Below are 459,885 nucleotides of genomic sequence, written 5' to 3'. Positions count from 1 at the left end.
CACCGCCGCTGAAGGTGCCTTTGGCTCCGTCCCCGCCGTTTCCGGCGTTACCGCCGTTGCCACCTTTGCCGCCGGCGCCGCCGTTGCCCGCGGTGCCGCTGCCGCCCGCGCCGGTTCCCGCGACGCCGCCCTTGCCGCCCTGTCCGCCCTGCCCGCCGACGCCACCGTCACCGCCGTCACCACCGGCCGCGCCATTCGAGTTCGCCGCGTTGGAGACTCCGTTGGTGCCGCTGGTGGCGTTTCCGCCGTCACCGCCGAGACCGCCGGTTCCGCCGCTACCGCCCTTACCTGCGACGCTGCCGCCCTTGCCGCCGGCGCCCCCGGCCCCGCCGCTGCCGCCGGTACCTCCGTTGCCGCCGTTCTGGCCGGCGCCGCCGACCGAGCCGCCGCCACTGCCGGCGCCGCCGGTACCGCCGGTACCTCCGTTGCCGCCGTTGCCGACCGATCCGCCGTCGCCACCCGCACCGCCCGCGGCGCCGTTGAGGCCGGCGGCCGGCGCGTCGGCGCCTCTACCGCCGTTGCCGCCGTTACCGCCGCTGCCGGGCGCGCTGCCGGCCTTGCCGCTGGCGGCGAAGCTGCTGCCGCCGCTGCTGCCGCCGGCCCCGGCGCCGCCGCCGGCGCCCGGGTTGCCGCCGTTGCCGCCCTTGCCGCCGACTCCGCCGTTGACGCTGATGGTGCCGTCGCGGCCGTTGCCGCCGCTGCCCGGAGTCCCGCCGTTGCCGCCGTCTCCGCCCACACCGCCGACGCCGTGTGCCCCGGCCGTGCCTGCCGGCGCGCTGCCGCCGACGCCGCCGGCGCCGCCCGCTCCGCCGTGGCCGCCGTTGCCGCCGCTGGCGCCGTTGCCGCCGTTTGCGCCGGCGCTGAAGCCGTCGAAGCCGTTGAAGCCGTTGCCGCCGTCGGCTCCCCGGCCGCCCAGGCCGCCGGCACCGCCGGCGCCGCCGTTGCCGGCCTTGGCTCCCCCGTTGCCCCCGGCGCCGCCGGCGCCGCCCGCTCCCCCGTCGCCGCCGTTGCCGGGATTCGTGGCGGAGAAGGCGGGGCTGCCGGACATGCCTTTGCCGCCATCTCCGCCGGCACCGCCGTTACCGTACGTGCCGCCATTGCCGCCGGCGCCACCGTTCCCGCCGCCCTGGCTGGTGCCGATTGCGTCCGACCCGTTGCCGCCGTGGCCGCCGTGGCCGCCGCTGGTGGGGCTGTTGCCGGCCGCACCGGCGGCGCCGGCGCCACCCTTCGCGCTGGTCCCGCCGAGACCGCCCGTCCCACCGACGCCCGGGTTGCCGCCGTCGCCGCCCCTACCGCCGGCCCCGCCGTTGACACCGTTGGCGCCGCTACCGCCGTCGCCCGGGCTCCCGCCGTTGCCGCCGGCGCCGCCCGCGCCGCCGGCGCCTTCACCGCCGGTCGGTGTCACCAGGCTGTTCAGCCAGCCGCCGGCGCCGCCGGCACCGCCGATCCCGCCGCTGCCACCGTTGCCACCGTTGCCGCCGGACTGGCCGTTCGCACCCGCGGTCAACGGACTGGCGCCGGTACCGCCCGCTCCGCCGTCGCCGCCATGACCACCGAGGCCGCCTGTCCCGCCGGTGCCGATAAACGCGCCTCCCCGGCCGCCGGCGCCACCGGCGCCGCCGTTTCCGCCGACCGTGCCGGACAAGCCCGCCGGTCCGCTACTGCCGACGGCTCCGTTACCGCCGAGGCCACCGGTGCCGCCGTTGCCGTACAGCAGGCCGCCGAGGCCGCCGTTGCCGCCGGTGCCTCCGTGAATGGTCCCCGCGGCACTCCCGTCCCCGCCGAGTCCGCCGGCGCCGCCCATACCCAGCACCCGGGCGTTGCCACCGAGTCCTCCGGCGCCGCCGGCCTGCCCGGCACCGCCCGCGCCGCCGTCACCGAACCAGCCGGCAGTACCCCCGGCCCCGCCCGCGCCACCCGCGCCGCCCACACCGGCGCCACCCGTCCCGCCGGCGCCGCCGTTGCCGAATGCCCCACCTTCGCCGCCGACGCCGCCGGTGCCACCGAACCGCCCGTCCCCGCCGGTGCCGCCCACAGCTCCGGGTCCGAACACCCCGGCCGTACCGCCGCCACCGCCGGCCCCCGCCGTTCCGCCGGGCGCGTTGCCGCCGGCCCCGCCGGTACCGGGAGCGCCGATCAGGTAGGAGTGTCCGCCTCCACCACCGTTGCCGGCCACGCCCAGAGCACCGGCTTGCCCACCGGCGCCGCCGACGCCGCCGTTGCCCCACAGCAATCCACCGTTGCCGCCGTTACCGCCGGCACCGGCCAGCCCGTTGGGCGTGGCCGCGGCGCCGCCGGCCCCGCCGACACCGCCGTGACCGATCAAGCCGCCGGCGCCACCCGCGCCGCCGCTCTGGCCGACCGCCCCGGACCCACCGGCGCCCCCATTGCCGTAGAGAAAACCACCGGGTGCGCCCGCCTGACCGGTTCCCGGCGCACCGTTGGCGCCGTCACCGATCAGCGCGCGCCCGAACAGCAGCCGCGTGGGCGCGTTGATCGCACCCAGCACCTGCTCCTCGACCGCTTGCAGCGGGTTCGCGTTGACCGCCTCCGCGAAGGCGTATGCCCCGCCGGCCGACGTCAGGCTCTGCACAAAACCCTCGTGGAATTGCGCTGCCTGCGCGCTGGCCAGCTGATACTGCTGGGCGTGCGTGCCGAACAGCGCCGTGATCGCCTCCGACACCTCGTCGGCGCCGGCGGCGAGCAGTTCCACCGTCGGTGCCAGCGCCGCCGCGTTGGCGGCGCCGACCGCCGAACCGATGCCGGACAGATTGGCCGCAGCCGAAGTCAGCAAATCCGGACTCGCGATAACAAAGGACATCGGAACTGCCTCTCATCCACCCGGTCACATAAGCGTGAATCCCCGGTGAAGATGATCACGACGGCCAGGCAGCGGCCGCAAAGTCAAACTGCACAGACCTGGCAGAGCGCACAGGGCACAGTGCACAAGCACCCAAAAACCCCGGCGGGGGCCAACTTTCGCGACGGGCGGCGACGCGCCAGGGCTCAGTCCTCGTCGAGCGCGGCCAGCACCTCGTCGGACAGGTCGACGTTGGTCCAGACGTTCTGCACGTCGTCGCTGTCCTCCAGCGCATCGACCAGTTTGAACACCTTGCGGGCGCCCTCGACGTCGACCGGCACACTCACGGAGGGCTGGAAGCTCGCCTCCGCCGACTCGTAATCGATGCCGGCGTCCTGCAGTGCGGTTCGGACGGCGACCAGATCGGTCGGCTCGGAGACGACCTCGAAACTGTCACCGAGATCATTGACGTCCTCGGCTCCGGCGTCCAGCACGGCGGTCAACACGTCGTCCTCGGTGAGGCCGTTCTTCTCCAGGGTGACCATGCCTTTGCGGGTGAACAGGTAGGCGACCGAGCCCGGGTCCGCCATGGTGCCGCCGTTGCGGGTCATGGCCACCCGGACCTCGCTGGCGGCGCGGTTGCGGTTGTCGGTCAGGCACTCGACGAGAACCGCGACGCCGTTGGGCCCGTAGCCCTCGTACATGATCGTCTGGTAGTCGGCGCCGCCGGCTTCCTCACCGGCGCCGCGCTTGCGGGCGCGCTCGATGTTGTCGTTGGGCACCGAGGTCTTCTTGGCCTTCTGAATGGCGTCGTACAACGTCGGGTTGCCCGATGGGTCACCGCCGCCGGTACGGGCGGCGACCTCGATGTTCTTGATCAGCCGGGCGAACTCCTTGCCACGGCGCGCGTCTTTGACGGCCTTCTGGTGCTTGGTGGTTGCCCACTTGGAATGGCCGCTCATCGGTGCCTCGTACCTCTTTCGCTGGAAAAGTTCGCCTAGCGAGTCTACGTGGACTGTGGCGGGGCCCCGCGAGGCGGGAAGAATCCCGGCACCCACCGCTCGATCAGGTCGGCGTAGGCCGTCGTGGCGTCGAGTTGCACCGCAACCCCCAACAGACCGCCGAGGGTGCGCAACAACATGACGTACCCGGGCGGGATGGTCATCTGCCGGGCCATCTTGAACCGGTCGCCGAAACCGTCGGCCAGCGGATCGGTGGTGACGATCGCCGACTTCCGGAACCACTTGCGGGTGAAGTGGAACTCGCCGGACCGCAGCGGGTCGATGTAGGGCCACAGCGGCTGCAGGTATTCCACCAACTGCTCGGCCGTCAGGTCGTAGTTGGCCGACATAAAGCCGAGCTCCTTGAGCAACCGGATGGCTTCGTCCCACTGTTCGTCACGCGCCCGGCACAGCAGCTCGCCGAAGCCGGCCGGGAGGCCACCGGGGTGCTCGGCGACGGCGCCGAAGTCTATGACGCCCAGGCGCCCATCAGGCAGCAGCATGAAGTTGCCCGGGTGCGGATCGGCGTGCACCAGCCCGACCCGCGCCGGTGAGCTGAAGGTGAACTCGATGAGCAGCCCGGCGACGGAATCCCGCTCTTCCCTGGTCCCGTCGGCGATGACCGCGGACACCCGCCGACCGTCCAGCCACTCCGAAACCATCACTCTCGGCGCGCTAGCGATCACCGCGGGCACCGCGAACTTGGGGTCACCGGCGAAGCCCTTGGCGAAGGCGCGCTGATTCTGCGCCTCCTGGCGGTAGTCCAACTCCGCTTCCAGCGTGTCGTTGATCTCCGCGACCAGTCGATCCACGTCGGCGCCCGGCACCACCTGCTTAGCGACCCAGCTGAAACGTTGGATCAGTTTGAGGTCTGCGCGCAGGGCCTCGTCGGCACCGGGGTACTGGATCTTGACGGCGACCTCACGACCGTCGTGCCATACGCCTTTGTGCACCTGGCCGATGCTCGCCGAGGCGACAGCGGTGTCGTCGAAGGACTGGAATCGGTCCCGCCACTTGATGCCCAGCTGGGCATCGAGCACCCGGTGCACCTTGGGCGCAGGCAGTGGCGGGGCCTCGCTCTGCAGCTTGACCAGCGTCTCGCGGAAGGGCTCGGCGAATTGCGGCGGTATCGCGGCCTCCATCACCGACAGCGCCTGGCCGACCTTCATGGCCCCGCCCTTGAGCTCCCCGAGCACCTTGAACATTTCGTCGGCGGCCTTCTCCAGAAGCTCGGCGTTCACCTCGTCCTTGGACTTGCCGGTCATCCGCTTACCGACGCCCAACGCGGCGCGCCCGGCCACCCCGGCTGGCAGGCCGGCCAGCTTAGCCGCACGGCGCAGCCCGCCACGTTTGATGTCTGCCATGGGCACATCATGCCGTGCCGGCTGACCTGGTCGCCGCCAGGCGACCCGTCCAGCGTGGGCCCCAGGCGGGTTCTATCGACCAAGGATTCCGTCCACCGGTCCCACGTTCGGATGGCGGCGGCCCCGCGACCCGAGACTCAGGCCGTGCCGGTGACCATGTCCACGAACATCTGGTGCACCCGCCGGTCGCCCGTCACCTCCGGATGAAACGCCGTCGCCAACACGAGACCCTGGCGCACCGCGACGACATGGCCTGCGGCCCGCGCCAGCACCTGCACACCGGCGCCGACCCGCTCGACCCACGGCGCCCGGATGAACACCGCACGCACCGTCCCGTCCAGACCCTCGAACGGGATGTCACCCTCGAACGAATCGACCTGCCGTCCGAACGCGTTGCGCCGCACCGTCATATCGATCCCGCCCAGCGGCAGCGCCTCCCGGCCTTCCGCGCCCGCGTCCAGGATCTCGCTGGACAGCAGAATCATGCCGGCACACGCCCCATAGGCGGGCAGCCCGTCGGCCAGCCGGGCCCGCAGCGGTTCCAGCAGATCGAAGTCACGCAGCAGGTGACTCATCGCGGTGGACTCGCCACCGGGTAGCACCAGCCCGTCCACCGCGTCCAGTTCGGCGCGGCGACGCACCGTGATCGCCTCGGCGCCGGCCTCCTGCAGCGCGGCCAGGTGCTCGCGGGTATCGCCCTGCAACGCCAGCACGCCGATCAGCGGCGCACTCACGGGGTGGTCGGCTGGTATCCGCGCTTGAACCGGGTCAGCCCCTCCTGCATCACCGCGGCCACCATCTCACCGCTCTGATTGAAGATCTTGCCCTGGCACAGCGATCGCCCTCCGCCGGCCGAGGGTGACGACTGGTCGTAAAGCAGCCATTCGTCGGCCCGGAAGGCCCGCATGAACCACATCGCGTGGTCCAGCGACGACACCTGCAGATGCTCACGCTCGGCCATGTGGGTGACCTGCGCCGACCCGAGCAGGGTCAGGTCGCTCATATAGGCCAGCGCGCAGATGTGCAGAACCGGGTCATCGGGCAGCGGATCGCGGTGACGGAACCACACCTGCTGCTGAGAGGCCTTGCCGGGCAACAGTTTCAGGCGGTCGCGCGGCACGATGCAGACGTCCCACTCCTCGAACTGCTTGAATCCCGCGTCGTCGAAGACCTTCACCGAGGACAGGCCGGGCAGCCCGTCCGGCGGCGGCGCCGCGGGCATGGCGTCCTGGTGGTTGATGCCTTCCTGGTCGGTCTGGAACGACGCCCCCATGCTGAAGATGATCTCGCCGTGCTGGATCGCGTTGACCCGCCTGGTCGCGAACGATCCGCCGTCCCTGGTGCGCTCCACGATGAACACCGTGCGCTCCTTGGCATCCCCGGGCCGCAGGAAATAGCCGTGCAGCGAATGCACCTGGTAGCGCGGGTCGACGGTACGCACCGCCGACACCAGCGACTGCCCGGCCACGTGCCCACCGAAGGTGCGCTGCAGGAACCCCGATTCGGGGCTGAACACGCTACCGCGGTAGATGTTGACCTCGAGTTGTTCGAGATCGAGGATCTCTTCGATCGCCACGGACTGTTTTTACCAGCCGCCTGTCACCAGCCGACCGTCACCAGCCGCGTTGTGCCAGGCGATGCGGCTCGGCGATCTCCTCCACGTTGATGCCGACCATTGCCTCCCCCAGCCCGCGGGACACCTTGGCCAGCACGTCGGGGTCGTCGTAGAACGTGGTGGCCTTGACGATCGCCGCGGCGCGCTGCACCGGGTCGCCGGCCTTGAAGATCCCCGACCCGACGAACACGCCTTCGGCGCCGAGCTGCATCATCATCGCGGCGTCGGCCGGGGTGGCGATACCGCCGGCGGTGAACAACGTCACCGGCAGCTTGCCGGCCCGGGCCACCTCCACGACCAGATCGTAGGGCGCCTGCAATTCCTTTGCGGCAACGAACAATTCGTCTTCGGACAACGACATGAGCCGGCGGATCTCGCCACCGATCGCGCGCATGTGCGTGGTGGCGTTGGAGACGTCGCCGGTGCCCGCCTCACCCTTGGAGCGGATCATCGCCGCGCCCTCGGCGATGCGCCGCAGCGCCTCGCCGAGGTTGGTGGCCCCGCACACGAACGGCACCGTGAATTTCCACTTGTCGATGTGGTGGGTGTAGTCGGCGGGTGTGAGCACCTCGGACTCGTCGATGTAGTCCACCCCGAGGCTCTGCAGGATCTGCGCCTCGACGAAGTGCCCGATGCGGGCCTTGGCCATCACCGGGATGGTGACGGCGTCGATGATGCCCTCGATCATGTCGGGGTCGCTCATCCGCGACACCCCGCCCTGGGCGCGGATATCGGCGGGCACCCGTTCCAGCGCCATCACCGCGACGGCACCCGCGCCTTCGGCGATGCGGGCCTGCTCAGGGGTGACGACGTCCATGATGACGCCGCCCTTGAGCATTTCGGCCATGCCGCGCTTGACGCGAGCGGTTCCGGTTTCGGCTCCGGTTTGGCTCCAAGCCGGCTGGGCGCCGTTCTGCTGGCTGTTCACTACGCTCCTTGAATTTCGGGAAGTGACCACCAGTCTAAAGGGGACCGACAACCGCATTTACCCGCAGTTGAGGCCTGCGGTGCCCTAAGCTCCGCGTTGTTGGCCAGCGAGTTGGGGAGCCTCGCGATGAATTTCGCCGTTCTGCCGCCGGAACTGACCTCGGCGCGCCTCTTCGCCGGCGCGGGGCTGCAGCCCTGGCTATCCGCGGCAGCGTCCTGGGACGGACTGGCCGCCGAACTGGACGCCGCGGCGCGTTCGTTCGCGTCGGTCACCTCGGGACTGGCCGACACCTGGCAGGGCCCGGCGATGCTGGCGATGACGCGGGCCGCGGGCCCGTACATGACGTGGTTGACGACGGCGGCGACCCAGGCCGGCCGGACAGCCGCGCAGGCGCGAGCGGCAGCCGCGGCGTTCGAGGCCGCGCAGGCGACGGTCGTGCACCCGACGATGGTCGCCGCCAACCGGTCGGGGCTGGTCTGGCTGGTGGCGGGGAATCTGTTCGGGCAGAACACGCCGGCGATCGCGGCCGCCGAGGCCGTCTACGAGCAGATGTGGGCCCAGGACGTCGCCGTCATGGCGGGCTATCACGCCGAGGCGTCGGCAGTGGCAGAGCAACTGGCCGGCGCCTACGCGGCCACCGGCCTGCCCGGACTGAGCATCGACTGGTCCAGGGGCACCTTCAACCTGGGCTCCGGGAACAAAGGCGTCAACAACATCGGGTTCGGCAACGCCGGCAACGGCAACATCGGCGTCGACAACCGGGGCGACGGCAACATCGGCTTCCAGAACAGGGGCAACTGGAACGTCGGGCTGATCAATACCGGCAACCGGCAGGTCGGCTACGGACTTCCCGGCGATGGAAACGTCGGCGTCAGACTCATCGACATGAACCCGGTCGGCGGCGGCAGTCCGACGACGACGGCCCTGCTCATGGGCGGCACCGGACCCAACCCGATGCCCTGGTCAGGCTTTCAGACGTTCGCGAACAGCTTCATCACCCCGACCCACCCGTCCTATGACGCGCAATTTCTGGTGACGCCGTCCAAGCTGTTCCCGCTCACCGGCCCCACCAGCCTGCCCTTCGATGTCTCGATCGCCGAGGGGATGCAGCGCCTGAACACCGCGATCATGAACCTGCACGCGGCGGGCAAGGACACGATCGTCTTCGGGCTGTCCCAGAGCTCCACGGTGGCGACGCTGGAGATGCGCTATCTGCAGTCGTTGCCGCCCGCGTTGCGTCCGGGGACCGACGAATTGTCTTTCGTCCTGGTTGCCAACCCGAACCGGCCCGACGGCGGCCTGCTGTCCCGTTTCACCGGACTGTCCATCCCGTTCATGGGGTTCACCTTCAACGGCGCCACGCCCGCGAACCTCTATCCCACCGTCGATTACGCGATCCAGTACGACGGCGCCGCCGATTTCCCGCGATACCCGCTGAACCTGCTGGCGACGGCCAATGCGCTGGCCGGCTTCGCCTACATCCACCCGTCGTACGCGCTGTCCGCCGCCCAGTTCGCGTCGGGCATCGTCCAGCCGGTGTCGCCGGACAGCTTGACCACCTACATGCTGATTCCGACGCACGACCTGCCGTTGCTCAATCCGCTGCGCGGGGTGCCGTTCGTGGGGAACCCGCTGGCCGACCTGATCCAGCCCGACCTGCGGGTGCTCGTCGAGCTGGGCTACGACCGCACCGCCTACCAGGATGTGCCGGCGCCGGCCGGGCTGTTCCCGCAGATCGATCCGGCGGTGCTCGCCGCGCAGTTGCAGCAGGGCGCGGCGCAGGGGGTTCACGACGCGCTGGCGGGATTGGGTTTCCCACGGCGGTTACCGTAACGGCGTACCGGTGAAGGAGAGACGGATGACGTGGGTGAAAACACTGGCGGTAACCGCGCTCATCGGGCTGGGCGCGAGTGTGCCGGTACCGGCCTGGGCGACGCTCGCTCGTCAGGACGATCCCGATTCGGGTGTTCCGTCCGGCCCGGACGACCCGCGGTGCATCTCGATGCCCTTCGAACCCCAGTGCCAGGGCGGGCCCTATGCCGCGCCCAGCGCCCCGACATCGCCGTCTGATCCCACCTGCGCCACCATGCCCGCCGACCCGATTTGCGCCGGCGGTCCGTACGCCATTCCCACACCGCCACCCCCACCCGCGGCCCCGCCGGCGATTCCCGCGCCACCGGCGATCCCAGAACCGCCGGCGATCCCCGAACCGCCGACAGTTGGTATGCCCGGGAAGATTTGACTCAGCTGATCGACTGCGGCACAACGGCATCGCGCGGGGCGCAGTCCACCAGCTCGCCGGCCGCGGGCAGCAGCTCGCCGAGTTGCCGCGGGTAGACGATTTCGCCGGCGGCGGCCAGTTCGGCGATGTCGGCCGGCCCGCACCACCGAGCGCCGTGAATGTAGCTGCGTTCCAGCTCCGTGCGCCCGTCCAGTGCCGGCTCGAACCGCCGCGTGCGGTGCACGAGGTAGAACTCCTCGCTGTCGATCATCGAGCCGTTGAACTCGAAGACCTCGTCACGCCGCCAGACGGGTCCGACCAGCTCGGCGGGCGCCACCTGCAGGCCGGTTTCCTCGGCCAACTCCCGGGCCGCCGCTTCGGCCAGCCGCTCCCCGGGCCTGACCTCGCCACCAACGGTGAACCACCACCGCGGGGCATGGGCGATGGCGGGATCCGACCCGCACAGCAACAGCACCGCGCCGTCCTCGTCGAGCAGGACCACCCGCGCCGAGGTGCGGTGGTTGAGCTTATCGCCGGTGTGACGCTGCGCGTGCGGCCGCTCGGCGATCTCGAAATAGGTTGGCAGCGGCGCCCTTCCGCCGAGATGGAACAGCCGCACCATGCGCCGCTCGGCAAGCACCAGGGTGTCGCGCACCGCGTCGTTATGGAATCGGCGGGCCAGCAATACCCGTGCCTCGGCATCGGCCAACTCGGCCACCAGGGCCGCCGGCACCGACGCCGGGTCCACCAGCGCCAGCGCAGCCGACAGTTCGTTCTCGGCGGTCTCGCGCATGCCACGCGGCGCACGCTCGGCGGCGTCGGCCAGCGCCGCCAGCCGCTCCCCCTCCGGCGAGCCGCCATAGGCATCGATGGCGACCGCCCGCGCCACCACCGCACGCCGCGCCAGGGCGCTGTCCAACGCCTGCCAGGACAGGTCGTATCGGACGTTGAGCCGGTCCAGCCGGTTGGCCCGCTGATAGCCCCAGGCGCCGAACACCACCAGCAACACGAGCAGCAGGACGCCGACGACGATCAGCCACACCATCAGCTGGCCACCTGCACCTTGACGCCCGACCCGGCCACCGTCTCGTAGACCCGCATGATCTGGCTGGCCACCACCGACCAGTCGTAGCGGTGCACCGCCTCACTGCCGGCAGCGACATACCGATGCCGCAGCGCGTCGTCTTCGAGCACCGCGATCAGCGCTTCGGCCAGCGCTTCTCCGTCTTCGAAGCCGTCTTCGATGGGGACCAGCCTGCCGAGCTCGCCGTCCTGCAGGACCCGCCGGAACGCGTCCAGGTCGCTGGCCACCACGGCGGTGCCGGCGGCCATGGCCTCCACCAGAACGATGCCGAAGCTCTCGCCGCCGGTGTTGGGTGCGCAGTACACGTCGGCGCTGCGCATCGCCGACGCCTTGCCCGCGTCGTCAACCTGCCCGAGAAACACCAGGTGGTCGCCGAAATTTGTTGCCTGAGAACGCAATTCGTGCTCGTCGCCGCGGCCCACGATGAGCAGCTGCACGTCGGGAAAGCGCTGCACCACGGCGGGCATGGCGGCCAGCAGCGTCGCCATGCCCTTGCGTGGCTCGTCGTAGCGCCCCAGGAACAGCACCGTCCTGCCCGGCCGCGGATATCCGTCCAGCAGTGGCGCCGTGGCGAAGGAGCCGACGTCGACGCCGTTGGGAATCTCCACGGCATCGGAGCCCACCGACTCCATCTGCCAGCGTCGCGCCAGGTCGGACACCGCGATCCGGCCGACGATCTTCTCGAACCTGGGCCGCAGCATGCCGCCCAGGACCGACATCGCCATCGACTTCGTGGTCGAGGTGTGGAACGTCGCCACGATGGGGCCTTCGGCGATGTCCAGGGCCAGCAGCGACAGGCTGGGTGCACCCGGCTCATGCAGGTGCAGCACGTCGAAATCGCCTTCAGCGAGCCACTTTTTCACTTTGCGGTAGGTGACCGGGCCGAACCGCAGCCGGGCCACCGATCCGTTGTAGGGGATCGGAACGGCCTTGCCGGCGGAGACGACGTAGTCGGGCAGTGGGGTCTCCGGGGACATCGGCGCCAGCACGCTGACCTGGTGTCCGCGCTCGATCATCACCTCGGCCAGCTGCAACACGTGCGACTGCACCCCGCCGGGCACGTCGAACGAGTAGGGGCAGACCATCCCGATCCGCATCAGCCGTCCTTCAACCAGGCCTGCCGGTCGTCCGACAGATCCGCCAGCCACTGCGGTTGCAGCATGTGCCAGTCTGCGGGATGGGCAGCGATATTGCGCGCGAACTCATCGGCGAGGGCCTGCGTGATGGCGCCGACGTCGCCGCTGCTGCAGTCCAGCGGCGTCTGCATGTTGCATTCCCAGCCGTCGCCGGAAAACCAGCAGTGCGAGGGCAGCAAAGCCGCGCCCGTCGCGATCGCCAGCTTGGCCGGCCCGGCGGGCATCCGGGTGGGTTCGCCGAAGAAATCGACTTCGACGCCGGTCCGGGTGAGGTCGCGCTCGGCCATCAGGGCCACGATCTGGTTGTCCCGCAGCCGGTCGCACAGCACCTCGAACGGGGGTCGGTCACCGCCGGAGTGCGGAATGACCTCGAAGCCGAGGGTCTCGCGGTAGTCGATGAAGCGTTGGTACAGCGATTCCGGTTTGAGGCGCTCGGCGACGGTGGCGAAGGTGCTATATGTGTGCGCGAGCCACACACCGTTCATGTCCCAGTTGCCGCTGTGCGGCAGCGCCAGCACCACCCCGCGGCCGGCCGCCAACCCCGCGTTGAGGTTGTCCTGGCCGTGGGTTCCGCTGTCGAGCTGGCGGGTCAGCTCGTGCAGATCCATGGTCGGCAACCGGAAGGCTTCTCGCCAGTACCGGGCATAGGACGCGAGCGAGGCGCGCATCAGTGAGTCCGGTACCCGGGCCGGCGTCACCCCGATGACCCGGGCCAGGTTCTTGCGCAGCTGTTCGGGCCCGCCGTTGCGTGCGGCGTAGCGGGCACCGGCCTCAAATGCGTTGCGCGCCGCGAACTCCGGCAGCACCCGCACGGCACGCCAACCGGTGGCGTACGCCCAGTCGGTGGCCTTGCCGGTCAACAGGTCACGGGGCCGGCCGGGCAGTTTCAGACCTACGGATGGCGGTATCACTGCTCGTTCTTTCCTGGGATCTCGTTCTTTCCTGGGATCTCGTTATTTCCCGGGATGGGAATACGGTCGACGGCCCCGGGCGAGGTGCGTACCGCATACAACCGCTGCCCGCAGGTGATGACGCTCAGCACAGCCAGCAGCCACATGCCGATCGGGAGCGCCGGCGGCCAGGCCATCGAGATCCCAGCCCCGCTCAGCACGATGATCAGCCGCTCCGGGCGTTCGATGAAACCGCCGTCACCACGCAGCCCGCTGGCTTCGGCCCGGGCCTTGATGTAAGAGATCACCTGGGAGGTGACCAGGCAGATCAGCGTCGCCGCGGTCAGCAGTTTGTCGTGCATGTGAAAGGCGATCCACCACGCCAGTCCGCAGAACACCGCGCCGTCGCTGATGCGGTCACAGGTTGCGTCCAGCACCGCGCCGAATCTGGTGCCGCCGCCGCGCTGGCGTGCCATCGACCCGTCGGCCATGTCGAAGAGCGTGAAGAACCAGATCACGCACCCACCGATGAACAGCTTGCCCATCGGAAACAGCGTCAGCGCGCCGGCCATCGAGCCGACGGTGCCGATCACGGTGACGATGTCCGGCGTCAGACCGACCTTGAGCGCGGCCCTGGCCACCGGGTCGGTGGCCCGGGCGAAGAACGCGCGGGACAGGAACGGGAGCTTGCTCATGAGTGCCTCATGACTGCCGGGCCCACTCGTCGGCGAGCAGCCGGCGCGTCTCGCGCAGCAGCTGCGGTATCACCTTGGAGCCGCCGACGATGGTGATGAAGTTCGCGTCACCGCCCCACCGCGGGACGACATGCACGTGCAGGTGCTCGGCCAGCGAGCCGCCCGCCGAAGTGCCGAGGTTCATGCCGACGTTGAAGCCGTGCGGATGGGACACCTTCTTGATCACCCGGATCGCCTTTTGGGTGAAGGCCATCACCTCGGCGCTCTCGGATTCGGTGAGGTCCTCGAGCTCAGACACACGCCGGTAGGGCACCACCATCAGGTGGCCGGGGTTGTACGGGTAGAGGTTCAGTACGGCGTAGACGAGTTCGCCGCGGGCCACCACCAAGCCTTCTTCGTCGGACATCTGTGGGATGTCGGTGAACGGCTCGCCGCGGCTGGCGTCATCCCGGGTCGCGGGCGACTCGGCGAGGTAGTTCATCCGGTACGGCGTCCACAACCGCTGCAGATGGTCCCGCTGGCCGACGCCGCGGTCGTGGATCGTGTCGTCAGCACCGGGGTCACTCACGGCCAACCTCCCGGCCGGTCTCCGGGACTTCCATCAGTTCGGCTGTGGGAGCGGCATTTTCGCGGCGGGCGATCCAGTCGAAGATGGCCGCTACCGCGGTGTCGCGCGGCACCCCGTTGATCTGGGTGCGGTCACCGAACCGGAAACTCACCGCGCCCGCCTGTACGTCGCGGTCGCCGGCCAGCAGCATGAACGGCACCTTGAGATTGGTGTGGTTCACGATCTTCTTGGCCATCCGGTCGTCGCTGGTGTCCACCTCCACCCGCACACCGTGCAATTTCAATTGCGCCGCAACGTCTTCCAAGTAGGCAATGTGCTCGTCCGCCACCGGTATGCCGACCGCCTGCACCGGCGCCAGCCAGGCCGGGAACGCGCCGGCGTAGTGCTCGGTCAGGATGCCGAAGAACCGCTCGATCGACCCGAAAAGCGCCCGGTGGATCAACACCGGACGCTGCCGCGTCCCATCGGAGGCGGTGTACTCCAGCTCGAAGCGGTCCGGCATGTTGAAGTCGACCTGCAGCGTCGACATCTGCCAGCTGCGGCCCAGCGCGTCCTTGACCTGAACGGAGATCTTGGGCCCGTAGAACGCCGCGCCGCCGGGGTCGGGCACCAGTTCCAGACCGGAGGCCTCGCCGACCTCGCGCAGGATCTCGGTGGCCTCCTCCCACACCTCGTCGGAGCCGACGTACTTGTCGGGGTCCTTGGTGGAGAGCTCCAGGTAGTAGTCGTTCAGGCCGTAGTCGGCCAGCAGGTCGAGCACGAAGCGCAGCACCGACGTCAGCTCGTCGCGCATCTGGTCGAGCGTGCAGTAGATGTGCGCGTCGTCCTGCGTCATCCCCCGCACCCGGGTCAGACCGTGGATGACGCCGGATTTCTCATACCGGTAGACGCTGCCGAACTCGAAGAGCCGCAACGGGAGTTCGCGATACGAGCGGCCGCGCGACCGGTAGATCAGGTGATGCATCGGGCAGTTCATCGGCTTGAGGTAGTAATCCTGGCCGGGTTTGCGCACGGTGCCGTCCGGGTTGAACTCCGCGTCGAGGTGCATGGGCGGATACATCCCGTCGGCGTACCACTCCAGGTGTCCCGAGGTGATGTAGAGCTGTTCTTTGGTGATGTGTGGGGTGTTGACGAATTCGTAGCCGGCCCGTTCGTGCTTGCGCCGCGAATACTCCTCCAGCTCCCGACGGATGATTCCGCCCTTGGGGTGGAAAACCGCGAGGCCGGAACCGATTTCGTCGGGAAAGCTGAACAGGTCGAGCTCGACGCCCAGCTTGCGGTGGTCGCGGCGCTGCGCCTCGGCGATCAGCTCGAGGTGGCGGTCGAGCGCCTCCTGCGACTCCCACGCCGTGCCGTAGATGCGCTGCAGGCTCGCGTTGTTCTGGTCTCCCCGCCAGTACGCGGCCGAACTTCGGGTCAGCTTGAACGCCGGGATGTGCTTGGTGGTGGGGATGTGCGGCCCGCGGCACAGATCGCCCCACACTCGTTCGCGGGTGCGCGGATTGAGGTTGTCGTAGGCGGTGAGCTCGTCACCACCCACTTCCATAACATCCGGGTCACCCGATTTGTCGTCGACGAGCTCCAGCTTGAAAGGCTCGTTGGCCAGCTCCTCGCGCGCCTCGTCCTTGGACTCGAAGACCCGCCGGTCGAACAGCTGACCTTCCTTGACGATCTGACGCATCCGCTTTTCCAGCTTGTCCAGATCTTCGGGCGTGAACGGTTCGGTCACGTCGAAGTCGTAGTAGAAGCCGTCGGTGATGGGCGGGCCGATGCCGAGCTTGGCGTGCGGGAACAGGTCCTGCACGGCCTGGGCCAGCACGTGTGCCGCCGAGTGGCGAATCACGCTGCGACCGTCGTCGGTGTTGGCCGCCACCGGGGTGACCTCGACGTCGGCGTCCGGCACCCAGCTGAGGTCACGCAGCTTTCCGTCCGCGTCCCGGACGACCACGACCGCGTCGGGTGAACCGCGCCTGGGCAGCCCGGCCTCGCCGACGGCAGCCGCCGCGGTGGTCCCGGCAGGAACCCGGATCGGGGCTGCTGGGAGGGGCTGTGCGGCGGCGGTCATCGGGTTTGTCTCCCATGCTCAGTCGGTTAGCAAGCGATCGGGGACCATGCTATCGGGGCGCCGTCTCAGGGCTGCCCCGGCTTGAGCCGCACGAACAGTGCGTCGGCTTCGGTCAGCAGGGTGTCCCCGTCTCTCAACCGGCCCGACACGAAGATTTTGCGTCCGTCCTCGCTGTCGACCCCGGCGTCGAATTGCAGCTCTTTTTCGATCGGCACGATGTTGCGGTAGTCGATCTTGAGGTACGCGGTGCGCTGACGGCTGCTGCCCGTCAGCACCGAAGCGGTCAGGCCGAGCACCGTGTCGAAGAGCATCCCGAGCGAACCGCCGTGCACGGCTCCGTTGCGGCCGAGGTGGAAGCGGGCGAACCGGGCCCAGCCCTCGACCCGGCCATCGTCGGTCTTGCGCGCGCTCATCGGAATGGTCAGCACGTTCCCGCGCATCGGCAGGTCCATCCGGCGACCCGACGGCGACTGCCATTCGTCGGCGTCGAAGGGCGTCAGCAGTGCGGACAATTCCTCGAGTCGGTTGGCGGCTTCGGTGATCACTTCATCGGGCGCATCGACGGCTCGGGCGTGATCCTGCAGCCGGCGCACCCCCTCGATGAATCGGTGGTAGTCCGGGCCGCCCTTGTCGGTCGGCTCGGGCGGGTTGAATCCCCCGCCGGGGTGAGGAACCCGGTCGTGTGTCACCAGGACACCGTATTAGAGCGCCGTCCCGCGTTCCGAATGCGCTGAACCGGTTTGGCCGGAAGACCCCGCCGATGCCGCCCAGGCGCGGGTCAGCGATGACCAATCAACTGCTCTGCTCGGCACCGGCCGCCGACAGGGCCTCGAATTCCTGATCGGTGAGGCTGATCTGGGCAGCGGCGACATTCTCTTCGAGATGGGACACGCGCGAGGTGCCCGGGATCGGCAGCATCACCGGCGACCGTTTGAGCAACCAGGCCAAGGCCAGCTGCGACGGCGTCGCGTCGTGCGCGGCGGCGATCTTCTGCAGGGGCCCGTCCGGTGCCGCCAGCGGGCCCGATGCCAGCGGGAACCACGGAATGAAACCGATGCCCTGGGTGGTCGCAACATCCAGCAACGGCTCGGCCTTGCGGGACGTCAGGTTGTACATGTTCTGCACCGACACGATCGGCGCGATCTCCCGCGCTGCGTTGAGCTGGTCGACGTCGATCTCCGACAGGCCGATATGGCGGATCTTGCCTTCACCCTGCAACGTGACCAACTCGCCCAGTTGGTCGGCCAGCGGGAAGTTCGGGTCGATGCGATGCAACTGGTACAAGTCGATCGTCTCGACGCCGAGACGCCGCAGGCTCATCTCGCACTCCTGGCGCAGATAGCTCGGATTGCCAAGGGGGATCCAGACATTCGGCCCGGTGCGCAGCAGCCCGGCCTTGGTGGCGATCACCAGACCGGCATACGGGTGCAAGGCCTCGCGGATGAGCTCCTCGGAGACATACGGCCCGTAGGAATCCGCGGTGTCGATGAAATTCACGCCCAGCTCGACCGCGCGCCGCAGCACCCGCACACACTCGTCGCGGTCAGCGGGTGGACCCCACACGCCGTCACCGGTCAGGCGCATCGCACCGAAGCCGAGCCGATTGACGGTCAGGTCGCTACCCAGTGTGAATTTGTCCGATACTTGTGCAGCCACCTCTACGACCGTACGCGCGTTCGCCTTCGAGATCTGCTCAGCCGAACATCGGAGCGACGAAGCGGCGCACGATCGCCTCCTCCGCACCCTCGATCTCGGTGACGGGCCAGTACAGCAGGCCCAGCACCACCCGCACCATCCACAGCGCCGCCAACGGGTCGTCATCGGGCAGGCCGGCGATGGTGGCCGCCGCCGCGGGAATCCGCGGAGAACCGATCAGTGTCTGCTCGACGAGCCGGGCCGTCGCCGTCGACGAACCCACCGCCGCGAATATCGGATGGGCACGAACGACCTTGAGAGACATCAGGATTGCGGCGACCATCCGCTCGTCATCGGGCACGGACCGGACCGACTCCGCAACCGTCTCGGCGACCTGGGCCGTGGCGCGGGTCAGGAGCGCGTCGCGGATGGCCTCGAGGCCGCCGACGTGACGGTAAACCGTTGCCCGCGAACACCCGACATTGCGGGCGATGACATCGATGCTGAGCCGATCGAAACCGCGCGACTCGACCAGTGCGGCCGCCGCGTCATAGATTCGCTCCCGCGCGTTGTGATGCCGATCGCCGGTCAGCCAATCCACGCGACCGATCCTACGACCGAAGACCGCTGCTGACCGCGGGCGTGGCAAGCTGGCCAGGTGGACCTGCACGCGCTCGCCCAGCAACAACTGACCTATCAGGAAGTGGGCGCGACCGCCGCTGATCAACTCCCGCCGGGGTATGACCACATGAGCGTGTCCGCCCAGATCGGCACCGGGAGAGACCGCTTCGAACAGGCGGCCAAGTCCCTCATGCACTGGGGCATGCAACGCGGCGCCGGGCTGCGAGTGACCGCCAGCACCGAAACCGTCGCCGTCTCGTCCGTCGTTGTCGTCACGATGCTGGGCGTGCTGCGTGCGCCGTGCCGGGTGGTGTACGTGATCGAGGAACCGAACGTCCGCGGCTTCGCCTACGGCACGCTGCCGGGCCATCCGGAATCCGGCGAGGAACGCTTCGCCGTCCGCTACGACCCGAGCACCGACGCGGTGTATGCCGAGGTCTCCGCGTTCTCGCGGCCCGCCACCTTGCTGAGCAAAATGGGCGGGCCGTTCGTGACGGTGGCTCAACGGGTCATCGCCAAGAGGTATCTGCGCGGCGTCTGAGTCGCCGCGTCAGCCGCGCCCGATACTCCCGGCGTGCTGTTGTGTCGTACTCACGAATCTTCGAGGGTGAGCACCGTCGTGCCGGCGCGTGCACTTGGTGCTGGGTTGCGCCGGCGTGACGGGTGGCGTGGTCAGCGCGCCCACCGCGACAGCAACTCCGCCGCGCCCGAACACATCGCCTCGATGACCTCACCCACGGTGGCGTCGTCGCGAACCATGCCGACGCCCTGCCCCGCGTCGACCGGTGCCGACTGCGCGGCACACGCGTCCGGGTCGCCGGCAAGTGCCTCCTCGCGGCCGGTCCAGCGCGCGGCGAAATCATCGGTCAACACCCGTGACGGAAAACGTTCCGGCCACGGCAGCCCGGCGGCGACGTCGAAGACCCGGGTGACCTGCGTGTCGGTCCCGGCCGCCGCGATCAGGGCCGCACGGCCCGGCCCACCGGTCAGCGCCTCCGGGCAGGCCGCCAACCGGGTGCCCACCCACGCCCCGGCGGCGCCGGCGGCCAGTACCGCGGCCAGACTGCGGGGTGAGGCGATCCCGCCGCCGGCCAGCACCGGCAGCGACACGACATCCAGCACCGCATCCAGCAACGGCAGCGTCGCGAGCCGCACCTCGCCGTGGCCGCCGCCTTCGGCTCCGCGCGCCACCAGGACGTCGACGCCCGCGTCCGCCGCCCGGCGGGCGTCGTCCGCATCGTAAACCTGTGTAGCGGTGGGTATTCCGGCATCCCGCGCGGCAGCGACCCAGGACAGGTCGGTGCCGAAGCTGACCGACAGCAGCGCCGGGCGAGCGGCAACCGCGTCATCCAGGAGCCCGCTCTGGCTGCGCATCACCCAGTCCACCAGTCCGATCCCGAACCGCCCGTGCACCTGACGCAGTTCGGCCGCCAGTGACGACCGGGTGGCGGTGCTGCCCATCCCAACCATCCCCAGCCCGCCGGCCGCGGTCACCGCCGTCGCCAACCGACCTCCCGCGACCCCGCCCATGGGTGCGTTGACGATCGGTACCCGCAAGCCGAAGTCTTGCGACCAGGGCGTGGCGAGCACGGTCAGTGCGAAGCGCCGGGTTGAGACTTCAGTACGGTCAGCATCACCACCGAGTCCTGCACGGCGAGCAGGGCGTGTCGCACCTGCGGGATGGCCAGATAGTCACCGGCCTTGCCCTCCCACGCGTCGTCGCCGGCGGTCAGCCGCACGTGACCCTCCAGCACCTGCAAGGTGGCCTCACCGGGGCTGTCGTGTTCGGCCAGCTCGTGTTCGGCCAGCAGGGCCAGCACGGTCTGCCGCAGCTCGTGGGTATGGCCGCCGTGGATGGTGTGGGCGGCGCGGCCGCTGTGCGACTGACGCGCCTCAGCCAGCTTCTCGGCCGCCAGGTCGTTCAGCGAGATGGATTCCATGGCCATCACCTTTCAGTTGTTCAATAGCAGTATCCCCGCCACGAGCAACGCCACCACCTTGACCACCTCGAAACCGACGTAGGCGTAGTGGGCGCGGGAGCGCGGCGCATCCAACCCGGCAAGTACCTGGTCGGAACGCCGCGTCAGGCGGGGCCGCACCGCGATCAGCTGGACGGCCAGCGCGACAGCGGCGACCGAAAACGCCACAATGATCCGCGGCGGAGTGGGACCGGCGATCACCAACGCTCCGACGACCAGGGCGAACGCGACCTCCACCGTGTTGAGCGCGCGGAAAACCAACCGGCCGATGCTCAGGCCGATCTGCAGAGTCACGTTCGGCGCCCGGAACTTCAGCGGCGCTTCCAGGAACGAGATGGCCAGCACCATGCCGAGCCAGACGAAGGTCACGGCCACTTCCGTGGCGCGTCCAGCGTTCACCTCTCCACGCCCGCCGGCGCCAGGTGGGCCAGGCAGAGATCCGGTTCGGCGAAGGCTTCCAGGCGCTCGACGGTCACCGGTGCCGCCCATGTCTCGAGGGCACCGCGCATCAGCCCGAGGTGGATGGGGCAGATGACGCTCGATTGCCGTTCGGCGAGTTCGAGGAACGGGCAATGCCGTAGCCCGAGTTGTTGTTCGCCACCGGCGGCTCGTAGCTCGGGCTCGAAGCCCAGGTCATCGAGCACGTCGATCAGGTGAGCGACGGACTGCTCGGCGTCCGGCTCGGACGCGGGTGATCCGAGCCGCTCGCCCCAGGCCCGGCCCGCGGCCACCGCCCGGGAAGCCGAATCCGGCTCGGAGGCAAGGCCGATGGCGAGGATCTCGGCCAACAGCCGGTACTGCCGGGTTCCTTCGCGATCCATTTGCGGCACCGCGCGGAACATCAGCGCCGGGCGGCCGGGGCCGCGGCGAGTCGGCTGCACGTGTTCCACCCGGCCTTCACCGACGAGGGTGTCCAGATGAAAGCGGACGGTGTTGGGATGCACGCTCAGCTTTTTCGCGATCGCGACGATGCTCAAAGGCGTGCGGGAAGCGCGCAGGATCCGCAGCACCGCGCGGCGGCGACCGGTCGATTCCTGTTCTGTATCAGGATCTGCCATGGCGAGTCACTCACCCTTTCCCAAGCGCGTGCGGCGTGGACTAGCGAGTTTACACAATACAGATTGTACAAATCCCGTACCCGGGGTCAATCGCCGGACCGGGCTGCGCTACCTTACAGTGCAGCAACACACACCACTATGACTTCCAACAAAGAGCCCCTCCCCCTGTCCGGCCGAGACGACGCGCACGTCCCGGGGCACTGGCTGCTGGCCCGGTTGGGCAAGCGGGTACTCCGCCCGGGGGGCGTCGAGCTCACCCGCACCCTGCTGGCCCGCGCCGAGGTGGCCAACGCCGACGTGCTCGAGCTGGCTCCGGGGTTGGGCCGGACCGCGGCGGAGATCATCGCCCGCGGCCCCCGCTCCTATGTCGGCGCGGAGGCCGACCCGGATGCGGCCAACCGGGTACGCGGCGTCCTGGCAGGCCACGGCGAGGTGAAGGTCACCGACGCAGCCGACACCGGCTTGCCCGACGCCAGTGCCGACGTGGTCGTCGGCGAGGCGATGCTGACGATGCAGGGCGATGCGGCCAAGCACGCCATCGTCGCCGAGGCCGCCCGGGTCCTGCGGCCGCGAGGACGCTATGCGATCCACGAGCTTGCCCTCACCCCCGACGATCTACCGGAAGAAGTCACCACCGACGTCCGGCAGTCACTGGCCCGCGCAATCAAGGTCAACGCGCGTCCGTTGACGGTGGCGGAGTGGTCGGAGTTGTTGGGTGGCCACGGGTTGGTGGTGCGGCATGTCGCGACGGCACCGATGGCGCTGCTGGCGCCGCGGCGGGTGATAGCCGACGAAGGACTCTGGGGCGCTATCAAATTCGCCAAGAATGTGCTCAGTCATCCTGACGCCCGCCGGCGGGTGCTGGCGATGCGGGGCACGTTCCGCAGGCACCGCGAGCGGTTGGCCGCGGTGGCCATCGTGGCGCAGAAGCCCGGCTAGTTGTCGACGGCGCGGCGGGCCCCACGCAAGCTCTCGTCGATCAACCGGTCGATCGCGCCGAAGTAGGTCGGCGACGGCTCCCTCCCGGTCAGTTCGGCGATGGCCCGCTGCTCGCCGAGAAGATCTTCGGCACTGAGGTTTTCGGCCATGCGTCCGGCGTGTACCTGCAAGCCGGCCAGCAGTTCGCCGCACTGCGAACCCGCCACCAGGGTCCGTCGGGCCAGGGTGCGCAAGGTATCCCATTCGACATGCCAGGCACCGTCGGGCCGCTCATCGTTGGCCAGCGCGGCCGCCTGGTGCAAAGTGGCCGCCAGCGGCGGCGCCGCCAGCGCGGCCCGCCGGATCAAGATGGACAACACGGGATTTCGCTTGTGCGTCATCGACGACGATCCCCCGCGACCCGCGCCGGCAGGTTCGCCGAGTTCGCCGATTTCCGGACGCGCCAGGGTGACGATGTCCGAGGCAATGTGGCCCCAGCTGTCCGTGCAAGCCACCAGCGCATCGGCGGCCACCGTGACCGGCCCCCGTGCGGTATGCCAGGGCACGCGGTAGTCGAGTCCCAAAGTCGTTGCGGCAGTGCGTACGACGCGTTCAGCGAGCTCGGCCGGATCGGCGGCGCCGCTACCCGATCGGGCCAATTCCACCGTGGCTGCCCATGTTCCGACGGCCCCGCCGAACTGAGCCGGGGTGCGCAGCGCCACCAGCCGGTCATGGGCGTCGAGAACCCCGTTGAGCCAGCCGGCCGCCTTGGCGCCGAACGAGGTGGGCGCGGCATGCTGGGTCAGCGTGCGGGCGACCATGGGCGTGCCCCGATGCGCGTCGGCGAGTGCCGACAGGGTGTCGATCTGCGTTGCCAGTTGGTCGTCGAGTTGGGCGATGACGCCTCGTAGAGCCACCATCAGGGCGGTGTCGATCACGTCCTGGCTGGTCAGTCCCCGGTGTATCCACGGACTCAGCGCCTGCCCCGCCCGCTGGCGCAGCAGGGCCACCAGGCCGATCACCGGGTTGCCGCCGTCCTCGGCTCCGCAAGCCAGGCGCGCGCAGTCCTGCTCCTCCACCAGGGGCCGCAGGTCCACCTCCGCGGCCGGCGCCAGGCCTGCGGCCATCAGCGCACCCAGCCATGCAGACTCCACCGCCACCATGGCCTGCAACAGCGCCGGGTCGGTCATGTGTTCGCCGGCGCGTTCCTCACCGGGCCACAGCAAGTTCGTCACGACCGACCGTCACGGTAGGTCAGGAACACCGTCTCGTCGGGCCCCTGCAGGTGCACATCGAAACGGTATCTGGTTCGGCCCGAATCGGTTTCGGCATGGCAGCGCATGGTCGCCCGGCGCCGGGGTTCGAGGGCGGTCAACTCCGGTACGCCGTCCAGGTCGGTGTCCGGCAGGTAGGCGCGGGTGAACAGCCGATCCAGCAAGCCCCGCGCGAAGATGGCGACGGCGAAATGTCGCGGCCGCGCGGTGCTCGTGGGACCCGGGGCCACGGTGGTGAACGAGTAGTGCCCGTCCGCGTCGGTCGCGGCCCGGCCCCAGCCGGTGAAAGTCCACCCGTCGCGCCGCAGCGAGCCCGGCGCCCGCGAAATTCGGCCGGCGGTGTCGGGCTGCCAGATTTCCACCAGTGCGTCGGGCACCCCGGCTCCGGCGCCGTCGTAGACGGTGCCGTGCAGTTCGACGGCGCCGGGAAACTCGTCGCAGACCAGTTCGCGGTCGCGTGCGTAGGGCAGCCCGATGCCGAAGAACGGCCCGACGGTCTGTCCTGGGGTACAGGCTGCTTCAGTCATCGGTACCGGCTCAACACGTGATCGCTCAAGACGATGTCCCACCGGTAGCCGGTCGCGTACTCCGGTTCGGTGACGTCGTGGTCATAGCGCGCCACCAGGCGTTCCCGTGCCGTCGGGTCGAGAACCGATTGGAAGATCGGATCGAGGCCGAACAGTGGGTCGTTGGGAAAATACATCTGGGTGACCAGGCGTTGGGTGAACGCGGTCCCGAAAACCGAGAAATGGATGTGCGCGGGACGCCAGGCGTTGCTGTGGTTACGCCAGGGATAGGGGCCGGGCTTGATGGTCGTGAAGCGATAGGAACCGTCGGGCCCGGTGAGGCACCGGCCGGCACCGGTGAAATTCGGGTCCAGCGGGGCCGGGTGTTGGTCGAGTTGATGCCGGTAGCGGCCGGCGGCGTTGGCCTGCCAGATTTCCAGCAGCTGTCCGGCGACGGGCCGGCCGGACTGGTCGCGCACGCGCCCAGTCACGATGATGCGCTCCCCGATCGGTTCACCCGGGTACCCGGCGGTCAGGTCGGCATCGAGCGGATCGACGTCCTGGTGGCCGAAACAGGGTGCCGAGCGTTCGATCTCGTCGGGATCCACGGCCAGTAGTGGGTTGTCCGGGTGCCGCAGGATGCTGCTGCGATAGGGCGGATAGTCCAGGCGTGGCCCGGCTTCCGTTACGCCGGCTCGCGAGTAACCGGCCGCGGCGGCGGCCATCTCTGCCGAGATGTCGCCTTGCGACGCGACGGGCGGGGGTGCGGCCTTCACAAGGCGGAGGCTACTCGCTGCCACCCGCTGCGTCCGCGATGCCTGCGGGGCGCGCCCGCGCCGACCGATACCCTTGGCGCCATGTCGAGCGACTACGTCTACGACCAGGGCTTCGCCGAAGAACGCGCCCGGTTGCTACGGCCGCCGGGTGGTCGCCGATCTGGCCGCCGCCGGGCTGATCGATGTCCGCGGCGAAGGCCGGGCCAGGGTGATCGACTCCAGCACAACGGGTTTCGACTTCTTCCGATTGTCTTTCGAGAGCCTGCGGGCAGCCGTGGTCGAGGCTGGGCTGATCGCCAGTGCGGACGCCGACGCGGCAGCTGCCCGGTTCGCCGGCAACATCCGCGTATTCACGCCGATCATGATGGCCGCCATCGGCCGGCGGCCGGCCACCTAAATCGCCTTGAGCAGCGCCGCCTTACCGCGGGTGCGTAGCTTGTGCAGCGACGAACTGCGCAACTGGGCGATTCGCGCGGCCATCTTGTCGCCGAGTTCCTCGAGTTCGGCGTCAGTGATCTGCACGGGCGCCGGGGCGGGAATCATGTCGCGTTCTTCTTCGTCGGCATGCGCCTCAAGCACGGTCTTGAAGGTGTTCCACTCGTCCGGATAATTGGGCGAGCTCTGCGGGGTACGCAGCAGCACGCCCAACTGATCCACCACCTGCCGGTGCTCGGCATGGGCGATCGCAATGAGCTCACTGGCCGCCGCCAGCGCCGGGTAGTACAGGTCGTCCTCGATCCGGAAGTGGATGTCCAGCTCCAGCAGCATCCCGTCGAAAAGCTCATGACGTTCCTGGCTGTCCACCGGCGCCTCACTGACCTTGCGCCCCAACCCTTTCAGCACCACATGGTGATCCTTGAGCACTTCATAGGCGTTCAATTGGCTACCCCACGCACTTCCACGTTTCCTTCCATCAGTCGAGCTTCGTAGTGCGGCAGCGGGGCCGCCGACGGGCCACGCAGCACCGCGCCAGACTCCAGCGCGAATCGTGAACCATGCCAGGGACACACGATCCGGCCGCGGTCGACCCAGCCGTCGGCCATTGGCGCCGCCAGGTGTGGGCAGAATTCTCCGAAAGCCGCCACCTCCCCCGGATTGCTCTGGCAGACAACCAGTCCCACGCCTTCCACCTCGACGCGCACCGGTTTCCCGTTCAGCGCGCTGGCCGGCAGCACCGGCGTCCACTCGCGGGTGCGCAACCGGTCACCGGACTGGTCGACGCCGATGCCGGAATCGAACACCAACGCCCCGCCGAGGTAACTGCCGCCCAGGGTGATCGCGTAGCCCGCGGCCGCCAGCCCCGCTCCCCGGAGGTGGCGTCCGCGGTGACGGTCCCACCAGGACAGTCCGTAGAGGAGCGTCGCGAAAGAGTTCACCGCGCCGTGCACCAACCCGACACGCCGGTCTCGTTGGTGGGTGTGCTGCCAATCCGACACCCCGGTCACCGCCGACGCGACGCTGGCCACGATTCCGAGGGCGAGCGCATGCGACGCGATCTGAGCGGTGTTCTGCTCGTCGGCGGGGCGTCGTCCCGGCGCCAGGCTCAGCGCGTCCAACGCCACCGTCGTCCCGAGCGCGCCGCTGGCCAACGACGCCAACGGCGGATGCACGGGGTGTCCGAGCCAGACGCCGTTCAGCGCGTTCATCACCCGGTCGCGCATCCGGCCCAGAGCGTTGACCATCAAGGTCAGGATGTGCTCGAGACGGTAACTGGGCCGATCGAGCCACTCCTGCCGTTCGATCATGGCCAGCATCCGCGGCCCGATTTTTCGCATGTGGTCCTTACCTTTCTTGAAGGGTGGTCGTTGCCCTTAGCTCTAGGCTTCGAATTGCCCAGGGACGTCGGGTATGGCTTGCATGTGGTTGCTGTATTTGATGGCCGAGGAGGATTGGCCGCCCGTCGTCCCGCAACGACTCGACCGCTAATTGAGAGATGCGATTTGATCGCTGTGTAAGGACACGTCGGCGTGGTCGTCTGCTGGGTTGGTAGCGATGACAACGATCACGGAGGTGGCTGTGAGACAACAAGTCTGGGCCGGTGTTGACGCCGGTAAATCCGACCACCATTGCGTGGTCATAAACGTCGAAGGGATTCAGCTGCTGTCGCAACGCGTCGTTAACGACGAAACGGCGCTGCTGGATCTGATTGGAGCCGTGACGGCGCTGGCCGACGGCGGTGACATTACGTGGGCGATCGACCTCAACGCCGGCGGCGCCGCGTTGCTGATTACCTTGCTCATCGCCTCCGAGCAGCGGTTGCTCTACATTCCCGGCCGCACCGTCTACCACGCCTCGGCCGGCTATCGCGGCGACGGCAAAACCGACGCCAAAGACGCCGCCGTCATCGCCGACCAAGCCCGGATGCGCCGTGATCTGCAGCCGCTGCGGCCCGGCGATGACATCGCCGTCGAGCTGCGCATCCTTTCCAGCCGGCGCACCGATCTGGTCGCCGATCGAACCCGGGCGATCAACCGGCTGCGAGCCCAGCTGCTGGAATACTTCCCCGCTTTGGAGCGCGCCTTTGACTACAGCACCAGCAAGGCCGCACTGATCCTGCTGACCGGCTACCAGACCCCCGACGGGCTGCGCCGCGCAGGCCCTGCCCGGCTGACGGCCTGGCTTGCTAAACGCAAGGCGCGCAACGCCTCTGCCGTCGCAGCCAAAGCCATCGAGGCCGCCAACGCCCAGCACAGCATCGTGCCTGGTCAAAACCTCGCCGCCACCATGATCGCCCGGCTGGCCAAGGAGGTGATGGCCCTCGACACCGAGATTGGCGCGACTGAGACGATGATCGAGGACCGATTTCGCCGCCACCGCCACGCCGAGATCATCGTGAGCATGCCCGGCTTCGGCGTCGTGCTCGGCGCCGAATTCCTCGCCGCCACCGGAGGCGAATTGAGCGCCTTCGACTCCGTCGACCGCCTGGCCGGCGTGTCCGGGCTGGCACCAGTACCGCGCGATTCCGGGCGCATCAGCGGCAACCGCAAACGCCCCCGCCGCTACGACCGTCGCCTGCTGCGCGCCTGCTATCTGTCCGCCCAGATCGCCATCCGCACCGATACACCCTCGCGCAACTACTACGACCGCAAAAGATCCGAAGGCAAAACCCATACCCAAGCCGTCCTCGCCTTGGCCCGCCGACGCCTCAACGTCCTCTGGGCCATGCTGCGCGACCATCGGCCCTATCAACCCACCGCGCCTAACACTGCGGCGGCTTGACAACTTCATTGAGATTCCTCCCCTGACACGACGGCCCTGCAGGCCGCAGATGCCAGAATTCCCCCTCAGCGCCAGAGTTTGAATGTGAGCCGCCTGTGAGTTGCCGTTTGAACTGCTGTGGCCGCAGGGCAGAATGGTGTTCTGTAGAACAGAAACGCGGCCAGGCAGAAGGCGAGGTGCGGTTGACCGGGCAACTTTTCGAGCACGTGCGTCAGGGGATGATCCCCGCGCACATCTACAACGACGCCGATCTGTTCGCGCTGGAGAAGGAACGGCTGTTCAACCGGTCCTGGATGTTTGTGGCGCACGAGTCCGAGATCCCGCACGACGGTGACTATGTGGTGCGCCGCGTACTCGACGATTCGTTCATCATCGCCCGCGACTCGGACGGTCAGGTGCGGGCCCTTTTCAACATGTGCCTGCACCGCGGGATGCAGGTGTGCCGTGCCGAGATGGGCAACGCCTCCAATTTCCGCTGCCCCTACCACGGTTGGACATACCGCAACGACGGGCGCCTCACCGGCCTGCCGTTCCACCGTGACGCCTACGGTGGCGACGACGGCTTCGACAAGAGCCAAACACTGCTGCCCGCACCGAATTTGGACAGCTACAACGGACTGATCTTCATCAGTCTGGACCCGCACGCGCAGCCGTTACGCGAATTCCTTGGCGACTTCGCGTTCTATCTGGACTTCTACACCAAGCAGAGCAGCCACGGACTGCAAGTCAGGGGTCCGCAGCGATGGCGCATCAAGGCGAATTGGAAGATCGGCGCGGAGAACTTCTCCGGCGACATGTACCACACCCCGCACACGCACGCCTCGATCGTCGAGATCGGCCTGTTCCGTGAACCCAAGGCGCAGAAGCGCAAAGACGGAGCCACCTACTGGGCAGGGCACGGCGGCGGAACCACCTACAAGCTGCCGCCCGGCGACTTCGACGAACGGATGCGTTACGTGGGCTACCCGGACGAGATGATTGCCCGGATCAAATCGGTGTGGTCACCGGCGCAGCAGCAAGTGGTTGCGCAGGACGGCTTCATGTTCTCGGCCGCAACCTGTTTCCCGAACCTCAGCTTCGTGCACAACTGGCCCAAGCTTCCCGAGGGCGAGCAGGTACTGCCCTTCATCTCGATCCGGCAGTGGCAACCGATCAGCGAGAACGAAACCGAGGTCTGTTCGTGGTTCGCCGTCGACTCGGCCGCCCCGGAGCAGTTCAAGAAAGACTCGTACAAGGCGTATCTGATGTGCTTCGGATCGACGGGGATGTTCGAGCAGGACGACGTGGAGAACTGGGTGTCGCTGACCACCACCGCGGGCGGCTCGATGGCTCGGCGACTGCTGTTGAACAGCCGGATGGGATTGCTTTCAGACGACAGCCCGGTGATCGAGGCGCTGCCGCCGCAGTCATTCCACGGGCCGGGCCGGGCGCAGGTCGGCTACAACGAGTACAACCAGCGCGAATTGCTCAAACTGTGGGCCCGGCAACTGGAGTCGATGTGAGAAAAGCTCTGCCATTCAACGATATTCGGCATCAACAAGCCCACCAGTTCTTGGTCGACGAGGCGTATCTGCTGGACGCGCAGCAGTATGAGGCGTGGCTGGACACCATGACCGACGACATCCACTACGTCATGCCGGTCCGCGTCACCACCGCCCGCGGCGCCGGATTCGACACCTCGTTATTTCCCAAACCCGGCATGGACCACTTCGACGAGGACAAGTATTCGCTGACCCAGCGGATGGCCCGGATGGGCACAGAGCACGTGTGGGCCGAGGATCCCCCGTCGCGCCTGCGGCACTTCGTCACCAACGTGCGCACCTTCGAACAGGATCAGACGCACCTGCTCGTCGAATCGGCCGAATTGCTGTTCCGCAGCCGCGGCGATGTCAACGAGTCCGCCTTGTTGTCCTGCGGCCGCGAAGACCTGCTGCGCTGGAACGAGACCCAGGCTTGCTGGAAGTTGGCTCGCCGCAAGATCATTGCCGATGAATCGGTGTTGCGCATGCAGAACTTGGCGGTGTTCCTGTGAACCCGGCCGGCGAGCCCATCGCGTTGGCGAACGAATTCACCGAGGTCCTGGTCCAGCGGGTCGACACCCGCAACGGATCACGACTCCTGATCAGCTGCCCCCGAAGTGGTCGGTCGATCACCCTGGACGCCCTCGAGGTCGAGGCTCTCACCTGGCAGAACCCCCGTACGCTGGCGGCCATGGTCGGCAACTCACAGGCCCCGCTGCTGCCCGACGAGCCGGAAGATCACGATGACCGGCTGGCTTGACGGCAAACGGGCTCTGGTGGTCGGCGCCGGTTCGGGAATCGGACGGGCGGTGCTGGACGCGTTCCTGGCCGAGGGCGCCAAAGTCGCAGTGCTGGAACGGGATCCGGACAAATGCGCGCGCCTTGACGAGGAACTGCCCGGTGTCCCGGTCGTGCAGGGTGACGCCACCACCCGCGCCGACAACGAGCATGCCGTCACCGTCGCGCTAGACACCCATGGCGGCCTCGACACCCTGGTCAACTGCGTCGGGGTGTTCGACTTCTACCGCGGCATCGACGACATCGACGCCGAGGACCTGTCCCCCGCGTTCGACGAGATGTTCCGCACCAATGTGCTCAGCCACCTGCAGTCGGCCAAAGCCGCGCTGCCGGCGCTGCGCGACGGGACCGGACCATCGATCGTGCTGACGGAATCCACCTCGGCCTACTACCCGGGGCGCGGCGGCGTGCTGTACGTGCCCTCGAAGTTCGCCGTCCGCGGCCTGGTGACCGCGCTGGCGCACGACCTGGCCCCGCAGATCCGGGTCAACGGAGTGGCGCCGGGCGGGACCCTCAACACCGACCTGCGTGGTCTCGCCAGCCTCGGACTCGGCGACGTCCGGCTGGATGACTCCCCCGGCCGGGCCAGCGATCTGGCCGCCCGCACCCCGCTCAACGTCGCGCTGAGCGGCTCCGACCATGCCTGGAGCTACGTATTCCTGGCCTCGGATCGTTCTCGCGGCATCACCGGCGAGACGGTTCATCCCGACGGCGGATTCCGCTTGGGAGCGCCGAAATGAACTTGGCATCTCAGCGCGCCCTGGTGGCCCAGGGTTGTCGCGTCGCGGCGTCCCGCGGCTTGGTCGACGGCATGCTTGGACATCTGAGCTTGCGTATCGACGACGGCCACCTGCTGATCCGTTGTCGCAGCGACACCGACACCGGGGTGGCCTTCACCCGGCCCAGCGACATCCGCCTCATCACCCTCGACGGAAAAGCGGGCGCCCCAGGCGAACTCGACGGCTACCGGGTGCCCAACGAGCTGCCGATCCACGTCGAAACGATGCGCGCCGACGCCGGGCACCGAGCCGTCGCCCACGTGCATCCACCGGCCGTCGTCGCCGCCGATCTGGCCGGCATCGCGATCCGGCCCGTCTACGGAGCCTTCGACATTCCCGGCGCGCGGCTGGCTCGTGGCGGCGTGCCGGTCTACCCACGCGCGGTGCTGATTCGGAATACGCAGCTGGCCAAGGAAATGGTGGCCGCCATGGGCGGCAGGCCGCTAGTGATCCTGCGCGGTCACGGCATCACCAGCGCCGCCGGCAGCATCGAACAGTCTGTGCTGCAGGCGATCAGCATCGATGAGCTGGCCCGCATGTCATTGCGGGTGCGCGCCGCCGGCGGCACCTTGAGGGATATCGAAGACGCCGACTGGGATCACCTGCCGGACCTGGGGTCTGGCTTCAACACAGAGTCGGCCTGGCGGCACGAGGTCGCCCGTCTGGACGGTCAGCCCAGCTGATCGCCGATCTCTTTGGCCGCCTCGGTCAGTGCGGCCGCGACCGGAGCGTACTTCGAGGCGGGCAGCCGTTGCTGCGGAGCGGCGGCGTTCAGCGCAAGCCGCAATCCCGGTGCGCGGATAGGGATCTGGACCGCAATCGAGGCCACGCCCTCCTCACTCTCCTCGCGGTTGGTGGCGTAGCCCTGCCGGCGGATACGGGTCAGCTCGGTCTCGAGGCGGGACCGGCTGTCGATCGAGCGCTCGGTGATGCTTTCCAATGTCTCGCGCGGGAACAGTTGTCGCAGTTCCCCTTCCGGCAACCCAGCCAGTAATACCTTGCCGGTCGAGGTGCAGTGCGCCGGCATGGTGCGCCCCAACCGGGAGGCGACCCGAACGGCTTTGGGTCCTTCGATCGCGGCGACGAAGCGGACATTGGTGGCGTCGAGCATCCCCACGTGAATCGACTCGCCGAGGCGCTCGCTGAGACCGCGCATGATCGGCATGGCGGTGCGCGGGATGTCGATGCGGCCGAAGATCGCGAAGGCCACGCTGGTGAGGGCCGGGCCCGGGAGGTACGCCTTGGAATCCGGATCCTGGCGGACGAAGCCGCCATAGGTCAGCATCGCCAGCAGCCGGTGCGCGGTCGACGACGCGACGCCCAGGTACTTGGTGGCCTCACTCAACCGGATCTGGGGCTGCTCACCGAGCAGAAGTAGCAATTTCAGCGCGTTGTCGACCGACTCGATCGGATACTGCGGCACCTCGTTCGGCACTTCGCGAGCCTAGCTCGCCGCCGGCGGCAATCTCCAAGAGAACGGCCCGGCGCCGCGACAGGGCGCTGCGGAAAACCAGCACGCGTGTCCTGCCGACGACGGTTTCGGTGAAAACGCACCTACGGCGTCCTGATTCTCGATACGGTTGCCCAGCGTCGCGTTGCAGAGTGGTCGGGGAATCAAGACTGGTTGGCAACGCGACGCCCCCCTTTTCTCACGCGTGTCACGCCCCTTTTCTCCGCGCGTGCCATGGCCCCTTTTCTCGCGCGTGTCATGGCCTCGTTGTTGCGCCCCCGCCGTCTACCGGCTCCCCCGACCTGCCGCGAATCCATGGACTCCGATATTTACCCAACCTTAAATATGAATAATTTTTGAATTCTGCTCACACCCCTTGGCACCGTCTTTTAGTATCCACTCGGCGGGACTGCTCGATGAGCAGTTCGTAGCGGGGCGTCTAGCCGGTCTCTAGTGCAAGCGAACCCCGCGCGAGAAGGGTTGGGGTCATGACGTTTGAAATACTGCCTCCCGAGATCAACTCGGCGCGCATGTTCATGGGCGCCGGATCAGCGCCGATGCTGCAAGCCGCCGCGGCCTGGACCGGTCTGGCCGACGAGCTCGACACCGCGGCGACGTCGTTCCAGGCAGTGACCTCAAACCTCGCGGCGCAGGCCTGGCAAGGTCCGGCCGCGACGGCCATGGCCGCGGTCGCCGCGCCGTACGCGAGGTTGCTGGGCGCGATATCGGCGCATGCCGCCGGCGCCGCCGCCCAATCCAGCGCCGTGGCAGGCGCATTCGAAGCGGCTCAGGCGGCCACGATTCCCCCGGCACTGGTCAGTGCCAATCGCAACGCACTTGTGCAACTTGTGATTTCGAATATATTCGGTCAGAACGCCCCGGCCATCGCCGCCATGGAGAGCGGATACGAGGCCATGTGGGCCGCCGACGTCGCCGCTCTGGCCGGCTACCACGGTGAAGCATCCGCGGCCGCAGCGCAGCTGACCTCCTGGCAGGAAGCGCTGGGCGGTCTGGCCACGCTGAATACCAGCATCGGCAACAACGGCGTGTGGAACCTCGGCATCGGAAACACCGGCGACAACAACCTCGGCAGCGGCAACACCGGAAAATCCAACGTAGGCAGCGGAAACTACGGCAACGCCAACCTCGGCAGCGGCAACGGCGGCAACGCCAACCTGGGCAGCGGCAACACCGGTAATACCAACCTGGGCAGCGGCAACTGGGGCAATACGAACTTGGGCAACGGCAACTTCGGCAATCTCAATCTGGGCGGCGGCAACCAGGGCAACGGAAACCTCGGGCCGGGCAATGTCGGCGACGGTAACCGCGGCGGCGGCAACATCGGCTCCACCAATTTCGGCAGCGGTAACGCCGGCTCGTTCAACCTGGGCAGCGGCAACATCGGCGACTCGAACGTCGGCTTCGGCAACAAGGGCAGTTTCAACTTCGGATTCGGCAACAACGGCAACAACAACGTCGGGTTCGGCCTGACCGGAGACAACCAGGTAGGTATCGGCGCGCTGAACGCCGGTGTCGGCAATTTCGGCTTCGGCAACTCGGGCAACAACAACGTCGGCTTCTTCAACTCCGGCGACAACAACGTCGGCTTCTTCAATTCGGGCAACGGCAACTGGGGCTTCGGCAACGCCGGACAAACCAACTCCGGCTTCTGGAACGCGGGATCGGTCAACACCGGCTTCGGCAACGGCGGCAGCACCAACTTCGGCTTCGACAATGCCGGCATCGGCAACATGGGCGCCGGTAACGCGTTCTATGACAACGTCGGCTTCGGCAATGCAGGCTCCGGCAATACCGGTTTCTTCAACTCCGCCGACTACGGCACCAATACCGGCGCGTTCAACTCGGGGTACTGGAACACCGGATTGTTCAGCTCGGGCAACACCAACACCGGGGTGTTCAACTCGGGCAGCCTGAACACCGGTTACGGTAGCTCGGAAACCCCTGTCGGCGTGACGAACTCGGGAATCGGCAACGTCGGCAGCAACCTGTCCGGTTTCTACAACATCGGCTCGGATTCCTCAGGGTTCCAGAACATCACCCCTGACGCCTACGGCTACACCTCGGGCTGGCACAACTCCGACGGCCGGGGCAACGTCGGGTTCTACAACACCGGCTTCGCACTGTCCGGCTTCAGCAACACCGGCTCGTACAACACCGGCATCAACAACTCGGGTGACTACAACTCCGGTGTCGTCAACGCCGGCAACAGCAGCTCCGGTGCCGGGCACCGGGGCGACAACCAGTCCGGATTCTTCAACTAGCCTGTGTCGCTTGCTCTTTCGCCCACCGGTAGTCGGCCTTACCGGACGGTGACCGCTGCAACTTGGCGCAGAAGATCACCTCTTTGGGCAGCTTGTAGCGTGCGATATGGCGCGCGGCCTCGGCGATGATTTCGTCGGCGATGTCGTCGGCGCCGGCGTGAGCGCCGTCGGCCAGCTGCACCAGGGCGACGACCTCGTTTCCCCACCGCTCACTGGGACGGCCGGTCACCACGACGTCGTAGACGGCGGGGTGCTCGTTGATCGCGGCCTCGACCTCCTCGGCGAAGATCTTCTCGCCGCCGGAGTTGATGGTCACCGAATCCCTGCCCAGCAGTTCGATCTGCCCGTCGGCGTCCCACCGGGCCCGGTCACCGGGAACCGAGTGCCGGATCCCGTCGATGACCGGAAATGTCCGGGCCGTCTTCGCAGCGTCGCCGAGATAGCCCAACGGGATTGGGCCCTGCTGGGCGAGCCAGCCGATCTCGTCGTCCCCGGGCGACAGGATCCGCGTCAGGTCCTCGCTGACCACCACCGCACCGGGATTGGGCGTGAACCTACCCGACACCTGCTGCGCGGCGCTGGACACCTGCCCCATCTGGGCACCCGATTCCGAGGAGCCGCCGGCGTCCAAGATCGTCAGGTGCGGCAGCAGTTCCACGAACCGCTGCTTCAGTGGTGCACTCAACGCCGCCCCGCCGGTGACCAGTACGAACAGCCCGGACAGGTCGTAGGAGCCGCTCTGCAGCTCGTCGAGCAGCGGACGGCCGAACGCGTCGCCCACGATCGACAACGACACCACCCGTTCCCGGCTGGCCAGCGCCCACACTTCAGCCGGGTCCAGATGCGTGGTCGTCGGCGCCATCACGAACGGCCGCCCGGCACACAAGTTGATGAACGCCGCCCACTGCGCCGCCCCGTGCATCAGCGGTGCGGCCGTCATCGATCCCGGACCGTCGGGCCGGGAGCGCTCCACGATCTCCTCGAGGCTGCGCACCGGCTCACCGGTGCCGAAGGTCCGGCCGCCCATCGCGTTCATGAAGATGTCGTGCTGGCGCCACAGCACCGCCTTGGGCATGCCGGTGGTGCCGCCGGTGTAGAGCATGTAGAGATCGTCGGGCGAGGGCACCACATCCAGCGGTTCATCGGAAACGGATGCCAGCAACTCCTCGTAGCGCACCGCCCCCGGAAGCGGCGCGTTTCCGGACTCGTCGTCGACGTGGATCAGCCGAACCGGCTTCGGTGCCCGTTCCAATGCCTGGGCCAGGGTCGGCGCGAAACGCGCCTGGTAGACCAGCGCATCCGCGTTGGCGTTGCCGATCAGGTACACCAACTCGTCGGCGACGTAGCGGTAGTTGACGTTGAACGGAGCCACCCGGGCCTGGTACGCCCCGATCATTGCCTCCAGAAACTCATTGCAGTTGGCCAGATACAGGCCCAGATGACTCTGCCCGGATTCGTGCGGAGCCAACTCGGCGCGTTCCCGGTGGGCGCCGAATCCCCACTCGTGCAGCGCACGTGCGAACCGTCGGGCCCGTTGCACGGTCTGGGCGAAGGTGAACCGCCGGTCGCCGAACACGATGGCGTCGCGGTCCGGGTTGGCGGCGGCCACCGCCGAAACTATCTGGGCGAGGTTGAATTCCAACGCGACCTCCGGTGCCGTCCTGAGTTTTGACGTCACGACAGTATCCATACCGGATCCATACCGGGATTCGCTGACGGCGTTGTGCCGCGTATCCGGCGGCGGTCAGGCATCCTTTATCCATGGATCTGGACGCCCTGCTGCATTCAATCCCGCCGCTGGCGATCTATCTGCTGGTTGGCGGCGTCGTCGGAGTGGAAAGCCTGGGCATTCCACTGCCGGGAGAGATCGTGTTGGTCAGCGCCGCGTTGATGTCGTCGCATCACGAGATCGGGGTCAACCCCATCGGCGTCGGCGCGGCCGCGGTGATCGGCGCGGTGGTGGGCGACTCGATCGGCTACTCGATCGGCCGGCGCTTCGGGATGCCACTGTTCGACCGCCTCGGCCGCAGATTCCCCAAGCACTTCGGTCCCGGACACGTTGCCCTGGCCGAGCGGACATTCAACCGCTGGGGTGTTCGTGCGGTGTTCTTCGGCCGCTTCATCGCCCTGTTGCGCATCTTCGCCGGGCCGCTGGCCGGGGCGTTGAAGATGCCCTATCCACGATTCCTGGCGGCCAACGTGAGCGGCGGCATCTGCTGGGCCGGGGGCACTACCGCCCTGGTCTATTACGCCGGCGTGGCCGCCGAACGCTGGATGTCCCGTTTCTCCTGGGTCGCGCTGGTCATCGCCGTCATCTGCGGCATCACCGCGGCCATCCTGTTGCGCGAACGCACGTCCCGCGCCATCGCCGAACTCGAGGAAGAGCACTACCGCAAGACCGGAACCCCGGCTCCGGAGAAGGCGGCCTGAGCTACCCGACCGCCCCTTCGCGGTCCCTTTCGAGGTGCACACCGTCCGGTGGGCGATGCTGGTCGATGAGCCCTCGGGCCATGTTGCGCGATCGCAGGGCGGCATCGGTGTCACCGACCGCCGCGAGCATGATCGCGCCCTTCATCAGAATCTGCCAGGACCGCGCGAAATCCTCGACGTCGCGCAGACCCGCTGCCACCGCCCGCCCGCGCACAATCTCCCGCACGTTGTTGATATGGACGATGCTCGCCTTTCCGGCGGGGTGGTCGGCTCCCAACTCGAGCAGGACGTTGACGAATGAGCAGCCCTCGAAACCGTCGCGATTCTGGAACCACTCGTGCAGCACGTCGAAGATCGCCAGCAACTGCTCTTCGGGAGTGCTACCGAGCGCGGCGGACCGCTCCTCGATGAGGCCATGCGTCCACAATTGCTCTCGGCGCTCGAGTACGGCCAGCACCAGCGCGTTCTTGGTCGCGAAGTGCCGATAGAGGGTCGCCTTGGCCACCCCGGCACGTTCGATCACTTCCTCGGTGCCCACCGCCCTGATGCCGCGCCGACTGAACAGGTCGTAGGCGGCACTCAGGATTCGTTCGCGGGCGGGCACGGCGGGCCCCCCGGGGCCCGTGACGTCGGGCGTTGTCATAACGTGACTTACCGTACTCTTACCCCAGCCATGTAGACAGACAGACCTGTCTTGTTATAGAACTGATATTTACAGGGCGATCAATCTGTCTGTCTTCAGATATGCAGGGCGGGCATCCATCGCGGCGCGACTTGCGCTAGTCGATTAGGAGTGCACCATGAGCCTGGTCATTGCCGAATCTTTTTCCACACACCTCACACTCAGCACCCGCCTGGTGTACCAACTCGGCGAGCCGCGCAGCACCCTGCGGGCGATCACCGATCGCAGCGGCGAGGCGGTGGTGATCCACGCCGGCGGCGAAGTAGACGCCTGCAACGAGAACACCTGGCGCCAGCTGGTGACCGAAGCGGCTGCCACTGCCACCGCGCCCGGACCGTTCATCGTTGACGTCAGCGACGTCGATTTCATGGGCTGCTGCGCCTACACCGTGCTTGCCGAGGCCGCCGAAGACTGCCGTCGTCGCGGCGTCGAATTGCGGCTGGTGACCCACGCACCGATCGTCACACGGATCGTGGATGCCTGCGGGCTGAGTGCGGTGTTACCGATCTATCCGACCGTGGACAGCGCCCTGGCGATTTCCTGAAGACGGTCAGGCCGCGCCATGGCGAGCGCCGCTGGCCGCCAGCTCGCGGTCTGCCCCGGTCGGCGGCGGACCCACCTCGAGCACCGACCGCACCGCTGCGCGCAGGTAGTCGCGCTGGATGGGCAGGCTGTACCGCCCGCCCCGCGACCCGATCCACTTCGGCAGGTCGATGATGCAGGTCGCGATCAGGTCGACCGCACTGTCGTCGCTGCGCCCCCAAAGGCCTTCGGCCAGTTGGGCCATCACCGCGACGAGTTCACGCTCGAGAGCCCGCAGGTGCTCGGCGATATCTGCCGGCATCGGCTGACTCACCACGTCGTCGCGACGCACCGTCATCAGGCACGCGGACGAGCCGGGGTACAACTCGGGGTACAGCAGCGAGGTCTCCGCGGCGGCATAGACCGCGTCCAGGGATTCGCTGCCCGCCTGGGCTTTCGCCTCCTCGACCAGGCCGGTCAACTGGTCCAGGAAGCGGCGTTCCGCTCGGATCCAGACCCGGCCGAGCAGGCCGCCGCGAGATTCGAAGGTGCGGTAGATAGCGCCGTTGGAAACGCCGGTGGCTTTGGTGAGGGCACGAATCGTCACGGCCTCGATGCCGTCCTGGGCGACCAGGTCCTCGGTGGAATCAAGGACGTAGTCGTGTTCTTGCAACCGGGGACTTAACACTGCTGAATCGCTCCTTCATGACGTGCTGTGCACGCTCGCCGCACCCACCCAAGAGACCCCGTGAGGGCCGAACTTCGGTTCCCTTTGAGGCCATTGTCCCCAACGAACCGGGTTCGTACTGGGAAATCGCCGAATGGCCGACTTCTCACCAGGAACACCGATGAACGGCAGGTTTGCCCGTACATCACTTGGGGTCACGCGGGTAAGTTGCGGGGCATGAGCACGCGGCGCTCGGAGGGCGACCTCCCGACAGTCGGTGTGGAAGAAGAGTTTCTGCTCGTCGACCCGGATACTGGCGAACCGGCCGCCCGTAACCGTGACGTGGCAGCCGAGGCCGGACGCCGCGGCGTCGAGTTGGAGCTGGAACTGGCCAGTTGCCAGGTGGAGACGACCTCCAGCGTGGCGACCAGCGCTACACAGCTGCACGAGGAGCTCACTGCGTTGCGGCGCACGGCCGCACAGGCCGCCGAAGCGGTCGGTGTCCGCCTGCTGGCCCTGGGACTGCCCCCCGTCACCCCGCACCATTTCCCGGTGACCGACACACCCCGCTACCGACAGATCGGCGAGCAGTTCGGCATGGTGGCACATGAGCAGGGCATTAGCGGATGCCACGTTCACGTCGAGGTGCCCGACCGTGGCGCGGCCATTCACGCAAGCAACTGGCTGCGCCCGTGGCTGCCGACTTTGCTTGCGCTGTCGGCGAATTCGGCGATCTATCGGAATAGTGACTCGGGCTATGCCAGCTGGCGCAGCGTGCTGTGGCGGCGCTGGCCGGTGGCGGGTGCGCCGCCGTATTTCGCGTCGATCGACGAGTACGACGGCACGGTGCAGATGCTGGTCGATACCGGGGTGATCCTGGATGCCGGGATGGTCTATTGGGACGTGCGACCGTCCGCCAACTTCCCGACCGTCGAGGTCCGGGTCGCCGATGTACCGGCGACCGCCGCCGACACCGTGTTGCTGGCCACGTTGATCCGGGCGGCCGTGATCACCGCGGTCGACGAGCGCGATCGCAGCGTCGGCCGGCTGCCGCCGGCCGCGCTGCGGGCCGCCTACTGGAAGGCCGCCCATGACGGATTGGCCGGCAGCACCTTGGATCTGGTCGGCGGAGGTGGGGCGGTGCCGGTGCGCGAGCAGTTGAGCGCGCTGGTGCACCGGGTCCGCCCGGCGCTGGACGCCCTGGACGAATATCACCACGTCGTCGACGATCTCGACCGCGTCACCACGCTGGGCAACGGCGCGATGCGGCAACGCCGGGCGTGGCAGCGCCGCGGCGCCGCCCTGGACGTCATCGAGGACGCCGCGGCCGCAACTGTCGGTTAGATCGGCTCTGATGATCCGGCGTCGGGCGCCTGGGCACCGAGGTCGACGCCCGTCCGCAGCTTGACCGACGCGGAGTACGCCAGGGTGCGAAAGTGCAGCACCGGATCCTCGGAGGGTTCGATGCCGTCGGTGACGCGCATCGGGTCGAAGACCACGATGTCGCCGCCATGTTCGCGCTCGGTGTCCAGGCCGGTGATCTCGATGGTGCCGACGCTGACCGTGTCGTCGCTGCGCCAGGGCGCCGACGGATCCACCGTCGAGTCATTGGGTCCGGCGATGCGGACGCGGAAGTCGAACCGCACCGGACCGTTGCCGAGGCGGCTGTTGAGTTCGTCGGTGAGAAAGTCACGGTCCTTGTTCCGGGACGCCGGCCGCGCCAGGTGTTCCACTCCGGCAGCCGGAATCAGGTGGTAGCGAACGAATCTGGCGCTGCCGTCGGCGGCGATCCAACGGAACGCGTGCAACCCGTGGTATTCGATGGTGGCGTAGCTGGCCGGGATCTTGCCGGCCGCGGCCAGCACGGGCAGGGCACGCAGCAGAGCCGGCCGCGTCGCGAAGAGGCGGGCCAGCCGGAAAGGCATCGCCGGGCCGGGCCGCAGCGCCTTGAGCAGGTCGACGAATCCGTCCGGCCCGCTCGCGGCGAACAGACGGGCGGTCTGCGTGGAGACGTCGGTTGTGCTGCCGTCGGGCAGGCTGAACTTCACGGCCAGGCCGCGCACGCCCTGCGCAGCGTCCGGCTGAGCCGGATTGCCCGATCCGTTGGAGAACCGCACCAGCGTCGGTACCGGCGTGCCGTCGAGATGCCTTGCGCGCGAGAGCCTTGCCGCATCCGGCGTTGCGGTGAACGTGCCGCGGTACAAGGTGCCCTTGGCGTGCAGGGCCCGATATCCCGGGCAGGCACCGCCCGCGCCCCGGATCGCGGCGATGGCGTCGTCAGGAGTAACCGGCATTGCCGAATCCTATGTCTTCAGGACCGCTTTCACACGGTGAGCAACCGGTACAGGCCGATCAGCCCGACCACCACGATGGTGGCGCGCAGCGCATTTGACGACAGCCGCCGTCCGTAGCGCGCGCCGATCAAACCCCCGATCAGCGAGCCGATCGCGATCAGTCCGGCCACCGGCCAACTGATGCGGTCCCAGGCGACGAGCGTATAGCTCACCGCCGCAACGATATTCACAATCAGCGTGAGCAGATTCTTCGCGGCGTTCATGCGTTGTAATGATTCCGGTAGCAACGCGCCCATCACGCCGACCAGCAAGATGCCCTGCGCCGCGGTGAAGTAGCCGCCGTAGGCGCCGACCAGGAAGGTGCCGACGACCAGCGCCGCCATTCTGCGCGGCGTGATGTGATCGGCGGAGCGGCCCGCGTCTTCGGCGCGCCGGCGCGCCCACGCTTGGATGCGCGGCCCGATCACCACCAGGATCAATGCCAGGACCAGCAGCACCGGCACGATTCGGGTAAAGACCGTCTCGGGCAGATGCAGTAGCAGGTAAGCACCCAGCATCGCTCCGACCAGCGATGCTGGAATCTGCCACCGCAAGCGATCCCACTGCCCGCGCAGTTCCCTGCGGTAGCCCCAGGTGCCCGAGACGCTGCCGGCCACCAGTCCGATCGCGTTGGACATGGTGGCGGTCACCGGCGGGTAGCCGAGCGCAACCAGCGTCGGGAACGTGATCAGGGTGCCCGATCCGACGAGCGCGTTGATCGCGCCGGCACCGAGCCCCGCCAGTCCGATCAAGATCATGTGGGAAACCGACACCCGAAAACCTTAGACTCACTACGGAATCAGTGCCCGATCCGGAGTCGCCCAATGCCAGTGAACCCCCAACGGCGCGCGTGTGCGATCAGCGTCCTGGGCGGCCCGACGACGGTGATCGACATCGGCGGCCGCAGAATCGTGATGGACCCGACCTTCGACCCGGCCGGACCGCACGCCTATCTGACCAAGACCGTCGGACCCGCTGTGAGCGCCGAAGCGCTGGGACCGGTCGACGTGGTGTTGATCAGCCATGACGAGCATCCCGACAACCTGGACGACGCTGGACGCCGCTTCGCCCTGGCCGCTCCCCTGGTCCTCACCCATCCCGGGGGCGCCGGGCGGTTGGGGCCGCCGGCCCTCGGGTTGGCGCCCTGGCAGTCTCTCGAACTGCCTGGCGGATCGGATCCTCTTGTGGTGCAGGCGGTTCCGGCCGTCCATGGGCCGGCCGACGGGCGCCGGGACGCCAGCGGTCACGTCAACTGCGAGGTGACCGGGTTCGTGCTGTCCGGCCGCGGCCTACCCACGGTCTACCTCAGCGGCGACAATGCCTCGATCGGCGTGGTCCGGCAGGTGTCCGAGCGGATCGGCCGCGTTGACATCGCGGTGCTGTTCGCCGGTGCGGCCAGCGTGCCCAGCAAGGAGCGGGGACGCCCGTTGACGCTCACGTCGGCCCGCGCGGCGGCCGCCGCCGAAATCCTGGGCGCCGCACTGGTGGTTCCTGCCCACGTGGACGGCTGGGCTCACTTCACCGAAGGCACCGACGAGTTCGCCGCGGCCTTCGACCAGGCCGGGATCAGCGGTGCGCTCGGACTGGCCGCCCACGGCGAGTGGATCGATTGGACCGACCCGAGCACCCGCTGATCGGACTTAACTGCCGGTGTAGGGCAGGTTCGGGATGTTGGGGATGTGCGGAAGGCTGTTCAGCGAAGGCATCGGACCACCCTGCTGGAACAGCTGCACCGCGGCGTTCTGGCCGTTTTCGTTGGCGACCCAGTCACGCACCGTGGTGTACAGGTTGGTGCTGGCCTCGGTGGCCAGTTTCGCCGCCAGCGCATACATGGTCATGTTGGTGCCGGGGATGACCTGGCTGCCGCGCGGGGTGTTTGGGCCGTCCTTGTTCAGCACGGTGTGGCACTCCTGGAACCCGGGGGGCGGTCCGCCGGCAGGGCAACCCTCGAGGGGGAACTGCTGGGAGAAGTCGATGTTGTAGTAGCCGGTGTGCAGATCCGCCGGGAAGTCGGCCGGATTGCAGGTCGGGAATATGGGCGGCGCGAGCCGGTCCAGTTGGCCGATGGCGACGTTCTCCTCGACCCAGTTGGAGTGGGCGTAGAAGTCCTGCTGGGTGTGCAGCAGCGCGCCGAACGCGGCGCGGGCGCCTGGCCCGTCGGCCTCCACGTTGCCGTTGAGAACCGAGCCGCTCAGCACCACCGGCGAGAAGACGTCCCAGGCCTGGCGGGCCCGGTTGCAGATGTCGACCGGGTTGATCGAGTTGTCCAGGTGCCGGAACTCGTCCGTGGCGAACACATCACTGCCCATGGCGCCACCCCCGGGCGGCGGGCCGATCAGAATTTGGTTAACCGCGAGTTGGCTGACCTGGTCCGCGGGCAAGGCGTTGCGGGTGATCGTCTCGTGGTACTTGACGTAGAAGGCCTGCGCCGTCGGGGCCCCGAAGGAAGCGACCGCGGCGAGGCTCGCCACTATCGCAACGAGGACGCCCAGCGGGTGTCTGCGGATTAGCGTCATGAAATCTCCGTGCTCGAGGGACGTGGTGTCGTGCGCTTTCGTAGACGTTTCCTTATGAACCTTACGAAAGCAATAAAGCGTCGGCGATGTCAGCACCGCGGAGATAGGTCGCGAGTTATTACGCAGATGCTCAATAGGCCGAAATTTCGGCACGCCGGAGATGCCTGCAGAACTGTCGATATCGGTTGTGCCGCTTGTATTTTCAGGTGACAGAGCTGCCGGGCGCCCATCGTCGCGCCAATTCCATTTGTCGCATGGCCGCCGGTCGGCGTTTATTTGTTTTTGTTAGGAGTGCGGTGTGGACTCAACCGCGGGCCGCGGCCAGCGCGATCGGCACGGAACCGTTTCAGCGCGTCGCAAAGCCGTTGCAGCGCTTGGGAAACCGGCTTATGACTGGTGTTCTTCCGGAATATCGTCCGCGGCCCCCGCTCCCGCGTCGGATGCGTCAGCTTTCACCGGGTGCAACGCCCTGCCGTGCATTACATTGGCTAGCCATGGCAGGAAGCTGGGGTTCGGTCCTCACCGGGCTCATTCCACTCGGACTGGTCGTCGCGGTCTCGCCGATCACCATCATCCCGGCGGTACTGGTGTTGCAGGCGCCGCGGCCACGGCCGAGCGGCCTCGCTTTCCTCGCGGGGTGGCTGTTCGGACTGGCCGCGCTGACGGCGGCGTGCGTCGGGGCGTCCGGGCTCCTCGGTGGTATGCACAAGTCGACACCCAGTTGGGCCTCGTGGCTGCGCATCGTCCTGGGGTCGGCGCTCATCGTGTTCGGCATCTACCGCTGGCTCACCCGGGGCGGCCACTCCGAGTCGCCGGCTTGGATGCGTTCGTTCGCCACGATCACCCCGGTCCGCGCGGCGTTGACCGGGGTGGCGCTGGTGGTCGGACGTCCCGACGTGCTGTTCATTTGCGTCCCAGCGGGATTGGCGATCGGCGCCAGTGGGCTGGACCATGTCGATGTCTGGGTAGCCGGTGCCTTTTTCGTTGCCATCGCCGCGTCCTCCGTCGCGGTTCCAATATTGGCCTACGCCGCTGCGGGTAACCGCTTGGACGAATCGATGGCCCGGCTCAAGGACTGGATGGAGAAGAATAACGCCGCCTTGATGGCGGCAATCCTGATCGTGATCGGCGCGATGGTGCTCTACAACGGAATAGACGCGCTGAAGCGGTGATACGTCAGACGTACGGGAGCGTCGCGGTGCCGTAGGTCTCGCCGGTGTCCGCGAGCAGATCGGCGAACTTCGCCCGCAAGGTCGCGGTGCTCTCCCCTACCGCCTTTTCGCAGAATCGACAGTTCACCGTGAAGTGCCCCTGCTCGCTGTCGTCCGGCCAGAACCGGCGCGGCCCGACGGCGGCCCCCGGGTCGTATTGCGTCGACTGGTGCGCGGTTTCCCGCATGATCCTGCCTACGGGATGAGCCTGCGGGCATTCGAGTTTCAGCGTGCCGATGCCTTCGGAGAAGCTCATACGGTTGAGGGTAGGCCGTTGTGCGCGGGCCCGCCTGTCCTAAACGTCGGCGGTGGCGTATCTCTTCTTGTTCGGCGGCTCGGCCAGCAGCGGCGGAAGCTCGGTCACCTTGCCTTCGCCGGCACGGAACCGGCGGTAGGCCTCGTCGGCCTCAATGGATTCCCACACCTCGTAGATCAACCAGTGCGCTTCGTCGTCCTCGTCGACCCACACGTCGGTTTGCAGGTTCCCGTCGAACGCGCGGGTGACCTCGAGCGTCCGGCCCATCAGCTCCCGGCCGGCGGCCACCGACTCGGGCTTGAATTGGAGCTCGAGAATCACAATGACCGCCATGTCGTCCTTACCTTTCTTGGAGGGTGATCGGGGCGTATTGCCTTAGGCTTCGATTTGCCCAGGGACGTCGGGTATGGCTTTCATGTGGTTGCTGTGTTCGATGGCCGAAGGAGATTGGCCGCCCGGCGTTCCGCGACGACTCGACCGCTAATTGAGAGATGCGATGTGATCGCTGTGTAAGGACACGCCGGCGTGGTCGTCTGTTGGGTTGGTGGCACCTATGACGAGGACGGAGGTGGTTGTGGCGCAACAACTGTGGGCCGGTGTAGATGCTGGCAAGTCTGATCACCACTGTGTGGTCATTGATGCTGAGGGAAGTCGATTGCTCTCCCAGCGGGTCGCCAATGACGAGGCCGCACTGCTGGCGCTGATCAAGGCGGTTGCGGCGTTGGCCGATGGGGGTGAGCTCACCTGGGCGATCGACCTCAACGGCGGCGGGGCGGCATTGTTGATCTGCTTGTTGATGGCCGCTGAACAGCGGTTGCTCTACATCCCCGGCAGAACCATTTACCACGCCTCGGCTAGTTACCGCGGAGATGGCAAGACCGACGCCAAAGACGCCGCGATTATCGCCGATCAGGCACGGATGCGCCGCGACCTGCAACCGTTGCGGGCCGGTGATGACATCGCGGTCGAACTGCGCATCTTGACCAGTCGACGCGCTGATTTGGTCGCCGATCGCACGCGGGCAATCAACCGGCTGCGTGCCCAGCTGCTGGACTACTTCCCCGCCCTGGAACGCGCATTTGACTACAGCAACAGCAAGGCGGCGCTGCTGCTGCTCAGCAGCTACCAGACCCCCGACGGGCTGCGCCGTGCAGGTGCTGCTCGCCTGGCTGCATGGTTGCGCAAACGGAAGGCTCGCAATGTCGATGCCGTCGTAGCCACAGCGCTGGCGGCGGCCAACGCCCAGCACACCATCATGCCCGGACAACAATTGGCCGCCACCGTCGTAGCTCGCCTGGCCAAGGAGGTGATGGCCCTCGACATCGAAATCGGCGACACCGACACGATGATCGAGGAGCGATTTCGCCGCCACCGCCACGCCGAAATCCTGCTGAGCATGCCCGGATTCGGCGTCACCCTCGCCGCAGAGTTCCTGGCCGCCACTGGCGGCGACATGAGCGCATTCGACTCCGTCGACCGCCTCGCCGGCGTCTCCGGCCTGGCACCGGTTCCCCGCGACTCCGGACGCATCACAGGCAACCTCAAACGCCCACGACGCTACGACCGCCGACTCTTGCGCAGCTGCTACCTGTCGGCACAAATCGCCATCCGCACCGACCCCGCCTCGCGCACGTACTACGACCGCAAACGCGCCGAAGGCAAAACCCACACCCAAGCCGTGCTCGCTCTGGCCCGACGACGCCTCAACGTCCTGTGGGCAATGCTCCGCGACCACACGCCATATCAACCCACCGCAACTACTGCCGCGGCGGCTTGACAACGTCATTGAGAATCTCCTTGTCGCGCTCTGGTTTTTCGGCCGCCGCACTCAGCCTGCGGTTCCCCGCGGCCCTCCTCGCACCCTTTCAGCAGCCGCTGCGTTGGTGACGCGAAAGCCAGCCTCTAGTTATATATCCGGTCTCGGGCCCTCAGCCGGCCGCCCACTCCTTGGCCTGCTCGAGCGCATCGATGCCGAACACGGCAAGCTCACCCGGAACGATCCACGCGAGGGCGTGCAGAACGTGCCCGACCCACTCCAGGTCGGTCACGATCGCGATCCGCTTGAAGGCCGAATGATGCGGCAAGACGGTGCCGAAGCCCAGCTTCAGGTCCTCCATCAGCCCGCCCGGCCCGAAACCCTCGTAGTCCGACGGGATGACCTCGACGAGCCTGATCTCACCGGTGTTCAGCCGCTCCTGCAGGCTGGGCTTCATCTCGCGCAGTTCATCACCGCTCAGCCGTCCCGATACGCGGATGCCGGTGACTCCCTCCGGCATATCCGGCAACATTTCAATCATCGGATTCTTCTTTCTCTGTCGGGGTGGTTAAACCCCGCCGCCCAGTCAACCCGTGCCGAATCGCGTGCGCAACGGCGTGTGATTATCCGCGTAATCCTGTTGTGCTGCGTGCGATCTCGGGGCGAAGGAAGACGTCGTTGAGGGTCACCGTGCGTAGTTTGCGCGCCCGGATGATGTCCACCAATTGTCCGTAGACGTGAGTGACCGGAGCGTGGTTGAGGTGGCCGATCACGATGTTCTGTGGGGCGAAGTATTGGTAGGCGAGCCTGACGATGACGTCCTCGGGTATCAGCGCGGAGTCCCGCAGGTCGCCGCTCCACAAGGTGGGAGTCTGATAGCCCAGGTCGGCGGCTACCGCGTCGACGGCGGCGTTGTGGTGGCCGTACGGCGGGCGGAAGTACGGCGCGGCATCGACGCCGTAGGTGTTGCGCAGGAATGCGTCGGTGCTTTTCAGTTCGCCGGCGATCTGATTCGGCGTCAGTCGGGTCAGGTCCGGATGGGTCCAGGTGTGGTTGGCCAACTGGATCTGCCCGGATTCGACGAGTGGTTTGAGTTGCGCCGCGTTCTCGGTCCAGGAGCGATAGCCGCCCGTGACGAAATAGGTGAGGCGCACGCCGGTGTCCTTGGCGAATTGCGTGTAGAGCCGGACCACTTCGGTGTCGACGCCGTCATCGACCGTCCAGGCCAGCAGGTCCCCGTGTCCGGGAAGTTGCTTCAGCACCGTGCCGCGGGGCAGCGCCACCCGGGCTGCTGGGTCGGGCGGCGGCAACACATTCGGCGGTAACGGGCCCGGATCGGGCGCCGCGCCGAGCACGTCGGCGTGCGCCGTTTCTGCCGCCGCGAAGGTTGCGGCAACGGTTGCGGCGATGGCGACCAGGAACCGCCGCCGGTCCAGTCCGCTCACCTGTGCACTCCTCGGCCCGTGGCGCCCACAATCCGCCAAGTGCCTGACAGGCTAGGCCGCCTGACGGATGGATTTCGGCTGCAGGTGGCGGGGTGTCGCGGTCAGGTATGAACTTGTGACCTGCGGTTAGTCAGCGCGCAACCGGGGGTCACGGGTTTTGGCGCGGATTGCGCCTGGAAGGGAGGTGAGCTGGTGAGTTTGGTGGTGGTCCCGGCTGGGATCGAACCAGCGACCTTCCGCGTGTGAAGCGGACGCTCTTCCACTGAGCCACGGGACCGGCGCCGAGTAGGCGAACGACGTCGAACATTAGCACGACCGCCACTTGGAGCGGGCGGCCCAGGTGTTCGCGGGCCGGTCGCAGGTCCTCCGCGACACGGTCTGAGCAAGGAATTTGTGTGGGCACGCTCACTGGACTATCGTCGTGCTTCGCACCGGGCGACGATCTCGCCCGTTGCGCGCGGATGTAGCGCAGTTGGTAGCGCATCACCTTGCCAAGGTGAGGGTCGCGGGTTCGAATCCCGTCATCCGCTCGAAGGTGCAAATGGCATCAATCCAGCGGTGGAGTGGCCGAGTGGTGAGGCAACGGCCTGCAAAGCCGTGCACACGGGTTCGATTCCCGTCTCCACCTCCAATTTCGATCCCCCAGCGCGATTAGCTCAGCGGGAGAGCGCTTCCCTGACACGGAAGAGGTCACTGGTTCAATCCCAGTATCGCGCACCAGCTTTCACGCAGCTCAGGCCCGGTTTTTACCGGGCCTTCGCTGTCTCCGCGCAATAAACGCGCAATAGGCCCGGTCGGATGCGGCAACACCGGGAGGTTCCTTAAATGACGCACACCATGCCCGCCAACCCGTTCCCTGATGTCGCTCTGCCGCCCGCCGCGGTAGGCGGCGAGGTTTGGGACCGTCATGCCCCGGCCCACCGGGTGGTCTGGGGCGTTGACCGCACCACGACCGATCACCCCGCCACGGTGCACACGTCAGCCATCCAGTTGGCCGACGGCAGCATCGACGTCGTCGGCAATATCGAAGCGCCGCAGGTGTTCCTGCATCTAGGCGACCGCGGCGGCTTCAACAGTGACCAGGCGCGAGAGTTGGCCGCCGCGCTGCTTGAGGCCGCCGCGGAGTTGGACGGGTGGACACGATGACCGCGACTGCCTGCACCGTGCAGTGGTGCAAGTACGGTCCCGATTGCAAGGGCGAGCACTGGACGATGATCTACACCCCTGCGACACATCGCAGCGCCTCGCTCATGGTCGGCTGTGGTGTCGACTGGAACGAAGCTGACGATGGCAATCACCCTTCAGTCGTCGTCCACATCGACGGCGGTTCGGACAGCGACGTCGACACCGATGCGCACCTTGGCCTGTCCCAGGCCATCGAGCTTCGTGGCCTACTCGACCGCGCTATCGCCATCGCGTCGGAGGTGGTAGGTATGGATTATCGCGAGACCCTGACGCGCCATATCGTCTAGCGTCGTATGTCATGGCCGATCGTCCTAACCTGCGCGAGCAGGCAGCACAAACATGGGCGGCGTACGAGGCTGACAGGGCTGCTTATGAGCGCGCCTTTAGACCCGCGGCGACGATGGAAGCCTTGGCGCTGCGCGTAATCGGAGGGTGGGAAAGCCTGCTCGGGGACGTCAATTTCACCCGCTTCCATTGCGCTGGCCATCAAGCTGGACCCCTCGATCAGGAGCGCCTGCCAAAAGCCATGCGCGACGTCGCCAACGTGTTGCGCGTGCGCTGGCCCCATGATCAGTGGTCGAACATGGCGGCAAAGGCGAAGTTCGGTCGCGACATGTTGGCACACATGCTCTACATCACCTCAGTCACCGGGGAGCGACCAGAGCGAATAATGAACGTGGTACTTCTTGGGCGGGCTGGCGAGCCGCGGAAGGCTGCCGATGGAAACCCGAACGAACTTTCGTGGCGTGACGAGACCTGGTCGCAGCAGACGCGTCACGTTGCACCGATTCGGGAGCAAGCGCTGATTGAGACTCTTGAAGGCATCAAGTGGATGATCGACTGCTGCCGAGGATTGCTGCGGATCGGAGACTTACTTGCCGATGAGTCTGCGTATCTACCCGATGAAAAGGTCATCGACAGCTATATCTGGCAGGTGAACTGGTGGCTTCCAGAGTGGGGTAACCCTGAGACGACGGAACTGACTGTTGGCCACATCCGACTCAAGCCCGGGGAGAAAAATTGACAGCGGCTTGTCCGCGCTAGCTCGACCAGCGCAGCGGAAGTTCGCGAAGGACCTGCTTTAAATCTCCTGACCCGAGGTACCGGTCCGGGTAACGCAACCAGGGGACGTAACCCGGCTCAACGTCGAACACCGGAATGCGGCAGAGCCACTCGTCGATGAATGCGACCAACAGGCTGCGAACGAAATGGCCCGCCGGGCAGCGGCGCGGTCCTACCCCGAATGCGTAGTGGCAGTGCCGGCCATCCATCCGCAGTTCGTTGCTCGACATCTCGTCGGAGTCGTCGCGGTTGATGTAGCCCATCTCTAGGAGCAGGGTTGCGCCCGCCGGAATCGGCACGCCTGCCACCGTGACCGGCTCGGCAGTCCGGCGTCCGGCCACTCCACCACCTTCCAGGCGAAGCACCTCGTTGACGAACACCAGTTGATCCTGGGGGTTGGCGCGCAGCCGGTCGCAAAGCTCAGGACGCCGTGCCAGCTCCAAGAGTGCGGCCCCGATGGGTGTCATCAGAAAGACGATCGAGGGCCAGATACCCGACACCACCATCGATTGGATTTCCGCGTCGGGAAGGTGTGGAGCCTCCCGGGTGATCTGCGAGATGACGTCCGCGCCGGGGTCGTGCCGCCGCGTAGCGATCAATCCTGCGCGCAAATGCAGCTCGAGCGGATCGGTGTCGATACGGGCGTCTGCGTGGCGCAATCCGCACATGTCCCAGAACACGGCCAATACGAATGGCCAGGCCACCTCACTGATCCCGTCACAGCCTGCGCGCGCGGCCACGCCGTCGATGATGTCCGCGGCCCGCTGCCGCAGCGACGGCAACATCGACGCGGTTGCGGCGGTGTCAAGCAGCCGCACGAACAGGTCATGCTGATCTTTGGTGATCGGCAATCCCGTGACCGGCGAGGTTCCCGCCGGGGGGAACATCTGCGGGTTCCGCAGCACCGCCAGCATGTCGGGCCGGCGGGTTAAGCAGTACACCCCGTCGCCAACCATCCCGACTGGGCCGAGGTCGCGCCGCATGGCAAACGCCGCCCCTCGGTCGACTGGGAACAACTCGTGGTAGGCCGGTGAAAGTTGCTGTTGTACAACGTGATTCGCTAATGCCATGCAAGCGAATCCTGTTGGTATATGGCCGATTTCGCGAGGGAAAAAAGTGCGACGGTCGTGCAGTGACACGCCGCGCTGGGGGGGCGGTCGGTGGGGGTACCGCGTTTGCGATGCCCCACCCACCCCCGGGTCTCCTCGAAGTGATTGCAGCGCAGCATAATCCATCTAACCTGCGCTTTCTGCCGTCTGGAGGCATGGACACAACCACCTTCCCGACTGCAATGGGCCGCAAGGACCAGTCGGATTAGGCGGTCGTGGTCACCTTCAACACGCGGAAGGCGTTGTTGACCAGAACGTCCGAGCCGGTGCGGAACCAGGCGAAAAAGCCGCGCTGTCCGGTCGGTCGCCTGTTGGCTCCGAACACGGTTTGCACCAGCTCGATGGTGGATCCGATCCGATCCGAGATAACCATCTGGCTCCAATCGCCCAGCACCAGTGGGTACACGGTGTCGGTCACCGCCGCGTTGACGCTCGCCATGTGGCTAACCTCGAAGATCGGCCGCCCGCACAGCATCGGCGGGTTGTCCTGCAGCGAGGGAAACTTGAGCGCTCCGGCGCTCGTCTCCGCCTGGCGCAAAACATTCGTTGTGGTCAAGTTCGCCGCGAACGCCGAATTCGCCTGGAAGCGGGCAGGTAGCGCCGATTGCAGGGCGAACGGGTCAGCGGCTGCAACCGTTTCACTTCCGGCTCCGTTGACCGTCCATGTCGGGACGCCTGTCAGCGCGGGGATAAACCCTGTGGGTTGGCCGGTTCCGCTGCCGTTGACGTAGGCCGCGGCGGTGAGCTGTTCGACCGAATCCATGAGCAGCCGGCCGATTTCGCTGACGAACCCGATTCCGTCGCCTTCCAGCTCGATGCTGAACGGCACCCACGCGCTGCCCCGGTAGTTCGGGACGGCGGGCTGTTCGAGCGCAGGTGAGTCGTCGGAGACCTCTGCCGCTTCGGCGTACCAGTGCGCGTCGACCCCCTCAGACGACACGAAGTGGTGAACGTCGGACACGGTTTGCACAACCCGCGCCATCTGGCGCAGCGGATTCGCCGAGCCGTCGCTGGACAACAGGATTGCTGGATCGAGCTGAGCCGGTGCGAGGAACCCACCTGCGGTGTCGGTCAGCGACATCGCCCGCTCAGCCTGGACTTGCGCTGCGGTGCGCCACGCCTCGGCCTCGGGGCCGGTGAACAGCGTATGCCCCATCTCGGGGTTGGCGACCTTCTTGACGAACGCCCGCAGGTAGTGCTCGGAGCCGGTCGCGGCCGCCCACCGGGCAGCCCACGAACGGGCTTGTGGCGCACCAGTGGTCACCAGCCGCTCGATGGCCTCGGCCCCGCGGGCGACCATCGTGCCGTCCTTTACCGAGCGGTCCAGCACGCGCATCGCGGCATCACGTTCCCGGTTAATGACCGGGTGGTCCTCATCGCCCGCGCGGGGACGCTCGTAGCCGGGCAACGGACTGCCGTTAGTGCGCCGCATTCCGGCTTCACCTTCCAGCGCCAGGGTGGAGTCACCGGCCGCGAAGCGGCGCACCATGTCCCGCGCTGCGGTGTCGCGCTGTTCCTGCCGCTGGCGCAGCGAGTCGGCGTGCCGGGTCAGCGCTTGGAATCTTTCAGCGTCAGCGCCGGCCAAATCGCCGGTGGTGGAGTCGAGCAGCTCTTGCGCCGCAGCGCGGGTCTGCTCAATGGTCATGTGCTCAATGAGCTCGGTCATATTGTTTCACCAATCAAGAAGCGACAGCCGGGCTTCGGCTATCGAACGGGGAATGACAAGAGACTGCGATCGCACGCCCGCGACTTCGGCGCCCGAGTAGGCAGCGACGCCGACCAAGCTGACTTCGAGCAGTGCGGCCTCGTCGCGCACCGTCACGCCATTGTCCCGATGGTCACGCATGCCCCTGAAGCCAACTGAGAATGAGTCGGCCACACCGGAGCGGACCAGCTCGAGCGCCTCGTTGCCGGCGGCCGTGTCAGCCACCAAGAACTCTGCGTGAACGCCGTCGCCCTCGTCGCGCAGTGACGTTGCTTTGCCGATGGGCAGCCGTCGAGTGTCGTGGCCGATGAACAGCCGCACTTTGTGGCCGCGTTCGGTCAGGGAACGCCGGAAAGCGCCTGGCGCGAACCGCTCCCGGTATTCGCCATAGCCGTCGTCAACCGAGATGGTCTCGCCATAGGGCACGACGCGGCCGTAAATGGTTCTACCCGAACCCGGTTCAAGGGTCGCGGTGCGAAACAGAATGCTGCTCAACGGTCACCTACTTGGACATGCGGAAATCGCAATGTGCATGGTGACCCGTGTCCGGGTTGGCCGCCCCTGCGGCTCCCGGCGCTTCGGAGATACCGAGCTGGGTTCAGCATACCCGACCCAGCCGACAAGCCCCATTTTTTCGGTGAAACCTGTTCTCGTGCACGTTCGGACACCGGGGCGGTGTCGGAGGGGATCGCGTTCACGGCGCGACCCCACCCCCCGGTACCTGCATGGTCAGCAGCACGCCGAGCAGGGTGATCACCTCAACCAGCTCGTCCCTGCTGAGGTTGCGCGTCCAGCTTTCAATCGCGGTCGGATACAAATCACCCATGTTCGTCGCAGCGATCGTCACACCGCGGAGTGCCTTGATGGTCACTGAGTCGATCGGAATGTACTGCCTCACTGGGAGTCCTCACCGGAGTCGTCAGTCGATGCGGATCGCCAGATGTCGCCCACCGGGTCACTGTCGTAGGCCTCCGGGTCGTAATCGTCGAGGTTGCCGAGCAACTGGGTCAGCTCAGCGAAGGTCTGCGCGTCTCGGCGATCCATCGCCTCCCGCGACAGCTGCGCAATGACGTACAGCTCGGCGACGAACGGGAACAGCAACCGCAGAAGGGAGGTGAGCTGCTCGCGGTCCAGGCCGGCCGTTGCCAGTGCAACGGCGGTCGGTGCGCTGACCGGGTCGTCGGTGTGCTTGGCATACCGGATCAGTTCGAGCGCAGCGGAGATGGGGGTGTTGGTCATGGTTGAGGTTTCCTTCTCACCTTTGGGTGGTCGGTCGGTCCAGGCGATTACGGTTCCTGCGAGGACGCCGGTCACGGTGTTGCGTGGCAGGGTTGCGGCCCATTGCCGGCAGTCAGCCAACGCGGGGCATCCTTGGCAAATAGCGACTGCCTCGGCCGCCAGATCGTTATGGTGGGGGTGCGTGCCGGGCCGCAAGTCGAACAATTCCCACCGACCGCGGCAGCGTGCGCCGGGCAGGGCGGGCGTTTTCAGGGCAGCGAACAGTTCTGGCAAGCTCACCGGTACACCACCTGTAATTCGGCGTCGTGGTCCCGGCGCGCCCAGTAGCGCAGGCAGTCGAGCATCCCGTCGGAACCGTGTGCCATCGCCTCTTTAGCGCGCTGTTTGCCTCGGCGCGCCCACTCGCGCGGAAGGCGCATCCGGCCGTCGACAATCGGCAACGCTTTGACTGCGGCTACATCGACACCGAACGCCAGGGCCATCGCCAGCGCGTCCATCATCGGTTCCCCGTCGACTTCGCGGAGTGTGATGGTAAAGGTGTCGGTCATCGGTCGGTACCTCCTGTTATTGCAATGCATTTGGGCTTATGCCCTTGAGTGGCAACGTGGCAGCCGCATTCGTCGCAGCGGCCGGGACCGGTTGGTGGGGTGAATCCACCGCCGTTTTCTTGGTCAGATTCCACCGCAACACCGCAACACTCCTGTTCAGGCGCGGTGCCTACGGTTGCGAGTTGCGTTGGGTCAGGTAGCAGCGCAACGGATTCGGGTAACGGGTCACCCACTACCCAGCGAGCTGGCTTGCCTCGCTTGTCTTCTAAGTTGCGTAGGTAGCCGCCTTCGGCCGCCACTCGCAGCCGGCGTGTGGCGTTCGACTTGTCGAGGGCCAGTTTCTTGGCCACCGCGCGAACGGACACCCCCTCGGATGTCGCAAGTGCGGTTACGGCTCCCACGGTCTCGCGTACCGTCTCTGAGACTGTTGTCCCGACGCCCTCGGCCATGATGTCGGCGACCAGTTCCCGTACCACCGTGTAGTCATCAAGGGTCGCAATGATGTGGCCGGATTTGTCGCGTTCGCGGCTGGCCTGGTGTAGTACCGCATGGGCACGGATGAGTGCCAGCAGCGATCCGAAGTCCCGCCGCAGCCGTACGGCCACGGGTGGCACCGATTGTGCCAGTCGCCGGGCGTAGGGGATGGTTACTCGATGCTCAGCACTGGCTAGCCACCGTTGTAGGTCGTGCCATCGCTGAAAGTCGCTGCCGCCGTTAGTTTCGTCGGCCAGCTCCAGGAGCACTCGGGCAGTCTGCTCACGAGAATCGTTGGTGGCGAGGGACAGAATCCGTGTTTCGTTTTCCGCATGAACCTTTGTCTTGGTCGTGGTGAAAATGAGGTTGGTCGGACCCTCTTTCACAATCTTTCTCGTGGTGAAGTTCCCGTCTTTGCCGCGGACGGTGACTTCGTAGTCGATTCGCCCCTCGGACAACAGTGACCGGAGAAAGTAGCTGGTCATGTCGTCCTCGACACCTTCGCGGAGCGCGGTGACCTCGTAAATGATGATGGTGCGGTGTGCGTACTCTTCAGTCGAATAGACCAGTGCGCGTTCGGACATCGCCGTGAACTCGGTGTAGCAGTCGGGCGGAAACAACCGAGACACCGTCTCGACTGTGTACGACTTTCCCGACGCCGAGTGTCCTTTGACTCCTGCGGAGACCTGCTTGTCGAGCAATCGTGACGTGAGCACGAGATAGAGGGTCTGCGCTAAGCGTTCTTCCCCCACCAGGCCGCGAGCACGCACCTCTTCGGCCACAACGTCGAGAATGCGGCGCAACACCGCAAGCGCCGGCATCGCAGTTGAGCTGGAGTGTTGCGGTGTTGCGGTGGGTTCCGAGGGGGTGTAATTGGGCTCGGCACCTCCAGTCCATGGAGACGTCGCGGCTTTACTGGGGGCATACTTCCCCGACAACCCAATATCCCGGCCGCGGGCAATCAGCTCGGCCTCAGTCATCAACGGCCACCTTGTACTCGGCCGCGAGGCGTTCAACCGTCCCCCGCATCTCAGGCGGGAGTTGGCACCAGACGCGCCGCAGCGCATCGTTTGCGCCGCGCTGAAAACCTTCTCGAAAACCCAATGCTCGCAGGCCTGTCGAGGGCTGGTGGCAGCGGAGCTCGCCTGGATAAGCCGGGTCGCCACCCATCAGCCGGACGGCGGCCTCACGGCGTTTCCGTGACCCGCTCAGCGCGTCGAATCGTTTAGACTGAGTGGCGGTGGTGATGGTGTCGTGAGATACCTGATGGTCAGCCCCAGTGCACTGGGAAGCGCTGGGGCTGACTTCTTTTTCAGGCGGCCCCGCGTCGGTGGCGTCGGTCATGCCGCACCGCCAAACGGCTTCATAGCAGCGTCGATTTCGTCGACGCGCAATCGAACTACGCGGGTGCCGGACCGGTAGGCACGCAAACGCCCATCTGCGATCATCTGTCGTACAGTTCGGGACGTAACGCCGAGATACTCGGCCGCCTCAGCTTGCGTGATATAGCGCTGTCTTGTTGATGCAGGCATTGCTTCTCAACCTCTTTGCATGAGAGGCGAGCCGCCTTTAGAGGGCGACTCAGAGAAGCCGGCGCTATTGCGCTGCTACGGGATACGGAGCCCGCTCGCTGGCTTTAGCATACTGGCACCATGAGGCGACATGTGGAGCGACACGACTAAAGCTGGACGCACCTACGCAATTGGTCGATCGAGACTTCGGCAATCCCGCTACTCGTCAGCTCGTCGAAGGCCTGCGTTGCTCTCTGCCATCGCAGCGTCAAACCCGGCAGTTCGAGGCGGATGGGTTGTTCGCCTTCATATATGAGGGGAGTTGACCTGAACGGCGACCCCATTGAGAAACCGTGCTCGTCTAGCTCGGCATCAATGCGCTTCTGGCCCCTCCGGCTTGGCGGCTTTAACAAAGCCACCCATCGTTCAGGCAGGGCGGGGCATTGGGGGGTCGCCTCGCTGGCCGGCCAACGCTCGAAGATTTGAATCGTTCGACCGCGAGCATCGACAATCTTGATCGCCGCAGTTGCGACCGGCCTTGTCATCGAACATCACCGTTGTCTGCGAGCTTACTTAGCAGAGCCGCAATCTCACGATCACGACCACCGGCGATGTGCTGGTACTTCAATGCCGCCCCAGCGGTGGAATGCCCTAGACGACCCATTAGTTCCGCGAGGGTGGCGCCCGTGGCCGCGGCGAGTGTCGCGCCCGTGTGCCGCAAGTCGTGCACACGCAGGTCGGGCCTTCCAGCCTCTTCCCGTGCCTTGTAGAACATCCGGTACAACGCCGAGGGCGCCAGGTGTCGTGTGGGGTCGGTGACCGACGGGAACAGCAGCGAGTCCTTGAAGCCCTGGACGTGCCGGCGCAGGTGCGACTCGATCATTGGTACCAGGTGCGGCGGAATCGCGATGTCCCGCATACCCGCAGCGCTCTTCGGTGTCGTCACCTTGAAGTTGTCATTCACCCGTACAACCGCACGGCGGACACGAACGACTTCCTCGGAGAGGTCAATATCCTTGCGGCGCAACTCGGTCAGCTCCCCGAACCTCAATGCCAACCATGCGGCCATGAGGATCAGCGCTTGATATGCATCGGGCATCGCGTTGGCAATGGTCTCGATTTCGCTGAGGGTGGCGGGCCGGATCTTGTGTACGCGGCCGGACGTTGTCGCGCCCCTGATTCGGCAGGGGTTGGAGTCGATCAGGTCATCTGCGTGCGCAGTCGACATGATCGACCGCAGCAGGGAGTAAGCATGCGCGCGCATCGTGGGCGTACCGACGGCTGTGACGGCGTACCAGCGGCGCACGGCGGCCGGGGTGATGTCGCGCAGCTCGGTGTCGCCGAATGTCGGCAGCAGCCGAGAGTCGAGCAGTCTGCGGTAGTGCTCGCGCGTACGGTCCTTGATCCCCCGCTGGCGTAGCCACGCCTCTGCGTACTCGCCGAAGGGCGCGCCGGGGCGTTCCTCTTGCCCGCTTTCCGGCGACCACAGCTCGCGGTCGATCTCGCGCCGGCGGTCGGTGAGCCAGGCTTCAGCGTCGACCTTGGCGTCGAACGTCTTGGGAGCGATGTAGACCTGGCCGTCGGGGCCGGTGTAGCTCGCCTGCCACCGGCCGGAGTTGAACTGTCGGATGCGCCCGAACTTGCGGCGGTCGCGCTTCTTGGTGCCGTCGCGCTGCGTCACTGTCGTCTCCCATCCGCGCAATAAACGCGCAATAAGAGACTACGTCACGTTCCGCTTGCTTCCGTTTAGCTCCGGCGTTACTGTTACGTGTGTCGCCTGGTCAGAGGCTTTCTGGGCAGGTCAGACAGTATCTCGCCGGCCTGTAGATGAAACTGGTTCAATCCCAGTATCGCGCACCACGTTCTAACTGCGGTTTCATCCGCAAAATCAGTCCGCGTGAACTCAATGTGAACTGCTCGGCGCAAACCTGAAAGGTTTCGCCATGTCCACTACCGCCGCCGAAACGGCGCTGAGCGACCACCTGCACGACGCCCGTAAGCATCTTCTGCACGCCTATGTCGCCGTCGATGAGTCCCACCGCGATGTTGTCGGCGCCCTCATCAACGACGTTGACCAGGTGTTGGCCGACGTGACTGCGCGGCATTTGCGCCGTTCCTGCCATATGCCCGCTTCCGGCATTTGCGCTGCTAGCGACATATGTCTGAGGTTCGTTGCAGCCCTTGGCAATTCGCCATTTTCGTGGGTTAGCTTGGCGGCATGAAAACTCCCAGCAGCACCCCACCGACCGATCCCGAAACCGCAGCGCTGGACTACCTTGTTCGCATCGGCGAAGCCGTTCCCAAAGCGACGGCCCTCGCCGGTGCGCTGCGCGACGTCGCCGGCGCCCTGCACGTCGAGGGCGCACTTGCCGGCCTCACCACCGCCGCCGATGCACAGCTCGCCGCCGCGACTATCGCCGAGGCGGCCTGCACGGCCGACGATCCCGTCGCCGCGCCCAGGATCCGCGCCGCCGCGATCCGTGCCGGGTGCTGGGACTGCGCCAATACCGACGGGCTCGCCCAGCCGCTCGACGGCGCCGCAACCGTGCTGGACGTGATGTGAGCGGGCCCGCGCCGCGATCGTTCCCGCCGGCGTGGGCCGGCCTGGTCGACGCCATCCTCAGGGCCTGGGCTGTTCGTACAAACGGCAACGCCCGATGAGGATCTCTGCCAGCCGTTCAGGTTCACTCACCATCAGCATGTGGCAGGAGTCGATCTCAATGAGCGTCTGCACTCCGCCAAGCGCGGCGATGCACTCGCGTTGAATCTTCATCGAGACGGCGCGATCACGCCGAGTGAGTATCCACGTACGTGGCACATCGTCGGGCATACCACTGCGGTCAACTTTTTCAATCATTATTGAGGGTGATTCCTGACAGGACCCAGCCAGCGTGAACCTGCGCTGTGCAGGAGTCATTCCGTTGCAGAATACAAACCTCGCAAATGCAGTAGGCAAACCTCCCGGGCGTAATGAACGGGATTTCTGCACATTACGTTTCGCGGTGCGACGTGCGTACCAGCTCAGCGCCCCGGACAACGTGTCCACCAGGGCGCTGCCGTTGGTTGGTACCTGCGCGGTGGCCAGGATCATCTCCCGCACGCGCGCCGAGCCAAGCTTGGTGACAACACCGGGGACGGTCACCCCCGCCAGCGAATGGCCGACGATCACGAGGTCGTCGAGCGCAGCGTTCTCGATGTCCGACACCACCGAATCGACCCACCCATCGATACGAGCCGTGATCAGGTCACCGCCTTTATTTCCCCGACCCGGCAAATCAACGGTGAGCACCTTTAGTTCCGGCTCCAGGATGCGGATCACGTCGATGGTTGGCTCCCAACAATCAGCGGCGAACCCGCCTCCGTGCACGAGAACCAATGCGGGCAATCCCATCGCCAGGTCCTCCTTCAGCATGGTGAGCCCAGGACCGCATCGTAAAGCGTTGCCACGACGGAGCGGTATACCGTATGACACAGCCGCGGCCCTCGACGCCGTAGGGCGGGTAGAGCGGCATCGAGGGCGTCGGCCGGCCCCAATCGTTGAATAGCGTTCGACCAGGCCCGTTGTGTTTAGGCAAACCTGACATCGGGAAACCGACATCTGTCGCGTGTTTCGGGTCAAGCGGCTTCTGCTATTCGGCCTAATTGGGAGTAGTCATGGCCACAATCGTGACCCAGCCGCTGAGATCCGACCCCGCTGAGGGCACGACCAGCAGCGACTTCAAACCCGTCGGTATCGCCGTTGCCGCCATCTGGGCGATTGGGCTGGTGCTAGGAATCATCGCGTTAGCAACCGGGCACCTCGGGGTCGCTCTGATGACGCTGTCGATCGCAGTCGTCGCACCCTTCGTCGGGCTGGCTTGGACATCCTTTTTCGGCAGCTTCCCCACCCCGTTCGACGAGATGGACCAGCACCGCTTTGACTGAGGCCGTTGGCGGCTAGCGGTACACATTCTGCGGTAAGACGCGCATAACGGCCGCGGCAGTGAAGTCCTTCACCCCAATATTTGCGGGCCGAAGGATGGCCGCGACCGCCCACAAGTCGAATTCAGGATTCGTCCATCAGAGTGCCTCTGAGCACTCCACCGATCGAGCGCATTCCTGCTAGCACCGAGTCCCGCAGATCCGGGCCGGCGGCATCCCAATTGGCAATGACGGCATAAGACAGCGAGGTGCCGTTGCGTTCGACGGTGCCCACGTCGGCTCTGACGGCCGCGTCGGTTCCGGTCTTGTTGCGGATGCAGAAGCCGCGATCCGGTTCGGTATGGGCCAGAGGGTCGAGGCCGAATGCAGACGCCACCATCGACAGATCCACGCCCGTCGCCAGCCACGCGTTCAACTGATCCGAGACTGACGGGAAGATGAGCCGCCGGGCAGCCAGGCGACACATGAAGTCGGACAACTCAGCGGCCGAACCCACTGACAACGTCCACACATCGTCGGGCCCACGATGGTCACGAACTCGATCGAGCAGCGCGGTCTGCACGAAACCGATTGCCCCACAGAGCTCTTGGACGCTGCCCAGACCCACCCGGTTCAGCAGCACATTGGCGGCCAGGTTGTCGCTCACGGAGGCGACCAGCACGCACAGATCGCGGACGGAGAGCTGCTGAACTAGCAGATGCTGCCAAACACCCGAATCGGCAACGGGCACAACAATATTGCGACCAAGTAATTCGTTGCAGTCCACCGAGCCCTCGTCGCACTTCCGCGCAACTTCAGCTAACAGAAACAGCTTTCCGACACTGGCAGTCTCCAAGGACGCGTCGCAATTGTGGTGTGCGATCCGGCGGCCGGCAGCGTCCCGAATACAGATCGACCAATTGACGTCAGGCGTGCTGCCGACGGTGTCGCTCACAGACCGGTGCAGCGCGGCGTGCGGCATCGGCAGCCCATGCGACATCAGAGCACCGTAGATTGGCCGAGCGTTACGGCGCCAGTGTGATGATCCCTGGTTCCATGGGCGGCGGTAACGGAGAAGCCCCGCCAGTGCCACCTCCGGTGCCTCCGCCCCCACCGCCACCCCCGGGCGGAGGACCGGTAACCGGAGGCGCCGCCTTCCTCGGCTGAGGCGGGACCACTGCCGGCGGTGGCGTGAGGTTCTGCGCCTCGGCTCCCGGTCCCGGCGGAGTCGGAATTTCCGGATTCGACACTTTAATCCGCGAAGAGGCCAGCACCACAACATGTTTCGGCTGAGTCCAGCCTGCGGGATTAGTGGAAGCCCCGTGTCCCCGATTGTTCGGGCAGTAGGCCTCCACCGACGCGTCGAAAAATCTTGTTTCAGTACGCAGGAGGCGGGCCGGGTCGGCGCCAGGGGTGACGTCGTTCGCGGTATCGACAAGCGCTTTTATCAAGGTGTCCGGCGATATGCCGGACGCGAGACCACCGCAGATTTGATGTGCCGTGGCGATGAGGGCCGGCACGCCCGAAAGGGCCGAGACGCCCTTCTGGTCGAGGAGAGCAAGGAACTGATCGTCCTGACCCGGGTCGGCCGAGGCTGCGCCGGCGTGCACGATTGCGGCGCCTTGCAGCAGGGAGACAGCGGCGAATAAGGACCCGGCAGCGACGGTGATGCGGGTGAACATAGCAGGGCTCCGATTTGCTCGAGGCGCAGTAATCTAGCCCCCGGCAACACCGGGAGTTAGCACTAAGTTTACCTTACGTTAACCATTAAAATCAGCCTGCGCCCAAATTCGGCGAGTCTTCTAGCCCCCGCGAAGCGTGCTGAGGGAGACGCGGAAGGGCGACCGATTACCGGTCGCAGATCTGTTGCAATCCCAGTGCCCGCAACAGAGTTCGTGCGGCGAAGGCGCTGTCCGGAGCCTCCCTCATGCGTCGTCGGCCGCTACCAGACCCACTCGTCATCCTCGAGAACATCGACGGTGACGTCGTTGTCGGCGGGCCTTCGCGTTCCGTAGCGGAAGGTGAGCATGGTGCGGTCCCGGTCAAGCGGCTCGGTTTCGACGACGGTGGCGTGCCCGATCGTCATGCGGATCCTGTCTCCGGGCTTCAACTCGTCAACGCGTTTGAGGGTCACACTCCCCCATCAGCGCCGATGAAACCCCTTCTGCCCCCGCCATGCTGTTGATAATTCGCCGCACCAAGACTCTGACGCAACCCCGGCCTCGCCCACCAGCGTTGCCGCGTGGGCGGCGTCCACCTGGAAGAATGAATACTCATGTCACTGCTTGTGATCCTGTTCGTCGTCGGCGTGGCCGGGATCGCCCTTGTTGGCGGACTCGTCGCGCTGGTGGTGCGCCTGACGAGGTCGCCCACAACACAGTCCTACGTCCCGCACGCCTGGCAATCGGCCGCGGGTTGGTACCCCGACCCGTCGAATCCGACTGTGTTGCGTTACTTCGACGGTCAGAACTGGACACCGGCCACCAAGCCCGGCGGGTAAGGACCGACCCGCAACGAAAGCCGGCACCGCAACGAAATCTGCTGCGGTACAACGACAATCGGTGAGCGCCCTACGCCGTCAACGATTCGATGACTTTGACCAACTCGTCGGGAGCTTCCCAGTTCAGCGCGTGCCCGGCCTCGGCCACGGTTACTAGTCGCGCACCGGGAATGCCGTCGGCCATCCGGCGCGAGTGATTGGGCGGCGTGGTGCGGTCCGCGGCGCCGACCATGACCACGGTCGGCACGGTGATCTCGCCAAGCCGCGGATAGCGGTCTTCACGCGAGAAGGCGCGCACGATCGGCAGCAGCGGCCCGTGTTCGTCGACGTGCTGGCGGAAGCCCTCGGTGAACACCGAGACCATTGCCGGGGACGGGCGCTTGCCGCATTGCGCCGCGCCGAACAGCACCCCCACCGTCCGGTAGCGGAGCATTCGCTGCAGGATTCCGCGTTCCAGCAGCGGGATCTGTACCTTGTTCTGGGGCGCTCCGTCCATGACACGGCCTGCCCACGTAGCGAACAGCACCAGCCCCCGCAACCGCTGCGAGACGTCAGCATGGTCCAGCAAGGCGCGGATGCTGACGAAGCCGCCCATCGAATGGCCGACGAGCACCGCGTCGGAAACGTCGAAATGTTGCAGTACCGCGGCGATGTCGGCCGCCATGGGATGTGAGCCGATCCCCTCAGCGCCCAGCGTGGACCGGCCGTGACCCCGTTGATCGAAAGCGATGACGCGATATCCGCGCTCTAACAACGCATCCCACACGACGTTCCATTCGGCCAGGGTGACGGTATAGCCGTGCACGAGCACGACCGGCGGCCCCTCGCCCGCTGCCAGGGCGCGCAACGCCGTCCCGTCGGGGCGGGTGATCGTGACCTCCTCGCCCTGCGGTTCGGCGAGTAGTTGTTCACGGGTGAGGGGGTCCGGGTTGCGTTCGATCCACTCGACGACCGCCCGTAGGCCGGCCCAGCCCAGCAAGCCGGTGGTTCCCAGTGCCGCGCCCGCGGCCAACCCTGTTCTCATCGGCGGTAGTCCTGCGTCATCACGTCATCCTTCCTCGCGCATGCGGGTGCCCTCAGCTCTCATTGGTATACCGGGTGCGCGCGTACTGGCTAGACAGGCGTTCCCAAGGGGCGTAAATACGCTGCGCTCCAACACTTTCACTGCGCCTCCGGCAATGACGGCTGGACGCGGTGATATCACCGGCGCTAGCGAGTTCGACGCGAGAGTGCCACTCAGCCGCGCAAAAGACGGCTGAGGCTCAGCCGCCGTTGCCGGCCGGCTGCGCGGGAGGCAACTGCGCCGGGCAGTACACGCCGGCCGAGATCGCCGTGAACCGGGCCGCGTTCACCTGCGTGAGACCAGGGTTGCCGTCTTGCAGGACTTTGACCACCTCGACCCCGGACTTGCCCTCGTTGGCCATCTCGCACACCTTCTTGCCGGCCGCGATCGCGCTCTCCGGGTCCTTATAGGTGAGGCCGGCGGCCCCCAGCGAGACCAGAAAGGCCTGATCCTGGTTGGCATCCGCGTGCGCGGGCGCCGCCACACCGATAAGAGCTGCGGCACAGGCTGCGTAGACAACGATTCTCATAGCCCTGCGATTCTCCCAAACCCGAGGTCAGGCCGCACCTCGAGCGGCGGCGAACGAAAGGTGAATTTTCCACCCACAGCGTCAACCCGAGGTTGACAGCCCAACCATCGTCAACCTAACGTTGACGGCATGGTCGAGCCCACCAAGATCACCCATCCCGTCCGCCTTGACGAGCTGATCGACACCATCAAGAAAGTCCACAGCGACGCCCTGGACCAACTCAGCGACGCCGTCCTCACCGCGGAGAGTCTCGGCGAGGTCGCCGATCACCTCATCGGGCACTTCGTCGATCAGGCGCGCCGCTCGGGTGCCTCCTGGACCGATATCGGCAAGGCCATGGGAGTCACCAAACAGGCCGCCCAGAAGCGGTTCGTCCCCAAGGCCGACGCCACCCCGCTGGACCCGGAGCAGGGCTTCTCCCGGTTCACCCCACGGGCCCGAAACGCCGTCGTGGCAGCGCAAAATGCCGCACACAAAGCCGGCAACGACCTGATCACCCCCGACCATCTGCTACTCGGCACACTCGGCGACCCCGCGGCGCTGGCCACCGTGTTGATCCGTCAACAGAAAATCGACGCCGAAGCCCTGCAGAAGTCCGTGCAGCTTCCCGCCCCCAGCGACGAAACCCCCACCCTGATTCCGTTCAGCGGCCCTGCTCGCAAGGTCCTCGAGTTGACCTTCCGCGAGGCACTTCGGTTGGGCCACAACTACATCGGAACCGAGCACCTGTTGCTGGCACTGCTCGAGGCCGAGGACGGCACCGGCCCACTGCACCGGGCGGGCGTGGACAAGGAGCGCGTCGAAGCCGATCTGGCCACCGCCCTGGAAGCCTTCACCGCTCCCCCAGCCCAGACCTGAAGGGCCCAACCCTGCCCGCGGCAAAGCCGCGTATGAAATCATGCGAAGGTCCGGAGAACAGGCAGCCCAGGAGGCAAAGATGCACCGCTGGCTGATCGTCCTTTCCGCCTTCCTCGTCACGGCGGCGGGGGTGCTGTCGGTAGACGCCGCCCTGCCCCGCGCGCGGGCCGGCGACGCACCGATCGGCCACATCGGCGACACGTTGCGGGTGGACACCGGGACCTACGTCGCCGACGTCACCGTCACCAGCGTCGTACCGGTCGACCCGCCACCAGGATTCGGGTACACGCGCAGCGGCGTTCCGGTGAAAAGCTTCCCGGACAGTTCGGTGAACCGAGCCGACGTGGTGGTGCGCGCGGTCCGGGTGCCCAACTCCTTCATCATGGCAACCAACTTCAGCTTCGACGGCGTCACGCCGTTCGCCGACGCATACAAGCCGCGGCCGTGTGACGCACCCGACTGGCTGGACGCCGCCCTGGGCAACGCGCCGCAGGGTGCGGTGGTGCGGGGCGGCGTGTACTGGGACGCCTACCGCGACCCGGTATCCGTGGTCGTGCTGCTCGACCGCAAGACCGGTGAGCACCTCGCGCAATGGAACCTCTGACCTGCCCGACGATCTGCCCGACGATCTGCCCGAGGTAGACCCCGCCGGCCCCGCGGACGCCGACGCTCTCGCCGCCCTTGCGGCACACACCTTTCCGCTGGCATGCCCACCTTCCGTGGCACCCGAGCACATCACCGCGTTCATCGACGCCCACCTGTCCCCCACCCGGTTCGCCGAATACCTGGCCGACCCGCAACGCGCAATCCTGGCCGCCCGCTACCAAAGACGAATCATCGGCTACGCCATGCTGGTTCGAGGCACACCCGACGAACCCGTCGAGCTGTCAAAGCTCTACACACACCCCGACTTTCACGGCACCGGTGTTGCCGCGGCGCTGATCACAGCCGCTCTGGCCCAGGCCGCCGCATGGGGTGCCCGCCGGGTCTGGCTGGGCGTCAACCAACAAAATCAACGGGCACAACGCTTTTACGCCAAGGTGGGCTTTATCGTCAGTGGCACCCGAACCTTTCAGCTCGGTCCCCACCTGGAGAACGATTACGTCATGACCCGGGAGGTCGGGTAGTCAGCGCGAGCAGCCGAGAGGTGGCCCGCAGATACTTCTTCCGGTAGCCACCGGCCAGCATCTCCTCGCTGAAGATGGTGTCCAGCTTGGCCCCGGACGCCACCACCGGAATGCCGGCGTCATAGAGCCGGTCAGTCAGCGCCACCAAACGCAGCGCCACGTTCTGGTCGTCCAGACCGTGCACACCCGTCACGAACACCGCCGTCACACCCTCGATCAGAGTCAGGTAGCGCGACGGGTGCATGGTGGCCAGATGCGCGCACAGCGCGTCGAAGTCATCGAGGGTCGCCCCCGGGACATCCGCGGCGCGGGCGGCGACCTCGTCGTCACTCAGCGGCCGCGGCGCCGGCGGCAGATCGCGGTGCCGGTAGTCCGGACCCTCGATCCTTACCGTGGTGAAAATGCTTGCCAGGGTGTTGATTTCGCGCAGAAAATCCTGAGCGGCGAAGCGTCCCTCACCGAGTTGCTCGGGCAGTGTGTTGGACGTCGCGGCCACCGAGACGCCCCGCTCGACCAGCGTCGACAACATCCGCGAGATCAGCGTGGTGTTGCCCGGATCGTCCAACTCGAACTCGTCGATGCACACCGCGGTGTAGTCGGCCAGCAGGTCGATGCACTCGGCGAACCCGAACACTCCGGCCAGTTGGGTCAGCTCACCGAAGGTCGCGAACGCCTTCGGACTGTCGGCGACGCCCGGTCCACTTCCCGGCAACTGGTAATAGGCCGACGCCAACAGGTGCGTCTTCCCCACCCCGAACCCGCCGTCCAGATACAGGCCGACACCGGGCAACACCTCCCGCCGGCCGAACAGCTTCTTGCGGCCGGCCCGGCGCTCCTGCGCCTGCCGGCAGAACTCCTGGCACGACACCACCGCCGCGGTCTGAGTCGGCTCGGCCGGATCCGGCCGATAGCTCGCGAAGCTCACCTCCGCGAACGTCGGCGGCGGCCGCAACTGGGCGATCAACCGCTCCGGTGACACCGCCGGACGCCGATCCACCAGATGACCCACCGCGGCCGAAGAGGTGGACCCGTGCATGGTGGCACTGTAGCGACGTGCTGCAATCGACCTCATGCCCGACTTCGAGGCCGGCATCGCATCCGGCCCGGCCGCCGAGACGTCCCTGAAACTCCTGGGGTCACAGCGCGAACTCGATCACGGCGAAATACCGCAGCTCTACGGCTATCCCGAGGGCAGCAACACCTGTGTGCGGGCGAACTTCATCACCAGCCTGGACGGCGGCGCCACTGTGGAGGGTCTGTCCGGCGCCCTGGCCGGGCCCGGCGACCGGACCGTCTTCGTCGTGCTGCGCGAACTCGCCGACGTGATCGTGGTCGGTGCGGGAACGGTGCGTTCGGAGGGCTACTCGGGTGCGCAGCTGAGCGTGGGGCAGCGTCAACAGCGGCAGGCCCGCGGCCAGAGCGAAATCCCGCCGCTGGCCATCGTCACGAAGTCGGGCCGCCTGGACCGCGATCTGGGGGTGTTCACCCGCACCGAGGTACCGCCGCTGATCCTCACCTGCACCGCGGCCGCCGACGACACCCGGCGTCACCTCGTGGGACTGGGCGCCGAGGTAATCGACTGCTCGGGCGACGATCCCGCCGAGGTCGACGTATCCGTCCTGGTCTCCGCCCTCAACGAGCGGGGCATGCGCTGCGTGCTGACCGAGGGCGGCCCGACGCTGCTCGGCGCGTTCATCGAAGCCGGCCTGCTCGACGAGCTGTGCCTGACCATCGCGCCGCTGGTAGTCGGCGGTGAGGCGCACCGGATCGCGTCGGGGCCGGGACAGGTGGCGACGCGGATGCGGTGCTCCCACGTCCTGACCGACGACGCCGGCTATCTCTACACGCGCTACGCCAAGAGCTAGCCAGCGGCTTCCCGCTACTCTGCCGCTACTCTGGTCCGCATGCGTCGGCACCTCACGTCCGCCACGATCCTGCTGGCTGCGACAACAGTTCTCGCCGGCTGCATTCCGGTGTTCGGCGCCGACCCGCGTTTCGCCACCGATTCCGGTGCCCGGCCGCAGGGCGCCGCCACGACGAAACCGCCGCCCAGCGGTCCCGCGCCCATCGCGGCGCCGAAGAACGACCTGTCCTGGCGCGACTGCACCTCGAAGGTCAACGCGGACGCGGGCGTCCCGGGCGCCCCGGGCGTCAAGCTGGACTGCGCCACCTTCGACGCCGACCTGGACCCGGTCAACGGTGGGTCGGGGTCGGTGAGCATCGGGGTAGTGCGCGCCCGGTCACCGAAGACGCCGAAGGACGCCGGGCCGCTGGTTTTCACCACCGGTTCGGACATCGCATCGTCCACCCAGCTGCCGGTCTGGTTGTCCCACGCCGGCGCCGACGTGCTGGACAGCCACCCGATCGTGGCCATCGACCGCCGCGGACTCGGAATGTCGAGTCCCATCGACTGCCGCGATCGCCTGGACCGCGAGAACATGCGCGATCAGGCCCAGTTCGAGGCCGGCGACGACCCGGTGGCGAACCTCTCCGAAATCTCCAACACCGCTACCACCAATTGCACCGACGCAATCGCGCCGGGAGATTCCGCGTACGACAACACTCACGCGGCCTCGGACATCGAGCGCCTGCGGAACCTGTGGGATGTGCCGGCCGTCGCGCTCGTCGGGATCGGTAACGGCGCCCAGCTCGCGCTGACCTACGCCGGTTCTCGTCCCGACAAGGTCGCCAGACTGATCGTCGACTCGCCCGTCGCCATCGGCGCCAGCGCCGAAGCCGCTGCCGAACAGCAGGTCAAAGGTGAGCAGGCCGCGCTGGACGCGTTCGCGGCCCAGTGTGTGGCGGTGAACTGCGCGCTGGGTCCCGATCCCAAGGGCGCGGTCAGCGCGCTGCTGACCGATGCCAAGACCAGCAAGGGCGTGCGCGCGTCGGTGGCCTCGATCGCCAACGCGATCAGCACCGCCCTCGGGTTCCCGACCGGCGACCGGGTCAACACCACCGTCAGTCTGGCGAACGCGCTGGCGGCGGCCCGGTCCGGTGATGAGAACCAACTCAACAACCTGATCAACCGCGCCGAGAGCATCCGCGACAGCGACGGCCAGTTCGTCAACGGCTGCAGCGACGCGGTAAACCGGCCCACCCCGGACCGGGTGCGGGAGCTGGTCGTCGCCTGGGGCAAGCTCTACCCCCAGTTCGGCGCCGTCGCCGCGCTGAACCTGGTCAAATGCGTGCACTGGCCTACCGGTTCGACTCCGCAGGCGCCGAAAGAACTCAAGATCGACGTGCTGCTGCTGGGCGTGCAGAACGACCCGATCGCCGGCAACGAGGGCGTTGCCGCGACGGCGGCCACCGTGATCAACGCCAACGCCGCCAGCAAGCGGGTGATGTGGCAGGGCATCGGCCACGGCGCCAGCATCTACTCGTCGTGCGCGGTTCCGCCGCTGGTGGGCTATCTGGACAGCGGCAAGCTGCCCGGCACCGACACTTATTGCCCCGCTTAGAAGGATTGCGGACCGCCTAAACCGGATCGCGGACCGCCTAAAGCAGATTGCGGAACGCCTAAAGCACCCGCCGGACCGACTCAAACCTCAACCAGTGCGCCGGTGTACGGTGCGCTGGTGACGGCAGCTGACTCGACCAGAACCGGCTTACGCGCATCGGTGCAGGCCGCATTTCGTCCTGGCCCGGCGACCACGGCATCCGTGTTGCGGGCCGTGCTGTGGCCGGCAGCCATCCTGTCGGTACTGCACCGCAGCATCGTGCTCACCACCAACGGCAACATCACCGACGACTTCAAGCCGGTCTACCGGGCGGTGCTGAACTTTCGGCGCGGCTGGGACATCTACAACGAACATTTCGACTACGTCGACCCGCATTACCTGTATCCGCCGGGCGGCACGCTGCTGATGGCGCCCTTCGGCTACCTGCCGTTCGCGCCGTCGCGCTACCTGTTCATCTCGATCAATACCGTCGCCATCCTGGTCGCTGCCTACCTACTGCTGCGGATGTTCAACTTCACGTTGTCCTCGGTGGCCGCACCCGCCCTGATCCTGGCGATGTTCTGCACCGAAACCGTCACCAACACTCTGGTATTCACCAACATCAACGGCTGCATCCTGCTGCTCGAGGTGCTGTTCCTGAAGTGGCTGCTCGACGGCCGGGCCAGCCGCCAGTGGTGGGCCGGCCTGGCTATCGGGCTGACGCTGGTGCTCAAACCGCTGCTGGGGCCGCTGCTGTTGCTGCCGCTGCTGAACCGCCAGTGGCGGGCGCTGGCGATGGCGTTCCTGGTGCCTCTGGTCGCCAACCTTGCCGCGATACCGCTGGTGCCGCATCCGATGGACTTCTTCACCCGAACGGTGCCCTACATCCTGGGCACCCGCGACTACTTCAACAGCTCGATCGAGGGCAACGGCGTCTACTTCGGCCTGCCCTTCTGGTTGATCATCGCGCTGCGGCTGCTGTTCACCGCGATCGCCATCGGCGCCCTGTGGCTGCTGTACCGCTACTACCGCACCCGCGACCCGCTGTTCTGGTTCACCACGTCCTCCGGGGTGCTGCTGCTGTGGTCGTGGTTGGTGATGTCGCTGGCCCAGGGCTACTACTCGATGATGCTTTTCCCGTTCCTGATGACGGTCGTGCTGCCCAATTCGGTGATCCGCAACTGGCCGGCATGGCTGGGCATCTACGGGTTCATGACGCTGGACCGTTGGCTGCTCTTCAACTGGATGCGGTGGGGACGGGCCATGGAATACCTGAAGATCACCTACGGTTGGTCCCTGGTGTTGATCGTGACGTTCACGGTGCTGTACTTCCGGTTCCTGGACGCCAAGGCGGAGAACAGGCTCGAGGACGGGATCGATCCGACGTGGCTACCGCATGATCAGACGCGCGCTAGCGTGGATGAGGAACCCGCGAAGCACTGAGGAGAAGCGATGACTGAACTCGCGCGTCCGAAACTGCAACTTTCCGACGACGAGTGGCGCAAGAAACTCAACCCGCAGGAGTTCGATGTGCTGCGGCGCGCCGGCACCGAGCGGCCGTTCATCGGCCGGTACACCGACACCAAGACCAAGGGTGTTTACAACTGTCGTGCCTGTGGTGCCGAATTGTTCCGCAGCACAGAGAAATTCGACTCGCACTGCGGGTGGCCGTCGTTCTTCGACCCGTCGAGTTCGGACGCGGTGGTGCTGCGTCCCGACCATTCGATGGGCACCACCCGTACCGAGGTGCTGTGCGCCAACTGCCACAGTCACTTGGGCCACGTGTTCGCCGGCGAGGGTTATCCGACGCCCACCGACCTGCGCTACTGCATCAACTCGATTTCGTTGACGCTGGTCCCCGACGAGGGCTGACGCCACACCGCGCCGACCGTGAATCAGGCGACGGTCCGCCAGCGTGTCGCGTCGCAGAATTCACTCTCGGCGACCGTCTACGCGACGCGATCAGTCGACGCGCGTCGCGTGCACTTCCCAGAACGGCGCGTGCACCCGCCCGCCGGCCAGCCACGGCTCCATCGCGCGGTACTGCGCAAGCATCGACTCCACCTCTTCGGCCATATCGGGATTGCGCGCGGACAGCAACTCGATCGATTCGGGGCCGACGTTGATCAGATAGGTCGTCGGGCCCATATAAGTGATCTCCCAACCACCCAACGGCAGGATCTCCCGAAAATCGTCGGCCGACACCGACCGCAACATTCTGAATCCGTTGACCTCGCCCACGCCGAACTCGAACATGAACAACCGCGCCCCGGGACGGGTGGCGCGGTGCAGCGCTTGCATATAGGACTTCTGCAACTCGGGCGCGGTGATGAAGGTGTGAAAGAACGCGCAGTCCACGACGGTGTCGAACCGGCCGTCCAAACCTTCCAGCTTGGTGGCATCGGCGACCTGGAAATCGACAGTCACCCCGGCCTTCGCGGCGTTGTCGCGGGCCCGCTCGATCGCGGTGGCCGACCCGTCAATGCCCGTCGCTGAAAGACCTTGCGAGGCATAGTAAATCGCGTGGTGGCCGGGCCCGGTTCCGGGGTCGAGCACCTCCCCCCGCACGGCACCCACAGCGACGAGTTGCTGCACGACGGGCTGAGGGCCGCCGATGTCCCACGGCGTAGCGGCAGGCAGGCCGCGCACCACACGATCGTCGCGGTAGCTGTCCTCGAAACGGGCCGGGTCGGTGGGATCAAACGCCTGAGTCATATGGCGCCGCTCTCCCCCGCAAGCGGGAGGTACCCCCACCTCATCGCTTCGTCCCCCGCAAGCGGGAGGTGCCCCCACTGCATCGTCGCCGGCGCGGGTCATGGCAGCGCGTTCACCAACTGCTCGACGCCCACCCGGGGACCGGTGTAGAACGGCGTCTCCTCCCGGGTGTGCCGCCGGGCATCGGTGGCACGCAGTTCCCGCATCAGGTCGACGATGCGGTACAGCTCGGGAGCCTCGAACGCCAGCAGCCACTCGTAGTCGCCAAGCGCGAAGGCGGGCACGGTGTTGGCGCGCACGTCCTTGTACTCACGCGCGGCCATCCCGTGCTCGGCCAGCATCCGGCGACGTTCCTCGTCGGGCAACAGATACCACTCATAGGACCGCACAAAGGGATACACGCAGATGTAGTTGCCCGGGTCCTCGCCGGCCAGGAACGCTGGGATGTGGCTCTTGTTGAATTCGGCGGGCCGGTGCAGCGCGACACTGCTCCACACCGGCGTGCAGGCCCGCCCCAGCGTGGTGGTGCGGCGGAAGTCGGCATAGGTCGCCTGCAACGCCTCGATCCGTTCGGCGTGGGTCCAGATCATGAAGTCGGCGTCCGCGCGCAGGCCGGCGACGTCGTAGAGGCCGCGCACCACCACGCCGGCCTCCTCCTGTTGCTTTAGAAAAGTGGCGGTCTCGTCGATGATGGCGTCGCGCTGGTCGCCCAACTCGCCGGGTTGCACCGAGAACACCGAGAACATCAGGTAGCGGATCGTCGCATTGAGGGCGTCGAAGTCGAGGCGTGCCATGACTCCTATGGTGCCACCAGCTCGGTGACCGCCCGTCCGGCCGCCCCGACGCAGGCCGGCACACCGATCCCGTCGAGATAACTGCCCGCGACGGCCAGCGTCGGCGGCAGACCTGCACGCAGCTCGGCGATCAGCGCCGCGTGCCCCGGCCCGTACTGCGGCATCGCTTCGAGCCACCGCTGCACCCGCGCGTCAACCGGTTCGACCGTCAGTCCGAATACGTCGGCGATGTCCTGGCGGGCCCAGGCCAGCAGCACCTCATCGGGTGTGGCCGCGGCGATGTCGTCACCGAAACGCCCGTACGACAGCCGCAACAACTGCACGTCGCCACCGCCGCCCCATTTGCGCGACGACAGGGTGATCGCCTTGGCGTGCAGGGGCTCCCCGCTGGCCACCAGCACGCCCGAGGACTGCGGAAAGGCGGTGTCGGCCGGCACCGCCAGTGCCACCACCGCCGCCGAGGCGGTCACGATCCGGCCGGCGGCCGCGGCAGTACTCGGCGCGATCGTCTGCACCAGGCGAGCCAACTGCGCCGCCGGGACGGCCAGGACCACGGCGTCCGCGGGCCAGCGGACGCCTTTGTCGTCGTGCAAAGTCCAGCCGGGTTCCAGGGCGCGAATACCGGCCTGCACCCAGTGAATTCGGCTGCGCGCCACCAATTCGTCGAGCAGCACCTGATAGCCACCCTGCAACGAGCCGAACACCGGTCCTCCGCCGGCCGGCGGCAGGCAGTGCAGGACCGCGTCGGTGAGGCTGGTGGCGCCGCGGTCCAGGGCTGCGGCCACGGTGGGCACAGCCGCGCGCAACCCGATCGTCGCCGCGGAACCCGCATAGACCCCGGCCAGCAGCGGCTCGACCGAGCGGCTCACCACCTGCTCCCCGAACCGGTCTGCCACCAACTCGCCGACCGCCGGATCGCTGCCCGGAGTCCAATGCAGCGGGCGCTGCGGTTCCGCCTCGATGCGTGCCAACGTCTCGTCGTCGACCAGCCCGCTCACCGACGCGGCCGACGACGGGATCCCGGCCACGGTGTCCGACGGCAGGGCGTGCAGCCGCCGGCCGCTGTAGATCAGGGGCCGCACACCGGTGGTGGCGCGTTGCAGGTGCGTCAGGCCCAGCTCGGCCAGCAGCGCCGGCATCTCGGGCCGGCGCGCCACGAAAGCTTCGGCACCCAGGTCCATGACCTGCCCACCGACCACCTCGGTGCGCAGGATGCCGCCCAGGCGGTCGGCCGGCTCGAACAGGGTGATACTGGCGTCGTCACCGACCGCAACCCGCAGCCGGTATGCCGCCGTCAATCCCGAAATACCGCCGCCCACAACACAATACGAGCGGGTCATAGCGACTGGACCAGCGCCACCAGTTCGGTCAGCACACCGGGGTCGGTTTCCGGCAACACTCCGTGTCCGAGGTTGAAGACGTGCCCGGCCGCACCCGCGTCGACGGCGCGACGCCCGTCTTCGACGACCGCGCGCGCGGCACGTTGGGCCACCTCCCAGCCCGCCAGCACCACCACCGGGTCGAGGTTCCCCTGCAGCGCCGTGCCGGGGACGACCCGGCTCGCGGCGTCGGTCAGCGAGGTGCGCCAGTCGACGCCGACCGCGCGGGCGCGCCCCGGCTGCACCGCCTCGGACATGGCGCCCAGCAACTCGGCGGTGCCGACACCGAAATGCGTCATGGGCACGTCGAGCTCGGCCAGCGTGGCGAAAACCCGGGAGCTGTGCGGCAGCACATATTGCCGGTAGTCCGCCAGTGACAGCGTCCCCGCCCACGAATCGAACATCTGGATCGCGTCCACCCCGGCCTCGATCTGGCCGCGCAGGAACGCGATGGTGAGGTCGGCGAGTTTCGTCAGCAGCGCGTGCCAGGTGTCCGTCTCGGCCAGCATCATCGCCTTGGTGCGGGCGTGGTTGCGGCTCGGCCCGCCCTCGACCAGATACGACGCCAGCGTGAACGGCGCTCCGGCGAACCCGATCAACGGCACGTCGCCCAGTGCGGACACCAACAGCCCGACGGTGTCCAGCACCGGCTGAACCGCTTGCATGTCAAGGGGTTTCATGGCCTCGACATCGGCCGCGGTCCGGATCGGATCGGCGATCACCGGACCGACGTCGGGAACGATGTCCAGATCCACCCCAGCGGCCCGCAGCGGTACCACGATGTCGGAGAACAGAATCGCGGCGTCCACGCCGTAGCGGCGAACCGGCTGCAGGGTGACCTCGCAGGCCACTTCCGGCTCGAAGCACGCGGCCAGCATGCTGTGCTGTTTGCGCAGCGCCCGGTACTCGGGCAGCGAACGGCCGGCCTGCCGCATGAACCAGACCGGTACCCGGCTGGGTTTGCGGCCGGCGACCGCGGCCAGATAGGGCGACGCAGGGAGGTCGCGACGGGTTGTGTTCATCGCGCTCAATGCTGCCAGAAGCGAAAGGCGCCGCCACCGCTGCGTAACATCAGCCGGGATGCCCGCAACTTATGACGACTTTCCCAGCCTGCGCTGCGAACGCGGCGACAACGGAATCCTCAACCTGGTGCTCGACGCTCCCGGACTGAACTCGGTCGGACCACAGATGCACCGCGACCTGGCCGACGTCTGGCCGGTGATCAACCGCTATCCCGACGTCAAGGTGGTCCTGGTCCGCGGCGAAGGCAAGGCGTTCTCCTCCGGCGGCAGCTTCGACCTCATCGACGAGACGATCGGCGACTACGAAGGTCGCATCCGCATCATGCGGGAGGCCCGCGACCTGGTGCTCAACCTGGTCAACTTCGACAAGCCGGTGGTTTCGGCGATCCGGGGTCCTGCCGTCGGCGCCGGACTGGTGGTGGCGCTGCTGGCCGACATCTCGGTGGCGGGACGGACGGCGAAGATCATCGACGGACACACCAAGCTGGGCGTGGCCGCCGGAGATCACGCCGCGATCTGCTGGCCGCTGCTGGTGGGGATGGCCAAGGCCAAGTACTACCTGCTGACCTGCGAGACGCTCTCCGGCGAAGAAGCCGAGCGGATCGGCCTGGTGTCGACCTGCGTCGACGACGACGACGTGCTGGCCACCGCTACGAGGCTGGCGGAGAATCTGGCCGCCGGAGCGCAGCACGCGATCCGCTGGACCAAGCACAGCCTCAACCACTGGTATCGCATGTTCGCCCCGGCCTTCGAGACCTCGCTCGGCCTGGAATTCATCGGCTTCAGCGGTCCTGACGTGCAGGAAGGGCTGGCCGCGCACCGCGAGAAGCGCCCGGCCCGGTTTGACAGCAGTCCGTCGAGCTGAGCCCAATTCGGCGCGCCTGTGCACGCGTGTCGGCCGATGGGTCTACCGTCGAAATTCATGACATCAGCGGTTGAACCCGAGCCATTCCGCGAAGCGGTCGCGGCGATGAACGGTGTCACCGTGCGGCCCGAGATCGAGCTGGGACCGATCCGCCCGCCCCAGCGCCTGGCGCCGTTCAGTTACGCGCTGGGCGCCGAGGTCAAGCATCCGGACCTGGAAATCGTCCCCGAGCGATCCGAAGGTGACGCGTTCGGCAGGCTCATCCTGCTCTACGACCCCGAGGGTTCCGACGCCTGGGACGGCACCATCCGCCTGGTCGCCTACATTCAGGCGGACCTAGACTCCCACGAAGCCATCGACCCCCTGCTGCCGGAAGTCGCCTGGAGTTGGTTGTCCGAAGCCCTGGACTCGCACACCAAGCACATGACCGCGCTGGGCGGGACGGTCACCGCCACCACGTCGGTGCGTTACGGCGACATCTCCGGTCCGCCGCGCGCCCATCAGCTGGAGCTACGCGCGTCGTGGACTGCCACCACCCCGGACGTGGGCAGCCACGTCGAGGCGTTCTGCGACGTTCTGGAGCACGCGGCGGGTCTGCCGCCGGCCGGTGTCACCGACCTGAGTTCACGGTCACGCGCCTGACATGTGCCCCGACCCGTCTCCGGCGGAGGCCGATCCGCCGGGCAGCACGGAGCCCGAAGTTCCGCTGCTCTTACACCCGGCCGACGGCATGCCGAATCTGTCCGTGTACGCCAGCGACATCGCCGCGGCCGCCGAGCAACTCGACCGCGGCCACGGCCCGTTTGCGGTGGACGCCGAACGGGCCTCCGGCTTCCGCTACTCCAACCGCGCCTATCTGATCCAGATCCGCCGGTCCGGCGCCGGCACCGTGCTCATCGACCCGGTCAGCCACGGCGGTGATCCGCTGAGCGTGTTACGGCCGGTCGCCGAAGTGCTCGGCCAGGACGAATGGATTCTGCACTCGGCCGACCAGGACCTGCCCTGCCTGGCCGAGGTCGGCATGCGCCCGCCTGCGCTGTATGACACCGAGTTGGCCGGCCGGCTGGCCGGGTTCGAGCGGGTCAATCTGGCGACCATGGTCGAGCGACTGCTGGGTCAGGGTCTGGCCAAAGGCCACGGCGCCGCCGACTGGTCCAAACGCCCGCTGCCGTCGGCCTGGCTCAACTACGCCGCTCTGGACGTGGAACTGCTCATCGAGTTGCGCCACGCGATCGCCCAGGTGCTGGCCGAGCAAGGTAAGACAGATTGGGCCGCACAGGAATTCGAACATCTGCGGACCATCGAGGAGCGAGTCGCCGCGGCACCCACCCGGCGCGACCGCTGGCGCCGCACCTCGGGCATCCACAAGGTGCACGATCGCCGAGCACTGGCAGCGGTGCGCGAACTGTGGACCACCCGCGACAAGATCGCGCAACGCCGCGACATCGCGCCGCGCCGCATCCTGCCCGATTCGGCGATCATCGACGCCGCGCTGGCCAACCCGACGTCCGTCGATGAACTGGTGGCGTTGCCCGTATTCGGCGGGCGCAATCAGCGGCGCAGCGCGCCGATGTGGTTGGCGGCGCTGGAGGCTGCCCGGCAGTCGGACCTCCCGGACGTCGCGGAGCAATCCGCCGGGCCGCCCCCGCCGGCGCGCTGGAGTCGACGCAAGCCCGACGCGGCCGCCCGGCTGGAGGTCGCCCGCGCGGCGCTGGCCGGCTTGTCCGAGCAGGTGGGCATCCCGACGGAGAACCTGATCGCACCGGATCTGGTGCGCCGGCTGTGCTGGGAGTGGGAGGCCCTCGCCGCGCGCGGCGATGACCCGGTTGCCGTCACCGACGGGTTCCTGCTGGCAGGAAACGCGCGGCCATGGCAACGCGAACTGGTGGATAACGTGCTGGCCGACGCGGTGACCCGGGCCCCGCAGAGCGGCGCCGAAACCGACTAGTCCAGCTGCTCGCTCACAGCGGACTGCTCTACGGCCGAAGTCCCTTGTGCCGCAACCCAACCCGTGATCCGCCGGGCTACATCCTGGTCGGTGAGCCCCAGCTCCGCAAGCACCTCACCACGCGACGCGTGCTCGTAGAACTGCTGCGGCAGCCCGACGTCGCGGCAGGGGATGTCGATGTCGGCCGCACGCAGCGCCGCCGACACCGCCGAGCCCACGCCACCGGCCAATCCGTTGTCCTCCATGGTGACCAGGAGCTTGTGCTGCAACGCCATCTCGCGCACCGCGTCGGGCACCGGCAACACCCAGCGCGGGTCGATCACCGTCACACCGATCCCCTGGTTGTGCAGCCGCTTGGCGACGGCCAGCGCCATCGAGGCGAACGCGCCCACCGCCACCAGCAGCACGTCGGTGTTCAGGCCGCCAGCCGGCACCGCCAGCACGTCCACCCCGTCGCGTCGCTCCAGGGCCGGAATGTCCTCGCCCACATCGCCTTTGGGGAAACGCAAAGCGGTGGGACCGTCATTGACGTCCAGCGCCTCGCCGAGTTCCTCCCGCAACCGGGTGGCGTCGCGCGGCGCCGCCACGCGCATACCGGGCACCACTCCCAGGATCGACAGGTCCCACATGCCGTTGTGGCTGGCGCCGTCGTTGCCGGTCACCCCGGCACGGTCCAGGACCATGGTGACGGGCAGCTTGTGCAACGCCACGTCCATCATGATCTGGTCGAACGCCCGGTTCAGGAACGTCGAATAGATCGCGACCACCGGATGCATGCCGCCCATCGCCAGCCCGGCCGCCGAGGTCATCGCATGCTGCTCGGCGATGCCGACGTCGAACAACCGGTCGGGGAACACCTCACCGAACGCCGACAGCCCGGTGGGCCCGGGCATCGCCGCGGTGATGGCCACGATGTCGCGCCGCTTGCGACCGACGTCGATCAGCGCTTCGGCGAACGTCGACGTCCAACCCGGGCCCGCCACCTTGGTGGCCACCCCGGTGATCGGGTCGATCGGCACCGTGGAGTGCATCTGCTCGGCCTCATCGGCCTCGGCGGGGCCATACCCCATCCCCTTGCGGGTGACGACGTGCACGATCACGGGGGCGCCGAAGCCGCGGGCACTGCGCAACGCGACCTCGACAGCGCGCTCGTCGTGTCCGTCGACGGGACCGACGTACTTCAGGCCGAGGTCGGTGAACAGCAGTTGTGGCGACAGGGAGTCCTTGATGCCGGCCTTGACGCTGTGCATGAAGTGGTAGGCGACCTCACCGACCACCGGCACCGCCTGCACGGCGTTGCGACCCTTCTCGAGGAACCGTTCGTAGGCCGGCTGCAACCGCAGGGTGGCCAGGTGGTCGGCCACCCCACCGATCGTCGGTGCGTAGCTGCGACCGTTGTCGTTGACGACGATGATCACCGGCCGCTGTGAAGCGGCGATGTTGTTCAGCGCCTCCCAGCACATGCCGCCGGTGAGCGCGCCGTCCCCGACCACCGCGACCACGTGCCGGTTGCGGTGTCCGGTGAGCTCGAACGCCTTGGCCAGGCCGTCGGCGTACGAGAGCGCCGCGCTGGCATGGCTGGATTCGACCCAGTCGTGCTCGCTCTCGGCGCGTGACGGATATCCCGACAGGCCGCCCTTCTTACGCAGGGTCTCGAAGTCCTGGGCGCGACCGGTCAGCATCTTGTGGACATAGGCCTGGTGACCGGTGTCGAAGATGATCGGGTCGTGCGGCGAGTCGAACACCCGGTGCAACGCGAGGGTCAGTTCGACGACCCCGAGATTGGGGCCGAGGTGTCCTCCGGTGGCAGCAACCTTATGGATCAGAAACTCGCGAATCTCTTGGGCCAAGTCGCGGAGTTGCTGTTGCGAAAGGTGCTGCAGATCGGCGGGCCCGCGGATCTGTTCCAGCATCTGGTCAGTCTACGCAGCGCGCGCAACCGCGGCAGGGTGAGCAGGCCGCCTAGGAGGCGCCGAACAGTTCGGCCAGGGTGTCATGCAGTTCGGGATCCGCCAGCACGACGACCTCGTCGCCGGCCTGCAGTTCGGTATCGCCACGCACCGGCACCAGGCCAGTGGTCCGCACCACGATGCTCACCCAGATGTCACCGACCATGTCACCGAGCCCCTCGACCGTGCACCCCTGCGCGGTGGAGCCCTGCGCAACCGTGAAGCGATGGACGCCGTGCGGTTCGTCCGCGAGCCGCACACCGATCTCCCACGGCTGGGTCTCGACGGTCCGCATCGGCAAGCGCAACAGCCTGGCGACGCCGGGCACCGAGCTGCCCTGCACCAGGACGGAGAAGATGACGACGACGACCACGATGCCGTAGAGCCGTTCGGCCTCGGCGATATGGGCGGCGCGCAGGAATTCGCCGAGCAGGATCGGCACCGCACCCTTCAGACCGGCGAACAGGATGAAGCTGCGTTCGTTGCGCTCCAGGTCCACGCGAACCAGGCACGCGCTCACCGCCAGCGGCCGGATCAGTGCGGTCAGGGCCACGCCCAGGACCAGGCCGGGAATCCAGACATCCGGGTGGGCCAGTACGCGCAGGTCCACGGTCAGCCCCAGCACGGTGAAGGCGATGATTTCGGCCAGTCCCGCCAGCGCGGCATGGAAACGCTTGATCTCGGGTTTGTACGGCGCGCGCGCGTCACCGATCACGATGCCCGCGACGAACACCGCCAGAAAACCCGAGCCGTGCGCGAGCGTGGCAATGCCGTACAGCATCAGTGCCGAAGCCAGCGTTCGCAGCGGGTAGAGACCTTCGCTGGGCAGGGCGACGCGGCGCATGAACACCAGGAGGGCCCGGCCACCAAGCACCCCGACGGCTCCGCCGATAGCCATCTGCATGACGAATTGCGTTCCCACACTGGCGAACCCGGCCGCGCTGAGGCCCCCGGCGGCGATCAGGCTCGCCATCAAGGAGATGCCGACCGGATCGTTGGCGCCGGACTCACCCTCGAGGATGGTGCTGCTTCGTCCGGAGATCTCGCGCTTACCCAGCACCGAGAAGACGACGGCCGGATCGGTGGGGGCTACCGCGGTGGCCACCAGAACCGCTGCGTACCAATTGATTCCGCACGCATAATGCAGCATCAGCGCCGCCCCGCCGGCGGTGAGCGCGGTACCCAGGACGCCGACCGACAAGATAGGAGCCGCGGCAGCGCGAAAGCGCACGGGCCCGATGTGCATTCCGCCGTCGAACAACACCAACACCAACGCGACGGTCAGCACCCGCTCCACCGTCCGCTCGGATGGTGGCTGCACGACCGGCACGGCGTGCACCGCCAGCGCTGCTCCGACCAGGACCAGCAGGGGAACCGGGATTTTCACCCGCTCGGTGAGCCGGTTGGCCAGCACCGCAATCAACCCGACGGCGCTGGAGAACAAGACGATCAGGGCGTAGCGGGCAGTCTCGCTCACGGAAGCCGCCTTTCACGCGATCGATCGACAAAATAACGCCGACCAGACTTCCCGGCACACCGCGAAGGAGTCTAGCCTGCCGCGACGCCGGGTCAGCGGGTCAGCAACGCCACGCACTCCACGTGGTGGGTCAGCGGGAACGCATCGAACACCCTGATCTGTTCGACGACGTATCCGCGCTCCCGGTACAACCCGATGTCACGGGCGAAAGATGCTGCCTCACAACCTATATGCACCACCCGCGGCACGTCGGCAGCGGCCAGCAGATCGATCACTTCGCGGCCGGCGCCGGTGCGCGGCGGATCCAGCACCGCAACCCCGGCGCTCTCGGCCTGGCCTGCCAGCGCCCGGCGCACCGACTCCGTGACCACCTCGACCTGCGGCAGGTCGGCCAGGGCGGCCCGGGCCGCCCCCGACGCGCCCCGCGCCGTGTCGACCGACAGCACCCGGCCCGACTCCCCCACCGCGGCCCCGAGCACCGCGGCGAAGACTCCGGCTCCGCCGTAGAGATCCCAGGCCGTCGCACCGGACGCGGGTTGCGCCCAGTCCGCGACCAACTCGCTGTACACCCGGGCGCCGTCGCGATGGGACTGCCAGAACGCCGTCACCGGCACTCGCCAGCTGCGCGCACCCACCCGCTGCACGGCGTGATAGTTGCCTTCGGTCACCTTCGACACAGTGCGCTTACCCTGCCGCAGCGTGCGCAGCACATGACGCTCACCGTCGTCGTCGACGACCACGTGCAGGTGGGCGCCGACCGGCCAATCGGCCCCGGACAGCCCCTCGAGCATCCCGGACGGCAACTGTCCGCACCGCAGGTCGGTGACCAGCTCGTCGCTGTGATAGCGGTGAAAACCGGGCCGCCGGTCGGATCCGACGTCCAGGCGGACCCGGGTGCGCCAACCGGTCGACCCGGCGTCGGACAGCGGTTCGGCCGGGCCGGACCAGCTGTGTCCGCCGAGGCGGTCCAGCTGGTTGGCCACCACCTGCGCCTTGAGGTCGCGGGCCGCCGCGGGCGCGACGAAGGCCAGATCACAGCATCCGGCACCGCCGGCTCCCGCGATCGGGCACAGCGAATCCGTGCGGTCCGCCGAGGGTTCCAGCACCTCGACAACCTCTGCGTGCCAATAGGATCCGCGATCGGCGGTGACGCGCGCGCGTACCCGCTCCCCGGGCAGCGCATAGCGGACGAAAACCACCCGGCCCTCGTGATGCGCAATGCAACTGCCACCGTTGGCAGGAGCCCCGGTGACCAGAGTCAGTTCACCGCAAGCGTTTTCGTGGTTCAATCGAAGATGCCCCGACGGGCGTCGCCGGGCGCCACGTGCGGCTGCAACGCCTTGACCCGTTCAGACGAAGTCAGCTGCCACGGCACAGACGTCACCATCACGCCGGGCATGAACAGCAGGCGCCCCTTGAGCCGCAGCGCACTCTGGTTGTGCAGCAACTGTTCCCACCAGCGCCCCACCACATACTCCGGGATGAACACCGTGACCACGGTGCGCGGCGATTCCTTGCTGACCCGTTTCACGTAGTCGAGTACCGGACGCGTGACTTCGCGGTAGGGGGACGCGATCACCTTCAGCGGAACGCTGACGTCGCTTTCCTCCCACTCGTGTACCAGCTCGCGGGTTTCGGCGTCATCGACGCTCACCGTGACGGCTTCCAGTACGTCGGGCCGGGTCGCCCGGGCGTAGGCCAGGGCGCGCAGCGTGGGCAGATGCAGCTTCGACACCAGCACCAGAGCGTGATTGCGGCTGGGCAGCACGATCTCGTCGCCGTGTTCGGCGGCCTGCTCGGCCAATTCGCGGGTGACGCCGTCGTAATGCCGGCGGATCAGCTTCATCAACGCGAACAGCAATGTCATGGCGACCAACGCGATCCAGGCGCCGGCGAGGAATTTGGTGACCATGACGACCAGCAGCACCGCGCCGGTGGCGAGAAGTCCGACCGTGTTGACGATCCGCGAACGGTGCATCCGCCGCCGCGCCGCCGGGTCGGTTTCGGTGCGCAGCAGCCGGGTCCAGTGCCGCACCATGCCGATCTGACTCAGCGTGAACGAAATGAACACCCCGACGATGTAGAGCTGGATCAGGGCGCTCAGCTCGGCGCGGAAAGCGATGATCGCCAGCAGCGCCGACAGGGACAGGAACGCGATCCCGTTGGAGAACGCCAACCGGTCGCCGCGGGTGTGGAACTGGCGTGGCAGGTAACTGTGTTGCGCCAGCACCGAACCCAGCACCGGGAAGCCGTTGAACGCGGTATTGGCCGCCAGCACCAGGATGAGCGCGGTCACCGCGGTGATCAGCACGAAGCCGATGTGGAAGCTGCCGAAAACGGTCTCGGCCAGCTGGGTGACCAGCGTCTTCTGGTAATAACCGGCCGGCGCACCGGCCAGTTGCGTCGCCGGGTCGCTGACCAGCTGAACCCCGATTTTCTTGGCCAGCACGATGATCCCCATCAGCAGGGTGACCGCGATGGCGCCGAGCATCAGCAGCGTGGTGGCCGCGTTCTTCGACTTCGGTTTCTCGAATGCGGGCACCCCGTTGCTGATCGCCTCGACACCGGTGAGCGCCGCGCAACCCGAGGAGAACGCCCGTGCCATCAGGAAGACCAGTGCAAAACCGACGATCTTTCCGTGCTCGGAATGCATCTGGAAGCCGGCGGACTCCGCCTTCAGCGGATTCCCCAGGACGAAGATGCGGAAGAGGCCCCAGCCGATCATGCCGGTCACCCCGATGATGAAGCCGTAGGTCGGGATCGCGAACGCAAGCCCGGATTCCCGAACGCCGCGCAGATTCATCGCCGTCACCAACAGGATGGCGGCCACACAGAACCACACCTTGTGGTGGGCCACGATGGGCACCGCCGATCCGATGTTGGACATCGCCGACGCTGTCGAAACAGCAACGGTGAGAACGTAATCCACCATCAGCGCGCTGGCCACCGTCAGGCCCGCGTTGGGACCGAGATTGGTGGTGACCACCTCGTAGTCGCCGCCGCCCGAGGGGTAGGCGTGCACGTTCTGCCGGTAGCTGGCCACCACCACCAACATGACCGCGGCCACCGCCAGCCCGATCCACGGCGACAGCGCGTAGGCCGCCAGCCCGCCGATCGACAGCATCAGGAAGACCTCTTCGGGTGCGTAGGCCACCGAGGACAGTGCATCGGAGGCGAACACCGGCAGAGCTATGCGCTTGGGCAGCAGCGTGTGGGCCAGCCGGTCGCTGCGAAACGGCCGTCCGATCAGCAGACGGCGCGCAGCGGTTGAAAGTTTGGACACGAGAGCCAAGAGTAGGCCCACTCGGCTTTGGCGGTAGCGTTCCGTAGGCGAGAATTCTCACGACCGAAATCGGCCCGCCAGCGTAGGTTGCCGATCACAATGACGCGCAGGACACAACCGAAAGGACCTCCGAGTGAAGGTGGTTGTGATGGGTTGCGGCCGGGTCGGTTCTTCGGTGGCGGACGGGCTGTACCGAATCGGCCATGACGTGTCGGTGATCGACCGCGACAGCGCCGCATTCAACCGGCTCAGCCCGGAGTTCGACGGCGACCGGGTGCTCGGCCAGGGTTTCGACCGTGACGTGCTGTTGCGGGCCGGCATCGAAAGCGCCGACGCGTTCGCCGCCGTGTCCTCCGGAGACAACTCCAACATCATCTCGGCGCGGCTGGCCCGCGAGACCTTCGGGGTGCGACGCGTGGTGGCGCGGATCTACGACGCCAAGCGCGCCGAGGTCTACGAGCGGCTGGGCATCCCGACGATCGCCACCGTGCCCTGGACCACCGACCGTCTGCTGAACGCCTTGACACAGGAGACCGAGACGGCCAAATGGCGAGATCCGACGGGCACCGTCGCCGTCGCGCAGGTGGTGCTGCACGAAGACTGGGTCGGACACCGCGCCACCGACCTGGAGCAGGCCACCGGCGCGCGCGTGGCGTTCCTGATCCGCTTCGGAACCGGCATCCTGCCCGAACCCAAGACCGTGCTGCAGGCCGGCGACCAGGTCTATGTCGCCGCCATCTCCGGCCGAGCCGCCGAAGCCGTGGCCATTGCGGCGCTGCCGCCGAGCGAGGACCTGGACAAATGACGCCCGCTGACTGCGGCGGAGACCGCAAATGAAAGTAGCTGTCGCCGGCGCCGGCGCCGTCGGGCGCTCGGTCACCCGGGAACTCGTCGCCAACAGGCACGACGTCACCCTGATCGAGCGCAATGCCGACCACCTCGACACCGATGCCATCCCCGCGGCGCACTGGCTGCTGGGCGACGCCTGCGAGTTGAGCCTGCTCGAGCAGATGCACCTGGAAGATTTCGACGTCGTCGTCGCCGCCACCGGCGACGACAAGGTCAATGTGGTGCTGAGCCTGCTGGCCAAGACCGAGTTCGCTGTTCCGCGGGTGGTGGCCCGGGTCAATGACCCGCGCAACGAATGGTTGTTCACCGACGCGTGGGGCGTCGACGTCGCGGTGTCCACACCACGAATGCTGGCCTCGCTGATCGAGGAAGCCGTCGCCGTCGGAGACCTGGTGCGGCTGATGGAGTTCCGCAAAGGCCAGGCCAATCTGGTCGAGATCACCCTGCCCGACGACACCCCGTGGGGCGGCAAGCCGGTACGCAAACTGCAGTTACCGCGCGATGTCTCGCTGGTGACCATCCTGCGGGGTCCACGGGTGATCGTGCCCGAGGGTGACGAACCGCTCGAAGGTGGCGACGAGTTGCTGTTCGTCGCGGTCACCGAGGCGGAAGAGGAACTGCGCCGGCTGCTGCTGCCGACCAGCTAGTCGCGATCGCAAGAGCGGCCGCAGGCCGGTCGCAGCGGGTCGCGACCATCTGACTAGTCCCGAATGGGCTCGCCGTCGATCTCGGCCGGCACCGGGTGTTCGACCGCGGGCAGGGCTCGCAGCACGGCCTTGATGGCCCCGTAGGTCACCAGGGCTGCCAACGCCGTCAATGGCCACCCCATGGCGATCCGGGTCACGCCCAGCCAGCCGGTCTTGCCGAGTTCGTAGAGATGCCCCTGGACGCCGAAACGCGCCACGAACACCACGGTCCAGCACGACGTCGCGATGTCGAACGCGTAGACCGCACGCGGCACCGCGCGCCACCCGTTGTCGCGGCCGGTGGCCCAGCTCCACAGATAACCCACCACCGGACGCCGGATCACGATCGACACCGCGAACACGACCGCCCAGAACAACGACATCCAGATGCCGAGCAGGAAATAACCCTTGGACTGTCCGACCAGATAGGCGATCAGCGCGCACACGGCGACACCGAAGAATCCCGACAACGCCGGCTGTAACGAGTCCCGGCGGATCAGCCGCCACAGCAGAACCAGGGCCGCCGCGGCCATCGCACTGCCGATCGCGGCCAGCAGGCCTGAGACGCTGGAGGCGACCACGAACGTCACCACAGGCAACGAAGAGTAGATGAGCCCGCTCACACCACCGGCCTGCGCCAGCAGGCTCTCGGCGCTGAAACGGTTATCGCTCACGGGAATTCGAGTTGGTGATGAGGGAAATCGTCAACGCTGGATTTCGTAGTGGGGGTTGTAGATGGCCTTGGTGCCGTTCTCCATCTTGCCCATCCGGCCGCGCACCCGCAGAGTGCGTCCCGACTCGATGCCCGGGATGCGCCGCTGCCCCAACCACACCAGCGTCACGGTGTCGCTGCCGTCGAACAACTCCGCGCGAACCCCGCCGGAGCAACCCTTGCCGTTTGTCTCGACACTGCGCAGCGTGCCCACCATGGTGACCTCCTGGCCACGCTGGCAGTCGACTGCTCGCTGCGCGCCGGTATTGAGGACTTCGTCGGAAAGTTCTTCGACGTCGCGTTGCTCCGGGTCCTCCGTCAACCGACGGGTGAGCCGGCGTAGATACCCCTGGGCCCCCATGGCCACTCCTGACACTTCGACGTCGTTAAGAAAGCTATGTTTCAAATCAGCATTCCACCATGCCAACGGTCACCGTAGACCTCTTGGTTCCCTGATGCCACACGGATGAAACCACCGAATTTCGGGCGTACCCAGCTACCGGGCACTATGGGGAGGTGGTTGTCGATCTGCGCGGTGTCACGACCGTGTTGTTGCCCGGTACCGGATCCGACGAAAACTACGTCTACCGGGCATTTTCCGGCCCATTGCAGGCTCTCGGTGCGGTGTTGGTCACACCCGCGCCGCAACCGCACCGATTGCTCGACGGTTACGTGTCCGCGCTCGACGATGCGGCAGCCACCGGACCGATCGCGGTCGGTGGCGTGTCGATAGGCGCGGCCGTGGCAGCGACGTGGGCACTGGCCCACCCGGAGCGCACCGTGGCGGTTCTGGCGGCCCTGCCGGCCTGGACCGGGGAACCCGACTCGGCACCCGCGGCGCTCGCCGCTCACTACACGGCTTCGCAGTTGCGCACCGACGGTCTGGACGCCACGACGGCGCAGATGCGGGCCTCCAGCCCGCCCTGGTTGGCCGACGAGCTGGCCCGGTCCTGGGCGGCTCAGTGGCCGCTGCTCCCAGATGCCATGGAGGAGGCGGCGTCCTACGTCGCACCGAGCCGCGCCCAGCTGACGCGACTGGTTCCGCCGCTGGGCGTGGCGGCTGCGGTCGACGACCCGATCCACCCGCTGCAGGTCGGTGCCGACTGGGCCGCCGATGCACCCCGGGCCGCCCTGCGCACGGTCACACTCGACGAGATCGGGGCGCGTCCGGACGCATTGGGAGCGGCCTGCCTGGCCGCCCTGAGCGCTGCGGGCTGACGGCCGTCCGGTCTAACCGCCGGTGGAGGTGCTGCGCAGCTGCTGCATCGCCGAGCCTTCGGTGCTGCGACGCGCGGCCGGCTCGTCCGGCGGGGGTTGCGCCTGCGTCTGCTCAGGGGTCTGCTCGGCGCCCTGCTGAGCGGCGGCGGCCTCGCGGAGCTGCTGCAACATCGGCTCCGGCAGCTGTACCGCCAGCGGAGTGCGTACCGGCAGCGGAGTGTCGCCGCGGCGAACCACCGTGTCCGCCAGGGCCTCGCGCGCCTCGTCGGTCAGGGCGTCGATGGTCTCGTGCGGTCCGTTGACCACGCAGCGGATCATCCAGCGGTAGCCGTCAACTCCGATGAAGCGCACCACACCGGATGCGGTGCCGACGACTTCGCGTCCCCACGGCCCGTCCTTGATCGACACCTTGGCGGAGTCTTTGCGCAACGAGTCGGCCAGCTCGCCGGCCACCTCGCGCCACAGCCCCGCCGTCTTGGGGGCGGCGTAGGCGGCGATGGTGAACCGCCCGTTGGGCGTGACGACCCACACCGCGCTGGGCACCCCGGTCTCGGTCAGCTCGACCTGCACCTGGCCCGCCGCCGGCATGGGGATCAGCACCGACCCCAGATCCAGCCGGGCCGTTTCGGCGTCCGCCGGATCGTCGAAGTCCTCGATGTCGAAAGGGCCCTCGAGCGACTCGTCGCCACCGGCGAGCCCTTCCTCGGCGCCTTCTTCCTCGGCTTTCTCCACGCCTTTCTCGAGGGGTGGATCAGCCGGCTGCGATTGCGACGAGTTGTCGTCCTTGCGTGTGCGTCTACCGAATGCTGGCATCAGCGCCGCTCCTTCTCATCGCTTGGTCTCCCGCGTTCACAGACTCGCGTGCCCGCCGGAAGATCCGTGACCACCCTCGCCACGGGACGTTTCGGCCAGTCCGGCCTCGTCGAACGACGACACCTCCACCAATTCGACCAGTTCGACCCGCTGTATCAACAGCTGGGCGATGCGGTCGCCACGGTGCACCACGATCGGGGTGGTGGGGTCGAGGTTGATCAGCGCGACCTTGATTTCGCCACGATATCCCGCGTCGATGGTCCCGGGACTGTTGACGATCGACAGCCCTACCCGCGAGGCAAGTCCCGAACGCGGGTGTATCAATCCGACCATGCCGAACGGGACGGCGATCGCGATGCCGGTAGCCACCAGAGCGCGGTGACCAGGTGCCAGCTCGACGTCTTCGGCGCTGAAAAGGTCAACGCCCGCGTCACCGTCGTGAGCGCGACTGGGCATCGGAAGCCCCGGGTCGAGACGAACTATGGCCAGACTGGTCGACACGGGGGCACAGACTACCCTTGACCGCGTGTCCGATACGCGCGTCGCGCCGCAAAGCGTGCGATATCGCGAACGGTTGTGGGTGCCCTGGTGGTGGTGGCCACTGGGTTTCGCGCTCGCCACAGTCATCGCGTACGAGGTGGACCTGGGCATCCGATCCCTGCCCGGCTGGCTTCCGTTCGCCGTACTGTTCGCCGTCGCGACCGCCGTGTTGCTGTGGCTGGGCCGCGTCGAGGTTCGGGTCACCGCCGACGACGGCGGCGTCGAACTGTGGGCCGGTGACGCACATCTGCCGGTCACCGTGGTCTCCCGGTCGGCGGAGATTGCACGCACCGCGAAGTCGGCAGCGCTGGGCCGTCAGCTCGACCCGGCGGCCTATGTCCTGCACCGCGCCTGGGTCGGCCCGATGGTGTTGCTGGTGCTTGATGATCCCGACGACCCGACGCCGTACTGGCTGGTGAGCTGCCGTCACCCGGAGCGGGTGCTGTCGGCGCTGCGGAGCTGAGAACGACGGAGCTGAGAACGACCGGGGAGCTGAGTGCGGCGGTCAGGCCGCGCAGTCGGTACAGATCATCACGCCGTTCTTCTCGCTGGCGAGACGGCTGCGATGTTGCACCAGAAAGCAACTCGAGCAGGTGAATTCGTCGGCCTGCTTGGGAACCACGCGAACCGACAGCTCCTCACCCGATAGGTCGGCGCCGGGTAATTCGAACGATTCGGCGGACTCGGATTCGTCGACGTCAACCACGGCTGACGCCGCCTCGTTCCGTCGTGCTTTGAGCTCCTCCAGCGAATCTTCCGAGACGTCGTCGGTCTCGGTACGCCGCGGAGCGTCGTAGTCGGTAGGCATCTTCTTCCCCGTCCTTATCCCCTCAGGGCCCTCATAAGCTCAAGGAACGCTTTGTACCAGCGTCGAACGCTTGCACCAAACTATTCGTGCCCGTAATACGGGTGGATTGGATGTGATTTGCGTCACACCGCCGGAATAGCCCTTGTACTTGGCCTTAAACGGTGCGTTTACGGTGCGATTAGAGTGCATGTGTGGTTGCACACATCACCGAGGGTACCGCCTTCGACAAGCACGGTCGGCCCTTCCGGCGGCGCAATCCCCGCCCCGCCATCATCGTCGTCATTTTCCTCGTCGTGGTGACCGGCGTGATCTGGACCGTGGCCCTGACCCGGCCGACGGACGTCCACGAGGTGGCGGTGTGCAACCCTCCCCCGCAGGCCGCCGGGACCGAAACGCCCGCCAAGCTCGGCGAGCAGGTCTCACGGACGGAGATGATCGACGTCACGCCCGCCAAGCTCAGCGACACCAAGGTGCGGGTCCTCAACGCCAGTGGCCGAGGCGGCCAGGCCGGCGACATCGCCGGTGCGCTACAGGATTTGGGCTTCGCGCAACCCACGTCCGCCAACGACCCGCTCTACGCCGGCACCCGGATGACCTGCCAGGGGCAGATCCGTTTCGGCACCGCCGGTCAGGCCACCGCGGCGGCGCTGTGGCTGGTGGCGCCGTGCACCGAACTGTTCCACGACAGCCGCGGTGACGACTCGGTGGATCTCGCGCTCGGTACCGACTTCAGCTCGCTGGCACACAACGACGACATCGACGCTGTGCTGGCGACGCTGCGTCCCGGGGCCAGCGAGCCCGCGGATCACGCGCTGCTGGCGAAGATCCACGCCAACAGCTGCTGACCGTTCACTGAATCGGAGCCAGACCCCCGACGTGATGCAGGGCCGCCAGCAACGCGTCGGCGATGCCAGGCGCCGCGGCGAGCACCAGGCCGGCCCCGTCCACTTCGGGTGGTGGCAGCAGCACGCGCGCGCCGGCCTCCGCAGCGATCAGCGCGCCCGCGGCGCAGTCCCACACCTGCAGGCCGTGTTCGTAATACGCATCCAGGTGCCCGGCCGCGACCATGCACAGGTCCAGGGCCGCCGAACCGATGCGACGCACATCGCGGACCACCGGCAGCATCTGCGCCACCAACTCGGCCTGGCGGACCCGGCGCGTCGGCGAGTAGCCGAATCCGGTGCCCAGCAACGCCATTGACAGCTCATCGACGTTGTTGCAGCGCAACTCCCGGGTACCGTGCCCGTCGGTGACGTGCGCGCCGTGTCCGCTGGCCGCCGAATACACCCGGCCGGCAACGACATCGGCCACCGCGCCGGCCACCGACACACCGTTGATCTGTGCGCCGACCGACACCGCATAAGCCGGAATGCCGTAGACGAAGTTCACCGTTCCGTCGATGGGATCGAGCACCCAGGTGACCGCGCCGCCGGCCGTCGAATCACGAGGCCCGCCACCCTCCTCGCCGAGGATCGGGTCGCCCGGTCGCAGTACGGCCAGCCGCGCGCGCAGCAGCTGTTCGGTATCGGTGTCGACCACCGTCACCGGATCGGTCGGGGTGGTCTTGGATCGCACGGTGTCGGCGTCGCTGCTGTGGGCGGGGTCGAGCCCGGCGCTCGGGCCGAACACCTCGCCGCGCCGGCGCCGTACGAACTCGGCCGCCTCGGTGGCGACCGTCACTGCCACCTCACGCAGCCGCGCGGGCTCCGCACCGGGTCTGTCGGGGCGTGTCACGGATCTATCGCACCACAGGCGACGATTCCTCAACGGACGCAACCCGCCTCACCCCTTTTGCGGTACCGGGTCGTTAAGGTGAGCGGACCACCAAGTCTCGCCGAGGAGATTCGATGACCAGCACCGTCCCTGGGATTGATGACGTCGATCCCCCGTCGCAGCGCCGAGGATTCGGAATCGACGTAGGCGGCAGCGGCATCAAAGGCGCCATCGTGGACCTGGACACCGGTCAGTTGATCGGCGACCGGATCAAACTGCTCACGCCGCAGCCCGCCACGCCAGACGCCGTCGCCAAGACCATCGCCGAAGTGGTCAACGGATTCGGCTGGACCGGACCGCTCGGGGTCACCTACCCCGGTGTCGTCACGCACGGCATCGTGCAGACGGCGGCCAATGTGGACAAGGCCTGGATCGGCACCAACGCCCGCGACATCATCAGCGCCGAACTCTCCGGCCAGGACGTCACGATCCTCAACGACGCCGACGCCGCGGGGCTGGCCGAGGAGCGCTACGGCGCCGGCAAGGGCCACGAGGGACTGGTCGTGCTGCTCACCTTCGGCACCGGCATCGGCTCAGCGCTCATCCACAACGGCAAGCTGATTCCCAACACCGAATTCGGTCATCTCGAGGTCGGTGGAAAGGAAGCCGAGGAGCGGGCTGCGTCGTCGGTGAAGGAACGAAACGGCTGGAGCTACGAAAAGTGGACCAAGCAGGTCACCAGAGTGCTGGTCGCCATCGAGAATGCGATCTGGCCCGACCTGTTCATCGCCGGCGGCGGGATCAGCCGCAAGGCCGACAAATGGGTGCATCTGCTGGAAAACCGCACCCCGGTGGTGCCGGCGGCCCTGCAGAATGCGGCCGGCATCGTGGGCGCGGCCATGGCGTCAACCAGCGACGTGACGCACTGAATTTTGTCCGCTCGGCCAGTACGAGGGCAGTGTGAAGTTACAATGGTCGTCGGCGGCCGCCCAAACCGATAGCGCGCGATACTCACGCTGATATCAAACGCCGACATTCGACATAACAGACACTTTCGGTCTTCCATGCCCAGACCCACCGGAAGTGCGTCCAACCGAAGGGGTGTACGTGGCACCGACCAAGGCAAGTGCGGCAACCGATGAGCCGGTTAAGCGCACCGCCGTAAAGTCTCCCGCCAAGCGGACGGCGGCCAAGGCCGCCACTGGCGCCGCTCCGGCGAAACGGGCCGCGAAGGCCGCCGGACCCGCGGCTGACAGCGCGCCCGGCGCTGCTCCGAGGAAGACCCGCGCCAAGGCCGCCGCGAAGGCACCTGCCGCCAAGGCCAAGGACGCCGACGGCGCAACGGCCGAAGACGTCACGCTCGACGCCGCCGAGGAACTCGACACCGACCTCGACGTGGAGCCCGGCGACGATATCGAAATCGACGCCGGCGACCTGAGCCTCGAGGACTTGGACGAAGACGTAGCGCCCGACGCCGAGGATGGCGAACTCGAGGCAGCTGACGCCGAGGAGGGCGAGACCGTGACGGCCGCCGTGGTCACCGCTGCTCCCGTCGAAGAAGACGAGGACATCGCCGAGCCCACCGAAAAGGACAAGGCCTCCGGCGATTTCGTCTGGGACGAGGACGAGTCCGAGGCGTTGCGTCAGGCGCGCAAGGACGCTGAGCTCACCGCCTCCGCCGACTCGGTGCGCGCGTACCTCAAGCAGATCGGCAAGGTGGCGCTGCTCAACGCCGAGGAAGAGGTCGAGCTCGCCAAGCGCATCGAAGCCGGCCTGTACGCCACTCAGCTGATGGTCGAGCTGACGGATCGCGGCGAGAAGCTGCCCGCCGCTCAGCGCCGCGACATGATGTGGATCTGCCGCGACGGCGACCGGGCGAAAAACCATTTGCTGGAAGCCAACTTGCGTCTGGTGGTGTCACTGGCCAAGCGCTACACCGGTCGCGGCATGGCGTTCCTGGACCTCATCCAGGAGGGCAACCTCGGTCTGATCCGCGCGGTCGAGAAGTTCGACTACACCAAGGGCTACAAGTTCTCCACCTACGCCACGTGGTGGATCCGCCAGGCCATCACCCGCGCCATGGCAGACCAGGCCCGCACCATCCGCATCCCGGTGCACATGGTCGAGGTCATCAACAAGCTGGGCCGCATCCAGCGCGAGCTGCTGCAGGACCTGGGCCGCGAGCCCACTCCTGAGGAACTCGCCAAGGAAATGGACATCACGCCGGAGAAGGTGCTGGAGATCCAGCAGTACGCCCGGGAGCCCATCTCGCTGGACCAGACCATCGGCGACGAGGGTGACAGCCAACTCGGCGACTTCATCGAAGACAGCGAAGCCGTCGTCGCGGTGGACGCGGTGTCCTTCACGCTGCTGCAGGACCAGTTGCAGTCGGTGCTGGACACGCTGTCCGAGCGTGAAGCCGGCGTCGTCCGGCTGCGCTTCGGGCTCACCGACGGCCAGCCGCGCACCCTGGACGAGATCGGCCAGGTGTACGGGGTGACCCGGGAGCGGATTCGTCAGATCGAGTCCAAGACCATGTCCAAGCTGCGCCACCCCAGCCGCTCGCAGGTCTTGCGCGACTACCTGGACTAAAGACTCAGCAGCACGTCCACCACCGCCGACGGCCGCGAGAGCAGCGGCGAATGCCCGCCCGGCAGTTCGACGATCTGGGCGCCGAGCCGTTCGCGGGCGACCCGCCGCGACCAGTCCGGCTGGACGAACTGGTCCTCGGTGCACACCACGTACGTGCACTCCACGTCCGGAAATTCGGCCAGCGAGAACGGCGCCACATTGGGCAGCGCTGCTTGCGGCCGGAGCCGGTCGAGTACGCCGTCCGCTGTGGCGTCGTCGCAATCGTGGCAGATCAGGCGTCGGGCTATGTCCCGGTCGACCCATCTCGTCCGCAGCTGATCATCCGGTTCGCTGAGACCGCTCAGCCAGACCGGATTCAGCATGTCGGTCTCGGTGGCCACCTGATCCGCCAGGCTGCGACCGACGTCCGGAAGCAACGCGCACAGGTACACCAGATGCCGCACCGCCCGCCGCGCCGCTACTAACGGAATGCTGTGACCCCCCATCGAGTGCCCGACAATCACGACATCGTCGTCGTAGCCCTCCAGGGCTCGGCTTACCGCGTCTGCGTAGGTCTCAAAGGTCGCCGACCCGTCTTCGGTCGGCAGATCGACCGCGACTGCCTCGTGACCGGCTCCCCGCAGCGAGGCCGCCACGTCATCCCACGTCCACGCCCCCAACCATCCGCCGTGCACCAGCCCGAAAGTCGTCATGCAGTCACGCTAGAACGTCAGCCCACGCCCAGTAGCGTCACCTTCACACCCTTCGAGTACTGCGAGTCCCGCAGTTCGATGGCGGTGGGCAGGGTTCCGGTCGGCACGTCGAACGCGCACTTGACGAGAACCTTTGTGCCTGAGCCGACTCTGGCGAGATCCGAGGGCGAGTCGAGGTTCGCCGCGTTCCCGTACGACCTGCCCGCCCGATCCCTGAGCGTCTGGTCCTGGCAATACACCGACCGCTGCCGGTCCCCTTTGTTCTCGACCATGAGGTTGACGACCACAAAGACCCCTTGCGCGGTCCGGTGACCGGTCTGCGGCACCCCGAGGTTGATCGACGTCACGGTGAAGACCAGGTCTCCGATCCGGACCTCGTCGCCCAGTGACGGCGCGGAGGCGTGCCGCGCGCCGAGGCACCCCGCGGTCGTCAGGGCGACCATCATCCACACCAGCCCGGTGTCGCAGCGCACCCAAGCACAGCTACCAGCAGATCCCGCGCGGGTAAAGCGAACACCGCTCGTCGTACGGTGACGCACATGTCAGCGAGCCGCCAGAACGTCCCCTCAGACTCCGAATTCGAATCGCTCGTCGGCTATTCCAGAGCGGTACGCGTCGGCCCACTGGTAGCGGTGGCCGGCACCACCGGCCGCGGCGACGGCCTCGCCGCGCAGACCCGGGACGCGTTGCGTCGCATCGAAACTGCCCTGAGCCAGGCCGGAGCGACACTGGCCGACGTCATTCGCACCCGCATCTACGTCACCGACATATCGCGGTGGCGCGAAGTCGGCGACGTGCATGCCGAGGTCTTCGGGGAGATACGTCCGGTCGCCACCATGGTCGAGGTGTCGGCCCTGATCGCACCGGAACTACTCGTCGAGATCGAGGCGGATGCCTACGTCGCGTCCGAGGGCGCGCTGAGCGCCGGAAAGCTGCCGTCGGCCGCCGGCGGGTAGGCCACCGCCTTGATGACCGCCTCGACCGGCAGCGGGCCGTACAGATGCGGAAAAAGCATCGACTGCGGGTCGGTCGGCACTCCCCGCTCCCATCGCAGCGGTGCCTCGAGAGCCGAGGCGTCGACGTACAAAAGCATCATGTCGCCGCGGCCGCTGTAGAGCCGGTTGGCCGGCAAATGAACCTGCTCGACCGTCGACAGGTGGACGAACGCGTCGGCGTCCGGCCCCGCGGGCTCCGGTGGGAACCAGCCGCGGTCCTGGGCGCCGGCCCATTCCTGCTCAGAGCACAATCGCACCAGTACAGCGGCAATTTCCGACACGGTGATTACCCTGCCCCATTTGTGGGCAAATATTCGTGAGAAACGACACACCTCATAACGGTCAGGGAACAAGGCGAAAACTCTGAACGTCTGACAGAGTGAAATTATCGCCAGAACGGAGGAGCCATGAACGCAACTCTGACCAGTCCCGAGCTCACTCGAGCAGACCGCTGCGATCGCTGCGGTGCTGCCGCCCGGGTCCGCGCCAAGCTGCCTTCGGGCGCTGAGCTCCTCTTCTGCCAACATCACGCCAACAAGCACGAAGCCAAGCTGGCTGAGCTGGCGGCGGTGCTGGAGGTCAGCGGCCAGTAATTGCCGCAGAACTCGCCCGGCCCAATGTCGCGCGTGCGAGGTCTGATGGGCAATGCTGGACGGGTATGAGCGACCAGGTCCTAAAACCGTCCCGCCACCACGTCTGGCAAATAAGCCGTCGGACGCTGTCCAAGGCGTGGGACGATTCTATTTTCTCCGAATCGGCGGAAGCCGGTTTTTGGACCTGTCTCTCGACGCCTCCGCTGCTCCTGGGCATATTGGGGACGTTGGCCTGGGTGGCGCCGCTGTTCGGCGCGGACACCTTGTCGTCGATCATCAAGAGCACGTTGTCGACGGCCCGGAACTTCTTCTCCCCCAACGTCGTCAACGAGATCATCGAGCCGTCCATCCGCGACATCACCACCACAGCCGGCGGCGAAGTCGCGTCGCTGGGCTTCCTCATCTCGTTGTGGGCGGGCTCGTCGGCCATTTCCTCATTCGTCGACGCGGTGGTGGAGGCCCACGACCAGACGCCCTTGCGTCATCCGGTCCGGCAGCGTTTCTTCGCGCTGTTCCTGTACATCGTGATGCTGGCGTTCGTGGTCATCACGGCGCCGGTAGCGGTGGTGGGTCCGCGCAAGGTGAGCGAGCACATCCCGATAGGTCTGCAGAATCTTTTGCACTACGGCTACTACCCCGCGTTGATCCTCGGTCTGATGGCGGGAGTGACCGTTTTGTACCGGGTGGCCCTGCCGGTACCGCTACCGACACACCGGTTGATACCGGGCACCGTGCTGGCCTCGGTGGTTTTCCTGGTCGCGACTCTCGGCTTGCGTTTCTACCTCAGGTGGATCGGCAGCACCGGCTACACCTACGGTGCGCTGGCTACGCCGATCGCTTTTCTGCTGTTCGCATTCTTCGGTGGCTTCTCGATCATGATCGGCGCCGAATTCAACGCCGCCATTCAGGAAGAATGGCCGGCTCCGGCCACGCACGCACACCGCCTGCGGAACTGGGTCCTGCGCCGCACCGCCGCCCTGTCGGGCTCAGCGGATCCCGCGCCACCGCAGCCCAACACCGCCGCGATGGAACCGGCCGACCCGGTGGAACCGAAGGCCTGATCAGCCCTTCTTGAGCCGCTCGTAGATCTGCTTGCACTCGGGGCAGACGGGCGAACCGGGCTTGGCGGCCTTGGTGACGGGAAAAACCTCGCCGCACAACGCGACAACGTGATTACCCATGACCGCGCTCTCGGCGATCTTGTCCTTCTTGACGTAGTGGAAGTACTTCGGTGTATCGCTGCCGGTCCCGTCGTCGGTGCGTTCGCGGGTGTCGGTGCGCTCGATCGTCTGGGTGTCCATCCCACATATTGTGCCTCCTGATCAGCCGCCGGACACCGGGGAAACCGGAATCGGCAGAGTGTGCAACAGTGGAGGTATGAAGCGGGGCCCGGAGTTCGACGGCTTCGACCAAGAGGGCCGGCCAGTACTGATCACTGCTGCCGCACCGTCCTACGAGGTGCAGCATCGCGCTCGGGTGCGTAAGTACCTGTCCATCATGGCTTTTCGTATTCCGGCACTGCTGTTGGCCGCACTCGCTTACGGCGCCTGGCACAACGGTCTGGTGTCGCTGCTCATCGTCGCGGCCTCTATCCCGTTGCCGTGGATAGCCGTTCTGATCGCCAACGACCGACCGCCGCGCAGCGCCGACGAGCCACGGCGCTTCGACCACGCCCGCCAACGCACGCCGTTGTTCCCGACCGCCGAACGTCCGGCGCTGGAGCCGCGGCCGCACTTCGCACCGCGGCCTGATTCGCAGACGATCGACCCGGACGGTTCCGACTAACCGTCCCCCTCGCGCCACTTCTCAGGACATTCTCAGGTCAGCGCCGTATTTGTGCACGTCACGGGGTGTGAGATGAGGATCCGATGGGAACTCAACCGGCGGGCTTCTCGTTAACCACATGACAAGACAAGCCAATCGGGAGGGCGTAATGGCCGAACTCACTACACGGGCCACCACAAGCCGGTTCGACGGCGATCTGGATGCTCAAAGCCCAGCTGCAGACTTGGTGCGCGTGTATCTGAACGGCATCGGAAAGACGGCGCTGCTCAACGCCGCCGACGAAGTCGAGTTGGCCAAGCGCATCGAGGCCGGGCTGTATGCCGAGCATCTGCTGGCAACCCGGAAGCGCCTTGGCGAGAACCGGAAACGCGATCTCGCCGCAGTGGTTCGCGATGGTCAGGCCGCCCGCCGTCACCTGCTGGAAGCCAACCTGCGACTGGTGGTCTCGCTGGCCAAGCGCTACACCGGACGCGGAATGCCGCTGCTGGATCTGATCCAGGAGGGCAACCTGGGCCTCATCCGGGCGATGGAAAAGTTCGACTACGCAAAGGGATTCAAGTTCTCCACGTACGCCACGTGGTGGATTCGGCAGGCCATCACCCGCGGCATGGCCGACCAGAGCCGCACGATTCGGCTTCCCGTCCACCTCGTCGAGCAGGTCAACAAGCTGGCGCGGATCAAGCGGGAGATGCACCAGAACCTGGGCCGCGAAGCGACCGACGAGGAACTGGCCGAGGAATCCGGCATCCCGATCGAGAAGATCAACGATCTGCTTGAGCACAGTCGCGACCCGGTGAGTCTGGACATGCCGGTCGGCTCGGAGGAAGAAGCCCCGCTGGGCGACTTCATCGAGGACGCCGAAGCGATGTCCGCGGAGAACGCGGTGATCGCCGAATTGCTGCACACCGACATCCGCAGCGTGCTCGCCACGCTCGACGAGCGCGAGCACCAGGTGATCCGGCTGCGTTTCGGTCTGGATGACGGCCAGCCGCGCACCCTGGACCAGATCGGCAAGCTGTTCGGCCTGTCGCGCGAACGGGTTCGTCAGATCGAGCGCGACGTGATGTGCAAGTTGCGCCACGGTGAGCGGGCGGACCGACTGCGGTCCTACGCCAGCTGAGGCGTCGCCCAGGCCAGTTTGGCAAGCTTGGTAGGAGACGGTGTGCCAGCCGCGCTAGCGCGGCGGGCATACTGCTGCGGTGGGGCGTTTTGGACAAACCACTCGCGCGGCTGGCGAAGTAGACTCGGCGGCAACGGAGGATGCTGAATGAACGACCTGGTCGATACCACCGAGATGTACCTACGGACTATCTACGACCTCGAAGAAGAGGGCGTGACGCCGCTGCGTGCCCGCATTGCCGAACGCCTCGAGCAGAGTGGACCGACTGTCAGCCAGACCGTGTCCCGGATGGAACGCGACGGCTTGCTCCGTGTCGCCGGCGACCGGCATCTCGAACTCACCGATAAGGGCCGGGCGCTGGCCATCTCGGTGATGCGCAAGCACCGCCTCGCTGAGCGCCTCCTGGTCGACGTCATCGGGTTGCCCTGGGAAGAAGTGCACGCCGAGGCCTGTCGGTGGGAGCACGTGATGAGCGAGGATGTCGAGCGCCGACTGGTCAAGGTGCTCAACAACCCGACAACCTCCCCGTTCGGCAACCCGATTCCCGGTCTGCTGGACCTCGGCGTCGGCCCGGACTCCGGAGCCGACGACGTCAGCCTGGTGCGGTTGACCGAGCTACCGCCCGGATCACCGGTTGCCGTCGTGGTCCGCCAGCTCACCGAGCATGTACAGGGCGACATCGACCTGATCGCCCGGCTTAAGGACGCCGGCGTGGTGCCCAACGCTCGCGTCACCGTCGAAAACGGCCAGAGCGGCGGGGTGACCATCCTCATCCCCGGTCACGAGAACGTCACCCTGCCCCACGAGATGGCACACGCGGTCAAGGTCGAGAAGGTCTGACCGCCGCCGGGCGGAGCTAGCCTGCGCGTTGGTCGAAAGACTGTCGTGGCGGCAACCGCACGCCGAGTTGCTCGGCCAGCCGGTAACCCGTGCCGCCGAGTCTCTGAATGTCCTTGGGCCGCATGCCTGACTGCAACGCCTGGTCCAGCATGCTGGCCATCCGGTGCTGCGGGTCGCAGCGCAGCGCCGCGTCCAGCGACAGGCCCGCCAGCGGCCCGTCGCCGCGGACGTAGGCGCTGAACGCCAGCAACACCAGCGCCTCCACCCGCCACGGTTGTGGCAGCAGGCGCGCCAGCACCGCCCACAGCGACTCCGCTGCGTCGGCGTCCTCCCCCACGGCGAGCGCGTACAACGTGTCGCGCACTTGGACGTCGGTCAGCGCGCAGCCCACCTCGGCCAACTCGGCGTCGGACAACGATTCGCCGTCGTTGACCCGCGCGGCCGCCGCCATCGCGTTCTCCACATCGCGGCGGCGGCAGTCGGCCGGGTCAGCGCGGTACTCGACGGCGCGCGTGTGTGCGGCCCGCTCGACAACCGGCGTCAGTGCCGCACTGTGCAGCGGGTCCAGCGCGATCACCGCCTGCAGATCGGCACGTCGTGAGTAGAGGCGGCGGCCTTCCACCACTGCCGCCGCCGCCAGCGGCGATGCCGAGGGGTCGTCGATCTCACCGCCGGCGCCGCAACCGTCGACGCAGTGCCAACGCCCGCCCGCGGCGATGCGATTCACCACGTGTCCCGCGTAGTAATCAATGCCGTACTCCGACAGGGCGTCGGCGAGCACTTCGCACAACTGCCGGTGCTCCTGGTCGCATCCCGGACACGCCGCACCCTCGGCGTCGACGATCACCACAATCGCCGCGTCCGGGTCAGCAGCGGCGGCGACCGCGACGAGGTCGTCCACCCGGTCGACGATTTCATCGGACAGATCGGCGCGCACCACCGATCCCAGCCCTCCGCCCTCAATTGTCACCAGCACCAGCGATTTCTCCGGGACAAAGCCGAGGATGGCCGGTAGCGCGGCGATCAAAGTGCCGGGGCGATTCAATTTAAAGCCGGGTGCATGCGTCGTCATGGCGTCCACGGTGACGACCCGCACCGTCACTACGTGCTCGCGCAACGTGATTCAGCCGCCTGCTTGTGGAGAAAGTCGCGACTGTGGGCTTTATCGTCTACACATGACTTCGATGCGCGAGTACGACCTGGTCGTTATCGGATCCGGGCCTGGCGGTCAGAAGGCCGCCATCGCAGCGGCCAAGTTGGGCAAGTCGGTCGCTATCGTCGAGCGCGGCCGGATGGTCGGCGGCGTCTGCGTCAACACCGGCACCATCCCGTCGAAGACCCTGCGCGAGGCGGTCGTCTACCTGACCGGGATGAGCCAGCGCGAACTCTACGGCGCCAGCTACCGGGTCAAAGACAAGATCACCCCCGCCGACCTGCTGGCACGCACCCAGCACGTGATCAGCAAGCAGGTCGACGTGGTGCGCTCACAGTTGATGAGGAACCGGATCGACCTGGTGCTGGGCCATGGCCGATTCATCGACCCGCACACCGTCCTGGTCGAGGAAGACGCCCAGGGGGAACGCGTGACGGTCAGCGGTGACTACATCGTCATCGCCACGGGCACCAAACCGGCCCGCCCTTCCGGGGTCGAGTTCGACGAGAACCGGGTCCTGGACTCCGACGGCATCCTGGACCTGCGGTCGCTGCCGGCGTCGATGGTCGTCGTAGGCGCGGGTGTGATCGGCATCGAGTACGCGTCGATGTTCGCCGCGCTGGGTACCAAGGTCACTGTCGTGGAGAAGCGGGACACCATGCTCGACTTCTGCGACCCGGAGATCGTCGAGGCGCTGAAGTTCCACCTGCGCGACCTGGCGGTGACCTTCCGGTTCGGCGAGGAAGTCACCGCCGTCGATGTCGGATCGTCGGGAACCGTCACCACCCTGGGCAGTGGCAAGCAGATTCCCGCGGAGACGGTGATGTACTCGGCGGGCCGCGAAGGCCAGACCGAGCACCTGGGCCTGGAGCACGCCGGCCTCGAAAGCGACCATCGCGGAAGGATTTTCGTCGACGACCAATTCCGGACCAAGGTCGAGCACATCTACGCCGTCGGCGACGTCATCGGATTCCCCGCGCTGGCCGCGACATCGATGGACCAGGGCCGGCTGGCCGCCTACTACGCCTTCGGCGAGCCGACCGAGGGCATCACCGAACTGCAGCCGATCGGGATCTACTCGATTCCGGAAGTGTCCTACGTCGGCAAGACCGAAGTGGAGCTGACCAAGGACTCGGTTCCCTACGAGGTGGGGGTGTGCCGGTACCGGGAACTGGCCCGCGGCCAGATCGCCGGAGACTCCTACGGCATGCTCAAGCTGCTGGTGTCCACCACCGACCGCACTCTGCTGGGCGCCCATATCTTCGGCACCAGCGCCACCGAGATGGTGCACATCGGACAGGCCGTCATGGGGTGCGGAGGTACCGTCGACTACCTGGTCGACGCGGTGTTCAACTACCCGACGTTCTCCGAGGCCTACAAGGTCGCTGCGCTGGACGTGACCAACAAGATGCGCGCGCTACACCAGTTCCGTCGTTAATGGCGATCGCAAGCGCGGCGCAGCCGGGCGCCGCGAGTCGCCATCATCGGGCTTAATGGCGATCGCAAGCGCGGCGCAGCCGGGCGCCGCGAGTCGCCATCATCGGGCTTAATGGCGATCGCAAGCGCGGCGCAGCCGGGCGCCGCGAGTCGCCATCATCGGGCTCAGTGGCGATCGCAAGCGCGGCCGCGGCGATCGCAAGCGCGGCGGAGCCGGGCGCTGCGGGTCGCCGCCATCGAACGGAGCCGGGCGCTGCGGGTCGCCACCATCGGCTCAGCCGCTAACAGGTGTCGTCATAGTCGGCCGGTGGGCTGTCACCAGGACCGCCCGCTTCGGCACGGGCCAGCAGCTGCGTGGTGCGCTCATCGAAAGGCGCTGAGTACGAGACACTTTCGGTGCAGCCGCCGCCTTCGAAACCACCGACCACCCCGACCACCGTCGAACCGCTGATCCACGGCGCCCCACTGGTTCCGTCGACCAGCCCCTTGCACGGCAACGACGGAAACCCGCCCTCGGTCACGCCGGTGGCGCCTTCACAGGCGATGGGCCGCCCGCCGACGCCGGCGGGATAACCCGTGACTCTCACCCTGCTGCCTGCCGGCGGCGCGGCGCCCAGCGACAAGGCCGCGCCCGCCCGCCGCTCCACCGGTCCGGCGCCGCGGACCTTGGCGATCGCGTAATCCGCGCGCGGATCCCGGCTGGCGATCCAGCGGGCGTCGAAGTAGACCTCGTCGACCGTGAAGGTGTCGGTGGTCGTCGCCTCGCCGGCGAAACCGGGAACGAAGGTGGCGTCCATCTCGCCGAGCAGACAGTGCGCAGCGGTCAGCACCAGGTCACCGCCGGCCGAATGGACTACCGACCCGGTGCAGACGTGCAGACTGCCACCCTCCTGGGAAACTCCGCGGAATATGGCGCCCACCCGTGGATCTGGTGCCGCGCTCTCGGGTTCGCTGAGCCGCTGCACCGAGCTTCCGGGCTTAGGCGCCGGAGTAGTGCTGACGGACGCATGATGGGCCGGCCGGGCGCATGACGTAACTAACACCGCCAGGCTGACCGGCAGGCACAGAATCCCCGTCACGGCGCGCATCGACATCCATCATGCCTGACAGCGGGGCCTGGCAAGCGAATAGAAACTACGCCTCCTGCGTTGCTAAGTGGGGCGGCAAAAGGGGCTGCGTCGTCGATAATGGAGAGCCGCATCGATTGAGCCACACTGGACAGGGCACCCTGGAGAGACCTTGCGAGACCCCGAGAGGAGGCAGCACCGATGTCCGACCACTACGACCCCGAAGAGGCGCAGGAGTACCAGCCAGGACAACCCGGCATGTATGAGCTGGAGTTCCCTGCGCCTGTGTTGTCGACGTCCGATGGCCGCGGCCCGGTGTTGGTACACGCCCTGGAAGGCTTCTCCGACGCCGGTCACGCTATCCGGCTGGCATCGCGTCACCTGAAGGCGGCGCTGGACACCGAACTGGTCGCGTCGTTCGCCATCGACGAACTACTGGATTACCGCTCGCGACGTCCGTTGATGACGTTCAAGACCGATCACTTCACCAATTACGATGACCCCGAGCTGAGCCTGTACGCGCTGCGCGACACCGTCGGCACGCCGTTTCTGTTGCTGGCCGGCATGGAGCCGGACCTGAAGTGGGAGCGCTTCATCACCGCCGTACGACTGCTCTCCGAACGACTGGGGGTGCGCCAGACGATCGGACTCGGCACAGTCCCGATGGCCGTTCCGCACACCCGTCCGGTCACCATGACGGCGCACTCCAACAACGCGGCCCTGATCGCGGAGTTCCAGCCGTGGATCTCCGAAATACAGGTTCCCGGTAGCGCTTCCAACCTGTTGGAATACCGCATGGCGCAGCACGGCCACGAGGTCGTCGGGTTCACGGTCCACGTCCCGCACTACCTGACGCAGACTGACTACCCGGCCGCCGCCCAGGCACTGCTCGAGCAGGTGGCCAAAACCGGAGCGCTGGAGTTGCCGCTGACCGCACTCACTGAGGCCGCCACCGAGATTCGGGCCAAGATCGACGAACAGGTCCAGGCAAGCGCGGAAGTCGCTCAAGTGGTGGCCGCCCTCGAGCGCCAGTACGATGCCTTCATTGACGCTCAGGAAAACAGATCCTTACTGACCAACGACGAGGACCTGCCTAGCGGCGATGAGCTTGGCGCCGAGTTCGAGCGGTTCCTGGCTCAGCAGGCTGAGAAGAAGTTCGACGACGACGACAACGCGAAGTAACCGCTTCCGACACGCCTACCCGGCCCGACAACGAGGTTGCCGACATGACCGAGCGGACGCGTAATCTCCGCCCGGTGCGGGAAGTGACATCACCGTCGCTGCAATTCCGCACCATTCACGGCTACAAGCGGGCCTTCCGGATCGCGGGGTCCGGGCCGGCCATCCTGCTCATCCACGGCATCGGCGACAACTCGACCACCTGGACCGGTGTGCACGCCAAGCTCGCCCAGCGATTCACCGTGATCGCCCCGGACCTGCTCGGTCACGGCAGGTCCGACAAGCCGCGCGCCGACTACTCGACCGCGGCCTACGCCAACGGCATGCGGGACCTGCTCAGCGTGCTCGACATCGAACGGGTGACCATCGTCGGTCACTCCCTCGGCGGCGGCGTCGCGATGCAATTCGCTTACCAGTTCCCGCATTTGGTAGACCGGCTGATCCTGGTGGGCGCCGGCGGCGTCACCAAGGACGTCAACATCGCCCTGCGGTTCGCGTCCCTGCCGTTGGGCGCCGAGGCCCTGGCTCTGCTGCGACTGCCCATGGTGCTGCCCGCGGTACAGATGCTGGGCCAGTTGGCGGGCCTGGCCCTCGGCTCGACAGCCATCGGCCGGGATCTGCCCAACATGCTGCGCATCCTGAACGACCTGCCGGAGCCGACAGCGTCCTCGGCGTTCACCCGCACGCTGCGTGCCGTCGTGGACTGGCGTGGCCAGATCGTCACGATGCTCGACCGATGTTATTTGACCGAGGCGATTCCGGTTCAGATCATCTGGGGCGAGAAAGACTCGGTGATCCCGGTTCGGCACGCCCACATGGCGCACGCCGCGATGCCCGGTTCCCGGCTCGAAATCTTCGAGAACGCCGCCCATTTCCCGTTCCACGACGACCCCGCGCGGTTCCTGGATATCGTCCAGCGATTCATCGACGCCACCGAACCACCCGAATACGATCAGGCAGCCCTGCGCGAGCTGTTGCGCAGCGGTGGTGGTGAGCGCACCGTGTCCGGGCCGACCGACACCCGGGTCGCCGTTCTCAACGCCATGGGAGCCGACGAGCGCAGCGCCACCTGACCGACCCTCGTAGGGTCGGGTCATGAGTATCGACGTCACCGTGCTGCGGGTGTTCACCGACGCGGACGGAAACTTCGGCAATCCGCTCGGTGTGGTCGACGCCAGCCTGGTCAGCACCGGCGACCGCCAGCGACTCGCCCACCAATTGGGTTACAGCGAGACGATTTTCGTTGAATTGCCCGGAGAGGGCGCGACGACCGCGCGCGCGACCATCTACACCCCGCGCACCGAACTGCCCTTCGCCGGCCACCCGTGCGTCGGCGCGTCGTGGTGGTTGCGACGGCGGGGAACGCCGGTCAACACGTTGCACGTGCCCGCCGGGCTGGTGAGGGTGAGTCACTCCGGTGACTTCACCGCGATCAGCGCGCCCGCGGAATGGGCGCCGGAATTCGCCATCCACGACCTGGATTCGCCGGAGGCGGTGCTGCGGGCCGATCCCGCCGACTTCCCCGACGACGTCGCGCACTATCTGTGGGCGTGGACGGATCGGAAGACCGGGTCGCTGCGCAGCCGGATGTTCGCATCGAATCTGGGTGTGACCGAGGATGAGGCGACCGGGTCGGCGGCCGTCCGGATCACCGAATACCTGAGTCGTGATCTCGTGATCACGCAGGGCCGCGGGTCGCAGATCGCGACCACGTGGAGCGCGGAGGGATGGGCGAAGGTCGCCGGGCGGGTCGTCGACGATGGTGTGCGACAAGCGAACTGACGTTCAGGGCTGTCGGTGCAGCACCGCGGCCAGGTGGTGTTGCTCGGGCTGCCCTACCGCACCCATCCGCAGGGAGTAGGACAGTTGATCGCCGTCGAGGCGGAAGGAACGGCTCAGCGCCGTCACCTCTTTGGCGGTCGGCGTAAGCCCGATGTCGGTGGTCGTCAACTCGATCTCGATGACCTCGCCCGTCACCGAGTAAGAACCGACTTCGATCTCGGTGATGCCGCTCGGGTGGGCGAGAACCAGCTCCACCCTCCCCTGCTGCGGTGCGCGGAGGTAGCCGGTCTCGGCGTGCATCGGTTTGCCATCAGCGGGGGCTTTCGTCTTCTGCCCGTAGATGAGAAACGGCTTGCCTACGTGCGTAAAGGTGACTTCCTCGAGGTACTCGAACGGTTCGATCGTCGGGTACTCGCCTGCACCCCGCCCTGTCCAGGTGCCCAGCAGTGGCTCTAGCGCTGCGAGATCGGGGTGAAGTTCGACCGGCATGTCTGGAGCCTAGGGGTCGGCTCAACCCGGAGTCGACACGTTGCGATGGGCACGCAACGCCTCGATCTCCCGCTCAAAGTCGTCGGCCGACGAGAAAGACCGGTATACCGATGCGAAGCGCAGGTACGCCACTTCGTCGAGGTCACGCAACGGACCCAGAATGGCAAGGCCGACCTCGTTACTGGGCACCTCCGGTCCCGCGGCCCGCACCGAGTCCTCGACCTGCTGGGCCAGCAGATTCAGCGCATCGTCGTCCACCTGCCGGCCCTGGCAGGCCCGGCGGACACCGCTGATCACCTTTTCCCGGCTGAAGGGTTCAGTGACTCCACTGCGCTTGACGACGGCCAGCACTGCGGTTTCCACCGTGGTGAACCTGCGTCCGCACTCGGGGCATGACCGGCGCCGGCGGATCGCCTGGCCTTCATCAGTCTCCCGCGAATCGATCACCCGGGAGTCGGGATGTCGGCAGAACGGGCAGTGCATAACCGCTCCTTTGCCGCGCCTGACTTTCGGGGTACCGCAGAACCACCCCGAGAGTACCTGTGCACCCCCGGCGTGGCCACCGCTGGCACGATCCGTCGACGAGCCGGCAAACATGGCCGAGCAACGTTGGCGCAGAGCGGTATTCGCCCTGCAACACGGCGTTTACCCGATCGGGGCGATCAATGTCTGGCCGGCCGCCACCGAGTTGGAGTCCAGCGCATTGAGATTGCGGATACGTTCCACGACGTCGCGGACCGGTGCGCCGGGGGCGACCCGAGCGGCCAGTTGCTGCAAGGACTCACCCGGCTCCACGCGGACCACGGCGAGTGCCGCCGGTACCTGCGCCGAGGCTTCGGCGGGCTCACCGTTCAGCACGCTCCCGAAGTTGGCCATCAAGCCGAGCCAGAGCGTGATGACGCCGGCGAGCAGGGCCAGGCCCACCGTCGTCAACACCGAGACGGGGCGCCGACGGTGCGACGCTGTCGACATGGCGACGCCCGTACCCCGGTAACGCATGGGCGCGCCGGCCGGGCGCGTGGGGCCCGGCCTGTTCGACCGGATCGGCCCGGAGCGATAAGGAGTCGACTCGTCGATCGGCCTGTTGGCAGGCCTGTTCACCAGCCTCTGGCCGTTCCAGGTGCGCTGCGGGCCCGCGTAGCTGATTGTCATGTCGTTGCCTCCGGTCGACTAAATATCGCTCGTACGTTCGACCCTAGTCGCTCAGGTGTTCGAAATCGAACACCTGAGCGACGCGTGTCGCACGAGCAAAACGGTAGACCTCACCACCGACAAGGTTTTGTCGGTGCAACCAGCTGGATAGATTTCGGATACCCCATCCATCCGAAAGTTACACACTTGTGATTCCGCAGATCCGGGCCGATAGAAGGGCTGGATGGACAGCCACGACACGCTCGTCGAACACATGTTTGATTCTTGGGTCGGGTGCGGTTACATTCAGTGGCATGAACGACAGCAACGATCCCCCAGTAGCTGATCGAGCCGGTTCCGGTAGTGCGTCCGAACGGGCGACCACAGACGGGCGGTTGCACGCCGTCGACAACGTGCTGACCGAGCGGCAGCGCACCATCCTCGAAGTCATTCGCGCTTCGGTCACCACCCGCGGATATCCGCCGAGCATCCGCGAAATCGGTGACGCGGTCGGTCTGACGTCGACCTCCTCGGTGGCCCATCAGTTGCGCACGCTGGAGCGCAAGGGCTACCTGCGCCGGGATGCCAATCGACCGCGAGCCGTCGACGTGCGCGCGGCCGACGACGCCGTGACACCGCCCACCACTGAAGTGGCCGGCTCCGACGCATTGCCGGAGCCCACCTTCGTGCCCGTACTGGGCCGCATCGCCGCCGGTGGGCCGATCCTCGCCGAAGAAGCGGTCGAAGACGTCTTCCCGCTACCGCGTGAACTGGTCGGCGAGGGGACGCTGTTCCTTCTCAAGGTGGTTGGCGACTCGATGGTGGAAGCCGCCATCTGCGATGGCGACTGGGTGGTGGTGCGTCAGCAGAATGTCGCGGACAACGGCGATATCGTGGCGGCCATGATCGATGGTGAGGCCACGGTCAAGACATTCAAGCGGGCGGGCGGTCAGGTGTGGCTGATGCCGCACAACCCGGCTTTCGACCCGATTCCCGGAAACGACGCGACGGTGCTCGGCAAGGTCGTCACCGTCATCCGCAAGGTGTAGCGCCGAACCGCTCCCCAAGCGGGCGATCAATCGGCGCGGACAAACCCGTTTGCTTGGGCGACTGCCTCGCTGGCGAACCAGATTTCAGCCAGAGTGTCGTGGTACAGCGCGTTGTCGGGCGTGTAGTACAGACCGAATCGGGCGCTGGCCTTGATTGGATACCCGTCCGGGGCCCGGTACGGGTCGTCGTCCAGCGGTAAGTGGATGGTGGGACGCACCGTCGCACCGTCTGCCCCCGGCGGCGCTTCGGCCCGCGGAGCCGCCGCATAGGCCGCCTCCGCCGCCGCGGGCGCATAGCCGGGGTCGTCTGCCGCGGCATGCCGGCCTTTCCTCGGCTCGGGAGCGGCGGCGCCTGGCTCCGCAGCGAGCGACTCCGCAGAGGTTGCGTCGGCAGAGGTTGCGTCGGGCACCTCTTCCTCGGCGGGGCCGCCGCGAGGGTAGAAGATGTCCGGGAATTCGTGCTCCGGATGCGCTTCGGGAACCTCCGGCGCGGCCGGACCCTGACTGTGCGGTACCGAGGACTCCGCCTCGAAGTCTTCCGGCGAGATCGTTTCCGCAAACTCGGGCTCGGCCTGGACCAACTGGCCGAAGGCGCCGCGGGTCACGATCGGCGTCGGGGTGGTGTCCACCGCGTCCGGGTCTTCGTCGCCCTCGAACTCGTCGTGTTCGTCGTATTCGGCAAACTCGGCTTCCTGCTCGCCGCCGCGCGCGAAGTCGTCGCCGCCGTGCGCGAAGCCGTCGGCACCGTGCGCGTAATCGTCGGCGCCGTGCGAATAGTCGTCGTCGCCGTGCGCGAAATCGTCGTCGGGGTGCGCGTAATCGTCGGCGTACCCGGCGGTGTCGTCGTGCTCGTCGTGATAGCCCTCGGCGCCCAGGTCGCGCTCATCGGGGCCGGCCGCACTCCCGCCCCCTCGGGACCAGCTGACTCGCGGCGCCGAGCCGTACTCCGGCACCTCGTGCTCTTCGGGGTGGTGCTCGACGGGCGGGAAGCGCTCGGACCCGTAACCGACGTCGTCGTGCGACCAGCGCCCGTCGGGGCCGGCGTCGAACTCGTCGGCCACGTCATGGCCGCGGTCGTAAGCGGGAACGGCCCGCCCGGCACGGCGGCGGCGCAGGCCGAACACCACCAGCACGGACATCAGGATGAGCAGCAGCACCGGAACCGCAGCCGCCAACCACCACCAGTGGAAGGTGAACTTCTTGCCGGGCGGTGGCGACGCGGACGTGCTGGGCTGGTTCTGCCCCGACACCTGCAGGCCGGACAGCAGCGGCGCGAGGTTCGCCGGATCAGTGGTGAAGGTGTTCTTCGCGCGGTTCCATGACACCTTGCCGCCGGTGAACTTCTGCGATACGACGTCACCGTCGACCGTCTGGTCGCCGACCGGCGCACCGAGTTTGCCGGAGGCGCCCTTGAGCTTGTCCCACGCCGCCTTCATGGCTCCGCGCACGACGAACGCGCCGTGATCGGGAGTCCAGAAGATCACCGGCTTGTCCGCGGCGGAGAAGGTGGCGATCCGGCTGGCCGGGCTGATGCCGCCGTCGGCCTCGTTGGCGATCGGGAAGCCCAGATCGCTGCTGACCGGTCCGCCCAGCGACTCGTACTTTTGCAGGATCGGCCCCTCGACGGCGTTCGCGCCGGTCGCCGGGCTGAAGAAGATCTTGCCGCCGTTGAACTCCTGAACGATGCCGTCGCCACCGATCGGATTCGGGCCGCCCTTCTTGGCGCCCAGCGTGCCGTTCGCGCCGCCGGCCGCCCGCCACGCCATGTTGATGGCGGCGGTGGGGTCGATCGCTATCTGCAGGCCCTTGAGCTGGTCGGCCAGTGCCGGCGGGTTGGTGCTGAACTCTTTGGTTTTCCTGTTCCAGGACACCTCTCCGCCGGTGAACTTCTGTGACGCCACCTCACCGTCGTAGGTTTCGTCCCCGGTAGGCGCCCCCAGCACCCCGCCGGAGCTGCCGAGTTTGTCCCAAGCCGCGTTGAGTGCGCCGCGGACCACGAAGGCGCCGTGATCGGGAGTCCAAAAGATCACCGGGTTGTCGCTGGCTGCGAACGTGCTCACCCGGCTGTCGGGCCCGGCGAGTCCGGGAACCTCATTGATGGTCGGAAAGCCGAGATCGCTGTTGGCCGGACCGCCCAGCGACTCGTATTTGTCCAGGATGGGGCCGAACATGTACTTGGCACCGGTGGCGGGAGTGAAGTACATCTTGCCGCCGTCGAAGTCCAGAGCGAAGCCGTCCCCGATGGGATAGACGTCGCCTTTTCTGGCGCCGAGCGTGGATGAGGCACCGCCGGCCTTATCCCACGCGGCCATCATGGCCGCCTCGGCGTCACCGATGGGCGACGCGGACGCGGTGGGCGCAAACAGCGCCAGGGCCAACCCGGTGGCCAACGCAGCGGCCGACAGGCCGACCAGCGCACGCCCGACCAACTTGCTCAATTGACCCCTTTGCCCGTTCACCAAGCCTCCCAGCCGATGCCCTGCCCACCTGGCGAGCAGGCGGATTCACCGCCGTGGGCCGTTTCCCGGCCGCGCTGCGGATCGCTTCCGGGCTCGCATAACTTTGCTCTAGCGAACGAGATATGCGAAGTCAAATCGTACATAGTGCAGAAACGGATACCGAGCCGATGTCGAAATGATGCCGCGCCGCGTTCGTGTCGCGAGAAACCGCGCTGCGCCACCGGCGTCACCTGGGTTACCGTGCCGGAGACAACATCCCGCCTGGCATGCCGGCCGATCCCGCGAGAGGAAATCCAGCGCGCATGGGTGTTTCCGCACTTGGCTGGGCCATCACCATCGTCCTGATCGCCGGCTTGATGCTGTTCGACTATGTCTTTCAGGTACGCAAGACGCACGTGCCGACGCTACGTGAGGCCGCCGTCTGGTCGGCAACCTATATCGGAATAGCGGTGCTTTTCGGTATCTGCATCGCCGTCTTGGGCAGCCCTCATATGGCCGTCGAATACTTCGCGGGCTACCTGAGCAATGAAGCCCTTTCGGTGGACAACCTTTTCGTATTCCTCTTGATCATCAGCAGCTTCGGCGTTCCGCGGGTCGCGCAACAGAAGGTGCTGCTGTTCGGCATCGCTTTCGCGCTCATCGCGCGCACCGTCTTCATCATCCTGGGCGGCGCACTACTGAATAACTTCAACTCGGTCTTCTACCTGTTCGGGCTGGGGCTGCTGATCATGGCGGGAAAACTCGCCAAGCCAGCGGAAACCGAAGACGGGAACGCCGACAACCTGGTCATCCGATTGGCCAGCCGCTTCCTGCGTACGTCAAAGGACTACGACGGCGACGGCTTGTTCGTCGTACAGGACGGCAGACGGGTGATGACGCCGCTGCTGCTGGTCATGATCGCCGTCGGCGGCACCGACCTGTTGTTCGCTTTCGATTCGGTACCGGCGATGTTCGGTCTCACCCAGAACATCTATCTGGTTTTCGCGGCAACCGCGTTCTCGCTGATGGGTCTTCGGCAGCTGTACTTCCTGATCGACAATCTGCTCGATCGACTGGTCTATCTGACCTACGGCCTGGCGGTGATCCTGGGCTTCATCGGCGTCAAGCTGATTCTGGAAGCGTTGCACGACAACAACCTTCCTTTCATCAACCACGGCAAACCGGTCCCGGTGGTGGAGTTGAGCATCACGGTGTCGCTGCTGGTGATCGTCGCCGTGCTGCTCACAACGACGGTGGTGTCGTTGTTTTCGGCGCGCGGCCGCAGGCAGAACGCCGTCAGCCGGGCACGCCGGCACGCCCTCGAATATCTGACGACCACCGGCGATCCCGTCCAGCGCGATAAGGCATACGCCGAACTGGTGCAGGCGGAACACGAAATCGACACGCTGGCAAGCAAATACGACGACAAGTTCGTCCGGGACGACGAGCTCGCGGCGCTCCTGCGGCGCGCCCACGATGCGCACCGCGAAGCAAGTTAGACGCTAGACACCGAGTCCGCGGCCGATGATCTCTTTCATGATCTCGGTGGTGCCGCCGTAGATGGTCTGCACCCGGGCGTCCAGATAGGCACGGGCGACATCGTATTCGCGCATGTAGCCGTACCCGCCGTGCAGTTGCAGGCAGCGGTCGATCAGATGAACCTGCTTCTCGGTCGAGTACCACTTGGCCATCGCGGCCTGCTCGGCCGTCAGCTTCCCATCGAGGTGCAGCGCGATGAAGTTGTCCACCATGATGCGTACCACGGTGGCCTCGGTCGCCAGTTCGGCCAGCACGAACCGGCTGTTCTGGAAGCTGCCGATCGGCTTGCCAAATGCCTTGCGCTCCTTGGTGTATTGCAGCGTCTGCTCGAGCACCGTTTCCATTGCTGTTGCCGCCATGACGGCGATGTTCAGCCGTTCCTGCGGCAGGTTCTGCATGAGGTAGATGAAACCCATCCCCTCCTGGCCCAGCAGGTTTTCGACCGGCACCTTCACATCGGTGAACGACAGTTCGGCAGTGTCCTGCGCGTCGAGGCCGATCTTCTCCAGGTGGCGCCCGCGTTCGAAGCCCTCCATGCCGCGCTCGACGACCAGCAGACTGAAGCCCTGCGCACCCTTCTCCGGGTCGGTCTGCGCCACCACGATGACCAGGTCGGAGTTGATTCCGTTGGTGATGAACGTCTTTGACCCGTTCAGCACGTAATGGTCGCCCTCTTTGACCGCGCGGGTCTTGATGCCCTGCAGGTCGCTTCCGGTACCCGGCTCGGTCATCGCGATCGCTGTGATCAGTTCTCCGGTGCAGAACTTGGGCAGCCAGCGCTGCTTCTGCTCCTCGGTGGCCAGATGCAGCAGGTAGGGCGCGATGATGTCGTTGTGCAGTCCGAAACCGATGCCGCTGTAGCGGCCGCGGGTGGTCTCCTCGGTGACGATCGTGTTGTAGCGGAAGTCCGGGTTGCCCCCGCCGCCGTACTCCTCCGGTACCGCCATGCCCAGGAAGCCCTGTTTGCCGGCCTCGAGCCACACGCCCCGGTCGACGATATGGGCCTTCTCCCATTCGTCGTGATACGGCGCGACGTGGCGATCGAGGAAGGCGCGGTAGGACTCCCGGAACAACTCGTGCTCGGGTTCGAAAAGTGTGCGCTGGTACTTGACGGCGCTGCCCATGGGTGCGACCTCCGGCTGTCATAGGTGGAAGACTCTTGCGCCCAACATATACCAACCGGGCGGTTGGTCGAGCGGGCGCGTCCGCCTGCTTAGCCTTCCGACCCGAATTGGCGCAGCGTGGCGGCCAGTGCCACCGGGACCCGCGCCTGGATTCTGGTGCCCTCGGCCTGATGGTCGGCCTGATGGACCCGGCCGTCGGAGTGCACCCGCGCCACCAGGTCGCCGCGGTCGTACGGGATGATGACGTCGACCGCGGTGTCGGTCGGCACCGCCAGCTCGGCCATCCGCCGTCGCAACCCGTCGATCCCGTCGCCGGTGCGGGCGGAGACGAAAACCGCTCCGGGAAGTTCGTGGCGCAGTCTGGCCAGCATCAGATCGCCCGCCGCGTCCGTCTTGTTCACCACCACCAATTCCGGGGGCGCCTCGGCTCCGTGGTCGGCGACCACGTCGGAGATCACCTGACGGACCGCACTGATCTGGGCCAGCGGGTTGACGTCGGAGCCGTCGACGACGTGCACCAGCAGGTCCGCGTCGACCACCTCCTCCAGAGTCGAGCGGAACGCCTCCACCAACTGGGTGGGCAGGTGGCGCACGAAGCCGACGGTGTCGGTGAGCACGAACGGCCGTCCGTCATCAAATTCGCTTCGCCGCGTGGTGGGTTCCAGCGTGGCGAACAGCGCGTCCTGGACCAAAACCCCGGCCCCGGTCAGTGCGTTAAGCACGCTGGACTTGCCGGCGTTGGTGTAGCCCACGATGGCGATCGACGGCATGTCGGCGTGCAGGCGGCGGCTGCGCTGCGTGTCGCGCACCTGCTTCATCGCTCTGATCTCGCGCTTCAGCTTGGACATGCGTTCGCGGATGCGGCGCCGGTCGGTTTCGATCTTGGTTTCACCGGGGCCGCGAAGGCCCACACCGCCGCCGCTGCCGCCGGCCCGGCCACCGGCCTGCCGCGACATCGACTCACCCCAGCCGCGCAGCCGCGGCAGCATGTACTCCATCTGCGCCAGCGAGACCTGCGCCTTGCCTTCCCGGCTGGTGGCGTGCTGGGCGAAGATGTCCAGGATCAGCGCGGTGCGGTCGATGACCTTGACCTTGACGGCCTTTTCCAGCGCGGTCAGCTGAGCCGGTGACAGCTCACCGTCGCAGATCACCGTGTCGGCGCCGGTGGCCAGCACCACCTCGCGGAGCTCCTGGGCCTTGCCCGACCCGATGTAGGTGGACGGGTCAGGGCGGTCGCGGCGCTGAATCAGCCCCTCGAGCACCTGGGAACCGGCGGTTTCGGCCAGCGCCGCCAACTCGGCCAGGCTGGCCTGGTTGTCGGCCGAGGTGCCCTCGGTCCAGACGCCGACCAGCACCACGCGTTCCAGCCGCAGCTGGCGGTACTCGACCTCGGAGATGTCGGTGAGTTCGGTCGACAGCCCGACGACCCGGCGCAGCGCCGATCGGTCTTCGAGGGCAAGCTCGCCGGTGCTGGGCTCCGGCCCAGTGCGGTCAGGAAATTCGGGAAACGAATCAGAATTTTTCATAGGCAATTAGCAATGTTGCACGCCGAATCGGCGTCATGCATCTGAATTAACGCTCCTGGGCGCGCCACCATTCCCCACTCACCTCGCCGTGCGCCACCAGCACCGACGGCCCGCGCAGGAAGCTGGTCGATTCGGTGACGGTGACGGTGACGTCACCGCCGGGCACCCGCACGGTCAGGACGCCGGTGTCGGCGCCCGTGGTCGCCAGCGCGGCGACCGCGGCCGCCACCGTTCCGGTGCCGCACGAGCGGGTCTCGCCGACGCCGCGCTCATGCACCCGCATGCAGACCAGGCCGCCGGCCGGGACGGTGAGCACCTCGACGTTCACGCCCTCGGGAAACTGTTCGGCGTCGAACTGCACCGGCGCTGCGACGTCCAGCGCCGCCAGGGCGTCCACGGTCAACCCCGGATCCGCGCACGCCAGGTGCGGATTGCCGACGTCGACAGCCACGCCGGTGAAGCGCCTGCCGCCCACCACCGCTTCGCCGGTGCCCAGTTTGTTGGCCTTGCCCATGTCCACGGCGATATCGGCGTCGGTCGCATCGACGTGGTGCAGGGTGACCGGTCGCGGCCCGGCCAGCGATCCCACGACGAACTCGTCGCGCGACTCCAGCCCGCTGGCCCTCAGGTAGTGCGCGAACACCCGCACGCCGTTGCCGCACATCTGCGCCGTCGACCCGTCGGCGTTGCGGTAGTCCATGTACCAGTCCGATTCGCCGACCCCGTCCGGCAGGCGTTCAAGGACCCCGGAGCCCAGCGCCGCGCCGGCGGTGGTCACCCGCAGGACACCGTCAGCACCCAGGCCGCGGCGCCGGTCGCATAAGGCCGCCACCCTGGGAACGGACAGCGCCACCTGGCATTCCACGTCAGGCAGCAGCACGAAGTCGTTCTGGGTGCCGTGGCCCTTGGCGAAGATCATGGGCGCCGCTCCTCGATGCCGCCTCGATCCGGGCCGGCAGCATTGTCGTCGGCGCGGATCACCCGGTCAGGATACGTGCCGCCACGCCCGCACGACCTCCTCGACGGCGTCGGAACCGGCCGGGTCGATCCACTGCACGCGGTGGTCGCGGCGAAACCAGGAGCGCTGGCGCCGCACGTAACGGCGGGTTCCGACGAACGTCTGCTCCTGCGCCGCATGCAGCAACTGCGGCGTGCCACCGGCATCGAGGGCCGCCAGCACCTGCGCATAGCCCAGCGCCCGCGACGCGGTGACCCCGTCGCGCAGGCCGCGGCCCAGCAGGGTGCGTACCTCGTCGACCAGCCCTTCGGCGAACATCAGCTCGGTGCGGCGCTCCAACCGTTCATCCAGAAGCGTTGTCTCGCAATCCAATCCGATGATGACCGTGCCCCAGCGAGGGGCGCCGATGCGCGGCGCGGACGCCGCGAACGGCTGGCCGGTCAGCTCGATCACCTCCAGCGCCCGGACCGTGCGGCGACCGTCGGTGGGCAGGATGACGGCCGCCGCGGCGGGGTCGCGACGAGCGAGTTCGGCATGCAGCCGGGCGACCCCGATGTCGGCCAGCCGCTGCTCCCAGCGAGCGCGCACCCCCGGATCGGTCGCGGGGAACGTCCAGTTGTCCAGTAGCGACTGGATGTAGAGCATGGACCCGCCGACCACGACCGGCACAGCTCCCCGGCGCTGGATCGCTTCGATGTCGGCGACCGCCGCCTGCTGATACCGGGCCACGGTCGCCGTTTCGGTGACATCGAGGACGTCGAGTTGGTGATGCGGGATGCCGCGGCGCCGGTCGAGGGGCAGTTTGGCGGTCCCGATGTCCATGCCTCGGTAGAGCTGCATCGCGTCGGCGTTGACGACTTCGGCTGCACCGCCGAGTCTTTCGATGACATCGAGCGCCAACTGCGACTTGCCGGCGCCGGTTGGCCCGATGATCGCCAGCGGTCTCACAGCTGCCAGACGCCGGCGAAGTAGCCCACCCCGTAGGGGGCGCCTCGGTAGAGCTCCTTGGCAGAGCGCGGGCCAGGGTCCGCCAGTCCGGCCAGCACCGCAAACGCCACCCGGCCGAGGATCCGCTGCGGCATACGGCTCAGCGCGGTGACATCGCCACCTGCCAGCGCGTCGTCCAAGAGCCGCTGGGCGCCTTCCCCGTCCGGGTCGAAGCCGCCGGGTGCCCTGGCCGTCAGGGTGTTGGCACCGTCGGCCACGACCAGGACACCGATCGGGTCCGCCTGTCCGTCGACCTCGGCCCGTAACTGCCGACCGCGGCCTACCGCGGTGGCGGGGTCGTCATCGGCTGCGTAGACGTGCACTGCGGCCGAGCCGTCGGGTCGCGCCTGGCCCCTTAGCCAGCCGGCCAGCAGCGCGCACAGCGGCATGTCCCGGGCGACGCCTGCGGCCGGCGGCGACAGGCGGACCGGCACGTCCACGCCGAATCCGGCGAAGGTGCCCGCGCTGTCAGGGCCGATCACGACGTCGGCCGGACCGGTTCCGATGGCAACCCAGCGGGCCGGCAACACGGCCGCCGCGACGAGGACGGCGGCTGCGAGATCGGCGACCTCGGCGCTCGCTGCTCCGGCGAGTTCGGGAACGAGCACCGGCGCGCACGGGACGATGGCGATCGCGCTCAGCACGCCATCAAACTAACGTCTCGGCGTCCGGGGTGTTCGAGGCTGTGGCCTACCCGTCAGCGGCGGTGATGACCGGGGCTGCCTTTTCCGGCCCGTCGGTCCGATGCGCTTCTTCGGCGTCGGCTTCCATGTTGGCGGCCTCGCCGCGGGCCAGCGCCACCGTCGCGGTGATCACCACAGCGGCGGCGATGGCCAGCACGAAACCTTCGGGACCGTCGGCGTCCAGCGTCTCGCCGAGCACGAGGACCCCCAGGATCGTCGCCACCACCGGCTTGGCGACGGTCATCGTCGGCAACGAGGCGGTCAGCGAACCGGCGCGGAATGCCGACTGCTGGAAGATCATCCCGCACAGCATCACCACCAGCCAGGGGATGAACTCCGGGGTGGTCACGGCGGCCCACAGACCCTGGTGGTGCAGAACGTCGACAACCCCTTTGGTCAGCACGGCGAACAGCGCCAAGGACGAACCGGCCACCAGCGCCAGCAGCGCCGCGGCCTGAGGACGGCCGTGCCACACCTTGGCCGCCACCACGCAGGACACCAGGATCGGTCCCATCACCGCCGCCACCACGATCCAGGTGCTCAGCGGTGCCCGGTCATGGCCGGCGGCCGGATCGCCGACGATGATCACCACGGCCAGAGACGCGGCCAACACCGTCGCCCACAGCCACTGCGACCGGGTGATCCGGTGGTGCGCGAGCCGGGCGTAGATAGGCAGGGCGAACAGCAGCGCCGTCACCTGTAACGCGGTCACCAATACCACCGACGCGAAGGCCAGGGCCATCGCCTGCAGGCTGTAGTTGAGCACCGCACACCCGCCGCCCGTCCACCACTTGGCGTCGCGCAGCGACATGCCGAACAGCTTGAGGTGGCCGACTTCTTCTTCATCGGTGATTTCGTGAGCCGAGCGCTGACGAATCACGTCGCCGGTTGCTGAAGCGAGCGCGGCAAACAACGCGATAATCGCGGAGATTCCGACCATTGACATGGCGACCCTCAATTCCCCAACTTCGCCACCGGCGTTCCCGCGATGTTCGCCGGCAGTTCATCAAACACTCTATGGCTCTGCCCTTGGTCTGGACAGTGATCGTGCTCCGCTCAGACTTTCGAACCGAGCTGAGATCCTCCCAGAATCAGCTAAGAGGCAGCTGTGAAAGCCCGACCGAAGGTCCTAGGTAACGGTACCCGGCCGCACTCGATCGCTATCACGTGCAACTCAACGGGAACCGTTTCGTTACCCGCCGCCGCCCGGCCGGCCCGGTCCGGAAACGGCCAACTGGCCTGCGGTTTCCACGCCATCGCGGGACGGCGCCAGCATGGCTGCCTCGTCACGGGCCAGCGCGACGGTGGCGACGATAACCACGGTCACCGCGGCGGCCAGGGTCAGTACCTGGCCCTCCCCGGCGTGCACCACTTCGCCCAGCACGGTCACCCCCAGCACCGACGCGATCACCGGTCTGGACACGGTGATCGTCGGCAGGGTCGCGGTCAGGACCCCGTGCCGCAACGCCGATTGCTGCAGCATCAACCCGATCGGCAGGACCGCGATCCACGCGTACAGTTCGGGGGCCCGCGCCACCTGCTCGAAGCCCTTGCCGAGTTCGGCAACCACGCCCTTGGTCAACACCGTGAACACCGCCAGCGCCGACGCCGAGCCCAGCGCCAGCAGGACAGCGGAGGTGGTGCCCGACGCCAGCCGCCCACCCAGCACGCACAGCAGCAGCCCCGGAACCATGACCGCGGCAACCACGACCCAGGTGTGCAGCGGAGCCCGCGCGTAGCCGGCGGTGGGGTCGCCGGCCAGGACGATGACCGCGACCGCGGCGGCCAGCAGGATCGCCCACATCCACTCCTTGGCGGTGCAGCGGTGGTGCGTCAGCCGGGCGTCGATCGGCAGCGCGAACAGCAACGCGGTGGCCTGCAGGGATTGCACCAGCACCACCGACCCCATGGTCAGCGCGAGGGCCTGGAAGACGAAGCTGCCGAGCGCCGCCAGGCTGCCCAACCACCACTGGACGTGTCGCAGCGACAGGTGGAAGAGAGCGAGATGTCCGACCTGTTCCTCGGTGACCTGTTGTGCGGACCGCTGCAGAATCACATAGCTGACGCCGGCCAGCAGTGCGGCGACCAGTGCCAGCAACGTCGCATATTCGACCCCGTAATCGACGTTGCCCACCGCTGACCTCCCGCCGAAAGCCGGACCGAAATCGCCCGTTAGCGGTTCAATAATGACTGGTCTGCGCTGGATAAGCGACACAACCGGAATTTCCGCCGGAAATGGTCCACGGTCGCAGCGATCGCCCGTCACGCAGGCAACACAGCTAACGGAACGGTTCCAGCTTGGGGTGGATGCTGCATTATTGGTGCGGCCGGTTTGACGAGGAATTACCGTCATGGTTGCTTGACCGCGCGATGCGGTAGTTAAGTCGACCGGGTGGGGTTATCGGTGCATTTGCCCGTTGGGTTGAGGAGTCGACGATGAGCTCCGCGCACGGTTCACGAGTGGGGACCCGATTCGGGCCCTATTTCCTCAAGCGGCAGCTCGGCGTCGGCGGCATGGGTGAGGTGTACGAGGCGGTCGACACCGTCCGGCAACGGGTCGTCGCGCTCAAGCTGCTCAGCGAACGGCTCAGCCACGACCCGGTATTCCGGATGCGCATGCAACGGGAAGCTCGCAACGCCGGCCGGTTGCAGGAACCCCACGTCGTGCCGATCCACGACTACGGCGAGATCGACGGCCAGCTGTACCTCGACATGCGCCTGATCGAAGGCACCCACCTGGCCCTGCTGCTGGAGCGGTTCGGACCGGTGACACCGCCGTGGGCGGTGGCCCTGGTGCATCAGGTGGCTTCCGCATTGGATGCCGCCCACGCCGCCGGGGTGATGCATCGCGACGTCAAACCGGAGAACATCCTGGTCACCCAGGACGACTTCGTCTACCTGGTGGATTTCGGGATCGCCAGCGCGGCCACCGACGAGAAGCTGACGCAGATCGGCACGGCCGTCGGGACCTGGCGGTACATGGCCCCTGAGCGGTTCTCCGACGCCGAGGTGAACCATCGCGCCGATATCTATTCGCTGACGTGCGTGTTGCACGAATGCCTGACCGGGACGCCGCCGTACCGGGCCGACAGCGCGGGAATGCTGATCACCGCGCACCTGATGGCGCCCATTCCCCGTCCCAGCCAGCTCCGCCCGGGTATTCCGCCTGCATTCGACGCGGTGATCGCGCGCGGAATGGCCAAGCGCCCGGAGGAACGCTTCGCCAGCGCGGGCGAGCTGGCGGCCGCGGCACACCAGGCGCTCAGTGGGCCGCACCAGGCGCAGGAGTTCCGCATCCTCAAGCGCAGCGAGCAGTCCGGGCCGCGGCCGGAGGAGGTTGAGGTGACGACGGCCTCCGTGGCGCTGCCGCAGTCCCTCGAGGGCGGGCCGGACCCGGAATCGTTGACAGCGCAACGCGACCTGGACGTCTCGGCACCGTTGATCCTGCCCAAGGGCCTGGTCGCTTCGGCGTCCCAACCGGAGACCCCCGCTCCGCCCGCTGAACCGCTCCCTCCCCCGCCGCCCGTTTCCCCGGCCGAGCCCGTTTCCCCGGCCGAGCCCGAAGCAGCGCCGGAATTCAGGCCCGAGCCGCGCCCGGCCGCCCGGCACCCGGCATCCCTGAGCGCACGTCTGCGCAATCCGTGGGTGCTGATCGGAGCGATCGTCCTGGTGGTCCTCCTGCTGCTGGCCGCACAGGGCATCAGGCTCAGCCTGCGCCCGAGCCCCACCGCGGCGCCCAGAACCACGACCGTCGCCCCAACCACCACAACCTCGGCGGCCGCACCGGCGATGGGGTCGGCGGACGCCCTGGCGCGCCTGCTCAGCCTGCTGCCGCTCGGGTACGCGCCAGGGGCCTGCAAGCCCTTCCTGCCGCCGAAAGATGCGCTGGCACGGGTGATCTGCGACAAGAACATCGACCCGGGCGGCCCCAATCGCGCCGTGTTCACGGTATTCGGCGAGACCGAAACTCTGCGGCAGTTCTTCGACGGGCTGCTGCGCACCGACATCATGGTCAACTGCCCGGATGAGGCCAAGTCACCCGCCGAATGGCACCACGCCGACAGCCCGCAGATCGGCGGCAGGGCATTCTGCGCGGTCCAGGACAGCAGCCCGTCGCTGGTGTGGACCAACGAGGCCCAACTGATGATCGCGCTCACCCAGGGAGACCCGCAGGGTCCCACCCTGGAACAGCTCGACGCCTGGTGGAAAAAGCACCGGTGATCGGAAGGTGGCGGCGCACCGCCGGTCAAGCTGCTTGAATACTTGTTGGAAACCGGTCGGAAACCGCGGTGGTACGCACCAGAGTCGCCGATCGGACGGGTGCCGCTTCGCGCGGCAGCTGCGCGGGAAGTCGTCCGCGCGACTGGCAGAGGGTAGGTGACGAGCGCAATGACGGGTGAGCAGCCCAGCAGCAACGACGCAGCAACAGTCCAACCGGCTTCCAGACCGGTTCCTGGACCGGTTCCGGGACCGAGGCCCGGACCGCGACCCGGTCCCCGGCCGGGTGCAGCGCCCCGGCCCACCGCCCACGCGTCGGCACATCCGACGTCGACGTTGCCCCACAGCGATCCGCACCGATTCGGCCGTGTCGACGACGACGGCACGGTGTGGCTGCTCAGCGCGGCCGGCGAACGGGTCGTCGGTTCGTGGCAGGCCGGTGACGCCGAGGCGGCGTTCGCCTATTTCGGCAGACGCTACGACGATCTGAGCACCGAGATCGCCCTGATGGAGGAGCGGTTGGTGTCGGGCACCGGGGATCCCCGCAAGATCAACGCCAACGCGGGCGCCCTGCTCGAAACGTTGCCGACCGCTTGCGTGCTGGGCGACATCGACGCGCTGGCAGGCCGGCTGTCCGACATTCGCGCCCGCATCGACGTCTATGTCACCGCGCACCGCTCCCGGCGCATGGAGCACCGCGCCGCTCAGACCGCGCGCAAGGAGGCGCTCGCCGCCGAAGCCGAGGACCTGGCCGCGAACTCGACGCAGTGGAAGTCCGCCGGCGACCGGATGCGGGCGATCCTCGACGAATGGAAGACGATCACCGGGCTGGACCGCAAGGTCGACGACGCCTTGTGGAAGCGCTACTCCGCGGCCCGGGAGATCTTCAATCGGCGGCGCGGATCCCACTTCGCCGAACTGGACCGGGAGCGGTCCGGCGTGCGCCAGGCCAAAGAGCGGTTGTGCGAGCGAGCCGAGGCGTTGTCCGACTCGACCGACTGGACCGCTACCAGCGCGGAGTTCCGCAAGCTGCTGACCGAGTGGAAGGCCGCCGGCCGCGCCAGCAAGGACATGGACGACGCCCTGTGGCGCCGGTTCAAGGCCGCTCAGGACTCGTTCTTCAGCGCGCGCAACGCCGTCACCGCGGAGAAGGACGCCGAGTTCCGCGCCAATGCCACCGCGAAAGAGGCGCTGCTGGCCGAGGCCGAGAAGATCGACACCAGCAACCATGACGCCGCACGGGCGGCCCTGCGCAACATCGCCGACAAGTGGGACGCGATCGGCAAGGTGCCCCGCGAGCGCTCCGCCGAATTGGAGCGCCGACTGCGGGCCATCGAGAAGAAGGTGCGCGACGCCGGCGAGTCGGACTGGGCCGACCCGCAGGCGCAGGCCCGCGCCGAGCAGTTCCGGGCCCGCGCAGAGCAATTCGAGCAGCAGGCTGCCAAGGCGGCCGCGGCGGGAAAGACCAAGGAAGCCGACGAGGCCAAAGCGAACGCCGAGCAGTGGCGTCAATGGGCCGATGCCGCCGCCCAGGCGTTGACCCGCAGGTCTTAAGCGTCGACCCGAAGGTCTCTTAGGCGTCTTTCGGTTCGGCGCCGGACCGCGGCTCGTCGGGGCCGGCGGTGTCCGTGTTCAGACTGTCCAGCAGGGTCTTGGACTGATCCTGCGCGACGACGCGCCGGCGCTCCTCCTCGGCGGCCAGTTGCACGATGGTGCGTTGCCAAACCACCCGCGCCCAGTGAAACGTCAGCAGTATCACGGTGATCCACGCGACGAACAGCCCGATGCCCGGTCCGGGGTGGCCCGCCGACACGGTCTGGCGAGACCAGACTGCCAACAGCCCCGTGCCGCTGGCCAGCATGGAACCGGCCAGAGCCACCCAGGCCACCGCCCAGCGCCGGGTCAGCAGGGCCAGGATCGAGAAGCCGACGCTGAACACCAGTGCCAGCCAGGTGAAAACCTGCTGCGGCAGGCCGACCGCGGCCGACCCGGCGCCGTGGCTGTTGAACAGCACGTCCCAGCCCCGCACGCCGCCGGTGTGCGGCAGGATGAACGATCCCAGTAGGACGAACACCAGGATCGCGACAACGAGAGCTCTGGCCCCGGGCTCGATTTCGCGCGCAACCCGGCGTTCAGCCGCCTCGATTTCAGACCGGTAGGCGTCGAATTCCGCCACGTGAATCTCCGTTCAGTTACAGGCCTGTGCGCCGCAACCGGCCGGCTGGGCCGGCGCGGCGACGGGCACCCCGACACCAGGCATACCCAGTACGACGCCGCTTGGACCCGAAGCGTGCGCATCGCCGGCGCGGGTGCGGCGGTGCGTCAGGATGCCGGCGTCGGCGATCAGGTGGTGGGGCGCGGCGTCGGTGACGACGGTGGTGATGACATCGCCGGGACGCACCTGCTGGTCGCCGGCGGTGAAATGCACCAGCCGGCCGTCGCGGGCGCGGCCGGTCATGCGCGCGGTGCGGCTGTCCTTGCGTCCCTCGCCGGTGGCGATCAGCAGCTCGACGGTCTGGCCCACCAGCGCGCGGTTGTGCTCCAGCGAGATCCGCTCCTGTAGTTCGACCAGCCGCTCATAACGTTGCTGCACAACGGCTTTCGGCAGTTGGTCGGGAAGTTCGGCGGCCGGCGTGCCGGGGCGCTGGGAGTACTGGAAGGTGAACGCGGCCGCGAAACGCGCCTGGGCCACCACGTCGAGAGTGGCGGCGAAGTCTTCTTCGGTCTCGCCGGGGAAACCGACGATCAGATCGGTGGTGATGGCGGCGTGCGGCATGGCCGCCCGTACCCGTTCGATGATGCCGAGATAGCGCTCGGCACGGTAGGAGCGCCGCATCGCGCGCAGAATCCGGTCCGATCCCGATTGCAGCGGCATGTGCAGGGCCGGGCACACGTTGGGCGTCTGCGCCATCGCCTCGATGACGTCGTCGGTGAACTCGGCCGGGTGCGGCGAGGTGAACCGGACGCGTTCCAGGCCGTCGATGTCGCCGCAGGCCCGCAGCAGTTCGGCGAAGGCGCCCCGGTTGCGCGGGATGGCCGGATCGGCGAATGAGACGCCGTAGGCGTTGACGTTCTGGCCGAGCAGGGTGACCTCGAGCACGCCGGTATCCACCAGCGACCGCACTTCGGCCAGAATGTCGGCCGGGCTGCGGTCGACCTCTTTGCCGCGCAACGACGGCACGATGCAGAACGTGCAGCTGTTGTTGCACCCGACTGAGATGGAAACCCAAGCGGCATAAGCGGATTCGCGGGCACTCGGCAGTGACGACGGGAATTCCTGTAACGCTTCGGCGATCTCGACCTGGGCTTCGTTGTTGTGCCGGGCCCGCTCCAACAGCGTGGGCAGTGACCCGATGTTGTGGGTGCCGAAGACGACGTCCACCCAGGGCGCCTTGCGCAGCACCGCATCGCGGTCCTTTTGCGCCAGGCAGCCGCCGACCGCTATCTGCATGTCGGGATTGCTGCGCTTGCGTGGCGCCAGGTGGCTGAGGTTGCCGTACAGCTTGTTGTCGGCGTTCTCGCGGACCGCACAGGTGTTGAAGACGACGATGTCGGCGTCAGTTCCGTCGGCCGCGCGGCGGTAACCGGCCGTTTCGAGCATCCCAGCAAGCCGTTCCGAATCGTGGACGTTCATCTGGCAGCCGTAGGTGCGTACCTGGTAGGTGCGGCCCGAATCGGAGGGCACCACAGCATCGGCAGCAGCGCCCACAGCGCCCGCCGAGCCTGATTCCACCGTCGAAGTCACGGGGGCCATCGTACTGGCGAGCGACGCGGGCCCCGGTTGTCGGCCTTGATGGCGGCCGCAACGGCGGCCGCGCCGGGGGGCCCTTCAGACCCGCCGGCGCTCCCGTTCGGCCGCCAACTCGCCCAGCACCACCTCGCACGCCACCGTTTGGCTGTACCCGCGGCGGGCCAGCATTCCGACCAGGCGGCGGGTCACCTTGGTGTCGTCCTCGCTCAGCACCTCACGCCGCAGTTTCGTCCGCACCAGCTGCTCAGCACGCTCCCGTTCGGCGCCGGCGTCGATACCGGCCAGCACCGTGTCGATCACCTGATTGTCGACGCCCTTGGTGTGTAACTCGGCGGCCAGTGCACGCCTGCTTTTTCCCGAGTTGGCGCGACGGGACTGCACCCACTGCTCGGCGAAGTCGGTGTCGTCGACCAAGCCGACGCCGGCCAGCCGATCCAGCACCCGGTTGCTGACGTCGTCGGGGTATCCCCGCTTGGTCAACTGACCGGCCAACTCGGCCCTGGTCCGTGATCGCGCGGTGAGCAGGCGCAGGCACAGTGCCCGCGCCTGCTCCTCGCGACGAGAGGACTCAGAAGTCGACGGGGGCGGGCAGGACGCTGTCATCGGTCACCACTGCACCAATGCCGAGCTTTTCCTTGATCTTCTTCTCGATCTCGTTGGCGATGTCGCCGTTCTCCATCAAGAAGTTGCGGGCATTCTCCTTACCCTGACCGAGTTGCTCACCCTCGTAGGTGAACCAGGCACCGGACTTGCGGATGAAGCCTTGATCCACACCCATGTCGATCAGCGAACCTTCCCTGCTGATGCCCTTGCCGTAGAGAATGTCGAACTCGGCCTGCTTGAACGGTGGCGAGACCTTGTTCTTGACCACTTTGACCCGGGTGCGGTTACCCACTGCATTGGTGCCGTCCTTGAGCGTCTCGATCCGCCTGACGTCCAGGCGCACCGACGCGTAGAACTTCAGCGCCTTGCCACCCGTGGTCGTCTCCGGGGAGCCGAACATCACGCCGATCTTGTCCCGGAGCTGGTTGATGAAGATTGCCGTGGTGCCCGAATTGTTCAGTGCACCAGTCATTTTCCGCAACGCCTGGCTCATCAGCCGGGCCTGCAGACCGACGTGGCTGTCACCCATCTCGCCTTCGAGTTCCGCGCGCGGCACCAGCGCCGCCACCGAGTCGATGACCACGATGTCGAGCGCACCCGAACGGATCAGCATGTCGGCGATCTCAAGCGCCTGTTCTCCGGTGTCCGGCTGGCTGACCAGCAGCGAATCGGTGTCGACGCCCAGCCTTTTGGCGTAGTCCGGGTCCAGCGCGTGCTCGGCGTCGATGAACGCCGCGACACCGCCGGCAGCCTGGGCATTGGCCACCGCGTGCAGCGCGACGGTGGTCTTACCGGAGGACTCCGGGCCGTAGATTTCGATGACCCGGCCCCGGGGGAGGCCGCCGATGCCCAGCGCCACGTCCAGTGCGATGGACCCGGTCGGAATCACTGAAATGGGCTGGCGGACCTCGTCCCCGAGGCGCATCACCGAGCCTTTGCCGTAACTCTTCTCGATCTGGGCCATAGCCAGTTCGAGAGCCTTCTCGCGATCGGGGGCTTGAGCCATGATGCCTCTCCTGTAGTCGGTGTTCGGTGACCGGTTTCGGTCGGTTGGCCGTGACACTAGAGAAGGCCACCGACAAGTCGAGATCTCCGAATGATCACCACAGTAGCCGAACACTTGTTCGACTCAAGTTCGACACGCCGCGTGTGGCAGGATCACCTCGAAGAACACATGAACATCGCTGCGGAACTGGCCGAAATTTCCACCTATGGCGGGTTTTTCGCCCTGACCGTGGGCGGAGATCCGGCCGGGTGGCACCCGGTCGCGCAGTCCTATGCCACCGGGTACGCCGACCTCATCGACGCCACCACCGGCCGCTACGCGACCTCCGACCTACGCATCGGCGCATCCCTGGTGCAACTCGGGCACGCCGCCCGGCTCTGGTCACCGGTCCTCGCGTGCGCGCTGGCCCACCACGTCATCCCGGACCTGACCGACCTGCATCGGGCCGACGACGGCGCCCAGTTGAGGCTGCCGCAACCCGTCGGAGTGCCCGTCGAGACCGTCTCCCCCGAGTTGCTGTACCGGCTCGTCGTGCAAGACCACCTGGACCGGCTCGCGGCCGGCTTGCAGGTCGGTCTGGCGCCAGGGCTGCTCTACGGCAACATCGCGTCGGCACTGGCGGGCACGTCGCGGCAGCTGATGCTGGCGCGCCCCGATCTCCGCGTGCCGATCGCCCGGACCACGACCGCGTTGCTGGACATCGGCAACCTGGCCGGCACCGGCGTGATCACCAGCGCGAACCTGGATTTCCGGCGCAACAGCTGTTGCCTCTACTACCGCATCCCGGGCGGCGGCAAGTGCGGCGATTGCGCGCTGTAGCGATCCTGCGCCCACTCTGCGGTGAGGGTGCGATTTCCGGCGGATCGCTGCCCTGGACGCAGGATCAACGGAACCGGGGAATTACCACTGCTCACGCGGCACGTCGAAGTCGGCACACAATGCCCGCCACACGTCGCGGGGCTCGATACCCTCTTCGATCGCCTGCGCAGCGGTACGACCGCCCAGCCCGGTCAGCACGTGGTCGACCAGCACTGAGGAGCCGTACGCGGCGCCGAAACGCAGCACCACCCGTTCGTTGAACTCGGTCAGCCGCACTCCAGCCAACCTACCGTTCAGCCGGCGACCGCCAACGCCTCGCGGCACACCCGCACCGGATCGGCCACCTCAGCGACGCTCGCGGCGGCTTGCCGCGCGGCCACACGGTACCGCGGCGACGACAGCACCTCGCCGACCTCGGCCACCAGTGACTCGCCGGTCAACGGCCTGATCAGCCGCCCGCTGCCTTGGCGTACCACCCGATTGGCGATCTCCCACTGATCCCCACCGCCGGGGACCACCACCAGCGGCACCCCGGCCAGCAGAGTCTTGGCCACCATCCCGTGGCCGCCGCCGCAGATCGCCACGTCGGCGTGCGTCAACAGCTCGTCCTGGCGACCCAGCCCCACCGTCGCCCAGGGCGGTACGTCCAACTCGTCACCGCCCAACCGGGACACCACCACCCGCGCACCCGCCGGCAGGGTCTCCCCCGGCCTCAGGTGTTGCAGTGCCAGTTCTGCCATTCCTACGGTGCCCGTCGATGCCGTCGACGGCGCGACCACCACCACCGGTCCCGGCCCCGGCGGGATCTGCAACACCCGGTCGGTCGGCTCGAAATGCAACGGACCCACCACGACCGCCTCGGCCGGCCAGTCCGGACGTGGGACCTCCAACGCGGGCAGTGTCGCAATCAGCCGCCGTACCGGCCCTGGATCCCGCGCCGGCAGCCCGATCTCTGCCCGGACGGTCGCCCGCTGCCGCAACCCCTCCCGCACGGACCGGGCCGTCAGCGCGCGCATCACGGTGTCGCGCAGCTTGCCGCGCAGGCCGGTGCCGGGCGCCAGGCCACTGCCGATCGGCGGCAACCCTTTCGACGGCAGATACAGCGGGTGCGGGCAGAGCTCGACCCACGGGATCCCCAGCAACTCGGCGGCCAGTCCGCCGCCCGAGGTGATGACGTCGGACACGATCAGATCCGGCGTCAGGCCACGCAAAGTCGGCGTGATGAGCACGGCCATCCGTGCGGCGCGACGGTGAATCCGGGCGCCCGCGTCGAGATCCTCATCGGTGGCCACCAGGCCGTCCAGTTCGATCGCATCGATCCCGTTGGCGCGTGCTACGTCCAGCCACTCGGCGCCCGTCAACAAGGTGGGCGAATCACCGGCCGCCAGGAAGCGTTGGCACAGCGCAATCGCGGGAAACGAGTGTCCGGGATCGGGTCCGGCGACCACGGCGACGCGCATCCGCCTCACCCTGCCACACCCGAATTCGCCTACGCTGGCAACTATGACTGAGCTGACTCAGAAGGGGCCCGCATCCGGAGCCGAAACCACCGACAACATCCGCGCTGTCGAGGATTTCCTCAACGCCCTGCAGGCCGAGGACTTCGACACCGTCGACGCGTTGCTGCACGACAATCTCGTCTACGAGAACGTCGGATTCTCCCGGATCCGCGGGGGCCGGAAGACGACGGCACTGCTGAGCAAGATGCAGGGCCGGATCGGCTTCGAGGTGAAAATCCACCGCATCGCCGCCGACGGTTCCGCCGTGCTCACCGAGAGAACCGACGCGCTGATCCTGGGCCCGCTGCGGCTGCAGTTCTGGGTCTGCGGCACATTCGAGCTGCACGACGGGCGGATCACGCTCTGGCGGGATTACTTCGACAGCTTCGACATGCTGAAGGCGACGCTGCGCGGGTTGGCCGGCCTGGTGGTTCCGTCGCTGCGCGCGACCTTGTAGACCGCCGGGCGCCCCCGTCGCCGAAATACGAAAAACTCTCACCGAAAACGAACCCCCGTGGCTCGGGGTCGCTATAACATTCCCCTGCCTTGTCTCGAGGGTGAGCTGGCAACCCTGGACAGGCGTGACCTATTGGCCATGGCGTGTGGAGGTCTGGGATGTCGTTCGTAATCACCTCGCCGGAGTTCGTGACGGCGGCAGCAACGGAATTGGCAAGTCTGGGCTCGACGGTCAGCGCGGCCAACGCCGCGGCCACCGCCCCCACCGTTTCGATGCTGGCCGCGGGCGCCGACGAGATCTCCGCGGCGGTTGCCGCGCTGTTCAACGGACACGGTCAGTCCTACCAGGCACTCAGTGTGCAGGCGGAGGCGTTCCACCAGCAGTTCGTGCAGACCCTGGCCGCTGGCGCCGGGCAGTATGCGGCCGCTGAGGCCGCCGCCGTGTCTCCGCTCGGGCCACTGCTCGACCTCATCAACGCGCCCTTCATCTCGGCCCTCGGCCGCCCCCTGATCGGCAACGGCGCCAACGGCAAGCCCGGAACCGGCGCGGACGGCGGGGCGGGTGGGATCTTGTGGGGCAACGGCGGAAACGGCGGATCGGGCCTGGGCGGCGCCGGCCAAAAAGGCGGCAATGGCGGCGCGGCAGGACTATTCGGCAACGGGGGCGCCGGAGGCGACGGCTCGTTCGGCCAGGCCGGAAAGACCGGCGGGGCCGGCGGTAACGGCGGCGCGGCCGGGCTGCTGTGGGGTCGCGCGGGCAACGGCGGCAACGGCGGCTGGACCGACCTCGCTGGCAGCTTGAACGGCGGTGCGGGCGGCGCCGGGGGTGCCGGCGGGCTGTTCAGCGCCGGTGGCAACGGCGGCACCGGCGGCTCCGCCAACTTCGCCGGTAACAGCGGGGGCGCTGGCGGGGCCGGCGGCGCGGGCGGACTCTTCGGCGCCGGGGGCGCCGGCGGGGTCGGCGGGGCGGGCGGCGACCCGACCAACAGGGGTGGCGCCGGCGGAGCCGGCGGCGCCAGTGGCATCTTCGGCCCCGGCGGCGGTGCTGGTGGCGCTGGCGGCATCGGCGGCAGCGGGGGTGGCGTAGGCGGTAATGGTGGAGGAGGTGGCGCCAGCGGCCTATTCGGTGAAGGCGGGGCCGGGGGGCACGGCGGCACGGGAAGTCAGGCCGGCGGCCTCGGTGGCGCCGGCGGCGGGGGAGGCACGATCCTGGGCAACGGAGGGGACGGCGGCACGGGTGGCGACACCACCTTCAGTGGTGTCGCCGGCGCGGGCGGGCAGGGCGGCAATGCCGGTTTCTTGTTCGGCAACGGCGGCGCCGGCGGAGCCGGCGGGTACGGCGGGGTGGTCCCATTCGGCAACGGCGGTGCTGGGGGCGGCGGCGGTAACGGCGGGTTGATCGGCTCTGGCGGCGCCGGCGGTGCAGGTGGCTTGGGCAGCAACAGTGGTGGGCAGGGCGGGGCCGGTGGTAACGCCGGCGCCCTCTACGGTTCCGGCGGTGCTGGTGGCGGCGGCGGAGCTGGCGAAAGCGGCGCCGGCGGTGATGGCGGAGCCGGCGGTAAAGGCGCGCTGCTCGGAGATGGCGGCAACGGCGGCAATGGCGGAGAAACGCTGGTGGGGAAGGCCGGAAGCGGCGGAAACGGCGGAAACGCCTTCCTGCTGGGCGGGGGCGGCAACGGCGGCAACGGCGGGCAGAGCACCGGTGGGAACGGCAACGCTGGCGCTGGTGGCACCGGGGGTCTGCTGCTCGGCCAGAACGGCCAGAGCGGTCTGCTGCCTTAGCCTGCGGCTGAACGGCCTGAACGGTCTGAAGTTCCCGTAGCCGGCGCGCCCTAAATCGCCCGCGGCAACCCGCCGAGCTCGTCGAACGCCTGCGCCCAGCTCAGCAGGCGATCGGTCGCACCGACCAACTCGTCACGATAGCGCTGCTGCGACAGGGTCGCTCCGCCTTCGCCGTTCGCCGATGACACCAATTGCGCTGCGGCGGTGACCATTTCGTTGTACTGGCGGACGCCGGCACCCAACTGTGCGGTGTAGGCGTTGATGGTCGGCACCAGATACTGACGCGATCCCTCGGTGTTGTGCGCGGCGCGTTCCATCGACACCACCTCGGCGGAGGTCGCCGCCATGGCCGCCGAGGTTCGCTTGGCCGCGTCGGTCAGGTCGGCGATCTCGCCGGGCGGCAGCATCGCGCCCCGCTCAATCACGCCCAGTAGCGAGAAGAAGCCGCGCTCAGAGGCACCCAGGGCGTACATCGCGGGCCGGGCGGCCGAACCGGGCGGCGGCAGGCGACGGGGGCCGGACGGGCGTTCCGCAGGCAGCGGGTCCGACTTCAACCAGTAGTAGCGGAAGAACAACAACGTCGCCGGAATCACCATCACGACCGCCACGGCGCCGGTGATCTGCAGCAGCAGCGCAAACCAGCCCCAGGCCGCCAGCACCGCGGTCACCAGCCCCCAGAACACCACGCCGGCGGTGAAGATCCAGGCCCACCGCAGTGCGCGGCGCCGTCGGCGCAACTGGCGCGCCCGCGGGTCGCTGGCGGCGCTGATCTTGCGGGCGACCAGGTCGGTCAGGTCGGCAGCGGTGTCGAACCCGCGCTGCAGCAACCCTCGCAACAGTCCGCGCTGATTCGACTTCGCCGCCATCGACCCGCCTACTGACCGAACGGCTTATCGGGTACGGCTCCGCCCGGCTCGGTAGCCGGCGTCGCCGGAGTGACACCCGGTGCGGCCGCGCCGCCCGCGGGCAGTGCGTCCCCACGCATCGACGCGCGGATCTGCTCGAGCCGGGAGTGCCCGGCCATCTGCACGCCGGCCTGCTCGACCTCGAGCATCCGACCCTGCACCGAGCTCTGCGCAAGCTCGGCGGAGCCGACCGCGTTGGCGTACCGCCGCTCGATCTTGTCGCGCACTTCGTCGAGGCTTGGCGTGTTGCCGGGGGCGGCGAGGTCGCTCATCGACCGCAGCGAAGCGCTGACCTGCTCCTGCATCTTGGCCTGTTCGAGCTGGCTGAGGAGCTTGGTGCGCTCGGCGATCTTCTGCTGCAGCACCATCGCGTTGCGTTCAACGGCTTTCTTGGCCTGGCCTGCGGCCTGCAGGGCCTGGTCATGCAGCGTCTTGAGGTCTTCGACGCTCTGCTCGGCCGTCACCAGCTGCGCCGCGAACGCTTCCGCGGCGTTGTTGTACTCGGTGGCCTTCGCGGCGTCCCCGCCGGCGACGGCCTGGTCGGCCAGCGTGAGCGCTTGACGCACGTTGACCTGCAACTTCTCGATGTCCGCCAGCTGCCGGTTGAGCCGCATTTCCAGCTGGCGCTGGTTGCCGATCACCTGCGCGGCCTGCTGAGTCAACGCCTGGTGGGTGCGTTGTGCCTCTTCGATGGCTTGCTGGATCTGCACTTTCGGGTCGGCGTGCTCGTCAATCTTGGAGTTGAACAGCGCCATGAGGTACTTCCACGCTTTGACGAACGGATTGGCCATCAGTTAGCTCCGCCTTCGCTTCTTCTTGTGTGCCGGATGGGCCGCAACGCTTACCCTGCCGCTCAATTTAGTGGGTCAGCTCTCATCGCCCCACCCATGGTGCATATCTCGTGGCCGCGGGTCTACCCGCCGGGCTCACGCAACGGCCAGCGAGACCACCGGTGGGATGACAACCTTGATGCTGGCATCGATTGAGGCAGCACGGCTGGCACGCTCTTCCCGGGCCATTCGCTCGCCGGCGTCGATGAGCACCTGCGACAGCGGGACCTGCAAGGCGTCGCAGATCGCGGTGAGCAGCTCGCTGGACGGCTCCTTGCGGCCGCGCTCGATTTCCGACAGATACCCGAGGCTCACCCGCGCCGAATCGGACACCTCGCGTAGCGTCCGGCCCTGCGATGTCCGGGCCCCCCGCAGCACGTCGCCAACCACCTCACGCACTAGTGACGCCATCGTGCTCCCCTTCGTCCGGTCATCCCCAAGAATTCATGGGACTTCAGGTGAACGCGGGCGATGGCCGCAATGGTTCCCTAGATGTCGCGTTTGGTGTGGCGAATTTCCCGGACCGTAGATGCGACGTAGTCGATGCCGGTGACGACGGTGAGCAGAATCGCCAGACCCATCACCACCACGGCCGCGGTGTGCAGAATCCCGGACAGGGGCAGCACGAACAACCCGATCGCCACGGCCTGGACCACCGTTTTGAGCTTCCCGCCCCAGCTGGCGGGAATGACACCGCGGCGGATGACAGCCAGCCGCAACACGGTGATCGCCACTTCCCGGGTCAGGATCAGCACCGTCACCCACCAGGGCAGGTCGCCGAGCATGGACAGCCCGATCAGCGCCGCTCCGATCAGCGTCTTGTCCGCGATCGGGTCCACGAACGCCCCGAATTCGGTCGCCATGCCGTAGTTGCGGGCGAGCAGGCCGTCGTAGCGGTCCGTGATGCAGGCCGCCGCGAATATCGCCCACGCCGCCACCCGCGCCCACGAGTGGTGGCCGTCGCCGTAGAACAGCGCGTACAGGAATATCGGAACCAGCAACAACCGGAGCAGCGTGAGCACATTCGCCAGATTGGCGATACGGGCCTGACCCGCTACCTGACCCGCCTGCAGTTGCCCCGACACGGCCTCAGAATAACGGCTGGCCAGCTCATGTGGTCAGTGATGTCGATACTGTTTCCCCGTGACCGAAAGTCGACGGGATTACCGGCCGGTGGTTCGGCGAGCACGAACGTCTGACGTTCCAGCGATCAAACAACTCGTGGACACCTACGCCGGAAAGATTCTGCTGGAGAAGAATCTGGTGACGCTTTACGAGGCCATTCAGGAATTCTGGGTCGCCGAAGACCCGGAAATCGCCGGCAGAGTGGTGGGATGTGGCGCTCTGCACGTGTTGTGGGCCGATCTCGGGGAAATCCGCACCGTCGCCGTCGACCCCCAGCTGACCGGGCACGGAGTCGGACACGCCATCGTCAATCGGCTGCTCGAGGTGGCCCGGGAGCTGGAACTCGAGCGGCTGTTCGTCTTGACCTTCGAGACCGAGTTCTTCGGTAAGCACGGGTTTACCGAGATCGAGGGCACTCCGGTGACCGCCGAGGTGTTCGAGGAGATGTGCCGTTCCTACGACATCGGTGTCGCGGAATTCCTGGACCTGAGCTACGTCAAGCCCAATATTCTGGGCAACTCCCGGATGCTGCTGGTGCTTTAGCCCCGCGAGCAGACGCGAAATCGCGCAAAACCTGTGATTTTGGTGCGATTTCGCGTCTGCTCGCGCTGCTAGGGCTAGTCCTCGTCCGGGTCGCTGCCGTCAGCACCGCTGCCGCCGCGGATCAGCGCCAGCGTGCCAGCCAGCTCGTCGGGCTTGACCAGCACCTCGCGGGCCTTGGACCCTTCGCTGGGCCCCACGATGCCGCGCGTCTCCATCAGGTCCATCAGCCGGCCCGCCTTGGCAAAGCCCACCCGTAGTTTGCGCTGCAGCATCGAGGTCGAACCGAACTGACTGGACACCACCAGCTCCACGGCCTGCAGGAACACATCCATGTCGTCACCGATGTCGGGGTCGACGTCGGCACGCTCACCGCTGGGTTTGGCAGCGGTGACCCCCTCGGTGTACTCGGGCTCCGCCTGGTCCTTGCAGGCGGCGACGACGGCCTGGATCTCCTCGTCGGTGATGTAGGCGCCCTGCAACCGGATCGGCTTGCCGGCCCCCATCGGCAGGAACAGCCCGTCGCCCATACCGATCAGCTTCTCCGCGCCTGCCTGGTCCAGGATGACCCTGCTGTCGGTCAGCGACGACGTCGCGAACGCCAGCCGGGAGGGCACGTTGGTCTTGATCAGCCCGGTCACCACATCGACCGAGGGCCGCTGGGTGGCCAGGACCAGGTGGATGCCGGCGGCGCGCGCCTTCTGGGTGATCCGCACGATGGCGTCCTCGACGTCGCGCGGCGCGGTCATCATCAGATCGGCGAGCTCGTCGACGATCGCCAGGACATACGGATAGGGCCGGTACACCCGCTGACTTCCCAGCGGCGTCGTGATCTCCCCGGATCGCACCTTGGCGTTGAAGTCATCGATGTGGCGCACCCGCGACGCCTGCATGTCCTGATAGCGCTGTTCCATCTCCTCGACCAGCCACGCCAGCGCCGCCGCCGCCTTCTTGGGCTGGGTGATGATCGGCGTGATGAGGTGCGGAATGCCTTCGTAGGGCGTCAGTTCCACCATTTTCGGGTCGATCAGGATCATCCTGACCTCTTCGGGGGTGGCACGGGTCAGCAGCGACACCAGCATGGAGTTGACGAAGCTGGACTTGCCCGAGCCGGTCGAGCCGGCCACCAGCAGGTGCGGCATCTTGGCCAGGTTCGCCGAGATGAAGTCACCTTCGATGTCCTTGCCCAGGCCGATCACCAGCGGGTGGTGGTCCCGGCGGGTCGACGGAGCGGTGAGCACGTCGGCCAACCGCACCATTTCGCGGTCGGTGTTGGGCACCTCGATGCCGACGGCGGATTTGCCCGGAATCGGGGCCAGCATCCGCACGCTCTCGGTGGCCACCGCGTAGGCGATGTTCTTTTGCAGCGCGGTGATCTTCTCCACCTTGACGCCGGGGCCGAGCTCCACCTCGTAGCGGGTGACCGTCGGCCCGCGGGTGCACCCGGTCACCGCGGCGTCGACCTTGAACTGGGTGAGCACTTCGCCGATGGCACCCGCCATGTGAGTGTTGGCGGCGCTGCGCTTCTTGGGCGGGTCGCCGGCCACCAGCAGATCGAGCGGGGGAAGCGTGTACGGGCCTTCGATCACCCGGTCCAGCACCTGGGTGTCGCGCTTCTCGGCCTTCCCCCCGCGCCGGCGGGTCTTGGGCTCCGGAGCGGTCGGCGTCTCATCCGCGATGGGTTCGTCGAGCTCCGCCGTGGGCCAGGGCTTGGGCTCGTCCTCGGGGCGTAGCGGTGCTTCGTCGTAATAGCCGTCCGAGAAGTCCTCGGCCGGTGCGACCTCGACGGTGTCCGCGTCGTCGCCGGCGAAGTCGTCGTATTCGTCGTCTTCGTACTCACGCTGGAACAGCCTGGTGCCGAACATGTTTCGAAGCGCGTCGGGTACCTCGCGGATGGTGATGCCGGTCAGCAGCAACACCCCGAACAGCGCGCAGATGAATAACAGCGGCGCCGCGATCCACGGGGTCAATCCGTCCGAGAGCGGTCCCCCGATCGCGAAGCCAATGAATCCCGCTGCCCGCCTGCGCAATTCGGGATCTTCCGGCGAGCCGGACCACAAGTGGCGCAGTCCCAGAAACGACAGCGCGATGAGGCTGGAGCCGAGAATCAGCCGCGGCCTCGCGTCGGGGTCGGGCTCGGTGCGCATCAGGACAACTGCGGCAGCGGCGGCCACCAGCGGAAGCAGAACCACCGCCGAGCCGACGAACATCCGCAAACCCGCGTCTACCCACGCCCCCACCGGGCGGGCGGCGTCGAACCATGAACTGGCGGCGACGATCACGGCAATACCGAGCAGCGCCAGCGCGATCCCGTCGCGGCGATGTCCCGGTTCGATGTTGCGCGCCTGGCCGATCGAGCGCGCCGCGCCCCCGGTCCCCCTGGCGGCCATCATCCAACTCGCGCGCGCGGCCCGGCCGCAGGCGCGTCCGGTCATCACCAGCAGAGACTGATTGCGGCGTTTGGCCGGCCGGCTCACCCGCTTGACGGGCTTGCTCGGACGCTTCTTGGGCGCACGGGTCGACGCACTGGATCGCCCACCTGCGGCCGCGCCCCGCGAAGTGGCCCCCGACCTGCTCGTTCGTGCTCCGGAGCGGGCTGCGGTCTTACTGGCCATGCCCGCAAGCGTAGTCGCAACAACAACATCAGCACCACCCGCCACACTGGTAACGATTGGTTTATCGCGGCTTGCTCAACCCGTTACTTCGCAGGCTCCGAAGGGGCATTGTGGTGGGGTGTCGGAACGCGAGCACCTCGACGGCCGGGTCGGCGATGCAACAGTGGTGCAGTCGGTGTTCGAAGCGATGGATGTCATGGCGTGTTGCTGGCAGGGCCCGGACCTGCGTTTGGTGGCCGCGAATGCTGCGTTCCGTTACGTCGCGGGCCGAGACGATGTGATCGGTTGCACGGTCTCCGAGGTGTTTCCGGAATTGGACGGCCAGCTGATGAACCCGGTGATCGAGCGGGTCTATACCAGCGGCCGTACCGAAATCGGCCGGGAGTGGCGAGTGCACTGGGAGCACCCGGCGTCCAACCGGGTCGAGGAGCGGTGGCTGAGCTTTGTCGTCACCCCACATCCTGAGAACCGGCAGTGGGTGCTTGCGTACGCAAACGACGTCACCGACCAGGTGATGGAGCGTGAGCTTGCGGGGCGACGGGCCGCAGAAGCGCAACGCCGCTACGAGGCAACCCGCGAGGTGGTCGACGAACTGCAACGGGCACTGCTGCCCATCGAGCTTCCGGTGGTCCCGCATATCGACATCGCGGCCCGCTATTTGACTGCATCACGCGACCAGGCCGCCGGCGGCGACTGGTTCGACGCGCTACCGCTCGACGACGGACGCATGGCTCTGGTGGTGGGCGACGTGGTGGGGCACGGAGTGGCGGCATCGGCGGCCATGGGGCAGCTGCGCGCAGCACTCGAGCTGGCGTTGACCACCGCTGCGGACCTCGGTTCCGCCGTCGCGCAGGTAGACGCGTTCGCCGCGAAGAAGCGACCACTTCGGGCCGCCACTGTCGGCATCGTCGTGATCGACCCGCGAACCACGGACATGGAGTTCTGCCTGTGCGGGCACCCGCCTCCCGTCGTGGTCAGCGCGGACGGCAACACCCGATTCCTGCACCAAAGTGGAAGCGCGCCATTGGGAGTCGGGCATCACCACGCCGTCGTCCGCAGGTCGCTGGAAGCCGGCGACGTGGTCCTGCTGTACTCCGACGGCCTCATCGAGCGTCCGGGCAGAACCATGGCCGAAGGCTACGCGGAGGTGGCGCAGGTGGCGGCCGACGCGGTCGCGAACCGTGTGCTGCCCACCGGCGCGGCGGATTCGCCGGCGGCGCGCGCGTGTCAGCTGACCGTCGAATTGCTCACCCGCACTGGGTATGACGACGATGTGACCACGCTGGCGGTACAACTCGTCGCCGCGCCCCCACCGGAGTTGACCGTGTCGACCCTTGCGGATGACAACGGCATCACCGAAGCGGTCAACGGAATCCGGACCTGGCTGACCGCAATCGATATCAGCGATGAGGCCACGCTGGCGATCGAGTTGGCCGTCAACGAGGCGATCGCCAACGTGGCTGTGCACGCCTATCCCGACTGTGCACCCGGACCGCTGCGCGTCACCGGCAAGCTGCAACCCGGCGGCGTGGCCGAAGTCTGCATCGGCGACGACGGGCAGTGGCGCACGCCCGGAATTGCCGATATCGGCCGGGGACGTGGCCTGGCGATGATGGAACGGCTCCTCGACGAGGTGACCGTCAAGCATGACGGCGCGCCGCGACCGGCTGGAAACGGCACGGTAGTGACGTTGCGGCACAAAGTATCTCGCCCCGCACTGGTCGCTTCCAGCAGACCCGGAAGCAGCCCGTCGGCATTCGGGCCGCACTCCTACCGCGCCGAACGCTACGACGAACCCGGCAGGGCGACACTGACGGTGACCGGGGCGGTGGATGCCTTGACCGCCGACCAGTTCAGCGCTGACCTCTCGGATGCCGCCCAGGGCGGCACGGTCGGCTTGACGGTGCTCTTGGACCAGGTCACCCTGCTGACCAGCAAGGGTGTGCGGGCATTGTTCATGACTCGCGACCAATTGGCCGCCCATCAGCGGCCGTTCACTCTGATGGCAGCTGCGGGCAGCCCGGCCGCTGTGGTGCTCGACCTGGTGGGGCTCAGTCGCACCGCCGACCAGCAGCCAGGCGGCAGCTGACACCGGTGTGCGCCGTCGATGTGGGTAGGGTGACCACAGTGCTCAAACCCGCCCGCCACAGTCGTCAGGAGGACCCAGCATGCCCGTAGTCGTCGTCGCCACGCTGACCGTGAAGCCCGAATCGGTCGACACCGTCCGCGATGCCCTCACCACCGCGGTCGAGGAGGTGCACGGCGAGCCCGGCTGCCAGCTGTATTCGCTGCACCAGACGGGTGAGACGTTCGTCTTCGTGGAGCAGTGGGCCGACGAGGAGGCGCTGAAGACCCACAGCACGGCGCCCGCGATCGGCAAGATGTTCGGCGCCGTCGGCGAGCACCTGGCCGGGGCGCCCGACATCAAGATGCTGGCACCGGTTCCGGCCGGGGACCCCGATAAAGGGCAAATCCGCGCCTGATGGCCCGGCCCCTGGAAGGCAAGACGGCCTTCATCACCGGCGTCGCGCGTGGTCAGGGACGCGCCTATGCGCTCCGGTTGGCCGCTGACGGTGCGAATGTGATCGGCGTCGACCTGTGCGGCCGGATCGACAGCGTGCCCTACCCGTTGGGCACCGCCGAGGACCTGGCGCACACCGTCAGACTCGTGGAAGACGCCGGAGGGCGGATCGTGGCCCGACAGGGCGACGTCCGGGACCGCGAATCGCTGGCGGCCGCATTGCAGGCCGGGGTCGACGAGTTCGGCCGGTTGGACATCGTGATCGCCAATGCCGGGATAGCCCCTATGCAGTCGGCGGAGGGTTGGCGTGATGTCATCGACGTCAACCTCACCGGCGCTTACCACACCGTCGACGTATCGACTCCGATCATGATCGAGCAGGGTGACGGCGGATCGATCGTGCTGATCAGTTCGGCCGCCGGCCTGGCAGGTGTCGGAAGTGCCGACGCCGGGTCGATCGGCTACACCGCTGCCAAGCACGGCCTGGTCGGCTTGATGCGCCTGTATGCCAATCTGCTTGCGCCACATGATATCCGGGTAAACTCTGTGCACCCCTCGGGCGTCGACACGCCGATGATCAACAACGAGTTCATCCGTCAGTGGCTCACCGATCTGGTCAGCAAGACCGGCCGGGCGCCCGGCATGAGCAACGCGCTGCCGGTGCAGATCCTGCAGCCCGAGGACATCGCCAATGCTGTCGCGTGGCTGGTGTCCGACCAGGCCCGCTACATCACCGGCGTCACGTTGCCGGTCGACGCGGGCTCGGTGAACAAGCGGTAGCTCGTGGCTCGTAATCCCGCTGCCCGCACGGCATTCGGACCGATGTTGCTGTGCGCGGTCGAGCAGAACGAACCGGCCGACCGCCGGCTGGTGGACGACGACCTCGCCGAGCTGTTCCTGCCGGCGCCCCTGCGCTGGCTCGCGACGGCCACCCGGGCGACGGTGTTGCGGCGGGCGCTGGTCGGTGCATCGGAGCGGACCGGCCCCGGGTTGTGGGCCAATCTTGTCTGCCGCAAACGTTTTGTCGGCGACAAACTGGCCGAAGCGCTTCCCGACATCGACGCGGTGGTGATTCTCGGCGCGGGTCTGGACACCCGCGCTTACCTATTGACCCGGCAGATCCGCAAACCGGTCTTTGAGGTGGACCTGCCGGTCAACATCGCCCGCAAGGCGCGGACTGTCCGCAAGGTGCTGGGCGAGCTGCCGCTGTCAGTTCGGCTGGTGGGGCTGGATTTTCAGCGCGATGACCTGCTGACCTCGCTGGCCGAGCATGGATATCGCACCGACTACCGGGTGTTTTTCATCTGGGAGGGCGTCACCCAGTACCTCACCGAGGACGCCGTGCGCACCACGCTGGAAGGGCTGCGGCCGACGGCGCCCGGCAGTCGCATGGTGTTCAGCTACGTCCGGCGCGACTTCATCGACGGCACGAACCGGTATGGCTCACCCACGTTGTACCGTTCGGTGCGGGGACGACGTCAACTGTGGCACTTCGGCTTGTTGCCCGAGGAAGTGGGCGGGTTTCTCGAGGAATACGGCTGGCGACTGGTGGAGCAGGTGGGGCCGGACGAGCTCGTCGAGCGTTACGTCAGGCCCACCGGCCGCAACCTTCCGGCGTCACAGATCGAATGGTCGGCCTACGCGGAGAAGGTCTAGGCCTTTTCGGCACCCCGGGCCGGCGAGCGTGAAATCTGCGACGCCTGATCGGCGTGTCCCGTCGTGAGATTCACACTCGCGGAAGCGTTTACACCTCGAGGACCGTCGGCACGATCATCGGCTGCCGGCGATACGTCTCGCCCACCCATTTGCCGACGGTGCGACGCACGCCCTGAGCGATCCGGATCGGATCGGTGACGTTGTTGGCCGCCAACGATTCCAGTTCCGCCTCGACCTTGCGCACCGCGGGTTCCAGCGCCTTGGGGTCTTCGGAGAAGCCGCGGGAGCTCAGGTGCGGCGTCGCTACCGGCTTACCGGTACCGCGGTGCACCACCACGGTCACGGCGACGAAGCCCGAGGACAGAATGAGCCGCTCCCCCAAGGTGATCTCGCCGACGTCGCCGGTGATCAACCCGTCGACGAACATCTTGCCGACCGGTACCGCGCCGGCGATGCTGGCCTTGCCGGCCACCAGATCGACGCTGACGCCGTTCTCCGCCAACATGATCGACTCTTCGGGCACCCCGGTGCTGGCGGCCAGCTTGGCGTTGGCCCGCAGGTGCCGCCAGGTGCCGTGCACCGGCATGACGTGCCGCGGACGCACCCCGTTGTACAGGAACAGCAGCTCGCCGGCATAAGCGTGGCCCGAAACATGCACCCGCGCTTGGGCATTGGTGACGACACGGGCGCCGATCTTGGCCAGCGCGTCGATCACGCCGTAGACGGCTTCCTCGTTGCCCGGGATCAGCGACGACGACAACACGATGAGGTCGCCGGCGGTCAGCGTGATGCTGCGGTGCTCGCCGCGGGACATCCGCGACAACGCCGCCATCGGCTCGCCCTGAGTTCCGGTGGTGACCAACACAACCCGGTCGGCCGGCATCTCTTCGGCGGCGGCGATGTCGATCAGATCCGAATCGGCTACCTTCAGAAAACCGAGTTCGCGGGCGATGCCCATGTTGCGCACCATCGACCGCCCGACGAAAGACACCCGCCGGCCCAATGCCACTGCGGCGTCGATGATCTGCTGGACGCGGTCAACGTTGGAGGCGAAACACGCCACGATCACCCGGCCGTCGGCGCCGCGGATCAGGCGATGCAGCGTCGGGCCGATCTCGCTCTCCGACGGACCGACGCCGGGGTGTTCGGCGTTGGTGGAGTCGCACAGGAACAGGTCCACGCCGGCGTCGCCGAGGCGTGACATGCCGGGCAGGTCGGTGGGACGGCCGTCGAGTGGGAGCTGGTCGAGTTTGATGTCACCGGTGTGCAGGACGGTGCCGGCGCCGGTGTAGACGGCGATGGCCAGCGCGTCCGGAATGGAGTGGTTGACGGCGAAATACTCGCACTCGAATACTCCGTGCCGGCTACTCTGGCCCTCCTTGACCTCAACGAACACCGGTTTGATGCGGTGCTCGCGGCATTTGGCGGCGACCAGCGCGAGGGTGAACTTGGAGCCGACGACCGGGATGTCCGGCCGCAGCCTGAGCAGGAACGGGATCGCCCCGATGTGGTCCTCGTGGGCGTGGGTGAGCACCAACGCCTCGATGTCGTCCAGCCTGTCCTCGATATGACGTAGGTCGGGCAGGATCAGGTCGACGCCGGGTTCGTCATGGGTGGGAAACATCACGCCGCAGTCGATGATCAGCAGCCGGCCCAGATGCTCGAAAACCGTCATGTTGCGGCCGATTTCGCTGATCCCGCCGAGCGCGGTGACCCGCAGCCCACCTGCGGCCAAGGGACCTGGTGGGGCGAGCTCCTCGTACAACGTCAGATCACCGTAGAACAGAGGCCGCGCGCATATCGGCGGCCAGCGCGTCGAGTTGTTCCGGTGTGGCCGGGACCTGCGGCAGGCGTGGGTCGCCGGCGTCGATGCCCTGCAGGCGCAGGCCCGCCTTGGACAGCGTCACTCCGCCGAGGCGGCTCATCGCGTTGCACAGCGGCCCCACCGAATGGTTGATCTTGCGCGCGGTCGCCACATCACCGGAAGCGAAGGCGGACAACAACTCACGCAGCTGGCCCGCCGCCAGGTGGGAGATCACGCTGATGAAGCCGGTGGCACCCATGGCCAGCCAGGGCAGATTCAGTGCGTCATCGCCGGAGTAGTAGGCCAGGCCGGTCTCGGCGATGATCTGGCCCGCGCCGTGCAGATCGGCCTTCGCGTCCTTGACGCCGACGATGTTGGGATGTGCCGCCAGCGCGCGCAGGGTGTCGAATTCGATCGGCACCACCGATCGGGGCGGGATGTCGTAGAGCAGCACCGGCAGGTCCGTCGCGTCGGCAACGGCGGTGAAGTGCGCTATCAGTCCGCTCTGCGGCGGCCGCGAGTAGTACGGAGTGACCACCAGCAGGCCGTGGGCACCTTCAGCGGCGGCGGACTCGGCCAACTTGATGCTGTGTGCGGTGTCGTAGGTGCCGGCGCCGGCGATGATGCGGGCCCGGTCCCCGACCGCTTCCAGGACGACGCGGAGCAATTCGCGCTTCTCGTCGTCGGTGGTGGTCGGCGACTCACCCGTGGTTCCCGAGACGACCAGACCGTCGCATCCCTGGTCCACCAGGTGGGTGGCCACCCGGGCCGCGGCGGCGGTGTCCAGGGCGCCATCGGCGTCGAACGGTGTCACCATCGCGGTCAGGAGGGTTCCCAGGCGCGCTGGCGCATCGAATCCGACGGTGCTCACGATTCCCCAGATTACCTGGCTACGGCGAGGTTCATAGCACCGCGGGCTCAGGCTTCGGTTGCGAGCGGGCTGGTGGCGACCTCACTGCCGTCGGCGAGCGTGGAGATCTCGAAGTCGGCGAACACCGCGGGTGCGACGTCGACGAGCTGACGGAGGCATGCGATGGCCAGTCGCCGGATCTCGATGTCGGCGTGCTCGCTGGCCCGCATGGCGATGAAGTGCCGCCAGGCCCGGTAGTTCCCGGTGACGACGATGCGGGTCTCGGTGGCGTTCGGCAGCACCGCGCGGGCGGCCTGGCGGGCCTGCTTGCGACGCAATATCGCGTTGGGTTGGTCGGCGAACTTGGCCTCGAGCTTGGCCAGCAGCTCGATGTAGGTGGCCCGGCTCGCGTCCGCGGCGGCGGTCAGGATCTCGCGCAGCTCGGGGTCGTCCTCGATGCCGGGCGGCAACACCACCTGGGAGTCGTGTTCTGGCACGTAGCGCTGCGAGAGCTGGGAGTAGGAGAAATGGCGGTGCCGGATCAGCTCGTGGGTGCACGACCGCGAGATGCCGGTGATGTAGAACGACACGCTGGCGTGCTCCAGCACCGAGAAATGCCCGACGTCGATGATGTGCCTGATGTAGCCGGCGTTGGTCGCGGTCCGCGGATTCGGCTTGGACCAGCTCTGGTAGCAGGCCCGGCCGGCGAACTCGACCAGCGCGGAACCCCCGTCGGCGTCGGTGGTCCAGGGCACATCCGGCGGCGACAGGAAGTCGGTCTTGGCGATCAGTTGCACGCGTAGCGGCGCGGTCTCGGCCACGGCGCTCACCCTATCTGGCCCTGTGCCTGCTGGTTTGCAGCGGCACCCTGAGGAGAATGTTCGCGTGCGCACCTTATGTGGGGTTTTTCTGTGGGTCAATCGACCGCCTGACCCGCAAAGCGGGGTGCCAATGCTTCCATTTGTTCGATCACCAGCTTGATCGCCGCCGGCTGCTTGTCCGGCGGGTATTTGTACTTGACAAGCAGTCGCTTGATTGAGGACCGCAGTTTCGCCCGCACATCGTCCCGCACCGTCCAGTCGGTCTTAGTGTCACGTTGCATCACCGCGACCAGTTCCCGGGCTATCTGCGCTAGCACTTCCTCGCCCTGGATTTCAATCGCAGATTCGTTGTCCGCTACGGCGTCGTAGAAGGCCAGCTCGTCATGCGAAAGCGGCGGCGTGAACCGCTTTCCCCGGTTTCCTTCAGCCGCAACCTCCTTGGCCATCGCAATCAATTCGGCGATGACCTCTGCCGAGGTGAGCTGCTGGTTGGTGTACTTGCGCATTAACTCCGAAACGCGATCGGAGAAAGCACGCTGACGCACCAGATTGTTCTTGGTTGCCCCGCTCATCTCCTTCGCGAGCAGGGCGCGCAACGCCTCAATCGCCAGGTGCGGGTTTTCGGACTTCTTGGCCTTGATTTCGAAATCCGGCGTCAGGTCAGACAGTGACGGTTTGCCCAGCCCCGCAGCGTCATAGATATCGATGATTTCGCCGCCTGCGGTTGACGCATCGACCAGTCGCGCGAGAAGTCGCTTGATCTCCTCCGGGATCGGTTTGCCTTCGGCCTGGCGCTGCTGGGCATCGAACTTGCCCATCACCACTCGTACCTGCTCCAAAAACTTCACAGTTTGTCGCAACTCGCCGAGCGTCTCGTCACCCGCACACAGTGACCAGGCTCGTGCCAAATGGCTTGACAGCGTGCGGAATTGATCACCAAGTGTCGGACTAGTCTGGTTTCCTGCAGTGGTCGGGTCACGCAGGTACGCGGCCAGGCCGATGGCTGCCTTCAACCAGCCCACCAGCGGCGCCTTGGAGCGCCAGTCATAGCCCGCGCACAATTCGTCCAGCCTCGTAACGAGCTTGCGCGTCTCGACGACCGCGGTGTCGACGTCCTTGCCAATCGGCTTTTCGGCGCGGTCGGTCTCGGTGTACTCGGCCAGCGCCGTAGCTAGGTTGTCCACCAGAGGCGCGTAGGCGACCAGCAAACCCGACGGCTTGCCACGGAATGTGCGATTGACTCGCGCGAGCGTCTGCATCAGCAACGCGCCTTTGAGCGGTCGATCCAGATAGAGGGTATGCAGCGGCGGCGCGTCAAAGCCAGTAAGCATCATGTCTTTGACAATGGCGATCTGCAGTTCGTCGTCAGGTTCGCGCAGCCGCTTTTGGATCGTCTTGTTTTGACTTTCCCTGCGGACATGTTTAGCGATCAGCGCTGGATCCTGCGCCGAGCCCGAGTAGACGACTTTGATGACGCCCTTGTCGACGGAGTCTTGATGCCAGTCGGGCCGGAGCTTGATGATCTCCTCGTACAGGCGGGCGCAGATCTCACGAGTTGCGCCAACGATGAATGCCTTGCCGCTGCATTCGATGAACGGACGCATCGCTTCAGAACGTGCTTCCCAGTGTGTGACGATGTCTTGCGCAAGCTTGGCCAGACGCTCGGGTGCGCCGTAGATCGCGTTGATCACAGCGACGGACTTCTCGATTTGAGCGCGTTCAACGTCGTCCAAGCCTAGGGTCGCTTCTTTGGCCGCCTCGTCCAGGTCGGCCTCACTAACGCCTTCCGACCAACCCACTCTCGCCAACCTCGGCTCGAAATACACTGGCACGGTGGCGTTATCGGCCACCGCGCGCGTCAAGTCATACGTATCGATGGTCGGGCCAAAGACTGCGCGGGTATTGCGATCGACGTCGGAGATCGGCGTGCCGGTGAAGGCGATGAACACCGCGTTAGGCAGCGCGTCCCGAATGTGCCTGGCGTAGCCGTCAATATTGTCGTAGTGGCTGCGGTGCGCTTCATCGACGATGACAATGATGTTGCGCCGGTCGGTCAACTTTGGGTGGTCGGCACCGGATTGCCGTTCGGCCTTGGAAAGCCCAAACTTCTGCAGGGTGGTGAAGTAGATACCGCCGGTAGTGCGGTTAGACAGCTCTTCGCGCAGCTGGGATCGTGAAGCCACTTTCAATGGCGAATCGTCGAGAAGCGTTGAGCGATTGAATGTTTCATAGAGCTGTGAGTCGAGGTCGGTACGGTCGGTGACGACGACGATCGTCGGGTTCTTCAGCTTTGGATACGTAGCCACCAGGTGCGCGTAGAGCTCCATTTCCATCGACTTGCCCGAGCCCTGGGTATGCCAGACGACCCCGGCCTTACCGTTGGTCTCGGCAGCCTGCACCGTCTGACCAGCTGCCTTGGTCACCGCAAAGTATTGGTGCGGCTTGGCAATTCGCTTAATCAGGCCGTCGCCATCCTCGTCGAACGCGGTGAAGTTACGCACCAGCTGAAGAAAGCGTTCGGTGTTGAACAGGCCGTCGATCAAGGTTTCCAACTCGATCGGCACGTCCAGGTCGTCCGCAGACTTTCCGACCTCGACGAGCTTTCCGTCGTCGTTCACGTTCCATGGCGCGAAATGCTCTAACGGGGTGAAGGGTGTGCCGTAGCGGGCGTCGATTCCATCGCTGATCACGGTGAGCACCGCGAACCGGAACGCCATCGGGAATTCGCGGCGATAGGTTTGGAGTTGCGCGTGTGCTGCGGCGATATCAGCGTGCTGTGCACCGGCCTGCTTGAGCTCAAAGATCGCGACCGGCATCCCATTGAGGTACAGCACGACGTCGAAACGCCGATGCTTCTCCGTGGTACGGATCGTAACTTGTTGGACGGCAAGGAATTCGTTGTCCTCCGGCCGGTGGCTCACCAAACGTATCGTGGGGTTCTGTTCGATACCGTCGGAGTCAATGTAGGTGATTCCGCGGTAGCCCTCGACGAGGTAGCGGTGTAGCCGGAAGTTCTCGGTGATGGCGTCCTGGGATCGCGGCGTAATGATCTGTGCTCGCGCCTGGTCCAGGTATTCACCGGGGACGTCGGGATTCAGCTCCCGCATCTTGGCCAGCATGCGGTCGGGTAGCACGATGTCGGACCAGGATTCGCGGCCACCATCGGTGCCAGGAACAATTTCGCTGCCGGACATTGGTTTCCACTCATGTTCAGCTAGCTCGTCGAGTACCTTGTGTTCCCAGGCGGCCTCGCTGAATTCGGTCATTGTTGTTTCCCCTCACTTCCACCGTCTAGCTCGGCCTCGAGCTCTTCGACTGTCGGAAGACTGCTCTCAAGCTCCGGCGGCAGGCTCGCGGTGATCGCCGTCCTCCATTCGGCGACACCGATCGGCGCGGTGTATCCACGCAGCGCGTATTCGGCAACGATGTTGTTTTTTGTCTTGCACAACACCAGGCCGATGGTGGGTTTGTCTTCGGAGTGACGTAGCAGGTCGTCGATCGCCGACATGTACATGCCGAGCTGACCCAGATAGCTCGGGTCGAAGTCGCCGACCTTGAGTTCGATGACGACGAAGCAGCGCAGCCTCAGGTGGTAGAAGAGCAGGTCGGCGTAGAAGTCGGCGTCGCCGATCTCCAGGTGGACCTGACGGCCGACGAACGCGAAGCCCTGCCCGAGTTCCAGTAGGAACTTCTCGACGTGGTCGGTCAGTGCCTGCTCCAAGTCACGTTCCCGGCGAATGTCGGCGATGCCGACGAAGTCGAAAAGATACGGATCGCGGGTCGCTTGCTGGGCGAGGTCAGAGTCCGCTGGCAGCAGCGTGTCGGCGAAATTAGTGACAGCGCGGCCGGCGCGCTGGTGGAGTTGGGCGGCGATGTTGTGGGCCAGGACGTTGCGGCTCCAGCCTTCGTCGATAGCAGCTTGCGCATACCAGAGTCGCAGGTCATAGCTGTCTAGCTTCTCGATGAGTGCGACGTGGTGGTACCACGGCAATTGTGCAAGCGGCGCTTGCACAATTGCCCGATCTGGCCACGCCGCGGCGAACGCGCGCATGTACTTGAGGTTGCGCGGCGAGAATCCCTTGGCGTCCGGGAAGCGTTCTTTCAGGTCAGAAGCCAGCCGGTCGATGACGCGAGCGCCCCAACCTTCGGCGTCCTGCCGGGCCAAGATTTCCTTGCCCACTTCCCAGTAGGTGGAGACCAACTCCTGATTGGCCGCCGCGACGGCGCGTTGACGGCCGGCTTGAACTCGGCAGGCCACGGCGTCGAGCAGCTGTGGGTACCAGTCCGGGACGGCGGCCTTGGGTCGTGCGGCAGGGAATCTGGCCTCGTTCTCAGATCGGCCGTCGCGCGCCATCATGATCCTGTGCCGACGACTGAGCGCCTGTTGGCGAGGAGTTCCCGTCTCTCGGGACGTGCGCTTCGACTGACTGTGTCCCTGTCTATGTAGTGGCCAAGAATGTCTGTGTCGTTGTCTATGACCAGGTCAGGGGCATTTCGTCGCTGACGGAGTTCATCGCCGCGTCGGTGAGCATCGCGAGGCTCCATCACAGCACCTCCGACGCGACCGCCTCGGCGTCCTTGACGCAGAGCTTGCCGGACATCAGCAGCGGGAGCAGTTCGTCACGGGTGCGGGCAAGGTCATCCGACTCACGCTCAGCCTGGACCATGATGCTGTGCAACGAACCTAATGCGCCAGCAATCGGCCGCTGCGCTTCGAAATCTGGAATCGCGATACCCCAATCGGGCATTGTGGCCAGCCCGATGCGCGGAACCGTCGCACCATGAATTGTGTGCATGGCCACGGTTCGCTGAAACTCCGCACTGAGATAAAAGTGCAACAAGAAGACCGGATCGACGATGTCACGATTGGGTCGAAGGAGGGCCATCCGTCGACCCAAACATGCGCGGAGACCGCCAGGCATCAACGCAGCCTCTCCAATTCTGGTTTCATACGAGAACAGTAAATCGCCGGCTTCGGGTGTTACGCGACGCGTCCACCTCGCGAAGTCTTCCTCCGAAACATGGTCGGATTCGGCAAGGTCGAGTCGACCGCCCTTCAAGCTCGAAATATTCAAGAAGTAGGGCCCATCCGACCGACGAGTCGGCGTGGCATGCGGGCCATCGAACAGCTGACCCAGTTCCCCGAAAGTCCGTTGCACGAGTCTGTCTCGAGATGTTAGTACCGCGCGACCCAACGACTGCGCCAGCTCGAACGCAGCCTTTGCTATCCGCTCGTTCGCGGCGATCTTGTCATCGAGCGCACCGAGCACCTCGCCGATCGCCCTTTGCTCGCAGCGACTCTCATGGACAGAGAACCGCAAGTGCCCGAAGTCCCCCTTCTTGAAATGTGGGATCATTGTGCCCACATGCATGTTTTCTATCCGCGACTGCACGTCACGACCGCGGAGGCGATAGTAAAGATACTTATTGTCCGCAATTTGTCTGTTTGCTCTCAACGAAACCATGTCTTGTGCAATACAGAATGGAACCGGGTCGGGCACAACTGCCACACGACCCGGCGCGCCTTTACAGACAAAAAGCACGTCGCCGGGCTCAGGATGCGCCCTAAACCACTTCGAGTATGTCTCATCGTCAACGTACCTGACGTTTTCGAAGACCGGTTCGCGCTTGCCCTCTTTGAGACAGTTTGTTGCAATAAGTGGCATTCCAACTTCGGCAGTTGGGCATGTCCGGCCTCGGTTATCAACAACAAATTCAACCAAGTCCAACAAACTACGTTCGATCAGTCGGGTCACGACAATCGCTCCAACTGCTCCCGCACCACGGCCTCCAACCGCGCCGACTCATCAAACGCCGCAAGCAATTCCGCCTTCAGACGTGCGATCTTCTCATCGATCGGTTCACCGTCATCCTCAACCGCGGCAGCTCCGACATACCGCCCAGGCGTCAGTGCGTAGTCCGCGGCCTTGATCTCAGATAGCGTCACCGACTTGCAGAATCCCGGAATATCCTCGTAAGTAATACCTTTTGCGGCGGCCGATGACGACCCGCGCCAAGCGTGGTAGGTGTCACCGATCCGCATAACATCGTCGTCACTGAGTGCCCGCTCGGCTCGGTCCACCATGTAGCCCAGTTCGCGAGCATCGATGAACAGCGACTGGCCCGATCGATCAACCGAACCTTGCTTGCCCGCAGCCTTGTCCTTGGCAAAGAACCACAGGCACACGGGTATCCCGGTGCTACGGAATAGTTGGGTAGGAAGGGCAATCATGCAGGAAACTAGGTCGGCTTCCACGATCTGTGCGCGAATATTGCCTTCCCCGTTGGAGTTCGACGACATTGAGCCGTTGGCCATCACCACCCCGGCCTTGCCACCAGACTTGAGTTTGAAAAGGATGTGCTGGATCCAGGCATAGTTCGCGTTGTTGGCCGGTGGCACGCCGAATCGCCACCGTGGATCTTCCTCGTTGCGCGCCCAATCCTTGATGTTGAAAGGCGGATTGGCCATCACATAGTCCATCTGGACGTCAGAATGCTGATCGCGCGCGAATGTGTCTCCCCACCGGCTGCTCAGGCCGCTGTGGTCGATGCCGTGGATGGCCAGGTTCATCTTGGCCATTCGCCAGGTCTCCTCGATGCTTTCCTGACCGTAGATGACGATGTTTTTCGGATCCCCGTCGTGATCGGCGATGAACTTCTCGGTTTGCACGAACATGCCGCCCGACCCGCAGCAGGGGTCGTATACCCGCCCCTTGGTGGGTTCCAGCACCTCGACGATCACCTTGACCACACTGGGCGGGGTGAAGAACTCGCCGCCCCGTTTACCTTCCGCACGAGCGAAATTCCCAAGAAAGTACTCGTAGACCTCCCCCATCAGATCCCGCGCCTTGTGCTCCCCTTGCCGACTGAAGCGGGCGCTGTTGAATAGGTCAATCAGCTCCCCAAGCCGCCGCTGGTCGACGTTGTCGCGGTTGTACAAGCGTGGCAGCGTGCCGCCCAGCGTTGGGTTGGCCTTCATCACGGCATCCATCGCCTCGTCGATAAGCTGCCCGATGTTCTTCCCGGGATCGCCGTCGATGGCGGGCTTACCTTTGGCATTCTCCGCCAGGAACTTCCAGCGTGCAGTCGGCGGCACGACGAATACGTTGTAGCCGTGGTACTCCTCGGGATCGTCGATCAGTTCCTCGATCTGATCGTCGTCCATGCCGTCGGCGCTAAGCTCAGCGCGAATGGCCTCACGGCGTTCGTCGAACGAATCCGAGACGTATTTCAGGAACACCAGACCCAGGATCACATCCTTGTACTGGTTGGCCGACAGCGACCCGCGCAGCTTGTCCGCGGCCTTCCAGAGCGTGTCCTTGAGCTCCTTCATGGTCGACGGTGCTTGCGGCTCCGGCTTTTTCCGTGGCGGCATCGCGTCCGTCCTTCCTATTTCTCAGCCCGGGTGAACCCGGGGGCACTGTGTTCCAGGTCGAGGGTCAGGGCACCTGCGGCGACCCCGTTGATCAGCGCCGTCGTCAACTCGCGCGCCGCGGCTACCCGACGGTCCGCTTGTTGTTGGTATTCGTCAACCTGAACCAGCGCGGCCTCAAGGCGCTCAGCTTCGGCGCGTGGCAGCACTGGAACCGTCCAGGCCCGCCATTCGCTTCCCGGATAAGCGGTCTCGTTGATGAGCGCGGCGAGCACCATTGGCCCGACCTCCGCCGATTCGGCCAACCGGATGATCCGGGCCGGGCAAGCCACCATCGCCCCACCCTCCCGATCGACCCAGGCCCGCGGCCGCGGCTTCTCCACAAAGATCACATCACCTGGCTCGGTGCGCACAGCACGCGAGTACTTGGCCTCGGCGTCAAGAGGATCGAGCCTAAGCGTCCCAATTACTTCCGTTGGCAACACACGAACCGTTCCCTCCGGCGACCCGTCACTGACATCGATGCGCCGCCCCCGTTTGAGCATGAGTCGCTTGCCGGACTGCAGCTCGTCTAAGGAGCGGTGGGCAAGGTGAATGCGCCCGGGCGCCGACGCAACGAGCACGTCCAACGTCGGCAACGGTGTGGTCGTCACTAACGTTGCCCGATGCACTCGGCCAACATGTTCTGCTTCATCATGTCCGCGCAGCCGCACTGCCCGGACTCCCATAGGCACGACAGCCGCCCCGGCCAGCACGCTCGAAAGCTGGGTTCGCCGTGCGTAGCGGAAGGCACGGTCCTCCGACTGCGCCAACGCGCCGGCGACATCGGCGGCGACATCAGTTAACTCGATGTGCTCGACGGCACCGATATCGGCAACCCAGGGCCGCTGCGCCTGAGCACCGCCGAGGCAGACCCACACCGCCAAGCTCTGCCGGTGCGCCTCGCGCCACAATCCCCGCGGAAGACGCACCGCAGCAACAAGATTGCCAACCCGCAACGCGTCCGCGCGGCGGTTCTGCAATGGTCCGGCGAGCTCATCGGAGAGCGCGGCGGCGGAGCCAATGAGCATCGCCACGTCCCCCGGCGGCAGTTCCAGAACGGCATCGTCGACACCATCGAGAGTCTCCGCCACATCGAGTCCGACCAGAGAGATAAGTGAAACACACTTGGAAACAGTGGTTTCCCGGACGTGAATGCCGCGTATCACTGCACGACGACGGACAGCTCGATCGACAGACACGACGTCAAGCTCGCACGCCTCCGCCACATCGAGCGCGATCGGCGAGCCCTGGGCCCGCAGCACAATCCGGTCGTCGTCGAGGTAGACAGCAGCGGCTTCAACCATGCAGCGCAACAGTTTCACTGCGTCGTCGGTGAGTTCACGCAGTTGCTCGCGACGCTTTAGTCGTCCGGCCTCGACTCGCTGCAGCGCGTCGGCGGGGCCGTGCGACGCTTCGACCAGATCGTCGACATAGGCGAGTACACCGTTGGACACCGACAGCTCGCGCATCTCTCGGGCTAGCAGGAAGTCCTGGGGATCGAATTCTTCTGCCGACCGCACCAATTCTGGGTGCGTCCTGCCGGTGAGCTCTTGCCCGGTCAGCACGTACCAGCACAGCAGCGTGACCACATCTTCCAGTTCCGCATCGTCGGGCACCGCAATCCCCGGAGCGTCGTAGTCGTGTTCGGCGTTGTTCCCGCGGCCGGTGCGGGTCAACCACTCCACGACTTCGTCGCGGGAGAAACGCGCAACGCCACCGACGGTCGCGACAGGAGCAGGAAACGGCATCGACACGCCGCGAACCAGTGGCCGCTTTCGCCACACACTGACCACAGGCCGCTGTACCTTTGCTAGGTCAGCGACGTCCTGCAGCGTCAGCGTGATCACGGATGTCCCTTCAGTTCCTGTCAAAGATAAGTCCGCCGGATCTTTTCTCCAAGCAATTGGACTGATAAGTGGGCTTATCAGCATTACACATTGCCTCGTAGCCAATGTTCCGTGATTCTTCGGACACCGCTCCCGCAGCTCGCGGCAGCACAACCCACCGGAGGAACCCATGCAGAACAAGCAGCCCCAAGCACACTTCGACGACACCCTGACCGCCGTCGAAGTCGAACGACTCACCGTGCAGGACAGGGACGTTGCCCGCGAGGCGCGGCGCTGGACGGCCGGCGAGCGCGGTGCGCCAGTGGAAGACCCGGACACTCTCGCGGCGGCCGATCTGTCCGAGTTCATCACTGAAGCCGTCAAGATCGGCGCGCACGCGCTATCCGCAACCGGCCAAGCTCAGGAATCGCGCATCCTCGAGCAGATGCTGAAGGAGGTCGGCGACAAGGCGGCTGATTCGACCGCCAAGGCGGTCGAGATCACCGAACGAGCGGTGAAGTCGGCATCCGAAGTCGTGGTGAAGGCCGCCAATGACGCCAAGAAGGCCATGACCGAGGCCGACGCCGCCAGCCGCAAGGCGTTCACCGACTCGGTCTCAACGGCAAAGACGGACCTCACCGCCGAGTTGCGTCGCATCTTCGCGGGCGAGAACCCCGAACTGCTGGACCGACTGCAACCCGTGCTCGAGAAGTTCAGCACCGAGCTCGACGCCAAGGTGAAGGCCGGCACCAGCGACCTACTGACCAGGGCAGCCAAGCAATTCGACCCGAGCGACCCCACCTCGCCGATGGCCAAACACGCAGCGGAACTCGATGCCCGCCAGCAGCTGCTCGCCCAGCAGATCGATAAGAACCATGGCGACGTGCTCAAGAAGGTTGACGAATTGATGACCTCACTAAAGGTTCAGGAAGCCAAAGCCAGGTTGGCCAAGGTGACGCCGATTAAGGGCGACACATTCGAGAATCAAGTCAACGCTGTTCTTTCGGAGGTCGCCACCGGCCTCGGCGACGATTTCACGGACACCCGTGCCATCGTCGGCGCAGTCCCCCGGTCGAAGAAGGGCGACGCCGTGTTCACCATCGATGGCGGCGCGGCTCGCGTAGTGATCGAAATGACGGACTCGGCCCGTGTGGGGTGGACCGAGTACTTCGACGAGGCCGAGCGCAACCGTCTTTCCGGCGCCGCGCTCGGCCTCGTACGGACCGCCGAGCAGAACGGCGGCCGGTCCATCAGGGTGCTTGGCCCCAGACGCATCGTGCTTGCCTTCGATCCGGGATCGGACGACCCGGAGCTGGTGCGCACCGTCGTCATGCTGCTGCGTACGGCTGCACTGGCAGCGACCACGCGAAGGGGCGCACACCAGATCGCCACCGCCGAGGAAAAGATCACCCAAGCCATGGCGCAGCTCAATACGCTTGACGACGTGAAGAAGACCGCCTGTGCAATTCAGAAAAGCGCTACGAAAATCGAAACCTCGTGCACTGGAATCACTTCGGGAATCCAGCGGGTCTTGGCCGACGCACTGTCCGCCCTCACCGACGCAATCGGCGACGGCCAGGCCGACGCGGCGGGCAACCAGCAATCAGGGGCGGTGGCTTAGCACGGCGGCGCGCGCGGCGCGGCCTGACGCCGACTGGGACTGATGGCCGCCGCTGCTGCGGCACGGACATGTACTTCCTCGGGCTACGACCGATACTGAATGAATGTCGCCATCCCGGCCTCCAAGTGATAAGTGTTGTGACAGTGAGCAATCCAGCGTCAGGGGTTATTGGTGCCGAAGTCCACCTGCACGGTCTGCAGCGGCGGCACCAGCACGGTGTCCTTGCGGGCCCGCGGCGTGCCGTCGGCGGCCTGCACCTCGAACGTGTGCCCGTGCAGGTGGATGGGGTGGTACATCATCGATTCGTTGATCAGTCGCAGCCGTACCCGCTGTCCGGCAGTCACGTCCAGCGGGTTGTTCGGCGGGTCGTACAGCCGGCCGTTGATGGGCCAGGTGTAGCCGTTGACCGGGCTGGACAGCTTCAGGTCGAGCACCTGTTGGGGGGCCTTGGCGGGCATGTCACCTCGGGCGTCGGCTTCATTGACGCGGTGTCGAGCACCACCTGGCCACGCACCGTCGCAACGAACTTGTCGATGTCAACGGACGGAAGCTTGCCGTTGACACGCACGTTCAGCAGGGCATAGCCGTCCTTCATCTCGGGCACCGCGACGATCGGCGCCGGCGACTGCCCGACGGTGATGAGGGCGTCGAATCGCTCGCCCATGCCCAGAATCACCGAGTCGGCCTGTTGCGGGATCACCGGGTAGCCGTCGGTGTGCGTCGCCATGAGGGTGGTGTCGGGTACTGCCACCCGGAACGCCGTGTCGCCGCCGGCGTTGATCACCCGTAACCGAATCCGTTGTCCGGGAAGGTAATCGACCGCTGCGGCATCCTTAGGCAGCTTGCCGTTGAGGATGAAATAGGGATAGGTGACGTCCCCGCCGTCCTCGCCGAGTGGCGTGGTCGGGGTCACCCCTCCGCCTGGCTTCATCGCCATCGGCTTCATGCCGTTCTTCTGCAGGTTCACGAAGACTTCGTCAGGAGTGGTACCGGTGCCGTCGATCCAGTCATCCAGGACGATCACCAGTTCGTCGTCGTAGTCGACCTTTGCGGCAGGATCTTCGATGATCAACGGTGCGTACAAGCCGCGGTCGGTTTGGACGCGTACATGTAAAGCGCCCAGTACGTTTCCGCGTCGGGGACGGTGAATTCGTAGTGGAACCCCTGACCTGGTGTGACAGCGGGCTGCGTCAGGACCGGGACGCCGTCCATATCGTTGGGTATCGCCAGACCATGCCAGTGCAAGGTGGTGTCATTGGGCAGCTTGTTGGTCAGCTGAGCACTGAGTCGCTGCCCTTTACGAAGTCGAATCTCCTTGCCCGGCACCTGACTTCCCCACACCCAGCTCCGAACGGCGACGTCGCGGAGGTCGAGGTCTGCCGGCTGGGCCGTCAGGTCGACCTTGACAGTGCCTTTCGAATCTGTGGCGGGGCGAGAACAGGCCGACAGCAGTCCGGCGGCGAATACGGCAGAACCAAGCGAACCGGCACGCAGAAACTCACGTCGATCAAGCATGCAGGGAGAGTGGCACATCAGCTACCCGCGCCATGATCGAGCTTTTTGCTCGGGAATACGTGTGATGTTCCAGATCCGCGGAATTCTCGGATTCAGCCGCGAGAACAAAACGCACGGTTCTGTCAGCAGATATTTGGCGCTCTTGATCGAAAGGGCATCGACGATCGCAGGCCGCACACCCATATCGAATGCCGGAAGACTGTAGTGGGCTACGGCGCCGCGGATGCCGCGCGGATCGATAGAGACCGTCGTCCGCTCAGCCAGTTCCGAGAGCTCAGTGTCGTGCCGCACCTCCTCGACCAGAGCCGTCATGAGGGCTTCGGCGGCGGCGATGATGCGGTTGTTGGCGGCTATCTTGTCGTCAAAAGCGCCGAGAAGTGCGCCGATCGGTGGCCGCCACGCTGCGGGTGCAGCACTGAACCGCACGCTCCGAAGAGTGTTTTGGTTGAGCGACGGTTGACCAGACCCGGCCCGAAAGCGGTTGAGCCCGCAGCTCTTCAGGGCATAGACCCAGTACCGAGTTTCGTCCGGGTTTCTGGCCCGTACGATGAGTGCGTTGTCCGTCACCCACGCGTCGCTCTCGCAGTAGTGCACACTGCCGCAGTAAGAGCCGACCCGTCCGATCACTATGAGCGGCCCACGGGCATTGCGCTGCGTTGTATAGCCGATAGCCCCGTTGGCGCCGCATATCGGATGGCATCCCCCGGTCGCACGGATCGGCGGGGTGCTACCCGCGGCGAAATCTAGATGGTCGCCCAGCGCGACCGTTTCAGTCACCAGCCTCGCCGCCCGCCGACGCCATGCAGTTCGCTGGCCAAATCACCTCGCGCCGAGACGCTAACGCCGCCCAGCCCCAGCCACGACGCCATTCGATGTAGCTCGTCGGCCAGAGCTGCGGCGACCTGTGGCCGCGAGATCCCGGACTCGCCGTAGGCCCCCACCACCTGCAGCGTGTCCGCAGCACGATCGGCCTTGAGGTCCACTCGCGCCACCAGTTCGCCGTCGAGCAGGAACGGCCATACGTAATAGCCGTACTGCCGCTTGGCCGCCGGCGTGTAGATCTCGATGCGGTAGTGGAAGTTGAAGATCCGCTCCACCCGAGGACGGAAGAAGATCAGCGGATCGAACGGACAGAGTAGCGCGGTGCCACGGTCCAGTCGCGGCACGGCACGGGCGCGCAGATACGCGGGCGCTGACCAGCCGTCGACCTCGACCCGCTCGATGTCACCGGCTGAAAGCAGTTCGGCGATGGCCGGTTTCACCTGCTGGGCCGATAGCCGGAAGTAGTCCCGGATGTCGGCCTCGGTGCCCACGCCCAGTGCGGTCGCCGCGCGAAGCGTCAGCTCCCGGATGGCTTCCTCGTCGCCGACGTCCCGGGCCAGCACCTCCGCCGGCAACACCCTTTCCACCAGGTCGTAGTGCCTGGCGAAACCGACCCGGGTAGCGGTGGTCAGCACACCGGAGGCGAACAGCGCCTCGCACACCCACTTCGTGTCGCTACGGTTCCACCAAGCGCCTTTGGCGCCGCGGGGTGCGGCTTCCAGGTACGTCTCGATTTGCCCGGCGGTGCTGGGGCCCAGTTCGGCGACGGCTGCCACGATGTCGTCCGCCAGCTGCGGGTTTGCCTTGACGATGTGGGTACCCCAGCGCCCGTGCCGGTACTGGCGCATCCGCCAGCGCAGCAACGGCCAGTCGTCGACCGCCATCAGCGCCGCTTCATGCACCCAGTACTCGGCCAGCAGGCGCGATCTCCGCGGGCCCCACGCGGCGCTGTCCAGCAGGTCGCGGTCGTAGGGTCCCAGCCTGCTGAACACCGGCGCGTAGTGGGCACGCACCGCCACCGAGACGGAATCCAGTTGCAGTACCTGGATCCGCGAGATCAGCCGGCGCAAGTGAGCCCGGGTGACGGTGCCGACCGGACGGGTCTCGTTAAACCCTTGCGCCGCAACAGCGATCCGCCGGGCCTGCGCGGCGGTCAGCCTGGCGTTGCGGACCGACACGGCGCCGAGAATACCGGTCCGTGCAGGCCGGCGGCGGGACCGGCGCGGGTTAAGCCGTCCTGACTTTGCGGTCCAGCGTGCCTTTGGTGGCCGACTGGTTGCGTTCCGCGTGTGCCGACTCGAGCGCGGCGGGCACCGGTTCGAGGTCGCGGTAGACGCTCATCAGCTGCTCCAGCACGTTGATTCGTTGCTGGGTCGCCTCGTCAACCGCACGGTGGGCCTGGTCACGGTAGTGGTCGGCCTCCTGCCTGGCATCGGCGAGGAGCTGGTCGCGTTCCTGCTGGGATTGCCGCCACGCCTCGTCGATCTGCGACTCAGCGCCCGCGCGCATGTTTGCCAGTTCGGACTCCTGCTTTGCCTTGGTCTCGTCGTACTCGGCTTGCAGAGCTTTCAATTGCTCAGCCATCTCCGCCAGCTGCTCCTTGGACTTCTGCTGCTCGGCTTGCACGTCGGCCTCGGCCGCGGTGATCAGCGCGTCCGCCTCCGTGCGCGCCTCGGCTTGCATCTGCGAAACCTCGTCTACCGCACGCCTGAGCATCTTGGCCATTCGCTGTTGCATCGCGTGCGGCGAGGGCGAGGTGTCGGTGAGTAACGCCACTTCCTTGCGCAAAGCGGCGACCTCGTCACCGGATTCGCGCAGGCGCGTCCGCAGACTTTCGACGTCGTCGCGCAGCAACCGCTGCTTGGTGGTCAACACCTCGATGTGTGCGTCTACCGCGGCCTGGTCGTAGCCCAGGAACTTCCGATTAAAGGTCTTTACGGGTTCGGTTACCACTGTCTATTCCCCCTTCTAGCCATGCTTGATACCCGGTGAGACCGCCCCCAAGCCGAGTATGTCAGCTCAATCGGTCGCGCAGTCGGGACCGATCACGGACGGAAGTAGCTGTGAAACCTGTAGCGCAACCCTGCGCGGCTGACCTGCCACTCCCCTGTTTCACCCTGCCACGTGTCGTCGAGCACCGGGGCCAGCGCGTCTTCGTCGTCGCGCGGCAGATCGATATCGACCTCGGTGACCTCGCACCTGCTCGCCTGCGGTAGCGCCAGCGCGTAGATCTGACCTCCACCGATCACCCAGGTCTCCGAGTCGGTGAGGGCTTTCTCGAGCGAGTCGACCACTTCAGCGCCGTCGGCCGTGAAGCCGCTCCGGCTGAGCACAATGTTTCGCCGGCCGGGTAGCGGCCGGAAGTTCGGCGGCAAAGATTCCCAGGTGAGCCGACCCATGACCACCGTGTGCCCCATGGTGATCTTCTTGAAGTGGGCCAGATCCTCCGGCACTCGCCACGGGATATCACCTCCGCGCCCGATCACACCAGATGTCGATTGAGCCCAGACCAGGCCTAACTTCATACGGCTACTGGGGCTTTGATCGCGGGGTGCGGGTCATAGTTCTTTACGACGACGTCCTCGTAGGTATAGTCGAAAATTGAATCCCGTTGTGCAAGAACCAATTCGGGGTAGGGGCGCGGATCGCGGGTCAGTTGCAGAGCGACCTGCTCGACGTGGTTGTCGTAGATGTGGCAGTCGCCGCCGGTCCAGACGAAGTCCCCGACGTCCAAGCCGGACTGGGCAGCCATCATGTGGGTGAGCAACGCGTAGCTGGCGATGTTGAAGGGCACGCCGAGGAACAGGTCGGCGCTGCGCTGATACAACTGGCAGCTCAGGCGGCCGTCGGCGACGTAGAACTGGAAGAACGCGTGGCATGGCGGCAGCGCCATCTGCGGGATTTCGCCGACGTTCCACGCCGAGACGATGATGCGCCGCGAGTCCGGGTCGGTGCGCAAGAGGTCGAGTGCGGCGCTGATCTGGTCGATGTGCTCCCCGGTCGGGGTGGGCCAGGATCGCCACTGTACGCCGTATACTGGCCCGAGATCCCCTGTCTCACTTGCCCATTCGTCCCAAATGGTGACGCCGTGCTCTTGCAGCCAGCTGACGTTGGAGTCGCCGCGCAAGAACCACAGCAACTCGTAGACCACCGACTTCAGATGCACCTTCTTGGTGGTGAGGAGCGGAAAACCGGCCGACAGGTCGTACCTGATCTGGCGGCCGAACAGGCTTCGGGTGCCGGTGCCGGTGCGGTCTGATTTCGCCGTGCCCGTTTCGAGAACCTGACGCAGTAGGTCTTCGTACGGCGTCGCGATTGGCACGGGGCTAGCTTAGCGGCGATCGCAAGCGCGGCGAAGCCGGGCGCGCGGGTCGCCGCCACCGGACCCAGCGGCGATCGCAAGCGCGGCGAAGCCGGGCGCGCGGGTCGCCGCCACCGGACCCAGCGGCGATCGCAAGCGCGGCGAAGCCGGGCGCGCGGGTCGCCGCCATCGGACCCAGCGGCGATCGCAAGCGCGGCGAAGCCGGGCGCGCGGGTCGCCGCCATCAGACCCCGCGGCGATCGCAAGCGCGGCGAAGCCGGGCGCGCGGGTCGCCGCCATCAGGCCAGCGGCGACGCCGCTGAACTCGCCTGGTCGGCGACGGAGTAGAACGGAAAACATGCCGAAAATCACCGACAGCGTCATAACCGCCGACGGCACCTGCCCCGTCAGCCTGTTCACCCCGGACGGTGCCGGCCCCTGGCCGGGCGTGGTGATGTTCCCCGACGCCGGCGGGATGCGCGACACGTTCGACCAGATGGCGGCGAAGCTGGCGGGATTCGGTTATGCCGTGCTGCTTCCCGACGTGTACTACCGCGAGGGCGACTGGGCCCCGTTCGACATGGCCACCGCGTTCGGTGACCCGAAGGAACGCGCCCGCATCATGTTCATGCTCGGCACCGTGACGCCGGACCGGATCACCCGTGACGCGACTGCTTTGTTCGACTATCTGGCCGGGCGCCCCGAGGTCCGCGGTGAGCGCTTCGGTGTGTGCGGTTACTGCATGGGCGGACGGATCTCGGTGCTGCTGGCGGGCCGCCTCCCGGAGCGGGTTGCCGCGGCGGCGTCGTTCCATGGCGGCGGGCTGGTGAGCGATCACACGGACAGCCCGCACCTGTTGGCCGACAAGATGAACGCCCTGGTGTACGTGGGCGGCGCGGAGAAGGATGCGTCGTTCACCGCCGATCATGCCGAGCAACTCGAAAAGGCGCTGACGGCAGCGGGCGTGCGGCACACCATCGAGTGGTATCAGGCCGGCCACGGGTTCGCGGTCCCGGACAATCCGCCCTACGACGTCGCCGCTGACGAGCGGCACTGGGCGGCCATGACGGAAACGTTCGCCGCGGCACTCGCCTAACGGCGCCCTCTAGCTGACCGGCAGGTCGACCAGGTCGGCGAGTCGGGACCGGTGCCGATAAGCAGTGCCGAACGCCAGCTGGTCGCTCTTGGCCCGCTTGAGGAACAGGTGCGCGGGATACTCCCAGGTCATGCCGATGCCGCCGTGCAGCTGGACGCACTCCTCGGCGGCGTGCACCGCCGCGCCGCTGCAGTAGGCCTGCGCGAGAGACGCCGCGATCGCCGCATCGTCATCACCGCGGGCACAGGTGTCGGCGGCGTAGCGAGCGGCCGACGTCGCAGAGCTGACCTCGAACCACAGGTCCGACAGGCGATGCTTGATCGCCTGGTACGAGCCGATCGCGCGACCGAATTGCTTGCGTTCCTTCACATAGGCCAGAGTGGTGTCGAAGCACCACTGCGCCACTCCGAGTTGCTCGGAGGCGAGCAGAGCCGCGCCCGTCTGCAGGGCCGCCGCCAGCGCATCAGAGCCGGCGCCCACGAAAGTGGAAGCGGCGCCGGAGAATTGGACGTCCGCGAGGGGTCTCGTCATGTCCAGGGCCAGCCGCGGTGACACCTGGACGCCTGCGCCGTCGCGCGAAACCGTATGCAGCTCAACCCCGTCCGCGCCCGCGACCGGCACCACCAACATGTCGGCCTGGGCAGCACCCGCCACACTGGTGACCTGCCCGGTCAAGCCGTCGGCACCGACGGCGACGCCGGTGACCCCGTCCCAGGGCGCGGTCGACAGCGGCACCACCAACGCCGCGGTTACCTCACCGGACGCCACACCCGGCACGGTTTCGGTGTCCCCGGCCCGCAACAACGCGACGGTGGCGAGCACCGCACTGGACAGGAACGGCACAGGCGCCACCGCGCGGCCGATCTCCTCCATAACGACGGCGGCCTCGCGGGCACTGGCACCGGCTCCGCCCAGTGACTCCGGTACCAGCAGGCCAGCGACGCCCAGCTCGGCGGCCAGCGTGCGCCAGACCGCGGAAAAGTCTTGTGGCGGTGCGCCATAACATCTGGTCACCGATTCCAGGGAACACCGGTCGGCGAACAACTGCCGGACACTGTCGCGCAGCGCATCCTCGGTGTCGGAGTACAGGAGGTCGCTCATCGGGGCAGGTCTTTCCACGCGACGGCCTTATCCACGCGATGCTCGCCGGGCAGACCCAGCACCCGCTCGGAGACGGTGTTGCGCAGAATCTCCGAGGTGCCGCCCTCGATCGAATTGCCCCTCGCGCGCAGGTAGCGGTAGCCGGGCTCGCGACCGGTCAGGTCGACGGTTTCCGGCCGGCGCATGGTCCAGTCGTCGTAGCTCAGCCCCGCCTCACCGTGCAGCTCGATCTCGAATCCCGAAATCGCTTGCGCTATCCGGGCGAAGGCAATTTTCATGCCGGCACCCTCCGGTCCGGGCTGACCGCTGGCCGCCTGCTGGCGCAGCCGCTCGCCGGTGAGGCGCAGCACTTCCGCGTCTACCCACAGCCGCATCAGTTCGTCGTGCATGGCCGGATTGCGCAGTGCCGCATCACTGCGCCAGGCTTTCGCGACCTTCCCGATGTGGTCGCTCTCGCGCGGGGTGCCGGCGCGCGAACCGATCGCGACCCGCTCGTTGTTGAGCGTGGTGGTGGCAACCCGCCAGCCGCCGCCTTCCGGTCCGAGCCGGTTGTCGTCGGGCACCCGGACGTCGGTGAGGAAGACCTCGTTGAATTCCGCTTCGCCGGTGATCTGGCGCAATGGCCGCACCTCGACGCCTGGTTGGGTCATGTCGCACAGAAAGTACGTCAGGCCCGCATGTTTCGGCACATCGGGGTTGGTGCGCGCGACCAGGATCGCCATCTGCGCGTGCTGCGCCTGCGAGGTCCACACCTTCTGCCCGTTGACCACCCACTCAGCACCGTCACGTACGGCGCGGGTGGCCGCGGCTGCCAGGTCCGATCCGGCACCCGGTTCGCTGAACAACTGGCAGTAGATCTGTTCACCGGTGAACAACGGACGCAGAAACTTTCGCTTCTGCTCGTCGGTTCCATAGGCAACGATCGTCGGCGCGGCCATGCCCATGCCGATGTAATTCTTCTCGGTGCCCCCCATGGGCGCACCCGCGGCAGCCAACTGCCCGTTCACCCGCTCCTGCGCGGTCCGCGGCAGTCCCAGCCCCCCGAAACCGACCGGTAGCTGCACCCACGCGAGGCCCGCGTCGTACTGAGCTCCCAGGAAGTCCCGCGGCGCGGTGGTGGCCGGGTCGTGCTCGTCCAGCAGATCCCGGACGAGCGCATCCAACTCGGATTCGGTGGTCACTGCCGGCCGCCGGACTGGAAGCCCTGCGCCTGCCCCAGCAGCAGGCCACCGTCGATCACCAGCGTCTCGCCGGTGATCCAGCTCGCCGCATCCGAAACCAGGAACGCGACCGCGCCGGCCACGTCGTCGGGCTCGCCAATCCGGCCCAGGGCGATCGATGACGCCAGCGGATCTTCGTTGTCCTTCCACAGCGCCTCGGCGAGCCGGGTGCGCACCACGCCAGGGGCGATGGCGTTGACCCGGATGCGAGGTGAAAGTTCCAGTGCGAGTTGCTTGGTCACGTGGATCAGCGCGGCCTTGGTGGCGTTGTACAGGCCCATGGCCGGGGACTGGTGCATGCCACCGATCGAGGCGGTGTTGACGATCGCGCCGCCGTGCTCCCCCATCCCCGACTTGACCACCAGCGACGTCCACAGCAGCGGCGCCCAGAGGTTGACGTCGAAGATCTTGTTGAAACGGGCATGGTCCTGGTCGATCAGTGGACCGAAGGCCGGGTTGGTGCCGGCGTTGTTGACCAGAATGTCCACCCGCCCGAACCGCTCGAGGGCGAGATCGACGCAGCGCCGCGCTGCGTCCTCGTCGACCGCATGCGCGCCCACCCCTAACGCGCGGTCGCCCACCTGCGCGGCCGCCGCATCGGCCGCCTCCTGCTTACGGGCGGTCAGCACCACGTTGGCGCCGGCGTTCGAAAGCTTCTGTGCAATCGCCAGTCCGATGCCCCGCGAGGCACCGGTGACGATGGCGGTGCGGCCGGTCAAATCCAAAGAGGTCATGTGCTTACGCCTTCTGTTGCTTGGAGAAAAGGCCCGCCTGGTGCAGGTTTGAAAATTCGCTAACGTGGTACGCGATTTGCATGTTAGCGAAATCACATCTCCTCAAACCACTGGTGGTGGCCGGGGCTGTCGCTACAGCGATTGCCGCGGCGCCGATGGCGACGGCTGACGTTGTAGCGGCCGGGCCGAGCACCACCAGTACCGGAATCACTCACTTCGTCCCGCTCGACCCGGGCGGCGGCGGCTGCGACCCCAATGGCAACTGCGGCTCCGGCGGCACCGACAACGGACCCAACGGCGGCCCCGGCGGCCAGGGCTGCATCCCGGGCGTCGGCTGCGGCAACGGCGGCCAGTTCTGGGGCCCGGGCGGCGTTCCCGGCGGCGAGGGCTGCCTCCCCGGCGTCGGTTGCGGCTCCGGCCACGCCTGATACCCCTGACGTCAGCGGTCTCGGAGCCTGGTGATCCAGGCCCGGGACTCGGCGGGGTCTATCACGTCGTCCAATTCGAAGGTGGTGCCGGCGCGCAACGCCTTGCCGTGCTGGTAGGCGGCCGCAACAAGCTTGTCGAACAGCGCCTGTCGTTGTGTGTCATCCGCGGCCGCGGCGAGTTCCTTGCTGAAGCCAAGGCGCACAGCGCCTTCCAGACCCATACCACCGATCTCTCCGGTGGGCCAGGCGACGGTGAACTGTGGCGCGCGGAACGAGCCACCGGCCATGGCCATCGCACCCAGGCCATATCCCTTGCGCAAGATGATCATTCCGAAGGGCACGGTCAGTTGCGCCCCCAGAATGAACATCCGGCCGAAGCGCCGCACCGCCGCTTCCTTCTCCGCCTCCGGACCCACCATGAATCCCGGCGTGTCGCAGAGCGATACCACCGGCAGCCGGAACGACTCGCACAGTGTCAGGAAATCGCCGACCTTGTCGGCCGCCTCCGCGTCGATGGCACCGCCGAGGTGATGGCTGCTGTTGGCGATCAAGCCATATGCCACACCCTCGACCCGCACCAGCGCGGTGACCACGCCGACTCCGTAGTCGGGTCGCAGTTCCAGCACTGAACCGACATCCACGATGCTGCCGATCGCCCGGTGCACGTCGTAGGCGCGTAACCGGTTCTGCGGCACCACGTGCCGGGCCAGACGTGGATCGGGTGCCGCCCAATCCGCCACGGCGCCCTGGAAATAACCGAGATACTGTTTGGCCAGCGACACCGCGTGCGCTTCGTCGCGGGCCACCAGGTCCACCACGCCGTTGCGTCGCTGCACATCGATCGGTCCGATCGCCTCGGGCGGATAGACCCCCAGCCCGCCGCCCTCGATCATCGCCGGGCCGCCCATGCCGATGTTGGCGTCCGGCGTTGCGATGATCACGTCGCAGACCCCGGCCAGCGCGGCATTGCCGGCGAAGCACCGTCCGGAGACCACCGATACCAGCGGGACTCGCCCGGACAGCCCGGCCAGCATGCGGAACGTGGGCACATCCAGGCCGGCCATGCCCCCGACGTCGGTGTCACCCGGCCGTCCACCGCCGCCCTCCGCGAAAAGCACGACGGGCAAGCGCTTTCGGACGGCCAGTTCGAATACCCGGTCTGTCTTGGCGTGGTTTCGCATGCCCTGTGTCCCGGCCAGCACGGTGTAGTCGTAGGACACGACGACGGCGCTCGCTGACTCCAGCCCGAAGCGATCCGCACCGATGGTCGCCAGGCCGGCGACCAGGCCATCGGCCGGGGTATTTGCGATCAGGTCTTCTTCGGAACGTCTGCTGCGCTGCGCGGCGATCGCCAGCGCACCGTACTCCACGAAGCTGCCCGGGTCGACGAGGTCGGCGATGTTCTGCCGAGCCGTGCGGCGACCCAGCTTGTGCCGCTTGGCAACCGCGGCCGGACGCCCCTCGTCGAGCGTCGTCCGGTGCCGTTGCCAGACCTCGTCGAGATCGTCGCGCGGACGGTCGAGATCGACTGCTGCCGAGGTCGATTCACCGTCGGACCCGGATCCGGTCCGGGTGAACACCACCAGCGGATCCCCGGTGCCGACCACCTGGCCGGGGGTCACCATGATGCGAACCGTGCGCAGCGCATCCGAAGCGGTCAGCACGTGCTGCATCTTCATCGCCTCCAGCACCACCACCTGCCCGCCGGCGCCGACCTCCGCGCCCTCGGAGATCACCTCGACCACGGTGCCGGCCAACTGAGCGCGCAGCACCTCCTCGCCCGGGTAGAGCTCGACCGCGACTTGGACGTGGTGCTGTCGCTGGTGTGTGGTCGCCGCGGCGGCCAGCTTCGGGAGCTTGTCATCCAAGAAGGTGGTCGATACCGGACCGCGCTGAAATTCGTTGTCCGACAACAGCTCCTGCAGAACGCTGAGGTTGGTCGGGACTCCTTCGATGCGAAACTCCCCCAGGGCCGTGTGAGCCTTGCGGACTGCCGCTGCGAACGACGTGCTCCGCACGTGGGTGACCACCTTGGCAAGCAGCGAATCGTATCGCGGACTGGGCGCCAGGCCCGGCCGTCCATAAGTGTCGACGCGCACTCCCGGACCGGTCGGCGGCGTGAACACGGCCAGGGTGCCGGCGCTGGGCAACACCGAGCCGTCCGGCCCGAACGTCTCCATGTTGACCCGGGTCTGGATCGCGATGCCTGCGGATGGGGCGGGCTCACCGCCGACTTCGGCTCCGTCCGAGGCTATTCCAGCGGGGATCGGAAGTTCCTCGAAGGAGGCCCCCTCGGCGATGGCCAGCTGGACGGCGACCAGGTCGACGCCGGTAACCGCCTCGGTGACGGTGTGTTCCACCTGGATACGCGGATTGATCTCGAGGAAGACGAAGTCTTCGCCGCTGACCAGGAATTCGACGGTAGCCAGTCCGCGGAGCCCCACCCTGGCACAGAGCCGGGCCGCCGCCTGATGCAAGCGGTGACGCAGATCGTCGGAAAGGTGCTGGGCCGGGGCGATTTCCACCAATTTCTGGTAACGGCGCTGGATGCTGCAGTCGCGATCGCCCAGTGCCGCGGCACGGGTTCGGTGTGCCTCTGACGCAGAAGAGGAAGCGGCGACGATCTGTACTTCGATGTGCCGCGCGTCGGCGCGCAGTTCTTCGGCGAACAGTGCCGAGTCACCGAAACCGAGTTGCGCTTCCGCGGCGGACTGGCGGTAGGCGTCGTCGATCTGGTCGATGCGGTCGACCCTGCGCATTCCGCGCCCACCGCCGCCGGAAAGGGCCTTGAGCATGATGGCGCCGTCGCAAGCATCGAAGAACGTGCGCACGTCTTCGACGCTGCTCGGCCCCTCGGTGGCGGCCAGCACGGGAACGCCGGCGCCGATCGCCGCGTCGCGCGCCGAAGACTTGTTTCCGACCAGATCGAGGACTTCGGCGTCCGGACCGACGAACACCAGGCCCGCGGACGCGCAGGCGCGGGCGAATTCGGAGTTCTCGCTGAGAAAGCCGTAGCCGGGGTGAATCATCTTCGCGCCCGATGTCTTCGCGGCGTCCAGGATGGCGGCCTGATCGAGATAGGCGGCTACGCCGTTGCCTGGCAAGGCAATCGCCTCGTCGGCCGCATGAACATGAGGGCTTTCGGCGTCGTCCTCGGCGTAGACGGCGACGGTCCGCGAACCGAGTTCGGTTGCGGTGCGGATGATGCGGAGGGCGATCTCGCCGCGATTTGCGATCAGGACATCGCGCGGTGGTGGCCGCATAGGGCACAGCGTACGACCCGGCTCAGACGATGCCTTGCCTGGGCATCACGATCGGCTTGACTCCGTATCGCGGTGCCGCGACGGCACGACCGCGCCCGGCCGACACGGCCCAACCAGGGGCAACCGCTTCCTGGTGTTCGTCCTGCTCGGGCACCGCCCAGTACGTGCCGTTCACAGCCGGCTTAGCGGCCCGCACGGGTGCCGAATCGGACCAGCTTGCCGGCACCGACAGGCGACCCACCGTATGCGCCTGGCCCAACCCCCCAGCCGTCGGGGTAGGCCTCACTGGATGCGCCGCCGCGACCGGCTTGGCGGCCGAGTCGGCGAACTCCTCCACACCGGCGTCGTCATCGCCGCTGTTGGTGCCGATCTGGCCTATCGAGTAGTCGTAATACGTCGCCCGGTTGTGATCGAACTCGTCTGCCCACCACAACTCGGCTTGATCGAACTCGACGAACAAGTCCAGCAACGTCGAGCCCGTGTCATCCACGGCGCCCGGGGCGGCGAGGCTCTCGACTGCCGCCGGGCCCCGGCTGATCAGACTGCCGAGGGCCGCCTGCTGCATGTTCGCGAGTCCGACCGGACTCGCAGTGGGCGACGGGCCGGCGAGCGGATCCAGTTGTCCGGCTGCGGCGGCGGATGCCGCATAGCGGTACATGGCCGCCGCGTCACGGGCCCACATGTCGCTGTAACGCGCCTCGACCAGGGCGATGGCCGGTGTGTTCTGCCCGAGGGTGTTCGTCGCTGTCAGTGCGGCCAGCTGCGCCCGGTTGGCCGCCACCTCAGCCGGGGGAACGGTCATCGCAAAGGCCGTCTCGTACGCGGCCACCGATGACATGGCCTGCGCCGCCGCGCGCGCCGACGATTCGGCAGTGCACGCCAGCCAGGCCACAAACGGCCGGGCCGCGGCCGCCATCGACAACGACGCGGAGCCGACCCAGGATTCGGTGCTCAGGCGTTCGACGACGGAACCGAAAGAGGAAGCCGCGGTGCGTAATTCATCAGCGATGCCGTTCCACGCGGCCGCGGCGGCCAGCATCGGCGCCGGGCCGGCGCCGGCGTACATGCAGGCCGAGTTGAACTCTGGCGGTAGGGCTCCAAAATCCAATAGCGAATCCCGTTTTGTTGTGGGTCCATTGGGCGTCCGGGCGCGCTACGGCACCAACGACCCCCAGACCACGTCGGCAACCGGTCGGGTGAATTTTATCCGTGGTGAGTTAAACGCCTCTGTCCAACTCGGCGTTCTCATAGAGACTTCCAATGATCAGACAACGACGTGCTTGGGCATGACCACCGGTTTGAACCCGTAGCGGGGCCCGGCGACGCCGCCTTTGGGCGCCAGCGCCATCCCGGGTGCGCCCGGTACACCCGCCACAGCGCCTGCTTCCTCGGGCACCGCCCACCCGCTGCCCTCGGCGGCGGTCGCACCGGCGGTGATGGCGGGCGCCGCCGTGGACCAGCTTGCCGGTACTGAAAGCCCACCGACGGAGGACGCTGCGCCCAGCAGCGGCGCCGTCCCCGCGCCAATCGGCGTGACCGCATTCGCCACGGCTGCTGCGCCTGCGGAGCCGATCCCCGCGGCCGCCCCGGCGGCGGGCAGGGTGTTCAGGGTGTGCTGCAGGAATACCGCGGTGGTGATCCCGGCGGTGGTGAACCATCCAGCGGTGTTGACGGCGCCGTTGATGGTGTTCTGCACGAACGGGATAGCGAGCAGATCGGTGATGCTCTGCGTGACCGAGTCCAGAGCCGCAGCGTCCGCTGCCGCCGGAGAGGCCAAGCCGCCCACGGCACTGGGAATGCTGCCGATCAGGTTGTTCAACCCGGCCTGCTGCACGGCCTGATTGACCGCTGCGGCCTGTTCCGCCATTCCGCCGGGGTTGGTGACCTGGGCGGGCGGCGCCAACGGGTTCAGCTTTCCGGAGGCCCCCGACGACGCGGCATACCCGTACATGGCCAGCGCGTCCTGAGCCCACATTTCGCCGTAGTGCGCCTCCGTGGCTGCGATGGCGGGGGTGTTCTGTCCCAGGATGTTGGTCGCCACCAGCATGGCCAGCAGGGCCCTGTTGGCGGCCACCTCGCCCGGCGGCACCGTCATCGCATACGCCGTTTCGAATGCCGCCGCGGACGCGACAGCTTGCGCACCCGCCAGTGCCGTGGACTCCGCGGTGTAGGTCAGCCAGGCCAGAAAGGGTTGGGCTGCCGCGGCCATGGACAGCGAAGCGGGGCCCAGCCACTGCTCGGTGGTGAGCGCGGTGACCACCGATTCGAACGCATCCGCGGTTGTACTGAGCTCGACTGCCAGTCCGTTCCACGCCGCGGCGGCCGCCATCATCGGCGCTGCGCCGGCACCGGTGTACATGCGAAGCGAGTTGATCTCTGGGGGCAATGTGCCAAAGTCGATCATTGTCAATCCTTTCCGGAATTCAGATGCTCGCCGGCCGGGGCATGACGATGGGTTTGACGCCGTAGCGCGGCGCGCCGAATCCGGTGCTGTTCCGGCCCGTTGACGCCATCCCCGGCATGCCGGGCAGCAGCGTCGTAGCGGGGACCGTCGGCGGCGCCGCGGCTGCCCAGCCCGGGGGTCGCGGCGTCACACTGGACACCAGAGTGGCCGGGCCGGCCCAGGCCGACGGCGCCGACATCGCGCCGATCGGGGATCCCCCGACCAGCCCTGCCGCGACGGGTGCCTCTCCGGCGCCAATCGCCGCGGCCCCTTCTAGACCCGCGGCATCGGCCGCGCCCTCCACCGCACCTTCCTCGACCGGCAGCAACAGGCCGCCGTTGGCCAATCCGACCAGATTCGATGCCGCCGACGCCCAGTTGCCGACGCCGATGTTGACGATGTTGGCCACGTCGGCCAGCGGGGAATCCGTCAGCGCCGCGGGCAGTGCAGCAGCGGGCAGGGCGGCCGCGGGTAGTCCCGCAGCGGCCGAATTGGCCGACTCGGTGGCGGCGTAGGTCTGTGCGCTGAGCCCGAGAGTATTGACGAAGGTGTCGTACATGGCGGCCGCTTCCGCGCTGACCTGTTGGTACAGCGCTCCGTAAGCGGCGAACAGGGAGGCCTGCAGCGCCGAAACCTCATCTGCGGCAGCGGGAATCATGCCGGAGGTGGTGGGAACTGCGGCGGCGGTGTTCTGTGCGGCCTGCTGGGCGCCGATGGTCTGAAGCTGTCCCGCGGCGGCGGCCAACTCATCGGGCTGTGCGGTCAAGAAAGACATGTGTAGCTCCTCTTCTTCAGGCGGGCCGGGTGATCGGCACCCCCGTCCGGCATATAGGCGCGCTCCAAGCCGGTTCACGGCTTCGTAACAACGCCATATTGAGCGTGTCATCTTGCTGTGGTAAGCGCGCCGAAATCAGCTGCGCGGCGCGAGAATGTTGCCGAAACGGTGCGGACGCGTCAGCGCAGCGCCGAACCCCACTGAACCTGTTCGCGGAGCTTGGCTTTGAGTAGCTTCCCGCCGGCGTTGCGCGGCAGCGGCGTCGACACAACCGAGATGTACTGCGGGACCTTGAAGTCGGCGAGTTGCTCGCGGCAGTGTTCGAGTACCGCAGGCACGTCGACCTGCTCCCCGAACAGGACCGCGCCAACCTTCTCCCCCATCACCTCGTCCGGCACCGCGAGAACGCACGCGTCCGCAACAGAAGGAGCGCCGAGCAGTGCCGCTTCGACCTCAACGCTGGAGATGTTCTCGCCGCCGCGATTGATGATGTCCTTGAGTCGGTCGATGATGTGTACCCGTCCGGCGTCATCGACGCGAACCACGTCCCCGGTATGCAACCAGCCGTCCACGATGGTGTTCGAGGTCGCTTCGGGCCGGTTCCAGTAGCCGGCAGTGACGTTGGCGCCCTTGGTCACCAGTTCGCCGATGAGTTGGCCGTCCTGGCCGGCGTCGCTGGGGATGACGCCGAGATCCACCGAGGGCACCGCGTATCCGACTGAGTCGGCGTGCTCGATGCTCTCGGCCTCGGGCTGCACAGTCATCAGCGAAGCGGTCTCGGTCATGCCGTAGGCATTTGACACCGCGGCTTGCGGGAAAGCGCTCTTGATCGACCGGACCAGTGAGGGTGCGATCGGTGCGCCGCCGTAGCCGACCCAGCGGACGCCGGACACATCTGCCGTGCCGAAATCCTTGTGCCGCAGCAATAACGCGTAAATCGCCGGAACGGTACCCATCACGGAGATGCGCTCGGCGCTCAGGGTAGCCAATAAGTCGTCGAGGTTGAGCACCGGCATGATCACCGCTGCTCCACCCAGCCGGGCGGCCACCAAAAGTTGTGTGTTGCAGCCGGTCACGTGGAACAGCGGCACCGAGATGAGCGTACGCAGACCCTCACCGATGTCGCGCGGCTGGTTGAAACACCGGATTGCGTTCTCCGTGTTGGTCACGAATGCTTCGTGGGTGGTGGGCACGCCCTTGGGATGCCCGGTGGTGCCCGACGTATAGAACAGCGCGGCAACGTCTTTCGGGCCGAGATGGTCGCAGACATACGGCGGACCATCCGGCAGCGGCGTGTCCGCGGCCAGGTCGACGTGCGCCCCGGCATCGGCTAGCACGAAATCGACCTCCGGCTGCGCCGATCGCGTGTTCACGGCGACCGCGATGCCTCCGGCCATCACGGTGCCCCAGAACGCGAGCACCCACCTGATGCCCGCGGGGTAGCGCACCGCGACTCGGTCGCCATGTTTGAGACCGCCCGCGCGCAGACCGCCGGCGACGCCCGACGCACGGTCCCAGAGTTCCCGGTAGGTCAGGCGATCTGAGCCCAACTCGACCACGGCTTCGCTGTCCGGCCGGGCGGTGACCTGTTCGTGAAGCATCTCGAGCAGGGTGGCCGGGATGCCGTCGTAGTGTGGGATGCCGTTCTGATCGACGGTGATCCCGTCTTGCGGGAATGGATTGCTTGCGCGCGAGATCTCCACTACTTCAGACATGCCCGTTCCTCACCTACCGTCGTCTCCATCCCAACGGTAGGGGCAACCCCAACGTCAGGCCAGGGTGAATCTGACGTAGCTGTCAACGTCGAAGGCGTGGAACACCTTGCGTCGCGGAGCGGGCAACTCGGGCTCGACGGCTGCTGCGTCGACTACCTCCGGTCGCTCCACGTGGTAGGTCTGACCCTTGGTGGTGATCGTTGCCGACCCGGCGGCCAGCACGTTGCGAAGCCAGTCGACACCCGTTCCGTAGGGCAGCGGCACGACGAAGCCACCGCTGACTGGAACGGCGACGACCGGGGTGGAGTAGTGCCTTCCCGAATTCCGGCCGGTGTGCTCGATCACCGAGGCGTACCAGAAGCGGCTTCCCGCCACGGTCATCATGACGGGGTTGAGCACGTGCTTGTTGAAGTGCCGGACCGCGTCTCGGATTCCCGGCTTTGTGTAGGTGGTCATAGTGAACGAGCCTGCTCGCGCGGCCGACTCTGGGACAGGGGCCTTGGTCCACTCATGGCGAGGACTTCTGCCAGCGGCCGGACGTGGTTGTCCTATCGTCGTAGCGGTGACCCTTGCTGAGCCTGCTGCGTTCTTCACCGTCGACGGCGACTCCTACCTGCCCGGACCGATGACTCGGGGGCCGTGGGGCGCGGCGATGGGCGGCCAGATCGTCGGCGGCCTGTTGGGTTGGGGGATCGAGCAATCCGGCGTCGACCCCGAGTTCCAGCCGGCCCGCTTGACCGTGGACCTGTTGCGCCCGGCTCTGCAGGAGCCGGTGCAGATACGGACGTCGGTGCAGCGTGAAGGCCGGCGTATCAGGCTCGTCGACGGTGCGCTAGTGCAGAACGGACGGACGGTCGCGCGAGCCAGCGCGCTATTTCTTCGGCGCGCTGAGCATCCCGATGGCGAGGTGTGGTCGGATTCGGTGGAGATGCCGCCGCTTCCGCCGGACTCTGCGGGGTTTCCGCCCGAGATGCCTTTTCTGATTTGGGGCTACGGGGCCACGACCGCGGGTAGTCCGGGTATCGCGGCGGGTGAGTGGGAGCAGTCGCATTCGCGAAAGTTTGCCTGGACAAGGCTGTTTCGGCCGATGGTGCAGGGATATCCGTTGACGCCTTTTACGAGGCTGGCCTTCGTCGGTGATGTGACGAGTTCGTTGACTCATTGGGGCACCGGCGGATTGCGCTACATCAACGCCGACTACACCGTTACCGCGAGCCGGCTGCCGGACGGGGAATATGTGGGGCTGGCGGCCCAGAGTCATTACGGCTCAGCCGGAGTCGCCACCGGGAGCGCGACGCTGTTCGATCGGCACGGGCCGATCGGCACCAGTGTGGCACTGGCGCTGGGCCAGCCGGCCGACGCGTTTCAGCCTGTGCATACCTGACTGCGGCTGGTTAGAACGGCCGGAGCGGGATGGCGAGGAAGACGTGGCCGTTGAACAGCGCTTGTCCCACTACCCGGTCTGCGCGAGCCCGGCCTCATGTGCCTGAACCAGGCATTGCGCAACGTCGACCAGCTTCGTGTGGGTCTCCTGGGACACCTTGAGCAGCATCCGGAACGCATGCAGACCGTCGACGTCGTTGCGCTGCATCAGCAGGCCTTTGGCTTGACCGATGATGTCCCGGCTGTCCAGCGCCCGCTGGAACCGCGCCTCGGAGTTGAGGCGGGCGAGCGCAACTGAGGCGTGTTGGGACAGCACCTCCCCGACGAGAATGGACTCTTCGTCGAAAACCTTGGTTTCGCCGCCGTAAAGGTTGAGGGCTCCCAGACTTCCGCGGCGGACGAACAGCCGGAACGACAGCAGGCTTCGAACTCCGCGGTGCATGGCTGCTTCCGCGAAGCGTGGCCACCGCTTTTCAGTGGCCATGTCGTCGACCTTGACCGTGTGGTGTTCACGCAATGCGCTCAGACATGGGCCTCCGTCGAGCGTCGTCTGCAACGCATCCAACTCGGCGACCAGCTGATCGGTGGGAACCCGCGACTCGATCCGGTCGCCCTCGAGAAAAGAGATCCCCGCCCAGCGGGCGCCGGGCACGATCTGCACCGAGCTCCGCACGATCTCCTGCAACACCTCTTCCGGGTCGCTGTGGCCCTCCAGCTCCACAGCGAGAGTGCCGAGCAGGTGTGCGAGGTCATCCGCTGCAGGAGGCGGTGTGACCATGCTGCTCTCCCGTCTCTCACCTGAGCGGCTCAGTCCATGCCTCGCGGACTTGCCCAACACCACCACATGCCGGTCATGCCGTCCACAGATCAACATTGTCTTCTTTGCCGTCGACCAGGTCCACTGATCAGCTCCGGGCGGGAGTGAGTTGCTGCAGTCGGTCTTGTCGAGGGCATGCTTGAAGGCTGCTGCTAATCGCACTCTCCGTCCGCGCATGCATCTAGAATTCTGCTACCCGGCAAAGCCCGCGGGCAGCCACAAGGGAAGTGGGAGCCACGTGTCCGAGTCAATTGAGCCTGCCGTTCGGCAACTGCGTGCGACCACGGTCGTCAACCACCTCGAAGCTGAGAACCAGCATGACATCGCTGCGACGCTCGCGACCTTCAAGTCCGGTGTGGCAAGAACGGAACTCCCCGGCGAGGTCGCCGTCGGTCACGACGCGGTTGCCGACTCCTACCGCGAACTTTTCATTGCCTTTCCAGACATGCGCTTCGACATCGAGCCCGGTTCGCTCTGCCATCACGACCACCAGGTGTTGATGGAAACTCATGTGCGCGGTACGCACCTCGGGCCATATCGCGGCCTTCCCCCGACAGGCCGCGCGGTCAAGCTGCCCCTTGCGTTGGTCTTCGAATTCGACGGAGCCGAACTCGTATGCGAGCGCGCTTATTTCGACCGCATGGACCTGCTGATTCAGCTTGGTGTCGGACGCGATCCGAACAGCACCGCAGGTCGGATCGCAACGCTCCTCAACCACCCCGTAACTGTCGCGCGGGCGGCGCTGCGCGCGCGCAGACCCCGTAACTGAGAAGCCGGCCAACCTATCCCATCAGTGTCGCGGCGACCGTCGCGCCGAGGTTCCAGCAGGCCTCGAGTTCCGGCTTCGAAGGCTTGCCCGACACCACCACATGATCCGCCGCTTTCACCCACCCGAGGCCCGCGGTGATGCCATCGACCGCCCGCACAGCGCCCTCGCTGCCTTCGTTGCCGTGGATGTAGAGGCCGAACGGCCTTCCCCGGGTGGCGTCAAGCAGCTGGTAGTAGGACTCGTCGAAGGCGTGCTTGAGGGCACCGCTGATGTACCCGAGGTTCGCCGGCGTGCCGAGCAGGTATCCGTCGGCCTCCAGCATCTCCACCGGTGAAACGGTGAGGGCCGGTCGTCGCAGAACCTCCACGCCCTCGATTTCCGGGTCGGTCGCGCCTGCGACTACCGCTTCGAGCATCTCCTGGCAGTGCGGCGATGGCGTGTGATGGACGATCAACAGCCTGCTCACCCTTGAGCCTCCAGCTGGACCGCCGCCTTCATCGCTTCCCGTGCCCGACGCCGATCCCCCGCATAGTCGTAAGCCCGCGCCAGCCGGTACCAGTGACGCCAGTTATCTGGGTCATCCTCCAGTTCGGTGCGGACGGTTTCGAACAACGCATCGGCGGCGCCACGCTCGATGCGGCCCGACGCCCGCCGGGGCAGACTGCTGACGTCGAGTTCCATTCCGTCGTCGGCGATGCGGCGGGCCAGCTTCTGGTGGGCGAATCCGGCGCGCAGCGTCGCGATCATCGCCCACAACCCGAGAAACGGCATGATCAGTAGCGCTAGACCCAGGCCCACCGCGGCCGGCCGACCAGATCCGACCATCACCAGCGCGATTCGGCCGAGCAGGACGAAGTAGACCAGCATCGCCGCGCAGAGGAAGGCGATCAGCAGCTGGATGCGCAGGGTTTTCGTCATTGCAGGTTGAGCAGTGGCTCTATACCTATGGTCAGCCCCGGATGCTCCGCGATGCGACGCACCGCCAGCAGGACGCCGGGTACGAAGGACGTGCGGTCGAGACTGTCGTGGCGGATGGTCAAGGTCTCGCCTTCGGTGCCGAACAGCACCTCCTGATGCGCGACCAGTCCAGCCAGTCGGACCGCGTGCACGGGGATGCCGTCGACGTCGGCGCCGCGGGCGCCGGGCAGACTGGTACTGGTGGCATCGGGATTGGGCGGCAAGCCTTTTCGGGCCTCGGCGATCAGCTTGGCGGTCCGGGTGGCAGTGCCCGAAGGCGCGTCGGCCTTATGCGGGTGGTGCAGCTCGATGACCTCGATCGAGTCGAAGTAGGGCGCGGCCTGCTTGGCGAAATGCATGGTCAACACCGCGCCGATGGCGAAGTTCGGCGCGATCAGTACGGAGGTTCCGGCATTCTTTGCGAGCCAGGACTCGACCAGTTCGATGCGCTCGTTGGTGAATCCGGTAGTGCCGACGACAGCGTGAATGCCGTTGTCTATGAGGAACTTCAGATTGTCCATCACGACGTCGGGATGGGTGAAATCTATGACCACCTCGGTACCACTGTCGGTCAGCAGGCTCAGCGCGTCGCCCTGGTCGACTTGTGCCGAAAGGGTCAGATCGTCGGCGGACTCGACCGCCCGCACCATTGTCGCCCCGACTTTGCCTTTGGCTCCCAGCACACCGACCCGCATGGGCTGAAGCCTACTGGGAAGGGGTTTATGCACAGTTGGGTGTTTGTCCACAGCTCGGGTTTTCGAAGCGGCGCGCAGCTACGCCGCTCAATAGAATTCGAACATGCGTGCGATAACCGCTCCGGCAGAGCTGGTAGCCGCTTTCGATGCACTCGACGCCGCGGTCGCCTCAATCGCTGACCTACAGCACCAGATGCTGGACCCGGTGGTGCGATGCCGGGCCCTGGAACGTCTCGAAACCTCCCGCCGACGGCAAGCCGTGGTCAGCCACGACCTCATCGCCGGCCTCGCCGTCGCGGACCCTGCCGACATCGGCGGACCCGCCCATCAGGTCATCGCCGACTGGTGCCGCATCAGCTACGCCGAAGCGCGCCGCCGCATCCGGGATGCCGCCCAACTCGCCCCACGCACCACACTCACCGGACAGCGGTTACCCCCCGAACTACCAGCCACGGCCGAGCTGTGGCGTCAGGGCATGCTCGACGCCCAGCACCTGCGGGTCATCCAAAGCTTTGTCCGCGACCTGCCCGCTGTCACCCCGGCTGCCGTCATCGAGCACGCCGAACACCTGCTGGCCCATCAAGCCACCCAACTTCGCCCCGACCAACTCGACAAAGCCGCCAAACGCGCCGCCGTACTGATCAACCCCGACGGAAAATTCTCCGACCACGACCGCGCCCGCCAGCGCAGCTTGACCTTCAAACCCCAGCGCGCCGACGGCATGAGCGAAGCCACCCTCATCGCCACCCCCGAACTGCGCGCCAACATCGAAGCCTGGCTGGCCCGCTTCGCGGCCCCTGGCATGTGCAACCCCGACAACCTCGCGCCGGATGCCACCCCCGAGACCGACACCCGCACCCCCGGCCAACGCCAGCACGACGCCCTCAACGAACTGCTGCGCCGCCAACTCGGCGACCCCGACCTCGGCCAGCACAACGGCCTGCCCGTCACCGTCGTAGTCACCACCACTTTGCAGGAACTGACCACAGCCACCGGCCGCGGCGTCACCGCCAGCGGCACTGTGGTCCCAATGCGCGAACTGATCAAGATGGCCAGCCGCGCCGTCCACTACCTGGCCATCTTTGACGGACACTCCAACCGGCCTCTCTACCTGGGGCGCGCCCGCCGCATCGCCTCAGCCGATCAACGACTGGCCCTGATCGCGGCCGAACGCGGGTGCACCTACCCCGGCTGCGATGTCCCCGCCGACAAATGCGAAGTCCACCACGTCAACGAATGGGCCACCGGCGGCAACACCGACATCGACAGCCTCACCCTGGCCTGCGCCCCTAACCACAAATTGATCGAAAGAGGTTGGACCACAACTAAACTTGCCAACCATCGCACCGCATGGACCCCACCGAAACGCTTCGACCGCGGCGGCCCCCGCACCAACGATTACCACCACCCCGAACGACTTCTCAGCGACGACGATGACGAACGGGCGGGGCCGTAGGGATGCGGCAGGACGCGGCACAGGGGCGCCTCTCTAGGCTGGGATGGTCGAGATGTCGGTGCGAGAAAGCAGAGGTGCGCGCGTGAGATCCAGCGATATCCGGATCCGCGAGGCCAAGCCGAAGGATTACGCCAGGGTGGCGGCGATGCACTATCCGGTATGGCGACGGTCCTGGCAGGGCATCGTGGCCACCCATGTCCTGGACATGATCAGCACGCCGAAAACGTGGGTCGACACGTTCTACCCGACGGCGCTCAAGAGGGGCGGCTGGCAGATGTTGATGGCCGAGGCGCGGGGGCAGTTGCTGGGGATGGCGCTGTTCGGGCCGGACCTGTCCAACCCCAAGCACATTCAGATCGACGCGCTCTACATCCTTGACGACAACCAGCGGACCGGCATCGGCGGCATGTTGCTGGACAAGATGCTGCGCACCTATCCGGACAACGACGTCATCCTGTGGGCCGCCAACAAGAATGAAAAAGCCCGCAACTTCTACGAGAAGCACGGCTTCCAGCTCGACGACCGCACCTACGTGTGGAAACCGCTGCCCGGTGTGACGGTGCCGCACGTGGGTTACCGCCTGTACCGCTCGACCGCCGAAGAGGCGCCCGAGCAGGCAACGGCGCCCGTTCAGGTACCGCCGAGCATTCCAGCCATAGCCTCACTGATCACGCCGCCGGTAGCCGCGCCGAGCACGCCAGCGGCGGCCTCGCCGATCAAGCCGTACCCGATCGAGATCCCGCAGGACCAACTCGACGACTTACGCCGCCGGCTCAGCTCGGCGCGCTGGCCGGTGGAAATTGCCGGAGCCGACTGGGATTACGGCACCGAGCAGGCCTTCCTGAAAACGGTCATTGACCACTGGGTGCACCGCTACGACTGGCGTGCCACCGAGGCCGAAGTCAACGCCGCCGGTTCCTTCATCACCGAGGCAGCCGGGCAACGGGTGCACTTCCTGCACACCAGGTCAGAGCACAAAGACGCCATTCCCCTGGTCATCACCCACGGCTGGCCGGGCTCGGTGGTCGAGTTCCTCGATGTACTTCCGTTGCTGCAGAAGCGGTTTCACGTGGTCCTGGTGTCGATGCCGGGATACGGCTTCTCCGGCCCCACGGAAGAGCGCGGGGTCGACGTCGCGAAGGTCGCCGCGGCCGTTGCCGACGTGATGGCCCAGCTGGGATATGACCGCTACGTCGCGCAGGGCGGCGATTGGGGCGCTCTGGTCACCCGTCATCTCGGTGAGCACTACCCGCAGCACGCCGTCGCGATCCACACCAACATGCTGTTCGCGCCGCCCGACCAGAACGACGCCGAATTGCTGGCGAACGTCACCGAGGCGGAATGGGCGGCCGTCGCGGCCGGCGTCGAACGGATCAAAGACGGCACCGCGTACATGGAAATCCAGTCCACACGGCCACATTCGCTGGGCTTCGGGCTGGACGACTCCCCGCTGGGCCTGGCCGGCTGGATACTGGAGAAGTTTCACGCCTGGTGCGACATCTCCGACGGCATGCCCATCCGCACCGATCGGCTGATCGACAACCTGATGTTCTACTGGCTCACCGGCACCGCCACCTCGGCGGCGCGCCTGTATTGCGAATCCTCTCGTGCGGGCACCGGCCCGCTCAGCGACTGGACCGGCCGCGTCGACGTCCCGACCGGTTACGCCGTCTATCCGGGCGAGATGCTGCAGACGCCCCGCGCCTGGGCGGCAGCACGATACAACCTGGTCCATCACTCCGTTCACGGCCGCGGCGGCCACTTCGCCGCCTTCGAGCAGCCCGAGTTGTTCGCCGCCGACCTGACCAGCTACGCCGATGTGCTGGTCGAGAAAGGTGTGTTCTAGCGGTCGATCACCAGCCGGCCGCCGGCCGAACGGGAGACACAGATCAGCATCTCGTCGCCACCCTCGGCGGTGCGGCCGCGCCGCTCGACTTGTCCGGCAAGTACTTTGACCTTGCAGGTGCCGCAGAAACCCTGCTGGCAGGAATAGGCCGTCGTCGGATCGCGGTCGAGCATGACCTCAAGCGCCGAGCGATTCGCCGGGACGCTGAGCACCTGCCGCGAGCGCGCCAGCTCCAGCTCAAACTCGGTTCCGTTGACGATCGGCGGCGGACTGAACCGTTCGTAATGCAAGGGCGCATTGGCGTGTCGGTCGCGGGCCACCCGGACCGCCTCCAGCATCGCGGCCGGCCCGCAGACGTACACCGCGGTCGTCGGCCCGGCACCGGCCAGCAGATCATCCACCGAGGCGATCCCGCCCCGTTCGTCGTCGGCCCACACCGTGACCCGCTCGGGCGCCACCGCCAGCACCTCTTTCAGCAGCGGCATGTATTCCCGGCTGCGGCCGGCATAGATTGCCCGCCAATCGATTCCGCGCTGAGCCGCGACTCGCATCATCGGCAGGATAGGCGTCACCCCGATGCCGCCGATCACGAACAACACGTCGCGCTCCGACGTCCCGAGATAGAACGCGTTGCGGGGTCCTTCGAACAACACCGTGTCGCCCACATCGAAGGCGTCGTGCATCTCGATCGACCCGCCGCCGCCGTCGGCGATGCGGCGCACCGCTATCCGGTAGTCAGTGCGGCGCCCCGGCGGTCCGCACAGGGAGTACTGCCGGCGACGCCCCGAGGGCAGCTGCACGTCGATGTGACCGCCCGGCGTCCAGGACGGCAGCAGGCCGCCGTCTTGGTCCGCCAGCGTCAGGGCGACCACATCGGGGGCAACGAGCTCCCGCGCGATGACCCTCGCGCGATGTGTGCGCGGCACCGGCGTCACCCGCGACGGCTTCCACCGCGAGGCCGCGGAAAGCCCGCCCATCACGGTGCGCACGCCCCACAAGACCGTGAAGAACCGGTCGCGGTCGCGGCGGCCATAAAGGTCGGCGGGCCTGCTCGTCCAGATACTGTCCGGCACCGTCATTCCCTACTGCTGCCGGATATCCAGGCGAGCCAGCAAGCGAATGGCGGACGGGCTGATGCGCCGCATCGCATATCCGAGCCGGGACTCCGGAGCGACGGGCAGCACCGCGGGCCCGGTCCTGATGGACTTGACGATCGCCTTGGCGGTGGCTTCCGGGGTGTAGTTGCGCCGGCGGTAGGTGGCGTCCGCCTTCGCCCGGGCCCGCTCCTGCTGCTGCTCCGACAAACCCGCGTAGACAGTGCTTTTGGCGATATTGGTGTTTACGAAACCCGGGCACACGGCGGTGACGGTGATGCCCTCGTCGGCGAGATCGGCACGCAGGGCCTCGCTGAATCCCAGCACCGCCGCCTTCGTCGTGCTGTACGCCACCATCGACTTCGACGGAAGAAACGCCGCGGCCGACGACAGGTTGATGATGGTGCCGCCTTCGCCGCGCTTCACCATCTGGGCGCCGAAGGCCCGGCTGCCGGTGATGACGCCCCGGACGTTGACCGCCATGATGTCGTCCCAGTGCCGCGGAGACGTCTCCAGAAACCGTCCGGCCATCCCGATGCCCGCGTTGTTCACCAGGATGTCGACCACGCCGTGTTCGTTAAACACCTGCGCGGCAAGGTCATTCATCATGTCCTCGTCGGTGACATCGGCCTGGTAGACGGCCGCCTGCGCACCGGCCGCGCGGACGGCATCGGCCGTCTCGTCGGCGGCGCCCGGGTCACGGTCCACGATCACGACTTTGGCCGCGCCGTTGCGGGCCAATTCCACCGCGGTCGCGCGGCCGATGCCCGACCCCGCCCCGGTGATCAGCGCCAGCTTGCCGCCCACCTCGCGCGGTCCACCGCGCAGCTCCGATTCCGGCAACCCGCCGACGACCTGGTCGATCCACTCGCCGGTCAGCCGCGCGATCACGTCCGGGCGCGACGTCACCACCCAGTGCCCACCTTGGATCGGAACAACCCGGCCCGTCGGCGGAATCGCCCCGACGTACCGCTGCAAAGCCGGCGTGATGAAAAGGTCCTTGCCAGGGATCAGAACCTGCACCGGGACGGTGGTCTGCGGCACCTCATCGCCCGGCGAAACCAGTGGCGCGGGCAGGTTTTCGCGGTACAGGTTCAAGCCGTTGACGTAGTCGCCGATGGCCCGCGGCGACTTGGTACGGCGGCTCAGCGTGCTCGACCGCCCGAACCGTTCCAGTCCCTCAACGACTTTCACTCCCAACCGGGACCGGAAGAACAACTCCGGCAGCCCGGGGCTCAAGAAAAACCCGACATACACCGACGAACTCGCTTGCCGGGCCACCCGGCCGAGCTCGCGCGGGGTGCGCGCCGAGCGCACGAACTGACCGATATGCCGCACGTGCGGCCCCGAAATCGAAGTGAAGGACGCGACTTTGGCCATCACCGCCTCGTCGGTGACCGCCGACCACGCCTGCACCGAGCCCCAGTCGTGCGCCAGCAGGTGCACCCGTTCGACACCGAGGCTGTCGATGACGGCACCGATGTCGTCGACCAGCTGCGGCAGCGCATATCCGGATCTGGTTGCCGGCGATGATGATTCACCCGCGCCACGCACGTCGTAGGCGACGACGTTGTAGCGCTGCGCGAGCAGTTCGGCCACACCGTCCCACACCTGGTGATTGTCCGGATAGCCGTGGATGGCCAGCACGGTCGGGCGCGCCGGGTCGATGTCGTTGTAGCGGTGCACGGCCAGCGTGACACCGTCAGATGCGGTGATAATAGCCATGTTTCAGTGCGACGCCCGAGCGGCGGGCGACACCGCGAGGTAGTCGACGGCCCGCTCCAGCCCACCAAGCTGGGACGGGTGGAAGCCCGGCCGGTAATACGAGCCGACCACCCCGATCAGGCGCAGCGGCCCCGGCACCAGCCCGCGCCGCGCTGCCCGCAGGAAGTCGCGCCAGCGCGCCTTGGTGCCGGGCTGCACGCACGGGTCCACCGAGAACATGAACCGCACCCCACGAATCCACAACAGCGTCAGCACCGGTGTCACGGCCAGCTGAGCGCGGATCTGCCGCCAGTATCCGGCCCGCAGGTGCCGCATGGTGTCGAACGCGACGGCCTTGTGCTCCACCTCTTCGGCTCCGTGCCAGCGCAGCATGTCCAGCATCACCGGGTGTGTGCCGACGGCGTCCAGCGCCGGCGAGTCCAGGATCCACTCCCCCAGGACCGCTGTGTAGTGCTCGATCGCCGAGATGAATGCCACCTGCTCCAGCAACCAGCTGTGCTGCCGGCGCACGCTGCGCTGCGGCCTCTCCCCGAGGAGCTTTCCGAACAGCCACCGCACCTGGTCGGTGAACGGCGTCAGGTCGATGCCCTGGGCGTCGAAGTGGGCCAGCACTCCGGAGTGCGCCTGGGAGTGCATCGCTTCCTGGCCGATGAATCCCTGCACATCGAGGCGCAGTTGATCGTCCTTGATCAGCGGCAGCGTCTTCTTGAAGACGTCGACGAAGAACTCCTCACCGGCGGGCAGCAGCAGGTGCAGCACATTGAGGACGTGGGTGGCCATCGGCTGGCCGGGCACGTAGTGAAACGGCAGGCCGGCCCAGTCGAACGAGACGTTGCGCGCCTCGAGGACCAGGCGTTCGTGGTCGGCGGCATCCGACGTTGAGTGCGGGCCCACCGCCCGATCGTCAATTGTGCTCATTACGGCCCCCTTGCCTTGAGTGGCAAGTGTACTGAAACGCCCCAAGTATGCGATACCCGCGGTACTACCTTTTCTCGGCGCGCTGCTTGAGGCGCTGCAACGTCAGCTCGATGTGCTTGGCGTTGGCCGCCGTCCGGTCGGCGACTCCGGTGGCTCTACCGGCGACTTTGGCGAACCAGCCGGGCCGGCGGTCCCAGGTGCTCTCGGTGACCCGGCAGCCCCCGTCGGCCGCGACGATGTCGTACTGCCAGCGCGCGATCGGTAAGACCGTATGCCGCACGTCGAAGGCGAAGACCCGGCCGGGCTCGGCATCGGTGACGGTGCATTTCGTCGTCCAGCGTTTGCTGCCGTTCTCGTTGTGCCCGACGAACACCGCCCCCTTGGTGACCGCGTCACCCTTGCGCAGCTCCATCGAGACCGCCTCCTCGGCCAGGGCGGCCAGCGTCGGCAGGTCGGTGATGAGGTCGTACACCGCCTCGGGACTGGCGTCGATCTGCACGGTCGCTGTCGCGGATGGCTCACTCATGGGCTGATCATAGCCAGACCGCGATCGCCGGCCCGGTGGCGTTTGAGTTGTCTTGGAAGACGGCGTGGGGTGTGCGGGCGTGCCGATTCTTCTTCACACTGGAGGTCATGCGCATCGGAATTCCGACCGAGACCAAGAACAACGAATTCCGGGTCGCGATCACCCCGGCCGGAGTCGCCGAACTGGTTCAGCACGGTCATGAAGTGCTGGTGCAGGCCGGCGCCGGAGAAGGCTCGGCGATCACCGACGCCGAGTTCAAAGCGGCCGGCGCCGCAGTGGCCGGGACCGCGGCGCAGGTCTGGGCAGCCGAGTTGGTGCTGAAGGTGAAGGAGCCGATGCCGGCCGAGTACGGCTTCCTGCGTTCCGGGCAAACCCTGTTCACCTATCTGCACCTGGCCGCCTCGCGGTCGTGCACGGACGCGCTGCTTGCCTCCGGCGCCACGTCGATCGCCTACGAGACGGTCCAGACCGCGGACGGAGGCCTGCCGTTGCTGGCTCCGATGAGCGAGGTGGCCGGACGACTCTCGGCCCAGGTCGGTGCGTATCACCTGATGCGGACCCAGGGTGGCCGCGGCGCGCTGATGGGTGGGGTGCCGGGGGTCAAACCAGCCGACGTCGTGGTGATCGGCGGCGGCACCGCCGGTTACAACGCCGCTCGCGTCGCCAGCGGCATGGGGGCATCGGTCATGGTGCTCGACGTCAATCTCAACAAACTGCGGTTGCTCGACGCGGAATTCGCCGGACGCATCGGCACCCGCTACTCGTCGGCCTACGAACTCGAGGGCGCGGTCACCCGCGCCGACCTGGTGATCGGTGCGGTACTGGTGCCGGGCGCGAAGGCGCCCAGTCTGATACCGAATTCTCTTGTGGCGCAGATGAAGCCAGGGGCAGTGCTGGTGGACATCTCCATCGACCAGGGTGGTTGCTTCGAGGACTCCCGGCCGACCACGCACGACGAACCGACGTTCGCGGTGCACGACACCCTGTTCTACTGCGTGGCCAACATGCCCAGCGCGGTGCCCAAGACGTCGACGTACGCGCTGACCATCGCCACCATGCCCTACGTGCGCAAGCTGGCCGATCTGGGCTGGCGTGCCGCCTGCCGTTCGGATCCCGTTCTGGCCAAAGGCCTTTCGACACACGACGGCGCGCTGCTGGCCGACCACGTGGCCGAGGACTTGGGGTTGCCGTCCACCGATCCGGCCGGCGTCCTGGCCGGTTAACGGACCCGGTCACCGGATAAGGTCACCGAATATACGGCGCCAGGGCGGTGACGATGTCGGCGGCCGGCCCACTGCGGACCTCCCGGTATGCCTCACCCGCCCACAAGTTGGTGCCGTGCGGATCCTCCATCTCGATGGCGGCCGCCCGGATCGGCTTGGTCATCTGATTGACCTCCGGATAGCCAAGCGGCGCAACGTGATCCAGCAGACGGGTGAAGTTGTTCGCCAGACCACGCGCGTAGCGTCCGGAGAACGCCCGGGTGACCACGGTCGAGTCGAACTCCGGGTTCTTCAGCGCGACCCGGTAGGCCTGGTGCGTGCCGGCCTCGTCGGCCAGCAACAGCGCCGTACCGATCTGCGCTGCCACCGCTCCCCTGCGCAACGCCGCCGCGATCTGTTCGACGGTGCCCAGCCCGCCCGCCGCGATCAGCGGCACATCGTGCGCGCTGCCGATCCGGTCCAGCAGTTGGTGCAACGACTCCGAACCGGGCTCCATGTCCGGCGCGAACGTCCCACGGTGTCCACCGGCGGCGGGCCCCTGGACCACCAGGTTGTCCGCACCCGCCGCGATGGCGACACCAGCCTCGTACGCCGAGGTCACCGTGACCGACACCAGCAGACCCTGTGCACTCAGCATCCGGATGACGTCCGGCGGGGGCGCCCCGAAGGTGAACGACACCATCTCGGGCCGCACGTCGGCCACGACCTCGATCTTGCGTTGCCAGTCGTCGTCGTCGCCGTGCATCGGGTGGCCCACTTCGACGCGGTAGTGATCGGCGACCTCTTCGAGATCCTCCGCGTAGTACTCCAGTTGCACCCAGTCGGCCACGCTGGGTTGGGGTACGAAGAGGTTGACCCCGAGGGGCCCGGTGGTGGCTTTCCGTGCGGCGGCGATGTCGTCGGCGAACTGCTCGGCGGTCAGGTAGCCGCCGGCGACCATGCCGAGCCCGCCGGCATTGGAAACCGCAGCGGCCAGCGCCGGGGTCCCCGGGCCACCAGCCATCGGCGCACCCACGATGGGCGCAGGGATGTCCCAGAAACCCAAAACCATCGGGCTAACTTACCATCGCTCGAAGTTGTTGGGGCAGCGATCGTTTCGCGCTGTACGGGCCGAGGACGGCGGCGCCGTAACGCTTGTTCAGCAGGCGCCGGGCCACCGCGTTGACCTCATCGAGGGTGACCTTCTCGATCTGCCGCAGGGTGTGCTCGATGCTGCGGTGGGCGCCGTAGTTCAGCTCGCTGCGCCCGATCCGGCTCATCCGGGAGCCGGAATCCTCCAGGCCCAGCACCAGCCCGCCGCGCAGCGAACCCTTGGCGATGCGGCATTCGTCCTCGGTGATGCCGTCGCGGGCCACCGATTCCAGCACGGCGGTGGTGATCTTCATGACGTCGGCAAAGCGTTCGGGCAGGCATGCCGCGTACACCGACAGCGCGCCGCTGTCGGCGAAGATGTCCAGCGACGAGTAAACCGAGTACGCCAACCCGCGGGCCTCGCGGATTTCCTGGAACAACCGGGAACTCAGGCCGCCGCCCAGCGCCGTGTGCAACACCGACATGGCCCAGCGGTGCTCCCAGCCGCGCCCCGGCGTTCGGACGCCCAGCGAGACATGCGTCTGCTCGGCGTCGCGGCTGCCCATCACCAGTCCTGGTTCACCGGTCACCCGGCCCGCGCCCTTGCGCGGCGCCAGCGGCCGCCGCCCACGAACCAGGCGGGCCGCGAAATGCTCGCGCGCCAACCCGACCACCTCGTCGTGGTCGACGTTGCCGGCCACCGCCACGACCATCCGCTCCGGGGTGTACCGGCGCACATGGAACGAGTGCAACTGGGACCGCGACATCGCCGACACCGATTGCACGCTGCCGATTACCGGGCGGCCCACCGGGTGGTCGCCGAACAACGCCGTCATGAACATGTCGGCCAGCGCGTCCTCGGGGTCGTCGTCGCGCATCGCGATCTCCTCGAGGACCACGTCGCGTTCCAGTTCCACATCCTCGACGGCGCATCGCCCGTTGAGCACCACGTCGGCGACCAGGTCGATCGCCAGCGCCAGGTCGGTGTCCAGCACGTGCGCGTAGTAGCAGGTGTGTTCCTTGGCGGTGAAGGCGTTGAGCTCGCCGCCGACGGCGTCCATCGCCTGCGCGATGCCTACCGCGGTTCGAGTCGGGGTCGACTTGAACAGCAGATGCTCGAGGAAGTGCGCGGCACCGGCCACCGTGGTGCCCTCGTCGCGGGATCCCACCCCGACCCAGACACCGACCGATGCCGAACGCACCGCAGGCAGATATTCAGTGACGACCCGCAGACCACCCGGCAGAGTGGTGCGACGCACGCCTCCCTTTTCCGGGGGGAGGGCGCCCCCGGAGTCAGCTGCTGACCGTCGCGGCATCGGCTGCTGGCGCTGCTCCGGGGTCGGCGGGGGCCGCACCCGAGCTGTCGTCGTCCGTAAGGACCAACGAGATCTTGCCCCGCTTGTCGATGTCGGCGATCTCCACCCGCAGCTTGTCGCCGACGTTGACCACGTCCTCGACCTTCGCGATGCGCTTGCCCTTGCCGAGCTTGGAGATGTGGACCAGACCGTCCCGTCCGGGCAGCAGCGACACGAACGCGCCGAAATCGGTTGTCTTGACCACGGTTCCGAGGAACCGCTCCCCGACCGTCGGCAGCTGCGGGTTCGCGATGGCGTTGATCCGGTCGATCGCCGCCTGCGCGGACGGACCATCGGTGGCGCCGACGAACACGGTGCCGTCGTCCTCGATGGAGATCTGCGCGCCGGTCTCCTCGGTGATCGCGTTGATCACCTTGCCCTTGGGCCCGATGACCTCGCCGATCTTGTCCACCGGCACCTTGATGGTGGTGACCCGGGGCGCGTAGGGGCTCATCTCGTCGGGCCGGTCGATGGCCTCGGCCATGACCTCGAGAATGGTCAGCCGGGCATCTTTGGCCTGCGCGAGCGCGCCGGCCAGGACCTTCGAGGGAATCCCGTCCAGCTTGGTGTCTAGCTGCAGGGCGGTGACGAAGTCCTTGGTGCCGGCGCACTTGAAGTCCATGTCGCCGAACGCGTCCTCGGCGCCGAGGATGTCGGTCAGGGTGACGTAACGACGTTCGGATTCTCCGCCTTCGACTTCAATGTCATCGGACACCAGCCCCATCGCGATGCCGGCTACCGGCGCCTTCAGCGGCACCCCGGCGTTGAGCAGCGCCAGCGTGGAAGCACACACCGAGCCCATCGACGTCGAGCCGTTGGAACCCAGAGCCTCGGACACCTGCCGGATGGCGTAGGGGAACTCGTCAACCGGGGGCAGCACCGGGATCAGGGCCCGCTCGGCCAGCGCACCGTGCCCGATCTCGCGCCGCTTGGGCGAGCCGACCCGGCCGGTCTCGCCAGTGGAGAACGGCGGGAAGTTGTAGTGGTGCATGTAGCGCTTGGACGTCTCGGGCCCGAGCGAGTCGATCTGCTGGGCCATCTTGACCATGTCCAGCGTGGTCACACCCAGGATCTGGGTCTCGCCGCGCTCGAACAGCGCGCTGCCGTGCGCCCGTGGCACCACCGCGACCTCGGCCGACAACGCGCGGATGTCGGTGATGCCGCGACCGTCGATGCGGAAGTGGTCGGTCAGGATGCGCTGGCGAACCAGCTTCTTGGTCAGCGAGCGGAACGCGGCGCCGATCTCCTTCTCCCGGCCCTCGTACGTGCCGGCCAGCCGCTCGACGACCTGCGTCTTCAGCTCGTCGGTGCGCGTGTCACGCTCGGCCTTGCCGCCGATGGACAGCGCCTCGGACAGCTCGTCGGTGGCCACCGACGCCACCGAGTAGTAGACGTCGTCCTCGTAGTCGGGGAAGGTCGGGTAGTCGCGCGTGTCTTTCGCGGCCGCGTCAGCCAACTCCTGCTGCGCCGTGCACAGGGCGGCGATGAACGGCTTGGCCGCCTCGAGACCCTCGGCGACGACGGTCTCGGTCGGCGCCTGGGCACCGCCCTCGACGAGCTCGATGACCTTCTCGGTGGCCTCGGCCTCAACCATCATGATCGCGACATCCCCGTCAACCTTGCGGCCGGCCACGACCATGTCGAACACCGCCCGCTCCAGCTGCTCGACGGTGGGGAAAGCGACCCAGGTCCCGTCGATGAGCGCCACCCGGACGCCGCCGACCGGGCCGGAGAACGGCAGGCCGGAAATCTGGGTGGACGCCGACGCGGCATTGATCGCCACGACGTCGTACAGGTCGTTCGGGTCCAGGCTCATGACCGTCACCACGACCTGGATCTCGTTGCGCAGGCCGTCGACGAACGACGGGCGCAGCGGCCGGTCGATCAGCCGGCAGGTCAGAATCGCGTCGGTCGAGGGCCGGCCCTCGCGACGGAAGAACGAGCCCGGGATACGTCCCGCGGCGTACATCCGCTCTTCGACGTCGATGGTCAGGGGGAAGAAGTCGAAGTGTTCCTTCGGGTTCTTGCTGGCGGTGGTCGCCGACAGCAGCATGTTTTCGTCATCTAGGTAGGCGACCACCGAGCCGGCGGCCTGCAAAGCCAGGCGTCCCGTCTCGAATCGGATGGTGCGGGTGCCGAAGCTCCCGTTGTCGATGGTGGCGGTGGACTCGAAGACGCCTTCTTCGATTTCAGTCGCAGACATAACGTCAGTGCGGCCTCTCTGGTTATTCAGCTATTTCGCGGGTGCATGCGCGAGCAAACCAGGGAGCAGTGTCTGAATACGGCTACGGCCATCGATCGAAGCTGCCGACCTGCCCCAGATCCTGGGAGCCCGGCAGCCACTACCGAAGACCGCCCGATACAGAGCTGCTTCCCGTGGCACGCGTGGCGACTCGCTGGAACGGTGCGCGCGGATCTGCGCGAACCGCACCAAGGTGCTCGGGCCGAACCGGCCCAGAACGTCCTCACTCTACACGGAGCTAACTCGCGATAGCGGAAAGATGGGAGCACAACCCGCTGCCCGGTGCGCCCGACCTCTAGTTCCGGGGTGCGCTGCTGATGTCTTCGACGCATACGGCGAACCGCCGCTGGGAGTACGTGTAGCCCAGCCCGCTGGCGCACTGGTCCACCGATACGGGTGGATCGAGGTCTTTGAGGACCTGGGTGGCCCGCTGACGGTTGGGCATCGACGCGTCGTTGCAATCGACGCGGAACGGATCGGCGATGTGGTGCGGGTCCACACTCATGCAGCCACCGACCACCCAGTCGATGTCCAGGCAGACGGTGCTGTCCGAGCCGCTGATCGAATTGTGGGTCGAGTACGACGAATCGACGTCAGACGGGCACTGGGCCCGGTCTTTCACCACAGCGACAACTTTGAAGTTGGACTCCGGGCTTCCGCACGGCGCCTTGGCGGCCTGCGGCTGGGCGGCCGTGCCGCCGAGCTTGAGACAGTCCCCCACTGTGAATTCGCTGAGGTCGGAGCCGCTTTTCCCCGTCGAACACCCGGTCACCGCGCCGATGATGCCGGCCGCGATGGCGGCCATTACGGCGCCTGACGCGCCACGGGTCAGCGGCGCAGACCCAGCCGCTCGATCAGCGAACGGTAGCGCTCCACGTCGACCTGGGTCAGGTACTTGACCAGGCGCTTGCGGCGGCCGACGAGCAGCAGCAGGCCGCGGCGGGAGTGGTGGTCATGCTTGTGGATCTTCAGGTGCTCGGTGAGGTCGGCGATGCGCTTGGTCAGCAGCGCGATCTGCGCCTCCGGCGATCCGGTGTCGGTCTCGTGCAGACCGTAGGAACTCAGAATTTCTTTTTTCTGCTCGGCAGTAAGCGCCACGAAAATATCTCCATCAATAGGTCCGCGATCAGGGAATTTCACAGCGCGGCCACCGCGAACCGCAGCACGCGCCGATAACGTCGGGGAGTCTAGCAGGGTTTACTGATAGGGCTCAGCGCTGAGCCTTCTTCCTAGGTCAGTAGGCCGCGGGTGCGCTCGGTGTCTCTGCCGATCTCCTGCACCAGGTCGTCGATGGAGTCGTACTTCTTCTGACCGCGGATTCTGGCGACGAAATCCAGCGCCACATGCTGGCCGTACAGGTCGGCGGTGGTGTCCAGAACAAAGGCCTCCACGGTGCGGGTGCGCCCGGAGAACGTCGGGTTGGTGCCGACGGACACCGCGGCCTGATAGCGCTCCCCCGGGATGACGGTGCCGGTCACCGGCCCGTGCCCGAGCACGGTGAACCAGGCCGCGTACACGCCGTCGGCGGGGATGGCGGAGTACATCGGCGGCGCCACGTTCGCGGTGGGAAACCCGAGCTCGGCTCCCCGGCCGTAGCCGCGCACGACGACACCCTCGACCCGGTGCGGGCGGCCCAGCGCTTCGGTGGCCGCCAGCACGTCACCGGCGTCCACGCACGACCGTATGTAGGTGGAGGAGAACGTCACGGTCTCGTTGCTGTGGTGCTCGGACAGCAGCGACATCGCCTCCACCGCGAAGCCGAACCGGTCGCCGGCCTTGCGCAGGTTTTCGACGCTGCCGGCCGCCTTCTTGCCGAAGGTGAAGTTCTCGCCGACCACCACCTCCACCACATGCAGGTGCTCCACCAGCAGTTCATGGATGTAGCGGTCGGGGGTGAGCTTCATGAAGTCGGTGGTGAACGGCATCACCAGGAAGACGTCGATGCCCAGGTCTTCGACGAGTTCGGCGCGGCGGGTCAGGGTGGTCAGCTGAGCCGGGTGACTGCCGGGGTACACGACCTCCATCGGGTGCGGGTCGAAGGTCATCAGCACCGATGGCACGCCCCGGGCGCGGCCCGCCTTCACGGCATGGGCGATCAGCTCGGCGTGCCCACGGTGCACGCCGTCGAAGACTCCTATGGTCAGCACACATCTGCCCCAGTCCGTGGGGATCTCGTCCTGACCGCGCCACCGCTGCACGCCCGCAAGCCTAATCGTCGGCGCAACCCGCCCGCCGGGGCGCCGGATTAGGCGTGGGTTGCCTAAGATTTGTGCTTGTGAGGGCTGACGACGAGCCTGGCGGGCTCACCCCGGTTGCCCAGGACTATTTGAAAGTCATTTGGACTGTCCAGGAGTGGTCCCCCGACGGGGTTCCGCAGAAGGTGAGCACGAAGATGCTCGCCGAGAAGATCGGGGTGTCCGCCAGCACCGCATCGGAGTCCATCCGCAAGCTGGCCGAACAGGGGCTGGTGAACCACGAGAAGTACGGCGCGGTGACGCTGACGGAGTCTGGCCGGCGAGCCGCGCTGGGGATGGTGCGCCGACACCGGTTGCTGGAGACGTTCCTGGTCAACGAACTCGGTTATGGCTGGGACGAGGTGCACGACGAGGCCGAGGTGCTCGAGCACGCAGTGTCGGATCGCCTGGTGGCCCGCATCGACGCCAAGCTCGGCTATCCGCGCCGCGACCCGCACGGCGACCCGATACCGGCCAGCGACGGCCAGGTGCCGACACCGCCCGCGCGCCAACTGTGGGCCTGCGGCGATGGGGACACCGGGAAGGTGGCCCGCATCTCCGACGCCGACCCGGAGATGTTGCGGTATTTCGACAGCGTCGGGATCAACCTGGATTCGCAGCTGCGGGTGCTGACGCGCCGCGAGTTCGCCGGGATGATCTCGGTGGCGGTGTCGTCGGGTGACGGCGATGCCACCACCGTGGAGTTGGGCAGCCCTGCGGCCCGCGCGATCTGGGTGGTGGGCTAGCGGCGATCGCAAGTGCGGCGCAGCCGGGCGACGCGGGTCGCCGCCATCAAAGCTAGCCGCTCAGCAGACCCTTGGCGATGTGGGTCACCTGGACCTCGTTGCTGCCGGCGTAGATCATCAGCGACTTCGCATCGCGCGCAAGCTGTTCCACGCGATACTCGGCCATGTAGCCGTTACCGCCGAACAGTTGCACGGCGTCCATCGCGACCTCGGTGGCGGCCTCGGACGAGTACAGCTTGATGGCTGACGCCTCGGCCAGCGTCAGCGGCTTACCGGCCTGCTGGCGCTCGATGGTCTGAAACACCATGTTCTGCACGTTCATTCGGGCGATTTCCATTCGCGCCAGCTTGAGCTGGATCAACTGGAACTGCCCGATGTTCTTTCCCCACAACGTTCGACTCTTCGCGTAATCCACGGAAAGCCGATGGCATTCGTTGATGATGCCCAGCGCCATCATCGCGATGCCGATCCGTTCGGCGGCGAAATTGGCTCGGGCGCTTTCCCTGCCGTCGCCGTCGCTGGGCTGCTCGCTTTCGCCCAGCAGTCGGTCCGGGCTCAGCCGGACGTTGTCGAAGAACAACTCACCCGTCGGCGAGGACATCATGCCCATCTTCTTGAACGGCTTGCCCTGGGTGAGGCCGGGCATGCCGGAATCGAGCACGAACACCAGCACCGGCCGGTTTCGCTTGTCCTCGGCTGAACCGTCATCCAGCTTGGCGTAGACCACCAGCACGTCGGCGTACGGCCCGTTGGTGATGAACGTCTTCTGCCCGTTGAGGATGTAGTCCTGACCGTCGCGCCGAACGTAGGTCTTCATGCCGCCGAACGCATCCGAGCCGGAATCCGGTTCGGTGATGGCCCACGCCGCGATCTTGTTGAGCGTCATCAGATCGGGCAGCCAGCGTTCCTTCTGCGCCAGGGTGCCGCGGCTCATGATTGTCGCGGCACCCAGTCCCAGGCTGACCGAGGCCGTGCTCAGCAATCCGATGCTGACCCGGGCGATTTCGGACACCACCACGGCCATCATTGACGGCTGGACGCCCATTCCGTCGGATTCGCCTGACTCGTCCCGCTTTTCGGCCGTTCCGGTCCGTTCGCGGTCGAGCATCTTCTTCACCGATTCCGCCGCCAGCACGTCCAGGCCGAACTGGCTGAACAGTTTGCGCGCGATCGGGTAGGGCGGCATTTCGCCGGTCTCCAGAGCGTCCAGGTTGGGCCGGATCTCCTTATCGACGAACTGACGGACGGTGTCACGCACCATCAGGTCGGTGTCGGACCACTCGATCACGATCAGCGCTCGGCGCGCTGGTAGGCGGTGACGACGGCGGCGCCGCCCAGGCCGATGTTGTGTTGCAGCGCGGCGCTCACGTTGTCCACCTGGCGCTTGTCGGCGGTTCCCCGCAGTTGCCAGGTGAGCTCGGAGCACTGCGCCAGCCCCGTGGCGCCGAGTGGGTGGCCCTTGGAGATCAGCCCGCCCGAGGGGTTCACCACCCAGCGTCCGCCGTAAGTGGTCTGGTTGTCGTCGATGAGTTTGGGCGCCTCGCCCTCGCCGCACAGCCCCAGCGCCTCGTACAACAGCAATTCGTTGGCGGAGAAGCAGTCGTGCAGTTCGATCACCTGGAAGTCGTCGGGGCCGAGCCCGGACTGCTGGTAAACCTGTTGCGCAGCTTGCACATTCATGTCATAGCCGATGATGTTTCGGGCGCTGCCGTCGAAGGTGGAGGCGAAGTCGGTGGTCATCGACTGCCCGACGATCTCCACGGCCTGCCCGGCCAGGTTGTGCCGGGCGACGTAGTCCTCACTCGCCAGCACCACCGCGGCCGATCCGTCGGAGGTGGGCGAGCATTGCAGCTTGGTGAGCGGGTCGGAGATCATCTTCGCCGCCAGGATGTCGTCGAGGGTGTACTCGTCCTGGAATTGGGCGTAGGGGTTGTTCACCGAGTGCTTGTGATTCTTGAAGCCGATCTTGGCGAAATGCTCGGCGGTGGTGCCGTATTTCTTCATGTGCTCGCGGCCGGCCGCGCCGAACATCCACGGCGCCACCGGGAATGCGAACTCGTCGATCTCGGCCAGCGCCTTGACGTGCCGGCCCAGCGGCGACTCCCGGTCGTTGGCGCCGCCCTGCAGCGCCCCCGGCTGCATCTTCTCGAAACCCAGCGCCAGCACGCAGTCGGCCAGCCCGCCCCGGATTGCCTGCGCGCCCAGGTACAGCGCGGTGGAACCCGTCGAGCAGTTGTTGTTGACGTTGACGATCGGGATGCCCGTCATACCGAGTTCGTAGAGGGCCCGCTGTCCACAGGTGGAGTCACCGGCCACGTAGCCGACGTAGCCGTGTTCGATCTCGGTGTAGTCGATACCGGCGTCTTCGAGCGCTTTGGTGCCGGACTCCTTGGCCATCTGCGGGTAGTCCCAGCCTTCGCGGCGGCCGGGCTTTTCGAACTTCGTCATGCCCACCCCGACGACGAAAACCTTGTTAGCGCTCTTAGCAGGCATCTTTGCCCCTCCAGCTCGATCGACTTGCATCCCAGTGTGCAACTCGCCGGACCGGGGCCGCAGACCGGGGGCGCATCCGGCGCTACAAGGTCGACGGGCGGATCACCACGACCGATCTGGTGCGACGCCCCTCGTCGCACAGCAGCGCGATCACCCGGCCGTCGGCCGCGGTGGCCGCGTACACGCCCTCGAGACCGGCGGGTGCCAGCGCCCGGCCGTTAGCGGCGGCGTCGGCCTCCTCGTCGGTGAGGTCGCGGCGCGCGAACATCAACAGGCAGGCCTCATCCAGGCTCAGCGACAGGCGCGGGCGCTCAGCCAGGTCGTCCAGCGTCACGGCGTGGCTCAGGTCGAAACGGCCGACCCGGGTACGCCGCAACGCGGTCAGGTGCCCGCCGACACCGAGCGCAGCGCCGAGGTCGCGGGCCAGCGCGCGAATGTAGGTGCCCGACGAGCAGTCGACTTCCACATCGAGATCGATCAGGCCCGCCGCGCGCCGGGTCGCCAGCACGTCGAACCGGTCGATGCGCACGGGCCGTGCCTGCAGTTCGACGGCCTGGCCCTCGCGGGCCAGTTGGTAGGCGCGCCGGCCGGCGACCTTGATCGCGCTGACCGCCGACGGCACCTGCTCGATGTCCCCGCGCAGCGCGGCCACCGCCGTCCCGATCGCCTCGTCGGCGATATTTTCGGCCGAAACTGATTGCAGCAGTTCACCTTCGGCATCCTCGGTGGAGGTGGACTGACCCAACCGGATGGTGGCCGCATAGGACTTCGACGTCGCGGTCAACAGACCGAGGATCTTGGTGGCGCGCTCGATGCCGAGCACCAGCACACCGGTGGCCATCGGGTCCAGCGTCCCGGCATGACCCACCCGGCGGGTGGCGAAGATCCGGCGACAACGCCCGACGACGTCGTGACTGGTCATCCCGGCCGGTTTGTCGACAACGACCAATCCGGCACCGGTCATAGCACGATCGCGGTGAGCACCAGCCCGCGCTCCACCGACCAGCGCCCGGCCAGCGACGTCAACGGCGGGCCGGCCAGGGCGGCCGGGTCGATCAGGATGCGGGAGACGAAGCGCCCGGCCGTTTCGGAGTCCGCCTGGAACGTGATGTGTGCGTCCTCGAAACCCAGCCAGCGCTTGGTCAACGGGAACCAGGCTTTGTACGTAGCTTCCTTGGCGCAGAACAGGATTCGGTCCCAGTGCAACCCGGTAGGCAAAGCCGCGGGGATCTCGGTGCGCTCGGCCGGCAGGCTGATGGCATCCAGCACGCCGTTGGGAAGCACATCGTGGGGTTCGGCGTCGATACCCACCGAACGCACCGGCCCTTCGCGTCCCACCACTGCGCCGCGGTAACCGGTGCAGTGGGTGAGGCTGCCGACGACGCCGTCGGGCCAGCAGGGTTCTCCCTTGTCGCCCTTGAGGATCGGCGCCGGCGAAACACCGATCTCCCCGAGCGCGACGCGGGCACAGTGCCGCACGGTGATGAATTCGTTACGGCGCTTGGCCACCGACCTGGCGATCAGCGGCTCCTCCTCGGGCAGCGGCGCCAAATCCGGCGGGTCCGAGTAAAGCTCGGCGTGGCCCAGCTCATCGACCAGGGTGCCGGGCAGCAGCGAGGACACCAGCGTGCGGGTGTTCACCGGTTCTGCCGCTGCCGCAACCGTTCCTGAAACTGGGCGTGCTGCGCCCTCATCTCAGGGGTGATGGTGAAGTGCCCGCCGAAGTCGTTGAGGTAGCCGGGCGCGTATTGCGGGTCGGGCAGCACCTGCCGCAACCAGCTGTACGGCTTGCGGCGGCGCCACTCGCGCGGGTAACCCACCGACACCTCTTCGAACCGCACGTCGTCGTACCAGGTGGTCCGCGGAATGTGCAGGTGCCCGTAGACCGAGCAGATCGCGTTGTAGCGGGTGTGCCAGTCGGCGGTCTTGGTGGTGCCGCACCACAGCGCGAACTCGGGGTAGAACAGCGCATCGCAGGGGTCACGCACCAGCGGGAAATGGTTGACCAGCACGGTCGGCTGCATCCAGTCGAGCTGTTCGAGGCGGGCGCGCGTCTTGGCGACCCGCTCGCGGCACCAGGCATCGCGGGTGGCGTACGGCTCGCAGGACAGTAGGAACTCGTCGGTGCACACCACGTTGCGTTCCTTGGCGATGGCCAGGCCCTCGGCTTTGGTGGCGGCGCCGTTGGGCAGAAACGAGTAGTCGTACAGCAGGAACATCGGCACGATGGTGGCCGGGCCGCCCCTCTCGGTCCATACCGGGAACGGGTGCTCTGGGCTGACGACGCCCATCTCGTCGCACATGTTGACCAGGTAGTCGTAGCGGGCACGGCCGAAGATCTGCAGCGGGTCCTTGTTCGTGGTCCACAGCTCGTGGTTGCCCGGAACCCAGATCACCTTGGCGAACCGCCGCCGCAGCAGATCCAGCGCCCAGCGGATCTCGTCGGTGCGCTCGGCGACGTCGCCGCACACGATCAGCCAGTCGTCCGGCGACGAAGGATGCAGCGACTCGGTGACGGGCTTATTTCCCAGGTGACCGGTGTGCAGGTCCGAGACAGCCCACAACGTCGGCTGTCCTCCGCCCTGCTCATGTCCTGTCACGAATAACCACCCTAGCGATCCGCAATGGATTGCCTCGTTTCACTTACGGCTGCGCTGACGCGACTTGTACACTCCCGGCAAGAGGATCGCCGGGAGCAGGGGGTGTCGTGTTCGCCAAAGTGCGTCTGGCTGCAGCGTTGAGTGCGCTGGTCACAGCGGTGATCGTCGGCTTCCAATGCGCTCCCCCCGCTCCGACGGCGCGCGGGCCGGTCGAGTTGCGGTCCACGGCCCAGCCGATGGAAACCACCATGAAGAGCCCGATCGTGGCGACGTCCGACCCGAGCCCGTTCGATCCCTGCACCCAGATTCCGTTCGACGCGGTGCAGCGGCTGGGGCTGGCCTTCTCGCCTCCTGAGCCGCAGGAAGGCCTGCGCTGCCAGTTCGACGCCGGCAACTACCAGGTGGCCGTGGAGCCCATCGTCTGGCGGACCTACGCCCAGTCGCTGCCCGCCGACGCCGTCGAGACCACCATCCAGGGCCACCGCGCCGCCCAGTACTGGACCTTGAAGCCGACCTACCACAACAGCTTCTGGTACATCTCCTGCATGGTGACGTTCAAGACCAGCTACGGCGTCATCCAGCAGTCGCTGTTCTACTCGACCGTCTACTCCGAGCCCGACGTCGACTGCCCGTCCACCAACCTGCAGCGGGCCAACGACCTCGCTCCGTTCTACAAGTTCTGATCCTGCCTACTCTGGCTGTGTGAGCATCACATCCCTTCGGCGTGAACGACTCAAGCAGCGGACCCTGAACAGCGGTATCGGTCGCAGGGCCGCGCTGGGCGCAATCGGCGCAGCATTCGGCCTGCCGCGAGCCAGCACGCGCTACACCGTCAACCGTGTCGAGATCCCGATGCGCGACGGCGTCCATCTCAGAGCCGATCACTACGAACCCCAGACGTCCAAACCATCCGGCACGTTGCTGGTGCGCGGGCCGTACGGCCGCAAGCTGCCCTTCTCACTGGCCTTCGCCACGTTGTACGCCGCCCGCGGCTATCACGTGGTGCTGCAGAGCGTGCGGGGCACGTTCGGCTCGGCCGGCGAGTTCGAACCCATGGTCAATGAAGCGGAGGACGGCGCCGACACGGTGCAGTGGCTGCGTGAGCAACCGTGGTTCACCGGGCGCTTCGCCACCGTCGGACTGTCTTACCTCGGCTTCACCCAGTGGGCGCTGCTCAACGATCCGCCGCCGGAACTGGCCGCCGCGGTGATCGCCGCGGGTCCGCATGACTTCCGCGAATCAACCTGGGGCACCGGCGCATTCGCGGTCAACGACTTCCTCGGCTGGAGCGACATGGTGAGCCGTCAGGAGGATCCCCGCCGCCTCCGGCACGGGCTTCGGCACCTGCGGGCGCCGCGCAAAGTCGCGCGGACCATCGACAGGGTCCCGTTCGGGCCGGCCGCGCGCGACCTGCTCGGTTCGGGCGCACCCTGGTTCGAATCGTGGGCGAAACAACCCGAACCCGGCGACTCGTTCTGGGACCGAATGCGCTTTCCCGACGCACTGGACCGGGCGGAGGTGCCGGTGCTGCTGCTCGGCGGCTGGCAGGACCTGTTCATCGGCCAGACGACGCGGCAGTATCGCCACCTGTCCCAGCGGGGAGTGAACGTGGCGATGACGGTGGGCCCCTGGACGCACGTTCAGATGATCACCAAGGCCCTGCCCCTCACGACTCGGCAAACGCTGGACTGGCTGGACTTTCACCTCGGCGGCGCACCGGAACTGCGTCGCCCGAGCCCGGTGCACGTCTTCGTGACCGGCCAGGGGTGGCGGCACCTGCCCGACTGGCCGCCCGCGACCGACGAACATGCGCTGTACCTGCAGCCCTACGGACACCTGGGCGACACCCCGCCCGAGATCAACACGCGGCCGGCCAACTTCCGATACGACCCGAAGAGGCCGACCCCCACGACCGGTGGCCCGCTGCTGTCAGCGAAGGGCGGCTACCGCGACGACACCGAGCTGGCTCAGCGTGACGACGTCCTCAGCTTCACCGGAACCACCCTGACGCAGGACCTGTTCGTGTACGGCAGTCCTGTGCTGGAACTTGCGCACAGCTCCGACAACCCGCATGTCGACCTGTTCGTCCGGGTCAGCGAAGTGGACGTCAAGGGCCGGTCCCGCAATGTGAGCGACGGGTACCAACGGCTCGGGAACTCCTCGCGCAACGTCAGGATCGAACTCGACCCGATCGCGCACCGGTTCGCGGCCGGATCGCGCGTCCGGGTGCTGATCTCGGGAAGCTGGGTCCCCCGTTACGCCCGCAATCTCGGCACCGGGGAGCCGATGTTGACCGGCGGTCAACTCAAGCCGGCGACGCATTCGGTGCACTTCGGCGAATCCCGGCTGCTGCTGCCGGCGTCAGGCGACGGCGGCGCGGACCCTGGCGGCGATGCCGGCTAACTCAGCGTCGGTGTGCACGGGCGCCGCCAACCGCGGCGCAGTGGGCAGTTGCACCCAGCTGGTGCAGCCGGCGTAGTCGGGGGTACGGGTCAGCCGCACCGGTTCGACGAGCGGTATCGCCGAGACCACCAGCACGGCGAGCTGATGTTTGGGCCGGAAGTCGAGCCGGTCCGCGCGTACCGATTCCGCGGTCCAGATGTGCAGGTCTTCGATGTCGGGTAACCGCTCGGGACGGTTAACCGCCACTGCGGCAAAGACTTTCGCTGCGGCTCGCAGCGTCACCTGGTCCTCGGTGCTGTCCGCGGCGGCCTCGGTGAGCATGTCCCGGTGTTCGGGTCGGACGCGCTGCGCGTGGCTGTGCGCCACCGTCGGGAACAACAGGAACTCGTTGGCGGCCACCTCGAAGCGCTTCTCGCCGATGCCGCCCTTGCGCAGCAGGATGGTCTGGCGCCCGTCCAGCAGCGCCCGCACCGCGGCGCTCCACTCCTTGAGCGCCTTCGTAGTTCGAGCGCCTGTCACGGCCGCCCCGCGAGTCGGGCCACAACTTCGGGCCGACGCAGCGGCGGGACCGTCTTGGGCGGCTGCCGCCGGGCCGGTAGCGCCTCGAGCAGCCGGGCCGTCGACGCGGTCACCTCGGCCACCGCGGCTTCGAACGCGTCGGCGTTGGCGGCGGACGGGTGGGTGATCCCGCTGACCTTGCGCACGTACTGGCGCGCTGCGGCCGCGATCTCCTGGGCTGTGGCGGGCGGCTCCAGTCCGCGCAGTTCGGTGATGTTGCGGCACATGCTCTCCACGATAAGCGCGTCGTGGGTCCGCGAACTTCGTTGAGCCTGCGTCCACGGTCGGTGCTCTCGGCGTGTCGCCGCCCTCAGCGCAGAATCGCTGCCGTTCAGGCCGACTCATTGCCAGTCGCAGGCCTGGCTACGATTCTTGGCTACGGTAAGAGCCATGACCGACGAGATCCTGCTGATCGACACCGACGAGCGGGTGCGCACCCTGACACTGAACCGTCCGCAGTCCCGCAACGCGCTCTCCGCCGCGCTGCGCGACCAGTTCTTCGGAGCTCTGGCCGAAGCCGAGACCGACGATGGCGTGGACGTCATCATCGTCACCGGCGCCGACCCGGTGTTCTGCGCTGGGCTGGACCTCAAGGAGCTGGGCGGGCAGACCGCCCTCCCCGACATCTCGCCACGGTGGCCGGCCCTGACCAAACCGGTGATCGGCGCCATCAACGGAGCCGCGGTCACCGGCGGACTCGAGCTCGCGCTGTACTGCGACATTCTGATCGCCTCCGAGCATGCTCGCTTCGCCGACACGCACGCCCGGGTCGGTCTGCTGCCCACCTGGGGGCTGAGCGTGCGGCTGCCGCAGAAGGTCGGCGTCGGCCTGGCCCGCCGGATGAGCATGACCGGGGACTACCTCTCGGCGGCCGACGCACTGCGCGCCGGGCTGGTCACCGAGGTGGTGGCCCACGACCAACTGCTGCCCGCCGCCCGCGGTGTCGCGGCCTCCATCGTCGGCAACAATCAGGATGCGGTGCGCGCACTGCTGGCGTCGTACCACCACATCGACGACGCCCAGATCGGCGGCGGCCTGTGGCTGGAAGCCGCTGCGGCACGGAAGTTCCGCACCAGCGGCGACGACATCGCGGCCAACCGTGAGGCGGTGCTGCAGCGCGGACGTTCGCAGGTGCGTTGACCGCCCGGTGACGCAGCAGCCGGTTCCCCCGCGCGCCGTATGGCGGCGGTCGAGCGCGGACGTCGTGTTCACCGTCGTGCTGTTCGTGGCGCAATTCGTGGCCAGTGCACTGGCTTTCGTCGGCGCGCTGGGGCCGGCGATGTGGCTGATGCTGCCCGGGTGCAGCGACAACTGCGACAGCGCCGCGGTCGATCACTTCTACGGCGGCGTCACCACCGGGGTCGCCGTCGTGGTGGGCGGCATCGTGGCTGGACTGCTGCTCGCCGTCATCGGGTCGGTGATCGCCGGGATACGCCGATCGGTGATGTGCGTTTGGCCGGGACTCGGCCTGACCGTGGTGGGGGTGACTTTTCTTGTGGCACTGTGGCTTTGGTTGGATGCGGTACCGACCGGGAAGCCGGCGTGACCGGTCAGCCGTGCCGAAAGCCGGAGAGCTTGCGCTTGATCTGCCGGTTGTAGATCACCTGCAGTTGTTTCTGGACGCTGCCGAACGTGGCACCGACGTCAGCCCCTTTGAGGCCGATCGACTCCAGCCCGGCCGCGATGATCCGGTCACCACCGGGAAGGAAGACGCGGGCGTAGTCCTGCGGACGGGTGTGCGGCAACTGATCGAAAGCCACCCGGGCACGTGGGTTGTCGGCCAGATACTGCTGCTGGCTGGGATCGCTGGCGGCTGACTTCCGCACCGCCAGGTAACCGGTGTGCTGACTGAAATAGGCGGCGTTGCGCGGACTGGTGATATACGCGATGAACTTGAGCGCGTTGAGCTTTCGCTCGTCGGACAGCTTCATCGGGATCGCCAGCCCGGCACCGCCGGTCGGGCAGGCGGGCGCTCCGCCCGGGCCGGTCGGCAGGGGCGCCACCCCGAAATCGAACCGGGCTGCGGCGGTGATACCGACCAGCGCCCCCGTCGAGGCGACGGCGGAGGCCAGGATGCCGGTGGCGAATTCGTTGGCGACGTTGTTGGCGATCGCGGCATACCGCTTGCCGTGAATCGATTCGCGCAGAAAGGTTCCTGCCGCGATGGTCGCCGGGTCGGTGAACTTCAGGGCCCACTGGTCGGAATACGCTCCGCCGAACGCCCAGTTCGGCCCTTCGAAGGTCCAGGAGATCGCCTCGGAATTCGCCCAGCCGTGGGCCAGATTGCCGGCGCCGACGACGTTCTGCAGCCGCGGCCCCCACTCGTCGAACTCCGGCCAGGAGCTCGGCCCGCGGTCCGGCAGCCCGGCCCGTTCCCACACCGCCTTGTTGTAGTAGAACAGCGGCGTCGACCGCGCATACGGCACCGCATAGTGGTGACCGCCGAATTCGTAGTCCGCCAACAGTGAGTCCACGTAGTCCCCGGTGTCCACGCCTACCTGCCGGAACAATTCGTCCAGCGGGGCCAGCACACCGCTCAGCGCGAAGTGAAACCACCAGATGTCATCCAGCACAACGACATCGGGCACATCGGCGCCGATGAGCGCGGCATTGAACTTCTGCGCTACCTCGTCGTAGTCCTTGCCGGCATCGATCAACTTGACCTTCAGGTCCGGGAACTCAGCTTGAAAACGGTTGATCAGCTCACGCTCCACCGCGGTGGACAGCCCAGGATGGTTGGACCAGAACGTCATTGGGCCGTTGCCGGACTTGACCGGGCTGCGGTCGCCCAGACCCGCGCACCCGGCCGTCGCACCGGCGGCAGCCAGTGCCAGGAACCCTCTGCGGTTCAGCACCGTCACCCCTTCACCGCGCCCGAGGTGAGACCTTTGATCATCTGTCGCTGCAAGACGATGAAGATGAGCAGGATCGGCAGCATCGCCAGCAGCGTCACCGCCATCACCGGGCCCCAGTTGGTGACTCCTTCGGCCTGCTGCAGGAACGTCAGTCCTACCGGTAACGGCGCCACCGACTCGTCATCGGACATCAGGAACGGCCACAGGTATTCGTTCCATTCGTTGACGACGGTGATGACGCCGAAGGCCACCATGGTGGGTCCCGACATCGGCAACACGACCTGCAGCAGCAGTTGCCACCATCGCGCGCCGTCCATCCGGGCCGCTTCGATCACCTCGGTGGGCAGCGACAGAAAATGGTTGCGCATCAAGAAGGTTCCGAACGCGACGCCGGCCAGCGGCAGGATGATGCCGGGAAAGGTGTTGCGCAGACCCAGTTGCGAGATCAGTGCGTAGTTGGAGATCACGGTGATCTGGTTGGGCACCATCAGTGCGGCGATGATCACCAGGAAGACCACATTGCGGCCGGGGAACCGCACGAACACCAGGCCGAAGGCGCTGAGCACGCCCAGGACGAACTTCACCGCCGCCAGCGCGGTCGTGATGATCACCGAGTTGCGCACATAGGTCCAGAACGGAATCTGTTGCGTGGCAGTGCGGTAATTCTGCGGATGCCAGTGCGGCGGCCACCAGGTGGTCGGCTGCGAGTACACGTCGGGCTGCTCTTTGAGCGAGGTGAAGAACACGAACGTCAGCGGTCCGGCGATCAGCGCGACCACGACGAGCATCGCCGCATATCCGAGCAGACGCGCCGGGCGCGCACGGTCGCCGCTCATTGGTGCTGCTCCCTGTCCATCACCCGCACCTGGTAGTAGGTGATGGCCAGCAGCACCAGGAACATGAGGGTGGCGACCGCGGCGCCGTAGCCGGCCCGGAAGTTGCGGAAGGTCTCGACGTAGACCTGGTACACCATGGTGGTGGTGCCGGTGCCCTCCGGGCCGCCGCGGGTCATGACGTTGATGACGTCGAAAACCTGCAGTGAGCTGATCAGCACGGTGATCGACAGGAAGAACGTGGTGGGACGCAGCTGGGGCAATGTCACCGTCCGGAACGTGGTCCACCGGCCGGCGCCGTCGATCTGGGCCGCTTCCAACAAGTCTCGGCGCACTCCCTGCAACGCGGCCAGGTAGATGACGAACGTGTAGCCGAGGTTCTTCCAGATGTAGGTGACGATGATCATGAACATCGCCCAGTGCGCGTCCTGGTAGAAATCGGGCACCCCGAAACCCGCGCGGCGCAGCAGGTCCTGGATCAGACCGAAGTGCGGGTCGAAGACGAACTGGGCGGCCAGCCCCACCGCCGCTCCGGAGATCACGAACGGGGCGAAAACCGTGGAGCGCACGATGTTTCGACCGCGCAGTGGTTGATCGAGCAACATCGCCAGCGCCAACCCCAGCACCATCGAGCCGACCACCGCCGCCACGGTGAACACCGCGGTATTTAGGACGATGCGGACTGTGTCCGACCGGGTGAACCACTCCGCGTAGTTCGACAGCCCGATGAATTCGGCCTGTGGGTCGGAGATATTCCAGTCGAAGAAGGACAGCCGGATGTTGTCGGCCAGCGGCCGGTAGATGAACAACGACAACAGCGCCACATTGGGGCCGACCAGCACGACGAACAGCGCGTAATCACTCCAGGGCCGGCGCCGGGTCCGTTGCGTCGTCCTCACGGGCGTGAGTGTAGCCCCGGGGGTGTGTCGCCGAGATTGCCGTCAGGGCTGCGATAAGGTGCTCAATCGCGACCACCACGGCAATCTCGCGGAGGTTTGGGGGCGCCAGCGCCGGCGTCGAGGGACGCCAGAGCCGAGATTGCCGTCAGGGCTGCTATGGGGTGCTCAAACGCGACCGCCACGGCAATCTCGCCGGGGTCGAGGGGCGTCAGCGCCGGGGTCGAGGGGCGTCAGCGCCGGGGTCGAGGGGCGTCAGCGCCGAGATTGCCGTCAGGGCTGCGATGAGGTGCTCAATCGCGACCGCCACGGCAATCTCGCGGAGGGTCGGGGAAACCCCAGCGATATCACGCCGTCCCGGTGACCGCCCATCGCCCGGACAGCGCCCGCCAGCCACCGAAGGCCAACCGCAACACCATGAAGGTGGTCAGTCCGGACCAGATTCCCGTCAACCCCCATCCGTAGGCCAGCGACAACCAGATCAGCGGCAGGAATCCCAGCAGCGCGCCGGCCACAGTGGCGGTACGCATGAAGGCGGCGTCCCCGGCCCCGAGCAACACCCCGTCCAACGCGAAAACGATTCCCGCGATGGGCAATTGGGCCACCATGAACCACCAGGGGACAGTCACCGCTGCAAGGACGGAGCGGTCGTCGGTGAACAGGCCCGGCAACACCGAAGCACCCAACGCGAAGGCGACGGCCAGGAGGCCGGACGCCAGGAGTGAAAACCACGTCACCCGCCATGCGACCCACTTGGCGTGCGCGGCGTCACCGGCCCCCAGCGCCGCCCCCACCAGCGACTGCGCGGCAATGGCTAGCGAATCGAGAACCAGCGCGAGAAACGTCCACAGCTGCAACACAATCTGGTGGGCGGCCAGCGCGGCGGCTCCGAATCGCGCCGCCACCGCGGCGGCCGAGACGAAGCAGACCTGAAAGGCCATGCTGCGCAGGATCAGGTCCCGCCCCATCACCAGTTGGGCCCGCAGGGCGGCACGGTCGAGTCGCAGCGGGACCCGCTCAGCCAGCAGCGCGCCGCCGAACAACACCGCCGCCAGCCACTGGCCGGTCAGGTTGGCGACCGCCGAGCCGGACAGACCCAGCCGCGGCAGGCCGAGCCAGCCGTACACCAGCACCGGGCACAGCAGCGCCGAGACCACGAACCCCGCGACCACGTAGCGCAACGGGCGCACGGTGTCCTGCACGCCGCGCATCCAGCCGTTCCCGGCCAGCGAGACCAGGATCGCCGGGGCGCCGAGAATGGCGATGCGCAACCAGGGCAGGGCCGCGGATGCGATCTGGTCACTGGACCCGATCGCCGACACCACCGGGACCGCGGCCACCTGTACGACGAGGACGATCGCCGCGCCCAGTCCCAAGCCGAGCCACGTCGCCTGCACACCTTCGTTGACGGCGGCGGTCCGTTCGCTCGCACCGAAGTAGCGCGCCGCGCGGGCCGTGGTGCCGTACGACAGGAACGTCAACTGGGTGCTGACCAGCCCGAGCACCAGGCTGCCGATGGCCAGGCCGGCCAGTGCCACCGCTCCCAGCCGCCCGACCACGGCGGTGTCGAAGAGCAGATACAGCGGTTCCGCGGCCAGCACACCCAGGGCCGGCAGGGCCAGCGCCGCGATCTGCCGGCCCCCGGCAACCGGCCGGCCGGGGTCGGGCCCGCCGTCGCGCAAGGCCGCTAGTCGAGCGCCGCGCGCAGTGCCGCCACCACGTCGTCGATTGAGCCGGTGGTGGAATAGCCCGCCGCCAAGCGGTGCCCGCCGCCGCCGAATCCCATCGCCACGGTGGCCAGGTCGATCGACTTGGCCCGCATCGAGACCGACCAGCGCCGTGGTTCGACTTCCTTGAACACCGCTGCCACCTCGGCCTGCTGCGTAGTGCGCACGATGTCGACCACGCTCTCGACTTCCTCCGAGCGGGAATTCAGCCATTCGTGGTGATCGACCACCGCGTAGACCAGCCCCTGGCCACCGGCCGCCTCCGGGAGCAGCTCAGCGGTGCCGAGCACCCGGGACAGCATCGGCAACCAGGCAAAGGGATGGCTGTCCATCAACGACCGGCTGACGGCGGAATTGTCCACCCCTAGGTCCACCAGACGCGCGGCGAGCCGGAGCGCCCGCGCGCTGGCCCAGCGGAACGACCCGGTGTCGGTGGTCAGCCCGGCGTAGATGCAGTGCGCCACCGCCCGGTCGATCGGTTTGCCCCACTCGTCGAGGATCTCGGCGACCATCATCGTGGTCGAATCCGCGGAGGTGTCCACGTAGTTCGCGGTGCCGAACAGTCCATTGGACGCGTGATGGTCGATGACCAGCAGGTGCCGGTCGTCGGCGGCCAGGTCTTGCAGCGAGCCGAGCCGGTGCATGCTGGGCACGTCGACGGTCACCACCAGGTCGACGTCGCGACGCACGTCGTCGGGGCCGACCAACAGGTCGCAGCCGGGCAGCGAGCGCAGCGACTCGGGCAGTTCGGCAGGCGCGGCGAAGCTCACTTGAACCCGCTTGTCGCACCGGTCGAGCACCATGCCCAGCGCCAGCCCAGCGCCGATGGTGTCGGCATCGGGATGGACGTGACAGACCACCGCCACTGACTCGGCGGCCGACAGCAGCTCCACGGCGCCGGCTGCGTCGACGCGCGCCCCGTTGAGGCGCGGTATGCCGGTCAGCTCAATCTTCGGATCGATCTTGCGATTGATCTTGCGATTGATCATTGTCATCGGTGACTCCAGCTTCGATGCCTCGAGCACTGCCAAGTCCCCCGGCGGTCGACGGTTCGGCCGCCGACCCACTCTCACGGTACGGGTCGGCCTCCCCTGCCGGTTTCGCACCCACCCGAACGCGCGCCAGATCAGCATCCGCTGCGCGCGCACGGGCCAGCAACTCTTCCATCCGGTTCACCGTGTCCGACGTCGTGTCGCGGGTGAACGTGAGGGTCGGGGTGAAGCGCACACCGGTGCCCGCCCCGACCTTGGTACGGAGCACGCCCTTGGCCCGGTCCAGGGCCGCGGCGGCGCCGGGATAGTCGGGCTCGTCGTCCAGCGTGCGGCCCATCACCGTGTAGTAGACCGTCGCGTCGTGCAGGTCGTTGGTGACCTTGGTGTCGACGATGGTCACCCCGGCCAGCCCCGGATCCTTGATCTCGTACTCGATCGCCGAAGCGACGATCGTGCTGATCCGTTTGGCCAGCCGGCGTGCCCGGGCGGGATCAGCCATGCTGCTCCGGCCCGGTCATGACCGTTCCTTCTGCACGAGCTCGAAGGACTCGATGATGTCGCCTTCCTTGATGTCCGAGTAACCCAGCGTCAGACCACATTCGAAGCCCTCGCGGACCTCGGTGACGTCGTCCTTCTCCCGCCGCAGCGAGTGGATCGACAGGTTCTCGGTCACCACGATGTTGTCCCGCAACAGCCGGGCCTTGGCGTTGCGGCGCACCACCCCGGAGGTGATCATGCAACCGGCGATGACGCCCACCTTGGAGGACCGGAAGATCGCGCGGATCTCCGCACGGCCCAGCTGGTTCTCCTCGTAGATCGGCTTGAGCATGCCGCGCAGGGCCTTCTCGATCTCGTCGATGGCCTGGTAGATCACCGAGTAGTAGCGGATCTCGACGCCTTCGCGGTTGGCCAGCTCTGTCGCCTTGCCCTCGGCCCGCACATTGAAGCCGATGATGATGGCGTCCGATGCCGAGGCCAGGTTGACATTGGTCTCGGTGATGCCACCGACACCGCGGTCGATGACGCGCAGCGCCACCTCGTCGTCCACCTCGATGCCCATCAGGGCCTCTTCCAGCGCCTCGACGGTACCGGCGTTGTCGCCCTTGAGGATCAGGTTCAGCTGGCTGGTTTCCTTCAGCGCCGAGTCCAGGTCCTCCAGGCTGATCCGCTTGCGGCTGCGGGCCGCCAGTGCGTTGCGCTTGCGCGCGCTGCGCCGGTCGGCGATCTGGCGGGCGATCCGGTCCTCGTCGACGACCAGCAGGTTGTCACCGGCACCGGGCACCGACGTGAAGCCGATGACCTGCACCGGGCGCGACGGCAATGCCTCGTGGACGTCCTCGCCGTGCTCGTCGACCATCCGGCGGACGCGGCCGTACGCGTCGCCGGCGACGATCGAGTCGCCGACCCGCAGCGTGCCGCGCTGGATCAGCACGGTGGCCACCGGACCGCGACCGCGGTCCAGGTGCGCCTCGATGGCCACACCCTGGGCCTCCATGTCGGGGTTGGCCCGCAGGTCCAGGGCGGCGTCGGCGGTCAGCAGCACCGCTTCTTCCAGCGCCTCGATGTTGGTGCCCTGCTTGGCCGAGATGTCGACGAACATCGTGTCGCCGCCGAAATCCTCTGCCACCAGCCCGTATTCGGTGAGCTGACCACGGATCTTGGCCGGGTCGGCGCCCTCCTTGTCGATCTTGTTGACCGCCACCACGATCGGCACGTCGGCGGCCTGCGCGTGGTTGATGGCCTCCACCGTCTGCGGCATGACGCCGTCGTCGGCCGCGACCACCAGGATGGCGATGTCGGTGGCCTTGGCACCGCGGGCACGCATGGCGGTGAACGCCTCGTGACCGGGGGTGTCGATGAAGGTGATCAGCCGCTCGCTGCCCTCGAAGTTGACGCCGACCTGGTAGGCGCCGATGTGCTGGGTGATGCCACCGGCCTCGCCCTCGCGGACGCTGGCGTTACGGATGGTGTCCAGCAGGCGCGTCTTGCCGTGGTCGACGTGACCCATCACGGTGACCACCGGCGGACGGGTCTGCAAGTCCTCTTCGCCGCCTTCGTCCTCGCCGTAGGTGAGATCGAAGGATTCCAGCAGCTCACGGTCCTCGTCCTCGGGACTGACGACCTGAACGTTGTAGTTCATCTCGCTGCCCAGCAGTTCGAGCGTCTCGTCACCGACCGACTGGGTGGCCGTGACCATCTCGCCGAGATTGAACAGCGCCTGCACCAGCGCGGCCGGGTTGGCGTTGATCTTGTCGGCGAAGTCGCTCAGCGATGCGCCGCGGGCCAGCCGGATGGTCTCGCCGTTGCCGTGCGGCAACCGCACGCCGCCGACGACCGGGGCCTGCATGTTCTCGTATTCGGCGCGTTTGGCCCGCTTGGACTTGCGGCCACGCCGCGGCGCGCCACCGGGACGACCGAAGGCACCGGCCGCGCCACCGCGCTGACCGGGACGGCCGCCGCCGCCACCGCCACCACCGGGGCCACCACCACCGGGACGACCCCGGAAGCCGCCGCCACCGCCGGGTGCCGCGCCGACACCGCCGCCGCCGCGGTAGTTACCACCGCCGCCACCGCCGCCGGGACCGCCGCCACCGGGGCGGGCACCGCCGGGCCGGGGTGCGCCGGTACGCGGCGGACGAGGTCCGCCGGAGGCGCCACCGGGACGCGGCGGCATGCTGCCGGGCGACGCGCCGCCCGGTCGGGGCGCGCCCGGCCGGGGTGCGCCGGGGCGCGGAGCCTGCGGGTGCGGACGCGGAATCGGCCGGTCCACCGGCTGTGACGAGGAGAACGGGTTGTTGCCGACGCGGGGTGTGCGAACGCCGGGCTTGGGCATGGGACCCGGACGCGGCCCGGGTGTCGCGCCCGGTTGCGGAGCCTGGGGGGCCGGCGCCTGTCCTGGCGCGGCTGCCGCGGGACCGGGGGCCGGCGGGGCCGGCGGCGCGGGCTTGGCCCTGGCGGCGGGAGCAGCCGGGGCGGCCGGAGCAGCCGGAGGTGCCTGCGGAGCCGGGGTGGCCGGGCGGCCAGGCGCCGCCGGCTTGGCGGGAGCACTGGTGGAGGCGCCGTTGCCGACGGCCTTGTCCAGCGCGCGGTCGAGTGCCGCATCGGTTGCCGAGGCTGCGACCTTCTCGGCGGGCTTGGCCGCCGGCTGCGCGCCGGCCGGAGGGCCTGATTGCGTCTTGGTCGCCCCGGCGGGGGGCTTGCTGCCGCCGAACGACTCGCGGAGCCGCCGGGCCACGGGTGCTTCCACCGTGGATGATGCCGATTTGACGAATTCGCCCTGTTCGGTCAGTCGGGCGAGAACTTCCTTGCTGGTGACACCGAGTTCCTTAGCCAACTCGTGTACGCGGGCCTTACCTGCCACTACATCTCCTGTCTAAGAGGCGACAAGCGGTTGGGCCGCGCCTCGGGGGTTAGCTGTAACGCATCGAAGTGGGAGTCATCGGGACTTCACGGTGTGCTCATGTTCGTTGCTACCTGTTCTGTTGCCTTGGTGGACGAGCCCGCCAGGGAGCTGACGTGCTCGATCACCGCGGATGTATCCGGTGAACCGGTGATGCGCAGCGCGCGGGTGAAAGCTCGCCGCCGAATCGCTTCTTGTACGCACTTCGGGCCGGGATGCAACCACGCACCTCGCCCCGGCAGGCTTCCGGCAGGGTCAACGATTACGGCGTAGTTGCCGTTCCCGGCCGACCGAGCCACCACTCGAAGCAGTTCGACGGCCAGCTCTCGCTTCCGGCATCCGACACACGTCCGCACCGGTCCGCTGGGGTTGTCCGGGCGTTGGCGCGCCGAGGCCGAAGGCTCGCGCTGGATCACGGCTCAGTCTAGCGTCACCCGACCGGTGGTCCGAACCACCCGCGTCGACGCGGGCACGCGCGCCCGACACCAGATGATCTTCGAGGTCGGCACGTACGTGCGCTCGACGCACCCAGGGGCCCAACGCCCGGTCAGGCCGGGTTCAGTGTTTCTTCGATTGCCCGATCTCGATTCAGTAGCCGACTACTGCGGAGCAATTCGTCGACCGGAGTGAGGCTGGGTTGCGCAAGACCTGGTCACACCATGGGCGCGACCTCGGCCGACGTAAAGGGTTTCATGACATGTCCTATGTGATTGCGGCGCCGGAACTGATGGGGTCGGCGGCAGCGGAACTGGCGATCATCGAATCGAGGCTTGGCGAGGCCAACGCGGCGGCCGCAACCTCGACCACCAGGGTGCTTGCGGCTGCCGCCGATGAGGTGTCAGCGGCCGTAGTGAAGCTGTTCTCGGGCCACGGTTGGGAATTTCAGGCACTCAGCGCCCAGGCAGCGGCTTTTCAGTCCCGTTTCATCGCGACGCTGACGATGAGTGCGGAATCCTTTCTGGGCGCGGAAGCCGCCAATCTTTCAGCGCTGGGAAACTCGATTTGGACCGAGATCTTCGGGTCACCGGCCATCGAACCGGTCCCGGCCGGGGAAACCCCCAGGTTCAGCGGCACGCAGTCGCTGCTCACGCGTCTGGAAACTGCCGCGTTGCGGCCGGTGAAAGCCTTCCTGACCTGGTCCGGAATATATGACCAACTCGGGGTACTGAATTCCCCAGTTCAGCAGCTGTTTGTCAGCGGCCTCTTGAACCCGCTCTTCAGCGACTCGCCACCGCGCCTCCTGACGACTTTGCTGGGCGAAACGGTCCGCTACACCAGCTATGAAGGGATGCAGGTCGTCGAGATCGTGCCGGCTCACCCGACGGGCAACTATGTCGTCGCACTACACGGCGGCGCGTTCCTCTGGCCGCCGATGATCTTCCACTGGCTCGGCTATTCCGTGATGGCGTATCAGACCGGCGCAACCTTTGCGGTGCCGATCTACCCGCTGATCCAGCAAGGCGGTACGGCCGGCACTGTGGTGCCCAGAGTTGCCGGCTACATCTCCACGCAGATCGCGGCTCACGGCGCATCCAACGTAAGCGTGTTGGGTGACTCCGCGGGTGCAACCATCGGACTGTCGGCCGTCCAATACCTGGTGGCCCACAACCAGGCCGTACCGCGATCGATGGTTCTGCTGTCGCCACTGCTGGACCAACGGCTGGTCAATCCGAACCTCGGCCTGATCGACGACCCCTTCCTTCCCGATCGCTCGAACGGGATCTATCGGGCCAACCAACTTTGGGCCGGCGATCTTGCGCTGACCGATCCGCTGGTAAGCCCATTATTCGGGTCCCTCGAGGGGCTGCCGCCGACGTACGTCTATGCGGGCTCCCTGGATCCGGTCGCGCCGGACCAGTTCATCCTCGCGCAGAACGCGGTGTCGCAATCGGCGCCGATCAGCTTCGTCCTGGCTACCGGCGGATTCCATGACTGGGTTCTGCTGAGCCCGGGCGGGCTGCGCTACTGGCCGCAGATCGAGCGGGAGCTGGGTATTTGAGCCGAACCGCTGCGGCCGGGCGCTCGGCAAGCGGCCAGCGCCGAAGCTCTAGTGCTCGTGCGCCATCCCGTGGCTCGCGCCCTCCTCCGGCTGACCCGGCGCGTCACCCCGGATGTCGATGCGCCACCCCGTGAGCCGGGCCGCGAGCCGGGCGTTCTGCCCTTCCTTGCCGATGGCCAGCGACAACTGGAAGTCCGGAACCACGACCCGGGCGGCGCGCGCGTTCGGGTCGATCACCGACACCGAGACCACCTTGGCCGGCGACAGCGCGTTGGCCACGAAGCGGGCCGGGTCCTCGTCGTAGTCGATGATGTCGATCTTCTCTCCGGACAACTCGCTCATCACGTTGCGGACCCGCTGCCCCATCGGACCGATGCAGGCACCCTTGGCGTTCAGACCGGGCACCCGGGACGCGACGGCGATCTTGGACCGGTGGCCGGCCTCCCGGGCCACCGCCACGATCTCCACCGAACCGTCGGCGATCTCGGGGACCTCGAGCGAGAACAGCTTGCGCACCAGGTTCGGGTGCGTGCGCGACAGGGTGATCAGCGGCTCACGGGACCCGCGACTGACCCCGACGACGTAACAGCGCAGCCGGTTGCCGTGCTCGTAGCTCTCACCGGGCACCTGTTCGGCGGCCGGGATCACCCCTTCGGAGGCCTTGGCTTCGGTGCCCATCCGGACGACGACCAACCCGCGGGCGTTGGCCCGGCTGTCGCGCTGGATGACGCCGGCGACGATCTCGCCTTCGCGGGTGGAGAACTCACCGAACGTGCGCTCGTTCTCCGCGTCGCGGAATCGTTGCAACATGACCTGGCGTGCGGTGGTCGCCGCGATGCGGCCGAAACCCTCGGGTGTGTCGTCCCACTCGCTGATCAGGTTGCCGTCTTCATCGGTCTCACGGGCGATCACCCGGACCACGCCGGTCTTGCGGTCGATCTCGATGCGGGCGTCCGACTGGTGGCCCTCGGTGTGCCGGTAGGCGGTGAGCAGCGCGGACTTGATGGTCTCGAGTAGCTCGTTGACCGAGATGCCCCGGTCCACCTCGATCGCGTGGAGTGCGGCCATGTCGATGTTCATGCTCCGGCCTCCGTCCCCTGTGCCTGACCCAACAGTTCCAGCTCCGCTCGGGCCGGTGGCGAAAATTCAACCTGCACAACAGCTTTGACGACGTCCGCCAGAGGAATCTGGCGAACGGCCAGATCCCGGCCGGTGCGGACCACCAACGACAGCGTGCCGTCGATGGCATCAGCGACCCGTCCGGACAGCTGTGATCCGTCCGCCAGTGCCAGGTCGACCTTGCGGCCCCGCGCCCGACGGAAGTGCTTCTCGGTGGTCAACGGGCGGTCCACGCCGGGCGAGCTGACCTCGAGGATGTAGGCGTCCGAATTGTCGCCCGTGCCGCCGTCCAGCCTGTCCAGCAAATCCGAGGCGGTACGGGACAGTGCGGCGATGGTATCGAGGTCCAGGGCGGTGTCGCCGTCGGCGATCACGGTGATGCGCGGTGGGCGGGTGCGGCTGTTGATGACCACGTCTTCAATCTCGTAACCGGCGCGCGCGAACTCTCCGGTCAGTAGCTCGATCACCTGCGTCTGCGAAGGTAGCCCGGTGGTCACGGCGAGCTCCTCATCTTGAGTTGTCGGTCATGCGCTTGAGCGCGGCTTTCACAGCGAACTCAGAGAGCCAGCTACCAACGATACGCCAGGATCCGCTATTGACGCCCGTTCAACGACGCGGTGGTTGTCTCGCCGGGGCCGGGTGGCATCGTGGCTGGCGCTGCCGCGGTGCCCGGTGATGGCAGGATGTGGGACGTGCCCAGAGCAGTACCCGTCATCAGCAGGCGGCGTGTGCTCGCCGGTGGTGCCGCTCTCGCCGCACTCGGGGTGGCGGCAACCGCCTGCGGCGAGTCGGCCCCGAAAACTCCAGCCGTCGAGGAATTGGTGGGCCCTTTGGACCAGGCCCGGCGCGACAGTGCGCTGGCCGCCTCGGCCGCCGGGGCGATCGGCAGCCCACCGCAGATCGCGGCCGCGCTGACCGTGGTCGCGACTCAGCGCGCCGCGCACGCCCGGGCGCTGTCCACCGAGATCGCGCGGGCCGCCGGCAAGCTCGTCTCCTCCACCAGTGAAACCAGCAGCTCCAGCCCGACCACCAGCCCGACCGAGCCGGAGGCTCCGCCGCCGCCACCGCCACCGGTTTCCGACGTGATCGATTCGCTGCGCAAGTCGGCGGAGGACGCCAACCGCCTGGTGTCGTCGTCGTCGGGCTATCGGGCCGGATTGCTCGCCTCGATCGCCGCGTCGTGCACCGCGTCCTGCGAGGTTGCGCTGGTTCCCGGGGGGCCGTCGATATGAGCGGCGGCAAAGACGCTGACGTCACGGCCCTCAGCGATGCGCTGGCCGTCGAGCACGGCACCATCTACGGCTACGGCATCGTGTCGGCGCTGTCGCCCCCCAGCGTCAACGACCTGGTGGTGGAGGCGCTCAATCAGCACCGTCAGCGCCGCGACGATGTCATCGCGATGCTGAGCGCCCGCAAGGTCACGCCGCCGCCGGCCGCCGCCGGGTATCAGCTGCCGTCACCGGTGGGCAGCCCGGCGGATGCGGCACGGCTGGCGGCACGCATGGAGAACGACGGCGCGACGGCGTGGCGGGCGGTCGTCGAGCACGCCGAGACCGCCGAGGACCGGGCGTTCGCCTCGACCGCACTGACGCAGAGCGCTGTGCTGGCCGCGCGGTGGAACAAGGTGCTGGGCGGCTGGCCGATCACCACCACGTTCCCGGGCGGCAACGAGTAGCTAGCTGATGGCGGCGACCAGGTCGGTGGTGAGCGAATCGCCGACCGTCAGCTCTCTGGTCTCCCCGCTGAACCGGTTGCGCAGCTCCACTCGGCCGTCGGCCCAGCCGCGGCCGACCACGACGATCCAGGGCACGCCGAGCAGCTCGGCGTCCTTGAACTTCACCCCGGGCGAGGCCTGACGGTCGTCAAGCAGCACGTCGACCCCGATCTTGTCCAGGTCGGCGGCCAGCTTGGCGGCGCCGAGCCGGGCCTCAGGGTCCTTGTTGGCCATCACCAGGTGCACCCCGAACGGCGCCATCGACGGCGGCCAGCGCAGGCCCAGCTCGTCGTGGTGCTGCTCGGCGACCACGGCCACCAGGCGCGAGACCCCGATGCCGTACGAACCCATGGTCAGCCGCACCGGCTTGCCGTCCTCGCCCAGCACGTCCGCGCTGAAGGCGTCGGTGTATTTGCGGCCGAGCTGGAAGATGTGGCCGATCTCGATGCCACGGGCCATCACCAGCGGGCCGGCGCCGTCGGGCGAGGGGTCGCCTTCGCGTACCTCGGCGGCCTCGATGGTGCCGTCGGCGGTGAAGTCGCGGCCGGCGACCAGGCCGACAACGTGGCGCCCGGGCTCGTCGGCGCCGGTGATCCAGCTGGTGCCGTCGACGATCCGCGGGTCGATGAGATAGCGGACCTCGTTGTCCCGCAAGGCTTTCGGGCCGATGTAGCCCTTGACCAGGAACGGGTACTTCGCGAAGTCGGCGTCGTCGAGCAACGCGTACTCGGCCGGTTCCAGCGCCGCGCCGAGTCGCTTGTCGTCGACCTCGCGGTCACCGGGCACACCGATGGCCAGCAGTTCCCAGTCTCCCCCGGGCTGGCGCACCTTCAGCAGCACGTTCTTGAGGGTGTCGGCGGCGGTCACCGTGCGGCCCAGCGCCTCGTTTGCCCAGGCGACCAGAGTGGCGATGGTCGGGGTGTCGCCGGTGTCGTGGACCTCGGCCGGGGGCTTGTCCTCGGTGGGTTGCGCGTCGGGGCGGGCGGTGATGACGGCTTCGACGTTGGCGGCGTAGCCGGATTCCACGCAACGGACGAAGGTGTCCTCACCGATCGGGCTTTCGGCCAGGAACTCTTCGGAGGCGCTGCCGCCCATCGCACCCGACACCGCGGACACGATCACGTACCGCACGTTCAGTCGCTCGAAGATCCGCTGGTAGGCCTCGCGGTGGGCATGGTAGGAGGCCTTGAGGCCGGCGGCGTCGAGGTCGAAGGAGTACGAGTCCTTCATGACGAACTCGCGGCCGCGCAGGATGCCGGCGCGCGGACGCGCCTCGTCGCGGTATTTGTTCTGGATTTGGTACAGGGTCAGCGGGAAGTCCTTGTAGGAGCTGTACTCGCCCTTGACGGTCAGGGTGAACAGCTCTTCGTGGGTGGGGCCCAGCATGTAGTCGTTGCCGCGGCGATCCTTTACCCGGAACACGCCGTCGCCGTATTCCGTCCACCGATTGGTGGTCTCGTAGGGTGCGCGCGGCAGCAGGGCGGGAAACAGGATCTCCTGGCCGCCGATCACGTTCATCTCCTCGCGGACGACGCGCTCGATGTTGCGCAGCACCTTCAGGCCGAGCGGAAGCCAGCTGTACAGGCCGGGCGCGATGGGTCGGACGTATCCGGCGCGGATCAGCAGTTTGTGGCTGGGGACTTCCGCGTCGGCGGGGTCGTCGCGCAGAGTGCGCAGAAACAGCTCGGACATCCGGGTGATCACAGGCGGCAAGCCTACTTGGGGGCTGGGTGCTTCCCGCGTCACGTGGGTGTCGGGCGGAGGCTGCACTCGGCGACGCGCGGCGCTCAGCGCTGTATCGAGGTTGCAAAATTGCAGCGGAAACGCGAGTAGGGGCCGGCCGGTTTACCGGCTCGGTGCCACGGCGTTTAGCGGCTCGGTGACACGGCGTTCAGAGGCTCGGTGCCACGGCGTTTGGTGGGTCGGTGCCGCGGCGTTTAGCGGCTCAGTGCCATCGCCCGGGGCTCAGTCACAGCAGCCGCACTGGTCCATGGCGGAGTCGGTGCACTGCGTGCCCGCCTCGTAGCGACTCGTGATCTGTCGCGCGTAGGCGGGCAGTCGGTGCACCCTGCGCCCGCCAAGTAGCGACTCCTGACTTGTCGCGCGTAGGCGGGCAGGCAGACCCCCGACTTTCCCAGGGACTGGTGTGACGAGTGAGACGTGCGGACGGTCCTACGGCCGAAGCTCGCAGGCCGAAGCTGGCAGACCGAAGACCTACAGCTCTCCGGCGTCGATCGCTTCCTTGACTTCCTGAGCGTGCGCAACCTGCTCGGGCGTGTAGCCGATGAACAGCGCGGCGATACCGACGATCACGGCCGCTCCGGCGATCCACAGCAGCCCATAGGTGTACCCGTGGTCGAGTGCCTGCAACTGCGCGTCGTTCATGAACTTCACCGGGCCGGTCGTGCCGCCCAGGAACAGCGTCCGCGAGGTGATCACGGCCTGAATGACGGCCAGCACCAGCGGCCCGCCCAAGCTCTGCAGCATCAGCGTCATCGCCGAGACCGGGCCGATCTGGTCGAAACCGACGCCGGCGATCGCAGCCAGGGTGAGCGGGACGACGACCATGCCGATGCCGATCCCGCCGACCACGATCGGCAGCACCAGGTTCGGGAAGTACGGCGCGCCACGGTGCATGAACAACGAGCCGTAGATCATCGCGCCCAGCAGCAGCCAGCCGCCGCCGATCGTCAGCACCCGCGGCGAGAATCGCGACACCAGCTGCGACGAGATGCCCAAACCGATGCCCATGGCGATGACGAACGGGATGAAGCCGATGCCGGCGCCGAGCGCGCTGTAGCCGAGGATGTCCTGCACGTACAGGCCGATGGACACCGTCAGGCTGAACATGACGCCGCCGGCCAGGAAGATCGCGATGAACGTGACCAGCCGGTTGCGGTCACGGAACAGCTCAAACGGGATGACCGGGTTCTCCGCACTGCGCTCGACGATCGCGAAGGCGATGGCCGCCACCACTGCGACCACACCGGACCCGAGGGTGGTGAATGAGAGCCAGCCCTTCTCCGGGCCTACCGAGAAGGCGAACACCGCGGCGGTGCACGCCAGGGTGGCCAGCATGGCGCCGCCGGCGTCCAGCTTCATCCGCTCGCGGTTGGTCTCGCGCAGCGCGGTACGGGCCAGGTAGATCATCACCAAGCCGATCGGCACGTTGACCATGAACGCCAGCCGCCACGAGTACTCGGTCAGCGCGCCGCCGACCACCAGGCCCATCACGGACCCGATCGCCGTCATGGCCGCGAAGACCGCCGTCGCGGCATTACGCGCCGGACCCTTCGGGAAGGTGGTCGCGACCAACGCCAATCCGGTCGGCGAGGCGATCGCCGAGCCCACGCCCTGCGACAGCCGGGCGATGACCAGCGTCACCTCGTCCCAAGCCACCGCGCACAGCACCGACGAGATGGTGAACAGCGCGACACCGACGATGAAGGTGCGCTTGCGCCCGATGGTGTCGCCGAGCCGGCCGCCGAGCAGCATCAGCCCGCCGAAGGTCAGCACATAAGCGGTGATCACCCAGCTACGGCCCGCATCGGACAGGCTGAGCTCGTTTTGAATCTTAGGAAGCGCGACGATGGCCACCGTGCTGTCCATGGTGGCCAGCAGCTGCATCCCGCCGATCGCGATAACCGCGGCGATAAACCGACGTGAGGGTAGCCACGTCGGGTAATACCTGCTCAAGCGCTGCAAAGGGGTCTCCACTGTTCGCGTGGGACGCTCCTGGGCCGAACGTTCCGAGCGTCCCTCAGTCCAAGTGTGGACTGCCCGCTCTGAGTCGTTGAGAGCCGTCATAGCGGGTTACCTTACAGTAATCTTAAGAATTGTTTAAACCCCGAACGCCGCTACCGGCCCGATAACGATGATCGCGGGAGGTCGAATCCCTTCTGCGCGGACCTTCTCCGGCGTGTCCGCCAGGGTCGCCCGCAACGTCTGCTGCGCTGCCGTCGTTCCGTGTTGAACCACCATCACGGGAGTATCCCCAGGTCGGCCGCCTTTTAACAGCGCGGCGACAAAAAGTTCGATGCGTTCGACCGCCATCAGCAAAACAATGGTCCCGGTCATTGCTGCTAAAGCGTCCCAATTCACTAACGATTCGGGATGGTCGGGCGCCAGATGGCCGCTGACCACCACAAACTCGTGATTTGTGGCCCGATGAGTCACCGGAACGCCCGCCAGAGCCGGTACGGCTATGGCACTTGTCACACCTGGCACCACGGTCACCGAAATCCCCGCTTCCGCGCATGCCAGGACTTCCTCGTAACCGCGGGCGAACACGAACGGGTCGCCCCCTTTGAGCCGGACCACGAATTTGCCCGCCCGGGCCCGCTCGATCAGCACCTCGTTGATCGCGTCCTGGGCCATCGCCCGGCCATACGGGATCTTGGCGGCATCGATCACCTCGACGTGCGGCGACAACTCGGCCAGTAGTTCCGGCGGAGCGAGCCGGTCGGCAACGACGACGTCGGCCTGGGCGAGCAGTCGGCGGCCGCGAACGGTGATCAGTTCGGGGTCGCCCGGGCCGCCCCCGACCAGCGCCACGCCACCGCGCAGGACCTCATCGGAGGCCTCGGCCGCGATGACGCCCTCCTGCAGGGCTTCACGGATGGCCGACCGGATGGCCGCCGAACGCCGGTGCTCACCGCCGGCCAGCACACCCACGGACAGCCCCGCGTAGCTGAAGGACGCCGGGGTGACCGCCGTGCCCTCGACTGCGATGTCGGCGCGGACGCAGAAGATATGACGCCGTTCAGCCTCGGCGACGATCGCCGCGTTCACCTCCGGCTCGTCGGTGGCAGCCAGGGCGTACCAGGCTCCGTCGAGGTCGCCGTCACGGTATTCCCGTAGTGACAGGGTGATCCCGTCCATGGCCTCGACCGCGGCGGTGGCGCTGCGGGAGATGACGTGCACGTCGGCGCCGCTGGCGATCAGCAGGGGTAACCGGCGCTGAGCGACACCTCCGCCGCCGACGACGACGACCTTTCGGCCGGTCAGTCGCAGTCCCACCAGATAGGGGCTCTCGGTCACTGGGCAAGCTTAATGTCGCGCTAGGCCGGTGGCCTGGCGGCCTGTGCGACAAAGCGGGCCACGGCTTCGGGCATCGCCGCCGGATGGGTGTGCAGATACGACGCGTGCACGCCGGCATGGACGGCGCCGTCGTGCTGGCGATCGGCGGGTCCGCCGCGGTAGACCCAGGCCGGCTGGTAGCTGTCGGCGAACGTGACCGCGGTCCGGTGAAATTCGTGGCCCACCACCCGCTGTCCGGCCGCGAACAGCGACGAGTCGGCGACGGCCACCGCGTCCCGGTACCCCAGGGTGAGCTGCTGGGTGAAGCGCGCCGACCCGGCCAGCACCCCGCACATCGGATAGCCGTCCAGTTCGTCGGCCAGATAGATCAGGCCGGCGCATTCCGCGTGCACCGGCGCGCCCGTGGCGGCCAACTCGGCGATCTGACGCCGGACGACGTCGTTGGCGGACAGTTCCGCGGTGAACTGCTCGGGAAACCCGCCGGGCAGCAACACGGCGTCGGTCGCCTCGGGCAGGGTTTCGTTCAGCGGGTCGAATTCGACGACCTGCGCGCCGGCGGCCCGCAGCAGCTCGGCGTGTTCGGCGTACCCGAAGGTGAACGCCTTGCCGGCGGCCACGGCGACGCGGACGTCCCGACCGACGGCGCTCACCACGTCCGCCGGGTCCCACGGCGGGTCCTCAACCCGGCCGCCGGCGGCCGCCACCACCGCGGGCAGGTCGACGTGGCGCGCCACCAGATCCGTCATCGCCTCGATCGCCCGCTGGGCGTGGCGGCCGTACTCCGCGGCGGTGACCAGTCCCAGATACCTTGTCGGAAGCTCCAATTCGGCGTTGCGAGGGATCGCCCCCAGAACCGGCACACCCGCCTGCTCGCACGCCTGCCGCAGCACCAACTCGTGCCGGGACGTCCCGACCCGGTTGAGGATGACACCGCTGATCCGGGTGTGCGGGTCGAAGGTAGAGAAGCCGTGCAGCAGAGCGGCCATGCTGTGGCTCTGACCACGGGCGTCGACCACCAGAACCACCGGGGCGCCCAGCAGGCCCGCGACGTGCGCGGTGGAGCCGGCGGCCGGGCCCGTTGCGTCCGGGCCGATCCGGCCGTCGAACAGGCCCATCACGCCCTCGATCACGGCGATGTCGGCGCCGCGGACGCCGTGGCCGAACAGCGGGCCGATGAGCTTGTCCCCCACCATCACCGGGTCGAGGTTGCGGCCGGGTCGTCCGGCGGCCAGGGTGTGGTAGCCGGGGTCGATGAAGTCGGGACCGACCTTGAACGGCGCCACCCGGTGGCCGGCCCGGCGCAGCGCGCCGATCAAACCCGTTGCCACCGTGGTCTTTCCGCTGCCCGATGCGGGGGCGGCGATGACGACGGCGGGTGCCGGCCTCACCACTCGATGCCCTTCTGGCCTTTGCGGCCCGCGTCCATCGGGTGTTTCACCTTGCCCATCTCGGTCACCAGGTCGGCGGCGTCGATGAGGCGCGGCGGGGCGTCACGGCCGGTGATCACCACGTGCTGCTGACCCGGGCGGTCCTGCAGCGTCGCCACCACCTCGTCGACATCGAGCCAGCCCCACTTGAGCGGATAGGTGAATTCGTCGAGAACATAGAAGTCGTGCCGCTGCTCCCGCAGACGCCGCGAGATCTCGGCCCACCCGTCGGCGGCCGCCGCGGCATGGTCGAGTTCGCTGCCGGCCTTGCGCGACTTGCGTGTCCAAGACCACCCCGAACCCATCTTGTGCCATTCGACCGCGCCGCCGACGCCGGTGCTTTCATGCAGTTGGCCGAGCTCCCGAAAAGCGGCCTCTTCCCCCACTTTCCATTTCGCGCTCTTGACGAACTGGAACACCGCGACACTCATCCCGACGTTCCAGGCGCGCAACGCCATTCCGAACGCCGCCGTCGACTTGCCCTTGCCTTCGCCGGTGTGCACCGCCAGTACCGGGGTGTTACGCCGCGCCCGGGTGGTCAGGCCGTCGTTCGGGACGGCGGTCGGATTTCCCTGGGGCATAGGCGATTACCAGCTCACGCCACGCTGCGGACGGCTTGGGTCAGGTGATCGGCGTGCAGATGTTCCAGCCGCATGATGGGCGCGCCGAGCTGTTGTGCCAACCGGCCGGCCAGGCCCAGCCGGACATAGGACGTCTCGCAGTCGACGACGACGGCGGCAACACCTTCAGCCGCCAACCGGGCCGCAGCAATCCTGCTGCGGTTCAACGGATCCGGGCCAGCGGTGGCGCGGCCGTCAGTGAGCACCACGACCAGCGGGCGGCGGGCCCGGTCGCGCACCTTCTCGCGGATGACCAGTCCCCGCGCGGCCATCAGGCCCTCGGCGAGTGGAGTTCTGCCGCCGGTGTCGAACCGGGACAGTCGCCGTCCGGCGATGTGCGCCGACGACGTTGGCGGCAGCAGGATCCTGGCTTCCTGCTGGCGGAAGGTGATCACGGCGACCTTGTCGCGTCGCTGGTAGGCGTCGCGCAGCAACGACATGGTGGCCCCGCTGACGGCGGCCATCCGGTCGCGGGCGGCCATCGACCCGGAGGCGTCGACGACGAAGATCACCAGGTTGCCTTCGCGTCCCTCGCGAACCGCCCGGCGCAGGTGGCTGGGCTGTAGGAGCAGGGGCCCGGCCCGATCGGCGTCTTCGGCGGCCGTCAGCAGGGTGGCGAACAGGTGCAGGCCGTGCGCGCCCGGGTCGGTGGGGTCGGCGGCGGCCACGACGCTGCCGGCGGCGTTGCGGGCGCGGGACCGACGACCGGGTGCGCCTTCGCCGACCCCGGGCACCGTCAAGGCCCGGGTGCGAAACACCTTCGAAGGCGGCGCGCTGGGCCGTGGCGGTGCCGGTGCCTGGGTGCCACCCGAATTCTGTTCGGGGACAGAGTCTTCGGCGGGTTGACCGCCATGGGGAGGATCGGGATCGGGCTCGGGGTCGGGTTGGGTCCTAGACTCCGCATCCGCCCGGGCCAACGCTTCGTCCAATTGGTCGCGCTCGATGCCGTGGTCGTCGAAGGGATCACGTCGGCGACGGTGCGGCAACGCCAGTTCAGCGGCCACCCGGATGTCCTGTTCTTCGATCACGAGCGCGCCGCGCCAGGCCGCGTGGGCGGCGGCGGTGCGCGCCACCACCAGATCGGCTCGCATGCCGTCGACGTCGAAGGCCGCGCACAGCGCCGCGATGCGCCGTAACTCGTTGTCGGGCAACACCACATCGTCGACCATGGCACGGGCCGCGGCGATCCGGCCGGCCAACTCGGCGTCGGCGTCGGCGTACTTGCGGGCGAACGCGTCGGGATCGGCTTCGTAGGCCATCCGCTGACGGATCACTTCCACCCGCACATCGACGTCGCGCGAGGCCTGCACGTCGACCGTGAGACCAAACCGGTCCAACAGCTGCGGGCGCAGTTCGCCCTCTTCGGGGTTCATGGTTCCGATCAGGACGAACCGGGCCTCGTGGGTATGGGAGATGCCGTCTCGTTCGATGTGCACCCGGCCCATGGCGGCGGCGTCGAGCAGGATGTCGACCAGATGGTCGTGCAGCAGGTTCACCTCGTCGACATAGAGGACGCCGCCGTGAGCGCGGGCCAGCAGGCCCGGGGAGAAGGCGTGCTCGCCGTCACGCAACACCCGCTGCAGGTCCAGCGAGCCGACGACCCGGTCTTCGGTGGCCCCCAACGGCATCTCCACCAGGCCCGCCCCGCCGGAGTCGGTCGCGGCGGACAACAGCGCGGCCAGCCCGCGCACCGCGGTCGACTTGGCGGTGCCCTTCTCACCGCGGATGAGGGCGCCGCCGATCTCGGGCCGCACTGCGCACAGCAGCAGCGCCAGCCGCAGCTGGTCGTGCCCGACGATCGCGCTGAACGGATAGGGCTTCACCGGGCGCCCGCCGCGGGAGAAGCCGGCCCTGAACCTGGTCTGAGCATCGGCACATGCGGGATACCGTCGTCGAGGAAATCGTCACCGTCGCGGACGAAGCCGTGCCGGGCGTACATCTCGGCCAGGTATTTCTGGGCGTCGATGCGACACGGGTAGTCGCCCACTTCGGCCAGCGCGGCGCGCAGCAGGCGAGTGGCGTGGCCCTGCCCGCGCGCGCTGCGCTTGGTGCACACCCGGCCGATCCGGAACGCCTTCTCACCACCGGCGTGCTCCTCCATCAACCGCAATGTGCAGATCACCTCTCCGTCGGTGGATTCCAGCCAGAAGTGCCGGGTTTCGGCGAGCAGGTCGCGCCCGTCCAATTCCGGGTAGGGGCAGGCCTGTTCGACCACGAACACCTCGACCCGCAGCTTGAGCAGTTCGTAAAGAGTCCGCGCGTCAAGGTCTTTGAACCAGGAACGTCGCAACGCCTCACTCATTTACGCCGCCTCCAGCCGCAACGTCTTGTTGGTCCACGACCTCAACTCGTCGTAAAGGGCGGGTTCACGCGACAAGTCAGCTCCCAAGGACGGCACGATCTCTTTGAGGGTAGGTAACCACGACTGGTACCTGTTGGCGAAACAGCGTTGCAGCACGTCCAGCATCGCCGGGACGGCGGTCGAGGCGCCCGGTGAGCCACCGAGCAGGCCGGCGATGCTGCCGTCGGCGGCGCCCACGATCGTGGTGCCGAACTCCAGCGCCCCGCCCTTGCCCCTGGTCCGCCGGATCACCTGCACTCGCTGCCCGGCCACCGTCAGCTCCCAATCGGAATCCACTGCGCTGGGGGCGAATTCACGCAACGCGGCCACCCGGTCCGGTTCGGTGAGCCGCAGTTGGGCGATCAGATAGCGGAGCAGTGTCATCTCCCGCACGCCGACGCCGAGCATGGACGGCAGATTGTCCGGCCGTATCGAGCGGGGCAGGTCGCTGACGTGCCCGTGCTTGAGGAATTTCGGCGACCAACCGGCGTAAGGCCCGAACACCAGCCACGGCCGGCCGTTGACGAACCGCAGGTCCAGGTGCAGCGCGCCCAACGGCGGCGCTCCCGCCGCCGGCGAGCCGTACACCTTGGCCCGGTGCGCGGCCGTGAGCCTGGGGTTGGCGGTGCGCAGGAAACGGCCGCCGATCGGGAACCCCGCGAAGCCGCGGATCTCGTCGATACCGGCCTTCTGCAGCAACGGCAAGGCGTCGCCGCCGGCCCCGACGAACACGAATCTGGCATCCAGCTTTCGCTTTTCACCGGTGCGCCGGTTGCCCACGGTCAGCGTCCAGCCGCCATCGTGCCGGCGGGCCAGCTTGCGCACCTGATGGCCGAACCACACGGTGGCACCGGCTTTCACGCAGTAGCCGATGAGTTGCCGGGACAGAGCGCCGAAGTCGACGTCCGTGCCGTCGGCGGCCCAGTTCAGGGCCACCGGTTCGGCGAAGTCACGGTTGGCGGCCATGAACGGCAGCCGGCGCGCGAACTCGTCGGGGTCCACCACCAACTCGGTGGCGGCGAACAACGGGTTGCGGGCCAACGCGTCACGGCGTCGCCGCAGATAGTCGACGCCGGCCACGCCGCGCACGAAACTGACATGCGGAACCGGGTTGAGGAACCCCGGTACATCGGTGACGATGCCGTTCTCGGCCGCGTAGGCCCAGAACTGCCGGGTGATCTGGAACTGCTCGTTGACCAGTACCGCCTTGGTGATGTCGATCGAGCCGTCCGGGAGCTGCGGGGTGTAGTTCATTTCGCACAGCCCCGCATGCCCGGTGCCGGCGTTGTTCCACGGGCTGCTGCTCTCGGCGCCGACGCCGTCCAGGCGCTCGATCACGGTGATCGACCAGCCGGGCTCCAGCCGCCGCAGCAACGCGCCCAGGGTGGCGCTCATGATTCCGGCACCCACCAGCACGACGTCGGTTCTGGCTTGCTGTGCCACGCCGATCGCTGGTCCTTTCTGGGAAGACTGCCGGTTCCCCAGGTTATCGCCGAAGGAGTTGGGCACCCAATCCACCGCATCCGCCACGGCCGCAACCTCTAAGCTGGCCTCGTGACTGGCTGGGAGCCCGACGTCCTGCCGGGCTACTGGCAGTGCACCATCCCGCTCGGGCCCGACCCGGACGGCGAGGGTGAGATCGTCGCAACGCTCGTGCGCCGTGGTCCGCAACCGGCGGCCGGCCGTGCGGTGCTGGCCGTGCACGGCTACACCGACTATTTCTTCCACACCGCGCTGGCCGACCACTTCGCCGACCGCGGCTTCACGTTCTACGCCCTGGACCTGCGCAAGTGCGGCCGCTCGCACCGGGCGGAGCAGACGCCGCATTTCACCAGCAACCTGGCCCACTACGACGACGAGTTGAACCAGGCGCTGGCGCTGATCCGCGAGCAGTCCGACACCGAGGTGCTGATGTACGGCCATTCGGCCGGGGGTCTGATCCTGTCGCTGTGGCTGGACCGGCTGCGTCGCCAGGATGCGGTCGCGCAGGCCGGTGTGAGCGGCCTGGTGCTCAACAGCCCGTTCCTCGACCTGCACGGCCCGGCGATCCTGCGGCTCGGAGTCACGTCGGCAACCATCGCGGCCCTGTCGCGGATGCGCAGCAAGGGCGTCGCCCGGGCCAGCGGAAGCGGCGGCTACGGGTCGAGCCTGCACCGCGATTACCACGGCGAGTTCGACTACAACCTGCAGTGGAAACCGTTGGGCGGCTTCCCCGTCACGTTCGGCTGGCTGCACGCGGTACGCCGCGGCCAGGCCCGGCTGCACCGCGGCCTCGACGTCGGGGTGCCCAACCTGATCCTGCGCTCGGACCACACCGTGCCCGAGAGCGCCGAACCGGCGGCCCTGCAGCGCGGCGACGCGGTGCTCGACGTCGGCCAGATCGCGCGGTGGGCCGGCTGTATCGGCAACCGCACCAGCATCATTCCGGTGCCGGATGCCAAACACGATGTGTTTCTGTCGCTTCCCCAACCCCGTCAGCTAGCGTATCGCCATCTGGACCGCTGGCTCGACGAACACCTCAGCAGGCTCAACGACACCGACGCCTCGGTCCCGCCCGAGAACCAGTCGGGGAAAGGGTGACGCATCGATGGAGACCTACGACCTCGCGATCATCGGAACCGGTTCGGGCAACAGCATTCTCAATGAACACTATGCGGCCAAGCGGGTGGCGATCTGCGAGCAGGGCGTCTTCGGCGGCACCTGCCTGAACGTCGGGTGCATCCCCACCAAGATGTTCGTCTACGCCGCCGAGGTGGCGAAGACGATCCAGGGCGCGGCCCGGTACGGCGTGGACGCGCACATCGACGGGGTGCGCTGGACGGACATCGTGTCGCGGGTGTTCGGGCGCATCGATCCGATCGGGCCCAGCGGCGAAGATTACCGCCGCTCGGCGCCCAACATCGATGTGTACGACAGTCACACGCGTTTCGGGCCCATCGCGGCCGACGGGCGCTACCTGTTGCGTACCGACGCCGGCGAGGAGTTCACCGCCGACCAGGTGGTGATCGCGGCGGGCTCGCGGCCGACGGTACCGCCGGCGATCGCCGCCTCGGGCGTCAAGTACCACACCAGCGACACCATCATGCGGATTGCCGATGTTCCCGAGCACCTGGTGATCGTTGGAAGCGGTTTTGTCGCAGCGGAATTCGCGCACGTGTTCTCGGCGCTGGGCTCGCGGGTCACGCTGGTGGTAAGGGGCAGCTGCCTGCTGCGTCACTGCGACGACACCATCTGCGAACGGTTCACCCGCATCGTGTCCGGCAAGTGGGAACTGCGCACCCACCGCAACGTCGTCGACGGGCACAACCGTGATTCCGGTGTTTCGCTGCAACTCGACGACGGGAGCACCCTGGACGCCGACGCGCTGCTGGTGGCTACCGGACGGATATCCAATGCCGACCTGCTCGACGCGGAGCAGGCCGGAGTCGCCGTCGAAAATGGACGCGTCATCGTCGACCAGTACCAACGCACCTCCGCGCGTGGCGTTTTCGCCCTGGGTGACGTGTCGTCGCCCTATCAGCTCAAGCATGTCGCCAACCACGAGGCCCGCGTCGTGCAGCGAAACCTGCTCTGCGACTGGGACGACACCGAATCGATGGCCGTCACCGACCACCGGTTCGTCCCCTCAGCGGTATTCACCGATCCGCAGTTGGCCAGCGTGGGACTGACCGAAAACCAGGCAGTGGCACAGGGTTTCGATATCTCGGTGAAGATCCAGGACTACGCCGACGTCGCCTACGGGTGGGCGATGGAGGACACCACCGGCATCGTCAAGTTGATCGCCGAGCGCGGCACCGGCCGGCTGCTGGGCGCGCACCTGATGGGCTATCAGGCGTCGTCGCTGATTCAGCCGCTGATTCAGGCGATGAGCTTCGGGCTCACCGCCCACCAGATGGCCCGCGGACAGTACTGGATCCATCCCGCTCTGGCCGAGGTGGTGGAGAACGCGCTGCTGGGTCTGAGCTGACTCAGTCCTGCGCCCGTTGCTGACAGGCCGGGCACAGTCCGTGCAGCGTCAGGCCGGCCCGCTCGGACAGCGCGAAGGAACTGCCCGCCATCGCATGTTCGAGCGCCGAACTGAGCTGACGGGCGGGCACCTCGATGATCGCTCCGCACTGCGTGCACACCGCGTGGTGGTGCGGTGCGGTGGCCATGCCGTAGGTGGTGACTCCGCCGTCGAGGGTCAACGCGTGCAGCACGCCCTGGTCGACCAGGGTGGTCACCGTGCGGTAAATGGTCGCGAGGTCCGGTGGCTGGACTCCCGGCGCCAGGCACGCCGGCAGCCGGTGCTGGATCTCGGCCACCGACAGGTGCCCGTTGAACGGCTCCAGGATCGCCAACACCTGGATCCGCGAGGCCATCCGCCGCAGCCCGCGGGCGCGCAGCAGTTCCCCGATCCGCTCGGTGGCCGCCGGGTCCAGGCCCGCCGGTTCAGTCGTCACCCGTTCAGTGTCGCGCCACCGGCCCGGGATTGCCAGCGCAAGACCACGGCGGGTCCGGCTCCTGCAAGTCACTTGCAACCAGCTCGGCAGCGAACCTACAGTTGAGCGCGTCTCCGTCAGCGGGAAGGATCTTGAATGGCCAGCGACCAACTCGACCGGCAGTCGCCCTGGTCGCGGCTGCGGGCGGCGCTGTCACCCGCGGAGTGGGGGCGGCTGGGCCTGATGCTGGCGGTGATCGCGGCGCTGCATCTGGTGGGCTGGCTGACCCTGATCCTGGTGGTGGAGCCGGCGCATCTGAGCTTGGGCCACAAGGCATTTGGCGTGGGCATCGGACTCACCGCCTATACGTTGGGGCTGCGGCATGCGTTCGACGCGGACCACATCGCCGCCATCGACAACACCACCCGCAAGCTGATGAGTGAGGGCCAGCGGCCCCTGGCCGTCGGCTTCTTCTTCTCCCTGGGCCACTCCTCGGTGGTGTTCACCCTGGCGCTGCTGCTGGCAGTCGGGCTGCGCGCCGTCGTGGGCCCCGTCGAGGACGACTCATCACGACTGCACTTCTATACCGGTCTGATCGGTACCAGCGTCTCGGGCGGGTTCCTCTACTTGATCGCCCTGATGAACATCGTCGTGCTGGTCGGAATCCTGCGGGTTTTCCGGCGGTTGCGCCAGGGTGAGTTCAATGAAGCGGAACTCGAGCAGCAGCTGGACAACCGCGGCCTGATCAACCGATTCCTCGGACGCCTCACCAAGTCGATCACCAAGTCCTGGCACATGTACCCGCTCGGACTGCTGTTCGGCCTGGGCTTTGACACGGCCACCGAGATCGCGCTGCTGGTGCTGGCCGGCACCAGCGCGGCGTCGGGGCTGCCCTGGTACGCCATCCTGTGCCTGCCGGTCTTGTTCACGGCCGGCATGTGTCTGCTGGACACGATCGACGGGTCATTCATGAACTTCGCTTACGGCTGGGCGTTCTCCAACCCGGTGCGCAAGATCTATTACAACCTCACCGTCACCGGGCTGTCGGTGGCGGTGGCGCTGCTGATCGGCACGGTGGAGCTGCTCGGGCTGTTCGCCGATCACCTCGGCTGGCGCGGCGGCCTGTGGGACTGGATCGCCGGGCTGGACCTGAACACGGTGGGCTTCGTCGTCGTCGGGATGTTCGTCCTCACCTGGGCCGTCGCGCTGCTGGTATGGCGCTACGGACGAATCGAAGAGAAGTGGGCGCCCGCGACGGAGCGCGTGGGCTAGCTGGAACCGGCTTCCCCTGCCTACATCACCGGATTCTTCCGTCAGTTGTTCTGACCCACAGCGCTTTTCGGCGTGCTACCGTGAGCGACGGTGCATGAACTCTCGCTGTGCCAGGCGATCGCCGGGGTGGCCAAGTCCCACGCCGCGGGCCGTCACGTCGACCTGGTGCGGGTGCGAATCGGCTCCCTTCGGCAGGTCGTCCCCGACTCCCTGTCATTCTGTTGGACGCTGGTCCGAGATGCCGAGGACATGCCCGACGCCGAGTTGTGCATCGAACACGTCGCCGCCCAGGTGCGCTGCCGTGCCTGCGACGGCCAGTCGGAGATCACTTCGCCATGGTCGATCTGGTGTCCACAATGCGAAAGCTCGGACGTCGAGGTGCTGCGCGGCAACGAGTTTCTGGTGACTTCACTCGAGGTTTCCTGAAATCCGGTCAGCGTAGCCGCATTTCGCGCCGATGCGCTCTTGCGAATAGGCCGCAGGATGGAAATAACGGAGCCGACAATAAAGTTCGGAACCGGCGGTTCATCATCTGGAATGCCGTACTCCGATAACTTTGCGAAACAGCCTCTTTCGGCAAGCGCCAGGTGTTGTGACACGTCTGTCCAACGACGCAGTCACGGCGAACCGTTGACATTGCCCAATAGCGCGAGTAGGCCTGAAGATAGCGCCGCGCAAGTGGGCCGACGGTCGACTCCGGCGGCGTAGGGGCATCAGCCCGGCCCCGGAAAGCTGCACTATGCCAACAGAAGCAGCAGTCAAAGCAGAACAAACGTTGATTCACGTTCTGTGGATCAATGCCGGCCTCAGTTGCGACGGCGATTCGGTGGCGTTGACTGCCGCCACCCAGCCCAGCGTCGAGGAAATCGCCTTAGGTGCGCTGCCCGGTCTCCCGCAGGTCGCCGTTCACTGGCCGCTGATCGACTTCGAGTGCGGGCCCAATGGAGGGGCCGACGACTTCCTGGAATGGTTCTTCAAAGCCGATCGCGGGGAGTTGGAACCCTTCGTGCTGGTCGTCGAGGGATCGATTCCCAACGAGCAGATCAAGAGCGAAGGTTATTGGTGCGGCTTCGGCAACGACCCGGCCACCGGCCAACCGATGACGACCAGCGAATGGCTGGACCGGTTGACTCCCAAGGCCACTGCGGTCGTCGCCGTCGGGACTTGCGCGACCTACGGCGGAATCCACGCAATGGCCGGCAACCCGACCGGCGCGATGGGCGTGCCCGACTACCTCGGCTGGGACTGGAAGAGCAAGGCCGGCATACCGATCGTCTGCGTGCCCGGGTGCCCGATCCATCCGGACAACCTGGCCGAGACGCTGACCTACCTGCTGTACATGGCGACCGGTCAGGCGCCGATGATCCCGCTCGACGACGCCCTGCGCCCCAAATGGCTGTTCGGCCAGACCGTGCACGAAGGGTGCGACCGGGCTGGTTACTACGAGCAGGGTGACTTCGCCACGGAATACGGGTCACCCAAATGCATTGTCAAGCTTGGCTGTTGGGGACCCGTGGTGAAGTGCAATGTGCCCAAGCGAGGCTGGATCAACGGTATCGGGGGCTGCCCGAATGTCGGCGGCATCTGCATCGGCTGCACGATGCCCGGCTTCCCGGACAAGTTCATGCCGTTCATGGACGAACCACCGGGCGGCAAACTGTCCAGCACGGCTTCGGGTCTGTACGGGACCGTGATCCGGAGCCTGCGTCACATCACGGCGAAGACCGTTGACAAGGAACCACGCTGGCGCCACAAGGGCACCGAACTGGTCACCGGAGCCCGCCGAACCTGGTGAGCGCCACGGCCGGTCGCGGCCGGCCTCACCCCTCCACACAGCCCGCAGGGCGGAGAGCAGTATTCGCTATGACAACCATCATTCCCGAACCGTCAACTTCCAAGCGGGAACCCGGTCAGCTCGTCGAAATGGCCTGGGACCCCATCACCCGGATCGTCGGCAGCCTCGGCATCTACACCAAGATCGATTTCGAGAACCGCGAAGTGGTCGAATGCCACAGCACGTCGTCGATCTTCCGCGGCTACTCGATCTTCATGAAGGGCAAGGACCCTCGCGACGCCCATTTCATCACCAGCCGCATCTGCGGCATCTGCGGCGACAACCACGCCACCTGCTCCTGCTACGCGCAGAACATGGCCTACGGGGTCAAGCCGCCGCACATCGGCGAATGGATCGTCAACCTGGGCGAGGCCGCGGAATACATGTTCGACCACAACATATTCCAGGAGAACCTGGTGGGGGTCGACTTCTGCGAGAAGATGGTCGCCGAAACAAATCCGGGTGTACTTGCTAAGGCGGAGAAGACCGCGGCGCCGCACGCCGACGCGCACGGTTACAAGACGATCGCGGACATCATGCGGTCGCTCAACCCGTTCAGCGGTGAGTTCTACCGCGAAGCACTCCAGGTCAGCCGCTGGACCCGAGAGATGTTCTGTCTCATGGAAGGTCGGCACGTCCATCCGTCCACGCTGTACCCCGGCGGCGTCGGCACGGTGGCCACGATCCAGCTGATGACCGACTACATGACCCGGTTGATGCGCTACGTCGAGTTCATGAAGAAGGTCGTCCCGATGCACGACGACCTGTTCGACTTCTTCTACGAGGCACTGCCCGGCTACGAGAAGGTGGGCCTGCGCCGCACCCTGCTGGGCTGCTGGGGCTCGTTCCAGGATCCCGAGGTGTGCAACTTCGAGTACAAGGACATGGAGCGCTGGGGCAACGCGATGTACGTCACCCCGGGCGTCGTCGTCGACGGCAAGCTCCTCACCCATTCCCTGGTCGACATCAACCTGGGCATCCGGATCCTTTTGGGCAGTTCGTATTACGACGACTGGACCGACCAGGAGATGTTCGTCAAGACCGATCCGCTGGGCAACCCGGTGGACCGGCGGCACCCGTGGAACCAGCACACCAACCCGCATCCGCAGAAGCGCGAAATGGACGGCGGCAATTACAGCTGGGTGATGTCACCGCGCTGGTTCGACGGCAAGGACCACCTGGCGCTGGACACCGGCGGCGGCCCGCTGGCCCGGTTGTGGTCGACCGCGCTGGCCGGCCTCGTCGATATCGGCTACGTCAAGGCCACCGGCAACAGCGTCAAGATCAACCTGCCCAAGACCGCGCTGAAGGGCCCGGTCGAGTTCGAGTGGAAGGTGCCTAGGCACGGCTCCAACACCATCGAACGCAACCGTGCCCGTACCTACTTCCAGGCGTACGCCGCCGCGTGCGGACTGTATTTCGCCGAACAGGCTTTGGCCGAGATCCGTGCGGGGCGAACGAAAACCTGGGAGAAATTCGAAGTGCCCGACGAGGGCATCGGCTGCGGATTCACCGAGGCCGTGCGCGGCGTACTGAGCCACCACATGGTGATCCGCGACGGCAAGATCGCCAACTACCATCCGTACCCGCCCACCCCGTGGAACGCCAACCCGCGCGACAGCTACGGCACGCCGGGTCCGTACGAGGACGCGGTGCAAGGACAGCCGATCTTCGAGGAGAACGATCGGGAGAACTTCAAAGGCATCGACGTGATGCGCACGGTGCGCAGCTTCGATCCGTGCCTGCCCTGCGGCGTGCACATGTACCTGGGCAAGGGCAAGACGCTGGAGAGATTGCACACGCCCACCCAGTCACCCGTAATGGAGTGAGGAGATGGTGGCTCGCCCAGATGACCGGGAATCAGACACCGAGTGGCGCACCGCGGGCGACCGGATCCAGACGCTACTGGATTCCTGCGCCGCGGGCGGGACGGCCGCATACGACCGCGCGCAGCAGCTGGTCCGCGAGGTGGTCGGACTGTACGGTGCCGGCCTGCAACGGATCTTGGCGCATGCCGACCCTCAATTAGCCGAGCGGCTGGCCACCGACGACCTGGTGGCCAGCCTGCTCCTGGTCCACGGCCTGCACCCGCACGATGTGCGGCGCCGGGTCGGTGACGCCCTGGACCGGGTGCGCCCCTATCTGGGTTCGCACGGCGGCGATGTCGAGCTGCTCGAGATCGCCGACGACACGGTGCGGCTGGCTTTCCAGGGCAGCTGCAAGAGTTGTCCGTCCTCGGCAGTGACGCTCGAGTTCGCGGTGGAAGACGCGATAAGGGCCGCTGCGCCGGAGATTTCCGAAATCGAGGTGGTGGCCGCGCGGCACACCGACGTCATCCCGGCCGAATCACTGCTGGCGCCAATGCGTTCCAACGGAATCGCGGCCTGGCACCCGGCGCCGGAGTTGGCCGACCTGGTCCCCGGCGAGGTGGCCGGCTTCCTGATCGCCGGCACGCCGGTGCTGGCCTGCCGCGTCGGTGACCGCAGCCTGGCCTACCGCGACCACTGCCCGGTCTGCGTCGACACGCTGGCCGGCGCGCAGCTGCACGGCGGCTTGCTCCGATGCCCGCGATGTGCAACGGAATTCGACGTCATCCAGGCGGGGGCCGGGCCTGGCAGCCACCTCGAGCCACTGCCCCTGCTGACCCGGGACGGGGTGCTGTCGCTGGCGTTGCCGCGCGAAATGCTGGGAGCTTCGGCATGAGCAGTCCGTACGACGTGTTGACCCGGATCAGCAGCCGGCGACCTCCCGAGCCGGCCGGGGAACGGTGTGAGATGTGCGCCGAGACGATAGCCGACGAGCACCAGCACGTGGTGAATGTGGCTGGGCGGCAGCTGATGTGCGTCTGCCGCGGCTGCTACCTGCTGTTCACCGACCCGCACGCCGAACTGCGCTACCGCGCGGTGCCCGACCGGTACCTGGCCTTCACCGATTTCGCCCTGGATCGGCGCGCCTGGGAGGCGATGCAGATTCCCGTCGGGGTCGCGTTCTTCTTCACCAACTCCGCGCTGGGCCGCACCGTCGCGTTTTATCCCGGGCCGGCCGGCGCCTGCGAATCCGAGCTGGACCTGGACATGTGGAACTCCATCCGGGCCGCCGATCGCCGCGCCGACCTACTCGCCGATGACGTCGAGGCGCTCCTGGTGCGGGTGCCGGAAACCGGCTCGCCGCAAACGTTTCTCGTCCCGATCGATGCCTGCTACGAATTCGTCGGACGGCTGCGCACGCTGTGGCACGGATTCGACGGCGGGCAGGAGGCGCGGGCGTTCATCGACGAATTCTTCGCGCGGATCGCGGCCCGTGCGCGCGAGACACCGCCATGACCGACCACTTGGACGTGTCCTTCGCCGTTCTCGACGTGGCGCCCGAACCGTATGCCGTCACACCGATGCTGACCGCGCGCATCGGCGTCGTTGCCAGCCCGGAAGACCCCGTGCACGCGATCGCGCTGCGCTGCCAGGTCCGCATTGAACCACTACGGCGCTCCTACAACGACCAGGAGGCCGCCGGACTCACCGACCTGTTCGGCACTCGCGAGCGATGGGCCACCACTCAGCGCACCTTCCTGTGGCAACACTGTGGCGCGATGGTGCCGGGATTCGCCGGCAACACCACGGTGGCGCTACCACTGGACTGCACCTACGACTTCGAGGTGACGGCGGCGAAATACCTGCACGCCCTCGATCACGGCGCGCTGCCCCTGCAATTCCTGTTCAGTGGAACCATTTTCGTGAAGTCGGCGCGCGGGTTCTCGGTGCAGCAGGTGTCATGGGACTGCGAGGATCGTTACGACATGCCGGTGAGTGTCTGGCGTGACCTCATCTCCCTGCACTACCCGAACACCGGATGGGTCCGTCTGCGCCACGAAACCGTCTCGGCGCTGGCCGGTTACAAGTCGGTGAACGGACTGCTCGACCTCGACCACGCGGTGACGGCGCTGCTGGCCGATGCGGCTACCCGGCAGGTAGCGCCATGAGTTGGGACCGGGCCCGCGCGGTCGCCGACGCGGTGCTCTACGAGGGCTACCTGCTCTACCCCTACCGCGGCACGTCGAGCAAGAATCAATCCCGCTGGCAATTCGGCGTACTCGGGCCGCCGGGGGCGGCCGCGGCCGGACTCGGCGAAGACGACGCGCTGGCGGCGCAGTTCCTGGTCCGCTCGGCGGATGCGATCACCCTGGTGGTGCGTTTTCTGCAACTGCAGCGCCGCCAGGCACAACGCGCGGTAGCCGGCGGCTTCGAGGCGGTCGACGCGCTGAGCACCCCGGCCGGGTCCTGGCTGACCTGGGACGAAGCGGTGGAATGCGAAACCTCGTTCGGGCCGCTGCCGTTGGTCGATGCGCCGTGGACGCTGCCCGTATCAGCGGCGCCCGCAACCGATATCGAGGCCGTCGAGGGTGGCCGATTGGTTCGCGAACGGTACGAGGTGCGGGGCCGGCTCGTGGTGCGTACCGAGCCTGATGGTGAGCTGCTGAGAGTTTCCGTCCACCTGGCCAACACCGGGGCGGCGGCCACCCACAAGGACGATGCGCTGGCCCGCTCGATGATCGGCACCCATCTGATCGCCGAAGTCGTTGGTGGTGAATTCGTTTCACTGCTGGAGCCGCCGGCCGCGGCGGCCGGCGCGGCGTCACGGTGTGCCCAGCACCGGTGTTTCCCGGTGCTGGCCGGACCGCCGGGCGCACACGACATGCTGCTGGTCTCGCCGATCATCCTCTACGACCACCCCGAAGTGGCCGCGCAGAGCAGCACCGCCCTGTACGACTGCACGGAGATCGACGAGATACTCACGCTGCGCGTGATGACGATGACCGACGAGGAGAAAGCTCAGGCCCGGGCCACCGATCCGCGGGCGGCACGGATCATCGACGAGTGTGACGCGATGTCGGCCGAGGACATGGGTCGCCTGCACGGTGTGCTGCGCGACCCGCACCGCGCCGCCGGGCTCATTCCGGAGATACCCGATGGCGTCGACTGGTGGGATCCATTGGCCGACAACGCGGTTAGCCCCGACGTCGATGCAGTCCTGGTTCAGGGAGTGCGGGTCGCCCGCGGCAGCAGGGTGGTACTCCGCCCGCGGCGCAACGCCGACGCACAGGACATCTTCGTGGCCGGCAAGACCGCCCGCGTCACGTCGGTGCACGAGGACGTCGAGGGCAACACACACGTGGCGGTAGTGGTCGAGGACGACCCGGCGGCAGACCTGCACGAGTGGTACGGCCGCTACCTGTACTTCTCCCCCGACGAAATCGAACCCCTCACCGAAAGGAACCCGTCATGGACGTCTTAGGTTGGATATTCCTCGCGCTGATCGCGCTGGTCGTCGCTGCCGCGGTGGGGCTGGGCCTGGCTTCCCTACCGGATGCCAAGCGCTATCTGCGGTTACGGCGAATGTAGGTCCGGCCTATGACAGCGCGCATCCTGGTAGCCGGCATCGGGAACATCTTCCTCGGCGACGACGGTTTCGGGTCCGAGGTGGCACGTCAGCTTGTCGTAGCGGCGGGCACCGAGATCGGGTGCGACGACGTGCGTGTTGTCGACTACGGGATCGGCGGTATGCATCTGGCGTACGACCTGCTCGAGGAGTGGGACACGCTGGTCCTGGTCGACGCCATCCCCAGCCGCGGCGCCCCGGGAACGTTGCACGTATTCCAAGCTGACCATGACAGCGACTGCCATGCAACGGGTTTGGATGCGCACAGCATGGATCCGCAGACGGTGTTCGCGAGCTTGCGGGCGTTGGGTGGCAACCCGCCGTACACCGTGATCGTCGGTTGTGAGGCCGGCAGTGTCGAGGAGCACCTCGGACTGAGCGAACCGGTCGCCGCCGCCGTGCCCCGCGCGGTCGGCGCGGTGCAGAGACTCGTTGCCGCCCTGCTGTCTTCGGCCCCGGCAGAACAGGAGTGCTGATGTGTCTCGGGATTCCTGGCCAGGTGATCAGGACGCTGGAGGGATATGAGGGGCAGCTCGCGCTGGTCGAAGTCGCCGGGGACCAGCGCCGGGTCAACATCGGGATGCTGCCCGAGGAGACCTTCGAGCCGGGCGACTGGGTGATCATTCACATGGGCTTCGCCGTGGAGAAGACCGACCGCGCCGGCGCCGAGCAGGCACTGGCCGGCCTGGAGCTGATGGGCCGGGGCCCCAGTCCGGAGGGCAGCTGAGGTGACGGCCGCTCCCCTGACCCGGTCCGACGATGTTCGGCGACGCATCACGGTGACCGGGGTGGTTCAGGGGGTCGGCTTCCGTCCGTTCGTGCACCGCCTCGCGAACGACCTCGGTTTGACGGGATTTGTCGGAAACGATTCGGGTGCGGTGTTTCTCGAGGTGCAGGGCGAACGTGATCGGCTGGACGAATTCGCTCACCGGTTGCGGCATCAAGCGCCTCCGCTGGCCCTGATCAGTTCGGTTGCGGTGACCGAGGTGGGATTCCGGGACAGCGACGCGCCCGGGTTCCGCATCGTCGCCAGCCGGGCCGTGAGCGGCCCCGCCACCCCGATCCCCCCCGATATCGCGATGTGCGACGACTGCCGGGCCGAACTGTTTGACCCGCACAACCGCCGCTACCGGCACCCGTTCGTCACCTGCACCAACTGCGGTCCGCGCTTCACCATCATCCGGTCGCTGCCCTATGACCGCCCGGCCACCACCATGTCGGGATTCGCCATGTGCGAACGGTGTGCCGCCGAGTACCACGATCCCGCTGACCGCCGGTTCCACGCCCAGCCCATCGCCTGTCCGGACTGCGGGCCGTCGCTGTGGTTCGACTCGCCCGCCGGGCGCACCGCGGGTGCCGAAGCGGCTGTAACGGCGGCCCGGGATGCACTGGCATCGGGCGCCGTGGTCGCCGTCAAGGGCATCGGCGGCTACCACCTGGCGTGCGTCGTGGACGAGGAATCGGTGGTCCGCGTGTTGCGGGTGCGAAAGTCTCGCGGCAGCAAACCTTTTGCCGTCCTGGTGCGCGATCTGGCGGTGGCACGGCGCTACGCGTTCGTCGACGAGACCGAGGCCGCGGTATTGACCGGCTCGGCGCGGCCGATCGTGTTGCTGCGTCGCAGACCTGACGCACCGGTGTGCGACGCGGTCGCGCCGGGCAGCCCGCTGATCGGCCTGATGTTGCCCTACTCCCCCGTTCATCATCTACTGCTCGACGGGCCGCTCGACTCGTTGGTGCTGACCAGCGCCAACCGGTCCGAGGAACCCATCTGTTTCACCGAAGAGGATGCCGCGCGGCGACTTCCAGCGTTGTGCGACGCCGTCCTCGACCACGACCGGCCCATTCACGTGCCCTGCGACGACTCGGTGGTGCGCATGCGAAAGGGCGGCGAACTACCCATCCGGCGTTCGCGCGGCTATGCACCGCTGCCCGTCGCGCTCGGGATCGACGGGCCCCTGGTGCTGGCCGTGGGCGGAGAACTGAAGAACACCTGCTGTCTCACCGACGGTTCCCGCGCCTACCTGTCCGGGCACATCGGCGACATGGGCGGCTATGAGACCTTGCGGGCCTTCGAGCGGGCGGTGGGCCAGCTCAGCGAGATTCGTGGCCGCCCGGCACGACTGGCCGCCGATCTGCACCCCGGCTACCACACTCGCGCCTGGGCCGAGCGCCACCAGCAGGGCCGGCCGGTGGACCTGGTCCAGCACCACCACGCACATGTAGTCTCGCTGCTGGCCGAGCACGGGCGACTCGGCGAGCCGATCATCGGCCTGGCCTTCGACGGCACAGGCTACGGATGCGACGAAACGATCTGGGGCGGTGAGATTCTCACCCTGGGCCACGACAGTCACCGGTTCCGGCGGGCCGGGCACCTGCGTCCGGTGCCGCTGCCCGGCGGCGACGCGGCGGTGCGCAATCCGTGGCGGATGGCGCTGTCCCAGCTCCGGCAGGCCGGTGTCGGCTGGGATGCCGATCTGGCCCCGGTGATTACCGCCCCGGCCGATGAATTGCGTTTCGTGCTTTCGCTTCTGGATCGTGGTACGGCCTGTGTTCCGTGCTCGAGCATGGGCCGGCTGTTCGACGCGGTCGCCTCGTTGCTGGGGGTGCGGCACCGGATCGACTACGAGGGACAGGCCGCCATCGAACTCGAGGCACTGGCGCAGACGGCACCGGCCCCCGAACCGCTGCACTTCGCGATAGGCGCGGACGCAGTGATCGACCCGGCTCCGATGGTGCGAGCGATGGTGGCGGCGCTGCGCGACGGGGTGCCACCGGCGGCGCTGGCCGCGGGCTTTCACCTCGCGGTGGCCGATGCCGTCGCCGACGTGGTCGCCCGGGTGGCGGGGGCGACCCGGTTGGTCGGCCTCACCGGCGGTGTGTTCCAGAACGTGCTGTTGCTGGAACAGTGCCTTAATCGGCTGCACGACAGAGATTTCGAGGTGCTGACCCATCGCCTGGTGCCGCCGAATGACGGCGGGCTGGCGCTGGGCCAGGCCGCGGTCTCGCTGCTGATCGCGCGGGAGGAGGAACACCGATGAACACGGTCATGGATCGCGAACTCGGCGCCGATCTGGCTGCTGATCTGGCGGGAGCCGCCTTCACCGCGGCCAGGCGGTTCGCGGCGGGCGCCACCATGTGGTCGATCGCGCCGTCGTGGGAACCGCATGCCAGGCACATCGCGGTCGAATTCGTGCACCCGGTGATCGTGGGCAAACGGGCGCTGCCGGCGGTCGCGCTGACCGGGCCCGACCTGGTGGATCAGGTCCGGGTTTCGGTACGCCCCGGCGACCTGGTGATCGCGGTGGCCGGCGCCGGGGATCCGGACGTGCGATCGGTGATGCAGCGCTGCCCGGCCTGGGGTGCCACCACGATCTGGATCGGCAGCGGCGTCCGGCCCGAACCCGGCGCCGCCGACCATGTGCTGTGGCTGGACGATCCCGATCCGAGGGTGCCCGCGACCGGCGGCTTCGTCCTGTTCTACCACCTGCTCTGGGAACTGACGCACGTGTGTTTCGAACACCCCGGCCTGTTGAAAACATCAGCCGCCGAGGAGGTTTGCGTCACGTGCAGCGACGAGGGCCGACTCGGTGAAGTGCTCACCGCACAGGACACCGAACGAGCCACCGTGCGTACCGCGCAGGGCACCGAGACCGTGGTGACGACCCTGATAGGGCCGGTCGCCGCCGGGGACCTGGTGCTCGTGCACGCGGGAACGGCGATCTCGCGCGCCGGTCAGGAGGCCTCATGACACGCCAGGAGCCCACCAACTTCCTGTACCCGTTCATCGACGCGCAGGAAGACGACCCCGATTCGCTGCTGGCGGACCTGGCCGCGTCCGCGCAGGCCAAGGCGGCCGAGAGCCTCGCGGTGCGGCGCGCCACGCTCGCCGCCAATGCCGACCTGCTGAACCGGGCCGCAACCGAACTGGCCCGCCGGTTCAACGCAGGCGGGCGGATGTTCACCTTCGGCAACGGCGGCAGCAGCACCGACTGCACCACGCTGGCCGGGTTGTTCGCCCGTCCCCCGGCCGGAAACCCATTGCCCGCATGGTCTTTGGCCACCGACCAGGCGATCGTCACCGCCCTGGGCAACGACGTCGGATTCGAGTTGGTCTTCGCCCGTCAGCTGATCGCCCGCGCCAAGTCCGGCGACATCGCGGTTGCCATGTCCACCAGCGGCAATTCGCCGAACCTGCTCACCGCGCTCACCGAGGCCCGCCAACGCGGCCTTTACACCATCGGATTCGCCGGCTACGACGGCGGCGCCTTCGCCAACAACCCGAATGTGGACGCCTGCTTCACCGTGAGGTCCCAGAGCGTGCACCGCATCCAGGAGGCCCAGGCCCTACTCGGCTATCGGCTCTGGCTGACGGTGCAGGAGAGATGCGATCAGAAGGTGGGGGCGGCATGAAAAACTCTGCAGGAGAATACCTCTCGTCGGGACCACGATTCGCCGAGGGCCAGGTGATCGAGCGCATCGAATCGTTCCGCAGGCGGCGGCCCCGCCTACTCGACGACCACATCACGCTGGCACACGGAGCCGGCGGCAAAGCCTCGGCGGCACTGGTGGACGCGGTGTTCCTCGACGCGTTCCGCAACCCGCTGCTCGAGTCGCTCGGCGACGGCGCGGTGCTCACGCTGCCCGGCGGTGAGCGGATCGCGATGTCCACCGACTCATTCGTGGTGCAGCCCAGACGGTTTCCAGGTGGCTCGATCGGGACCCTGGCCGTGCACGGCACATGTAACGACCTCGCGATGGCCGGCGCGGTACCGTCCTGGATCTCGGCGGCCTTCGTGCTCGAAGAGGGCTTCCCGATCGCCGAGTTGAGAGAGATCGTGGCGGACATGGCCGCCGCGGCCGCCGATGCCGGAGTGCAGATCGTCACCGGCGATACCAAGGTGGTGCCCAACGGCGCAGCCGACGGCGTATTCATCACCACCACGGGCACCGGCGTCATACCCGCGGACCGCACCCTCAAGGCCGGGGCGGTACGTGCCGGCGACCGGGTGCTGCTGTCCGGGTCGATGGGCGATCACGGCATGGCGGTTCTGCTCGCCCGTGGTGATCTGGCCATCGAAGCCGATATCGCCTCGGACACAGCGTCACTGAGCCCACTCGTCGAACTCTTGATGGCCGCGGCGCCGTCCACCCGCTGGCTGCGCGACGCGACCCGCGGCGGGGTGGGCACCGTCTGCAACGAACTCGCGCAGTCCTGCGGGCTCGGCGTGGTGCTCGACGAAGAACGCCTGCCGGTGCGGCCGATGGTCAACGGAGCGTGCGAACTACTCGGCATCGACCCGCTGTATGTCGCCAACGAAGGAAAGTTCGTTGCCGTCGTCGCGGCCGCGGAAGCCGAGGCGGGTCTGGCCGCCCTGCGCTCGCACCCGCTGGGATCCGATGCCGCCGACGTCGGGGAGATCGTGACCGAACCACGCGAAAGCGTCCTGCTCCGTACCGGATTCGGCGGAACCCGGATCGTCGACATGCTGGTCGGCGACCCACTACCCCGAATCTGCTGACCAGAAAGGAGACGACCGATGTGCCTGGGAATTCCGGGGCGGATCGTCGCAATCACCGACCCGGCAAACCATTTGGCCAAAGTCGACGTCAGCGGTGTACAGCGCACCATCAGCGTGCGACTGCTGGAAGGTGACCCGCCCGAGCCCGACGACTGGGTGCTGGTTCATGTCGGCTTCGCGATGGCCAAGATCGACGAGGCCGAAGCGCTGCTGACCCTGGCGGCCATCAAGAAACTCGGCGAGGCCTACACCACCGAGCTGGAAGCCTTCGACTCTTCCGCGATCGTTTAGGAGACGCAATGAAATTCGTCGACGAATTCCGGGATCCGGCGGCCGCCCGCACGCTGCTGACGGCGATCGAGCATCTCGCCGGAACCGGTCCGGAGCACTTCAAATTCATGGAGGTGTGCGGCGGGCACACCCACACCATCTACCGGCACGGCATCGAACACCTGTTGCCCGACAACGTGGAACTGGTGCACGGCCCAGGCTGTCCGGTCTGTGTGATTCCGATGGGCCGCATCGATGACGCGATGTGGCTGGCCGGCCGGCCCGGGGTGATCTTCACCTGCTTCGGCGACATGATGCGGGTGCCCGGTTCGGCGGGCAGCCTGTTGGACGCGAAGGCGCGTGGCGCCGACGTGCGTTTCGTCTACTCCCCTCTGGACGCGCTGAAAATCGCGCTCGACAATCCCGACCGGCAGGTGGTGTTCTTCGCGATCGGGTTCGAAACCACCGCTCCGTCCACCGCGGTCACGCTGGTGCGCGCCCGCGAGCTGCAATTGTCCAATTTCAGCGTGTTCTGCAACCACGTCACGATCGTGCCGCCGATCAAGGCGATTCTGGAATCGCCGGACCTGCGGCTGTCCGGGTTCATCGGCCCCGGCCATGTGTCGACAGTGGTGGGCAACCGGCCCTACCGGTTCGTCCCGGACGTCTATCGAAAGCCGTTGGTGGTGGCGGGTTTTGAGCCGTTGGACATCCTCGCGTCGGTCGCTATGCTGCTGCGGCAGATCCGCGAGGGCCGGTGCGAGGTGGAAAACCAGTACAAGCGGGTGGTGCCGGAGAACGGCAACCCCGCCGCGCTGGCGCTGATGGGCAGCGTCTTCGCGTTGCGCCCGCATTTCGAATGGCGCGGGCTGGGGTTCATCTCGCAAAGCGCGCTGCGCCTGCATGATGACTTCGCGGATTTCGATGCCGAACAACGCTTCTCGATGCCCGGTGTGCGGGTCGCCGACCCCAAGGCGTGCCAGTGCGGGGAGGTGCTCAAGGGCGTCCTCAAGCCCTGGGAATGCAAGGTTTTCGGCACCGCGTGCACACCGGAGACGCCGATCGGCACCTGCATGGTGTCCCCCGAGGGGGCATGCGCCGCCTACTACAACTTCGGGCGGATGCACCGTGACGCCGCCAAGCTGGTGGGGTCGGCCACGAAGTGACGGACGCCGCCGGCGCCGAGATGTTCGCCCGATACGCCTACGCGCCCAACGCACTCGGCTACTGCGGTCTCCCGCTGGGCGGCACCCTGCGCGACGGCGCGGTCGAGGATGTGCTGCACGCGGCGCGCGGGTTCTCCGGCGCCTGGCCCTATCTGCGGGTGTTGTCGCGACTGACCGGTATCACCGATCCGCTGGACTATCGGTTGGTCGAATCGTATTGGCTCGGCGGCGGTGTCGGGGCCGACGTGCCGGGCAGTCGATTCTTCGACGAACTGCTGGCGATCATCGGCCCGCAGGCCGGGCGCTACTGGTCGCATCTCACCCCCGACCTGGCGAACGAGGCCGCGGGCAACCACTGCTTCCACGTCTTCGGGGTGTATCCCTGGACACGCTTTCTGGGGCGCGGCATGGATCAGCATCCGCTGCATGTGCTGGACAGTTGCCGGATCAGCTGGGGCACGGTTGTCTCGCGCGCAGGCGACGATGTCGAGGTGCTGTGCCGGCAGCTGGTGTGGGACGGCCGAACGCTCGCATTGTCCGAGCCCGGTCCCCGGACGCTCGAGGTGTGGGCCGACGGGTACTGCGCGGTGCCGGACGTGGCAGCGGGCGACGAGGTCGCCGTGCATTGGGGCCGGTTGTGCGGACGGCTGGAGCCGGACCAGGTGCGGGCGCTGGCCGACAGCACCTTCCGGCAGCTGCGGCTGACCAATGACCGTCTGCATGGCTGAATCCGTGTCAGACTGGCGCTCGTGCCCGGTTCCATCTGCGACGTGCTGCCCAGCGCGGCGGCTCTGCTCGGAGTGTCCGGCGCGGCAGACGCACTGGGACTGGCGGAGTCGATCGGAGACGTCGACCGCGTCATGATGGTGCTCGTCGACGGACTGGGCTGGCACCTGCTCCCCGATCTGGTGGACGACGCTCCGCTGCTGGCCTCCGTGCTGAGCGGTGGCGCGGGACGGCTGCGGCAACTGACGTGCACCTTTCCGTCCACCACGCCGACGAGCCTGGTGTCGCTCGGCACCGGCGCCCTCCCCGGACAGCACGGCATCCTCGGCTTCACGCTCAACATCCCGGGCACCGATCGCGTCCTCAACCACATCCGTTGGCGGGACGAGCCGCCGGCCGACGAATGGCAGCCTCTGCCAACATGGTTCGACCGACTCGCGCACGCCGGAGTGGCAGCTCGCGCCCTGCTGCCGGAATGGTTCATCGGGAGCGGCCTGACCGAGGCGGCCTATCACGGCGCTCTCTTTGTGCCCACGCACGCCGACGACGACTACGCCCGGCGGATGATCGACGAACTGAACGCGGCACCCGGCCTGGTCTACGGCTATACCGCCGACCTGGACACCATGGCGCACGTGTTCGGCGTCGGGTCGCCCGAATGGCACGAGGCCGCGGCGCGGGTCGATGGGCTGCTGAGCAGGCTGGCCGAGTCGCTGCCCGCCAACGCGGCGCTGCTGGTGACGGCCGACCACGGTGGATTGAACGTCGCCGCCGACGCTCGTATCGACCTGGACGCCGACCCTCGGCTCGCCGCCGGGGTGCGGGTGGTCGCCGGCGAACCGCGGGTTCGCTACCTGCACACCCAGCCCGGCGCCGCCGCTGATGTGCTGGCCGCCTGGTCCGAACTCCTCGCCGGTCGCGCGGATGTCTACACCCGCGAGCAGGCCGTCACGGCAGGGTTGTTCGGCCCGGTCAGCCCGGCTCATCTACCGAGGATCGGCGACGTCGTGGTGGTGTGCACCGGCGGATCGGCGGTACTGGCGACCGCTCACGAACCGCCGGAGTCTGCTCGGCTGGTCGGCTTTCACGGTGCGGCGACCGCGGCGGAGATGGCCATCCCGCTGATCGAATTGCTCTAATCAAACTCAAATCTCTTTTGCGTGTTTTGCCTATGCCCAGCGCGATAGGTTCGGATCTGTGGACCTGCGCGTCGTAATCGCTGCTCTGAGACTGTCCCCGGCGCGGGAAAGGTAGCGATGGACTACGGCCAGGTGCCACCGGAAATCCATTCGGCACGAATGTATTCCGGGCCCGGAGCGCAGTCGTTGCTCACGGCCGCCGCCGCGTGGGGCAACGTCGCCGACGGGCTGGACGAGGCCGCGGACGGATTCCGCCGGGTGACCGCGAAGCTGAATTGCGGATGGCAGGGCGCGGCGGCGATCGCCATGACGCAGGCCGCCACTCCCTATCTCGGTTGGCTCAACGCCGCGGCGGTGAAAAGCAAGCAGGCGGCGGACCACGCCCGAGCGGCCGCGGCCGCCTATCAGGAAGCCTATGCGGCGATGGTGCCACCGCCGGTAATCGCGGCCAACCGATCTCACCGAGAGGCACTGGTCACCGGCAATGCGCTGAGCCAGGACACCCAGAACATCGCGGCGATGGACGCACAGTACGAACAGATGTGGGCCCGCGACGTCGAGGCGATGTACGCCTATGCCGAATCCGCCGCGGCTGCAGCGCGGGTGACACCGTTCACCTCGGGCCCGTTGGCCCTTGACCTGCCGGTGTTGACCCAGCAGGGCGCCGTCGGCGATCCCGAGCTTATTTCGGCTGGCTCGCAATTGATTTCCGCGATACCGCAAGCGCTCCAGTCGCTGTCGGCGTCACCGTTGACGTGCACCGCCCTGGCAGCGGTGTCGTCATCACTGGCGAAGCTGAGTCGCCTTGCCGTGCCGGTCAAGTTCCCGATGCACCTGCTCAATTTCCTCGGCGGCCCTCGAACGAGCAAAGGTCCGGCCGCGGCCCTGGTAAGTGCGGCCTCGCCGACCGTCCGGGCGACCTGGGGCAGGGGAATGTCCATCGGCCGGCTGTCGGTGCCGCCGGTCTGGGGTACCGCGGAACCGCCCAAGCCGGCGGTCGTCGACCTCTACTGCTCGGCCCGTCGGATGAGGACGATCGGCGGGCTGGCGGTCAACGGGCGCCTGGTCTATTCCTGAGAATTGGCGCCCTTCGCGGCGGCCGTCAGACCCGGTCCGGCTTCCGGGACGACGTCGTGTGCGGTGAGTTCCTGATGGCACTTATCGCAGGACAGGTGGGCGTGGGCTTCACCGCCGCAGTCCCGGTGCCGGTAGTGCACCGGCGGGCCGTCGGGTGCCATATAACGGTCGCCCCAGTCACGCAATGCCAGCAGCACCGGGTAGAGCGCCAGACCCTTCTCGGTGAGCCGGTACGCGTCGTGGGTCCGGTTGTTCCCTTCCCGGTACGGCTCACGCCGCAAGATCTCTTCGGCGACCAGGCGATCGAGCCGGTCGGCCAACCGGCCCCGGGGAATACCGAGGGTCGTCAGGAAGTCCTCGAACCGAGTGGTACCGGCGAACGCCTGCTTGACCAGCAGGAACGTCCACCGCTCCCCGAGCACGACGAGCGGCCGGGTGATCGAGCAGGGGATATCGGCGAGCTCTTCGTACCGCATACCCGCACAGTATCAGTTTAGAACTTTGCCTTGATTCGCAGGATATCGTTCTGATACCTTGCCTAGATATCATTTTGATATTGAGATGGAGGTCTCCGATGCGGGCGGTACAGGTGGTCGAAGAGAGCGGACCCGAGGAGGTCGTGCTGGCTGACGTGCCGGAACCCGACGGCGATTTGGTGGTGCAGGTCCGCGCCGCCGGGGTGTCGTTCCCGGATCTGTTGATGACTCAGGGCAAATACCAGGTGCGCCAGCAGCTTCCGTTCACCCTGGGCTGGGAGGCGGCCGGCGACGTCGTCAAGGCGCCGCCGGGCGGTGAGTTCAGCGTGGGCGACCGGGTGATGACATTGACGTTCGGGGCGCACGCCGAACGCGTCGCCGCGGTAGCAGAGACCACGTTCCGATTGCCCGATGCTCTGGACTACCGCCAGGGTGCGGCCTTGCCACTGAACTACCTCACCGCGCTGGCCGCCGTGCAGCGGCGCGGAGCGCTGCGGCCCGGCGAGACCGTCCTGGTGCACGGCGCGGCCGGCGGGGTCGGCAGCGCGTGCATCCAGGTCGCGAAGGCACTCGGCGGCCAGGTGATCGGTTGTGTTTCGACCGATGAGAAGGCCCGTGCCGCTGCAGATCTGGGCGCCGATGTGGTTCTGGTAGGCGAGAACTGGCACGCCCAACTGGACACTCCCGTCGCGATGATCGTCGACCCGGTCGGCGGAGAGAACCGCTTCCGGCACAGCCTCCGCTCGCTGTTGCCTGAAGGCCGGATCGTCGTCGTGGGTTTCGCCGGTGGCGAGATACCGACGGTGTCGGTCAACCGGCTGTTGATGCGCAACGTCGACGTGCGCGGCTGCTCCTTCGGCGTGCTTGCCGTTGACCCCGCCGTCCGCGGGGAAGCCCTGGCCCTGTTGGAGGACCTGGCGGGCAACGGCGCCATCAGTCCGCTCATCGGTACCGTCTATCCCCTCGACGACATCGGCCTGGCACTGAGCGACCTGGCCGCCCGCCGCGCCGTCGGCAAAGTGATCGTCGACATGAACTGAGCGCCGGCTGAGCCGCTACAGCGGCGTCACGTAGGCCGAACTGATACCGCCGTCCACCAGGAACGTCGACGCGGTGATGAACGACGCGTCGTCGCTGGCCAAAAACGCTACGGCAGCGGCAATTTCGTCGGGGTCGGCGAAGCGGCCCAGCGGCACGTGCACCAACCGGCGGGCGGCTCGCTCCGGATCCTTGGCGAAAAGCTCCTGCAGCAGAGGTGTATTCACCGGGCCGGGGCACAGCGCGTTGACGCGGATAGCCTGGCGGGCGAACTGCACGCCGAGTTCCCGTGACATGGCCAGCACGCCCCCCTTGGAGGCGGTGTAGGAGATCTGCGACGTCGCCGAGCCCATTACCGCGACGAACGACGCGGTGTTGATGATCGACCCCTTGCAGGCCGGCACCATGTGCCGCAACGCCGCCCGGCAGCACAGGTACACCGATTTCAGGTTGACGTCCTGGACGTGTTGCCAGGCCGGCAGTTCGGTGCTCTCGATCAGGTCGTCTTCGGGCGGCGAGATGCCGGCGTTGTTGAACGCGATATCGATCGACCCGCAGGCGTGCGCGGCGCCGTCGAACAGCTTGTTCACCGACTCCTCGTCGGAAACATCCACTGCCACATACAGTCCGGAGAGCTCCTCGGCGGCGGCACCTCCGGCCTCGGCATCGATGTCGCCGATGACGATGGTCGCGCCCTCGGCGTGCATCCGCCGCGCCGCGGCCAGTCCGATGCCGCTGCCGCCGCCGGTGATCACCGCCACCCGGCCCGCCAGCCGCCGACTCAGGTCGATCACTGCTCCTCCTTGATGGCGATGAACACGTTCTTGGTCTCGGTGAAATGCAGTGGGGCGTCGGGCCCGAGCTCTCGGCCCACACCGGATTGTTTGAATCCGCCGAACGGGGTGGTGTAGCGCACCGAGGAATGCGAATTCACCGACAGGTTGCCGGATTCGACCGCGCGCGACACGCGCAGGGCGCGCGACAGATCGTCGGTCCAGATGGAACCCGACAGACCGTATTCGGTGTCGTTGGCCAGGGTGACGGCGTCGTGCTCGTCGTCGAAGGCCAAGACGGTGACGACCGGCCCGAAGATCTCCTCCGTGACGCTGCGGTCGGTGCGCTCCGGGGTGAGAACCGTTGGCGGGAACCAGAATCCGGGACCGGTGGGTGCAGTGCCGCGAAATGCGACGGGCGCGTTCGGGGGCACGTAGGAGGCCACCTTGTTCCAATGCGCACGCGACACCAGCGGACCCATCTCGGTCGTCTCCGCGGCGGGGTCCCCGACCGCCACAGCGCGCACCGCCGGTTCCAGTAGCTCCATGAACCGGTCGTAGACGCTGCGCTGCACCAGGATTCGGCTGCGGGCGCAGCAGTCCTGACCGGCGTTGTCGAACACCCCGCCCGGCGCCGTCGCGGCGGCCTGCTCGAGATCGCAGTCGGCGAACACGATGTTGGCGCTCTTGCCGCCCAGTTCCAGCGTCACGCGCTTGACGTGTGCCGCCGCACCGGCCAGCACCTTCTTGCCCACCGCGGTCGACCCGGTGAACACGACCTTGCGGACCCCGGGATGGGAGACGAACCGCTCCCCCACCACCGAGCCCTGCCCCGGCAACACCTGCAGCAGGTCGGCGTCCAGTCCCGCCTCGACGGCCAGTTCAGCCAGGCGCATGGTGGTCAGCGGCGTCCACTCGGCGGGCTTGACCAGTACCGCGTTGCCCGCGGCCAGCGCCGGCGCGATCCCCCAGGTCGCGATGACCATCGGGAAGTTCCACGGCGTGATCACCCCCACCACGCCCATCGGCTCGTGAAAAGTCACGTCGATACCGCCGGCTACCGGAATCTGTCTGCCGGACAAGCGTTCCGGACTACCGGCATAAAACTGCAGCACATCGCGGACGTTGCCGGCCTCCCACCGTGCGGAGCCGATCGGGTGTCCGGAATTGGCCACTTCCAACGCGGCCAGTTCGTCCAGGTGCGCGTCCACGGCGGCCGCGAACGCGCGCAGTCCGGCGGCGCGCTCGGCGGGCGCCAGCCGCGCCCACCGCCGTTGCGCGGCGCTCGCTCGCGCCACCGCGTCGTCCACGGCTGCGACATCAACATGCTCGACCGCGCGCAGCACCTCTTCGGTGGCGGGGTTGATCAGCTGCGTGGAGGTCATGCCGCGGCGTACGATCGCGCGGCGTCGACCAAGGCGGTGAACAACCGCAGATCGTCCAATGACTTCTCCGGATGCCATTGCACCGCAAGGGCGAACGCGTCCCCGGGCAGCTCCACCGCTTCGACGACGCCGTCGACGTCCCACGCGCCGACCACCAACTCTTCCCCCACCGTGTCGATGGCCTGATGGTGGTAGCACGGCACGTCGGCGGTCTCACCGAGCACCGCCGCCGCCTTCGTGCCGGGCACCGTGCGCACCGGCAGTCTGCTGAACACGCCGTTGCCCGCGCGATGGCCGGAGTGGCCGATCACCTCGGGTAGATGCTGGTGCAGCGTGCCACCGAACGCGACGTTGAGCACTTGAGCGCCGCGACAGATGCCCAGCACCGGCAACCGCCGGTCCAGGGCCGCACGCAACAACGCGAACTCCCAGGCGTCGCGGTCGGTGCGCGGCTCGTCGGTGGTCGCGTGGGGTTGCTGCCCGTAGGTCGCGGGATCCAGGTCGTAGCCCCCGGTGATCACCAATGCGTCCAGGCTGTCCAGCAGGCGGTCGACTGTGGCGGGGTCCACCGGCTGCGGCGGTAGCAATACCGGGATCCCGCCGGCCAGTGTCACGCCCTCGAAGTAGTCGGCAGGCAGGTACGCCGCGGGGATGTCCCACACTCCGGTCCGCACCTGCTCGAGGTACATGGACAGGCCCACCACCGGAGCCTTACAGCCGTTCAAAGCCACGAATCCTCTCCCAATCGGTGACGGCGGCGTTGAACGCCTTCAACTCGACGCGCGCGTTGTTCAGGTAATGCGCGACCACGTCGTCGCCGAAGGCCTCCCGTGTCAGCACCGAATCCCCGAACAGCGCCGCGGCCTCGCCCAGGGTGGTGGGTAGCCGCTCGACATCCTGCGCATCGTAGGCGTTGCCGGCGTACGGCTCCCCGAGCTCGAGGTCCCGATCGATACCGTACAGTCCGCCGGCGATCAGCGCGGCGACCGCCAGGTACTGGTTGACGTCGCCGCCGGGCACCCGGCATTCCACCCGGATGCTGCGCCCGTGCCCCACCACCCGCAGCGCGCAGGTCCGGTTGTCCATCCCCCAGGCCACCGCGGTCGGAGCGAAGCTGCCGTCGGCAAAACGCTTGTACGAGTTGATGTTCGGCGCGAAGAACAGGGTCAGTTCGCGCACCGTGGCCAGCAGCCCGGCGACGAAGCTGCGAAACGTCGCCGACATCCCACCGCTGCCGTCGGCGAACGTCGCGCTGTCATCGGCGCCGCGCAGCGACAGGTGAATGTGACAGCTATTGCCTTCGCGCTCATCGTATTTGGCCATGAAGGTCAGGCTCTTGCCGTGCTGATCGGCGATCTCCTTGGCGCCGTTCTTGTAAATGGCGTGGTTGTCACAGGTGACCAGCGCCTCGTCGTAACGGAAGCCGATCTCCTGCTGGCCGTTGTTGCATTCACCCTTGATGGCCTCGACCCGCAGACCCGCGCCCTGCATGCCCAGCCGGATATCGCGCAGCAGCGGCTCCATCCGCGACGACGCCATGATCGCGTAGTCGATGTTGTAGTCGCTGGCCGGTGTCAGGTCCCGGTAGCCGGTGGCCCACGCCGCGCGGTAGGACTGGTCGAACACGATGAACTCAAGTTCGGTGGCGACGTCGGCGATCAGATCGCGCTGCGCGAGTCGATCGAGCTGGCGGCGCAGGATCGCGCGTGGGGACACGGCCACCGGGCTGCCGTCGGCCCAGCTCAGATCCGCGATCACCAGTGCCGTGCCGGACAGCCACGGCACCAGCCGCAACGTGGCCAGGTCGGGCGTCATCACCATGTCGCCGTAGCCGGTTTCCCAGCTCGACATGGCGTAGCCGGGCACCGTGTTCAGGTCGACGTCGACCGCCACCAGATAGCTGCAGCACTCGGCGCCGTGCGCGGCCACCTCGTCGACGAAGAACCGTCCGGCCACCCGTTTGCCGACCAGCCGGCCCTGCATGTCGGTGAACGCGACGATGACGGTGTCGATGTCGCCGGTGCCCACCAGTTGCACCAATTCCGTTAACGGCAGGCGTGACGAATCATGTTGCGGCACTTGACTGAACTCCCGCGCCTACCAGGCGCTGGTGCGCAGCACGATCTCGGTGGCCAACTGCGCCGTCGACTCCTGGGCGTTGCGGCGCCCGGCCAGGTCCACGACGCGGTAGTCGGAGAAGACCAGGCGCTGGCTGTCGCGCGCGGCGTTCCGCGCGGCCGGCGAGCTCACCAGGACGGTGGTGCCGATCTCCACCGGCGGGCAGTGGTCGTCGCGAATCACCCCGTCGGAATCGGCGACGGCGGGGTGCCCGCGATCGATAGCCACGAGTCCGGCGAACCGGCCCAATCTGGTGGCCGCCAATTCCCACGCCAATTCGGCCCCGTCGCGGTCACCCACGACCACGGCCCAACCGATCCCCAGCGAGTCGAGGATGCCGATCACCGATTTCGCGGTGAGCCTCGGGTCCGCGCCGATGACGACGGTTCGCAGCGAGGCGGTGTGCAGGCGCTCGCAGATCGCGTCGTAGGCCGACACCGCGCGCTGCTCGGCGCCGAGTATCACCACCACGACGCCCTTTTCCGGACCGGCAACTCCCACTTGGGCGGAGAACCCGTCGAGCGTGGTCATCATCCTGGACACCCCGTCAAACTACGCCCAATGGCCCTGGTTTACACGCCGGGAAGCAGCGCCCCACTCGCCTTGGTGCGGCGAGCAGACACAAAGTCACCCTCTTTCGGTCTGGCAAGGGTGAGTTTGTGACTGCTCGCGCCACCGAACTCAGGGCAGGGTCAGGATTTCGGCGCCGGTCTCGGTGACCAGCAGGGTGTGCTCGAACTGCGCGGTCCACTTGCGGTCGCGGGTGACGACGGTCCAGCCGTCGTCCCAGATCTCGTAATCCAGTGCGCCGAGGTTGATCATCGGCTCGATGGTGAACGTCATCCCCGGCTGGATGACCGACTCCACCGCGGGTTGGTCGTAGTGCAGCACCACCAGGCCGTTGTGGAAGGTGGTGCCGATGCCGTGGCCGGTGAAGTCACGAACCACGTTGTAGCCGAACCGATTTGCATATGATTCGATGACGCGGCCGACCACCGACAACTGCCGTCCGGGTTTGACGGCCTTGATGGCGCGCATGGTCGCCTCGTGGGTGCGCTCGACGAGCAGCCGGTGCTCCTCGGAGACGTTGCCGGCCAGGAACGTCGCGTTGGTGTCGCCGTGCACTCCGTTGATATACGCGGTGACGTCGATGTTGACGATGTCGCCGTCCTCGATGACCGTCGAGTCGGGGATGCCGTGGCAGATCACCTCGTTGAGCGACGTGCAGCACGACTTCGGGAAGTTCTTGTAGCCGAGCGTCGACGGGTAGGCGCCGTTGTCCACCATGTAGTCGTGCGCGATGCGGTCGAGTTGGTCGGTGGTGACGCCCGGCGCGACGGCCTTGCCCGCCTCCTGGAGCGCGCGGGCCGCGATCTGGCCGGCCACCCGCATCTTCTCGATGACCTCGGGTTCTTGCACCCAGGGCTCGGAGCCCTCTTTGGCGGTGGGCTTGCCGACGTATTCCGGGCGCGCGATCCACTTGGGCACCGGCAGCGTCGGGGACAGCACGCCGGGAGACAGCGCAGTGCGAACAGGCATGGCAGCTAGCTTAACGATGCAGCGCCGGTAGTGCTGCCGAGCGCGTGCGACGCAGCGAGCCTGAAGAATCGGTGAGCCTCACTCGCACTTTCGCTGCAGATCTAAAGGCTGGGCGCGCGCAGGGGCACGCGCGAGTCAGTCAGAACCTTGGACGGCGCAGCAAGGTGCGCCGCGGCCCGCGGATGATCACCGAGCCGAACACCAATTGACCGCTCAGCACGACGTGGGGATTGCCTTCGGCCGGGGGGTCCTTGCGGCGATCCGACGCGCTGCCCACGTAGGCCTCGACGTTGTCGATCGAAGCGCTGGCCCCTTCGGGCAGCCACAGGTTCAGCGAGCCGAACTTCATGTCGATTTCGATGACCACGACCGGACCCGCGAACCGCGCCTTGGTCAGGTCCAGGTCGATCGAGCCGAACCGGCGCACCAGCGACAGCCGGGTGGGCACGGTCCATTCGCCGTGACGCTTCAAGGAGCCGGCCCAGCCCCGCAGTTCGACCCGGTCGGTCGCCGAGGTGACGATCGCTCCCGGTGCGGGCAGGTCGCCCACCAGCGTGTCCAATTCATCGCGCGTGCGCGCGTAGGACACCTGGCGGGTGCGCTGTTCGAACTCGTCGATGTTGATCAGTCCGAGTGCCAGGGCGTTCTGCAGTCGGCGCATGGTGCCGTTGCGGTCGGCGTCCGACACCCGCATCGCCGCCATGTCCCCGCCGGGCCCCGTCGTGCTCACCTTCGCAACTTACCGCTGTTGCAGGGCGGCAATCGCGTTAGGCCAGGTAGCCCGGCGGCAGCGAGTCGAACATCACTTTGGTCATCCGGACGGCGTATTCGGAACTCCCGCCCCCGACGATCAGCGCGGCGAACGCCAGGTCACCGCGGTACCCGGCGAACCAGGAGTGCGAGCCGCCTGCGAATTCGGCTTCCCCGGTCTTGCCGTAGATCTCCCCGCATCCGGCGATCTCCTTGGCGGTGCCGTTGGTGACGACAAGCCGCATCATCGGCCGCAACGCCTCGACCATCTTCGGGCTGATCGGTGTGTTGTCGCCGGCGACCGTCGTCGGCCGCCCCGCGATCAACTGCGGCACCGGGGTCTTGCCGGCGGCGACGGTGGCCGCCACCAGGGCCATGCCGAACGGGCTGGCCAGCACCCGGCCCTGGCCGAACCCGTCCTCGGTGCGTTCGGTCAGGTCGACCGTCGGCGGTACCGACCCGGTCACGGTGGTGATGCCCTCAACCTGGTAGTCCAGCCCGATGCCGTAGCGGGTGGCGGCCTGCGTCAATCCACGCGGCGGCAGTTTCGCGCTCAGTTCGGCGAACGTGGTGTTGCAGGAACTGGCGAACGCGCGCGACATCGGCACCACTCCGAGATCGAAGCCGCCGTAGTTGGGAATGGTCCGGTGGCCGATGTCGATATGGCCAGGGCAGCCGACCATCGTGTTGGGGGTGGCCATGTCGCGCTCGACGGCGGCGCCGGCGGTCACCATCTTGAAGGTCGACCCGGGCGGGTACAGGCCGGTGGTCGCCAGCAGGCCCTCGGCGTTCGCGCCGGCGTTCTGCGCGACCGCCAGGATCTCCCCCGTCGACGGTTTGATCACGACCAGCATCGCTTTGCCGCCGCGGGTGTCGACCGCATGCTGGGCGGCGTCCTGCACGGCGCGGTCCAAGGTGATCGACACCGAGGGCGCGGGCGAGCCCTCGACCTCGTGCAGCACCGCGACGTCGACGCCGTTCTGGTTGGTGCTGACGATCCGCCATCCGGCCTGCCCGTCGAGTTGATCGACGACCGACTTCTTCACCTCGGCCATGACCGCCGGCGCGAAGTGCGGGTCGGTCGGCAAGAGCTCGGGGTGTGGGGTGATCACGATGCCGGGCAGCTGGCCGATGGCCGGGAACACCCGGTTGCTGTCGTCGGGCAGCAGCGTGGCCAGATCGACCGGCTTGGTTGCCGAGCTCGCCATCTCCGCCAGCAGCTGGGAGTCGTTGAGCGTGTCGTTGAACGGATGCAGGGTGTCGACGATGGCGTGCGCGGTCCCGATGAGGTCGGGTCCGGCCTTGGTGGCATCCAGCGAATAGTTGTAGATGTACCCGGGCGCCAGCACGTCGGATCCGCCCAACTCGTTCACCGAAGCCCGCCGCGGCTGGTCAGCCCGCAGCGCGAACGTCTGGTGCTCACCCAGCTTCGGGTGCAGTCCGGTGGTGGCCCAGCGGACCTGCCAGTGTCCCTCGTCGCGGGCCATCTTCAGTTGCCCGTCGTAGCTCCAGGTCCGGTCCTTCGGCAGGTGCCAGGTGAAGCGGTACACGACGGTCCCGGTGTCCTCCGCATACTTCGAACTCAGCACTTGGGCGTCCAGGTGGGTGGCCTGCAGGCCGGCCCAGGCGGCGTTGAGCGCCTCGCGCGCCTCGTTGGGGTTGTCGCTGAGCTGGGCGGCGGTCGCGGTGTCACCGACGGACAGCGCCGCCAGGAACTTCTCGGCGGCCGGGCCGGGCCCTTCGGGCTTGGGTGTGCAGCCGGGCAACACGACCAGCGCCAGCAGCAGGCCGGCGACCGCTGTTACCAATGTGGTTTTTGAGCCTATTGTGACCATCGGTACTGATGTTATGGACCATGGCCACCGCGTCAACGCAGACACACCGAGACCCGACCGTTATCCGCGGCATGGAACTGCGAGCGGAACGAGGCTGCGATTTTGAGCGCCGATTTTCGCAGTGCGGTTCCACTCGCGGAACGAACCGCGACTAATCCAGCAGGACCGTGGCGAAGGTGCCGACTTCCTTGAACCCGACGCGGGCGTAGGCGGCCCGGGCCACCGAGTTGAAGTCGTTGACGTAGAGGCTGGCGACGCGGCCACTGCCGACGATCACGGCGGCCAGCGTCGCGGTGCCGGTGGTGCCCAGCCCGAGGCCTCGCCTCTCCGGATGGACCCACACGCCCTGGATCTGGCCGACCGACGGCGACTGGGATCCCACTTCGGCTTTGAAGATGACCTGTCCGTGCTCGAAGCGGGCCCACGCCCGGCCGGCCGCGATCAGGCTGGCCACCCTGCGCCGGTAGCCGCGGCCACCGTCGCCCAACCGGGGGTCCACGCCGACTTCGCCGATGAACATGTCCACGGCGGCGACCAGGTAGGCGTCGAGTTCCTCGGGCCGCACCTGGCGCACTTCGAGGTCGAGCGCGCAGTTGGGATGGCTGTCAAGTGCCATCAGCGGCTGGCGGTCGCGCACGTCCCGGGCCGGGCCCCAGGCCGGCTCGAGCCGCTGCCACATCGGCAGCACCAGATCGGCGCGGCCGACCAGTGACGAACACCGACGGGCCGTGCTCTTGGCTTCGTCGGCGAACGCGTTGAGGTCAATGAGGTTGCCGCGCAGCGGGATCAGATTGGCACCGGCGAAGCACAGCGATTCCTCCGGGGCGCGCCGGGTCCAGAGTTCTCCGCCGATCGAATTGGGTTCGACGCCGTAGTCCGCGACCCGCGCGGCCACCATGCAGGATTCGACCGGGTTCTCACCCAGGACCCGCCACACGGCGGCGGCGTCGCGCACCACCGAAACCCGTCTCTCGCCGACGAGGCGCAAGATGGGCGGAGCCGACATCTCATAACTCTCTGTGGTGCGAACCGAGGGCCCTGAGGGCCTTGGAAAACCTAGGTGCTTGGCCCCTATCAGCTTACGGTCACAATAGGCGAACCGCTCGCCGCCGTCCCGGGATCTGTCTCGGTTTCCGTTTCCGTTTCTAAGCCCATCTGCTCGGCAAGCCGCATCGCTTCCTCGATCAGCGTCTCGACGATCTGTGCTTCGGGCACGGTCTTGATCACCTCGCCCTTGACGAAGATCTGGCCCTTGCCGTTGCCGGAGGCCACCCCGAGGTCGGCCTCGCGAGCCTCGCCCGGACCGTTGACGACGCAGCCCATCACCGCGACCCGCAACGGCACCTCCAGCCCGTCCAAGCCGGCGCTGACCTCGTTGGCCAGGGTGTAGACGTCGACCTGGGCCCGTCCGCACGACGGGCAGGACACGATCTCCAGCTTGCGCGGCCGCAGGTTCAGCGACTCGAGGATCTGGGAGCCGACCTTGACTTCCTCAATCGGCGGCGCCGAAAGCGACACCCGGATGGTGTCGCCGATGCCGCGCGACAGCAGCGCACCGAAGGCCACCGCGGACTTGATGGTGCCCTGGAAGGCGGGGCCGGCCTCGGTGACCCCGAGGTGCAGCGGGTAGTCGCACTGGGCGGCCAACTGCTCGTAGGCGGCGACCATCACCACCGGGTCGTTGTGCTTGACGCTGATCTTGATGTTGCCGAAGCCGTGTTCCTCGAACAGCGAGGCCTCCCACAGCGCCGACTCGACCAGCGCCTCCGGGGTCGCCTTGCCGTACTTTTCCATGAACCGCTTGTCCAGCGAGCCCGCGTTCACTCCGATGCGGATCGGGATGCCCGCGTCGCCGGCGGCCTTGGCGACTTCGCCGACCCGGCCGTCGAACTCCTTGATGTTGCCCGGGTTGACCCGCACCGCAGCACATCCGGCGTCGATGGCGGCGAAGATGTACTTCGGCTGGAAGTGGATGTCGGCGATGACCGGGATCTGGCTGTGCCGGGCGATCTCGGCCAGCGCGTCGGCGTCCTCCTGGCGCGGGCAGGCCACCCGGACAATGTCACAACCCGCCGCGGTCAATTCCGCGATCTGCTGCAGTGTCGAGTTGACGTCGTGGGTCTTGGTCGTGCACATCGACTGCACGGAAATCGGGTAGTCGCTGCCGACGCCGACGTCGCGGACCATGAGCTGACGCGTGGCACGCCGGGGGGCGAGCGTGGGCGCCGGCGGTTGCGGCATGCCCAGGCCAATGGTCACTGTCTGTTCGCCTTCTCTCTATTACTGGAAGAGCCGGATGGGGTTGACCAGGTCAGCGGTGACGGTCAGCAGCATGTAGCCGACCACGAAGATCAGCACCACGTAGGTCGCCGGCATCAGCTTCAGGTAGTTCACCGGCGCCGCGGCCACCTTGCCGCGGGCGGTGCGAATGGCGTTGCGGATCTTCTCGAACACGGCCACCGCGATGTGTCCGCCGTCGAACGGCAACAGCGGCAACAGGTTGATGGCGCCCAGCACCAGGTTCAGCTGAGCCAGGAAGAACCAGAACGCGACCCACAGTCCGTGGTCGACGGTGTCGCCGCCGACGATGCTGGCGCCGACCACGCTCATCGGCGTCTGCGGGTCGCGCTGCCCGCCGCCGATCGCGTGGAAGAGCGCACCGACCTTGGTCGGGATGGCGGCCAGCGATTTGCCGACCTCGACGGTCAGCTGTCCGGCGAAGACCACGGTGGCCGGCGCGGCGGACAGCACGTTGTAGCGCGTGGGCTCGTTGCGCGGAGCCCCGACACCGATGGCGCCGACGTTGGCCGGCTCCAGCTGATTGCCCTGTCCGCTGGGCACGTAGCGGCGGGTCGATTCGACGGTGACGTTGGTGGTGATGGTCTTGCCGTCCCGCTCGACGACGATCGGCACGGAGCCGTGCATCTTGCGCACCGCCGTGGCCATGTCCTCGAACGTGTTGACCGGGGTGTCGCCGACCTTGACGACGACGTCGCCGGGGCGCAGGCCCGCCAGTGCCGCGGGACCCGGGCCGTCGCACTTGTCGAGCTTGCCCTGGCTGATTTCCTGTGCGACGCAACCGGTTTCGCCGACAATCGCCTTGGTGGACGGGTGCAGGTTGGGCAGGCCCCAGACCAGCGCGATGGCATAGAGCAGCACCAGGCAGATGACGAAGTTCATGCCCGGACCGGCGAACAGCACCGCGACCCGCTTCCAGGTGGCCTGTTTGTACATCGCGCGGTCCTGCTCGTCGGGAGCCAGCTCCTCGACCGGGGTCATGCCGGCGATGTCGCAGAAGCCGCCCGCCGGGATTGCCTTCAATCCGTACTGGGTCTCGCCGCGCTGGGTCGACCACAGCGTCGGGCCGAACCCGACGAAGTAGCGACGCACCTTCATGCCGGTGGCGCGGGCGGCCCACATGTGGCCGCACTCGTGCAGCGCGACCGAGATGAGGATGGCGAGTGCGAACAGCACTATGCCGATAACGAACATCATCTGTCTGTGACGACCTTTCTCACGCCATGCCCGAGACTCTGACCGACGCCGGAGTTGCCATCGCACGTCGAGCCCGCTCGCGGGCCCAACGCTGCGCCTCGAGTACGTCATCCACGGTAGCTGGTGACGCCGCCCATTGGTCGGCAGCGTGCAGCACGTCGGCGATAGTGGCGACGATGGCGGGAAAACCGATCCGTCCCTGCAGAAAGGCCTCCGCCGCCTCTTCGTTCGCCGCGTTGTAAACGGCTGTCATGCAGCCTCCGGTTCCCCCGGCTTGTCGCGCCAGCTCGACGGCGGGGAACACATCGTCGTTCAGGGGCTCGAATTCCCAGGTAGACGCGGTGGTGAAGTCGCAGCAGCTGGCCGCTCCCGGCACCCGGTGCGGCCAGCCCAGCGCCAGTGAAATAGGCAGTTTCATGTCCGGCGGGCTGGCCTGGGCGATCGTCGAGCCGTCGGTGAAGGTCACCATCGAATGAATGATCGACTGCGGGTGGACCACGACCTCGATGCGGTCGTACGGGATGCCGAAGAGCAGGTGGGTCTCGATGAGTTCGAGCCCCTTGTTGACCAGCGACGCCGAGTTCAGGGTGTTCATCGGGCCCATCGACCAGGTCGGGTGCGCGCCGGCCTGTTCGGGGGTGACGTCCTGCAGGTCGGCCGCCGACCAGCCCCGGAACGGTCCCCCGGAGGCCGTCAGGATCAGCTTGGCGACCTCGTCGGGCGTGCCGCCGCGCAGGCACTGCGCCAGCGCGGAGTGCTCGGAGTCCACCGGCACGATCTGGCCGGGCCGGGCGGCCCGCAGCACCAACGGACCGCCGGCGACCAGGGACTCCTTGTTGGCCAGCGCCAGCCGGGCGCCCGATTCCAGCGCCGCCAGCGTCGGGCGCAGGCCCAGCGCGCCGACCAGGGCGTTGAGGACCACGTCGGCCTCGGTCTCCTGGACCAACCGGGTAACGGCGTCAGGACCCTGGAACGGGATGTCCCCGGCCCGCTCGGCGGCCTCGGCGTCGGCGACGGCGACGTTGGTGACCCCGGTCTCGGCCCGTTGACGCAGCAGCGTGTCCAGATTCCTGCCGCCCGCGGCCAGGCCGACGATCTCGAACCGGTCGGGGTTGGCGGCGATGACCTCCAGCGCCTGGGTGCCGATGGAGCCGGTGCTGCCGAGCACCAGTACGCGCACCCGCTCGACGGGAGCATCACCCGAGAAAGTCACCCACCTATTGTGCCGCCCTTTTCGAAATCGCACCCATCCGTGATCACCCTCACTCCGAATGACTTTGTGTACGGCACCAATGGCGGCGTCGGCCGCCACTTCGAATGTGTTCCCTAACAAAGGAATTGACACGTGATGAACAATCAGGCCAAGTCAGTGGCGGCAGCGGCTCTCGCGGCGATCGCAATCGCCGGCGTCGCCGGGTGTTCCAGCAGCAAGCCCGCGTCGCAGGGCACCAGCAGCGCCACCTCCGCGAGCGTCTCGGTCGCAACCAGCTCGGCGCCGTCGTCCGCTCCGTCATCGGGTAAGGCTGACCCCGCCGCCGATCTCATCGGTCCCGGCTGCTCGGAATACGCCGCCCAGAACCCCACCGGTCCCGGGTCGGTCGCCGGCATGGCGCAGGACCCCGTCGCGACCGCGGCGTCGAACAACCCGATGCTGACCACGCTGACCTCGGCGTTGTCCGGCAAGCTGAACCCGCAGGTGAACCTGGTGGACACGCTGAACAGCGGGCAGTACACCGTGTTCGCGCCCACCAACGCCGCCTTCGACAAGCTCCCGGCGGCCACCCTCGACCAGCTCAAGACCGACGCCAAGCTGCTCAACAGCATCTTGACCTACCACGTGGTGAACGGACAGGCGAGCCCGGCCAAGGTGGCCGGGACCCACAAGACGTTGCAAGGTGCCGATGTGACGGTGACCGGCGCCGGTAACGATCTGAAGGTCAACACCTCGGGCCTGGTGTGCGGCGGCGTGCACACCGCGAACGCGACGGTCTACATGATCGACACGGTGCTGATGCCCCCGGGCCAGTGACAATCTCGTATGTCTGGACGAAGGCGGCCCACCCCAGGTGGGCTGCCTTTTTCGTTGGCTTTTTGGTTGGCTTCTTGGTTGGCTTTGAACCAATCCGGGACCGCCCCCGTGACGAATAACTGACATGTGGACCTTGGCGCTGATCGGCTTTCTCGGCGGTCTGATCACCGGCATCTCACCGTGCATCCTGCCGGTGCTGCCGGTGATCTTCTTTTCCGGTGCGAACACCACCTCGCGAGAGGTGCCGACCGACGGCGCGGTGGCCGTCAAAGCCAAGCCCACCCGTTCGGAGGCGTCGCGCCCCTACCGGGTGATCGGCGGGCTGGTGCTCAGTTTCAGTGTCGTGACCCTGCTCGGCTCGGCATTGCTCTCTGCACTGCACCTGCCGCAGGATGCCATCCGCTGGGTCGCGCTGGTCGCGCTGGTGGCCATCGGAGCCGGTCTGATCTTCCCTCGTTTCGAGCAGCTGCTCGAGCGGCCCTTCTCACGTATTCCGCAGAAGCAGATCGCCACGCGCGGCAACGGTTTCGGGCTCGGGTTGGCGCTGGGGGTGCTGTACGTGCCGTGCGCGGGTCCGGTCCTGGCCGCGATCGTGGTGGCCGGGGCGACCGCGCAGATCGGCGCCGGCACCGTGGTGCTCACCGCCGCGTTCGCGGTCGGCGCCGCGTTGCCGTTGTTGTTCTTCGCCCTGGCCGGCCAACGAATTGCTCAGCGGGTCAGTGCGTTTCGGCGCCGCCAGCGTGAGATCCGGATCGGCGCCGGGATCGTGACGATCCTGCTCGCGGTCGCGCTGGTATTCGACCTTCCGGCCGTACTGCAGCGCGCCATTCCCGACTACACCGCATCCCTGCAGGAGAAGGTCGGTGGCTCTGAGCAGGTGCAGGAGAAACTCGGCGGCATCGTCACCGACCAGAACATGGCGCTGTCGAACTGCACGCAGGGCGGAAAAAAACTCGAAAACTGCGGGCCCGCACCAGATCTACGGGGTCTCACGGGATGGCTCAACACGCCGGGCAATCAGCCGATCACCCTGAAATCCTTGCGCGGCAAGGTCGTTCTGATCGACTTTTGGGCCTACTCGTGCATCAACTGCCAACGGGCCATCCCCCACGTCGTCGGCTGGTATCAGGCCTACAAGGACGCCGGTCTGGAGGTCATCGGTGTCCACACTCCCGAGTACGCCTTCGAGAAAGTGCCCGACAACGTCAGCAAGGGCGCAGCCGACCTGAACATCAAATACCCTGTGGCGCTGGACAACAACTACTCCACATGGACCAACTACCGCAATCGCTATTGGCCGGCCGAGTATCTGATCGACGCCAACGGCACCGTGCGGCATCTGAAGTTCGGCGAGGGCGGCTACGACGATACCGAGCAGCTGATCAGGCAGTTGCTCGCCGATGCCAGGCCCGGTGTCGCACTACCCGGCCCCGTCGGGGCGCCCGACCTCACGCCGAAAGCGATCACCACTGCCGAGACCTACTTCGCCGTCGGCAAGGCCGTGAATTACGGCGGTGGCGGGCAGTACGACGAGGGCGCCCAGATGTTCCGCTACCCACCCACGTTGGCCGCCGACAGTTTCGCCCTGGCCGGCCCGTGGGCGCTGGACTATCAGGGCGCCACGGCCACCGGCGACGACTCAACCATCAAGCTCAACTACCACGCCAAAGACATCTACCTCGTGGTCGGCGGCACCGGCACGCTGACGGTGACACGCAACGGCAAGCCGACCACGCTGGCGATCGACGGGCCGCCGACGTCGCACCAGATCGTCGCGGATCCCCGCCAGTCTTCCGGGACCATCGAGGTGCGGGCCAGCAAGGGATTGCAGGTTTTCTCCTTCACCTACGGCTGACACCCGTCCGGATGCTGCTCGGCTCCGAATCCTTGATGTCAGGGGTCTGCAACACTCACCACGAGGAGCGAACTAACCATGAAGACCAAAACCTCAATGGCAGCAACCGGTTTCACGGTCGCGCTGATGGCGTGCGGCGTAGCGCTGGCTCCGACCGCGGCGGCCAGCGACCTGGTCGGTCCGGGATGCGCGGACTACGCGGCGGCCAACCCCACCGGCCCGGCGTCGGTGCAGGGCATGTCGCAGGTCCCGGTCACCGAGGCGGCGGCCGCCAACCCGATGCTGACCACGCTGACGTCGGCACTGTCCGGCCAGCTCAACCCGCAGGTGAACCTGGTCGACACCCTCAACAGCGGTCAGTACACCGTGTTCGCGCCGACCGACGCCGCCTTCGGCAAGCTGCCGCCGGCCACCATCGAGCAGCTCAAGACCGACTCGAATCTGCTGACCAGCATCCTGACCTATCACGTGGTCAGTGGGCAGGCCAGCCCCAACCGGGTGATCGGCACCCACAAGACGCTGCAGGGCGGCAACGTGACGGTCACCGGCATGGGCAACAACCTCCGGGTCAACAACGCCGGAGTGGTCTGCGGCGGCGTGTCGACGGCCAACGCGCAGGTCTACATGATCGACACGGTGCTGATGCCGCCTGCGTGAGCACGCTAGCTGTGTCGCGGCGATCCCTTCGGTTGGAGACCTGACTGCGGACGAACGGCCTGTGCCAGAATGTTCAGGCAGTGTCAGTTCCGAGTGACAACCGGAGGGATCGCCGTGGCCAGTACTGAGGTGGAGCCGTACGCCGGCGTCGACGAGGCCGAGGTGCCGTCCGCGCGCTGGGGTTGGAGCAGGATCAACTACCGCACGTGGCATCTCACCGGGTTGTTGATCGTCATCTTCCTGTTGGCGATGTTGCGGGGTAACCACGTCGGTCACGTCGAGGACTGGTTCCTGATCGGGTTTGCCGCGCTGGCGCTGTTCGTGCTGGTGCGCGACATCTGGGGTCGCCGGCGCGGCTGGCTCAGGTAGCCGGAGCGGCTGGCTCAGGTAGCCGGCGCAGCGACCGGGTCCCGGTGGATGTGGACGTCTCCGGAGCCGCTGCGGACTTGTAGGACCAGTGTTTCGTCGTCGGCCTGCGGCCCGTCCGCCGTTGTCAGTCGGTTGGTGACGCTGCCGGAGCCGGTGACGATGTCGAACCGGACGGCGGTGCCCTCCGGAACGCCGACGGCCACCTCACCGCTGCTGGTGTGCGCATCCACTACGCCCCGGATGCCGGACTCGATGATCACCGATCCCGACGCGGTGCGTGACTTGACGACGCCGCGCATGGTGTCGACGGACAGCGATCCACTGGCCCCCTTGAACTTCAGCTCGCCATCGAGACTTTCGATGCGCGCCGAACCTGAGGACGTCGCGATCGAGGCATAACCCTCGACCGACTGTACGGCCAGCGAGCCAGAAGCGTTGACGCTCTTGAGCTTTCCGGTCACTGTGTCAATTTCGGCGTCGCCGCTGGCGGTGGCGAGCCGCACGTCGCAGTAGGCCCCTTCGGCGCGCAGGTCAGCGGAACCCAGCGTCGCGTAGAGCCGCGATCGGGACGGCAGCTCGATGTCGATCTGCACGGCCCCGGCGCGATGCCGCGCACGTCTGGGAGTGGCCACGGTCAACCGGCCGTCCCGGAAGTCGACACGGACGTGGTCGGCGGCCCATACGTCGGCGTCGCAGGCGTCATCGTCGGGTCGTACCTGCACGACGGTGTCGGTGCGCTCGGTCGCGCTGAGCCGGACCGATCCGGCGCCGGCCTCGACTCGGACGCTGATCGGATCGGGCGTGGTGAATAACGACATGGTTGGTCTCCTTGGTGTTCAGCGCGCCCAGCCGGTGAGGCGGTGCGCATTGCGGTGGGTGGAGCGGGCGGTGCGTTGATCGCCACCCGCCTGCGTGGCCGCGGCCCGTACCAGCCAGCTGTTCAGCGAGGCACCGTCGCGACGAGCCGCCGCTTCGATCGAAGCCCGCAGTCCTTCCGGCAATCGGAGAGTGACCCGCCAGGTGGCGCCGTCGTCATCGAGTGGCGTTACGAACGCCTGGTCGGCGGCGCCGTCGAAACTCTGTTCATCGGGCGCTGGGCCGACGACGAATTCCGGGTCGCGGCCGTGCAACCGAAGTTCGACCGAACCCGGTGCCAGTTCGCCGGTGATTTCCTCGGCGGCCGCCGACAGCGCTTCCAGCAGCGCCAGACGCAGCGCGGATTCCAGTGGAGCGGTCAACCGCTCGGCCAGATCCTGCGCCTCTGCGCCGGCGGCCGAAGCGGCCACCGTCAGCTCGTTGCGGACGGCGTCGATGTAGGGCTGCAAATCCACAGTGTCATGATGACACCATTATGGTGTCACGCGCAATTGCTTGTGGTGTCGCCGCCGCGTCGCCGCCGGTACCAGGTGGCGGTCAATGCACCGATTGCCGCCAGAGCCAGCACCACTACCCACGGCCAGCCGGCATGACCGTGCACCCACCCGGCGATCGAGCCCTGCAGGCGTCCCGCGGCGGCGATCACCGAATCCTCGGGGTTGCCGTTCGCGCCGAATAGCCGCACCTCGTACACGCCGTAATAGCCGACGTAGGCCCCTACCAGGATCAAGAGGACACCGCTGAGGCGGTTGACGAACGGCAGGACCGCCCGCATCCGGGCGACCAGCGTCGAGCGGGCAGTCGCCGTCGCGATCGCCAGTGCTCCGACCACCAGCGTCAGCCCGGCGATGTAGGCGCCGTAGACCGCCACGCCGTCCAGCACCGAGCCGCCGCGCAGCCCGGCGCCGGTGACTGCCAGAAACGGCCCGACCGTGCACGACAAGGAGGCGATCGCATAGCTGACTCCGTATCCGTAGAACGAGCCGAGCCGTGCGGTGGGAGCCCAGCGCGGGCCGACGGGCGCCAGCCCTGTCAGCTCCCGGCCCGACAGCAACCAGGCACCGAGCCCCATCAGCAGCACCCCGATCACCACGGTCACGTAAGGCAGGTAGCGCTGGACGGTGGTGGCCGCCGATATGGTCAGCACGCCGAACACGCCGAAGACCGTGATGAACCCGAGCGCCATGCCCAGCGTCGCGGCCAGCGCGCGGCCGGCGGCGGAGATCGGGCTGGCCGATTCCCGGCCGCGTACCACCAGGAGCAGGTAGGCGGGCAGCATGGCGAATCCGCACGGATTCAGCGCGGCCACCAGTCCGGCGGCGAAGGCCAAGCCGATCAGGGCGTGGTGCACCCTCAGGACGTCAGCGCGGCGACCCGGCTCTGCAGGTCCTGCTGGGACAAAGCCGAGGTGGTGTTGTTGACGAAGGTGGAGGAGCCGTCGGCGCGGTAGAACACCCAGGCGGGCTGCCACGGCACGTTGTAGCGCGCCCAGATCGCGCCGTCAGCGTCGTTGAGGTTGGTGAAGTTCAGGCCGTACTTGGATACGAAGCCCTGCATCTGGCCGACGTCGGAATGGGCCGCGACGCCGACGAACGTGACGCCCGGGTTGGCGGCGGCGACCTGGCTGAGGCCGGGCGCCTCGGCGTTGCAGAACGGGCAGAACGGCGTCCAGAACCACAGCACCGCCGGCTTGCCCTGCAGGGTGGCTCCGTTGAAAGGGGCGCCGCTGAGGGTGGTGGCGGTGAAATTCAGGCGGTCGTCCGCGGCGATTGCCCGTGGAGCGGCAGCCAACCCGAGTGTCAGCGCGACCACCGCTGCGGCGGTGAATATTTTCAGCGGGGAAAGCAGTTTCATGGCACACCTTCTGTTCGCCGGTTTTGCTTAGACGACGTATTGACGGCGGCGAAAGGTTCAACACCTCGGGTGACTAAGTCGCCGAGCCTGCAGAGTCGGCGGCCAGCTGTCCGCACCGCAGGCCCGATGGCGTGCGCTCCAGCTACCCGCCGCCTCCGGCGGCCAGCTGTCCGCACGCCGCTGCGATCTCGCGGCCGCGGGTGTCCCGCACCGTGCACGAAACACCCTGTGCGCGAACACGTCTGACGAACTCGCGCTCCACCGGCTTGGGGCTGGCGTCCCAGTCGCTGCCCGGAGTCGGATTCAGCGGGATCAAGTTCACATGCGCCAGGGCGCCCAGCGCGCGATGTAGCAGCTTGCCCAGCAGATCGGCCCGCCACGGCTGGTCGTTGACGTCGCGGATCAGCGCGTACTCGATCGACACCCGCCGACCGGTCACGTCGGCGTAGTAGCGGGCCGCGTCCAGCACCTCGCTGACCTTCCACCGGTTGTTGACCGGCACCAGCGTGTCGCGCAGCTCGTCGTCGGGCGTGTGCAGCGACAGCGCCAGCGTCACCCCGAGCCGCTCATCGGCCAGCTTGCGGATCGCCGGGGCCAGTCCCACCGTCGACACCGTGACCGAGCGCGCCGAGATCCCGAAGCCGGACGGCGGCGCCTCGGTGATGCGACGCACCGCGGCCACCACGCGCGAATAGTTGGCCAGCGGCTCCCCCATGCCCATGAACACCACGTTCGACAACCGGTCGCCGAAGTCGTCGCGCAGCGCCACCGCCGCGGCCCGCACCTGCTCGAGGATCTCGGCGGTCGACAGGTTGCGGGTCAGCCCGCCCTGCCCGGTGGCACAGAACGGGCACGCCATGCCGCAGCCGGCCTGCGAGGAGATACACACGGTGTTGCGTTGCGGGTAGCGCATCAGCACCGACTCGACGGTGGCGCCATCGCCCGCCCGCCACAACGTCTTTCGCGTCTGGCCGGCATCGCAGGTGACCTCGCGCGCCGCGGTCAGCAACACGGGGAACATCTTCGTCGCGACGGCATCACGAACCGCCGCGGGCAGGTCGGTCATCTGGTGCGGGTCGGCGATCAGCCGCCCGTAGTACTGGTTGGCGAGTTGCTTGGCCCGGAACGCCGGCAGCCCCATCTCCGCGACGGCCTCCGCACGGCCGGCGGCGTCGAGGTCGGCCAGGTGCCGCGGCGGCTTACCGCGGCGGGGTGCCTCGAATACCAGTTGTTGGACCATGACTGGTCCAGTATCTCAGGGCAGCAGGGTCAGGACCGTCCAGGCGGCCACCGCGGACGGCAGGATGCCGTCGAGCCGGTCCATCAGACCGCCGTGGCCGGGCAGCAGCCGGCCCATGTCCTTGATGCCCAGATCCCGTTTGACCTGGGACTCGATCAGGTCGCCAAGCGTGGTGGTGAGCACGAACAGCAAACCCAGCAGCGCGCCGACCCACCACAGTTTTCCGGCCAGGTAGGTCGCCGTCAGGATCGTCGCGGTGATGCCGAAGACCAGCGATCCGCCGAAGCCTTCCCAGGACTTCTTCGGGCTGATCATCGGGACCATCGGGTGTTTGCCGAACAGAGCTCCCACGGCGTATCCGCCGGTGTCCGAGCACACGACGGCGATCATCATGCAGAACACCCATCCCGGGCCGTGCTTCGGGTCGTAGACCAGCATCGCCGCGAACGACGCGAACAACGGAACCCAGACGCACAGAAAAACGGTGGCCGAGACGTCGCGCAGAAAATGCCGCGCCGGTGGCGCACCGTCGGCACCTGCCCCCGTGTGGTCGCCGGCCGCCTTGTCCTGCATGAACAGCCGCCAGATCATGCAGACCACCACCATGCCGCCGAAGCCGGCCAGCGCTCCAACCTCACGGTACGGCCAGGTCAGCCAGACGGTCACCTGCCCGCCGATCAGTAGCGGGATGACCGGAATCAGATAGCCGGCTTCGCGCAGCCGCCGGACCACCTCGTGGCTGGCCACCAGGGCGGCCATCGCGCAGTACACCACCCAGCCATGGGGGAACCACAACAGCGTCGCGATGAGGACGGCACCGATGCTTACACCGACCGCGATCGCGGCGGGGAGATCGCGCCCGGCTCTGGACGTCTTCTTCACCGGCTCGGTGGAGACATGGGCCGGTTCGTCGGACGGGCTGCCGGCGCCGGCATCGGTGGTTGCCACGGACTTCAAGGGACTGGGCTGCGGGGCGGTCGCTAGACCTCCAGCAGCTCGCCTTCTTTGTGTTTGACCAGGTCGTCGATCTGGGCGACGTACTGGTGGGTGGCCTTCTCCAGATCCTTTTCGGCGCGCCCGACCTCGTCCTCGCCCGCCTCGCCGTCTTTGCGGATGCGGTGCAGTTCCTCCATCGCCTTGCGGCGGATGTTGCGCACCGACACCCGGGCATCCTCGCCCTTCGCCTTCGCCTGCTTGACGAGGTCGCGGCGGCGCTCCTCGGTCAGCTGAGGTATGGCCACCCGGATGATCGTGCCGTCGTTGGTGGGGTTGACTCCCAGGTCGGAGTTGCGGATCGCCGTCTCGATGGCGTGCAACTGACCGGCCTCGTAGGGCTTGATGACGACCATCCGCGCCTCTGGGACGTTGATGCTGGCCATCTGGGTGATCGGGGTCATTGCGCCGTAGTAGTCGATGGCGATGCGGGAGAACATGCCGGGGTTGGCACGACCGGTCCGGATGGTGGAAAGGTCATCCCGGGCCACCGAGACGGCCTTCTCCATCTTCTCCTCGGCATCGAAGAGAGCCTCGTCAATCACGTGCGCCGCTCCTTCCCCCGCAAGCGGGTGGTGCCCCCGCATCGGTGCTAGCTGCATCGTCGCAAGCGCGGATCATTATTGCGTCTTCCCGTCAGGTGGTGACCAACGTCCCGATTTTCTCACCTGCCACCGCCCGCGCGATATTGCCGTCGGTCAGCAAATTGAACACCAGGATCGGCATGCCATTGTCCATACAGAGACTGAAGGCGGTGGCATCGGCCACCCGCAGGCCACGGTCGATGACTTCGCGGTGGCTGATCGCGGTGAGCAGCTCCGCCTCCGGGTTCTCGCGGGGGTCCTCCGCGAACACTCCGTCGACCGCCTTGGCCATCAGCACCACGTCCGCGCCGATCTCCAGCGCCCGCTGGGCGGCCGTGGTGTCGGTGGAGAAGTAGGGCAGGCCCATACCGGCGCCGAAGATCACGACGCGGCCCTTCTCCAGGTGGCGCACCGCCCGCAACGGTAGGTAGGGCTCGGCCACCTGACCCATTGTGATCGCGGTCTGAACGCGGGTGGCGATGCCTTCCTTTTCCAGGAAGTCTTGCAGCGCAAGGCTGTTCATCACGGTACCGAGCATGCCCATGTAGTCCGACCGGGTGCGCTCCATACCGCGCTGTTGCAGCTGGGCCCCGCGGAAGAAGTTGCCGCCGCCGATCACCACCGCCACCTGCACGCCGCTGCGGACCACCTCGGCGATCTGCCGGGCCACCAGCGCGACGACGTCGGGATCCAGCCCGACCTGCCCTCCACCGAACATCTCGCCGCCGAGCTTGAGCAACACGCGGGAGTACTTCGACGACGAACCGTTGGCGCTGGTCCTCGGGGCCGCCGAGCCGGCGGCTTGGGGCTCCCTGGACTCCGTCATCAGTCTCCTCGCATGAGAGTGCCATCCCGGTCACCACCCCGGAACGGCGCCTCTCATCCTGCCTCATCGCCCCGCTTCAGCGTGGGCGGGGGGCACAATCTGGTCACAAAGGTTTGGCCGTCAGACGGTTCGGGAATCCGCAGCACGCGGCGGTGAATCGAGGTCTTGAGAAGAAGGACCCGCATCGCCATTAAGCAGGCTGGTCGTTTCTTCGACCGGTGAATTCATCCGTGTACACCACCCGTCGCCGATGCGGCGACCGATGAGAGGAACACCATGGCGGACAGCAACTCGGGCCCGGCCGAAGCGGTCAAGGGAGTCGTCGAAGACGTCAAGGGCAAGGCCAAGGAGGCCATCGGCACCGTCACCGGTCGTGGCGACCTGGTCAACGAGGGCGAAGCCCAGCAAGACAAGGCGGAGGCGCAGCGCGACGCCGCGAAGAAGGAAGCCCAGGCGGAGGCTGCTCGCGGCGCCGCTGAGGTAGCCGAGGAACGCCAGAAGTCCAACCAGTAGAGCTTGTATCCAGGATGGGCCCGGTCTGTGAATACGGACCGGGCCCATCGAACTTTGCGGGGAACTCGCCGTTTCGCGATACCGGCGGTAACAAAAATGGAATAATCGCACGCTGAACGGGGTATTCGGCCTCTCGTCGGGGCGTCACCTCCACCGGAGGTGTCGAACGGGGTCGGGGGATGGTTCGCTGGAACAGCGGGCACCTAGGTTTGGAGATGGCGGTTGGACGTTCTTCTGCTTACCAACGAGGCCGACTTCCAAGCCGCGCTGCCCACACTGGACACATTTGCCCTGACCGTCCGGACAGCACCGCTGGGCGATGGCGAAGTCAGCCTGGCCGACGGTGCCGATGTGGCGATCATCGATTCGCGATCCGATCTGGTGGCCGCCCGCACGGCCTGCCGGCATCTGACGGCAAACCGGCCGGCACTGGCCGTTGTCGCGGTGGTCGCGCCCGCTGACTTCGTCGAGGTCGACGTGGACTGGAACTTTGACGACGTGCTGCTGCCGGCGGCCGGATCCGCCGAGTTGCAGGCACGCTTGCGCCTGGCGATTACCCGCCGGCGCAAAGCCGTCGGCGGCACGCTGCAGTTCGGCGAACTGATGTTGCACCCGGCCAGCTACACCGTTTCCCTGAACGGCGCGGATCTGGGCCTGACGCTCACCGAGTTCAAGCTGCTGAATTTCCTTGTGCAGCACGCCGGTCGGGCGTTCAGCCGGACGCGCCTGATGCATGAGGTGTGGGGCTACGAAAGCAATGGCAGGGTGCGCACCGTGGACGTGCACGTGCGGCGGCTACGCGCGAAACTCGGCCCCGCCCACGAGTCGATGGTCGACACCGTCCGGGGAGTGGGCTACATGGCGGCGTCACCGCCGCAGCCGCGGTGGATCGTCGGCGAACCGGTGTTGAACCCGGCCTGGACCGAACTGGACCGCGACTCGATCGCCCAGTAATCGGTCAGCCGAACACCGGCAGGGCCCGCTTGCGGGCCAGCGCGTCCATGCCGCGCTGAATGCTGTCTTCGACCTCGCGGTACTTGGCGTCCACGTAGTCTTCGTCCTCGGCGCGCTCGGGGTCGTGATCCAGCTCGACCGGCGGCATGAACCGTGTCCTGATCTTGGCCGGTAGCGGCAGCTGTGGAAGCGCGGCCGGCGCGATTCCCCAGGGCAACGAGATCGCCACCGGGAAAACTTTGAGCCGAAGGAGCTTGTCCAGCCGCAACATCCGCGACAGCCGGTCGCCGCGGATCAGCACCGGCATGGCGTCGGCTCCGCCGACGGTGGCAATCGGCACGATTGGGACCCCCGCCCGGATCGCCATCTTCACAAAACCCTTGCGGCCGGCCAGGATTGCGCGGTCGCGCTCGGCCCATGGGCGCAACGAGTCCACTTCTCCCCCGGGCCACAACGCAACGTCGCGACCTTCGGCCAGTGCGGTCGCGATCGCGTCCGGCGCCGCCGGCAACACCCCCATCGCCCGGAAGTAGCGACCGATCCCCGGGATCGCCATCAACGCGTCGTGCGCCGTGCCGTGCAGCGGGCGTTCGGGGCCGAAGCGTCGCCACCATTGCAGCCCGACCGTCCAGGCGTCCCAGACGAACGGCGCCCCGGAGTGGATTCCGATCAACAGCGCCGGCGCCTCCCCCACGTTTTCCCAGCCGTCGATCTCCATGCGAAACCAGTAGTCGACCAACACGTTCCAGAAGAACTTCTGCCGGTGCATGGTCGTCTCGTCCTGGCCGTCGAGTTCCCAGTCGCCGGCGCGCTGCGCCACCCAGCCGCTCACTCCGCCGTCTTGCTTGTCGCGCTTCTCCTGCATCGCCTCGCGCGCGTCCTCGGCGAACCGCTGCGCCTGGTCGACAACTTCGTTGGGGCGGTGGTCAGTGCTGTGCGTCATAGCGTGCGCATACCCAGATCGCGCATAGACAACTCACATGGCTTCCGGATCGCGTTTTCGTCGGGTCCAGAAACAGCAACCTCCCCGCGCCATGGCCGTGGCGCGGGGAGGGGGCGATGCTGTTTAGCTCTGCTGGATCGGCGCGTTAGGCGTCATGCCGGGCGCCGGGTTGGGCTGGCCGGGGTTCGGCTGACCGGGGTTCGGCTGGCCGGGGTTCGGCTGGCCGGGCATGGTGTTCGGCTGGCCGGGGTTCGGCTGGCCGGGCATGGTGTTCGGCTGGCCGGGCATGGTGTTCGGCTGCTGGCCCGGAATCGAGTTCGGAGCCGGGGCACCCGCCGGATTGGTGTCCCATACCAGCACGTCCTGCATGCCGTCGTTGTAGACGACCTCGGTCGGCGCCGCACCGGTCACGTCGAAGTAGACCTTGCCGTTCGAGGTGCCACCCTGAGTGATGGGAGCGGGGCTGAGGCCCTGCGGGGTGGCCGGAACGCTGATCACCCGGTAGTTCTGCTCACCGGCGCGGGCGTTGAAATTGGTCACGACGGGCGTCACCACGCCGCTGTTCGCGCGAGCGTTAATGTCGGCCTGCCACAACTGTCCCTGCGGGGTGTAGCCGGGGATGGTCACGTTGGCGGGCTGCAGGTTGCTGACGGTGTAGTCAGTGACCAGCGGACCGTCGACCAGAGTCTGCGGGGTGCCGAGTCCCTCGGGGACGCCGGGCGTGGCCGAGGAGGCCGCCGCTCCGAAAAGGCTCACCGCCGCAATTCCCGCGGCCGCGATGGCAGTTTTAGCAGTGGTGGTGGTGAACTTCACGCTGAATCCTCTCCTTCGGTGTTGAGTCCTAGGTGCCGTTCGAGGCGGCGCACGCTTCGGGCGCTCAACCGCACCCCGGTCGCATTGCCGGTGCCGCGGGGGCTCAAACACCCGCAATCCCCCATAATGCTTTCCGCAGCCTTTCTAACTGCGCAAACAGCGCGAATTTGATTTGGGCCACATTTCATTGCGGGCCTCTCGCGTAACACCAGTCACGTCATTTGGCGATGTGCCGGACCGTATTTGGCGTTGTATTTGGCGTTGTACTTGGGGAAGGCCGAATTCGCTTTGCGTCGGCGAAATTGGGAAATTGGACGACTTTTTTGCCCGGCCGTCAACCTGATTGCCGACCGTATGTCAAGATCCCTGATATGGGTTCGGTCCAGGACGCGCCGTTGGGATATCTGCTGTACCGGGTGACGTCTGCGCTCCGGCCCGAGGTGGCCGCGGCGCTGAGCCCGCTCGGGCTCACCCTGCCCGAATTCGTGTGCCTGCGGATCCTGTCCATGACGCCGGGGCTGTCCAGTGCCGAACTGGCCCGCCACGCCGGCGTCACGCCTCAGGCCATGAACACGGTACTGCGCAAACTCGAAGACCTCGGCGTGGTGGCGCGACCGGCGTCGGTGTCCTCCGGCCGCGCCCTGCCGGCGTCGTTGACCAGTCAGGGCCAAAAGTTGTTACAGCAGGCAGAGGCCATCGTGCTCGCCGCCGACGGCCGCATCCTGGCCAGACTGACCGAAACGGAGCAGCGCGAGTTCAAGAGCATGTTGCACAAGCTCGGGTCTGACTGAGTCAGTCGTGAATCCGTGCCCATGGCCGGGCTTCTTCGAGCTCGTAGGCCAGTTCCAGTAGCCGCGCTTCGCGTCCGGTGTCCGCCGCCAGCATCATGCCCACGGGCAGGCCATCCGCGGACTGGGCCAGCGGCAGCGAGATCGCGGGTTCGCCGGTCACGTTCTGCAACGGCGTGAAGGCGACCCAGTTGATCAGCCTGTCGATGACCTCGTGGTAGTCGGTGGGCGCCAGGTAACCCACCGATGGTGTCAATTCGGCGAGCGTCGGAGTGAGCAGCACGTCGTAGCCGCCGAAGAAGCGGGCACTGCGCCGCCGCAGGCCGCGCAGCCGCGCAATGGCCAGTGGCAGCCGGTGGATGTTGCGCCGGGTGTGGCGGGCCAGTCCCAACGTCAGGTTGTCCAGCCGGGTGCGGTCGAAGCTGTCGCCGAACAAGCGGCGGCCGGTGGCCACCTGGGCGAAGGCCAGGAATCCCCAGTACAGGACGAAGTCGTCGACGAAACTGGCCGGCACCCAGTCGTTGTCGATGTATTCGACGTGGTGTCCCAGCTCTTCGAGCAGCGCGGCCGACTTCAGGGTGGCGTCTTTGACCTCGGGACTCGCCTCCCGCAGCACTGAGCTGGTCACCGCCGCGATCTTCAGCCGCTGCCGGCCGGGTCCCGTCACGTCGCCAATCGGCGGCAGTTTGGGATTGCGCCACAGCCGCTCGGCCTCGCGGTAGAAGGCGGCTGTGTCGCGCACCGAACGGGTCAGGACACCGTTGGCGACGATGCCCACCGGCAACCGTTGATACTGCGGGTCCAGCGGCATCCGTCCGCGCGACGGCTTGAGACCGACCAGCCCGTTGCACGCCGCGGGGATCCGGATGGATCCGCCGCCGTCGTTGGCGTGGGCGATGGGCACCACACCCGCGGCGACGAACGCCCCCGATCCCGAGGATGAGGCACCGGCGGTGTGGTCGGTGTTCCACGGGTTGCGGACCGGGCCCAGCCGCGGATGCTCGGCGGCCGCGCTGAACCCGAATTCCGACAGCTGAGTCTTGCCGAGCGATATCAGTCCGGTGTCGAGCACCACCCGGGTGACCGCACTGTCGGCGCTTGCCGGGCGCGGCTGCCAGGCGTCGGTGCCGCTCATCGTCGGCTGCCCGGCGACGTCGATGTTGTCCTTGATCAACGTCGGCACGCCGGCAAAGTAGCCGCCGGAGCGCCCGGTGGCCGCCCGGGCCTCGTCAAAAGCCCGGTAAGCCAGGGCGTTCAGCTCAGAGTCGACGGCCTCCGCGCGTGCGATCGCAGCCTCGACGGCCTCGACCCGGTCCACCCGGCCGGTCCGGATCGCGTCGGCAAGGCCCACCGCATCCAAGTCGCCGAGGGCGTCGTCGCCGAAAGCGTGTACCCGGGCCATGTGTCGAGCTAGGCCTGACCCACCTCGAAGCGCACGAATCGCGTCACCGTGACGCCGGCATCGTCGAGCAGCGCCTTCACCGACTTCTTGCTGTCGGACACCGACGGCTGTTCGAGCAGCACGGCGTCCTTGAAGAAGCCGTTGAGGCGGCCTTCGACGATCTTGGGCAGCGCCTGCTCCGGCTTGCCCTCGGCTTTGGCGGTCTCCTCGGCGATCCGGCGCTCGCTGGCCACCACGTCCTCGGGGACGTCGTCGCGCGAGAGGTAACGCGCCTTGAGCGCGGCGATCTGCAGAGCGACCGAGTGCGCGGCATCAGCGCCGTTTCCGTCAGTGCCCCCGGTAAATTCGACGAGGACTCCGACGGCCGGCGGCAGGTCCGCCGCCCGCTTGTGCAGGTAGGTCTCGACGTTGCCGTCGAAGTACTGCACCCGGCGCAGCTCGAGCTTCTCGCCGATCTTGGCCGACAACTCGGCGATGGTCTGCTCGACCGTCTTGTCGCCGATGGTGGCAGCCTTGAGGCTCTCGACGTCGGCGGCCTTGGACTCCAAGGCGGCGTTGACGACCTGGTCGGCCAGGGCCTGGAACTCCGCGTTCTTGGCGACGAAGTCGGTCTCTGAGTTCAGCTCGATCAGCGCGCCCTGCTTGGCGGCGACCAGACCCTCGGCCGTCGCGCGCTCGGCACGCTTGCCGACGTCCTTGGCGCCCTTGATCCGCAGCGCCTCGACCGCCTTGTCGAAGTCGCCGTCAGCGTCCGCCAGGGCGTTCTTGCAGTCGAGCATTCCAGCACCGGTCAGCTCCCGAAGTCGCTTGACGTCGGCAGCGGTGAAATTCGCCAATGCTCAGCCTTTCTTGAGATATCTCAGGATGCGTCTGTAGTTGGTTCGGGTGCGCCTGCCGCGTCGGTCGCGGCGGTGGCGGCGGCACCGGCCAGCAGTTCCTGCTCCCACTCGGGCAGCGGCTCTGCCGCCTCAGCCTCGGGCTTGCCGTCGCCGCGGCCCAGGCCGGCGCGGGCCTGCAGTCCCTCGGCAACCGCGGAGGCGATCACCTTGGTCAGCAGCGCGGCCGAGCGGATCGCGTCGTCGTTGCCCGGGATCGGGTAGTCGACCTCGTCGGGGTCGCAGTTGGTGTCCAGGATCGCGATGACCGGGATGCCCAGCTTGCGAGCCTCGCCGACGGCGATGTGCTCCTTGTTGGTGTCGACGACCCAGATCGCCGACGGCACCTTGGCCATGTCGCGGATACCACCGAGGCTGCGCTCGAGCTTGTTCTTCTCGCGGGTCAGCATCAGGATTTCTTTTTTGGTGCGACCCTCGAAACCACCGGTCTGCTCCATCGCCTCGAGTTCCTTAAGGCGCTGCAGGCGCTTGTGCACGGTGGAGAAGTTGGTGAGCATGCCGCCCAGCCAGCGCTGGTTCACGTACGGCATCCCGACCCGGAGGGCTTCGGCCGCGACGGACTCCTGCGCCTGCTTCTTGGTGCCGACGAACATGACGCTGCCGCCGTGGGCGACGGTCTCTTTGACGAACTCGTACGCCTTGTCGATGTAGGTCAGCGTCTGCTGCAGGTCGATGATGTAGATGCCGTTGCGGTCGGTGAAGATGAACCGCTTCATCTTGGGGTTCCAGCGACGGGTCTGGTGCCCGAAGTGGGTGCCGCTGTCAAGCAGCTGTTTCATGGTCACAACAGCCATGGCTATGCCCAGCTTTCAATGTCGGTTGTCGCCCGGAATCGGTTGAGACCGGGCCCTGGCGTCTGCTGCGTTGCCGAACCCGTGTCCGGGGTGAACCGGGCTACGGGACCGCTCGGCATGCTGGTGCGGGTCCCTCAAGTACTGGGTCGCGGTGCAGGCGCGCGAAGTCAGCCCGCTTTCACGAGCTGCGTTGGGAAGTTTACACCGCTGCGGGGGGTGGTTTTTCCCGCTGTGCACACGGTCGTCGCTGGCGTCCACAGCCTCGCTCCGGGCGACTGGCGAGGTGGCCGCCGCGCACGTGCACTGAACTGGTGCGATGGGTGCTGCTGGGATTGTTCGTGTGCTGGGTGCTGCTCAATGCGCCGCCCGCGGACGCCGCCGGCGGGCGGTTGGAGTGGCCCCTGCGTCCTGCGCCGGCGGTGTTGCGGACGTTCGACGCGCCGTCGCCCAACTGGCAGGCCGGGCACCGCGGCGTGGACCTGGCGGGCCGTCCGGGCCAGCCGGTCTACGCGGCGGGCGATGCGACGGTGGTGTTCGCCGGGCTGCTGGCGGGCCGGCCGGTGGTGTCGCTGGCCCATTCCGGTGGCCTGCACACCAGCTACGAGCCGGTGCGCGCGAGGGTGCGGGCCGGTCAGACGGTCGCGTCGGGCACGGTGATCGGCGAGCTGGCGGCGGGCCACGCCGGTTGCCCGGCCGCGGCGTGTCTGCACTGGGGCGCGATGTGGGGCTCAGCGTCGCGCGCCGATTACATCGACCCGCTGGGGCTGCTGGCGGCCACCCCGGTGCGGCTCAAACCGCTCACCGGTCAGGCCCGCGGGTGCGCCTGGTCATGCACCGCCCGCAGCCGCGAGACCGCCACGTGGGTGTAGAGCTGGGTGGTGGCCAGGCTGGAATGGCCGAGCAACTCCTGCACCACCCGCAGGTCCGCTCCCCCTTCGAGCAGATGGGTGGCCGCGCTGTGCCGCAGCCCGTGCGGCCCCATGTCGGGTGCGCCGTCCACCGCCGCGACGGTCTGGTGCACCACCGTGCGCGCCTGGCGCACGTCGAGGCGGCGGCCACGGGCGCCCAGCAGCAGCGCGGGCCCGGACTCGGCGGTGGCCAGCGCCGGACGTCCCTCGGACAGCCAGGCGCGCAGCGCCTCGGCGGCGGGTTGCCCGAACGGCGCGGTGCGCTGCTTGTTGCCTTTCCCGAGCACCCGCACCACCCGGTGGGTGGTGTCGACGTCGTCGACATCCAGGCCGCACAGTTCGCTGACCCGGATCCCGGTGGCGTACAGCAGTTCGACGATCAGCCGGTCGCGCAGGGCCAGCGGATCACCTTGCTCCGCACCGGACTTGGCGGCCGTCATGGCGGCCAGCGCCTGGTCTTGGCGCAGCACCGACGGCAGCGTGCGGTGGGCCTTGGGCACCTGGAGGCGGACGGCGGGGTCGGTGCTCAGCAAGCCGCGGCGCACCGCCCAGGCGGTGAAGGCCTTGACCGACGAGGTGCGGCGGGCCAACGTGGTGCGGGCCGCCCCGGCGCCGGCGGCGCCGGCCAGCCACGACCGCAGCACCGGCAGGCTCAGGGTGTGCAGGTCGCCGCCGCGCGCCGCCAGGAAATCGAACAGCGACCGCAGATCGCCAAGATAGGCGCGACGGGTGTGCGCCGAGCGGCCGCACTGCAGTTCCAGGTATTCGTCGAATTCGTCGAGGACCGCCTGCATTTCCTCACGCTGACAGACCCGGCGTGGTTGTTCTAAAGGACGCGCCGCAGTGTGTCCGGGGTGAGATCTTTGAGCGCCGGATAGCCGTCGACAGCCATGGTGAGGTCCGCTTCGGCGAGCAGCATGCGCAGCACGTGGACGACGCCGTCGACCCCGCCCAGCGCCATTCCGTATGCGTAGGGCCGGCCGACGCCGACCGCGGTGGCGCCCATGGCCAGCGCCTTGACGACGTCGGCGCCGCTGCGGATGCCCGAGTCGAAGAGCACCGGCACTCCGCCGGCGGCCTCGACGACGCCCGGCAGGCAGTCCAGCGCCGGCAGACCGCCGTTGGCCTGCCGCCCGCCATGGGTCGAGCAGTAGATGCCGTCGATGCCGCCGTCGATGGCGCGCCGGGCGTCGTCGGGATGGCAGATGCCTTTGATGATCATCGGCAGGTCGGTCAGCGACCGCAGCCAGGCGAGGTCGTCCCAGCTCAGCGGATTTCCGAAGGTCTGCGCCCAGGCCAGCACGGTGCCCTGCGGGTCTTCTTCCGGCGGCCGTTGCAGCCCGGCGCGAAACACCGGGTCGCTGGTGTAGTTGCTCAGGCAGTGACCTCGCAGTTGCGGGAAGTTGGCCGTGGTCAGGTCGCGCGGGCGCCAGCCGGGGATCCAGGTGTCCAAGGTGACGATGATGGCCTTGTAGCCGGCGGCTTCGGCACGCTGCACCAGGCTGGCGGCCAGGTCCCGGTCCTTGGGTGTGTACAGCTGGAAGAAGCCGGGGGTGTCGCCGAATTGCGCGGCGACGTCTTCCAGCGGGTCGGCGGTCAGGGTGGAGACGACCATCGGCACGCCGGTGCGCGCGGCCGCGCGGGCGGTCGCGAGGTCGCCGTGACCGTCCTGCGCGCACAGGCCGATGACCCCGATCGGCGCCATGAACAGCGGCGAGGGCAGTGTCAGGCCGAACATCTGCACCGACAGGTCCCGCTCGGCGGCGCCGACGAACATGCGCGGCATCAGGCCCCAGCGGTCGAACGCCTCGCGGTTGGCGCGCTGGGTGCGCTCGTCGCCGGCGCCACCGGTGACGTAGGACCAGACCGATGGCGGCATCGCCATTTCGGCTCTGGCCTCCAACTCGGCAAAGGACATCGGGAGCGAGGGTGCTACCCCGGCCAGGCCCTGGAAATAGATCTCAAGCTGATAATCGCCGAACGCCATGACCTAGAGAATGCCAGCCGACGGAATCCTCGAGCTCTACTGCTCCGAGGACTCCGCCGCGGCCAGCTCTTTCTTCCACTGCCGGAACGTCTCTTCGGTGCGCCCGCGCCGCCAGTAACCGGAGATCGAGGCCGCCCACTGGGCATCGACACCCCGCTCTTTGCGGATGTAGGGCCGCAGGTTGTGCATGACGGCCTGCGCCTCGCCGTGGATGAAGACCTGCACCTGACCGGGCAGCCAACGCGCGGTTTTGACCGCTTCGATCAGCGGCGCGTGATCGCCGGCGCGTTCTTCGGGCACCAGGTCCGCTCGCCCGCCGCGGTACACCCAGTTGATCTCCACGCCGTCCGGGGCGGTCAGCGGTACTTCGTCATCGGGCCCGGCCACCTCGATGAACGCCATCCCGACCGCTGAGTCCGGCAGCGCTTCCAGTGCGGCGGCGATCGCCGGGAGCGCTGCCTCATCACCGGCGAGCAGGTGCCAGTCGGCGGCCGGGTCCGGCGCGTAGGCGCCGCTGGGGCCCATCAGGTAGATCGGCTGGCCCGATTGGGCGGTGGCGGCCCACTGACCCGCGACGCCGTGTTCGCCGTGCACCGCGATATCCACCGTGATCTGCCCGGCGTCTTCGTCGACGCGGCGGACGGTGATGGTGCGCACCGGTGGGCGCTTTTCCGGCGGCAGGCCGGCAAAGCTGTCGATCGTCAGCGGCTGCGGCAGCGCGGCCACGTCGATGTCCTGGGCGACGAACACCAATTTGACGTAGGAGTCGGTGAACTTGCTGGGCACAAACGCGTCGAAGTTGTTGCTGCCGAGCACCACTCGCACCATGTGCGGCGTGAGCTGCTCGGTGCCCACCACTTCGAAAGCCTGTACTGGCCGGCCTGCCACTTATCCTCCTGATCGCGATCTGACCCCACGTCGACTATACGAGCCGGGCCTGGCCACGCCGTTTCCGCACAATCCGCCAGCACCCGTCGCGGCACTCGGCCAGACCGCTCAACTCCAGCAGAGCGAGCGGCCCCAGCACGTGTTCCGGGGGCAGGCCGGCCGCGACGGCGATCTCGTCGACCGCGGCCGCGCCCCGGCCGGGCAACGCCTCGTAGACCCGCCGCTCCGCCTCACCCAGGCCGTCCAGGCTGGTGGTGGGCCGCGGCTCGTCGGGCGCGAGCTCGCCGATGTGACCCACCAACTCGATGATTTCCTGGTAGCGGGTGACCAGTTCCGCGCCGTTGCGCAGCAGCACATGGCACCCCGCAGACGCCGACGACGTCGCCGGCCCGGGCACCGCCGCGACCACCCGGCCCAACGACCGCGCCCAGGCGGCGGTGTTGGCGGCCCCACTGCGCAATCCCGCCTCCACCACTACCGCCGCCCCGGACAGGGCGGCCACCAGGCGGTTGCGGGTCAAGAACCGGAATCGCGCCGGGCGCACGCCGGGCGGATATTCGGTGCACACCAGACCGTGTTGGCCGATGCGGTGCAGCAGTGCCGAATGACCAGCCGGGTACGGGATGTCGAGCCCGCCGGCCAGGACCGCCACGGTGATTCCGTCGGCGGCCAGAGCCGCGCGGTGAGCAGCCCCGTCGATGCCGTAGGCGCCCCCGGAGACCACCGCGACATCGTGTTGTGCCAGGCCGGTGGCCAGTTCGTGGGTGACATGCTCGCCGTATGCCGTCGCGGCCCGGGTACCCACGAGTGCGGCCGCGCGCGTGCTCACCTCATCGAGGCGCGCGGGGCCGGCAGCCCACAACACCATCGGCATCGTGTTCTTGGACCGGGTGCCGTCGAACGCGGCGAACGCAAGCACCGGCCACTCGTCGTCATCGGGGGTGACCAGTCGGCCGCCCCGGCGCCGGAGCACTTCGAGATCTGCTGCGGCCTGGTCGATTTCGCGACGCGCGGCGGTGAGCCGCAGCAGCTCATCGTCGACCAGGCCGCGCCGGACCCGCTCGGCCGCCTCCTGCGGCCCGACACTGTTCACCAGGGCGGCCAGCTCGGCGCAGGGTGGTTCGGCGACTCGCGAGAGGTACGCCCAGGCGCGCAGGATGGCTTCGTCGTTCATCGCCGCGCTCCCATCTGCCGGAAGCTCAGCGCGGTCGCAACCTCGGACAACCCGGGTGAGGTACGGCCGGCCAGATCGGCCAGACTCCATGCGACCCGCAGGGTGCGGTCCACGCCCCGGATGCTGAGCACTCCGTCGTCCAACGCCTTGCGCACCGGCTTCATCGCCGCGCTGCTGGGCCGGAACTTGCGGCGCAGCAGCGGTCCGTTGACTTCGGCGTTGGTACGGAAACCGTATGGGCGCCAACGTGCGACGGCCGCGTCCCGGGCCGCCGCCACCCGCTGGCGCACCTGCGCCGTCGATTCCCCGGCGGCCACCCCGAACGCGCCCGCTCGCACCGGGTTCATCTGCACCCGCAGGTCCACCCGGTCCAGCAGTGGGCCGGACAGCTTGCCCAGATAGCGGCGCTTGACCGCTCCCGCGCAGACGCAGTCTTGCGGATCCGCCGGTGCGCACGGGCAGGGGTTGGCGGCCAGCACCAGCTGGAATCGCGCCGGGTAGCAGGCCACGCCGTCGCGGCGGGCAAGGCGAATCTCGCCGTCCTCCAACGGTGTTCGCAGCGCTTCCAACACACTGACGCTGATCTCCGCGCACTCGTCGAGGAACAGGACGCCGCGGTGTGCGCGGCTGACCGCACCCGGACGGGCCATTCCCGAGCCACCGCCGACGAGTGCTGCGACGGTGGAATTGTGATGCGGCGCGACAAACGGCGGCCGCCTCAACAACGGGGTATCGGCGGACAACAATCCCGCGACGGAGTGGATCGCGGTCACTTCCAGCGATTCGCTGTCTGACAACGGTGGCAACAGGCCCGGAAGCCGTTGCGCGAGCATCGTTTTGCCTACGCCGGGCGGCCCGGTCAGCATCAGGTGATGAGCCCCGGCGGCGGCCACCTCGACAGCGAACCGGGCCTGCGACTGACCCACCACGTCGGCGAGATCGGCCGGCGGCTCGTCGACGTGAGCCGACGCGGCGATCCGTCGATCCAATTCGGTCGATCCGCTGAGCCAGCCCTGCAGCTGCCTCAGTGTGCGCACGCCCCAGACGTCGATGCCGTCGACCAGACTGGCCTCGGCCAGGTTGTCGGCCGGGACGACCACTGACGGCCAGCCTTCTCGCTTGGCGGCCAGCACAGCGGGCAGTACCCCGCGCACCGGCCGTACCCGGCCGTCCAGCGACAACTCCCCCAGCAGCACCGTTTTCGCCAGCCGATCCCACGACTTCTTCCGTTGCGCCGCAAGCACCGCCGCAGCCAGGGCGATGTCGTAGACCGAACCCATCTTCGGCAGCGTGGCGGGCGACAGCGCCAGCGTCAGTCGCACCATCGGCCACTCGTTGCCGGAGTTGTTGACCGCGGCGCGCACCCGGTTTCGTGACTCCTGCAGTGCCGCGTCAGGCAGGCCTACCAGGTACACCCCGGGCAACCCCGAGGCGATGTCGGCTTCGATCTCCACGATCTGGCCCTCCAGGCCCTGCACGGCGACCGAGAAGGCATGTCCCAGCGCCATCAGCCGACACCTTTGAGGTGGCTGAGTTCCGGAGCCGGCCGGCGACCGATCCGCACCCCGATCACGTCGATGCGGATCGCCGCCCAACGTTCGTCCTGACCGGCCAGCCAGAGCCCGGCCAGGCGACGCAACCGGCGCACTTTATTATCGGTCACCGCCTCGGCCAGCCCCCCGTAAGCGTCGCCGGTGCGGGTCTTCACTTCAACGAAAACTACTGTGTGACTTGCTTTCTCGCAGGCAATCAAATCGAGTTCGCCGTATCGGCAGCGCCAGTTGCGACCGAGTATCTCAAGCCCGTGGCGGGTCAGATGGTCGACGGCCAGCTGTTCGCCCAGCGCTCCCAGCTGTGTTCGCGTCATCGGGGTCGGGGTGGTCATGCCGCCACCATGCCCGGTGCCCGCGACAGGATTCGCCGTGATCGGGGCTCCGGCCGCCAGTTGTCCCCAGTCCCGGCTTTATCCCCAGACCACGGGCCGGCGCCCGCGGCTAGGTCTTCTTGCTGGGGATGATGATGACGACGATCAGCGTGAAGATGCTGAAGAACAAACCGAGGATCCCCCAGAACAGGGCGCTGCGTCCCTTCATCGACGCGACCACGGCGCAGATGACGGCCGCGATGACGCTGCCTATCGCGACGAAGATCCCTTTGATACCGCGCAGGATGAATCCCGCTGCCTCGGGATTGCTCTGCGCGGCTAACACCATTTCATGCAGCATGGCCGTCTCCTCACGTGTGTGACTTCGAGCGGCTACCCACGCCGGGGGTCACTTAACCCGGTCCGCCCTGCTGTAGACGTTCATCGAGTCCTCCCGCAGGAACGCCACCAGCGTGATCCCGGACTCCTCGGCCAACGCGACAGCCAGCGACGACGGCGCGGAGACGGCGGCCAGCACCGGGATGCCGGCCATCAGGGCCTTTTGCGTCAACTCGAACGATGCACGCCCGCTGACCAGCAACACCGACGCGGCCAGCGGCACCCGGCCGCGCTCCATCGCCCAGCCGATGACCTTGTCGACGGCGTTGTGCCGGCCGATGTCCTCGCGGACGGCGAGCATGGTCCCGTCCGCGTCGAACAGGGCCGCGGCGTGCAACCCGCCGGTGGCGGCAAAGACCTTCTGCGCGCCGCGGAGGCGGTCCGGCATCGCCCGCAGCGCCGCCGCGGGGACGGTCATCGGATCGTCTCCGGGCGCATGCCGGCTGATCAGCCGCACCGCCTCCAGCGAAGCCTTTCCGCAGACCCCGCACGACGAGGTGGTGTAGAAGTTGCGGGTGACATCCAGGCTTGGCATTTCGACGCTCGCCGCCAGCGTCACATCGAGCACGTTGTAGCTGTTGGCGCCGTCGTCGTCGCGGCCCTCGCAGTAGCGGATCGCGTGCACGTCCTCGCGCTGCGCGATGATCCCCTCGGTGAGCAGAAACCCTTGCGCGAGTTCAAAATCCGAACCCGGCGTACGCATGGTGACGGTGCTCGGTGTGCCGTTGAGGCGGATCTCGAGCGGCTCTTCGACGGCCAGGGTCTCCTGACGGATGGTCGCCTCGGCGCCGGCCAGATGCTTGACCCGCCGCCGCGCGGTCAGGTGCCGCACTGGCTCTCCCCGGCCGACACGGAGATCTCGGTGGCCTCGGCTGTCACGGCCTCAACGTACCTCGATTGGATCAGGAGACCGGCCTTACACCGCCGACGCCAACGACTCCAGTGCCTCCGCCGAAGTGTGGGTCGGGTGCCAACCGAGTTCACGCTGGGCTCGGGTGGTGTCCATGACCACCGATGCGCGCGCCACGTGCAGCCATTCCAGCAGGGACGGGACGAACGGCAGATGGGAGATCGCCGCCGACGCCGCCGAGGCCGCGGCCGCCGGGACTCGCACCGGTCGGCCGCCCAGAGCCTTGGCCACGTCGCTGATCGTCACCACCCCGTTACCGGCGATGTTGTACGCACCCGGCGGGGCCGGGGCCACCGCCGCCAGCGCTATGGCGGCGGCGACGTCGTCGTGGTGCACCAGTTGCAGCGGGACGCCCGGATCCGGGATCACCGGCTTGAGTTTCTGCAGCACCTTCGACACCGCCCGCAGTGGCGCGGGTAGCTGGTTCCACGGCATCGCGTCGGCCAGAGCGGGCGCCTCGGGGCCGGTGACAATGCAGGGCCGCAACACAAACACTTCCAGCGGCGAATCCGCGGTGATTTCGGCCAGCACGGCCTCGCACGCCGATTTCTGCGCCGAGTAGTAATGCTCGGCAGAACCCCGCGTCGGCACGTCCTCAGTGAGCGGAACCGGGTTGTCGGAGTGGTAGCCGTAGGCCGCCACCGACGAGGTATAGACCAGACGCCGCGGCTGCCCGGACTCCTTCTGCGCGGCCACCGCGGCCTCGAACACATTGCGGGTGCCCTGCAGGTTGACCCGTTCGCTCTCCTCGCGGGACCCCATGATGATGAAAGCCAGGTGGACCACCACGTCGGCATCAGCGACCAGCGCGTCGACCGCCTCCCGATCCAGGATGTCGCCCTGCATGTACGTGGTCTTCGTCCAACCCCGCGTCAGGGGGTCGAACGGCCGGCGCGCCATCCCGATGATCTTGCTGATCGCCGGTTCGCGCTCCAAAGCTGTAACAGCCGATATGCCGATCTCCCCGGTTGGACCGGTCACGGCGACAGTGCGTCCCATTTGAATGAAGCTTCCCGTCGCCGATACCGGCCAAACGCAAAAAGTCGTAGCTCACAAATGTGTGCGAACTGCGACAGATGGTTATTCATAGCGCGTTCACATCGGGCCTCACGGCGAAAGAGGAACCATGCAGCTGATAGCACCGGCCGATTCCATGTTCCTGGTCGGCGAATCCCGCGAACACCCGATGCACGTCGGTGCGCTCCAGCTCTTCCAGCCACCGGACGGTGCCGACGAGGATTTCGTGACCGAGGCCTACGAGTCGATGCTGCGGTGTACTGACGTCCAGCCCACCTTCAGCAAGCACCCGGCGTTTTTCGGTCCGGTCACCAACCTCGCGTGGTCGCATCAGCGCGAGGTCGAACTCGACTACCACTTCCGGCGCTCCGCGCTGCCGCGCCCGGGCCGGGTGCGTGAGCTGCTCGAGTTGGCCTCCCGTCTGCACGGCAGCCTGCTCGATCGCCACCGGCCCCTGTGGGAAGCGCACCTGGTGGAGGGTCTCAACGACGGGCGCTACGCGGTGTACACCAAGTTCCACCACTCGCTGATGGACGGCGTGTCCGCACTTCGGTTGATGCAGCGCGCCTTCACGGACAATCCCGATGACGACGAGGTGCGGGTGCCGTGGGAGCTGAAGCCCCGCCACCGCCCAAGCGGCCAGAAGTCGTCGCCGCTGGACACGCTGACCGACACCGTGCGCTCCACGGCCGCCCTGGCGCCGTCGACCTTGTCACTGGCTCGCGCGGCGCTGCTGGAACAGCAACTGACCTTCCCGTTCCGGGCGCCCAAGACGATGTTCAACGTCCGAATCGGCGGTGCCCGTCGCATCGCCGCCCAGTCGTGGCCACTGGAGCGCATCCATGCGGTCAAGTCCGCCGCCAACGCGTCCTTCAACGACGTCGTGCTGGCCATGTCGGCCGGCGCACTTCGGACCTACCTGATCGAACAGAACGCCCTGCCGGACAGCCCGCTGATCGCGATGGTGCCGGTGAGCCTACGCAAGGAAGGCGAAGCCGAGAGTGGCGGGAACGCGGTGGGCACCGTGCTGTGCAACCTGAACACCGACGTCGAGGATGCGGGCAAGCGCATCCAGGGCATCAGCGCATCGATGAGCGAGCAGAAGGAGGTGTTCAACCAACTGCCCAAGGTTCAGCAACTCGCGCTGTCCGCGTTCATGACCGGCGGACTTTTCCTCGGACTGATTCCCGGGTTCATCCGGACCGCGCCGCCACCGTTCAATATCGTGATCTCCAACGTGCCCGGCTCCAAAGAGCCGTTGTACTGGCGGGGGGCAAAGATGGTCGGCAACTACCCGCTGTCGATTACCTTGGACGGTCAGGCGATGAACATCACGGTGACCAACAACGCCGAGAATCTCGACTTCGGACTGGTCGGGGCCAGAGGCAGTGTGCCGCATCTGCAGCGCATGCTGAGTCACCTGGAGACATCTCTGAAAGATCTCGAACGCGCCGTCGGCGTGTGAGGCCGCGCGCGGCCCCGCTACTCTACGGCGATAGCAGCGCCGAAAGGAGGAAGCGACGTGGCCGACGAGCCCAACGCCGCGAGTGCAGCACCCGGTGCACTCACGGCTGACCCGGCAACGGTTTTCGCCGCACTTGCCGAGATCATCTACCAGGGTTCTGATGTGACCCAGATGTACGCCGCGATCTGTGTGGCGGCCACCCTGGTGGTGCCGGGCTGCGACCACGCGAGTCTGCTGGTCAAGCGCGACGATCGCTATGTGACGGTGGGCGCCAGTTCGCGGCTGGCGCACCGCGTCGACGACCTGGAACGCCGCTCCGGCGACGGCCCCTGCATCGATGCGATCGAAGAGGAAACGCCGCAGGTGGAACCCGACCTCACCAAGCCCAACCAGTGGCCGCACTTCGCCGCCCGGCTGGTCGAGGAGACGCCGGTGCGTGGCGCCATGGGGTTTCGGCTGCTGATCGACAAGCGCAAGGGCGCCGCACTGAACCTGTTCAGCGAAACGCCCAACGTCTTCGACTCGGAGGCGGCCGGGCGCGCCGCGGTGCTGGCGTCCTTCGCCAGCGTCGCCATCAACGCCATCGCCCACGGCGAGGACGCCACCAGCCTGCGCCGCGGGCTGCTGAGCAACCGGGAGATCGGCAAGGCCGTCGGCATGCTGATGATGCTGCACGACATGAACGAGGACGACGCCTTCGATCTGCTGCGCCGCCACTCCCAAGGCCTCAACATCAAGCTCGCCGACGTGGCCCGCAAGGTCATCGAGTCCCGCGGCAACCTTCCGGACTCGGAGGAGAGCTCCTAAGCCGTCATTCGGGCAGCCGCAGTTCGGGCTTCTCGACCTCTTCGATGTTGACGTCTTTGAACGTGACCACCCGCACCTGCTTGACGAAGCGGGCCGGCCGGTACATGTCCCACACCCACGCGTCGGCCAGCCGCAGTTCGAAATACACCTCGCCGTCGGCGTTGCGCGGCACCATCTCCACGCTGTTGGCGAGATAGAAGCGGCGCTCGGTCTCCACGACATAGCTGAACTGACCGACGATGTCCTTGTATTCGCGGTACAGCGAGAGCTCCATCTCGGTTTCGTACTTCTCGAGATCCTCAGCACTCATCAGTTCAGACGTCCTTCTCCCGGAGCTGCTGCCCCATCTTCTCTCAACGGAAATCGTCGCCATCAAGGGGTGCCCCGGGAGGGCCCAGCGGATCCGGCGGGCATTCGGCCACGAACTCGACTGTGCCGCCCGTCGCCACCCGCCGCACGTTGATGAACGAATAGCGATGGTGCGGGCACGGACCCAGCTGAGCCAGCGCGCGGCTGTGCGCGGGAGTGCTGTAGCCCTTGTGGTCGGCGAAGCCGTAGCCGGGGTGTTCGGCGTCCATGGCGACCATCAGCCTGTCCCGGCTGACTTTCGCCAGCACGCTGGCCGCGGCGATACAGGCGGCCGCCGCGTCACCGCCGATCACCGGCAGCGAAGGGACCGACAGGCCGGGCACCCGGAAGCCGTCGCTCAGCACGTATCCCGGCCGCAGCGACAGGCCGGCCACCGCGCGCCGCATGCCTTCAATGTTGGCCACGTGCACGCCGCGGCGGTCCACCTCGGTCGACGGGATGATCACCACGTGATAGGCCAGCGCGTAACGGCGGATCAGCGGGAACAGCCGCTCCCGGGCCTTCTCGGTGAGCTTCTTCGAATCATCAAGAGCGGCAAGGCTTTCCAAGCGTCCCGGACCGAGCACACACGCGGCCACGACCAGCGGCCCGGCGCAGGCTCCGCGACCCACCTCGTCCACCCCGGCGACCGGGCCCAGACCGCTGCGGTACAGCGCCGATTCCAGCGTGCGCAGACCGGACGACTTGCGAATCACCGTGCGCGGTGGCCAGGTCGTGGCCATGGTTACTGACCCTGCTGAGGGTCGATCGAACCCACACCACCCCATCGCTTCGGCGGCCACACGATGAACCTGGCCTTGCCGATGACGTTGTCGACCGGGACGGTGCCCGCCATCGGGTCACCCGTGCACTGCATCGGGCAGTGAGCGCGCGAATCTGCGGAGTGGGTGCGGTTGTCGCCCATCACCCACAACCGTCCCTGCGGCACCGTGACAGGCCCGAACTCACTGCCCAGGCACGGATAGACCGACGGATCGGCCATCATCGTGGACGGGTCCAGGTACGGCTCCTTCACCGGCTTGCCGTTGACCGTCAGGCCGGTGTCCGCGCGACACTGCACCGTCTGCCCGCCGACCGCGATCACCCGCTTGACCAAGTCGTTCTCGTCGGGTGGCACAAAACCGATGAACGACAGCGCGTTCTGGGCCCACCGCAGCAGGGTGTTGGGCGACCGGATCGACTTGTAGCCCACATTCCACGACGGCGGTCCCTTGAAGACGATGACGTCACCCGGTTTCGGCGAGCTGAACCGGTAGGTGATCTTGTCGACCATGATGCGGTCGCCGACACACGTGGAGCAGCCATGCAGCGTGGGCTCCATCGATTCGGACGGGATCAGGTACGGACGCGCGACGAACGTCAGCATCACGTAGTAGAGAACGATCGCGACGACGGCGAGCGTGGTGAGCTCCCGAAGGGTCGACCGCTTCTCCGGCTTTTCCTTCTTCGGCTTTGCCTTGGGGTCCGACTTCGCCTCGGGGTCCGGGACAGCCTCGGCCTTCGGGTCGGTCTCCGGCTTGCCGGCATTCGGCGTGCCGGTGTCCGGCCGGCGCTCCGAGGGCAGGTCCTCCGGAGAAGAATCCTCAGTGTCAGTCACGGGATTAGCGTAGCCAGCACGGGAGGTACGGTTGTGGACGCCGGGTCGCGTCCGCGGTCAGCGCTTTTCCTTGATCTTGGCCTTCTTGCCGCGGAGCTCGCGCAGGTAGTACAGCTTGGCGCGACGGACGTCGCCACGGGTCACCACCTCGATGTGGTCGATGTTCGGCGAGTGGACCGGGAAGGTCCGCTCGACGCCGACGCCATAGCTCTCCTTGCGCACGGTGAACGTCTCGCGGATGCCGCCACCCTGCCGACGGATCACCACGCCCTTGAAGACCTGGATGCGCTCTTTGGCGCCCTCGATCACCTTGACGTGCACGTTGATGGTGTCGCCCGGGTTGAACGCGGGGATGTCGTCGCGCAGCGACGCCTGGTCGACGAAGTCCAGCCTGTTCATTGGAAAGACACTTCCTCGGGGTCGCGGCTTCGCTGACCGCCCGCACGCAGGCGTGCGACGGTCACCAAGCCGATGGTTAGGGCTTCTTGGGTGTACCCCTCAGCAGGCGGTAGGCACCCGGCCCGCCGACAACCGCTGAAAGACAACTGGCCAATTGTGCCAGACGGGGCGCATGCAGTGAAAATCACAGGAAACTGTAGTGGTTCGCGCCCGCCCTAAACCGCCTGCAAGTGGTACATATAGCTGGGGTCAGACCGCGCGGATCCGAACCCTCCCCACGGACCCGTTCAGGCGGATAACCGGGGCCGACGGCTCGGAATTGCGCACGGCCCGCCCCGACGGATGCCTTGAAGATGCCTTGAAGACGCCCGAGTATGCCCAAGGAGTTGCAATGCGAGCCCGGCCGCTGACGTTGCTTTCCGCCGTAGCGGCGGCGGCGTTGGTGGTGGTCGCCGGTTGCGAGGCGACGGTCCACGCCAAGGCGTTCAACTCCACAACCGATCCGGCCACGACCCAGCAGCAGGGGCAGCCCCAGCAGCAACTGGTCGAACTGCTCCTGCGGGCCATCACCCCGACCGCACAGCCGATGGCGCTGCCGACCACCCTGGCGTCGGGTGGTCTCACCGGCGTTCAGGCCCGCATCCAGCAGGCCACCGACCAGGCCGCGGCGAGCGGCGCCACCCTCTCGGTGGCCATCCTCGACCGCGCCACCCACCAGCTGGTCTCCAACGGCAACAGCCAGATCATCGCCACGGCGTCGGTGGCGAAACTGTTCATCGCCGACGACCTGCTGCTGCGCGAGGCTGAAGGCAGGTCCGTGCTCTCCCCCGAGGACCGCCAGTCACTGGACGTGATGTTGCAGTCCTCCGACGACGGCGCGGCGGAGCGTTTCTGGGGCGCGGACGGCGGCGACTCCATCATCACCCAGGTGGCCAGCCGGTACGGCCTGACATCGACGGCGCCGCCTAGCGACGGGCGGTGGTGGAACACCATCAGTTCGGCGCCCGACCTGATCCGCTACTACGAGATGCTGCTCGACGGCTCGGGCGGACTGCCCATGGAGCGCGCCCGGCTCATCTTCAGCGACCTGGCCAAGTCGACCCCGACGGGCATCGACGGTTACCCCCAGCGGTTCGGCATCCCCGACGGGCTGTACGCGGAGCCCGTCGCGGTCAAGCAGGGCTGGATGTGTTGCATCGGCGCCGACTGGATGCACCTGTCGACCGGTGTGATCGGCAAGGACCGCCGCTACATCATGGTGATCGAGTCGCTGCAGCCCTCCGACGACGCGACCGCGCGCGAGACGATCACCCAGGCCGTCAAGACGATATTCCCCAACGGCCGCATCTAGTTTCGGCGCGAGTAGCCGGGAACTCAGTCCAGCAGTTCGGGCCGGCGGTCACGGGTGCGCTGCATAGACACCTCGCGGCGCCAAGCCGCGATCCGCGCATGGTCACCCGACAACAGAATCTCCGGGACGTCCAGGCCGCGCCAGCTCGGCGGGCGGGTGTAGCTGGGCCCCTCGAGCAGCCGGTCCAACGCCGGCGAGTGCGAATCATGTTGAGCCGATGCGGGATTGCCCAGCACTCCGGTCATCAGTCGCAGCACGGCCTCGATCATCACCAGTGCCGCCGACTCGCCGCCCGGCAACACGTAGTCACCGATCGACACCTCTTCGACGCGCATCCGGCGCGCGGAGTCCTCCACGACGCGCTGATCAATGCCCTCGTAGCGGCCGCAGGCGAACACCAGGTGCCGCTCGGAGCTCCAACGCTGCGCGGTGGCCTGGTTGAACAGCACGCCGGCCGGGCTGGGCACCACCAAAACCGTTTCTTCGGAGCATATTTCGTCCAGCGCCTCACCCCACACCGGCGCCTTCATGACCATGCCCGGTCCCCCGCCGTAGGGCGAGTCGTCCACCGAGTGGTGCACGTCGTGGGTCCACCGGCGCAGATCGTGCACCTGCAGGTCGACGAGACCCGATGCAATAGCCTTGCCCGGCAATGATTCTCGCAACGGCTGCAGATACGCCGGGAAGATCGTGACGACGTCGATTCTCATCCCAGATCCAACAGGCCGTCCGGCGGTTCGATCTCGAGCGTGCCGTCGTCCAGCGACACCGAGGTGACGATCGCGCTCACGAACGGCACCAGCACTTCACCGGATTCGCTTCTGACCGAAAGCAATTCGCCGCCGCTAGTGTGCAGGACTTCGGCTACGACGCCGATCTCCTGACCCGCTTTGGTGCGGACGCGCAGTCCTTCCAGCTGGTGGTCGTAGTAGGTGTCCGGCTCGTCGATCGGTGGCAGCTCTTCGGAATCGATGACGAACAGGCTGCCCCGCATCGCATCGGCGCCATCCCGGTCGTCGACGCCGGCCAGCCGCACCAGCAGCCGGGCGCCGTGCGGACGCGCGCTTTCGACGACGTAGCTCCGGACCGGACCCGGGTTGCGGGGTTTCTTGGCGCGCAACGTGGCGCCCGGTGCGAACCGGACGTCGGGATCGTCGGTGCGGACGTCGACGACGAGTTCGCCGGAGATGCCGTGCGCCTTCGCCACGCGCCCGACGATCAGCTCCATGTGAGCGCTGCTACTGGTCGGTGTCCACCACGTCGACGCGGATCCCGCGGCCACCGATACCGGCGACCAGCGTGCGCAGCGCGGTAGCGGTGCGCCCGCCCCGACCGATGACCTTGCCCAGGTCGTCAGGATGGACGTGGACCTCGACTGTGCGTCCACGACGGCTGGTCACCAGATCCACCCGGACATCGTCGGGGTTGTCGACGATGCCACGGACCAGGTGCTCGACGGCGTCGACCACGACGGTGCTCATGGCGCCGATCAGCTCTCGGTCTCGGCGGCGGCCTCGACAGCGGCCGGCTCGGCAGCGGACTCGGCCGGCTCGGCAGCGGTCTCAGCGGCCTCAGTCGACTCCTCGCCCTTGGCGGCCTTCTTCGGCGCGGACTTCTTCTTCGGCTTGGTGGCCTCGGTGGTGGGTCCGCCGTCGGCGGCTGCCAGCGCGGCGTTGAACAGCTCGAGCTTGCTGGGCTTGGCCGGCTTGACCTTCAGACGGCCCTCGGCGCCGGGCAGCCCCTTGAACTTCTGCCAGTCACCGGTGATCTTCAGCAGCTTGAGGACGGGTTCGGTGGGCTGGGCGCCGACACCGAGCCAGTACTGCGCGCGCTCGGAGTCGATCTCGATCAGGCTCGGCTCTTCCTTCGGGTGGTAGCGGCCGATGACCTCGATGGAGCGACCGTCGCGGCGGGTGCGCGCGTCGGCGACCGCGATGCGGTACTGGGGGTTGCGGATCTTGCCAAGCCGGGTGAGTTTGATCTTCACAGCCATGGTTAAAGCGACTCTCCTGTGGTGTCACGCTGCAATTCAGCGACCAGGGCGGGATGCCAGGGTCCGGTTTTGCCTCGCGTGTGTGACCACCCGGCGATCGTGATCGTGGGGCGGACAGCGGCCAATTGTGCCAGAACCGGGTCCCCCGGCGTTAATTGCCGTGGCGGTCTTGCTCCTGTCGCCCAGATTGCCGTCATGGTCGTGTTCGGCGCCGCGTCGCGACCCTCACGGCAATCTCGGCGGCCGGCGGCGCGGCGGCCAGCGGCGCGGCGACCGGTGCCAGGGCTACATGACCTTCTGGAACGTTTTGGTCTCCACGCGGCGGGTCATCCGCCACCCCTCGGACGTCCGCGCGAACTCGTCGTCGTACCAGAGCCCGCAGAACAGGATCTGGTCCTTCTCGCCGCCGAGCACCATCGGGTTGAAGCAGATCACCCGCGACGATGCCGTGTCGCCGTCAATGCGGACCGAGAAGTTGCCCAGCATGTGCGAATAGACCGGGAAGTTCGGCAGCACCTCCGACAACCACTTCTTGACCTCGGGGTACTCCCCGGCGATCCCTCCCAGGGCGGTGTAGTCGATGTACGCATCCGGGGTGAACACCTTGTCCAGATCGTCGAATCGGCGCTGGTCAATCGCCGTCGAATAGTCGACGAGAAGCTGCTGGATCTCGAGACGGTCGGATATCTCTTCCAGGCTCAACATGTCTCGATTCAACACCGCGGTCACGGACGATAAAATCTGCGTCCATGCGAAAGCTCATGACCGCGGCCGTCGCGCTGCTCACGGCCACGTTGCTGGGCGCCATTCCCGTCTCCCACGCCGACACCGACGTCCAGCAGGCAGCGGGCTCGGTGCCCATTCCGGACGGACCCGCGCAGACCTGGATCGTCGCCGACATGGACAGCGGCCAGGTGCTGGCCGGCCGCGAGCAGAACATCGCCCACCCGCCGGCGAGCACGATCAAGGTGCTGCTGGCGCTGGTGGTGCTCGATGAGGTGCCGCTGAACTCCACGGTCGTCGCAGACCTCACCGACACCGCGGTCGAGTGCAACTGCGCCGGGGTGAAAGTCGGCCACAGCTACACCGCGCGCCAACTGCTCGACGGCCTGTTGCTGGTGTCGGGCAACGACGCCGCCAACACACTCGCCGACATGCTGGGCGGCCAGCAGGTCGCGGTGGCCAAGATGAACGCCAAAGCCGCGTCGCTGGGGGCGTCGAACACCCACGCGGCGACGCCGTCCGGCCTGGACGGACCCGATGACTCCGGCTGGTCGACGGCACACGACCTCGCGGTGATCTTCCGCGCCGCCATGGCCAACCCGACGTTCGCCAATATCACCGCCGAGCCGTCAGCGATGTTTCCCGGCGAGAACGGCGACCAACCGATCGTGAACCAGGATGAGCTGCTGGCGCGCTATCCGGGTGCCCTCGGTGGCAAGACCGGGTTCACCAACGCCGCGCGCAAGACGTTCGTCGGAGCGGCTGCACGCGGCGGCCGCCGGTTGGTGATCGCCATGATGTACGGGCTGGTCAAAGAGGGCGGACCAACCTACTGGGATCAGGCGGCCAGCTTGTTCGACTGGGGCTTCGCGCTCGGCCCGCAAGCGGGTATCGGCTCGTTGTAACAGCGGGGCACGCTCCGGTCACAGCAAAGCATCGCACGGCATTTTTCTGCGTGTCCGCATCTGGCGCGAGGGTAATCTGGCCGGTCTTATGGTTGACACCTTGACGCCACATTTTGACGATGTGCAAGCGCACTACGACTTGTCTGACGAGTTCTTCCGGCTATTTCTGGACCCGACTCAGACGTACAGCTGTGCGTTCTTCGAGCGCGATGAGATGACGCTCGAACAGGCGCAGATCGGCAAGATCGACCTGTCCCTCGGCAAACTAGGCCTGCAGCCCGGGATGACGCTTCTGGACGTGGGCTGCGGCTGGGGTGCGACGCTGCGGCGGGCCATCGAACAGCACGACGTGAACGTGGTCGGCCTGACTTTGTCGAAGAATCAGGCCGCCCACGTACAGCAGTCGTTCGACCAGCTGGACAGCCCGCGCACCCGGCGCGTGCTGCTACAGGGCTGGGAGCAGTTCGACGAACCCGTCGACCGCATCGTGTCGATCGGCGCCTTCGAGCACTTCGGTCACGACCGGCACGCCGACTTCTTCGCGAAGGCTTACCGGATCCTGCCGGCCGACGGCGTGATGATGCTGCACACGATCACCGGCTTCACCAAGCAGCAGATGACCGACCGGGGCCTACCCCTCACCCTGCGAGTGATCCGGTTCTTCCACTTCATCAAGACTCAGATCTTCCCGGGCGGCGCTCCGCCGATCGTCGAGATGGTCGAAGAGCATTCGGCCGGTGCGGGTTTCACGCTGACCCGGAATCAGTCACTGCAGCCGCACTATGCCAGGACTCTGGACCTGTGGGCCGAAGCCCCTGCGGCACATAAGGATCAGGCCATCGACGTCCAGTCCGAAGAGATGTACGACCGCTATATGCACTACCTGACCGGCTGCGCGACTCTCTTCCGGGACGGCTACATCGACGTCAATCAATTCACCTTGCAGAAGTAGGACTCAGGACTCAGGACTCAGGCGGCCCCGGCCACGCCGTCCTGAGCAGCGCGCTCAGCACCGCAATCCTGCGTTCCGCGATCTCGGGCTGCGGCAGCACACCCTCCACCACGGCGGCGCCGTCGAAGACGTTGGTCAGCAGCGCCACCAACACCGGAAACGTGTCGTCGGGGAAACCGTCGGCACCGGGCATCGACCGTGCCGCGTCGTAGATCTTCGCCGAGTACTGCCCCAACTCGTGTTGCAAAGTGGCCCTGAGCTTTTCGTCGGTCCGTGCCGCGATCAGCAGTTCGTAGAGCACCGCATTCGTCGAGCCGCTGGTGATGTCGCGCAGAATGGCCAGTGCGGCCTCCAGCGCCGGCCGGTCGGCCGGTATCTCCGCGACCTGCTTGGTGAACGTTTCCAACTGGCGTCGCAGCACCTCCGACGCCGTGGCCGCCATGAAGTCGCCCATGGTTTCGAAATGGCGGAACAGGGCGCCCACCGATACTCCGGCCCGGTTGGTGATCAGGGCGGCCGAGGCGCGGGCATATCCGACCTCGACGATGGTGTCGATACAGGCCTGCAGGAGCCGGCCGACGGTCTCTTCCCGCCGTTGCTGCTGAGTCCTGGCCATCTCAGACGGATCCGCTCAACACTGCCGACCGCCGCTCACCCGCACGCAGGTAGCGACCCGACTTCACGGTTTGACCGAAGCCGTCGCGGAACTCCCCGTTGCGGAAGACGACGGCACCGCCCACGCCGGTGGCGATCACGGTCGCATCGTTGCGGTTGACCATGCGCCGCAGGCCGCCGTAGAAGGGCACCGCCTCCTCGTTGTAGGAGTCCACCGAGCTGTCCAGATGAACGGGGTCGATCACCACGAAGTCGGCGCGGTCACCCTCGCGCAGGGTGCCGGCGTTGATTCCGAACCATTCGGCCACCTCAGCGGTCAGACGGTAGATCGCTCGCTCGGGGGTCAGGAACGGCCGCCCGGACTGCTGCGCGTCGCGTACCCGCTTGAGCAGGCGCAGCGGGAAGTTGTAGAAGGCCATGTTGCGCAGGTGCGCTCCGGCGTCGGAAAAGCCCATGTGAATGCTCGGGTCGGCCGCCAGCTTGTCGAGTTGCTTGGGGCGATGGTTGGCGACGGTGGTGGTCCACCGCACGTTGCGTTCGCCGTTTTCGACGAGAATGTCGAGGAAGGCGTCCAGCGGATGCAGTCCCCGCTCGTCAGCGATGGCGCCAAAACTCTTGCCGATCAACGACTTATCGGGGCACTCCACGATCACCGCATCGTGGAAGTCGCGGTGCCACAGCGACGGTCCGAGCTTGCGGCGGTCGAACTGCCGCCGGAACCGCCGACGGTACTCCTCATCGGCCAGCAACTCGTTGCGCTGCAATTGATCCCGCAGGTGCAGGGCGGCCGTTCCGGCGCCGAATTCTTCGAAGACCGGCAGATCGATTCCGTCGGAATACAATTCGAACGGTACCGGCAGGTGCTGGAAGCGCACGCTGGCGCCGAGCAGTTTGTTGAGGAGCCGGGTACCCCGGCCGAACAGGTGCACCGCCAGCGGCATCGACTTGGCGTCCGCCGACACCAGCATGCTCATCCGGACTCCCTTGTTCCGGTTGAGAAGTCGGCTGCTGGTGAGGAAGAACATGAACGGGGACACCGAGCTGTTGACGTTGGGAGCGCTCTGCAGGATGCGGCCCCGTTTGCGGAGCACCTTGATCAGCCGGCGGCGCTCGCGCCACGTCGCGAAGGTGGAAGGCAAAGCGCGCGAACGGAACCGGTCGCCGTCCAATTTGTCGATCGGTGCGTCCATCCCGGACATGCCGAGCATGCCGGCGTCCAGCGCCTCGTCGAGCAGCCGGGCCATCTTCTCCAGCTCGGCATCGGTGGGCCGTACGGTTTCGTCGGTGGCGCGCTCGAGGCCCAGCACCGAGGTTCGTAGGTCCGAGTGGCCGAGCATCGAGCTCACATTGGGTCCCAGCGGGAGGGCGTCGAGCGCGGCGATGTATTCCGCCGGCGTCGACCAGGTCTTGTTGTCCTGCAGTGTGGTCAGGACGAAGTCGCGCGGCACCGCCTCGACGCGACTGAATAGGTCGGCGGCGTCTTCGGAGTCGGCGTAGACCGTCGACAGCGAGCAGTTGCCCAGCAGCAGCGTGGTGATGCCATGCCGTACCGACTCCCGCAGGCCCGGGTCGAGCAGGATCTCGGCGTCGTAGTGGGTGTGGACGTCGATGAAGCCCGGGGCGATCCACTTCCCCGCCGCGTCGATCACCTCGGGGCAACCGGTCGCGTCCAGCGGGCCCGCCGAGACCGTGGCTACCACGCCGTCGCGGATGCCCAACGTCCGAATCTGGGGCTTGGCGCCCGTCCCGTCGAACCACAGGCCGTCGCGGACGATCACGTCGTAAGTCACTGTTCCTCCAAGTCGAATGGGCTTGACTCGAAGCTAACATAGATAGTGAACGCTCGCAATCTTTTCTCGACGGTTGGTCACCCACCCGGTCCGGAGGGCCTTGACGTGGGCGTTTGGGTGGTGACCGTCGTTCCGGGCGTCGCCGTCGGGGTGATCGTCACGGGGTCAGGCACGTTCACAGCGGGCGGGATGTCGCTTTCGCGGCTGGCCACAGTGGGAATGCGGATGAGTCCGCCCAGCTGACTGCATTCATTGGTCTTGACGGTGACGGCCAACTCCCCGGCGAGCTCGCGCGGGGACTGCGGCTGCAGCGTGAGCACCTGAATGGTGGTCTGGGTACTCGCCTGACCGTTTGGGCCGACGCACGGGAACTTGGTGGTCTCCGCCCGGGATCGCCACTGCCCGTCGATGAACTCCAGCAAGAGCGGGTGCACGTCCGGCGACTTCTCCCGGGAATGGTCGCTGTCGTTGAGCAGCGTTGCCGCTGCCAGGCACCGGGTGGGCGTGCAGGACGAGCGGATCGCCCACCACGTCTCGACGTCCGGCGGCTGCGGGGTGGGCGTGGTGTCGAAGGTCTGCCGGGAGCGTTGCACCTCGATCCGGTAAGTGCCGTCCAGCGGGAGCGGGGCGGCCGCCGGGGTGCTGCCGGTCGTGGTGCTCGAGGGGGCAGCCACCGGGCGGCCGGCCTGCGGGGTCGGAGCGCTGGTCCTGCGTCCGATCGCAATGCCGGCTGCCAACAAGCCCACCAGCAAAAGCACCGCGACGGCACCCAGCAGCATCCGGCGCGGACCGAACCGCCTCGATTCTCCGCTACCGGTGGAGAACGCCTCCAGGCGCCGGGCCATCGAACCCGCCGCCGATCGCAGCAATCCTCGCGGGCGGTCCGGCGGTCGGCCGGGTGCGTGGCCAGGTGCGTGGCCGGGAGCGCTGCCCGCCGCCGGTTCCGGAACGGGCTGTTGGGAGGCCACTTCCGGCCAGGCGTAGACCGGATAGTCGACGACATATGCGGGCTCGACCGCCGGTAGCGCGACGGGTTCCTCGGGCGACTCGCGGTCGACGATCCCGGCTCGTTCCGCGAGCGCCGCGGCGAACTCGCGGCAACTGCCGAATCGGTCGGCCGGGTCGGCGGCCAGCGCTCTACCGAACACCTCGTCGAATCGGGCCAGGTCCGGGCGCAGCTCGCTGAGCCGCGGCGGGCTTCCCGGGGTCGGCGGCGCCCCGGTGAACAGGTGCATCGCGGTGGCGGCCAGCGCGTATTGGTCGGTGCGAGCGTCAATGGCCGCGCCGGTCGATTCCTCCGGGGCGGCATATCCGGCCTCGCCCGCCGGACGCTGTAATCCGAAGTCCGACACCATTATTCGTGGTTCGCCGGCACCCGGGGTGGTCACCAACAGGTTGCCCGGCCGCACGTCGCGGTGTAGCACGCCGCGCTGGTGGGCAAAGTCAAGACCGGCGGCCGCCCCAGTGATGATCGCGACCACCTCGCCGACCGGCAGCACCGCGGGAAAGCGGTCGGCCATCAACTGGGCCGCGTCGGTGCCGTCGACGTAATCCATTGCGACCCAGAGCTGTCCGTCGAACTCGCCGCGCTCGTGCACCTCGACGATGTTGAGGTGATAGAGGTTCGCCACGCTGATGTTCTCGCGATGAAAACGGGCCCGAAATTCGTCGTCGGCCGTCAGCGAGAGCACCTTCAGCGCCCGCCAGCCCGGCAGATCCGGCCGCTGGGCAAGGTAGATCTCGCCCGTCGCCGACGATCTCAACATGCGTACGACGGTGTAACCGGCGTAACTTGCGCCGCTGGCCAACGCCATTCAGCGATGGTAACCATCTCGGTACGGCCGGGCGCGGCTGCGCCCGGCTAACACTGGGCGAAATCTAGGATCGTCCGGGTCGGAATACCTTGCCACGCAGGATCACCAGGTCAGGCCGGTTCAGCACGCCGGGGCCGCGGCGGGGATCCTCGACGTAGCACAGCAGGTCGGCCGAAGCGCCGTGGTCCAGACCCGGCCGGCCCAGCCAGCCGCGGGCATCCCAGCACGCCGCCCCCAACGCCTCCTCGGCGGTCATGCCGATCCGGCGCAGCGCATCGACCTCGTCGGCGATGCGGCCGTGTCGGATGGTGCCGCCCGCGTCGCTGCCGGCGTACACGGGCACGCCGGCGTCGCGCGCCGCGGCCACCCGCGCATACCCGCGGGCGTAGAGGTCGCGCATGTGCGCGGCGTACTTCGGGTAGCGGACGGCGGCGTCGGCGATGCCCGGAAAGTTCTCCAGGTTGATCAGCGTCGGCACCAGGGCGGTGCCGTGTTCGACCATCAGCCCGATCGTCTCGTCGGTGAGGCCGGTCCCGTGTTCGATGCAGTCGATCCCGGCCTTGATCAAGCCGGGCAACGCATCCTCGCCGAAGACGTGTGCGGTGACGCGCGCCCCGTGCGAGTGTGCGGTGTCGATCGCGGCTTTGAGGACGTCGTCGGACCACAGCGGCGCCAGGTCGCCGATCCCCCGGTCGATCCAGTCGCCGACCAGCTTGATCCAACCGTCTCCACGTCGGGCCTGCTCCGCGACGGCGTCGGGCAGCTGCGATTCGTCCTCCATGTCGGCGGCCAGACCGGGGATGTAGCGCTTGGGTCTGGCCAGATGCCGTCCGGCCCGGATGATGCGGGGCAGGTCGTCGTGGTCGTCGAGGCTGCGAGTGTCGATCGGCGAGCCGCAGTCGCGCAGCAACAGCGCGCCCACATCGCGTTCGACCTCGGCCTGGGCGATCGCTTCGTCGAGCTCGACGGCGCCGTGTTCGCCGAGCCCCACGTGGCAGTGCGCGTCCACCAGCCCCGGCAGGATCCAGCCCCCGTCGAACACGGTGTCGGCGCCGGAGACCGGCTCGGAACTGATGCGACCGTCGGCGATCCACAGTTCGGTGGCGACGTCGCCGGGCAGACCCAGCCCCCGCACGTGCAGTCGCACAGCGTGGCTATTTCTGGCCGGGGAACTTCAGCTTGGACAGGTCGAAGTCGGCCAGCCCCGGCGGCAGCTCGTTGAGGCCTTCGGGCATCTGCGACAGGTCGGGGAACCCGGCGGGCATGCCGGGCATGCCCGCGCCGAACGGGCTGCGCGTCTTCGGCGGCGTCGGTCCGCGTCCGCCCTTCTTGCCCTTCTTGCCTTTGGCGCTCTTGGATTTACGTGTCGCGGACTTGCGGCCCAACCCGGGGATGCCCATGCCGCCGAGCATCGAGGACATCATCTTGCGGGCTTCGAAGAAGCGGTCCACCAGCTGATTTACCTCGGAGACGCTGACGCCGGAGCCGTTGGCGATGCGCAGCCGCCGCGAGGCGTTGATGATCTTCGGGTCGGCCCGCTCCTGCGGCGTCATGCCGCGGATGATGGCCTGGATCCGGTCGAGGCTCTTGTCGTCGACCTCGGCCAGTGCGTCTTTCATCTGGGCCCCGCCGGGCAGCATGCCGAGCAGGTTGCCGATCGGGCCCATCTTGCGCACGGCCAGCATCTGCTCGAGGAAGTCCTCCAGCGTCAGCTCACCGGCGCCGATCTTGGCGGCGGCGGCCTCGGCCTGCTGGGCATCGAAGACCTGCTCGGCCTGTTCGATCAGGCTCAGCACGTCGCCCATGCCCAGGATGCGGCTGGCCATCCGGTCCGGGTGGAAGACGTCGAAGTCCTCGAATTTCTCGCCGGTGGAGGCGAAAAGGATTGGCACGCCGGTCACTTCGCGGACCGAGAGGGCCGCGCCACCACGGGCGTCGCCGTCCAGCTTGGTCAGCACGACGCCGGTGAACCCCACGCCGTCGCCGAACGCCTGGGCGGTGGCGACCGCGTCCTGACCGATCATCGCGTCCAGGACGAAAAGCACCTCGTCGGGATTGACGGCATCGCGGATGGCGGCCGCCTGGGCCATCAACTCTTCGTCGATGCCGAGACGTCCGGCGGTGTCGACGATGACGAAGTCGAAGTGCTTGGTCCTGGCTTCGGCGATGCCTGCCGCGGCGACGGCGACCGGGTCGCCCGGGCCGGACTCTGGTGACGCGCCGGGGTGCGGCGCGAACACCGGTACCCCGGCCCGCTGGCCGACGACCTGGAGCTGGTTGACGGCGGCGGGGCGCTGTAGGTCGCAGGCCACCAATAACGGGGTGTGGCCCTGGTTCTTCAACCGGAAAGCCAGCTTGCCGGCCAGCGTCGTCTTACCGGAACCCTGCAGACCCGCGAGCATGATCACCGTCGGCGGGTTCTTGGCGTAGGCGATCTCGCGGGTCTCGCCGCCGAGGATGCCGATCAGTTCCTCGTTGACGATCTTGACGACCTGCTGTGCCGGGTTGAGGGCGCCGGAGACTTCGTGGCCGCGGGCGCGTTCCTTAATCCGGTGGACGAATGCCCGGACTACGGGCAGCGACACGTCGGCTTCCAGCAGCGCGAGCCGGATTTCGCGGGTGGTGGCCTCGATATCGGCGTCAGTCAGGCGGCCCTTGCCGCGCAGCCCTGCGAGGGCACCGGTCAAGCGATCGGACAGCGATTCAAACACGACAGCCAGCCTAGTGGTCGGGGCGCGGACCGGCGCATCCCGTCGGCCCGCGACACTGCAACCAGGCAGACGACACGCCGATGGAGGCCGCCGCGGTGTCAGTTTCGGCGGAGCCACCTTGAAGGCGCTGATTTCCCTTTCATTTGAGGTTGGCAAGCGTTAGTTTTGCCGCGTGGTCACTGTGCTCGCGGACGTGGCTCCTGCGCCATCGGCATCTTCTCCGGTGCTGCTGGTTGTCGTCCTGTTTCTGATCGTGGTGGTGGCGGCCTCCGTGGCTATCGTCATCTGGCTGCGCCGCTCGCGGCGACAGAAGCCGCCCCCACAGTGGGGTCCGCCCCCACCCGGGGCCCCGCCGCAGTGGCCGCAACAGCCTCCGCCGCAACAGCCGCCACCGCCCCAGTGGTCGCCCCCGCCGGGCCCGCCTACCGGTTGAGGATCAGCCCGGTGAGCAGCGACGAGGCGTTGGCGCCCACGCTCAGCAGCGCCAGCGTCGCCAGGTCACGCCGAACGGCGACCGCCAGCACAGCCGCCTCGGCGAGCGTCACCGCGACCTCCGTCAGCAGCAACGGCAGCATCGTCGCGTGCGATGACAGCACCCACCACGCCACCGGATGGGTGACCGCGTTGACACCGATCGCCAGCATCAGCGCTGACCACCACCGCAATCCGACGATGCCCACCAGACCGCCCACGTACCACAGGCTTTCCACCGCGATCGTGACAGCGAAGGCGGTCAGTTGGGACACGCGATGACTCTACGGGCGATCTGGCTGTTCGCCGGGGCTGCCGCGGTGGCTCTGGCCGTCGCGGTCCGGGCGCCGCTGGCCACCACCGTGCTGGGCCTGATGGCTTTCGGGGTCCTGCACAATGTCCTGGAATTGCGCTATGTCACTGGACGTTTCGCGCAGGTGCTGTCCGGCCGGCTGCTGCTCTGGCTGCTCGGGTTGATCACCGTGATCGTGCTGTGCCGGCTGGCCGGCATGGTCGTCGGCGAGCCGGCCCGGCTGGCGGAGATCGTGGTCGGCTACGCGGTGCTCGGCGCGGCCTGTGTGGTGGGTTTACGAGGGCCGTCGCTGATCGCGGCGGCGGTAGTGCTGGCGATCGCCACGACCGCCTCGCTGAGTTGGCCCGCTTACCACTTCGTCGTGCTGACCCACCTGCACAATGTGGTGCCGCTGTTCTTCCTGTGGGAGTGGGCGGCCCGGTTGCCCACTCCGGCGCTGCGCCGGTGGTTCCGATCGGTGCAGATCGGGTGGGTGCTGATCGTTCCCGCGGTACTGCTGTCCGGCGTGCTCGACCATCGTTTCGGCGCGACGAGTTCGTCGGTGGCCGGGTTCGCCGGGAATCCCCGGACGATCGTCGCGGCCAGCGCCCCGCCCGCGACGGTGGCCACCGAGGTCGGGGTGCGACTGCTCGTCGTGTTCGCCTTCCTGCAGACGATGCACTACTTCGTCTGGGTGGGTTTCTTCCCCCGGTACGCGCCCGACGCGGCGCGGGCGTTCGAGGCCCGCGCTCCGTGGCTGACCGGCGCGCGGGCGTGGACGCTGGGCGCCGCCGTCGGGGTGGCCCTGGCGGTCGTGTTCGTCACCGACTACGCCTCCGGCAAGGCGGTGTATTCCGCGTTCGCCAGCTACCACGCGTACCTGGAGTTCCCGGTGGTGCTGGCCATGCTGCTCGGGCTGGGCGCCGCAACCGCACCGGACCGGAGTGACGCCGTGCACCAGGCGGTCGGAGCACGGTAGTGCTCGAAGTCATCGAGAAGGGCTCGCGCAGCGCGCAACCACTGCTCTTCGTCCACGGCGGCTGGCATGGTGCCTGGTGCTGGGAGAACTTCCTGGACTATTTCGCGGACGCCGGCTATCGCGCCGTGGCGGTGAGCTTGCGCGGCCACGGCGCCAGCCCCGGGCCCGCATCCCTGCGGTGGTGCGCCATGTCGGACTATCTACTTCGACCTGAAAAAGTCAGGGCGTGGCGGTGGCTGAATTGGGCTTTGTTTGACGAGATGATGGCCTCGAACCCTTGGGCTAGAAGGGATCGAGGCCATCGTGCTTAGAACTGTAAATGACCAGTTGTCGTTGTGGGATGCAATCCTGCCGCCGGAGCTGTTGGTGTTACCGAGGGAGTTGGGGCGGGTAGACGCGCTGCTAGATGATCCGGTGTTCTTCGCGCCGTTCACGCCGTACTTCGACACCCGTATCGGTCGTCCGTCGATTCCGATGGAGACCTATCTGCGGATGATGTTCTTGAAGTTCCGCTACCGGCTGGGCTTTGAGGCGTTGTGCCGTGAGGTCGGCGATTCGATTTCCTGGCAACGGTTTTGCCGGATTCCGTTCGGGACGCGTGTGCCGCACCCCACCACGCTGATGAAACTGACCACTCGGTGTGGGGACGCTGCAGTGGCCGGCCTCAATGAGGCCTTGTTGGCCAAGGCCGCCGACGCCAAACTGTTGCGCACTGACAAGGTGCGTGCTGACACCACCGTGGTTGAGGCCGCAGTGGCCTATCCGACCGACTCGGGGCTCCTGGCCAAGGCGGTGACCACGATCGCCCGCACCATCACCCGCATCCACAACGCTGGCGGGGCGGTGCGTACCCATGCCCGTGACCGCAGCCGCTCAGCGGGCCAGCGGGCCCGCTCGATCGCCTCCAAACTGCGGCTTCGCGGTGCGGTGGCCCGTGAGGAAGCTCAAGCCGTGGTCGCGCGGATCACCGGGGAGTTGGCCGGCATCGCCGAATCGGCGATGCGGGAAGCGGCCGCGGTGCGGCGCAATGCCCGCCGGGCTGTGCGCAACGCGACCGGGGTCCGCCGGGCTCGGCTATCTCGAGCGATCAACGACTTGGCCGCGATCATGGATAAGGCCCAACGCGTGGTCACCCAAGCCCGTAGCCGCCTGACCGGGGTGATGCCGGACTCGGCGAGCCGGCTGGTCAGTTTCCACGACCCCGATGCCCGCCCGATCCGCAAAGGACGACTGGGCAAGCCCGTGGAGTTCGGCTACAAAGCCCAGGTCGTCGATAACGCCGATGGAGTCATCCTCGACCACAGCGTCGAGATCGGAAACCCCGCCGATGCCCCGCAGTTGGCTCCAGCGATCGCCCGGATCACTCGCCGCGCCGGCCACGCCCCCAGGGCAGTTACCGCCGATCGCGGCTACGGATACGCCTCGGTCGAAAACGATCTGCACGAGCAAGGAGTCCGCCATGTCGCGATTCCGCGTGCCAGTAAACCGAGTGCCGCTCGCCGCGAGTTCGAACACCGAAAAGCGTTCCGCGCCAAAATCAAATGGCGAACCGGATGCGAAGGACGCATCAACCACCTCAAACGCAGCTACAGCTGGAACCGCACGGAATTGACCACCCTCACCGGAGCCAGGACCTGGTGCGGACACGGGGTGTTCGCCCACAACCTCGTCAAGATCAGCGCCCTGGCCTCATGACAACAAACTCCCGCCAGCACCGAGCACCCGCCGTCACTGCCACCGACGAAGCCGTCGCCATCAACCCTTTTTCAGGTCGAAGTATCTAGCCGACATCGCATCGGTGGTCGACACGCTGGGCGGCCAACCGGTGCTGATCGGACATTCCCTGGGCGGCTTCGCCGTGCAGAGATTCCTGGAAACCCGTCGAGCGCCCGCCGCGGTACTGGTGGGCTCGGTACCGCCGAAGGGCTTCTTCAAGCTCGCGATGCGCGTGTGGCGCCGGCACCCGCTGATCGCCCTGCGGGCCTTCGCCGGCGGCACCCTGCTGGAATTCGTCGACACGCCGGCGATGGCGCGCGACTACCTCTTCTGTGCGCAGACCCCCGATGACGTCGTCGAGGCATGCAGGTCGCAGGCCGGGCCCGAGAGCCTGCGTGCGGCGGCGCTGGATCCGATGATCCGGCGGGTCCGGACGGGACTGGTCACCACTCCGATGCTGGTGCTCGGCGCCGAGCATGACGGCTTCGTCAGCACCGCCGAGGTGCGGATGACGGCGGATGCCTATCGGACCGAACCCGAGTTCTTCGCGATGGGCCACAACATGATGCTCGAACCCGGATGGCCCGAAGTCGCCACGCGTATCCACGACTGGCTGCAGACCCGCGACCAGCTAATCTGAGCAGCCGGCCACGTCGTTGCAGCGCCGAAAAGCGTTGTCGTGCTAGATTTCACAGCCACTGCGCCATCTCGCGCGGCCGGGCTACCATGCCGAGTTCTACGGGGGGAATGTGTCGCTGCAGCCGGTCAGCCACTTCCCTGCCGACACCACCCGGTCGTTGCGTGGCTGGCAGCGTCGCGCCCTGGTGAAGTACCTGGGAACCGAGCCCCGCGACTTCCTGGCAGTCGCCACACCCGGCGCAGGCAAGACCGCGTTCGCCCTGCGGATCGCCGGCGAGCTGATCGCCCACCGGGCCGTCGAGCAGCTCACGGTCGTCGTACCCACTGAGCACCTCAAGATCCAGTGGGCGCAGGCCGCCGGGCGCCAGGGCCTGTCGCTGGACCCGAAGTTCTCCAACTCCAACCCGCAGACCTCGCCGGAGTACCACGGTGTGGTGGTCACCTACGCCCAGGTGGCCGCCCACCCGACGCTGCACCGGGTGCGTACCGAGCAACGCAAGACGCTGGTGATCTTCGACGAGATCCACCACGGGGGTGACGCCAAGACCTGGGGTGACGCGATCCGGGAGGCCTTCGGTGACGCCACCCGCCGGCTCGCCCTGACCGGGACGCCGTTCCGCAGCGACGACAGTCCGATCCCGTTCGTGGACTACGAACCCGACGCCGACGGCCTGATGCGGTCCCGGGCCGACCACACCTACGGCTACGCCGAGGCGCTGGCCGACGGCGTGGTGCGCCCGGTGGTGTTCATGGCGTACTCGGGGCAGGCCCGCTGGCGGGACAGCGCCGGCGAGGAGCACGAGGCGCGGTTGGGTGAGCCGCTGTCGGCGGAGCAGACCGCCCGGGCCTGGCGCACCGCCCTGGACCCGGCCGGCGAATGGATGCCGGCGGTGATCGCGGCGGCCGACCAGCGGCTGCGCCAGAAGCGTGAGCACGTGCCCGACGCGGGCGGAATGATCATCGCGTCGGACCGAACCGCGGCCCGCGCCTACGCGACGCTGCTCACCAAGCTGACCGGCGAGGCGCCCACGGTCGTCCTCTCCGACGACCCCGGCTCCTCGGCCCGCATCTCCGAGTTTTCGGCGAGCACCAGCCGGTGGCTGGTTGCCGTGCGGATGGTCTCCGAGGGGGTCGACGTGCCGCGGTTGTCGGTCGGCATCTACGCCACCAGTGCCTCGACGCCGCTGTTCTTCGCCCAGGCGATCGGGCGGTTCGTGCGGTCCCGCCGAGCCGGTGAGACGGCGAGCATCTTCCTGCCGTCGGTGCCCAATCTGCTGCAACTGGCCAGCGAACTGGAGGCACAGCGCAACCACGTCCTGGGCAAACCGCATCGCGAATCCGAGGGCGACCCGCTCGACGAGGACCCGGCCACCAAGACCCAGAACGAACCCGGCGAAGAGAAGGGCTTCACCTCGCTGGGCGCCGACGCCGAGCTGGATCAGGTGATCTTCGACGGCTCCTCGTTCGGCACCGCCACCCCCGCCGGGAGCGACGAGGAGGCCGACTACCTCGGCATCCCCGGCCTGCTCGACGCCGAACAGATGCGCGCCCTGCTGCATCGGCGCCAGGACGAGCAGCTGCAGAGGCGTGCCCAATCCGGCACGCCGGCAACGCCGATCACCACCCACGGTCAACTGCGGGACCTGCGCCGCGAACTCAACTCCCTGGTCTCGGTCGCCCATCACCGCACCGGCAAGCCGCACGGCTGGATCCACAACGAGCTGCGCCGCCGCTGCGGCGGGCCACCGATCGCCGCGGCGACGCGTGACCAGCTCAAGGCCCGCATCGACGCCGCCCGCCAGTTCAACGCCGAGCAGAGCTAGTTCGATGGCGGCGACCCACCATTAGTCCCCGACGGGTTCGTCCTCCAGCACCACAGCCGGCGCCCCCAACACGGCCAGCAGGTGCTTCTCCACCGCGGCCCGCGCATTGAGTTCCGGCGGCACCGCGACGCAGAACACGTCGGCCGCCGTCGACCCGAACGTGTTGACCTTGGCCCACAGAATGTCCGTCTCGGCGCGCTCCAGCGCTCGGGTCAACAACGCGAGCAGACCCACCCGGTCCATGGCGCGGACTTCCAGGATGAGCTGACCGGGCGTGTCGGTGTCCAGCCAGAGGATGCGCGGCGGTGCGGTGGACCGGGTGACCGGCACACCCACCTGGACCTCGCCGGCGCGGGCGGTAGCGGAAATGGCGGCCTCGCTGTCCCGCTTCTCGAGCGTGGCGCAGACGTCGATGTCGCCGTGCAGCGCCCCGACGAACTGCTGACGCAACAGGTCCGCTGCGGGCGGGGACCCGAACAGCGGGGACACCACGAATTCGGTGATCACCACTCCCTCGTGGATGTTCACCGAAGCGGAATGGACCCGCAGCGAGTTCAGCGCCAGCACGGCGGCGGCCTTGGACACCAGCCCCCGCTGATCCGGGGCCACCATCACCGCGCACAGCCGTTCGCCTTCGCCGCCTTTCAGCTCGACGTGCACGCCCTGCCGTGCCGCTAACGAAAGATAGTGCGGCGCAGTGGGTTCCGCTTGTGGCAGCGTCTCCCCCGCCATCGCCAGTCGGCAGCGCCGCACCAGGTCCTCGACCAGCGACGCCTTCCAGTCACTCCATACACCCGGGCCGGTGGCCTTGGAGTCAGCCTCCGACAGCGCATGCATCAGTTCGAGCAGCTGCGGATCACCACCCAGCGCCTCGGATACCGCCTCGATGGTTTTGGGGTCGTTCAGGTCGCTTCGGGTAGCCGTGATGGGCAACAGCAGGTGGTGACGGACCATTTTGGAGATCGTGTCGACGTCGGCGGGGGCCAACCCCAGTCGCTGCCCGATCGGAATCACCAGGTCGGCCCCCAGCACGCTGTGGTCCATCCCCCGGCCCTTGCCGATGTCGTGCAGCAGCGCGCCCAGGGCCAGCAGGTCCGGCCGTGCCACATTGGTGGTCAGCGGCGCTGCGTGCACGGCACACTCGACGACGTGCCGGTCCACCGTCCACTTGTGCGAGACATCGCGCGGCGGCAGGTCACGGATCGCGTCCCATTCGGGCAGCAACTGACCCCACAGTCCGGTGCGGTCCAGCGCCTCGATAGTGGTCACCGCGGTCGGGCCGGCCAGCAGCACCACCAACAGGTCGTCCAGAGCTTCACGCGGCCACGGCGTCGGCAGCGGCGGAGCGCTGTCCAACCGGCTCAAGGTGGCGGCGCCGATCGGGACGCCGGTGTCGGCGGCGGCAGCGGCCACCCGCAACACCAGGCCCGGGTCGCTCTCGGGGCGGGCATCGCGGGCCAGCACGATCTCACCGGCGTATTCGACGACGCCTTCGTCCAGCGGCCGCCGTTTGGGGCGTCGCATCAGGGCACTGATGCCGCGTTTGGGCAGTGCGTTTGCAGCGGTGCGCAGACCGGTGACGGCGTGGAAGCTGATGGTTCGCCCGGCGCTGGACAGCATGCGCGCCAGATCGAACCGGTCGCCGACGCCCAGCGCCTCGCTGATCTCGTCGGCGAACTGCGCCAGCAGCTGGTCACGGCCGCGGCGGGACACCACATGCAACTCGGTGCGCACGTCCAGCAACGTCAGATACGCGTCGTCCAGCGAACCGACCGCGGTGTCCGCACGGGACATGCCGTGCCGGTCGATGAGTTGCGCCAGGGCCAGCGCGTTGAGCAACTGCACGTCGCGCAGCCCGCCGCGGCCCGACTTCAGGTCGGGTTCGGCACGGTGGGCGATGCGCCCCAGGCGCAGCCACCGGGCGTGCGTCATCTCCACGAGTTCGTCCATGCGGGAACGGATTCCGCTACGCCACTGGCGTTTGATCCCGTCGATCAGTTCGGCCGAGAGGGCTTCAGTGCCCGCGATGTGCCGCGCTTCCAGCATGCCCAGGGCGGCGGTCAGGTCGGCATTGGCGGTGGCCAATGCCTCGCTCACCGTCCGCACGCTGTGGTCGAGCCGAATGTTGGCGTCCCACAAGGGATACCACAGCTTGTCGGCGATCGGCCCTAGCACTTCGGGTGGCTTGCCGTCATGCACCAGCACCAGGTCGAGGTCCGAGTACGGCAGCAACTCACGGCGGCCGAGGCCACCGACCGCCACGATCGCGAAACCGCTGTCGTCGGTGATGCCGATCTCGGAAGCCTTGGCCTGCAGCCAGTTTTCGTGCAACTCGAGCACCGCCTGCCGCATCTCGGCAGGTTTCATGCCGGTCAACCCGTCAGACAGCAGTTCGCGCCGCGCGGCAGCCAGATCGACTGCGGCAGCGGCGCTAACTGCTTGCGGTGCTTCTGTTTTCGAGGTTTCAGAAGGGTCCGGCCGGTTCGGCGTCACACCCGGCCGGCCCGTCTGTCCAGCTTCAGCAAGGTCGGACTACCTCACAGGGCGTCAGAACCGCGCTCACCGGTGCGCACCCGCACGATGGTGTCCACGGGGCTGACCCACACCTTGCCGTCGCCGATCTTGCCCGTCCGAGCCGCCCGGACGATGCTGTCCACGACCTTGTCGACGATGGAGTCGTCGACGACGACCTCGATCCGGACCTTGGGCACGAAGTCGACCGAGTACTCAGCGCCCCGGTAGACCTCGGTGTGGCCCTTCTGCCGCCCATAGCCCTGGATTTCGCTGACCGTCATGCCCAGGACACCGGCGTCCTCCAGGCTGGTCTTGACGTCGTCGAGGGTGAACGGCTTGACGATCGCGGTGATCAGCTTCATTTCTATTCCGCCTCAACTTTCTCGGCCACTCGAGCCTGCAGGCCGTTCGGGGTGTCCGGCAGGCTGGCGCGGGGAAGAACCGAACCGCTGGCGACCGCGAAATCGTAGCCGCTCTCAGCGTGCTCCGACTCATCGATGCCCGCCGCTTCCTGCTCTGCTCCCAGCCGCAGCCCAATGGTGTACTTCAGGATAAGCGCCAGGATCAGCGTGACAACGCCGGAGTAGGCCAGAACCGCGAACGCGCCCACTGCCTGGCGTTCCAGCTGGTCGAATCCGCCGCCGTAGAACAATCCCTTGGACACGCCCGTCACGCCGTTGATCGCGACGCTCTCGGGTGCGGCCACCAGGCCGACCATCAGGGTGCCGGCCAGACCGCCGACCAGGTGCACCCCGACCACGTCGAGCGAGTCGTCGAAGCCGAGCTTGAACTTCAGTCCCACCGCCAGCGCGCACAGCACACCCGCGACCACACCGATCACCAGCGCGCCCAACGCGTTCACCGAGGAGCAGGACGGCGTGATCGCGACCAGTCCGGCGACGATGCCCGAAGCGGCACCCAGGGTGGTGGCGTGGCCGTCGCGGATGCGCTCGGTGAGCAGCCAGCCGAGCATCGCTGCCGCGGTGGCGATTGTGGTGGCCATGAAGGTCGACCCCGCGGCGCCGTTCGAGCTGGTTGCCGAACCGGCGTTGAACCCGTACCAGCCGAACCACAGTAATCCGGCGCCGAGCATCACGAACGGCAGGTTGTGCGGCCGGAACAGGGTCGTGGGCCAGCCCTTGCGCTTGCCCAGCACGATCGCCAGCACCAGGCCCGCCACACCGGCGTTGATGTGCACCGCCGTTCCGCCCGCGAAGTCGATCGCGTGCAGCTTGTTGGCGATCCAGCCGCCCTTCTCGGCCGCGAACCCGTCGAAGGCGAACACCCAGTGCGCAACCGGGAAGTAGACCAGCGTGGCCCATAGGCCGGAGAACACCAGCCAGGCGCTGAACTTGAGCCGGTCGGCGACCGCACCGGAGATCAGGGCGACGGTGATGATCGCGAACATCAACTGGAATGCCACGAAGACGGTGGCCGGCAGGGTGCCTGCCAGCGGGATGTCCGTCGCCGCGACGCCCTTACTCGGATCGGCCGCAACCGCGTTGCCGCCGATCAGGCCCTTCAGGCCCCAGTATTCGGTCGGGCTGCCGACGACGTTGCCGGTGTCGGTGCCGAATGCCATGGAGTAGCCGTAGAGCACCCACAGCACCGTCACGACGCCCATCGCGCTGATGCTCATCATGATCATGTTGAGCACGCTCTTGGCACGAACCATGCCGCCGTAGAAGAACGCCAGGCCCGGCGTCATCAGCAGCACGAGTGCCGAACTCGCCAACATCCAGGCCGTATCGCCGGTATTAGGCTGGCCCATCACAGGGAAACTCACTCGCTATCACCTCCAGTCAGCGTTGGGAGGGCCCCAGAATGATGACTGGTGACCTGACGAGAACCATGCGCATAAGTTGTTGCGGCAATGGAGCCGCCGTGTTTCGTCAGGATTAACGTAAAAGTTGCTGTGTAAGCGCTTTTAGCCGAGCAGCGCGTCGACGAACGCGGCCGGTTCGAACGGCGCCAGGTCGTCGGCGCCCTCGCCGAGGCCGACCAGCTTCACCGGCACGCCCAGTTCCTGCTGAACGCGGAACACGATGCCGCCCTTGGCCGTTCCGTCCAGCTTGGTCAGCACGGTGCCGGTGATGTCCACGACCTCGGCGAACACCTTGGCCTGAGCCAGGCCGTTCTGCCCGATCGTGGCGTCCAGGACCAGCAACACCTCATCCACTGCGGCACGGCGGGTAACCACGCGTTTGACCTTGCCCAGCTCGTCCATCAGTCCGACCTTGGTGTGCAGCCGGCCCGCGGTATCGATGAGGACGACGTCGGCGCCGGCTTGGATGCCTTTGTCGACGGCGTCGAACGCCACCGAGGCCGGGTCCGCGCCTTCGGCGCCGCGCACCACTTCCGCGCCGACCCGCGACGCCCAGGTTTGCAGCTGGTCAGCCGCGGCCGCGCGAAACGTGTCGGCCGCGCCGAGGACCACGCGGCGTCCGTCGGCCACCAGCACCCGCGCCAGCTTGCCGACCGTGGTGGTCTTTCCGGTGCCGTTGACGCCGACGACGAGCAGCACCGACGGATGGTCGGCATGCGGCAGCGCCCGGATCGACCGGTCCATCTCCGGGTGCAGCTCTTTGATCAGCACATCACGCAGCACCGCCCGGGCGTCGGCTTCGGTGCGGACGTTGCTGCTCGCCAGCCGGGTACGCAACTGCGCGACGACCGCTTCGGTCACTACCGGACCCAGGTCCGCGACCAGCAGGGTGTCCTCTACGTCCTGCCAGGAGTCCTCGTCCAGGTCGCCGCCGCCGATCAGGCCCAGCATGCTGCGCCCGAGCGCGTTCTGTGACCGGGCCAGCCGGCCGCGCAGCCGCTCCAGCCGCCCTTCCGTCGGCTCGATCGCCTCGATCTGGGGCGCTTCGAGTTCGGGCTCGGGCGCCGGTATCGGCTCGGGTGTCGGCTCCGGCGCCGGCTCCGGTTCGGGTTCGAGCTTGGGTTCGGGCTTGAGTTCGGGCTTGAGTTCGGGGAGGTGGACCTCGGAGATGGGACGCTTGGGCGCGTCGCGCGGGATGGTGGCGTCGTCGCCGACGGCGGGCAGCCCAGTGGTGTCGATCCGCTCTGGTTGCAGCGTCGGGGTCTGGCTGAACGTGATGCCGGAGGACGCGGTGTAGCCCCCGGAGCGGTCGATCGCCTCGGGCGTGGCCTTGGGCGCCAGGCTGATCTGGCGCTTGCGGTAGCGCACCAGGCCGAAGACCAGCGCGGCGATGATGACCAGGGCGGCGATGACCGCGATGGCGATCCAAAGACCTTGCGACACGCTGATGAATCCTTCCCAGAACTGATTCCCCCAACTAAGGGGGCGGTACGGGCTGGCGGGCTGTCAGCCCCACGCTACGGGCAACCTACGAAGAGTTAGCCACCAGCCGGTCCACCTGCTGACCGCGAATGCGTTGCGAGATGACGGCGGTGATGCCGTCGCCCTGCATCGTCACGCCGTACAGCGCGTCGGCCACCTCCATGGTGGGCTTCTGGTGGGTGATGATGATCAACTGCGAGCGATCCCGCAGCATCTCGAACAGGCTGATCAGCCGGCGCAGGTTGGTGTCGTCGAGCGCGGCCTCCACCTCGTCCATGATGTAGAACGGCGACGGGCGGGCCCGGAAGATGGCGACCAGCATGGCCACTGCGGTCAGGGCCTTCTCGCCACCGGACAGCAAAGACAGCCGGGTGACCTTTTTGCCGGGCGGGCGGGCCTCCACCTCGATGCCGGTGGTGAGCATGTCGTCGGGCTGGGTCAGCCGCAGCCGGCCCTCGCCGCCGGGGAACAGCGCGGTGAACACGATCTGGAATTCTCGTTCGACATCGACGAACGCTTCGCTGAACACCTGCAGGATCCGGGCGTCGACGTCGGCGACCACGTCCAGCAGATCCTTGCGGGCGCCCTTCACGTCCTCCAGCTGAGTGGACAGGAAGTTGTACCGTTCTTCCAGCGCAGCAAACTCCTCCAGGGCGAGCGGGTTGACCCTGCCCAGCTCGTTGAGTTCACGCTCGGCGCGTTTGGCCCGACGCTCCTGGGTGGTGCGGTCGAACGGCATCGGGGCCGGGACGACCACCTGCTCCCCCCGCTCCCGGGCCTGTTCGAACTCCGCCATCTCCAGATCCGTCGGCGGCAGCGGGACATCCGGGCCGTATTCGGCGATCAGGTCGGCCGGAGCCATCCCGAACTGCTCGAGCACCGTCTGTTCGAGCTGCTCGATCCGCAACGCAGCCTGGGCGTTGGCCACCTCGTCGCGGTGCAGCGAATCGGTGAGTGCGGCCACCCGCGAGCTCAGCAGGTTCGTTTCCTCCCGCACGGCGGCCAGGGCGGCGGATCGCTGCTGGCGCTCGGCGACCAGCTCGTCGCGCATCAACGACGCCGCATCGACCACCCGGTTGAGCCGCCAGGCGAGCAGGCGCCCGGACTCGGCCACCGCCGCAGCCACCGACGCGGCGCGCAGCCGGGCGGCCGCCGCCTGTTCAGCCCTGATCCGCGCCTCGCGTTCGGCCGCCGCGGCGCGGCGCAGCGAATCGGCGCGTCCGCGCACCGCGTTGGCGCGCTCCTCGGCGGTGCGCACGGTCAGCCGGGCCTCGACCTCGAAGCTGCGCGCCGCGTCCGCGGCGGCCGCGATCTCCTGCCGGTCGACCGGCTCTGCTTGCTGGACGTGCTCGGTTTCCTGCGCGTTGCGCAGCCGAGTCTCGAGTTCGACGACCTCGTCGACGGTCCGGGCCCGGCCGGCTTCCAGCTCCTCACGCTGAGCCAGCAGCCGGTTCCACTCCTCATCGGCCGTTCTGGCCTCCTGGCCGAGGCGGCCGAGCTGGTCGTACATCGCCGAGATCGCGGTGTCGGACTCGTTGAGGGCGGCCAGCGCGTGCTCGGCGGCGTCCTGACGGGCGGACTGCTCGGTCAGGGCGCCGGACAGCGCGGCACTGAGCTGCGCCACCTGCGTCTCCGCGGCAGCCAACTCATCGCGCGCCTTCTCGATTTCGGAGGCGATCTCCAAAGTCGACACCTTGCGGTCGGATCCACCGCTCACCCAGCCGGCACCCACCAGATCGCCGTCGAGTGTCACCGCCCGCAGTTGGGGATGGTTGGCGACCAGCTCCAGCGCCGCGCCTAGATCGTCGACGACCGCGACGCCCGAGAGCATGGCCACCATCGCCCCGCGCAACCGCGGCGGCGCCTCGATCAGGTCCAGCGCCCACGCCGCGCCCCCCGGCAGGTCGATCGCCGGGCGCGGCGGGGCCGGCCAATCGCCAAGTACCAGCGCCGCCCGGCCGCCGTCGGCCTGTTTCAGCGCGGCGACCGCGGTGCGTGCGGCGCCCAGACTGTCCACCGCCAGCCCGTCGGCCGCAGAGCCCAGCACCGTCGCCAGCGCCGCCTCATAACCCGGCCGCACCTTGACCAGTTCCGCCACCGAACCGAAAAGTCCTGTGGCACTGTGGTTTCGGGCCAACCACGCGGTGCCGTCCTTGCGCTCCAGGCTCACCGACAGCGCATCGATGCGAGCACGCAGCGACGCCACCTGGCGTTCGGCGGCACGTTCGGCGACCTGCAATTCGGTGACGCGTTCGTCGGTCAGCCGCAACGCGGCCATCGTCCGCTCGTGGTGCTCGTCGAGGCCGACCTCGCCCTGGTCCAGTTCCCCGACCCGGCTCTGCACCCCTTCGAACTCGGCGCGGGTCTGCTCCACCCGGGCAGCGGCGTGTTCGATCCGCTCGGACAACCGCGCGACGCTGTCGTCGATCGACTCGACGCGTGCCCGCATCGTCTCCACCTGGCCGGCCAGCCGCGCCAGACCCTCCCGCCGGTCGGCTTCGGCCCGAACCGCCGCCAGGTGCGCCTTGTCGGCCTCCACGGCGCGGCGCTCCCGCTCGGCCAGCTCGGCGCGCGCGGCATCCAGCCGGGTGCGGGCCTCGGCCAGTTCGGCCAGCAGCTGCTCCTCGAAGAGCGCCACCTGCTCGGCCTCGGCCTCCAGCGCCTCGGGGTCGGTGTCGCTGGTCCTTGCCGGCTCGATATCGAGGTGGTGGGCGCGTTCGCTGGCGATCCGCACCGTCGCCCCGACCCGTTCGGCCAGGGCCGACAGCCGAAACCAGGTCTGCTGGACGGCTTCGGCGCGCTGGGAGAGCTCAGCCAGCGACGCCTCGTGCGCTGCCAGCTCCTCGGATGCCACCGCGAGCCGGGCGGCGGCCTCGTCGTGCTCGCGGCGCATGGTGGTCTCGGTGTCGAAGATCGCCTGCCGCTCGGAACGCCGGTTGACCAGGTCGTCGGCGGCCAGGCGCAAGCGGGCGTCGCGCAGATCGGCCTGGATGGTCTGGGCCCGCCGCGCCACTTCCGCCTGGCGTCCCAGCGGTTTGAGTTGGCGTCGCAGTTCGGTGGTGAGGTCGCTGAGCCTGGCCAGGTTCGCGGCCATCGCGTCGAGTTTGCGCAGCGCCTTTTCCTTGCGCTTGCGGTGCTTGAGCACGCCCGCGGCCTCTTCGATGAAGGCCCGACGGTCTTCGGGGCGCGACTGCAGGATTTCGTCCAACTTGCCCTGCCCGACGATCACGTGCATCTCCCGGCCGATGCCGGAGTCGCTCAACAGCTCCTGCACATCCATCAATCGGCAACTGCTGCCGTTGATTTCGTACTCGCTGGCGCCGTCGCGGAACATTCGGCGGGTGATTGAGACCTCGTTGTAGTCGATCGGCAGCGCGTTGTCGGAGTTGTCGATGGTGACGGTGACCTCGGCGCGGCCCAGCGGCGCGCGCGAGGAGGTCCCGGCGAAGATGACGTCTTCCATCTTCCCGCCGCGCAGCGTCTTGGCCCCCTGCTCCCCCATCACCCAGGCCAGCGCGTCGACCACGTTGGACTTGCCCGATCCGTTCGGCCCGACGACGGCAGTGATGCCCGGCTCGAAACGCAGAGTCGTCGGCGCGGCGAAGGACTTGAAGCCCTTCAGCGTCAGACTCTTGAGGTACACGAGGGGCCAGATTACCGCTCGGACTGTGCGACCCCGCGCCGCACGCGACTGCCCTAGGGGTGGTTTCGGTCCGATTTGTTGCCCGGATAGATGACTGCCGTCGCAGTGGTCACAGCTGCCACAGTGGCCTCTGGCTCGGCCGGCAGTCGGTATGCCCGGCTCACAGCGACAACGGCGCTGTAGTGGCAGCAGTGCCCGGCGCTAGCGCTCGACGAAACCGCTGAACTGCTCCGTCGGCTCCGACCAGTCGGCGACCACCTTGTCCACCCGGCCCGGCGTATCGCCACCCTGCAGGAGTTCGAGGAGCCGTTCGCCGCCCTCGCGCGTGCCGTTGGCCACCACCAGCACCCGGCCGTCGGCCTGGTTGGCCGCGTACCCGGTCAGGCCCTGCTCCAGCGCCCGACAGCGGGTCCACCAGCGAAATCCCACGCCCTGAACATGGCCGTGCACCCATGCCGTCAATCGCACGTCAGGCATCTACCACCTCGAATGTCACCGTGGTGCCCGACTTCAGCGTGCGCCCGACAGTGCAGACCGCGTCGATGGCCCGGTTGACGACGGTGATCAGGCGCTCTTTCTCCTGCTCCGTCAGGCCCGAGAGGTCCAGTTCGAGTTTCTCCTTGAGCAGGGGGTAGACCTCGTTGTCCCGGTCAGCGACTCCGGCCACCTTGACCACCGCCCGGTAGTCGTCGCCGAGGCGCCGGGCCAGTGGCTGATCGCTGGACATGCCGCTGCAAGCGGCGAGTGCGATCTTCAGCAACTCGCCGGGGGTGAACACGCCGTCGACGTCCTCGCTGCCGATCAGCACCTGCGCTCCCCGCGAGCTGTGCCCGGTGTACCGGCGTGTGCCCGTGCGCTCCACCCAGAGTTCCGTCATGACTTCCTTTCTTGTCGTTGAGCCTGCGGTGAGGGCGTGGATTCGACGAAATTGTCGCCCTGGGCGCAGGATCAAGCCCGTCGTCAACCTCGTGGCCTCGGCTGGCAGCGCGGGCAGTAGAACGACGAGCGGTTCATGAACTTTTCCCGGCGCATCACCGCTCCACACCGGCGGCAGTTCTCGCCTTCGCGCCCGTAAGCGTCCAGCGAACGGTCGAAGTAACCCGATTCGCCGTTGACGTTGACATACAGCGAATCGAACGATGTGCCGCCCTTGGCCAACGCCTCGCGCATCACCTCGGCTGCGGAGTCCAGCACAGCCGTCAGCTTGGGCCGCGACAGGGTGGCGGCGATCCGCGCGCCGTTGACCTTGGCCCGCCATAGGGCCTCGTCGGCGTAGATGTTCCCGATGCCCGAGACCACCTGCTGGTCGAGCAACTGACGTTTGATCTCGGAGTGCTTGTGCCGCAACACCTCAACCACCGCTTTGGCGTCGAATCGGGGATCGAGCGGATCACGGGCGATGTGCGCGACGGGTTCCGGAACGACGCTGCCATCCACGTCCACCAGGTCGGCCAGCAGCCAGCCGCCGAAGGTGCGCTGATCGGCGAAACTCAGCACCGTCCCGTCGTCGAGCAACGCCGAGATCCGGACGTGCTCGGCCCGCGGCACCACGCCCAGCAACATCTGGCCACTCATGCCCAGGTGTACGACGAGCGCGGTGTCCGGTTCGACCTCGTCGGTGTCGGGGGTGCTCAGGGTCAGCCACAGATACTTACCGCGCCGGTCGGTTCCGGTGATCCGGGCGTCGAGCAGGCGCGCGGTGAGATCCGCGGGACCGGCTTCGTGCCGGCGGACAGCGCGGGGGTGGTGAACCCGGACGCCGGTGATCGTCTTGCCCACCACGTGGGTTTGCAGACCGCGCCGCACCACCTCGACTTCTGGTAGTTCAGGCATCTGGCTAGGCGGACGACTTCCCGGCGGTGTCGAGCGCTTCCAAAGCTTCCAATGCCTTGTACGCCGCCGAGGCCGCCTTCTGCTCGGCCTCCTTCTTGGAGCGCCCGACGCCAGACCCGTACTCCGTCTCCATCACCACCACGGTTGCGGTGAATTCCTTGTCGTGGTCGGGGCCGGTGGAGGTCACCACGTACGACGGCGGACCCAGCGCACGGGCCGCGGTCAGCTCCTGCAGGCTGGTCTTCCAGTCCAGGCCGGCGCCCAGCGTCGGAGCCGCATCCAACAGCGGGCCGAACAACCGAAGGATCGCTTCGCGCGCCACCTCGATGCCGTGCTGCAGATAAATCGCGCCCAGCAGCGATTCCATGCCGTCCGCGAGGATGCTCGACTTGTCGGCGCCGCCGGTGTTGGCTTCGCCGCGGCCCAGCAGCACATGTGCGCCGAGCCCCTCGTCGGTCAGGGTGCGCGCGACATCGGCGAGCGCGTGCGTGTTGACGACGCTGGCCCGCAGTTTGGCCAGGTCGCCCTCGGAACGGTCGGGGTGCCGGTGGTAGAGCTCGTCGGTGACGGTCAATCCCAACACCGCATCGCCCAGGAATTCCAGGCGCTCGTTGGTGGGCAACCCGCCGTTCTCGTAGGCATAGCTGCGGTGCGTGAGCGCCAGGGACAACAGTTCGTCGGGCAGATCGACACCAAGTGCATCGAGCAGTGTCTGTCGCGACTGGCTCACTGCTCACCTCGCTGTTTGGCGTCCGATTCGTCCTGTTCGGGCAGCATTGCGGCCAGCTTGGCCCACCTCGGGTCGATCAGTTCATGCTGGTGTCCGGGCTCGGCGGCCAGTGAAACGCCGCACTGCGGGCACAGCCCCGGGCAATCCGGCGAACACACCGGAGAGAAGGGCAGCTCGAGGCCGACGGCGTCGATGATCGGCTGCTCGAGGTCGACCATCTGGTCGACGACGTGACCCACCTCGTCTTCCTCGGTGGTGGCCTCGGTGGCACTGTCCGGGTAGGCGAACAGTTCCGTCAGCCCCACCTGGACCCGGCCCTGGATCGGCGCCAGGCAGCGCGAACACTCGCCGGCGGTCGGGGCTTCCACCGTGCCTGTCACCAGCACGCCTTCGGACACCGACTCGACTCTCAGATCCAGATCCAGCGGCGCGCCGGGCGCAATCGCGATCAACTCCACCCCGATGCGCAACGGACTGTCCACGGTGTCATGGATCTCGAACATGGAACCTGGACGTCGTCCCAACCGGGCCACATCGATGGTCAACGGTGTAATGGCGCGTCGCTGAGTCGTCTGGCCGTGCTGCCTTGCCATACGGGGAATCCTACGGCGCGCAGCGCCCAGGTCTAGCGCTTATGGCGCCGGGACTACCGGGTCACGTAGTCGTGCGTGCCCGCGGCGGTGCGCAGTTGGTGACGGCCCCGACCGACCGAACGCAGCGTGCCGTTCAGGAACTCCTCGAATTCGGCCAGCTTGGTGTCGACATAGATGTCGCACTCGCCGCGCAACCGGTCAGCCTCGGCGTGCGCCGTGTCGATGAGCCGGGTGGACTCGGCATGAGCGGCCTGAACCACCTCGTTCTGCGACACCAGCCGCTGCTGTTCCTTGATGCCTTCCTGCACGGCCTTCTCGTAGGAGATGTTGCCGTTCTCGATCAGCCGGTCGCACTCGGTCTTGGCGCGGCTGACGCTGGCCTCGTACTCCCGCTTCGCCGAGGCCGCGATGCGCATGGCCTCCTCGCGCGCTTCGCCGACCATCCGCTCACTGTGCTGACGTGCCTCGCTGACCATCCGGTCGGCCTGCGCCTTGGCGTCGGACAGCAACCGGTCGGCCTCGGCGCGGGCGTGGTTGACCATCGACTCGGACTCGGTGGTCGCCGACGACACCATCGAGTCGGCGTGCGACTTCGCGTCGTGCAGCATCGAGTCACGGGCATCGAGCACGTCTTGCGCGTCGTCGAGTTCGCCGGGGATCGCGTCCTTGATGTCGTCGATCAGTTCCAGGACATCACCACGCGGAACGACGCACCCTGCCGTCATCGGCACGCCACGGGCTTCTTCGACAATTGCGCTCAGCTCGTCCAGCGCTTCAAAGACTCGGTACACGGCCATACCCTCCTGGCGTTATTTGTTGTTACCAGTGTGCCTGGTGTTACGTCTGTGACAGCGGTGATGGCACCGGTGTGTCGGGCTCAATTTTCGGGCGCTTGGTCGCGTTCACGTTGTCTATGTCCTGCCCAGGCCTTGCAGACGTTCCGAATGCACATGGTTTGCCACCCAGACTATCGCCGCAGGCCCGGACGGGGCAGCGCATTGGCGACGGCCGGCCTGCTCCGCGGACGCCACACCAGCGACATGGCAGTGATGTCGAAGCGGTCAGCCTGTTTCCGAAGCCACGCTATGCTGGCCCGGTGCACGGGAGTTCGACCAACAGCAACAACGGTGGGAATTCCGATAAACCGACGTTGTATATTTTCCCGCACGCCGGCGGTACCGCCAAAGACTACGTTCCGTTTTCCCGCGAATTCTCCGGAAACATTTCGCGCATTGCCGTGAAATACCCCGGCCAAGGGGACGGGACCGGACTGCCACCGCTATCGAGCATTCCCGGCCTCGCCGATGAAATATTCGCGATGATGAAGCCGTCCGCCCGGCCTGATGTCCCGGTCGCCTTCTTCGGGCACAGTATGGGCGGAATGCTGGCATTCGAGGTCGCATTACGCTTCCAGTCGGCCGGCTATCAGGTACTCGCATTCTTCGTTTCAGCCTGTTCGGCTCCCGGTCATATTCGCTACAAGCAGATCCAAGGGATGTCCGACTACGAGATGCTGAACCTGGTCGCACAGATGACCGGCATGAATCCGGAATTCTTCAATGACGAGGAGTTCCTGGTGGGCGTGCTGCCGACGCTGCGGGCGGCGCGTGCGATCGCCGGTTACGACAGCCCGCCGGAGGCCAAGCTGGCGTGTCCCATCTACGGCTTCATCGGGGACAAGGACTGGATATCCACCCAGGACGACATGGCGCCGTGGGGCGACCGCACGACCTCCGAGTTCGCGCTCCGGGTGTTTACTGGCGACCACTTCTACGTGAACGCCAATTTGCCGGAACTGGTCAGCGACATCGAGACCAGGACCATGGAGTGGGCCGACTGAATTTGCCGGGCGCCGTCGTCGGCAGGCCCTGATGCGTCACCGCTCCCCGCTGGCGGGGCGACGGCAAAGTTCGCCGGGCCGTCGACCGCACCGCTGCTCCGTAGTGACCGCGGGGTGCGCCGACGAAGCGCGCCCGCCGGCGCCGCAAACAGATCCGGAAAACGCCGCCCAGGCACCTCCGCAAGTGGTGTTACTCTCGTCACAACGGGACGCTGGTCCCAGAAAAAACCCGGTTGCGGCCAGGAGAGCTGCACGCTCAGTTCTCGCGATGTCACATCCGCCACCGGTGTATCACAGGTCACATCAACCACAGCACCAGGCAGGAGAAAATAAGATTCAGCGCAGATCAGCCACCTGCGCCATCGGGCGACGACCTCTGTGAGAGCTGTGGGAAGCGTGTGGATTTTCCGATAATGCCCCCACCCGTACCGAGAGATGATTACCGTTGAACACGCGACTAGTTGTAAGGGGAGCGGAATTAGTCCAAGGGCGATCATCCGGCGGCACACAGACGTGCTTCGGTGGGGAAGCAAGTAACCGTCGACTCGGGCTAAGCATCTCACGGGTGCCGTTCAACGGAACTGGTCGCACCGCTATGCGGCCTCGCTTGGATTTCAGCGAGGCCGCAACAGTGCACAAGGGCAAACGTTCGAATGGGAGTGTAAACCGATGCCGGTGACTGACGGGTCTCTACCCGCTTTGCTGAAGCAGCGGGCGGATCAGCAGGCCGAGACCGCGGCGTACACGTTCATTGATTACGGACTGGACCCCAAAGGATTTGCTGAGACGCTGACCTGGTCTCAGGTCCACCGCCGCGCCTGCGTGATCGCCGACGAACTCAAGCTGTGCGGTTCACCCGGTGACCGGGTAGCGATCCTGGCCCCGCAGGGTCTGGAATACGTCGTCGCATTCCTCGGTGCGCTGCAGGCCGGGTTCATCGCCGTTCCGCTGTCCACGCCGCAGTACGGCATCCACGATGACCGCGTCTCCGCGGTGCTGCGGGACTCCAGGCCGGTCGCCATTCTCACGACGTCGTCCGTGGTGAGCGATGTGTCGAAATACGCCACCGCGCAGAACGGTCAGTCCGCGCCCTTCATCATTGAAGTCGACCTGCTCGATTTGGATTCCCCGCGGGAATCGTCGGCTGTCCCCAGATTGTCCAGCGGGGCGGCTTATCTGCAGTACACGTCCGGGTCCACCCGCACGCCGGCCGGCGTCGTGGTGTCGCACCACAATGTCATCTCGAATGTGACGCAGAGCCTGTACGGCTATTTCGGTGACCTGGCCAAGATTCCCAACGGAACCGTGGTGTCGTGGTTGCCGCTATTTCACGATATGGGCCTGATTCTCGGAATCTGCGCGCCGATGGTCGCCGAACGCAGTGCGGTGTTGCTGAGCCCCATGGCATTCCTGCGCCGCCCGGCCTGCTGGATGCAACTGCTCGCCACCCACCCGTCGCCATTTTCCGCCGCACCGAATTTCGCTTTCGAATTGGCCGTGCGCCGAACGTCCGACGAGGACATGGCCGGGCTGGACCTGGGCGACGTCGTCGGCATCGTCAGCGGCAGCGAACGGATCCATGTGGCGACCGTCAAGCGCTTCACCGAGCGGTTCGCCAAATACAATCTCAGCCCCACCGCGGTTCGGCCGTCCTACGGCCTGGCCGAGGCCACGCTGTACGTGGCCGCGCCGGAACCCGGCACCGCGCCCACGACGGTGCGGTTCGACTATGAACACCTCTCCGCCGGCCAGGCCAAGCGCTGCGGCCCCGAAGGGACGGTCGGCACCGAACTCATCAGCTACGGCTGCCCGGACCCGTCGGCGGTGCGGATCGTCAACCCCGACACCATGGTCGAGAACATGTCCGGCGACGTCGGCGAGATCTGGGTGCACGGCGACCATGTGGCCCTGGGTTATTGGCAGAAGCCCGAGCAGACCAACCGCATCTTCAACGCCCACATCGTCGACCCGGCCCCGGGTACGCCGGAAGGACCGTGGCTGCGCACCGGGGACCTGGGCGTCCTGTCCGAGGGTGAGCTGTTCATCATGGGCCGCATCAAGGACCTGCTCATCGTCGACGGCCGCAACCACTACCCCGACGACATCGAGGCGACCATCCAGGAGATCACCGGTGGCAGGGTCGCCGCGATCTCGGTTCCGGACGACATCACCGAGCAGTTGGTGGCCATCATCGAGCTGAAACGACGCGGCGCGTCGGCCGAGGACGCCATGCTCAAGCTCCGCTCGGTCAAGCGGGAGGTCACCTCGGCGATCTCGCGGTCACACAGTCTGCGGGTCGCGGACCTGGTCCTGGTGTCTCCCGGCTCCATCCCCATCACCACCAGCGGCAAGATCCGGCGGTCCGCCTGCGTCGAGCGGTATCGGAGCGACGGCTTCAAGCGGCTGGATGTGACCGTATGACGGCGAGCATCAGCGGCGAGGCCGACCTCCGCCACTGGCTTGTCGACTACCTGGTCACCAACATCGGATGCCGACCCGACGAGGTCGACCCCGACCTGTCGCTGGCCGATCTCGGCGTCAGCTCCCGCGATGCCGTCGTGCTGTCCGGGGAGCTGACCGAATTGCTGGGCAGGACCGTATCCCCCATCGACTTTTGGGAGCACCCGACGATCAACGACCTGGCTGCCCATCTCACCGCTCCCGAACCAGAGCCGGAAGCGGCCGCGCTCAAGCGTCCGGGCCGTAACTCACTCGACGAGCCGATCGCGGTGATCGGCATGGGGTGCCGCTTCCCGAACGGAATCTCCGGACCGGATGCGTTGTGGGACTTCCTTTGTGAACGACGTTCCTCGATCGGAAGGGTTCCCGACGAGCGGTGGGAACTCTTCGACGACGGTTCCGCTGAAGTCAAAGCCGTACTCGCCCGGACCACCCGGTGGGGTTCGTTCCTGCCCGACATCGACGCGTTCGACGCGGAGTTCTTCGAAATCTCGCCCAGCGAAGCCGACAAGATGGACCCACAGCAGCGGCTGCTGCTTGAAGTGGCGTGGGAAGCCTTGGAGCATGCCGGGATTCCGCCCAGCTCCCTGCGCCGCTCACAGACGGGCGTGTTCGCCGGGTCGTGCTTGAGCGAATACGGTGCCATCGCCTCCACCGACCTTCAGCAGATCGACGGGTGGAGCAACACCGGTGGCGCCATGAGCATCATCGCCAACCGCCTGTCGTATTTCCTCGACCTGCGCGGGCCCTCGGTGGCGGTGGACACCGCGTGTTCGTCGTCGTTAGTGGCCATCCACCTGGCCTGCCAGAGTCTGCGTACCCAGGACTCGCAACTGGCGATTGCGGCCGGCGTGAATTTGTTGTTGTCCCCGGCCGTATTTCGCGGTTTCGATCAGGTGGGTGCATTGTCGCCGACCGGTCACTGCCGCGCCTTCGACGCTGCCGCCGACGGATTCGTCCGGGGTGAGGGCGCCGGCGTGGTGGTGCTCAAGCGGTTGACGGATGCCCAGCGCGACGGCGACCGGGTGCTTGCGGTCATCTGCGGCTCGGCGGTCAACCAGGACGGCCGGTCCAACGGGTTGATGGCGCCCAATCCCGCCGCGCAGATGGCCGTGTTGCGGGCCGCGTACGCGAACGCGGGCATGCAGCCCACCGAAGTCGACTACGTCGAGGCCCACGGAACCGGGACCCTGCTGGGCGACCCGATCGAGGCCCGCGCGCTGGGCACCGTGCTGGGTCGCGGCCGCCCCGCCGACGCTCCTCTGCTGCTGGGCGCCGTCAAGACCAACCTGGGCCACACCGAGGCCGCGGCCGGCATCGCCGGTTTCATCAAGACCGTCCTGGCGGTGCAGCGCGGCCAGATCCCTCCCAACCAGCGCTTCGAAAGCCCCAACCCACACATCCCGTTCGCCGATCTGCGGATGAAAGTGGTTGACAGCCAGACTGATTGGCCGGAAACCGGGCATCCGCGCCGCGCCGGCGTGTCGTCGTTCGGCTTCGGCGGAACCAATGCGCACGTGGTGATCGAGCAAGGTCAGGAGGTCGTCGCACCGCCGCTCTCCGGACCGGAGCCGGACCTCGAACCTGCCGTCTCGACACTGATCGTGGCCGGCAAGACGCCGCAACGCGTGGCCGCGACGGCGGCGGTGCTGGCCGATTGGATGGAGGGCGCCGGAGCCGACGTGTCCTTGGCCGACGTCGCCCACACCCTCAATCACCACCGATCGCGGCAGGCCAAATTCGGCACCGTGGTCGCTCGCAGCGGCGCCGAAGGTCGCGAACAAGCGATTGCCGGGCTGCGTGCCCTGGCCGCCGGCCAGCACCGGCCCGGCGTGGTCGGCCCCGAGGACGGCTCCCCCGGTCCCGGCACGGTGTTCGTCTACTCGGGGCGCGGCTCGCAGTGGGCCGGCATGGGTCGTCGATTGCTGGCCGACGAACCGGCTTTCGCCGCCGCGGTGGCCGAACTGGAGCCGGTGTTCGTCGAGCAGGCGGGCTTCTCGCTGCACGACATGCTGGCCGAGGGCAGAGAACTGGTTGGGATCGAGCAGATCCAGTTGGGCCTGATCGGAATGCAGTTGGCGCTCACCGCGTTGTGGCGTTCCCATGGGGTGGAGCCGGATCTGGTGATCGGGCATTCGATGGGCGAGGTGGCCGCCGCGGTGGTCGCCGGTGCGCTCACCCCCGCCGAAGGGCTGCGGGTGACGGCAACCCGGGCGCGGTTGATGGCGCCGTTGTCCGGGCAGGGCGGGATGGCGCTGCTGGAGCTCGACGCCGAGGCCACTGCGGAGCTGATCGCCGACTACCCACAGGTGACGCTGGGCATCTACAACTCACCACGCCAGACCGTCATCTCCGGGCCCACCGAACAGATCGACGACCTGATCACCCGCGTGCGGGCGCGGGACCGTTTCGCCAGCCGGGTCAATATCGAAGTGGCCCCACACAATCCGGCCATGGACGCGCTGCAGCCGGCGATGCGCGCCGAACTCGCCGACCTGCAGCCCCGCACCCCGAGCATTCCGATCATCTCCACCACCTACGAATCCGCTGACACCACAGCGGTATTCGACGCGGAGCACTGGGCCGTCAACATGCGCAACCCGGTGCATTTCCAGCAGGCCATCTCATGGGCCGGCAGCGTGGCCGGCGGCGACCACAAGACCTTCATCGAGGTCAGCGCGCACCCCCTGCTCACCCAGGCGGTCATCGACACTCTGCACAGCGCCCAGCACGGCACCCGGTATACCAGCATCGGCACGCTGCAACGCGACACCGATGACACCATCACCTTCCACACCAACCTCAATACGGTGCACAGCGCCCACCCACCGCACACTCCGCACCCGCCGGAACCGCACCCGCCGCTGCCCAGCACGCCGTGGCAACGCTCCCGGCACTGGATCGACCCCAAACGTGCTGCCAACTCGGTGGTTTCGGCACCGGCGGCCGGCACGCTGCTCGGCCGGCACAGCACAGTCACCGCCGTGTCCGGCGGTCTGCCGTCACACCTGTGGCAGGCCCGGCTGTCCCCCGAGGCCAAGCCGTACCGTGGCCGGCACCGCTTCCACGGCGTGGAGGTGGTTCCGGCCTCCGTCGTGCTGCGCACATTGCTCTGCGCCGCAGACGAATTGGGTTACCCTGCGCTGTCCGCGGTGCGCTTCGACCAACCGGTCTTCGCCGATCAACCGCGGCTGATCCAGGTGGTGGCCGACGACCAGTCGATCAGCCTGGCCTCGCGCCCTGTCGACTCCGACCGCTGGACGCGGCATGTGACGGCCCGGCTGTCGCCGGCGTGGCAGGAGCCGGCGCCGATCGTCTCGCCGCGGCCGCAGCCGCTGCTGGATGACGACCTGCTCGACGTCACCGAACAGCTCGCGCTGCGCGGCGTGGACGGTCTGCCGTTCAAGTGGACCCTGAATTCGTGGCAGCCCACCCCCAATGGCGTGCACGCCGCGATCCAACTGCCGGACGCCCTGCCCGACGGTTGCACCGGTCCGCTGCTGGACGCCGCCGTGATCGTCGGGGCGCTGTCCGAGGTCGACGACGCACGCCTCTACGTTCCGGCCAGCATCGAACGGGTGTCGCTGAACGGTGCCGGCGACGAACCGCGCGGCGCGGTGGTGCTGACCCGCACCGGCAGCGACGCCGAGGGAATCACGGTCGACATCACCGCCGGGGCGCACGGTGAGGCACCGTTCCTGTCGATGCACGCGCTTCGCTACCGGGCGCTGGACTTCGGCGCCACGCCCGCCGCCGAGCATGCCGACGCGCGGACCTTCGCCCATACGCTGGATTGGCAGCCGCGCGTCGATCTTGGCGCGGCGCTGGGTCCCGGCACCGTTGCGATCCTCGGCGACGAGAGCGGCGGTTTGCCAGAAGGCTTGGCGCAGTGCGGCTTCGGGCCGGGCGACCTCGCCGACGCGCGGTATGTGCTGTATGTCGCGGAGCCCCAACCGAGCGACGCCACCGACGTCGACTTCGCTGTCCGGGTGTGCGCGGAACTCAGTGCCGCGGTCCGCACGCTGGCCCAGCGGACGACCCAGGCCACGCTGTGGATCGTCACCCGCGGGGTATACGAGTCAGCCACCGCGTCCGCGCTGCGCCAGAGTGTCCTGTGGGGTCTGGCCGGCGTGATCGGCGCCGAACACCCCGAATTGTGGGGCGGGCTGGTCGATCTCGCCGAGTCCGGATCGTTCGACGGCCTAGCCGACCTCATCCAGCATCCAAGCAAGTCCGTTCTGGTGCTTCGCGACAACGTCGTCCTCACGCCGGCGTTGGCCGCCGTGCGCGGCGAGCCGGTGCGCAAGCCGGTGAATTGCCGACCGGACGCGGCCTACCTGATCACCGGCGGCATGGGCGCTCTCGGCCTGCTGATGGCCGGCTGGCTGGCCGACCGTGGCGCCCGGCGCCTGGTGCTGACCGGCCGTACCCCCTTGCCGCCGAGACGAGACTGGGACTCGGACACCCTGGACCCGGCAGTGCGGCACAAGATCGACGCGATCCGCGCCCTGGAGATGCGCGGCGTCGCCGTCGAGGCCGTCGCTCTCGACATCGGACGCACTGACCAGCTGCGGGCCCTGCTGGAGCGGCGGGACGCCGACGGCGCCACACCGATCCGCGGGGTCATCCACGCCGCCGGCGTCACCAACGACCAACTGGTGACCAGCATGACCGACGACGCCGTGCGTGAGGTGGTGTGGTCCAAAATCGGTGGCAGCCAGGTGCTGCACGACGCGTTCCCGCCCGGCAGTGTCGACTTCTTCTTCCTGACCTCTTCGGCGGCAACGGTATTCGGGATTCCCGGCCAGGGTTCCTACGCCGCGGCGAATGCCTACCTGGACGCGTTGGCGCGGTCACGCCACCAACGGGGTTGCCACACCATGAGCGTGGACTGGGTGGCATGGCGCGGACTCGGGTTCGCCGCGGATAACCGGATCGTCAGCGACGAGCTGGCCCGCCTGGGGTCGCGCGAGATCACGCCTGAGGAGGCGTTCACCGCGTGGGAGTACGTCGACGGCTACGACGTCGCGCAGGCGGTCGTGCTGCCGGTGCCCTCGACGGCGGACGGATCGGCCCTCGAGGACAGCTACCTGATCCCCACCCGGGACTGGTCGGCGCTCTCGACCTCGGAGATACGCGACGAGTTCGAGAACGGGCTGCGCGCCATTATCGCGCGCGAGCTCCGGTTGCCCGAAACCGAACTGGACAGCGACCGCCCGTTCGCCGAGCTCGGCCTCAATTCGCTGATGGCCATGGCGATTCGGCGTGAGGCCGAGCAGTTCGTGGGCATCGAGCTGTCGGCGACCATGCTGTTCAACCACCCGACCGTGGCGGCGCTGGCGACCTACCTGGCCAATCGGGTTGCACCCGAACAGGATTCGAGCGAAGACGAGATGGCCGCGCTCTCCGCGTCGGCCGGCAGTGTGCTGGACAGCCTTTTTGACCGCATCGAGTCGACGTCGTCCGAGGCCGAAAGGCCTTCGTGATGCGCACGGCCTTCAGCCGGATTTCCGGTATGAGCGCGCAGCAGCGCGCCGCCCTGGCAGGCGAGTTCGAGAAGATCGCTCGGATCGCCGTGGCCGAGCCGATCGCGGTGGTCGGAATCGGCTGCCGGTTCCCCGGCGGTGTGGTGGGGCCGGACAGCTTCTGGGACCTGCTGGTGCAGGGCCGCAACGCCATCTCGCCGGTGCCCGCCGACCGTTGGGACGCCGAAGCCTTCTACGACCCCGACCCGCTGACGCCGGGACACATGACCACCAAGTGGGGCGGGTTCGTTCCCGACATCGCCGGCTTCGACGCGGAGTTCTTCGGCATCACGCCGCGCGAAGCCGCCGCGATGGACCCACAGCAGCGGATGCTGCTGGAGGTGGCCTGGGAGGCGCTCGAACACGCTGGCATTCCGACGGATTCGCTGTCCGGGACCCGTGCCGGCGTCATGATGGGTGTCTATTTCAACGAGTACCAGTCCATGCTGGCCGCCAATCCCGACACGGTGGACGCCTACACCGGAACCGGAAATGCGCACAGCATCACCGTGGGCCGCATCTCGTATCTGTTGGGGCTGCGGGGCCCTGCGGTGGCGGTGGACACCGCGTGCTCGTCATCGCTGGTGGCGGTGCACTTGGCCTGTCAGAGCCTGCGATTGCGGGAAACCGATGTGGCGCTGGCGGGCGGGGTGAGCGTCACGCTGCGCCCGGAAACCCAGATCGCCATCTCCGCGTGGGGCCTGCTGTCCCCCCAGGGCCGCTGCGCCAGCTTCGACGCGGCCGCCGACGGTTTCGTGCGCGGCGAGGGCGCCGGCGTGGTGGTGCTCAAACGGCTGACCGACGCGGTCCGCGACGGGGACCGGGTGCTGGCGGTGGTCCGCGGCTCCGCGGTCAACCAGGATGGCCGCTCCAACGGCGTCACCGCGCCGAACACGGCCGCCCAGTGCGATGTGATCGCGGACGCGCTGCGGTCCAGCGACGTGGCGCCCGAGAGCGTCAACTACGTCGAGGCACACGGCACCGGAACGGTGCTCGGTGATCCGATCGAATTCGAAGCGCTGGCAGCGACTTACGGCCTTGTCAAGGGTCAGAGCGAGGGCGCCTGCGCGCTGGGCGCCGTCAAGACCAATCTCGGTCACCTGGAAGCCGCGGCCGGGATCGCCGGCTTCATCAAGGCGGCCCTGGCCGTCCAACATGGCCGGATCCCGCCGAATCTGCACTTCTCGCAATGGAATCCGGCGATCAACGCCGCGGCGACCCGCTTCTTCGTGCCGACCGAGAACACCCCGTGGCCCGGCACCGAGGGGCCACGCCGGGCAGCGGTGTCGTCGTTCGGGTTGGGCGGCACCAACGCACACGTCGTCATCGAACAGGGACCCGAGCTTTCGCCGGATTCCGGGGTGTCGGATTCCGGGGTGACGGCGCTGGTGGTCTCGGGCAAGACCCCGCAGCGACTGGCCGCCACGGCCGCGGCGCTGGCCGACTGGCTGGCGGTCACCGACGTCGCCGTCGCGGACGTCGCCCACACGCTCAACCACCATCGCACCCGGCACGCCAAGGTCGCCACGGTGGTGGCCCGCGACCGCGAGCAGGCGGTCGACTCCCTGCGTGCGCTGGCGGCCGGACAACACGCGCAAGGCGTCGTGAGCGCGCAGGATTCGCCCGGACCGGGCATCGTGTTCGTCTACTCCGGGCGTGGCTCGCAGTGGGCCGGTATGGGGCGCCGACTGCTGGCTGAGGAGCCGGCTTTCGCCGACGCGGTGGCCGAGTTGGACCCGGTGTTCGTCGAGCAGGCGGGATTCTCGCTGCGCGACGTGCTGGCCGACGGCCGGGACCTGGTGGGCATCGAGCAGATCCAGCTGGGCCTGATCGGCATGCAACTCGCCTTGACCGAACTGTGGCGCTCCCACGGAGTGCGGCCGGACCTGGTGATCGGGCACTCGATGGGCGAGGTGGCCGCCGCGGTGGTGGCCGGCGCGCTCACCCCCGCGGAGGGCCTGCGGGTCACCGCCACCCGGTCGCGGTTGATGGCGCCGCTGTCCGGGCAGGGCGGGATGGCCATGTTGGGGCTCGACGCCGAGGCCACCGAGGCGCTGATCGCCGATTACCCGCAGGTGACGCTGGGCATCTACAACTCACCCCGCCAGACGGTGATCTCCGGGCCCAGCGGGCAGATCGACGAACTGATCGCGGCGGTGCGCGCCCAGAACCGCTTCGCCGGCCGGGTCAATATCGAAGTGGCGCCGCACAATCCGGCGATGGACGCGCTGCAGCCGGCGATGCGTGCGGAGCTGGCGGACCTGGCGCCGCGCATCCCGTCCCTGCCGGTCATCTCGACGACGTACGAAACCTTCAGCGATACAACCACATTCGATGCCGAGCACTGGGCCGTCAACATGCGCAACCCGGTGCGCTTTCAGCAGGCCATCGCCGCAGCGGCCGGTCAGCACCACACTTTTATCGAGATCAGCGCGCACCCGCTGCTCACCCAGGCGATCACCGAAACCCTGCCCGGCCCCGGCTACCGCACCGTCGGCACCCTGCAGCGCGACACCGACGACACGGTCACGTTCCGCACCAACCTCTACACGGTGCAGCCACCGGACATCCCGCACCCGCCCGAGCCGCACCCGGCCGTCCCCACCACCCCGTGGCAGCACACCCACCACTGGATCGACATGGACGTGGTGAACCCGGAACGTCCGCGTCGCAACCGGATTCAGCGTTCCGAATCCGGCGACACCGTCGAATCCTGGAGCTACCAACTGGACTGGCCGGTCAGCCCGGAACCCGCGGTGGAGACCGCGGGCGGTGCCGACTGGCTGGTGGTCGCCGAGCCCGCACTGAGTGCCGCCATGGTCGCTGCCGCGGACTCCCGGGTGACGATCCTGCCCGAGGACGCCGGCGACGTGCCCGACGCGCTGCGCGGCGTGGACAACGTGCTCTACGCGCCGCCGGCAGCCGGTGACCTGTTCGACGTCCCCGCGGCCTACCAGATCTTCGACACCGCCCGCGCGCTGGCCGCCGCGATGGTCGCCGGCGGTTTGCCGCAGAAGCTGTTCATCATGACCCGCAACGCCCAGCCGGTCGCCGAAGGCGAACGGGCGAACCCCGTCCATGCGGTGCTGTGGGGCCTGGGCCGGTCGCTGGCACTGGAGCATCCCGAAGTCTGGGGCGGCCTGATCGACGTCGACGACACGATGCCCGCCGAACTGGCCGCGCAGCGCGTGCTCGCGGCCGCCGAACTCGCCGACGGTGAGGACCAGGTGGTGTACCGGTCTGGTACCCGCCATGTGCCGCGGCTGCACTGGCGACCGCAGGACGCGGACGCCCCGGCGACACAGCTCGGCGGCGACACCAGCCAGCTGGTCATCGGTGCGACCGGCAACATCGGGCCGCATCTGATCCGCCAGCTCGCCCGGATGGGCGCCACCACCGTCGTCGCCGTGGCCCGCAAACCTGGCGCGCTGCAGCAGCTGGCCGACGAATTACGCACGACCGGAACCGATCTCGTCGAAGTGGCCGCCGACGCCACCGACCCCGACGCCATGGCCGCGCTGTTCGACCGGTTCGGGAACGACCTACCGCCGCTGGAGGGAATCTATCTCGCGGCGTTCGCCGGCGGTCCGGTGCTGCTCAGTGAGATGTCCGGGGACGATGTCGCCGCCATGTTCCGTCCCAAGCTCGACGCCGCGGCGCTGCTGCACCGGCTGTCGCTGCGCCACCTGACCGACAACCCGGTGCGGCACTTCGTGCTGTTCTCCTCGGTCTCCGGTCTGCTCGGCTCCCGGTGGCTCGCCCACTACACGGCGACCAGCACCTTCCTGGACACCTTGGCCTATGCACGGCGCACCATGGGACTGCCGGCGACCGTCGTCGACTGGGGATTGTGGAAGTCCCTGTCCGATGCGCAGCGGGACGCCAGCCAGGTCAGCGCCGAATCCGGGCTGACTCCGATGGACGACGAAACCGCGATCGGGGCACTGTCTTTCGTGATGAGCCCGGGTGCCGCGGTGCGAACCGCGGTCGTCGCCGCCGACTGGCCGTTGCTGGCGGCGGCATTCCGCACCCGCGGATCGCTGCGCATCGTCGATGACCTGCTGCCGGCGCAGACAGACATCGCACTGCCGGAGAGCGAGTTCCGCAAAGCGCTGCGCGCCGCCGACGCGCACCGTCGCCACGACATGCTGCTCGACCAGGTCGAACTGCTGGCCGCGACGGTGATGGGTATGCCGGCCACCGAGACGCTCGATCCGTCCACCGGATTCTTCCAACTGGGCATGGACTCGTTGATGAGTGTGACGCTGCAGCGGGCACTGTCGGACAGCCTCGGCGAATACCTGCCCGCCTCAGTCGTTTTCGACTACCCGACCGTGTACGGCCTGACCGACTACCTGGCGACCGTGCTGCCGGAATTCGCCGAGCTGACCGTGGCGGTAGAGGAGCAGCCGGACGAGTACGAGGACCTGAGCGAAGACGAGTTGCTGCGGCAACTTTCGGAGAGGCTGACCTGACCGCTGTGACTAGTCAGACTGCCCCGACACCGGACCGCCGGGCCATCATCACCGAGGCGCTGCGCAAGATCGACGATCTCACCGCGCGCCTCGAGATCGCCGAGGCGGTCAACAGCGAACCGATCGCCGTCATCGGCATCGGCTGCCGGTTCCCCGGCGGGGTGACCAACCCCGACGAGTTCTGGAACCTGTTGCGCGACGGGCGCAGCGGCATCGTCCGGGTGCCCGGTGAACGCTGGGACGCCGACGCGTTCTACACCGACGACCACACCGTGCCGGGAACCATCTGCAGCCGGGAGGGCGGCTTTCTCACCGGTTGGCAGCCCGGGGAGTTCGACGCCGAGTTCTTCGCCATCTCCCCGCGCGAGGCGGCCGCGATGGACCCGCAACAGCGATTGCTACTGGAAGTCGCCTGGGAGGCGCTGGAGAACTCGGGCGTTGCGCCGCACACCATCCGCGGCACCCAGACGTCCGTCTTCGCCGGCGTCACCTCCTACGACTACATGGTCACCCTGGCCGGCCAGTTGCGGCCCGAGGACCTCGACGCCTACATCCCCACCGGCAACGCGCTGAACTTCACCGCCGGACGGCTGGCGTATTTCCTTGGCGCGCAGGGTCCCGCGGTGGTCATCGACACCGCCTGTTCGTCGTCGTTGGTGGCGATTCACCTGGCATCGCAGAGCCTGCGGTCCCGGGAAAGCGACATGGCACTGGTCGGCGGCACCAACCTGCTGCTGAGCCCCGGTCCGAGCATCGCGTGCTCGCGGTGGGGCATGTTGTCCCCCGAGGGCCAGTGCAAGACCTTCGACGCCGCTGCCGACGGATACGTGCGCAGCGAGGGCGCCGGGATGGTGGTGCTCAAACGGTTGGCCGATGCACAGCGTGACGGCAACCGCATCCTGGCCGTGGTCCGCGGTTCAGCGGTCAACCAGGACGGCGCCAGTAGCGGCGTGACGGTGCCCAACGGCCCCGCGCAGCAGGCGTTGTTGCGCAAAGCGCTGGCGACGGCCAAACTCGCGCCCGCCGATATCGACTACGTCGAGGCGCACGGAACCGGTACCCCGCTGGGTGATCCGATCGAACTCGATTCGCTGAGCAAGGTTTTCAGTGACCGGGACGGCCGGCAGCCGCTGGTGCTGGGTTCGGTGAAAACCAACCTGGGTCACCTCGAGGCCGCGGCCGGCATCGCCGGTTTCATCAAAACCGTGCTGGCCCTGGGTCACCGGCACATCCCGCGGCACCTCAACTTCCGGCAGCTGACACCGCACGTCAGCGACGGGGTGTCCCGGCTCGCCATTGCCGCCGACGGCATGGACTGGCCGACCACCGAGCGGCCGCGCCGGGCCGGGGTGTCCTCGTTCGGTGTCAGCGGCACCAACGCGCATGTGGTACTCGAGCAAGCTCCCGATTCGGTTGCGCCACCCGCTTTTTCACATCCTCCCGTCGCCACGCTGGTGATCTCGGGCAAGACCCCGCAGCGGGTAGCGGCCACCGCGGCGGCGCTGGCGGACTGGTGGGAAGGGCCGGGCGCCGACTTGACGCCGGCCGACGTCGCTCACACGCTCAACCACCACCGTGCGCGGCAGGTCAAATTCGGCACCGTGGTGGCCCGGGACCGGGCGCAGGCGATAGCGGGATTGCGCGCCCTGGCAGCCGACCCGATCTGCAACGACGGATCCGCCGCCCCGGGCACGGTGTTCGTCTACTCCGGTCAGGGATCGCAGTGGATCGGCATGGGCCGCCGGCTGTTGGCCGACGAGCCCGCGTTCGCCGCCGCAGTCGCTGATCTGGAGCCGGATTTCGTTGCCCAGGTCGGTTTTTCGCTGCAGCAGACGCTGGCCGGCAGCCACCAGCTGGTGGGCATCGAGAACATTCAGCCGGTGCTGGTCGGCATCCAGCTCGCACTCACCGAGCTGTGGCGGCACTACGGGGTGAAGCCCGACGCGGTGATCGGCCACTCGATGGGCGAGGTGTCGGCGGCCGTGGTGGCCGGCGCGCTCTCCCCCGCCGACGGCCTGAAGGTGATCGCCACCCGCTCGCGGCTGATGGCGGCGCTGTCCGGACAGGGCGCCATGGCGCTGCTGGAGCTCGACGCGTCAGACACCGCGGCCGCGATCGCCGGCTACCCGGGACTGACACTGGCGGTGCACGCCTCACCGCGCCAGTCGGTGATCGCCGGCCCCCCGGATCAGGTGGACGCGGTGATCGCGGCGGTCGCAGCCAAGGACCTGTTGGCGCGGCGCATCGACGTCGACGTGGCCTCGCATCACCCCATCATCGACCCGATCCTGCCCGAATTACGCAGTGCACTCGCCGATCTGGCGCCGAACGCGCCGGCGATCCCGATGTTCACCACCGCCGTTCACGGACCGACACCAGCGCTGCTGGACGCCGACTACTGGGCCGTCAACCTGCGTAACCCGGTGCGCTTCCACCAGGCCATCAGCCTGGCGGCGCAGAGCCACCACACCTTCGTCGAAGTCAGCCCGCACCCCCTGCTCACCTACGCCATCACCGACACTCTGGGTGAAACTAGCCCGCGGGTGCTGGGCACCTTGCAGCGCGACACCGACGACACGGTCACCTTCCACACCAACCTCAACGCCACGTACGGCACCCGCCCGCCCGACACCCCGCATCCGCCCGAGCCGCACCCGCTGTTGCCGGGCACCCCATGGCAGCACACCCGGCACTGGATCGACGTCGACTCGACCACCGCGCCACAGGGCCATCCCCTGCTCGGCCTCGGCGTGAACGACCCCACCAACGGCACCCGCGTCTGGGAGTGTGCGATCAGCCCCGGCCTGCTCTGGCTGGGCGACCACTGCGTGGACGGCGTGTGTGTGCTTCCCGGGGCCGCTTACGCGGACATCGCACTGGCCGCGGCAACCGACACCTTTGCCGGCTCGTCCTGGATGATCCGGGAACTCAGCCTCGATCAGCTGATGCATGTCACCGACAGCACCATGATCGCGACCACGCTCACAAGAGACGACCAGTCCTGCCGCGTCGAAATCCGCACTCGCAGCGCCGGTTCCGGATGGATCAAACACGCCACCGCCACGCTGGTGCCGGCCGCCACCCCAGCACCGGAGACCCCAGAGCCCACGGAGTCCACGGATTCCATAGGGTCCGCCGAAGCGGCCACCGCGCTTGATCCCGCGGAGCTGTATCAACGGCTGCGCGCCGCCGGGCAACAGCACGGGCCCGCGTTCCAGGGCATCGTCGGACTGTCGGTATCGCCGTCCGGCACCGCTCACGCGCAGATCGAGTTGCCGGCGCCGGCAAAAGCCGGGGCCCGGAAGTTCCTGTTGCACCCGGTGCTGATGGACATTGCGATGCAGACCCTCGGTGCGACCGGGCCGGCCACCGAGCTGACCACCGGTGGCCAGCCGGCGATCGTGCTGCCGGTGGGCTTCGCCGGCGTCCGGGTACACGGCGACGTGCTGAACGGGGTGACCGCGATCGCGTCGCTCGCCCCGACCGAGGACCCGGACCGGTTGGCCGGCCGGGTGCTGTTGCTCGACGGCGACGGACGGCCGGTCCTGGAGATCGACCGCGTCGAGATGGCCGTGCTTCGATCGAGCAGTGGTGCAAGGGAACTCGGCAACCGCCTGTTCTCGGTGGAATGGCAGCCGGTCGCGCTGGAGAGGCAGGCCGACGCGCCCGCGGCGCTGTTGCTAATCGGCTCCGACGACCTGACCACCGGGCTGCGGGCCGAACTCGCCGCGCGAATCAGCCGGTGCGACATGGTTTCCGACGACGAGGCCATGCGGGCGGCGATCGATCAGCGCGACATCACCTGGGACGGGATCGTGGTGGTCTGCCCGCCCCGGGTCGCGGATGAGTCGCTGCCGATCCAGGAACAACTCGACCTCGCGCGCACCCGCACGCTGCGCATCGCCGACATCGTCAGGACGGTGTCGCGCATGGGTGCCCGCAACAGCCCCCGCTTGTGGATCGTCACGCGCGGCGCACAACAACTGGACCCCACCGAGTCGGTCACCCTGGCGCAGACGCAGCTTCGCGGCATCGCCCGGGTGCTGACCTTCGAGCACCCGGAGCTGAAGACCACGTTGGTCGACGTCGACCCCGACGGCACGCACCCGCCCGCGGGCCTGGTCAACGAACTGCTGGCCGGCTCCGATCAGGATGAGGTGGCACTGCGCGCCGGGCAGCGGTATGTCAGCCGGCTGGCGCCGACGCCGATGGTGTCCGGCAAGCTGACCCCGGAAACCCGATTCAGCACAGTCGATCTCGATGCCGGCGGCGTGTTCACGCTGGACGGCGACCTGCGGGTGCGCGCGGCCGGACGCAGCGAGCCCGCCGGCGACCAGGTCGAGGTTCGCGTCCTGGTGGCCCCCCTGAGCGGCGGCGATGACATCACCGAATGCCTCGGGGTGGTGACCCGCGGGCCCGAAACCGGCCGGCGCGTCATCGCATTCGGGGCCGCCCCCACCGGGTCCCACCTCACCACCGACGCCGACCTCGTCGTCTCGGTGCCCGACGCCCTGACGGATCACCAGGCGGCTGGGTTCGGGTTGCCGTATCTGACGGCCTGGCATGCGCTGTGCACGATCGGCCAGGTGGCAAGCGGCGAGAAGGTGCTGATTCAGGCCACCGGTGACGGGGTGGACCTCGCGGCCGCCGCCATCGCCACGATGATGGGCGCGCGGGTGTACACCACCGCGCCCGACGAATCCGTCGACATCGTCCTCAATTCGCTTCCCGGTGAAGCGATTCGAACCGGCATGCGGTTGCTGGCCCCGGGTGGGCGGTTCATCCAGCTGGGCCGGACCGACGCCTCGGTCGACCTGGGAGCGCTGGCCCCCGGCGCGTCGTTCGCGGTGGTGGACATCGGCGTGAACCTGCGTCTGCAACCCGCGCGCTACCGCGCCTACCTCGACGAGATCCTGGAGCACGCCGACGCCGGCCGGTTGGCGCCGCTGCCTGTCACCGAGTTCGCCCTCGACCGCGCGGCCGAGGCCCGCCGGACCGCGGACGATCACGCCGGTCGGGTGGCGATCTCCATCCCGCAGACCGGCAGCATCGCGGCACTCGCACCACGCCCTTCCCAACCCCTGATCCGGCCGGACGGCGGTTATGTGGTCGCCGGCGGGCTGGGCGGGCTGGGCTTCGTCACCGCCCGCTGGCTGGCCGAGCAGGGCGCGGGACTCGTTGTGCTGAACGGACGTTCGGCACCCGGCCCCGAGGTGCAGGCCGCCATCGACGACCTCAACGACGCGGGCTGCCGCGTCGAGGTGGTGACCGGGGACCTCGCCGACCCCGAAACCTCGCGGTGCCTGGTGGCCGCCGTCGGCGACGCCGGGTTCCGGCTGGCCGGCGTGGTGCACAGTGCGATGGTGCTGGCCGACGAGATCGTGCTCAACATCTCCGACTCGGCGTCGGCCCGGGTTTTCGCTCCGAAGGTGGCCGGCGGCTGGTGGCTGCACGAGGCAACCAAGGAGGCCGACCTGGACTGGTGGGTGTCGTTCTCGTCGGTCTCCTCACTGGTCGGCGCACCCGGGCAGGGCTCGTACGCCTCCGCGAACTCCTGGATCGACGGACTGGTCGCCTTCCGACGGTCGCTCGGCCTACCCGCGGCCGGAATCAACTGGGGCCCATGGGCGGAGGTGGGCCGCGCTCAGTTCTTCGCCGATCTCGGTGTCTCGATGATCACCCCGGCGCAGGGGCTCGCCGCGATGGAGCTGGTGCTGTCGGCCGACCGGGCCCGCACCGGTGTGTTCGCGCTCGACGCGCGGCAATGGTTCCAGTCCTTCCCCGCCGCAGCGGGATCGTCGTTGTTCGCCACACTGCAAGAGTCGATCACGGTCGAGCAGCGCACCGGCGGTGGCCGGATCCGCGCCGAACTCGATGCGACCGATCCCGCAGAGCGCCCGGCACGGCTGGCGACGGCCATCGCCGACGAGATCCGGGCGGTGCTGCGCTCGACCGACGCGATAGATCACGACCTGCCGATGGAGTCGCTGGGTCTGGACTCCCTGATGGCCCTGGAACTGCGCAACCGGCTGGAGGCGAGCCTGGGCACCACCCTGCCGGTGGCGCTGGTCTGGGCTTACCCGACCATCACCGACCTGGCCGGCGCGCTGTGCGAGCGGCTGGGTTACCAGGAGGACGCCGCAGCGGCCGCGGGCGTCGAGGATGAGCCCGAGTTATCCGACGAGGAACTGGATTTGCTGTCTGACCTGGTTGCGGCCAGCGAGCTGGAAGCAGCGACGGAAGGCGCCGAGTAATGACGAGTCTGGCCGAACGCACCGCCCAAATGTCACCGAAGGCCCGCGAAGTGCTCGCGCGCGAACTGGTGCGCGCGGGCACGGCTTTCCCCACCGACGTCGCCGAACCGATCGCGGTGATCGGGATGGGTTGCCGACTGCCCGGCAACATCGAAGGGCCACAAGACTTCTGGCAACTGCTGCTGGACGGCCGGGACACCATCCGCGAGGTGCCCGCCGACCGCTGGGACGCTGACGCGTTCTACGACCCCGACCCGGAGACCCCGGGCAAGATGACCACCAAGTGGGGCGGATTCATCGACGACGTCGCGGGATTCGACGCCGACTTCTTCGGGATCACCCCGCGCGAGGCCGCCGCGATGGACCCACAGCACCGCGTCCTGCTGGAGGTGGCCTGGGAATCGTTGGAACACGCGGGGCTGGCACCGGATTCGCTGAGCGGCAGCCGGACCGCCGCCATCATGGGCCTGTCGACGTGGGACTACACCATCGTCAACATCGAGCGTCGCGCTGAGATCGACGCCTACCTGTCCACCGGCACCCCGCACGCCGCCGCCGTGGGTCGCATCGCCTACCTGCTCGGCCTGCGCGGCCCGGCGGTGGCGGTGGACACCGCGTGTTCGTCGTCGCTGGTGGCGGTGCACCTGGCCTGTCAATCGCTGCGGCTGCGGGAAAGCGATGTCGCACTGGCCGGCGGGGTGCAGTTGGCGCTGTCGCCGTTCGCCGCGATCGCCGTGTCGAAATGGTCGGCGCTGTCGCCGACCGGGCGCTCAAAAGCGTTCGACGCCATGGCCGATGGCTTCACCCGCGGCGAAGGCTGCGGCGTGGTGGTGCTCAAACGGTTGTCCGACGCCACCCGCGACGGCGACCGGATACTGGCGCTGATCCGCGGATCGGCGATCAACCAGGACGGCCGGTCCAACGGTATGACCGCCCCGAACGCCTTGGCCCAGCGAGACGTCATCACCACCGCTCTGAAGCAGGCCGATGTGACCGCCGAGAGCGTGCACTATGTCGAAGCGCACGGCACCGGAACCATTCTGGGCGACCCGATCGAGTTCGAGTCGCTCTCGGCCACCTACGGAAGGGGCGAGGGCCGCTGCGCACTCGGGGCGGTGAAGACCAACCTGGGCCACCTGGAAGCGGCGGCCGGTGTCGCCGGACTGATCAAGGCGATCCTGGCCGTCGAGCACGGCTACATTCCGCGCAATCTGCACTTCACCCGCTGGAACCCGGCCATCGACGCGTCGTCGACCCGGCTGTTCGTCCCGACCGAGGGCACCCCGTGGCCCGACGCCTCCGGCCCGCGCCGCGCGGCGGTGTCCTCGTTCGGGCTCAGCGGGACCAACTCGCATGTGGTGATCGAACAGGCGCCGAAAGCGATTGTCACGCAGCAGGACAACGCTCCCGGGGTGTCGACGCTGGTGGTATCGGGCAAGACGCCGCAGCGGGTGGCGACCGCGGCGGGCGCGCTGGCGGACTGGATGGACGGCGCCGACGTGCCACTGGCCGACGTCGCGCACACGCTCAGTCATCACCGGGCCCGGCACGCGCGGTTCGGCTCCGTGGTGGCCCGCGATCGCGAACAAGCTGTGGCCGGGCTGCGCGCGCTGGCGGCCGGCAAGCCGGCGCCCGGTGTGGTCGGACCGCAAAGCGGTTCCCCAGGCGCGGGAACGGTATTCGTCTACTCCGGGCGCGGCTCGCAGTGGGCCGGCATGGGTCGTCGACTGCTGGCCGACGAGCCCGCGTTCGCGGCGGCCGTCGCCGAACTGGAGCCCGATTTCGTTGCCCAGGCCGGGTTCTCGCTGCAGGACGTGTTGGCCGAGGGCAAGGAACTGGTGGGGATCGAGCAGATCCAGTTGGGCCTGATCGGCATGCAGTTGGCGCTCACCGCGTTGTGGCGTTCCCATGGCGTGGAGCCGGATCTGGTGATCGGGCATTCGATGGGCGAGGTGGCGGCCGCGGTGGTCGCCGGTGCGCTCACCCCCGCCGAAGGGCTGCGGGTGACGGCCACGCGGGCCCGGTTGATGGCGCCGTTGTCCGGGCAGGGCGGGATGGCGCTGCTGGAGCTGGACGCCGAGACGACAGAGGCGTTGATCGCCGATTACCCGCAGGTGACGCTGGGCATCTACAACTCACCGCGCCAGACCGTCATCTCCGGGCCCACCGGCCAGATCGACGAGTTGATCGAGAAGGCGCGCGCTCAGGACCGTTTCGCCAGTCGGGTCAATATCGAAGTGGCCCCGCACAATCCGGCCATGGACGCGCTGCAGCCGATGATGCGCACCGAACTCGCCGACCTGCAGCCCCGCACCCCGAGCATTCCGATCATCTCCACCACCTACGAAACCGCGGACACCACAACGGTATTCGATGCGGAGCACTGGGCTGTCAACATGCGCAACCCGGTGCGCTTCCAGCAGGCCATCTCGTGGGCCGGCGCGCAGCACCACACGTTTGTTGAGGTCAGCGCGCACCCCCTGCTTACCCACGCGATCACCGAAACCCTGGATGAAAGCGGATATCGCGGCGACTTCATTACTGCGGGCACGCTGCACCGTGACGCCGACGACACCGTCACCTTCCGCACCCATCTCGCGCAGGTCGCCAAGAACCCGCCGTCAGCCACCGGCGGCCGGCTCGCCGACATCCCCACCACGGCGTGGCAGCACGAGCAGTTCTGGGTGCAGGACCGGTCCTCGATGGCCGACCTGGTACTGCACCACCCGCTGCTGGGTGTGCACGTCGAGGTGCCGTCCAGCCGCGATCACGTGTGGCAGGCCGACGTCGGCACCGACGTCTCCGGCTGGCTCGCCGACCACCGCGTATTCGGGCAGCCCATCATGCCGGCCGCCGGCTACGCCGAGATCGCGCTGGCGGCGGCCAGCGAAGGGCTGGCACTGCCCGTCGAGGGCTTGGTGATCAACCAACTCGAGGTCGAGCAGATGCTCACCCTGGACAAGCACACTCAGCTGACCACGCAACTGATCCGTAACGGCGACGGCAAGATTCGCATCGAGATCCACTCCCGTGCCGGGGACGGCGACTGGACCCGGCACGCCGTGGCCAAGGTGGAGTCAACGCAGGCCGGCCCGGGACCGGCGCCTGCCACCGGACAATCCCAGACCTCGGTCTCCCCCGCCGATTTCTACGCGCTGCTGCGCCAGACCGGACTGCACTACGGTCCGGCCTTTGCCGGCCTCACCCGCATCGACCGGTTGTCGGACGGTTCGGTGGAAACCGAGATCACCCTGCCCGACGAGGCGCCCCGGCACCCCGGCTACCGCATTCACCCCGCGCTGCTGGATGCCGCCCTGCAGAGCCTTGCCGCGGCAATGCCTTCAGATGGGGTCACCGAATCCAGTTACCTGCCGGTCTCTTTCGAGAGCCTGCGGGTATACGGCAACCCCGGCCGCTATGCCCGCTGCCGCGCGACCCTCACCAGCCTCGACGCGGGAGGCACCGGCAAGCTCGGCCGGATCGTGCTGATGGACGCCGCCGGCAACGTGACCGCGGAGGTCAACGACATCTTCCTGCGGTCGGTGGAGCGACGCAGCGTGCCGCTGCCGTTGGGCCAGAAGATCTTCGAAGCAGCCTGGGTGGAACAGCCGCCGGCGGCCGACGCCGCTCCCCCGGTGCGGGGCAGCTGGCTGGTCCTGGCCGGGCGGGGCACCGAAGCTCATGCCGAGAAGTTCGCCGCGGGATGGCGTTCCGAACAGCACCGGGTGCTCACCGCCGCCCTCGACGACGAACCGGCGATGCTGGCCGCGTTCGCCGAATCCGCCGGCGACCCCGACCATCCGCCCGCCGGTGTCGTCGTCTTTGTCGGAGACCCCTCCGACGTGACCGGGGCACGCGATCTGGTGTGGTCCATCAGCACCGTGGTCCGCGCGATCGTCGGCGGCTGGCACGGCGAGCCGCCGCGGTTGTGGCTGGTCAGTCGGGGCGGTCTGGTGGTCGCGGACGGTGAAGCCGGGCAGCCCGCGGTCGGCGCCCTGAAGGGCCTGATCCGGGTGCTCGCCTACGAGCATCCCGAATTACGTTCCACTTTGCTGGATTTGGACGGCAACGTGGATTTGGACGCGGACAAGAGCGGCTTGACCGCCGAACTCGGCGCGCCCGAAGCCGACCTGCTCACCACCGTCATCGCGCGCCGCGGCGAACACCGCTACGTCGAACAGCTCACCCGGGCCACACTCGATGGCGCCCAAAGCAATCCGGTGGTCCGAGCCGGCGCCAGCTACATCATCACCGGCGGACTCGGCGGCCTGGGCCTGGTGGTGGCGCGCTGGCTGGTGGACGGCGGCGCCGGCCGGCTCGTTCTCAACGGACGCAGCGAGCCCGGCGAGGAACAACGCAAGGTGCTGGCCGAGCTGGAGAACCGTGCCGAGATCGAGGTCGTCCTAGGCGATCTGGCGGCCCCCGGGGTGGCGGAACAACTCGTCGCGGCGGCCGAGGACGGCGACCGGACGCTGCGCGGCATCCTGCACTCGGCCGCCGTCATCGACGACGCCCTGCTGTATTCGATGAGCAAGGACAGCCTCGACCGGGTCTGGGCACCGAAAGCCATTGGTGCACAACGGCTGCACCAGGCAAGCTCCGGCCGCGCACTGGACTGGTGGGTCGGCTTCTCCTCCACCGCCTCGCTGCTCGGCGCACCCGGGCAGGGCGCCTACGCGTGCGCGAACGCGTGGCTGGACGCCCTGGTCGCTACCCGCACGGCGGCCGGACTGCCGGCCGCGGTGATCAACTGGGGTCCGTGGTCGGACGTCGGCATGGCCCGCAACCTGGCCGGCAGTGTGCTGGACCCGATCACGCCGGCCGAGGGGCTCGCTGCCATGGAAGCGTTGTTGGCCAGCGACCGCAGCCACACCGGAGTCGCGCGGCTGCGCGCGGACCGCGCATTGATCGCCTTCCCCGAGATCCGCAACCACGACTTCTTTTCCGCCGTGGTGCGGGAGCTGGAAGCCGCTGGGGGCGGCGACGATTGGGCGGGCCCCGACTCGCTGCGCGAACTGGATCCGGCCGAGGCGGCACGTGTGATGACCGACCTGCTGCGGTCCCGGATCGCGGCGGTGATGGGTTATGCGGACAAATTCGCTGTCGACCCGGGTCTGCCGTTGCTCGACCTCGGCATGGATTCGTTGATGGCCGTTCGGATCCGCAACACCGCCCGGGCGGACTTCGGCGCCGAGCCGCCGGTGGCGTTGCTGCTGCAGGGCGCGACGCTGCACGACCTGACCGCCGACCTGATGCGCCAACTCGGCCTGTCGGAACCCGATCCGGCCACCGAGACGAGTACCACCGTCCGCGACCGCGCTCAGCAACGCGCGGCGGCGCGGCAGGAAGCCGCAATGCGGCGACAAGTTAGATCTGGAAAGCATGGAGGAGTTCAGTGAGCATTCCCGACAACGCGATCGCGGTGGTCGGCATGGCCGGCCGGTTCCCGGGCGCCAACAATGTGTCGGCGTTCTGGGACAACCTGCGGCGCGGCAAGGAATCCATCGTCACCCTCTCCGAGCAGCAATTGCGCGACGCCGGCATCAGTGACAAGGCACTGGCGAATCCGTCCTACGTCCGGCGCGCACCGATCGTCGACGGCGTCGACGAATTCGACGCCGACTTCTTCGGCTTCCCGCCACTGGTCGCCCGGTCCCTGGACCCGCAGCACCGGCTGTTCCTGCAGTGCGCGTGGCATGCGCTCGAAGACGCCGGTGTCGATCCGGCCCGCTACGACGGCTCCATCGGCGTCTACGGGACCAGCTCTCCCAGTGGCTATCTGCTGCACAACCTGCTGTCGCACCAGGACCCGAACGCCGTGCTGGCCGAGGGGCTGAACTGGGACCAGCTCAGCATGTTCCTGCAGAACGACAAGGACTTCCTGGCCACCCGGATCTCGCACCAGTTCAACCTGCGCGGGCCGAGCCTCGCGGTGCAGACGGCGTGCTCGTCGTCGCTGGTCGCGGTGCACCTGGCCTGCATGAGTCTGCTGTCCGGCGAATGCGACATGGCGCTGGCCGGTGGCGTATCCCTCTGCGTCCCACACCATGTCGGGTACTGGCATTCGCCGGGCCAGATGCTCTCGGCGGTCGGGCACTGCCGGCCCTTCGACGTGCGCGCCGACGGCACCGTCTTCGGCAGCGGTGTCGGCCTGGTGGTACTCAAGCCGCTGCAGGCTGCCCTGGACCACGGCGACCGGATCCACGCCGTCATCCGCGGATCGGCGATCAACAACGACGGCTCGGCGAAGATGGGCTTCGCGGCGCCCAGCGCTTCGGCGCAGGCCGACTGCATCGCCGAAGCCCACGCCGTCTCCGACGTCGACGCCTCGACCATCAGCTACGTCGAAACCCATGGCACCGGAACCCCGTTGGGCGACCCCATCGAAATCCAGGGATTGCGAACGGCGTTCGAAGCATCCGAGGAACCACGGTCGGCGCCGTGTGTGATCGGCTCGGTCAAGTCCAACATCGGCCACCTCGAGGTCGCCGCCGGGATCGCCGCGCTCATCAAGACCATCCTGTGCCTGAAGAACAAGGCGATACCCGCGACGCTGCACTACACCAGCCCCAACCCGGAGCTGCATCTCGACGAGACGCCGTTCACGGTGCAAAGCCGTTACGGCGCTTGGCAATCCGAAGGCGTGCGCCGGGCCGGGGTGAGCTCGTTCGGCATCGGCGGCACCAACGCCCACGTCGTCGTCGAGGAGGCTCCAGAGGTTACGGCGCAGGCCGAGCCCGACGGACCGCAGGTGTTGCTGCTCTCGGCGCGCACCGCCGAAGCACTCGGCGAGGCGCGGACCGCCCTGGCCAGCGCACTGGAACGCCCGAACGCCCCGGGGATGGCGAATGTCGCCCACACGCTGGCCGGCCGCCGCAGGCACCCCGTCACCATGGCCGCCGTCGTCGCGGACCGGGCTCAGGCGAGCACACTGCTGCGCGCCGCCGAGCACGACAACGTGTTCGTCGGCGAGTCCCCGTCTGACGGCCAGACCGCAACCACCGACCAGGTCGTCTTCCTGTTCCCTGGCCAGGGCGCCCAGCATCCCGGGATGGCCAAGGGGCTGTACGACGCCGAACCCGTGTTCGCCGAGCACTTCGACGCCTGCGCCACGGCTTTCCAGGCCGAAATGGGTCTGGACCTGCACGAGACCATATTCGCCTCCAGCGCAACAGATCTGGAACGCATCGACCGCTCCCAGCCCGCGCTGTTCACCGTTGAGTACGCACTGGCCAAGCTGGTCGAGAGCTACGGTGTGCGCGCCGGCTCCTACATCGGTTACAGCACCGGCGAATACATCGCGGCCACCCTGGCCGGAGTCTTCGACCTGCAGACCGCCGTCAAGACGGTGGCCCTGCGCGCCCGGTTGATGCACGAGTCGCCACCCGGTGCCATGGTCGCGGTGGCGCTGAGCCCGTCCGACGTCGCACAGCACCTGGTACCGGGGGCCGAGGTGTCCGCGGTCAACGACCTGGCCAACTGTGTCGTCGCCGGGCCCAAGGACGCGATCCGCGCCTTCACCGCGCGGCTGGGCGAGCACGGCGTCCCGGTGCGGCGGGTGCGCGCCACCCACGCCTTCCACACCAGCCAAATGGACGGCATGCTCGGCGAATTCCGTGACTTCCTGTCCCGGCAGCAACTGGCGACCCCGTACACCCGGCTGCTGAGCAACCTCACCGGGACCTGGCTGACCGATGAGCAGGCCACCGACCCGGACACCTGGACCCGCCAGATCAGCTCCACCATCAGGTTCGCCGACGAGCTGGACGCGGTGCTGTCCGACCCGAACCGGATCCTGGTCGAGGTCGGCCCCGGCGGCAGCCTGACCGGCTCGGCGATCCGGCATCCCCGGTGGTCGGGCAACAACCGCTCGGTCCGGCTGATGCGGCACCCCATCCAGCAGGCCGACGACCGCGACACCTTCCTGCGCGCACTCGGCGAACTGTGGTCGGCCGGTGTCCAGGTGGACTGGTCGGTCAGGAACCCGGCGCCACCGCGAATCGTCTCGCTGCCCGGCTATCCCTTTGCACGGCAACGGCATTGGATCGAGCCGCAGCGCACAGCCTGGGAGCCCGCGGCAGCGGTGGCCAACAACGGCCACCCGGTCAGCGGCCACGCCGAACCGACGGTCGAGGCGACCGGGCCGTCGCAGACCGGCATCACTCTGCAGCGTGTCTGGCAGCAGTGCCTCGGGGTGCCCTCGGTCGACCCGAACGCCAATTTCTTCGACCTCGGCGGCGATTCGCTGATGGCGATCAGCATCGCGATGACGGCCTCCAACGAAGGTCTGAGCATCACCCCGCAGGATCTGTACGAGCACCCCACCCTGGCGTCACTCACCGCCGCCGTGGACGCGGCGTTCGCGGCCAGTGGTCTGGCCAAACCGCCCGAGCCGCAATCAAATCCGGCGATACTGCCGAACACCACGTACTTCCTCGAACACGGACTGCACGACGGCGGCCGCTGGCGGGTGCCGCTCATCCTGCGCTTGGACCCGAAGGTGAGCCCGGACGACATCCGCACGGTGCTGACCGCGGTGTCCAACCACCACGATGCGTTGCGGCTGCGACTGGTCGACAACGACGGCGTGTGGGAACAGCACATCAGCGAAGCCGAGGATTTCACGGCCCTGGTGAACCGCTCGTTGCCCGACGGCGCCGAAGTGGCCGCGGTGCTGGCCGAAGTGATTGCCGAGCAGAGTGATTCGACAGCGCCGCTGATCGCGGTGCACATCGTCGACGGGTCCGGCGGCCCGAACTATCTCGGGCTCGGCGTGCACGCCATGGTCGCCGACACCGCCTCACACCAGATCCTGGGCAGCGACATCGTCATCGCATTCGGCCAGCATCTGACGGGCGGAGAGATCACCCTGGAGCCGGCCGCCACCGGATGGCGGGAATGGTCCCAGCGGATGGCCGCCCTCGCCACACATCCGGCGGCGCTGGACACCCGGCACTTCTGGATCGACAACGCCGCCAAGGTGACCCGCTGGCTGGCGGAGCCGGCCACGACGCCGCCGACCGGTGCCGACCTCACCAAGCTGTCCGGCACCCTCAACGTCGAGCAGACCTCGGAACTCGACGACGCCCGGCGCAGGTTCCGGCGCTCGATTCAGGAAATTCTGCTCGCCGCCCTGGGCCGCACCATCGCCCAGACGGTCGGCGACGGCGTGGTCGCCGTCGAACTCGAGGGCGAAGGGCGCTCGGTGCTGCGCCCGGACGTCGACCTGCGCCGCACCGCCGGTTGGTGCACGACGTACTACCCGGTGCCGCTGGCCTGCGCCGGCGGCGAAGGCTCGGCGGTGGTCGAACAAATCGACGCCGTGCACAACACCCTCAAAGCGGTGCCGCACTACGGCATCGGATACGGGCTGCTGCGCTACCTCTACGCGCCGACCGGGCGCACCTTCGGCGCACACCGCACCCCGGACATCCACTTCCGCTATGCCGGAACGATTCCCGAGCTGCCGCCCGTCGATGCGCCGGTGCAGTTCGAACCCGACGTGACCATGCCGGTGCGCGAGACCATCCCCGGGCTGGGCCATGCCCTCGAGGTGCGCGTGTACCGCTTCGCCGGCTCAACACATCTCGATTGGTGGTACGACTCCCGCCGGATCGCGGCGGACACGGTGCAGGCACTGGCGCGCACCTTCCCGCAGGCACTAAGCGAGCTCATCCAGGAGGGCCAGGCGGGCTTGGCCGCCGAGCAACTGGACAGCGAAATCGCCGGCGTGACCGAAGCGGGCGCCCTGGTGGACCTGTCGAGCCTTGACTGAGGGGATTGACATGTCAAGTGACGCAGCGGTAGTCGTCAACAAGGTGGGTAAGACGTTCGGCACCAGGTCCGGACAGGTGATTGCCCTCGACGACGTCAGTTTCGAGGTCGGCCGCGGTGAAGTGATCGGTCTGCTCGGACCCAACGGCGCCGGCAAGACGACCATGGTGGACATTCTGTCGACACTGACCCGCCCGACCACCGGGTCGGCGACCGTCGCCGGGCACGACGTCGTGTCCGACTCGGCCGGGGTGCGCCGGTCCATCATGCTCACCGGGCAACAGGTCGCCCTCGACGACATGCTCTCCGGCGAGCAGAATCTCGTGATGTTCGGTCGTCTCTACGGGCTGTCCAAGTCCGCGGCCCGGAGCCGCGCGGCCGAACTGCTGCAACAGTTCGACCTGGTGCAAGCCGCCAAACGCCGGGTGAGCACCTACTCGGGAGGCATGCGCCGCCGCATCGACATCGCCTGCGGGCTGGTGGTGCAACCGCTGGTGGCGTTCCTGGACGAGCCCACCACCGGGCTGGATCCCCGTAGCCGGCAAGCTATTTGGGATCTGGTGAGCAACTTCAAGAAGCTGGGCATCGCGACACTGCTCACCACGCAATATCTCGAGGAGGCGGACGCGCTCAGCGACCGCATCATCCTGATCGACCGGGGCACCATCATCGCCGAGGGCACCGCCAACGAGCTCAAACACCGCGCTGGCGGCACCTTCTGCGAAATCGTGCCCCGCGACGTCAAGGAGCTGCCGGCCATGGTCGCCGCTCTCGGCCCGATGCTGCCCGAACACCAGAGGGCCATGCTGACCGCCGAGTCCGACCGCATCATCATGCCGGCCGCCGAAGGCACCGGCACGCTGATCGAGGCCGTGCGCCTGCTCAATGCCGCCCACCTCGAACCGGCCGACATCGCGCTGCGCCGCCCGTCGCTGGACGACGTATTCCTTTCCATGACAGCCGATCCCAGCGAGTCCCGGGCGCTGAGTCACCTGACTCCGGAGGCGGTGCGGTGAGCGCCCCCGCCCTGAGCACCCCGGTGGTGAGCAGGTCGCAGCCGTCGATGCTGCAGCAGTGGTGGGTGCTGACCATCCGCTTCATCGCGCCGACCCTGCGCAATGGCGAACTGATCACCGCGATCGGCGCGTCGCTGTCCTTCGCGATCGGGTTCTACGTCCCGTTCTCCATCCCGTGGAATCACTACGTGGGTGGACCCGGCAGCGGCATCGCCAGCAACCTGGGGCAATACATCACACCGCTGATCACGTTGCAGGCCATTGCCTTTGCGGCCATCTCGTCGGCGTTTCGGGCCGCCACCGATTCCCTGCACGGCGTCAACCGGCGGTTCCGGTCCATGCCGATCGCACCGCTGACGCCGGTGCTGGCCCGCGTCTCGGCCAGCGTGTACCGATGCTGTGTGGGACTGGTCGTGTCGCTGATCGCCGCACACGTGATCGGCTTCCGATTCCATCATGGCGCGCTGTACATCGCCGGTTTCTGTGCGCTGGCGATCGTGATCGGGGTGCTGTTGTCATTCGGCGCCGACCTGATCGGCACCGCCACCCGCAATCCCGACGCGATGCTGCCCCTGCTGACCATGCCGATCCTGATCTTCGGGTTGCTGTCCGTGGGTCTGCAACCGCTCAAGATGTTTCCGCACTGGATTCAGCCCATCGTGCGCAACCAGCCGATCTCGCAGTTGGTGATCGCGCTGCGTGCCCTGGCCGGCGACACCGTCAAGTCTCCGGTGCCGGTGACCTGGTCGGTGATGACGCCGCCGTTGTTGTGGCTGGCCGGTTTCGCGTTGTTCCTGGTGCCCATGTCCGCCTTCGTCCTGTCCCGGCGCCCATGACCGCGACGGTTGCGGTGCGGGCGCCGGAAAGCTCGGTACGGCTGCTGCTGACGCAGACGCTGGTGCAGACCCAGCGCATCCTCACCCGGTGGGGCCGCGACCTGGTCACCGTGATGGAAGCGCTGGTGCTGCCGGTGGCCTTCATGCTGGTGCTCTATGTGGTGCTGGGCAATCTCATCTACGCCATGACCCACGACAGCGCGCTGTACAGCATCGTCCCGCTGCTGGCATTGGGTGGGGCGGTGAGTGGTTCGGCGTTCGTCGCGATCGACCTGATGCGTGAGCAGCAGAGCGGCCTGCTGACCCGGCTGTGGGTGATGCCGGTGCACCGGGCGTCGGGCCCGTTGGCGCGGATCATCGCCGAGGCGATCCGCATCCTGATCACCACCGGTGTGATGCTCGGCGCGGGCGTGGCGCTGGGTTTCCGCTTCCGCGGCGGCGCGCTGGCCACCCTGATGTGGCTTGGCGTCCCGGTGATCCTCGGCATGGCGTTTGCCGCACTCACCACCACCATCGCGCTGTTCACCTCCAAGACCCTGGTGGTCGAGGCGGTCGAGCTGTGGCAGCTGCTGCTGATCTTCTTCTCCACCGGCCTGCTGCCGGTGAACCAGTACCCGGAATGGATTCGGCCCATCGTCGCGCACCAGCCGGTGAGCTACGCGATCACGGCGATGCGCGGGCTCTCAGCGGGCGGTCCGGTACTGGCGCCGATGATCGCGACGCTGCTGTGGAGCGCCGGAATCGCCGGCGTCTGCGTCGTCCCCATGGCCATCGGTTACCGACGAGCCAGCACGCACTGACACGAAAGGCCGGAATCTCACGTGTTTCCCGGATCCGTGATCCGAAAGTTGTCCCGCAGCGAGGAAGTGTTCGCGCAGTACGAGGTTTTCACCGCCGTCACGGTCGAACTGCGCGGCCGGGTCGAGGCTGACGCGCTGTCGGAGGCGTTCGACGCCCTCGTCGATGCGCACCCGATCCTGGCCAGTCACCTCGAGCAAGGGCCGGACGGCAGTTGGAATCTCGTCTCCGACGACATGCTGCACCCCGGAATCGTGGTGGAGGAGGGCCCCGAAGGCGCCGCTGGCAGCGCCGCTCGCGAAATCAAGCTGGACCAGGCCCAGACGCTGTTCAATGTGCGCCTGGCGCTGCACGAGAACAGCTCCGAGCTGACCATCTACTTCCACCACAGCATCGCCGACGGTCATCACGGCGCGGGGCTGCTCGACGAATTGTTCTCCCGCTACACCGATGTGGTCACCACCGGCGACCCGGGCCCGGTCAACCCGCAGCCCGCGCCGCAGCCGCTGGAGGTGGTGCTCGAGCAGCGAAACGTCAAGAGGCTCGGCATGACCGGCGTCGAACGCTTCCTGCCGGTGATGTTCGCCTACGACCTGCCACCCTCGGTGAAGCCGGCCCTGGTCGCGACTCCTGGCTTCCCGCAAGCCGTTCCGGTCAGCCGGATCCGGCTCGACGAGCAGGAAACCGCGGACCTGGTGGAGTTCGCCCGCGAAAACCGGGTCAGCGTCAACACCGTGGTGGCCGCCGCGATCTTGATGACCGAGTGGCGGCTGCGGGAAACGCCGCACGTTCCGATCCCCTACGTCTACCCCGTCGATCTGCGGTATTTCCTCAGCCCGCCGGTCGCTCCGACCGAGGCCACCAACCTGGTGGGAGTGGCCACCTACCTGGCCGAGGTCGGGCCCGACACCGACATCGTCGATCTCGCAACCGATATCGGCGCCACATTCCGGTCCGACATCGCCGACGGCGTCGTGCAGCAGTCCGGGCTCAACTTCGGTGTGGCGTTCGAGGGAACACCGGCCGGGCTGCCGCCGCTGGTCTTCTGCACCGACGTCAGCGCACTGCCGAACGTGCGGATGCCGTCCGGCATCGAACTGGAAGGCTTTCGCGGACAGTTCTATTGCTCGATCACGGTGCCGCTGGACTTCTACGGGTGCGGTATGTCCGGCGGTCACCTGGTGATCGAGAACCACGGCCACTCGCCGCAGCGCAAGGACTCACTCGACGCCATCCGCGAGCTGTTGTGCAGCGCGCCGTCGGACTACGGATGGGCCGTGGAGTGATCGGGAGGGCCACTCAACGCGCCATCTAGGGGATCTCTCGGGCCCGATCGACGAGATTTTCGAGACGGTCGCGTCCCTGCGGAGTCAGCCCGAGGTCGCGGGTGTCTGACCATTTCGCCACTTCGTCCGAGGTCTCATCACACCACCGGATCAACAGCAGCAGAAACTCGCCGTACAGCGCCACCACCCGCTCGGTGAGGTGCAGCCGCTGCGGGAACGGGCCACCGGCGCCGAGCAGTTCTTCGCCCAGATTGATTGCGTCGTCGCGCATTTCGCGTGCCTGGCGCGAGGTCGTGGCAAGCGCGGCGCGCAGATCCGGCAAGCTTCCCTGATCGGCCAGCAGCATACGCAGCAACGCTTCGACCTCGATGGCCGGCGCGGCCGGCGCGGTCGCGAGCCATTCCGTCAACGCGGAGCGTCCTGCCGGGGTGATGGTGTACAGCGTTCGTTGCCGTCGTTTGCCCTCCACCAATTCGGCATTCGCGTGCCCACGCTCCACGAGACGTTTGAGCTCGGCGTAAAGATGCGCCTCCGAGCGCGGCCAGAAGAAGTGCAGGCTGCGCCGCGCCTGCGCGACGAGTTCGTAGGCGGTCCACGGCTTCACGCCGATGAGGCCGAGCAGCGCGAATGACGTAGCCGTAGGGCGCGAAGTCATTCCTTGACAATACTCCATTGTGGAGTAATCTTCACTCCACAGTGGAGTAAGCAGGTGATGACGATGAACGACACCGGTTATGTCGCGCTGACCGACACCACCCGGGAGGAGCTTCGGGAGCGAATTGCGCTGGCACAGAATCGGTTTGATCGACTGATTCGGACGGCCGATCCACTGGCGCGGCCGCCCGGCTCACGCTGGACCGTGCAGCAGGTGGCTGCTCACGTGCTGACCATCGCCAACCGTTATTGCGAGGTCGCGCGTGGCGGGATGTATCACCCCGCAGACACCCCCACCGGGGTGGCCGCACTCAATCAGGCCGAGCTTGAAGCGGCATTGGGACCCGTGCCCGAGCTGGCCGACCAACTTCGCGCGCTTGCCTCGGACATCGACGGGTACTTCGACACGCTGGCCGGCGACTGCCCCACGATTCCGTTTCACGGTGGCGGGTTCATCGGCGGCACTACGGCACAGACGAACTGGTTGGGCGAGCTTCTCCTGCACGGGGAGGACATCGCGCGTGCGGTCAAGGCGCCATGGGATCTCGATGAACGTGACATGCTGCTCATCGCGCGCGGGCTGATGCAGATCGCCCCCATCTTTCTGCGGTCCGAAACGCCGGCGAGCACCAATGTTTGCGTGGCACTGGAGGTCAGCGGGGCGCGCCCTTACCTGATGCACATCAAGGGCGGCGCAGCCGAAGCGCGTGAGCGTCGACATGCGGATCGCCCGGACGCGGTGCTACGCACCCCGGCCTCGACACTCACCCAACTGCTCTACCAACGCATCGGGCCGTTCACCGCGACTCGTCGCGGCCTGCGCATCGTGGGCGGGCGGCGGCCCTGGCTCGCTCTCAAATTGCAGTCCTATTTCGTCCCGGCGTGAAAGGGTGGCTTCCGTCAATGACCGAGATGTACCGCTGGTATCTGTGGGGAACCCGGAAGATCGGGCACTACCGCTGGTTCGCGGTGTTGATGAAACACGTTGGCACCCCGGCGGACCGAGCTTTGATCCGAGGCAGCCGCGGCCGCTTGTCAATCAGCGGTCCGCAGCTGCCCACGATGTTGCTCACCACCCGGGGCCGCAAGAGCGGAAAGGATCGAACGGTGCCGCTGCACTACGTCCGCGACGGCGAAAACCTGGTTGCCGCTTGCGAGAACTTCGGACTGGAGACAGCGTCCAGCTGGCCGAAGAACCTGTTGGCTCACCCGACGGCGCGCGTGGAGATCGGCGGCCGCAACGCCACGTACGTCGGTCGGCCGGCCAGTGCGGCCGAGATCGACCGCAACATGCCACGGCTCGTTACGATGTGGCCCGCGCATGACACATACCTCGAGCGCAGCGGCTTCCGCCAGGTGTTCGTGTTCGAGCCGGCTGCCCAGTGACGCGCCCGTAGGGACGGCGAGCAGACGCAAAATCGCCCATTTCAACACGAAAACAGGCGATTTTACGTCTGCTCGCGCCGCTTGACCCGCCCAGCTAACCGGCGGAGCCCTCCTCGGCCAGGGTCTGCGCCAGGTGCTCGGCCAGCGCCCGCGCGGTGTTGTGCGTGGCGATCACCTTGGGACTCAACCGGATTCCGGTCTCCGTCTCAATATGGGTGCGCATCTCCAGCATGCCCAGGGAATCCATGCCGTACTCGACGAAGGGACGGTCGGCGTCCACGGTGCGCCGCAGGATCACCCCGACCTGCTCGGTGATCAGGCGGCGCAGCCGCCCGGCCCACTCCTCCTGCGGCACCGTCATCAGCTCGGCGCGGAACTTGCTCGGACCCCTGGTGCTCTGCCCGCTGGACTTGAACATCTCACCGAACGGGCTGCGCCGGACCACGTCGTCCAACCAGGGCGCGCCGATGATCGGGATGTAACCGGTGTAGGCCCGGTCATAACGCAGCAGCGTCTCGAACGCGTACGCGCCCTCCTCGGGAGTGATCATCAGCTGCCCACCTTCGGCCAGGAAGGTGGCGCGGCCGACCTCGGCCCAGGCGCCCCACGCGATCGTGGTGACCGGAAGTCCTTGCGCGTGGCGCCAATACGAGAACGCGTCCAGCCAGCTGTTGGCCGCGGCGTAGGCGCCCTGACCGGGTGACCCCAGCAGCGCGGCGCCCGAGGAAAACAGGCAGAACCAGTCCAGCGGCTGCCCGAGAGTCGCTTTGTGCAGGCTCCAGGTGCCGAAAACCTTTGGTGCCCAGTCCCGGTCGATGATCTCGTCGGTGATGTTGGTCAGGGTGGCGTCCTCCACCACCGCCGCCGAGTGCACCACACCGCGCAGCGGAAGCCCGGTGGCGGTCGCCGCTTCCACCAGCCGCACCGCGGTGTCCGCTTCGGCGACGTTGCCCAGTTCCACGACGACGTCGGTGCCGGCCTTGCGCAGCCGCTCGATCATCTGGCGCGCCTTGGGATTCGGCTGCGACCGCGCCGTCAGCACCAGCCGGCCGCAGCCCGCGGCCGCCAGCTTCGAAGCGAAGAACAGGCCAAGCCCACCGACACCACCGGTGATGATGTAGGCGCCGTCGCGGCGGAACACCGGGGCCTGCTCCGGCGGCACCACCACACTGGCGCGCCCGGAGCGGGGCATGTCCAGCAGCAGCTTGCCGGTGTGCTCGGCGTTGCTCATCGCCCGCACCGCGTTCGCCGCCTCGGCCAGCGGATAGTGCGTGGTCTGCGGCGCCACCAGGACGCCGTCGGCCGTCAATTGGAACACCGTCTGCAGCAGTTCCCGGACCCGCTGCGGCTGCAGCACCGACATCAGCGCCAGGTCCAGGTAGTAGAACGTCAGGCCACGCCGGAACGGGTAGAGCCCGAGCCGGGTGTTGCCGTACACGTCGGCCTTGCCGATCTCGACGAACCGTCCGCCGAAGGCCAACAGCTCGAGCCCGGCCCGCTGCGCCGCACCCGTCAACGAGTTGAGCACGATGTCCACGCCGTAGCCGCCGGTGTCGCGACGGATCTGCTCGGCGAACTCGAGACTGCGTGAGTCGTAGACATGATCAATACCCATGTCGCGCAACATCTGTCGCTTGGCATCGTTGCCAGCGGTGGCGAAGATCTCCGCTCCGGCGTGCCGCGCTATCGCCAGCGCCGCCTGCCCCACCCCGCCGGTCGCGGAGTGGATCAGGACCTTGTCGCCGGCCTTGATGCCTGCCAGGTCGTGCAGCCCGTGCCAGGCGGTGGCGTTCGCGGTGGCCGACGCGATGGCCTGCTCGTCGCTCAACCCGGCGGGCAGGGTGATCGCGAGGTTGGCGTTGCAGGTCAGGTAGGTGCGCCAGCAGCCGCCCTCGGAGAAGCCGGCGACGCGGTCACCGACCCGGTGGCCCGCCACGCCCTCGCCCACCGCGGTCACCACACCAACGAAGTCCATGCCCGGCTGCGGCTCCCGGTCGTCGACGACGGGGAACTTGCCGAACGCGATCAGCACGTCGGCGAAGTTGATCGTCGATGTCGCGACGGCGACCTCGATCTGCCCCGGACCCGGCGCAACGCGTTCGCACGCAACAAGTTCCATGGATTGCAGATCACCCGGGGTGCGGACCTGCAGGCGCATGCCGTCCGTCTCGTGATCGATCACCCTGGTACGGCGGTCGTCGTGCACCAGCGGCGCCGGACACAGCCGAGCCGTGTACCACTCGCCGCCGCGCCAGGCGGTCTCGTCCTCCGCCGACCCACTCAGCAGTTGCGCGGCCAGCTGCTCGCCCTGAATGTGCTCGTCGATGTCGATCTGCGTGGTGCGCAACAGCTGGTGTTCGCTGCCGACCACCCGCAACAGACCCCGCAATCCGGCCTGCTCGAGATTGACCTCGTCGCCCGGGCACACCCACTGGGCCTGCCGGGTCACCACGAAGAGCCGGGGCAGTTCCCCTTCCAGCTCGGGCAATTCCCGGGCCAGGCGCACCAGGTGGCGCACCTGTTCCCGTCCCTGCGCCAGGCCCCCGTCGTCGGGTGCGCCGCCGACCGGGCCACACAGCACGACCAGCCCACTGAAGGAGCGGGCCCGCAACTGCGCCCGCAGCGGCTCCAACTCGGCGCCGACCGGCAGCTGCAGGTGGAAGCATTCCGCGCCTTCGGTTTTCAGTGCGTCGTTCAACGAGCTGACCAACATTTCGGCGGCCGGTGAGGTGTCGATCAGCAGCCACGATCCCGCTTCTTCGGCGTCGACCTCCGGCAGCGTCCGCTGCTGCCACTCGCAGGTCAGCAGCCGCTCCCCCAGCACCCGGTCCCGTTCGCCACCGGCGGTGGTGCCGGTGCCCATCCGCAACCCGCGCACCGCCAGCAGTACCGTGCCGTGCTCGTCGAGCACGTCGAGGTCGGCCTCACCGCCCGTCGCGTCGGCCCGGGTCACCCGCGTGTAGCAATAGCGGGCATCGCGCAGTGGCCCGTGGGCGCGCAGGCTCTGCACACCCAGCGGCAGCAGCAGACCGTCACCGGCGGCACTGCCGACGCCGGCGGCCACCGACTGGAAGCAGGCGTCCAGCAACGCGGGATGCACGTGGTAGGCGGCGTGCTGGAATCGAATCGACGCCGGCAGCGCGACCTCGGCCAGCACTGTGGTGTCGCCGGATTCACCGGTGTGCGCGATGGACAGTCCGCTGAACGAGGGTCCGTGCGAGACACCGCGTTCGACGAACGACTCCCGCAGTTCGGACCCCTTCACGCTGTGCGGGTGCGCGGCCAGCAGGGCGGCGACGTCGTAGGCGGGCGGTACCGACTGATCGCGGGCGGCGCCCAGCGATGCGGTGGCGTGCCGGGTGGTTTCACCGTCGCGGGTGGACTCCACCGCGAAGTCGACGACACCGGGGGCCTGCACCGACGCGACCGCGTCGATCGGCGTCTCTTCATCGAGCAACAACATCTGCTCGAACACGATGTCGCGGGTTTCCAAGACTTCCCCTGGTCCCTCGCCGAAGATTTCGGCCGCGGCGGCCAACGCCATCTCGCAGTACGCGGCGCCGGGCAGCGCCGCGACGTTGCGCACCTGGTGATCCTCGAGCCAGCCGAGGGTCGCCGTGCCGATGTCGGTCTGCCACACGTGCCGTTCCGGCTCCTCGGCCAGCCGGACGTGGGAACCCAGCAGCGGGTGCACGGTGATGGTGCAGCCGCCCTGCGTCCTGCCGTCGCTGCCTTCGGCGTCGATGAACAGATCCCGATGGCTCCACGCCGGCAACGGCGCGTCCACCAGCTGCCCGGCGGGGAACAGCACGGCGAAATCGATCGCGGCACCGGCACTGTGCAGATCGGTCAGGAAGCCCCGAAGTCCTTGCGGCAGAGGCTGTTCCCGGCGTACGGCGGCCAGCGCAGCCACCGTCATGTCCAGACTCCGGGCGTTCTGGTCGACCGCGTGCGTCAGCAGCGGATGCGGCGACAGCTCGGCGAAAACCCGGAAGCCGTCGTCCAGCGCGGCCTGGATCGCGGCGGCGAACTGCACGGTGTTGCGCAGGTTGTCCACCCAGTAGTCGGCGTCGCACACCGGCCGTTCGCGCGGGTCGAACTGGGTGGCCGAGTAATAAGGAACCTTGGGCTCCATCGGTTCGAGATCGGTTAGCGCAGTGGCTAATTCGTCGAGGATGGGGTCGACCTGCGGCGAGTGGGATGCCACGTCCACGGCGACTTCGCGCGCCATCACGTCGCGTTGTTCCCAGCGGGCGACGAGGTCACGCACCTGCTCGGCGGCTCCCCCGATCACCGTGGATTGCGGCGAGGCCATCACGGCCACCGCGACGTCGTCGATTCCGCGCGCCATCAGTTCCGAATTGACCTGCTTGGCAGGCAGTTCCACCGATGCCATGGCACCCGAGCCGGCGATGCCGGCCATCAGCTTCGAACGGCGGCAGATCACGCGGGCGCCGTCTTGCAGCGACAGCGCCCCGGCGACGACGGCCGCAGCGGTCTCACCCATGGAGTGCCCGACGACCGCGCCCGGACGCACGCCGTAGGCCTGCTCCATGGTGGCGGCCAGGGCCACCTGGATGGCGAAGATCGTCGGCTGCACCTTGTCGATGCCGGTCACCGTCTGCGGCGCCGTCATCGCCTCCGTCACCGAGAAGCCCGACTCGGCCAGGATCAGCGGCTCCAGCTCGGCGACCGTGGCGGCGAACACCGCTTCGCCGGCCAGCAGATCGGCGCCCATCGCCGCCCATTGCGAACCCTGACCGGAGAACACCCACACCGGCCCGCGGTCGTCGTGTGCCACCGCAGCCCGATACAGGGCGTCCTCCCCGTCGGCCGCCTCGCGCAGTCGCCCGGTGAGTTCCGTCAGACCGTCGGCCACCACCAGGGTGCGCACCGGCCGGTGCGCCCGGCGGCGCGCCAGCGTGTAGCCCAGATCGGCGGGGGTCACGGAATCCGCGTGAGTCTCGACCCACTCGGCGAGTCGCCGCGCACTCGTCCGCAGGCCGTCAGCCGAGGAAGACGACAGCGCGTAGACCAGTGGCCCCTGCGCCGCCGCGGCGGTTGCGGCCTCCGGTTCCGGGGCCGCCTCGACGATGGCGTGCACATTGGTGCCGGACATCCCGAACGAGGACACCGCGATCCGCCTGGGGGTGTCGCTGCGGTCGGGCCATGGCGTAATCGACTGCGGCACAAAGATTCCCGTGTCGATCCCGGTGAGTTCCTCGGGTAGCCGGTTGAAGTGCAGCAGCGGCGGCAATACACCGTGCCGCAGCGAGAGGATCGCCTTGATCAGCCCGACCGCACCGGCCGCCGATTCGCTGTGGCCCATATTGCTCTTGACCGACCCCAACGCACAGCGACTGCCGCCGGTGCCGTAAACCCGGGTGAGTCCGCGGTACTCGATCGGGTCACCGACCGGGGTGCCGGTGCCGTGCGCCTCCACGGCGCCGATCGTTTCGGCGGCGACGCCTGCCGCCTCCAGAGCTTTGCGGTACACCGCGACCTGCGCGTTCTCCGATGGCATCGTCAGCGTCTCGGACCGGCCGTCCTGGTTGGTCGCCGTCCCGCGCACCACGGCAAGGATGCGGTCGCCGTCGCGCAACGCATCGGGCAGCCGCTTGAGCAGCACCATCGCGCAGCCTTCGGAGCGAACGAATCCGTCCGCGTCCGCATCGAAGGAGTGACAGCGACCGGTCGCCGAGAGCATGCCCTGCGCGGACGTCGCCACGCTGCCGTCCGGCTCCAGCAACACCGCGCAACCGCCCGCCAACGCCAGGTCGGCTTCACCTTCGTGCAGGCTCCGGCAGGCCAGGTGCACGGCCATCAGACCCGAGGAACACGCGGTGTCGAACGTCATCGCGGGACCGTGCAGGCCCAGCGCGTGCGAGATCCGCCCGGAGGCCACGCTGTTGTTCAGACCGGTCACGGCGTACGGGCTGGCCAGAGCACCGGAACCTTTGGTGAGGAGCAGGTAGTCCTCGTGCGTCAGCCCGGTGAACACCGCCGTGGCCGAGCCCGCCAGCGATGCCGGGTCCAGACCGGCGTGCTCGATCGTCTCCCACGCGGTCTCGAGCAACAGTCGGTGCTGCGGATCGATCGAGGTCGCTTCACGCTCGCTGATTCCGAAGAACTCGGCGTCGAAGCCGGCCACGTCGTCGATGAATCCGCCCCAGCGCGACACCGTGCGGCCGGGAACCCCCGGCTCAGGGTCGTAGTACGCGTCGGCATCCCAGCGGTCCGAGGGAATCTCGGTGACCAGGTCGTCGCCGCGCAACACCGATTCCCACAGCTTCTCGGGAGAATCGATCCCGCCGGGCAACCGACATCCCATACCGATCACCGCGATGGGGGTGACACGTGCTTGCATCCCTTTACCAACCTCGTTCTCAGCTCAACCGGCGCGGACCCGACGCAGCACCGGATAGGGGTACGGGCAACGGAATAGTGCAGCACCGGTCTGGCAGACCCCCGGGCTGACGGGACCTCGACACCGTCTCGGATGCCGAGCTTAGACGCCGCAAGGGCCATGGGTGCCCAAACTCAGCGAATTCCCAGGTGGCAGCCGTGCTCGAGGCCCTGACCAGCATCGATGCGAGCCGGCCCGGCAGGTATCGTCCCCCGGGCCGTTGCATCGATCGGATTCGGGGACTGCACCTGCGGCGCGCCGGTACCGTCTTGCCTATGAATGCGCGTTCCCTCCCCGCTGTGCTGCGCACGTGGGCCCGGATCCAGCCGAATGACCCGGCCTTCACCTATATCGATTACGACCGGGACTGGGAGGGCGTGCCGACAACCCTGACGTGGGCGCAGCTGTACCGGCGCAGCCTCAACGTCGCACAGGAGCTGACTCGCGTCGGTTCGACGGGTGACCGCGCGGTGATTCTGGCGCCGCAGGGCCTGGACTACATCGTGGCGTTTCTCGGCGCGATGCAGGCCGGGCGCATCGCCGTTCCGCTCTCGGTGCCACAGGGCGGTGCCAGCGACGAACGGGTCGATTCGGTGCTGCGCGACGCCTCGCCGGTCGCGGTACTCACCACATCCCCCGTCGTCGACGATGTCGCCCGGCGGGTCGCGGCCCAGGACGGCGCCGCTGCCGCCTCGTCGATCATCGAGATCGATCGGCTGGATTTGGACTCTCGCAACCGATCTGGCGCCGGAGACGACCACCCGGACACCGCGTACCTGCAGTACACCTCGGGATCGACCCGCGAGCCGGCCGGTGTCGTCATCACCCACGACAACCTGCGCATCAACTTCGAACAGTTGATGGCCGGCTATTTCGCCGCGGACGACGGGGGTGTGCCGCCGCCCGGCGTGACCATCGTGTCGTGGCTGCCCTTCTATCACGACATGGGCTTGGTCGGCGGAATCTGTACACCGATCCTGGCGGGATTCTCCGCGGTGGTGACCAGCCCCGTCGCCTTCCTGCAACGGCCGGCGCGCTGGATGCACATGCTGGCGGACAACTCCCGGGCGTTCTCGGCCGCGCCCAACTTCGCCTACGAAGTGGCCGCGCGCAAGGTCTCCGACGAGGACATGGCCGGGCACGATCTCGGCGACGTGCACACCATCCTCAGCGGAAGCGAACGGGTCCAGCCGGCGGCTCTCAAGCGCTTCACCGACCGCTTCGCGCGCTTCAATCTCCAACACAAGGTGGTCCGGCCCTCGTACGGGCTCGCGGAAGCGACGGTGTTCGTGGCGACGGGCAGCCCGAGCGAGCCACCGGAACTCGTCAACTTCGACTCCGGGAAACTGGCTGCCGGGCAAGCGGTCCGGTGCCCCGCCGGCAGCGGCACACCCCTGGTCAGCTACCTCATACCGGAGGCGCCGGAGGTGCGGATCGTGGATCCCGACACCTGCGCCGAATGCCCCGAGGGAACGGTCGGCGAGATCTGGGTGCACGGACCCAACGTCGCCACCGGCTATTGGCAGCGCCCCGAGGAGAGCGAGAATACTTTCGGCGCAAGGGTTTTCAAACCCGCCGACGGCACGCCCGAGGGTCCGTGGCTGCGAACGGGAGACTCGGGCTTCATCTCCGAGGGCAAGATGTTCATCATCGCCCGGATCAAGGACCTGCTGATCGTCTACGGGCGCAACCACTCTCCGGACGACATCGAGGCAACCATCCAGGAGATCACCCGTGGCCGGTGCGCGGCCATCGCGGTGCCGGGCGATCGCAGCACCGAGAAACTGGTCGCCATCATCGAACTGCGCAAGCGCGGCGAGTCGGATCAGGAGGCGATGGACCGGCTGGGCGAGATCAAGCGGGAAGTGAACTCGGCGTTGTCGCATTCGCACGGCCTGAGCGCCGCGGATCTGGTTCTGGTGCCGCCGGGCTCAATCCCGATCACCACCAGCGGCAAGGTCAGGCGGGCGGCCTGTGTCGAGCAGTATCGACAGGACAAGTTCGCCCGCCTGGACGTTTAGCATCATCGTGTCGACGCGGCTCACCAAGCTCGTTGCCGTCCTGGCCTGGGTCGCACTGGCGGTGGCCGTGAACGTCATCGCGCTGGCCATCCATGTGCCGGCCACCGGGCCGTCGCCGCTGCCGTCCGACCAGCAGACCGTCGCCGCGGAAAACCTTATCGCGCAAGCGTTTCCGGGTACCGGTACCGACGCGATCGGCTACCTGGTGCTGGACGGCCGCGACCCGCTGGGCGACGCCGACCGGCAGTACTACGACGAGGCCGTCCGCGCGCTGCGCGCCGACACCGCACACGTGGGATCGGTCCTGGACTGGTGGTCGGACCCCTTGATGGCCCCGTTGGGGACCAGCCCCGACGGGCGGTCGGGCGCCGCGGTGATCTGGTTGCGGGGCCAGGCCGGTACCGCGAAGGCTGCCAAGTCACTCGATGCGGCGCGATCGGTGCTGCGTAAGCTGCCGCCGAATGCGGGGTTGCGTGCCCGCATCACCGTCCCGGCCGCCGCGCACGGCACTGAACTGCGGTTGGCGACGTGGCAGGCGGCCGTGATCGTCGCCGCGACCTTGCTGGTCGCCGTGCTGTTCCTGCTGCGACTGGGACTGTCGTCGGTCGCGTTGGTGGGGTTGACCGCCGGGCTGTCCCTCGCGGTGGCCTGGCCGCTGGCCGCGTTGTTCGGGCTGTTCTGCTGGACCGTGGCGGCGGTGCTGATGATCGGGGCGATTGCCGCGTCCGCGCTGCTGCTCACGGCGCGGGAGCGGGACGGCTACCGCGCGACGCTGCCCGCGCTGGCGACGCCCGCGGGGGGCGTCACCGCGCTCACCATCCCACTGCTGCTGGCGCGGACCCCGGGAGCGCACGCCGTCGGCCTGGCTGCGCTGGGTGCGGTTGTCGCACTTGCCGCTTCGCTGACATTGCTGCCCGCGCTGTTGACGAGGGCGGTGCCGCTGCCGGCCCGTTCCTGGGGGCTGCCGCCGTCGGTGCGCCGGGCGGTTCGCAGCCCTGCCGTCGTCGTCGCGCTGGTAGCGGCCATCTGCGCCTTGCCTGTTCTCGGAATGCATTGGGGCGTAGGCGGCGTCCCGGCCCGGGCCGGCAAGCAGTTTACGCCGGCCAACCGGCTGCCCGACGTCGTCATGGTCAAATCCAGCCACGACCTGCGCGACCCGGCCGGGCTCATCGCCATCGACGCCGTCAGCCGCCGGCTGATGGAGATCCCCGGTGTCCGCAAGGTGCAGTCGGCGGCCTGGCCGGCAGGTGTTCCGTGGACGGATGCCTCGCTGAGTTCGGCCGCGGGCAGGCTGAGCGATCAACTGGATCGTCAGGCTGCCACGTTCGTGCCGCAGGTCACCGCGGTCAAGACACTGGGTTCGGTGCTCGACCAGGTGTCGGGCTCGGTCAACGAGCTCGAAGCGAGCGTGAGCGCAGGCGTCGGCGGTCTGGCCCAACTTCAGCAAGCGATCAACTCGGTGGTGTCCGGCACCCGGAACATCAAGGACACCGCCGCCGAGGTCTCCGGCTACCTCGACCCGGTGCGGGGCTGGATGGGCGGCGTCCAGGATTGCGCCGCCGACGTGCTGTGCTCGGCCGCCCGGAAAGCGATCGACCCGTTCGATCGGGTGATCGCCGACGTCACCGTCCTTTCCGACGGCGCCACCCGGTTGGCCGCGGGGTCGGCGCGCACCACCAGCGCCCTGGCCGGGACGCCGCGCGCGGTGGCCGAGATGCGGTCGGCGCTCAATCAGCTGCGCTCATTCGTGCCCACCTTGCAGACGACCATCGAGAGCACGATCCCCCAGGTCGTGCAGCTGTCGGCGTTCCTGAAGAACCTCAGCATCGACTTCGCCGACACCGGCGCCGGCGGCTTCTATCTGCCGCGCAAGGCGCTGGCCGATCCCTCCTACCAGCACGTGCGTCAGACCATGTTCTCCGCCGACGGCACCGCCGCCCGGTTGCTGGTGTACTCCGACCAGGCCGGTGTGGACCTGGCCGCGGCGTCCCGCGTGCAGCAGATCGAAACCGCCGTCGGCAACGCGACCAAGTACGGCAGCCTGGTCGACAGCGAGGTCAGCGTGGCCGCGAGCGCCGCGATGGCCGCGACCGTTCGGGCCGCGCTGGAGCACGACGCGATTTTGCTTGCGCTGACCGTCGTGGCGGTGGCGGCCCTGGCCGGCATGTGGCGCGGGGTGCGCGGCGGGTTGTCCGTGGGGCTCGGCCTGTTGGCTGCCGCTCTGGCCGGCCTGGGCGTCGGCGTTGCGGTGTGGCAATACCTGCTGCACGGTTCGGTGGACGCCTCCGCGGTGCCGGCGGCGTTCGCGGTTCTGTTGGCCTGCGGCGCGCCCTGTCTGATCGCCGCGCTGGTGCCGATCCGGCACGCCGTGACACCGCTCGCAGCCGCCGGCGGGGTTCTCGGGGCCGGCCTGACGCTACTCGGTGCGCCGGTGGCGGTGGCTCAGATCGGCACTGTCGTCCTGGTGGGAGTGGTCCTGCTGGCGGCGATGGCGGCGCTAATCGACGTTGACCGGCTCGTTCCACTTGGACAGGGTGACCTGGACCGAGCCTGATCCCAGGTCGACGCTGGCCCGCACCAGCCGATGCGAACCGTCCTGCGCGATCCACACGGTCGCCGGCCTGGACTGCCGGGCTCCCGGATCGATGATCTTGACGGTGTCGGCCGGCAGGGTGCCGGTGATCTTGTTGGTGTTGACGCCGTCGATCACCTCACTGCCCTGAGCCTGCAGGTTGGTGACGCCGGAGAGCATTTTCGCGACACCGTTGGCGGGATCGAGCAGACGGGTGGCCGACAGGTCCGAGACGGAGCCGAGGTTGGTCCAGTCATCGAACAATTTGACCGAGATGGCGTCGTCCTTGATCCGGAACGGGACGTCGGCCTGGCCGTTGTAGGTGCACGACCCTTTCGCGGTGAGCGGGTTGGCGCGGACGTCGACGTCGGCGTTGGTGATGCCGAGCATGCTGTCGACCTGACCATTGGTGCGGACGGACAGGTGCGCGCTGGTCAAGGCCTTGGTCGCGTCCACTGACTGCCGGATCTCGGCCATCTGGGGCGAATCGATTGTCGTACCGGTGGTGGAGGGACCCTCGGATTCCTTTGGGGCAGAGGTGCATCCGGATAGCAAAAGCACGGCGGCCGTCAGCAACACAGCCGATGCCGCAGACATCTTCACGCGAATTTTCATCATTTCCTCGTCTCCGCTGCGCTGGTGTGCGGAGCCTCGCTCCCGGCGCACGAACCGCCAAGCTTAGTGGCCTGCGCCGACCCGGACGCCGGAAGCCGGGATTCCGCTGGGGGACGAACGTTGACTTATACCCCCATGGGGTATATTTTCGGATATCGACACAAGTGAGCGGAGATCTTCATGGCAGACAAAGTGCTGGGCGCTCTCGGCCACGCCTTGGCCCTGACCGGTTCCATGACCTGGGAAATCCTGTGGGCGCTGATCCTGGGCTTCGCCTTGTCCGCTGTCGTGCAGGCGGTGGTGCGTCGCTCGACGATCGTGGGACTGCTGGGTGACGACCGGCCGCGGACGCTGGCGGTGGCCGCCGGCCTGGGCGCGGCATCGTCGTCGTGCTCGTACGCCGCGGTGGCGCTGGCCCGGTCGCTGTTTCGCAAGGGCGCCAATTTCACCGCCGCGATGGCCTTCGAGATCGGTTCGACCAATCTGGTGGTGGAGCTGGGCATTATCCTGGCGCTGTTGATGGGCTGGCAGTTCACCGCGGCTGAGTTCGTCGGCGGGCCGCTGATGATCATCGTGCTGGCATTGTTGTTCCGGCTGTTCGTGCGTCAGCGGCTGATCGACGCCGCCCGCGAGGAAGCCGACAAGGGAGTGGCCGGCTCGATGGAAGGCCATGCGGCCATGGACATGTCGATCCAGGGCGACGGGTCGTTCTGGCGTCGGCTGTTCTCCGGGCCGGGGCTGACCTCGGTGTCGCATGTGTTCGTGATGGAGTGGCTCGCGATCCTGCGTGACCTCGTTATCGGTCTGTTCATCGCGGGTGCGATCGCGGCCTGGGTGCCCGAAAGTTTCTGGCAGGAATTCTTTTTGACGAATCACCCGACCTGGTCGGCGGTGTGGGGGCCTATCGTCGGGCCGTTCGTGGCGATCGTGTCGTTCGTCTGCTCGATCGGCAACGTGCCACTCGCCGCGGTGTTGTGGAACGGGGGCATCAGCTTCGGCGGTGTCATCGCGTTCATCTTCGCCGACCTGCTGATCCTGCCGATCCTCAACATCTACCGCAAATACTACGGCACCAGGATGATGCTGACGCTGCTCGCCACGTTCTACGCAGCGATGGTGGCAGCCGGTTATATGGTCGAATTGATCTTCGGCACAGCGGGTCTCATTCCCAGTGAGCGCAACGCCATGGTCATGTCGTCCGGGATCAGCTGGAACTACACCACCTGGCTGAACATCATCTTTCTGGTGATCGCCGTGGTGCTGGTCGCACGGTTCTTCACCTCTGGTGGGATGCCCATGCTGCGCATGATGGGCGGCTCGCCCGACGCCGAGCATGAGCACGGGGGGCACGGGTCGGAATGCCACTGACGCAAGTAGCTTGGCTGTACTCCGGAACGTGACATCGCATTTGATATCAAACTTTTTCGCGGCTAGGCGGTGCTTTCCCATCAGCCCCATGAGTAACGCGTGCGGCGCGGCACCGCCTCGCGGAACGTGATATCACATGTGGTATCAACCGGTTTCGCGCTTGCGACGATGCAGACTTGTCGGTGGTCCTTCGTAGAATCGGGGCATGGCGGGGGTTGGCCGTGGTCCAGCTGAGCTGGCGGTAGCCATTCGGTGGCGTCGGCGTGCCCTGACATCGCTCGGTCTAAGACAGAAGTCGGCCGCCCTGAGCCGTTCAAATGTCGCGAGAAACCCGCTCCAACAGCCATCCGCCCCATGCGGCATCCGTGCGTTTGCCGGGCAACGCGAGTGCCGTGGAGATCGTCACCATGAGGCCGGTGGCGAAAAAGGTCCGCACCTCGAGCTCGTCCGCGCCGGTGATGTCGCTGACCGCGCGTTGCAGTGCGAGGTGGCGGGCGGCGACTGCCGCGCGCACCACCTCGTCTCCCGCGGCCGCGTAACTTTGCAGCATCATCAGCGCGACGGTGCGATCGCGCTGCAGCAGACGCCGATAAGCATCGCCGAGCCCGATCAGCGGTGTCACGCCGTCACCGGTCCGCAAACGGCCGGCGGCCGCACTGAACGCGGCGGCGATCTGATCGAATGTCTCGTCGACGACCGCAAGGAATAGTGCTTGCTTGGAGCCGAACATCTGCACGACGCGCGGATGCGAGATGCCGGCGCGAGCGGCGATGACCTCCAACCGTGTTCCCGCCAGCCCGGTTTCGGCGAACTCGATTGCCGCTGCCGTCAGAATCTCGGCACGCCGCACCGATGCCGGCTTACGCGCGCGTGCCGACGCTGCGGCATCGGCCGTCATCAGAGCGGATTCTTGCCGAGTTGGCGCAGCACCAGATCGTTGTCGTACAGACAGCGATAAGCGGTGATCAGGCCGTCCTCGCCAAGCTCCAGGCGGTCATCGCCATGAAACTCGACCTTTCGGCCGGTCGAGGCCTGCGTGCCGGTGAACCGCCACGCAACCAGCACTGCAGACCGGGTTACCTCGGCATACAGGCCCTCCAGGGAGAACTGATGGTCGGGGAACGCCCGATCCATCTTTACGACGAAGTCACGGATCGCCGCACGGCCGTGGGCTGTATCGCCGAGTGCCGGTTCGTCGTAGACCAAGTCTTCTGCACACAACGCGGCGACGGCATCGCCGTCGTGGTCGTTCCAGGCCTTCGCCCAACGGTGCAGGAAAGCGGTCACGGTTGCAGGTTCGCCGATGGCGGCGCTCAAAGTTGTCATGTACCTAACTTACTTGTTTGTAAGTAAATGCGCCAGCCCGGCAAACCCCCGATGGCGGCTCGATCGCCGAGCCACCAGCGAATACGAGCGACATACCTGCCCCGAAGGCCCCCACAGCGGTATCCTGGCCTGCGGTAAATCACGGCGAAAGGGGCCCAGGTGCCAGCTCCGAACGAGCCCGCCGACATTGGACGATTGTTGCTGCGCTGCAACGACCGGCCGGGGATCATCGCCGCGGTTAGTACCTTTCTCACCCAGGCGGGGGCCAACATCATCTCGCTGGACCAGCATTCGACAGCGCCCGAGGGCGGAACTTTCCTGCAGCGTGCGATCTTTCACCTGCCGGGTCTGACCGCTGCCATCGACGGACTGGAGCGCGAGTTCGCCGCTGCCGTCGCCGAAAAGTTCGGAATCGACTACCGATTCACCGAAGCCGCCAAGCCCAAGCGGGTAGCCATCATGGCGTCCAAGGACGACCACTGCCTGCTGGACCTGTTGTGGCGCAACCGGCGCGGCGAACTACAAATGTCCATCGCCATGGTGATCGCCAACCATCCCGACCTGGCCGACCAAGTCCGCCCCTTCGGCGTGCCGTTCGTCCACATTCCGGCGACCCGCGACACGCGCGCCGAGGCGGAGCAGCGTCAGCTTCAATTGCTCAGCGGCAATGTGGATCTGGTGGTGCTGGCCCGCTACATGCAGATCCTGACACCGGAGTTCCTGGCTGCCGTCGGATGCCCGCTGATCAACATCCACCACTCGTTCCTGCCGGCGTTCATCGGGGCGGCGCCCTACAAGCGCGCTCGGGAGCGAGGCGTCAAACTCGTCGGCGCCACCGCGCACTACGTCACCGAGGTCCTCGACGAGGGGCCGATCATCGAGCAGGACGTGGTGCGCGTCAGTCACACCGATACCGTCGGAGACCTGGTGCGGGTCGGTGCCGATGTGGAACGCGCGGTGCTCTCGCGGGCGGTGTTGTGGCACTGCCAGGACCGCGTCATCGTGCACAACAACCAGACCATCGTCTTCTAGAGGCCTTCTCAAGCCGCCGCGGTGTCCACCGCCGTGTTGCCGAATCGTGCCCCCAGGGCCGCCCAGACATCGCCATACTGCCCCGGCGATTTCCGGTACGCCGCTTGACGTTTGATGAACCCGCGCGCCAACGGGACGACGGCCCGTAGCGGATAACGCTTCCAGCCGGTCTGCGCCCGCATCTCGGCAAGCATGTCCGGCCACGAATGGTGCTGAAATTGCAGCGCCTTCTGCGCCCCGGCCACATTCATCCAATCCGCGTTGGGATACCAGCAGTCGTCGTCGTCGGGGTCGCCGGGCCGCCCCTGTGGCATCAGGCCCGGCATGCCCCGCGCGGCCGCCATCGATGAGCCGATCTCACCCTGTCGCAGCAGGTGGGAGTCGTCGCCGCCGATCAGAAAGATCTCGCCGAGCACGTCCTTCTGCGCAGCCGCCGCGAATGCCGTTGCCACATCACGGGTATCGACGGAATGCACTCGACCATCAAAGGGCAGCGCGCTGGTGAAATACATGATGTCGCGAGTGACGGGCATCGCCCTCGGATCTACGCTCAGCACGCCGCCGAGCCGCAGCACCACCCAGTCCAGGCCTGAGGACCGCACACACTCTTCGGCTTCGAGTTTGAGCCCTCCGTACAGTTCGCACGGCTGAAGCGGAGTGTCCAGCGTGAGCAACTCGGGATGACGATAGGGATTACGTGAGCCGTAGATTGCAGTGCTGGACGCATGCACAAACCGCGGCGGCCTCGGTTGATCGGATGCGGCACCCACCAACGATGCGGTCGCACCGACGTTCAACCTGCGGGCGAATGCGGCGTTGCAGTACACCAGCGGCGGGATCACCGCCGCCAGATGGACGATCACGTCCGGCGACACTTCCGCCACCAGGGACCGCACTTGTGCGGGGTCGGTGAGGTCAAGCCATCGCGTTTCCACGCGCGGCGGTAGTTCGTCGTAGGCCTTGCGATGTGCCGTGGCGATCACCCGCCACCCGTCGGCCGCGAATCGTCGGACAGTCTCTGTCCCCACCAGACCGAAAGCACCGGTGATCAGCACGGTTCCCGACATGGCAGTCCTCGATCCCGTCAAGCAACTCTGCGCAGGACGGTAACCCAATCGGTTGCCGGTGCGCTAGATCTGGCCCTGTCAGACCCGAGTGCGAGAATCGTTTCGTGCAGGGTTACGACATCATCGGTGACATCCACGGCTGCGCTCCCGCTCTGCAGACTCTGCTCACGGAACTCGGATACGAACATCGGGGCGGCACCCTGCACCATCCGCACCGCCAGGCGATCTTCGTCGGTGACTTGGTCGACCGCGGCAGTGAGCAACTGCGGGTCCTCGAAACCGTCAAAGGCATGGTGGACGCCGGCAGCGCCCAAATCGTCATGGGCAACCACGAATTCAACGCAATCGGGTATGCGACCGAGCATCCGGCCGGCAGCGGGAGATATCTACGGGAACACAGCGACAAGAATAACCGGCAACACCGACAGTTCCTCGACCAGCTCACCGCTGAACAGCGGGCCCACTACGTGGCGTGGTTCGCGACCCTTCCGCTGTGGCTCGACCTCGACGACCTGCGCGTGGTGCATGCCTGCTGGCACGACGAATCCATGAAAATAGTTGAACGACAACTCGGTTCGACCCGTTTTGCCGCCGCGGGCCAGATCGTCGATGCCACCACCAAGGGCCACGAACTCTACGAGGCCGTCGAGGTGCTGCTTAAAGGACCCGAGATCAGCCTGACGGCCAGGGAACTACCGCGGTTCAAGGACAAAGACGGTCATTTGCGCGGCGCAGCAAGAATCCGCTGGTGGGACGACAACGCCACCACGGTGCGCCAAATCGCAGAAATAGCAGACACTTTCACGGCCGAAGATGGCACACCTTATCCCCCGCTGCCCGACATCGAGGTCTCGCCGGAAGATCGTTCGTATACTTACACGCAGACGGTGCCGGTGTTCTACGGTCACTACTGGCGCAGGGGCACCCCGCAACACGCCCGCGACTGGACGACGCGCTGCGCCTGCGTGGACTTCAGTGCGGCAAAGGGCGGAAAGTTGACCGCTTACCGCTGGTCCGGTGAGAGCACCATCCGAGCCGAGAACTATTGGCAGCTGGGCGGCTAACCGCTCCGCCGCGCCAGGTGCTCGCGCAGCCGGCGGTTGACCGGTTCGGGTAGTAGCTCGGTGACGTCGCCGCCGAGCATCGCAACCTCTTTCGCCAGCGATGACGAGACGAACGAATAGCGGGGAGCGGTCGCGACAAAGAACGTGTCGACGCCGGCCACGTGCTTGTTCATCTGCGCCATCTGCAGCTCGTATTCGAAGTCGGTGCCGGTGCGCAGACCCTTCACAATCGCGTTCATGCCCTGCGACCGGACGAAGTCGACCACCAGGCCCTGCCCCGACTCCACCCGCAGATTGGGCAGATGCGTGGTCGACTCCTCGATCATCGCGATCCGCTCGGCGAGGTCGAACATGCCCTTCTTGGCCGGGTTGATCAGGATTGCGACGACCACTTCGTCGAACTGGGCCGCGGCGCGTTCGAAGACGTCGATGTGGCCCAACGTCACCGGGTCGAAGGACCCCGGGCATACCGCGCCGCTCATAACCGATGACGCTAGCAGGGCGGTTCACTCATGCTCGGCCAGCTCCAGACGAGTGTCGCCGTAAACCCGCTCCGGCCATACCGACCAGCCGGCTGGCCAGGTCAGCGGCGCGCTGCCGACGCCGCGCTCCACGACCGCGACGGTGCCCTCCCGCACCCAGCCGTGCGTGCCCAACGCGGCCAGAACCGCGTCGACGTCCGCTGTTTCGGTGTCGTACGGCGGGTCCGCAAGCACCAGGTCGACCGGCGACGGCGCCCCCGCCGCCAGCACCGCGGCGACCGCGCCCCGGCGCACCACGGCGCCCGGCAGTCCTACGGCGGTGATGTTGCGGGCCAGGACGGCCGCGGTGCGCTGATCGGACTCGACGAACACGGCCGATGCGGCCCCGCGCGACAGCGCCTCCAGGCCCAGGGCACCGGAGCCCGCATAGAGATCGAGCACGGCCACACCGGTCAGGTCCAGTCGCGCCGACAGGATGTTGAACAGCGACTCGCGCACCCGGTCGGTGGTCGGCCGGGTTCCGCGCGGCGGAACCGTTAGCCTTCTGCCCCCGGCCGAACCCCCGATGAGGCGCGTCAGCGCAGCACCACCAGCAGGTCTCCACCTTCCACCTGGGCGGTACTCGACACGGCGACGCGCTCCACGGCGCCGTCGGCGGGCGCGGTGATCGGCGCTTCCATCTTCATCGCCTCGATGGTGGCAATCGTCTGCCCCGCCGTCACCTGATCACCGTCGGACACGCTGACCGTGACCACCCCGGCGAACGGCGCCGCAACATGATTCGGGTTGCCGCGGTCGGCTTTCTCAGCGGCCGGCACCGCGCTGGCGATGCTACGGTCGCGCACCAGCACCGGCCGCAGTTGGCCGTTGATGATGCACATGACGGTGCGCATGCCGCGCTCGTCGGGTTCGGAGATCGCCTCCAGCCCGATCAACAGCTCCACGCCGCGCTCCAGCTTCACCCGGTGCTCTTCGCCCTGGCGCAGGCCGTAGAAGAACTGGTTGGCCGACAACTGCGAAGTATCGCCGTAGTTATCCCGGTGCTCCTCGAATTCCTTTGTCGGACCGGGGAACAGCAGCCGGTTCAAGGTGGCTTGGCGTTTCGGCCCCGGTGCCGACAGCGCATTCTCGTCGTCGGCGGACAGCGTGGGGGCCGGCTTGGCCGGCGCACGACCGGCCAGCGCCTTCGAGCGCAGCGGCTCCGGCCACCCGCCGGCGGGATCCCCGAGCTCGCCACGCAGGAAGCCCAGCACCGAATCCGGAATGTCGAAACGAGCCGGGTCCGAAGCGAATTCGTCGGCGGACAGCCCCGAACCGACCAGCGCCAGCGCCAGATCGCCGACCACCTTCGACGACGGCGTCACCTTGATCAGCCGTCCCAGCACCCAGTCGGCTCCCGCGTACGCCTCTTCGATCTCCTCGAACCGGTCGCCGAGCCCCAGCGCGATCGCCTGCTGGCGAAGGTTGGACAGCTGGCCGCCCGGAATCTCGTGGTGGTAGACCCGCCCGGTCGGCCCGGGAAGCCCAGATTCGAAGGGTGCGTACACCTTACGCAGCGCCTCCCAGTACGGCTCCAGCGCACACACCGCCGGCAGCGACAAGCCGGTGTCGTATTCGGTGTGCGCGGCCGCGGCGACGATCGAACTCAGCGACGGCTGGCTGGTGGTGCCGGCCATCGGCGCGGCCGCCCCGTCGACCGCATCCGCCCCCGCCTGCCAGGCCGCCACGTAGCTGCCGAGCTGGCCCCCGGGCGTGTCGTGGGTGTGCACGTGCACGGGCAGATCGAAACGACTGCGCAGCGCACTGACGAGAGCGTGCGCGGCCGGTGCCCGCAGCAGGCCGGCCATGTCCTTGATGGCCAGCACATGCGCGCCGGCCTCCACGATGCTCTCGGCCAGCCGCAGGTAGTAGTCGAGGGTGTACAGCCCCTCCCCCGGATCCGACAGGTCGCCGGTGTAGCACATCGCGACTTCGGCTATGGCGGAACCGGTTTCGCGCACCGCGTCGATGGCCGGGCGCATCGAGTCCAGATTGTTGAGCGCGTCGAAGATGCGGAAGATGTCGATGCCGGTAGCCGTTGCCTCCTCGATGAACGCCGACGTGACGATCTCCGGATACGGCGTGTAGCCCACCGTGTTTCGGCCCCGCAACAGCATCTGCAGGCAGATGTTGGGAATCGATTCGCGCAGGGCCGCCAACCGCTCCCACGGGTCCTCTTTCAGGAAGCGCAGCGCCACGTCGTAGGTCGCACCGCCCCAGCACTCCACCGACAGCAGTTGCGGTGTGGTCCGCGCCAGATGCGGTGCCACCATGAGCAATCCGCTGGTGCGTACCCGGGTCGCCAGCAGCGACTGGTGCGCGTCGCGGAAGGTCGTGTCGGTGACCCCGACCGCGGGCGACTCCCGCAGCCAGCGAGCGAAACCTTCCGGGCCGAGCTCGACGAGCCGTTGCTTGGAACCGGCCGGCGGCGGGGTGTCCCGGTTGATCTCGGGCAGCTTGTCCTGCGGGTACACCTTCGACGGCCGGGTGCCGTGCGGTTTGTTGACGGTGACGTCGGCCAGATAGTTGAGGATCTTGGTGCCGCGGTCCGCCGAGGTGCGCGCGGTCAGCAGGTGCGGCCGGTCGTCGATGAACGACGTGGTGACGCGTCCGGCCTGGAAGTCCGGGTCGTCCAGAACCGCTTGCAGGAACGGGATATTCGTCGACACCCCGCGAATCCGGAACTCCGCCATGGCGCGGCGCGCCCGGTTGACCGCGGTCTGGAAATCCCGGCCGCGGCAGGTGAGCTTGACCAGCATGGAGTCGAAGTGCGCGCTGATCTCGGCACCCAGGTTGGTGCTGCCGTCCAGCCGGATGCCGGCTCCGCCGGGGGTACGCAGGGCGCTGATCCGCCCTGTGTCGGGCCGGAATCCGTTGGCCGGGTCCTCGGTGGTGATGCGGCACTGCAGGGCGGCGCCATGCGGCCGCACGGCGTCCTGCGTCAGGCCGAGATCCTCGAGCGTCTCGCCCGAGGCGATGCGCAGCTGGCTGGAGACCAGGTCGACGTCGGTGATCTCCTCGGTGACGGTGTGCTCCACCTGAATTCGCGGATTCATCTCGATGAAGACGTAGTCGCCGCTCTCGTCGAGCAGGAACTCGACCGTCCCGGCACAGCTGTATCCGATGTGGCGGGCGAAAGCGACGGCGTCTGCGCACATCTTGTCGCGCAGTTCCGGCGACAGGTTCGGCGCCGGCGCCAGTTCGATGACCTTCTGGTGGCGGCGCTGCACGCTGCAGTCGCGCTCGTAGAGGTGGATCACGTTGCCGTGCGTGTCGGCCAGGATCTGCACCTCGATGTGGCGTGGGCGCAACACCGCCTGCTCCAGGTAGACCGTCGGGTCACCGAACGCCGACTCGGCTTCCCGGCTGGCGGCTTCGATCGCCTCGGGCAGCGCCGCGCTTTCGGTGACGCGGCGCATCCCGCGGCCACCGCCACCGGCAACGGCCTTGACGAACAACGGAAACCGCATAGCTTCAGAGGCCGCCACCAGTTCGTCCACCGAGGACGACGGCGCCGAGGACTCCAGCACCGGCAGCCCCGCCTCCCGCGCCGCCGCGATGGCGCGGGACTTATTTCCGGTCAGCTCAAGCACTTCCGCGCCCGGGCCGACGAACGCGATACCGGCTGCCGCGCACGACGCGGCCAGATCCGGGTTCTCCGAGAGGAATCCGTAGCCCGGGTATACCGCGTCCGCGCCGCAGCGGCGGGCTGTCTCGACGATCTCGTCCACCGACAGGTATGCGCGCACCGGGTGTCCGACTTCGCCGATCTGATACGACTCGTCGGCCTTCAGCCGGTGCAGCGAGTTGCGGTCCTCGTAGGAGTAGACGGCGACGGTGCCGACGCCGAGTTCGTAGGCGGCGCGGAACGCCCGGATCGCGATCTCGCCGCGATTGGCCACCAGCACTTTGGAGATCACCCTTGACCCCTAACTCAGATGAGCGTTGACCAATAGTTCCAGAAGCGGACGAGGATCAGGAGCAAAACCGCGGTGAACCAGAACGTGACGAATGACCACCGCCACCCGAACAGCAACCGCAACAGGCCGCGGTCGTCCAGCGTCGGACGCAGCAGGATGGATGTCACCACCACCAACAGCGTGATGGTCATCGCCCACACCACCATGCAGTACGGGCAGAGGGCCCCGATCCGGTACAGGCTCTGGAAGATCAGCCAGTGCACGAATACCGCACCGATCGCCAGCCCGACCTCCAGGCCGGTCCAATACCACCGCGGCAGCGGCACTTTCGCCACCGCCAGCACCCCGGTGACCACCACCACGGTGAAGCCCGCGATGCCCAGCAGCGGATTGGGGAACCCGAGCAGCGACGCCTGCTTGGTCACCATCACCGAACCGCACGACACGATCGGGTTGATGTTGCAGGTCGGCACGTAAGAGGGGTTGCGCAGCAGTTCGATCTTCTCCACGGTCAGCGTGATCGAGGAGAGCAGGCCGATCACGCCGCCGATCAGCACCCACCAGGCGCTCAGCACGGGCACCCACGTGCCCGCCGGTTTCACTTCGCCGGATTCCTCGGCGACAACGTCGACTGACATCTCTGAGGTCTTCTGTTAAGTCTTCGAGGCCGCCGAAGCCTCGTCCATGCCCGGAATGTTGCCGACGATGTCCCTGATCTTGGCGACCAGGGCCTCGGGTGTCGACGGGTCGTATTCCTCGCCGTTGATCCGGACCGTCGGGGTGGCGCGGATGTTGCTGGCCGCCGCGAGGCCGGTGACCTTCGAGATGTACTTGCCGCTGTTGATGCAGTCCGGCACCTTGCCCGCGGCGCCCGCCTCACGGGCGATCTCGATCAGTCGCGCATTGTCGGGGAATTTCGTGCCGGTCTCTTCCGGCTGGATGTCCTTGCTGTACAGCGCCGAGTGGAACCGGCGGAACGCTTCGATGGACTCGTCGGCCACGCAGTAAGCCGCGGCGGCGGCCCGCGAGGAGTAGTTCTGGGTTCGCGGGCTGTCCAGGATCGTGACCATGGAGTAGTCCGCCGCGATGGCGCCGATGTCGATCAGCTTGGAGACGGTGGGGCCGAAGCCACGCTCGAAGTTGCCGCACGCCGGACACAGGAAGTCTTCGTAGAAGGCGACCAGGGCTTTGGGCTTGCCACTGGACTGGCCATTGTCGGTGACCAGCTTGCTCGACGTCACGCGGACCGCGCCTTCCCCGCTGACCGGGGTCTTCTTGTGATTGTTCGTCACGATGTAGAAGACGAGGGCGACGGCGAAGATGACCACGATCGCGGTCCCGCCGATCTGGATGAGCCTGCCGAACTTGCCGTCACCGGACCCGGATTTCAGGTCGAGTCGAGCGGGGCGCTTGGGTTTGTCGGCCACGAGATCCTCACGTTTCGTTGACTTCACCCGCAGTCGGGCGCCTCTAGACTACCGACGCCACTGGTGAGGCGGGTCAGCACCGGCTCAGGTGCGCCCGCAACGCCGAAATCATTTCGGTCGTCGCTACGGCGCTGTCGCCCCCCAGCTGGAAAAGGTTGGCGAAACCGTGCGTCAACGACCCCAGATAGCGCAGGTCCACGTCGGTACCGGCGGCTCGCAAGGCCGTCGCGTAGTCCACGCCCTCGTCGCGTAACGGGTCGAATCCGGCGACCGCGATCAGGGCGGGCGCCAGCCCGGACAGCGATGGCGCCAGTGCCGGCGAGACGCGGGGATCTTTGGTGTCGATGCCGGATTTCCTGAGGTACTGCGACTCGAACCAGTCCATGTCGCGCTTGGTCAGCAGGAAGCCCCGCGCGAACAGGCTCATCGAGCGGGTCCGCGTGCTGAAATCGGTGCGCGGGTAGATCAGCCACTGCAGCACCGGGGCGGGGCCGCCGCTGTCCCGGGCCAGCTGGCTGACGACGGCCGCCAGGTTGCCGCCCGCGCTGTCGCCGCCGACGGCGACCAGTCCGGGAGCCGCGCCGAGCCGGGCGGCGTTCTCGCAGGCCCACTGGAAGGCGGCATAGGCGTCCTCGATCGCCGCCGGCGCCGGATGCTCCGGTGCCAGCCGGTAGTCGATGGACAGGACGTGTGCGCCGGCATCGCGGCAGGTCAATCGGCACAGCGCGTCATGGGTGTCCAGGTCACCGATCACCCAGCCGCCGCCGTGATAGAAGACCAGCAGGGGCGCGTTGTCGCCGTTGGGCGGACGGTAGTGCCGGGCCGGGATCTCGCCGGCCGGTCCCGGCAGCGAGAGCTCGGTGACCTCAACGTGGATCTGCGGGCCGGGGAGCGCCACCATGCTGTCGTGCATCAGGGCGCGGGAGGGCCCGGGGTCGTCGTCGACCACCAGGCCGTCGATACCGGCGGCGCGCATGCCCGTCAGCATCAGCTGCAGCGTCGGGTCGAGGGTGTTGCCGTCGATGATCACCGAACGGCCCCGCGTCAGCAGCCGTTTGGCGACCGACGGAACCCAGGGAATGACTTTCATGCCAGTGGTGGTGATGGTGTTCTGCACGCGCGTCTTCCACCCCGCCGGTGGACGCGTTACCCCGAGATGGAGGTCCTGCGTGCCGGGCAGACTTTTGGTCATGGGCCGCTCCCTACAAGAACTTTCGTGACGCTGGCAGACTCACCGATTCCGGCGTACCCCGCGACCAACTGTACGTCGTGACCAAATTGACGAATTCCGACACTCACCGAGGGTTGATTAGGTCGCATATCCATCTCGGTAATATCGTGGTCCCGAGATCGGAGACTATTCACTTCAAACAGGCAGGTGAAATTACGTGACTGGCGAGTCGGGCGCCGCGGCGGTTCCCTCAATAACCCTCAACGACGAGAACACGATTCCGGTGCTGGGCCTTGGCACCGCGGATCTCTCGGAGGACGAGACCGAACGCGCCGTGTCAGCCGCGCTGGAGATGGGCTGCCGACTCATCGACACCGCATCCGCATACGGCAACGAGGCCGCGGTCGGCCGTGCGATCGCCGCCTCCGGCATCCCGCGGGCGGAACTCTTCGTCACCACCAAACTGGCCACCGAGAACCACGGCTTCAACTTCTCTCAGGACGCCTGCAAGGCCAGCCTGGAGCGGCTCGGTCTCGACTACGTCGACCTGTATCTGATCCACTGGCCGGCGCCGGCGCAGGGTAAGTATGTGGACTCCTGGGGCGGACTGATCCAGTCCCGCGGTGAAGGACACGCCCGCTCGATCGGAGTGTCCAACTTCACCGCGGAGTACCTGGAGATGGTGATCGACCTGACGTTCGTCACGCCGGCGATCAACCAGATCGAACTGCACCCCCTGCTCAATCAGGAGGAACTGCGCAAGGCGAACGAGGGGCACCAGATCGTCACGCAGGCCTATACCCCGCTGGCGCTCGGCAAGTTGGCGGAGAACCCGACCGTCACCTCGATCGCGGGCGAATACGGGAAGACGGTGTCGCAGGTGCTGTTGCGGTGGAATGTGCAACTGGGCAACTCGGTCGTGTTCCGCTCGGCCAACGCCGAGCACATCGCCGGCAACCTGGACGTGTTCGACTTCGAGCTGTCCGCCGAGCACATGAATGCGCTGACCGGCCTGAACGACGGCACCCGGCTTCGTCCGGACCCGGAAACCTACGCCGGCACCTAAACCGCTCCCGTCGAGCGTGAATTCGGCGAGGCCGCGCCGGAGGGTCGCGTCGGGAGATTCACAGTCGCCGGGGCCGGTCGACGGGGCTGGTCGTCGGGGCTGGTCGGCGGGTCCGGTCAGCCGGCCGGGCAGGTGGCGGCGGCGCCGCGCAGCACGTCCCCGGAGGCCTGATCCACCGGCAGTGAATAGCCGCGCAGCACGGCGATGAACTGGACCGCGTACTGACAGGCGAATGCGGCGTTGGGCGGCATCCACAACGCCGGCTGCTTATCGCCTTTGTCCTGGTTGGCCTGCCCCTGAACGGCCAGCAGGTTGGCCGGGTCGTTGGCGAAACGCACCCGCTGCGCGGCCGGCCAGCCGTTGGCGCCCATGTCCCAGGCGTAGGACAGCGGCACCAGATGGTCGATCTGCACCGCCTCGCCCACCTTGGCGCCGCGCTGGAAGGTGATAACGGCGTTGGTGTACGGGTCGTGCAGGATGCCGGTGGCCACCGCGTCCGGGCAGCGCTTGGTGTAGACGTGCGTGACCTCCACCAGGTCGCGGTTGAGGATGTCGTCGCGGGTGTCGCACCCGTTGTGGCCGCCCGGGGCGTCGTTGTCATCGGTCCAATCATCGCCGAACGCTGACCGGAGATAGTCATAGCGGTGCAGGCGCTGCGGAACGACGGCGATGCCGGCGAGGACGTCTGCGCCCGGCGCGACCGTGGGAACGTCGGCGCGCGCGGCGAATTCGTCGGCACGCCGGGCCGCCGACGATCCCAGGGTCTGGTAGGCGACCAGCACGGCCAGCGCTGCGAGAGCGGCCAGCCACCATAACGTCCGGCGCCTCACGACTTGTCCAGGTACTCGATGCGGTCTGCGTTGGTGAAAGGTGCTGCCATCAGCGCCAGATCGTGGTTCGCGGGGTTCTGCTCGTAGGCGGCCAGACAGTACGCCCGGGCGGCCTCGATGACCTCCAGATGGTCGGCCAGCGACAGCAGCCGCAGTGTGATCGCCCGACCGGACTGGTTGCGGCCCAGCACATCTCCTTCCTTGCGCTCCTTGAGGTCGAGATCGGCGAGCGCGAACCCGTCCATGGTCGCGGCGACCGCCTTCAACCGCCTACCGGCTAACGACCCTTCCGAGCTCCAGGTCTCCAGTAGGCACAGGCTCGGGTGCTGTCCGCGGCCGATGCGGCCACGCAACTGGTGCAACTGGCTGATGCCGAACCGGTCCGCGTCCAGCACCAGCATCACGGTGGCGTTGGGAACATCGACGCCCACCTCGATGACCGTCGTGCACACCAGCACGTCGATCTGGCCGGCCCGGAAAGCGGTCATTGCGGCGTCCTTCTCGTCGGCCGGCAACCGTCCGTGCATCAGGCCCAGCCGCAGGTCCGCCAGCTCTTTCGCGTGCAGGCGGGCGAAAGTCCCCTCGGCCGTCGCGGAAGGCCGATCTTCGGTCTTGGCGTCGGCTTCCGTCTCGTCGATCCGCGGCGTCACCACGTAGGCCTGGCGGCCGGCGGCGACTTCCTCCCGGATCCGCTGCCAGGCCCGCTCGAGCCACGCGGGCTTCTCCTTCATGAAGATCACGCTGCTGGTGATCGGCTGGCGTCCCCGCGGCAGTTCCCGCAAGGTGGACGTCTCCAGGTCGCCGTAAACGGTGAGCGCGACGGTGCGCGGAATCGGCGTCGCGGTCATCACCAGCAGGTGCGGGGTGATGCCGGCAGGAGCCTTGGCGCGCAACTGATCTCGCTGCTCGACCCCGAACCGATGTTGCTCGTCGACCACGACCAGACCCAGCTTGTGGAACTCCACCGCTTCCTGCAGCAGTGCGTGGGTGCCGATGACGATGCCGGCTTCGCCGCTCCCGATCTCGGCGCGGACCTTCTTCTTCTGCGCGGCCGTCATCGATCCGGTGAGCAGCGCCACCCGGGTTGCGCTGTCGTCACCACCGAGCAGACCGCCCATAGCCAGCGGGCCCAGCACGTCGGTGATCGACAGGAGATGTTGTGCGGCAAGGACTTCCGTCGGCGCGAGCAACGCGCACTGATAGCCCGCGTCGACCATCTGCATCATCGCCAGCACCGCGAGGATCGTCTTGCCCGATCCGACCTCACCCTGCAACAGGCGGTTCATCGGACGGGTCTGGGACAAGTCGTCGGATAACACCGCGAGTACCTCGCGCTGGCCTGTGGTGAGTTCGAAGGGCAGCCGATGCATCAACTCCGCGGCCAGACCGTCGGAGCGCGGCGGCGCCGCCGGTCCCGATTCGGACAGCTCGCCGTGCCGGCGGGCGACCAGCGCCCACTGCAGGCCGACGGCCTCGTCGAAGGTCAGCCGGCTGCGGGCTTTGTCGCGCAGGAATTCCTCGTCGGAGAGGTGAATGTCGCGCAGCGCGTCGTCTTCGCAGACCAGGTCGTATCTGTGCCGCAGGTTGGCCGGCAGCGGATCAGGCACCGGGTCCAGGACTGCGAGGACCTGCCGTACGCAGGCATAGATGTCCCAGGTCTGTAATTTCGCGCTGGCCGGGTAGATCGGGAAGAACGGACGCTCGAACTCCTCCATCGCGACTTCACCACGGGACTTCTGGGAAGCTTCGGCGATGCTGCGCAACGATTTGCTGCCGTGGCTTCTTCCATGCGGTGAATCCAGAATGTAGTAGTCCGGGTGGGTGAACTGCATGGCTCCTTTGAAGTAGCCCACCTCCCCGGAGAGCATCACCTTGGTGCCCTCCGTGAGGTCCTTCATGATGTATTCCGCGTTGAAGAACGTCGCGGTCACCTTGCCGCGGCCGGATCCGACGGTGATCCGGAGAAATTTCCGCTGTTTCTGGTTCGGCGACCGCTTCTTCATCCAGCCGGGCGACGCGGCCGTGATCACGTCGACGATGGTGACGTGCTCGCCTTCCTCGGGGCGCTCGTCCTCGATGCCTCGGGTGGCGTTGCGCGCGACGTAGCTTCGCGGGTAGTGCCTCAGCAGGTCACCGACGGTCTTGATGCCGAACACGTCGTCGAGCGGGTCGGCGGATTTCGCCCCGATCACCAGGTCGAGGCGATCACCGAGCCCTACGCCCACTACTCCACCCCGATCAACAGCACGTCACCGCGATGCCCGGTGCGGTAGACCACCAGCTCGCTGCCGGGATGCCGGTCGTGCATGTGCCGCTCGAGGACGCTGCCCACCGCCTCGATGTCGGTGTCAGCGAGTTCGGAGCCGGTCAGCACCGTCACCAGGTCGCCGCCGGATGCCAGCAGCAGATCCAGCAGGCCGATGGCCGCCGCGGCGACGTCGGCCGCCACGATCAACACCTCGTCTCCGGCGATGCCCAGGCCGTCACCCGGTCGGCAGGTCCCGGCCCAGGTCAACGCGTTCTCGGTGGCGATGCGCACCGACCCGTGCCGGGCCACTCCGGCAGCGCGTGCCATCGAGTAGCCGTCGTCGACGGCCTGGCGGTCGGGGTCGTGGACGGCCAGCGCGGCCAGGCCCTGCACCATCGATCCGGTCGGCACCGGCACCACGTCCACGCCCCAGCCGTTCGCGGCGGTGCAACCCGCCACCAGCTCCTCGGCGGCCACGTAACCATTGGGCAGCACCATCACCTGGGCGGCGCCGGTGTCCACCACGGCGCGAACCAACTGGTGGGCGGTGATGTCGGTGCCTTCGTCCGGCCGCAACACGCAGGCGCCTTCGCCGGCGAACAACTCGTCGGCGCCGTCGCCGTCGACGACGGCCAGCACCGCGCGTTCGCGGGTCCAGCTGCCCGCGGGCAGTCCGGTGGCGCCGGAACTGAGCGCGGAGACCACGATCCGGCTGAGGTGGCCCGCCGTGATCCCGGCTTCGATGGCGGCCCCGGCGTCGTCGGTGTGGACATGCACCGAATAGCTGTCCGAGGGATTCGCCGCGATGGCCACCGAGTCGCCGAGTTCGCCGAGGCGGTCGCGCAGCGTGTCGGCAGCCGCCGCGTCGCAGCCGGCCAGCAGGTACATCACCTCGAACTGGGGAGCCGGCCTGCGGGCGCCGGTGTCGGCCGGCCGCGAGTGTGGCGCCGGCTCGTAGCAGCTCCGCGCCGGCACGCTGCCGGTGATGGTCGAGCGCAGTGAATCCAGCATGACCAGCAGACCCCGCCCGCCGGCGTCCACCACGCCTGCGTCGGCGAGCACGTCGAGCTGCTCGGTGGTCTTTTCCAGCGCCACCACGGCCGCGTCACCCGCGTCGATGACCGCACGGGGCAGCGTGTCGCCGGCTGCTGCGGACTGCTCGACGGCAGTCGCGGCCGCGCGCAACACCGAAACGATGGTGCCCGGCACCTCGTCGCCGCCCATCGATGCCACCACCAGCTCCAGCCCGCGCCAGAGTGCCGCGCCGAGCGTCGCCGCGTCGATGGTGGGCAGCACGCCGCCGGAGTCGTCGGCCGCGTCCGCGGTCACCTCCGCGATACCCAGCAGAATCTGGGACAAGATCACCCCGGAATTGCCACGCGCGCCCGTCACGGCGCCGGCGGACAGCGCGGCCGCCACCCGGGCAACATCGGCATCGGTGTCCGTGCCGGCTTCCGCGTCGACTTGCGCCAGCGCGGCACGCATCGTGAACAGCATGTTTGCGCCCGTGTCGGAGTCGGCGACCGGGAACACGTTGAGTTGGTTGATCTCGTCGATGTGGGTAATCAGGTCGCTGACGGTGGTGTGGGCCCAGTCGCGCAGGGCGGGGCCGTCGAGCGGACGTTGCGACGTGACCAAGCCGACCCCACCTCCCTACTGCCCATTGCATGTGTTGCGCGATGGCTCTGGTGCGCGCCAGAGTAGCCGTGCAAGAGCCTAGTCAGCCGGGGCGACAGCTGCCGTGACCGTTTTGGTGGTTGCCGACCACAGTCGGTATCCTGGGACTCCCCTGGGCTATCCTGGGCTATTCCGGCTCAGTTTCGGCCGACCCGTTGACGAGGTCGCCGGACCCCAGCAACAGACTTGAGGAGTTTGAACCATGGCCGCTGTGTGCGATATCTGCGGGAAAGGCCCCGGCTTCGGTAAGTCGGTGTCGCACTCCCACCGCCGCACCAGCCGCCGGTGGAACCCCAACGTCCAGACCGTGCACGCCGTGGCCCGTCCCGGCGGCAACAAGCAGCGCCTCAACGTGTGCACCTCGTGCATCAAGGCCGGCAAGGTCACCCGGGGCTAGCTTTTTCCAGCCCGTCGGCCAGGCTCATTGAGCCTGCGTCCTGGCAGGCGAAGTTCGAGTAGCGCCCGCCACCAACGCAGACTCAACTAAACGCCGCCGAACCCGCAAGCATGGACTGGTTGAGCCTGCGTACAGGCAGGGAAAGTTCGAGTAGCGCCCACCTCGACGCAGGCTCAACGAATTGCGGGTCGGCTTATCGCGCCGGCTCGGCCTCCAAGTAACGTCACCAACGGGTCTGGCGGAAACAACGGAGTACAGCCGAGGTGGTTCCACGTGAGTGACAGCGCTATCGCCATCACCAACCTGATCTACACCTACGCGCAACTCCTGGACGGCGGCGACCTGGACGGGGTGGCCCGGCTCTTCGAACACGGCCGCATCTGCGGAGTCGAGGACGGTCCGCCGGAGACGGTGTTCGCCGGAGCCGCCCGGGTGCGCCAGATGTATGACATGGCCACCCGGATCTACGAGGACGGCACCCCGAAGACCAAACACAACACCACCAACGTGCAGCTGCACATCGATGACTTGACCGGGACGGCGACCAGCACGTCGTACTACTGCGTCACGCAGGCCACAACTGAGCTGCCGCTGCAGGTGATCGTGACCGGCCACTACAAGGACACCTTCCACCGGCTCGACGGGGTGTGGTGGTTCGACAGCCGGACGATGTTCGTCGACCAGGTCGGCGACGTCAGCCAGCACCTGAAGTTCTAGTGGTGACGCCGTTCGACGCCGCGGCGATGCTGGCCGAGGCGCAACGCAAGGAGTCGCTAACCGATTGGGGCCCGGGGGAATTCGAACGTCCGCTGCGGGTGCTGCTGACCGACTACGAACGCGCGGACCTCAACCCGATCGGCACCCACATCCTGCGGTCCGGGATCGTGCACAGCCTGCGGATGCGGCTTCGCGCGCAGGAGTGGATCAGGCGCCACCCGGAGATACTCGACGAACAGGTCGCCGCCCCGATCGTCGTCGTCGGGATGATGCGCAGCGGAACCACTTTGGTGCAGCGGCTGCTGGCGGCCGACCCGCGCTTCCTGTGTGCCTACGGGTGGGAGGTCGTCGAGGTCGCACCGAAACTCGACGAGACGTTCACCGGCACCGACCCCCGCATCGCGATCAGCGAAGCGCGCGAGGCGAAATCGCGCGAGCTCGCACCCGATCTGTTCACCATCCACCCGATGTACGCGCGGGAAGCCGAGGAGGAGATCGTCTTTCTGGCCGACGCGTTCTTGTCGCACGTCCCCGAGTCCGGCGCACAGCTGCCGCATTACCGGTCCTGGCTCGACCAGCAGAACTTCACGCCCGCCTACGATCACCTGCACCGCATGCTGCAGTTCCTGCAGTGGCAGAAGCGCCGACGCGGTGTCCACGGGGAGCGCTGGGTACTCAAGTCGCCGGCGCACCTGGGCTACCTGAATGTGCTGCGCGCCAGGTTCCCCGGACTGCACCTGGTCCATATGCACCGCGACCCGCGGACCACGATCGCGTCGGGCGCCAGCCTGAACGCGACGTTGCACGCGATGCACGCCGATGACGTCGACGCGCACCGGGTGGGCGCGGAATGGTTGCAGCGCATGGGATGGACGAATGACCGGGCGATGGCGGTTCGGGACCAGTGGGACCCCTTATGCGTCACCGACATTCAGTTCGACGATGCGGTCGCCGATCCGATCAGGCAGGTATCCCGCGTCTACGAGGCCATCGGTGTGCCACTGACCGACCAGGCGCAGCAGGCAATGCGGCACTGGCTGCAGGTTCGTCCACGCGAAGACGCGCGCCCGCCCTACCGGCTCGCCGATTACGGCCTGTGCCCCGAGCAGATCGATGAACGTTTCACGTTGTACAACAAGCGTTTCCGAGACAGGAGCAACGCATGACCGACCATCCGGTATCCACCGCGTCCCAGCGCGAACAGGAACTGGCCGCCCTGGAGCTCATCGAACATCCCACCGTCAAAGCCGCCTACCGCGACGTCGCCCAGACTTGGCTGGGCCGCGCGAAGGCATCCGAGGCAATGCGCGGGCGCTTCGACGACGCCTTCGCCGAAGTGATGTTCTCGGCGGCGGTGTGGTCGTCGAACCAGGACAAGCTGCGGCCCAAGGTCAGCTGCATCACCCGGTTGGCGCACCCGGTGGACGGCCGGCGCATCCCTGGATCCCGTTGGGGGATAGACAATCCCGACAGCGTGTACCGGGTGATACCGATCTCCGGCGACGAACGCTACGAGATCCACGGACGGGTGGGTGAGCACCGGATGACCGAGAACTACTTCACCCTGTGGGACGCGCACATGGGCACCGTCGACGTACTCAACGGCCGCACCATGGCGGTCGACTCCGACGGAAGCTTCACCATCACCGTCGACTCCGACCCGGCCAACGGCCGCCCCAACCACGTGCAGAGTACCCCGCAGGCGCATGAGTTCTACATCCGCGACATGCTGCTCGACTGGGGTCGCGATGACCCCAATCACTTTGAGATACAACGGCTTGGCAGCGCCCCGGCGGCGCCGGCCCGCACCCTTGATGAGCAGGCGGAGGCGACAGCCGCGATGATGGCCTATTTCGCGAACTTCACCGGCAAGCTCAGCCACGGCGTGTACAAGATGCCGGCCAACCACTTCGACCTGGCCTGGTCCGCCGACACCGACGGCGCGATGCGCAACCAGTTCTACGTCATGGGCCGGTTCGATCTCGCTCCGGACGAGGCGTTTGTGGTCGACCTCAATGACGGCGGCGCCGAATACTTCACCGTGCCGCTGAGCAATATCTGGGGCACCACGCTGGACATCATCGACCGCACCGGCAGCCTGAACAAGGCGCAGTCGGTGGCCAACGAAGACGGCACCTATACCTATGTGATTGCGCCGGAGGATCCGGGCGTGGCGAATTGGATCGATACGGACGGACTGCGCGAAGCGATCCTGACCCTGCGGATGGCGGAATTCGGTGCGACGGGACCGCGCGCGGGTCTCGGCGCGCACGGGCGGGTGGTCAAGTTGGATCGGCTCGATGCTGAAGTGCCGCACCTGCTGCGGGTGGGTTCCGAACAGCGGGCAGCGGAGTTGGCCGACCGGCGAGCGGCCTATCTGCGGCGCCTGCCGGAAGGGACGCCCTGAGATGGCGCGGTGGTTAGTGACCGGCTGCTCCACCGGGTTCGGCCGCGAGATCGCCCGTGGCGCATTGCAAGCGGGCCACAGCGTCGCGGTGACCGCGCGGCGGGTCGAGGCGGTGCAAGACCTTGCGAACGAATTCGGTGGTCGGGCTTTGGTGTTGGCACTGGACGTCACCGACGCCGCTCAGATCGCGGACGCGGTCGGCGCGGCCGAGCAGGCGTTCGGCGGAATCGACGTGCTGGTCAACAACGCCGGCCACGGCTATCTCTCGGCCGTGGAGGAGGGCGAGGACGCCGAGGTCCGGAAACTGTTCGACGTCAACTACTTCGGGGCGGTCGACATGATCAAGGCGGTGCTGCCGGAAATGCGCGCCCGCCGCGCCGGACACATCGTCAACATCTCGTCGATGACCGGCCTGGTGGCCAACCCACCCAACGCCTACTACTCGTCCACCAAATTTGCGTTGGAAGCGGTGACCGAAGCTCTGGCCACCGAGGTCCGACCGCTCGGGATCAAGGTGACCGCAATCGAACCCGGCGCGTTTCGCACCGACTGGGCGACCAGATCGATGAAGGAAACCGGCACTCCGATCGCCGATTACGCCGACGTCGCCGCGCGCAAGGACCTGATCAAGCAATTCGCCGACCACCTGCCGGGCGATCCGCGCAAGGTCGCTGAGGCGGTGCTGATGGTGACCGAACTCGACGATCCCCCGTTGCGGCTGCTGCTGGGACGTGACGTGCTGAAAGCGATGCGGGACAAGATCGCCGCGACCTCGGCGTCGATCGAGGAGTGGAAGTCCGTCACGAAGGACGTGAACTTCCCGGGCAGCTAGCTCATTCGTCCAGGAACACCGCGTGCTTGTCCAGGCTGTCGCGGCCGATCCGCAGCGAGTTGGCCGGAAAGTCCGGGTCCGGGTAGCCGACCGCCAGACCGCACAGAATGCGCATGTCGGCGGCGATGCCCAGTTGCTCGCGGACGATCTCCGGGTAGCCGGCGATCGACACCTGAACACAGGTACCGAGTCCGCGAGCGGTCAAGGCCAACAACAGGTTCTGCAGAAACATCCCGACACCCATGCCGTCGACGACATCCAGGTCCTGGTGCATGAACACGACCCCGCCCAGCGGAGCGCGAAAGAATTCCCAGTTGCGCAGCACCGCTTCCTGGCGCGCGGCCGCGTCGTCGCGGGCGATCCCCATCGAGCCGTAGACTTGCGCGCCCAGTTCCCGCCGCAGGTGCGCGAAAGCCGGTGGTAGCTGCGGAACCCTGGGCGGTTCAGAGCGGGCCTGGGCCAACAGCGCCGAAACCAACCGGTTCCTGGCCGCGCCGCTGGCGAAAACGACCTGCCACGGCTGGACATTGGAGTTGGACGGCGCATGCATCGCCAGCGCCAGTGACTCTTCGACCAACTGTCGCGGTACCGGGTCGGGCAGGAACATGCGGCTGGACCGGCGCTGCCGGATGGTGTCCTCGAGGTCGTACATGCGCTTCCTCCTGACGGGGTTCAATCGCGGACGACCAGGACGGTCTTTCCGGCCCGCCGGCCGGGGCGCGAGCCGCTTTCGAACGCTTCCCGGCCTTCGGCGAGCGGGAAGGTGCGCGCGATCTCGACGTGCAGCCGGCCTCGGTCGACGAGTTCGGCAAGCTCGGCGAGTTGGACACGGTTGGCGGTGACGATGAAGAACGTTGCGGTGACGCCGATTTCGTCGGCCCGGCCGGGTGGCGGTGGTGCGCTCAGCGTCGCCAGCCGTCCGCCACGGCGCAGTACGCCGAAGGACCGGTCCAGGGTCTGGCCGCCGACCGTGTCGATCACGACGTCGTAGGTTGCGCCGGTCTCGTCGAAAGCCTCTGTGCGCGTGTCGATGACGCGCCGGGCACCGAATCCCTGGACCAGGTCCCGGGTGTCACTGCGTACGGTGGCGGTGACCTCGGCACCCAACTGGGCCGCGAGTTGGACCGTCAAGGCGCCGACGCCGCCCGCCCCGCCGTGCACCAGCACCTCCTCGCCGGGCCGCACCGCGGCGTGATCGAGCAGGGCCTGCAGCGCGGTGAGACCGGCCAGCGGGAGCGCCGCCGCAACCGGGTGGGACACCGTCGACGGCTTGGTGGCCAGGTCGGTCGCCGGCATGGCGACGAACTCGGCCGCTGCGCCGTCACGGTCGAAGGCGACCAGTCCGTACACTTCGTCGCCCTGCTGTAAATCCGTTACACCCGAACCGATTTCAGTAACGACGCCGGACACCTCATGCGACAGGATCGTCGGCGTCCGGTCGACCCCGTCGCGCGTCCAGGTTTCTTCCCACGTCAGTTCGTCGAACGTGATGGCCGCGGCGTGCACGGCGACCAGCACTTCGCCGGGCGCCGGAACCGGCACCGGCGCCGATTCGACGGTCAGCACCTCGGGCCCGCCACGGTGGTGCGCCCGCAAGGCCGTCATCGTGGTCACGGCAGCTTCCAATCGATCGGGTCGGCCCCCATTCCGGCGAGCAGTTCGTTGGCGCGACTGAACGGCCGCGACCCGAAGAACCCACGCGAGGCCGACAGCGGCGACGGGTGGGGCGATTCGATGGCGACACAGTTGCCTTCCGCCAGCATGGGCTTGAGCGTCGATGCGTCGCGGCCCCACAGGATCGCCACCAGCGGCTGGTCGCGTCCCACCAGCGCGCGAATGGCGCACTCCGTCACCGCTTCCCAGCCCTTGCCCCGGTGTGATGCCGGAGTGCTGGGGCGCACAGTGAGGACTCGGTTCAGCAGCATGACACCGCGCTGCGACCACGGCGTCAGGTCGCCGTTGGACGGCGGCGGAAAGCCAAGGTCCGTGCTGTACTCGTCGAAGATGTTGGACAGGCTGCGGGGCAGCGGGCGTACGTCCGGCGCCACCGAGAAACTCAGACCCACGGCGTGGCCGGGTGTCGGATAGGGATCCTGGCCCACGATCAGCACCCGGACGTCGTCGAAGGGATAAGTGAAGGCGCGCAACACGTTCGGACCGGCGGGCAGGTACCGTCGGCCGGCCGCGATCTCCTCACGCAGGAACTGCCCCATCCGACTCACCTGATCGGTCACCGGCGCCAGCGCCGCCGCCCAGCCTTGCTCGACGAGTTCACTCAGCGGGCGCGCGGTCATGACAGTCCCTTCACCAGCAGCACCACGGTGTCGGCACCGGCCCGGCGGTCTTTCGAAATATGTTGATACTCCGGGGATTGCGCCCAGTCCTGGAAGGCGGCTTCGTCGGGAAACGACATCAGCACCACTTTCTCGCGGTCCCACTCCCCCTCTATGACCACCGGCGACTCGTCGGCGGCGAGCACGGTTCCGGAGTAGCGGCGGAAGACGTCCATGAATCTGGCCTGGTACCGGTCGTAGGCCGCCCGATCGGTGAATCTGAGCTGGGCGATTGCGTAAACGGTCATCGTCGCCACCCTAACCTTCCTCGAACGACTGCCACCCCGCGTATCCCTCCCACTCCTTGCCGTCGACCAGCACCCGGCCCGGCCCCTCGAGAACGTGCCCGATCACCCGCCACCCGGGCGGCACCGCATCGGCGAAACAGGCTGCCAGGGCGTGATCTTCGCCGCCGCCGAGCACCCATGCCCAGGGGTCGGCGCCGACGGCCTCGGCCGCCTGAGACACCGCGTCATGGTCGAGGGCCAGCGCCTCGGTGGACAGGTCGATAGTCACCCCGGACGCCTCGCCGACATGCCGCAGATCGGCCACCAGTCCGTCGGAGACGTCGATCATGGCCGAGGCCCCGCCGGCCGCGGCCACCGCTCCCTCGCCATACGGCGGCAACGGCACCAGGTGCCGATGGCGAAGGCCGTCAAAATCTTCAATCCCCCTGCGCCACAATTCATATCCGGCAGCCGACCGTCCCAGATCACCGGCTACGGCGAGCACCGAGCCGGGCCGCGCGCCGGACCGCAACACCGGCTCGCGACCCTCGAGATCTCCCAGCACCGTCACCGATATCACCCACTGCGGACAGCTGACCAGGTCCCCGCCGGCGATGCCGGCGCCGACCCGCTGCGCCTCGTCCCACATGCCGTCCACCAGCGCGCTGGCCTGAGCCTCCGGAGTGTCGCCGGGTGCCCCGAAACCCACCACGAAGGCGGTGGGCCGGGCGCCCATCGCTTCGATGTCGGCGGCGTTCTGGGCGATCGCCTTGCGCCCGACGTCGTAGGGGGTCGACCAGTCCAGCCGAAAGTGCCGATCCTGCACCAACATGTCGATCGACACCACGGTGCGTTCATCGCTGCCCGACACCACGGCACCGTCGTCGCCGGGACCGAGTGTGACGGCTGCGGGTTGCCGGCGATCGCGCACCAACCGCTCGATCACGCCGAACTCGCCGACCTGCCGCAGCGTCGGAGACTCCCCCGAAACGTCCTCGCCCACGTCACCTCGTCTCTGCCCACCCCGGCCGTGTGACGTCCCCCGGACGGCCGTCCGACCTGCGGTAAGTTGGGTTCCTGCCCGTTCGGGCGGACCGGGCCAGTGTAGTCGTGGCCGCGCGGGCGGATCGCAGAGGAGATAGCCAGGTGACAGGCAGGTGACGGGTGGGGCTGATGCCGGCGGCCCGCCCCGCGCCGCCCTGATCGCCGCCTTGGTGCTGGCCGTGGCGACCATCGGGGCGATTTTGGTGCTCGCGGCCACCCGCCAGACCGGCCAACAGGCAGTGACGCTGCCGGCCCTGCCGGCGCCACACGCCGCAAGTCCCGCCTGCAAATCGCTGATCGAGGCGCTGCCCGAGCAACTCGGGAGTTTCCGTCGGACTGAGATCACGCAGCCGGCGCCCGACGGCGCGAGCGCCTGGCGGTCCGTGAACAACGCGGAGCCGGTCGTCATGCGCTGCGGCCTGGACCGTCCGGGGGACTTCGTGGTGGGCTCGCCGATCCAGGTGGTCGACAAGGTGCAGTGGTTCAGGGCGGCCGACCAGGGCTCGACGGATGCGGGCACGACCACCTGGTACACCGTGGATCGTCCGGTGTATGTGGCGCTGACGCTGCCCACCGGATCGGGACCTGTTCCGATTCAGGATCTTTCGGGCATCATCGACCGCACCATCGCCGCGGTGCCGATCGACCCGGCGCCGGCTCGCTAGCCAGGGCTTATCGCAGGCCCACACCGCGAGCAAGGGCGGTGTCGACCATGGTGGCCAGCAGGGTCGGATAGTCCACCCCACTGGCCGCCCACATCCGCGGGTACATCGAGATGGTGGTGAAGCCGGGCATGGTGTTGATCTCGTTGATCACCGGTCCCGCGTCGGTGAGGAAGAAGTCCACTCGGGCCAGGCCCTGGCAACCGATCGCCTCGAACGCGCGAATTGCCAACTGGCGCACTGCATCCGCGATGTCATCAGCCACTTTCGCCGGCACGTCCAATTCGGCGGCGTCGTCGAGATATTTGGTCTCGAAGTCGTAGAAGGAGTCTTCGCGGCCGCGGACCCCGGCCACCCGGATCTCCCCCAGCGTGCTGGCTTCGATTGTGCCGTCCGGCATTTCGAGGACTCCGCATTCCAGCTCGCGGCCGTTGATCGCCGCCTCGACGATGACCTTCGGGTCATGGCTGCGGGCCGCGGCGATCGCGGCCGGCAGATCATCCCAGCTGGCCACCCGGCTGACGCCGATCGATGAGCCGCCCCGTGCCGGCTTGACGAACACCGGCAGGCCCAGCCGCTCGCGTTCCTCGGGGTGCAGCGTCTCCTGTGACGGCCGCAGGACCGTGTACGCGCCGACCGGCAGTCCCTCGGCGACGAGCAGTTTCTTGGTGAATTCCTTGTCCATGCCGGCGGCACTGGCCAGCACACCGGCTCCCACGTACGGGACACCGGCGAGTTCGAGCAGTCCCTGGATCGTGCCGTCCTCGCCGTAGGGTCCGTGCAGCACCGGGAACACGACGTCGACGGTCCCGAAGACCTCCGACCGGGGACTGGCCGGCAACGCCAACTCGGTGCCCGAATCGGCGCTCACCCCCGGTAGCTGCCGGTTGTTGATGGCCAGCGCGGCGGGGTCGCCGTCGGTGAGCACCCAGCCGCCCTGCGGCGTGATCCCGACGGCGACGACCTCGAACCGCTGCGGGTCCAGGTTGCGCAGGATGCTGCCCGCTGACACGCACGAGATGGCGTGCTCGTTGCTGCGCCCGCCGAAAACGACGGCGACGCGTACGCGCTTGCTGGCAGTCACAACCTGGAGAGGCTACCGGGTCGGGGCTGTCGGGGCGGGTTCGGCGACGTCATGCCGCTGTTCCACGGGGCGTTCACGGGGCGTCGGGGCCGTCCTGGCCGTCGGCGCCGTTGTTGGCGGGTGAATCGCCGGTGCCCCCTGAACCGCCGGTGCCGCCGGGGCCGCCGACGGCGGCCAGACCGGGGCTTCCGTCAGGGCCCGAATAACCGGCATTGCCGGTACCACCGATGCCCGGAGAGCCGGCTACCGCACCGGCGCCGCCGTTGCCTCCGTCGCCGGCCTTCTGGGACGGGGAGTCGCCGCCGGCACCGCCGTCACCGCCGGTCCCACCCTTGCCCGCGTTGCCGCCGTTACCACCGGCCGCGCTCGAGGGCAGCGAACCGCCGAGACCGCCGGCGCCGCCGGAGCCGCCCTTGCCCGCGTCTCCGCCCAAACCGCCGGCACCGCCGGTACCGACGCCCAAGGCCTCGCCGCCCGCACCACCGACACCGCCGTTGCCTCCGATGCCGCCGGCGCCACCGGCACCACCGTTCCGGACGACGCCACCGTCAAAGTTGCTGGCGCCGTTGCCGCCTCCGCCGCCGTTACCGCCGTTGCCGCCGCCACCGCCGGCCCCGCCGAGCCCGCCGTTGCCGGAGATGGAGCCTCCACTGCCGCCTGCGCCGCCGGCACCACCCGCGCCGCCGTCAACCCCGGCGAAGCCGGCGAAGCCGAACGCGTCGACGCCGTGTGCGCCGTTAGCCCCGGTCGAGCCTGCTCCACCGGCCCCGCCGTTTCCGCCGTTGCCGTAGGTCCCGCCGTCACCGCCGGCTCCGCCAGCGCCGCCGTCGGCTCCGCCGGCACCTCCGCCACCACCTGCGCCGCCGTCACCGCCGTGACCGGATGGGCCGGCCGATGCGGCGCCGTTGCCGCCGTCGCCGCCGGCACCGCCATTACCTCCGGAGCTGGCCTTTCCGGGGGCGCCGGTATTTGCGGCATACGCCGGGACACCACCGAGGCCGGCAGCGGCACCCGAGCCGCCGCTACCACCGTCGCCGCCGGTGCCGGCAGTACCGAGGGCGGAGTCTCCTCCGCGGCCGCCGCCACCACCGTTACCGGCGCTGCCGGCATTGCCACCGAGACCGCCATCACCGCCGGCGGAGCCGGTCGCACCGCTTCGCTCCTCACCACCGGTACCGCCGTTGTCGCCGGCGCCGCCGTTGGCGCCCAAGCCGCCGGCTCCGCCGGCACCACCAGCCGTAATGCCGTAACCGCCGGCACCGCCCGCACCACCGGAACCCCCGCCGCCACCGGCGCCGCCGGTGCCGCCGGTACCGCCTTGCCCATTCTCACGGACGTTTGCACTCCCGATGCCGCCGTGGTCACCGGCGCCGCCGCCTCCTCCGTCGCCACCGGCGCCGCCCGCGCCGCCGATGACACCGCTACCCCCGGCACCGCCCGAGCCACCAGCACCGCCACCGCCACCGGCGCCGCCCTGAGTGCCGTGGTAGACGGTGAACTTCGTGGCACCTGAGTCGCCGCCCACGCCGCCGGCACCGCCGACACCGCCGTCGCCGCCGTCACCGCCGACACCGCCGGAGCCAGAGGTGGAGTTGCCGCCGGCACCGCCGTCGCTCCCGGCGCTGGCCGTGCCGCCGTTACCGGCAGCGCCGCCGGCGAGCAAGTCGCGGCCGGAACCGCCGTTGCCGCCATGTCCGCCCGAGGCCCCGCTGCCGCCGGCACCGCCAGTGCCGCCGGCACCGGATTCAGAGTTGCCGCCGACGCCGCCGGCGCCGCTGCTACCGGCATTGCCGCCGAGCCCGCCAGTCCCTCCGCCGGGAATATCCGAGTTGTGACTACCTCCAGCGCCGGCGTCCCCGCCTTGAGCGCCGTCACCGCCGGCCCCAGCGGCACCGCCGGCTCCGCCGGCACCGCCGTTGCCTGATCCGTCGGTCGCACCCCCGGCACCACCGGCCCCACCGTCACCGCCGGCGGCGCCGTTGCCGGCGGCGCCGCCTCTGCCGTTATCCACGGTGAGGAAACCTGTGGCGTCACCGCCGGCCCCGCCCGCCGCGCCGTTGCCGCCCTTGCCGGCGGCGCCGCCGGCCCCGCCGGCCCCGCCGTTGCCCGTCCCGTGCCCTTGCCCGCCGGCGCCACCGGTGCCACCGTTACCGCCGATAGCGCCCGAGCCGCCGGAACCACCGTTAGAGCCATCGCCCAAGAAGGGGGCCGAGTCGCCGGAGCCGCCGGCCCCGCCGCTGCCGCCGTTGCCGCCGCCGCCGCCCTTGCCGCCGTCGCCGCCGCTTCCGGAGACCAAACCGCCTTCTCCGCCAGCACCGCCGTTGCCGCCGTGGCCGCCCGCCGTGCCGGCCGTGCCGGGCTGGCCGGGATCGCCGTTCGGGGCACCGGCCGTGCCGTTCGCACCGTCGATGCCGGCACCGCCGTCACCGCCCTTGCCGCCGTTGCCGTACAACCCCGCGCTGCCGCCGGCACCGCCGTCACCGCCGCTGGCACCCGCGACGCCGTAGCCGTTGCCGCCCTTACCGCCGTTACCGCCGTTGCCCGACTGCGGGCCACCGATGCCGCCCGCGCCGCCGGTGCCCCCGGTGCCGCCGCCGCCGCCATCACCGCCATCGCCGCCGTTGCCGGAGATCGACCCCCCGTTGCCTCCGGCGCCACCGTCGGCGCCGTCGGAACCGGTGGTGCCGTATCCACCGTCTCCGCCTCTGCCACCGCTGCCGACGGACCCGCCGTCACCGCCTGCGCCGCCCTTGCCGCCGCCGGTGCTGCCATAGCCGCCGTCGCCGCCCTTGCCGCCGTTCCCGGACGGCCCCGCCGCTGGGTTCCCGTTGCCACCGTCGCCACCGGCGCCGCCGGCACCGCCGGCGGCACCCGTACCATTCGCTCCCGCGGTTCCACCGCCGGCGCCGCCGGAGCCACCAGAGGCGCTGAGCCCGGCTACGCCGCCACTGCTGCCCTTGCCCCCGTCACCGGCCAGACCCGTCGCGGAGTCGCCGCCGCGGCCGCCGCCGCCGCCGGCACCTGCATCGCCCGCCGCACCGCCGGCCCCGCCGTTACCGCCAGTGATCGTGCCGCCTCCGCTGGCGCCGCTTCCACCAGCACCGGCGTTGCCTCCCGAAGCGCCGAAGCCACCATCGCCGCCGAGGCCGCCCGTACCCGACCCGTGGGCCGCACCACCGGCGCCACCCAGGCCGCCGTCGCCGCCTTTACCGGCGTTGCCGCCGGTATTGCCAGAACCACCCGAGCCGCCGACGGCCAAATCCCCGGCCGGGCCTCCGTCACCGCCGGAGGCACCATCGCCGCCGAGGCCCCCGGCACCGCCCTTGCCGCCAGCCCCACCGTTGCCCGAGCCGAGCGCTTGCCCGCCGGCACCGCCTTCGCCTCCGGCGCCGCCGTTACCACCGTTGCCGCCGACCCCGCCCGGCCCGCCAGAGTCGGTGTAGGGGAAGGAGTCGTTTCCGTTCGTGCCGGTGCCGCCACCGCCGCCACCACCGCCCGCGCCACCGGCCCCGCCAGCACCACCGGCACCACCGTTACCCGAGATCGAGCCGCCGTTGCCACCGACTCCGCCCTTACCGCCATCCGCGCCGCCGGTGCCGGCGCCGCCGGCACCGCCCGTCCCGCCGCCCTGCCCGAAGCTGCCGTCGAGTCCCTTGCCGCCGTCGCCGCCCTTGCCGCCGTTGCCGACCGACCCGCCGTTGCCACCCGCGCCGCCGTCACCACCTCGTCCGTCGACGCCGGCCGCGTAGCCGCCCTGACCGCCATTGCCGCCGTCGCCGCCGCTGGTGACCGCGGCGCCATTAATACCGCTGGAGCCTTTACCGCCGCCGGACCCGCCCTTGCCCGCATCACCGCCGGAGCCACCGGCACCCACCTCGCCGGGATTACCGCCATCGCCGCCGCGGCCGCCGTCCGCATGTCCGAACCCGCCGACCTGGCCGTTACCCCCGTCACCAGGCTTGCCGGCGGCACCGCCGGTGCCACCGGTGCCACCGGTCCCGTTGATTCCCGCGGTGCCTGACCCGCCCGCGGCGACGCCGCCGGCGTCTCCGCCGACCCCGCCAGCCCCACCGGTTCCTCCGTTACCACCATTACCGCCGGCTTGGCCGGCTTCACCGAGTGCGATTCCCGAAGCACCGTCGACCCCGTCCCCGCCGTCACCACCCGTGCCGCCGTGCCCTCCGAACCCGCCGGTACCGCCGTTACCCCTGATCGACCCGCCCAGGCCGCCCTTGCCGCCGGCACCGCCGGCACCACCGGTCTCACCGGCGCTGCCAGGGTCGCCCGGATTGATGCCGTCCACGCCGCGGTTGCCGTCCGCGCCCGCGCCACCGGTACCGCCGTGTCCGCCGTTGCCGAGGTTGCCGCCGTCTCCGCCGGCGCCGCCGGTTCCGCCGGCCCCCGGCGCTTGGCCGGCGGGCGCCGCGGTGGCGTTGCCGCCGGTGCCGCCGGTGCCGCCGTTGCCGGAGATCCCGTCGGGAAGCCCGCCCGCCAGGCCCTTGGCGCCGGAGGCGCCGCCGCCGCTGTCGCCGCCCTCGCCTCCGAGACCACCCGAGCCGGCATCTCCACCATGCCCGCCAACGCCGCCGCTGCCGGCTCCGTTGGTCTGGGAGGCCCCGTCGCCACCCTCGCCACCTGTGCCGCCGTCGCCGCCGACGCCGGCGGTGCCGCCCTGGCCACCGTCGCCGCCGACGCCGTGCGTGCCGTCGCTGTATCCGGCACCGTGGTGAACGCCGCCGATCCCGCCGGCACCACCCGCACCGCCGGTTCCGCCCGCACCGCCGGTGCCGCCATCCCCGCCGACCCCGCCGTCGCCACCGGTCGACGGCCCGGCCAGCGTGAAGTCGGGCGCCTCGGTGGACTTCGCGCTGCCGCCAGCACCGCCATCGCCGCCGGTCTCACCCGCTGCCCCGGCACCGCCGGTACCGCCCTTGCCGCCGGCGCCACCAGCGCCGCCATCACCGCGCATCGATCCGCCGTCGCCGCCGGCCCCCCCGGCACCCCCGGCCCCACCTGTGTGCCCGGCAACTCCGTCGCCGCCGCGGCCTCCAGCGCCGCCGGTGACCCCGGTGGCCTGGCCGAGCACCGTGGAACCGCCGAAGCCACCGTCTCCGCCGTTGCCGCCGGGCGCGCCGAGACCGCCGTCGCCGCCCTTTCCGGCTGCCGCCCCGGTGCCGTCGCCGACGGTGCTCAAATATCCGCCGCCGTTGCCGCCGTTGCCGCCGGCCTGGCCGGGCACCGCGCCGTTGGTGCCATCGGTGCCCGGAGTCGCCCAGTTGATCGAACCGGGGTAGCCGTCGCCGTTGTTGCCGTCGGCCGCCGGGGCGACCGGTGTCGGGTTGACTCCTGCGGCGCCCGCCGCGCCGTCGCCGCCCGCCCCGCCTTTGCCGCCGTTGCCGAAGTTTCCGCCCTTGCCACCGGCTCCCCCGTCACCGCCGCTGACCCCGGCAGCCGCGGCATGCGCCCCGGCTCCGCCGGCCCCGCCGTTACCCATCACACCGGTCGGTGTGGCCCCGTCCACACCATCACTTCCCGCGGTCCGCCCACTCCCGCCATGTCCACCGGCACCGCCGAACCCGGTATCACCGCCCGCCCCACCGGCCCCGCCGCGACCGGTCAGTGCGCCGCCCGCCGCACCGGCGCCACCATCACCCGGAGTCGCGCCATTTCCGCCGCTCCCTGCGTTACCCCCGGTACCAGTGGTCCCGGCGATGCCGTGTGCCGAGGCACCACCGGCCCCGCCGTTGCCACCGTCGCCTCCGGCACCACCGGAACCACCCGAACCACCGGCCTGCCCATCACCGCCCGGCGTCGTCGCGGCAGCGCCGCTGACCCCGGCACCGCCGTCGCCCCCACGCGCACCCTGCCCACCGGCGCCACCGTTGCCACCGTCACCGCGGACCGACCCCCCGGCGCCACCGTCACCGCCGCGACCACCGGATCCGCCGTCCACGCCTTTACCGCCGGAGTCACCGGCCTTCGTCCCGGCCGCGCCGTTGCTACCGGCCGCCCCATCGCCGCCGGCCCCACCGGCCCCGCCGCTGCCGAAGTTTCCGCCCGCACCCCCGGCACCACCGGCTCCGCCATCGACGCCTGATGCCGTCGCAGTGAAGCCCGCCCCGCCCTTGCCGCCGTTGCCCAAGATCCCGGCGGGCGTGGAGCCCGCGCTGCCATTAGTGCCAGTGGTCGAGCCGGTGCCCCCGACGCCGGCCTTGCCGCCGACCCCAGTGTCCCCACCGGCCCCACCAGCACCACCGTCAGCGTGGGTCGCATCCCCAGCCGCACCGGCCCCACCGTCACCCGGGGTCGCGCCGTTACCGCCGCTGCCGGCGTTGCCCCCGGCGCCCGTGAGACCGGCGGTCCCGTGTGCCGCGCTGCCGCCGACCCCACCGTTGCCACCATCGCCTCCCGCACCACCGGAGCCACCCGACCCACCGGCCTGCCCAGCGCCGCCGGGCACCGTCGCCGACGCGCCGTTGACACCCGCGCCGCCGTCACCGCCACGCGCACCCTGCCCACCGGCCCCGCCGGCACCGCCATTACCGCGCACCGAGCCGCCGGCACCGCCGTCGCCCCCGCGACCGCCGGATCCGCCGTCCACGCCCTTAATGCCGGAGTCACCGGCCTTCGTCCCAGCCGCGCCATTGCTACCGGCCGCCCCGTCCCCGCCCGCACCACCGGCCCCGCCGCTGCCGAAGTTTCCGCCCGCACCCCCGGCGCCACCGGCACCGCCATCGGCACCCGGGGTCGTGGCGGTGAAGCCCGCCCCGCCCTTGCCGCCGTTACCCAAGATCCCGCCGGGCGTGGAGCCCGCGCTGCCGTTAGTGCCAGTGCTCGAGCCGGTGCCCCCGACGCCGGCCTTGCCGCCGAACCCGGTGTCCCCACCGGCCCCACCGGCACCACCGTCAGCATGGGTTACATCCCCGGCCGCACCGGCCCCACCGTCACCCGGGTTCGCGCCGTTACCGCCGCTGCCGGCGTTCCCCCCGGTGCCCGTCGTACCCGAAACACCATGAGCCGCAGTACCGCCAACCCCACCGTTGCCACCATCGCCGCCGGCACCACCGGAGCCACCCGACCCACCGGCCTGCCCAGCGCCGCCGGCTGTGGTCGCCGCTGCGCCGTTGACACCCGCGCCGCCGTCACCGCCACGCGCACCCTGCCCGCCGGCCCCGCCGTTGCCACCGTCACCGCGGACCGACCCACCGGCGCCACCGTCACCCCCGCGGCCACCGGACCCGCCGTCCACACCTTTACCGCCGGACTCACCCGCCGCGACGCCGGCCGTACCGTTGCCCCCGGCCACCCCGCTGCCACCGTCCCCGCCTTTGCCACCGTTACCGAAATTGCCGCCGGCGCCGCCGGCCCCACCAGCACCACCGTCGGCACCAGCCGCAGTGGGATTGAAGCCGGCACCGCCCGCCCCGCCACTGCCCAGAATGCCGGTGGGCGTGGTTCCGGCAGTGCCGTCGGCGCCCGGAATGCGCCCGCTGCCCGCGGTACCGGCGGCACCGCCGAACCCGGTGTCACCGCCGGCCCCACCGGCTCCGCCGTCCGCATGGCTGGCGTCGCCTGCCGCGCCGGCCCCGCCATTGCCCGGCGTGGCGCCGTTACCGCCACTGCCCGCATCGCCTCCCACTCCGGCGAGACCGGCAGTCCCGTGCGCGGCGAGACCGCCGCCTCCGCCGGCACCACCGTCGCCGCCGTGACCACCAGAGCCGCCCGAGCCGCCGGCGTGTCCGGCGTCGCCGGGCGCCGCCCCGGCCGCTCCGTTGACCCCGGCACCGCCATCGCCGCCACGAGCACCGCTCCCGCCGGCCCCGCCGACCCCGCCGTTGCCGGACACCGAGCCGCCGGCCCCACCAGTCCCGCCGGCACCACCGGACCCACCTGCTGTCCCGTCGCCGCCGGACTCGCCGGCCGCCACGCCCGCCGTGCCACTCTTCCCGGCGGCACCGGCCCCGCCGGTACCGCCGGCTCCGCCATTCCCGTGGCTGCCGCCGGACCCACCGTTGCCACCGGCGCCTCCGTCCGCGCCCGGCGTCGTCGCAGTGAATCCCGCCCCGCCGGAACCGCCATTGCCACCGGCGATCACGGCGCCCGCGGCCCCGTCGGCCCCGGCAACCGCTCCCGGGCCCCCGGCCGCGCCGCCGGTGCCGCCGGCCCCGACACCGCCGGTGTCACCACCCATGCCGCCGTTACCACCTCTGGTCACCGCGTCGCCGGCGCCCCCGGTCCCGCCGTCGCCGGCGACACCCGAACTACCACCGGCACCGCCTGAGCCACCCGAGCCATCGGCGCCCGCGTGACCGAACATGCTGCGACTCGCTCCGGCGGCACCGCCGGCGCCGCCCGAACCGCCTGTCCCACCGGTGCCGCTGCCACCGCCGTCGCCACCGGTACCACCGGCGGTGGTCGACGACCACCCCGCGCCACCGGATCCGCCGGCACCGCCGGCGCCGCCCGTGCCGCCAACTCCCCCGGCACCGCCGTCACCCAGGATCAACCCGCCGTGACCGCCCGCCCCACCGGTGCCCCCGGTGCCGCCATTGCCGCCGTCCCCGCCGAGTCCGCCGGCGGCGACGGAGCTGCCCGGGCCGCCCGGTGTGCCGATCGTGCCGCCGAGCCCGGTCCCGCCGGCTCCGCCGGCGCCACCGGAACCGAAGAACAATGCATTGCCGCCAGCACCTCCGGTGCCGCCGCTGGCACCGCTGACGCCGACGCCGCCCATGCCGCCAGCACCGCCATTGCCCCACAGCCACCCGCCGCTGCCGCCTGTGCCACCGTTGGCGCCCGCGCCGCCGGCCCCGCCGGCGCCGCCCACACCCAACAAGCCGGCGGCGCCGCCGGCCCCACCGGCGTGCCCGGCCGCGCCCGACCCGCCGTTACCTCCGCGCCCCCACAGCAGCCCGCCGGGTCCACCCGCTGCCCCGGAGCCTGCCGCGCCGTCGGTCCCGGGACCGATCAAGGGCCTCCCCAACAGCAGGTTCGCCGGCGCGTTGATCGCCCCCAGGACCTGCTCCTCCAGCGACCCGATGGCGTCGGCTGTGGCCGCTTCCATGGCCGCGTAAGAGCCGCCCGCCCCCATCAGCGCCCGGACGAATTGCGCGTGGAACTCCGCTGCCTGCGCGCTGACGGCTTGATACTCCTGGCCGACGGTGCCGAACAGGGCCGCGATGGCCGCCGACACCTCATCGGCGGCCGCGGGCATGATGGCCGCCGTCGGCGCCGCCACCGCGGTCGCCTGCCGGACCGCCTCCCCGATCTGACCCAGATCTGCTGCCGCTGCGGTCATGGCCTGCGGCGCGGCAATCAGAAAAGATGACATAACGGAGCTCCCATCGCCCTCGTGGGTTCACAGCACGCCGAGTCAGAAATCGCGGAGTCAGGTAACAGGCCGCAGGAGCGCAGCCCGGTGTCGCCCCACGCTCCCCGACGAGCACTTCTCATCGATACGGCCATTTCGCGCGACGACGCTTCTTGCCGCCACTGATGCCATTAATAGGTAGCTGAATATCGGGCGAACCCGCGCGCTTTTTACCCCAAGCCGACTACTGCAAAATTGCGCTCGCCAAGGCGGTGACTACTGCATTTGCGGTGCGGCGTCACTCAGGCTTGGTGCTGCGGCCCAACAGCAGGGCGATGGCCTCGTTGACCGACAGACCCTTGTGGCAGACCCGGTGCACGGCGTCCGTCAGGGGCATTTCGACGTCGTAGCTGGAGGCCAGGGCCAGTACCGACTCGCAGGAGGTGACGCCCTCGACGACGTGGCCGTCCTTCCCGTGTAGGGCGGTGTGCATGGTGTCGCCCCGGCCCAGCCGCTCGCCCAGCGAACGGTTGCGAGAGTAAGGAGAGGTGCAGGTGGCCACCAGGTCGCCTACCCCGGCCAGCCCGGCCAGCGTCGCCCCCTTGGCGCCCAGCGCCAGTCCGAGCCGCATGATTTCGGCCAGGCCGCGGGTGATGATGGCCGCCGCGGTGTTCTCCCCCAGCCCGACCCCGACCGCCATCCCGCAGGCCAGAGCGATGACGTTCTTGCACGCCCCGCCGATCTCGGTCCCCACTACATCGGAGTTGGTGTACGGCCGGAAGTAGCCACTGTTCAAGAACCGCTGCAGCGCGACGGCACGTCCGGAGTCGCTGCACGCGACGACGGTGGCGGCCGGCTGGCTCTCGGCGATCTCGCTGGCGAGGTTCGGCCCGGAGATCACCGCAACCTGGGAGGCGTCCACTCCGGTCACCGACACGATCACCTGGCTCATCCGCATCAGCGTGCCGAGCTCGATGCCCTTGGCCAGGCTGACCAGGGTCGCGCCGTCGGCCCACATGCCGTTCCACTGCTCGAGGTTGGCGCGCATGGTCTGGGCGGGCACCCCGAGCAGCACCGTCGTCACGCCGGACAGCGCCTCCTCCGCGTCGTTGGTGGCGCGGATGCCGGCGGGAAGCAGCGTGCCCGGCAGGTAGTCGGGGTTGTAGCGGGTCTTATTGATCTTGTTGGCGACATCGGCGCGCCGCGCCCACAACGTGACGTCGCCGCCGGCGTCGGCGAGCACCTTGGCCAGTACCGTGCCCCATGCGCCTGCGCCCATCACCGCGACGGTTCCCGTGCCGGCCATCCACCACCCCTATATATGTCGCCGTGTGCCCTCGATGCCGCTATGCGCCGTCGTCACCGCGACGGCAGCCGCTAAACAGTAGTCCCAGCGACCGGCCGCCGTCACGTCCGGCGACGTTGCGCTGGCAGGATGATCACATGGGCGGCGCACGCGGGGATGTCGGATTGATCATCGCCGTCAAGCGACTGGGCGCCGCCAAGACCAGGCTGGCTCCAGTCTTCTCGGCGCCGACGCGCGAGAGCGTGGTCCTGGCCATGCTGATCGACACCTTGACCGCGGCCACCCGGGTCAGTTCGTTGCACTCGATCACCGTCATCACCCCCGACGATGTTGCGGGAGCCGCGGCCACCGAGCTCGGCGCGCAGGTGCTGGCCGACCCGACCGCCCCGGACGACCCCGACCCACTGAACAGCGCCGTCAAGGCCGCTGCGGGTGCCGTGGATGTTCCGAATATCGTTGTCCTGCAAGGAGATCTGCCCGCTCTGCAGACGCAGGAACTGGCCGAGGCCATCTCGGCGGCCCGCCACTACGAGCGCAGCTTCGTCGCGGACCGGCTGGGCACGGGCACTGCGGTGCTGTGCGCGTTCGGGACCACGCTCGACCCGCGGTTCGGGCCGGATTCCGCAGCGCGGCACCGTCGTTCGGGCGCTATCGAGCTGACCGGCGCATGGCCCGGGCTGCGTTGCGATGTCGACACACCGGCCGACCTGGCTGCCGCCCGCCAGCTCGGGGTGGGTCCGGCGACCGCACGCGCCATCGCGCATCGCTCCGTGCGGTGAGCCGGGCCGCCAGGTGAATGGCAGCCCAACGGAACATGGATCTCTGTTGACTGCTGGCAGCATCGCCGGGTGATAGGCAATGATCGCAGGGTGACCGAAATCGAAGCCACCCCAGAGGCAGAGGCACGTCCCGATGACCACGCTTGGCACCCTGGCGACTCGGCTCCCGCGGCCCCTCCCGCCGCGACTCCCGCGGCGATCATCGACGCGCTGCCGGAAGAGCGCTACCTCAACCGGGAACTGAGCTGGCTCGACTTCAACGCCCGCGTGCTCGCACTGGCGGACGACAATTCGATGCCGCTCCTCGAGCGCGCGAAGTTCCTGGCCATCTTCGCCTCCAATCTCGACGAGTTCTACATGGTTCGCGTCGCCGGCCTCAAGCGCCGCGACGAGATGGGGCTGTCGGTCCGCTCCGCCGACGGATTGACCCCGCGCGAACAACTGCGCCGCATCGGCGAGCAGACCCAACAGATCTCCATCCGGCAGGCGCGCGTCTTCCTCGATTCGGTCCTGCCGGCGCTCGAGGAGGAAGGCATCTACATCGTCACGTGGGCCGACCTCGACGAGGCTGAGCGAGAGCGCTTGTCGACGTATTTCCACGAGCAGGTCTTCCCCGTTCTCACCCCGTTGGCGGTGGACCCGGCCCACCCCTTCCCTTTTGTGAGCGGGCTGAGCCTGAACCTGGCCATCACGGTCAGGCAACCCGAGGACGGCACCCAGCATTTCGCGCGGGTGAAGGTGCCCGACAACGTGGACCGGTTCGTCGAACTCGACGCCAAGGGCGACGAAGGCGACGGTCAGGTCATTGTGCGGTTCCTGCCGATGGAAGAGTTGATCGCGGCCTTCCTGCCGGTGCTCTTCCCGGGCATGGAAATCGTGGAGCACCACGCATTTCGGATCACCCGCAACGCCGACTTCGAGGTCGAAGAGGACCGCGACGAGGACCTGCTGCAGGCGCTGGAGCGGGAGTTGGCCCGGCGCCGGTTCGGTTCCCCGGTGCGGCTGGAAGCGTCCGACGACATGACCGAGAGCATGCTGGAGTTGCTGCTGCGCGAGCTTGACGTGCATCCCGGCGATGTCATCGAAGTGCCTGGGCTGCTGGACTTGTCGTCGTTGTGGCAGATCTACGGCTTAGACCGGCCGGCGCTCAAGGACCGGGCCTTCGTCCCGGCCACGCACCCCGCCTTCGCGGAGCGGGAGACACCCAAGAGCATCTTCGCCACGTTGCGCGAGGGCGACGTGCTGGTGCACCACCCGTATGACTCGTTCTCGACGAGCGTGCAGCGGTTCATCGAACAGGCCGCGGCCGATCCGAATGTGCTGGCGATCAAGCAGACCCTCTACCGCACCTCTGGTGATTCCCCGATCGTGCGCGCCCTGATCGACGCCGCCGAAGCCGGAAAGCAAGTCGTGGCAATGGTTGAGATCAAGGCGCGCTTCGACGAGCAGGCCAACATCCGTTGGGCGCGAACCCTTGAGCAGGCGGGCGTGCACGTCGTGTACGGGTTCGTCGGGCTCAAGACGCACTGCAAGACCTGCCTGGTGGTGCGCCGCGAAGGGCCGCACATCCGGCGGTACTGCCATGTCGGAACCGGGAACTACAACGGCAAGACGGCGCGCCTGTATGAAGACGTGGGCCTGCTGACCGCCGACCCCAACATCGGCGCCGACCTGACCGACCTGTTCAACACGCTGACCGGTTACTCGCGAAAGCTGACCTACCGCAACCTGTTAGTGGCCCCGCACGGCATCCGCACCGGCATCATCGAGCGCGTCGAACGTGAGGTGGAAGCACACCGTCGCGGCAACGACGCGCGGATCCGGCTCAAGATGAACGCGTTGGTCGACGAGCAGGTCATCGACGCGCTCTACCGCGCATCGCAGGCCGGAGTGCGGGTGGAGGTGGTGGTCCGCGGCATCTGCGCGTTGCGCCCGGGCACCGAGGGGATTTCCGAAAACATCACTGTCCGCTCGATTCTCGGCCGATTCCTGGAACACTCGCGGATCCTGCACTTCAACGCCATCGACGAATTCTGGATCGGCAGCGCCGACATGATGCACCGCAATCTGGACCGGCGGGTCGAGGTCATGGCTCAGGTGAAGGACCCGCGCCTGACCGCGCAACTGGGTGATCTGTTCGAGTCCGCGCTGGACCCGTCCACCCGGTGCTGGGAACTCGGATCGGACGGCCAATGGACCGCGTCGCCGCGAGAAGGCGAGAGCGTGCGCGACCACCAGGCTTCGCTCATGGAGCGGCACCGCAGCCCGTAGTCTCGAGGTGTCCCTCAGCGGCCAGTCGGGGGCCACCTCCACCAGCACGAGCGCCCTTGCCGAATTGACCTGCAGGAGTGAAGGTGTCGATCCAGAACTCGTCGGACCGTCGACGCCCCGGGGACCGGGTCGTATACGCGGCCGGTGCGGTGTTGTGGCGGTCCGGCAAGGGCAACCCGACGAAGTCGCTCGAGATCGCCGTCATTCACCGGCCCCGGTACGACGACTGGTCGCTGCCCAAAGGCAAGGTCGACCCTGGCGAGACCGCGGCGGTGGCCGCCGTTCGCGAGGTGCTCGAGGAGACCGGCCACCACAGCCATCTCGGCCGCTGCCTGACCACCATCACGTACCCGATCGACCAGGGCATCAAGCGGGTGCACTACTGGGCAGCACGCAGCACCGGTGGCACGTTCGCCCCCGGCCATGAGGTCGACGAGCTGATCTGGCTCCCGGTGGCCGACGCCATGAAGAAGCTCGACTACGCACCGGATCGAAAGGTTTTGCGGCGGTTCGTCAAACAACCACCGGACACCAAGACCGTGCTGGTGGTGCGGCACGGCACCGCGGGCAGCAAGTCACGGTATCGCGGCGACGACACCAAGCGGCCGCTGGACAAGAAGGGCCGTGCCCAGGCCGAGGCACTGGTGGGTCAGCTGCTGGCGTTCGGCGCCGACCGGGTATACGCGGCCGACCGGGTGCGCTGCCACCAGACGGTGGAACCGCTGGCAGCGGAGCTGGGTGTCGATATTCACAACGAGCCCAACCTGACCGAAGAGGCGTACGCCAAGAACCCCAAACGCGGCCGGCAGCGGGTTCTGCAGATCGCCGAACGGGCCGGCACACCCGTGATCTGTACGCAGGGCAAGGTGATCCCGGACCTGATCACGTGGTGGTGCGAACGCGACGGAGTGCGCCCCGACAAGTCGCGCAACCTCAAAGGCAGCACCTGGGTGCTGTCGCTGTCGGCGGGCCGGCTTATCGCCGCCGACCACATCGGCGGCGCGCTGGCCGCCAACGTGCGCGCCTGACAAGCGAATACCCTCCGGAAGGCATCGCTGCCCGCCGGAGGGTATTTGCGTGAATTGACTACTTGCGGCCGCGCCGTGTGCTTGCGGCCTTCTTGGCCGGAGCCTTCTTGGCCGGAGCCTTGGTGGCAGCCTTCTTCGCCGGAGCCTTGGTCGCAGCCTTCTTCGCCGGAGCCTTGGTCACAGCCTTCTTGACCGGAGCCTTGGTGGCAGCCTTCTTGGCCGGAGCCTTGGTGGCGGCCTTCTTGGCGGCGGGTGCCTTGGTCGCAGCCTTCTTGGCCGGAGCCTTGGTCGCGGCCTTCTTGGCCGGAGCCTTGGTGGCGGCCTTCTTGGCGGGAGCCTTGGTCGCAGCCTTCTTGGCCGGCGACTTCTTGGCCGTCGTCTTCTTGGCCGCGCTGGCAACCACGCCACGCTTCACTGCGGGACCTTCGGACGGGAGCTTTTGTGCCCCAGCCACAACCGCTTTGAACTGAGCTCCTGGACGGAACGCCGGAACAGACGTCGGCTTGACTTTCACCGTCTCGCCGGTGCGCGGGTTGCGGGCTACGCGAGCCGCGCGGCGACGCTGTTCGAAGACACCGAAACCGGTAATCGTGACGCTGTCGCCCTTGTGGACTGCGCGCACAATCGTGTCAACGACATTCTCGACGGCGGCGGTCGCCTGCCGACGGTCTGAGCCCAATTTCTGTGTGAGCACATCTATGAGCTCTGCTTTATTCATCCAACCCTCCGAGGCCAGTGGTCCTCTTTTGGAACCGACTAGTGCACTACGGTAAACCCTCAACTGGCAAATTGCCAAGAGCCACGCGCAATTTCAGCCAGCTATTACGGTCGGGCGACCGACATTTCGGCAATCCGATTGCCGCGCTTGGTCGCTGGCGCCGCCCCGAAATACCCCCGGATAAAGCCGCGAATTCGGCGCCGCTCGGCGCTTCAGGGGGTGGGCAAAGTGCGCGGTTTCCAGGCCGGACGCGCCGCCTCGAAAGCTTCGATTTCGTCGAGTTTCTGCAGCGTAAGGGCTATATCGTCCAGCCCGTGCAGCAACCGGAAGGCGGTGTGATCGTCAATCCTGAACGGCAGCACCGCTGTTCCCGCGGTGACATTTCGATCTTGAAGATTGACAGTGATTTCCAGCCCTGGGCTCTGCTCGATGAGCTTCCAGAGAAGTTCGACGCCGTCCTGGTCCACTTCGGCCGCCAACAGACCCGCCTTGCCGGCGTTGCCGCGAAAGATGTCACCGAACCGGGACGAGATAACCACCCGGAATCCATAGTCCATCAGCGCCCAGACCGCGTGCTCGCGCGAGGATCCCGTGCCGAAATCCGGTCCGGCGACCAACACCGAGCCACGGTCAAAGGGGCTGAGGTTGAGCACGAATGACGGATCCGAGCGCCAGCTCGCGAACAGGCCGTCCTCGAAACCGGTTCGGGTGACGCGCTTCAGGTAGACGGCCGGAATGATCTGATCGGTATCGACATTGGACCGCCGCAGCGGTACGCCGATACCGGTGTGGGTGTCAAAGGCTTCCATGGTCTTCCCCTAATTCTCAATGTGAATTCAAGTCGGGCTAGTTCAAATCCGCCGGCGCGGAAAGCTTGCCGCGCACCGCGGTAGCTGCGGCGACCGCCGGCGAAACCAGGTGCGTGCGACCGCCCTTGCCCTGCCGCCCTTCGAAATTGCGGTTGGACGTAGCGGCGCAACGCTCCCCTGGCGCAAGCTGATCGGGGTTCATGCCCAGGCACATCGAGCAACCCGCCTGCCGCCATTCCGCGCCGGCGGCGGTGAAAATCTCGCCGAGCCCTTCGGCTTCCGCCTGTGCGCGAACCCGCATCGAGCCCGGAACGACGAGCATCCGCACACCCTCAGCAACCTTGTGACCACGCAAAATATCGGCCACCACCCGCAGATCCTCGATCCGGCCGTTGGTGCAGGAGCCGACGAACACGGTGTCGACCGCGATATCGCGCATCGCTGTCCCCGGCTGAAGGTCCATGTACGCCAACGCTTTCTCAGCGGCCTGCCGCTGCGCGTCATCGGTCATCAGCTCGGGATCGGGCACGGCGGCGGCCAGCGGCACGCCCTGGCCGGGGTTGGTTCCCCAGGTGACGAACGGGCTCAGTGAGGCGGCGTCGAGGTAGACCTCGGTGTCGAAAACCGCTCCGGGATCAGTACGCAGCTGCTGCCAGTAGGCCAGCGCCGCGTCCCAGTCGGCACCGGTCGGCGCATGCGGTCGACCGCGTAAGAATTCAAAAGTGGTGTCGTCCGGCGCGACCATGCCGGCCCGTGCGCCGGCCTCGATGCTCATGTTGCAGATCGTCATCCGGCCTTCCATGGACAGCGATTCGATGGCGCTGCCGCGGTATTCGATGACATGCCCCTGGCCGCCGCCGGTTCCGATTTTGGCGATCAGTGCCAGAATGACGTCCTTCGCCGTGACCCCGGGCGGCAACTGACCGTCGACGTTGACCGCCATCGTCTTGAACGGGCGCAGCGCGAGCGTCTGGGTGGCGAGCACATGTTCGACCTCAGAAGTGCCGATACCCATGGCAATTGCGCCGAATGCGCCGTGGGTGGAGGTGTGAGAATCCCCACACACGATCGTCATTCCGGGTTGAGTGAGGCCCAATTGTGGCCCGACGACATGCACGATGCCCTGCTCGATGTCGCCCATCGGGTGCAATCGGACACCGAATTCGGCGCAGTTGTGGCGCAACGTCTCGACCTGTGTGCGGGACACCGGGTCGGCGATCGGCTTGTCGATGTCGATGGTGGGCACGTTGTGGTCTTCGGTGGCAATCGTCAGATCGGTTCGCCGCACCGGCCGGCCGGCAAGGCGCAGGCCGTCGAACGCCTGCGGACTGGTGACCTCGTGCACCAGATGCAGATCGATGTAGATCAGGTCCGGCGCCTCGTCGCCGCCGGACACCACAACGTGGTCGTCCCAGACCTTCTCGGCCATCGTGCGCGGCCGGGCGGCCTCGGGCTGGTGCGTCTGCGATGCCATCTTCAACTCGATTCGTCCGTTCGCGGCTCGCTGATCCGTCCGGGCTGGTGATCTCACGATGCGAGACGCTAGTATCTTCTTGTGAGACAGCATAGCGGCATCGGCGTCCTCGACAAAGCCGTCGGCATCCTGCACGCGGTCGCGGAATCCCCCTGCGGGCTGGCCGAACTGTGCGAACGCACCGGCCTGCCCAGGGCCACCGCCTACCGGCTTGCCGCGGCGCTGGAGGTGCATCGCCTGGCGGGGCGGGACGAGGACGGCCGGTGGCGGCTCGGGCCTGCGGTCACCGAACTTGCGTCCTATGTCAGCGACCCACTACTGGCCGCGAGCGCCGCGGTGCTACCCCAATTGCGGGAGACCACGGGCGAGAGCGTGCAGTTGTACCGGCGGGAGGGCACCTCGCGCGTCTGTATCGCCGCCCTGGAACCACCTGCGGGCCTTCGCGATACGGTGCCGGTGGGAGCGCGGCTGCCGATGACCGCGGGCTCCGGGGCCAAGGTGCTGCTGGCGCACAGCGACGTTGCCACGCAGAAGGCCGTGCTACCCAAGGCGATGTTCACCGACCGGGTACTCGCCGAAGTCCGCAAGCGCGGCTGGGCGCAGAGTGTCGCCGAGCGCGAACCGGGCGTGGCAAGCGTTTCGGCGCCGGTGCGCGACGGGCGCGGCGTGGTGGTCGCCGCCATCTCGGTGTCCGGCCCGATCGACCGCATGGGTCGGCGACCCGGCGCGCGTTGGGCCGCCGATCTTCTGGCCGCCGCCGAGGCGTTGACGCGGCGGTTGTAGTTTCTGCGCCGAGATTGCGTCTCGGCGCCCCTTGCGCCGAGATTGCGTCCAGGGTCGCTCACGGAGGCTTGCGGCGACCGTGAGCGCAAGCTCGGCGCCACCGGTGCAGAGGCGATGCACGGGCGCCTGACACACTGACGCCATGGGAACGAATCAGCGCGCGAGCATCGTCATGTCCGAGGCCGAGATCACCGACTTCGTCAACAACAGCCGGACCGGCACGCTGGCCACCATCGGGCCCGACGGACAACCGCACCTGACGGCGATGTGGTACGCCGTGGTGGACGGCGAGATCTGGCTGGAGACCAAAGCCAAGTCGCAGAAGGCCGTCAACCTCAAACGCGACCCGCGGGTCAGCTTCCTGCTCGAGGACGGCGACACCTACGACACCCTGCGGGGCGTGTCCTTCGAGGGCGTCGCCGAGATCGTCGACGACCCCGACGCCCTGCACCGCGTCGGCGTCAGCGTGTGGGAGCGCTACACGGGGCCCTACAGCGACGACATGAAGCCGTTCGTCGACCAGATGATGAATAAGCGGGTAGGCGTGCGCATCGTGAGCCGGCGCAGCCGGTCGTGGGATCACCGCAAGCTGGGCCTGCCGAGCATGCCGGTGGGTGGTACGACCGCGGCTGCCGCCAAGAGCGGCGGTCAGTGATTTTGTAGCCCCGATGGGATTCGAACCCACGCTACCGCCGTGAGAGGGCGGCGTCCTAGGCCGCTAGACGACGGGGCCAGACACGATCCGAGCAGTCAGCATAGCTCAACCCGGATACCCCACCTAATCACCTCGCATCCGCTCGGCGCCGGTGGAGCTTTGCTGGGGTACCAGGACTCGAACCTAGAATGGCTGAACCAGAATCAGCTGTGTTGCCAATTACACCATACCCCATTTGCGACTTAAAAGCCCTGGTCACGGCACATTTCCCGGGTTTGACACCCGCGTCCTGGCACCGCTGGATCCAGCCGTTCTAAGCCTTTGAAGCCGCAGTGCACACTACCAAAGACTTCCGAAGGTCCACGCAGACCCCGGCATACCCCGGCACGCGCTGGAACGCCCTGGAACGACTTAGGCCGACCCCGCCTGCTCACGCGCGGCGCGCAGCCGACCCAGGCTGCGATCACGCCCCAGCAGTTCCAGCGACTCGAACAGCGGCGGGCTGATCGTGGTTCCCGTGGCGGCCACCCGGATCGGGCCGAAGGCCTTCCGCGGTTTGAGCGCCAGGCCGTCGATCAGAGCGCTCTTGAGCGCGTTCTCGATCTGTGGCGTCGTCCAGTCCGTGATCGCGTCCAGCGCCCCGACGGCGGCGTCGAGCACCGCAACCGAATCGGGGCCGAGTTCTTTGGCGGCGGCCTTGGGGTCGAGCGCGTATTCGTCGTCGTTGAAGAACTTCAGCAGGTCCCACGCATCTCCGAGTACGACGATGCGGGTCTGCACCAGCTCGGCGACCGTCTTGAAAGCCTGCTCATCCAAACCGAGTCGGTGGCCGTGGGCTTCCAGGTAGTCGCGCAACCGGGTGGTGAAGTCGTCGATCGTCAGCCTGCGGATGTGCTCGGCGTTGATGGCGTCGGCCTTCTTTTGGTCGAAGCGAGCCGGGTTCGAGGTGACGTTGACCACGTCAAAGGCGGCGACCATCTCGTCGATGCTGAACAGGTCGTGGTCGTCGGCGATTGACCAGCCAAGCAGCGCAAGATAATTGAGCAGACCCTCGGGGATGAACCCACGGTCGCGATGCAGGAACAGGTTCGACTGCGGGTCGCGCTTGGACAGCTTCTTGGTTCCCTCCCCCAATACCGGTGGGAAGTGGCCGAATTCCGGGACACGCTCGGCCACACCGATCCGCATCAATGCCTGATACAGCGCGATCTGGCGTGGGGTCGACGGCAGCAGGTCCTCGCCGCGCAGCACGTGGGTGATCTTCATCAACGCGTCGTCGCACGGATTGACCAAGGTGTACAACGGATCCCCGTTGGCGCGGGTCAACGCGAAGTCCGGAACCGTGCCGGCCGCGAAGCTGGTGGTTCCGCGTACCAGGTCTTCCCACGCCAGATCGGCATCCGGCATCCGCAGCCGCACCACCGGCTGGCGTCCCTCGGCCAGATACGCCGCGCGCTGGGAGTCGGTGAGTTGACGGTCGAAGTTGTCATAGCCGAGTTTGGGACTGCGTCCGGCTGCCACGTGCCGGGCCTCGACCTCCTCCGGCGTCGAGAACGCGTAGTAGGCCTCGCCCGCCTCGAGTAGCCGGGCCACGACGTCGCGGTAGAGGTCTTTGCGTTGGGACTGGCGGTACGGTGCGTACGGGCCGCCCACCTCGGGCCCCTCGTCCCAGTCCAGCCCGAGCCAGCGCAGCGCGTCGAGCAGTGCGAGATAGCTTTCCTCACTGTCCCGTTCGGCGTCGGTGTCCTCGATACGGAAGACGAAGGTGCCGCCGGTGTGCCGGGCGTAGGCCCAGTTGAACAGGGCGGTGCGGATCATCCCGACGTGGGGTATGCCGGTGGGCGACGGGCAGAACCGAACCCGGACGTGCTCTGCGTTGGTCACGACTTTCCTTTGCGGACAACGGGATTGGTGAGAGTGCCGATGCCCTCGACGGTGACCGAGACGGTGTCGCCGTCCTCGATCGGCCCGACGCCGGCCGGGGTCCCGGTGAGAATGAGATCGCCTGGCAGCAGGGTCATTACCGCCGAGATCCACTCGATGATGTCGCCGACGTCATGGATCATCAATGAGGTGCGGGCGTCCTGCTTGATTTGGCCGTTGACCTCGGTGCGCAGGGCGAGATCAGCAGGGTCCAAGTCGGTGACGATCCAGGGTCCTACCGGGCAGAACGTGTCGTGCCCCTTGGCCCTGGTCCACTGCCCGTCGGACTTCTGCTGGTCACGGGCCGAGACGTCATTTCCGATGGTGTAGCCGAGGATGTTGTCGGCGGCCTGACTCGCGCTGACGTCTTTGCACGCCCGGCCGATGACCACCGCCAGCTCACCCTCGAAGTGCACCGGTGATGCGTTGGCGGGCAATCGAATCGGCACGTTGGGCCCGATGATCGCGGTGTTGGGCTTGAGGAAGATCACCGGGTCGGCCGGCGCTTCGCCGCCCATTTCGGCGATGTGGTCGGCGTAGTTCTTGCCGATGCAGACCACCTTGCTGGCCAGTATCGGGGCAAGCAGGCGAACGTCGGCCAGTGGCCAGGACCGGCCGGTGAAGGTCGGCGTGCCGAACGGGTGCTCGGCGATTTCGCGAACCGTCATACCCGAGGGGTCGTCGAGGTCTCCTTCGATGCTGACAAAAGCGACACCGTCCGGGCTGGCGATTCGTCCAAGGCGCATTCGCATGAGCCTATCTGTGGTCGCGCAGCCGAAGTAGCCGGGCGTAGCCGGCGTGCGCGAGGCCGCGCGTCACCGAGGCTGTAAATCTGCAGCCGAAGCACGAGTAGCGGCCGCCAAATGTTCAGTCCCGATGGCAGGCGGCGCGGACCGAAACGACGCTGCTCCTGTGCAAGCATGAGTAGATGCCTCGGGATCCGTCCAGTGCCGTCGCGCGCTGGACGATCGTCGCCGTCTCGCTGGTCGCGACCACGAGTTCCTTCCTCTTCATTAATGGCATCGCATTTCTGATCCCCCGGTTGGAAGCGGCGCGTGGGACGCCACTCGCCCAGGCGGGTCTGCTGGCGTCGATGCCAAGTTGGGGCATGGTCGTCACCCTGGTCGCTTGGGGCTACGTGCTCGACCGCGTCGGCGAGCGCATCGTGTTGACCGTCGGCTCGGCACTGACGGCCCTGGCGGCCTACGCCGCCGCCTCCGTGCACTCGCTGCTGCTGATGGGCATCTTCCTGTTCTTGGGCGGAATGGCCGCCGCGAGCTGTAACACTGCGGGCGGCCGACTGGTCTCCGGGTGGTTTCCGCCGCAGCAGCGTGGCCTGGCGATGGGCTTCCGTCAGACCGCGCAGCCACTCGGAATCGCGTTGGGCGCCTTGGTGATTCCCGAGCTCGCCGAGACCAGCGCGCATGCGGGTTTGATGTTCCCGGCGGTGATGTGCGCCATCGCGGCAGTGGTCAGCGTCTTCGGTGTGGTCGACCCGCCCCGCAAACCGCGCCGGACGGCCACCCACGAGGAACTGGCCAGCCCCTACCGCGGTTCGAACGTGTTGTGGCGGATCCATGCGGCGTCGGCGTTGTTGATGATGCCGCAGACGGTGACCGTCACCTTCATGCTCGTCTGGCTGATCAATGAGCATCACTGGTCGGTGGCGGCGGCTGGTGGTCTGGTCACCATCTCGCAGTTGATCGGTGCGGGAGGCCGCATCCTGGTCGGCCGCTGGTCGGACCGCGTCGGCTCGCGGATGCGACCGGTCCGCATCATCGCACTCGCCGCCGGGGTGGCTCTGATCCTGCTGTCGCTCAGCGACCGGGTGGGTTCGCGCTTCGACGTGATGTTGATGATCACCGTCTCGGTACTCGCGGTACTCGACAACGGGCTGGAGGCCACCGCCATCACCGAGTTCGCCGGGCCTTATTGGAGCGGACGCGCGCTGGGCACCCAGAACACCACGCAGCGGCTGATGGCCGCCGCCGGCCCGCCGATGTTCGGTGCGCTGATCACCGCGGCCGCTTACCCGCTCGCCTGGGGGCTGTGTGCCCTGTTCCCCCTCGCCGCGGCGCCGTTGGTACCGACCCGGGTGTTGCCGCCGGGCCTGGAGTCTAGAGCCCGGCTGCAATCCGTTCGCCGACAACGGTGGTGGCAGGCCGTTCGTCCCCACGAGTCGCCAGGTAGGCCGCAACCGCACGATCTACCCGGGCAGCCGCCTCGTCCTCGCCTAGATGGGCCAGCAGCAACGCCACCGACATGATCGCCGCGGTGGGATCGGCGATACCCTGCCCGGCGATATCGGGAGCGCTGCCGTGCACCGGCTCGAACATGGACGGGTTGGTCCGCGTCGCGTCGATATTTCCGCTCGCGGCCAAGCCGATGCCGCCGCACACGGCCGCGGCCAGGTCGGTGATGATGTCGCCGAACAGGTTGTCGGTGACGATCACGTCGAACCGTCCGGGATCGGTGGCCAGGAAGATCGTCGCCGCGTCGACGTGCTGGTAGGCGACCTCGACGTCGGGGTACTGCTCGCCGATCTCCTGCACGGTCCGCAGCCAGAGTCCCCCGGCGAACGTCAGCACGTTGGTCTTGTGCACCAGCGTCAGATGCTTGCGGCGCCTCATCGCCCGCTCGAATGCGTCGGTGACCACCCGGCGAACCCCGAACGCGGTGTTGACGCTGACCTCGGTCGCCACCTCATGGGGTGTGCCGACGCGAATCGCGCCGCCGTTTCCGGTGTAGGGCCCCTCGGTTCCCTCGCGCACCACGACGAAGTCGATGTCGGGGTTGCCGGCCAGCGGGCTCGTCACGCCGGGGTACAGCCGGGCCGGCCGCAGGTTGACGTGGTGGTCCAGCTCGAAACGCATGCGCAGCAACAGCCCTCGCTCCAGCACGCCGCTGGGGACCGACGGGTCACCGATCGCGCCGAGCAGGATCGCGTCGTGCTGTCGTAGCTCGGGCACCACCGATTCCGGCAGCACCTCGCCGGTGGCGTGGAAGCGCCGGGCGCCCAGGTCGTATTCCGTCTTCTCCACCCCGGGCAGGACGGCGTCGAGGACCTTGATGGCCTCGGCGATGACCTCAGGGCCGATCCCGTCGCCAGCGATGACGGCGAGCTTCGTCACGAGAAGTCAACCACTTCAAGCTTATTCGCGCCGACCGACTCGGTGATGGCCGAGCGCACGTCGGCCGGCACATCCTGATCGAGCCGCAGCAACACGGTGGCGCTCGGGCCCTCGGTGTCCTCGGACAGCTGTGCGGCCTGGATGTTCACCCCGGCCGCGCCGAGCAGCGTCCCGATCTTGCCCAGGGCACCGGGCTGATCGGCGTAGTTGATCACCAGGTTGATGCCCTCGGCGCGCAGGTCGTAGCTGCGGCCGTTGATCTGCACGATCTTCTCGACCAGCTGCGGCCCGGTCAGCGTGCCGGCGACGTTGACGACCGAGCCGTCGGGTGCAACGGCGCGCACGTCGACGACGCTGCGGTGGTTCGGGCTTTCGGTGGCTGTGCTGATCTCGGCGGTGACGCCGCGTTCGGCCGCCAGCGCGGGGGCGTTGACGAACGTGACGGCGTCTTCGATGACGGCGGAGAACAAGCCGCGCAGCGCCGACAGCTTCAGCACCTCGACCTCCTCGGAGGCCAGCTCACCGCGCACCTGCACAGACAGCGACGCGGGCAACTCGTCGGACAGCGCGGCCGCCAGCACGCCGAGCTTGCGGACCAGGTCGAGCCACGGCGCAACCTCTTCGTTGACCACGCCGCCGCCGATGTTGACCGCGTCGGGGACGAACTCGCCGGCCAGCGCCAGCCGCACGCTCTCGGCGACGTCGGTGCCGGCCCGGTCCTGCGCCTCTGCGGTCGAGGCGCCCAGGTGCGGCGTGACGACCACCTGCGGCAGCTCGAACAGGGGGCTGTCGGTGCAGGGCTCGGTGGCGAACACGTCCAGACCAGCCCCGCGGACGTGTCCGCTGGTAATGGCCTCAGCCAGCGCAGCCTCGTCGATCAGACCGCCGCGGGCGGCGTTGACGATGATGACGCCGGGCTTGGTTTTGGCCAGCGCCTCCTTGCCGATCAGCCCGGCCGTCTCCGGCGTCTTGGGCAGGTGCACCGAGATGAAGTCGGCGCGGGCCAGCAGGTCGTCCAGCGGCAGCAGTTCGATGCCGAGCTGGGCGGCGCGGGCGTGCGACACGTAGGGGTCGTAGGCGACAAGGTGGGCGCCGAAGGCCGCGATCCGCTGGGCGACGAGTTGGCCGATGCGGCCCAGGCCCACTACGCCGACGGTCTTGCCGAAGATCTCGGTGCCGGAGAACTTGGACCGCTTCCAGGTGTGCTCGCGCAACGTGGCGTCGGCGGCCGGGATCTGGCGGGATGCGGCCAGTAGCAGCGCGATTGCGTGCTCGGCGGCGCTGTGGATGTTCGAGGTGGGGGCGTTGACCACCAGCACGCCGCGGGCGGTGGCCGCGTCGACGTCGACGTTGTCCAACCCGACGCCGGCGCGGGCGACGATCTTGAGCTTGGGGGCCGCGGCGAGCACCTCGGCGTCGACGGTGGTGGCCGACCGCACCAGCAGAGCGTCGGCCTCGGGGACCGCGGCCAGCAGCTTTGGCCGATCGGGGCCGTCTACCCAGCGCACCTCGACCTGGTCCCCCAGGGCAGCGACGGTTGATTGGGCGAGTTTGTCGGCGATCAATACAACAGGCAAGTTCACGCGGACAGCGTAGTCGGGGATCGCGAGCGCGGCGGAGCCGGGCGAAGCGGGTCCCCGCCATCGGGCCTAGCGGTGCGACGATGCGGGCCGTTCTTGCCCGCTGAGGAGCGCCGCCATCAGACCCCGCGGGGATCGTAAGCCCGACGGAGTCGGGCGCAACGGGTCCCCGCCATCAGGCCTAGCGGTGCGACGATGCGGGCCGTTCTTGCCCGCTGAGGAGCGCCGCCATCAGACCCCGCGGGGATCGTAAGCCCGACGGAGTCGGGCGCAACGGGTCCCCGCCATCAGGCCTAGCGGTGCGACGATGCGGGCCGTTCAGGCCCGCTGAGGAGCGCCGCCATCGGGCCCCGCGGGGATCGTAAGCCCGACGGAGCCGGGCGCAACGGGTCCCCGCAGCGCCTACACATCACTCGGGCCAATCCCTCAACCACAACCGGCGCCGCTGAGTACGATCCGGCCGTGTCCTCCCTCGTTCCCCCGGCGATCTGCGTCAACATGATCGTCCGCAACGAGGCGGCGATCATCCGAGAAACCCTTGACAACATCGCGCCGTACATAAGCGCATGGGTGATCGTGGACACCGGCTCCGACGACGGGACCCAGGCCGTCATCCGCGATCACATGGCCCGTCTTGGCATTCCCGGAGAGCTCCACGAGCGGCCGTGGCGCGATTTTGGGCACAACCGGTCCGAGGCATTAACCCTCGCTCAGGGCTACGGCGACTACATCTGGGTCCTCGACGCCGACGACAAGGTCGTGGGCAACCTCGATTTCGGCCAGCTGGGCCAAGATCTCTATCAACTCCGTTATCGCCAAACCTCGAACGTCTTCTGGCGGCCCAGTCTCTTCCGTGACGGGTTGCCGGTCCGCTACGAAGGCGTGGTCCATGAAGACGTCATAGTCGACTCCGATTTCAGTCACGACCGACTCGACGGTGACTACTACATCGATTCTCGCCGTCTCGGAGCGCGCAACCGGAATCCGCAGCAGAAATACGAGAGCGACCGCGACCTGCTGCTCGCCGAGATCGAACGCAATCCTGACAATGCGCGGTCGGTGTTCTATCTGGCGCAAAGTTACTTCGACTTAGGCGATTTCGAGAACGCCCGCAAGTGGTATCAGCGCCGCGTCGACATGGGCGGGTGGGCCGAGGAGACCTACCAATCGATGTACCGCGTCGCCGAGTCGATGTGGTCGATGGGTGCGCCCTGGCCGGAGGTAGAGAACGCCTACCTGAGGGCCTGGGAGTTCCGGCCGACCCGCGCAGAACCGTTGTACGCCATCGCCTATCGCTACCGTCTCGACGAGCGCTACCGGCTCGGCTATCTGTTCGCCAAGCACGCCGCCGAGATCCCGTTTCCCACTGAAGACACCTTTCTTGTCAGTGCGGATACCTATACCTGGGGTGCGCTCGACGAGGCTGCCGTCTGCGCATCGTGGATCGACGAGCACGCCGAGGCGGTCACGCTCTGGCGGCGAGCCCTGGCCAAGCCCGGTCTTCCCGACGAGGATCGGCAACGGATCACCGCCAATTGCGACAACAGCGCGCCGCGGACGTTCGAAGCGGCCGCCTCGTACCCCGTTGAGCTGGCGCGGCATCTGGCGGGCCACCGCCGCGACGCCGAGGTGGTGCTCAGCCTGGTCGCCGGGTCGGATCACGAAGGCATCAAAGGCGTCGAGGTGACGCTGAACTCACTTCTCAACTGCTGCACCGACGTATGGCGGATCGGCCGCTACCTGGTGGTCGATGCGGGCCTGCCTGCAGCCGATCGCGCGACACTGCTCGAACGGTATCCGTTTCTGGAGTTCTGTCCGATCACCGCCGGAGAGCCTGCGGGAGCCATCCTGTCGCAGATACGAGACCAGATTTACGGACGGTTCTGGCTGCACCTGGGACGCGGCGGGCAGTTCTATGCCCAGGAGGGCTTAATCAGCCGCCTGACAAGCGTGTTCGAGGCCGAGGAGAACGTTTACCAGGTAGCGCTCAACTTCGCCGATGCGGACACCCTGATCGGTACGAGCGCGACCGACGAGGTGGCGTCACGCGCGCCCGGCGCCGGACGCTACGTGCTGCGCGGGCAGGTAACGCACGGCCCGGCAATGTTCGACACCGCCCGACTCGATCGCGTCGGAGGTACCCGTGCCGACGCCCCGGATCCGCTCGCCGAACTGGGCCGGCGGGCCGCCGCAGCCGGCCTCGCGACCGCCAGCCTCGACGAGGTGTTGTGCATCACGTCCGGCCTGAACTAGGTGCGGAATTCCCTTCAACGACGTCGTCGGCTGTAATTCACAGATGGACGTCACCGTCGTCGGCAGCGGACCCAACGGGCTCAGCGCTGCCGTCATTTGTGCCCGTGCGGGATTGAAAGTGCAGGTCCTCGAGGCCCAGCCCACCTTTGGCGGCGGCGCACGCAGCGCGATCGACTCCGAATTTCCCGGAATTCTGCACGACGTCTGCTCGGCGGTGCACCCGCTGGCCCTGGCGTCACCGTTCTTCGCCGAGTTCAACCTCACCGCACGAGGGGTCCAGCTGACCGTGCCGGAGATCTCCTACGCCAACCCGCTGCCGGGGCGGCCGGCGGCCATCGCGTACCGAGATTTGGCGCGAACCTCCGCTGAACTGGAGAACGGCGAATCCTGGCGACGTTTCCTCGGGCCACTGGTGGGCAATGCGGACGCGGTCGTGGCCTTTCTACTCGGGGACAAGCGGTCGATGCCCCGATCGCTGCCCACCGTCGTCCGCCTCGGGTTGCGGATGCTCACCCAAGGCACCCCGGCATGGGGCGCACTGGCCGGCGAGGACGCCCGCGCCTTGTTCACCGGCGTTGCGGCGCATGCCATTACCCCATTGCCGTCGCTGGCCTCGGCGGGCGCGGGGATGATGCTGGCGACACTCGCCCATGCGGTGGGCTGGCCGATTCCCGTGGGTGGCACTCAGATGATCTCCGACGCGCTCATTGCCGACCTGCGCGCACACGGCGGCGAGATCACGGCCGGCGTGGAGGTCACCGAGGCGCTCGACGGTGTCGCGGTTTTCGACACCGCCCCGACCACCCTGTTGGACGTCTACCGCGACTCCATCCCGGAACGGTACGCTAATGCGTTGCGCCGCTATCGATTTGGCTCCGGCGCGGCCAAGGTGGATTTCGTGCTGAGCGAGGACATCCCGTGGTCGGATCCGCGGCTAAAAAAAGCGCCGACCCTCCATCTCGGCGGCACCCGGCAGGAGATGGTCGAGGCCGAAGCGGACATCGCGTCCGGGCGTCACGCGGCCGCCCCGATGGTCCTCGGCGCCCTGCCACACATCACTGACCCCCGGCGGATAGACAGCAGTGGTCGGCGACCGTTCTGGACCTACGCGCACGTACCCGCCGGGTCCACCGACGACGCGACCGAAGCCGTGACGAGAGTGGTGGAACGGTTCGCGCCGGGATTCCGCGACATCGTGGTGGCGGCCCGCAGCGTGCCGGCCGCGCGCATGAGCGACCACAACGCCAACTACGTCGGCGGTGACATCAGTGTGGGCGGTAACTCCGCGGTGCGCGCGCTCGTCGGCCCCACCCCGCGGGTAAACCCTTGGAGCACACCGATTCCCAAGGTCTACCTGTGCTCGGCGGCGACTCCACCGGGCGCCGGAGTGCATGGTATGGCCGGGTACTACGCGGCCCGCACCCTGCTGGGGCGTGAGTTCGGCATCACGGAACTGCCTAAGCTGACACCATGACCAAACTCGCGATCATCTACTACTCGGCGACCGGGCACGGCACCTCCATGGCACAGCGCGTCGCCGCGGCCGCCGAAGCCGCAGGCGCCGAAGTCCGGGTCCGCCACGTCGCCGAAACCCGCGACCCGGCGTCATTCGCACACAATCCGGCCTGGACGGCGAACTACGAAGCGACCAAAGACCTTCCGACCGCCACCGGTGAAGACATCGAGTGGGCGGACGCGGTGATCTTCGGCTCCCCCACCCGATTCGGCTCGGTCGCTTCGCAGTTGCGCGACTTCCTGGACGGACTCGGCGGGCTCTGGGCCGCAGGCAAACTCGCCGACAAGGTGTACGCCGGCTTCACGTCGTCGAACACCCTGCACGGCGGTCAAGAGACCACTCTGTTGACGCTCTACGTCACACTCATGCACTTCGGCGGGATCATCGTGCCGCCCGGGTACACCGATCCGTTGAAGTTCGTCGATGGCAATCCCTATGGGGCAAGCCTGGTTTCGACGCACGACAACATCAGCGAGTTCGACTCGGCCACGGGCGACGCACTGGATCATCTGGCGCGCCGGGTGGTTCAGACCGCCGACCGGCTGAGCGCCTGAGACCGGCTGAGCGCCTGAGCGCCTGAGCCCCGCGCGACACTGAACCTACGCACACGACACGCCGCGGAACGTGTGCGTAGGTTCAATCTGGACGGAGGCCGGCGGGAGCGCTGCGCGATGAGACGCAAAAGCCCCTCGGAACGCGTGTTCCCAGGGGCTCTTGCGTCCGCTAGGAACTAGGCCGTCTCGGTGATCGGACGGTCGACCCAGCTCATCAGGTCGCGCAGCTTCTTACCGGTGACCTCGATGGGGTGCTCGGCGTTCTCCTTGCGCAACTGCTCGAGTTGCTTGTTGCCACCCTCGACGTTGGCCACCAACTTCTTGACGAAGTCGCCATTCTGGATGTCGCGCAGGATCTCCCGCATCCGCTCCTTAGTGCCGGCGTCGATGACGCGCGGGCCGGACAGGTAGCCGCCGAACTCCGCGGTGTCGGACACGGAGTAGTTCATCCGGGCGATGCCACCCTCGTACATGAGGTCGACGATCAGCTTGAGCTCGTGCAGCACCTCGAAGTACGCCATCTCCGGCGGGTAGCCCGCCTCGACCATCACGTCGAAGCCGGTCTTCACCAATTCCTCAGTGCCACCGCACAACACGGCCTGCTCACCGAACAGGTCGGTTTCGGTCTCGTCCTTGAACGTGGTCTTGATGACCCCGGCGCGGGTGCCGCCGATCGCCTTGGCGTAAGACAGCGCCAGCGCCTGGCCGTTGCCGGTCGGGTCCTGCTCGACGGCGATCAGCGCCGGCACGCCCTTGCCGTCGACGAACTGACGGCGCACCAGGTGGCCGGGGCCCTTGGGGGCGACCATCGCGATGGTGACGTCGGCGGGCGGCTTGATAAGACCGAAGTGGATGTTGAGGCCGTGACCGAAAAACAGTGCGTCACCGGCCTTCAGGTTGGGCTCGATGTCGTTGGTGAAGATCTCGGCCTGCGCCGTGTCGGGCGCGAGCAGCATGATCACGTCGGCCCACTTGGCCACCTCGGCCGGGGTGTCGACGGTCAGGCCCTGCTCCTCGACCTTGGCGCGGGACTTCGAGCCCTCCTTCAGTCCCACCCGGACTTCGACGCCGGAGTCACGCAGGCTCAGCGAGTGGGCATGGCCCTGGCTGCCGTAACCGATCACGCCGACCTTGCGGCCCTGGATGATCGACAGATCTGCGTCGTCGTCGTAGAACATCTCTAATGCCTGCGGCACGGGTATTACTCCTTCTTGTTTTGCAGCGAAAAGCGAAAACTATTTGGCGGTGCCGATGCCGCGCGGCCCGCGGGCCATCGACACCACACCCGATTGCACGATCTCGCGGATACCGAACGGCTCCAACACCCGCAGCAACGCCTCCAGCTTGCCGCGGTTACCGGTGGCCTCCACCGTCAGCGACTCCGGCGACACGTCAATCACGTTGGCGCGGAACAGATTGACGGCCTCGATCACCTGGCTGCGGGTGCCGGCGTCGGCGCGCACCTTGATCAGGCACAGCTCCCGGTCCACCGAGTTGGAGTCGTCCTGCTCGACGATCTTGATCACGTTGATCAGCTTGTTGAGCTGCTTGGTGATCTGCTCGAGCGGTGTCTCCTCGGCGGAGACCACGATGGTCATCCGCGACATGTCCTTCTGCTCGGTGGCGCCGACGGCCAGGGACTCGATGTTGAATCCGCGCCGCGAGAACAGCGCCGCCACGCGGGCGAGCACACCCGGCTTGTCCTCGACCAGGACCGAAAGTGTGTGCGTCTTAGGCGATCCGCTTGTCATCTGCGCCGCTCCTCCTCATTACTGCGTGCTGCATCGTCGCCGGCGCGCATTTAGGCGTGTCCTTCGCTGATGTCGTCGAACAACGGACGAATTCCGCGTGCGTGCTGGATCTCGTCGTTGCTGGTGCCCGCGGCGACCATCGGCCACACCTGCGCGTCGGCGCCGACGATGAAGTCGATCACCACTGGGCGGTCGTTGATCTCGCGCGCCCGGTTGATCATTTCTTCAACGTCTTCCTCACGCTCGCAACGCATTCCGACACAACCCAGCGCCTCGGCCAGCTTGACGAAATCCGGGATCCGGTGCGAGTGGGTGGCCAGGTCAGTCTGCGAGTAACGCTCTTCGTAGAAGAGGGTCTGCCACTGCCGGACCATGCCGAGGTTGCCGTTGTTGATCAGCGCAACCTTGATCGGGATGCCTTCGATGGCGCAGGTGGCCAGCTCCTGGTTGGTCATCTGGAAGCAGCCGTCGCCGTCGATCGCCCACACCTCGGTATCCGGCAACGCGATCTTGGCGCCCATGGCCGCCGGAATGGCGAAGCCCATGGTGCCCAAACCGCCGGAATTCAGCCAGGTGCGCGGCTTTTCGTACTTGATGAACTGTGCCGCCCACATCTGGTGCTGGCCGACGCCCGCGACGTAGATGGCGTCCGGGCCGGCGATCTGGCCCAGCTTCTCGATCACGAACTCCGGTCCCAGGCTGCCGTCGCTCTGCGGGTCGTAGCTCAGCGGGTAGGTCTTGCGGACGCCCTCCAAGTACTCCCACCAGTCGGTCATGTCGAGATTGCCGGGAGTGTCATAGTGCCGCAGCATCTCGATGAGGTCGGTGATGACGTTCTTGACGTCGCCCACGATCGGCACGTCGGCGTGCCGGTTCTTGCCGATCTCGGCGGGGTCGATGTCGGCGTGGATGACTTTGGCCTCGGGAGCGAAAGATTCGAGTTTCCCGGTCACCCGGTCGTCGAACCGGGTGCCCAGCGCGATCAGCAGGTCGCTGCGCTGCAGCGCCGCCACCGCGCCCACCGTGCCGTGCATGCCGGGCATGCCCATGTTCAACCGGTGGCTGTCCGGGAAAGCACCGCGCGCCATCAGCGTGGTGACCACCGGGATGCCGGTGAGTTCGGCCAATTGCAGGAGCTCCTGGGTCGCCTCGCCGCGAATGATGCCGCCACCGACGTAGAGCACCGGCTTTTTCGCGGCCGCGATCAGCTTGGCGGCCTCGCGGATCTGCCGGCTGTGCGGCTTGGTGTTCGGCTTGTAGCCGGGCAGTTCCATGCGCGGCGGCCAGCTGAACGTGCACTGGCCCTGCAGCACGTCTTTCGGGATGTCGACGAGGACAGCGCCGGGCCGCCCGGATGCCGCGATGTGGAAGGCCTCCGCGATCACGCGGGGGATTTCGTCACCGGTGCGCACCAGGAAGTTGTGCTTGGTGATCGGCATCGTGATGCCCGAGATGTCGGCTTCCTGGAAGGCGTCGGTCCCGATCAGCTGCCGGCCGACCTGACCGGTGATGGCGACGACGGGGATGGAGTCCATCTGCGCGTCGGCGAGCGGGGTGACCAGGTTGGTGGCACCGGGACCCGACGTCGCCATGCACACGCCGACCCGGCCGGTGGCGTGCGCGTAGCCGCTGGCGGCGTGACCCGCGCCCTGCTCGTGGCGCACCAGGACGTGGCGCAGCTGCTGGGAGTCGAACAGTGGGTCGTACACCGGCAATACCGCGCCGCCCGGGATGCCGAAGATGACGTCGACGTCGAGTGCCTCCAGCGACCGGATGACCGCCTGCGCACCGGTAAGTTGGTGCGGGGCAATGCGTTTCGGTTGGCCGGTGGCCGGCTTGGCGGTTGCCTTCCCGGCGTCCGAGGCGATTTCGGCCGCCTCTTGGCTGGCGGGCGTCGCGGCCGGAGCCGGTGGCTTGGTGGGTGCGCTCACGGTTTCCTCTTCGGTATTTTTCGGCTGTGGCGTCTCGGGGCAAGAAAAAACCCCCGCCAGCTGGGCTGCTGTACGAGGGCTGCGTTGGTGCTCGATAGAGCTAGTCAGGCACCAACGCGCCGACTAATTACTACGAGCATTCCAGACTGCATAACGTCCGACGGTAGCCTTCGCACTGCTCAACCGTCAAATCCGGTCCGCTGGGGGCGCTGACTCTGCGTCCAAGGTGGCGACACGCCCAGGTGCCGCACCCGCAGCGCAGAGTCAACACGCCGGCCGCGGAAATCCGGTCGGTGCAATGATGCGAGGGTGGTTACCGAGTCACCCGTCGTCATCAAACTGTCGCCGATGGCGCATATCGCGGTCGGATTCTTGACCCTGTGCCTGCTGGTTCCGGTGACGGCCTTCCCGTTCAGCGCCCCGATTCTGGTGATTCCGGTATTGTTGTCCGCGTTGATCATCCGATTCCGGACGGTCGCCGACGACCGGGGTGTGACGGCGCGAACCCTGCTGAGCAGCCGGACGGTGGCCTGGGAGGACATCGACGGACTGCGATTCCACCGCGGTAACTGGGCGCGCGCGCACCTGAAGGACGGTTCAGAGCTGCGGTTGCCCGCGGTCACCTTCGCGACGCTGCCGCAGCTGACCGAAGCCAGCTCCGGCCGGGTGCCCAACCCGTACCGCTGACCCGTCAGGCCAGCGGTGATCGCAAGCGCGGCGAAGCCGGGCACCGCGGGTCACCGCCATCCGACCCAGCTGGCCGTCAGGCCAGCGGGTTCACACCATTCAGAAACACCCACACCGCAATCCCGGCGGCGATGCCGGCCAGCAGCGCCACGAACGACCCGATGAAGGGCCGGTGGGCCCACCCCCGGCCCGCGTCGAAACCGTAGCGACCGGGACCGGCCAGGATGACGGCGACGGCCATGACGATCAGGCTGATCTGGTATTCGTGGCCGTCCGGCAGGAAATAGGTGAAGGTGTTCGTGCGCGGCCGCGCCGAGGCGGATGCGAGCAGGCCGTTGAGCAGGAAGGCCAGCGCACCGGCGGCTGCGATCGGGGTGAACAAGCCCAGCACCAGCAGCACACCCGCGACGACCTCGCCACCGGAGCTGACGTAGGCCAGGACGTCGGCGTGCTGGAAGCCGATGTCGTGCAGCGAATTGCGGAATCCGTTGACGCCGGACCCGCCCCACCAGCCGAACAGTTTCTGCAGCCCGTGCGCGATCAGCACCGCGCCGAGTCCGACCCGCAGTACCAGCAGCCCGAAGTTCTGGGTGCCGCGCCGCCCGGCGTCGCGCATCCGCTCGTCTTCGTCGTCGAAGTCGATGGCTGCGGGAGCGGCCGGAATCTGCCGGCTGGTCGGCTGCGGCTGCACGTAGGGCAGCGGCTCCTGGGCGTCGGCCAGGTTGTAGGTCGAACCCCCGGTATGTGGTTCGTACGGCGGGATGATCGTGGTGGTTCCCGTATTGGCGAAGTTGCCCGAGTATCCGGCCGGGGTCAGGTCGTCTTCGGGGTCGACCAGGCTTGCCGAGGCGGGACGGCTGGAGGTTGGCACTGCGGGACTGTCCGGCCGCTGCCAATGCGATTCATTCGAACTGGTCACTCGTGTCAGGGTAAGGGCAATTTTGCCTGAAGCTGGGATTTGAGCGGCGCTTCCGCCGGTTAAATCCGCAGTTGGACCGCGGAAACGTCGCGATAAGCCCCAGAACCGACCGGCGTCGGCGATAAGCCGGTATCCCTACTGGTAGCTGTTCGACCCTCCGGCACCGCCGGGCAGGCCGGCCCCGGCGGTGGAGACCCCGCCGCCACCGCCGCCACCGCCGCCGCCATAGTTCTGATTGCCGTTGCCGCCGTCACCGCCGCCGGCGGCGGTGCCGTTACCGCCGCTACCGGCAGTCGCCGGGCCTGTACTGATGACCCCGGGCACCGCGGCGTCGGCGATCGAGCGCATGATCGCGCCGATCTCCTCATCGCGGCCGATCAAAGGCCAATGATCGAGCACAGGCCGAATGCTATCGGAAATGCCATGTTCATTTGCTGTAATGCAGTTCCGGTATCGGGGCGCCGGGCCACGTACGCGGCGGCAGGTGGCGGCCTTCACCGCCGATTCCGTAGCCTGTCGGTCATGCGGATAAGGCGGTCGGTTCGGTGCGTGCTGGCTGCGCTGTGCGCGGCGGTGCTGGTGTCCAGCGGCTGCGCACGGTTCAACGACGCCCAGTCGCAGCCGTTCACGACCAATCCGGAATTGAAGCCTCAGCCCAGCTCTACGCCTCCCCCGCCGCCGCCCTTGCCGCCGACGCCTTTCCCGAAGGCGTGCCCGGCGCCCGGGGTGATGCAGGGGTGCCTGGAAAGCACCAGCGGCCTGATCATGGGCGTCGACAGCAAGACCGCACTGGTCGCCGAACGCACCACCGGCGCCGTCAAGGAGATCTCCGTCAGCGCCGAACCGAAGGTGAAGATGGTCATCCCGGTCGACCCGTCCGGCGACGGCGGCCTGATGGACATCGTGCTGTCACCCACGTTCTCCCAGGACCGGCTGATGTACGCCTACGTCAGCACCCCGACCGACAACCGCGTCATCCGCATCGCCGAAGGCGACGTCCCCAAAGACATCCTGACCGGCATCCCCAAGGGCGCCACCGGCAACACCGGCGCACTGATCTTCACCACCCCCACCACCCTCGTGGTGCTGACCGGCGACGCTGGCAACCCGGCCCTGGCGGCCGACCCGAAATCGTTGGCCGGCAAGGTTTTGCGCATCGAGCAACCCACCACCCTGGGCCAGGCGCCCCCGACGACGGCGTTGTCGGGCATCGGCTCGGGCGGAGGCATGTGCATCGATCCCGTCGACGGATCGCTGTACATCGCCGACCGCACCCCGGGCGCCGACCGGCTGCAGCGCATCACCAAGAAGTCCGAGGTCTCGACGGTGTGGACGTGGCCGGACAAGCCCGGCGTCGCCGGGTGCGCGGCCATGGACGGGACGGTCCTGGTGAACCTGATCAACACGAAGCTGACGGTGGCGGTGCGGCTCGCGCCGAAAACCGGCGCGGTCACCGGAGAGCCGGACGTGGTCCGCAAGGACACGCACGCGCACGCCTGGGCCCTGCGGATGTCGCCGGACGGCAACGTCTGGGGTGCGACCGTGAACAAGACCGCGGGCGACGCCGAGAAGCTTGACGACGTGGTGTTCCCGTTGTTCCCGCAGGGCGGCGGGTTCCCGCGCAACAACGACGACAAGACCTAGACGGGGCGGCCGACGCCACTACGCGAGCAGACACAAAACCGCTTCGGAACGTTCGCTCCGGAATGAGTTTGCGTCTGCTCGCAAGCGGGTGGGGGTACCTCCCACTTGCGGGGGCGTGCACCCGGCTCGGCACCCCTCAGAACGGCGCGTCGAGCGTGAACCTCATGCCGTACTTGGGCTTCGCCTCGGTCCGCTCACCGCTGTACAGGCGCTGCGGAGCTTCCTGGCCCGGCTCGAACTCCTCATCGAGGTCGGACAGGTACAGCAGTTCGTCGGCATTGTCCGGCGCCCACGCCGCGACCGGCTCCAGCAGGTAAGCCACATGATCGGCGACGGGGCTTCGGCTCACGATCCGCCCGACGAACCAGGCGGCGGCGTCGTCGAGGATCGGCATTCCCAGCGGGCCGGCGCGCCACGAGCAGTGCCCGAACGGGTCATCCGGGCAATTGCCGAACAGCTCGGCCAGCACCTCCTGGCTACGCGGCAGTACGTGGACCGCCAGGTATTCGGACCGGCTGCCCACCTCATGCGTGCCGCTGCTGAAAGGCAGACCGACCATGAAGCTCGGGGGCTGCACGCTGGTCTGAGTGCCGAAGGCGACCAGGCAACCCGACGGAACACCGTCGGCTGCGGTGGTTACCACGAACACCGGAGAGTCCAGCATCGACATCAGGTCGTCGAACGGTTCACCGATCACCTCATTATGATGGGTCCGCCGGAGCCGCCGCGGGCTCTTTCCGGCCCTTTTCCTACCGAAGTCCTACGTGGGGCAGATGATGCGCCGCAGCCGGGTCCGTACCCATGACGAATCACGACACCATGGCGAACCGGGCGACGGGCATACTCGAACAAGGTGCGCAGCATGCCGGACAACGAATCGTGGCGAAGCGGTCCATCCACGTTATGGGTGATGGCCGGGGCGCACGCCGCTCACAGTCCGGCGACTCCACTCCCGGTTGCGGTGACCGCGGCGGGCCTGGTTTCCGCCGTCCGGCTGGGCCCCGACGCGCTGCGACGCTCGCCACCGCAGATAGCGCAGTGGGACGCCATCCGCAGCCACTATCCGCAAGTCGCCGACTGGATTGACAACGATGCCGCCGGTATCAGGCCCGCGGCCGCGGCGCCTGACGCCGGCCCCGCCGGGCGGATGAGCCGCGCCGGCGTCGTCGACTATCTCGGGCTACTCGACGACAGCGACGACGTCGACCGTTGGCTGTCGACCGAGCCCGACTACTGGGTCACCGCCGGCGCGTCCGTCGACGCCGCCACGACGGCCGTCGCCGAGTTCCGGCGTCATTACCGGCAGGCGGCGGTGATCGGCCCGATCACCGTCTATCGACGCCGCGAGGGTCAGGCCTGACCGCAGGCCGCCAGGACCAGCTCGCGCACCCGCGCGGCGTCGGCCTGCCCGCGGGTGGCCTTCATCACCGCGCCGACGATCGCGCCCGCCGCGGCCACCTTTCCGCCCCGAATCTTGTCTGCCACATCAGGATTGGCGGCCAGCGCCTCGTCCACCGCGGCCTGGGTGAGGGAATCGTCGCGCACCAGCGCCAGGCCGCGCGCCGTCATCACCGCTTCCGGCTCACCTTCTCCGGCCAGCACACCTTCGACGACCTCGCGCGCCAGCTTGTTGGACAGCTTGCCCTGGTCCACCAGGGCGATCACCTCGGCGACCTGGGCCGGGGTGATGGCCAGTTCTTCCAGGCTGATACCCGCCTCATTTGCCTTCTGCAGCAAGAAGTTTCCCCACCACGAGCGGGCGTCCTTGCTGGCCGCTCCGTGCTTGACGGTTTCGGCGATCAATTCGACCGCGCCGGCATTGACGAGGTCTCGCATCACCTCGTCGGAGAAACCCCATTCGTCCTGAATCCTCTTGCGAATCAACCACGGCAGCTCGGGGATGGTCTGGCGCAGCCGCTCGACCAGCTCGCGGCTGGGCGCCACGGGTTCGAGGTCGGGCTCGGGGAAATAGCGGTAGTCCTGGGCGGTTTCCTTCGCGCGGCCGGGACTGGTGTAGCCGGCCTCGTGAAAGTGTCTGGTCTCCTGGATGATTTCGCCACCAGCCACCAGAACCGCTGCCTGACGCTGCATTTCGTAACGGACCGCGACCTCGACGCTCTTGAGCGAGTTGACGTTTTTGGTCTCGGTGCGGGTGCCGAATTCGCTGGCGTCCTTTGGCATCAGCGATACGTTCGCGTCGCAGCGCATCGACCCCTGATCCATCCGCACGTCGGATACGTCGAGCCCGCGCAACAGGTCTCGCAGCGCGGTGACGTAGGCGCGAGCGATCTGGGGGGCCCGCGCGCCGGCACCGACGATCGGTTTGGTGACGATCTCGATGAGCGGTACGCCGGCCCGGTTGTAGTCGATCAGCGACGTGGTCGCGCCGTGGATACGGCCCGTTTCGCTGCCGATGTGGGTGAGCTTGCCGGTGTCTTCCTCCATGTGGGCGCGCTCGATCTCCACCCGCCAGGTGGTGCCGTCCTCCAGCGGCGCCTCGAGGAAGCCGTTGATGGCGATCGGCTCGTCGTACTGGGAAATCTGGTAGTTCTTCGGCATGTCCGGGTAGAAGTAGTTCTTCCGGGCGAACCGGCACCAGTCCACGATTTCGCAGTTCAAGGCCAGACCGATGCGAATCGCCGACTCGACCGCGACCTGGTTGAGCACCGGGAGCGAACCCGGCAGTCCCAGGCAGACCGGGCACACCTGGGTGTTGGGCTCGCCGCCGAACGTGTTGGTGCAGCCGCAGAACATTTTGGTGGCGGTGGACAGCTCGACATGGACTTCCAGTCCGAGCACCGGATCAAATCGTTCGATGACCTCGTCGTATTCGAGCAGCTCAGCCCCAGTAACCGTCATAGGCATCGATCCTAATGGTGATCGCGAGCGCGGCAGAGCCGGGCGAAGCGGGTCACCATCGTCGTCCTAGTGGTGATCGCGAGCGCGGCGGAGCCGGGCGAAGCGGGTCACCATCGTCGTCCTAGTGGTCAGCGGGGACCACCCCTCAGGACGTCGGCTAGCGCTTGGGGAACGTCCGGGCCAGCGCGGCCGCCATTTCCAGATAAGAGCGCCGGCTTTCCTTACTCAACAGATCCAGCCCGATCTCCGTGCCCAGATGCACGTGCTTATCGAACGGCAGTACCACGGTCGCCGCCACGCGCGCCGACAACAGCTCAAGCTCCTTGGCCGCCAAAGCGCTGAGCTTGGTCCGCTCGACGTAATTCAGCGCCAGCACGGTCGACTCAAGCAACTTGCCATACCCGTTGTGCCGCAACCACTCCAGCGTGGTGGAGGTCTTCTGCATCGCGCATATCGACGTGCTGGTGACGACCACGAGTGCGCGTGATTCCGGCAGCACCGCATCCATCACGCCCGACTTCAGGGTCTTGGGACAATCCACCAACACCAGCGAATAGTGGCTGCGCAGTATCGAGTACGCCTTGACGAAGTCCTGGCGGCTGATGCTCCAGTGGCTGTTGGCGTAGTCCGGCGGTCCGAGCACCTCCAGCCCGGAGCTGTTCATATATGTGTGCGCCCGCACGTCGGCATAACGTGCCACCGATGGGTCGGTCAGCAGGTCGGCCATGCTCAAACTGTTCCGCCGTCCGTGCCGGTCCGCCAAGTCGCCGGCGTCGGTGTCGACGGCGATCACACGGTCGGAGCGCAGGCTGGCGAAGGTCGAGCCGAGCGCTTCGACGACGGCGGTCTTGCCGACGCCGCCTTTGAGGTTGAGAACCGCGATCGGGAAGGCCCCACCCACCGGGGTGCGGATCTGCTCGCGCAGCGCGTTCTCGTGGGCGGCCTCGCGGCCCGCCCCCAGGTCGACGCCCACATATCGCCGAATCAGTTCCCGCCAGCTGCGTTGCTCGGGAGCCTCGGGCTCGATCGCATCAAGCGCGGTACCGCCCGGGACGCGCTCGCGGCGCACCGGTGGGGCGACCGGGACCGAGGGGTTGGACGTCACCGGGGATCTGAATCGGTTGGGTCGAGGCTGCGGCGGTGAAGGTGGCTGCGACGCGGGGGTGTCCGGACGGAGCGGCTGGGGCACCGTGATGGCCCCGCTATCGGTGTTCACCCGCCAGGCTCGATCCGGACCACCCTGGATCCGGGCCGGTGAAACGCGCCGCTCAAGGACTCCGCGATACGGACCGCGGTTGTTCATATTTGACGTATAACCGATTCTTAGAAACGAAAAACCTGCCAAAAAGTGAAGGCTGGACTACCGCTGAGCCAACAACCTCAGCCGAAGAATGCGGCAGCGTCGTCGTAGCGGCTCTCGGGCACCAGCTTGAGTTGGCGAACGGCGTCGGCCAGCGGCACCCGCCCGATGTCCTGCCCCCGCAGCGACACCATCTGCCCGTACTCGCCTGCGTGCGCCGCGTCTGCCGCGTTGACGCCGAAACGGGTGGCCAGCACCCGGTCGTAGGCCGTCGGCGAGCCGCCGCGCTGCACGTGGCCCAGCACCGTCACCCGGACGTCCTTGTTGATGCGCTTTTCCACCTCGGCCCCGAGCTGGGCGGCCACACCGGTGAACTTCTCGTGGCCGAACTCGTCGAGGCCGCCTTCGCGCAGCGCGATCGAGCCCGCTACCGGCTTGGCCCCTTCGGCGACCACGCAGATGAAGTGCGAGTCGCCGCGCTGGAAGCGCTGTTTGACCAGCCGGCACACTTCCTCGACGTCGAAGGGCTGCTCCGGGATCAGCGTCATGTGCGCACCGGAGGCCAGTCCGGCGTTGAGCGCGATCCACCCGGCATGGCGGCCCATGACCTCGACCAGCATCACCCGCTGGTGTGATTCGGCGGTGCTGTGCAGCCGGTCGATGGCGTCGGTGGCCACCGTCAGCGCGGTGTCGTGACCGAAAGTCACATCGGTGCAGTCGATGTCGTTGTCGATGGTCTTCGGCACCCCCACTACCGGCACGTTCTCCTCCGAGAGCCAGTGCGCGGCCGTCAGGGTGCCTTCGCCGCCGATCGGGATGAGGACGTCGATGCCGTTGTCGTCGAGGGTCTGCTTGACCTGATCGAGCCCGGCCCGCAGCTTGGCGGGGTTCACGCGGGCCGTCCCCAGCATCGTTCCGCCCTTGGCCAGCAGTCGGTCGTTGCGATCGTCGTTGCGCAGTTGCATGCGCCGGTTCTCCAGCAGCCCGCGCCAGCCGTCCTGGAATCCGACCACCGACGAGCCGTAGCGGGCATCGCAGGTGCGCACTACCGCCCGGATGACGGCGTTGAGGCCGGGACAGTCACCACCGCCTGTGAGAACTCCGATCCGCATGTCCTCATCTTGCCCTGCGGCCCGCTACCTGGCGCGAGCAGACGCAAAATCGCATAGAAACCTCGGGTTTCATGCGATTTTGCGACTGCTCAACACCCCTAGAGAGCGGTCGGCAGGGCACCCCGGGCGGCCTCGTAGGCCGCGCCCACGCGGTACAACCGGTCGTCGGCCAGTGCGGGCGCCATGATCTGCAGCCCCACCGGCAGCCCGTCGTCCGGTGACAAACCGGAGGGCACCGACATGCCGCAGTGCCCCGCCAGGTTGAGCGGGAGCGTGCACAGGTCGAACAGGTACATGGCCAGCGGGTCGTCCACCTTCTCCCCCAACCGGAAGGCGGTGGTCGGGGTCGCCGGTGACACCAGCACGTCTACGGACTGGTAAGCCTCGTCGAGGTCGCGGGCGATCAGGGTCCGCACCTTCTGCGCCTGGTTGTAGTAGGCGTCGTAGTACCCGGCCGACAGGGCGTAGGTGCCGATCATGATGCGTCGCTTGACCTCCGGCCCGAAGCCCGCGGCCCGGGTCATCGCCATGACCTCTTCGGCACTGTGGGTGCCGTCGTCGCCGACCCGCAGGCCGTACCGCATCGCATCGAAGCGGGCCAGGTTGCTCGACACCTCCGACGGCAGGATCAGGTAGTAGGCCGGCAGCGAGTAGTCGAAGTGCGGGCAGTCGACCTCGCTGACCTGCGCGCCCAGCGACTTGAGCTGCTCGACGGCCGCTTCGAACGAGCTCAACACCCCCGGCTGGTAGCCCTCACCGGTATGCAGTTGGCGCACCACTCCGACGCGCACGCCGGTCAGGTCGCCGGCCGCACCCGCTCTGGCCGCCGCGACGACGTCCGGGACCTGCGCGTCGATCGAGGTGGAGTCGCGGGGATCGTGGCCGGCGATCACCTCGTGCAGCAATGCGGTGTCCAGGACGGTACGGGCGCACGGGCCGCCCTGGTCCAGCGACGACGCGCAGGCGATCAGCCCGTATCGCGACACCGTGCCATAGGTGGGTTTGACGCCGACGGTGGCGGTCAGCGCCGCCGGCTGCCGGATCGAGCCCCCGGTGTCCGAGCCGATGGCCAGGGGCGCCTGGAACGCCGCCAGTGCCGCCGCGCTCCCGCCGCCGGAGCCGCCGGGAACGCGTTCGACGTCCCAGGGATTGCGGGTGGGGCCGAACGCGGAGTTCTCCGTCGACGAGCCCATGGCGAACTCGTCCATGTTGGTCTTGCCCAGGATCGGGATGCCCGCCGCCCGCAGCCGGACGGTCAGCGTGGCGTCGTAAGGCGACTGCCAGCCCTCCAGGATCTTGGAACCGCAGGTCGTGGGCATGTCGGCCGTGGTGAACACGTCTTTGAGCGCCAGCGGCACGCCGGCCAGCGCCGACGGGAGCCGTTCCCCGGCGGCCACCGCGCGGTCGACGACGGACGCGGCCGCCAGCGCCTGGTCGGCAGCCACGTGCAGAAACGCGCCGTAACGGTCGTCGGTCGCCTCGATCTGGTCCAGGCAGGCCTGGGTGACTTCGACCGACGACAGCTCTTTGGCGGCGATCTTGGCGGCCAGGGTGGCGGCGTCGAGCCGGATGATGTCCGTCACTGGCTCTCCCCCAGGATCTGCGGGACGGCGAAGCGGCCGTCGACCGCCTCCGGCGCCGCGGCCAGCGCCTGCTGCTGAGTCAGGCAGGGCTGCGTCTCGTCCGGACGGGTGACGTTGACGTCCTTGAGGGGGTTGTCGGTGGCTTCGACACCGGTCACGTCGACGGCCTGAATCTGGCTGACGTGGCTCAGGATGGCGTCGAGCTGGCCGACGAAACTGTCCAGCTCGGTCTCGGTCAATGCCAGCCGGGCCAGCCGGGCCAGGTGGGCCACCTCGTCGCGGGAGATCTGGGACACGAGCGAAAAGCCTAACGTGCCGCGACTGTGAAGCTGGCTTCACGTGCGTCGCCCACCGTGCAGCCGGCTGCACGCTCGCGCGCCAAGGCCGTCCAGCGCACCGGCCGAAATGCCGCCCGCGCCTCGCTGTGCAACAGTGTTGGCCGTGCCTTCGTATCTGTTGCGCATCGAGTTGGTCGACCGACCAGGCAGTCTGGGGTCGCTCGCCGTTGCGCTCGGTTCAGTGGGGGCCGACATCTTGTCGTTGGACGTGGTGGAACGCGCCGCCGGATACGCAATCGACGACCTGGTGATCGAACTCCCCCCGGGAGCGATGCCGGACACGCTGATCACCGCCGCCGAATCGCTGCCCGGAGTCCGCGTGGACAGCGTGCGCCCGCACACCGGCCTGCTCGAGGCGCACCGCGAGCTGGAGCTGCTGGACCTCGTCTCCGCCGCCCGCGACAACGCGTCCAAACTGCAGGTCCTGGCGGACCAGGCACCCCGGATCCTGCGGGTGGGCTGGTGCACGGTGCTGCGCGATACGCAGGGCAGGGTGCAGCGGCTGGCCGGCAGCACCGGCGCACCGGAAACGCGGGCCGATTCGGCACCCTGGTTGCCGATCGAACACGCGCTGACGCTCGACGGCAGCGCCGAATGGGTGCCGCAGGCCTGGCGCGATATGGACACCACCATGGTCGCGGCCCCGCTGGGCGACAAACACACCGCGGTCGTGCTCGGCCGGCCGGGCCCGGAGTTCCGCCCATCGGAAGTCGCCCGCCTCGGCTACCTGGCGGGCATCGTGGCGACCATGCTGCGCTGAACCTCGGGAAAGCCCGCGCGCCCGGGCCTGATTGCGCTGTTGCGCAACACACTTCAGCACCTGGTTCCCGACGGCGGAGCCTATCCGCAAAGCGCAACCTGGCCACACAGCGAATCACCGGGCAGATATGCGAAATGTCACCGGCCTGTATGAACGTGCTGTTAGGGTTCGCATGGAACCGCTTTCAGCAAACCAGCTCGAGACTCGCCTCATGCACAGTCAGACCCCCGCGACCAGCTTGCATGCCATCATCACGACGGTGGCCACCAAGCTTTTGGGCGCCACCAGCAGCACCGCCGTGGCGAATAGCACGGAGGTTCTCGCTGAGCTGGTTCGATACCTCGACGTCGACGTCAGCTTTCTGCGGCACAACGACCACAACATCCGCGCCACCGTGCTGGTGGCCGAATGGCCGCCGCGGCCGGACGTTCCGGACCCCGACCCGTTGCACACCATCTATTTCGCCGAGGCCGACCCCGTGTTCGCACTCGCCGAGCACGCCAAGGAACCGGTCATCCTGCGTCCGGAATCCCAGGACGAGAAATACCAGCAGACCATCTCCGAAGCGAGCGGCATCCCGGCCATCTCGTTGGCCTCAATCCCCCTGCTGTCCGGCAATGTCACCACCGGAACGCTGGGTTTCGTCAAATACGGCGACCGCAGCTGGAACGAGGACGAGATCAACGCGCTGACCGTGGTGGCCACCATGTTGGCCCAGGTACAGGCCCGGATCAGCATCGAGGACCAGTTGAGCTACCAGGCCAGCCACGACGACCTGACCGCCCTGCCGAACCGGCGCGCCCTGGTATCCCACCTCGACGAGCGCCTGACCGCGGGCCGGGCCGGGCCGGTGACGGTGCTGGTCTTCAACCTCGACCGCCTCAAGGCGATCAACGACTATCTCGGACACGAGGCCGGCGATGCGTTCATTCGCGACTTCGCAACCGAAACCAGCGCAGCGATCAAAGGACAGGGCCTCATCGCCCGGATCGGCGGCGACGAATTCGTCGTCGTGCCGGCGGCGGCGACCGACCTCGCCGAGGCGAGGCGCCTGGCCGAGCGGCTCAGCTCTCGGCTGACCGATCACGTTGTCATCGGAGGTGAAATCGTCAACCGCACGGTGAGCGTCGGCGTGGCGACCGGCACCCCCGGAAAGGACACCAGCCTGGACCTGCTCCGGCACGCCGATGATGCACTGCAGTGCACCAAAGGCACTGGCGCACAACGCATCGGCGTCATCTCCACCGACGTGGTCAACCGCCGCAAGATTCGCGCCGACATCGAGTTGCACCTACCGGGCGCGATCGAGACCGATGCGCTGACCGTTCTCTACCTGCCGGAGATCGACATGCTGACCGGCAAGATCCTCGCGGTCGAGGCGCTGGCCCGCTGGCAACACCCGACCCTGGGGCTCTTGCTGCCCGAAGTGTTCATCCCGATCGCCGAATCGCTGAATCTGGCCGGCGAATTGGGCAAGTGGGTGCTCAACGCGGCCTGCGCCGACCTGTCGCAGTGGCGGTCCCAGGGCGTCGGCCTCGACATCATGTTGCGCGTCAACGTTTCCCCGGCCCAGTTGGTGGCCCAGGACCTGGTGAACGTCGTGAGCCGAACGGTCGGCAAGTTCGGCCTCAGCGGTATGGCGCTCGGGCTGGAGATCACCGAAAGCATGCTCATCAGAGATGTGGCGAGCACCCGCGCCACCCTGAGCGCCCTCACCGACCTCGGGATCGACATCGCCATCGACGACTTCGGCACCGGGTTCAGTGGCATGGGACTGCTGCGGACGCTGCCGGTGAGCACCCTGAAGATTGACCGTGGGTTCGTCCGGGATCTCGACGTCAGCGCCGACGATCTGGCCATCGTCCGGGCGGTGATGGGGCTTGCCGAAGCGCTGGATCTGAATGTGGTTGCCGAGGGCGTGGAGAGCGAGGGGGCGGCCCGGACGCTGCTGAAGGAGGGCTGTGTGCGGGCTCAGGGTTTCCTGTTCTGCCGGCCGCTGTCCGCGGCCGCAATCCGGGAGTTGCTCGCCATCGGCACCATAGAGACCGGATTACGTTAGCGCGCTTGCGGTTTCACTACCGGATCGTCGTCCTCCCACAGCAGTAGCTGCCGGACCGCCGGACGGGAGCCATAGGGTTGCAACATCCGGCTGGCCGGTCGCGGACGCACGCGCTGCGGCCACCAGAACCAGCGCCCCAGCAGCGCCGCAATCGACGGCGTCATGAACGACCGCACGATCAGGGTGTCGAACAACAGGCCCAGCCCGATGGTCGTCCCGATCTGACCGAGCACTTGGAAGCCGCTGAACAGGAACGCGCACATGGTCACCGCGAACACCAACCCCGCCGAGGTGACGACGGAACCGGATCCGGCCATCGCCCGGATGATTCCGGTATTGAGACCGGCGCCGATCTCTTCCCGGAACCGGGAAATCAACAACAGGTTGTAATCCGAACCGACGGCCAGCAGCAGGATCACCGCCAGCGCGAGCACCACCCAGTACAACTTGATCCCGAACATGTACTGCCACACCAGCACTGACAGCCCGAAGGACGCGCCCAACGAGAGCGCCACCGTGCCGACGATCACCAGCGCGGCGACCAGACTGCGGGTCAGCATCATCATGATCAACAGAATCAGGCTCAGTGCCGCGATCCCGGCGATCATCAGGTCGTACTTGGCGCCGTCCTGGATGTCCTCATAGGTGGCGGCGGTGCCGCCGAGATAAAACTTCGCCTCGGCCATCGGCGTGCCCTTCACCGCTTCGTGCGCGGCCTTCCTGATCGGCTCGATATGCGAAATGCCCTCGGGGGTGGCGGGATCGCCTTCGTGGGTGATGATCATCCGGGCCGCCTTGCCGTCGGGCGACAGGAACAACTTGAGCCCACGCTTGAAGTCGGGATTGTTGAAGACTTCCGGTGGCAGGTAGAAGGTGTCGTCGTTTTTGGCGGTGTCGAAGGCGCGCCCAAGGGCCGTCGAGTTCTCGATGGCCGCGGCGGTCTGCGCGTAAATGCCGGACAGGGTGGCGTAATTCGCCATCGTCAGGTCGTGATTGGTTTCCTGGCTGGCGATCTGCTGTGGTATCAGGGCCACCAGTTTCGGCTGCAGCGCATCGAGTTTCTCGAGTGTGGCCGTGAGGTCCTGGAACCGTGACGTGAGTTGATCGATCCCGTCCAGGGCGTCGAGCACCGACCTGATCGCATAGCAGGCCGGGATATCGAAACAGTGCTTCTCCCAATAGAAATAACTCCGGATGGGCCGGAAGAAGTCGTCGAAATTGGCGATCTTGTCGCGCAGGTCGTTCATGATGGCGACGGTGTCCCGGAAGCTCTGGGCCTCGCTGTGGGTGGTCGTCGCGAGTTCCTGCTGCAGGGTGTACTGCTGGTGCAGGATGTCGATTCCCTTCGACAGCTCACCGGCCTGTCGCAGCAGGTCGTCCGCGCGGTCCCGTTGATACCGCAGGTTTTCGGTCTGGTTGGCGCTCTGGGCGCTGATCTGAAACGCGAGTGAGGTGTGGTTGAGCGGCGTGCCCAGCGGTCGGGTGATGGTCTGCACCTGTGCGATGCCGGGCAGGTGGAAGACCGCTTTGGCCACCCGGTCCAGAATCAGCATGTCGGCCGGGTTGCGCATGTCGTGATCGGTTTCGAGCATCAGCAATTCGGGCTCCAGGCGCGCCCGGGAGAAATGCCGCTCGGCGGCCGCGTATCCGACGTTGGCCGGCGCGCTGTCCGGCATGTAGGGGCGCGTGTCGTAGCTCGTCTGGTATCCGGGCAGGGTGAGCAGGCCGATGAAGGCCAGGGCGCACGCCACGGTCAACACCGGACCCGGCCAGCGCACGATGGCCGTTCCGATGCGTCGCCAGCCACGGGTCCGCATCGCGCGTTTGGGTTCGAAGATGCCGACCAGTGCACCCAGGGTCAGCACGGCCGGCGCCAGGGTGAGCGCGGCCACCAGCGCGACGAGGATGCCCAGTGCGGCGGGTATGCCCAGGCTCTGGAAGTACGGCAGCCGGGTGAAGCTCAGACAGGCCACCGCTCCGGCGACGGTCAGGCCCGAACCCAGGACGATATGGGCGGTGCCGCGAAACATCGTGTAGTACGCCGTATCTCGGTCCTCACCCGCGCTGCGTGCCTCCTGGTAGCGGCCGACGACGAAGATCGCGTAGTCGGTCCCGGCGGCGATCACCAGCAGAGTGAGCAGATTGGTCGCGTAGGTCGACAGCCCGATGATGCCGGCATTGCCGAGGAAGGCGACGATGCCGCGGGCGGCAGCCATCTCGATCAGGACCGTCACCAGGACCAGCAGCATGGTCAGGAAGGAGCGGTAGACGAAGAGCAACATCAGCGCGATCACCCCGACGGTGATGCCGGTGACCTTCGCGGTCCCCTTACTACCGACGTCGAACTGATCCGAGATCAGCGGCGCCGCGCCGGTCACGTAGGCCTTGACACCTGCCGGGGGCGGGAAGTGTTCGATGATTTCCCTTACCGCGCCGACGGATTCGTTGGCCAGCGCCGACCCTTGGTTGCCGGCGAGGTTGAGCTGCACGTAGGCGGCCTTGCCGTCGGTGCTCTGCGACCCTGCGGCGGTCAGCGTGTCGCCCCAGAAGTCCTGCACGTGCTCGACGTGCTTGCGGTCGGCTTCGAGCTTGCGGACCAGGGTGTCGTAATAGCGGTGGGCGTCGGCGCCCAGCGGCTGTTCGCCTTCCAGGACGACCATGGCGGTGCTGTCGGTGTCGAACTCGTGAAACTTCTGACCGATGCGTTTGGTCGCCTGCAGCGACGGCGCGTCGGCCATGATCAGCGCGACGTTGTGGGTCTTGCCGACCTCTTCCAGTTGCGGCACCAGCGCGTTGGAGACCCCCGCCAGCACCACCCAGAACAGCAGGATAGGCACCGAGAGCCGGCGGATGAGGTGCGGGATTCGCGGCAGCTGCTCGTTGCTCATCCGGACTTGTCCAAACAGAAGGTATAGGCGTAGGGCGTGTTGATGGTGCGTTCGTCCTTGACGTCGCCGTTGACGGTGATGCGGCACCCGATGGTGGCACCGTTGCCCTGTGCCACAACGTTTCCCAGGACCGCAGGCTCGGTGGTGGTAATGGTGAACGACCACGGCAGGGCGGCGTCGACCACCTGCTGCGGCTGGGCGTTGACGTCGAGGTAGTTGATGGTGGCCGTCGCACCGGGGGCGCCGAAAACCTCGAGGACGACGTGCTTGGGATTGAACGGGACGATCTCATTGGAGACGCCGTGGCCGGCCGACGCTCCCTTGCCGGCGTCGAACATGCCGTGCAGGCGGTAGATGGCGAATCCGGCGGCTACCAGGACAACGACCGCGACCAGCGCCATCCATCCCCTCTTCAACACCGATGTCCGCGAATTCCCCTGCACCCGTTGACCTTTCGATATTCGGGCGTTACCGGGCCGCCGGCGCGACCGTCGTGGTTATGACAGTACGGTACTGGACCGTACTGCACAAGAGACGCGAGCGTGCACTTTGGGGCTCGGTAGTTAGGTCAAGGAGCCCGCGGTCATGCTGGGCATCTGGGTTATCGAGATCTTGGCCATGACACATCCTAAGGCGGGCGCGCTCGGCGACGGGCGCGCGGACACTCGTCACTTCGGAACGTGGCGCGTGTGTGTTCGCGGCGGGCCTTCTGTTGGTGTGGCCCTGTATTCTGGACCGGCTTTGGCGGTCATCTTGGTCATCTTGTTTCAGGTGGCGTTCATCTGACGCGACCGCCAGACGCAACGGTGGGAGATTTTCTTGAGACTCCGGTCGGCGACGGCGGCCTGGCCTTCAGCCGACCCCTGGCCACGACTGCGATCGGGGCAATCATGGTGGCATTGATCATCGTCATGCCGCAACGTCGCGGACGTCACCCCGAAACATCAAGCGCCTCAACGACATGAGAATCCTGCTCGTCGAGGATGAAGCAGGATTGGCCGCAACCCTGTCCAGGGGGCTCAAGGCTGAGGGTTTCGTCGTCGTAGCCGTCGACTCTGGCACGGACGGCCTGCACGAGGCGACTCACAACACATACGACGTCGTGGTGCTCGACATCATGCTGCCCGGTCTCAGCGGATATGAGGTGCTGCGCCGGATGCGCACGCAGCGTGTGTGGACGCCGGTCTTGATGCTGACCGCCAAGGACGGCGAATACGACCAGACCGACGCTTTCGATCTCGGAGCCGACGACTATCTCACCAAACCTTTTTCATTTCGGGTCCTGGTGGCTCGCCTGCGCGCGTTGGCGCGTCGAGGGGCACCGGAGCGACCGGTGGTGTTGACCGCTGGGTCGCTGTCTTTGGACCCCGCGCGGCACACCGTCGAGCGGGACTCGACCGCAATATCTCTGACTCCTCGCGAGTACGGACTGCTGGAATTCCTGTTGCGCAACAAGGACGTGGTTGTAAC

At 67.6% G+C, this 459,885-nt stretch carries 419 protein-coding genes, 6 tRNA genes and 6 pseudogenes (2 of these 431 running past the window's edge); 165 read left to right on the top strand and 266 right to left on the bottom strand.

Translation table 11 applies throughout. From position 1 onward, the window contains the following. The 6 genes from C0J29_RS12075 to pdxS form a co-directional block, all read right to left on the bottom strand. On the bottom strand, positions 1-2,821 hold the 5' portion of the coding sequence (locus C0J29_RS12075; protein WP_120792463.1) for a PE family protein. 1,358 nt of this gene lie to the left of the window's left edge; the window shows 2,821 of its 4,179 coding nt (coding positions 1-2,821); its start codon is at positions 2,819-2,821; its stop codon lies beyond the left edge, outside the window. 185 nt (positions 2,822-3,006) lie between these two features. After that, on the bottom strand, positions 3,007-3,762 hold the full coding sequence (locus C0J29_RS12070) for a YebC/PmpR family DNA-binding transcriptional regulator (RefSeq protein ID WP_065042831.1): 756 nt from the start codon (positions 3,760-3,762) through the stop codon (positions 3,007-3,009). A gap of 44 nt (positions 3,763-3,806) precedes the next feature. Next, the gene (locus C0J29_RS12065) at positions 3,807-5,165 is read right to left on the bottom strand and encodes an ABC1 kinase family protein (protein ID WP_065042832.1); all 1,359 of its coding nucleotides are present in this window, start codon (positions 5,163-5,165) and stop codon (positions 3,807-3,809) included. A 137-nt stretch (positions 5,166-5,302) separates the two neighbouring features. Further along, positions 5,303-5,899, bottom strand: coding sequence for a pyridoxal 5'-phosphate synthase glutaminase subunit PdxT (gene pdxT, locus C0J29_RS12060; protein WP_120792462.1), 597 nt, complete (start codon positions 5,897-5,899; stop codon positions 5,303-5,305). Continuing rightward, a complete protein-coding gene (gene tesB, locus C0J29_RS12055; protein WP_065042834.1) occupies positions 5,896-6,741 on the bottom strand; it encodes an acyl-CoA thioesterase II in 846 nt (281 codons plus the stop codon). Before tesB ends, pdxT begins: the two co-directional genes overlap by 4 nt. 37 nt (positions 6,742-6,778) lie before the next feature. Further along, on the bottom strand, positions 6,779-7,708 hold the full coding sequence (pdxS, locus tag C0J29_RS12050; RefSeq protein ID WP_065042835.1) for a pyridoxal 5'-phosphate synthase lyase subunit PdxS: 930 nt from the start codon (positions 7,706-7,708) through the stop codon (positions 6,779-6,781). Positions 7,709-7,834: 126 nt separating this feature from the next. On the opposite strand from pdxS, the gene C0J29_RS12045 reads away from it, so the two are divergent. Both C0J29_RS12045 and C0J29_RS12040 read left to right on the top strand, forming a co-directional pair. Then, on the top strand, positions 7,835-9,541 hold the full coding sequence (locus C0J29_RS12045; protein WP_120792461.1) for a PE-PPE domain-containing protein: 1,707 nt from the start codon (positions 7,835-7,837) through the stop codon (positions 9,539-9,541). 25 nt (positions 9,542-9,566) lie between these two features. Beyond that, a complete protein-coding gene (locus C0J29_RS12040; RefSeq protein ID WP_082977756.1) occupies positions 9,567-9,950 on the top strand; it encodes a hypothetical protein in 384 nt (127 codons plus the stop codon). A 1-nt stretch (position 9,951) separates the two neighbouring features. Here the strand turns inward: C0J29_RS12040 and C0J29_RS12035 are convergent, their stop codons facing one another. The 9 genes from C0J29_RS12035 to C0J29_RS11995 all read right to left on the bottom strand — a co-directional run bounded on the left by C0J29_RS12035 (position 9,952) and on the right by C0J29_RS11995 (position 18,603). Then, a complete protein-coding gene (locus C0J29_RS12035) occupies positions 9,952-10,974 on the bottom strand; it encodes an NUDIX hydrolase (RefSeq protein ID WP_065042837.1) in 1,023 nt (340 codons plus the stop codon). Beyond that, positions 10,974-12,110 carry a glycosyltransferase family 4 protein gene (locus tag C0J29_RS12030; protein ID WP_120792460.1) on the bottom strand — a complete coding sequence of 379 codons (1,137 nt, stop codon included), beginning with the start codon at positions 12,108-12,110 and terminating at the stop codon, positions 10,974-10,976. The genes C0J29_RS12035 and C0J29_RS12030 overlap by 1 nt, the downstream gene beginning before the upstream one ends. Beyond that, positions 12,110-13,060: a phosphatidylinositol mannoside acyltransferase gene (locus C0J29_RS12025; protein ID WP_120792459.1), complete on the bottom strand. Its 951-nt coding sequence runs from the start codon at positions 13,058-13,060 to the stop codon at positions 12,110-12,112. Before C0J29_RS12025 ends, C0J29_RS12030 begins: the two co-directional genes overlap by 1 nt. After that, positions 13,057-13,734 carry a phosphatidylinositol phosphate synthase gene (pgsA, locus tag C0J29_RS12020; RefSeq protein ID WP_120792458.1) on the bottom strand — a complete coding sequence of 226 codons (678 nt, stop codon included), beginning with the start codon at positions 13,732-13,734 and terminating at the stop codon, positions 13,057-13,059. Before pgsA (C0J29_RS12020) ends, C0J29_RS12025 begins: the two co-directional genes overlap by 4 nt. Before the next feature lie 7 nt (positions 13,735-13,741). Further along, positions 13,742-14,308 (bottom strand): ATP adenylyltransferase, encoded by a 567-nt coding sequence (locus C0J29_RS12015; protein ID WP_120792457.1) that lies wholly within the window; start codon positions 14,306-14,308, stop codon positions 13,742-13,744. Beyond that, entirely contained in the window at positions 14,295-16,367 is a 2,073-nt protein-coding gene (gene thrS, locus C0J29_RS12010; protein ID WP_120792456.1) for a threonine--tRNA ligase, read from the bottom strand. The genes C0J29_RS12015 and thrS overlap by 14 nt, the downstream gene beginning before the upstream one ends. A gap of 65 nt (positions 16,368-16,432) precedes the next feature. After that, positions 16,433-17,056 carry a PaaI family thioesterase gene (locus C0J29_RS12005; RefSeq protein WP_120792455.1) on the bottom strand — a complete coding sequence of 208 codons (624 nt, stop codon included), beginning with the start codon at positions 17,054-17,056 and terminating at the stop codon, positions 16,433-16,435. Between the two features lie 103 nt (positions 17,057-17,159). Continuing rightward, positions 17,160-18,023: an aldo/keto reductase gene (locus C0J29_RS12000; protein ID WP_162951444.1), complete on the bottom strand. Its 864-nt coding sequence runs from the start codon at positions 18,021-18,023 to the stop codon at positions 17,160-17,162. Between the two features lie 37 nt (positions 18,024-18,060). Further along, positions 18,061-18,603 carry a TetR/AcrR family transcriptional regulator gene (locus C0J29_RS11995; protein ID WP_120792453.1) on the bottom strand — a complete coding sequence of 181 codons (543 nt, stop codon included), beginning with the start codon at positions 18,601-18,603 and terminating at the stop codon, positions 18,061-18,063. Positions 18,604-18,660: 57 nt separating this feature from the next. On the opposite strand from C0J29_RS11995, the gene C0J29_RS11990 reads away from it, so the two are divergent. After that, positions 18,661-19,164 carry a DUF1990 domain-containing protein gene (locus C0J29_RS11990; RefSeq protein WP_120792452.1) on the top strand — a complete coding sequence of 168 codons (504 nt, stop codon included), beginning with the start codon at positions 18,661-18,663 and terminating at the stop codon, positions 19,162-19,164. A gap of 131 nt (positions 19,165-19,295) precedes the next feature. Here C0J29_RS11990 and C0J29_RS11985 read toward each other — a convergent pair whose 3' ends face one another. Genes C0J29_RS11985 through C0J29_RS11970 form a run of 4 tightly spaced genes read right to left on the bottom strand, consistent with a single transcriptional unit; the run spans position 19,296 to position 21,660 of the window. Beyond that, entirely contained in the window at positions 19,296-20,213 is a 918-nt protein-coding gene (locus C0J29_RS11985; protein ID WP_120792451.1) for an NAD(P)H-dependent flavin oxidoreductase, read from the bottom strand. Positions 20,214-20,215: 2 nt separating this feature from the next. Then, entirely contained in the window at positions 20,216-20,563 is a 348-nt protein-coding gene (locus tag C0J29_RS11980) for a cupin domain-containing protein (RefSeq protein WP_120794691.1), read from the bottom strand. 12 nt (positions 20,564-20,575) lie between these two features. Continuing rightward, positions 20,576-21,001, bottom strand: a complete 426-nt coding sequence (locus C0J29_RS11975; RefSeq protein ID WP_120792450.1) for a hypothetical protein — start codon at positions 20,999-21,001, stop codon at positions 20,576-20,578. Further along, positions 20,998-21,660, bottom strand: a complete 663-nt coding sequence (locus C0J29_RS11970) for a helix-turn-helix transcriptional regulator (protein WP_120792449.1) — start codon at positions 21,658-21,660, stop codon at positions 20,998-21,000. The genes C0J29_RS11975 and C0J29_RS11970 overlap by 4 nt, the downstream gene beginning before the upstream one ends. A gap of 138 nt (positions 21,661-21,798) precedes the next feature. On the opposite strand from C0J29_RS11970, the gene C0J29_RS11965 reads away from it, so the two are divergent. After that, positions 21,799-22,599 carry a class I SAM-dependent methyltransferase gene (locus C0J29_RS11965; RefSeq protein WP_120792448.1) on the top strand — a complete coding sequence of 267 codons (801 nt, stop codon included), beginning with the start codon at positions 21,799-21,801 and terminating at the stop codon, positions 22,597-22,599. On the opposite strand, the gene C0J29_RS11960 is transcribed toward C0J29_RS11965, so the two are convergent. From C0J29_RS11960 to pcaH, 3 genes are read right to left on the bottom strand one after another with little or no spacing between them, the layout of a single operon-like run. Then, entirely contained in the window at positions 22,596-23,813 is a 1,218-nt protein-coding gene (locus tag C0J29_RS11960) for a lyase family protein (RefSeq protein WP_120792447.1), read from the bottom strand. The two genes, C0J29_RS11965 and C0J29_RS11960, sit on opposite strands and share 4 nt — an antisense overlap. Continuing rightward, a complete protein-coding gene (pcaG, locus tag C0J29_RS11955; RefSeq protein ID WP_120792446.1) occupies positions 23,810-24,379 on the bottom strand; it encodes a protocatechuate 3,4-dioxygenase subunit alpha in 570 nt (189 codons plus the stop codon). The genes C0J29_RS11960 and pcaG overlap by 4 nt, the downstream gene beginning before the upstream one ends. Next, entirely contained in the window at positions 24,376-25,083 is a 708-nt protein-coding gene (pcaH, locus tag C0J29_RS11950) for a protocatechuate 3,4-dioxygenase subunit beta (protein WP_120794690.1), read from the bottom strand. The genes pcaG and pcaH overlap by 4 nt, the downstream gene beginning before the upstream one ends. Before the next feature lie 199 nt (positions 25,084-25,282). On the opposite strand from pcaH, the gene C0J29_RS11945 reads away from it, so the two are divergent. Further along, positions 25,283-25,531, top strand: coding sequence for a hypothetical protein (locus C0J29_RS11945; RefSeq protein ID WP_120792445.1), 249 nt, complete (start codon positions 25,283-25,285; stop codon positions 25,529-25,531). On the opposite strand, the gene C0J29_RS11940 is transcribed toward C0J29_RS11945, so the two are convergent. Together C0J29_RS11940 and C0J29_RS11935 are read right to left on the bottom strand one after the other, a co-directional pair. Continuing rightward, positions 25,528-26,013 (bottom strand): hemerythrin domain-containing protein, encoded by a 486-nt coding sequence (locus C0J29_RS11940; RefSeq protein WP_120792444.1) that lies wholly within the window; start codon positions 26,011-26,013, stop codon positions 25,528-25,530. The two genes, C0J29_RS11945 and C0J29_RS11940, sit on opposite strands and share 4 nt — an antisense overlap. Beyond that, on the bottom strand, positions 26,010-26,909 hold the full coding sequence (locus C0J29_RS11935; RefSeq protein WP_120792443.1) for a Rieske (2Fe-2S) protein: 900 nt from the start codon (positions 26,907-26,909) through the stop codon (positions 26,010-26,012). The genes C0J29_RS11940 and C0J29_RS11935 overlap by 4 nt, the downstream gene beginning before the upstream one ends. 235 nt (positions 26,910-27,144) lie before the next feature. Here C0J29_RS11935 and C0J29_RS11930 point away from each other — a divergent pair, with 235 nt between their 5' ends. The 6 genes from C0J29_RS11930 (at position 27,145) to phtC (ending at position 32,133) form a co-directional block, all read left to right on the top strand. Further along, positions 27,145-28,353 (top strand): IS110 family RNA-guided transposase, encoded by a 1,209-nt coding sequence (locus tag C0J29_RS11930; protein WP_172834827.1) that lies wholly within the window; start codon positions 27,145-27,147, stop codon positions 28,351-28,353. Between the two features lie 218 nt (positions 28,354-28,571). Then, entirely contained in the window at positions 28,572-29,855 is a 1,284-nt protein-coding gene (locus C0J29_RS11925; RefSeq protein ID WP_120792442.1) for a Rieske 2Fe-2S domain-containing protein, read from the top strand. Next, positions 29,852-30,385 carry a 3-phenylpropionate/cinnamic acid dioxygenase subunit beta gene (locus tag C0J29_RS11920; RefSeq protein WP_120792441.1) on the top strand — a complete coding sequence of 178 codons (534 nt, stop codon included), beginning with the start codon at positions 29,852-29,854 and terminating at the stop codon, positions 30,383-30,385. The genes C0J29_RS11925 and C0J29_RS11920 overlap by 4 nt, the downstream gene beginning before the upstream one ends. Beyond that, positions 30,382-30,633 (top strand): dihydrodiol dehydrogenase, encoded by a 252-nt coding sequence (locus C0J29_RS11915; RefSeq protein WP_065045585.1) that lies wholly within the window; start codon positions 30,382-30,384, stop codon positions 30,631-30,633. Before C0J29_RS11920 ends, C0J29_RS11915 begins: the two co-directional genes overlap by 4 nt. Continuing rightward, positions 30,617-31,411: a 3-(cis-5,6-dihydroxycyclohexa-1,3-dien-1-yl)propanoate dehydrogenase gene (gene hcaB, locus C0J29_RS11910; RefSeq protein WP_120792440.1), complete on the top strand. Its 795-nt coding sequence runs from the start codon at positions 30,617-30,619 to the stop codon at positions 31,409-31,411. Before C0J29_RS11915 ends, hcaB begins: the two co-directional genes overlap by 17 nt. Further along, positions 31,408-32,133, top strand: coding sequence for a 3,4-dihydroxyphthalate decarboxylase (phtC, locus tag C0J29_RS11905; RefSeq protein WP_120792439.1), 726 nt, complete (start codon positions 31,408-31,410; stop codon positions 32,131-32,133). The genes hcaB and phtC overlap by 4 nt, the downstream gene beginning before the upstream one ends. Here the strand turns inward: phtC and C0J29_RS11900 are convergent. Further along, entirely contained in the window at positions 32,121-32,885 is a 765-nt protein-coding gene (locus C0J29_RS11900; RefSeq protein ID WP_120792438.1) for an IclR family transcriptional regulator, read from the bottom strand. The genes phtC and C0J29_RS11900 overlap by 13 nt on opposite strands. A 503-nt stretch (positions 32,886-33,388) precedes the next feature. Between C0J29_RS11900 and C0J29_RS11895 the strand changes: the two genes are divergently transcribed. Further along, entirely contained in the window at positions 33,389-35,182 is a 1,794-nt protein-coding gene (locus C0J29_RS11895) for a PPE family protein (RefSeq protein ID WP_120792437.1), read from the top strand. On the opposite strand, the gene C0J29_RS11890 is transcribed toward C0J29_RS11895, so the two are convergent. Continuing rightward, positions 35,175-36,824 (bottom strand): acyl-CoA synthetase, encoded by a 1,650-nt coding sequence (locus tag C0J29_RS11890; protein ID WP_120794689.1) that lies wholly within the window; start codon positions 36,822-36,824, stop codon positions 35,175-35,177. The two genes, C0J29_RS11895 and C0J29_RS11890, sit on opposite strands and share 8 nt — an antisense overlap. Before the next feature lie 119 nt (positions 36,825-36,943). Here C0J29_RS11890 and C0J29_RS11885 point away from each other — a divergent pair, with 119 nt between their 5' ends. Next, positions 36,944-37,612 (top strand): DedA family protein, encoded by a 669-nt coding sequence (locus C0J29_RS11885; RefSeq protein WP_065044977.1) that lies wholly within the window; start codon positions 36,944-36,946, stop codon positions 37,610-37,612. A gap of 1 nt (position 37,613) precedes the next feature. Here C0J29_RS11885 and C0J29_RS11880 read toward each other — a convergent pair whose 3' ends face one another. Further along, the gene (locus C0J29_RS11880; RefSeq protein ID WP_065044976.1) at positions 37,614-38,255 is read right to left on the bottom strand and encodes a TetR/AcrR family transcriptional regulator; all 642 of its coding nucleotides are present in this window, start codon (positions 38,253-38,255) and stop codon (positions 37,614-37,616) included. Positions 38,256-38,412: 157 nt separating this feature from the next. Between C0J29_RS11880 and C0J29_RS11875 the strand changes: the two genes are divergently transcribed. Next, positions 38,413-38,838, top strand: a complete 426-nt coding sequence (locus C0J29_RS11875; protein WP_065044975.1) for an anti-sigma factor antagonist — start codon at positions 38,413-38,415, stop codon at positions 38,836-38,838. Positions 38,839-38,844: 6 nt separating this feature from the next. Here the strand turns inward: C0J29_RS11875 and C0J29_RS11870 are convergent, their stop codons facing one another. Beyond that, on the bottom strand, positions 38,845-39,504 hold the full coding sequence (locus C0J29_RS11870) for a TetR/AcrR family transcriptional regulator (RefSeq protein ID WP_065044974.1): 660 nt from the start codon (positions 39,502-39,504) through the stop codon (positions 38,845-38,847). A gap of 216 nt (positions 39,505-39,720) precedes the next feature. On the opposite strand from C0J29_RS11870, the gene C0J29_RS11865 reads away from it, so the two are divergent. Further along, positions 39,721-40,827 carry a glutamate--cysteine ligase 2 gene (locus C0J29_RS11865; protein WP_120792436.1) on the top strand — a complete coding sequence of 369 codons (1,107 nt, stop codon included), beginning with the start codon at positions 39,721-39,723 and terminating at the stop codon, positions 40,825-40,827. Here the strand turns inward: C0J29_RS11865 and C0J29_RS11860 are convergent. Further along, positions 40,824-41,777 (bottom strand): catalase family peroxidase, encoded by a 954-nt coding sequence (locus C0J29_RS11860; protein ID WP_120792435.1) that lies wholly within the window; start codon positions 41,775-41,777, stop codon positions 40,824-40,826. The two genes, C0J29_RS11865 and C0J29_RS11860, sit on opposite strands and share 4 nt — an antisense overlap. A gap of 29 nt (positions 41,778-41,806) precedes the next feature. After that, positions 41,807-42,589, bottom strand: a complete 783-nt coding sequence (locus C0J29_RS11855) for a sulfite exporter TauE/SafE family protein (protein ID WP_120792434.1) — start codon at positions 42,587-42,589, stop codon at positions 41,807-41,809. Positions 42,590-42,640: 51 nt separating this feature from the next. Between C0J29_RS11855 and C0J29_RS11850 the strand changes: the two genes are divergently transcribed. After that, on the top strand, positions 42,641-43,450 hold the full coding sequence (locus C0J29_RS11850; RefSeq protein ID WP_371872382.1) for an MBL fold metallo-hydrolase: 810 nt from the start codon (positions 42,641-42,643) through the stop codon (positions 43,448-43,450). A gap of 6 nt (positions 43,451-43,456) precedes the next feature. On the opposite strand, the gene C0J29_RS11845 is transcribed toward C0J29_RS11850, so the two are convergent. Continuing rightward, positions 43,457-44,332, bottom strand: a complete 876-nt coding sequence (locus C0J29_RS11845) for a hypothetical protein (RefSeq protein WP_174814837.1) — start codon at positions 44,330-44,332, stop codon at positions 43,457-43,459. A 494-nt stretch (positions 44,333-44,826) separates the two neighbouring features. Between C0J29_RS11845 and C0J29_RS11840 the strand changes: the two genes are divergently transcribed. Beyond that, positions 44,827-45,504 (top strand): GAP family protein, encoded by a 678-nt coding sequence (locus tag C0J29_RS11840; protein WP_120792432.1) that lies wholly within the window; start codon positions 44,827-44,829, stop codon positions 45,502-45,504. Positions 45,505-45,508: 4 nt separating this feature from the next. Here C0J29_RS11840 and C0J29_RS11835 read toward each other — a convergent pair whose 3' ends face one another. Further along, positions 45,509-45,799: a hypothetical protein gene (locus tag C0J29_RS11835; RefSeq protein ID WP_065044967.1), complete on the bottom strand. Its 291-nt coding sequence runs from the start codon at positions 45,797-45,799 to the stop codon at positions 45,509-45,511. Positions 45,800-45,838: 39 nt separating this feature from the next. After that, positions 45,839-46,132, bottom strand: coding sequence for a putative quinol monooxygenase (locus tag C0J29_RS11830; RefSeq protein WP_120792431.1), 294 nt, complete (start codon positions 46,130-46,132; stop codon positions 45,839-45,841). Positions 46,133-46,373: 241 nt separating this feature from the next. Here C0J29_RS11830 and C0J29_RS11820 point away from each other — a divergent pair, with 241 nt between their 5' ends. Next, positions 46,374-47,576 carry an IS110 family RNA-guided transposase gene (locus tag C0J29_RS11820; protein WP_174814885.1) on the top strand — a complete coding sequence of 401 codons (1,203 nt, stop codon included), beginning with the start codon at positions 46,374-46,376 and terminating at the stop codon, positions 47,574-47,576. A gap of 151 nt (positions 47,577-47,727) precedes the next feature. Here the strand turns inward: C0J29_RS11820 and C0J29_RS11815 are convergent, their stop codons facing one another. The 3 genes from C0J29_RS11815 to C0J29_RS11805 form a co-directional block, all read right to left on the bottom strand. Continuing rightward, a complete protein-coding gene (locus C0J29_RS11815) occupies positions 47,728-48,096 on the bottom strand; it encodes a SpoIIAA family protein (RefSeq protein WP_120792430.1) in 369 nt (122 codons plus the stop codon). 82 nt (positions 48,097-48,178) lie between these two features. After that, complete coding sequence (locus C0J29_RS11810) at positions 48,179-48,991, bottom strand: polysaccharide deacetylase family protein (RefSeq protein WP_162951617.1); 813 nt, start codon at positions 48,989-48,991, stop codon at positions 48,179-48,181. Between the two features lie 211 nt (positions 48,992-49,202). Continuing rightward, positions 49,203-49,277 (bottom strand) — tRNA-Val (locus tag C0J29_RS11805). Positions 49,278-49,457: 180 nt separating this feature from the next. Between C0J29_RS11805 and C0J29_RS11800 the strand changes: the two genes are divergently transcribed. From C0J29_RS11800 to C0J29_RS11775, 6 genes are all read left to right on the top strand, one after another. Beyond that, a tRNA-Gly gene (locus tag C0J29_RS11800) sits at positions 49,458-49,530 on the top strand. A 27-nt stretch (positions 49,531-49,557) separates the two neighbouring features. Further along, positions 49,558-49,631: transfer RNA gene (locus tag C0J29_RS11795), tRNA-Cys, on the top strand. A gap of 14 nt (positions 49,632-49,645) precedes the next feature. Continuing rightward, positions 49,646-49,720 (top strand) — tRNA-Val (locus C0J29_RS11790). Between the two features lie 105 nt (positions 49,721-49,825). After that, on the top strand, positions 49,826-50,146 hold the full coding sequence (locus tag C0J29_RS11785) for a hypothetical protein (RefSeq protein WP_120792428.1): 321 nt from the start codon (positions 49,826-49,828) through the stop codon (positions 50,144-50,146). Further along, positions 50,143-50,472, top strand: coding sequence for a hypothetical protein (locus C0J29_RS11780; RefSeq protein ID WP_163761732.1), 330 nt, complete (start codon positions 50,143-50,145; stop codon positions 50,470-50,472). Before C0J29_RS11785 ends, C0J29_RS11780 begins: the two co-directional genes overlap by 4 nt. Before the next feature lie 11 nt (positions 50,473-50,483). Continuing rightward, entirely contained in the window at positions 50,484-51,209 is a 726-nt protein-coding gene (locus C0J29_RS11775) for a hypothetical protein (protein WP_120792426.1), read from the top strand. A gap of 16 nt (positions 51,210-51,225) precedes the next feature. Here C0J29_RS11775 and C0J29_RS11770 read toward each other — a convergent pair whose 3' ends face one another. The 11 genes from C0J29_RS11770 to C0J29_RS32790 all read right to left on the bottom strand — a co-directional run bounded on the left by C0J29_RS11770 (position 51,226) and on the right by C0J29_RS32790 (position 59,956). Further along, on the bottom strand, positions 51,226-52,230 hold the full coding sequence (locus C0J29_RS11770) for a cytochrome P450 family protein (RefSeq protein WP_120792425.1): 1,005 nt from the start codon (positions 52,228-52,230) through the stop codon (positions 51,226-51,228). A 331-nt stretch (positions 52,231-52,561) separates the two neighbouring features. Further along, positions 52,562-54,022, bottom strand: coding sequence for a phage major capsid protein (locus tag C0J29_RS11765; RefSeq protein ID WP_120792424.1), 1,461 nt, complete (start codon positions 54,020-54,022; stop codon positions 52,562-52,564). 6 nt (positions 54,023-54,028) lie between these two features. After that, positions 54,029-54,556, bottom strand: a complete 528-nt coding sequence (locus C0J29_RS11760; RefSeq protein WP_120792423.1) for an HK97 family phage prohead protease — start codon at positions 54,554-54,556, stop codon at positions 54,029-54,031. 199 nt (positions 54,557-54,755) lie between these two features. Beyond that, positions 54,756-54,932, bottom strand: coding sequence for a hypothetical protein (locus C0J29_RS11755; protein WP_162951442.1), 177 nt, complete (start codon positions 54,930-54,932; stop codon positions 54,756-54,758). 23 nt (positions 54,933-54,955) lie between these two features. Further along, entirely contained in the window at positions 54,956-55,300 is a 345-nt protein-coding gene (locus C0J29_RS32795; RefSeq protein WP_162951441.1) for a hypothetical protein, read from the bottom strand. 275 nt (positions 55,301-55,575) lie between these two features. Next, entirely contained in the window at positions 55,576-55,848 is a 273-nt protein-coding gene (locus C0J29_RS11745; RefSeq protein WP_120792420.1) for a hypothetical protein, read from the bottom strand. Continuing rightward, positions 55,845-57,302, bottom strand: a complete 1,458-nt coding sequence (locus C0J29_RS11740; RefSeq protein ID WP_162951440.1) for a MarR family transcriptional regulator — start codon at positions 57,300-57,302, stop codon at positions 55,845-55,847. Before C0J29_RS11740 ends, C0J29_RS11745 begins: the two co-directional genes overlap by 4 nt. Then, positions 57,295-57,666, bottom strand: a complete 372-nt coding sequence (locus tag C0J29_RS11735) for a hypothetical protein (protein WP_120792418.1) — start codon at positions 57,664-57,666, stop codon at positions 57,295-57,297. Before C0J29_RS11735 ends, C0J29_RS11740 begins: the two co-directional genes overlap by 8 nt. After that, positions 57,663-57,854 carry an excisionase family DNA-binding protein gene (locus C0J29_RS11730; RefSeq protein WP_120792417.1) on the bottom strand — a complete coding sequence of 64 codons (192 nt, stop codon included), beginning with the start codon at positions 57,852-57,854 and terminating at the stop codon, positions 57,663-57,665. The genes C0J29_RS11735 and C0J29_RS11730 overlap by 4 nt, the downstream gene beginning before the upstream one ends. A 520-nt stretch (positions 57,855-58,374) precedes the next feature. Further along, positions 58,375-59,514, bottom strand: coding sequence for a tyrosine-type recombinase/integrase (locus C0J29_RS11725; RefSeq protein ID WP_120792416.1), 1,140 nt, complete (start codon positions 59,512-59,514; stop codon positions 58,375-58,377). Between the two features lie 157 nt (positions 59,515-59,671). Beyond that, positions 59,672-59,956, bottom strand: a complete 285-nt coding sequence (locus C0J29_RS32790; RefSeq protein ID WP_162951349.1) for a hypothetical protein — start codon at positions 59,954-59,956, stop codon at positions 59,672-59,674. Between the two features lie 95 nt (positions 59,957-60,051). On the opposite strand from C0J29_RS32790, the gene C0J29_RS11720 reads away from it, so the two are divergent. After that, a complete protein-coding gene (locus C0J29_RS11720) occupies positions 60,052-60,396 on the top strand; it encodes an amino acid aminotransferase (protein WP_120792415.1) in 345 nt (114 codons plus the stop codon). 57 nt (positions 60,397-60,453) lie between these two features. On the opposite strand, the gene C0J29_RS11715 is transcribed toward C0J29_RS11720, so the two are convergent. After that, complete coding sequence (locus tag C0J29_RS11715; protein WP_242460416.1) at positions 60,454-61,245, bottom strand: alpha/beta fold hydrolase; 792 nt, start codon at positions 61,243-61,245, stop codon at positions 60,454-60,456. A 242-nt stretch (positions 61,246-61,487) separates the two neighbouring features. Between C0J29_RS11715 and C0J29_RS11710 the strand changes: the two genes are divergently transcribed. Next, positions 61,488-61,757, top strand: coding sequence for a hypothetical protein (locus C0J29_RS11710; RefSeq protein ID WP_174814836.1), 270 nt, complete (start codon positions 61,488-61,490; stop codon positions 61,755-61,757). 121 nt (positions 61,758-61,878) lie between these two features. Here the strand turns inward: C0J29_RS11710 and C0J29_RS11705 are convergent, their stop codons facing one another. From C0J29_RS11705 to C0J29_RS11695, 3 genes are all read right to left on the bottom strand, one after another. Then, a complete protein-coding gene (locus tag C0J29_RS11705; protein WP_162951439.1) occupies positions 61,879-62,733 on the bottom strand; it encodes a serine hydrolase in 855 nt (284 codons plus the stop codon). Positions 62,734-62,758: 25 nt separating this feature from the next. Next, a complete protein-coding gene (locus tag C0J29_RS11700) occupies positions 62,759-63,415 on the bottom strand; it encodes a DUF732 domain-containing protein (RefSeq protein ID WP_082993989.1) in 657 nt (218 codons plus the stop codon). Between the two features lie 260 nt (positions 63,416-63,675). Then, positions 63,676-63,819 (bottom strand): hypothetical protein, encoded by a 144-nt coding sequence (locus tag C0J29_RS11695; RefSeq protein WP_162951438.1) that lies wholly within the window; start codon positions 63,817-63,819, stop codon positions 63,676-63,678. Positions 63,820-64,008: 189 nt separating this feature from the next. Between C0J29_RS11695 and C0J29_RS33680 the strand changes: the two genes are divergently transcribed. Further along, positions 64,009-64,233 (top strand): DUF2510 domain-containing protein, encoded by a 225-nt coding sequence (locus C0J29_RS33680; RefSeq protein WP_065161781.1) that lies wholly within the window; start codon positions 64,009-64,011, stop codon positions 64,231-64,233. Positions 64,234-64,303: 70 nt separating this feature from the next. Here C0J29_RS33680 and C0J29_RS11685 read toward each other — a convergent pair whose 3' ends face one another. Next, complete coding sequence (locus C0J29_RS11685) at positions 64,304-65,257, bottom strand: alpha/beta fold hydrolase (RefSeq protein WP_120792413.1); 954 nt, start codon at positions 65,255-65,257, stop codon at positions 64,304-64,306. A gap of 238 nt (positions 65,258-65,495) precedes the next feature. Next, the gene (locus C0J29_RS11680) at positions 65,496-65,825 is read right to left on the bottom strand and encodes a DUF732 domain-containing protein (protein ID WP_120792412.1); all 330 of its coding nucleotides are present in this window, start codon (positions 65,823-65,825) and stop codon (positions 65,496-65,498) included. Between the two features lie 129 nt (positions 65,826-65,954). On the opposite strand from C0J29_RS11680, the gene C0J29_RS11675 reads away from it, so the two are divergent. The 3 genes from C0J29_RS11675 (at position 65,955) to C0J29_RS11665 (ending at position 67,810) form a co-directional block, all read left to right on the top strand. Further along, positions 65,955-66,683 carry a Clp protease N-terminal domain-containing protein gene (locus C0J29_RS11675; RefSeq protein ID WP_120792411.1) on the top strand — a complete coding sequence of 243 codons (729 nt, stop codon included), beginning with the start codon at positions 65,955-65,957 and terminating at the stop codon, positions 66,681-66,683. Between the two features lie 79 nt (positions 66,684-66,762). Continuing rightward, entirely contained in the window at positions 66,763-67,287 is a 525-nt protein-coding gene (locus C0J29_RS11670) for a hypothetical protein (protein WP_065043198.1), read from the top strand. Between the two features lie 25 nt (positions 67,288-67,312). Next, positions 67,313-67,810: a GNAT family N-acetyltransferase gene (locus C0J29_RS11665; RefSeq protein WP_242460632.1), complete on the top strand. Its 498-nt coding sequence runs from the start codon at positions 67,313-67,315 to the stop codon at positions 67,808-67,810. On the opposite strand, the gene zapE is transcribed toward C0J29_RS11665, so the two are convergent. Beyond that, positions 67,788-68,882, bottom strand: a complete 1,095-nt coding sequence (gene zapE / locus C0J29_RS11660) for a cell division protein ZapE (protein WP_120794687.1) — start codon at positions 68,880-68,882, stop codon at positions 67,788-67,790. The two genes, C0J29_RS11665 and zapE, sit on opposite strands and share 23 nt — an antisense overlap. Between zapE and C0J29_RS11655 the strand changes: the two genes are divergently transcribed. The 4 genes from C0J29_RS11655 (at position 68,881) to msrB (ending at position 73,122) form a co-directional block, all read left to right on the top strand. After that, positions 68,881-69,675 (top strand): pyrimidine reductase family protein, encoded by a 795-nt coding sequence (locus C0J29_RS11655; protein ID WP_120792410.1) that lies wholly within the window; start codon positions 68,881-68,883, stop codon positions 69,673-69,675. The two genes, zapE and C0J29_RS11655, sit on opposite strands and share 2 nt — an antisense overlap. Before the next feature lie 39 nt (positions 69,676-69,714). Then, the gene (locus tag C0J29_RS11650; RefSeq protein WP_065043196.1) at positions 69,715-71,271 is read left to right on the top strand and encodes an alpha/beta hydrolase; all 1,557 of its coding nucleotides are present in this window, start codon (positions 69,715-69,717) and stop codon (positions 71,269-71,271) included. A 102-nt stretch (positions 71,272-71,373) separates the two neighbouring features. Continuing rightward, entirely contained in the window at positions 71,374-72,693 is a 1,320-nt protein-coding gene (gene aftC / locus C0J29_RS11645; RefSeq protein WP_065043195.1) for an arabinofuranan 3-O-arabinosyltransferase, read from the top strand. A 9-nt stretch (positions 72,694-72,702) separates the two neighbouring features. Beyond that, complete coding sequence (gene msrB, locus C0J29_RS11640; RefSeq protein WP_065043194.1) at positions 72,703-73,122, top strand: peptide-methionine (R)-S-oxide reductase MsrB; 420 nt, start codon at positions 72,703-72,705, stop codon at positions 73,120-73,122. Between the two features lie 90 nt (positions 73,123-73,212). Here the strand turns inward: msrB and C0J29_RS11635 are convergent, their stop codons facing one another. From C0J29_RS11635 to hemE, 5 genes and pseudogenes are all read right to left on the bottom strand, one after another. Continuing rightward, entirely contained in the window at positions 73,213-73,965 is a 753-nt protein-coding gene (locus tag C0J29_RS11635; protein WP_120792409.1) for a class I SAM-dependent methyltransferase, read from the bottom strand. Continuing rightward, positions 73,965-74,067, bottom strand: a pseudogene (locus tag C0J29_RS34760) (hypothetical protein); the annotation flags it as partial. The gene C0J29_RS11635 and the pseudogene C0J29_RS34760, both read right to left, overlap by 1 nt. Beyond that, complete coding sequence (gene hemQ, locus C0J29_RS11630) at positions 74,064-74,759, bottom strand: hydrogen peroxide-dependent heme synthase (protein ID WP_065043192.1); 696 nt, start codon at positions 74,757-74,759, stop codon at positions 74,064-74,066. The gene hemQ and the pseudogene C0J29_RS34760, both read right to left, overlap by 4 nt. Before the next feature lie 5 nt (positions 74,760-74,764). Further along, a complete protein-coding gene (locus C0J29_RS11625; RefSeq protein ID WP_120792408.1) occupies positions 74,765-76,099 on the bottom strand; it encodes a protoporphyrinogen oxidase in 1,335 nt (444 codons plus the stop codon). Next, positions 76,096-77,160, bottom strand: coding sequence for a uroporphyrinogen decarboxylase (gene hemE, locus C0J29_RS11620; protein WP_065043190.1), 1,065 nt, complete (start codon positions 77,158-77,160; stop codon positions 76,096-76,098). Before hemE ends, C0J29_RS11625 begins: the two co-directional genes overlap by 4 nt. Positions 77,161-77,218: 58 nt before the next feature. Between hemE and C0J29_RS11615 the strand changes: the two genes are divergently transcribed. The 3 genes from C0J29_RS11615 to C0J29_RS11605 are packed head-to-tail and all read left to right on the top strand — an operon-like array spanning position 77,219 to position 79,973. Beyond that, on the top strand, positions 77,219-78,025 hold the full coding sequence (locus C0J29_RS11615) for an enoyl-CoA hydratase/isomerase family protein (protein WP_120792407.1): 807 nt from the start codon (positions 77,219-77,221) through the stop codon (positions 78,023-78,025). Positions 78,026-78,082: 57 nt separating this feature from the next. Continuing rightward, on the top strand, positions 78,083-78,667 hold the full coding sequence (locus C0J29_RS11610; RefSeq protein ID WP_065043210.1) for a DUF3000 domain-containing protein: 585 nt from the start codon (positions 78,083-78,085) through the stop codon (positions 78,665-78,667). Position 78,668: 1 nt separating this feature from the next. Then, positions 78,669-79,973 (top strand): HRDC domain-containing protein, encoded by a 1,305-nt coding sequence (locus C0J29_RS11605; protein ID WP_120792406.1) that lies wholly within the window; start codon positions 78,669-78,671, stop codon positions 79,971-79,973. On the opposite strand, the gene dxs is transcribed toward C0J29_RS11605, so the two are convergent. The 4 genes from dxs to C0J29_RS11585 all read right to left on the bottom strand — a co-directional run bounded on the left by dxs (position 79,970) and on the right by C0J29_RS11585 (position 86,682). Beyond that, entirely contained in the window at positions 79,970-81,886 is a 1,917-nt protein-coding gene (gene dxs / locus C0J29_RS11600) for a 1-deoxy-D-xylulose-5-phosphate synthase (RefSeq protein ID WP_120792405.1), read from the bottom strand. The genes C0J29_RS11605 and dxs overlap by 4 nt on opposite strands. Before the next feature lie 49 nt (positions 81,887-81,935). After that, complete coding sequence (locus tag C0J29_RS11595; protein ID WP_120792404.1) at positions 81,936-83,399, bottom strand: cation:proton antiporter domain-containing protein; 1,464 nt, start codon at positions 83,397-83,399, stop codon at positions 81,936-81,938. 92 nt (positions 83,400-83,491) lie between these two features. Then, entirely contained in the window at positions 83,492-84,688 is a 1,197-nt protein-coding gene (locus C0J29_RS11590) for a class I SAM-dependent RNA methyltransferase (protein ID WP_120792403.1), read from the bottom strand. Continuing rightward, entirely contained in the window at positions 84,685-86,682 is a 1,998-nt protein-coding gene (locus C0J29_RS11585; protein WP_065043184.1) for an APC family permease, read from the bottom strand. Before C0J29_RS11585 ends, C0J29_RS11590 begins: the two co-directional genes overlap by 4 nt. 133 nt (positions 86,683-86,815) lie before the next feature. On the opposite strand from C0J29_RS11585, the gene C0J29_RS11580 reads away from it, so the two are divergent. Further along, positions 86,816-87,487, top strand: coding sequence for a potassium channel family protein (locus C0J29_RS11580; protein ID WP_120792402.1), 672 nt, complete (start codon positions 86,816-86,818; stop codon positions 87,485-87,487). A 28-nt stretch (positions 87,488-87,515) separates the two neighbouring features. Further along, the gene (locus tag C0J29_RS11575) at positions 87,516-88,178 is read left to right on the top strand and encodes a potassium channel family protein (protein ID WP_065043183.1); all 663 of its coding nucleotides are present in this window, start codon (positions 87,516-87,518) and stop codon (positions 88,176-88,178) included. Positions 88,179-88,231: 53 nt separating this feature from the next. Here C0J29_RS11575 and C0J29_RS11570 read toward each other — a convergent pair whose 3' ends face one another. Both C0J29_RS11570 and C0J29_RS11565 read right to left on the bottom strand, forming a co-directional pair. Continuing rightward, the gene (locus C0J29_RS11570; protein WP_120792401.1) at positions 88,232-88,891 is read right to left on the bottom strand and encodes a DUF3159 domain-containing protein; all 660 of its coding nucleotides are present in this window, start codon (positions 88,889-88,891) and stop codon (positions 88,232-88,234) included. 30 nt (positions 88,892-88,921) lie between these two features. Then, complete coding sequence (locus C0J29_RS11565) at positions 88,922-89,290, bottom strand: OB-fold nucleic acid binding domain-containing protein (RefSeq protein WP_120792400.1); 369 nt, start codon at positions 89,288-89,290, stop codon at positions 88,922-88,924. 155 nt (positions 89,291-89,445) lie between these two features. Here C0J29_RS11565 and C0J29_RS11560 point away from each other — a divergent pair, with 155 nt between their 5' ends. After that, on the top strand, positions 89,446-90,147 hold the full coding sequence (locus C0J29_RS11560; protein ID WP_120792399.1) for an alpha/beta hydrolase: 702 nt from the start codon (positions 89,446-89,448) through the stop codon (positions 90,145-90,147). Positions 90,148-90,159: 12 nt separating this feature from the next. On the opposite strand, the gene C0J29_RS11555 is transcribed toward C0J29_RS11560, so the two are convergent. Then, positions 90,160-90,960, bottom strand: coding sequence for a DUF3710 domain-containing protein (locus C0J29_RS11555; protein ID WP_120792398.1), 801 nt, complete (start codon positions 90,958-90,960; stop codon positions 90,160-90,162). A gap of 36 nt (positions 90,961-90,996) precedes the next feature. Next, positions 90,997-91,461: a dUTP diphosphatase gene (gene dut / locus C0J29_RS11550; RefSeq protein WP_120792397.1), complete on the bottom strand. Its 465-nt coding sequence runs from the start codon at positions 91,459-91,461 to the stop codon at positions 90,997-90,999. A 25-nt stretch (positions 91,462-91,486) separates the two neighbouring features. Here dut and C0J29_RS11545 point away from each other — a divergent pair, with 25 nt between their 5' ends. Beyond that, positions 91,487-91,963 carry a DUF3093 domain-containing protein gene (locus C0J29_RS11545; protein ID WP_065043178.1) on the top strand — a complete coding sequence of 159 codons (477 nt, stop codon included), beginning with the start codon at positions 91,487-91,489 and terminating at the stop codon, positions 91,961-91,963. A gap of 42 nt (positions 91,964-92,005) precedes the next feature. Here C0J29_RS11545 and C0J29_RS11540 read toward each other — a convergent pair whose 3' ends face one another. After that, a complete protein-coding gene (locus C0J29_RS11540; RefSeq protein ID WP_003899437.1) occupies positions 92,006-92,308 on the bottom strand; it encodes a DUF4193 domain-containing protein in 303 nt (100 codons plus the stop codon). A gap of 191 nt (positions 92,309-92,499) precedes the next feature. Here C0J29_RS11540 and cei point away from each other — a divergent pair, with 191 nt between their 5' ends. Then, positions 92,500-93,153, top strand: a complete 654-nt coding sequence (gene cei / locus C0J29_RS11535) for an envelope integrity protein Cei (protein WP_065043177.1) — start codon at positions 92,500-92,502, stop codon at positions 93,151-93,153. 4 nt (positions 93,154-93,157) lie between these two features. Here the strand turns inward: cei and C0J29_RS11530 are convergent, their stop codons facing one another. Next, positions 93,158-94,042 (bottom strand): inositol monophosphatase family protein, encoded by an 885-nt coding sequence (locus C0J29_RS11530; protein ID WP_120792396.1) that lies wholly within the window; start codon positions 94,040-94,042, stop codon positions 93,158-93,160. 113 nt (positions 94,043-94,155) lie between these two features. Here C0J29_RS11530 and ppgK point away from each other — a divergent pair, with 113 nt between their 5' ends. Further along, positions 94,156-94,950 carry a polyphosphate--glucose phosphotransferase gene (gene ppgK, locus C0J29_RS11525; RefSeq protein ID WP_065043175.1) on the top strand — a complete coding sequence of 265 codons (795 nt, stop codon included), beginning with the start codon at positions 94,156-94,158 and terminating at the stop codon, positions 94,948-94,950. A 178-nt stretch (positions 94,951-95,128) separates the two neighbouring features. Then, positions 95,129-96,613 (top strand): RNA polymerase sigma factor, encoded by a 1,485-nt coding sequence (locus C0J29_RS11520; protein ID WP_120794685.1) that lies wholly within the window; start codon positions 95,129-95,131, stop codon positions 96,611-96,613. On the opposite strand, the gene C0J29_RS11515 is transcribed toward C0J29_RS11520, so the two are convergent. Together C0J29_RS11515 and C0J29_RS11510 are read right to left on the bottom strand one after the other, a co-directional pair. Beyond that, positions 96,610-97,305 carry an alpha/beta fold hydrolase gene (locus C0J29_RS11515; RefSeq protein WP_120792395.1) on the bottom strand — a complete coding sequence of 232 codons (696 nt, stop codon included), beginning with the start codon at positions 97,303-97,305 and terminating at the stop codon, positions 96,610-96,612. The two genes, C0J29_RS11520 and C0J29_RS11515, sit on opposite strands and share 4 nt — an antisense overlap. Positions 97,306-97,322: 17 nt before the next feature. Next, positions 97,323-97,778: a DUF4352 domain-containing protein gene (locus tag C0J29_RS11510; protein ID WP_120792394.1), complete on the bottom strand. Its 456-nt coding sequence runs from the start codon at positions 97,776-97,778 to the stop codon at positions 97,323-97,325. Positions 97,779-97,844: 66 nt separating this feature from the next. On the opposite strand from C0J29_RS11510, the gene C0J29_RS11505 reads away from it, so the two are divergent. Beyond that, positions 97,845-98,261 carry a RidA family protein gene (locus C0J29_RS11505; RefSeq protein ID WP_065161674.1) on the top strand — a complete coding sequence of 139 codons (417 nt, stop codon included), beginning with the start codon at positions 97,845-97,847 and terminating at the stop codon, positions 98,259-98,261. On the opposite strand, the gene C0J29_RS11500 is transcribed toward C0J29_RS11505, so the two are convergent. Further along, positions 98,201-98,581 carry a DUF952 domain-containing protein gene (locus tag C0J29_RS11500; RefSeq protein ID WP_120792393.1) on the bottom strand — a complete coding sequence of 127 codons (381 nt, stop codon included), beginning with the start codon at positions 98,579-98,581 and terminating at the stop codon, positions 98,201-98,203. The two genes, C0J29_RS11505 and C0J29_RS11500, sit on opposite strands and share 61 nt — an antisense overlap. A gap of 126 nt (positions 98,582-98,707) precedes the next feature. Here C0J29_RS11500 and C0J29_RS11495 point away from each other — a divergent pair, with 126 nt between their 5' ends. Both C0J29_RS11495 and C0J29_RS11490 read left to right on the top strand, forming a co-directional pair. Continuing rightward, entirely contained in the window at positions 98,708-98,893 is a 186-nt protein-coding gene (locus C0J29_RS11495; RefSeq protein ID WP_055578419.1) for a DUF7455 domain-containing protein, read from the top strand. A gap of 65 nt (positions 98,894-98,958) precedes the next feature. Beyond that, positions 98,959-99,954, top strand: a complete 996-nt coding sequence (locus C0J29_RS11490) for a YihY/virulence factor BrkB family protein (protein ID WP_065043173.1) — start codon at positions 98,959-98,961, stop codon at positions 99,952-99,954. Here C0J29_RS11490 and C0J29_RS11485 read toward each other — a convergent pair whose 3' ends face one another. Continuing rightward, positions 99,955-100,194, bottom strand: coding sequence for a DUF3039 domain-containing protein (locus tag C0J29_RS11485; protein ID WP_065043172.1), 240 nt, complete (start codon positions 100,192-100,194; stop codon positions 99,955-99,957). Between the two features lie 76 nt (positions 100,195-100,270). Between C0J29_RS11485 and C0J29_RS11480 the strand changes: the two genes are divergently transcribed. The 3 genes from C0J29_RS11480 (at position 100,271) to C0J29_RS11470 (ending at position 102,638) form a co-directional block, all read left to right on the top strand. Further along, entirely contained in the window at positions 100,271-100,678 is a 408-nt protein-coding gene (locus C0J29_RS11480) for a DUF3099 domain-containing protein (protein WP_065161675.1), read from the top strand. A gap of 148 nt (positions 100,679-100,826) precedes the next feature. Further along, positions 100,827-101,798, top strand: a complete 972-nt coding sequence (sigB, locus tag C0J29_RS11475) for a sigma-70 family RNA polymerase sigma factor SigB (protein WP_065043170.1) — start codon at positions 100,827-100,829, stop codon at positions 101,796-101,798. A gap of 147 nt (positions 101,799-101,945) precedes the next feature. After that, complete coding sequence (locus C0J29_RS11470) at positions 101,946-102,638, top strand: iron-dependent transcriptional repressor DtxR (protein WP_055578414.1); 693 nt, start codon at positions 101,946-101,948, stop codon at positions 102,636-102,638. 16 nt (positions 102,639-102,654) lie between these two features. Here the strand turns inward: C0J29_RS11470 and C0J29_RS11465 are convergent, their stop codons facing one another. Continuing rightward, positions 102,655-103,710, bottom strand: a complete 1,056-nt coding sequence (locus C0J29_RS11465) for a DUF4192 domain-containing protein (RefSeq protein WP_120794684.1) — start codon at positions 103,708-103,710, stop codon at positions 102,655-102,657. 112 nt (positions 103,711-103,822) lie between these two features. On the opposite strand from C0J29_RS11465, the gene sthA reads away from it, so the two are divergent. Next, the gene (sthA, locus tag C0J29_RS11460) at positions 103,823-105,229 is read left to right on the top strand and encodes a Si-specific NAD(P)(+) transhydrogenase (protein WP_120792391.1); all 1,407 of its coding nucleotides are present in this window, start codon (positions 103,823-103,825) and stop codon (positions 105,227-105,229) included. A gap of 280 nt (positions 105,230-105,509) precedes the next feature. On the opposite strand, the gene C0J29_RS11450 is transcribed toward sthA, so the two are convergent. Further along, complete coding sequence (locus C0J29_RS11450) at positions 105,510-106,322, bottom strand: trypsin-like serine peptidase (RefSeq protein WP_065048745.1); 813 nt, start codon at positions 106,320-106,322, stop codon at positions 105,510-105,512. A 174-nt stretch (positions 106,323-106,496) separates the two neighbouring features. On the opposite strand from C0J29_RS11450, the gene C0J29_RS11445 reads away from it, so the two are divergent. The 3 genes from C0J29_RS11445 to C0J29_RS11435 are packed head-to-tail and all read left to right on the top strand — an operon-like array spanning position 106,497 to position 109,256. Further along, the gene (locus C0J29_RS11445) at positions 106,497-107,477 is read left to right on the top strand and encodes a proteasome assembly chaperone family protein (RefSeq protein WP_065048744.1); all 981 of its coding nucleotides are present in this window, start codon (positions 106,497-106,499) and stop codon (positions 107,475-107,477) included. A 44-nt stretch (positions 107,478-107,521) separates the two neighbouring features. Continuing rightward, positions 107,522-108,547, top strand: a complete 1,026-nt coding sequence (locus C0J29_RS11440) for an alpha/beta fold hydrolase (protein WP_120792390.1) — start codon at positions 107,522-107,524, stop codon at positions 108,545-108,547. A gap of 22 nt (positions 108,548-108,569) precedes the next feature. Beyond that, a complete protein-coding gene (locus C0J29_RS11435) occupies positions 108,570-109,256 on the top strand; it encodes a PhzF family phenazine biosynthesis protein (RefSeq protein WP_120792389.1) in 687 nt (228 codons plus the stop codon). 3 nt (positions 109,257-109,259) lie between these two features. Here C0J29_RS11435 and C0J29_RS11430 read toward each other — a convergent pair whose 3' ends face one another. The 3 genes from C0J29_RS11430 to C0J29_RS11420 form a co-directional block, all read right to left on the bottom strand. After that, complete coding sequence (locus tag C0J29_RS11430; protein ID WP_120792388.1) at positions 109,260-109,745, bottom strand: peroxynitrite isomerase; 486 nt, start codon at positions 109,743-109,745, stop codon at positions 109,260-109,262. Between the two features lie 21 nt (positions 109,746-109,766). Further along, the gene (gene nrdR, locus C0J29_RS11425) at positions 109,767-110,228 is read right to left on the bottom strand and encodes a transcriptional regulator NrdR (protein ID WP_065048736.1); all 462 of its coding nucleotides are present in this window, start codon (positions 110,226-110,228) and stop codon (positions 109,767-109,769) included. A gap of 162 nt (positions 110,229-110,390) precedes the next feature. Then, the gene (locus tag C0J29_RS11420; protein WP_065048734.1) at positions 110,391-110,897 is read right to left on the bottom strand and encodes a LysM peptidoglycan-binding domain-containing protein; all 507 of its coding nucleotides are present in this window, start codon (positions 110,895-110,897) and stop codon (positions 110,391-110,393) included. Between the two features lie 293 nt (positions 110,898-111,190). On the opposite strand from C0J29_RS11420, the gene lexA reads away from it, so the two are divergent. Then, the gene (lexA, locus tag C0J29_RS11415) at positions 111,191-111,925 is read left to right on the top strand and encodes a transcriptional repressor LexA (protein ID WP_242460415.1); all 735 of its coding nucleotides are present in this window, start codon (positions 111,191-111,193) and stop codon (positions 111,923-111,925) included. A 26-nt stretch (positions 111,926-111,951) separates the two neighbouring features. Here the strand turns inward: lexA and C0J29_RS11410 are convergent, their stop codons facing one another. Continuing rightward, positions 111,952-114,384: an LGFP repeat-containing protein gene (locus C0J29_RS11410; RefSeq protein WP_120792387.1), complete on the bottom strand. Its 2,433-nt coding sequence runs from the start codon at positions 114,382-114,384 to the stop codon at positions 111,952-111,954. A 302-nt stretch (positions 114,385-114,686) separates the two neighbouring features. On the opposite strand from C0J29_RS11410, the gene C0J29_RS11400 reads away from it, so the two are divergent. Continuing rightward, the gene (locus C0J29_RS11400; protein WP_065048729.1) at positions 114,687-115,862 is read left to right on the top strand and encodes a TerC/Alx family metal homeostasis membrane protein; all 1,176 of its coding nucleotides are present in this window, start codon (positions 114,687-114,689) and stop codon (positions 115,860-115,862) included. A gap of 3 nt (positions 115,863-115,865) precedes the next feature. Here the strand turns inward: C0J29_RS11400 and C0J29_RS11395 are convergent, their stop codons facing one another. From C0J29_RS11395 to C0J29_RS11365, 7 genes are all read right to left on the bottom strand, one after another. Then, positions 115,866-117,026, bottom strand: a complete 1,161-nt coding sequence (locus C0J29_RS11395) for an acyl-CoA dehydrogenase family protein (RefSeq protein WP_065048727.1) — start codon at positions 117,024-117,026, stop codon at positions 115,866-115,868. An 89-nt stretch (positions 117,027-117,115) separates the two neighbouring features. Then, complete coding sequence (gene hflX / locus C0J29_RS11390; protein ID WP_120792386.1) at positions 117,116-118,552, bottom strand: GTPase HflX; 1,437 nt, start codon at positions 118,550-118,552, stop codon at positions 117,116-117,118. Positions 118,553-118,598: 46 nt separating this feature from the next. Beyond that, entirely contained in the window at positions 118,599-119,471 is an 873-nt protein-coding gene (gene dapF / locus C0J29_RS11385; protein WP_120792385.1) for a diaminopimelate epimerase, read from the bottom strand. 66 nt (positions 119,472-119,537) lie between these two features. After that, on the bottom strand, positions 119,538-120,458 hold the full coding sequence (gene miaA / locus C0J29_RS11380; RefSeq protein ID WP_120792384.1) for a tRNA (adenosine(37)-N6)-dimethylallyltransferase MiaA: 921 nt from the start codon (positions 120,456-120,458) through the stop codon (positions 119,538-119,540). Continuing rightward, the gene (locus C0J29_RS11375) at positions 120,455-121,141 is read right to left on the bottom strand and encodes a class III extradiol ring-cleavage dioxygenase family protein (protein WP_120792383.1); all 687 of its coding nucleotides are present in this window, start codon (positions 121,139-121,141) and stop codon (positions 120,455-120,457) included. Before C0J29_RS11375 ends, miaA begins: the two co-directional genes overlap by 4 nt. A 46-nt stretch (positions 121,142-121,187) precedes the next feature. After that, positions 121,188-122,126 (bottom strand): DMT family transporter, encoded by a 939-nt coding sequence (locus C0J29_RS11370; RefSeq protein ID WP_065047125.1) that lies wholly within the window; start codon positions 122,124-122,126, stop codon positions 121,188-121,190. 246 nt (positions 122,127-122,372) lie between these two features. Then, on the bottom strand, positions 122,373-123,314 hold the full coding sequence (locus C0J29_RS11365; protein WP_120792382.1) for a DMT family transporter: 942 nt from the start codon (positions 123,312-123,314) through the stop codon (positions 122,373-122,375). Between the two features lie 302 nt (positions 123,315-123,616). On the opposite strand from C0J29_RS11365, the gene C0J29_RS11360 reads away from it, so the two are divergent. Then, positions 123,617-125,401, top strand: a complete 1,785-nt coding sequence (locus C0J29_RS11360) for a serine/threonine-protein kinase (protein ID WP_120792381.1) — start codon at positions 123,617-123,619, stop codon at positions 125,399-125,401. A 168-nt stretch (positions 125,402-125,569) separates the two neighbouring features. After that, positions 125,570-126,952, top strand: a complete 1,383-nt coding sequence (locus C0J29_RS11355) for a DUF349 domain-containing protein (protein ID WP_120792380.1) — start codon at positions 125,570-125,572, stop codon at positions 126,950-126,952. Positions 126,953-126,971: 19 nt separating this feature from the next. Here C0J29_RS11355 and C0J29_RS11350 read toward each other — a convergent pair whose 3' ends face one another. The 4 genes from C0J29_RS11350 to recA form a co-directional block, all read right to left on the bottom strand. Beyond that, the gene (locus C0J29_RS11350) at positions 126,972-127,580 is read right to left on the bottom strand and encodes an Rv2732c family membrane protein (protein WP_065162613.1); all 609 of its coding nucleotides are present in this window, start codon (positions 127,578-127,580) and stop codon (positions 126,972-126,974) included. 6 nt (positions 127,581-127,586) lie between these two features. After that, on the bottom strand, positions 127,587-129,143 hold the full coding sequence (gene miaB, locus C0J29_RS11345; protein ID WP_167482728.1) for a tRNA (N6-isopentenyl adenosine(37)-C2)-methylthiotransferase MiaB: 1,557 nt from the start codon (positions 129,141-129,143) through the stop codon (positions 127,587-127,589). 84 nt (positions 129,144-129,227) lie between these two features. Next, positions 129,228-129,752 (bottom strand): recombination regulator RecX, encoded by a 525-nt coding sequence (gene recX, locus C0J29_RS11340; protein WP_065162612.1) that lies wholly within the window; start codon positions 129,750-129,752, stop codon positions 129,228-129,230. Further along, on the bottom strand, positions 129,718-130,758 hold the full coding sequence (gene recA / locus C0J29_RS11335; RefSeq protein ID WP_120792378.1) for a recombinase RecA: 1,041 nt from the start codon (positions 130,756-130,758) through the stop codon (positions 129,718-129,720). Before recA ends, recX begins: the two co-directional genes overlap by 35 nt. Positions 130,759-130,926: 168 nt before the next feature. Between recA and C0J29_RS11330 the strand changes: the two genes are divergently transcribed. After that, positions 130,927-131,577: a (2Fe-2S)-binding protein gene (locus C0J29_RS11330; protein WP_120794680.1), complete on the top strand. Its 651-nt coding sequence runs from the start codon at positions 130,927-130,929 to the stop codon at positions 131,575-131,577. A gap of 81 nt (positions 131,578-131,658) precedes the next feature. On the opposite strand, the gene C0J29_RS11325 is transcribed toward C0J29_RS11330, so the two are convergent. Together C0J29_RS11325 and C0J29_RS11320 are read right to left on the bottom strand one after the other, a co-directional pair. Then, positions 131,659-131,853: a DUF3046 domain-containing protein gene (locus tag C0J29_RS11325; protein WP_065047141.1), complete on the bottom strand. Its 195-nt coding sequence runs from the start codon at positions 131,851-131,853 to the stop codon at positions 131,659-131,661. Positions 131,854-131,870: 17 nt separating this feature from the next. Beyond that, positions 131,871-133,037 carry a glycosyltransferase gene (locus tag C0J29_RS11320; protein ID WP_120792377.1) on the bottom strand — a complete coding sequence of 389 codons (1,167 nt, stop codon included), beginning with the start codon at positions 133,035-133,037 and terminating at the stop codon, positions 131,871-131,873. Positions 133,038-133,080: 43 nt separating this feature from the next. Here C0J29_RS11320 and C0J29_RS11315 point away from each other — a divergent pair, with 43 nt between their 5' ends. Together C0J29_RS11315 and C0J29_RS11310 are read left to right on the top strand one after the other, a co-directional pair. Then, on the top strand, positions 133,081-133,533 hold the full coding sequence (locus C0J29_RS11315) for a limonene-1,2-epoxide hydrolase (RefSeq protein WP_065047145.1): 453 nt from the start codon (positions 133,081-133,083) through the stop codon (positions 133,531-133,533). A gap of 158 nt (positions 133,534-133,691) precedes the next feature. Beyond that, entirely contained in the window at positions 133,692-135,314 is a 1,623-nt protein-coding gene (locus C0J29_RS11310; protein WP_120792376.1) for a PE family protein, read from the top strand. Between the two features lie 50 nt (positions 135,315-135,364). On the opposite strand, the gene pspM is transcribed toward C0J29_RS11310, so the two are convergent. The 4 genes from pspM to pgsA (C0J29_RS11290) form a co-directional block, all read right to left on the bottom strand. Continuing rightward, a complete protein-coding gene (pspM, locus tag C0J29_RS11305; protein ID WP_120792375.1) occupies positions 135,365-136,180 on the bottom strand; it encodes a phage shock envelope stress response protein PspM in 816 nt (271 codons plus the stop codon). Between the two features lie 8 nt (positions 136,181-136,188). After that, a complete protein-coding gene (gene pspA / locus C0J29_RS11300; protein WP_120792374.1) occupies positions 136,189-137,010 on the bottom strand; it encodes a phage shock protein PspA in 822 nt (273 codons plus the stop codon). A 135-nt stretch (positions 137,011-137,145) separates the two neighbouring features. Further along, a complete protein-coding gene (gene clgR, locus C0J29_RS11295) occupies positions 137,146-137,460 on the bottom strand; it encodes a transcriptional regulator ClgR (protein WP_065045014.1) in 315 nt (104 codons plus the stop codon). A gap of 77 nt (positions 137,461-137,537) precedes the next feature. Continuing rightward, positions 137,538-138,134: a CDP-diacylglycerol--glycerol-3-phosphate 3-phosphatidyltransferase gene (pgsA, locus tag C0J29_RS11290; RefSeq protein ID WP_197748199.1), complete on the bottom strand. Its 597-nt coding sequence runs from the start codon at positions 138,132-138,134 to the stop codon at positions 137,538-137,540. A 58-nt stretch (positions 138,135-138,192) separates the two neighbouring features. Between pgsA (C0J29_RS11290) and C0J29_RS11285 the strand changes: the two genes are divergently transcribed. After that, a complete protein-coding gene (locus tag C0J29_RS11285) occupies positions 138,193-138,717 on the top strand; it encodes an amino-acid N-acetyltransferase (protein WP_065045012.1) in 525 nt (174 codons plus the stop codon). A gap of 74 nt (positions 138,718-138,791) precedes the next feature. Here C0J29_RS11285 and C0J29_RS11280 read toward each other — a convergent pair whose 3' ends face one another. Then, entirely contained in the window at positions 138,792-141,329 is a 2,538-nt protein-coding gene (locus tag C0J29_RS11280; RefSeq protein WP_120792372.1) for a DNA translocase FtsK 4TM domain-containing protein, read from the bottom strand. Between the two features lie 118 nt (positions 141,330-141,447). Here C0J29_RS11280 and C0J29_RS11275 point away from each other — a divergent pair, with 118 nt between their 5' ends. The 4 genes from C0J29_RS11275 (at position 141,448) to C0J29_RS11260 (ending at position 145,506) form a co-directional block, all read left to right on the top strand. Then, positions 141,448-143,418 carry a SpoIIE family protein phosphatase gene (locus tag C0J29_RS11275; RefSeq protein WP_162951437.1) on the top strand — a complete coding sequence of 657 codons (1,971 nt, stop codon included), beginning with the start codon at positions 141,448-141,450 and terminating at the stop codon, positions 143,416-143,418. A 79-nt stretch (positions 143,419-143,497) separates the two neighbouring features. After that, on the top strand, positions 143,498-143,812 hold the full coding sequence (locus C0J29_RS11270; protein WP_065045009.1) for a putative quinol monooxygenase: 315 nt from the start codon (positions 143,498-143,500) through the stop codon (positions 143,810-143,812). After that, positions 143,812-144,630, top strand: a complete 819-nt coding sequence (locus C0J29_RS11265) for a mycofactocin-coupled SDR family oxidoreductase (protein ID WP_120792370.1) — start codon at positions 143,812-143,814, stop codon at positions 144,628-144,630. The genes C0J29_RS11270 and C0J29_RS11265 overlap by 1 nt, the downstream gene beginning before the upstream one ends. Positions 144,631-144,633: 3 nt before the next feature. Next, positions 144,634-145,506, top strand: a complete 873-nt coding sequence (locus C0J29_RS11260) for an SAM-dependent methyltransferase (protein WP_120792369.1) — start codon at positions 144,634-144,636, stop codon at positions 145,504-145,506. Positions 145,507-145,594: 88 nt separating this feature from the next. Here C0J29_RS11260 and C0J29_RS11255 read toward each other — a convergent pair whose 3' ends face one another. From C0J29_RS11255 to C0J29_RS11220, 8 genes are all read right to left on the bottom strand, one after another. Then, the gene (locus tag C0J29_RS11255) at positions 145,595-147,271 is read right to left on the bottom strand and encodes a ribonuclease J (RefSeq protein WP_065162603.1); all 1,677 of its coding nucleotides are present in this window, start codon (positions 147,269-147,271) and stop codon (positions 145,595-145,597) included. 7 nt (positions 147,272-147,278) lie between these two features. Then, complete coding sequence (gene dapA, locus C0J29_RS11250; RefSeq protein WP_120792368.1) at positions 147,279-148,181, bottom strand: 4-hydroxy-tetrahydrodipicolinate synthase; 903 nt, start codon at positions 148,179-148,181, stop codon at positions 147,279-147,281. Between the two features lie 47 nt (positions 148,182-148,228). Continuing rightward, on the bottom strand, positions 148,229-148,981 hold the full coding sequence (gene thyX, locus C0J29_RS11245; RefSeq protein ID WP_120794678.1) for an FAD-dependent thymidylate synthase: 753 nt from the start codon (positions 148,979-148,981) through the stop codon (positions 148,229-148,231). Between the two features lie 95 nt (positions 148,982-149,076). Next, a complete protein-coding gene (locus C0J29_RS11240; protein ID WP_120792367.1) occupies positions 149,077-152,247 on the bottom strand; it encodes a type I restriction endonuclease subunit R in 3,171 nt (1,056 codons plus the stop codon). Further along, positions 152,244-153,335 (bottom strand): PDDEXK nuclease domain-containing protein, encoded by a 1,092-nt coding sequence (locus C0J29_RS11235; protein ID WP_120794677.1) that lies wholly within the window; start codon positions 153,333-153,335, stop codon positions 152,244-152,246. Before C0J29_RS11235 ends, C0J29_RS11240 begins: the two co-directional genes overlap by 4 nt. Positions 153,336-153,525: 190 nt before the next feature. After that, a complete protein-coding gene (locus C0J29_RS33345; protein ID WP_197748198.1) occupies positions 153,526-154,737 on the bottom strand; it encodes a restriction endonuclease subunit S in 1,212 nt (403 codons plus the stop codon). Further along, positions 154,734-156,356: a class I SAM-dependent DNA methyltransferase gene (locus C0J29_RS11225; RefSeq protein ID WP_120792366.1), complete on the bottom strand. Its 1,623-nt coding sequence runs from the start codon at positions 156,354-156,356 to the stop codon at positions 154,734-154,736. The genes C0J29_RS33345 and C0J29_RS11225 overlap by 4 nt, the downstream gene beginning before the upstream one ends. Before the next feature lie 14 nt (positions 156,357-156,370). Then, positions 156,371-158,242 carry a hypothetical protein gene (locus C0J29_RS11220; RefSeq protein ID WP_120792365.1) on the bottom strand — a complete coding sequence of 624 codons (1,872 nt, stop codon included), beginning with the start codon at positions 158,240-158,242 and terminating at the stop codon, positions 156,371-156,373. A 169-nt stretch (positions 158,243-158,411) separates the two neighbouring features. Between C0J29_RS11220 and C0J29_RS11215 the strand changes: the two genes are divergently transcribed. After that, complete coding sequence (locus C0J29_RS11215; RefSeq protein ID WP_120792364.1) at positions 158,412-159,842, top strand: Fis family transcriptional regulator; 1,431 nt, start codon at positions 158,412-158,414, stop codon at positions 159,840-159,842. An 83-nt stretch (positions 159,843-159,925) separates the two neighbouring features. Here the strand turns inward: C0J29_RS11215 and C0J29_RS11210 are convergent. From C0J29_RS11210 to C0J29_RS11185, 6 genes and pseudogenes are all read right to left on the bottom strand, one after another. Then, a pseudogene (locus tag C0J29_RS11210) lies at positions 159,926-161,375 on the bottom strand (multicopper oxidase family protein). 3 nt (positions 161,376-161,378) lie between these two features. Continuing rightward, on the bottom strand, positions 161,379-162,134 hold the full coding sequence (locus tag C0J29_RS11205; protein WP_120792363.1) for a restriction endonuclease subunit S: 756 nt from the start codon (positions 162,132-162,134) through the stop codon (positions 161,379-161,381). Continuing rightward, complete coding sequence (locus tag C0J29_RS11200) at positions 162,131-163,357, bottom strand: winged helix-turn-helix domain-containing protein (protein ID WP_120792362.1); 1,227 nt, start codon at positions 163,355-163,357, stop codon at positions 162,131-162,133. The genes C0J29_RS11205 and C0J29_RS11200 overlap by 4 nt, the downstream gene beginning before the upstream one ends. Positions 163,358-163,406: 49 nt before the next feature. Then, the gene (locus C0J29_RS11195) at positions 163,407-164,132 is read right to left on the bottom strand and encodes a coiled-coil domain-containing protein (RefSeq protein ID WP_120792361.1); all 726 of its coding nucleotides are present in this window, start codon (positions 164,130-164,132) and stop codon (positions 163,407-163,409) included. A 92-nt stretch (positions 164,133-164,224) separates the two neighbouring features. Next, on the bottom strand, positions 164,225-164,704 hold the full coding sequence (locus C0J29_RS11190; RefSeq protein ID WP_120792360.1) for a dihydrofolate reductase: 480 nt from the start codon (positions 164,702-164,704) through the stop codon (positions 164,225-164,227). After that, entirely contained in the window at positions 164,701-165,501 is an 801-nt protein-coding gene (locus tag C0J29_RS11185) for a thymidylate synthase (protein WP_065044999.1), read from the bottom strand. The genes C0J29_RS11190 and C0J29_RS11185 overlap by 4 nt, the downstream gene beginning before the upstream one ends. A 337-nt stretch (positions 165,502-165,838) precedes the next feature. On the opposite strand from C0J29_RS11185, the gene C0J29_RS11175 reads away from it, so the two are divergent. Continuing rightward, positions 165,839-166,576, top strand: a complete 738-nt coding sequence (locus tag C0J29_RS11175) for a dienelactone hydrolase family protein (RefSeq protein ID WP_120792358.1) — start codon at positions 165,839-165,841, stop codon at positions 166,574-166,576. Positions 166,577-166,585: 9 nt separating this feature from the next. Here the strand turns inward: C0J29_RS11175 and C0J29_RS11170 are convergent, their stop codons facing one another. From C0J29_RS11170 to C0J29_RS11160, 3 genes are read right to left on the bottom strand one after another with little or no spacing between them, the layout of a single operon-like run. Continuing rightward, positions 166,586-167,677, bottom strand: a complete 1,092-nt coding sequence (locus tag C0J29_RS11170) for an acyl-CoA dehydrogenase family protein (RefSeq protein ID WP_120792357.1) — start codon at positions 167,675-167,677, stop codon at positions 166,586-166,588. Then, positions 167,674-168,858, bottom strand: coding sequence for an acyl-CoA dehydrogenase family protein (locus C0J29_RS11165; RefSeq protein ID WP_120792356.1), 1,185 nt, complete (start codon positions 168,856-168,858; stop codon positions 167,674-167,676). The genes C0J29_RS11170 and C0J29_RS11165 overlap by 4 nt, the downstream gene beginning before the upstream one ends. Next, positions 168,855-169,631, bottom strand: a complete 777-nt coding sequence (locus C0J29_RS11160; RefSeq protein ID WP_120792355.1) for an SDR family oxidoreductase — start codon at positions 169,629-169,631, stop codon at positions 168,855-168,857. The genes C0J29_RS11165 and C0J29_RS11160 overlap by 4 nt, the downstream gene beginning before the upstream one ends. Positions 169,632-169,711: 80 nt before the next feature. Between C0J29_RS11160 and C0J29_RS11155 the strand changes: the two genes are divergently transcribed. Further along, positions 169,712-170,059, top strand: coding sequence for a PE-PGRS family protein (locus C0J29_RS11155; RefSeq protein ID WP_120792354.1), 348 nt, complete (start codon positions 169,712-169,714; stop codon positions 170,057-170,059). 11 nt (positions 170,060-170,070) lie between these two features. Here the strand turns inward: C0J29_RS11155 and C0J29_RS11150 are convergent, their stop codons facing one another. The 6 genes from C0J29_RS11150 to C0J29_RS11125 form a co-directional block, all read right to left on the bottom strand. Further along, positions 170,071-173,322: an acetyl-CoA carboxylase family protein gene (locus tag C0J29_RS11150; RefSeq protein ID WP_120792353.1), complete on the bottom strand. Its 3,252-nt coding sequence runs from the start codon at positions 173,320-173,322 to the stop codon at positions 170,071-170,073. A gap of 22 nt (positions 173,323-173,344) precedes the next feature. Beyond that, positions 173,345-174,430: a PPE family protein gene (locus C0J29_RS11145; RefSeq protein ID WP_120792352.1), complete on the bottom strand. Its 1,086-nt coding sequence runs from the start codon at positions 174,428-174,430 to the stop codon at positions 173,345-173,347. Between the two features lie 156 nt (positions 174,431-174,586). Continuing rightward, positions 174,587-175,723 (bottom strand): PPE family protein, encoded by a 1,137-nt coding sequence (locus C0J29_RS11140; protein WP_120794676.1) that lies wholly within the window; start codon positions 175,721-175,723, stop codon positions 174,587-174,589. Positions 175,724-175,745: 22 nt separating this feature from the next. Then, entirely contained in the window at positions 175,746-176,540 is a 795-nt protein-coding gene (locus C0J29_RS11135; protein WP_120792351.1) for a PPE family protein, SVP subgroup, read from the bottom strand. Between the two features lie 179 nt (positions 176,541-176,719). Further along, positions 176,720-178,255: a class I adenylate-forming enzyme family protein gene (locus C0J29_RS11130; RefSeq protein ID WP_120792350.1), complete on the bottom strand. Its 1,536-nt coding sequence runs from the start codon at positions 178,253-178,255 to the stop codon at positions 176,720-176,722. Positions 178,256-178,309: 54 nt separating this feature from the next. Then, positions 178,310-178,711 carry a PNPOx family protein gene (locus tag C0J29_RS11125; RefSeq protein WP_120792349.1) on the bottom strand — a complete coding sequence of 134 codons (402 nt, stop codon included), beginning with the start codon at positions 178,709-178,711 and terminating at the stop codon, positions 178,310-178,312. Positions 178,712-178,880: 169 nt separating this feature from the next. Here C0J29_RS11125 and C0J29_RS11120 point away from each other — a divergent pair, with 169 nt between their 5' ends. Continuing rightward, on the top strand, positions 178,881-179,639 hold the full coding sequence (locus C0J29_RS11120) for a thioesterase family protein (RefSeq protein WP_371872487.1): 759 nt from the start codon (positions 178,881-178,883) through the stop codon (positions 179,637-179,639). A 69-nt stretch (positions 179,640-179,708) separates the two neighbouring features. Here the strand turns inward: C0J29_RS11120 and C0J29_RS11115 are convergent, their stop codons facing one another. After that, positions 179,709-180,416, bottom strand: coding sequence for a GAF and ANTAR domain-containing protein (locus C0J29_RS11115; protein ID WP_120792347.1), 708 nt, complete (start codon positions 180,414-180,416; stop codon positions 179,709-179,711). Positions 180,417-180,630: 214 nt separating this feature from the next. On the opposite strand from C0J29_RS11115, the gene C0J29_RS34755 reads away from it, so the two are divergent. Then, positions 180,631-181,224 carry an ester cyclase gene (locus tag C0J29_RS34755; RefSeq protein WP_120792346.1) on the top strand — a complete coding sequence of 198 codons (594 nt, stop codon included), beginning with the start codon at positions 180,631-180,633 and terminating at the stop codon, positions 181,222-181,224. Positions 181,225-181,237: 13 nt separating this feature from the next. Here the strand turns inward: C0J29_RS34755 and C0J29_RS11105 are convergent, their stop codons facing one another. Genes C0J29_RS11105 through dapB form a run of 3 tightly spaced genes read right to left on the bottom strand, consistent with a single transcriptional unit; the run spans position 181,238 to position 182,876 of the window. Beyond that, positions 181,238-181,690: a flavodoxin family protein gene (locus C0J29_RS11105; RefSeq protein ID WP_162951435.1), complete on the bottom strand. Its 453-nt coding sequence runs from the start codon at positions 181,688-181,690 to the stop codon at positions 181,238-181,240. Next, complete coding sequence (locus C0J29_RS11100) at positions 181,687-182,142, bottom strand: hypothetical protein (protein ID WP_120792344.1); 456 nt, start codon at positions 182,140-182,142, stop codon at positions 181,687-181,689. The genes C0J29_RS11105 and C0J29_RS11100 overlap by 4 nt, the downstream gene beginning before the upstream one ends. Continuing rightward, a complete protein-coding gene (gene dapB, locus C0J29_RS11095; RefSeq protein ID WP_120792343.1) occupies positions 182,139-182,876 on the bottom strand; it encodes a 4-hydroxy-tetrahydrodipicolinate reductase in 738 nt (245 codons plus the stop codon). The genes C0J29_RS11100 and dapB overlap by 4 nt, the downstream gene beginning before the upstream one ends. A 103-nt stretch (positions 182,877-182,979) precedes the next feature. On the opposite strand from dapB, the gene C0J29_RS11090 reads away from it, so the two are divergent. Continuing rightward, positions 182,980-184,332: an HNH endonuclease signature motif containing protein gene (locus C0J29_RS11090; protein ID WP_120792342.1), complete on the top strand. Its 1,353-nt coding sequence runs from the start codon at positions 182,980-182,982 to the stop codon at positions 184,330-184,332. Positions 184,333-184,414: 82 nt separating this feature from the next. Then, the gene (locus tag C0J29_RS33340; protein WP_162951434.1) at positions 184,415-186,178 is read left to right on the top strand and encodes an alpha/beta fold hydrolase; all 1,764 of its coding nucleotides are present in this window, start codon (positions 184,415-184,417) and stop codon (positions 186,176-186,178) included. Here the strand turns inward: C0J29_RS33340 and C0J29_RS11080 are convergent. From C0J29_RS11080 to C0J29_RS11065, 4 genes are all read right to left on the bottom strand, one after another. Beyond that, positions 186,175-187,257 carry a PDR/VanB family oxidoreductase gene (locus tag C0J29_RS11080; protein ID WP_120792341.1) on the bottom strand — a complete coding sequence of 361 codons (1,083 nt, stop codon included), beginning with the start codon at positions 187,255-187,257 and terminating at the stop codon, positions 186,175-186,177. The genes C0J29_RS33340 and C0J29_RS11080 overlap by 4 nt on opposite strands. A 3-nt stretch (positions 187,258-187,260) precedes the next feature. Next, positions 187,261-188,997, bottom strand: coding sequence for an SDR family oxidoreductase (locus C0J29_RS11075; RefSeq protein WP_120792340.1), 1,737 nt, complete (start codon positions 188,995-188,997; stop codon positions 187,261-187,263). Positions 188,998-189,000: 3 nt separating this feature from the next. Continuing rightward, positions 189,001-189,915 (bottom strand): metal-dependent hydrolase, encoded by a 915-nt coding sequence (locus C0J29_RS11070; protein WP_120792339.1) that lies wholly within the window; start codon positions 189,913-189,915, stop codon positions 189,001-189,003. A 64-nt stretch (positions 189,916-189,979) separates the two neighbouring features. Next, positions 189,980-190,441 (bottom strand): SRPBCC family protein, encoded by a 462-nt coding sequence (locus C0J29_RS11065; protein WP_120792338.1) that lies wholly within the window; start codon positions 190,439-190,441, stop codon positions 189,980-189,982. A 107-nt stretch (positions 190,442-190,548) separates the two neighbouring features. Between C0J29_RS11065 and ald the strand changes: the two genes are divergently transcribed. Further along, positions 190,549-191,664 carry an alanine dehydrogenase gene (gene ald, locus C0J29_RS11060; protein ID WP_120794674.1) on the top strand — a complete coding sequence of 372 codons (1,116 nt, stop codon included), beginning with the start codon at positions 190,549-190,551 and terminating at the stop codon, positions 191,662-191,664. A gap of 22 nt (positions 191,665-191,686) precedes the next feature. On the opposite strand, the gene C0J29_RS11055 is transcribed toward ald, so the two are convergent. From C0J29_RS11055 to C0J29_RS11030, 6 genes are all read right to left on the bottom strand, one after another. Next, positions 191,687-192,715, bottom strand: a complete 1,029-nt coding sequence (locus C0J29_RS11055) for a nitronate monooxygenase (RefSeq protein WP_065047371.1) — start codon at positions 192,713-192,715, stop codon at positions 191,687-191,689. Between the two features lie 4 nt (positions 192,716-192,719). Continuing rightward, entirely contained in the window at positions 192,720-194,051 is a 1,332-nt protein-coding gene (locus C0J29_RS11050; RefSeq protein ID WP_120794673.1) for a M16 family metallopeptidase, read from the bottom strand. Continuing rightward, positions 194,029-196,293 (bottom strand): polyribonucleotide nucleotidyltransferase, encoded by a 2,265-nt coding sequence (locus C0J29_RS11045; RefSeq protein ID WP_120792337.1) that lies wholly within the window; start codon positions 196,291-196,293, stop codon positions 194,029-194,031. Before C0J29_RS11045 ends, C0J29_RS11050 begins: the two co-directional genes overlap by 23 nt. Positions 196,294-196,627: 334 nt before the next feature. Next, positions 196,628-197,137 carry an LppU family putative lipoprotein gene (lppU, locus tag C0J29_RS11040; RefSeq protein ID WP_120792336.1) on the bottom strand — a complete coding sequence of 170 codons (510 nt, stop codon included), beginning with the start codon at positions 197,135-197,137 and terminating at the stop codon, positions 196,628-196,630. 23 nt (positions 197,138-197,160) lie between these two features. Then, entirely contained in the window at positions 197,161-197,430 is a 270-nt protein-coding gene (gene rpsO / locus C0J29_RS11035; RefSeq protein WP_120792335.1) for a 30S ribosomal protein S15, read from the bottom strand. A 131-nt stretch (positions 197,431-197,561) separates the two neighbouring features. After that, entirely contained in the window at positions 197,562-198,530 is a 969-nt protein-coding gene (locus C0J29_RS11030) for a bifunctional riboflavin kinase/FAD synthetase (RefSeq protein WP_065047379.1), read from the bottom strand. A 77-nt stretch (positions 198,531-198,607) separates the two neighbouring features. On the opposite strand from C0J29_RS11030, the gene mntR reads away from it, so the two are divergent. Then, the gene (mntR, locus tag C0J29_RS11025) at positions 198,608-199,312 is read left to right on the top strand and encodes a manganese-binding transcriptional regulator MntR (protein WP_065047381.1); all 705 of its coding nucleotides are present in this window, start codon (positions 198,608-198,610) and stop codon (positions 199,310-199,312) included. 52 nt (positions 199,313-199,364) lie between these two features. Here mntR and C0J29_RS11020 read toward each other — a convergent pair whose 3' ends face one another. The 5 genes from C0J29_RS11020 to C0J29_RS11000 all read right to left on the bottom strand — a co-directional run bounded on the left by C0J29_RS11020 (position 199,365) and on the right by C0J29_RS11000 (position 204,405). Beyond that, a complete protein-coding gene (locus tag C0J29_RS11020; RefSeq protein WP_120792334.1) occupies positions 199,365-200,600 on the bottom strand; it encodes an acyl-CoA dehydrogenase family protein in 1,236 nt (411 codons plus the stop codon). Between the two features lie 2 nt (positions 200,601-200,602). Continuing rightward, the gene (locus C0J29_RS11015; protein ID WP_065165025.1) at positions 200,603-201,805 is read right to left on the bottom strand and encodes a lipid-transfer protein; all 1,203 of its coding nucleotides are present in this window, start codon (positions 201,803-201,805) and stop codon (positions 200,603-200,605) included. A gap of 82 nt (positions 201,806-201,887) precedes the next feature. Further along, complete coding sequence (truB, locus tag C0J29_RS11010; RefSeq protein WP_120792333.1) at positions 201,888-202,769, bottom strand: tRNA pseudouridine(55) synthase TruB; 882 nt, start codon at positions 202,767-202,769, stop codon at positions 201,888-201,890. Next, positions 202,766-203,446: a 4'-phosphopantetheinyl transferase PptT gene (gene pptT / locus C0J29_RS11005; RefSeq protein WP_120792332.1), complete on the bottom strand. Its 681-nt coding sequence runs from the start codon at positions 203,444-203,446 to the stop codon at positions 202,766-202,768. The genes truB and pptT overlap by 4 nt, the downstream gene beginning before the upstream one ends. Continuing rightward, positions 203,443-204,405: a metallophosphoesterase family protein gene (locus C0J29_RS11000; RefSeq protein WP_065047391.1), complete on the bottom strand. Its 963-nt coding sequence runs from the start codon at positions 204,403-204,405 to the stop codon at positions 203,443-203,445. The genes pptT and C0J29_RS11000 overlap by 4 nt, the downstream gene beginning before the upstream one ends. 107 nt (positions 204,406-204,512) lie before the next feature. Here C0J29_RS11000 and C0J29_RS10995 point away from each other — a divergent pair, with 107 nt between their 5' ends. Both C0J29_RS10995 and C0J29_RS10990 read left to right on the top strand, forming a co-directional pair. Further along, the gene (locus tag C0J29_RS10995; RefSeq protein ID WP_120792331.1) at positions 204,513-205,088 is read left to right on the top strand and encodes a DUF3558 domain-containing protein; all 576 of its coding nucleotides are present in this window, start codon (positions 204,513-204,515) and stop codon (positions 205,086-205,088) included. A 19-nt stretch (positions 205,089-205,107) separates the two neighbouring features. Beyond that, positions 205,108-206,808, top strand: coding sequence for a CocE/NonD family hydrolase (locus tag C0J29_RS10990; protein ID WP_120792330.1), 1,701 nt, complete (start codon positions 205,108-205,110; stop codon positions 206,806-206,808). On the opposite strand, the gene C0J29_RS10985 is transcribed toward C0J29_RS10990, so the two are convergent. Both C0J29_RS10985 and C0J29_RS10980 read right to left on the bottom strand, forming a co-directional pair. Then, entirely contained in the window at positions 206,767-207,327 is a 561-nt protein-coding gene (locus tag C0J29_RS10985; RefSeq protein WP_120792329.1) for a DUF1802 family protein, read from the bottom strand. The two genes, C0J29_RS10990 and C0J29_RS10985, sit on opposite strands and share 42 nt — an antisense overlap. Then, entirely contained in the window at positions 207,324-207,593 is a 270-nt protein-coding gene (locus C0J29_RS10980) for a DUF2277 domain-containing protein (RefSeq protein WP_065163825.1), read from the bottom strand. The genes C0J29_RS10985 and C0J29_RS10980 overlap by 4 nt, the downstream gene beginning before the upstream one ends. Before the next feature lie 163 nt (positions 207,594-207,756). On the opposite strand from C0J29_RS10980, the gene C0J29_RS10975 reads away from it, so the two are divergent. Together C0J29_RS10975 and C0J29_RS10970 are read left to right on the top strand one after the other, a co-directional pair. Further along, on the top strand, positions 207,757-208,506 hold the full coding sequence (locus tag C0J29_RS10975) for an enoyl-CoA hydratase (RefSeq protein WP_120792328.1): 750 nt from the start codon (positions 207,757-207,759) through the stop codon (positions 208,504-208,506). A gap of 7 nt (positions 208,507-208,513) precedes the next feature. Continuing rightward, complete coding sequence (locus tag C0J29_RS10970; RefSeq protein ID WP_120792327.1) at positions 208,514-208,912, top strand: hypothetical protein; 399 nt, start codon at positions 208,514-208,516, stop codon at positions 208,910-208,912. Positions 208,913-208,916: 4 nt separating this feature from the next. On the opposite strand, the gene C0J29_RS10965 is transcribed toward C0J29_RS10970, so the two are convergent. The 8 genes from C0J29_RS10965 to C0J29_RS10930 all read right to left on the bottom strand — a co-directional run bounded on the left by C0J29_RS10965 (position 208,917) and on the right by C0J29_RS10930 (position 218,368). Then, the gene (locus C0J29_RS10965; protein ID WP_120792326.1) at positions 208,917-210,227 is read right to left on the bottom strand and encodes an ABC transporter substrate-binding protein; all 1,311 of its coding nucleotides are present in this window, start codon (positions 210,225-210,227) and stop codon (positions 208,917-208,919) included. Next, the gene (locus tag C0J29_RS10960) at positions 210,224-211,057 is read right to left on the bottom strand and encodes a carbohydrate ABC transporter permease (RefSeq protein WP_120792325.1); all 834 of its coding nucleotides are present in this window, start codon (positions 211,055-211,057) and stop codon (positions 210,224-210,226) included. The genes C0J29_RS10965 and C0J29_RS10960 overlap by 4 nt, the downstream gene beginning before the upstream one ends. Continuing rightward, entirely contained in the window at positions 211,054-211,953 is a 900-nt protein-coding gene (locus C0J29_RS10955; RefSeq protein ID WP_065045816.1) for a carbohydrate ABC transporter permease, read from the bottom strand. Before C0J29_RS10955 ends, C0J29_RS10960 begins: the two co-directional genes overlap by 4 nt. 344 nt (positions 211,954-212,297) lie before the next feature. Further along, on the bottom strand, positions 212,298-213,632 hold the full coding sequence (locus C0J29_RS10950) for an MATE family efflux transporter (protein ID WP_120792324.1): 1,335 nt from the start codon (positions 213,630-213,632) through the stop codon (positions 212,298-212,300). 5 nt (positions 213,633-213,637) lie between these two features. After that, positions 213,638-214,666, bottom strand: coding sequence for a DHH family phosphoesterase (locus C0J29_RS10945; protein ID WP_120792323.1), 1,029 nt, complete (start codon positions 214,664-214,666; stop codon positions 213,638-213,640). Beyond that, positions 214,623-215,168, bottom strand: coding sequence for a 30S ribosome-binding factor RbfA (gene rbfA, locus C0J29_RS10940; RefSeq protein WP_065045818.1), 546 nt, complete (start codon positions 215,166-215,168; stop codon positions 214,623-214,625). Before rbfA ends, C0J29_RS10945 begins: the two co-directional genes overlap by 44 nt. A gap of 15 nt (positions 215,169-215,183) precedes the next feature. After that, positions 215,184-218,030 carry a translation initiation factor IF-2 gene (gene infB, locus C0J29_RS10935; RefSeq protein WP_120792322.1) on the bottom strand — a complete coding sequence of 949 codons (2,847 nt, stop codon included), beginning with the start codon at positions 218,028-218,030 and terminating at the stop codon, positions 215,184-215,186. 86 nt (positions 218,031-218,116) lie between these two features. Further along, positions 218,117-218,368, bottom strand: a complete 252-nt coding sequence (locus tag C0J29_RS10930; RefSeq protein WP_306464256.1) for a YlxR family protein — start codon at positions 218,366-218,368, stop codon at positions 218,117-218,119. A 398-nt stretch (positions 218,369-218,766) separates the two neighbouring features. Between C0J29_RS10930 and lipY the strand changes: the two genes are divergently transcribed. Then, positions 218,767-220,068 (top strand): triacylglycerol lipase LipY, encoded by a 1,302-nt coding sequence (gene lipY, locus C0J29_RS10925; protein WP_120792321.1) that lies wholly within the window; start codon positions 218,767-218,769, stop codon positions 220,066-220,068. 48 nt (positions 220,069-220,116) lie between these two features. Here lipY and nusA read toward each other — a convergent pair whose 3' ends face one another. Together nusA and rimP are read right to left on the bottom strand one after the other, a co-directional pair. Beyond that, the gene (nusA, locus tag C0J29_RS10920; RefSeq protein ID WP_065045821.1) at positions 220,117-221,148 is read right to left on the bottom strand and encodes a transcription termination factor NusA; all 1,032 of its coding nucleotides are present in this window, start codon (positions 221,146-221,148) and stop codon (positions 220,117-220,119) included. After that, positions 221,145-221,684, bottom strand: a complete 540-nt coding sequence (gene rimP, locus C0J29_RS10915; protein WP_065045822.1) for a ribosome maturation factor RimP — start codon at positions 221,682-221,684, stop codon at positions 221,145-221,147. The genes nusA and rimP overlap by 4 nt, the downstream gene beginning before the upstream one ends. Before the next feature lie 195 nt (positions 221,685-221,879). Here rimP and C0J29_RS10910 point away from each other — a divergent pair, with 195 nt between their 5' ends. Together C0J29_RS10910 and C0J29_RS10905 are read left to right on the top strand one after the other, a co-directional pair. Then, a complete protein-coding gene (locus C0J29_RS10910) occupies positions 221,880-222,419 on the top strand; it encodes a hypothetical protein (RefSeq protein WP_065045871.1) in 540 nt (179 codons plus the stop codon). Next, a complete protein-coding gene (locus tag C0J29_RS10905; protein WP_065045823.1) occupies positions 222,416-222,862 on the top strand; it encodes a ferritin-like domain-containing protein in 447 nt (148 codons plus the stop codon). Before C0J29_RS10910 ends, C0J29_RS10905 begins: the two co-directional genes overlap by 4 nt. On the opposite strand, the gene C0J29_RS10900 is transcribed toward C0J29_RS10905, so the two are convergent. The 8 genes and pseudogenes from C0J29_RS10900 to mqo form a co-directional block, all read right to left on the bottom strand. After that, positions 222,863-224,605: a proline--tRNA ligase gene (locus C0J29_RS10900; protein WP_120792320.1), complete on the bottom strand. Its 1,743-nt coding sequence runs from the start codon at positions 224,603-224,605 to the stop codon at positions 222,863-222,865. It abuts the gene before it with no gap. A gap of 510 nt (positions 224,606-225,115) precedes the next feature. Then, entirely contained in the window at positions 225,116-226,708 is a 1,593-nt protein-coding gene (locus C0J29_RS10895) for an MFS transporter (protein WP_120792319.1), read from the bottom strand. A 22-nt stretch (positions 226,709-226,730) separates the two neighbouring features. Then, positions 226,731-227,941 (bottom strand): annotated as a pseudogene (cobA, locus tag C0J29_RS10890) (uroporphyrinogen-III C-methyltransferase). Between the two features lie 20 nt (positions 227,942-227,961). Continuing rightward, positions 227,962-229,329 (bottom strand): cobyrinic acid a,c-diamide synthase CobB, encoded by a 1,368-nt coding sequence (locus C0J29_RS10885; protein ID WP_120792317.1) that lies wholly within the window; start codon positions 229,327-229,329, stop codon positions 227,962-227,964. Next, positions 229,326-229,949 (bottom strand): cob(I)yrinic acid a,c-diamide adenosyltransferase, encoded by a 624-nt coding sequence (gene cobO, locus C0J29_RS10880; RefSeq protein ID WP_065045828.1) that lies wholly within the window; start codon positions 229,947-229,949, stop codon positions 229,326-229,328. The genes C0J29_RS10885 and cobO overlap by 4 nt, the downstream gene beginning before the upstream one ends. 14 nt (positions 229,950-229,963) lie before the next feature. After that, positions 229,964-231,811 carry a magnesium chelatase subunit D family protein gene (locus tag C0J29_RS10875; protein WP_120792316.1) on the bottom strand — a complete coding sequence of 616 codons (1,848 nt, stop codon included), beginning with the start codon at positions 231,809-231,811 and terminating at the stop codon, positions 229,964-229,966. After that, positions 231,808-232,290, bottom strand: coding sequence for a GNAT family N-acetyltransferase (locus C0J29_RS10870; protein ID WP_120792315.1), 483 nt, complete (start codon positions 232,288-232,290; stop codon positions 231,808-231,810). The genes C0J29_RS10875 and C0J29_RS10870 overlap by 4 nt, the downstream gene beginning before the upstream one ends. After that, complete coding sequence (gene mqo / locus C0J29_RS10865; protein ID WP_120794671.1) at positions 232,291-233,772, bottom strand: malate dehydrogenase (quinone); 1,482 nt, start codon at positions 233,770-233,772, stop codon at positions 232,291-232,293. A 111-nt stretch (positions 233,773-233,883) separates the two neighbouring features. On the opposite strand from mqo, the gene C0J29_RS10860 reads away from it, so the two are divergent. Next, positions 233,884-234,909, top strand: coding sequence for an alpha/beta hydrolase (locus C0J29_RS10860; protein ID WP_120792314.1), 1,026 nt, complete (start codon positions 233,884-233,886; stop codon positions 234,907-234,909). A 7-nt stretch (positions 234,910-234,916) separates the two neighbouring features. Next, entirely contained in the window at positions 234,917-236,296 is a 1,380-nt protein-coding gene (mtr, locus tag C0J29_RS10855) for a mycothione reductase (protein ID WP_065045832.1), read from the top strand. 1 nt (position 236,297) lies between these two features. On the opposite strand, the gene C0J29_RS10850 is transcribed toward mtr, so the two are convergent. Next, positions 236,298-236,771, bottom strand: a complete 474-nt coding sequence (locus C0J29_RS10850; RefSeq protein WP_120792313.1) for a Fur family transcriptional regulator — start codon at positions 236,769-236,771, stop codon at positions 236,298-236,300. Between the two features lie 135 nt (positions 236,772-236,906). Here C0J29_RS10850 and nicT point away from each other — a divergent pair, with 135 nt between their 5' ends. The 20 genes from nicT (at position 236,907) to C0J29_RS10755 (ending at position 255,186) form a co-directional block, all read left to right on the top strand. Next, entirely contained in the window at positions 236,907-238,022 is a 1,116-nt protein-coding gene (gene nicT / locus C0J29_RS10845) for a Nickel transporter NicT (protein WP_120792312.1), read from the top strand. Between the two features lie 90 nt (positions 238,023-238,112). Further along, positions 238,113-238,448, top strand: a complete 336-nt coding sequence (locus tag C0J29_RS10840; RefSeq protein ID WP_120792311.1) for a hydrogenase maturation nickel metallochaperone HypA — start codon at positions 238,113-238,115, stop codon at positions 238,446-238,448. Between the two features lie 313 nt (positions 238,449-238,761). Beyond that, positions 238,762-239,817: an NADH-quinone oxidoreductase subunit B family protein gene (locus C0J29_RS10835; RefSeq protein ID WP_065045836.1), complete on the top strand. Its 1,056-nt coding sequence runs from the start codon at positions 238,762-238,764 to the stop codon at positions 239,815-239,817. A 68-nt stretch (positions 239,818-239,885) separates the two neighbouring features. Next, the gene (locus C0J29_RS10830; protein WP_065045837.1) at positions 239,886-241,685 is read left to right on the top strand and encodes a nickel-dependent hydrogenase large subunit; all 1,800 of its coding nucleotides are present in this window, start codon (positions 239,886-239,888) and stop codon (positions 241,683-241,685) included. 4 nt (positions 241,686-241,689) lie between these two features. Then, positions 241,690-242,559 (top strand): NifU family protein, encoded by an 870-nt coding sequence (locus C0J29_RS10825; RefSeq protein WP_120792310.1) that lies wholly within the window; start codon positions 241,690-241,692, stop codon positions 242,557-242,559. Next, positions 242,556-243,179 carry a DUF5947 family protein gene (locus C0J29_RS10820; protein ID WP_120792309.1) on the top strand — a complete coding sequence of 208 codons (624 nt, stop codon included), beginning with the start codon at positions 242,556-242,558 and terminating at the stop codon, positions 243,177-243,179. Before C0J29_RS10825 ends, C0J29_RS10820 begins: the two co-directional genes overlap by 4 nt. Beyond that, positions 243,176-243,832: a DUF6084 family protein gene (locus C0J29_RS10815; protein ID WP_065045840.1), complete on the top strand. Its 657-nt coding sequence runs from the start codon at positions 243,176-243,178 to the stop codon at positions 243,830-243,832. The genes C0J29_RS10820 and C0J29_RS10815 overlap by 4 nt, the downstream gene beginning before the upstream one ends. Next, positions 243,829-245,145, top strand: coding sequence for a hypothetical protein (locus tag C0J29_RS10810; protein WP_120792308.1), 1,317 nt, complete (start codon positions 243,829-243,831; stop codon positions 245,143-245,145). The genes C0J29_RS10815 and C0J29_RS10810 overlap by 4 nt, the downstream gene beginning before the upstream one ends. Further along, complete coding sequence (locus C0J29_RS34750) at positions 245,133-245,252, top strand: DUF6893 family small protein (protein WP_371872375.1); 120 nt, start codon at positions 245,133-245,135, stop codon at positions 245,250-245,252. Before C0J29_RS10810 ends, C0J29_RS34750 begins: the two co-directional genes overlap by 13 nt. Positions 245,253-245,261: 9 nt before the next feature. Next, a complete protein-coding gene (locus C0J29_RS10805; RefSeq protein ID WP_120792307.1) occupies positions 245,262-245,765 on the top strand; it encodes a hydrogenase maturation protease in 504 nt (167 codons plus the stop codon). Next, positions 245,765-246,016 (top strand): HypC/HybG/HupF family hydrogenase formation chaperone, encoded by a 252-nt coding sequence (locus tag C0J29_RS10800; RefSeq protein WP_065161742.1) that lies wholly within the window; start codon positions 245,765-245,767, stop codon positions 246,014-246,016. Before C0J29_RS10805 ends, C0J29_RS10800 begins: the two co-directional genes overlap by 1 nt. Before the next feature lies 1 nt (position 246,017). Beyond that, complete coding sequence (gene hypF, locus C0J29_RS10795; protein ID WP_120792306.1) at positions 246,018-248,327, top strand: carbamoyltransferase HypF; 2,310 nt, start codon at positions 246,018-246,020, stop codon at positions 248,325-248,327. Next, positions 248,324-249,037, top strand: coding sequence for a HypC/HybG/HupF family hydrogenase formation chaperone (locus C0J29_RS10790; protein WP_120792305.1), 714 nt, complete (start codon positions 248,324-248,326; stop codon positions 249,035-249,037). Before hypF ends, C0J29_RS10790 begins: the two co-directional genes overlap by 4 nt. Continuing rightward, entirely contained in the window at positions 249,034-249,699 is a 666-nt protein-coding gene (locus C0J29_RS10785; RefSeq protein WP_120792304.1) for a D-sedoheptulose-7-phosphate isomerase, read from the top strand. Before C0J29_RS10790 ends, C0J29_RS10785 begins: the two co-directional genes overlap by 4 nt. Then, complete coding sequence (gene hypE / locus C0J29_RS10780) at positions 249,696-250,808, top strand: hydrogenase expression/formation protein HypE (protein ID WP_120792303.1); 1,113 nt, start codon at positions 249,696-249,698, stop codon at positions 250,806-250,808. Before C0J29_RS10785 ends, hypE begins: the two co-directional genes overlap by 4 nt. Positions 250,809-250,826: 18 nt before the next feature. Continuing rightward, positions 250,827-251,099 carry a HypC/HybG/HupF family hydrogenase formation chaperone gene (locus C0J29_RS10775; protein WP_065161723.1) on the top strand — a complete coding sequence of 91 codons (273 nt, stop codon included), beginning with the start codon at positions 250,827-250,829 and terminating at the stop codon, positions 251,097-251,099. Between the two features lie 8 nt (positions 251,100-251,107). Further along, complete coding sequence (gene hypD, locus C0J29_RS10770; RefSeq protein WP_065045848.1) at positions 251,108-252,244, top strand: hydrogenase formation protein HypD; 1,137 nt, start codon at positions 251,108-251,110, stop codon at positions 252,242-252,244. Further along, positions 252,241-252,972: a DUF6390 family protein gene (locus C0J29_RS10765; RefSeq protein WP_277950713.1), complete on the top strand. Its 732-nt coding sequence runs from the start codon at positions 252,241-252,243 to the stop codon at positions 252,970-252,972. The genes hypD and C0J29_RS10765 overlap by 4 nt, the downstream gene beginning before the upstream one ends. 21 nt (positions 252,973-252,993) lie before the next feature. Next, a complete protein-coding gene (locus C0J29_RS10760; protein WP_120792302.1) occupies positions 252,994-254,109 on the top strand; it encodes an alkaline phosphatase family protein in 1,116 nt (371 codons plus the stop codon). Positions 254,110-254,226: 117 nt separating this feature from the next. After that, positions 254,227-255,186, top strand: a complete 960-nt coding sequence (locus C0J29_RS10755; RefSeq protein ID WP_120792301.1) for a PPE family protein — start codon at positions 254,227-254,229, stop codon at positions 255,184-255,186. Here C0J29_RS10755 and C0J29_RS10750 read toward each other — a convergent pair. Continuing rightward, positions 255,177-255,662, bottom strand: a complete 486-nt coding sequence (locus C0J29_RS10750; protein ID WP_065045851.1) for a winged helix-turn-helix transcriptional regulator — start codon at positions 255,660-255,662, stop codon at positions 255,177-255,179. The genes C0J29_RS10755 and C0J29_RS10750 overlap by 10 nt on opposite strands. Before the next feature lie 98 nt (positions 255,663-255,760). Here C0J29_RS10750 and C0J29_RS10745 point away from each other — a divergent pair, with 98 nt between their 5' ends. Continuing rightward, positions 255,761-256,702 (top strand): NADPH:quinone oxidoreductase family protein, encoded by a 942-nt coding sequence (locus C0J29_RS10745; protein ID WP_120792300.1) that lies wholly within the window; start codon positions 255,761-255,763, stop codon positions 256,700-256,702. A 15-nt stretch (positions 256,703-256,717) separates the two neighbouring features. On the opposite strand, the gene C0J29_RS10740 is transcribed toward C0J29_RS10745, so the two are convergent. The 12 genes from C0J29_RS10740 to dxr form a co-directional block, all read right to left on the bottom strand. Further along, positions 256,718-257,494, bottom strand: a complete 777-nt coding sequence (locus C0J29_RS10740) for a 3-oxoacyl-ACP reductase (protein ID WP_120792299.1) — start codon at positions 257,492-257,494, stop codon at positions 256,718-256,720. Beyond that, positions 257,491-258,858: an aldehyde dehydrogenase family protein gene (locus C0J29_RS10735; protein WP_120792298.1), complete on the bottom strand. Its 1,368-nt coding sequence runs from the start codon at positions 258,856-258,858 to the stop codon at positions 257,491-257,493. The genes C0J29_RS10740 and C0J29_RS10735 overlap by 4 nt, the downstream gene beginning before the upstream one ends. Further along, the gene (locus tag C0J29_RS10730) at positions 258,855-259,604 is read right to left on the bottom strand and encodes a gamma-glutamyl-gamma-aminobutyrate hydrolase family protein (RefSeq protein ID WP_276322577.1); all 750 of its coding nucleotides are present in this window, start codon (positions 259,602-259,604) and stop codon (positions 258,855-258,857) included. Before C0J29_RS10730 ends, C0J29_RS10735 begins: the two co-directional genes overlap by 4 nt. Next, the gene (locus C0J29_RS10725; protein WP_120792296.1) at positions 259,570-260,937 is read right to left on the bottom strand and encodes a glutamine synthetase family protein; all 1,368 of its coding nucleotides are present in this window, start codon (positions 260,935-260,937) and stop codon (positions 259,570-259,572) included. The genes C0J29_RS10730 and C0J29_RS10725 overlap by 35 nt, the downstream gene beginning before the upstream one ends. 18 nt (positions 260,938-260,955) lie before the next feature. Then, positions 260,956-261,510, bottom strand: a complete 555-nt coding sequence (locus C0J29_RS10720; RefSeq protein WP_120792295.1) for an alpha/beta hydrolase — start codon at positions 261,508-261,510, stop codon at positions 260,956-260,958. Positions 261,511-261,657: 147 nt separating this feature from the next. Next, positions 261,658-262,515 (bottom strand): type I methionyl aminopeptidase, encoded by an 858-nt coding sequence (gene map, locus C0J29_RS10715; protein WP_120792294.1) that lies wholly within the window; start codon positions 262,513-262,515, stop codon positions 261,658-261,660. A gap of 139 nt (positions 262,516-262,654) precedes the next feature. Then, complete coding sequence (locus tag C0J29_RS10710) at positions 262,655-263,218, bottom strand: DUF1707 SHOCT-like domain-containing protein (protein ID WP_065045858.1); 564 nt, start codon at positions 263,216-263,218, stop codon at positions 262,655-262,657. Between the two features lie 64 nt (positions 263,219-263,282). Continuing rightward, positions 263,283-265,091, bottom strand: a complete 1,809-nt coding sequence (locus C0J29_RS10705; protein ID WP_371872486.1) for a penicillin-binding transpeptidase domain-containing protein — start codon at positions 265,089-265,091, stop codon at positions 263,283-263,285. 160 nt (positions 265,092-265,251) lie between these two features. Next, a complete protein-coding gene (locus C0J29_RS10700; RefSeq protein WP_065045860.1) occupies positions 265,252-266,106 on the bottom strand; it encodes a GNAT family N-acetyltransferase in 855 nt (284 codons plus the stop codon). Positions 266,107-266,174: 68 nt separating this feature from the next. After that, positions 266,175-267,359, bottom strand: a complete 1,185-nt coding sequence (ispG, locus tag C0J29_RS10695) for a flavodoxin-dependent (E)-4-hydroxy-3-methylbut-2-enyl-diphosphate synthase (protein ID WP_120792292.1) — start codon at positions 267,357-267,359, stop codon at positions 266,175-266,177. A 21-nt stretch (positions 267,360-267,380) separates the two neighbouring features. Next, a complete protein-coding gene (locus tag C0J29_RS10690) occupies positions 267,381-268,595 on the bottom strand; it encodes a M50 family metallopeptidase (RefSeq protein ID WP_065161737.1) in 1,215 nt (404 codons plus the stop codon). Positions 268,596-268,614: 19 nt separating this feature from the next. Further along, a complete protein-coding gene (gene dxr / locus C0J29_RS10685) occupies positions 268,615-269,808 on the bottom strand; it encodes a 1-deoxy-D-xylulose-5-phosphate reductoisomerase (RefSeq protein WP_162951433.1) in 1,194 nt (397 codons plus the stop codon). Between the two features lie 132 nt (positions 269,809-269,940). Here dxr and C0J29_RS10680 point away from each other — a divergent pair, with 132 nt between their 5' ends. The 4 genes from C0J29_RS10680 to C0J29_RS10665 all read left to right on the top strand — a co-directional run bounded on the left by C0J29_RS10680 (position 269,941) and on the right by C0J29_RS10665 (position 273,505). After that, positions 269,941-270,624 (top strand): fasciclin domain-containing protein, encoded by a 684-nt coding sequence (locus tag C0J29_RS10680; protein ID WP_082978124.1) that lies wholly within the window; start codon positions 269,941-269,943, stop codon positions 270,622-270,624. Positions 270,625-270,748: 124 nt separating this feature from the next. Continuing rightward, positions 270,749-272,479, top strand: coding sequence for a cytochrome c biogenesis protein DipZ (locus tag C0J29_RS10675; RefSeq protein WP_120792291.1), 1,731 nt, complete (start codon positions 270,749-270,751; stop codon positions 272,477-272,479). Between the two features lie 78 nt (positions 272,480-272,557). Beyond that, the gene (locus tag C0J29_RS10670; protein ID WP_065161739.1) at positions 272,558-273,136 is read left to right on the top strand and encodes a fasciclin domain-containing protein; all 579 of its coding nucleotides are present in this window, start codon (positions 272,558-272,560) and stop codon (positions 273,134-273,136) included. Positions 273,137-273,250: 114 nt separating this feature from the next. Continuing rightward, positions 273,251-273,505: a DUF2631 domain-containing protein gene (locus C0J29_RS10665; protein WP_065045867.1), complete on the top strand. Its 255-nt coding sequence runs from the start codon at positions 273,251-273,253 to the stop codon at positions 273,503-273,505. A gap of 14 nt (positions 273,506-273,519) precedes the next feature. On the opposite strand, the gene C0J29_RS10660 is transcribed toward C0J29_RS10665, so the two are convergent. From C0J29_RS10660 to pyrH, 8 genes are all read right to left on the bottom strand, one after another. Beyond that, positions 273,520-274,323, bottom strand: coding sequence for a DUF4097 family beta strand repeat-containing protein (locus tag C0J29_RS10660; RefSeq protein WP_120792289.1), 804 nt, complete (start codon positions 274,321-274,323; stop codon positions 273,520-273,522). 18 nt (positions 274,324-274,341) lie between these two features. Continuing rightward, positions 274,342-274,836: a YlcI/YnfO family protein gene (locus C0J29_RS10655; protein ID WP_120792288.1), complete on the bottom strand. Its 495-nt coding sequence runs from the start codon at positions 274,834-274,836 to the stop codon at positions 274,342-274,344. Positions 274,837-274,862: 26 nt separating this feature from the next. Next, on the bottom strand, positions 274,863-275,732 hold the full coding sequence (locus C0J29_RS10650; RefSeq protein ID WP_120792287.1) for a cytochrome c biogenesis CcdA family protein: 870 nt from the start codon (positions 275,730-275,732) through the stop codon (positions 274,863-274,865). Between the two features lie 2 nt (positions 275,733-275,734). Then, positions 275,735-276,235, bottom strand: coding sequence for a disulfide bond-forming protein DsbE (gene dsbE, locus C0J29_RS10645; RefSeq protein WP_065165186.1), 501 nt, complete (start codon positions 276,233-276,235; stop codon positions 275,735-275,737). Between the two features lie 142 nt (positions 276,236-276,377). Next, positions 276,378-277,475, bottom strand: coding sequence for a dual-specificity RNA methyltransferase RlmN (rlmN, locus tag C0J29_RS10640; protein WP_065165184.1), 1,098 nt, complete (start codon positions 277,473-277,475; stop codon positions 276,378-276,380). A gap of 15 nt (positions 277,476-277,490) precedes the next feature. Continuing rightward, entirely contained in the window at positions 277,491-278,423 is a 933-nt protein-coding gene (locus C0J29_RS10635) for a phosphatidate cytidylyltransferase (protein ID WP_065043808.1), read from the bottom strand. A gap of 32 nt (positions 278,424-278,455) precedes the next feature. Further along, complete coding sequence (gene frr / locus C0J29_RS10630; RefSeq protein ID WP_065043800.1) at positions 278,456-279,013, bottom strand: ribosome recycling factor; 558 nt, start codon at positions 279,011-279,013, stop codon at positions 278,456-278,458. A 91-nt stretch (positions 279,014-279,104) separates the two neighbouring features. Next, positions 279,105-279,878 (bottom strand): UMP kinase, encoded by a 774-nt coding sequence (pyrH, locus tag C0J29_RS10625; protein ID WP_065043799.1) that lies wholly within the window; start codon positions 279,876-279,878, stop codon positions 279,105-279,107. A gap of 276 nt (positions 279,879-280,154) precedes the next feature. Here pyrH and mbp1 point away from each other — a divergent pair, with 276 nt between their 5' ends. After that, positions 280,155-280,391: a microaggregate-binding protein 1 gene (gene mbp1, locus C0J29_RS10620; protein ID WP_065043798.1), complete on the top strand. Its 237-nt coding sequence runs from the start codon at positions 280,155-280,157 to the stop codon at positions 280,389-280,391. Between the two features lie 222 nt (positions 280,392-280,613). Further along, positions 280,614-281,345 (top strand): winged helix-turn-helix domain-containing protein, encoded by a 732-nt coding sequence (locus C0J29_RS10615; protein WP_065043797.1) that lies wholly within the window; start codon positions 280,614-280,616, stop codon positions 281,343-281,345. A gap of 4 nt (positions 281,346-281,349) precedes the next feature. Here the strand turns inward: C0J29_RS10615 and C0J29_RS10610 are convergent, their stop codons facing one another. Together C0J29_RS10610 and C0J29_RS10605 are read right to left on the bottom strand one after the other, a co-directional pair. Beyond that, positions 281,350-282,288, bottom strand: coding sequence for a lysophospholipid acyltransferase family protein (locus tag C0J29_RS10610; protein ID WP_065165180.1), 939 nt, complete (start codon positions 282,286-282,288; stop codon positions 281,350-281,352). Positions 282,289-282,411: 123 nt separating this feature from the next. Further along, positions 282,412-283,101, bottom strand: coding sequence for an MPT63 family protein (locus tag C0J29_RS10605; protein ID WP_120792286.1), 690 nt, complete (start codon positions 283,099-283,101; stop codon positions 282,412-282,414). Positions 283,102-283,472: 371 nt separating this feature from the next. On the opposite strand from C0J29_RS10605, the gene C0J29_RS10600 reads away from it, so the two are divergent. Beyond that, complete coding sequence (locus C0J29_RS10600) at positions 283,473-283,892, top strand: MarR family winged helix-turn-helix transcriptional regulator (protein ID WP_065165176.1); 420 nt, start codon at positions 283,473-283,475, stop codon at positions 283,890-283,892. 1 nt (position 283,893) lies between these two features. On the opposite strand, the gene C0J29_RS10595 is transcribed toward C0J29_RS10600, so the two are convergent. The 3 genes from C0J29_RS10595 to rpsB are packed head-to-tail and all read right to left on the bottom strand — an operon-like array spanning position 283,894 to position 286,981. After that, complete coding sequence (locus tag C0J29_RS10595) at positions 283,894-285,291, bottom strand: amidase (protein WP_120792285.1); 1,398 nt, start codon at positions 285,289-285,291, stop codon at positions 283,894-283,896. A gap of 8 nt (positions 285,292-285,299) precedes the next feature. Next, positions 285,300-286,127 carry a translation elongation factor Ts gene (tsf, locus tag C0J29_RS10590; RefSeq protein ID WP_120792284.1) on the bottom strand — a complete coding sequence of 276 codons (828 nt, stop codon included), beginning with the start codon at positions 286,125-286,127 and terminating at the stop codon, positions 285,300-285,302. A gap of 23 nt (positions 286,128-286,150) precedes the next feature. Further along, positions 286,151-286,981, bottom strand: a complete 831-nt coding sequence (gene rpsB / locus C0J29_RS10585; protein ID WP_120792283.1) for a 30S ribosomal protein S2 — start codon at positions 286,979-286,981, stop codon at positions 286,151-286,153. A gap of 320 nt (positions 286,982-287,301) precedes the next feature. Between rpsB and C0J29_RS10580 the strand changes: the two genes are divergently transcribed. Beyond that, positions 287,302-287,850, top strand: coding sequence for a M23 family metallopeptidase (locus C0J29_RS10580; RefSeq protein WP_370530922.1), 549 nt, complete (start codon positions 287,302-287,304; stop codon positions 287,848-287,850). Here C0J29_RS10580 and C0J29_RS10575 read toward each other — a convergent pair. The 9 genes from C0J29_RS10575 to C0J29_RS10535 all read right to left on the bottom strand — a co-directional run bounded on the left by C0J29_RS10575 (position 287,787) and on the right by C0J29_RS10535 (position 296,110). Further along, positions 287,787-288,683, bottom strand: coding sequence for a tyrosine recombinase XerC (locus C0J29_RS10575; RefSeq protein ID WP_065165168.1), 897 nt, complete (start codon positions 288,681-288,683; stop codon positions 287,787-287,789). The two genes, C0J29_RS10580 and C0J29_RS10575, sit on opposite strands and share 64 nt — an antisense overlap. A 32-nt stretch (positions 288,684-288,715) precedes the next feature. After that, the gene (locus tag C0J29_RS10570) at positions 288,716-289,876 is read right to left on the bottom strand and encodes a lactate 2-monooxygenase (protein ID WP_120792281.1); all 1,161 of its coding nucleotides are present in this window, start codon (positions 289,874-289,876) and stop codon (positions 288,716-288,718) included. Between the two features lie 36 nt (positions 289,877-289,912). Next, positions 289,913-290,764, bottom strand: a complete 852-nt coding sequence (locus C0J29_RS10565) for a siderophore-interacting protein (RefSeq protein ID WP_120792280.1) — start codon at positions 290,762-290,764, stop codon at positions 289,913-289,915. A gap of 34 nt (positions 290,765-290,798) precedes the next feature. Next, positions 290,799-291,938 carry a DNA-processing protein DprA gene (dprA, locus tag C0J29_RS10560; protein WP_120792279.1) on the bottom strand — a complete coding sequence of 380 codons (1,140 nt, stop codon included), beginning with the start codon at positions 291,936-291,938 and terminating at the stop codon, positions 290,799-290,801. After that, a complete protein-coding gene (locus C0J29_RS10555; protein ID WP_120792278.1) occupies positions 291,935-293,446 on the bottom strand; it encodes a YifB family Mg chelatase-like AAA ATPase in 1,512 nt (503 codons plus the stop codon). Before C0J29_RS10555 ends, dprA begins: the two co-directional genes overlap by 4 nt. After that, positions 293,446-293,823, bottom strand: a complete 378-nt coding sequence (locus C0J29_RS10550) for a YraN family protein (RefSeq protein ID WP_065043785.1) — start codon at positions 293,821-293,823, stop codon at positions 293,446-293,448. Before C0J29_RS10550 ends, C0J29_RS10555 begins: the two co-directional genes overlap by 1 nt. Before the next feature lie 109 nt (positions 293,824-293,932). Beyond that, complete coding sequence (locus C0J29_RS10545; RefSeq protein WP_065043784.1) at positions 293,933-294,163, bottom strand: deoxyribodipyrimidine photolyase; 231 nt, start codon at positions 294,161-294,163, stop codon at positions 293,933-293,935. A 48-nt stretch (positions 294,164-294,211) separates the two neighbouring features. Beyond that, a complete protein-coding gene (gene fdhD / locus C0J29_RS10540) occupies positions 294,212-295,033 on the bottom strand; it encodes a formate dehydrogenase accessory sulfurtransferase FdhD (RefSeq protein ID WP_120792277.1) in 822 nt (273 codons plus the stop codon). Positions 295,034-295,117: 84 nt separating this feature from the next. Beyond that, positions 295,118-296,110: an NAD-dependent epimerase/dehydratase family protein gene (locus C0J29_RS10535; RefSeq protein WP_120792276.1), complete on the bottom strand. Its 993-nt coding sequence runs from the start codon at positions 296,108-296,110 to the stop codon at positions 295,118-295,120. Positions 296,111-296,237: 127 nt separating this feature from the next. Between C0J29_RS10535 and C0J29_RS10530 the strand changes: the two genes are divergently transcribed. Further along, entirely contained in the window at positions 296,238-297,593 is a 1,356-nt protein-coding gene (locus tag C0J29_RS10530) for a WS/DGAT/MGAT family O-acyltransferase (protein WP_065043781.1), read from the top strand. A gap of 57 nt (positions 297,594-297,650) precedes the next feature. After that, positions 297,651-298,400: a GAF and ANTAR domain-containing protein gene (locus C0J29_RS10525; protein WP_120792275.1), complete on the top strand. Its 750-nt coding sequence runs from the start codon at positions 297,651-297,653 to the stop codon at positions 298,398-298,400. Positions 298,401-298,404: 4 nt separating this feature from the next. Here C0J29_RS10525 and C0J29_RS10520 read toward each other — a convergent pair whose 3' ends face one another. The 4 genes from C0J29_RS10520 to rplS are packed head-to-tail and all read right to left on the bottom strand — an operon-like array spanning position 298,405 to position 300,765. Continuing rightward, positions 298,405-298,710, bottom strand: a complete 306-nt coding sequence (locus tag C0J29_RS10520; protein WP_012393608.1) for a DUF2469 domain-containing protein — start codon at positions 298,708-298,710, stop codon at positions 298,405-298,407. Between the two features lie 43 nt (positions 298,711-298,753). Further along, positions 298,754-299,491, bottom strand: a complete 738-nt coding sequence (locus C0J29_RS10515) for a ribonuclease HII (RefSeq protein ID WP_120792274.1) — start codon at positions 299,489-299,491, stop codon at positions 298,754-298,756. 2 nt (positions 299,492-299,493) lie between these two features. Continuing rightward, a complete protein-coding gene (gene lepB / locus C0J29_RS10510) occupies positions 299,494-300,366 on the bottom strand; it encodes a signal peptidase I (RefSeq protein WP_120792273.1) in 873 nt (290 codons plus the stop codon). A gap of 57 nt (positions 300,367-300,423) precedes the next feature. Beyond that, on the bottom strand, positions 300,424-300,765 hold the full coding sequence (gene rplS / locus C0J29_RS10505; RefSeq protein WP_044510756.1) for a 50S ribosomal protein L19: 342 nt from the start codon (positions 300,763-300,765) through the stop codon (positions 300,424-300,426). 391 nt (positions 300,766-301,156) lie between these two features. On the opposite strand from rplS, the gene C0J29_RS10500 reads away from it, so the two are divergent. Continuing rightward, a complete protein-coding gene (locus tag C0J29_RS10500) occupies positions 301,157-302,116 on the top strand; it encodes a serine hydrolase (protein WP_120792272.1) in 960 nt (319 codons plus the stop codon). Between the two features lie 23 nt (positions 302,117-302,139). Here C0J29_RS10500 and trmD read toward each other — a convergent pair whose 3' ends face one another. The 5 genes from trmD to C0J29_RS10475 form a co-directional block, all read right to left on the bottom strand. Then, a complete protein-coding gene (gene trmD, locus C0J29_RS10495) occupies positions 302,140-302,826 on the bottom strand; it encodes a tRNA (guanosine(37)-N1)-methyltransferase TrmD (protein WP_065165151.1) in 687 nt (228 codons plus the stop codon). Further along, positions 302,823-303,344, bottom strand: a complete 522-nt coding sequence (gene rimM, locus C0J29_RS10490) for a ribosome maturation factor RimM (RefSeq protein ID WP_120792271.1) — start codon at positions 303,342-303,344, stop codon at positions 302,823-302,825. Before rimM ends, trmD begins: the two co-directional genes overlap by 4 nt. 10 nt (positions 303,345-303,354) lie before the next feature. Beyond that, entirely contained in the window at positions 303,355-303,597 is a 243-nt protein-coding gene (locus C0J29_RS10485) for an RNA-binding protein (protein WP_036354608.1), read from the bottom strand. Between the two features lie 8 nt (positions 303,598-303,605). Next, positions 303,606-304,109, bottom strand: a complete 504-nt coding sequence (gene rpsP, locus C0J29_RS10480; protein WP_120792270.1) for a 30S ribosomal protein S16 — start codon at positions 304,107-304,109, stop codon at positions 303,606-303,608. Positions 304,110-304,394: 285 nt separating this feature from the next. Next, complete coding sequence (locus tag C0J29_RS10475) at positions 304,395-304,814, bottom strand: nuclear transport factor 2 family protein (RefSeq protein WP_065165145.1); 420 nt, start codon at positions 304,812-304,814, stop codon at positions 304,395-304,397. Positions 304,815-304,858: 44 nt separating this feature from the next. Here C0J29_RS10475 and C0J29_RS10470 point away from each other — a divergent pair, with 44 nt between their 5' ends. Then, positions 304,859-305,737, top strand: coding sequence for a D-alanyl-D-alanine carboxypeptidase family protein (locus tag C0J29_RS10470; RefSeq protein WP_065165143.1), 879 nt, complete (start codon positions 304,859-304,861; stop codon positions 305,735-305,737). Positions 305,738-305,825: 88 nt separating this feature from the next. Continuing rightward, entirely contained in the window at positions 305,826-306,689 is an 864-nt protein-coding gene (locus C0J29_RS10465) for a cyclopropane mycolic acid synthase family methyltransferase (protein WP_120792268.1), read from the top strand. 10 nt (positions 306,690-306,699) lie between these two features. On the opposite strand, the gene C0J29_RS10460 is transcribed toward C0J29_RS10465, so the two are convergent. The 5 genes from C0J29_RS10460 to ffh form a co-directional block, all read right to left on the bottom strand. Continuing rightward, positions 306,700-307,305, bottom strand: coding sequence for a TetR/AcrR family transcriptional regulator (locus tag C0J29_RS10460; protein WP_120792267.1), 606 nt, complete (start codon positions 307,303-307,305; stop codon positions 306,700-306,702). Position 307,306: 1 nt separating this feature from the next. Then, the gene (locus tag C0J29_RS10455) at positions 307,307-309,112 is read right to left on the bottom strand and encodes an N-acyl-D-amino-acid deacylase family protein (RefSeq protein WP_174814892.1); all 1,806 of its coding nucleotides are present in this window, start codon (positions 309,110-309,112) and stop codon (positions 307,307-307,309) included. Between the two features lie 59 nt (positions 309,113-309,171). Continuing rightward, positions 309,172-310,908 carry a serine/threonine protein kinase gene (locus tag C0J29_RS10450; RefSeq protein WP_120792265.1) on the bottom strand — a complete coding sequence of 579 codons (1,737 nt, stop codon included), beginning with the start codon at positions 310,906-310,908 and terminating at the stop codon, positions 309,172-309,174. A gap of 64 nt (positions 310,909-310,972) precedes the next feature. Continuing rightward, positions 310,973-312,055, bottom strand: coding sequence for a metal-dependent hydrolase family protein (locus tag C0J29_RS10445; RefSeq protein ID WP_120792264.1), 1,083 nt, complete (start codon positions 312,053-312,055; stop codon positions 310,973-310,975). A 7-nt stretch (positions 312,056-312,062) separates the two neighbouring features. After that, positions 312,063-313,619 (bottom strand): signal recognition particle protein, encoded by a 1,557-nt coding sequence (ffh, locus tag C0J29_RS10440; protein ID WP_065165134.1) that lies wholly within the window; start codon positions 313,617-313,619, stop codon positions 312,063-312,065. A 172-nt stretch (positions 313,620-313,791) separates the two neighbouring features. Between ffh and C0J29_RS33335 the strand changes: the two genes are divergently transcribed. Continuing rightward, complete coding sequence (locus C0J29_RS33335; RefSeq protein WP_082994409.1) at positions 313,792-314,052, top strand: hypothetical protein; 261 nt, start codon at positions 313,792-313,794, stop codon at positions 314,050-314,052. Here C0J29_RS33335 and C0J29_RS10430 read toward each other — a convergent pair. Then, positions 314,042-314,365, bottom strand: coding sequence for a hypothetical protein (locus C0J29_RS10430; protein WP_120792263.1), 324 nt, complete (start codon positions 314,363-314,365; stop codon positions 314,042-314,044). The genes C0J29_RS33335 and C0J29_RS10430 overlap by 11 nt on opposite strands. A gap of 3 nt (positions 314,366-314,368) precedes the next feature. On the opposite strand from C0J29_RS10430, the gene C0J29_RS10425 reads away from it, so the two are divergent. From C0J29_RS10425 to C0J29_RS10405, 5 genes and pseudogenes are all read left to right on the top strand, one after another. Next, positions 314,369-315,361, top strand: a complete 993-nt coding sequence (locus C0J29_RS10425) for a hypothetical protein (protein ID WP_174814835.1) — start codon at positions 314,369-314,371, stop codon at positions 315,359-315,361. After that, positions 315,361-315,564, top strand: a pseudogene (locus tag C0J29_RS10420) (alpha/beta fold hydrolase); the annotation flags it as partial. The gene C0J29_RS10425 and the pseudogene C0J29_RS10420, both read left to right, overlap by 1 nt. A gap of 100 nt (positions 315,565-315,664) precedes the next feature. Next, a complete protein-coding gene (locus C0J29_RS10415) occupies positions 315,665-317,056 on the top strand; it encodes an ISNCY family transposase (RefSeq protein ID WP_425272101.1) in 1,392 nt (463 codons plus the stop codon). Positions 317,057-317,096: 40 nt separating this feature from the next. Next, positions 317,097-317,717, top strand: a pseudogene (locus C0J29_RS10410) (alpha/beta hydrolase); the annotation flags it as partial. A 115-nt stretch (positions 317,718-317,832) separates the two neighbouring features. Next, a complete protein-coding gene (locus C0J29_RS10405; RefSeq protein WP_371872485.1) occupies positions 317,833-319,539 on the top strand; it encodes a DEAD/DEAH box helicase in 1,707 nt (568 codons plus the stop codon). A gap of 21 nt (positions 319,540-319,560) precedes the next feature. On the opposite strand, the gene C0J29_RS10400 is transcribed toward C0J29_RS10405, so the two are convergent. The 11 genes from C0J29_RS10400 to sepIVA all read right to left on the bottom strand — a co-directional run bounded on the left by C0J29_RS10400 (position 319,561) and on the right by sepIVA (position 332,950). Continuing rightward, entirely contained in the window at positions 319,561-322,032 is a 2,472-nt protein-coding gene (locus C0J29_RS10400; protein ID WP_120792260.1) for a [protein-PII] uridylyltransferase, read from the bottom strand. A 44-nt stretch (positions 322,033-322,076) separates the two neighbouring features. Then, positions 322,077-322,415, bottom strand: coding sequence for a nitrogen regulatory protein P-II (gene glnB, locus C0J29_RS10395; protein ID WP_055577570.1), 339 nt, complete (start codon positions 322,413-322,415; stop codon positions 322,077-322,079). A 2-nt stretch (positions 322,416-322,417) separates the two neighbouring features. After that, positions 322,418-323,824: an ammonium transporter gene (locus tag C0J29_RS10390; protein ID WP_120792259.1), complete on the bottom strand. Its 1,407-nt coding sequence runs from the start codon at positions 323,822-323,824 to the stop codon at positions 322,418-322,420. A gap of 156 nt (positions 323,825-323,980) precedes the next feature. Next, positions 323,981-325,321 (bottom strand): signal recognition particle-docking protein FtsY, encoded by a 1,341-nt coding sequence (gene ftsY / locus C0J29_RS10385; RefSeq protein WP_120792258.1) that lies wholly within the window; start codon positions 325,319-325,321, stop codon positions 323,981-323,983. A gap of 85 nt (positions 325,322-325,406) precedes the next feature. Next, a complete protein-coding gene (gene smc, locus C0J29_RS10380; protein ID WP_120792257.1) occupies positions 325,407-329,003 on the bottom strand; it encodes a chromosome segregation protein SMC in 3,597 nt (1,198 codons plus the stop codon). Between the two features lie 201 nt (positions 329,004-329,204). Then, positions 329,205-329,480: an acylphosphatase gene (locus C0J29_RS10375; protein WP_065043759.1), complete on the bottom strand. Its 276-nt coding sequence runs from the start codon at positions 329,478-329,480 to the stop codon at positions 329,205-329,207. Then, a complete protein-coding gene (locus C0J29_RS10370; protein WP_120792256.1) occupies positions 329,473-329,880 on the bottom strand; it encodes an OsmC family protein in 408 nt (135 codons plus the stop codon). Before C0J29_RS10370 ends, C0J29_RS10375 begins: the two co-directional genes overlap by 8 nt. A gap of 83 nt (positions 329,881-329,963) precedes the next feature. Further along, the gene (mutM, locus tag C0J29_RS10365; RefSeq protein ID WP_120792255.1) at positions 329,964-330,836 is read right to left on the bottom strand and encodes a DNA-formamidopyrimidine glycosylase; all 873 of its coding nucleotides are present in this window, start codon (positions 330,834-330,836) and stop codon (positions 329,964-329,966) included. A gap of 4 nt (positions 330,837-330,840) precedes the next feature. After that, complete coding sequence (rnc, locus tag C0J29_RS10360; protein WP_065043756.1) at positions 330,841-331,566, bottom strand: ribonuclease III; 726 nt, start codon at positions 331,564-331,566, stop codon at positions 330,841-330,843. Continuing rightward, the gene (locus C0J29_RS10355; RefSeq protein ID WP_120792254.1) at positions 331,563-332,159 is read right to left on the bottom strand and encodes a YceD family protein; all 597 of its coding nucleotides are present in this window, start codon (positions 332,157-332,159) and stop codon (positions 331,563-331,565) included. Before C0J29_RS10355 ends, rnc begins: the two co-directional genes overlap by 4 nt. 53 nt (positions 332,160-332,212) lie before the next feature. Further along, complete coding sequence (gene sepIVA, locus C0J29_RS10350) at positions 332,213-332,950, bottom strand: cell division protein SepIVA (protein ID WP_065044004.1); 738 nt, start codon at positions 332,948-332,950, stop codon at positions 332,213-332,215. Positions 332,951-333,225: 275 nt separating this feature from the next. On the opposite strand from sepIVA, the gene C0J29_RS10345 reads away from it, so the two are divergent. The 11 genes from C0J29_RS10345 (at position 333,226) to C0J29_RS10295 (ending at position 366,423) form a co-directional block, all read left to right on the top strand. After that, positions 333,226-333,999 (top strand): thioesterase II family protein, encoded by a 774-nt coding sequence (locus tag C0J29_RS10345; protein ID WP_242460630.1) that lies wholly within the window; start codon positions 333,226-333,228, stop codon positions 333,997-333,999. A 669-nt stretch (positions 334,000-334,668) separates the two neighbouring features. Continuing rightward, positions 334,669-336,420, top strand: a complete 1,752-nt coding sequence (gene fadD26 / locus C0J29_RS10340) for a long-chain-fatty-acid--AMP ligase FAAL26/FadD26 (RefSeq protein WP_120792252.1) — start codon at positions 334,669-334,671, stop codon at positions 336,418-336,420. Beyond that, positions 336,417-341,945, top strand: a complete 5,529-nt coding sequence (locus tag C0J29_RS10335) for a type I polyketide synthase (protein WP_120792251.1) — start codon at positions 336,417-336,419, stop codon at positions 341,943-341,945. Before fadD26 ends, C0J29_RS10335 begins: the two co-directional genes overlap by 4 nt. Next, on the top strand, positions 341,942-346,459 hold the full coding sequence (locus C0J29_RS10330; protein WP_120792250.1) for a type I polyketide synthase: 4,518 nt from the start codon (positions 341,942-341,944) through the stop codon (positions 346,457-346,459). Before C0J29_RS10335 ends, C0J29_RS10330 begins: the two co-directional genes overlap by 4 nt. Before the next feature lie 5 nt (positions 346,460-346,464). Continuing rightward, positions 346,465-352,713, top strand: a complete 6,249-nt coding sequence (locus C0J29_RS10325) for a type I polyketide synthase (RefSeq protein WP_120792249.1) — start codon at positions 346,465-346,467, stop codon at positions 352,711-352,713. Continuing rightward, a complete protein-coding gene (locus C0J29_RS10320) occupies positions 352,713-358,112 on the top strand; it encodes a type I polyketide synthase (RefSeq protein ID WP_120792248.1) in 5,400 nt (1,799 codons plus the stop codon). Before C0J29_RS10325 ends, C0J29_RS10320 begins: the two co-directional genes overlap by 1 nt. Next, on the top strand, positions 358,109-362,488 hold the full coding sequence (locus C0J29_RS10315) for a type I polyketide synthase (RefSeq protein ID WP_120792247.1): 4,380 nt from the start codon (positions 358,109-358,111) through the stop codon (positions 362,486-362,488). The genes C0J29_RS10320 and C0J29_RS10315 overlap by 4 nt, the downstream gene beginning before the upstream one ends. Positions 362,489-362,498: 10 nt before the next feature. After that, on the top strand, positions 362,499-363,503 hold the full coding sequence (locus C0J29_RS10310; RefSeq protein WP_120792246.1) for an ATP-binding cassette domain-containing protein: 1,005 nt from the start codon (positions 362,499-362,501) through the stop codon (positions 363,501-363,503). Positions 363,504-363,550: 47 nt separating this feature from the next. Next, the gene (locus C0J29_RS10305) at positions 363,551-364,339 is read left to right on the top strand and encodes an ABC transporter permease (RefSeq protein WP_120794668.1); all 789 of its coding nucleotides are present in this window, start codon (positions 363,551-363,553) and stop codon (positions 364,337-364,339) included. Then, a complete protein-coding gene (locus C0J29_RS10300; RefSeq protein ID WP_065164717.1) occupies positions 364,336-365,139 on the top strand; it encodes an ABC transporter permease in 804 nt (267 codons plus the stop codon). Before C0J29_RS10305 ends, C0J29_RS10300 begins: the two co-directional genes overlap by 4 nt. 21 nt (positions 365,140-365,160) lie before the next feature. Then, positions 365,161-366,423: a phthiocerol/phthiodiolone dimycocerosyl transferase gene (locus C0J29_RS10295; protein WP_120792245.1), complete on the top strand. Its 1,263-nt coding sequence runs from the start codon at positions 365,161-365,163 to the stop codon at positions 366,421-366,423. 25 nt (positions 366,424-366,448) lie between these two features. Here the strand turns inward: C0J29_RS10295 and C0J29_RS10290 are convergent, their stop codons facing one another. Beyond that, positions 366,449-367,078, bottom strand: a complete 630-nt coding sequence (locus tag C0J29_RS10290; protein ID WP_120792244.1) for a PadR family transcriptional regulator — start codon at positions 367,076-367,078, stop codon at positions 366,449-366,451. A 63-nt stretch (positions 367,079-367,141) separates the two neighbouring features. On the opposite strand from C0J29_RS10290, the gene C0J29_RS10285 reads away from it, so the two are divergent. Both C0J29_RS10285 and C0J29_RS10280 read left to right on the top strand, forming a co-directional pair. Then, positions 367,142-367,963 carry a maleylpyruvate isomerase mycothiol-dependent enzyme family protein gene (locus C0J29_RS10285; protein WP_120794667.1) on the top strand — a complete coding sequence of 274 codons (822 nt, stop codon included), beginning with the start codon at positions 367,142-367,144 and terminating at the stop codon, positions 367,961-367,963. Between the two features lie 26 nt (positions 367,964-367,989). Then, complete coding sequence (locus C0J29_RS10280) at positions 367,990-368,463, top strand: nitroreductase family deazaflavin-dependent oxidoreductase (protein ID WP_120794666.1); 474 nt, start codon at positions 367,990-367,992, stop codon at positions 368,461-368,463. 94 nt (positions 368,464-368,557) lie between these two features. Here C0J29_RS10280 and pks2 read toward each other — a convergent pair whose 3' ends face one another. Then, complete coding sequence (gene pks2 / locus C0J29_RS10275; RefSeq protein ID WP_120792243.1) at positions 368,558-374,830, bottom strand: sulfolipid-1 biosynthesis phthioceranic/hydroxyphthioceranic acid synthase; 6,273 nt, start codon at positions 374,828-374,830, stop codon at positions 368,558-368,560. A gap of 314 nt (positions 374,831-375,144) precedes the next feature. Between pks2 and C0J29_RS10270 the strand changes: the two genes are divergently transcribed. Then, positions 375,145-376,890, top strand: coding sequence for an AMP-binding protein (locus C0J29_RS10270; protein ID WP_065043982.1), 1,746 nt, complete (start codon positions 375,145-375,147; stop codon positions 376,888-376,890). Between the two features lie 7 nt (positions 376,891-376,897). Continuing rightward, a complete protein-coding gene (locus C0J29_RS10265; RefSeq protein ID WP_242460410.1) occupies positions 376,898-379,444 on the top strand; it encodes an MMPL family transporter in 2,547 nt (848 codons plus the stop codon). On the opposite strand, the gene C0J29_RS10260 is transcribed toward C0J29_RS10265, so the two are convergent. Further along, positions 379,388-380,080, bottom strand: a complete 693-nt coding sequence (locus C0J29_RS10260; RefSeq protein WP_371872374.1) for an LppX_LprAFG lipoprotein — start codon at positions 380,078-380,080, stop codon at positions 379,388-379,390. The two genes, C0J29_RS10265 and C0J29_RS10260, sit on opposite strands and share 57 nt — an antisense overlap. A 177-nt stretch (positions 380,081-380,257) precedes the next feature. Between C0J29_RS10260 and C0J29_RS10255 the strand changes: the two genes are divergently transcribed. Further along, a complete protein-coding gene (locus tag C0J29_RS10255; protein WP_120792242.1) occupies positions 380,258-381,445 on the top strand; it encodes a permease in 1,188 nt (395 codons plus the stop codon). A 313-nt stretch (positions 381,446-381,758) separates the two neighbouring features. On the opposite strand, the gene C0J29_RS10250 is transcribed toward C0J29_RS10255, so the two are convergent. Then, complete coding sequence (locus C0J29_RS10250) at positions 381,759-382,343, bottom strand: TetR/AcrR family transcriptional regulator (protein ID WP_120792241.1); 585 nt, start codon at positions 382,341-382,343, stop codon at positions 381,759-381,761. Further along, the gene (locus C0J29_RS10245) at positions 382,343-382,771 is read right to left on the bottom strand and encodes a nuclear transport factor 2 family protein (RefSeq protein ID WP_120792240.1); all 429 of its coding nucleotides are present in this window, start codon (positions 382,769-382,771) and stop codon (positions 382,343-382,345) included. The genes C0J29_RS10250 and C0J29_RS10245 overlap by 1 nt, the downstream gene beginning before the upstream one ends. Before the next feature lie 159 nt (positions 382,772-382,930). Between C0J29_RS10245 and purU the strand changes: the two genes are divergently transcribed. Next, positions 382,931-383,803, top strand: coding sequence for a formyltetrahydrofolate deformylase (gene purU, locus C0J29_RS10240; RefSeq protein ID WP_240743538.1), 873 nt, complete (start codon positions 382,931-382,933; stop codon positions 383,801-383,803). Between the two features lie 8 nt (positions 383,804-383,811). Here purU and C0J29_RS10235 read toward each other — a convergent pair whose 3' ends face one another. Next, positions 383,812-384,870, bottom strand: a complete 1,059-nt coding sequence (locus C0J29_RS10235; RefSeq protein ID WP_120792238.1) for an NAD-dependent epimerase/dehydratase family protein — start codon at positions 384,868-384,870, stop codon at positions 383,812-383,814. A 104-nt stretch (positions 384,871-384,974) separates the two neighbouring features. Between C0J29_RS10235 and C0J29_RS10230 the strand changes: the two genes are divergently transcribed. Beyond that, on the top strand, positions 384,975-385,934 hold the full coding sequence (locus C0J29_RS10230; RefSeq protein ID WP_120792237.1) for a metallophosphoesterase: 960 nt from the start codon (positions 384,975-384,977) through the stop codon (positions 385,932-385,934). On the opposite strand, the gene coaD is transcribed toward C0J29_RS10230, so the two are convergent. From coaD to C0J29_RS10200, 6 genes are all read right to left on the bottom strand, one after another. After that, complete coding sequence (coaD, locus tag C0J29_RS10225) at positions 385,931-386,416, bottom strand: pantetheine-phosphate adenylyltransferase (RefSeq protein ID WP_065043989.1); 486 nt, start codon at positions 386,414-386,416, stop codon at positions 385,931-385,933. The genes C0J29_RS10230 and coaD overlap by 4 nt on opposite strands. Positions 386,417-386,440: 24 nt before the next feature. Beyond that, entirely contained in the window at positions 386,441-386,995 is a 555-nt protein-coding gene (gene rsmD, locus C0J29_RS10220) for a 16S rRNA (guanine(966)-N(2))-methyltransferase RsmD (RefSeq protein ID WP_120792236.1), read from the bottom strand. Continuing rightward, positions 386,992-390,375, bottom strand: a complete 3,384-nt coding sequence (locus C0J29_RS10215; protein WP_120792235.1) for a pyruvate carboxylase — start codon at positions 390,373-390,375, stop codon at positions 386,992-386,994. The genes rsmD and C0J29_RS10215 overlap by 4 nt, the downstream gene beginning before the upstream one ends. Positions 390,376-390,389: 14 nt before the next feature. Next, the gene (locus C0J29_RS10210) at positions 390,390-391,013 is read right to left on the bottom strand and encodes a vitamin K epoxide reductase family protein (RefSeq protein ID WP_120792234.1); all 624 of its coding nucleotides are present in this window, start codon (positions 391,011-391,013) and stop codon (positions 390,390-390,392) included. A 15-nt stretch (positions 391,014-391,028) separates the two neighbouring features. Beyond that, positions 391,029-391,802 (bottom strand): DsbA family protein, encoded by a 774-nt coding sequence (locus tag C0J29_RS10205; protein ID WP_065043993.1) that lies wholly within the window; start codon positions 391,800-391,802, stop codon positions 391,029-391,031. Between the two features lie 73 nt (positions 391,803-391,875). Further along, entirely contained in the window at positions 391,876-392,994 is a 1,119-nt protein-coding gene (locus C0J29_RS10200; protein WP_120792233.1) for an alpha/beta hydrolase, read from the bottom strand. 196 nt (positions 392,995-393,190) lie between these two features. On the opposite strand from C0J29_RS10200, the gene C0J29_RS10195 reads away from it, so the two are divergent. Further along, the gene (locus C0J29_RS10195) at positions 393,191-394,039 is read left to right on the top strand and encodes an aldo/keto reductase (RefSeq protein ID WP_120792232.1); all 849 of its coding nucleotides are present in this window, start codon (positions 393,191-393,193) and stop codon (positions 394,037-394,039) included. 116 nt (positions 394,040-394,155) lie between these two features. Here the strand turns inward: C0J29_RS10195 and C0J29_RS10190 are convergent, their stop codons facing one another. From C0J29_RS10190 to C0J29_RS10180, 3 genes are read right to left on the bottom strand one after another with little or no spacing between them, the layout of a single operon-like run. Further along, positions 394,156-394,869 (bottom strand): HNH endonuclease family protein, encoded by a 714-nt coding sequence (locus C0J29_RS10190; RefSeq protein ID WP_120792231.1) that lies wholly within the window; start codon positions 394,867-394,869, stop codon positions 394,156-394,158. After that, the gene (recG, locus tag C0J29_RS10185) at positions 394,866-397,094 is read right to left on the bottom strand and encodes an ATP-dependent DNA helicase RecG (RefSeq protein WP_065164699.1); all 2,229 of its coding nucleotides are present in this window, start codon (positions 397,092-397,094) and stop codon (positions 394,866-394,868) included. The genes C0J29_RS10190 and recG overlap by 4 nt, the downstream gene beginning before the upstream one ends. After that, positions 397,094-398,755 (bottom strand): DAK2 domain-containing protein, encoded by a 1,662-nt coding sequence (locus tag C0J29_RS10180; RefSeq protein WP_120792230.1) that lies wholly within the window; start codon positions 398,753-398,755, stop codon positions 397,094-397,096. Before C0J29_RS10180 ends, recG begins: the two co-directional genes overlap by 1 nt. 241 nt (positions 398,756-398,996) lie before the next feature. Here C0J29_RS10180 and rpmB point away from each other — a divergent pair, with 241 nt between their 5' ends. The 5 genes from rpmB to C0J29_RS10155 all read left to right on the top strand — a co-directional run bounded on the left by rpmB (position 398,997) and on the right by C0J29_RS10155 (position 403,147). After that, on the top strand, positions 398,997-399,191 hold the full coding sequence (gene rpmB / locus C0J29_RS10175) for a 50S ribosomal protein L28 (RefSeq protein WP_065043999.1): 195 nt from the start codon (positions 398,997-398,999) through the stop codon (positions 399,189-399,191). A 273-nt stretch (positions 399,192-399,464) separates the two neighbouring features. Continuing rightward, positions 399,465-399,908, top strand: a complete 444-nt coding sequence (locus tag C0J29_RS10170) for a nuclear transport factor 2 family protein (RefSeq protein WP_120792229.1) — start codon at positions 399,465-399,467, stop codon at positions 399,906-399,908. A 26-nt stretch (positions 399,909-399,934) separates the two neighbouring features. Further along, complete coding sequence (locus tag C0J29_RS10165; protein ID WP_120794663.1) at positions 399,935-401,074, top strand: sulfotransferase family protein; 1,140 nt, start codon at positions 399,935-399,937, stop codon at positions 401,072-401,074. Beyond that, positions 401,071-402,315: a DUF1214 domain-containing protein gene (locus C0J29_RS10160; RefSeq protein ID WP_120792228.1), complete on the top strand. Its 1,245-nt coding sequence runs from the start codon at positions 401,071-401,073 to the stop codon at positions 402,313-402,315. The genes C0J29_RS10165 and C0J29_RS10160 overlap by 4 nt, the downstream gene beginning before the upstream one ends. 1 nt (position 402,316) lies before the next feature. Next, positions 402,317-403,147 carry an oxidoreductase gene (locus C0J29_RS10155; protein ID WP_065164696.1) on the top strand — a complete coding sequence of 277 codons (831 nt, stop codon included), beginning with the start codon at positions 402,317-402,319 and terminating at the stop codon, positions 403,145-403,147. Position 403,148: 1 nt separating this feature from the next. Here the strand turns inward: C0J29_RS10155 and C0J29_RS10150 are convergent, their stop codons facing one another. The 5 genes from C0J29_RS10150 to C0J29_RS10130 are packed head-to-tail and all read right to left on the bottom strand — an operon-like array spanning position 403,149 to position 406,710. Then, complete coding sequence (locus C0J29_RS10150) at positions 403,149-403,799, bottom strand: nitroreductase (protein WP_120792227.1); 651 nt, start codon at positions 403,797-403,799, stop codon at positions 403,149-403,151. A 20-nt stretch (positions 403,800-403,819) separates the two neighbouring features. Then, positions 403,820-404,752 (bottom strand): NADP-dependent oxidoreductase, encoded by a 933-nt coding sequence (locus C0J29_RS10145; RefSeq protein WP_120794662.1) that lies wholly within the window; start codon positions 404,750-404,752, stop codon positions 403,820-403,822. Between the two features lie 5 nt (positions 404,753-404,757). After that, positions 404,758-405,441, bottom strand: coding sequence for a uracil-DNA glycosylase (locus C0J29_RS10140; protein ID WP_065049300.1), 684 nt, complete (start codon positions 405,439-405,441; stop codon positions 404,758-404,760). Further along, entirely contained in the window at positions 405,438-405,728 is a 291-nt protein-coding gene (locus C0J29_RS10135) for a DUF1330 domain-containing protein (RefSeq protein ID WP_120794661.1), read from the bottom strand. The genes C0J29_RS10140 and C0J29_RS10135 overlap by 4 nt, the downstream gene beginning before the upstream one ends. Positions 405,729-405,738: 10 nt before the next feature. Continuing rightward, positions 405,739-406,710, bottom strand: coding sequence for a thiamine-phosphate kinase (locus C0J29_RS10130; RefSeq protein WP_242460408.1), 972 nt, complete (start codon positions 406,708-406,710; stop codon positions 405,739-405,741). Between the two features lie 154 nt (positions 406,711-406,864). Here C0J29_RS10130 and C0J29_RS10125 point away from each other — a divergent pair, with 154 nt between their 5' ends. Then, positions 406,865-407,416, top strand: a complete 552-nt coding sequence (locus tag C0J29_RS10125; protein ID WP_120792226.1) for a DUF3515 domain-containing protein — start codon at positions 406,865-406,867, stop codon at positions 407,414-407,416. A gap of 7 nt (positions 407,417-407,423) precedes the next feature. Here C0J29_RS10125 and C0J29_RS10120 read toward each other — a convergent pair whose 3' ends face one another. The 3 genes from C0J29_RS10120 to C0J29_RS10110 all read right to left on the bottom strand — a co-directional run bounded on the left by C0J29_RS10120 (position 407,424) and on the right by C0J29_RS10110 (position 419,110). Beyond that, on the bottom strand, positions 407,424-408,497 hold the full coding sequence (locus C0J29_RS10120; RefSeq protein WP_065049294.1) for a D-alanine--D-alanine ligase family protein: 1,074 nt from the start codon (positions 408,495-408,497) through the stop codon (positions 407,424-407,426). 73 nt (positions 408,498-408,570) lie between these two features. Next, positions 408,571-417,825, bottom strand: a complete 9,255-nt coding sequence (locus C0J29_RS10115) for a PE family protein (RefSeq protein ID WP_120792225.1) — start codon at positions 417,823-417,825, stop codon at positions 408,571-408,573. 277 nt (positions 417,826-418,102) lie between these two features. Continuing rightward, positions 418,103-419,110: an NAD(P)H-dependent glycerol-3-phosphate dehydrogenase gene (locus tag C0J29_RS10110; protein ID WP_065048051.1), complete on the bottom strand. Its 1,008-nt coding sequence runs from the start codon at positions 419,108-419,110 to the stop codon at positions 418,103-418,105. A 137-nt stretch (positions 419,111-419,247) separates the two neighbouring features. On the opposite strand from C0J29_RS10110, the gene cofC reads away from it, so the two are divergent. From cofC to mutT1, 3 genes are all read left to right on the top strand, one after another. Next, positions 419,248-419,889 (top strand): 2-phospho-L-lactate guanylyltransferase, encoded by a 642-nt coding sequence (cofC, locus tag C0J29_RS10105; protein WP_065048049.1) that lies wholly within the window; start codon positions 419,248-419,250, stop codon positions 419,887-419,889. Between the two features lie 69 nt (positions 419,890-419,958). Next, positions 419,959-422,160, top strand: coding sequence for an RNA degradosome polyphosphate kinase (locus C0J29_RS10100; protein WP_120792224.1), 2,202 nt, complete (start codon positions 419,959-419,961; stop codon positions 422,158-422,160). Positions 422,161-422,243: 83 nt separating this feature from the next. After that, on the top strand, positions 422,244-423,188 hold the full coding sequence (gene mutT1 / locus C0J29_RS10095; RefSeq protein ID WP_065048088.1) for an 8-oxo-(d)GTP phosphatase MutT1: 945 nt from the start codon (positions 422,244-422,246) through the stop codon (positions 423,186-423,188). A gap of 58 nt (positions 423,189-423,246) precedes the next feature. Here the strand turns inward: mutT1 and C0J29_RS10090 are convergent, their stop codons facing one another. The 3 genes from C0J29_RS10090 to leuC all read right to left on the bottom strand — a co-directional run bounded on the left by C0J29_RS10090 (position 423,247) and on the right by leuC (position 426,189). Next, the gene (locus tag C0J29_RS10090) at positions 423,247-423,906 is read right to left on the bottom strand and encodes an HU family DNA-binding protein (protein ID WP_065048046.1); all 660 of its coding nucleotides are present in this window, start codon (positions 423,904-423,906) and stop codon (positions 423,247-423,249) included. Between the two features lie 212 nt (positions 423,907-424,118). Next, positions 424,119-424,715 (bottom strand): 3-isopropylmalate dehydratase small subunit, encoded by a 597-nt coding sequence (gene leuD / locus C0J29_RS10085; RefSeq protein WP_065163537.1) that lies wholly within the window; start codon positions 424,713-424,715, stop codon positions 424,119-424,121. Positions 424,716-424,752: 37 nt separating this feature from the next. Next, positions 424,753-426,189: a 3-isopropylmalate dehydratase large subunit gene (leuC, locus tag C0J29_RS10080; RefSeq protein WP_065163538.1), complete on the bottom strand. Its 1,437-nt coding sequence runs from the start codon at positions 426,187-426,189 to the stop codon at positions 424,753-424,755. A gap of 81 nt (positions 426,190-426,270) precedes the next feature. On the opposite strand from leuC, the gene C0J29_RS10075 reads away from it, so the two are divergent. Both C0J29_RS10075 and C0J29_RS10070 read left to right on the top strand, forming a co-directional pair. Next, the gene (locus C0J29_RS10075; RefSeq protein ID WP_065048040.1) at positions 426,271-426,972 is read left to right on the top strand and encodes an IclR family transcriptional regulator; all 702 of its coding nucleotides are present in this window, start codon (positions 426,271-426,273) and stop codon (positions 426,970-426,972) included. Positions 426,973-427,114: 142 nt separating this feature from the next. Then, positions 427,115-427,627, top strand: coding sequence for a PPOX class F420-dependent oxidoreductase (locus tag C0J29_RS10070; RefSeq protein ID WP_065048038.1), 513 nt, complete (start codon positions 427,115-427,117; stop codon positions 427,625-427,627). Positions 427,628-427,632: 5 nt separating this feature from the next. On the opposite strand, the gene C0J29_RS10065 is transcribed toward C0J29_RS10070, so the two are convergent. From C0J29_RS10065 to C0J29_RS10050, 4 genes are all read right to left on the bottom strand, one after another. After that, positions 427,633-427,705 (bottom strand) — tRNA-Glu (locus C0J29_RS10065). A gap of 84 nt (positions 427,706-427,789) precedes the next feature. Further along, positions 427,790-427,861, bottom strand: a tRNA-Gln gene (locus C0J29_RS10060). Between the two features lie 177 nt (positions 427,862-428,038). Further along, on the bottom strand, positions 428,039-429,511 hold the full coding sequence (gene gltX, locus C0J29_RS10055) for a glutamate--tRNA ligase (RefSeq protein ID WP_120792223.1): 1,473 nt from the start codon (positions 429,509-429,511) through the stop codon (positions 428,039-428,041). Next, on the bottom strand, positions 429,508-430,296 hold the full coding sequence (locus tag C0J29_RS10050; RefSeq protein WP_120792222.1) for a fumarylacetoacetate hydrolase family protein: 789 nt from the start codon (positions 430,294-430,296) through the stop codon (positions 429,508-429,510). The genes gltX and C0J29_RS10050 overlap by 4 nt, the downstream gene beginning before the upstream one ends. 182 nt (positions 430,297-430,478) lie before the next feature. On the opposite strand from C0J29_RS10050, the pseudogene C0J29_RS10045 reads away from it, so the two are divergent. Beyond that, positions 430,479-431,534, top strand: a pseudogene (locus C0J29_RS10045) (MFS transporter); the annotation flags it as partial. A gap of 133 nt (positions 431,535-431,667) precedes the next feature. Here C0J29_RS10045 and C0J29_RS10040 read toward each other — a convergent pair. Together C0J29_RS10040 and serA are read right to left on the bottom strand one after the other, a co-directional pair. Further along, positions 431,668-432,681, bottom strand: coding sequence for a 3-isopropylmalate dehydrogenase (locus C0J29_RS10040; RefSeq protein ID WP_082978264.1), 1,014 nt, complete (start codon positions 432,679-432,681; stop codon positions 431,668-431,670). Then, the gene (serA, locus tag C0J29_RS10035) at positions 432,678-434,264 is read right to left on the bottom strand and encodes a phosphoglycerate dehydrogenase (protein WP_065163542.1); all 1,587 of its coding nucleotides are present in this window, start codon (positions 434,262-434,264) and stop codon (positions 432,678-432,680) included. The genes C0J29_RS10040 and serA overlap by 4 nt, the downstream gene beginning before the upstream one ends. Before the next feature lie 459 nt (positions 434,265-434,723). Between serA and C0J29_RS10030 the strand changes: the two genes are divergently transcribed. The 3 genes from C0J29_RS10030 to wrbA are packed head-to-tail and all read left to right on the top strand — an operon-like array spanning position 434,724 to position 438,584. Next, positions 434,724-436,514: a tetratricopeptide repeat-containing glycosyltransferase gene (locus tag C0J29_RS10030; RefSeq protein ID WP_242460406.1), complete on the top strand. Its 1,791-nt coding sequence runs from the start codon at positions 434,724-434,726 to the stop codon at positions 436,512-436,514. A gap of 43 nt (positions 436,515-436,557) precedes the next feature. Beyond that, positions 436,558-437,988 (top strand): phytoene desaturase family protein, encoded by a 1,431-nt coding sequence (locus tag C0J29_RS10025; protein ID WP_120792220.1) that lies wholly within the window; start codon positions 436,558-436,560, stop codon positions 437,986-437,988. Continuing rightward, positions 437,985-438,584: an NAD(P)H:quinone oxidoreductase gene (wrbA, locus tag C0J29_RS10020; RefSeq protein WP_120792219.1), complete on the top strand. Its 600-nt coding sequence runs from the start codon at positions 437,985-437,987 to the stop codon at positions 438,582-438,584. Before C0J29_RS10025 ends, wrbA begins: the two co-directional genes overlap by 4 nt. Positions 438,585-438,760: 176 nt before the next feature. Here the strand turns inward: wrbA and ilvC are convergent, their stop codons facing one another. Genes ilvC through C0J29_RS10005 form a run of 3 tightly spaced genes read right to left on the bottom strand, consistent with a single transcriptional unit; the run spans position 438,761 to position 442,266 of the window. Then, positions 438,761-439,762, bottom strand: coding sequence for a ketol-acid reductoisomerase (gene ilvC, locus C0J29_RS10015; RefSeq protein ID WP_065048084.1), 1,002 nt, complete (start codon positions 439,760-439,762; stop codon positions 438,761-438,763). A 57-nt stretch (positions 439,763-439,819) separates the two neighbouring features. Continuing rightward, complete coding sequence (gene ilvN, locus C0J29_RS10010) at positions 439,820-440,335, bottom strand: acetolactate synthase small subunit (RefSeq protein ID WP_065048024.1); 516 nt, start codon at positions 440,333-440,335, stop codon at positions 439,820-439,822. A gap of 50 nt (positions 440,336-440,385) precedes the next feature. Continuing rightward, positions 440,386-442,266, bottom strand: a complete 1,881-nt coding sequence (locus tag C0J29_RS10005; protein ID WP_120792218.1) for an acetolactate synthase large subunit — start codon at positions 442,264-442,266, stop codon at positions 440,386-440,388. Between the two features lie 309 nt (positions 442,267-442,575). Here C0J29_RS10005 and C0J29_RS10000 point away from each other — a divergent pair, with 309 nt between their 5' ends. Then, complete coding sequence (locus C0J29_RS10000; protein WP_197748197.1) at positions 442,576-442,953, top strand: PH domain-containing protein; 378 nt, start codon at positions 442,576-442,578, stop codon at positions 442,951-442,953. 76 nt (positions 442,954-443,029) lie between these two features. Here the strand turns inward: C0J29_RS10000 and C0J29_RS09995 are convergent, their stop codons facing one another. Together C0J29_RS09995 and C0J29_RS32780 are read right to left on the bottom strand one after the other, a co-directional pair. Beyond that, positions 443,030-443,872 (bottom strand): DoxX family protein, encoded by an 843-nt coding sequence (locus tag C0J29_RS09995; RefSeq protein WP_120792217.1) that lies wholly within the window; start codon positions 443,870-443,872, stop codon positions 443,030-443,032. Between the two features lie 135 nt (positions 443,873-444,007). Next, positions 444,008-444,271, bottom strand: coding sequence for a hypothetical protein (locus tag C0J29_RS32780; RefSeq protein ID WP_162951432.1), 264 nt, complete (start codon positions 444,269-444,271; stop codon positions 444,008-444,010). Between the two features lie 123 nt (positions 444,272-444,394). Here C0J29_RS32780 and C0J29_RS09985 point away from each other — a divergent pair, with 123 nt between their 5' ends. Then, a complete protein-coding gene (locus C0J29_RS09985) occupies positions 444,395-445,516 on the top strand; it encodes a PQQ-dependent sugar dehydrogenase (RefSeq protein WP_120792216.1) in 1,122 nt (373 codons plus the stop codon). Positions 445,517-445,652: 136 nt separating this feature from the next. On the opposite strand, the gene C0J29_RS09980 is transcribed toward C0J29_RS09985, so the two are convergent. Next, complete coding sequence (locus C0J29_RS09980; RefSeq protein ID WP_370530856.1) at positions 445,653-446,213, bottom strand: flavin reductase family protein; 561 nt, start codon at positions 446,211-446,213, stop codon at positions 445,653-445,655. 165 nt (positions 446,214-446,378) lie between these two features. Between C0J29_RS09980 and C0J29_RS09975 the strand changes: the two genes are divergently transcribed. Next, a complete protein-coding gene (locus C0J29_RS09975) occupies positions 446,379-446,876 on the top strand; it encodes an MgtC/SapB family protein (protein WP_120792215.1) in 498 nt (165 codons plus the stop codon). Here C0J29_RS09975 and gatB read toward each other — a convergent pair. From gatB to gatC, 5 genes are all read right to left on the bottom strand, one after another. Continuing rightward, positions 446,867-448,375: an Asp-tRNA(Asn)/Glu-tRNA(Gln) amidotransferase subunit GatB gene (gene gatB, locus C0J29_RS09970; RefSeq protein WP_120792214.1), complete on the bottom strand. Its 1,509-nt coding sequence runs from the start codon at positions 448,373-448,375 to the stop codon at positions 446,867-446,869. The two genes, C0J29_RS09975 and gatB, sit on opposite strands and share 10 nt — an antisense overlap. 157 nt (positions 448,376-448,532) lie before the next feature. Further along, positions 448,533-449,480 carry a MinD/ParA family ATP-binding protein gene (locus C0J29_RS09965; RefSeq protein ID WP_232004367.1) on the bottom strand — a complete coding sequence of 316 codons (948 nt, stop codon included), beginning with the start codon at positions 449,478-449,480 and terminating at the stop codon, positions 448,533-448,535. Between the two features lie 275 nt (positions 449,481-449,755). After that, positions 449,756-450,787 (bottom strand): ATP-dependent 6-phosphofructokinase, encoded by a 1,032-nt coding sequence (locus C0J29_RS09960; protein ID WP_065048008.1) that lies wholly within the window; start codon positions 450,785-450,787, stop codon positions 449,756-449,758. 98 nt (positions 450,788-450,885) lie between these two features. Beyond that, the gene (gatA, locus tag C0J29_RS09955; RefSeq protein WP_120792212.1) at positions 450,886-452,370 is read right to left on the bottom strand and encodes an Asp-tRNA(Asn)/Glu-tRNA(Gln) amidotransferase subunit GatA; all 1,485 of its coding nucleotides are present in this window, start codon (positions 452,368-452,370) and stop codon (positions 450,886-450,888) included. After that, positions 452,367-452,666, bottom strand: coding sequence for an Asp-tRNA(Asn)/Glu-tRNA(Gln) amidotransferase subunit GatC (gene gatC, locus C0J29_RS09950; RefSeq protein WP_120792211.1), 300 nt, complete (start codon positions 452,664-452,666; stop codon positions 452,367-452,369). Before gatC ends, gatA begins: the two co-directional genes overlap by 4 nt. A 145-nt stretch (positions 452,667-452,811) precedes the next feature. Here gatC and C0J29_RS09945 point away from each other — a divergent pair, with 145 nt between their 5' ends. Then, positions 452,812-453,468, top strand: a complete 657-nt coding sequence (locus tag C0J29_RS09945) for an ACT domain-containing protein (protein ID WP_120794657.1) — start codon at positions 452,812-452,814, stop codon at positions 453,466-453,468. Positions 453,469-453,679: 211 nt separating this feature from the next. Continuing rightward, positions 453,680-455,527, top strand: coding sequence for a bifunctional diguanylate cyclase/phosphodiesterase (locus C0J29_RS09940; RefSeq protein WP_120792210.1), 1,848 nt, complete (start codon positions 453,680-453,682; stop codon positions 455,525-455,527). Here the strand turns inward: C0J29_RS09940 and C0J29_RS09935 are convergent. After that, entirely contained in the window at positions 455,524-458,415 is a 2,892-nt protein-coding gene (locus C0J29_RS09935) for an MMPL/RND family transporter (protein WP_120792209.1), read from the bottom strand. The two genes, C0J29_RS09940 and C0J29_RS09935, sit on opposite strands and share 4 nt — an antisense overlap. Beyond that, positions 458,412-458,816 (bottom strand): MmpS family transport accessory protein, encoded by a 405-nt coding sequence (locus C0J29_RS09930; protein ID WP_065047996.1) that lies wholly within the window; start codon positions 458,814-458,816, stop codon positions 458,412-458,414. Before C0J29_RS09930 ends, C0J29_RS09935 begins: the two co-directional genes overlap by 4 nt. 184 nt (positions 458,817-459,000) lie before the next feature. Between C0J29_RS09930 and C0J29_RS09925 the strand changes: the two genes are divergently transcribed. Together C0J29_RS09925 and C0J29_RS09920 are read left to right on the top strand one after the other, a co-directional pair. Beyond that, positions 459,001-459,201 (top strand): hypothetical protein, encoded by a 201-nt coding sequence (locus C0J29_RS09925; protein WP_120792208.1) that lies wholly within the window; start codon positions 459,001-459,003, stop codon positions 459,199-459,201. Positions 459,202-459,376: 175 nt separating this feature from the next. After that, positions 459,377-459,885, top strand: partial view of a response regulator transcription factor gene (locus C0J29_RS09920; protein WP_065161641.1) — the 5' portion only. It continues 160 nt past the right edge of the window; only the first 509 of its 669 coding nucleotides appear in the window; the start codon lies at positions 459,377-459,379; its stop codon lies off the right edge, out of view.

Source organism: Mycobacterium paragordonae, assembly GCF_003614435.1.
GTDB classification, from domain to species: domain Bacteria; phylum Actinomycetota; class Actinomycetes; order Mycobacteriales; family Mycobacteriaceae; genus Mycobacterium; species Mycobacterium paragordonae.
This window is presented reverse-complemented; position numbering and strand designations above follow the sequence as displayed.

What these genes read in the sequence shown, in the direction of transcription:
- C0J29_RS12070 (WP_065042831.1), bottom strand. Translation starts at nt 3,762, where the DNA reads ATGAGCGGCCATTCCAAGTGGGCAACCACCAAGCACCAGAAGGCCGTC.
- C0J29_RS12065 (WP_065042832.1), bottom strand. Translation starts at nt 5,165, where the DNA reads ATGGCAGACATCAAACGTGGCGGGCTGCGCCGTGCGGCTAAGCTGGCC.
- C0J29_RS12045 (WP_120792461.1), top strand. Translation starts at nt 7,835, where the DNA reads ATGAATTTCGCCGTTCTGCCGCCGGAACTGACCTCGGCGCGCCTCTTC.
- C0J29_RS12040 (WP_082977756.1), top strand. Translation starts at nt 9,567, where the DNA reads ATGACGTGGGTGAAAACACTGGCGGTAACCGCGCTCATCGGGCTGGGC.
- C0J29_RS12035 (WP_065042837.1), bottom strand. Translation starts at nt 10,974, where the DNA reads ATGGTGTGGCTGATCGTCGTCGGCGTCCTGCTGCTCGTGTTGCTGGTG.
- C0J29_RS12030 (WP_120792460.1), bottom strand. Translation starts at nt 12,110, where the DNA reads ATGCGGATCGGGATGGTCTGCCCCTACTCGTTCGACGTGCCCGGCGGG.
- pgsA (WP_120792458.1), bottom strand. Translation starts at nt 13,734, where the DNA reads ATGAGCAAGCTCCCGTTCCTGTCCCGCGCGTTCTTCGCCCGGGCCACC.
- thrS (WP_120792456.1), bottom strand. Translation starts at nt 16,367, where the DNA reads ATGACCGCCGCCGCACAGCCCCTCCCAGCAGCCCCGATCCGGGTTCCT.
- C0J29_RS11980 (WP_120794691.1), bottom strand. Translation starts at nt 20,563, where the DNA reads ATGGAATCCATCTCGCTGAACGACCTGGCGGCCGAGAAGCTGGCTGAG.
- C0J29_RS11970 (WP_120792449.1), bottom strand. Translation starts at nt 21,660, where the DNA reads ATGGCAGATCCTGATACAGAACAGGAATCGACCGGTCGCCGCCGCGCG.
- C0J29_RS11965 (WP_120792448.1), top strand. Translation starts at nt 21,799, where the DNA reads ATGACTTCCAACAAAGAGCCCCTCCCCCTGTCCGGCCGAGACGACGCG.
- pcaG (WP_120792446.1), bottom strand. Translation starts at nt 24,379, where the DNA reads ATGACTGAAGCAGCCTGTACCCCAGGACAGACCGTCGGGCCGTTCTTC.
- pcaH (WP_120794690.1), bottom strand. Translation starts at nt 25,083, where the DNA reads ATGGCCGCCGCCGCGGCCGGTTACTCGCGAGCCGGCGTAACGGAAGCC.
- C0J29_RS11935 (WP_120792443.1), bottom strand. Translation starts at nt 26,909, where the DNA reads ATGCGAAAAATCGGGCCGCGGATGCTGGCCATGATCGAACGGCAGGAG.
- C0J29_RS11925 (WP_120792442.1), top strand. Translation starts at nt 28,572, where the DNA reads ATGATCCCCGCGCACATCTACAACGACGCCGATCTGTTCGCGCTGGAG.
- hcaB (WP_120792440.1), top strand. Translation starts at nt 30,617, where the DNA reads ATGACCGGCTGGCTTGACGGCAAACGGGCTCTGGTGGTCGGCGCCGGT.
- phtC (WP_120792439.1), top strand. Translation starts at nt 31,408, where the DNA reads ATGAACTTGGCATCTCAGCGCGCCCTGGTGGCCCAGGGTTGTCGCGTC.
- C0J29_RS11895 (WP_120792437.1), top strand. Translation starts at nt 33,389, where the DNA reads ATGACGTTTGAAATACTGCCTCCCGAGATCAACTCGGCGCGCATGTTC.
- C0J29_RS11885 (WP_065044977.1), top strand. Translation starts at nt 36,944, where the DNA reads ATGGATCTGGACGCCCTGCTGCATTCAATCCCGCCGCTGGCGATCTAT.
- C0J29_RS11880 (WP_065044976.1), bottom strand. Translation starts at nt 38,255, where the DNA reads ATGACAACGCCCGACGTCACGGGCCCCGGGGGGCCCGCCGTGCCCGCC.
- C0J29_RS11875 (WP_065044975.1), top strand. Translation starts at nt 38,413, where the DNA reads ATGAGCCTGGTCATTGCCGAATCTTTTTCCACACACCTCACACTCAGC.
- C0J29_RS11865 (WP_120792436.1), top strand. Translation starts at nt 39,721, where the DNA reads ATGAGCACGCGGCGCTCGGAGGGCGACCTCCCGACAGTCGGTGTGGAA.
- C0J29_RS11860 (WP_120792435.1), bottom strand. Translation starts at nt 41,777, where the DNA reads ATGCCGGTTACTCCTGACGACGCCATCGCCGCGATCCGGGGCGCGGGC.
- C0J29_RS11850 (WP_371872382.1), top strand. Translation starts at nt 42,641, where the DNA reads ATGCCAGTGAACCCCCAACGGCGCGCGTGTGCGATCAGCGTCCTGGGC.
- C0J29_RS11845 (WP_174814837.1), bottom strand. Translation starts at nt 44,332, where the DNA reads ATGACGCTAATCCGCAGACACCCGCTGGGCGTCCTCGTTGCGATAGTG.
- C0J29_RS11840 (WP_120792432.1), top strand. Translation starts at nt 44,827, where the DNA reads ATGGCAGGAAGCTGGGGTTCGGTCCTCACCGGGCTCATTCCACTCGGA.
- C0J29_RS11835 (WP_065044967.1), bottom strand. Translation starts at nt 45,799, where the DNA reads ATGAGCTTCTCCGAAGGCATCGGCACGCTGAAACTCGAATGCCCGCAG.
- C0J29_RS11830 (WP_120792431.1), bottom strand. Translation starts at nt 46,132, where the DNA reads ATGGCGGTCATTGTGATTCTCGAGCTCCAATTCAAGCCCGAGTCGGTG.
- C0J29_RS11815 (WP_120792430.1), bottom strand. Translation starts at nt 48,096, where the DNA reads ATGATTGAAATGTTGCCGGATATGCCGGAGGGAGTCACCGGCATCCGC.
- C0J29_RS11785 (WP_120792428.1), top strand. Translation starts at nt 49,826, where the DNA reads ATGACGCACACCATGCCCGCCAACCCGTTCCCTGATGTCGCTCTGCCG.
- C0J29_RS11780 (WP_163761732.1), top strand. Translation starts at nt 50,143, where the DNA reads ATGACCGCGACTGCCTGCACCGTGCAGTGGTGCAAGTACGGTCCCGAT.
- C0J29_RS11775 (WP_120792426.1), top strand. Translation starts at nt 50,484, where the DNA reads ATGGCCGATCGTCCTAACCTGCGCGAGCAGGCAGCACAAACATGGGCG.
- C0J29_RS11770 (WP_120792425.1), bottom strand. Translation starts at nt 52,230, where the DNA reads ATGCGGCGCGACCTCGGCCCAGTCGGGATGGTTGGCGACGGGGTGTAC.
- C0J29_RS11765 (WP_120792424.1), bottom strand. Translation starts at nt 54,022, where the DNA reads ATGACCGAGCTCATTGAGCACATGACCATTGAGCAGACCCGCGCTGCG.
- C0J29_RS32795 (WP_162951441.1), bottom strand. Translation starts at nt 55,300, where the DNA reads ATGACCAACACCCCCATCTCCGCTGCGCTCGAACTGATCCGGTATGCC.
- C0J29_RS11745 (WP_120792420.1), bottom strand. Translation starts at nt 55,848, where the DNA reads ATGACCGACACCTTTACCATCACACTCCGCGAAGTCGACGGGGAACCG.
- C0J29_RS11740 (WP_162951440.1), bottom strand. Translation starts at nt 57,302, where the DNA reads ATGACTGAGGCCGAGCTGATTGCCCGCGGCCGGGATATTGGGTTGTCG.
- C0J29_RS11735 (WP_120792418.1), bottom strand. Translation starts at nt 57,666, where the DNA reads ATGACCGACGCCACCGACGCGGGGCCGCCTGAAAAAGAAGTCAGCCCC.
- C0J29_RS11730 (WP_120792417.1), bottom strand. Translation starts at nt 57,854, where the DNA reads ATGCCTGCATCAACAAGACAGCGCTATATCACGCAAGCTGAGGCGGCC.
- C0J29_RS32790 (WP_162951349.1), bottom strand. Translation starts at nt 59,956, where the DNA reads ATGGCAGGAACGGCGCAAATGCCGCGCAGTCACGTCGGCCAACACCTG.
- C0J29_RS11720 (WP_120792415.1), top strand. Translation starts at nt 60,052, where the DNA reads ATGAAAACTCCCAGCAGCACCCCACCGACCGATCCCGAAACCGCAGCG.
- C0J29_RS11715 (WP_242460416.1), bottom strand. Translation starts at nt 61,245, where the DNA reads ATGCTGAAGGAGGACCTGGCGATGGGATTGCCCGCATTGGTTCTCGTG.
- C0J29_RS11710 (WP_174814836.1), top strand. Translation starts at nt 61,488, where the DNA reads ATGGCCACAATCGTGACCCAGCCGCTGAGATCCGACCCCGCTGAGGGC.
- C0J29_RS11705 (WP_162951439.1), bottom strand. Translation starts at nt 62,733, where the DNA reads ATGTCGCATGGGCTGCCGATGCCGCACGCCGCGCTGCACCGGTCTGTG.
- C0J29_RS11700 (WP_082993989.1), bottom strand. Translation starts at nt 63,415, where the DNA reads ATGTTCACCCGCATCACCGTCGCTGCCGGGTCCTTATTCGCCGCTGTC.
- C0J29_RS11695 (WP_162951438.1), bottom strand. Translation starts at nt 63,819, where the DNA reads ATGACGATCGGGCACGCCACCGTCGTCGAAACCGAGCCGCTTGACCGG.
- C0J29_RS33680 (WP_065161781.1), top strand. Translation starts at nt 64,009, where the DNA reads ATGTCACTGCTTGTGATCCTGTTCGTCGTCGGCGTGGCCGGGATCGCC.
- C0J29_RS11685 (WP_120792413.1), bottom strand. Translation starts at nt 65,257, where the DNA reads ATGAGAACAGGGTTGGCCGCGGGCGCGGCACTGGGAACCACCGGCTTG.
- C0J29_RS11680 (WP_120792412.1), bottom strand. Translation starts at nt 65,825, where the DNA reads ATGAGAATCGTTGTCTACGCAGCCTGTGCCGCAGCTCTTATCGGTGTG.
- C0J29_RS11675 (WP_120792411.1), top strand. Translation starts at nt 65,955, where the DNA reads ATGGTCGAGCCCACCAAGATCACCCATCCCGTCCGCCTTGACGAGCTG.
- C0J29_RS11670 (WP_065043198.1), top strand. Translation starts at nt 66,763, where the DNA reads ATGCACCGCTGGCTGATCGTCCTTTCCGCCTTCCTCGTCACGGCGGCG.
- C0J29_RS11655 (WP_120792410.1), top strand. Translation starts at nt 68,881, where the DNA reads ATGCCCGACTTCGAGGCCGGCATCGCATCCGGCCCGGCCGCCGAGACG.
- zapE (WP_120794687.1), bottom strand. Translation starts at nt 68,882, where the DNA reads ATGAGGTCGATTGCAGCACGTCGCTACAGTGCCACCATGCACGGGTCC.
- C0J29_RS11650 (WP_065043196.1), top strand. Translation starts at nt 69,715, where the DNA reads ATGCGTCGGCACCTCACGTCCGCCACGATCCTGCTGGCTGCGACAACA.
- msrB (WP_065043194.1), top strand. Translation starts at nt 72,703, where the DNA reads ATGACTGAACTCGCGCGTCCGAAACTGCAACTTTCCGACGACGAGTGG.
- C0J29_RS11635 (WP_120792409.1), bottom strand. Translation starts at nt 73,965, where the DNA reads ATGACTCAGGCGTTTGATCCCACCGACCCGGCCCGTTTCGAGGACAGC.
- hemQ (WP_065043192.1), bottom strand. Translation starts at nt 74,759, where the DNA reads ATGGCACGCCTCGACTTCGACGCCCTCAATGCGACGATCCGCTACCTG.
- C0J29_RS11625 (WP_120792408.1), bottom strand. Translation starts at nt 76,099, where the DNA reads ATGACCCGCTCGTATTGTGTTGTGGGCGGCGGTATTTCGGGATTGACG.
- hemE (WP_065043190.1), bottom strand. Translation starts at nt 77,160, where the DNA reads ATGAACACAACCCGTCGCGACCTCCCTGCGTCGCCCTATCTGGCCGCG.
- C0J29_RS11615 (WP_120792407.1), top strand. Translation starts at nt 77,219, where the DNA reads ATGCCCGCAACTTATGACGACTTTCCCAGCCTGCGCTGCGAACGCGGC.
- C0J29_RS11610 (WP_065043210.1), top strand. Translation starts at nt 78,083, where the DNA reads ATGACATCAGCGGTTGAACCCGAGCCATTCCGCGAAGCGGTCGCGGCG.
- C0J29_RS11605 (WP_120792406.1), top strand. Translation starts at nt 78,669, where the DNA reads ATGTGCCCCGACCCGTCTCCGGCGGAGGCCGATCCGCCGGGCAGCACG.
- dxs (WP_120792405.1), bottom strand. Translation starts at nt 81,886, where the DNA reads ATGCTGGAACAGATCCGCGGGCCCGCCGATCTGCAGCACCTTTCGCAA.
- C0J29_RS11575 (WP_065043183.1), top strand. Translation starts at nt 87,516, where the DNA reads ATGAAAGTAGCTGTCGCCGGCGCCGGCGCCGTCGGGCGCTCGGTCACC.
- C0J29_RS11565 (WP_120792400.1), bottom strand. Translation starts at nt 89,290, where the DNA reads ATGGGGGCCCAGGGGTATCTACGCCGGCTCACCCGTCGGTTGACGGAG.
- C0J29_RS11555 (WP_120792398.1), bottom strand. Translation starts at nt 90,960, where the DNA reads ATGCCAGCATTCGGTAGACGCACACGCAAGGACGACAACTCGTCGCAA.
- C0J29_RS11540 (WP_003899437.1), bottom strand. Translation starts at nt 92,308, where the DNA reads ATGCCTACCGACTACGACGCTCCGCGGCGTACCGAGACCGACGACGTC.
- ppgK (WP_065043175.1), top strand. Translation starts at nt 94,156, where the DNA reads ATGACCAGCACCGTCCCTGGGATTGATGACGTCGATCCCCCGTCGCAG.
- C0J29_RS11515 (WP_120792395.1), bottom strand. Translation starts at nt 97,305, where the DNA reads ATGACGACTTTCGGGCTGGTGCACGGCGGATGGTTGGGGGCGTGGACG.
- C0J29_RS11505 (WP_065161674.1), top strand. Translation starts at nt 97,845, where the DNA reads ATGTCAGCGAGCCGCCAGAACGTCCCCTCAGACTCCGAATTCGAATCG.
- C0J29_RS11495 (WP_055578419.1), top strand. Translation starts at nt 98,708, where the DNA reads ATGAACGCAACTCTGACCAGTCCCGAGCTCACTCGAGCAGACCGCTGC.
- C0J29_RS11490 (WP_065043173.1), top strand. Translation starts at nt 98,959, where the DNA reads ATGAGCGACCAGGTCCTAAAACCGTCCCGCCACCACGTCTGGCAAATA.
- C0J29_RS11485 (WP_065043172.1), bottom strand. Translation starts at nt 100,194, where the DNA reads ATGGACACCCAGACGATCGAGCGCACCGACACCCGCGAACGCACCGAC.
- C0J29_RS11480 (WP_065161675.1), top strand. Translation starts at nt 100,271, where the DNA reads ATGAAGCGGGGCCCGGAGTTCGACGGCTTCGACCAAGAGGGCCGGCCA.
- sigB (WP_065043170.1), top strand. Translation starts at nt 100,827, where the DNA reads ATGGCCGAACTCACTACACGGGCCACCACAAGCCGGTTCGACGGCGAT.
- C0J29_RS11470 (WP_055578414.1), top strand. Translation starts at nt 101,946, where the DNA reads ATGAACGACCTGGTCGATACCACCGAGATGTACCTACGGACTATCTAC.
- C0J29_RS11465 (WP_120794684.1), bottom strand. Translation starts at nt 103,710, where the DNA reads ATGACGACGCATGCACCCGGCTTTAAATTGAATCGCCCCGGCACTTTG.
- sthA (WP_120792391.1), top strand. Translation starts at nt 103,823, where the DNA reads ATGCGCGAGTACGACCTGGTCGTTATCGGATCCGGGCCTGGCGGTCAG.
- C0J29_RS11450 (WP_065048745.1), bottom strand. Translation starts at nt 106,322, where the DNA reads ATGTCGATGCGCGCCGTGACGGGGATTCTGTGCCTGCCGGTCAGCCTG.
- C0J29_RS11445 (WP_065048744.1), top strand. Translation starts at nt 106,497, where the DNA reads ATGTCCGACCACTACGACCCCGAAGAGGCGCAGGAGTACCAGCCAGGA.
- C0J29_RS11440 (WP_120792390.1), top strand. Translation starts at nt 107,522, where the DNA reads ATGACCGAGCGGACGCGTAATCTCCGCCCGGTGCGGGAAGTGACATCA.
- C0J29_RS11435 (WP_120792389.1), top strand. Translation starts at nt 108,570, where the DNA reads ATGAGTATCGACGTCACCGTGCTGCGGGTGTTCACCGACGCGGACGGA.
- C0J29_RS11430 (WP_120792388.1), bottom strand. Translation starts at nt 109,745, where the DNA reads ATGCCGGTCGAACTTCACCCCGATCTCGCAGCGCTAGAGCCACTGCTG.
- nrdR (WP_065048736.1), bottom strand. Translation starts at nt 110,228, where the DNA reads ATGCACTGCCCGTTCTGCCGACATCCCGACTCCCGGGTGATCGATTCG.
- C0J29_RS11420 (WP_065048734.1), bottom strand. Translation starts at nt 110,897, where the DNA reads ATGACAATCAGCTACGCGGGCCCGCAGCGCACCTGGAACGGCCAGAGG.
- lexA (WP_242460415.1), top strand. Translation starts at nt 111,191, where the DNA reads ATGAACGACAGCAACGATCCCCCAGTAGCTGATCGAGCCGGTTCCGGT.
- C0J29_RS11400 (WP_065048729.1), top strand. Translation starts at nt 114,687, where the DNA reads ATGGGTGTTTCCGCACTTGGCTGGGCCATCACCATCGTCCTGATCGCC.
- C0J29_RS11395 (WP_065048727.1), bottom strand. Translation starts at nt 117,026, where the DNA reads ATGGGCAGCGCCGTCAAGTACCAGCGCACACTTTTCGAACCCGAGCAC.
- hflX (WP_120792386.1), bottom strand. Translation starts at nt 118,552, where the DNA reads ATGAAAAATTCTGATTCGTTTCCCGAATTTCCTGACCGCACTGGGCCG.
- dapF (WP_120792385.1), bottom strand. Translation starts at nt 119,471, where the DNA reads ATGATCTTCGCCAAGGGCCACGGCACCCAGAACGACTTCGTGCTGCTG.
- C0J29_RS11370 (WP_065047125.1), bottom strand. Translation starts at nt 122,126, where the DNA reads ATGTCAATGGTCGGAATCTCCGCGATTATCGCGTTGTTTGCCGCGCTC.
- C0J29_RS11360 (WP_120792381.1), top strand. Translation starts at nt 123,617, where the DNA reads ATGAGCTCCGCGCACGGTTCACGAGTGGGGACCCGATTCGGGCCCTAT.
- C0J29_RS11355 (WP_120792380.1), top strand. Translation starts at nt 125,570, where the DNA reads ATGACGGGTGAGCAGCCCAGCAGCAACGACGCAGCAACAGTCCAACCG.
- recX (WP_065162612.1), bottom strand. Translation starts at nt 129,752, where the DNA reads ATGACAGCGTCCTGCCCGCCCCCGTCGACTTCTGAGTCCTCTCGTCGC.
- recA (WP_120792378.1), bottom strand. Translation starts at nt 130,758, where the DNA reads ATGGCTCAAGCCCCCGATCGCGAGAAGGCTCTCGAACTGGCTATGGCC.
- C0J29_RS11330 (WP_120794680.1), top strand. Translation starts at nt 130,927, where the DNA reads ATGAACATCGCTGCGGAACTGGCCGAAATTTCCACCTATGGCGGGTTT.
- C0J29_RS11320 (WP_120792377.1), bottom strand. Translation starts at nt 133,037, where the DNA reads ATGCGCGTCGCCGTGGTCGCCGGACCCGATCCCGGACACTCGTTTCCC.
- C0J29_RS11315 (WP_065047145.1), top strand. Translation starts at nt 133,081, where the DNA reads ATGACTGAGCTGACTCAGAAGGGGCCCGCATCCGGAGCCGAAACCACC.
- C0J29_RS11310 (WP_120792376.1), top strand. Translation starts at nt 133,692, where the DNA reads ATGTCGTTCGTAATCACCTCGCCGGAGTTCGTGACGGCGGCAGCAACG.
- pspM (WP_120792375.1), bottom strand. Translation starts at nt 136,180, where the DNA reads ATGGCGGCGAAGTCGAATCAGCGCGGACTGTTGCGAGGGTTGCTGCAG.
- pspA (WP_120792374.1), bottom strand. Translation starts at nt 137,010, where the DNA reads ATGGCCAATCCGTTCGTCAAAGCGTGGAAGTACCTCATGGCGCTGTTC.
- clgR (WP_065045014.1), bottom strand. Translation starts at nt 137,460, where the DNA reads ATGGCGTCACTAGTGCGTGAGGTGGTTGGCGACGTGCTGCGGGGGGCC.
- C0J29_RS11280 (WP_120792372.1), bottom strand. Translation starts at nt 141,329, where the DNA reads ATGGCCAGTAAGACCGCAGCCCGCTCCGGAGCACGAACGAGCAGGTCG.
- C0J29_RS11270 (WP_065045009.1), top strand. Translation starts at nt 143,498, where the DNA reads ATGCCCGTAGTCGTCGTCGCCACGCTGACCGTGAAGCCCGAATCGGTC.
- C0J29_RS11265 (WP_120792370.1), top strand. Translation starts at nt 143,812, where the DNA reads ATGGCCCGGCCCCTGGAAGGCAAGACGGCCTTCATCACCGGCGTCGCG.
- C0J29_RS11240 (WP_120792367.1), bottom strand. Translation starts at nt 152,247, where the DNA reads ATGACCGAATTCAGCGAGGCCGCCTGGGAACACAAGGTACTCGACGAG.
- C0J29_RS11235 (WP_120794677.1), bottom strand. Translation starts at nt 153,335, where the DNA reads ATGGCGCGCGACGGCCGATCTGAGAACGAGGCCAGATTCCCTGCCGCA.
- C0J29_RS11225 (WP_120792366.1), bottom strand. Translation starts at nt 156,356, where the DNA reads ATGCCGCCACGGAAAAAGCCGGAGCCGCAAGCACCGTCGACCATGAAG.
- C0J29_RS11215 (WP_120792364.1), top strand. Translation starts at nt 158,412, where the DNA reads ATGCAGAACAAGCAGCCCCAAGCACACTTCGACGACACCCTGACCGCC.
- C0J29_RS11190 (WP_120792360.1), bottom strand. Translation starts at nt 164,704, where the DNA reads ATGAAGTTAGGCCTGGTCTGGGCTCAATCGACATCTGGTGTGATCGGG.
- C0J29_RS11175 (WP_120792358.1), top strand. Translation starts at nt 165,839, where the DNA reads ATGCCGAAAATCACCGACAGCGTCATAACCGCCGACGGCACCTGCCCC.
- C0J29_RS11170 (WP_120792357.1), bottom strand. Translation starts at nt 167,677, where the DNA reads ATGAGCGACCTCCTGTACTCCGACACCGAGGATGCGCTGCGCGACAGT.
- C0J29_RS11160 (WP_120792355.1), bottom strand. Translation starts at nt 169,631, where the DNA reads ATGACCTCTTTGGATTTGACCGGCCGCACCGCCATCGTCACCGGTGCC.
- C0J29_RS11155 (WP_120792354.1), top strand. Translation starts at nt 169,712, where the DNA reads ATGTTAGCGAAATCACATCTCCTCAAACCACTGGTGGTGGCCGGGGCT.
- C0J29_RS11150 (WP_120792353.1), bottom strand. Translation starts at nt 173,322, where the DNA reads ATGCGGCCACCACCGCGCGATGTCCTGATCGCAAATCGCGGCGAGATC.
- C0J29_RS11135 (WP_120792351.1), bottom strand. Translation starts at nt 176,540, where the DNA reads ATGTCTTTCTTGACCGCACAGCCCGATGAGTTGGCCGCCGCCGCGGGA.
- C0J29_RS11130 (WP_120792350.1), bottom strand. Translation starts at nt 178,255, where the DNA reads ATGTCTGAAGTAGTGGAGATCTCGCGCGCAAGCAATCCATTCCCGCAA.
- C0J29_RS11125 (WP_120792349.1), bottom strand. Translation starts at nt 178,711, where the DNA reads ATGACCACCTACACAAAGCCGGGAATCCGAGACGCGGTCCGGCACTTC.
- C0J29_RS11120 (WP_371872487.1), top strand. Translation starts at nt 178,881, where the DNA reads ATGACTCGGGGGCCGTGGGGCGCGGCGATGGGCGGCCAGATCGTCGGC.
- C0J29_RS11115 (WP_120792347.1), bottom strand. Translation starts at nt 180,416, where the DNA reads ATGGTCACACCGCCTCCTGCAGCGGATGACCTCGCACACCTGCTCGGC.
- C0J29_RS34755 (WP_120792346.1), top strand. Translation starts at nt 180,631, where the DNA reads ATGCATCTAGAATTCTGCTACCCGGCAAAGCCCGCGGGCAGCCACAAG.
- C0J29_RS11100 (WP_120792344.1), bottom strand. Translation starts at nt 182,142, where the DNA reads ATGACGAAAACCCTGCGCATCCAGCTGCTGATCGCCTTCCTCTGCGCG.
- dapB (WP_120792343.1), bottom strand. Translation starts at nt 182,876, where the DNA reads ATGCGGGTCGGTGTGCTGGGAGCCAAAGGCAAAGTCGGGGCGACAATG.
- C0J29_RS11090 (WP_120792342.1), top strand. Translation starts at nt 182,980, where the DNA reads ATGCGTGCGATAACCGCTCCGGCAGAGCTGGTAGCCGCTTTCGATGCA.
- C0J29_RS11080 (WP_120792341.1), bottom strand. Translation starts at nt 187,257, where the DNA reads ATGACGGTGCCGGACAGTATCTGGACGAGCAGGCCCGCCGACCTTTAT.
- C0J29_RS11075 (WP_120792340.1), bottom strand. Translation starts at nt 188,997, where the DNA reads ATGGCTATTATCACCGCATCTGACGGTGTCACGCTGGCCGTGCACCGC.
- C0J29_RS11070 (WP_120792339.1), bottom strand. Translation starts at nt 189,915, where the DNA reads ATGAGCACAATTGACGATCGGGCGGTGGGCCCGCACTCAACGTCGGAT.
- C0J29_RS11065 (WP_120792338.1), bottom strand. Translation starts at nt 190,441, where the DNA reads ATGAGTGAGCCATCCGCGACAGCGACCGTGCAGATCGACGCCAGTCCC.
- ald (WP_120794674.1), top strand. Translation starts at nt 190,549, where the DNA reads ATGCGCATCGGAATTCCGACCGAGACCAAGAACAACGAATTCCGGGTC.
- C0J29_RS11055 (WP_065047371.1), bottom strand. Translation starts at nt 192,715, where the DNA reads ATGGTTTTGGGTTTCTGGGACATCCCTGCGCCCATCGTGGGTGCGCCG.
- C0J29_RS11050 (WP_120794673.1), bottom strand. Translation starts at nt 194,051, where the DNA reads ATGCCGCGACGGTCAGCAGCTGACTCCGGGGGCGCCCTCCCCCCGGAA.
- C0J29_RS11045 (WP_120792337.1), bottom strand. Translation starts at nt 196,293, where the DNA reads ATGTCTGCGACTGAAATCGAAGAAGGCGTCTTCGAGTCCACCGCCACC.
- lppU (WP_120792336.1), bottom strand. Translation starts at nt 197,137, where the DNA reads ATGGCCGCCATCGCGGCCGGCATCATCGGCGCGGTGACCGGGTGTTCG.
- C0J29_RS11015 (WP_065165025.1), bottom strand. Translation starts at nt 201,805, where the DNA reads ATGCCTGCTAAGAGCGCTAACAAGGTTTTCGTCGTCGGGGTGGGCATG.
- truB (WP_120792333.1), bottom strand. Translation starts at nt 202,769, where the DNA reads ATGACCGGTGCCGGATTGGTCGTTGTCGACAAACCGGCCGGGATGACC.
- C0J29_RS10980 (WP_065163825.1), bottom strand. Translation starts at nt 207,593, where the DNA reads ATGTGCCGCAACATCACCGAACTGCGCGGACTGGAGCCGCCCGCCACA.
- C0J29_RS10975 (WP_120792328.1), top strand. Translation starts at nt 207,757, where the DNA reads ATGACCGACGAGATCCTGCTGATCGACACCGACGAGCGGGTGCGCACC.
- C0J29_RS10960 (WP_120792325.1), bottom strand. Translation starts at nt 211,057, where the DNA reads ATGAGCGGCGACCGTGCGCGCCCGGCGCGTCTGCTCGGATATGCGGCG.
- C0J29_RS10945 (WP_120792323.1), bottom strand. Translation starts at nt 214,666, where the DNA reads ATGATCAATCGCAAGATCAATCGCAAGATCGATCCGAAGATTGAGCTG.
- rbfA (WP_065045818.1), bottom strand. Translation starts at nt 215,168, where the DNA reads ATGGCTGATCCCGCCCGGGCACGCCGGCTGGCCAAACGGATCAGCACG.
- lipY (WP_120792321.1), top strand. Translation starts at nt 218,767, where the DNA reads ATGTCCTATGTGATTGCGGCGCCGGAACTGATGGGGTCGGCGGCAGCG.
- nusA (WP_065045821.1), bottom strand. Translation starts at nt 221,148, where the DNA reads ATGAACATCGACATGGCCGCACTCCACGCGATCGAGGTGGACCGGGGC.
- C0J29_RS10905 (WP_065045823.1), top strand. Translation starts at nt 222,416, where the DNA reads ATGAGCGGCGGCAAAGACGCTGACGTCACGGCCCTCAGCGATGCGCTG.
- C0J29_RS10895 (WP_120792319.1), bottom strand. Translation starts at nt 226,708, where the DNA reads ATGACGGCTCTCAACGACTCAGAGCGGGCAGTCCACACTTGGACTGAG.
- cobO (WP_065045828.1), bottom strand. Translation starts at nt 229,949, where the DNA reads ATGCCCCAGGGAAATCCGACCGCCGTCCCGAACGACGGCCTGACCACC.
- C0J29_RS10870 (WP_120792315.1), bottom strand. Translation starts at nt 232,290, where the DNA reads ATGAGTGAGGCGTTGCGACGTTCCTGGTTCAAAGACCTTGACGCGCGG.
- mtr (WP_065045832.1), top strand. Translation starts at nt 234,917, where the DNA reads ATGGAGACCTACGACCTCGCGATCATCGGAACCGGTTCGGGCAACAGC.
- nicT (WP_120792312.1), top strand. Translation starts at nt 236,907, where the DNA reads ATGGCCAGCGACCAACTCGACCGGCAGTCGCCCTGGTCGCGGCTGCGG.
- C0J29_RS10835 (WP_065045836.1), top strand. Translation starts at nt 238,762, where the DNA reads ATGCCAACAGAAGCAGCAGTCAAAGCAGAACAAACGTTGATTCACGTT.
- C0J29_RS10830 (WP_065045837.1), top strand. Translation starts at nt 239,886, where the DNA reads ATGACAACCATCATTCCCGAACCGTCAACTTCCAAGCGGGAACCCGGT.
- C0J29_RS10825 (WP_120792310.1), top strand. Translation starts at nt 241,690, where the DNA reads ATGGTGGCTCGCCCAGATGACCGGGAATCAGACACCGAGTGGCGCACC.
- C0J29_RS10820 (WP_120792309.1), top strand. Translation starts at nt 242,556, where the DNA reads ATGAGCAGTCCGTACGACGTGTTGACCCGGATCAGCAGCCGGCGACCT.
- C0J29_RS10815 (WP_065045840.1), top strand. Translation starts at nt 243,176, where the DNA reads ATGACCGACCACTTGGACGTGTCCTTCGCCGTTCTCGACGTGGCGCCC.
- C0J29_RS10810 (WP_120792308.1), top strand. Translation starts at nt 243,829, where the DNA reads ATGAGTTGGGACCGGGCCCGCGCGGTCGCCGACGCGGTGCTCTACGAG.
- C0J29_RS34750 (WP_371872375.1), top strand. Translation starts at nt 245,133, where the DNA reads ATGGACGTCTTAGGTTGGATATTCCTCGCGCTGATCGCGCTGGTCGTC.
- C0J29_RS10805 (WP_120792307.1), top strand. Translation starts at nt 245,262, where the DNA reads ATGACAGCGCGCATCCTGGTAGCCGGCATCGGGAACATCTTCCTCGGC.
- C0J29_RS10800 (WP_065161742.1), top strand. Translation starts at nt 245,765, where the DNA reads ATGTGTCTCGGGATTCCTGGCCAGGTGATCAGGACGCTGGAGGGATAT.
- C0J29_RS10790 (WP_120792305.1), top strand. Translation starts at nt 248,324, where the DNA reads ATGAACACGGTCATGGATCGCGAACTCGGCGCCGATCTGGCTGCTGAT.
- C0J29_RS10785 (WP_120792304.1), top strand. Translation starts at nt 249,034, where the DNA reads ATGACACGCCAGGAGCCCACCAACTTCCTGTACCCGTTCATCGACGCG.
- hypE (WP_120792303.1), top strand. Translation starts at nt 249,696, where the DNA reads ATGAAAAACTCTGCAGGAGAATACCTCTCGTCGGGACCACGATTCGCC.
- C0J29_RS10775 (WP_065161723.1), top strand. Translation starts at nt 250,827, where the DNA reads ATGTGCCTGGGAATTCCGGGGCGGATCGTCGCAATCACCGACCCGGCA.
- hypD (WP_065045848.1), top strand. Translation starts at nt 251,108, where the DNA reads ATGAAATTCGTCGACGAATTCCGGGATCCGGCGGCCGCCCGCACGCTG.
- C0J29_RS10755 (WP_120792301.1), top strand. Translation starts at nt 254,227, where the DNA reads ATGGACTACGGCCAGGTGCCACCGGAAATCCATTCGGCACGAATGTAT.
- C0J29_RS10750 (WP_065045851.1), bottom strand. Translation starts at nt 255,662, where the DNA reads ATGCGGTACGAAGAGCTCGCCGATATCCCCTGCTCGATCACCCGGCCG.
- C0J29_RS10745 (WP_120792300.1), top strand. Translation starts at nt 255,761, where the DNA reads ATGCGGGCGGTACAGGTGGTCGAAGAGAGCGGACCCGAGGAGGTCGTG.
- C0J29_RS10735 (WP_120792298.1), bottom strand. Translation starts at nt 258,858, where the DNA reads ATGACCTCCACGCAGCTGATCAACCCCGCCACCGAAGAGGTGCTGCGC.
- C0J29_RS10720 (WP_120792295.1), bottom strand. Translation starts at nt 261,510, where the DNA reads ATGATGACCACGCTCGACGGGTTCTCCGCCCAAGTGGGAGTTGCCGGT.
- map (WP_120792294.1), bottom strand. Translation starts at nt 262,515, where the DNA reads ATGCCTGTTCGCACTGCGCTGTCTCCCGGCGTGCTGTCCCCGACGCTG.
- C0J29_RS10710 (WP_065045858.1), bottom strand. Translation starts at nt 263,218, where the DNA reads ATGGCGGCGATGCGGGTGTCGGACGCCGACCGCAACGGCACCATGCGC.
- C0J29_RS10700 (WP_065045860.1), bottom strand. Translation starts at nt 266,106, where the DNA reads ATGTCGGCTCCGCCCATCTTGCGCCTCGTCGGCGAGAGACGGGTTTCG.
- C0J29_RS10690 (WP_065161737.1), bottom strand. Translation starts at nt 268,595, where the DNA reads ATGATGTTCGTTATCGGCATAGTGCTGTTCGCACTCGCCATCCTCATC.
- C0J29_RS10675 (WP_120792291.1), top strand. Translation starts at nt 270,749, where the DNA reads ATGTGGACCTTGGCGCTGATCGGCTTTCTCGGCGGTCTGATCACCGGC.
- C0J29_RS10670 (WP_065161739.1), top strand. Translation starts at nt 272,558, where the DNA reads ATGAAGACCAAAACCTCAATGGCAGCAACCGGTTTCACGGTCGCGCTG.
- C0J29_RS10660 (WP_120792289.1), bottom strand. Translation starts at nt 274,323, where the DNA reads ATGTCGTTATTCACCACGCCCGATCCGATCAGCGTCCGAGTCGAGGCC.
- dsbE (WP_065165186.1), bottom strand. Translation starts at nt 276,235, where the DNA reads ATGAAACTGCTTTCCCCGCTGAAAATATTCACCGCCGCAGCGGTGGTC.
- rlmN (WP_065165184.1), bottom strand. Translation starts at nt 277,475, where the DNA reads ATGGTCCAACAACTGGTATTCGAGGCACCCCGCCGCGGTAAGCCGCCG.
- pyrH (WP_065043799.1), bottom strand. Translation starts at nt 279,878, where the DNA reads ATGACGGAGTCCAGGGAGCCCCAAGCCGCCGGCTCGGCGGCCCCGAGG.
- mbp1 (WP_065043798.1), top strand. Translation starts at nt 280,155, where the DNA reads ATGGCGGACAGCAACTCGGGCCCGGCCGAAGCGGTCAAGGGAGTCGTC.
- C0J29_RS10610 (WP_065165180.1), bottom strand. Translation starts at nt 282,288, where the DNA reads ATGACGCACAGCACTGACCACCGCCCCAACGAAGTTGTCGACCAGGCG.
- C0J29_RS10600 (WP_065165176.1), top strand. Translation starts at nt 283,473, where the DNA reads ATGGGTTCGGTCCAGGACGCGCCGTTGGGATATCTGCTGTACCGGGTG.
- C0J29_RS10595 (WP_120792285.1), bottom strand. Translation starts at nt 285,291, where the DNA reads ATGGCCCGGGTACACGCTTTCGGCGACGACGCCCTCGGCGACTTGGAT.
- rpsB (WP_120792283.1), bottom strand. Translation starts at nt 286,981, where the DNA reads ATGGCTGTTGTGACCATGAAACAGCTGCTTGACAGCGGCACCCACTTC.
- C0J29_RS10575 (WP_065165168.1), bottom strand. Translation starts at nt 288,683, where the DNA reads ATGCAGGCGGTCCTCGACGAATTCGACGAATACCTGGAACTGCAGTGC.
- C0J29_RS10570 (WP_120792281.1), bottom strand. Translation starts at nt 289,876, where the DNA reads ATGGCGTTCGGCGATTATCAGCTTGAGATCTATTTCCAGGGCCTGGCC.
- dprA (WP_120792279.1), bottom strand. Translation starts at nt 291,938, where the DNA reads ATGAACGACGAAGCCATCCTGCGCGCCTGGGCGTACCTCTCGCGAGTC.
- C0J29_RS10555 (WP_120792278.1), bottom strand. Translation starts at nt 293,446, where the DNA reads ATGGCGCTGGGACATGCCTTCTCGGTCGCCGTGCAGGGCCTGGAGGGC.
- C0J29_RS10550 (WP_065043785.1), bottom strand. Translation starts at nt 293,823, where the DNA reads ATGACCACCCCGACCCCGATGACGCGAACACAGCTGGGAGCGCTGGGC.
- C0J29_RS10545 (WP_065043784.1), bottom strand. Translation starts at nt 294,163, where the DNA reads ATGCTGCATGAAATGGTGTTAGCCGCGCAGAGCAATCCCGAGGCAGCG.
- C0J29_RS10535 (WP_120792276.1), bottom strand. Translation starts at nt 296,110, where the DNA reads ATGGGACGCACTGTCGCCGTGACCGGTCCAACCGGGGAGATCGGCATA.
- C0J29_RS10530 (WP_065043781.1), top strand. Translation starts at nt 296,238, where the DNA reads ATGCAGCTGATAGCACCGGCCGATTCCATGTTCCTGGTCGGCGAATCC.
- C0J29_RS10520 (WP_012393608.1), bottom strand. Translation starts at nt 298,710, where the DNA reads ATGAGTGCTGAGGATCTCGAGAAGTACGAAACCGAGATGGAGCTCTCG.
- C0J29_RS10515 (WP_120792274.1), bottom strand. Translation starts at nt 299,491, where the DNA reads ATGGCCACGACCTGGCCACCGCGCACGGTGATTCGCAAGTCGTCCGGT.
- rplS (WP_044510756.1), bottom strand. Translation starts at nt 300,765, where the DNA reads ATGAACAGGCTGGACTTCGTCGACCAGGCGTCGCTGCGCGACGACATC.
- C0J29_RS10500 (WP_120792272.1), top strand. Translation starts at nt 301,157, where the DNA reads ATGCGAGCCCGGCCGCTGACGTTGCTTTCCGCCGTAGCGGCGGCGGCG.
- trmD (WP_065165151.1), bottom strand. Translation starts at nt 302,826, where the DNA reads ATGAGAATCGACGTCGTCACGATCTTCCCGGCGTATCTGCAGCCGTTG.
- rimM (WP_120792271.1), bottom strand. Translation starts at nt 303,344, where the DNA reads ATGGAGCTGATCGTCGGGCGCGTGGCGAAGGCGCACGGCATCTCCGGC.
- C0J29_RS10485 (WP_036354608.1), bottom strand. Translation starts at nt 303,597, where the DNA reads ATGAGCACCGTCGTGGTCGACGCCGTCGAGCACCTGGTCCGTGGCATC.
- rpsP (WP_120792270.1), bottom strand. Translation starts at nt 304,109, where the DNA reads ATGGCTGTGAAGATCAAACTCACCCGGCTTGGCAAGATCCGCAACCCC.
- C0J29_RS10475 (WP_065165145.1), bottom strand. Translation starts at nt 304,814, where the DNA reads ATGTTGAGCCTGGAAGAGATATCCGACCGTCTCGAGATCCAGCAGCTT.
- C0J29_RS10470 (WP_065165143.1), top strand. Translation starts at nt 304,859, where the DNA reads ATGCGAAAGCTCATGACCGCGGCCGTCGCGCTGCTCACGGCCACGTTG.
- C0J29_RS10465 (WP_120792268.1), top strand. Translation starts at nt 305,826, where the DNA reads ATGGTTGACACCTTGACGCCACATTTTGACGATGTGCAAGCGCACTAC.
- C0J29_RS10460 (WP_120792267.1), bottom strand. Translation starts at nt 307,305, where the DNA reads ATGGCCAGGACTCAGCAGCAACGGCGGGAAGAGACCGTCGGCCGGCTC.
- C0J29_RS10450 (WP_120792265.1), bottom strand. Translation starts at nt 310,908, where the DNA reads ATGGCGTTGGCCAGCGGCGCAAGTTACGCCGGTTACACCGTCGTACGC.
- C0J29_RS10425 (WP_174814835.1), top strand. Translation starts at nt 314,369, where the DNA reads ATGACTCTACGGGCGATCTGGCTGTTCGCCGGGGCTGCCGCGGTGGCT.
- glnB (WP_055577570.1), bottom strand. Translation starts at nt 322,415, where the DNA reads ATGAAGCTGATCACCGCGATCGTCAAGCCGTTCACCCTCGACGACGTC.
- C0J29_RS10390 (WP_120792259.1), bottom strand. Translation starts at nt 323,824, where the DNA reads ATGGGCCAGCCTAATACCGGCGATACGGCCTGGATGTTGGCGAGTTCG.
- C0J29_RS10375 (WP_065043759.1), bottom strand. Translation starts at nt 329,480, where the DNA reads ATGCCTGACGTGCGATTGACGGCATGGGTGCACGGCCATGTTCAGGGC.
- C0J29_RS10370 (WP_120792256.1), bottom strand. Translation starts at nt 329,880, where the DNA reads ATGACGGAACTCTGGGTGGAGCGCACGGGCACACGCCGGTACACCGGG.
- mutM (WP_120792255.1), bottom strand. Translation starts at nt 330,836, where the DNA reads ATGCCTGAACTACCAGAAGTCGAGGTGGTGCGGCGCGGTCTGCAAACC.
- C0J29_RS10355 (WP_120792254.1), bottom strand. Translation starts at nt 332,159, where the DNA reads ATGGCAAGGCAGCACGGCCAGACGACTCAGCGACGCGCCATTACACCG.
- fadD26 (WP_120792252.1), top strand. Translation starts at nt 334,669, where the DNA reads ATGCCGGTGACTGACGGGTCTCTACCCGCTTTGCTGAAGCAGCGGGCG.
- C0J29_RS10335 (WP_120792251.1), top strand. Translation starts at nt 336,417, where the DNA reads ATGACGGCGAGCATCAGCGGCGAGGCCGACCTCCGCCACTGGCTTGTC.
- C0J29_RS10320 (WP_120792248.1), top strand. Translation starts at nt 352,713, where the DNA reads ATGACGAGTCTGGCCGAACGCACCGCCCAAATGTCACCGAAGGCCCGC.
- C0J29_RS10310 (WP_120792246.1), top strand. Translation starts at nt 362,499, where the DNA reads ATGTCAAGTGACGCAGCGGTAGTCGTCAACAAGGTGGGTAAGACGTTC.
- C0J29_RS10305 (WP_120794668.1), top strand. Translation starts at nt 363,551, where the DNA reads ATGCTGCAGCAGTGGTGGGTGCTGACCATCCGCTTCATCGCGCCGACC.
- C0J29_RS10300 (WP_065164717.1), top strand. Translation starts at nt 364,336, where the DNA reads ATGACCGCGACGGTTGCGGTGCGGGCGCCGGAAAGCTCGGTACGGCTG.
- C0J29_RS10290 (WP_120792244.1), bottom strand. Translation starts at nt 367,078, where the DNA reads ATGACTTCGCGCCCTACGGCTACGTCATTCGCGCTGCTCGGCCTCATC.
- C0J29_RS10285 (WP_120794667.1), top strand. Translation starts at nt 367,142, where the DNA reads ATGAACGACACCGGTTATGTCGCGCTGACCGACACCACCCGGGAGGAG.
- C0J29_RS10280 (WP_120794666.1), top strand. Translation starts at nt 367,990, where the DNA reads ATGTACCGCTGGTATCTGTGGGGAACCCGGAAGATCGGGCACTACCGC.
- pks2 (WP_120792243.1), bottom strand. Translation starts at nt 374,830, where the DNA reads ATGCAAGCACGTGTCACCCCCATCGCGGTGATCGGTATGGGATGTCGG.
- C0J29_RS10270 (WP_065043982.1), top strand. Translation starts at nt 375,145, where the DNA reads ATGAATGCGCGTTCCCTCCCCGCTGTGCTGCGCACGTGGGCCCGGATC.
- C0J29_RS10260 (WP_371872374.1), bottom strand. Translation starts at nt 380,080, where the DNA reads ATGATGAAAATTCGCGTGAAGATGTCTGCGGCATCGGCTGTGTTGCTG.
- C0J29_RS10255 (WP_120792242.1), top strand. Translation starts at nt 380,258, where the DNA reads ATGGCAGACAAAGTGCTGGGCGCTCTCGGCCACGCCTTGGCCCTGACC.
- C0J29_RS10250 (WP_120792241.1), bottom strand. Translation starts at nt 382,343, where the DNA reads ATGACGGCCGATGCCGCAGCGTCGGCACGCGCGCGTAAGCCGGCATCG.
- C0J29_RS10245 (WP_120792240.1), bottom strand. Translation starts at nt 382,771, where the DNA reads ATGACAACTTTGAGCGCCGCCATCGGCGAACCTGCAACCGTGACCGCT.
- C0J29_RS10235 (WP_120792238.1), bottom strand. Translation starts at nt 384,870, where the DNA reads ATGTCGGGAACCGTGCTGATCACCGGTGCTTTCGGTCTGGTGGGGACA.
- coaD (WP_065043989.1), bottom strand. Translation starts at nt 386,416, where the DNA reads ATGAGCGGCGCGGTATGCCCGGGGTCCTTCGACCCGGTGACGTTGGGC.
- C0J29_RS10210 (WP_120792234.1), bottom strand. Translation starts at nt 391,013, where the DNA reads ATGTCAGTCGACGTTGTCGCCGAGGAATCCGGCGAAGTGAAACCGGCG.
- C0J29_RS10200 (WP_120792233.1), bottom strand. Translation starts at nt 392,994, where the DNA reads ATGACCAAAAGTCTGCCCGGCACGCAGGACCTCCATCTCGGGGTAACG.
- rpmB (WP_065043999.1), top strand. Translation starts at nt 398,997, where the DNA reads ATGGCCGCTGTGTGCGATATCTGCGGGAAAGGCCCCGGCTTCGGTAAG.
- C0J29_RS10165 (WP_120794663.1), top strand. Translation starts at nt 399,935, where the DNA reads ATGCTGGCCGAGGCGCAACGCAAGGAGTCGCTAACCGATTGGGGCCCG.
- C0J29_RS10160 (WP_120792228.1), top strand. Translation starts at nt 401,071, where the DNA reads ATGACCGACCATCCGGTATCCACCGCGTCCCAGCGCGAACAGGAACTG.
- C0J29_RS10155 (WP_065164696.1), top strand. Translation starts at nt 402,317, where the DNA reads ATGGCGCGGTGGTTAGTGACCGGCTGCTCCACCGGGTTCGGCCGCGAG.
- C0J29_RS10150 (WP_120792227.1), bottom strand. Translation starts at nt 403,799, where the DNA reads ATGTACGACCTCGAGGACACCATCCGGCAGCGCCGGTCCAGCCGCATG.
- C0J29_RS10145 (WP_120794662.1), bottom strand. Translation starts at nt 404,752, where the DNA reads ATGACGGCCTTGCGGGCGCACCACCGTGGCGGGCCCGAGGTGCTGACC.
- C0J29_RS10140 (WP_065049300.1), bottom strand. Translation starts at nt 405,441, where the DNA reads ATGACCGCGCGCCCGCTGAGTGAACTCGTCGAGCAAGGCTGGGCGGCG.
- C0J29_RS10135 (WP_120794661.1), bottom strand. Translation starts at nt 405,728, where the DNA reads ATGACCGTTTACGCAATCGCCCAGCTCAGATTCACCGATCGGGCGGCC.
- C0J29_RS10115 (WP_120792225.1), bottom strand. Translation starts at nt 417,825, where the DNA reads ATGTCATCTTTTCTGATTGCCGCGCCGCAGGCCATGACCGCAGCGGCA.
- C0J29_RS10110 (WP_065048051.1), bottom strand. Translation starts at nt 419,110, where the DNA reads ATGGCCGGCACGGGAACCGTCGCGGTGATGGGCGCAGGCGCATGGGGC.
- cofC (WP_065048049.1), top strand. Translation starts at nt 419,248, where the DNA reads ATGGGCGGCGCACGCGGGGATGTCGGATTGATCATCGCCGTCAAGCGA.
- C0J29_RS10090 (WP_065048046.1), bottom strand. Translation starts at nt 423,906, where the DNA reads ATGAATAAAGCAGAGCTCATAGATGTGCTCACACAGAAATTGGGCTCA.
- leuD (WP_065163537.1), bottom strand. Translation starts at nt 424,715, where the DNA reads ATGGAAGCCTTTGACACCCACACCGGTATCGGCGTACCGCTGCGGCGG.
- leuC (WP_065163538.1), bottom strand. Translation starts at nt 426,189, where the DNA reads ATGGCATCGCAGACGCACCAGCCCGAGGCCGCCCGGCCGCGCACGATG.
- C0J29_RS10070 (WP_065048038.1), top strand. Translation starts at nt 427,115, where the DNA reads ATGGGAACGAATCAGCGCGCGAGCATCGTCATGTCCGAGGCCGAGATC.
- C0J29_RS10050 (WP_120792222.1), bottom strand. Translation starts at nt 430,296, where the DNA reads ATGCGCCTTGGACGAATCGCCAGCCCGGACGGTGTCGCTTTTGTCAGC.
- C0J29_RS10025 (WP_120792220.1), top strand. Translation starts at nt 436,558, where the DNA reads ATGGACGTCACCGTCGTCGGCAGCGGACCCAACGGGCTCAGCGCTGCC.
- wrbA (WP_120792219.1), top strand. Translation starts at nt 437,985, where the DNA reads ATGACCAAACTCGCGATCATCTACTACTCGGCGACCGGGCACGGCACC.
- ilvC (WP_065048084.1), bottom strand. Translation starts at nt 439,762, where the DNA reads ATGTTCTACGACGACGACGCAGATCTGTCGATCATCCAGGGCCGCAAG.
- ilvN (WP_065048024.1), bottom strand. Translation starts at nt 440,335, where the DNA reads ATGACAAGCGGATCGCCTAAGACGCACACACTTTCGGTCCTGGTCGAG.
- C0J29_RS09985 (WP_120792216.1), top strand. Translation starts at nt 444,395, where the DNA reads ATGCGGATAAGGCGGTCGGTTCGGTGCGTGCTGGCTGCGCTGTGCGCG.
- C0J29_RS09975 (WP_120792215.1), top strand. Translation starts at nt 446,379, where the DNA reads ATGCCGGACAACGAATCGTGGCGAAGCGGTCCATCCACGTTATGGGTG.
- gatB (WP_120792214.1), bottom strand. Translation starts at nt 448,375, where the DNA reads ATGACGGTTACTGGGGCTGAGCTGCTCGAATACGACGAGGTCATCGAA.
- C0J29_RS09960 (WP_065048008.1), bottom strand. Translation starts at nt 450,787, where the DNA reads ATGCGGATCGGAGTTCTCACAGGCGGTGGTGACTGTCCCGGCCTCAAC.
- C0J29_RS09940 (WP_120792210.1), top strand. Translation starts at nt 453,680, where the DNA reads ATGCACAGTCAGACCCCCGCGACCAGCTTGCATGCCATCATCACGACG.
- C0J29_RS09935 (WP_120792209.1), bottom strand. Translation starts at nt 458,415, where the DNA reads ATGAGCAACGAGCAGCTGCCGCGAATCCCGCACCTCATCCGCCGGCTC.
- C0J29_RS09930 (WP_065047996.1), bottom strand. Translation starts at nt 458,816, where the DNA reads ATGGCGCTGGTCGCGGTCGTTGTCCTGGTAGCCGCCGGATTCGCCATC.
- C0J29_RS09925 (WP_120792208.1), top strand. Translation starts at nt 459,001, where the DNA reads ATGCTGGGCATCTGGGTTATCGAGATCTTGGCCATGACACATCCTAAG.